Annotated in this window: 388 protein-coding genes, 9 tRNA genes and 7 pseudogenes (2 of these 404 running past the window's edge); 190 read left to right on the plus strand and 214 right to left on the minus strand. The window is 70.6% G+C overall.

Going from position 1 to position 461,373, the window contains the following annotated elements:
• The 3 genes in view from RBJ65_RS14930 to RBJ65_RS14940 are tightly spaced (at most 37 nt apart) and all read right to left on the minus strand, a layout consistent with a single transcriptional unit that may run on beyond the window.
• A protein-coding gene (locus tag RBJ65_RS14930; RefSeq protein ID WP_306321721.1) for an isoprenyl transferase crosses the window boundary here: on the minus strand, positions 1-568 show its 5' portion. It extends 272 nt beyond the left edge of the window; 568 of the gene's 840 nt are visible here — the first part of the coding sequence; the start codon lies at positions 566-568; its stop codon lies off the left edge, out of view.
• Between the two features lie 37 nt (positions 569-605).
• Positions 606-1,355: a DNA repair protein RecO gene (recO, locus tag RBJ65_RS14935; protein ID WP_306321720.1), complete on the minus strand. Its 750-nt coding sequence runs from the start codon at positions 1,353-1,355 to the stop codon at positions 606-608.
• A 4-nt stretch (positions 1,356-1,359) separates the two neighbouring features.
• A complete protein-coding gene (locus tag RBJ65_RS14940; protein ID WP_306321719.1) occupies positions 1,360-1,881 on the minus strand; it encodes an Rrf2 family transcriptional regulator in 522 nt (173 codons plus the stop codon).
• 75 nt (positions 1,882-1,956) lie between these two features.
• Here RBJ65_RS14940 and RBJ65_RS14945 point away from each other — a divergent pair, with 75 nt between their 5' ends.
• The gene (locus RBJ65_RS14945; RefSeq protein WP_306321718.1) at positions 1,957-3,408 is read left to right on the plus strand and encodes an MFS transporter; all 1,452 of its coding nucleotides are present in this window, start codon (positions 1,957-1,959) and stop codon (positions 3,406-3,408) included.
• A gap of 60 nt (positions 3,409-3,468) precedes the next feature.
• Here the strand turns inward: RBJ65_RS14945 and RBJ65_RS14950 are convergent, their stop codons facing one another.
• Entirely contained in the window at positions 3,469-3,684 is a 216-nt protein-coding gene (locus tag RBJ65_RS14950; protein ID WP_306321717.1) for a hypothetical protein, read from the minus strand.
• Positions 3,685-4,038: 354 nt separating this feature from the next.
• Between RBJ65_RS14950 and RBJ65_RS14960 the strand changes: the two genes are divergently transcribed.
• Both RBJ65_RS14960 and RBJ65_RS14965 read left to right on the plus strand, forming a co-directional pair.
• A complete protein-coding gene (locus RBJ65_RS14960; RefSeq protein ID WP_306321715.1) occupies positions 4,039-4,872 on the plus strand; it encodes a helix-turn-helix transcriptional regulator in 834 nt (277 codons plus the stop codon).
• Positions 4,854-5,129: a DUF397 domain-containing protein gene (locus RBJ65_RS14965; protein ID WP_306321714.1), complete on the plus strand. Its 276-nt coding sequence runs from the start codon at positions 4,854-4,856 to the stop codon at positions 5,127-5,129. Before RBJ65_RS14960 ends, RBJ65_RS14965 begins: the two co-directional genes overlap by 19 nt.
• Here RBJ65_RS14965 and RBJ65_RS14970 read toward each other — a convergent pair.
• Entirely contained in the window at positions 5,077-6,096 is a 1,020-nt protein-coding gene (locus tag RBJ65_RS14970; RefSeq protein WP_306321713.1) for a PP2C family protein-serine/threonine phosphatase, read from the minus strand. The genes RBJ65_RS14965 and RBJ65_RS14970 overlap by 53 nt on opposite strands.
• A gap of 335 nt (positions 6,097-6,431) precedes the next feature.
• Between RBJ65_RS14970 and RBJ65_RS14975 the strand changes: the two genes are divergently transcribed.
• Positions 6,432-8,552, plus strand: a complete 2,121-nt coding sequence (locus RBJ65_RS14975) for a hypothetical protein (protein ID WP_306321712.1) — start codon at positions 6,432-6,434, stop codon at positions 8,550-8,552.
• Positions 8,553-8,744: 192 nt separating this feature from the next.
• On the opposite strand, the gene RBJ65_RS14980 is transcribed toward RBJ65_RS14975, so the two are convergent.
• Positions 8,745-9,938, minus strand: a complete 1,194-nt coding sequence (locus RBJ65_RS14980) for an MFS transporter (RefSeq protein ID WP_306321711.1) — start codon at positions 9,936-9,938, stop codon at positions 8,745-8,747.
• A 100-nt stretch (positions 9,939-10,038) separates the two neighbouring features.
• On the opposite strand from RBJ65_RS14980, the gene RBJ65_RS14985 reads away from it, so the two are divergent.
• Positions 10,039-10,974, plus strand: a complete 936-nt coding sequence (locus RBJ65_RS14985; RefSeq protein ID WP_306321710.1) for a LysR family transcriptional regulator — start codon at positions 10,039-10,041, stop codon at positions 10,972-10,974.
• 281 nt (positions 10,975-11,255) lie between these two features.
• Here RBJ65_RS14985 and RBJ65_RS14990 read toward each other — a convergent pair whose 3' ends face one another.
• Positions 11,256-12,491 (minus strand): PP2C family protein-serine/threonine phosphatase, encoded by a 1,236-nt coding sequence (locus RBJ65_RS14990; protein WP_306321709.1) that lies wholly within the window; start codon positions 12,489-12,491, stop codon positions 11,256-11,258.
• Between the two features lie 219 nt (positions 12,492-12,710).
• On the opposite strand from RBJ65_RS14990, the gene RBJ65_RS14995 reads away from it, so the two are divergent.
• The gene (locus RBJ65_RS14995; protein ID WP_306321708.1) at positions 12,711-14,795 is read left to right on the plus strand and encodes an AAA family ATPase; all 2,085 of its coding nucleotides are present in this window, start codon (positions 12,711-12,713) and stop codon (positions 14,793-14,795) included.
• 10 nt (positions 14,796-14,805) lie between these two features.
• On the opposite strand, the gene RBJ65_RS15000 is transcribed toward RBJ65_RS14995, so the two are convergent.
• A complete protein-coding gene (locus RBJ65_RS15000; RefSeq protein ID WP_306321707.1) occupies positions 14,806-15,558 on the minus strand; it encodes a FadR/GntR family transcriptional regulator in 753 nt (250 codons plus the stop codon).
• Between the two features lie 149 nt (positions 15,559-15,707).
• Between RBJ65_RS15000 and RBJ65_RS15005 the strand changes: the two genes are divergently transcribed.
• The 5 genes from RBJ65_RS15005 (at position 15,708) to RBJ65_RS15025 (ending at position 21,635) form a co-directional block, all read left to right on the plus strand.
• A complete protein-coding gene (locus RBJ65_RS15005) occupies positions 15,708-17,324 on the plus strand; it encodes an ABC transporter substrate-binding protein (RefSeq protein WP_306321706.1) in 1,617 nt (538 codons plus the stop codon).
• A 63-nt stretch (positions 17,325-17,387) separates the two neighbouring features.
• A complete protein-coding gene (locus RBJ65_RS15010) occupies positions 17,388-18,347 on the plus strand; it encodes an ABC transporter permease (protein WP_306321705.1) in 960 nt (319 codons plus the stop codon).
• Complete coding sequence (locus tag RBJ65_RS15015; protein WP_306321704.1) at positions 18,347-20,320, plus strand: dipeptide/oligopeptide/nickel ABC transporter permease/ATP-binding protein; 1,974 nt, start codon at positions 18,347-18,349, stop codon at positions 20,318-20,320. The genes RBJ65_RS15010 and RBJ65_RS15015 overlap by 1 nt, the downstream gene beginning before the upstream one ends.
• Positions 20,317-21,291, plus strand: coding sequence for an ABC transporter ATP-binding protein (locus RBJ65_RS15020; RefSeq protein ID WP_306321703.1), 975 nt, complete (start codon positions 20,317-20,319; stop codon positions 21,289-21,291). Before RBJ65_RS15015 ends, RBJ65_RS15020 begins: the two co-directional genes overlap by 4 nt.
• Positions 21,288-21,635: a VOC family protein gene (locus RBJ65_RS15025; protein WP_306321702.1), complete on the plus strand. Its 348-nt coding sequence runs from the start codon at positions 21,288-21,290 to the stop codon at positions 21,633-21,635. Before RBJ65_RS15020 ends, RBJ65_RS15025 begins: the two co-directional genes overlap by 4 nt.
• A 275-nt stretch (positions 21,636-21,910) precedes the next feature.
• Here RBJ65_RS15025 and RBJ65_RS15030 read toward each other — a convergent pair whose 3' ends face one another.
• Both RBJ65_RS15030 and leuA read right to left on the minus strand, forming a co-directional pair.
• A complete protein-coding gene (locus RBJ65_RS15030; RefSeq protein WP_306321701.1) occupies positions 21,911-22,606 on the minus strand; it encodes a TerB family tellurite resistance protein in 696 nt (231 codons plus the stop codon).
• A gap of 187 nt (positions 22,607-22,793) precedes the next feature.
• Entirely contained in the window at positions 22,794-24,515 is a 1,722-nt protein-coding gene (gene leuA / locus RBJ65_RS15035) for a 2-isopropylmalate synthase (RefSeq protein ID WP_306321700.1), read from the minus strand.
• 291 nt (positions 24,516-24,806) lie between these two features.
• Here leuA and RBJ65_RS15040 point away from each other — a divergent pair, with 291 nt between their 5' ends.
• Together RBJ65_RS15040 and RBJ65_RS15045 are read left to right on the plus strand one after the other, a co-directional pair.
• Positions 24,807-25,892, plus strand: coding sequence for a M4 family metallopeptidase (locus tag RBJ65_RS15040; protein ID WP_306321699.1), 1,086 nt, complete (start codon positions 24,807-24,809; stop codon positions 25,890-25,892).
• Positions 25,893-25,923: 31 nt separating this feature from the next.
• The gene (locus RBJ65_RS15045) at positions 25,924-26,190 is read left to right on the plus strand and encodes a protealysin inhibitor emfourin (protein WP_306321698.1); all 267 of its coding nucleotides are present in this window, start codon (positions 25,924-25,926) and stop codon (positions 26,188-26,190) included.
• Between the two features lie 118 nt (positions 26,191-26,308).
• Here the strand turns inward: RBJ65_RS15045 and era are convergent, their stop codons facing one another.
• A complete protein-coding gene (era, locus tag RBJ65_RS15050) occupies positions 26,309-27,259 on the minus strand; it encodes a GTPase Era (RefSeq protein ID WP_306321697.1) in 951 nt (316 codons plus the stop codon).
• Between the two features lie 142 nt (positions 27,260-27,401).
• Here era and RBJ65_RS15055 point away from each other — a divergent pair, with 142 nt between their 5' ends.
• Positions 27,402-28,706 (plus strand): ammonium transporter, encoded by a 1,305-nt coding sequence (locus RBJ65_RS15055; RefSeq protein ID WP_306321696.1) that lies wholly within the window; start codon positions 27,402-27,404, stop codon positions 28,704-28,706.
• Positions 28,703-29,041 (plus strand): P-II family nitrogen regulator, encoded by a 339-nt coding sequence (locus RBJ65_RS15060; protein WP_306321695.1) that lies wholly within the window; start codon positions 28,703-28,705, stop codon positions 29,039-29,041. Before RBJ65_RS15055 ends, RBJ65_RS15060 begins: the two co-directional genes overlap by 4 nt.
• A 214-nt stretch (positions 29,042-29,255) precedes the next feature.
• Here RBJ65_RS15060 and RBJ65_RS15065 read toward each other — a convergent pair.
• From RBJ65_RS15065 to RBJ65_RS15075, 3 genes and pseudogenes are all read right to left on the minus strand, one after another.
• Positions 29,256-29,585 (minus strand): annotated as a pseudogene (locus RBJ65_RS15065) (transglycosylase family protein); the annotation flags it as partial.
• Between the two features lie 339 nt (positions 29,586-29,924).
• Positions 29,925-30,278 carry a cytidine deaminase gene (locus RBJ65_RS15070; RefSeq protein ID WP_306321694.1) on the minus strand — a complete coding sequence of 118 codons (354 nt, stop codon included), beginning with the start codon at positions 30,276-30,278 and terminating at the stop codon, positions 29,925-29,927.
• Between the two features lie 34 nt (positions 30,279-30,312).
• Complete coding sequence (locus RBJ65_RS15075) at positions 30,313-31,200, minus strand: helix-turn-helix transcriptional regulator (RefSeq protein ID WP_306321693.1); 888 nt, start codon at positions 31,198-31,200, stop codon at positions 30,313-30,315.
• A gap of 80 nt (positions 31,201-31,280) precedes the next feature.
• On the opposite strand from RBJ65_RS15075, the gene RBJ65_RS15080 reads away from it, so the two are divergent.
• Positions 31,281-32,711, plus strand: a complete 1,431-nt coding sequence (locus RBJ65_RS15080) for an MFS transporter (protein ID WP_306321692.1) — start codon at positions 31,281-31,283, stop codon at positions 32,709-32,711.
• Here the strand turns inward: RBJ65_RS15080 and RBJ65_RS15085 are convergent.
• From RBJ65_RS15085 to RBJ65_RS15105, 5 genes are all read right to left on the minus strand, one after another.
• Positions 32,708-33,073: an MmcQ/YjbR family DNA-binding protein gene (locus tag RBJ65_RS15085; protein ID WP_306321691.1), complete on the minus strand. Its 366-nt coding sequence runs from the start codon at positions 33,071-33,073 to the stop codon at positions 32,708-32,710. The genes RBJ65_RS15080 and RBJ65_RS15085 overlap by 4 nt on opposite strands.
• Positions 33,070-34,353: a hemolysin family protein gene (locus RBJ65_RS15090; protein ID WP_306321690.1), complete on the minus strand. Its 1,284-nt coding sequence runs from the start codon at positions 34,351-34,353 to the stop codon at positions 33,070-33,072. Before RBJ65_RS15090 ends, RBJ65_RS15085 begins: the two co-directional genes overlap by 4 nt.
• Positions 34,350-34,847, minus strand: coding sequence for an rRNA maturation RNase YbeY (gene ybeY / locus RBJ65_RS15095; protein ID WP_306321689.1), 498 nt, complete (start codon positions 34,845-34,847; stop codon positions 34,350-34,352). Before ybeY ends, RBJ65_RS15090 begins: the two co-directional genes overlap by 4 nt.
• Before the next feature lie 12 nt (positions 34,848-34,859).
• The gene (locus RBJ65_RS15100) at positions 34,860-35,903 is read right to left on the minus strand and encodes a PhoH family protein (RefSeq protein ID WP_306321688.1); all 1,044 of its coding nucleotides are present in this window, start codon (positions 35,901-35,903) and stop codon (positions 34,860-34,862) included.
• A 186-nt stretch (positions 35,904-36,089) separates the two neighbouring features.
• The gene (locus tag RBJ65_RS15105) at positions 36,090-37,178 is read right to left on the minus strand and encodes a carbohydrate kinase family protein (protein WP_306321687.1); all 1,089 of its coding nucleotides are present in this window, start codon (positions 37,176-37,178) and stop codon (positions 36,090-36,092) included.
• Positions 37,179-37,295: 117 nt separating this feature from the next.
• On the opposite strand from RBJ65_RS15105, the gene RBJ65_RS15110 reads away from it, so the two are divergent.
• Positions 37,296-38,099 (plus strand): IclR family transcriptional regulator, encoded by an 804-nt coding sequence (locus tag RBJ65_RS15110; protein ID WP_306321686.1) that lies wholly within the window; start codon positions 37,296-37,298, stop codon positions 38,097-38,099.
• A gap of 244 nt (positions 38,100-38,343) precedes the next feature.
• A complete protein-coding gene (locus RBJ65_RS15115) occupies positions 38,344-39,696 on the plus strand; it encodes an MFS transporter (protein ID WP_306321685.1) in 1,353 nt (450 codons plus the stop codon).
• Here RBJ65_RS15115 and RBJ65_RS15120 read toward each other — a convergent pair.
• The 9 genes from RBJ65_RS15120 to hrcA all read right to left on the minus strand — a co-directional run bounded on the left by RBJ65_RS15120 (position 39,648) and on the right by hrcA (position 50,286).
• Positions 39,648-40,679, minus strand: coding sequence for an adenosine deaminase (locus RBJ65_RS15120; protein ID WP_306321684.1), 1,032 nt, complete (start codon positions 40,677-40,679; stop codon positions 39,648-39,650). The genes RBJ65_RS15115 and RBJ65_RS15120 overlap by 49 nt on opposite strands.
• 33 nt (positions 40,680-40,712) lie before the next feature.
• Entirely contained in the window at positions 40,713-41,621 is a 909-nt protein-coding gene (locus RBJ65_RS15125; RefSeq protein WP_306321683.1) for a ribonuclease Z, read from the minus strand.
• A 31-nt stretch (positions 41,622-41,652) separates the two neighbouring features.
• A complete protein-coding gene (locus tag RBJ65_RS15130) occupies positions 41,653-41,991 on the minus strand; it encodes a histidine triad nucleotide-binding protein (RefSeq protein ID WP_306321682.1) in 339 nt (112 codons plus the stop codon).
• Positions 41,992-42,143: 152 nt separating this feature from the next.
• The gene (locus RBJ65_RS15135) at positions 42,144-45,374 is read right to left on the minus strand and encodes a S41 family peptidase (RefSeq protein WP_306321681.1); all 3,231 of its coding nucleotides are present in this window, start codon (positions 45,372-45,374) and stop codon (positions 42,144-42,146) included.
• A 78-nt stretch (positions 45,375-45,452) separates the two neighbouring features.
• Positions 45,453-46,025, minus strand: coding sequence for a hypothetical protein (locus RBJ65_RS15140; RefSeq protein ID WP_306321680.1), 573 nt, complete (start codon positions 46,023-46,025; stop codon positions 45,453-45,455).
• 74 nt (positions 46,026-46,099) lie between these two features.
• Positions 46,100-46,846, minus strand: coding sequence for a 16S rRNA (uracil(1498)-N(3))-methyltransferase (locus tag RBJ65_RS15145; RefSeq protein WP_306321679.1), 747 nt, complete (start codon positions 46,844-46,846; stop codon positions 46,100-46,102).
• The gene (locus tag RBJ65_RS15150; protein ID WP_306321678.1) at positions 46,846-47,919 is read right to left on the minus strand and encodes a nitronate monooxygenase; all 1,074 of its coding nucleotides are present in this window, start codon (positions 47,917-47,919) and stop codon (positions 46,846-46,848) included. The genes RBJ65_RS15145 and RBJ65_RS15150 overlap by 1 nt, the downstream gene beginning before the upstream one ends.
• A gap of 210 nt (positions 47,920-48,129) precedes the next feature.
• On the minus strand, positions 48,130-49,269 hold the full coding sequence (gene dnaJ / locus RBJ65_RS15155; RefSeq protein WP_306321677.1) for a molecular chaperone DnaJ: 1,140 nt from the start codon (positions 49,267-49,269) through the stop codon (positions 48,130-48,132).
• Entirely contained in the window at positions 49,270-50,286 is a 1,017-nt protein-coding gene (gene hrcA, locus RBJ65_RS15160) for a heat-inducible transcriptional repressor HrcA (RefSeq protein WP_306321676.1), read from the minus strand. It abuts the gene before it with no gap.
• A gap of 143 nt (positions 50,287-50,429) precedes the next feature.
• Here hrcA and RBJ65_RS15165 point away from each other — a divergent pair, with 143 nt between their 5' ends.
• Positions 50,430-51,170 (plus strand): MBL fold metallo-hydrolase, encoded by a 741-nt coding sequence (locus RBJ65_RS15165; protein WP_306321675.1) that lies wholly within the window; start codon positions 50,430-50,432, stop codon positions 51,168-51,170.
• Between the two features lie 33 nt (positions 51,171-51,203).
• Positions 51,204-52,040: a DUF3097 domain-containing protein gene (locus RBJ65_RS15170; RefSeq protein WP_306321674.1), complete on the plus strand. Its 837-nt coding sequence runs from the start codon at positions 51,204-51,206 to the stop codon at positions 52,038-52,040.
• A 132-nt stretch (positions 52,041-52,172) separates the two neighbouring features.
• Here RBJ65_RS15170 and hemW read toward each other — a convergent pair whose 3' ends face one another.
• Both hemW and RBJ65_RS15180 read right to left on the minus strand, forming a co-directional pair.
• On the minus strand, positions 52,173-53,405 hold the full coding sequence (gene hemW, locus RBJ65_RS15175; RefSeq protein ID WP_306321673.1) for a radical SAM family heme chaperone HemW: 1,233 nt from the start codon (positions 53,403-53,405) through the stop codon (positions 52,173-52,175).
• A gap of 27 nt (positions 53,406-53,432) precedes the next feature.
• Entirely contained in the window at positions 53,433-55,457 is a 2,025-nt protein-coding gene (locus tag RBJ65_RS15180; RefSeq protein WP_372341375.1) for a SpoIIE family protein phosphatase, read from the minus strand.
• Positions 55,458-55,559: 102 nt separating this feature from the next.
• On the opposite strand from RBJ65_RS15180, the gene RBJ65_RS15185 reads away from it, so the two are divergent.
• Complete coding sequence (locus tag RBJ65_RS15185; RefSeq protein WP_306321672.1) at positions 55,560-59,720, plus strand: HAMP domain-containing protein; 4,161 nt, start codon at positions 55,560-55,562, stop codon at positions 59,718-59,720.
• Positions 59,721-59,732: 12 nt separating this feature from the next.
• Complete coding sequence (locus RBJ65_RS15190) at positions 59,733-60,317, plus strand: two-component system response regulator (protein WP_306321671.1); 585 nt, start codon at positions 59,733-59,735, stop codon at positions 60,315-60,317.
• A gap of 42 nt (positions 60,318-60,359) precedes the next feature.
• Here RBJ65_RS15190 and RBJ65_RS15195 read toward each other — a convergent pair whose 3' ends face one another.
• Both RBJ65_RS15195 and lepA read right to left on the minus strand, forming a co-directional pair.
• Positions 60,360-62,249 (minus strand): long-chain fatty acid--CoA ligase, encoded by a 1,890-nt coding sequence (locus tag RBJ65_RS15195; protein ID WP_306321670.1) that lies wholly within the window; start codon positions 62,247-62,249, stop codon positions 60,360-60,362.
• A 273-nt stretch (positions 62,250-62,522) separates the two neighbouring features.
• Positions 62,523-64,394 carry a translation elongation factor 4 gene (gene lepA, locus RBJ65_RS15200; RefSeq protein WP_306321669.1) on the minus strand — a complete coding sequence of 624 codons (1,872 nt, stop codon included), beginning with the start codon at positions 64,392-64,394 and terminating at the stop codon, positions 62,523-62,525.
• 234 nt (positions 64,395-64,628) lie between these two features.
• Here lepA and rpsT point away from each other — a divergent pair, with 234 nt between their 5' ends.
• On the plus strand, positions 64,629-64,895 hold the full coding sequence (gene rpsT, locus RBJ65_RS15205; protein ID WP_306321668.1) for a 30S ribosomal protein S20: 267 nt from the start codon (positions 64,629-64,631) through the stop codon (positions 64,893-64,895).
• 367 nt (positions 64,896-65,262) lie between these two features.
• Here the strand turns inward: rpsT and holA are convergent, their stop codons facing one another.
• The 8 genes from holA to leuS form a co-directional block, all read right to left on the minus strand.
• Positions 65,263-66,243 (minus strand): DNA polymerase III subunit delta, encoded by a 981-nt coding sequence (holA, locus tag RBJ65_RS15210; RefSeq protein ID WP_306321667.1) that lies wholly within the window; start codon positions 66,241-66,243, stop codon positions 65,263-65,265.
• Positions 66,244-66,402: 159 nt separating this feature from the next.
• Complete coding sequence (locus tag RBJ65_RS15215) at positions 66,403-66,648, minus strand: hypothetical protein (protein ID WP_306321666.1); 246 nt, start codon at positions 66,646-66,648, stop codon at positions 66,403-66,405.
• Between the two features lie 41 nt (positions 66,649-66,689).
• On the minus strand, positions 66,690-67,571 hold the full coding sequence (locus RBJ65_RS15220; RefSeq protein ID WP_306321665.1) for a YceI family protein: 882 nt from the start codon (positions 67,569-67,571) through the stop codon (positions 66,690-66,692).
• A 61-nt stretch (positions 67,572-67,632) separates the two neighbouring features.
• Positions 67,633-70,215 (minus strand): ComEC/Rec2 family competence protein, encoded by a 2,583-nt coding sequence (locus tag RBJ65_RS15225; protein ID WP_306321664.1) that lies wholly within the window; start codon positions 70,213-70,215, stop codon positions 67,633-67,635.
• Positions 70,212-71,231, minus strand: coding sequence for a helix-hairpin-helix domain-containing protein (locus RBJ65_RS15230; protein WP_372342329.1), 1,020 nt, complete (start codon positions 71,229-71,231; stop codon positions 70,212-70,214). Before RBJ65_RS15230 ends, RBJ65_RS15225 begins: the two co-directional genes overlap by 4 nt.
• A 165-nt stretch (positions 71,232-71,396) precedes the next feature.
• Positions 71,397-72,245: a DegV family protein gene (locus tag RBJ65_RS15235; protein ID WP_306323836.1), complete on the minus strand. Its 849-nt coding sequence runs from the start codon at positions 72,243-72,245 to the stop codon at positions 71,397-71,399.
• 84 nt (positions 72,246-72,329) lie between these two features.
• On the minus strand, positions 72,330-73,028 hold the full coding sequence (locus tag RBJ65_RS15240; RefSeq protein WP_306323837.1) for a hypothetical protein: 699 nt from the start codon (positions 73,026-73,028) through the stop codon (positions 72,330-72,332).
• A 127-nt stretch (positions 73,029-73,155) separates the two neighbouring features.
• Positions 73,156-76,080 (minus strand): leucine--tRNA ligase, encoded by a 2,925-nt coding sequence (gene leuS, locus RBJ65_RS15245; RefSeq protein WP_306323838.1) that lies wholly within the window; start codon positions 76,078-76,080, stop codon positions 73,156-73,158.
• Between the two features lie 558 nt (positions 76,081-76,638).
• On the opposite strand from leuS, the gene RBJ65_RS15250 reads away from it, so the two are divergent.
• Together RBJ65_RS15250 and RBJ65_RS15255 are read left to right on the plus strand one after the other, a co-directional pair.
• Entirely contained in the window at positions 76,639-77,787 is a 1,149-nt protein-coding gene (locus RBJ65_RS15250; protein WP_306323839.1) for a cytochrome b/b6 domain-containing protein, read from the plus strand.
• Positions 77,784-79,361 carry an NADH-quinone oxidoreductase subunit NuoF family protein gene (locus RBJ65_RS15255; protein ID WP_306323840.1) on the plus strand — a complete coding sequence of 526 codons (1,578 nt, stop codon included), beginning with the start codon at positions 77,784-77,786 and terminating at the stop codon, positions 79,359-79,361. Before RBJ65_RS15250 ends, RBJ65_RS15255 begins: the two co-directional genes overlap by 4 nt.
• A 68-nt stretch (positions 79,362-79,429) precedes the next feature.
• Here RBJ65_RS15255 and RBJ65_RS15260 read toward each other — a convergent pair.
• A tRNA-Ala gene (locus RBJ65_RS15260) sits at positions 79,430-79,502 on the minus strand.
• Between the two features lie 149 nt (positions 79,503-79,651).
• Between RBJ65_RS15260 and RBJ65_RS15265 the strand changes: the two genes are divergently transcribed.
• Positions 79,652-80,848, plus strand: a complete 1,197-nt coding sequence (locus tag RBJ65_RS15265; protein WP_306323841.1) for a glycosyltransferase 87 family protein — start codon at positions 79,652-79,654, stop codon at positions 80,846-80,848.
• Here RBJ65_RS15265 and RBJ65_RS15270 read toward each other — a convergent pair.
• The 6 genes from RBJ65_RS15270 to RBJ65_RS15295 form a co-directional block, all read right to left on the minus strand.
• Complete coding sequence (locus RBJ65_RS15270) at positions 80,817-81,050, minus strand: hypothetical protein (RefSeq protein ID WP_306323842.1); 234 nt, start codon at positions 81,048-81,050, stop codon at positions 80,817-80,819. The genes RBJ65_RS15265 and RBJ65_RS15270 overlap by 32 nt on opposite strands.
• A gap of 9 nt (positions 81,051-81,059) precedes the next feature.
• Positions 81,060-81,254, minus strand: a complete 195-nt coding sequence (locus RBJ65_RS15275; RefSeq protein WP_306323843.1) for a hypothetical protein — start codon at positions 81,252-81,254, stop codon at positions 81,060-81,062.
• Positions 81,255-81,339: 85 nt separating this feature from the next.
• Complete coding sequence (locus tag RBJ65_RS15280) at positions 81,340-82,599, minus strand: NAD(P)/FAD-dependent oxidoreductase (protein WP_306323844.1); 1,260 nt, start codon at positions 82,597-82,599, stop codon at positions 81,340-81,342.
• On the minus strand, positions 82,596-82,793 hold the full coding sequence (locus RBJ65_RS15285) for a ferredoxin (protein WP_306323845.1): 198 nt from the start codon (positions 82,791-82,793) through the stop codon (positions 82,596-82,598). The genes RBJ65_RS15280 and RBJ65_RS15285 overlap by 4 nt, the downstream gene beginning before the upstream one ends.
• 87 nt (positions 82,794-82,880) lie before the next feature.
• Positions 82,881-83,846, minus strand: a complete 966-nt coding sequence (locus RBJ65_RS15290) for a pyridoxamine 5'-phosphate oxidase family protein (RefSeq protein ID WP_306323846.1) — start codon at positions 83,844-83,846, stop codon at positions 82,881-82,883.
• A 144-nt stretch (positions 83,847-83,990) separates the two neighbouring features.
• Positions 83,991-84,446 (minus strand): VOC family protein, encoded by a 456-nt coding sequence (locus tag RBJ65_RS15295; RefSeq protein ID WP_306323847.1) that lies wholly within the window; start codon positions 84,444-84,446, stop codon positions 83,991-83,993.
• Positions 84,447-84,606: 160 nt separating this feature from the next.
• Here RBJ65_RS15295 and RBJ65_RS15300 point away from each other — a divergent pair, with 160 nt between their 5' ends.
• Positions 84,607-85,173 carry a CGNR zinc finger domain-containing protein gene (locus RBJ65_RS15300; protein WP_306323848.1) on the plus strand — a complete coding sequence of 189 codons (567 nt, stop codon included), beginning with the start codon at positions 84,607-84,609 and terminating at the stop codon, positions 85,171-85,173.
• Between the two features lie 145 nt (positions 85,174-85,318).
• Here RBJ65_RS15300 and RBJ65_RS15305 read toward each other — a convergent pair whose 3' ends face one another.
• The 7 genes and pseudogenes from RBJ65_RS15305 to RBJ65_RS15335 form a co-directional block, all read right to left on the minus strand.
• Positions 85,319-86,989 (minus strand): AMP-binding protein, encoded by a 1,671-nt coding sequence (locus RBJ65_RS15305; RefSeq protein ID WP_306323849.1) that lies wholly within the window; start codon positions 86,987-86,989, stop codon positions 85,319-85,321.
• Positions 86,986-88,995, minus strand: coding sequence for an FAD/NAD(P)-binding protein (locus RBJ65_RS15310; protein WP_306323850.1), 2,010 nt, complete (start codon positions 88,993-88,995; stop codon positions 86,986-86,988). The genes RBJ65_RS15305 and RBJ65_RS15310 overlap by 4 nt, the downstream gene beginning before the upstream one ends.
• Before the next feature lie 88 nt (positions 88,996-89,083).
• Positions 89,084-90,391, minus strand: a complete 1,308-nt coding sequence (locus RBJ65_RS15315; RefSeq protein ID WP_306323851.1) for a methylaspartate mutase — start codon at positions 90,389-90,391, stop codon at positions 89,084-89,086.
• The gene (locus tag RBJ65_RS15320; RefSeq protein ID WP_306323852.1) at positions 90,388-90,921 is read right to left on the minus strand and encodes a cobalamin B12-binding domain-containing protein; all 534 of its coding nucleotides are present in this window, start codon (positions 90,919-90,921) and stop codon (positions 90,388-90,390) included. Before RBJ65_RS15320 ends, RBJ65_RS15315 begins: the two co-directional genes overlap by 4 nt.
• A 63-nt stretch (positions 90,922-90,984) precedes the next feature.
• On the minus strand, positions 90,985-91,401 hold the full coding sequence (locus RBJ65_RS15325; protein WP_306323853.1) for a cupin domain-containing protein: 417 nt from the start codon (positions 91,399-91,401) through the stop codon (positions 90,985-90,987).
• A 194-nt stretch (positions 91,402-91,595) separates the two neighbouring features.
• On the minus strand, positions 91,596-92,264 hold the full coding sequence (locus RBJ65_RS15330; RefSeq protein WP_306332150.1) for a substrate-binding domain-containing protein: 669 nt from the start codon (positions 92,262-92,264) through the stop codon (positions 91,596-91,598).
• A 57-nt stretch (positions 92,265-92,321) separates the two neighbouring features.
• Positions 92,322-92,507: pseudogene (locus RBJ65_RS15335) on the minus strand (LysR family transcriptional regulator); the annotation flags it as partial.
• A 98-nt stretch (positions 92,508-92,605) separates the two neighbouring features.
• Here RBJ65_RS15335 and RBJ65_RS15340 point away from each other — a divergent pair.
• Together RBJ65_RS15340 and RBJ65_RS15345 are read left to right on the plus strand one after the other, a co-directional pair.
• Positions 92,606-93,301 carry an ABATE domain-containing protein gene (locus RBJ65_RS15340; RefSeq protein ID WP_306323854.1) on the plus strand — a complete coding sequence of 232 codons (696 nt, stop codon included), beginning with the start codon at positions 92,606-92,608 and terminating at the stop codon, positions 93,299-93,301.
• A 206-nt stretch (positions 93,302-93,507) separates the two neighbouring features.
• Positions 93,508-94,911: a vanadium-dependent haloperoxidase gene (locus RBJ65_RS15345; protein WP_306323855.1), complete on the plus strand. Its 1,404-nt coding sequence runs from the start codon at positions 93,508-93,510 to the stop codon at positions 94,909-94,911.
• Here the strand turns inward: RBJ65_RS15345 and RBJ65_RS15350 are convergent.
• Positions 94,908-95,552 (minus strand): ABATE domain-containing protein, encoded by a 645-nt coding sequence (locus RBJ65_RS15350; protein WP_306323856.1) that lies wholly within the window; start codon positions 95,550-95,552, stop codon positions 94,908-94,910. The genes RBJ65_RS15345 and RBJ65_RS15350 overlap by 4 nt on opposite strands.
• Positions 95,553-95,680: 128 nt before the next feature.
• Between RBJ65_RS15350 and RBJ65_RS15355 the strand changes: the two genes are divergently transcribed.
• Entirely contained in the window at positions 95,681-96,214 is a 534-nt protein-coding gene (locus RBJ65_RS15355) for an HPP family protein (RefSeq protein WP_306323857.1), read from the plus strand.
• 80 nt (positions 96,215-96,294) lie between these two features.
• On the opposite strand, the gene RBJ65_RS15360 is transcribed toward RBJ65_RS15355, so the two are convergent.
• The 7 genes from RBJ65_RS15360 to RBJ65_RS15390 all read right to left on the minus strand — a co-directional run bounded on the left by RBJ65_RS15360 (position 96,295) and on the right by RBJ65_RS15390 (position 100,336).
• Positions 96,295-96,367 (minus strand) — tRNA-Ala (locus tag RBJ65_RS15360).
• Between the two features lie 112 nt (positions 96,368-96,479).
• Positions 96,480-97,127: a histidine phosphatase family protein gene (locus RBJ65_RS15365; protein WP_306323858.1), complete on the minus strand. Its 648-nt coding sequence runs from the start codon at positions 97,125-97,127 to the stop codon at positions 96,480-96,482.
• Positions 97,124-97,558, minus strand: coding sequence for a ribosome silencing factor (rsfS, locus tag RBJ65_RS15370; protein ID WP_306323859.1), 435 nt, complete (start codon positions 97,556-97,558; stop codon positions 97,124-97,126). The genes RBJ65_RS15365 and rsfS overlap by 4 nt, the downstream gene beginning before the upstream one ends.
• 90 nt (positions 97,559-97,648) lie before the next feature.
• On the minus strand, positions 97,649-99,235 hold the full coding sequence (locus RBJ65_RS15375; RefSeq protein ID WP_306323860.1) for an LCP family protein: 1,587 nt from the start codon (positions 99,233-99,235) through the stop codon (positions 97,649-97,651).
• Positions 99,236-99,261: 26 nt separating this feature from the next.
• Positions 99,262-99,924 carry a nicotinate-nucleotide adenylyltransferase gene (nadD, locus tag RBJ65_RS15380; RefSeq protein WP_306323861.1) on the minus strand — a complete coding sequence of 221 codons (663 nt, stop codon included), beginning with the start codon at positions 99,922-99,924 and terminating at the stop codon, positions 99,262-99,264.
• A 44-nt stretch (positions 99,925-99,968) separates the two neighbouring features.
• On the minus strand, positions 99,969-100,130 hold the full coding sequence (locus RBJ65_RS15385) for a hypothetical protein (protein ID WP_306323862.1): 162 nt from the start codon (positions 100,128-100,130) through the stop codon (positions 99,969-99,971).
• A gap of 65 nt (positions 100,131-100,195) precedes the next feature.
• On the minus strand, positions 100,196-100,336 hold the full coding sequence (locus RBJ65_RS15390) for a hypothetical protein (protein ID WP_306323863.1): 141 nt from the start codon (positions 100,334-100,336) through the stop codon (positions 100,196-100,198).
• Positions 100,337-100,442: 106 nt separating this feature from the next.
• On the opposite strand from RBJ65_RS15390, the gene RBJ65_RS15395 reads away from it, so the two are divergent.
• Positions 100,443-101,576 carry a M48 family metallopeptidase gene (locus RBJ65_RS15395; protein WP_306323864.1) on the plus strand — a complete coding sequence of 378 codons (1,134 nt, stop codon included), beginning with the start codon at positions 100,443-100,445 and terminating at the stop codon, positions 101,574-101,576.
• An 8-nt stretch (positions 101,577-101,584) separates the two neighbouring features.
• On the opposite strand, the gene RBJ65_RS15400 is transcribed toward RBJ65_RS15395, so the two are convergent.
• The 5 genes from RBJ65_RS15400 to proB form a co-directional block, all read right to left on the minus strand.
• Positions 101,585-102,700: a hypothetical protein gene (locus RBJ65_RS15400; RefSeq protein WP_306323865.1), complete on the minus strand. Its 1,116-nt coding sequence runs from the start codon at positions 102,698-102,700 to the stop codon at positions 101,585-101,587.
• 89 nt (positions 102,701-102,789) lie between these two features.
• Positions 102,790-103,416 carry a hypothetical protein gene (locus tag RBJ65_RS15405; RefSeq protein ID WP_306323866.1) on the minus strand — a complete coding sequence of 209 codons (627 nt, stop codon included), beginning with the start codon at positions 103,414-103,416 and terminating at the stop codon, positions 102,790-102,792.
• 22 nt (positions 103,417-103,438) lie between these two features.
• Positions 103,439-104,728: a glutamate-5-semialdehyde dehydrogenase gene (locus RBJ65_RS15410; RefSeq protein ID WP_306323867.1), complete on the minus strand. Its 1,290-nt coding sequence runs from the start codon at positions 104,726-104,728 to the stop codon at positions 103,439-103,441.
• 149 nt (positions 104,729-104,877) lie between these two features.
• Complete coding sequence (locus RBJ65_RS15415; RefSeq protein WP_306323868.1) at positions 104,878-105,354, minus strand: hypothetical protein; 477 nt, start codon at positions 105,352-105,354, stop codon at positions 104,878-104,880.
• 177 nt (positions 105,355-105,531) lie between these two features.
• Positions 105,532-106,686, minus strand: a complete 1,155-nt coding sequence (gene proB / locus RBJ65_RS15420) for a glutamate 5-kinase (protein WP_306323869.1) — start codon at positions 106,684-106,686, stop codon at positions 105,532-105,534.
• Positions 106,687-106,945: 259 nt separating this feature from the next.
• On the opposite strand from proB, the gene RBJ65_RS15425 reads away from it, so the two are divergent.
• Positions 106,946-109,045: a hypothetical protein gene (locus RBJ65_RS15425; protein WP_306323870.1), complete on the plus strand. Its 2,100-nt coding sequence runs from the start codon at positions 106,946-106,948 to the stop codon at positions 109,043-109,045.
• Between the two features lie 382 nt (positions 109,046-109,427).
• On the opposite strand, the gene RBJ65_RS15430 is transcribed toward RBJ65_RS15425, so the two are convergent.
• The 18 genes from RBJ65_RS15430 to RBJ65_RS15515 form a co-directional block, all read right to left on the minus strand.
• The gene (locus RBJ65_RS15430; protein WP_306323871.1) at positions 109,428-110,285 is read right to left on the minus strand and encodes an aldo/keto reductase; all 858 of its coding nucleotides are present in this window, start codon (positions 110,283-110,285) and stop codon (positions 109,428-109,430) included.
• Between the two features lie 554 nt (positions 110,286-110,839).
• Positions 110,840-112,288 (minus strand): GTPase ObgE, encoded by a 1,449-nt coding sequence (gene obgE / locus RBJ65_RS15435; protein WP_306323872.1) that lies wholly within the window; start codon positions 112,286-112,288, stop codon positions 110,840-110,842.
• A gap of 136 nt (positions 112,289-112,424) precedes the next feature.
• Entirely contained in the window at positions 112,425-112,679 is a 255-nt protein-coding gene (gene rpmA / locus RBJ65_RS15440; protein ID WP_306323873.1) for a 50S ribosomal protein L27, read from the minus strand.
• A gap of 14 nt (positions 112,680-112,693) precedes the next feature.
• On the minus strand, positions 112,694-113,014 hold the full coding sequence (gene rplU / locus RBJ65_RS15445) for a 50S ribosomal protein L21 (protein ID WP_306323874.1): 321 nt from the start codon (positions 113,012-113,014) through the stop codon (positions 112,694-112,696).
• Positions 113,015-113,213: 199 nt separating this feature from the next.
• The gene (locus tag RBJ65_RS15450; protein ID WP_306323875.1) at positions 113,214-114,536 is read right to left on the minus strand and encodes a phospholipase D-like domain-containing protein; all 1,323 of its coding nucleotides are present in this window, start codon (positions 114,534-114,536) and stop codon (positions 113,214-113,216) included.
• Between the two features lie 280 nt (positions 114,537-114,816).
• A complete protein-coding gene (locus tag RBJ65_RS15455; protein ID WP_306332141.1) occupies positions 114,817-119,082 on the minus strand; it encodes a ribonuclease E/G in 4,266 nt (1,421 codons plus the stop codon).
• A 250-nt stretch (positions 119,083-119,332) separates the two neighbouring features.
• Positions 119,333-120,154, minus strand: a complete 822-nt coding sequence (locus RBJ65_RS15460) for a TIGR03936 family radical SAM-associated protein (protein WP_306323050.1) — start codon at positions 120,152-120,154, stop codon at positions 119,333-119,335.
• A 46-nt stretch (positions 120,155-120,200) separates the two neighbouring features.
• On the minus strand, positions 120,201-121,088 hold the full coding sequence (locus tag RBJ65_RS15465) for a hypothetical protein (protein WP_306323051.1): 888 nt from the start codon (positions 121,086-121,088) through the stop codon (positions 120,201-120,203).
• 94 nt (positions 121,089-121,182) lie between these two features.
• On the minus strand, positions 121,183-123,126 hold the full coding sequence (locus RBJ65_RS15470; protein WP_306323052.1) for a TIGR03960 family B12-binding radical SAM protein: 1,944 nt from the start codon (positions 123,124-123,126) through the stop codon (positions 121,183-121,185).
• Positions 123,127-123,167: 41 nt separating this feature from the next.
• The gene (locus RBJ65_RS15475; RefSeq protein ID WP_306323053.1) at positions 123,168-124,694 is read right to left on the minus strand and encodes a CYTH and CHAD domain-containing protein; all 1,527 of its coding nucleotides are present in this window, start codon (positions 124,692-124,694) and stop codon (positions 123,168-123,170) included.
• Between the two features lie 133 nt (positions 124,695-124,827).
• Complete coding sequence (gene rodA, locus RBJ65_RS15480; RefSeq protein WP_306323054.1) at positions 124,828-126,024, minus strand: rod shape-determining protein RodA; 1,197 nt, start codon at positions 126,022-126,024, stop codon at positions 124,828-124,830.
• A gap of 3 nt (positions 126,025-126,027) precedes the next feature.
• Positions 126,028-128,226, minus strand: a complete 2,199-nt coding sequence (mrdA, locus tag RBJ65_RS15485) for a penicillin-binding protein 2 (RefSeq protein WP_306323055.1) — start codon at positions 128,224-128,226, stop codon at positions 126,028-126,030.
• Between the two features lie 116 nt (positions 128,227-128,342).
• The gene (mreD, locus tag RBJ65_RS15490; RefSeq protein ID WP_306323056.1) at positions 128,343-129,023 is read right to left on the minus strand and encodes a rod shape-determining protein MreD; all 681 of its coding nucleotides are present in this window, start codon (positions 129,021-129,023) and stop codon (positions 128,343-128,345) included.
• 19 nt (positions 129,024-129,042) lie between these two features.
• Positions 129,043-130,023, minus strand: coding sequence for a rod shape-determining protein MreC (gene mreC, locus RBJ65_RS15495; protein WP_306323057.1), 981 nt, complete (start codon positions 130,021-130,023; stop codon positions 129,043-129,045).
• Between the two features lie 153 nt (positions 130,024-130,176).
• Positions 130,177-131,196, minus strand: coding sequence for a rod shape-determining protein (locus tag RBJ65_RS15500; RefSeq protein ID WP_266719674.1), 1,020 nt, complete (start codon positions 131,194-131,196; stop codon positions 130,177-130,179).
• Positions 131,197-131,605: 409 nt separating this feature from the next.
• Positions 131,606-132,019 carry a nucleoside-diphosphate kinase gene (gene ndk, locus RBJ65_RS15505; protein ID WP_306323058.1) on the minus strand — a complete coding sequence of 138 codons (414 nt, stop codon included), beginning with the start codon at positions 132,017-132,019 and terminating at the stop codon, positions 131,606-131,608.
• A gap of 124 nt (positions 132,020-132,143) precedes the next feature.
• Positions 132,144-132,488, minus strand: a complete 345-nt coding sequence (locus RBJ65_RS15510) for a DUF4233 domain-containing protein (protein ID WP_306323059.1) — start codon at positions 132,486-132,488, stop codon at positions 132,144-132,146.
• A 5-nt stretch (positions 132,489-132,493) separates the two neighbouring features.
• Positions 132,494-134,023, minus strand: coding sequence for a folylpolyglutamate synthase/dihydrofolate synthase family protein (locus RBJ65_RS15515; RefSeq protein WP_306323060.1), 1,530 nt, complete (start codon positions 134,021-134,023; stop codon positions 132,494-132,496).
• Between the two features lie 155 nt (positions 134,024-134,178).
• On the opposite strand from RBJ65_RS15515, the gene RBJ65_RS15520 reads away from it, so the two are divergent.
• A complete protein-coding gene (locus RBJ65_RS15520) occupies positions 134,179-135,186 on the plus strand; it encodes a rod shape-determining protein (protein WP_306323061.1) in 1,008 nt (335 codons plus the stop codon).
• A 77-nt stretch (positions 135,187-135,263) separates the two neighbouring features.
• On the opposite strand, the gene RBJ65_RS15525 is transcribed toward RBJ65_RS15520, so the two are convergent.
• Entirely contained in the window at positions 135,264-136,460 is a 1,197-nt protein-coding gene (locus tag RBJ65_RS15525) for an ATP-binding protein (RefSeq protein WP_306323062.1), read from the minus strand.
• Positions 136,461-136,599: 139 nt separating this feature from the next.
• Complete coding sequence (locus tag RBJ65_RS15530) at positions 136,600-139,251, minus strand: valine--tRNA ligase (RefSeq protein ID WP_306323063.1); 2,652 nt, start codon at positions 139,249-139,251, stop codon at positions 136,600-136,602.
• Positions 139,252-139,366: 115 nt separating this feature from the next.
• Between RBJ65_RS15530 and RBJ65_RS15535 the strand changes: the two genes are divergently transcribed.
• Positions 139,367-140,422, plus strand: a complete 1,056-nt coding sequence (locus RBJ65_RS15535; RefSeq protein ID WP_306323064.1) for a hypothetical protein — start codon at positions 139,367-139,369, stop codon at positions 140,420-140,422.
• A gap of 87 nt (positions 140,423-140,509) precedes the next feature.
• Here the strand turns inward: RBJ65_RS15535 and clpX are convergent, their stop codons facing one another.
• The 5 genes from clpX to RBJ65_RS15560 all read right to left on the minus strand — a co-directional run bounded on the left by clpX (position 140,510) and on the right by RBJ65_RS15560 (position 145,332).
• Entirely contained in the window at positions 140,510-141,796 is a 1,287-nt protein-coding gene (clpX, locus tag RBJ65_RS15540; RefSeq protein WP_306323065.1) for an ATP-dependent Clp protease ATP-binding subunit ClpX, read from the minus strand.
• Positions 141,797-141,966: 170 nt separating this feature from the next.
• Entirely contained in the window at positions 141,967-142,626 is a 660-nt protein-coding gene (locus RBJ65_RS15545; RefSeq protein ID WP_306323066.1) for an ATP-dependent Clp protease proteolytic subunit, read from the minus strand.
• A gap of 61 nt (positions 142,627-142,687) precedes the next feature.
• The gene (locus RBJ65_RS15550) at positions 142,688-143,293 is read right to left on the minus strand and encodes an ATP-dependent Clp protease proteolytic subunit (protein WP_306323130.1); all 606 of its coding nucleotides are present in this window, start codon (positions 143,291-143,293) and stop codon (positions 142,688-142,690) included.
• A 406-nt stretch (positions 143,294-143,699) separates the two neighbouring features.
• On the minus strand, positions 143,700-145,094 hold the full coding sequence (tig, locus tag RBJ65_RS15555) for a trigger factor (protein WP_306323067.1): 1,395 nt from the start codon (positions 145,092-145,094) through the stop codon (positions 143,700-143,702).
• 161 nt (positions 145,095-145,255) lie between these two features.
• A tRNA-Pro gene (locus RBJ65_RS15560) sits at positions 145,256-145,332 on the minus strand.
• Positions 145,333-145,471: 139 nt separating this feature from the next.
• Between RBJ65_RS15560 and RBJ65_RS15565 the strand changes: the two genes are divergently transcribed.
• Positions 145,472-145,542: transfer RNA gene (locus RBJ65_RS15565), tRNA-Gly, on the plus strand.
• Between the two features lie 90 nt (positions 145,543-145,632).
• On the opposite strand, the gene RBJ65_RS15570 is transcribed toward RBJ65_RS15565, so the two are convergent.
• Positions 145,633-145,827 (minus strand): hypothetical protein, encoded by a 195-nt coding sequence (locus RBJ65_RS15570; RefSeq protein WP_306323068.1) that lies wholly within the window; start codon positions 145,825-145,827, stop codon positions 145,633-145,635.
• A gap of 511 nt (positions 145,828-146,338) precedes the next feature.
• Between RBJ65_RS15570 and RBJ65_RS15575 the strand changes: the two genes are divergently transcribed.
• Together RBJ65_RS15575 and RBJ65_RS15580 are read left to right on the plus strand one after the other, a co-directional pair.
• Positions 146,339-147,529, plus strand: a complete 1,191-nt coding sequence (locus RBJ65_RS15575; RefSeq protein WP_306323069.1) for an acyltransferase family protein — start codon at positions 146,339-146,341, stop codon at positions 147,527-147,529.
• A gap of 207 nt (positions 147,530-147,736) precedes the next feature.
• Positions 147,737-148,918 (plus strand): cation:proton antiporter, encoded by a 1,182-nt coding sequence (locus tag RBJ65_RS15580; protein ID WP_306323070.1) that lies wholly within the window; start codon positions 147,737-147,739, stop codon positions 148,916-148,918.
• 41 nt (positions 148,919-148,959) lie between these two features.
• On the opposite strand, the gene RBJ65_RS15585 is transcribed toward RBJ65_RS15580, so the two are convergent.
• Positions 148,960-150,135: a PP2C family protein-serine/threonine phosphatase gene (locus RBJ65_RS15585; RefSeq protein ID WP_306323071.1), complete on the minus strand. Its 1,176-nt coding sequence runs from the start codon at positions 150,133-150,135 to the stop codon at positions 148,960-148,962.
• A 139-nt stretch (positions 150,136-150,274) separates the two neighbouring features.
• Between RBJ65_RS15585 and RBJ65_RS15590 the strand changes: the two genes are divergently transcribed.
• Positions 150,275-151,504, plus strand: coding sequence for a GNAT family N-acetyltransferase (locus RBJ65_RS15590; RefSeq protein ID WP_306323072.1), 1,230 nt, complete (start codon positions 150,275-150,277; stop codon positions 151,502-151,504).
• A 4-nt stretch (positions 151,505-151,508) separates the two neighbouring features.
• Here RBJ65_RS15590 and RBJ65_RS15595 read toward each other — a convergent pair whose 3' ends face one another.
• Both RBJ65_RS15595 and RBJ65_RS15600 read right to left on the minus strand, forming a co-directional pair.
• Positions 151,509-152,330 (minus strand): Fpg/Nei family DNA glycosylase, encoded by an 822-nt coding sequence (locus tag RBJ65_RS15595; RefSeq protein ID WP_306323073.1) that lies wholly within the window; start codon positions 152,328-152,330, stop codon positions 151,509-151,511.
• A 112-nt stretch (positions 152,331-152,442) separates the two neighbouring features.
• The gene (locus tag RBJ65_RS15600) at positions 152,443-152,931 is read right to left on the minus strand and encodes a ribose-5-phosphate isomerase (RefSeq protein WP_306323074.1); all 489 of its coding nucleotides are present in this window, start codon (positions 152,929-152,931) and stop codon (positions 152,443-152,445) included.
• Between the two features lie 168 nt (positions 152,932-153,099).
• Between RBJ65_RS15600 and RBJ65_RS15605 the strand changes: the two genes are divergently transcribed.
• Positions 153,100-154,518, plus strand: coding sequence for an amino acid permease (locus tag RBJ65_RS15605; protein WP_306323075.1), 1,419 nt, complete (start codon positions 153,100-153,102; stop codon positions 154,516-154,518).
• Between the two features lie 125 nt (positions 154,519-154,643).
• Here the strand turns inward: RBJ65_RS15605 and RBJ65_RS15610 are convergent, their stop codons facing one another.
• Positions 154,644-156,089, minus strand: a complete 1,446-nt coding sequence (locus RBJ65_RS15610; protein WP_306323076.1) for a serine/threonine-protein kinase — start codon at positions 156,087-156,089, stop codon at positions 154,644-154,646.
• Positions 156,090-156,269: 180 nt separating this feature from the next.
• On the opposite strand from RBJ65_RS15610, the gene RBJ65_RS15615 reads away from it, so the two are divergent.
• Positions 156,270-157,013: a hypothetical protein gene (locus RBJ65_RS15615; protein WP_306323077.1), complete on the plus strand. Its 744-nt coding sequence runs from the start codon at positions 156,270-156,272 to the stop codon at positions 157,011-157,013.
• A 4-nt stretch (positions 157,014-157,017) separates the two neighbouring features.
• Here RBJ65_RS15615 and RBJ65_RS15620 read toward each other — a convergent pair whose 3' ends face one another.
• On the minus strand, positions 157,018-157,602 hold the full coding sequence (locus RBJ65_RS15620; RefSeq protein ID WP_306323078.1) for a biotin transporter BioY: 585 nt from the start codon (positions 157,600-157,602) through the stop codon (positions 157,018-157,020).
• A 280-nt stretch (positions 157,603-157,882) separates the two neighbouring features.
• Between RBJ65_RS15620 and RBJ65_RS15625 the strand changes: the two genes are divergently transcribed.
• From RBJ65_RS15625 to RBJ65_RS15640, 4 genes are all read left to right on the plus strand, one after another.
• Positions 157,883-159,238 (plus strand): amino acid permease, encoded by a 1,356-nt coding sequence (locus RBJ65_RS15625; protein ID WP_306323079.1) that lies wholly within the window; start codon positions 157,883-157,885, stop codon positions 159,236-159,238.
• Between the two features lie 167 nt (positions 159,239-159,405).
• Positions 159,406-160,812, plus strand: coding sequence for an amino acid permease (locus RBJ65_RS15630; RefSeq protein ID WP_306323080.1), 1,407 nt, complete (start codon positions 159,406-159,408; stop codon positions 160,810-160,812).
• A 154-nt stretch (positions 160,813-160,966) separates the two neighbouring features.
• Positions 160,967-161,608 carry a superoxide dismutase gene (locus RBJ65_RS15635; RefSeq protein WP_306323081.1) on the plus strand — a complete coding sequence of 214 codons (642 nt, stop codon included), beginning with the start codon at positions 160,967-160,969 and terminating at the stop codon, positions 161,606-161,608.
• Between the two features lie 135 nt (positions 161,609-161,743).
• Positions 161,744-161,953: a hypothetical protein gene (locus tag RBJ65_RS15640; RefSeq protein WP_306323082.1), complete on the plus strand. Its 210-nt coding sequence runs from the start codon at positions 161,744-161,746 to the stop codon at positions 161,951-161,953.
• Between the two features lies 1 nt (position 161,954).
• On the opposite strand, the gene RBJ65_RS15645 is transcribed toward RBJ65_RS15640, so the two are convergent.
• Positions 161,955-162,596: a DsbA family protein gene (locus tag RBJ65_RS15645; RefSeq protein ID WP_306323083.1), complete on the minus strand. Its 642-nt coding sequence runs from the start codon at positions 162,594-162,596 to the stop codon at positions 161,955-161,957.
• Between the two features lie 151 nt (positions 162,597-162,747).
• On the opposite strand from RBJ65_RS15645, the gene pepN (RBJ65_RS15650) reads away from it, so the two are divergent.
• From pepN (RBJ65_RS15650) to RBJ65_RS15670, 5 genes are all read left to right on the plus strand, one after another.
• A complete protein-coding gene (pepN, locus tag RBJ65_RS15650) occupies positions 162,748-165,381 on the plus strand; it encodes an aminopeptidase N (RefSeq protein ID WP_306323084.1) in 2,634 nt (877 codons plus the stop codon).
• 361 nt (positions 165,382-165,742) lie between these two features.
• Positions 165,743-167,062 carry a hypothetical protein gene (locus tag RBJ65_RS15655; RefSeq protein ID WP_306323085.1) on the plus strand — a complete coding sequence of 440 codons (1,320 nt, stop codon included), beginning with the start codon at positions 165,743-165,745 and terminating at the stop codon, positions 167,060-167,062.
• A gap of 112 nt (positions 167,063-167,174) precedes the next feature.
• Positions 167,175-168,431: an AAA family ATPase gene (locus RBJ65_RS15660; RefSeq protein WP_372341432.1), complete on the plus strand. Its 1,257-nt coding sequence runs from the start codon at positions 167,175-167,177 to the stop codon at positions 168,429-168,431.
• A gap of 116 nt (positions 168,432-168,547) precedes the next feature.
• The gene (locus tag RBJ65_RS15665) at positions 168,548-169,756 is read left to right on the plus strand and encodes a VWA-like domain-containing protein (protein ID WP_306323087.1); all 1,209 of its coding nucleotides are present in this window, start codon (positions 168,548-168,550) and stop codon (positions 169,754-169,756) included.
• Between the two features lie 363 nt (positions 169,757-170,119).
• On the plus strand, positions 170,120-171,190 hold the full coding sequence (locus RBJ65_RS15670) for a hypothetical protein (protein ID WP_306323088.1): 1,071 nt from the start codon (positions 170,120-170,122) through the stop codon (positions 171,188-171,190).
• A 25-nt stretch (positions 171,191-171,215) separates the two neighbouring features.
• Here RBJ65_RS15670 and RBJ65_RS15675 read toward each other — a convergent pair whose 3' ends face one another.
• From RBJ65_RS15675 to RBJ65_RS15685, 3 genes are all read right to left on the minus strand, one after another.
• A complete protein-coding gene (locus RBJ65_RS15675; RefSeq protein WP_306323089.1) occupies positions 171,216-172,385 on the minus strand; it encodes a serine hydrolase in 1,170 nt (389 codons plus the stop codon).
• Between the two features lie 127 nt (positions 172,386-172,512).
• A complete protein-coding gene (locus tag RBJ65_RS15680) occupies positions 172,513-174,324 on the minus strand; it encodes a TIGR03767 family metallophosphoesterase (protein ID WP_306323090.1) in 1,812 nt (603 codons plus the stop codon).
• Between the two features lie 511 nt (positions 174,325-174,835).
• Positions 174,836-175,312 carry an NUDIX hydrolase gene (locus RBJ65_RS15685; protein WP_306323091.1) on the minus strand — a complete coding sequence of 159 codons (477 nt, stop codon included), beginning with the start codon at positions 175,310-175,312 and terminating at the stop codon, positions 174,836-174,838.
• Positions 175,313-175,526: 214 nt separating this feature from the next.
• On the opposite strand from RBJ65_RS15685, the gene RBJ65_RS15690 reads away from it, so the two are divergent.
• Positions 175,527-178,859 carry a S8 family serine peptidase gene (locus RBJ65_RS15690; RefSeq protein WP_306323092.1) on the plus strand — a complete coding sequence of 1,111 codons (3,333 nt, stop codon included), beginning with the start codon at positions 175,527-175,529 and terminating at the stop codon, positions 178,857-178,859.
• Between the two features lie 255 nt (positions 178,860-179,114).
• On the opposite strand, the gene RBJ65_RS15695 is transcribed toward RBJ65_RS15690, so the two are convergent.
• Positions 179,115-179,786, minus strand: coding sequence for a hypothetical protein (locus tag RBJ65_RS15695; protein WP_306323093.1), 672 nt, complete (start codon positions 179,784-179,786; stop codon positions 179,115-179,117).
• A gap of 1 nt (position 179,787) precedes the next feature.
• On the minus strand, positions 179,788-180,303 hold the full coding sequence (locus RBJ65_RS15700; protein WP_306323094.1) for a sigma-70 family RNA polymerase sigma factor: 516 nt from the start codon (positions 180,301-180,303) through the stop codon (positions 179,788-179,790).
• 200 nt (positions 180,304-180,503) lie between these two features.
• Here RBJ65_RS15700 and RBJ65_RS15705 point away from each other — a divergent pair, with 200 nt between their 5' ends.
• Positions 180,504-181,529, plus strand: a complete 1,026-nt coding sequence (locus tag RBJ65_RS15705) for an aspartate-semialdehyde dehydrogenase (protein ID WP_306323095.1) — start codon at positions 180,504-180,506, stop codon at positions 181,527-181,529.
• Between the two features lie 27 nt (positions 181,530-181,556).
• Here the strand turns inward: RBJ65_RS15705 and RBJ65_RS15710 are convergent, their stop codons facing one another.
• Together RBJ65_RS15710 and RBJ65_RS15715 are read right to left on the minus strand one after the other, a co-directional pair.
• Positions 181,557-181,742, minus strand: a complete 186-nt coding sequence (locus tag RBJ65_RS15710; protein WP_306323096.1) for a hypothetical protein — start codon at positions 181,740-181,742, stop codon at positions 181,557-181,559.
• A 40-nt stretch (positions 181,743-181,782) separates the two neighbouring features.
• A complete protein-coding gene (locus tag RBJ65_RS15715) occupies positions 181,783-182,286 on the minus strand; it encodes a DUF1203 domain-containing protein (protein ID WP_306323097.1) in 504 nt (167 codons plus the stop codon).
• Between the two features lie 138 nt (positions 182,287-182,424).
• Between RBJ65_RS15715 and pepN (RBJ65_RS15720) the strand changes: the two genes are divergently transcribed.
• On the plus strand, positions 182,425-184,998 hold the full coding sequence (pepN, locus tag RBJ65_RS15720) for an aminopeptidase N (RefSeq protein WP_306323098.1): 2,574 nt from the start codon (positions 182,425-182,427) through the stop codon (positions 184,996-184,998).
• Positions 184,999-185,083: 85 nt separating this feature from the next.
• Here the strand turns inward: pepN (RBJ65_RS15720) and RBJ65_RS15725 are convergent, their stop codons facing one another.
• The 4 genes from RBJ65_RS15725 to RBJ65_RS15740 form a co-directional block, all read right to left on the minus strand.
• Complete coding sequence (locus RBJ65_RS15725) at positions 185,084-185,491, minus strand: PIN domain-containing protein (protein WP_306323099.1); 408 nt, start codon at positions 185,489-185,491, stop codon at positions 185,084-185,086.
• Entirely contained in the window at positions 185,488-185,760 is a 273-nt protein-coding gene (locus RBJ65_RS15730; protein ID WP_306323100.1) for a type II toxin-antitoxin system Phd/YefM family antitoxin, read from the minus strand. Before RBJ65_RS15730 ends, RBJ65_RS15725 begins: the two co-directional genes overlap by 4 nt.
• An 81-nt stretch (positions 185,761-185,841) precedes the next feature.
• Positions 185,842-186,978, minus strand: coding sequence for an allantoicase (gene alc / locus RBJ65_RS15735; RefSeq protein ID WP_306323101.1), 1,137 nt, complete (start codon positions 186,976-186,978; stop codon positions 185,842-185,844).
• A 91-nt stretch (positions 186,979-187,069) separates the two neighbouring features.
• Complete coding sequence (locus RBJ65_RS15740; protein ID WP_306323102.1) at positions 187,070-187,987, minus strand: LysR family transcriptional regulator; 918 nt, start codon at positions 187,985-187,987, stop codon at positions 187,070-187,072.
• A 44-nt stretch (positions 187,988-188,031) separates the two neighbouring features.
• Between RBJ65_RS15740 and RBJ65_RS15745 the strand changes: the two genes are divergently transcribed.
• Positions 188,032-188,523 (plus strand): GNAT family N-acetyltransferase, encoded by a 492-nt coding sequence (locus RBJ65_RS15745; protein WP_306323103.1) that lies wholly within the window; start codon positions 188,032-188,034, stop codon positions 188,521-188,523.
• On the opposite strand, the gene RBJ65_RS15750 is transcribed toward RBJ65_RS15745, so the two are convergent.
• The 7 genes from RBJ65_RS15750 to RBJ65_RS15780 all read right to left on the minus strand — a co-directional run bounded on the left by RBJ65_RS15750 (position 188,516) and on the right by RBJ65_RS15780 (position 195,841).
• Positions 188,516-189,451: a bile acid:sodium symporter gene (locus tag RBJ65_RS15750; protein ID WP_306323131.1), complete on the minus strand. Its 936-nt coding sequence runs from the start codon at positions 189,449-189,451 to the stop codon at positions 188,516-188,518. The genes RBJ65_RS15745 and RBJ65_RS15750 overlap by 8 nt on opposite strands.
• A gap of 103 nt (positions 189,452-189,554) precedes the next feature.
• Entirely contained in the window at positions 189,555-190,520 is a 966-nt protein-coding gene (locus RBJ65_RS15755; protein ID WP_306323104.1) for an alpha/beta fold hydrolase, read from the minus strand.
• A 143-nt stretch (positions 190,521-190,663) separates the two neighbouring features.
• Complete coding sequence (locus tag RBJ65_RS15760) at positions 190,664-191,596, minus strand: DMT family transporter (protein WP_306323105.1); 933 nt, start codon at positions 191,594-191,596, stop codon at positions 190,664-190,666.
• Between the two features lie 59 nt (positions 191,597-191,655).
• Positions 191,656-193,131: an FAD-dependent monooxygenase gene (locus RBJ65_RS15765; RefSeq protein WP_306323106.1), complete on the minus strand. Its 1,476-nt coding sequence runs from the start codon at positions 193,129-193,131 to the stop codon at positions 191,656-191,658.
• A 127-nt stretch (positions 193,132-193,258) separates the two neighbouring features.
• Positions 193,259-193,498: a hypothetical protein gene (locus tag RBJ65_RS15770; protein ID WP_306323107.1), complete on the minus strand. Its 240-nt coding sequence runs from the start codon at positions 193,496-193,498 to the stop codon at positions 193,259-193,261.
• A 20-nt stretch (positions 193,499-193,518) separates the two neighbouring features.
• On the minus strand, positions 193,519-195,597 hold the full coding sequence (gene malQ / locus RBJ65_RS15775; RefSeq protein WP_306323108.1) for a 4-alpha-glucanotransferase: 2,079 nt from the start codon (positions 195,595-195,597) through the stop codon (positions 193,519-193,521).
• A gap of 4 nt (positions 195,598-195,601) precedes the next feature.
• Positions 195,602-195,841 carry a hypothetical protein gene (locus tag RBJ65_RS15780; RefSeq protein ID WP_306323109.1) on the minus strand — a complete coding sequence of 80 codons (240 nt, stop codon included), beginning with the start codon at positions 195,839-195,841 and terminating at the stop codon, positions 195,602-195,604.
• 259 nt (positions 195,842-196,100) lie between these two features.
• Between RBJ65_RS15780 and RBJ65_RS15785 the strand changes: the two genes are divergently transcribed.
• From RBJ65_RS15785 to RBJ65_RS15810, 6 genes are all read left to right on the plus strand, one after another.
• Complete coding sequence (locus RBJ65_RS15785) at positions 196,101-199,076, plus strand: beta-N-acetylglucosaminidase domain-containing protein (RefSeq protein ID WP_306323110.1); 2,976 nt, start codon at positions 196,101-196,103, stop codon at positions 199,074-199,076.
• Between the two features lie 71 nt (positions 199,077-199,147).
• Positions 199,148-199,711 (plus strand): RNA polymerase sigma factor, encoded by a 564-nt coding sequence (locus tag RBJ65_RS15790; RefSeq protein ID WP_306323111.1) that lies wholly within the window; start codon positions 199,148-199,150, stop codon positions 199,709-199,711.
• Between the two features lie 422 nt (positions 199,712-200,133).
• Positions 200,134-200,754 carry a hypothetical protein gene (locus tag RBJ65_RS15795; protein WP_306323112.1) on the plus strand — a complete coding sequence of 207 codons (621 nt, stop codon included), beginning with the start codon at positions 200,134-200,136 and terminating at the stop codon, positions 200,752-200,754.
• Positions 200,755-200,762: 8 nt separating this feature from the next.
• Entirely contained in the window at positions 200,763-201,551 is a 789-nt protein-coding gene (locus RBJ65_RS15800) for an ATP-binding cassette domain-containing protein (protein WP_306323132.1), read from the plus strand.
• The gene (locus tag RBJ65_RS15805) at positions 201,548-202,882 is read left to right on the plus strand and encodes a hypothetical protein (protein WP_306323113.1); all 1,335 of its coding nucleotides are present in this window, start codon (positions 201,548-201,550) and stop codon (positions 202,880-202,882) included. The genes RBJ65_RS15800 and RBJ65_RS15805 overlap by 4 nt, the downstream gene beginning before the upstream one ends.
• Positions 202,879-203,475 carry a hypothetical protein gene (locus RBJ65_RS15810; protein ID WP_306323114.1) on the plus strand — a complete coding sequence of 199 codons (597 nt, stop codon included), beginning with the start codon at positions 202,879-202,881 and terminating at the stop codon, positions 203,473-203,475. The genes RBJ65_RS15805 and RBJ65_RS15810 overlap by 4 nt, the downstream gene beginning before the upstream one ends.
• 3 nt (positions 203,476-203,478) lie before the next feature.
• Here RBJ65_RS15810 and RBJ65_RS15815 read toward each other — a convergent pair whose 3' ends face one another.
• Positions 203,479-203,652: a DUF397 domain-containing protein gene (locus tag RBJ65_RS15815; protein ID WP_306323115.1), complete on the minus strand. Its 174-nt coding sequence runs from the start codon at positions 203,650-203,652 to the stop codon at positions 203,479-203,481.
• A gap of 3 nt (positions 203,653-203,655) precedes the next feature.
• Positions 203,656-204,492: a helix-turn-helix transcriptional regulator gene (locus RBJ65_RS15820; RefSeq protein WP_306323133.1), complete on the minus strand. Its 837-nt coding sequence runs from the start codon at positions 204,490-204,492 to the stop codon at positions 203,656-203,658.
• Positions 204,493-204,864: 372 nt separating this feature from the next.
• On the opposite strand from RBJ65_RS15820, the gene RBJ65_RS15825 reads away from it, so the two are divergent.
• Positions 204,865-205,176 carry an ATP-binding protein gene (locus RBJ65_RS15825; protein WP_306323116.1) on the plus strand — a complete coding sequence of 104 codons (312 nt, stop codon included), beginning with the start codon at positions 204,865-204,867 and terminating at the stop codon, positions 205,174-205,176.
• Positions 205,177-205,232: 56 nt separating this feature from the next.
• Here RBJ65_RS15825 and RBJ65_RS15830 read toward each other — a convergent pair whose 3' ends face one another.
• Positions 205,233-206,309 (minus strand): mechanosensitive ion channel family protein, encoded by a 1,077-nt coding sequence (locus RBJ65_RS15830; protein WP_372341433.1) that lies wholly within the window; start codon positions 206,307-206,309, stop codon positions 205,233-205,235.
• Positions 206,310-206,628: 319 nt separating this feature from the next.
• Here RBJ65_RS15830 and RBJ65_RS15835 point away from each other — a divergent pair, with 319 nt between their 5' ends.
• From RBJ65_RS15835 to RBJ65_RS15905, 15 genes are all read left to right on the plus strand, one after another.
• Positions 206,629-207,165, plus strand: coding sequence for an HNH endonuclease (locus RBJ65_RS15835; RefSeq protein ID WP_306323117.1), 537 nt, complete (start codon positions 206,629-206,631; stop codon positions 207,163-207,165).
• Positions 207,166-207,348: 183 nt separating this feature from the next.
• Positions 207,349-208,041, plus strand: coding sequence for a Uma2 family endonuclease (locus RBJ65_RS15840; RefSeq protein WP_306323118.1), 693 nt, complete (start codon positions 207,349-207,351; stop codon positions 208,039-208,041).
• A gap of 150 nt (positions 208,042-208,191) precedes the next feature.
• Positions 208,192-209,379, plus strand: coding sequence for an ROK family transcriptional regulator (locus tag RBJ65_RS15845; protein WP_306323119.1), 1,188 nt, complete (start codon positions 208,192-208,194; stop codon positions 209,377-209,379).
• A gap of 66 nt (positions 209,380-209,445) precedes the next feature.
• Positions 209,446-210,792 carry an ABC transporter substrate-binding protein gene (locus RBJ65_RS15850; protein WP_306323120.1) on the plus strand — a complete coding sequence of 449 codons (1,347 nt, stop codon included), beginning with the start codon at positions 209,446-209,448 and terminating at the stop codon, positions 210,790-210,792.
• An 18-nt stretch (positions 210,793-210,810) separates the two neighbouring features.
• Complete coding sequence (locus RBJ65_RS15855) at positions 210,811-211,746, plus strand: carbohydrate ABC transporter permease (protein WP_306323121.1); 936 nt, start codon at positions 210,811-210,813, stop codon at positions 211,744-211,746.
• Positions 211,747-211,751: 5 nt separating this feature from the next.
• On the plus strand, positions 211,752-212,669 hold the full coding sequence (locus tag RBJ65_RS15860; RefSeq protein ID WP_306323122.1) for a carbohydrate ABC transporter permease: 918 nt from the start codon (positions 211,752-211,754) through the stop codon (positions 212,667-212,669).
• A gap of 24 nt (positions 212,670-212,693) precedes the next feature.
• Positions 212,694-213,959 carry a 6-phospho-beta-glucosidase gene (locus RBJ65_RS15865; RefSeq protein WP_306323123.1) on the plus strand — a complete coding sequence of 422 codons (1,266 nt, stop codon included), beginning with the start codon at positions 212,694-212,696 and terminating at the stop codon, positions 213,957-213,959.
• Positions 213,950-214,954, plus strand: coding sequence for an N-acetylglucosamine kinase (locus RBJ65_RS15870; RefSeq protein ID WP_306323124.1), 1,005 nt, complete (start codon positions 213,950-213,952; stop codon positions 214,952-214,954). Before RBJ65_RS15865 ends, RBJ65_RS15870 begins: the two co-directional genes overlap by 10 nt.
• 190 nt (positions 214,955-215,144) lie before the next feature.
• Positions 215,145-216,590 carry a hypothetical protein gene (locus RBJ65_RS15875; protein ID WP_306323125.1) on the plus strand — a complete coding sequence of 482 codons (1,446 nt, stop codon included), beginning with the start codon at positions 215,145-215,147 and terminating at the stop codon, positions 216,588-216,590.
• A gap of 89 nt (positions 216,591-216,679) precedes the next feature.
• Entirely contained in the window at positions 216,680-217,702 is a 1,023-nt protein-coding gene (locus RBJ65_RS15880; RefSeq protein ID WP_372341434.1) for a glutamate ABC transporter substrate-binding protein, read from the plus strand.
• Between the two features lie 65 nt (positions 217,703-217,767).
• On the plus strand, positions 217,768-219,084 hold the full coding sequence (locus RBJ65_RS15885) for a hypothetical protein (protein ID WP_306323126.1): 1,317 nt from the start codon (positions 217,768-217,770) through the stop codon (positions 219,082-219,084).
• Positions 219,085-219,347: 263 nt separating this feature from the next.
• Positions 219,348-221,837, plus strand: a complete 2,490-nt coding sequence (locus RBJ65_RS15890) for a serine/threonine-protein kinase (RefSeq protein ID WP_306323136.1) — start codon at positions 219,348-219,350, stop codon at positions 221,835-221,837.
• Between the two features lie 29 nt (positions 221,838-221,866).
• A complete protein-coding gene (locus RBJ65_RS15895) occupies positions 221,867-223,144 on the plus strand; it encodes a protein phosphatase 2C domain-containing protein (protein ID WP_306323127.1) in 1,278 nt (425 codons plus the stop codon).
• A gap of 47 nt (positions 223,145-223,191) precedes the next feature.
• A complete protein-coding gene (locus tag RBJ65_RS15900) occupies positions 223,192-224,583 on the plus strand; it encodes a VWA domain-containing protein (RefSeq protein WP_306323128.1) in 1,392 nt (463 codons plus the stop codon).
• Between the two features lie 60 nt (positions 224,584-224,643).
• The gene (locus tag RBJ65_RS15905) at positions 224,644-226,056 is read left to right on the plus strand and encodes an FHA domain-containing protein (RefSeq protein ID WP_306332142.1); all 1,413 of its coding nucleotides are present in this window, start codon (positions 224,644-224,646) and stop codon (positions 226,054-226,056) included.
• A gap of 33 nt (positions 226,057-226,089) precedes the next feature.
• Here RBJ65_RS15905 and RBJ65_RS15910 read toward each other — a convergent pair whose 3' ends face one another.
• Entirely contained in the window at positions 226,090-227,073 is a 984-nt protein-coding gene (locus tag RBJ65_RS15910; RefSeq protein ID WP_306324360.1) for a methyltransferase domain-containing protein, read from the minus strand.
• 82 nt (positions 227,074-227,155) lie between these two features.
• Here RBJ65_RS15910 and RBJ65_RS15915 point away from each other — a divergent pair, with 82 nt between their 5' ends.
• From RBJ65_RS15915 to RBJ65_RS15930, 4 genes are all read left to right on the plus strand, one after another.
• Positions 227,156-227,560 (plus strand): globin, encoded by a 405-nt coding sequence (locus RBJ65_RS15915; protein WP_306324361.1) that lies wholly within the window; start codon positions 227,156-227,158, stop codon positions 227,558-227,560.
• 191 nt (positions 227,561-227,751) lie between these two features.
• Complete coding sequence (locus tag RBJ65_RS15920) at positions 227,752-231,381, plus strand: FtsX-like permease family protein (RefSeq protein WP_306332143.1); 3,630 nt, start codon at positions 227,752-227,754, stop codon at positions 231,379-231,381.
• Positions 231,378-234,119 carry an FtsX-like permease family protein gene (locus RBJ65_RS15925; RefSeq protein WP_306332144.1) on the plus strand — a complete coding sequence of 914 codons (2,742 nt, stop codon included), beginning with the start codon at positions 231,378-231,380 and terminating at the stop codon, positions 234,117-234,119. The genes RBJ65_RS15920 and RBJ65_RS15925 overlap by 4 nt, the downstream gene beginning before the upstream one ends.
• 53 nt (positions 234,120-234,172) lie before the next feature.
• On the plus strand, positions 234,173-235,177 hold the full coding sequence (locus RBJ65_RS15930; protein ID WP_306320551.1) for an ABC transporter ATP-binding protein: 1,005 nt from the start codon (positions 234,173-234,175) through the stop codon (positions 235,175-235,177).
• 58 nt (positions 235,178-235,235) lie between these two features.
• Here RBJ65_RS15930 and RBJ65_RS15935 read toward each other — a convergent pair whose 3' ends face one another.
• The 5 genes from RBJ65_RS15935 to RBJ65_RS15955 all read right to left on the minus strand — a co-directional run bounded on the left by RBJ65_RS15935 (position 235,236) and on the right by RBJ65_RS15955 (position 239,315).
• Positions 235,236-235,928 (minus strand): hypothetical protein, encoded by a 693-nt coding sequence (locus tag RBJ65_RS15935; protein WP_306320550.1) that lies wholly within the window; start codon positions 235,926-235,928, stop codon positions 235,236-235,238.
• Positions 235,925-236,359 carry a thioesterase family protein gene (locus RBJ65_RS15940; protein WP_306320549.1) on the minus strand — a complete coding sequence of 145 codons (435 nt, stop codon included), beginning with the start codon at positions 236,357-236,359 and terminating at the stop codon, positions 235,925-235,927. The genes RBJ65_RS15935 and RBJ65_RS15940 overlap by 4 nt, the downstream gene beginning before the upstream one ends.
• Positions 236,359-238,023, minus strand: a complete 1,665-nt coding sequence (ettA, locus tag RBJ65_RS15945; protein WP_306320548.1) for an energy-dependent translational throttle protein EttA — start codon at positions 238,021-238,023, stop codon at positions 236,359-236,361. The genes RBJ65_RS15940 and ettA overlap by 1 nt, the downstream gene beginning before the upstream one ends.
• Positions 238,024-238,266: 243 nt before the next feature.
• Entirely contained in the window at positions 238,267-238,515 is a 249-nt protein-coding gene (locus tag RBJ65_RS15950) for a hypothetical protein (protein WP_306320547.1), read from the minus strand.
• 35 nt (positions 238,516-238,550) lie between these two features.
• Positions 238,551-239,315, minus strand: a complete 765-nt coding sequence (locus RBJ65_RS15955) for a GntR family transcriptional regulator (RefSeq protein ID WP_306320546.1) — start codon at positions 239,313-239,315, stop codon at positions 238,551-238,553.
• Positions 239,316-239,377: 62 nt separating this feature from the next.
• Between RBJ65_RS15955 and RBJ65_RS15960 the strand changes: the two genes are divergently transcribed.
• The 4 genes from RBJ65_RS15960 (at position 239,378) to RBJ65_RS15975 (ending at position 242,320) form a co-directional block, all read left to right on the plus strand.
• Positions 239,378-239,674 carry a hypothetical protein gene (locus RBJ65_RS15960; RefSeq protein WP_372341333.1) on the plus strand — a complete coding sequence of 99 codons (297 nt, stop codon included), beginning with the start codon at positions 239,378-239,380 and terminating at the stop codon, positions 239,672-239,674.
• A gap of 265 nt (positions 239,675-239,939) precedes the next feature.
• Complete coding sequence (locus tag RBJ65_RS15965) at positions 239,940-240,665, plus strand: GntR family transcriptional regulator (protein WP_306320564.1); 726 nt, start codon at positions 239,940-239,942, stop codon at positions 240,663-240,665.
• Positions 240,666-241,213: 548 nt separating this feature from the next.
• Positions 241,214-241,609 (plus strand): DUF5958 family protein, encoded by a 396-nt coding sequence (locus RBJ65_RS15970; protein WP_306320544.1) that lies wholly within the window; start codon positions 241,214-241,216, stop codon positions 241,607-241,609.
• A gap of 192 nt (positions 241,610-241,801) precedes the next feature.
• Positions 241,802-242,320 (plus strand): HAD domain-containing protein, encoded by a 519-nt coding sequence (locus RBJ65_RS15975; protein WP_306320543.1) that lies wholly within the window; start codon positions 241,802-241,804, stop codon positions 242,318-242,320.
• Positions 242,321-242,446: 126 nt separating this feature from the next.
• Here the strand turns inward: RBJ65_RS15975 and RBJ65_RS15980 are convergent, their stop codons facing one another.
• Positions 242,447-242,692, minus strand: a complete 246-nt coding sequence (locus RBJ65_RS15980; protein WP_306320542.1) for a hypothetical protein — start codon at positions 242,690-242,692, stop codon at positions 242,447-242,449.
• 245 nt (positions 242,693-242,937) lie between these two features.
• Here RBJ65_RS15980 and RBJ65_RS15985 point away from each other — a divergent pair, with 245 nt between their 5' ends.
• Entirely contained in the window at positions 242,938-243,270 is a 333-nt protein-coding gene (locus tag RBJ65_RS15985) for a hypothetical protein (protein ID WP_306320541.1), read from the plus strand.
• 2,154 nt (positions 243,271-245,424) lie between these two features.
• Here RBJ65_RS15985 and RBJ65_RS15990 read toward each other — a convergent pair.
• Positions 245,425-245,757, minus strand: a complete 333-nt coding sequence (locus tag RBJ65_RS15990; protein WP_306320540.1) for a hypothetical protein — start codon at positions 245,755-245,757, stop codon at positions 245,425-245,427.
• 172 nt (positions 245,758-245,929) lie between these two features.
• On the opposite strand from RBJ65_RS15990, the gene RBJ65_RS15995 reads away from it, so the two are divergent.
• The 4 genes and pseudogenes from RBJ65_RS15995 to RBJ65_RS16010 all read left to right on the plus strand — a co-directional run bounded on the left by RBJ65_RS15995 (position 245,930) and on the right by RBJ65_RS16010 (position 247,437).
• On the plus strand, positions 245,930-246,313 hold the full coding sequence (locus RBJ65_RS15995) for a VOC family protein (RefSeq protein WP_306320539.1): 384 nt from the start codon (positions 245,930-245,932) through the stop codon (positions 246,311-246,313).
• Between the two features lie 157 nt (positions 246,314-246,470).
• Complete coding sequence (locus tag RBJ65_RS16000) at positions 246,471-246,644, plus strand: hypothetical protein (protein WP_306320565.1); 174 nt, start codon at positions 246,471-246,473, stop codon at positions 246,642-246,644.
• A pseudogene (locus tag RBJ65_RS16005) lies at positions 246,618-246,863 on the plus strand (tyrosine-type recombinase/integrase); the annotation flags it as partial. The gene RBJ65_RS16000 and the pseudogene RBJ65_RS16005, both read left to right, overlap by 27 nt.
• 16 nt (positions 246,864-246,879) lie before the next feature.
• On the plus strand, positions 246,880-247,437 hold the full coding sequence (locus RBJ65_RS16010; protein ID WP_306320538.1) for a hypothetical protein: 558 nt from the start codon (positions 246,880-246,882) through the stop codon (positions 247,435-247,437).
• 182 nt (positions 247,438-247,619) lie between these two features.
• Here the strand turns inward: RBJ65_RS16010 and RBJ65_RS16015 are convergent, their stop codons facing one another.
• Genes RBJ65_RS16015 through RBJ65_RS16025 form a run of 3 tightly spaced genes read right to left on the minus strand, consistent with a single transcriptional unit; the run spans position 247,620 to position 248,316 of the window.
• Positions 247,620-247,745: a hypothetical protein gene (locus tag RBJ65_RS16015; protein ID WP_306320537.1), complete on the minus strand. Its 126-nt coding sequence runs from the start codon at positions 247,743-247,745 to the stop codon at positions 247,620-247,622.
• Positions 247,742-248,092, minus strand: coding sequence for a type II toxin-antitoxin system death-on-curing family toxin (locus RBJ65_RS16020; RefSeq protein WP_306320563.1), 351 nt, complete (start codon positions 248,090-248,092; stop codon positions 247,742-247,744). The genes RBJ65_RS16015 and RBJ65_RS16020 overlap by 4 nt, the downstream gene beginning before the upstream one ends.
• A gap of 29 nt (positions 248,093-248,121) precedes the next feature.
• Entirely contained in the window at positions 248,122-248,316 is a 195-nt protein-coding gene (locus RBJ65_RS16025) for a hypothetical protein (RefSeq protein WP_372341332.1), read from the minus strand.
• 477 nt (positions 248,317-248,793) lie between these two features.
• Here RBJ65_RS16025 and RBJ65_RS16030 point away from each other — a divergent pair, with 477 nt between their 5' ends.
• Positions 248,794-251,916, plus strand: a complete 3,123-nt coding sequence (locus tag RBJ65_RS16030) for a BTAD domain-containing putative transcriptional regulator (protein ID WP_306320536.1) — start codon at positions 248,794-248,796, stop codon at positions 251,914-251,916.
• Here the strand turns inward: RBJ65_RS16030 and RBJ65_RS16035 are convergent.
• The 5 genes from RBJ65_RS16035 to RBJ65_RS16055 form a co-directional block, all read right to left on the minus strand.
• Positions 251,913-252,707: a cutinase family protein gene (locus RBJ65_RS16035; RefSeq protein WP_306320535.1), complete on the minus strand. Its 795-nt coding sequence runs from the start codon at positions 252,705-252,707 to the stop codon at positions 251,913-251,915. The genes RBJ65_RS16030 and RBJ65_RS16035 overlap by 4 nt on opposite strands.
• A gap of 282 nt (positions 252,708-252,989) precedes the next feature.
• The gene (locus tag RBJ65_RS16040; RefSeq protein WP_372341331.1) at positions 252,990-254,441 is read right to left on the minus strand and encodes a Cys-Gln thioester bond-forming surface protein; all 1,452 of its coding nucleotides are present in this window, start codon (positions 254,439-254,441) and stop codon (positions 252,990-252,992) included.
• Between the two features lie 312 nt (positions 254,442-254,753).
• A complete protein-coding gene (locus RBJ65_RS16045) occupies positions 254,754-255,275 on the minus strand; it encodes a single-stranded DNA-binding protein (RefSeq protein WP_306320533.1) in 522 nt (173 codons plus the stop codon).
• A gap of 297 nt (positions 255,276-255,572) precedes the next feature.
• On the minus strand, positions 255,573-257,441 hold the full coding sequence (locus RBJ65_RS16050) for a GTPase (RefSeq protein ID WP_372341330.1): 1,869 nt from the start codon (positions 257,439-257,441) through the stop codon (positions 255,573-255,575).
• Between the two features lie 170 nt (positions 257,442-257,611).
• Entirely contained in the window at positions 257,612-259,297 is a 1,686-nt protein-coding gene (locus tag RBJ65_RS16055; RefSeq protein WP_372341329.1) for a dynamin family protein, read from the minus strand.
• A 295-nt stretch (positions 259,298-259,592) separates the two neighbouring features.
• Between RBJ65_RS16055 and RBJ65_RS16060 the strand changes: the two genes are divergently transcribed.
• Positions 259,593-259,665: transfer RNA gene (locus RBJ65_RS16060), tRNA-Arg, on the plus strand.
• A gap of 176 nt (positions 259,666-259,841) precedes the next feature.
• Here RBJ65_RS16060 and RBJ65_RS16065 read toward each other — a convergent pair.
• The 14 genes from RBJ65_RS16065 to RBJ65_RS16130 all read right to left on the minus strand — a co-directional run bounded on the left by RBJ65_RS16065 (position 259,842) and on the right by RBJ65_RS16130 (position 268,976).
• Positions 259,842-261,254: a site-specific integrase gene (locus RBJ65_RS16065; protein ID WP_306320531.1), complete on the minus strand. Its 1,413-nt coding sequence runs from the start codon at positions 261,252-261,254 to the stop codon at positions 259,842-259,844.
• Positions 261,254-261,460 (minus strand): AlpA family transcriptional regulator, encoded by a 207-nt coding sequence (locus tag RBJ65_RS16070; RefSeq protein WP_306320530.1) that lies wholly within the window; start codon positions 261,458-261,460, stop codon positions 261,254-261,256. Before RBJ65_RS16070 ends, RBJ65_RS16065 begins: the two co-directional genes overlap by 1 nt.
• Positions 261,457-262,824: a replication initiator protein RepSA gene (gene repSA, locus RBJ65_RS16075; protein ID WP_306320529.1), complete on the minus strand. Its 1,368-nt coding sequence runs from the start codon at positions 262,822-262,824 to the stop codon at positions 261,457-261,459. The genes RBJ65_RS16070 and repSA overlap by 4 nt, the downstream gene beginning before the upstream one ends.
• Complete coding sequence (locus RBJ65_RS16080; protein ID WP_306320528.1) at positions 262,817-263,242, minus strand: ASCH domain-containing protein; 426 nt, start codon at positions 263,240-263,242, stop codon at positions 262,817-262,819. Before RBJ65_RS16080 ends, repSA begins: the two co-directional genes overlap by 8 nt.
• Positions 263,242-264,756, minus strand: a complete 1,515-nt coding sequence (locus RBJ65_RS16085; RefSeq protein ID WP_306320527.1) for a DNA cytosine methyltransferase — start codon at positions 264,754-264,756, stop codon at positions 263,242-263,244. Before RBJ65_RS16085 ends, RBJ65_RS16080 begins: the two co-directional genes overlap by 1 nt.
• Before the next feature lie 289 nt (positions 264,757-265,045).
• Complete coding sequence (locus tag RBJ65_RS16090; RefSeq protein ID WP_306320526.1) at positions 265,046-265,384, minus strand: SpdD-like protein; 339 nt, start codon at positions 265,382-265,384, stop codon at positions 265,046-265,048.
• A 26-nt stretch (positions 265,385-265,410) separates the two neighbouring features.
• Complete coding sequence (locus tag RBJ65_RS16095) at positions 265,411-265,566, minus strand: hypothetical protein (RefSeq protein WP_306320525.1); 156 nt, start codon at positions 265,564-265,566, stop codon at positions 265,411-265,413.
• A 12-nt stretch (positions 265,567-265,578) separates the two neighbouring features.
• Positions 265,579-266,244, minus strand: coding sequence for a DUF2637 domain-containing protein (locus RBJ65_RS16100; RefSeq protein WP_306320524.1), 666 nt, complete (start codon positions 266,242-266,244; stop codon positions 265,579-265,581).
• An 81-nt stretch (positions 266,245-266,325) separates the two neighbouring features.
• On the minus strand, positions 266,326-266,505 hold the full coding sequence (locus tag RBJ65_RS16105) for a pRL2-8 (RefSeq protein WP_306320523.1): 180 nt from the start codon (positions 266,503-266,505) through the stop codon (positions 266,326-266,328).
• Between the two features lie 30 nt (positions 266,506-266,535).
• Positions 266,536-266,721, minus strand: a complete 186-nt coding sequence (locus RBJ65_RS16110) for a hypothetical protein (RefSeq protein ID WP_306320522.1) — start codon at positions 266,719-266,721, stop codon at positions 266,536-266,538.
• 3 nt (positions 266,722-266,724) lie between these two features.
• Entirely contained in the window at positions 266,725-266,913 is a 189-nt protein-coding gene (locus RBJ65_RS16115) for a hypothetical protein (protein WP_306320521.1), read from the minus strand.
• Positions 266,914-266,918: 5 nt separating this feature from the next.
• Positions 266,919-267,182, minus strand: a complete 264-nt coding sequence (locus RBJ65_RS16120) for a hypothetical protein (RefSeq protein ID WP_306320520.1) — start codon at positions 267,180-267,182, stop codon at positions 266,919-266,921.
• An 87-nt stretch (positions 267,183-267,269) separates the two neighbouring features.
• Positions 267,270-268,622, minus strand: coding sequence for an FtsK/SpoIIIE domain-containing protein (locus RBJ65_RS16125; RefSeq protein WP_306320519.1), 1,353 nt, complete (start codon positions 268,620-268,622; stop codon positions 267,270-267,272).
• Positions 268,623-268,628: 6 nt separating this feature from the next.
• Entirely contained in the window at positions 268,629-268,976 is a 348-nt protein-coding gene (locus RBJ65_RS16130; protein ID WP_306320518.1) for a hypothetical protein, read from the minus strand.
• 168 nt (positions 268,977-269,144) lie between these two features.
• Between RBJ65_RS16130 and RBJ65_RS16135 the strand changes: the two genes are divergently transcribed.
• Positions 269,145-269,876, plus strand: coding sequence for an XRE family transcriptional regulator (locus tag RBJ65_RS16135; RefSeq protein WP_306320517.1), 732 nt, complete (start codon positions 269,145-269,147; stop codon positions 269,874-269,876).
• A 35-nt stretch (positions 269,877-269,911) separates the two neighbouring features.
• On the plus strand, positions 269,912-270,382 hold the full coding sequence (locus tag RBJ65_RS16140) for an NUDIX hydrolase (RefSeq protein ID WP_306320516.1): 471 nt from the start codon (positions 269,912-269,914) through the stop codon (positions 270,380-270,382).
• Here RBJ65_RS16140 and RBJ65_RS16145 read toward each other — a convergent pair whose 3' ends face one another.
• Complete coding sequence (locus RBJ65_RS16145; RefSeq protein WP_306320515.1) at positions 270,383-270,934, minus strand: HD domain-containing protein; 552 nt, start codon at positions 270,932-270,934, stop codon at positions 270,383-270,385.
• 97 nt (positions 270,935-271,031) lie between these two features.
• Positions 271,032-271,961 carry a nuclease-related domain-containing protein gene (locus RBJ65_RS16150; RefSeq protein WP_306332145.1) on the minus strand — a complete coding sequence of 310 codons (930 nt, stop codon included), beginning with the start codon at positions 271,959-271,961 and terminating at the stop codon, positions 271,032-271,034.
• Between the two features lie 859 nt (positions 271,962-272,820).
• Here RBJ65_RS16150 and RBJ65_RS42095 point away from each other — a divergent pair.
• The 3 genes from RBJ65_RS42095 (at position 272,821) to RBJ65_RS16160 (ending at position 277,023) form a co-directional block, all read left to right on the plus strand.
• Entirely contained in the window at positions 272,821-273,999 is a 1,179-nt protein-coding gene (locus tag RBJ65_RS42095; protein ID WP_372342330.1) for a DNA cytosine methyltransferase, read from the plus strand.
• A gap of 54 nt (positions 274,000-274,053) precedes the next feature.
• Entirely contained in the window at positions 274,054-276,144 is a 2,091-nt protein-coding gene (locus RBJ65_RS16155) for an ATP-binding protein (RefSeq protein WP_306320514.1), read from the plus strand.
• 63 nt (positions 276,145-276,207) lie between these two features.
• The gene (locus RBJ65_RS16160) at positions 276,208-277,023 is read left to right on the plus strand and encodes an HNH endonuclease (protein ID WP_306320513.1); all 816 of its coding nucleotides are present in this window, start codon (positions 276,208-276,210) and stop codon (positions 277,021-277,023) included.
• Positions 277,024-277,253: 230 nt separating this feature from the next.
• Here the strand turns inward: RBJ65_RS16160 and RBJ65_RS16165 are convergent, their stop codons facing one another.
• From RBJ65_RS16165 to RBJ65_RS16175, 3 genes are read right to left on the minus strand one after another with little or no spacing between them, the layout of a single operon-like run.
• Positions 277,254-277,601, minus strand: coding sequence for a hypothetical protein (locus tag RBJ65_RS16165; protein ID WP_306320512.1), 348 nt, complete (start codon positions 277,599-277,601; stop codon positions 277,254-277,256).
• A complete protein-coding gene (locus tag RBJ65_RS16170; RefSeq protein WP_306320511.1) occupies positions 277,598-278,797 on the minus strand; it encodes a WXG100 family type VII secretion target in 1,200 nt (399 codons plus the stop codon). Before RBJ65_RS16170 ends, RBJ65_RS16165 begins: the two co-directional genes overlap by 4 nt.
• 7 nt (positions 278,798-278,804) lie before the next feature.
• The gene (locus RBJ65_RS16175) at positions 278,805-279,128 is read right to left on the minus strand and encodes a WXG100 family type VII secretion target (RefSeq protein WP_306320510.1); all 324 of its coding nucleotides are present in this window, start codon (positions 279,126-279,128) and stop codon (positions 278,805-278,807) included.
• 173 nt (positions 279,129-279,301) lie between these two features.
• Between RBJ65_RS16175 and RBJ65_RS16180 the strand changes: the two genes are divergently transcribed.
• Positions 279,302-279,369, plus strand: a tRNA-Ser gene (locus RBJ65_RS16180).
• On the opposite strand, the gene RBJ65_RS16185 is transcribed toward RBJ65_RS16180, so the two are convergent.
• From RBJ65_RS16185 to RBJ65_RS42100, 4 genes are all read right to left on the minus strand, one after another.
• The gene (locus RBJ65_RS16185; RefSeq protein ID WP_306332151.1) at positions 279,331-281,400 is read right to left on the minus strand and encodes a recombinase family protein; all 2,070 of its coding nucleotides are present in this window, start codon (positions 281,398-281,400) and stop codon (positions 279,331-279,333) included. The genes RBJ65_RS16180 and RBJ65_RS16185 overlap by 39 nt on opposite strands.
• 1,139 nt (positions 281,401-282,539) lie before the next feature.
• Complete coding sequence (locus RBJ65_RS16190) at positions 282,540-282,950, minus strand: type II toxin-antitoxin system VapC family toxin (protein ID WP_306320509.1); 411 nt, start codon at positions 282,948-282,950, stop codon at positions 282,540-282,542.
• Positions 282,937-283,155: a hypothetical protein gene (locus RBJ65_RS16195; RefSeq protein ID WP_306320508.1), complete on the minus strand. Its 219-nt coding sequence runs from the start codon at positions 283,153-283,155 to the stop codon at positions 282,937-282,939. The genes RBJ65_RS16190 and RBJ65_RS16195 overlap by 14 nt, the downstream gene beginning before the upstream one ends.
• A gap of 146 nt (positions 283,156-283,301) precedes the next feature.
• The gene (locus RBJ65_RS42100; protein ID WP_372341327.1) at positions 283,302-283,790 is read right to left on the minus strand and encodes an ATP-binding protein; all 489 of its coding nucleotides are present in this window, start codon (positions 283,788-283,790) and stop codon (positions 283,302-283,304) included.
• Positions 283,791-284,005: 215 nt separating this feature from the next.
• Between RBJ65_RS42100 and RBJ65_RS16200 the strand changes: the two genes are divergently transcribed.
• The 8 genes and pseudogenes from RBJ65_RS16200 to RBJ65_RS16235 all read left to right on the plus strand — a co-directional run.
• Positions 284,006-284,851, plus strand: a complete 846-nt coding sequence (locus tag RBJ65_RS16200; RefSeq protein WP_306320507.1) for a helix-turn-helix transcriptional regulator — start codon at positions 284,006-284,008, stop codon at positions 284,849-284,851.
• Between the two features lie 10 nt (positions 284,852-284,861).
• The gene (locus RBJ65_RS16205; protein ID WP_306320506.1) at positions 284,862-285,053 is read left to right on the plus strand and encodes a DUF397 domain-containing protein; all 192 of its coding nucleotides are present in this window, start codon (positions 284,862-284,864) and stop codon (positions 285,051-285,053) included.
• The gene (locus tag RBJ65_RS16210) at positions 285,046-285,282 is read left to right on the plus strand and encodes a DUF397 domain-containing protein (RefSeq protein WP_306320505.1); all 237 of its coding nucleotides are present in this window, start codon (positions 285,046-285,048) and stop codon (positions 285,280-285,282) included. The genes RBJ65_RS16205 and RBJ65_RS16210 overlap by 8 nt, the downstream gene beginning before the upstream one ends.
• Positions 285,283-285,671: 389 nt before the next feature.
• Positions 285,672-285,995 (plus strand): WXG100 family type VII secretion target, encoded by a 324-nt coding sequence (locus tag RBJ65_RS16215; RefSeq protein WP_306320504.1) that lies wholly within the window; start codon positions 285,672-285,674, stop codon positions 285,993-285,995.
• Between the two features lie 8 nt (positions 285,996-286,003).
• The gene (locus tag RBJ65_RS16220; RefSeq protein ID WP_306320503.1) at positions 286,004-287,260 is read left to right on the plus strand and encodes a DNA/RNA non-specific endonuclease; all 1,257 of its coding nucleotides are present in this window, start codon (positions 286,004-286,006) and stop codon (positions 287,258-287,260) included.
• Positions 287,261-287,267: 7 nt separating this feature from the next.
• Positions 287,268-287,798, plus strand: coding sequence for a hypothetical protein (locus RBJ65_RS16225; RefSeq protein WP_306320502.1), 531 nt, complete (start codon positions 287,268-287,270; stop codon positions 287,796-287,798).
• Between the two features lie 86 nt (positions 287,799-287,884).
• On the plus strand, positions 287,885-288,379 hold the full coding sequence (locus RBJ65_RS16230; RefSeq protein WP_306320501.1) for a hypothetical protein: 495 nt from the start codon (positions 287,885-287,887) through the stop codon (positions 288,377-288,379).
• 241 nt (positions 288,380-288,620) lie between these two features.
• Positions 288,621-288,911: pseudogene (locus RBJ65_RS16235) on the plus strand (TerD family protein); the annotation flags it as partial.
• 173 nt (positions 288,912-289,084) lie between these two features.
• Here RBJ65_RS16235 and RBJ65_RS16240 read toward each other — a convergent pair.
• Entirely contained in the window at positions 289,085-289,408 is a 324-nt protein-coding gene (locus RBJ65_RS16240) for a hypothetical protein (RefSeq protein WP_306320500.1), read from the minus strand.
• Positions 289,405-290,823 (minus strand): Shedu anti-phage system protein SduA domain-containing protein, encoded by a 1,419-nt coding sequence (locus tag RBJ65_RS16245; RefSeq protein ID WP_306320499.1) that lies wholly within the window; start codon positions 290,821-290,823, stop codon positions 289,405-289,407. Before RBJ65_RS16245 ends, RBJ65_RS16240 begins: the two co-directional genes overlap by 4 nt.
• A gap of 414 nt (positions 290,824-291,237) precedes the next feature.
• Here RBJ65_RS16245 and RBJ65_RS16250 point away from each other — a divergent pair, with 414 nt between their 5' ends.
• The 5 genes from RBJ65_RS16250 to RBJ65_RS16270 all read left to right on the plus strand — a co-directional run bounded on the left by RBJ65_RS16250 (position 291,238) and on the right by RBJ65_RS16270 (position 302,137).
• On the plus strand, positions 291,238-291,537 hold the full coding sequence (locus tag RBJ65_RS16250) for a WXG100 family type VII secretion target (RefSeq protein WP_111662277.1): 300 nt from the start codon (positions 291,238-291,240) through the stop codon (positions 291,535-291,537).
• Positions 291,538-291,613: 76 nt separating this feature from the next.
• Entirely contained in the window at positions 291,614-291,931 is a 318-nt protein-coding gene (locus RBJ65_RS16255; protein ID WP_306320498.1) for a hypothetical protein, read from the plus strand.
• A gap of 32 nt (positions 291,932-291,963) precedes the next feature.
• Entirely contained in the window at positions 291,964-292,929 is a 966-nt protein-coding gene (locus tag RBJ65_RS16260) for a hypothetical protein (protein WP_306320497.1), read from the plus strand.
• Between the two features lie 25 nt (positions 292,930-292,954).
• Positions 292,955-297,544: a DUF6531 domain-containing protein gene (locus RBJ65_RS16265; RefSeq protein ID WP_306320496.1), complete on the plus strand. Its 4,590-nt coding sequence runs from the start codon at positions 292,955-292,957 to the stop codon at positions 297,542-297,544.
• Positions 297,545-297,628: 84 nt separating this feature from the next.
• Positions 297,629-302,137, plus strand: a complete 4,509-nt coding sequence (locus RBJ65_RS16270; protein WP_306320495.1) for a DUF6531 domain-containing protein — start codon at positions 297,629-297,631, stop codon at positions 302,135-302,137.
• A 71-nt stretch (positions 302,138-302,208) separates the two neighbouring features.
• Here the strand turns inward: RBJ65_RS16270 and RBJ65_RS16275 are convergent, their stop codons facing one another.
• Positions 302,209-306,594, minus strand: a complete 4,386-nt coding sequence (locus RBJ65_RS16275; RefSeq protein WP_306320558.1) for an FtsK/SpoIIIE domain-containing protein — start codon at positions 306,592-306,594, stop codon at positions 302,209-302,211.
• A 257-nt stretch (positions 306,595-306,851) separates the two neighbouring features.
• On the opposite strand from RBJ65_RS16275, the gene RBJ65_RS16280 reads away from it, so the two are divergent.
• Positions 306,852-307,796 (plus strand): hypothetical protein, encoded by a 945-nt coding sequence (locus RBJ65_RS16280; RefSeq protein WP_306320494.1) that lies wholly within the window; start codon positions 306,852-306,854, stop codon positions 307,794-307,796.
• 3 nt (positions 307,797-307,799) lie between these two features.
• Here the strand turns inward: RBJ65_RS16280 and RBJ65_RS16285 are convergent, their stop codons facing one another.
• Positions 307,800-308,417, minus strand: a complete 618-nt coding sequence (locus tag RBJ65_RS16285) for a sigma-70 family RNA polymerase sigma factor (protein ID WP_306320493.1) — start codon at positions 308,415-308,417, stop codon at positions 307,800-307,802.
• Positions 308,418-308,554: 137 nt separating this feature from the next.
• Entirely contained in the window at positions 308,555-309,331 is a 777-nt protein-coding gene (locus RBJ65_RS16290) for a LamG domain-containing protein (protein ID WP_306320492.1), read from the minus strand.
• A 244-nt stretch (positions 309,332-309,575) separates the two neighbouring features.
• Between RBJ65_RS16290 and RBJ65_RS16295 the strand changes: the two genes are divergently transcribed.
• From RBJ65_RS16295 to RBJ65_RS16310, 4 genes are all read left to right on the plus strand, one after another.
• Positions 309,576-310,094 carry a toxin-antitoxin system HicB family antitoxin gene (locus tag RBJ65_RS16295; RefSeq protein ID WP_306320491.1) on the plus strand — a complete coding sequence of 173 codons (519 nt, stop codon included), beginning with the start codon at positions 309,576-309,578 and terminating at the stop codon, positions 310,092-310,094.
• Between the two features lie 91 nt (positions 310,095-310,185).
• Entirely contained in the window at positions 310,186-311,028 is an 843-nt protein-coding gene (locus tag RBJ65_RS16300) for a DUF4097 family beta strand repeat-containing protein (RefSeq protein ID WP_306320490.1), read from the plus strand.
• 108 nt (positions 311,029-311,136) lie between these two features.
• Positions 311,137-312,144: an ATP-binding cassette domain-containing protein gene (locus RBJ65_RS16305; RefSeq protein WP_372341326.1), complete on the plus strand. Its 1,008-nt coding sequence runs from the start codon at positions 311,137-311,139 to the stop codon at positions 312,142-312,144.
• The gene (locus RBJ65_RS16310) at positions 312,141-312,962 is read left to right on the plus strand and encodes an ABC transporter permease (protein ID WP_306320488.1); all 822 of its coding nucleotides are present in this window, start codon (positions 312,141-312,143) and stop codon (positions 312,960-312,962) included. The genes RBJ65_RS16305 and RBJ65_RS16310 overlap by 4 nt, the downstream gene beginning before the upstream one ends.
• Before the next feature lie 88 nt (positions 312,963-313,050).
• Here the strand turns inward: RBJ65_RS16310 and RBJ65_RS16315 are convergent, their stop codons facing one another.
• From RBJ65_RS16315 to RBJ65_RS16330, 4 genes are all read right to left on the minus strand, one after another.
• The gene (locus RBJ65_RS16315; RefSeq protein WP_306320487.1) at positions 313,051-313,962 is read right to left on the minus strand and encodes an SPFH domain-containing protein; all 912 of its coding nucleotides are present in this window, start codon (positions 313,960-313,962) and stop codon (positions 313,051-313,053) included.
• 124 nt (positions 313,963-314,086) lie between these two features.
• Positions 314,087-315,817 carry a GMC family oxidoreductase gene (locus RBJ65_RS16320; RefSeq protein WP_306320486.1) on the minus strand — a complete coding sequence of 577 codons (1,731 nt, stop codon included), beginning with the start codon at positions 315,815-315,817 and terminating at the stop codon, positions 314,087-314,089.
• On the minus strand, positions 315,810-317,741 hold the full coding sequence (locus RBJ65_RS16325; RefSeq protein WP_306320485.1) for a long-chain fatty acid--CoA ligase: 1,932 nt from the start codon (positions 317,739-317,741) through the stop codon (positions 315,810-315,812). Before RBJ65_RS16325 ends, RBJ65_RS16320 begins: the two co-directional genes overlap by 8 nt.
• Before the next feature lie 130 nt (positions 317,742-317,871).
• Positions 317,872-318,540, minus strand: a complete 669-nt coding sequence (locus RBJ65_RS16330; protein WP_306320484.1) for a TetR/AcrR family transcriptional regulator — start codon at positions 318,538-318,540, stop codon at positions 317,872-317,874.
• Positions 318,541-318,630: 90 nt separating this feature from the next.
• On the opposite strand from RBJ65_RS16330, the gene RBJ65_RS16335 reads away from it, so the two are divergent.
• Together RBJ65_RS16335 and RBJ65_RS16340 are read left to right on the plus strand one after the other, a co-directional pair.
• Positions 318,631-319,098, plus strand: a complete 468-nt coding sequence (locus tag RBJ65_RS16335) for an SCP2 sterol-binding domain-containing protein (protein WP_306320483.1) — start codon at positions 318,631-318,633, stop codon at positions 319,096-319,098.
• A gap of 5 nt (positions 319,099-319,103) precedes the next feature.
• Positions 319,104-320,315, plus strand: a complete 1,212-nt coding sequence (locus RBJ65_RS16340; protein WP_306320482.1) for an acyl-CoA dehydrogenase family protein — start codon at positions 319,104-319,106, stop codon at positions 320,313-320,315.
• Positions 320,316-320,330: 15 nt separating this feature from the next.
• Here the strand turns inward: RBJ65_RS16340 and RBJ65_RS16345 are convergent, their stop codons facing one another.
• The 4 genes from RBJ65_RS16345 to RBJ65_RS16360 form a co-directional block, all read right to left on the minus strand.
• The gene (locus RBJ65_RS16345) at positions 320,331-320,897 is read right to left on the minus strand and encodes a putative glycolipid-binding domain-containing protein (RefSeq protein ID WP_306320481.1); all 567 of its coding nucleotides are present in this window, start codon (positions 320,895-320,897) and stop codon (positions 320,331-320,333) included.
• 131 nt (positions 320,898-321,028) lie between these two features.
• Positions 321,029-322,528, minus strand: coding sequence for a von Willebrand factor type A domain-containing protein (locus tag RBJ65_RS16350; protein WP_306320480.1), 1,500 nt, complete (start codon positions 322,526-322,528; stop codon positions 321,029-321,031).
• 120 nt (positions 322,529-322,648) lie between these two features.
• Positions 322,649-323,539 (minus strand): ABC transporter permease, encoded by an 891-nt coding sequence (locus RBJ65_RS16355; protein ID WP_306320479.1) that lies wholly within the window; start codon positions 323,537-323,539, stop codon positions 322,649-322,651.
• Positions 323,536-326,286 carry an alpha/beta fold hydrolase gene (locus RBJ65_RS16360; protein ID WP_306320478.1) on the minus strand — a complete coding sequence of 917 codons (2,751 nt, stop codon included), beginning with the start codon at positions 326,284-326,286 and terminating at the stop codon, positions 323,536-323,538. Before RBJ65_RS16360 ends, RBJ65_RS16355 begins: the two co-directional genes overlap by 4 nt.
• A 116-nt stretch (positions 326,287-326,402) precedes the next feature.
• Between RBJ65_RS16360 and RBJ65_RS16365 the strand changes: the two genes are divergently transcribed.
• The 7 genes from RBJ65_RS16365 (at position 326,403) to RBJ65_RS16395 (ending at position 334,389) form a co-directional block, all read left to right on the plus strand.
• Positions 326,403-326,843, plus strand: coding sequence for a GNAT family N-acetyltransferase (locus tag RBJ65_RS16365; RefSeq protein WP_306320477.1), 441 nt, complete (start codon positions 326,403-326,405; stop codon positions 326,841-326,843).
• A 275-nt stretch (positions 326,844-327,118) separates the two neighbouring features.
• Positions 327,119-328,420, plus strand: coding sequence for an ABC transporter substrate-binding protein (locus RBJ65_RS16370; RefSeq protein WP_306320476.1), 1,302 nt, complete (start codon positions 327,119-327,121; stop codon positions 328,418-328,420).
• A gap of 72 nt (positions 328,421-328,492) precedes the next feature.
• The gene (locus RBJ65_RS16375; protein WP_306320475.1) at positions 328,493-329,461 is read left to right on the plus strand and encodes a carbohydrate ABC transporter permease; all 969 of its coding nucleotides are present in this window, start codon (positions 328,493-328,495) and stop codon (positions 329,459-329,461) included.
• Between the two features lie 2 nt (positions 329,462-329,463).
• A complete protein-coding gene (locus RBJ65_RS16380; RefSeq protein ID WP_306320474.1) occupies positions 329,464-330,321 on the plus strand; it encodes a carbohydrate ABC transporter permease in 858 nt (285 codons plus the stop codon).
• Positions 330,322-331,233: 912 nt separating this feature from the next.
• The gene (locus RBJ65_RS16385) at positions 331,234-332,271 is read left to right on the plus strand and encodes a LacI family DNA-binding transcriptional regulator (protein WP_306320473.1); all 1,038 of its coding nucleotides are present in this window, start codon (positions 331,234-331,236) and stop codon (positions 332,269-332,271) included.
• A gap of 4 nt (positions 332,272-332,275) precedes the next feature.
• Complete coding sequence (locus RBJ65_RS16390) at positions 332,276-333,598, plus strand: Gfo/Idh/MocA family protein (protein WP_306320472.1); 1,323 nt, start codon at positions 332,276-332,278, stop codon at positions 333,596-333,598.
• Positions 333,599-333,789: 191 nt separating this feature from the next.
• Positions 333,790-334,389, plus strand: coding sequence for a Uma2 family endonuclease (locus RBJ65_RS16395; protein WP_306320471.1), 600 nt, complete (start codon positions 333,790-333,792; stop codon positions 334,387-334,389).
• A 155-nt stretch (positions 334,390-334,544) separates the two neighbouring features.
• Here RBJ65_RS16395 and RBJ65_RS16400 read toward each other — a convergent pair whose 3' ends face one another.
• The 6 genes and pseudogenes from RBJ65_RS16400 to iolC form a co-directional block, all read right to left on the minus strand.
• Positions 334,545-335,960: an APC family permease gene (locus tag RBJ65_RS16400; RefSeq protein WP_306320470.1), complete on the minus strand. Its 1,416-nt coding sequence runs from the start codon at positions 335,958-335,960 to the stop codon at positions 334,545-334,547.
• 320 nt (positions 335,961-336,280) lie between these two features.
• Complete coding sequence (gene mmsA, locus RBJ65_RS16405) at positions 336,281-337,789, minus strand: CoA-acylating methylmalonate-semialdehyde dehydrogenase (protein WP_306320469.1); 1,509 nt, start codon at positions 337,787-337,789, stop codon at positions 336,281-336,283.
• Between the two features lie 66 nt (positions 337,790-337,855).
• Positions 337,856-339,742 carry a 3D-(3,5/4)-trihydroxycyclohexane-1,2-dione acylhydrolase (decyclizing) gene (iolD, locus tag RBJ65_RS16410; protein ID WP_306320468.1) on the minus strand — a complete coding sequence of 629 codons (1,887 nt, stop codon included), beginning with the start codon at positions 339,740-339,742 and terminating at the stop codon, positions 337,856-337,858.
• Positions 339,739-340,551 (minus strand): 5-deoxy-glucuronate isomerase, encoded by an 813-nt coding sequence (gene iolB, locus RBJ65_RS16415; protein ID WP_306320467.1) that lies wholly within the window; start codon positions 340,549-340,551, stop codon positions 339,739-339,741. The genes iolD and iolB overlap by 4 nt, the downstream gene beginning before the upstream one ends.
• Positions 340,552-340,577: 26 nt before the next feature.
• Positions 340,578-341,582 carry a deoxyribose-phosphate aldolase gene (locus RBJ65_RS42105; protein ID WP_372342331.1) on the minus strand — a complete coding sequence of 335 codons (1,005 nt, stop codon included), beginning with the start codon at positions 341,580-341,582 and terminating at the stop codon, positions 340,578-340,580.
• Between the two features lie 375 nt (positions 341,583-341,957).
• Positions 341,958-342,950: pseudogene (gene iolC, locus RBJ65_RS16420) on the minus strand (5-dehydro-2-deoxygluconokinase); the annotation flags it as partial.
• A gap of 149 nt (positions 342,951-343,099) precedes the next feature.
• On the opposite strand from iolC, the gene RBJ65_RS16425 reads away from it, so the two are divergent.
• The 4 genes from RBJ65_RS16425 (at position 343,100) to RBJ65_RS16440 (ending at position 345,916) form a co-directional block, all read left to right on the plus strand.
• Entirely contained in the window at positions 343,100-344,002 is a 903-nt protein-coding gene (locus tag RBJ65_RS16425; protein ID WP_306320466.1) for a sugar phosphate isomerase/epimerase, read from the plus strand.
• Positions 344,003-344,236: 234 nt separating this feature from the next.
• Complete coding sequence (locus tag RBJ65_RS16430; protein ID WP_306320465.1) at positions 344,237-344,434, plus strand: AlpA family transcriptional regulator; 198 nt, start codon at positions 344,237-344,239, stop codon at positions 344,432-344,434.
• 164 nt (positions 344,435-344,598) lie between these two features.
• Positions 344,599-345,546 carry a PrsW family intramembrane metalloprotease gene (locus RBJ65_RS16435; protein ID WP_306320464.1) on the plus strand — a complete coding sequence of 316 codons (948 nt, stop codon included), beginning with the start codon at positions 344,599-344,601 and terminating at the stop codon, positions 345,544-345,546.
• A gap of 52 nt (positions 345,547-345,598) precedes the next feature.
• Positions 345,599-345,916: a heavy-metal-associated domain-containing protein gene (locus tag RBJ65_RS16440; RefSeq protein ID WP_306320463.1), complete on the plus strand. Its 318-nt coding sequence runs from the start codon at positions 345,599-345,601 to the stop codon at positions 345,914-345,916.
• Positions 345,917-346,501: 585 nt separating this feature from the next.
• Here RBJ65_RS16440 and RBJ65_RS16445 read toward each other — a convergent pair.
• The 3 genes from RBJ65_RS16445 to RBJ65_RS16455 form a co-directional block, all read right to left on the minus strand.
• Positions 346,502-347,812, minus strand: a complete 1,311-nt coding sequence (locus RBJ65_RS16445; protein WP_306320462.1) for a citrate synthase — start codon at positions 347,810-347,812, stop codon at positions 346,502-346,504.
• Between the two features lie 184 nt (positions 347,813-347,996).
• The gene (locus tag RBJ65_RS16450; RefSeq protein WP_306320461.1) at positions 347,997-350,258 is read right to left on the minus strand and encodes an ATP-dependent RecD-like DNA helicase; all 2,262 of its coding nucleotides are present in this window, start codon (positions 350,256-350,258) and stop codon (positions 347,997-347,999) included.
• Positions 350,259-350,317: 59 nt separating this feature from the next.
• Entirely contained in the window at positions 350,318-350,893 is a 576-nt protein-coding gene (locus RBJ65_RS16455; protein WP_306320460.1) for a hypothetical protein, read from the minus strand.
• 381 nt (positions 350,894-351,274) lie between these two features.
• Here RBJ65_RS16455 and RBJ65_RS16460 point away from each other — a divergent pair, with 381 nt between their 5' ends.
• Genes RBJ65_RS16460 through rbsD form a run of 5 tightly spaced genes read left to right on the plus strand, consistent with a single transcriptional unit; the run spans position 351,275 to position 357,145 of the window.
• Positions 351,275-352,303 carry a LacI family DNA-binding transcriptional regulator gene (locus RBJ65_RS16460; protein WP_306320459.1) on the plus strand — a complete coding sequence of 343 codons (1,029 nt, stop codon included), beginning with the start codon at positions 351,275-351,277 and terminating at the stop codon, positions 352,301-352,303.
• Positions 352,300-353,847 (plus strand): sugar ABC transporter ATP-binding protein, encoded by a 1,548-nt coding sequence (locus RBJ65_RS16465; RefSeq protein WP_306320458.1) that lies wholly within the window; start codon positions 352,300-352,302, stop codon positions 353,845-353,847. Before RBJ65_RS16460 ends, RBJ65_RS16465 begins: the two co-directional genes overlap by 4 nt.
• Positions 353,828-355,801 carry a substrate-binding domain-containing protein gene (locus tag RBJ65_RS16470; RefSeq protein ID WP_372341325.1) on the plus strand — a complete coding sequence of 658 codons (1,974 nt, stop codon included), beginning with the start codon at positions 353,828-353,830 and terminating at the stop codon, positions 355,799-355,801. Before RBJ65_RS16465 ends, RBJ65_RS16470 begins: the two co-directional genes overlap by 20 nt.
• A 58-nt stretch (positions 355,802-355,859) precedes the next feature.
• Positions 355,860-356,759, plus strand: coding sequence for a ribokinase (rbsK, locus tag RBJ65_RS16475; protein ID WP_306320457.1), 900 nt, complete (start codon positions 355,860-355,862; stop codon positions 356,757-356,759).
• Complete coding sequence (gene rbsD / locus RBJ65_RS16480) at positions 356,756-357,145, plus strand: D-ribose pyranase (RefSeq protein ID WP_306320456.1); 390 nt, start codon at positions 356,756-356,758, stop codon at positions 357,143-357,145. The genes rbsK and rbsD overlap by 4 nt, the downstream gene beginning before the upstream one ends.
• Positions 357,146-357,324: 179 nt before the next feature.
• On the opposite strand, the gene RBJ65_RS16485 is transcribed toward rbsD, so the two are convergent.
• The 3 genes from RBJ65_RS16485 to RBJ65_RS16495 are packed head-to-tail and all read right to left on the minus strand — an operon-like array spanning position 357,325 to position 360,466.
• A complete protein-coding gene (locus tag RBJ65_RS16485; protein WP_306320455.1) occupies positions 357,325-358,161 on the minus strand; it encodes a sugar phosphate isomerase/epimerase in 837 nt (278 codons plus the stop codon).
• Positions 358,158-359,312, minus strand: coding sequence for a dihydrodipicolinate synthase family protein (locus tag RBJ65_RS16490; protein WP_306320454.1), 1,155 nt, complete (start codon positions 359,310-359,312; stop codon positions 358,158-358,160). The genes RBJ65_RS16485 and RBJ65_RS16490 overlap by 4 nt, the downstream gene beginning before the upstream one ends.
• Positions 359,309-360,466, minus strand: coding sequence for a Gfo/Idh/MocA family protein (locus RBJ65_RS16495; protein ID WP_306320453.1), 1,158 nt, complete (start codon positions 360,464-360,466; stop codon positions 359,309-359,311). Before RBJ65_RS16495 ends, RBJ65_RS16490 begins: the two co-directional genes overlap by 4 nt.
• 222 nt (positions 360,467-360,688) lie before the next feature.
• Here RBJ65_RS16495 and RBJ65_RS16500 point away from each other — a divergent pair, with 222 nt between their 5' ends.
• From RBJ65_RS16500 to RBJ65_RS16520, 5 genes are all read left to right on the plus strand, one after another.
• The gene (locus tag RBJ65_RS16500) at positions 360,689-361,738 is read left to right on the plus strand and encodes a LacI family DNA-binding transcriptional regulator (RefSeq protein ID WP_306320452.1); all 1,050 of its coding nucleotides are present in this window, start codon (positions 360,689-360,691) and stop codon (positions 361,736-361,738) included.
• A 344-nt stretch (positions 361,739-362,082) separates the two neighbouring features.
• The gene (locus RBJ65_RS16505) at positions 362,083-362,379 is read left to right on the plus strand and encodes a hypothetical protein (protein WP_306320451.1); all 297 of its coding nucleotides are present in this window, start codon (positions 362,083-362,085) and stop codon (positions 362,377-362,379) included.
• A complete protein-coding gene (locus tag RBJ65_RS16510) occupies positions 362,379-363,671 on the plus strand; it encodes a hypothetical protein (RefSeq protein ID WP_306320450.1) in 1,293 nt (430 codons plus the stop codon). The genes RBJ65_RS16505 and RBJ65_RS16510 overlap by 1 nt, the downstream gene beginning before the upstream one ends.
• A 45-nt stretch (positions 363,672-363,716) precedes the next feature.
• On the plus strand, positions 363,717-364,658 hold the full coding sequence (locus tag RBJ65_RS16515; protein WP_306320449.1) for a hypothetical protein: 942 nt from the start codon (positions 363,717-363,719) through the stop codon (positions 364,656-364,658).
• A gap of 30 nt (positions 364,659-364,688) precedes the next feature.
• A complete protein-coding gene (locus RBJ65_RS16520) occupies positions 364,689-365,462 on the plus strand; it encodes a hypothetical protein (protein WP_306320448.1) in 774 nt (257 codons plus the stop codon).
• 35 nt (positions 365,463-365,497) lie between these two features.
• Here the strand turns inward: RBJ65_RS16520 and RBJ65_RS16525 are convergent, their stop codons facing one another.
• Positions 365,498-366,742: a transposase gene (locus RBJ65_RS16525; RefSeq protein ID WP_306320447.1), complete on the minus strand. Its 1,245-nt coding sequence runs from the start codon at positions 366,740-366,742 to the stop codon at positions 365,498-365,500.
• 678 nt (positions 366,743-367,420) lie between these two features.
• Here RBJ65_RS16525 and RBJ65_RS16530 point away from each other — a divergent pair.
• The 4 genes from RBJ65_RS16530 (at position 367,421) to RBJ65_RS16545 (ending at position 370,638) form a co-directional block, all read left to right on the plus strand.
• A complete protein-coding gene (locus tag RBJ65_RS16530; RefSeq protein ID WP_306320446.1) occupies positions 367,421-368,371 on the plus strand; it encodes a radical SAM protein in 951 nt (316 codons plus the stop codon).
• Between the two features lie 27 nt (positions 368,372-368,398).
• A complete protein-coding gene (locus RBJ65_RS16535) occupies positions 368,399-368,746 on the plus strand; it encodes a hypothetical protein (RefSeq protein ID WP_306320445.1) in 348 nt (115 codons plus the stop codon).
• A 138-nt stretch (positions 368,747-368,884) separates the two neighbouring features.
• On the plus strand, positions 368,885-369,820 hold the full coding sequence (locus RBJ65_RS16540) for a bifunctional helix-turn-helix transcriptional regulator/GNAT family N-acetyltransferase (protein WP_306320444.1): 936 nt from the start codon (positions 368,885-368,887) through the stop codon (positions 369,818-369,820).
• A gap of 17 nt (positions 369,821-369,837) precedes the next feature.
• Positions 369,838-370,638: a sugar phosphate isomerase/epimerase gene (locus RBJ65_RS16545; RefSeq protein ID WP_306320443.1), complete on the plus strand. Its 801-nt coding sequence runs from the start codon at positions 369,838-369,840 to the stop codon at positions 370,636-370,638.
• A gap of 124 nt (positions 370,639-370,762) precedes the next feature.
• Here the strand turns inward: RBJ65_RS16545 and RBJ65_RS16550 are convergent.
• Positions 370,763-371,617, minus strand: a pseudogene (locus RBJ65_RS16550) (EamA family transporter); the annotation flags it as partial.
• A gap of 115 nt (positions 371,618-371,732) precedes the next feature.
• Here RBJ65_RS16550 and RBJ65_RS16555 point away from each other — a divergent pair.
• The 3 genes from RBJ65_RS16555 to RBJ65_RS16565 all read left to right on the plus strand — a co-directional run bounded on the left by RBJ65_RS16555 (position 371,733) and on the right by RBJ65_RS16565 (position 375,558).
• Positions 371,733-372,653 (plus strand): LysR family transcriptional regulator, encoded by a 921-nt coding sequence (locus RBJ65_RS16555; protein WP_306320442.1) that lies wholly within the window; start codon positions 371,733-371,735, stop codon positions 372,651-372,653.
• Between the two features lie 367 nt (positions 372,654-373,020).
• Positions 373,021-374,826, plus strand: coding sequence for a glycoside hydrolase family 3 protein (locus RBJ65_RS16560; RefSeq protein WP_372341324.1), 1,806 nt, complete (start codon positions 373,021-373,023; stop codon positions 374,824-374,826).
• A gap of 126 nt (positions 374,827-374,952) precedes the next feature.
• A complete protein-coding gene (locus RBJ65_RS16565; protein WP_306320441.1) occupies positions 374,953-375,558 on the plus strand; it encodes a hypothetical protein in 606 nt (201 codons plus the stop codon).
• A 48-nt stretch (positions 375,559-375,606) separates the two neighbouring features.
• On the opposite strand, the gene RBJ65_RS16570 is transcribed toward RBJ65_RS16565, so the two are convergent.
• The 3 genes from RBJ65_RS16570 to RBJ65_RS16580 all read right to left on the minus strand — a co-directional run bounded on the left by RBJ65_RS16570 (position 375,607) and on the right by RBJ65_RS16580 (position 380,992).
• Positions 375,607-376,005 carry a hypothetical protein gene (locus RBJ65_RS16570; RefSeq protein ID WP_306320440.1) on the minus strand — a complete coding sequence of 133 codons (399 nt, stop codon included), beginning with the start codon at positions 376,003-376,005 and terminating at the stop codon, positions 375,607-375,609.
• 139 nt (positions 376,006-376,144) lie between these two features.
• Positions 376,145-379,876: an ABC transporter ATP-binding protein gene (locus tag RBJ65_RS16575; RefSeq protein WP_306320439.1), complete on the minus strand. Its 3,732-nt coding sequence runs from the start codon at positions 379,874-379,876 to the stop codon at positions 376,145-376,147.
• Positions 379,877-379,939: 63 nt separating this feature from the next.
• Positions 379,940-380,992 (minus strand): esterase-like activity of phytase family protein, encoded by a 1,053-nt coding sequence (locus RBJ65_RS16580; RefSeq protein ID WP_306320438.1) that lies wholly within the window; start codon positions 380,990-380,992, stop codon positions 379,940-379,942.
• A 157-nt stretch (positions 380,993-381,149) separates the two neighbouring features.
• On the opposite strand from RBJ65_RS16580, the gene RBJ65_RS16585 reads away from it, so the two are divergent.
• A complete protein-coding gene (locus RBJ65_RS16585) occupies positions 381,150-383,486 on the plus strand; it encodes an ArnT family glycosyltransferase (RefSeq protein WP_372341323.1) in 2,337 nt (778 codons plus the stop codon).
• Here RBJ65_RS16585 and RBJ65_RS16590 read toward each other — a convergent pair.
• Both RBJ65_RS16590 and RBJ65_RS16595 read right to left on the minus strand, forming a co-directional pair.
• Positions 383,479-384,294: an XRE family transcriptional regulator gene (locus RBJ65_RS16590; RefSeq protein WP_306320436.1), complete on the minus strand. Its 816-nt coding sequence runs from the start codon at positions 384,292-384,294 to the stop codon at positions 383,479-383,481. The two genes, RBJ65_RS16585 and RBJ65_RS16590, sit on opposite strands and share 8 nt — an antisense overlap.
• Entirely contained in the window at positions 384,291-385,055 is a 765-nt protein-coding gene (locus RBJ65_RS16595) for a helix-turn-helix domain-containing protein (protein ID WP_306320435.1), read from the minus strand. Before RBJ65_RS16595 ends, RBJ65_RS16590 begins: the two co-directional genes overlap by 4 nt.
• Positions 385,056-385,265: 210 nt before the next feature.
• On the opposite strand from RBJ65_RS16595, the gene RBJ65_RS16600 reads away from it, so the two are divergent.
• The 3 genes from RBJ65_RS16600 to RBJ65_RS16610 are packed head-to-tail and all read left to right on the plus strand — an operon-like array spanning position 385,266 to position 386,995.
• On the plus strand, positions 385,266-386,087 hold the full coding sequence (locus RBJ65_RS16600; protein WP_306320434.1) for an endonuclease I family protein: 822 nt from the start codon (positions 385,266-385,268) through the stop codon (positions 386,085-386,087).
• Positions 386,088-386,144: 57 nt separating this feature from the next.
• On the plus strand, positions 386,145-386,645 hold the full coding sequence (locus RBJ65_RS16605) for a hypothetical protein (RefSeq protein ID WP_306320433.1): 501 nt from the start codon (positions 386,145-386,147) through the stop codon (positions 386,643-386,645).
• Positions 386,642-386,995 (plus strand): hypothetical protein, encoded by a 354-nt coding sequence (locus RBJ65_RS16610; protein ID WP_306320432.1) that lies wholly within the window; start codon positions 386,642-386,644, stop codon positions 386,993-386,995. Before RBJ65_RS16605 ends, RBJ65_RS16610 begins: the two co-directional genes overlap by 4 nt.
• 51 nt (positions 386,996-387,046) lie before the next feature.
• Here RBJ65_RS16610 and RBJ65_RS16615 read toward each other — a convergent pair whose 3' ends face one another.
• Genes RBJ65_RS16615 through RBJ65_RS16625 form a run of 3 tightly spaced genes read right to left on the minus strand, consistent with a single transcriptional unit; the run spans position 387,047 to position 391,259 of the window.
• Positions 387,047-388,726, minus strand: a complete 1,680-nt coding sequence (locus tag RBJ65_RS16615; RefSeq protein WP_306320431.1) for a thiamine pyrophosphate-binding protein — start codon at positions 388,724-388,726, stop codon at positions 387,047-387,049.
• Entirely contained in the window at positions 388,723-389,736 is a 1,014-nt protein-coding gene (gene speB, locus RBJ65_RS16620; protein WP_306320555.1) for an agmatinase, read from the minus strand. Before speB ends, RBJ65_RS16615 begins: the two co-directional genes overlap by 4 nt.
• 47 nt (positions 389,737-389,783) lie before the next feature.
• The gene (locus RBJ65_RS16625; RefSeq protein ID WP_306320430.1) at positions 389,784-391,259 is read right to left on the minus strand and encodes a sodium:solute symporter; all 1,476 of its coding nucleotides are present in this window, start codon (positions 391,257-391,259) and stop codon (positions 389,784-389,786) included.
• 217 nt (positions 391,260-391,476) lie between these two features.
• Here RBJ65_RS16625 and RBJ65_RS16630 point away from each other — a divergent pair, with 217 nt between their 5' ends.
• Complete coding sequence (locus RBJ65_RS16630) at positions 391,477-392,886, plus strand: PucR family transcriptional regulator (RefSeq protein WP_306320429.1); 1,410 nt, start codon at positions 391,477-391,479, stop codon at positions 392,884-392,886.
• A 172-nt stretch (positions 392,887-393,058) separates the two neighbouring features.
• Positions 393,059-393,862, plus strand: a complete 804-nt coding sequence (locus RBJ65_RS16635) for a phosphatase (RefSeq protein WP_306320428.1) — start codon at positions 393,059-393,061, stop codon at positions 393,860-393,862.
• A 137-nt stretch (positions 393,863-393,999) separates the two neighbouring features.
• On the opposite strand, the gene RBJ65_RS16640 is transcribed toward RBJ65_RS16635, so the two are convergent.
• The 4 genes from RBJ65_RS16640 to RBJ65_RS16655 all read right to left on the minus strand — a co-directional run bounded on the left by RBJ65_RS16640 (position 394,000) and on the right by RBJ65_RS16655 (position 397,784).
• Positions 394,000-394,986 carry a cation diffusion facilitator family transporter gene (locus tag RBJ65_RS16640; RefSeq protein WP_306320427.1) on the minus strand — a complete coding sequence of 329 codons (987 nt, stop codon included), beginning with the start codon at positions 394,984-394,986 and terminating at the stop codon, positions 394,000-394,002.
• Between the two features lie 20 nt (positions 394,987-395,006).
• Positions 395,007-395,882, minus strand: coding sequence for an acyl-CoA thioesterase II (locus tag RBJ65_RS16645; protein WP_306320426.1), 876 nt, complete (start codon positions 395,880-395,882; stop codon positions 395,007-395,009).
• Positions 395,883-395,917: 35 nt separating this feature from the next.
• On the minus strand, positions 395,918-397,075 hold the full coding sequence (locus RBJ65_RS16650) for an acyl-CoA dehydrogenase family protein (protein ID WP_306320425.1): 1,158 nt from the start codon (positions 397,073-397,075) through the stop codon (positions 395,918-395,920).
• Positions 397,076-397,187: 112 nt separating this feature from the next.
• Positions 397,188-397,784, minus strand: a complete 597-nt coding sequence (locus RBJ65_RS16655; protein WP_306320424.1) for a TetR/AcrR family transcriptional regulator — start codon at positions 397,782-397,784, stop codon at positions 397,188-397,190.
• A gap of 123 nt (positions 397,785-397,907) precedes the next feature.
• On the opposite strand from RBJ65_RS16655, the gene RBJ65_RS16660 reads away from it, so the two are divergent.
• The 11 genes from RBJ65_RS16660 to RBJ65_RS16710 all read left to right on the plus strand — a co-directional run bounded on the left by RBJ65_RS16660 (position 397,908) and on the right by RBJ65_RS16710 (position 412,051).
• Complete coding sequence (locus RBJ65_RS16660; RefSeq protein ID WP_306320423.1) at positions 397,908-399,530, plus strand: carboxyl transferase domain-containing protein; 1,623 nt, start codon at positions 397,908-397,910, stop codon at positions 399,528-399,530.
• 14 nt (positions 399,531-399,544) lie between these two features.
• Positions 399,545-401,539 carry a biotin carboxylase N-terminal domain-containing protein gene (locus RBJ65_RS16665; protein ID WP_306320422.1) on the plus strand — a complete coding sequence of 665 codons (1,995 nt, stop codon included), beginning with the start codon at positions 399,545-399,547 and terminating at the stop codon, positions 401,537-401,539.
• Entirely contained in the window at positions 401,536-402,594 is a 1,059-nt protein-coding gene (locus RBJ65_RS16670; RefSeq protein WP_306320421.1) for a hydroxymethylglutaryl-CoA lyase, read from the plus strand. The genes RBJ65_RS16665 and RBJ65_RS16670 overlap by 4 nt, the downstream gene beginning before the upstream one ends.
• 7 nt (positions 402,595-402,601) lie before the next feature.
• Positions 402,602-403,762 carry an acyl-CoA dehydrogenase family protein gene (locus RBJ65_RS16675; RefSeq protein WP_306320420.1) on the plus strand — a complete coding sequence of 387 codons (1,161 nt, stop codon included), beginning with the start codon at positions 402,602-402,604 and terminating at the stop codon, positions 403,760-403,762.
• 161 nt (positions 403,763-403,923) lie between these two features.
• Positions 403,924-404,970, plus strand: coding sequence for an ABC transporter substrate-binding protein (locus RBJ65_RS16680; protein WP_306320419.1), 1,047 nt, complete (start codon positions 403,924-403,926; stop codon positions 404,968-404,970).
• A gap of 4 nt (positions 404,971-404,974) precedes the next feature.
• On the plus strand, positions 404,975-405,829 hold the full coding sequence (locus tag RBJ65_RS16685; protein ID WP_306320418.1) for a siderophore-interacting protein: 855 nt from the start codon (positions 404,975-404,977) through the stop codon (positions 405,827-405,829).
• Positions 405,830-406,051: 222 nt separating this feature from the next.
• Positions 406,052-407,494, plus strand: a complete 1,443-nt coding sequence (desA, locus tag RBJ65_RS16690) for a lysine decarboxylase DesA (protein ID WP_306320417.1) — start codon at positions 406,052-406,054, stop codon at positions 407,492-407,494.
• On the plus strand, positions 407,478-408,752 hold the full coding sequence (locus RBJ65_RS16695) for a lysine N(6)-hydroxylase/L-ornithine N(5)-oxygenase family protein (RefSeq protein ID WP_306320416.1): 1,275 nt from the start codon (positions 407,478-407,480) through the stop codon (positions 408,750-408,752). The genes desA and RBJ65_RS16695 overlap by 17 nt, the downstream gene beginning before the upstream one ends.
• Positions 408,749-409,327: a GNAT family N-acetyltransferase gene (locus RBJ65_RS16700; protein ID WP_306320415.1), complete on the plus strand. Its 579-nt coding sequence runs from the start codon at positions 408,749-408,751 to the stop codon at positions 409,325-409,327. Before RBJ65_RS16695 ends, RBJ65_RS16700 begins: the two co-directional genes overlap by 4 nt.
• Positions 409,324-411,099 (plus strand): IucA/IucC family siderophore biosynthesis protein, encoded by a 1,776-nt coding sequence (locus RBJ65_RS16705; RefSeq protein ID WP_306320414.1) that lies wholly within the window; start codon positions 409,324-409,326, stop codon positions 411,097-411,099. The genes RBJ65_RS16700 and RBJ65_RS16705 overlap by 4 nt, the downstream gene beginning before the upstream one ends.
• A gap of 79 nt (positions 411,100-411,178) precedes the next feature.
• The gene (locus RBJ65_RS16710; RefSeq protein ID WP_306320413.1) at positions 411,179-412,051 is read left to right on the plus strand and encodes a DUF4429 domain-containing protein; all 873 of its coding nucleotides are present in this window, start codon (positions 411,179-411,181) and stop codon (positions 412,049-412,051) included.
• 45 nt (positions 412,052-412,096) lie between these two features.
• Here RBJ65_RS16710 and RBJ65_RS16715 read toward each other — a convergent pair whose 3' ends face one another.
• Complete coding sequence (locus tag RBJ65_RS16715) at positions 412,097-413,680, minus strand: metallophosphoesterase family protein (RefSeq protein WP_306320412.1); 1,584 nt, start codon at positions 413,678-413,680, stop codon at positions 412,097-412,099.
• 296 nt (positions 413,681-413,976) lie between these two features.
• On the opposite strand from RBJ65_RS16715, the gene RBJ65_RS16720 reads away from it, so the two are divergent.
• Positions 413,977-414,234, plus strand: a complete 258-nt coding sequence (locus RBJ65_RS16720) for a hypothetical protein (RefSeq protein WP_306320411.1) — start codon at positions 413,977-413,979, stop codon at positions 414,232-414,234.
• Positions 414,235-414,266: 32 nt separating this feature from the next.
• Positions 414,267-416,084: a glutamine--fructose-6-phosphate transaminase (isomerizing) gene (glmS, locus tag RBJ65_RS16725; protein WP_306320410.1), complete on the plus strand. Its 1,818-nt coding sequence runs from the start codon at positions 414,267-414,269 to the stop codon at positions 416,082-416,084.
• 424 nt (positions 416,085-416,508) lie between these two features.
• Here glmS and RBJ65_RS16730 read toward each other — a convergent pair whose 3' ends face one another.
• A complete protein-coding gene (locus RBJ65_RS16730; RefSeq protein WP_306320409.1) occupies positions 416,509-417,033 on the minus strand; it encodes a universal stress protein in 525 nt (174 codons plus the stop codon).
• A 1,121-nt stretch (positions 417,034-418,154) separates the two neighbouring features.
• On the opposite strand from RBJ65_RS16730, the gene RBJ65_RS16740 reads away from it, so the two are divergent.
• The 3 genes from RBJ65_RS16740 (at position 418,155) to RBJ65_RS16750 (ending at position 420,243) form a co-directional block, all read left to right on the plus strand.
• Complete coding sequence (locus RBJ65_RS16740; RefSeq protein ID WP_306320408.1) at positions 418,155-419,366, plus strand: GlxA family transcriptional regulator; 1,212 nt, start codon at positions 418,155-418,157, stop codon at positions 419,364-419,366.
• A 79-nt stretch (positions 419,367-419,445) separates the two neighbouring features.
• Complete coding sequence (gene orn / locus RBJ65_RS16745) at positions 419,446-420,048, plus strand: oligoribonuclease (RefSeq protein ID WP_306320407.1); 603 nt, start codon at positions 419,446-419,448, stop codon at positions 420,046-420,048.
• Between the two features lie 122 nt (positions 420,049-420,170).
• Positions 420,171-420,243 (plus strand) — tRNA-His (locus RBJ65_RS16750).
• Positions 420,244-420,325: 82 nt separating this feature from the next.
• Here RBJ65_RS16750 and RBJ65_RS16755 read toward each other — a convergent pair.
• Positions 420,326-421,381: a LacI family DNA-binding transcriptional regulator gene (locus tag RBJ65_RS16755; protein ID WP_306320406.1), complete on the minus strand. Its 1,056-nt coding sequence runs from the start codon at positions 421,379-421,381 to the stop codon at positions 420,326-420,328.
• Between the two features lie 270 nt (positions 421,382-421,651).
• Here RBJ65_RS16755 and RBJ65_RS16760 point away from each other — a divergent pair, with 270 nt between their 5' ends.
• From RBJ65_RS16760 to RBJ65_RS16795, 8 genes are all read left to right on the plus strand, one after another.
• Entirely contained in the window at positions 421,652-422,974 is a 1,323-nt protein-coding gene (locus tag RBJ65_RS16760) for an ABC transporter substrate-binding protein (protein WP_306320405.1), read from the plus strand.
• Complete coding sequence (locus RBJ65_RS16765; protein ID WP_306320404.1) at positions 422,971-424,002, plus strand: carbohydrate ABC transporter permease; 1,032 nt, start codon at positions 422,971-422,973, stop codon at positions 424,000-424,002. The genes RBJ65_RS16760 and RBJ65_RS16765 overlap by 4 nt, the downstream gene beginning before the upstream one ends.
• A complete protein-coding gene (locus RBJ65_RS16770; protein ID WP_306320403.1) occupies positions 423,999-424,889 on the plus strand; it encodes a carbohydrate ABC transporter permease in 891 nt (296 codons plus the stop codon). The genes RBJ65_RS16765 and RBJ65_RS16770 overlap by 4 nt, the downstream gene beginning before the upstream one ends.
• A gap of 135 nt (positions 424,890-425,024) precedes the next feature.
• Complete coding sequence (locus RBJ65_RS16775; protein WP_306320402.1) at positions 425,025-426,485, plus strand: GH1 family beta-glucosidase; 1,461 nt, start codon at positions 425,025-425,027, stop codon at positions 426,483-426,485.
• A gap of 105 nt (positions 426,486-426,590) precedes the next feature.
• On the plus strand, positions 426,591-428,267 hold the full coding sequence (aspT, locus tag RBJ65_RS16780) for an aspartate-alanine antiporter (RefSeq protein ID WP_306320401.1): 1,677 nt from the start codon (positions 426,591-426,593) through the stop codon (positions 428,265-428,267).
• Positions 428,268-428,283: 16 nt separating this feature from the next.
• Positions 428,284-429,987, plus strand: coding sequence for an aspartate-alanine antiporter (gene aspT, locus RBJ65_RS16785; RefSeq protein WP_306320400.1), 1,704 nt, complete (start codon positions 428,284-428,286; stop codon positions 429,985-429,987).
• Positions 429,988-430,024: 37 nt separating this feature from the next.
• Complete coding sequence (locus RBJ65_RS16790; RefSeq protein ID WP_306320399.1) at positions 430,025-431,677, plus strand: bifunctional aspartate transaminase/aspartate 4-decarboxylase; 1,653 nt, start codon at positions 430,025-430,027, stop codon at positions 431,675-431,677.
• Positions 431,678-431,740: 63 nt separating this feature from the next.
• Positions 431,741-432,109, plus strand: coding sequence for a pyridoxamine 5'-phosphate oxidase family protein (locus RBJ65_RS16795; RefSeq protein ID WP_306320398.1), 369 nt, complete (start codon positions 431,741-431,743; stop codon positions 432,107-432,109).
• A 145-nt stretch (positions 432,110-432,254) separates the two neighbouring features.
• Here the strand turns inward: RBJ65_RS16795 and RBJ65_RS16800 are convergent.
• From RBJ65_RS16800 to RBJ65_RS16810, 3 genes and pseudogenes are all read right to left on the minus strand, one after another.
• A pseudogene (locus RBJ65_RS16800) lies at positions 432,255-433,154 on the minus strand (chitinase); the annotation flags it as partial.
• A gap of 254 nt (positions 433,155-433,408) precedes the next feature.
• The gene (locus RBJ65_RS16805; protein ID WP_306320397.1) at positions 433,409-434,860 is read right to left on the minus strand and encodes a HAMP domain-containing sensor histidine kinase; all 1,452 of its coding nucleotides are present in this window, start codon (positions 434,858-434,860) and stop codon (positions 433,409-433,411) included.
• Positions 434,857-435,561, minus strand: coding sequence for a response regulator transcription factor (locus RBJ65_RS16810; protein WP_306320396.1), 705 nt, complete (start codon positions 435,559-435,561; stop codon positions 434,857-434,859). The genes RBJ65_RS16805 and RBJ65_RS16810 overlap by 4 nt, the downstream gene beginning before the upstream one ends.
• 100 nt (positions 435,562-435,661) lie before the next feature.
• On the opposite strand from RBJ65_RS16810, the gene RBJ65_RS16815 reads away from it, so the two are divergent.
• Entirely contained in the window at positions 435,662-436,228 is a 567-nt protein-coding gene (locus RBJ65_RS16815) for a hypothetical protein (protein WP_306320395.1), read from the plus strand.
• Between the two features lie 78 nt (positions 436,229-436,306).
• Here RBJ65_RS16815 and RBJ65_RS16820 read toward each other — a convergent pair whose 3' ends face one another.
• Positions 436,307-437,179, minus strand: coding sequence for a spermidine synthase (locus RBJ65_RS16820; RefSeq protein ID WP_306320394.1), 873 nt, complete (start codon positions 437,177-437,179; stop codon positions 436,307-436,309).
• A gap of 41 nt (positions 437,180-437,220) precedes the next feature.
• Positions 437,221-437,667, minus strand: coding sequence for a hypothetical protein (locus RBJ65_RS16825; protein ID WP_306320553.1), 447 nt, complete (start codon positions 437,665-437,667; stop codon positions 437,221-437,223).
• A 298-nt stretch (positions 437,668-437,965) separates the two neighbouring features.
• On the opposite strand from RBJ65_RS16825, the gene RBJ65_RS16830 reads away from it, so the two are divergent.
• Positions 437,966-439,342, plus strand: coding sequence for a tetratricopeptide repeat protein (locus RBJ65_RS16830; RefSeq protein WP_306320393.1), 1,377 nt, complete (start codon positions 437,966-437,968; stop codon positions 439,340-439,342).
• Between the two features lie 78 nt (positions 439,343-439,420).
• Here RBJ65_RS16830 and RBJ65_RS16835 read toward each other — a convergent pair whose 3' ends face one another.
• The gene (locus tag RBJ65_RS16835) at positions 439,421-440,017 is read right to left on the minus strand and encodes a histidine phosphatase family protein (RefSeq protein ID WP_306320392.1); all 597 of its coding nucleotides are present in this window, start codon (positions 440,015-440,017) and stop codon (positions 439,421-439,423) included.
• 242 nt (positions 440,018-440,259) lie between these two features.
• Between RBJ65_RS16835 and RBJ65_RS16840 the strand changes: the two genes are divergently transcribed.
• From RBJ65_RS16840 to RBJ65_RS16870, 7 genes are all read left to right on the plus strand, one after another.
• Positions 440,260-441,189, plus strand: a complete 930-nt coding sequence (locus RBJ65_RS16840; protein ID WP_306320391.1) for a phosphatase PAP2 family protein — start codon at positions 440,260-440,262, stop codon at positions 441,187-441,189.
• Positions 441,113-442,270 carry a hypothetical protein gene (locus RBJ65_RS16845; protein ID WP_306320390.1) on the plus strand — a complete coding sequence of 386 codons (1,158 nt, stop codon included), beginning with the start codon at positions 441,113-441,115 and terminating at the stop codon, positions 442,268-442,270. The genes RBJ65_RS16840 and RBJ65_RS16845 overlap by 77 nt, the downstream gene beginning before the upstream one ends.
• 157 nt (positions 442,271-442,427) lie before the next feature.
• Positions 442,428-444,029: a hypothetical protein gene (locus tag RBJ65_RS16850; RefSeq protein WP_306320389.1), complete on the plus strand. Its 1,602-nt coding sequence runs from the start codon at positions 442,428-442,430 to the stop codon at positions 444,027-444,029.
• The gene (locus RBJ65_RS16855; RefSeq protein ID WP_306320388.1) at positions 444,026-445,381 is read left to right on the plus strand and encodes an AAA domain-containing protein; all 1,356 of its coding nucleotides are present in this window, start codon (positions 444,026-444,028) and stop codon (positions 445,379-445,381) included. Before RBJ65_RS16850 ends, RBJ65_RS16855 begins: the two co-directional genes overlap by 4 nt.
• A gap of 147 nt (positions 445,382-445,528) precedes the next feature.
• Positions 445,529-445,885: a hypothetical protein gene (locus RBJ65_RS16860; RefSeq protein ID WP_306320387.1), complete on the plus strand. Its 357-nt coding sequence runs from the start codon at positions 445,529-445,531 to the stop codon at positions 445,883-445,885.
• A 169-nt stretch (positions 445,886-446,054) separates the two neighbouring features.
• Positions 446,055-446,693: a bifunctional DNA primase/polymerase gene (locus RBJ65_RS16865; RefSeq protein ID WP_306320386.1), complete on the plus strand. Its 639-nt coding sequence runs from the start codon at positions 446,055-446,057 to the stop codon at positions 446,691-446,693.
• A tRNA-Lys gene (locus tag RBJ65_RS16870) sits at positions 446,684-446,757 on the plus strand. Before RBJ65_RS16865 ends, RBJ65_RS16870 begins: the two co-directional genes overlap by 10 nt.
• A gap of 204 nt (positions 446,758-446,961) precedes the next feature.
• Here the strand turns inward: RBJ65_RS16870 and RBJ65_RS16875 are convergent.
• Positions 446,962-448,251, minus strand: a complete 1,290-nt coding sequence (locus tag RBJ65_RS16875) for a M6 family metalloprotease domain-containing protein (RefSeq protein ID WP_306320385.1) — start codon at positions 448,249-448,251, stop codon at positions 446,962-446,964.
• A 307-nt stretch (positions 448,252-448,558) separates the two neighbouring features.
• Between RBJ65_RS16875 and RBJ65_RS16880 the strand changes: the two genes are divergently transcribed.
• Positions 448,559-450,388: a bifunctional diguanylate cyclase/phosphodiesterase gene (locus RBJ65_RS16880; RefSeq protein WP_306320384.1), complete on the plus strand. Its 1,830-nt coding sequence runs from the start codon at positions 448,559-448,561 to the stop codon at positions 450,386-450,388.
• A gap of 18 nt (positions 450,389-450,406) precedes the next feature.
• Here RBJ65_RS16880 and RBJ65_RS16885 read toward each other — a convergent pair whose 3' ends face one another.
• From RBJ65_RS16885 to RBJ65_RS16895, 3 genes are all read right to left on the minus strand, one after another.
• Positions 450,407-451,492, minus strand: coding sequence for an LLM class flavin-dependent oxidoreductase (locus tag RBJ65_RS16885; RefSeq protein ID WP_306320383.1), 1,086 nt, complete (start codon positions 451,490-451,492; stop codon positions 450,407-450,409).
• 256 nt (positions 451,493-451,748) lie between these two features.
• Positions 451,749-452,480, minus strand: coding sequence for a decarboxylase (locus tag RBJ65_RS16890; RefSeq protein WP_306320382.1), 732 nt, complete (start codon positions 452,478-452,480; stop codon positions 451,749-451,751).
• A 16-nt stretch (positions 452,481-452,496) separates the two neighbouring features.
• Complete coding sequence (locus RBJ65_RS16895; RefSeq protein WP_306320381.1) at positions 452,497-453,321, minus strand: aspartate/glutamate racemase family protein; 825 nt, start codon at positions 453,319-453,321, stop codon at positions 452,497-452,499.
• A gap of 292 nt (positions 453,322-453,613) precedes the next feature.
• Here RBJ65_RS16895 and RBJ65_RS16900 point away from each other — a divergent pair, with 292 nt between their 5' ends.
• From RBJ65_RS16900 to RBJ65_RS16925, 6 genes are all read left to right on the plus strand, one after another.
• On the plus strand, positions 453,614-455,023 hold the full coding sequence (locus tag RBJ65_RS16900; protein ID WP_306320380.1) for an amidase: 1,410 nt from the start codon (positions 453,614-453,616) through the stop codon (positions 455,021-455,023).
• A gap of 108 nt (positions 455,024-455,131) precedes the next feature.
• Entirely contained in the window at positions 455,132-456,064 is a 933-nt protein-coding gene (ehuB, locus tag RBJ65_RS16905) for an ectoine/hydroxyectoine ABC transporter substrate-binding protein EhuB (RefSeq protein ID WP_306320379.1), read from the plus strand.
• Positions 456,061-456,804, plus strand: coding sequence for an ectoine/hydroxyectoine ABC transporter permease subunit EhuC (gene ehuC / locus RBJ65_RS16910; RefSeq protein WP_306320378.1), 744 nt, complete (start codon positions 456,061-456,063; stop codon positions 456,802-456,804). Before ehuB ends, ehuC begins: the two co-directional genes overlap by 4 nt.
• Positions 456,801-457,448, plus strand: a complete 648-nt coding sequence (gene ehuD, locus RBJ65_RS16915) for an ectoine/hydroxyectoine ABC transporter permease subunit EhuD (protein ID WP_306320377.1) — start codon at positions 456,801-456,803, stop codon at positions 457,446-457,448. The genes ehuC and ehuD overlap by 4 nt, the downstream gene beginning before the upstream one ends.
• On the plus strand, positions 457,438-458,253 hold the full coding sequence (gene ehuA, locus RBJ65_RS16920) for an ectoine/hydroxyectoine ABC transporter ATP-binding protein EhuA (protein ID WP_306320376.1): 816 nt from the start codon (positions 457,438-457,440) through the stop codon (positions 458,251-458,253). The genes ehuD and ehuA overlap by 11 nt, the downstream gene beginning before the upstream one ends.
• 174 nt (positions 458,254-458,427) lie before the next feature.
• On the plus strand, positions 458,428-459,198 hold the full coding sequence (locus tag RBJ65_RS16925; protein ID WP_306320375.1) for an IclR family transcriptional regulator: 771 nt from the start codon (positions 458,428-458,430) through the stop codon (positions 459,196-459,198).
• Between the two features lie 133 nt (positions 459,199-459,331).
• Here the strand turns inward: RBJ65_RS16925 and RBJ65_RS16930 are convergent.
• The 3 genes from RBJ65_RS16930 to RBJ65_RS16940 form a co-directional block, all read right to left on the minus strand.
• A tRNA-Lys gene (locus RBJ65_RS16930) sits at positions 459,332-459,405 on the minus strand.
• 63 nt (positions 459,406-459,468) lie between these two features.
• The gene (locus tag RBJ65_RS16935) at positions 459,469-461,142 is read right to left on the minus strand and encodes an AMP-binding protein (protein WP_306320374.1); all 1,674 of its coding nucleotides are present in this window, start codon (positions 461,140-461,142) and stop codon (positions 459,469-459,471) included.
• A gap of 176 nt (positions 461,143-461,318) precedes the next feature.
• Positions 461,319-461,373: the final stretch of a lytic polysaccharide monooxygenase gene (locus RBJ65_RS16940; protein ID WP_306320552.1), read on the minus strand. The gene runs 548 nt beyond the window's last position; the window shows 55 of its 603 coding nt (coding positions 549-603); the start codon falls outside the window, past its right edge; the stop codon is at positions 461,319-461,321.

Consider the following 461,373-nt stretch of genomic DNA (forward strand, 5'->3'; position numbering starts at 1 on the left):
TCACCTTCGCCGGGTCGAGGCGCCCGGCCTTCACGTCTTCCGCGAGGGCCTGCGCGGCGTCGGCGATCTCGGCGCGGCCGCCGTAGTTCATGCAGAAGTACAGGGTCAGCTTGTCGTTGTCCTTGGTCTGCTCCTGGGAGATCTCCAGCTCCTTGGCGACCGACTTCCACAGCTTGGGCATCCGGCCCACCCAGCGCACCCGTACGCCCAGCTCGTCGAGCTGGTCGCGGGTCTTGCGGATGAAGTCCCGGTTGAAGTTCATGAGGAAGCGGACCTCGTCGGGCGAGCGCTTCCAGTTCTCGGTCGAGAAGGCGTAGAGGGAGATGGCCCCGACGCCCTGCTCGATGGCGCCCTGCAGCACGTCGAGGACGCGCTCCGCGCCGACCTTGTGACCCTCCGTGCGCGGCAGGCCGCGGTCCTTGGCCCAGCGGCCGTTGCCGTCCATGACGATCGCCACGTGCCGGGGCACCAGCTCGCCGGGGATCTTCGGCGGCCGCGCGCCCGACGGGTGCGGTTCGGGCGTCGTGTACTCACGGCGGTTCCGTCCGAGGATTCCGCGACGTGCCATGTTCCGGGCCTCTCCCCTAGCTCAGCGCCAGCTCTCGCTAGCTTTTCTCTACGTAACGCAGCGAGCGCAGTCCGCGCTCCAAGTGCCAGTGCAGGTACGCCGACACCAGCCCGCTGCCCTCCCGTACGAACCGTGCCTCGCACGTGTCCGCCGTCTCCCAGTCTCCGGTGAGCAGCGCACCGAGCAGGACGAGGGCCTGCGGTGAGGGTACGACGCTGCCCGGTACCCGGCAGTCGACGCAAACCGAGCCGCCCGCGCCGACGGAGAAAAACCGGTTGGGTCCCGGCATTCCGCACTTCGCGCAGTCGCCGAAACTGGGCGCGTAGCCGTTGACCGCGAGGGAGCGGAGCAGGAACGCGTCGAGGACGAGTCCTGCGGCGTGCTCGCCGCGGGCGAGGGTGCGCAAGGCCCCGACGAGCAGCAGGTACTGCTGCACGGCGGGCTCGCCCTCGTGGTCGGTGAACCGTTCCGCCGTCTCCAGCATGGCCGTTCCGGCGGTGTACCGGGCGTAGTCCGTGACGATGCCGCCGCCGTACGCGGCGATGGTCTCGCTCTGCGTGCACAGCGGGAGCCCGCGCCCGATCAACTCGCTGCCGCGCGCGAAGAACTGCACGTCGACGTGGGAGAACGGTTCCAGCCTGGCGCCGAACTTCGACTTCGTGCGCCGCACCCCACGGGCGACCGCGCGTACGCGGCCGTGGTTGCGGGTGAGGAACGTGATGATGCGGTCGGCTTCGCCGAGCTTCTGAGTGCGCAGGACAATCCCGTCGTCGCGGAACAGGCTCATGCGCTCATTGTCCCTTACGGGCGGAGGCCGTTTCCGGGAACGGGGGCAGCGGCGTCCCCGGGTCCGCCAGCCAGGCGCGACCGCGCTCAAGCACCGTGTCGCTGAGGCCCGCGCTCAGGTCCGCCACGGTCACGGCCCGCAGCGACTCGCGCCAGGCGCGGTCGGCGTCGTACATGACCTGCGCCACACCGCAGGGGCCCGTGCACCGCTCGGGCGGGATCGCGCAGGCGCCGCGCTGCCGGATCTCGCCGCAGACGAAGGCGGGCGCCGAGCCCTCGACCGCCTCCACCACGTCGAGGACCGTGATGTCCTTCGGGTCGCGGCCGAGCCGGAATCCGCCGCGCGGCCCGGATGTGGCGATCAGCACACCGGCGGCGGCAAGGGACTTGAGGTGCTTGGCGAGGTACGCCTCGGGGAGCCCGTAGTACCCGGCGAGCGTGGAGCGGCGCACGGCGGCGCCGGGCGGCGCCTGCACGAGGAGCACGCAACAGTGCACGCCCCACTCGACACCCTGCGACAACTTCATGGGACCCGAGGCTACCTTTCGCCGGCCCTCCATCCACTTGATGGATATTCAATGTCCATGATACCGATTGACGTCATGGCAGACACCACTCGGATCGACGCGGGGCCGCACGGCACGGAAGCGGCGACCCCTGCCCCTGCCCCCACCCCCGCCGACTGGCGCATGCTCGCGGTCGCGCTCACCGCCACCTTCATGGCGAGCTTCGACCTCTTCGTCGTGAACGTCGCCACGGAGGCGCTCCGCGCGGACCTGCGGGCGAGCGACGCGGCGCTCGAACTCATCGTGTCGGGCTACGCGTTCGCGTACGCGGCGGGCCTGATCACGGGTGGCCGGCTCGGCGACCGGTTCGGCTACCGCCGGGTGTTCGTGACCGGCATGGCGGCCTTCACGGTGACGTCACTGCTCTGTGGACTCGCCCAGGGGCCCGGGGAGTTGGTGGCGGCGCGGATGGCGCAAGGCCTGTCGGCGGCGGTGATGGTGCCGCAGGTGCTGTCGCTGGTGACGGCCCGCTTCCCGGCCGCGCACCGGGGGCGGGCCACCGGCTGGAACGGGGCGGTGTCGGGCCTCGGCTCGATCGCCGGGCAGCTGTTGGGCGGCGTACTGCTTCAGGCGGATGTGTTCGGGCTCGGCTGGCGGGCGGTGTTCCTGGTGAACGTTCCGGTGGGGGTGCCGGCCGCGCTCGCCGCGTGGCGGCTGCTGCCGGCCGGGCTCTCCGGACCCCGCCGCCAATTCGACGTACTCGGCGCGCTCGGCATCACGGCCGCCCTCGCCCTGCTCCTGATCCCGCTGTCGCTCGGCCGGGAGGCGGGGTGGCCGGTGTGGACGTGGGTGTGCCTGGCGGCGACGGTGCCGGTGGCCTGGGCGACCTGGCGCTGGCAGCGAACACTCCGGGCACGCGGCGGCGAGCCGGTCCTCAACCCCGCCCTCTTCCGCAACCGCCCGTATCTGACCCTGGTCGCGGGCCTCGGCTCCTTCCAGCTCTACTTCGGCGCGTACATGTTCACCATCGCGCTGCTGCTCCAAGCGGGCCTTGGTGCGAGCCCGCTCGTCGCCGGGGCGGTGTTCGTGCCCCAGGCGGTTACGTTCACGCTCGGTTCACTGCTGAGCGGGCGGCTCGCGGCGCGGCACGGGGTGCGGTGGCCGATGATCGGGGCGGGCACCCTGGTGACCGGTCTGGTGCTGATGGCGGCACAACTCACGGCCTCCGGCGCGGACACGGCAGCCGCGTCGCTCGTCCCGGCCCTCCTCCTCATCGGCCTCGGCAACGGTCTCCTCATGCCGCCCATCATCGGTACGGCACTGACGAAGGTGGACTCGACGGTGGCCGGTTCGGCCTCTGGCATGGTCAACACCGTCCAGCAGGGCGCGAGTTCACTGGGCGTCGCCCTGCTGGGCCTGTTGTTCTTCACCGCCTCCGGGGCCGGCCTGCACGACTCCCCCGCCGGAATGACGGCGGTCTGCGTGGTGTCGGTGGGGCTCGTCGCGGTGGCGGCGGGGCTGATGCGGGCGGCGCGCGAGCGGCGCTGAGGCGGCCCTACGGCAGGCCGTTGCACAATTGGCTTCGGCCAAGTTCAGGCCTCGGCGCCCTCAGGGCACTTCCCCCCGGCTCCTCCTGTTCTCGTACGCCGTCGCCGCCCGCACCCGCTCCGTCGTCGTCGCCACGCGCAGGCCCTCCGGTGGGCAGTCCCATTCGCGGCCGCCGCCGAAGGGGCGCAGTTGTACGTACGGTCCCTCGTGCCCCATCACCCGTCCCACCTGACCCGTGCTCGTGTCGACCGCGTACGAACCGATCGGCGGTTTCATGGTGTGGCGCTCCTGTCGTCCGAACCTGCGAGGAGTACGGCGGCGAGACGGGCCGCCGCGTCAACCGGACAACGCCCCAATTCCACCAAGGGACACGGGGCCGTTCTCGCGATTGACCCTTGGTCGAGGCCGAGCGACGGCAGCACAATTCCCGCTCCCTTGAGTGCGGCTCGCAAATTCTCCACAGTTTCCTCCGCCTCCACGACACACGCCTCGGCGTGCCCCTTGTCGTCCCTCACGTGGCTCCCCTTCCCGATTCGATTTCACGCTTTGCGCCTCCAGCGTGACCATCGGCCCCTAGAGTGGGGAGAGGTCTGCGCACTACAACTGCGGTGTCCGACTTGGGGGTTGGCCATGGCCAAGGGTTCGCGCCAGGCGGCGTGGGAGTTCTTCGGAACCGAGCTGAAGCGGCGCCGCGAGGACGCGGGGCTTACCCAAGTGGAGTTGGGGATACGGGTATTTGTTTCCGGCGGCTACATCGGCCAATTCGAACAGGCAATTCGCAAGCCTCAGTTGGACGTGGCCCAAAGGATTGACGAGGCGCTGCAAACCGACGGTATTTTCGAGCGCACGTGGCGCAAGCTAATCGACGACCGTCGGTATGCGGGGTACTTCGCCGCGGTGGTCGAACTTGAGCGGCTCGCGACGCGGATCTGTGAGTTTGCGCCCACGGTGGTGCCGGGCCTGTTGCAGACGGCCGCGTACGCGCGGGCCGTCACCCTCGCGGCGAACCCGTTCGTCACCGACGAGTACGTGGAGGAGAAGGTGTCCGCCCGCAGGGAGCGGGCGGACATCCTTCGGGATGCCGCGCGGCCCGAGTATTGGGCCATCCTGCACGAGGGCGTGCTGCGCACGCCGGTGGGTGGGCCGGCCGCCATGGCGGAGCAGTTGGAGCATGTCGCGGACTTGATGCGTCGGCGGGTGGTGTGGCTGGGGGTGATCCCGTACGAGGTGGGGGCATCAGCATTGATGGGCGGGATGCTGCAGCTGATGGAGTTCGACGACGCGCCACCCGTCGCCTATACAGAGACCGCGTTTTCGGGAACGCTCATCGACGATCCGGCCGTGGTGAAGCGCGCGCAACGCGCTTACGATCTGGCCAGGGGCGCCGCGCTGTCGCCGGAGGCATCCCTGGCCCTGATCGAGTCGGCGGCGGAGGACCACAGACGATGCGCGAGTACGACCTGAGCAACGCCCGCTGGTGCAGGAGCAGTTACAGCAACGGCGAAGGCGGAAGCTGCGTCGAGGTCGCCTACGACTTCGTGGGCGCCGCCCGCTGGCGCAAGTCGACGTACAGCAACGGCGAAGGCGGCAACTGCCTCGAAGTCGCCGACGGAGTCCCCGGCATCGTCCCCGTTCGCGACTCCAAGGTGCCGGACGGCGACGTCCTGGTCATCGGCGCCACCGCGTGGAGCGCGTTCCTAGCGGGCTGGTCGACCCACTAGAGCCTCGTGGCGTGGGAACGGGTGGGTGCGACAGGAGCGGGTCGCCCGCCTCGCAGAGGACCAGCGCCACGTCGTCTGTGAGCGGAGCGCCCACGTGGGCGGTCACTTCGGCGTAGAGCGCGTCCAACGCCTCCTCCGGCAGCATCGGAGCGATGACCCGCTCCGCGTGGTCCGCCAGCGGGAAGTCCGCGCCGGAGGCGTCCCGCGCCTCGATGAGGCCGTCCGTGTAGAAGAGGACACGGTCGCCCGGCTGCAGCCAGAAGAGGCGCTGCTCGGGATCGGGCGCCAGGCCCAACGGCGTTGAGGCGTCCTTCGGTTCGAGGAACTTGACCTGGCTCCCCACCCTCAGCGGCGCCGGATGGCCACAGTTGACGAGACGCAACTCGCCGGGCCCGAACTCGGCGAACACGGCGGTAATGAAGTCCTCGGGCCCGAGGTAAGGGGCGATGGCCTCGTCCAGGCCGCGCACCAGGCCCGCCAGCGAGGGAACCGTGTACGCCAGGTCGCGGTACGCGCCGACCGCCGCGGCGGAGACCCGGACCGCCTCCAGGCCGTGCCCGCGTACGTCCCCGATGAAGACCCGTGGACCGAACGGCGTACGCACGACGTCGTACACATCGCCGCCGAGCGTCGACTCCCGGACGGGACAGTGGTGGCGCGTGCACACGTCGATGCCGCCGAAGCGAGCGGACACGGGACGCAGGATCGCGGCCTGGGCGACGCGGGCCGCCTCGGTGGCACGGGTGAGGGCGGCCGCGTTCGCGGTGCTGCGCGCGGCGACGCGTACCGCCGCGAGGCCGCCGACGAGGAGCACCGCGTACTCGACGACGTACGACAGCAGGGGCGTCGACGTCGGCACCGTCAACTGCCGTGCCGTGCAGGCCGCCAGGGCCATGAGTGCCGCGGTGACCGGGAGCCAGGCGGACTCCAGGAGGCCGCGTACGGAGCCGGCCGCCCGTGCCACCATCCGGTCGATCCTCCGCGTTCGCTTCCGGGTCCGTGGTTCGTCTTCCCGCGTCGTCACGTGCGGGCCTCCCGCCTCTCGTGCCCCGCCATGGCGAAGAGCTCACTATGGGGTAAGGCCGGGTCGCGCACGGGATGTTGTACGGAATTCGCCGGTTGCTGAGCGGGAGTGACGGGCTGCTTCCGGTATATGCCCACGTCATCGTCGCTGGTCGGGAAAAGTGCTCAGCTTGTGGCATCCACCGGGGAGCCGTGCCGCGCGGGTGCAGACTGCCGGACGACCGGCGCGGGGCACGAAGCGCGGCACGAGGTGGGGCACGGAAAGGGACGGTAGATGCCATGGGAACGAGGGCGGCACTGCCCGAGGAGACGACCAGCTTTGTCGGTCGGGTGCATGAACTGGCCGTCATCGAGGCGATGTTGGGTGTGCACCGGTTGGTGACACTGACCGGGGTGGGCGGCGTCGGGAAGTCCCGGCTCGCGCTGCGGGCCGCCGACCGGGTCGCGGCCTCGCTCGCCGACGGGGCACGCTTCGTACCGCTGGCGCCGCTGCGGGAGCCCGCGCTGCTGTGGCACGTACTCCTGGAGGATCTCGGGCTCGCCGATCCCTCGCCGCGCACACCGGAGGCGATGGTCGCCGAGTGGCTGGCCGACAAGGAGCTGCTCGTCGTACTGGACTCGTGCGAGCACCTCACCGGACCGTGCGCCCGCATGGTGCGTCAACTCCTGGACGCCGCCCCCGGGTTGCGGATTCTCGCGACCGGGCGGCAGCCCCTGGACGTGGTCGACGAGCGGCCGTTCGCCGTGGCGCCGCTGCCGGTGCCCGAGCCGCCGCGGGCGCCCGGGGGGCCGGTGGCGTGTGTGCCGGGCGACGCGGTCGAGCTGTTCGCCGAGCGGGCGGCGGCCAGGGTTCCGGGCTTCGCGCTCACCGAGGGCGAGATCGTCGCGGCGGCCGCCGTCTGCCGGCGCCTCGACGGGATCCCGCTGGCCGTCGAGCTGGCGGCGGCCCAACTCGCCGAACTGCCTGGGCAGTCGGTGGAGCAACTGAACGAGCGGCTGCGGCATCGCTTCGAGACGCTGACCGAGCCGCCCGGTGCGGGGTGCGGTGCCGCCCTCCCCAGGCACCGCACCCTGCGCACCGCCATCGGCTGGAGCCACGAACTGTGCACGCCGCTCGAACGCCTGCTGTGGGCCCGGCTCTCCGTCTTCACCGGCGGCTTCGACCTCGCCGCCGCGCGGGCGGTGGGCGGCGGCGGACCGCTGCCGTCGAGCGCGGTCGCCGTGGTGCTCGACGGGCTCGTCGCCAAGTCGCTCGTACTGCGGCTGCCGGACGACCGGTTCGGCATGCTCGACACGGTGGCGGAGTACGGCGAGCAGTGGCTGGCCGAACTCGGCGAGGAGCGCGGCACGCGGCGCAGGCACCGCGACTTCTACCGGGCGCTCGCGCACCGTGCGGACGCCGAGTGGATCGGCCCGGGGCAGGTCGACTGGTACCGCCGGCTCGTCGCCGAGCACGCCAACTTCCGTACCGCGCTGGACTTCTGCCTGACCGCGAAGGAGTGGGACGCGGTCATGGAGATGAGCGGGGCGCTGTGGATGATGTGGTACGCGTTCGGGTTCGCCCGCGAGGGAGCCCTGTACCTGGACGTGGCGCTGGAGCGGGAGACCGCGCCGGGGCCCGAGCGCACGAAGGCGCTGTGGGCGCGGGCGATGGCGTGCGTAGCGCTGGGCGACCTGGAGCGGTGCGCGCGGCTCGCCGCCGAACTCCGGGACTGCGGCGAGCGGGACACGGACCCCACCGCGCAGGCGGCGTTCGCGTACGTGGAGAGCGCGCCACTGACGCTGGGCGGCGACCAGGACCGGGCCGCCGAGGTCCTCGACGCGCCGCTCCCCGCCTGCGGGCCCGCCACGCCGGGGGCGTATCCGGTGGGGTGGTTCAAGATGCGGATGTGCCGCGCCTATGTGCACATCACCCGGGGCGAGTTCACGGCCTGCGAGGATGTGGCGGCCGAGATCACGGCGGAGTGCGAGCGGCGCGACGACCGGTGGGCGCGCGGGTACGTGGCGTTCGTCCGGGCGCACGCGGCGGTGGGCGCCGGGCGGCTCACGGAGGCCGCCGCGCACGCCCGGGAGGCGGTCGCCGACAAGGCCCTCCTGCGCGACAGCCTCGGCCTCGCCGCGGCCGTCGACGCCCTGGCCACCGCGGTCACGTTCGCCGGCGAGTGCACGCACGGCGCGCGGCTGCTCGGCATCGCGCAACAACTCTGGCAGACGCTGGGCGCCCCCCAGATGGGCAGCGCGGAACTGATGGCGGCCCGCGCCGAAACGGAACGGCTGAGCCGGACCGCGATCGGCGACGCCACCTACGAGCGGGAGTTCACGACGGGGCTCACGACGCCACCGGACGAGGCGGTCACGTACTGCCTCACGGCCATGTCAGACACCGGCCGATCCCTTTAGCGCCTAGCGCCCCGGGGCGGGTGAGCTTTTCAGAGCCCCGCGCGGCGAGTGAGCTTTTCAGAGCCCCCGCAGCGGGTGAGCTTCTTAGAGCCCCCGCGGCGAGCGAGCTTCATAGAGCCCCCGCGGCGAGCGAGCTTCATAGAGCCCCCGCGGCGAGCGAGCTTCATAGAGCCCCCGCGGCGGGTGAGCTTCTTAGAGCCCCTGCGGCGATTGAGCAGCGGGGTCCGGGGCGGAGCCCCGTGGCGTGGGACGGGTGGCGCCGAACACCGCGTGGGCCAGGGCCAGTACGGCCACCGCCACCAGCACCACCGCCGTCGGCACCACCCCCGACACCAACGTGATGACGTACGGCATGAACATCCCCACGTACGCCGCCGTCCAGAACACCGCGGTCCAGCGCGCGAGTTGGTGCGCCGGGGCCAGGGAAGCCGTCCGCGTCAGGCCGTACGTGAGGGTCAACCCGTACCCGGCGCCGAGGATCGCCGCGGCGAACAGGGCCAGGGGCGCGTTGCCGGTGCCCGCCGCCACGGCAGCGGCCGCCGCGCCCACCGCGACCGTGAGAAGCGCCGGGGTCACGGTGGCGATGGCGCGGCGCGCCGTCACCAGGCCCACCCCGGGCACCACCGCCGTAGCGACCCCCGTGAAGACGAGCCCCGCGTGCACGCTTCCGGGCAGCGTGACAAACCCGATCGTGGGCGCGGCGAAGATCCACGGCGCCACCGTGAGGACCTGCCGACGGAAGGCGCGGGTGAGGTGCGGCGGATGCGCGCCCCGCGCCACGGCGGCGGCCCCGGCCACCCCCGTCTCCGGCTCCCGCGCGGCCAGCGCCCCCGCCGCGACGCCGAGCACCACATGCGGAACGTACGCCGTCACCATCGGCCACGGCGCCCACTGCGCGATCAGCGCCGCGCCGAGGCCGCCGGTCGCGAAGCCCGCCGAGACGAACAGGCCCGAGCGGCGCGGCGAACCGGAGAGTTCCTTGATCCACGCACTGCCCGCCGCGAGCAGCGCGCCCGCGCTGATCCCGGTCAGGAAGCGGCCGGGAAGCAGCAGCCACGTGGCCCAGAGGCCGCCGGCCATCAGCAGGAGCGTGGAGAGGACATTGAGCGCCAGCGCGATGAGCGCCACCGGACGCCGCCCCCTGCGGTCCGCCATCGGGCCCGCCACGAGGAGCGCCGGGATGAGCCCCACCACGTACGTCGCGAACAGGCCCGTCACCGTCGACTCGGTCAGGCCGAGGTGGCTGCGGTAGGCGCCGAGCAGGGCCGAGAACTGGTTGGCGCTCCAGCCGGACGCCAGCATGATCCAGGCGGCCCGGCCGCCGTGGACCGGGTCCTTGGCGGGGGTGAGCAGGGTCGGAGGGGTGGTTGTCAGGGGTCGGGTCATGTCATCAGTGGTACGAGCCGGGGCGTACGCCGCGCACCGCGCCTTCACGAATCGTGAACGGCCCGTGCCGTTCGCCCGCCGACCGGCCTACGCTGGGTGTATGGCGCTTGACCTGCGACTTTTGTCGTCGTTCCTGGCGGTCGTCGAAGAAGGGCACTTCGGTCGGGCCGCCGGGCGGCTCTTTCTGTCGCCGCCCGCCGTCACCCAGCACGTACGACGTCTGGAGGGCCAGGTCGGCGCGCGGCTACTCGACCGCACCGCGACGCCGGTCGTGCCGACGCCCGCCGGGGTGCGGCTGGCCGGGCACGCGCGCGTGCTGCTCGCCACGGCGAACGCCGCGCTCGACGACCTGGCCGAGGTCACGGCGCGGGAGACGGACGACGTACGGCCGCTGCGGGTCGGCATCATGGGCCACGGGTCCGCCGAGCTGACTCCGGCCGCCATCAACGCGTACCGGCGGGCCCGCCCGGACGTGCGGGTCGAGATCCGGCAGCTGAACTTCACCGAGCACGTGACCGCGCTTCTCGAGGACCGGGTGGACGTCGCGTTCGTGCGGCCGGGCCCGGACGACGAACGGGTCGTCGCGGACGTGCTCACCACGGAGCAGCGGATCGTGGCGGTGCCGGAGCGGTCGCCGCTCGCGGATGCGCGTGGGAGTGGGGTGGGGGTGGCGGACGTCGCCGATCTTCCGTTCTTCCGGGTGCCGCGGCATACGCCGCACACGTTCACGGACTACCTGTACTTCGACGACCGGGCGCAGCGGCGCAGCGTCGAGTGCGCGCTGACTCCGCAGGAGGTGCTCACGGGTGTCGTGACCGGGCGGTCGGCCGGGTCGGGGTTGCGGTCCTTCGCGCGGTACTACGCGTGGCCGGGGGCGGTGTTCGTGCCGGTGCTGGACGCGCCGTGGGAGAGCAGTTACCTCGCGGCGCGGGCCGGCGACGACAACCCCGAGGTCCGCATCTTCCGCGCGCTGGCCACGGCCTTGGCGAAGGACCTCGGCCCTGTCATCAACGCGAGGCCGCTCCCCGGCGGTTGAGCGATTCTCCCCACCCACGCGCCGGGCGAGCGATTCTCGTGCCCACGCGCCGGGCGAGCGATTCTCATGCCCACGCGCCGAGTGAGCGATTCTCATGCCGTACGCCAGGCAAGCGATTCTCATGCCGTACGCCAGGCAAGCGATTCTCATGCCGTACGCCGGGCGAACGATTCTCATGCCGTGCGCCGGGCGAACGATTCTCATGCCGTGCGCCGGGCGAACGATTCTCATGCCCCTGCGCGGGACGAACGATTCTCATGCCCGTGCGCCGGGTGAGTTATTTAGAGCCCCTGCGGCGATTGAGCAGCGGGGTCCGGGGCGGAGCCCCGTGGCGTTGAGCACGCCGAGCCGCCGGGGCGCTGCCCCGGACCCCGCTCCTCAAACGCCGGAGGGGCTGGATTGGCGGAGGCCGGATTGGCGCACGCCGAAGCGGGTGAAACGGCGGAGCCGGTTTCGCAGAGGATGAGGGCGACGTCATCGCGCAGGGGGCCGCCCGTGTGCGCGGTCACCTCCGCGTACAGCACGTCGAGCGCCTCCCACGGCACCGCCCGCGCCAGCGCCTTCCGCGCATGGGCGAAGAGCGGGAATTCCTCGCCGGAGGCGTCCCGTGCCTCCACGAGGCCGTCCGTGTAGAGGAGGAGGCGGTCGCCGGACTGGAGCCAGTAGCGGGACTGGGTCGGCGCGCAGCCGAGGCCGAGTGGGAGTGAACAGGTCACCGGGGTGAGGAACTTGGGGTGGGCGCCGACCCGCAGCGGCGGCGGGTGGCCGCAGTTGACGAGCCGGACCTCGCCGGAGGCGAACTCGGCGAACACCGCCGTGACGAAGTCCTCCGGGCCGAGCGCGGGCGCGATGCGCGCGTCGAGGCGCACGGCGAGTTCCGTGAGGTCGGCGGTGACGTACGCGAGGTCGCGGAACCCGTCGGCGACGGCCGCGTTCACGCACACCGTGTCGAGGTCGTGTCCGCGTACGTCGCCGATGAACACCCGTAGTCCGTAGGGGGTGTTGGTGACGGCGTAGACGTCTCCGCCGACCGTGGCGGCGTCGACCGCGCAGTGGTGGCGGGTGTGCACGTCGATGTCGCCGAACCGCGCGTCGACGGGGCGCAGGAGCGCGGCCTGGGTGGCTTGCGCGACCTCGCCGAGCTGGTGCAGGCGGCGCGTGCGGGCCGCCGCCGCGCGGGAGATGTGGATGGCGACGAGGCCGCCGATGAGGAGGACCACGTACTCGACGGCGAGTTCCGGGCTCGGGGTGAAGTGCCGGACGGTGCCCGCCGTCACGGCGAGGGCGAGGGTCCAGGCGACCGTGCTGAGCGTGGCTCGTACGCCGAGCCGGGCGCAGGCGAGGAGGGGGCCGATGAGCAGGACCGCGACGGCGGGCCGCCAGGCGTCGGCGAAGGCGGCGAGCGCGGCGCACAGGCTGAGGAGGGCGACGCACGCGAGGCGCCCGCCCCACTGGCCGCCCCATTGGCCGCCCCACGGGCCCCGCGGACGCCTTCGGACCTCTTCCGACGTGCCCATGCAGGGGCCTCCCCTCCTTGCCGCCCCGCGTCGGTGAACGGCCAACTATGGACCAAACGACCCTCCCGCGTACGCCGTTGACCTGCATCGGACCGGTGCGGACCGGAAGTGTTCAGTCGGTGTCGCATTGCGTCCGGTATCCCGGGCGGCGCACCCCGCAGTCGTTCAGCTCGGTGCATCGCGGCGAGTCGTGACGCGCGCCGGAGCAGACTGTGGGCCGTGGAGAGTCTGCCCGTCGAGGTCACCCAGTTCATCGGACGCCAAGCCGAACTCACCTACTTGGAACAGGAGCTGACCGACCATCGACTGCTCACCCTGACCGGTGTCGGCGGGGTCGGCAAGACCCGGCTCGCCGCGCGCCTGGCCCAGCGCGCGGGCGCGCGCGTCGCGGACACGGTGTGCTTCGTGCCGCTCTCCCCGCTGCGCGACCCGACCCTGCTCGGCAACGTACTCCTGGAGGAGCTGCGGCTCGCCGACAACTCGAACGAGGCCGCCGAGGACGTCATCGCGCAGTGGCTCGCCGACAAACGGGTGCTGCTCGTCCTCGACACGTGCGAGCACCTCATCGGGGACTGCGCCCGCCTGGCCCGCAGGCTGCTGGACGCCGCGCCGGAGCTGCGGATCCTGGCCACGAGCCGGCAGCCGCTCGGGCTCGCCGACGAGCACCGGTTCGCCGTCGCGCCGCTGCCCCTGACGGCCGGCGACGACGGCCGGCCCGGCGACGCGGTGGCGCTCTTCGCGGACCGGGCCGCGCTCGCGTCGCCCGCGTTCGCGCTCGGTACCGGCGAGCGGGCCGTCGCCGAGGGGGTGTGCCGCCGCCTCGACGGCATCCCCCTCGCCATCGAACTGGCCGCCGCGCGGCTGGCCGAACTGCCCCTGGAGCGGCTCGAATCGCTGCTCAACGACCGCTTCGACGTCCTCGCCGCCCGCGAGGGCACCGCCGCGGCCGACACCCCCGAACGCCACCACACGCTGCGCTCCGCCATCGGCTGGAGCCACGAACTGTGCACACCGCTCGAACGCCTGCTGTGGGCCCGCCTGTCCGTGTTCACCGGCGGCTTCGACGCGACGGGCGCGCGGACGGTGGGCGGCGGCGGACCACTGGCCTGGCTCGCGGTGGACACGGCGCTCGACGCCCTGGTCGCCAAGTCGCTCGTACGGCGCCGCCCGGGGCCGCTCGGCGAGGAGCGCTACGACATGCTGGACACGGTCCGCGAGTTCGGGGGGTGGTGGCTGGAGCAGCTCGGCCCCGAGGAGGTGGCCTCGGCGCGGCGCGGGCACCGGGACTTCCTGCTCGACCTGGCGCGGCGGGCCGACGCGGGCTGGATGGGGCCCGAGCAGGGGTCCTGGTACGAGCGGCTGATGGCCGAGCACGCCAACTTCCGTACGGCGATGGACTTCTGCCTGGAGACCGCGGACGGTCCGGCCGCGCAGGAGCTGTGCGGACACCTGCGGATCCTCTGGTTCCCGTGCGGATTCGCCCGCGAGGGCCGACGGTACGCGGAGGCCGCGCTGGCCCTCACCGACCGCCCCCGACGCCCGTATCTGCTGTGCGTGTGGGGCTGGGCGACGGCGGCACTGGCCCAGGGCGACACCGAGGCGGGCCTGAGGGCGGCCCAGATGTTCCGCGACCTGACGAAGCCGGACCCCTCCGCCGCCCACGTGATGGCGATCGCCTACCTGGAGAGCACCTCGCTGCTGCTGTCGGGGCGGCCGCACGAGGCCGGCGCGGTCATCGACGCGGCACCCGACCTGCGCGGCTACCGCGGCCCGTACGACGCGGCCTGGTGCCTGGCGACGGCCGGACGCACCTTTGTGCACGCCCTGTTGGGCGAGTACGCGGACGGCGCCGTGGTGGCGCGCAAGCTGAAGGACGAGTGCGAGCGGCGCGGCGAGCGCTGGTCGCACACCTGGGCCGACTGGACGACGGCGCTGGCCGAGAACGACCAGGGCCGCCCGGGGGAGGCCGCGCGGTACGCGCTGTCCGCCATCGCGGGCAAGGCCAGGTTCCGCGACCGCACGGGCGTCGCCCTGGCCGTCGAGGCGCTGGCCGACGCGCTGAGCGCGCTCGGCGGCCACGGCCGCGCGGCCCGTCTGCTCGGCATCGGCCAGCGCCTGTGGCAGGGGCTCGGCCTGCCGCAACTGGGCTCGCCCGAACTGCGGGCGGTCCGGCACAGCACCGAGCACCGCATCCGGGCCGCGCTCGGCGACTCGGCGTACGAGGCGCTGTACGCGGCGGGCCTCGACATGACCCCTGAGCAGGGCATCGCCTACAGCCTCGGCACCGGACCGGGGCGCGGCTGAGCGCCTCCGCTCACTCCACGCCCCGCGTCTCCCGCTCCGCCCGCGCCTCGATGCCCCGGAAGTGCGTGGCCATCGCCTGTTGCGCGGCGGCCGCGTCGCCCGCCCTGAGCGCGGCGACGATGGCCCGGTGCCGGTCGACGGTGACGGAGGGGGCCGGGTCGCTCGACCAGCGGCGGACCCCCGCGACGCGGTCGAAGACGTTCCAGAACGCGCCGAGCAGTTGCGGTATCAGCTCGTTGCCGAGCGAGCCGTAGAGCGTTTCGTGGAACTCGCGGTCGAGGTCGGCGAAGGGCTCGTCGACGGCGCCCGCCTCGGCCATCTTCGCGACGATGCCGTCGAGCCGGTCGAGGACGGCCGGGTCCCGCGGGGCGGTGGCGACCCGGCGGATCAGGCCCTCCTCCAGGATCTCGCGGACCTGGAGGATCTCGGCGAGGCCGTGCGCGCCCGCCCCCTGGTCGACGGTGCGCACCAGCGTGCGGAACGTCAGCCCGTCGGCGAGCGGACCGAGCGAGGCCTGGCCGACGTACGTGCCGTGGCCGTGCCTGATCTCCACGATGTCCAGGGCCTGAAGCGCCTTGAGCGCCTCGCGCACCGAGTTCCTGCTCACGCCCAGTTCCGTCATCAACTCGGTCTCGGTGGGCAGCAGTTGGCCCGGACTCAGCCCGGCGTCGAGGATCAACTCCATGACCGCGCGCTGGACTTGGTGATTGACGCGCGGGTGCCGCACTGCGGGGCCGCGGGGCTCGACTGGCATGCGCCGCATCGTAAGCGCTGCCGACCGGGCCTGTCTGCGCGCGCTCTTGACCGGTTTCCGGGGGCCTCTTATGGTCACGTCGCTACCAGACGTAGGACGTTGGACATCTGGGCTCATCCCGTACTCCCCTTGGTCCCCCCCATTGTTGGAGGCTGCACATGAGCGACCACGTTGCGACCGGCCGCCGTTCCTTCCTGAAGTACACCGGCGCCCTCGGTGCGGCCGCCGCCATCACCACTTCCCTGTCGGCCTGTTCGTCGGGGCCGAAGTCCACCAGCGACAAGTCCGGTACGGGAACGCTGAGCGCCGTCATCGGCTATGGGAACGACCAGAGTTGGGACCCGGCGCTGACGGCGTCGGCGTTCGCCATGGCGGCCAACCACCACATCTTCGAGGGGCTGCTCGACGCCGACCCCGTCAGCCGCGAGCCGTATGCCGCGCTCGCCACCGAGGTGCCGAAGGACCTGAAGGCCACCACGTGGTCCTTCACGCTGCGCTCCGGCGCGAAGTGGCACGACGGCAAGCCGGTCACCGCCGACGACGTCGTGTTCAGCTTCGAGCGGGCGCTCGACACGAAGACGACCACTTTGATCGGCAGCTTCTTCCAGTCGTGGCTGAAGGAGGTGCGGAAGGCCGGGGACGGCCGTGTCGAACTCGTGCTGAAGTTCCCGTTCCCGGAGGGCGCGGCGCGCCTCGGGCTCGCGAAGATCCTGCCGAAGCATCTGCTCGACTCGCCGGGCGGCCTCAAGGACCTCGACTCCGGGAAGCCGGAGTTCGTCGTGGGTTCGGGCCCGTACCGGATGACCTCGAACCAGCCGCTGTCGAACACCACCCTTGAGGCGTTCAAGGAGTACAACGGCCCCCGCAAGCCGGCCTTCACGAAGATGAACTGGCTGTCCATCGTGGACGCCGCGGCCCGCGTCGCGAAGATCTCCGGCGGCGGCGCGGAGGCGCAGGTCTCCGACAACATCCCGTACGCCAACATCCAGAAGCTCAAGAGCGACGGGCTCACGGTCGAGGGCGGGGCCGGGATGAACCATCTCTTCCTGCTGTTCAACACCGACCACAAGCCGTTCGACGACGTACGGGTGCGGCAGGCGCTGCACTACGCGATCGACAGGAAGAAGCTCATCGACACGGCCCTCAAGGGGCACGGCAAGGCGGCCCGCTCCTTCCTCGACGAGGGCAACCCGACCTTCCGCCCGGCGAAGCCGGTCTACGGGTACGACCCCGCCAAGGCGAAGGCGCTGTTGAAGGAGGCCGGGGTCAGCGGTCTGAAGGTGACGCTGATGGCGTCGACGGTGAGCTGGGTCGCGGACTGCCTGCCGACGATCAAGGCGTCCTGGGACGCGATCGGCGTCAAGACCACGCTCAATCCGCAGGAGACCTCCGCCCTGTTCACCAAGCTCGACCAGAAGTACGACTTCCAGGTGGTGGCCTCGGCGGCGAACCCCAACCAGTTCGGCGTCGACGCGGACCTGATCATGCGCTACAACTACACGCCGACCGGCCTGTGGATGGAGCGCTACTCCCGCTGGTCGGACACCTCAGAGGCGAAGCACCTCTTCAAGCTCATGGACGCGGCGACCAAGGAGCCCGACCAGGCGAAGAAGAAGCGGATGACGCAGGAATACATCGACGTCGTCGCCGAGAACGCGGTGATCTACCCCGTCGTGCACACCGAGCTGATGACCGCCTGGGACCCGAAGAAGGTCACCGGCGTCCCGGCCCTCCCGTATCCGGGGATCAACGTCCTCAAGGCCAAGCGGGTCTAGGGCCCTTGAGGGTGCAGGGTCCTAGAGGCCGCAGGGCCCTTGGGGTCGTAGGGAGGTACGTACGTGGTTGAGATCGTCAGGATTCTGGCTCGCCGCATCGCGCTGCTCGTGCCGCTGCTGCTCGGCATCGTGGCGTTCGTGTTCCTCGTGATGAGGTTCTCGGACGTCGATCCGGCCTCCGCGCACTTCCAGGGCACGAACCCGACCGCCGAGCAGCTGCACGCCTTCCGCGAGGAGAACGGCCTCGACGACCCGCTGCCGGTGCGCTACTTCGCGTTCGTGGGGCAGCTACTGCGCGGGGACATGGGCACGAGCGTCCTCAACGGCGGTCCCGTGCTCGACCAGGTCGCCACCGCGCTGCCGCTGACCATGCAACTGACGCTGCTGGGGCTGACGTTGGCCGTCGTGCTCGGACTGATCGGCGGGGTCCTCGCGGCGCTCTACCGGGACCGGCTGCCCGACCAGCTGATCCGCGTCGTCTCGCTCGTCGGCGTCGCGGCGCCCAGCTTCTGGGTGGCGCTGCTGCTCATCCAGTACCTGGCGGTCGACCTCGGCTGGTTCCCCACCAGCGGGTACGTGAATCCGAACGACTCGCTCAGCGGCTGGCTGCGCACCATGACCCTGCCGGCCCTCGCCCTGTCCCTGCCGGTCGCCGCCACCCTCACCCGTATCGTGCGCACCGCGATGGTCGAGGAGCTGGACAAGGACTACGTACGCACGGCCATCGGCAACGGCCTGCCGCCGGTCGTCGTGGTCGGCCGCAACGTACTGCGCAACGCGCTCATCAACCCGCTCACCGTGCTCGGCCTCAAGGTCGGCTATCTGCTGGGCGGCGCCGTGGTGTTGGAGACGGTCTTCGCGCTCCCCGGCATGGGCACCCTGATGATCAACGCGGTGAAGAACGGCGATCCGGCCGTCGTCCAGGGCGTGGTGATCACCGTCGCCATCGCCTTCGTCCTCGTCAACCTCGCCATCGACGTCCTCTACCTCCTGGTCAACCCGCGACTGAGGAGTTCCGCCTGATGCTCGTGACGCTCACAGGCCGCAAGAAGCTCGCCGACCGCCTCTCCCGCCCCGGCCTGCGGCTGCGCGGACTGAAGCGGCTCCCGCCGCTGTCCCGCCTCGCCCTCGCCCTGATCCTCGCCGTGGCGCTGATGGCCGTACTGGCCCCGCTGCTCGCCCCGCACGACCCGCTGGAGCAGTTCCCGCAGGCGGGCGGCACCGGACACCCGTCCGCCGAGCACTGGATGGGCCAGGACAGCCTGGGCCGGGACATCCTCAGCAGGCTGATGTACGGGGCCCGTTGGTCGCTCGTCATCGGGCTCGGCGCCACCGCGCTCGGGCTGCTCGCCGGGGCGCTGCTCGGGGCCTTCGCCGCGACGTCCCGCAAGGCGGCGGACGAGACGGTGATGCGCACCCTCGACGTCATCATGGCGTTCCCGGGGGTGGCGCTCGCGGCCGTGCTCGTCGCCGTGTTCGGCGGCAGCGTCCCGGTCCTGATCTGCGCCATCGCGTTCCTCTACACGCCGCCGATCGCGCGCGTCGTACGGGCCAATGTCCTCGACCAGTACGGGGAGGACTACGTGACGGCGGAGCGGGTCATCGGCGCCCGCACCCCGCACATCGTGTGGCGGCACGTCGCGGTGAACTGCGCGGCGCCGATCCTAGTGTTCTGCACGGTGCAGGTCGCGGAGGCCATCGTGTTCGAGGCCTCGCTGTCGTTCATCGGCGCGGGCGTCAGGCCGCCGGACCCGTCGTGGGGCTCGGTCATCGCCGACGGCAAGAACATGGTGCTGATCGGCGGCTGGTGGGCGACGGTCTTCCCCGGCCTGATGATGCTGATCACGGTGCTTTCGCTGAACATCCTCAGCGAGGGCGTCTCCGACGCGTGGGCGGCGCCGGTCGCCCGAGACGTGCCGGCGCGGGAGCCCGACCGCCTGGAGGCCCCGGCCCCCGGCACCGGACAGGTCCTCGAACTCCCGGGCCTGACCGAGGCCGCCACCCGGCTTCGCGCCCGCGCCCGCCCCCGCCCGCAGGGCCCACCCGTCCTCGCGGTCCGCTCCCTCGCCATCGGCTTCGACGACCGGCACCGGGGCGTGGACATCGTCGACGGCATCGACTTCGACGTACGCCCCGGCGAAGTCCTCGGCCTCGTCGGCGAATCGGGCTGCGGCAAGTCCCTGACGGCGCTGACGGTGATGGGCCTGGCACCCAAGGGCGCCCGGATCCGAGGCCACATCACCTTCGACGGCGCGGACCTGACGACCATGCCGCCGCGCGCCCGCCGCCGCCTCCTCGGCCACGAGATGGCGATGGTCTACCAGGACGCCCTGTCGTCCCTGAACCCGGCGATGACGGTGCGCGCACAGCTCAAACAGGTCGTACGCCGAGGTGGCCGCCGCTCCCCCGCCGAACTGCTGCGCCTCGTCGGCCTCGACCCGCACCGCACCCTGCGCAGCTACCCGCACGAACTCTCCGGCGGCCAGCGCCAGCGCGTCCTGATCGCGATGGCGCTGTCCAGGGACCCGAAGCTGATCGTCGCGGACGAGCCGACGACGGCCCTCGACGTGACGGTCCAGGCCCAGGTCATCGAGCTCCTCCTTCGGCTGCGCGCCGAACTCGGCTTCGCCCTCGTCCTCGTCTCGCACGACCTGGCGCTGGTCGCGGACGTCACGGACCGGATCGTCGTCATGTACGGCGGCCGGATCGTGGAGACGGGCGTGACCGCCGCCCTCGTCGAGGCCCCGGCCCACCACTACACGCGCGGACTGCTCGGCTCGGTCCTTTCGCTGGAGTCGGCGGCCGAACGCCTCACCCAGATCAGGGGTGTGGTCCCCTCCCCCGCCGACTTCCCTTCCGGCTGCCGCTTCGCGGACCGGTGCCCGATGGCCTCGCAGGTGTGCCGGGTGGAGCGCCCGGAACTGGTGGGCGCGACAGAACAACACGCCACGGCCTGCCACCACCCTTCGCACGCGCTCGACGGGGAGCTGACATGACGCGGCCCATAGTGGAGTTGGCGAACGTGCACGTGGTGCACAAGGCCCGGACGGGCGGCCTGCTCTCCCGCGACCGGGTCTACGCCCTGACCGCCGCCGACCTCACCGTGGCGCCCGGCGAGACGGTCGGCGTGGTGGGCGAATCGGGCTGCGGGAAAACGACCCTGGCCAAGGTCCTGGTCGGCATCCAGCGGCCCACCGAAGGCACGGTGACGTACGCGGGCGACGACCTGTGGACGATGCCGCCCGCGCGTCGCCGTACGGCGGTCGGCAGCGGCGTCGGCATGATCTTCCAGGACCCGGCGACGGCCCTGAACCGCCGCCTGACGGTGCACCGCGTCGTACGCGACCCGATGGACGTGCACGCGCACGGCACTCCGTCCCAACGCGACGCCCGCGTACGCGAGTTGCTGTCGCTGGTCGGCCTCCCCGCCGCCCTCGCCGACGTGCTCCCCGGCCAGCTCTCCGGCGGCCAGCGCCAACGGGTCGCCATCGCCCGCGCCCTGGCCCTCGAACCCGACCTGATCGTCGCCGACGAACCCACCAGCGCCCTCGACGTCTCGGTCCGCGCCCAGATCCTCAACCTCCTCCTCGACCTGAAGGAACGCCTGGGCCTCGCCCTGATCTTCATCTCGCACGACATCCAGACGGTGCGCCGGATGAGCGACCGGGTCATCACGATGTACCTGGGCCGCATCGTGGAGGAATCCCCCGCGGCGTCGGTCCTGGCCCACTCCCACCACCCGTACACCCGCGCCCTCTTCTCGGCGACCCCCGGCCTCCTGGACCCCCTCGACCCGATCCCCCTGGAGGGCCCGGTTCCCTCGGCCACCCACCCGCCGTCCGGCTGCCCGTTCCGTACGAGGTGCTGGCGGGCGGACGAGGTGTGCGCGCGGTCGATGCCGGACCCGGACAGCACGGCGGGGCACACGTACCGCTGCCACCATCCGCTACTACCCTCCCCCGCATGATCACAGGCACCCACACCATCCTGTACTCCGCCGACGCCGAGGCCGACCGGGCCTTCTTCCGCGACGTCCTCGGCTTCCCGCACGTCGACGCGGGCGGCGGCTGGCTGATCTTCGCGGCCCCGCCGAGCGAGATCGCACTGCACCCGACGGAGGACGCGCCGAAACACGAACTGATGCTGATGTGCGACGACGTGCACCGCACCGTCGCCGAACTCAAGGAAAAGGGCGTCGTCTTCACCCAGCCGATCTCCACCCAACGCTGGGGCCACCTCACAGCCTTCCGCCTACCGAGCGGCACCGAGGTGGGCCTGTACGAACCCCTGCACCCGGTCGCGCACGGGTAGCACATCACGCCCCTGCGGCACTTGAGGCGCGGGGCCCGGGGCAGAGCCCCGACCCTTCCAGCCCCGCCGGCGCTTGAGGCGCAGGGTCCGGGGCAGCGCCCCGATCTTTCAAGCCCCTCCGGCGATTGAGGAGCGGGGCCCGGGGCAGCGCCCCGATCTTTCAAGCCCCTCCGGCGATTGAGGAGCGGGGTCCGGGGCAGCGCCCCGATCTCTCAAGCCCCTCCGGCGATTGAGGAGCGGGGTCCGGGGCAGCGCCCCGCGACCGCAACAACGGCTCAGCTCGGCGTCCGCGCCGCCGCCACCAACAACTCGCCCACCTCATCCGTACACAACGTCAGCGCAGCGCCCACCGTGCCGAGCACATCCCGCTCCCCCGCCGAATACACCCCATCCGCAAGCGCGATCCGCGCCCCCTGCAACAGAATCGACTCCCGCCCCGCCGGAGCGAGATGCGGCGCCAGCGGATCGAGCGCCTCGTGCAACTCGATCGCGAGCCCGGCCCCCGCCCCGCACTGCTCGGCCACCCGCCCCGCATCGGTCACCAACGCCTCGACCAGCGCCGCGAGTTGCTCCTCGGAGGTGTCCTCGAACCCAGCCTCCCGCAACGTACCCACGGCACACTCAAGGGACAGCCGCGACGTCCCACCCCCCGCGAGCACGGCCAACACCACCGTGTGCACGGCATCCCGCAGCATCGCCGAGAATCGGTGCGTGGTCGGGTGGTCGAGCGCGTCCGTGCCGAACCGCCCCTCGCAGGCCGCGCACTCGACGACGGGCCCCGCCTGCCCGCGCGGCACGACCGGCACACCGAGCAGCACCAACCGGCGGCGCCCGGTGCGCCGTTGATAGTTGCGATCGCCGCCGCAGCCCGGACAGAAGAACTCTCCGTCACCCACGGTCGTCCATGTGGTGTGCACACCGAACACCCGCGAGAGTCCGGCCCGTCCCATGCTTCCCCGATTCGGCAGCACGTCGCACACCTCCCGTCGTGGCGCCGCACCATCGCGGCGTTGGCGTGATGTTAGCCACATTGTTGATGCTGCGTCAGTACCTTGGTCACGCCGAGGTCACGGAACTTGGGATTCCTGGCCGGGAAGCGACGCGGCCCCGCACACCCACAAAAGGTGTACGGGGCCGGGAAACCGCAGCTCAACTACCTCAGCGGGCCGCGCGGTTGACCGCGGAGACGACCGCCTTCAGCGAAGCACGTGTCGTGTTCGCATCGGTGCCGATGCCCCACAGAACCTTGTCGCCGATGGCGACCTCGATGTACGACGCGGCGACGGCGGAGGCGCCCTCGCTCATGGTGTGCTCCTGGTAGTCGAGCAGCCGGGCGTCGATGCCGATGCCCTGCAGGGCGTGGAAGAAGGCGGAGATCGGACCGTTGCCCGAACCCACCAGAACCTTCTCCTCGCCGTCCACCTCGGCCTCGACGGTCAGCGTGTCCACGCCGTCCGTGTCGGTCGTGGTCTGGCCGTGCTTGACCTGGATGCGGCCCCACGGGTTCTCGGGGTTGGGCAGGTACTCGTCCTGGAAGACGCTCCAGATGTCCTTCGGCGTGACCTCGCCGCCCTCGGTGTCCGTCTTCTGCTGGATGACCTTGGAGAACTCGACCTGCATACGGCGCGGCAGGTCCAGGCTGTGGTCGTTCTTCAGGACGTACGCGATACCGCCCTTGCCGGACTGCGAGTTGACGCGGATGACGGCCTCGTAGGAGCGGCCGACGTCCTTCGGGTCGATCGGCAGGTACGGAACCGCCCACTCGATGTCGTCGACGGTCTTGCCGGCCTTCTCGGCCCGCGCCTCCATCGACTCGAAGCCCTTCTTGATGGCGTCCTGGTGGGAGCCGGAGAACGCGGTGTAGACGAGGTCGCCCGCCCACGGGTGGCGCGGGTGGATCTCCATCTGGTTGCAGTACTCGGACACGCGGCGGATCTCGTCGATGTCCGAGAAGTCGATCTGCGGGTCGACGCCCTGCGAGAACAGGTTCATGCCCAGCGTGACCAGGTCGACGTTGCCGGTCCGCTCGCCCTGCCCGAACAGGCAGCCCTCGATGCGGTCCGCGCCCGCCATGATGGCCAGTTCGGCGGCGGCGACGGCGGTGCCGCGGTCGTTGTGCGGGTGCACCGACAGGCAGACGAACTCGCGGCGGGTCAGCTTGCGGCCCATCCACTCGAAGCGGTCCGCGTGCGTCGACGGCGTCGAACGCTCCACGGTGGCAGGCAGGTTGAGAATGATCTCGCGGTCGGCGTCCGGCTGCCAGACATCACACACCGCCTCGCAGACCTCCAGCGCGAAGTCCAGCTCGGTGTCCGTGAAGATCTCGGGGCTGTACTGGTAGCCGAAGGCGGTCTCCGGGCCCAGCAGCTTCTCCGCGTACTCCATGACCAGCCGCGTGCCGTCGACGGCGATCTGCTTGATGTCGTCCTTCGAACCACGGAAGACGACCTCGCGGAAGACCGGCGCGGTCGCGTTGTACAGGTGCACGGTGGCGCGCTTGGCGCCGACGATCGACTCCACGGTCCGCGCGATGAGGTCCTCGCGGGCCTGGGTCAGTACGGAGATGGTGACGTCGTCGGGGATGGCCCCCGGCTCCTCGATGATCGAGCGTACGAAGTCGAAGTCGGTCTGCCCGGAGCTCGGGAAGCCGACCTCGATCTCCTTGTAGCCCATCTTCACCAGCAGGTCGAACATCTCGCGCTTACGGGCGGGCGACATCGGGTCGATCAGCGCCTGGTTGCCGTCGCGCAGGTCGGTGGAGAGCCAGCGGGGCGCCTTCGTGATCCGGTTGTCCGGCCACGTGCGGTCCGGGATGTCGACCTGCTCGTACTTGCCGTACTTGTTGATCGGCATGGCGGAAGGGCGCTGGAAGTTCGGCATGATGCGTGGGGCTCCTCAAAGGGGTGGCCGGTCAGTCGGCCGACGGCGCAACGCCAAACTCCGCGGGGAGGGGGTCGGCCTCGACTACAGGCCCTCGCCGCGGCAGCTAAGGAGAAGCAGCCCGTAACGCATGATGCACAGCACCTTAGCCCACTCCCGCTGATCGCAAAGGGCCGTATCAGTATGCGGGACCGCGGACAGGTAACGGGTAGAAGGTGATCCATCCCTCTATTTCACTAATCATGGTTGCAGGTAGTGACAGCCGCATGACCCAGTGCCACATTGCCTCGCATGACCGCGAACACAACGGGGAACCCAGCGGGGTTCGAGCCCGTCTTCTGCACCATCGTGCCGCCGCACGTCCTCGACAAGGCAGCCCAGAGCGAGGACTCCGCGATCGCCGCCAAGGCCCGCCGCTCCCTGGAGCGCGACGCCTTCGAGCGCACCCACCGCCGCATGACGACCGTCATCGGCGCGCCCTCCGTCGCCCCGCCGCCGGGCGTCACCGACCAGAAGCCGCACCGCACCATCTACGACGCCCGGCACCGCACGGAGCTGCCGGGCCGCAAGGTGCGCGGCGAGGGCGACAAGCCCGGCAAGGACGCGACCGTCAACCGCGCGTACGCGGGCCTCGGCGCGACCTTCGAGCTGTACCTGGAGAAGTTCTCGCGCTACTCGATCGACGGCGAGGGCCTGCCGCTGAACGCGACGGTGCACTACTCCGAGGAGTACAACAACGCCTTCTGGAACGGCGAGCAGATGGTGTTCGGCGACGGTGACGGCGAGATCTTCCTCGACTTCACCATCCCCGTCGACGTCATCGGCCACGAGCTGACCCACGGCGTCACCCAGTACACGGCGAACCTCACGTACTTCGGCCAGCCGGGCGCCCTGAACGAGTCGATGTCCGACGTCTTCGGCTCGCTCATCAAGCAGTACACGCTCGGCCAGACCGCCTCAGAGGCCGACTGGCTGATCGGCGCGGGCCTGCTCGCGCCGCGCGTCACGGGCGTCGCCCTGCGCTCCATGAAGGCACCCGGCACGGCCTACGACGACGACGTGCTCGGCAAGGACCCGCAGCCCGCCGACATGGACCACTTCGTGAAGACGGGCCGCGACAACGGCGGCGTGCACATCAACTCCGGCATCCCCAACCACGCGTTCTACATCCTCGCCGAGTCCCTCGGCGGGAACGCGTGGGAGCGGGCGGGCCAGATCTGGTACGACACCCTCACCGGCGGCAAGCTCAAGCAGGACTGCCTGTTCACCGACTTCGCCAAGGAGACGGTGCAGGCGGCGCAGGCCCGCTACGGCGGCGGCGAGGAGTACCAGTCGGTCCTCAAGGCCTGGGAACAGGTGGGCGTGCCCACGTCCTGACGCCGCACCCATTCCGGAGTAGACAGGACCCATGCGTATTCACGTCTCACGCACGGGCGGATTCGCCGGCATCGACCGGCACGCCGAGCTGGACACGGCGGGCCGGTCCGATGCCCACGAGTGGCACACGCTGGCCGACAAGGCCCTCGCCGCGGGCCGCGACACCCCTCCGATAGGCGTCCCGGACGGCTTCAGCTACACGATCACGGTCGACGACCACACGGTCTACTGCGCGGACCCCCGCCTCACGGAGGAGCAGCGGAGGCTGATCTCGCGGGTGCTGAAGGAGGGGGCGTAAGACCGGGTGTCTCATGGTGTCGACGGCGATCGACCCGAATCAAGCCCCGCCGGCGATTGAGGCGCGGGGTCCGGGGCAGAGCCCCGCAACCGCAACACCGGCGCCGTGAAACCCGGAACTAGAACCCGAGCTTGCGCAGCTGCCGAGGATCCCGCTGCCAGTCCTTCGCCACCTTCACATGCAGGTCGAGGTAGACCGGCGTACCGAGCAACGCCTCGATCTGCTTGCGGGACTTGATCCCGACGTCCTTGAGGCGCTTGCCCTTCGGGCCGATGATGATGCCCTTCTGGCTGGGCCGCTCGATGTAGACGAACGCGTGGATGTCGAGGAGCGGCTTGTCGGCCGGACGGCCCTCGCGCGGCAGCATCTCCTCCACCACGACGGCGATCGAGTGCGGCAGCTCGTCCCGTACGCCTTCGAGCGCCGCCTCCCGGATCAGCTCGGCGACCATGACCTGCTCGGGCTCGTCCGTGAGGTCGCCCTCCGGGTAGAGCGCGGGGCCCTCCGGGAGCATCGGGACGATCAGGTCGGCGAGCAGGTCCACCTGCTTCTCGCCCACCGCGGAGACCGGAATGATCTCCGCCCACTCGATGCCCAGCTCCTTGCCGAGCTGGTCGATCGCGAGGAGCTGCTCGGCGAGCCGCTTGCTGTCGACGAGGTCGGTCTTCGTGACGACCGCGATCTTCGGCGTCTTCTTGATCGACGCCAGCTCCTTGGCGATGAACTTGTCGCCGGGGCCGATCTTCTCGTTCGCGGGCAGGCAGAAGCCGATGACGTCGACCTCGGCCCACGTGGTGCGCACGACGTCGTTCAGGCGCTCACCCAGCAACGTACGCGGCTTGTGCAGGCCCGGGGTGTCCACCAGGATCAGCTGCGCGTCCTCGCGGTGCACGATGCCGCGCACGGTGTGCCGCGTGGTCTGCGGCTGGTCGGCGGTGATCGCCACCTTCTTGCCGACAAGAGCGTTCGTGAGGGTGGACTTGCCCGCGTTGGGGCGGCCGACGAAGCAGGCGAAGCCGGCGCGGTGCGCGGATCCGGCAGCGGGGGTGTGAACGCTCATGGCGCCCATTGTCCCCGATGCCAGGGGTGCCGCAGCACAGTGAGGCCCCGGTAACCGCCGGGCAGCCCTCCGGCAACCGCCCGGCAACAAGAAACACGACGGAAACGCGCGGGTGCGGAATCGGAAACGCGCGGCCGTGACGCTGGCCCGCATGCCCGCCACGACCGTGCCCCTCGCCGCCGCCCCCGCCCTCGACACCGGCGACACCGCCTGGCTGCTCGCCGCCACCGCGCTCGTCCTCCTCATGACGCCGGGCCTCGCCCTCTTCTACGGCGGCATGGTCCGCACGAAGAGCGTCCTCAACATGCTGATGATGAGCTTCGTGTCGATCGCGCTCGTGACGGTGGTGTGGCTGGTCGCGGGCTATTCGCTCGCGTTCGGCGACGACGCGTTCGCGGGCCTGATCGGCGGTCTCCAGCACGCGGGCATGGCCGGCGTCGGCCCGTCCGACGTGACCGGCACGGTCCCCACCTTCCTCTTCACGACCTTCCAGCTGACGTTCGCGATCCTCACGACGGCGCTGATCAGTGGCGCGGTCGTGGACCGTACGAGGTTCGGGGCGTGGCTGGTCTTCGTGCCGCTGTGGGCGCTGCTCGTATACGTTCCGGTGGCGCACTGGGTGTGGGGTCCCGGCGGCTGGATCGCGAACCACCTGGGCGCGCTCGACTTCGCGGGCGGACTGGTCGTGGAGATCGCGTCCGGCGCCTCCGGGCTTGCCCTGTGCCTGGTCCTCGGCCCGCGGATCGGCTTCAAGAAGGACGCGATGCGCCCGCACAACCTGCCGATGGTGGTCATGGGCGCGGGCCTGCTGTGGTTCGGCTGGCTGGGCTTCAACGGCGGCTCGGCGCTCGCCGCGAACGGCATCGCCGCGGCCTCCCTCTTCAACACCCTGATCGCGGGCTGCACGGGCCTGCTGGGGTGGCTGTTCGTGGAGCAGAAGCGGGACGGTCACCCGACGACGTTCGGCGCGGCGTCCGGCGCGGTGGCGGGGCTCGTCGCGATCACGCCGGCGTGCGGCGTCGTCGGCGTACCGGGAGCGGCCGTCGTCGGCCTCGCGGCGGGCGTCGTCTGTTCCTACGCGGTCGCCTGGAAGCTCCGCCTCGGCTACGACGACTCCCTCGACGTCGTCGGCGTGCACTTCGTGGGCGGCGTGGTGGGCACGCTCCTCATCGGCCTCTTCGCGACGTCGGCGATGACCGGCTCGGCGGCCAAGGAGGGCCTGTTCTACGGGGGCGGGCTCGGCCAGCTCGGCAAGCAGCTCCTCGCCGTGCTCGCGGTCGCCGCGTACACCTTCCTCGTCACGTACGGGATCGGGAAGGCCATCGACAGGCTGCTCGGCTTCCGGGCCGCGGCCGAGGACGAGCTGACCGGCCTCGACCAGACGGCGCACGCGGAGAGTGCGTACGATCACGGCGTCCTGAGCGCCGCCCCCGTCGCCCGAAAGGCCACGCCATGAAGCTGATCACCGCGGTCGTCAAGCCGTTCCGCCTCGACGAGGTCAAGGCCGCGCTGCAGGAACTGGGCGTGCAGGGGCTGACCGTGACCGAGGCGAGTGGCTACGGCCGACAGCGCGGGCACACGGAGGTGTACCGGGGCGCGGAGTACCAGGTCGACCTGGTGCCGAAGGTGCGTATCGAGGTCGTCGTCGAGGACGCGGACGCCGACCCGGCGATCGACGCGATTGTGCGGGCCGCACGGACCGGGAAGATCGGCGACGGCAAGGTCTGGGCACTCCCGGTCGACTCCGTCGTCCGCGTCCGCACGGGCGAGCGGGGCCCCGACGCCATCTGACCTCGGCGGTCGGCACCGGGCCAAAAGACTGGGGCTCTGCCCCATACCCCGCTCCTCAATCGCCGGAGGGGCTTGAATGACGCAACTTGAGAGCCCAAGTCCGGCAAATCAAGCCCCTGCGGCGCTTGAGCAGCGGGGCCCGGGGCAGAGCCCCGATCCTTCCAGCCCCGCCGGCGTTTGAGGCGCGGGGTCCGGGTCAGAGGCCGGCCTTCGGGCCGCAGACCGGCCAGGCGCCCGGTCCCTGCTCCGCGAGGACCTTGTTGGCGACCGTCATCTGCTCGTGCGGCGTAGCCAGATTCGCGGAAGACGCATACTGCGTACCCCCGTACGCCGCCCACGTCGACGGCGTGAACTGCAGCCCACCCGAGAACCCGTTCCCGGTGTTCGCGGCCCAGTTCCCACTGGCCTCGCACTGGGCGACGGCCTGCCACTGCGCGGTAGAGGCACCGGTGGCGGCCGAGGCGCTACCGGTCCCCGCGAGGACCAGCACTCCACTGGCACCGGCGAGAAGCGCGGCAGTGCCGACGGTACGGACACGGGACATACGGGCGGCGGGGCGACGAAGAGCGGCGGTGAACACGAAGCGGAACCTTTGTTCGGGGACGTTGACCGTCGCCCAACGCGGCTGCCGATCGAGCGGCTGCCTCAGCGGGCGACCACTCCACCGTGAGCCACGCGAACCCCCCGGCCCATGGGCCGCCGGACCCACCGGAACACCCTTCCGTCCCCGCCCCGCGCCCCGCCCCACCGGGCCCTGCGCCCCGGGCCGAACGTCCCGCCGCCCGCTCCCGGAGCCCCGCCGCCCACACGCACGACGCCCGCCGCCCCGGGCCGTAAGACCCCGGTAAACGGCGGGCGTGAGCGTACTCACAGACGGGGCGGCTCAGCCCGCCCGCAGCGTCTCCTTCACCGCCCCGTCGCCCCCGGCAAGGAACACCGGCGTACCGGCCCCGCCCAGGTCACGTACGGCGGCGAGGTCCTCGCCCGGCAGCGCGTCCGCCGCCGAGACCACGGCCGCCGCCTCCAGGGACTGCGCGCCGGACGCCACCGCCATGGCGACGGCCGTCTGCAGCGCGCTCAGCTTCAGGGAGTCGAGGGCGACGGTGCCCGCGACGTACGTACGCCCGGTCTCGTCGCGCACGGCCGCGCCCTCGGGCACACCGTTGCGGGCCCGCGCGGAGCGGGCCAGGGTGACGATCTTGCGGTCCTCGGGGCCGATGTCGGCGCTCTCAGTCATGGGGCGAGCTTACGGACCCCGGCCAGGCCGCCCCTCACCCGGCCACCGGATACATCGCCCCGCGCCGCCCCTCCGGCGACGCCAGCCACTCCAGCTTCGCCGCCGTGTCCGCCTCGGCCAGCGGCGTGTGCAGCACGACGGTCAGATCGGGCCGCGCCGGAATCTTCATCGCCGTCGACTCCAGGACGAGCAGCCCGGCCACCGGATGCGTGAGCTCCTTGCGGACCTGCCCCTGCGCCTTGATGTCGCGGCGCTCCCACAGCTCCACGAACTCCGGGCTCACCGCCTTGAGTTCGGCGACGACCTCCTGGAACCCCTCGTCGTCGGGGCACTCCGAGCAGGCGGCCCGGAACTGCGCGACGACCGTCGCCGCGTTCTCCTCCCAACTCTCGCTGCGGGAGCGGTAGATGGGATCCGTGAAGAAGTCGACGACGCAGTTCCCCCGGTTCTCCGGGCGCATCCCGAGCACGAGCGCCGCCGCGTCGTTGTACATCACGCAGTTGTAGTACGCGTCCATGATGTGCGCGGGGAACGGCATCCAGGCGTCGATGAGTCGCTGCAGCCCGTCGCACATCTGCTGATCCCCCGGCTCCACCTCGTACGCGGGCGGGTTGAGCCCCGCGAGCACATACAGGTGCCGCCGCTCCGAGCTGCTCATCCGCAGCACCCGCGCCACCGAGTCGAGGACCTGCGGCGACACCGAGATGTCCCGCCCCTGCTCCAGCCACTGGTACCAGGAGGCACCGACCCCGGCGAGCACGGCGACCTCCTCGCGGCGCAGCCCCGGCGTCCGCCTGCGGGCACCACCGTCGGGCAGCCCCGCCTCCGTCGGCGTGACCCGCGCCCGCCGGCTCATCAGGAACTCCCGCAACTCACTCAGCCGGTGCTTCTTCAGCGCTGCGCTCTCGGCCACGTACGCCATCCCCCTCGTAGCTGGTGGTGCGACCACCAGCATAAGTTCCCACTCTCCACGGATATTCCGGCCGTACGAAGCTCATGACCATGGCGATCGACACCGCGACACCCACCACTTCTCAGGCCCAACCACCCACCACACCCCGCCTGTCGTCCCGCGACAAGCTCGTCCTCTTCGTCCTGTGCGCCGCCCAGTTCATGGTGGCGCTCGACTTCTCCGTGCTGAACGTGGCGCTGCCGGTGCTCGGATCCGACCTCGGCATGAGCGCGTCCGCGCTGCAGTGGGCGGTGACCGCCTTCGCCCTGCCGTCCGGCGGCTTCCTGCTCCTCTTCGGCCGGATCGGCGACCTGTTCGGGCGGCGCCGGATCTTCCTGGCCGGGCTCGCGCTGTTCGGCGCGGCCTCGCTGCTCGCGACGTTCGCCTGGAACCCGGCCGCGTTCCTCGCCGGCCGCGCGCTCCAGGGCCTGGGCGCGGCGGCGATCGTGCCGACCGGCATGTCGCTGCTGACGACGACGTTCCCCGAGGGGCCGCGCCGCGACAAGGCCCTCGGCATCTCCGGCACCCTGATGTCCCTCGGCTTCACCGTCGGCATGGTGGCCGGCGGCGTCCTCACCGACACGCTCGGCTGGCGCTCCACGATGGGCCTCCTGACGGTCTTCGCCCTGATCGTGCTGCCGCTCGCCCCCGGCCTGCTGCCCGAGTCCCGCACCCCGGACCGCCCGCGCCTCGACATCCCCGGCGCCGTCACGGTCACCGGCGGCCTGCTCGCCCTGATCTACGCCCTGTCCACCGCGGCGGAGACCGGCTTCGGCCACGCCGACGTCCTGGTCACGCTGCTCGCGGGCCTCGCCCTGCTCGCCGCGTTCGGCTACGTCGAGTCCCGCAGCGCCCAGCCGCTGGTCTCGCTGCCGATGCTGCGCCGCCGCACCATCGCCTGGGGCAACCTGGGCGGCCTGGTCACCTTCTCGATGATGTCGACGATCGTGTTCGTGCTGACGCTGTACCTGCAGGAGACGCTGAAGCTGTCGGCGTTCGAGACGGGCCTCGTCTTCGGCGTGCAAGGTCTCGCCTCGGTGGTTGCGGGCACGTACGCCCCGAAGGTCATCGGCCGCCTCGGCGCCCGCCGTACGCTGGTCGGCTCGCTCGTCGGCCAGGGCCTGCTCACCGCCGCCCTGCTCGGCATCGGCGCCGGCGGCGCCTCGGTGTGGCTCGCGACCGTCGCCGTATCGGTGGCCAGCGCGTTCCACCTGGGCGCGATCGTCTCCTACGGACTCACCGTCACCTCGGGCGTCCCGAACGAGCAGCAGGGCCTCGCGACGGGCCTGGTCACCTCGACCCAGCAGATCGGCCTCACGGTCGGCATCCCGCTCCTCGGCGTCCTCGCGACGACGTCGAAGGACCTGCTGACCGGCGTGCACACCGTGATCGCGCTGGACGCGGCGATCCTCCTGGTGGCGGCGGTACTGGTGGCGCTGGGCCTGCGTACGCGTACGCGTACGCGTACGCAGCGCGGCTAGGGCCGGTCGAGCCGCAGTCGCTGCGCGCGCGGCAGGCCGGCCACCACCAGGTCGTACGAGTCCTCGACGAGTTCCCTGACCACCCGGTCCGGGAGCTCGTCGGGCCGGTCGACGGTCACCGTGTTCCAGTGCCGCTTGTTCATGTGCCAGCCGGGGACGACGAGCCCCTCGTACTCGCCGCGCAGCCGCACCGCGTCGTCCGGGTCGCACTTCAGGTTCACGGTCAGCGGCCGCGAGTCGAGGTGCGAGAGCGCGAACATCTTGCCGAGCACCTTGAAGACGGAGATCTCCGGGTCGAACGGGAAGTCCTCCACCGCCGCGTTGAACGACAGGCAGAACGTACGCAGCTCCTGCGGTGTCACTTCTCCTGCTCCCCCGTCGGCTCGGCCAGCACGGTCACGATCTTGTTCCGGCGGCCCGCCGCGGCCTCCGCGGTGAGCCGCAGCTCCCGCCCGTCCGGCAGCGCGACCACGGACGAGGCCCCGGCGATGGGGACCCGGCCGAGGGCCTTCGCGAGCAGCCCGCCGACCGTCTCGACGTCCTCGTCGTCGAACTCCTCGATACCGTACAGCTCGCCGAGGTCGCCGATGTCGAGCCGGGCGGTCACCCGGAACCGGTCGTCGCCCAACTCCTCGACGGAGGACACCTCGCGGTCGTACTCGTCGGTGATCTCGCCGACGATCTCCTCAAGGATGTCCTCGATGGTGACGATGCCCGCGGTGCCGCCGTACTCGTCGATGACGACAGCCACATGCGTACGCAACTGCTGCATCTCGCGCAGCAGATCGCCCGCGTTCTTGGTGTCGGGCACGAACGTCGCGGGCCGCATGGCCGTGGACACCAACTCGGCCTCGGCGTCCCGGTTGATGTGCGTCTTGCGCGCGAGATCCTTCAGGTACACGACGCCCACGACGTCGTCCTCGCTCTCCCCGACCACCGGAATACGCGAGAACCCGGACCGCAGCGCGAGGGTGAGCGCCTGCCGGATGGTCTTGTACCGCTCGATGACGACGAGGTCGGTGCGCGGCACCATCACCTCCCGTACGAGGGTGTCGCCCAGCTCGAAGACGGAGTGCACCATGCGGCGCTCCTCGTCCTCGATGAGGGACTCCTTCTCGGCGAGGTCGACGAGCGCGCGCAGCTCGGCCTCGGACGCGAAGGGCCCCCGACGGAACCCCTTACCCGGCGTCAGCGCGTTACCGATCAGGATCAGCAGCGGCGGAATCGGCCCCATGATCCGGGCCAACGGCAACAGCACATACGCGGCCGCCGTGGCGGTGTTCAACGGGTGCTGCCGGCCGATGGTCCGCGGCGACACCCCCACGGCCACGTACGACACCAGCACCATCACGCCGATGGCGACGAGCAGCGCCTGCCACGTCTCGGTGAACTCCTCCAGGCACGCGTACGTGACGAGCGCGGCGGCCGCCATCTCGCACGCGACGCGCACCAGCAACGCCACGTTCAGATAGCGCGTCGGGTCGGCCGCCACCTGCGCCAGCTTGGCGCTGCCGCGCCGCCCCGACCGTACGGCCTCCTCGGCGCGGAAGCTCGAAACCCGCGCGATACCCGCTTCGGCGCAGGCCGCCAGCCACGCCACGACGACCAGCGCCACGGCCCCCGCGATCAACGAAAAGCTCATGACACGGTCGGCGCCGGCGACGGCCCGGTCAGCCCCTGCTCCGCACGCCAGCCGTCCACGATGCCCGCCTGGAGGCCGAACATCTCGGCCTTCTCGTCGGGCTCCTCGTGGTCGTAGCCGAGCAGGTGCAGCACCCCGTGCACGGTGAGGAGCTGCAGCTCCTCGTTCATGGAGTGCTGCGTGGGCGCGTCCTCGCCCTGCTTCTTGGCGACCTCAGGGCACAGCACGATGTCACCGAGCAGCCCCTGCGGGGCCTCCTCCTCGTCCTTCATCGGCGGCCGCAGCTCGTCCATCGGGAACGACATGACATCCGTCGGCCCCGGCAGATCCATCCACTGCACGTGCAGCTGCTCCATGGCGTCGGCGTCCACGACGATCACCGACAGCTCGGACAGGGCGTGGATGCGCATCCGCGCGAGCGCGTAGCGGGCGATGTCGAGGATGGCCTGCTCATCGACCTCGGTTCCGGACTCGTTGTTGACGTCGATCGACATGGCGCTCTTGGACTACTTTCCTTGGTTCTTTCTGGGACGGCCCTTGTGTGTGCCGTTCTCCGTACCGTGCTCGGTGTCGTACTTGTCGTACGCGTCGACGATACGGGCGACGAGCTTGTGCCGGACGACATCCTGCGAGGTGAGCCGCGAGAAGTGCACGTCGTCGAGCCCGTCGAGGATGTCCTGCACCTGCTTGAGGCCGCTCTTCGTGCCACCGGGCAGGTCGACCTGCGTCACGTCGCCCGTGACCACGATCTTCGAGTCGAAGCCGAGCCGGGTCAGGAACATCTTCATCTGCTCGGGGCTGGTGTTCTGCGCCTCGTCGAGAATGATGAACGCGTCATTGAGGCTGCGCCCCCTCATGTACGCCAGCGGCGCCACCTCGATCGTCCCCGCCGCCATCAGGCGCGGGATCGAGTCCGGGTCGAGCATGTCGTGCAGGGCGTCGTACAGGGGGCGCAGGTACGGGTCGATCTTCTCGTACAGCGTTCCCGGCAGGAAGCCGAGGCGTTCGCCGGCCTCGACCGCGGGGCGGGTCAGGATGATGCGGTTGACCTGCTTGGACTGGAGGGCCTGGACGGCCTTGGCCATCGCCAGGTACGTCTTGCCGGTGCCCGCCGGGCCGATGCCGAAGACGATCGTGTGCTTGTCGATCGCGTCGACGTACCGCTTCTGGTTCAGGGTCTTGGGGCGGATCGTGCGGCCGCGCGAGGAGAGGATGTTCTGCGTGAGCACCTCGGCGGGGGTCTCCTGGGCCTCGCCCTCGCCGTTCTTCGTCGCCTTCAGCATCGCGATGGAACGCTCCACGGCGTCCTCGGTCATCGGTGCTCCCGTCCTCAGTACCAGCATCATCTCGTCGAACAGGCGCTGGATGAGGGCGACTTCGCCCGGCTGTCCCGTCGCGCTGATCTCATTGCCCCGGACGTGGATGTCGGCCTCCGGGAAGGCCTTCTCGATCACTCGCAGCAGCGCGTCCCCTGACCCCAGGACTTCGACCATGGGGTGCTTCGGCGGGACGGTGAACTGTGCGCGGGCGTTGGATGGTGTCTGCGTCATGAGCCGGGCCGGTGGCCCTTGCTTCCTCCCCGTGCGGGACTTCCTCAGCGGTGTTGTAACTGCACCGTCAAGGGTACGGCGCGGCTGTGACAACGCCGAGCGGGTTTCCGTTCCCGAAGCCCCTGCGAGCCCATCAAGCTCCTGCGGCGATCTTTCCAGCCCCGCCGGCGTTTGAGGCGCGGGGGCCTACGCCGAGCGACCGAAGCCGATCGTCGGGACCGCCCGGCGCAGGGGCCAGGCCCGTGACGTCTCCGGGAGCAGGGGGCCGAGGAAGGCGTACCGGTCCAGCGCGCAGCGGCTCTGGTGGTCGTTCGAGCGCGCCTCGTGCCACCACGCCGCGAGTTCCGACCAGCCCGGCGCCGACAGGGAGCCGCCGAATTCCTGCACGGAGAGGGCCGCCGTGAGGCCGGCGAAGGCGAGGCGGTCGGCGAGGGGCCAGCCGGCGAGGGTGCCGGTGACGAACCCGGCGACGAAGACGTCCCCGGCCCCTGTGGGGTCGAGGGCCGCCACCTCGATCGCCGGGACGGACGCCGTCTCGCCGGTCCGCCCGTCCACCGCGTACGCGCCCTCCGCGCCGAGCGTGACCACGGCGACCGGTACGTGCTCGGTGAGGGCGTGCGCGGCGGCGCGCGGGCAGCTCGTGCCGGTGTAGCGCATCGCCTCTTCGGCGTTGGGCAGGAACGCCTCGCAGTGCCGCAGTGCGGGCAGCGCCCCGAGGTCCCACCGCCCGGTGTCGTCCCACGCCACGTCCCCGAAGATCAGCGCCCCCGCCCGCGCGGCCCGCGCCACCCACGCCTCCTCGACCCCGGGCACGAGCGAGGCGACGGCGGCACGCGCGCGTGGCGGGCAGTCGGGGGCGGGCTCCTCCGGAGGCGGTTCGTGGCCGTGGCTGACCATCGTGCGTTCGCCCTCGTACGCCATCGACACGGTGACGGGCGAGTGCCAGCCCGGCACCGTACGGGCGTAGCTCAGGTCGATGCCCTCGCCGTGTTCGAGGGCGTCCCAGCAGTACTCGCCGTAGTGGTCGTCGCCGAAGGCCGCGGCGAGGGAGGTGCGCAGGCCGAGCCGGGCGAGCGCGGTCGCCATGTTGGCGACGCCGCCGGGGCTGGAGCCCATGCCGCGCGCCCAGGACTCCGTTCCGCGTACGGGCGCGGTGTCGAGGCCGGTGAAGACGATGTCGAGGAAGACCGTGCCGGTCAGGTACACGTCGTAGGGCGGATCGGCCGTCGTGCGCAGTGCGGCGAGGGGGTCCGTTCTGGGTCGGGTGGAGGTCACATCGCGCTCCCTGCGGTGGTACGGGTCCGGACAGTGTGCACGACCGGATCGCGTCCCATGGCGGGCGACATCAACCTGTCACGAAGCGGCGTTCGGGGCCGGGACTACGATCGCCGCATGCCAGAAAGCGCCCCCTCGGAGTCGCCGCGCGGTGTGCGCGAGGTGAAGTCGGCGGCCCGTACCGTCGATCTGCTCGATGTGCTCGCCGCCCGCGGCGACCGTCCGGCCCGCCTCCAGGAGCTCGCCGACGAACTCGGCGTACCGCGCAGTTCCATGTACGCGCTGCTGCAGACGCTGATCGCGCGCGGCTGGGTGCGTACGGACGTGACGGGTTCGCTGTACGGCATCGGTATCCGGGCCCTGCTGACCGGCACCAGTTACTTGGACACGGATCCGTACGTGCGGGCCGTGCGCCCGTACCTCGACGAGGCGTCCCAGACGCTCGGCGAGACGGTCCACCTGGGGCGGCTCGACGGCTTCGACGTGGCGTATCTGGCGACCCGTGAGTCGCACGAATATCTGCGCACGATCAGCCGCGTGGGCCGCAGGCTGCCCGCGCACGTCGGCGCGCTCGGCAAGGCGCTGCTGGCCGAACGCCCGGACGACGAGCTGCCGCCGGGCCCGTACGAGCGGTCCACGGAGCGCACCCACACCACGCGCGAGGCGCTCGCCGCGGATCTCGCCGTGATCCGGCGGCGCGGTCACTCGGTCGACCGCGAGGAGGGCGTCACGGGCCTCGTCGGCTTCGGTTTCGCGCTGCGGTACGCGGCGCCCGCGCACGACGCCATCAGCTGTTCGGTGCCGGTGGCCCGGCTGTCGCCGGAGCGCGAGGAGCGGATCGTGGCGGTCATGAACGAGGCCCGCGCGAGGATCGAGGCGTCGGCCCACCGCGGCATGGCGGGCGTCGCCGACTGGCGCTGAACAGCCCACGTCACAGCGCGAAAAGCGGCTCTTCTGCCCGACCGAACCACACCCAAACCAAATGTGTCGCGCGTCACAGCCCCCGGCTTATGTGCACACCCCACGGGCTTGATACAAATTGGCCGCGCCCGCGTCCCCGGTTCGGTTCTGTTCGCAAAGACGTCGCGCTCCCAACTTCCCTGCCTTACCACCCCCTTGCCCAAAACAGCGTCCAAGGCGAGGGGCCCGTTCTTCAGGATCGCCCGTGTCCCGCCGCCCTGCCCGGCCCGCGCTCATCGCCCTCTTCACGGCCGGCTATCTCGCCGCCTATCTCCTGCCCACCATCGTCGGCCGGCTCGCCGCCGGCCTGCGGCTCTCTCCCACTCAGGCCGGTCTCATCGGCAGTGCGCTGCTGCTGAGTTCGGCCGCCGCGGGCCTCACGCTCGCGGCCCGCGTCGAACGGGTCGGCGCCCGCCGCGCCGCCCGCGCCGGACTGCTCCTCGCCGCCGTCGGCTACGGCACCGCTGCGCTCGCCGACACCACCCCGCTGGTCGTCGCGGGTGCGATGATCGGCGGCTTCGGTTCGGGTACGGCGACGGCGGTCGCGGCCACCGGGATCGCCGCCCAGAAGGACCCGCACCGCGCGTCCACGCTCGGCCTGTTGAGCGTCTCGGCGCTCGCGGCCGCCCTCTACCTGGCCATCCCGCGGATCAGCGAGGGCCACGGCCTGCCGTTCGCCGCGCTCGCCTGCACCGCGCTCGCGGTGTGGCCCGCGACGAGCGCCCTGGACGGCCCGGCGACCCCGGACAACTGCGCGGCCCCCGCCCCCAAGTCACCGCTCCCCCACGCCCGTTCGGGTCTGCTGCTCGCGGCGGCGCTGGTGTGCTGGTCGATGGCGCAGAACGCGCTGTGGGGCGTCAGCAGCCGCATCGGCACGGAGCAGGCCGGCCTTTCCGAGGTCACGGTCGGCTCGGTGTTCGCGGTGGGGCTCGGCGTCGCCCTGCTCGGGGTGATCGGCGCGGGCGCGGTCGGCGTCCGCCTGGGCCGTGCGCTGCCGATCGGGGCGGGCACGGCGGCGATCGCCTGCTGCGTCGTGCTCAGTGCCCGCGCGGACGACCTCGGTTCCTTCGCCACGGGCGAGATCGCCTGGAACACCCTCTACCCGGTGGTCCTCTCGTACGTCCTCGGCCTCGCGGCGTCCCTCGACCCGCGCGGCCGCTGGGCGGTCCTCATCGGCGCGGCGTCCTCGCTGGGCACGGCGTGCGGCCCGCTGGCGGGCAGCGTCCTGGCGGAGTCGGCGGGCTTCACGGTGATGGGCGTGGTGCTGGCCGTGGGCCTGCTGCTGCTCGCGGTGCCGCTGACCGCGGTGGCCCTGCACACCGGTGGCCGCCCGCTGTTCGCGGGCGCGGCACGGCGCCACAGCGGCGCTCCGGTCGGTGCGATCGTGCCGCCTTCGGGTGTGCTGGAGCAGCCGGTGGTCGAGCTGTTCGACATCGAGTCGACGATCGAGACGGCCGCCCCCGCACCGGAGTTCAAGCTCCAGCCGTCGGTCCAGTCACCGGACCCGGTTCAGCCGGAGATGTCGTCCAGCTCGTACGCCTCGACCTCGGCGATGTAGCGCGCCCTGCGCGCCTCGTCCTCCTCGCTGCCGTCGAGGAACGACGCCACGAACGAGTTGCGGGCCAGTTCCCGCACTCGGTCGTGGTCGATGCCGAGCGCCTCGTGGACGGCGTGGAAGGTGTCGCCGACGTAGCCGCCGAAGTAGGAGGGGTCGTCGGAGTTGACCGTGCAGAGCAGCCCGGCGTCCATCATCTTGACGAGCGGGTGGTCCTCCAGCACGTCGATGGCGCGAAGGCGCACGTTCGACAGCGGGCACAGCGTGAGCGGAATCCGGTCGCGTACGAGCCGTGCCACGAGCTCCGGGTCCTCCAGGGACCGCAGCCCGTGGTCGACGCGCTCGACGCCGAGGATGTCCAGGGCCTCCCACACGTACGAGGGGTCGCCCTCCTCGCCCGCGTGCGCGACCTTGCGCAGGCCGAGCGCGTCCGCGGCCTCGTACACCTCGCGGAACTTCGCGGCCGGGTTGCCGACTTCGGCGGAGTCGAGGCCGACGCCGACGATGCGGTCGAGGTACGGCTTCGCGGCGTTCAGGGTCTCCATCGCCGACTCGGCGGACTGATCGCGCAGGAAGCACAGGATCAGCTTGGTGGAGATCCCGTGCCGCTCCTCGCTGCGCGCGAGGGCGCGCGAAAGGCCCTCGACGACGGTGCCCATGCCCACGCCCCGCGCGGCGTGCGCCTGCGGGTCGAAGAAGATCTCGGCGTGCCGCACGCCCTGCTCGGCGGCGCGCGCCAGGTAGGCGTCGGCGAGCGCCTCGAAGTCGTCCTCGGTGACGAGGACCGCCATCAGCGAGTAGTACAGGTCGAGGAAGGACTGGAGGTCGGCGAAGAGGTACGCCTTGCGGAGCTCCTCGGTGTCGGCGTACGGCAGGGTGATGCCGTTGCGACGGGCGAGTTCGAAGGCGAGCTCGGGTTCGAGGGTGCCTTCGATGTGCAGGTGGAGCTCTGCCTTGGGGATGCGGGCGAGTGGTGCGAGGGACATCGGACCATCGTACGCAGATCGGGGGCGCGGGCCTCAGCGGCGCTTCGGCACCGGGATCCGGTCGAGGTCGCGGGCGACCGTCAGCTCCCCGTCGAACCCGGCGGCGCGGGCCTGCCGCGCGAACTCATCCGGGTCGGTGTAGCGCTGGCTGAAGTGGGTGAGGACGAGGCGCCTGACGCCCGCGTCACGCGCCACGCGGGCGGCCTGCCCGGCGGTCAAGTGCCCATGGTCGGTGGCGAGTTGAATGTCCTCGTCCAGGAACGTCGACTCGATGACGAGCAGGTCGCAGCCCTCGGCGAGCGCTTCCACGCCCTCGCACAGCCGGGTGTCCATCACGAACGCGACGCGCTGCCCGCGCCGCGCCTCGCTCACCTCGTCGAGCGCGACCCCGCGCAGCGCGCCCTCCTTCTGCAGCCGCCCGACGTCGGGCCCCGCGATGCCGTGCGCGGCGAGCCGCTCGGGCAGCATGCGGCGGCCGTCGGGCTCGACGAGGAGATAGCCGTACGACTCGACGGGGTGCGAGAGCCGGCGCGCTTCGAGCCGGTACGCGGGGGTGTCGGCCAGCACCGCGCCCTCCCCCGTCACCGGTTCCTCGGCGATGTCGACGGTCTCCCGGTACGCGGTGGCGTACCGCAGCCGTTCGAAGAAGCGCTGCCCTGACGCCGGGTAGTGCGCGGTCACCGGGTGCGGCACGCGGTCCAGGTTGATCCGCTGGACGACGCCCGCGAGGCCGAGGGAGTGGTCGCCGTGGAAGTGCGTGACGCAGATCCGGTTGATGTCGTGCGCCGCCACGCCGGCCCGCAGCATCTGCCGCTGGGTGCCCTCGCCGGGGTCGAAGAGGATGCCTTCGCTGTCCCAGCGGAGCAGGTAGCCGTTGTGGTTGCGCTGCCGGGTCGGCACCTGGCTGGCGGTGCCGAGCACGACGAATTCCCGTACGGACATGGGTGGTTGGTCCTGTCAGGTCCTGTCGGGGTTATCCGGGAGGCCACTGCATGCCGCGGCCACCGAGGACGTGGGCGTGCGCGTGGAAGACGGTCTGGCCGACACCGCTGCCGGTGTTGAACACGATGCGGTAGCTGTCCAGCTTCTCGTCCTTCGCGACCTCGCCGGCCTCGCGCAGCACGTCGGCGGCGATGGCCGGTTCGGCGGCGGAGAGGGAGGCGGCGTCGGGGTGGTGGACGCGCGGGATGACGAGGACGTGGGTGGGGGCCTGGGGGTTGATGTCCCGGAACGCGACGGTGGTCTCCGACTCGCGGACCAGGGTGGCGGGGACGTCCCCGGCGGCGATCTTGCAGAACAGGCAGTCATCCATGACGGCATCGTATCGATCACCCCACCCGGCGCACGGCCTCGGGGCTCCGCCCCGGACCCCGCGCCTCAAACGCCGGCGAGGCTTGATCTATCAAGCCCCTGCGGCGATTGAGCAGCGGGGGTCCGGGGGCGGAGCCCCCGGGGCCGCAACCACTACTCCGTCGAAGCCCGCGGCAGCGTCGGCGCGGACTTGGCCGGGGTTTCCGCGAGGGACGCCAGCGCGATGCGAACCGCCTCGTCCAGCTGCGGGTCACGCCCGGCAACCACATCCTGCGGAGCCATGACCACCTCCACGTCCGGATCCACCCCGTGGTTCTCCAGACCCCACCCGTAACCCTCCATCCAGGTCGCATACTTCGGCTGCGTCACCAGCGTCCCGTCCACAAGCCGGTACCGGCTGTCGATGCCGATGACGCCACCCCACGTACGTACGCCCACGACGGGACCGATGCCGAGCGCCTTGATCGCCGCGTTGACGATGTCGCCGTCGGAGCCGGAGAACTCGTTGGCGACCGCGACGACGGGGCCGCGCGGCGCGTCCATCGGGTAGGAGAACGGGCGGCTGTCGCGCGGCAGGTCCCAGCCGACGACGCGGCGGGCCAGCTTCTCGACGACGAGCTGCGACGTGTGGCCGCCCCGGTTCTCCCTGACGTCCACGACGAGGCCCTCCCGCGCGACCTCCACGCTCAGGTCCCGGTGGATCTGCGCCCAGCCGGGCGCCTGCATGTCGGGGACGTGGAGGTAACCGAGCCGCCCCTCCGACTTCTCGTGGACGTACGCCCGCCGGTCGGCGACCCACGCGTGGTAGCGCAGCGGTTCCTCGTCGTCGAGCGGCACGACGACGACGTGCCGGGGGTCGCCGCCGCCCGCGGGTGACACCGTCAGCTCCACCGGCTTGTCCGCCGTCCCGACGAGGAGCGGTCCTGGACCGGTCACCGGGTCGACGGGCCGCCCGCCGACCGCCACGATCGCGTCCCCTGCCCGCACGGCGACACCGGGCGCGGCCAGCGGCGAACGCGCCCGCGGGTCGGAGGTCTCGGACGGCAGCACCCGGTCGACCCGCCAACTGCCGTCCTCGTGACGGGAGATGTCCGCGCCGAGCAGGCCCTGTCGCCGCGCGGCGGAACCGTACCCGCCGCGCGGCGTCACGTACGCGTGCGAGGTACCCAGCTCGCCCTGCACCTCCCACAGCAGGTCGACGAGGTCGTTGTGGGTGGCGACGCGGTCGAGCACCGGGCGGTAGCGCTCCAGTACGCCGTCCCAGTCGACGCCGTTCATGTCGGCGCGCCAGAAGTTGTCCCGCATGAGGCGACCGGCCTCTTCGTACATCTGCCGCCACTCGGCCGCCGGGTCGACGCGCTGGCTGATCCGGGACAGGTCGACGGTGATGTTCGTGTCGCTGTCGTCGTCGTGGGCCGGGCGCCGGTCGCTGGGGACGACCTTCAGTGCCTCGCCCGTCCACAGCAGCACCCGCTTGCCGTCGCCGCTGACCTCGAAGTGGTCGGCGTCGGAGCCGATCTCCTCGATGCGCTGTTGGGCGAGGTCGTAGCGTTCGAGGCGGGTCTTGGGCTCGGGGGCGTCGCGTCCGGCGCGCGAGTCGCCGAGGACGCCGCGCACCGGGTGCCGCAGCCACAGCACCCCGTCCTTGGCCGTACGGAGTGTGGAGTAGCGGGCGGCCTCCACGGGGAACGGCACGATGCGGTCGAGCAGTCCGTCCAGGTCGACGCGGGTCGTGGGCGCGCCCTCGCTGTCGGGCGTCTCGGCCCCGGGGCTGTCCGGGGCGTCGAAGGGGCGGCCGTGCCGCTGCGGTCCGAAGGGGGAGGGGGTCGTCGCGGCGAGCGTGATCAGGTGCGGCCGCGAGCCGCTGACGAACGCGAGGTCGAAGGCGTGCTCGTCGTAGACCGGGTCGAAGGAGCGCGCCGACAGGAACGCCAGGTGCTTGCCGTCGAGGGTGAACGCGGGCGCGTAGTCCCGGAATCGGAGCGGCGTCGCCTCGCTCACCGACAGGTCCGTGGTGTTGGCGAGCTTGAGCTGGCGCAGGTCGTGCGGGCCGGGGTGCGACCAGGCGAGCCACGCCGAGTCGGGCGAGAACGCGAGCCCGTCGGCATTGCCGTCCGCGCTGCGGTCCACTTCCCGTACGTCGCCGCTGTCCCGCTCGACGAGCAGGACCCGCCCGTCGTGCGAGGCGACGGCGACCCGGCCGCCGTCGGGCGCCACGGTCAGTCCGAGGACCCGGCCGAGCTGTCCGGCGCCGAGCCTGCGCGGTGTGGCGCCGGGCCCGGCCCCGGTGGCGGGGGCGAACTCCAGGGCGTCGTCGCCCTCGGCGTCCGTCACCCACACCACGTGTTCCTCGCCGTCGACGCGGAAGGTGTGCGGGAGCCTGGCCCGTACGCCGGGTTCGGCGGCGAGGGCGCGGGCCGGTCCCGAGCGGTGGGTCACCCAGTGCACGGCGCCGCGCACGCTGATGGCGCTGCCGCGCCCGGTGTGGTCGGGGGACGCGACGCCGAACCAGCGGGCGGCGTCGACGGGGCGCGGCTGCGTGTCGACGCGCTGGCCGCCCAGTTGTACGTCGAGGCGGCGCGCCTCGGTGCCCTCGCCCAGGTCGTCGACGATCCACAGCTCACCGGCGCTGGCGTACACGATCCGCGCGCCGTCGGTGGCGGCGTGCCGCGCGTAGTAGCCGTCCACGGGGGTGTGCCGGCGCAGCTCGGAGCCGTCGGGCAGGGAGGAGTAGAGGGCGCCGACGCCCTCGTGGTCGGAGAGGAACGCGACGCGGTCCCCGACCCACATCGGGTACTCGATGTTGCCGTCGAGCTCGGCGTGCAGCCGCGCGAACTCTCCCGTGCCGTCCGGGTCGATCCACAGCTTGCCCGCCGTGCCGCCCCGGTACCGCTTCCACCAGGCGGCCTCCCGCCCCATCGTCGCGGACAGCAGCAGCACCTGCGCCCCGGGCCCCTGCGGCCCGTACGCGACGCCGCCCACGGGCCCGTACGGCAGGGTCTCGGCGGGTCCGCCGTCCAGCGGCACGGCCCGCGCCCAGCTGCGGCGGAACGAGGCCTGGCCGTGCGTCGTGGTGGCGAGCACCCGCCCGTCGGGGGTCCAGCCGCGCACGGTGGTCGTCCAACTGCCCCAGTGCGTCAGGCGCTTGGCGGAGCCGCCGGCGACCGGGGCGACGTACACCTCGGGGGCTCCGTCGCGGCGCGAGGTCCAGGCGACGGTCTCGCCGTCCGGGGAGAGCCGGGGGTGGCTCACGGGCATGTTGTCGGCGCTGACCCGCCAGGCGCGGCCGCCGTCGAGGGGCGCGGCCCACACGTCGTCCTCGGCGGTGAAGACCACCAACTCGCCGTGCGGGTGCGGGAACCGGAGGTAGGCAGGAGTCGTCACCCCGCCTACCTTAAATTTGGCCGCTGCCCACGTCAGCCCGTTTGATCACTTGCCTTTCGCTTGCCTCTCGCTTGCCTCTCACTTGCCCTGGAAGGTGGGCGGGGGCGCCGTGACCGTGACGGTTTCGGTCACCGTGCTGGTGGAGCCCGGTCGCGGTTCCTGGGGCTTCGGGTCCTGCGAAGGCGTCGGCGTGCGTGTCGGTTGCGGCTGCGGCTGCGGCTTCTGCGATTCGTGGGGCTGCGTCGAACTCCCGTCGGGGGCCGCGCAGTTGCCGAGCACGCCGTAGTTGAACCACACCTTGCCCTCGACGCGCGCGATGACCTTTCCGCGTACGCACTTGCCGGACACGGCCCCGTACACCCACCCGTTCACGGTGATGTCCTTGCCGTCCTTGGTCCTCCCCCGGCAGTCGACCTTCACCTCGCTGGGCGCCGAATCACCGGACTTGGTGGGGCCGCTGTACGCGGCGGTGCAGCTGATCCAGGCCACCTTGGCGTGCTGCCGGTCGAGTTCGACGGTGGCCTGCTGGTCGGTGGTGGCGGCGACCGTGGACGGGTCGAGGTCGCCCTCGATCGGCTGGCACGCGACGCCCGTGGCGACGACGGCAGCGACGAGGGCCACCGCGCCGAACCACCGCCTCGTTCCCCGCATGCACGGCAGAATGCCAGCGGACGTACAGGGTCGGTAGTGCGGTTGCAGCCACTACGGGCGATTTTTCAGAGGGCTCAGCCCCAGCGCCCCGTGCGCCCCAGCAGCAACGCCACCGCCGCCGTCCCGGCCGTCGACGTACGCAGCACGCTCCGCCCGAGCCGCATCGGCCGCGCCCCCGCCTCCTCGAACACCGCCAACTCCTCGGGGGACACGCCCCCTTCGGGCCCGACGACGAGCACGATCTCGCCGCTCGCCGGGAGTTCGACGGCGGCCAGCGCCCCGCTCGGCGCGTCCCTGTCCTCGTGCAGCACCGCCGCGAAGTCCGCCCCCGCGAGCAGCGCGGCGACCTCCTTCGTCGTGGCGGCGTCCGCGACGGCCGGGAACCGCACCCGCCGCGACTGCTTCCCGGCCTCCCGCGCGGTGGCCCGCCACTTGCCGAGCGCCTTGAGCCCCCGCTCGCCGCGCCACTGCGTGATGCACCGGGAGGCGGCCCACGGCACGATCGCGTCGACGCCGGTCTCGGTCATCGTCTCGACGGCCAGCTCGCCCCGATCACCCTTGGGCAGCGCCTGTACGACGGTGATCCTCGGCGCCTCGACCGGCTCCACGTGGACGGGCCCGGCCGCCACCTCCAGCCGGTCCTTGCCCTCGCTCCCGGTGACGACGGCCTCGCACCACGAGCCGAGCCCGTCGGTGAGGGTCACGGCTTCCCCGGCGCGCAGCCGCTTCACGGAGACGGCGTGCCTGCCTTCGGGACCGTCGAGCACGTACGCGCGGTCATCGGGCACGGCGCCCTCGACGACGAAGACGGGGGCGGTCATCAGGCGGCACCCCGCTGCGCCAACGCGCCCTTGGCGGCGTCGAGTTCGGCGGCCAGTACCTCGACGAGCTGCCCCGCGGGGAGCTCCCGCGCGAGCCGGTGCCCCTGCCCCGCCCACAGCGCCATGCCCTGCGGGTCACCGGCCTTGGCCGCGGCCTTGCGCAGCGGCGATGTCATGTGGTGGATCTGCGGGTACGCGGCGGGGGCGTACGGTCCGTGCTCGCGCATGAACCGGTTGACGAGTCCGCGCGCGGGCCGCCCGGAGAAGGCGCGGGTCAGCTCGGTCCGTACGAAGAGCGGGTTGGTCATGGCCCGCTTGTGCGGCTCCGGCGCCCCGGACTCCGGGGTGACGAGGAACGCGGTGCCGAGCTGTGCGAGGTCGGCGCCTGCCGCGAGTACGGCGGCGATCTGCGCGCCCCGCATGATGCCGCCGGCCGCGACGATCGGCAGCTGTACGGCCTCCCGTACCTGCGCGATGAGCGCGAGCAGCCCGATCCCGCTGCCGTCCGCCTCGGGATTGTCCCTGTGCGTCCCCTGGTGTCCCCCGGCCTCGACTCCCTGTACGCAGACCAGGTCGGCGCCGGCCTCCTGCGCGGCCTGCGCCTCCTCCACGGTGGTGACGGTGACGCCGACGCGGGTGCCGACGCGTTGCAGGGCCTGGACGACGGCGAGGCGCGGGCAGCCGAAGGTGAAGGTGACCAGGGGGACGGGCTCGTCGACGAGGATCGCGAGCTTGGCGTCGTACCCGTCGTCGCTGCAGCTGTCGGTCTCACCGAGCGGAGTGCTGTACCAGGTGGCTTCGCCGGCGAGCTGGTTGCGGTAGACGTCGACGGCGGCGGGGTCGGCGTGCTCGGTCTGCGGCATGAAGAGGTTGACGCCGAAGGGCCTGCCGGTCAGCGCCCGCACCTGTTTGATCTCCTGGTACATCCCGTCGGCCGTTTTGTACCCGGCGGCGAGGAACCCGAGGGCGCCCGCGTCGGAGACGGCGGCGACCAGGGCGGGTTGTGAAGCGCCACCCGCCATGGGGGCCTGCACGATCGGGAGGGAACAGAGATCGGTCAGTGCGGAGGACATGCCCGCATCGTGCCACGTCCCCTCCGGGCCACCGAATCGACCGTTACACCCACCCGGCCCCACGCCTCGGGGCTCCGCCCCGGACCCCGCTGCTCAATCGCCGCAGGGGCTTGATCTAGCTGCACCACATCAAGCCCCGCCGGCGATTGAGGCGCGGGGTCCGGGGCGGAGCCCCGAGGCCGTAACGCCGGTGCGGCGTACACGGGTGGCTCAACGGCCGTTGAACGCGTCCTTCAGCCGGGAGAAGAGACCCTGCTGACCGGGCTGGAACTGCCCGGTCGGCCGCTCCTCACCACGCAGCTTCGCCAGCTCCCGCAACACCCGCTCCTGCTCCGGATCGAGCTTCTGCGGAGTCGTGACCTCGACGTGCACGATGAGGTCACCACGACCACCGCCCCGCAGATGCGTGACACCGCGCCCGTGCAGCGGCACCGACTGACCGGACTGCGTGCCCGGCCGGATGTCGATCTCCTCCATGCCGTCGAGCGTCTCCAGCGGCACCTTCGTGCCGAGCGCCGCCGCCGTCATGGGGATGGTGACCGTGCAGTGCAGGTCGTCGCCGCGCCGCTGGAAGGTGGGGTGCGGCAGTTCGTGGATCTCCACGTACAGGTCACCGGCGGGACCGCCACCGGGCCCGACCTCACCCTCGCCCGCGAGCTGGATCCGCGTGCCGTTGTCCACACCGGCAGGGATCTTCACGGTCAGGGTGCGCCGCGAGCGGATGCGGCCGTCACCGGCGCACTCCGGGCACGGCGTCGGGACGACCGTCCCGAAGCCCTGACACTGCGGGCACGGCCGCGAGGTCATGACCTGACCGAGGAAGGACCGCGTCACCTGCGAGACCTCACCCCGACCGCGACACATGTCACAGGTCTGGGCGGAGGTGCCGGGCGCGGCGCCCTCGCCGCTACAGGTCGTGCACACCACAGCGGTGTCGACCTGAATGTCCTTCGTCGTACCGAAGGCCGCCTCGTCGAGCTCGACCTCGAGACGGATCATGGCGTCCTGACCGCGCCGCGTACGGGACCGGGGCCCGCGCTGCGACGCCGTACCGAAGAACGCGTCCATGATGTCCGAGAAGTTCCCGAACCCGCCGGCGCCGAAGCCACCGGCCCCGCCGCCTCCGCCGGCCCCCGACAAGGGGTCGCCCCCGAGGTCGTAGACCTGCTTCTTCTGCGGGTCGGAGAGCACCTCGTAGGCGGCGTTGATCTCCTTGAAGCGCTCCTGAGTCTTCGGGTCCGGATTCACATCCGGGTGAAGCTCACGCGCCAGCCTTCGAAAGGCCTTCTTGATTTCGTCCTGGGAAGCGTCGCGGCGCACGCCGAGTACGGCGTAGTAGTCCGTGGCCACTTACGACTCCGCCAGGATCTGTCCGACGTAACGTGCCACTGCGCGTACTGCTCCCATCGTTCCCGGGTAATCCATGCGTGTCGGTCCGACGACACCCAGCTTGGCGACTGCCTCGCCGCCCGAACCGTAGCCGACCGAGACGACGGATGTGGAGTTGAGTCCTTCATGGGCGTTCTCGTGACCGATCCGTACGGCCATGCCCGAATCTCCCACCTCACCAAGCAGCTTGAGGAGCACGACCTGCTCCTCGAGTGCCTCCAGCACCGGACGAATGGTGAGGGGAAAATCATGTCCGAAGCGGGTGAGATTGGCGGTACCGCCGATCATCAGCCGTTCCTCGGACTCCTCGACGAGCGTCTCCAGCAGGGTGGAGAGCACCGTCGCGACCGTGCCGCGGTCCTCCGTCTCGAAGGACTCCGGCAGGTCCTGCACCAGCTGCGGTACGTCGGCGAACCGGCGGCTCGCGACGCGGCTGTTCAGCCGGGCCCGCAGATCCGCGAGTGACGTTTCGCCGAACGGCGCCGGGCAGTCGATCATCCGCTGCTCCACGCGTCCGGTGTCCGTGATCAGCACGAGCATCAGACGGGCGGGCGCCAGCGAGAGCAGCTCGACGTGGCGCACGGTGGACCGGGTCAGGGACGGGTACTGGACGATCGCCACCTGCCGCGTGAGCTGCGCGAGCAGCCGCACGGTGCGGCCGACGACGTCGTCGAGGTCGACGGCGCCGTCCAGGAAGTTCTGGACGGCGCGCCGCTCGGGTCCGGTCATCGGCTTCACAGCGGTGAGCTTGTCGACGAAGAGCCGGTAGCCCTTGTCCGTGGGGATGCGCCCGGCGCTGGTGTGCGGCTGGGCGATGAACCCCTCGTCCTCCAGGGCGGCCATGTCATTGCGGACGGTCGCCGGCGAGACGCCGAGCTTGTGCCGCTCGGTGAGCGCCTTGGAGCCGACGGGCTCCTCGGTGCCGACGTAGTCCTGGACGATGGCGCGCAGCACTTCGAGCCTGCGTTCATTGAGCATCGGCGCACACCTCCAGAAACAGCCGCTGCGATCGTTGCCTGCGATCTTCCTGCTTTGGCACTCCCTGAGCGCGAGTGCCAATCGTCCCCGGCTCAGTGTACGGCCGGTGGGTACGGGCCCGGCAAGGGCGCTAGCGTCGAGGTATGGAGCTCGCGCAACGTACCGATTGGGCCTCGTCGGGCTGGGAGGGGCTGGCGCCGAATGTGGGGCGGGTGCGGTTGCCCGGTTGGGACTGTACGACCGGCCTCGTCGTCGGTGAAGACGCGGCGCTCTTGATCGACACCGGATCCTCACTCCGTGAAGGCGTCCGGCTGCGCGCGGACACCCGCGCACTCCTCGGAGCACACGGGAGGGTGACGCATGTCGCGCTGACCCATCCGCACTTCGACCACGTCCTTGGCACGGCCGCGTTCGCGGGCGTCGAGGTGTACGGGGCGGTGGGCATCGACGCCCTCTTCGAACGCGGCACGGACGGGCTGCGCTCCAGCGCCGTACACAACGGTCTCCCCGAGGAGGAGGCGGCCGAGGCCCTCGACGTGCTCGTGACCCCGCCGCACCGGGTGTGCGGCGAGTGGACGCTCGACCTGGGCGGCGGCGTGACGGTGCTGCTGGCGAACATCGGTCCGGCGCACAGCGGTCACGACCTGACGGTGTTGGTTCCGGGTACGCCGGAGATCGTGTTCTGCGGCGACCTGGTGGAGGAGTCCGGCGAGCCGCAGGCGGGTTCGGACGCGGCGCCCCAGCACTGGCCTGCGGCGCTCGACCGGCTCCTCGATCTCGGCGGGGAGGACGCGGTGTACGTTCCGGGGCACGGTTCGACGGTGAATGCACGGTTCGTCCGCGAGCAACGCGCCACATTGGCAGCGCGTTTCGGCGTGTCGTAGCGACGACCTGCGCGTCTCTCTTATGGTCGGCCGATGCGCCAGTATTCCCCCGACCTCACGCCTCCCTGGAAGCGGAACAAGCCCGCCCCCGAGGTCCCGGCCGAACCGGACCTCGTGGTCGAAGAGATCTCAACGGGCTTCTGCGGAGCGGTGATCCGGGTCGAGAAGACGGCGCAGGGCCCGACCGTCACCCTCGAAGACCGCTTCGGCAAGCACCGCGTCTTCCCCATGCACCCCCGCGCCTTCATGATCGACGGCAAGGTCGTCACCCTCGTACGCCCCTCGGGCCCGGCCCCCGCACGCCCCACCCGCACGGCCTCCGGCTCGGTCGCGGTCCCCGGCGCCCGCGCGCGCGTGGCACGGGCGGGCCGCATCTACGTAGAGGGCAAGCACGACGCCGAACTCATCGAGCGGGTCTGGGGCGACGACCTGCGCATCGAGGGCGTGGCGGTGGAATTCCTGGAGGGCGTCGACGACCTCCCGGCGATCGTCTCCGACTTCGCCCCGGGCCCCGACGCCCGCCTGGGCGTCCTGGTGGACCACCTGGTCCCCGGCTCGAAGGAATGGAAGATCGCCCAGTCGGTGTCGAGCGACCACGCCCTGGTCGTGGGCCACCCCTACATCGACATCTGGGAAGCCGTGAAGCCGTCCTCGGTCGGCATCGACTCCTGGCCCCGCGTCCCCCACGGCCAGGACTGGAAGACGGGCGTCTGCCGCGCACTGGGCTGGCGCGTGTCCCACACGGGCGAGGCCTGGCAGCACATCCTGTCAAAGGTCCACACCTACAAGGACCTCCAACCCGAACTCCTCGGCCGAGTCGAGGAACTCATCGACTTCGTCACGGCCCATTCAAGCCCCTCCGGCGATTGAGGAGCGGGGCCCGGGGCGGAGCCCCGATCTTTCAAGCCTCGACGGCGGACGACCACACTCAAGCCCCGCCGGCGATTGAGGCGCGGGGTCCGGGGCAGAGCCCCGAGGCGTCAACCACGGCTCGGCGCAACCTCAGTCGACCAGGTCCCGCACCACCGCATCCGCCAACAACCTCCCCCGCAACGTCAACACACCCCGCCCACCCGCAAACGGCTCCGGTTCCAGCAACCCGTCCGCCAACGCCCGCTCCGCCGCCGCGCCCCCCGCCTCCCGCAGCAGCGACAACGGGCAGCCCTCACGGAGCCGTAGCTCCAAGAGGATGCGCTCGACCCGGCGGTCCTCGTCCGCCAGCACCTCACGCCCGGCCCCCGGGGACCGGCCCTCCGCCAGCGCCGCCGCGTACGCGCCCGGGTGCTTCACGTTCCACCACCGCACACCGCCCACGTGCGAGTGCGCGCCGGGACCCGCGCCCCACCAGTCGGCGCCGCGCCAGTACAGCTCGTTGTGGAGGCAGCGGCCCGCCTCCGACGTGGCCCAGTTGGACACCTCGTACCAGTCGAACCCGGCCGCGCCCAACACCTCGTCCGCGATGAGGTACCGGTCCGCGTGCACGTCGTCGTCGGTCATCGGCACCTCGCCGCGCCGGATCCGCCGCGCGAGCTGCGTGCCCTCCTCGACGATCAGCGCGTACGCCGAGACGTGGTCGGGCCCCGCCCCCAGCGCCGCCTCCAGCGAGGCCCGCCAGTCGTCGTCCGTCTCGCCCGGTGTGCCGTAGATCAGGTCGAGGTTCACGTGGTCGAACCCGGCCGCCCGCGCCTCCGCGACACACGCCTCGGGGCGCCCCGGGGTGTGCGTACGGTCGAGGACCTTGAGGACGTGCTGCCGGGCACTCTGCATGCCGAAAGACACGCGATTGAAGCCGCCGGCCCGCAGCTCCGCCAGGTACGCCGGGTCCACCGACTCCGGGTTCGCCTCGGTCGTGACCTCCGCGTCGTCCGCGAGCCCGAACTCCTCGCGGATCGCCCCCAGCATCCGTACGAGATCGGCGGCCGGAAGGAGCGTCGGCGTACCGCCTCCGACGAACACGGTGCGGACCGGGCGCGGGTCGTCACCGAGGACCTTCCTGGCCAGGCGCACCTCCTCCACCAGCGTCTCCGCGTAGTTGTCGCGGGACGCGAGGACGCCGCCGGTGCCGCGCAGCTCGGTCGCCGTGTACGTGTTGAAGTCGCAGTAGCCGCAGCGCGTGGCGCAGTACGGGACGTGCAGGTAGAAGCCGAGCGGGCGCGCCTCGGCACCCACGAACGCGGACGCGGGCAGCGAACCGTCCTCGGGCACGGGCTCACCATCGGGAAGTGCGGAAGGCATGCCCCCATTGTCCCGCCCGGCGGAGGTTCACTGCGCCTGGAGCACGAGCAGCGCCAGATCGTCGTCCGGCGGGCTGTCCGCGAAGGCGTGCACGAGCCGCCTGATGCGCTCCGCGAGCAGCGGCGCCGTGAGGCCCGCGCACCCGGCGAGGGCCAGCGCGAGCCCGTCGCCGTCGTCGAACTGGAGGGGCCCGCGGCGCCGCTCCGTCACCCCGTCCGTGACGCCGAGGAGGGTGTCCCCGGTGCGCATCATGAACGTTTCACTCGTGTAGTCCGGGTCGTCGACGACGCCGAGCAGCACCTGCGGCGTGGCCGCGGCGACGACCTCCCCGCCGGGCCGCATCAGCAGCGGCAGCGGATGCCCCGCGGAGGCGAGGGTGCAGATCACGCCGCCGTCCTCGGTGGGGGTCAGCTCGCCGTACAGCAGCGACAGGAAGCGGGAGGTGGAGCCCTCGGGCGGAACGCCGCGGCCGTCGGCGGCGGCGAGCGCGCGGGCGGCGGCGTCGGAGGCCTCGGTGGCGTCGTCGAGCAGCAGCCGGTTGAGGCGGTCGAGGACCTGGGAGACCTGGTACTCCTCGCGGGCGAGGAGACGCAGCCAGGGCCGGACGAGCCCGATGACGACGGCGGCCTCTGGGCCCTTCCCTTGTACGTCGCCGAGCGCGAAGCACCAGCGTCCCGCGCCGGCCGGGAACACGTCGTAGAAGTCGCCGCCGGGGCCGCCCGCCTCCTTCGGCTCGTAGACGAGGGCGGTCTTGACGCCGGGGATCTCGGCCATGGACGTGGGCAGCAGGCCGCGCTGCAGGATGCGGCTGATGGTGGCCTGCCGGGTGAAGCGGCGGGCGGCGCTGACGGCGAGGGCGACGCGGCGGGCGAAGTCCTCGACGAGGCCGGTGACCTCGTCGGGGAAGCGCAGCAGTCCGGCCCGGCCGATCAGCAGGATGCCGAGCGCGCGGCCGCCCGCGGAGAGCCGGTAGGCGAGCGCGGAACCGGACGCCTCGGTGGTGCCCGAGGCCATCGCGTCCATCGCGTCGAAGGGCCAGGGCACCGGCACGGCGCCCGTGTGCGGTCCTTCGGCGAGCCGCGGGGGCTCCTTCTCCAGGAGTCCGCGGAGCTCCTCGATGCGGTGTTCGTGGGTGTGCCAGACGCGGGCGAGGCGGGGCAGCGGCATCGGGTCGGCGCCGCGCAGCTCGTGCTCGACGACGCCCGGCAGGCCGCGCCCCTCCTCCTCGTAGAACCAGATGGCGCACCAGTCGGCGAGGCGCGGCACGAGGAGCTGGCCGACGAGGGCGGCGACCATGTCCTCGTCGAGCTGGCCCGCGAGCAGGTCGGAGGCCTCGGCGAGGAAGGAGAGCGCGCCGCGGTTGATCCAGTCCTGGTCCTGGGCGGCACGCCGGGACGCGGGCGCGAGGGTCTCGGCGGCGCGCAGGCAACGCTGGCGGCCGCGTACCCGGGCCGAGGTGTCGGGGAAGTCCGCGGCGGGTGTGGGGGCGTCGGCGGGCAGCCGGGCCCAGACGGTCTTGGTGCCGTTGCCGTAGGTGATGCCCCACGACTCGGCGAGGGAGGCGACGAGTTGGAGGCCGCGGCCGTACTCGGGGGTCTCCGGGGAGCGGAAGGACCGGTCGTTGCGGACGGCGCGGGCCGGGTGCCGGTCGGTGACCTCGACGACGAGTCCGGCGGACGCGCTGCCGTCGGGGGCGGCGCCCTCCAGGCGGCACAGGAGGTCGACTCCGGTGCCGGCGTGGACGACGGCGTTGGTGACGAGTTCGCTGACGACGACGGTCGCGTCGTCCATGAGGCGGCCGTCGATGGTCACGGGCACGGGTGGTGCGGCCGGTTCGGTCAGTTCGCTCAGTTCGCTCAGTTCGCCCAGTTCGTTCAGTTCGTTCAGTTCGGTCCAGTCGGCGAACGCGGACCGCAGGAAACGGCGGGCGGCCGCGGGCGCGAGCGGGTTTCCCGGCAGCGACGTGCGCGCGACGGACGGCTCCCCGGGCGGCCGGTCGGGCACGTCCGGGGAGCTGAACGCGCTGTCCCGCTGGATCGGAATGGAACCCACGTTTCGGCTCCTGAGTAGTTGTGGCAAAGACGCCTCAGGCGACACCGACAGAGTGACAGACTGGCCCCGCCCATAAGCGCCGAGTTACCTAAGTAGGCCGCTATGAGTGAGAACAGTGCTATGCGAGCACCTCAGAAGGGCTACGGTGACGAACCCATCCGCCCGAGCGATCTCCGCCCGCTGCTGGCCGCGCTGACGGCTGCCCGCGACGGCACGTTCGCCCCCGTGTCGCCCGTCGGCGACGGGATCGTCGGCGAGCTCGGCGCGGTGTTCAACCAGCTGGTGGACCGCAGCGTGCACTTCAGTTCCGAACTCACGCGGATACGACGGGAGATCATCCGGCACGGCCGGCTCGACGAGCGCATCGAGGCGAGCCCGGGGCAGGGCGCCTGGGTGACGCGGGTGAACGACATGAACAGCGTGATCGACGCGCTCGTCGCGCCCGCCGCCACCGCCACGCGGGTCCTTGAGGCGGTGGCGGACGGGGACCTCACGCAGCGTGTCGACCTGCACGACGGGAACCGGCAGCTGCGGGGCGATCTGCGCAGGCTGGGGCGCACGGTCAACAAGATGGCGGACCAGCTGTCCCTGTTCACCGGCGAGGTGACGCGGGTGGCGCGGGAGGTCGGCACCGAGGGGCGGCTCGGCGGGCGGGCGAAGGCGGCGGGGCTCTCCGGGAGTTGGCGCGATGTGACCGAGGCGGTGAACACCATGGCGTCGCGGCTCACGGCGCAGGTGCGGGACATCGCGCTCGTGACGACGGCGGTGGCGCAGGGCGATCTGACGCGTTCGGTCACGATCGAGGCGACCGGCGAACTGCTCGAACTGAAGCTGACCGTGAACACGATGGTGGACCAGCTGTCCGCGTTCGCCGACGAGGTGACCCGGGTGGCCCGCGAGGTCGGCACCGAGGGCCAGTTGGGCGGGCGCGCACAGGTGCGCGGCGTATCCGGCGTCTGGAAGGACCTCACCGACAACGTCAACTTCATGGCGTCGAATCTGACGTCGCAGGTGCGCAATATCGCGCAGGTCACGACGGCGGTGGCCAACGGCGATCTCAGCCAGAAGATCACGGTCGACGCGCAGGGCGAGATCCTGGAGCTGAAGTCGACGGTGAACACGATGGTGGACCAGCTGTCCGCGTTCGCCGACGAGGTGACCCGGGTGGCCCGCGAGGTCGGCACCGAGGGCCAGTTGGGCGGGCGCGCACAGGTACGCGGCGTATCCGGCGTCTGGAAGGACCTCACCGACAACGTCAACTTCATGGCGGACAACCTGACGTCGCAGGTGCGGAACATCGCGCTGGTGTCGACGGCGGTGGCGCAGGGAGATCTGTCGAAGAAGATCACGGTGCAGGCGCAGGGCGAGATCCTGGAGCTGAAGTCGACGATCAACACGATGGTCGACCGGCTGTCCGCGTTCGCCGACGAGGTCACGCGGGTGGCCCGCGAGGTCGGCACCGAGGGGAACCTCGGCGGTCAGGCCCAGGTCCGCGGCGTCTCGGGGGTCTGGAAGGAGTTGACCGACAACGTCAACTACATGGCGAACAATCTGACCTCGCAGGTCCGCAATATCGCGCAGGTCACCACGGCCGTCGCCCAGGGCGACCTGTCGAAGAAGATCTCGGTGGACGCGCGCGGCGAGTTCCTGGAGCTCAAGGACACCGTCAACACGATGGTGGAGCAGCTGCGGGGCTTCGCCGACGAGGTCACGCGGGTGGCCCGGGAGGTCGGCACGGACGGCCGGCTCGGCGGGCGCGCGACGGTGCACGGGGTGTCCGGGGTGTGGAAGGACCTCACGGACAACGTGAACTACATGGCGGACAACCTGACGTCGCAGGTGCGCAATATCGCGCAGGTCGCCACCGCCGTCGCCCAGGGCGACCTGTCGAAGAAGATCGACGTGGACGCGCGCGGCGAGATCCTCGAACTGAAGACGACGATCAACACGATGGTCGACACGCTCTCCTCGTTCTCCTCCGAGGTCACGCGCGTGGCCCGGGAGGTCGGCTCGCAGGGCCAACTCGGCGGCCAGGCCCGGGTCGAGGGCGTGTACGGCACGTGGAAGCGGCTGACGACGAACGTGAACGAGCTGGCGCTGAACCTGACCACGCAGGTCCGCGCCATCGCCGAGGTCGCCTCCGCGGTGACCTCGGGCGACATGTCCCGCTCGATCACGGTCGACGCGCAGGGCGAGGTCGCCGAGCTGAAGGACAACATCAACCTGATGGTGGCCAAGCTCCGCGAGACGACCCGCGCGAAGGACTGGCTGGAGTCGAACCTGGCCCGCCTCGCCGCCCTCATGCAGGGCCACCGGGACCTGATGGAGGTCGCCGATCTGATCCTGCGCGAGCTGACCCCGCTGGTGAACGCCCAGTACGGCGCCTTCTACCTCGCCGATCCGGACACCGGCCCCGGGGCCCGAACGGCCGCCCCCGCCAAGGGACTCGCCTATATCGCGGGCTACGGCCCCGCGTCCGCCTCGGTCGTCGACACCGGCGGGATGCCGGTCCACGGCCTCGTACGGCAGGCGGCACTGGAGAAGAAGCGGATCCTGGTGGAGGAGGCGCCACCGGACTACATCAAGATCAACAGCGGGCTCGGGGAGGCCTCGCCCGCGTCCGTCGTGATCATCCCGATCCTCTTCGAGGACAAGCTGCTCGGCGTGATCGAGCTCGCCTCCTTCTCCCGCTTCTCCGATGTCCACCTGGCGTTCTTCGACCAGTTCGTGAACACCATCGGCGTCGCCATCAACACGATCATCGCCAACTCGCGCACGGAGTCCCTGCTCGGCGAGTCCCAGCGGCTCGCGGTCCAGCTCCAGGAGCGCTCGGACGAACTCCAGCGCCAGCAGGCCGAACTGCAGCGCTCCAACGCCCAGTTGGAGGAGAAGGCCGCGCTGTTGGCGACCTCTTCCCAGTACAAGTCCGAGTTCCTGGCGAACATGTCGCACGAGCTGCGCACCCCGCTCAACTCCCTGCTCATCCTGGCCCGGCTGCTCTCCGACAACCCGGACGGCCATCTCAACGACCAGGAGGTGCAGTTCGCGACGACGATCCACCGCTCCGGATCCGACCTGCTCCAGCTCATCAACGACATCCTCGACCTGTCCAAGATCGAGGCGGGCCGGATGGACGTACGGCCAAGGAAGCTCCCCCTCATCAAGCTCCTCGACTATGTGCACGCCGCCTTCCGGCCCGTCACCCTCGACCGCGGGCTCGCCTTCGAGGTGTCGGTCGGCGAGGACGTGCCGCGCGAGATGTACTCCGACGAGCAGCGGCTCCAGCAGATCCTGCGCAACCTCCTGTCGAACGCCATCAAGTTCACCGCGAAGGGCCGGGTCGAACTGCGGGTCACCCGGGTCGAGGAGGGCGGCCCCGGGCAGCCGCACGAGGGCCGCGAGGGCGGCGGGGTGCTCGCCTTCGCCGTCTCCGACACCGGCATCGGCATCGCCCGCGACAAGCTCCCGGTCGTCTTCGAGGCTTTCCAGCAGGCCGACGGCACCACCAACCGCAAGTACGGCGGCACCGGGCTCGGCCTGTCCATCAGCCGGGAGATCGCCGGGCTGCTCGGCGGCCACATCGTCGCCGAGAGCGAACCGGGCGAGGGCTCCACCTTCACGCTGTACGTCCCCGTGTGCTGCCCGGGCCACGAGCCGGCCCCCGAGCCCGACCGGGCCCGCCCCGCACCGGCCCGCGGCACCACGGCCCTCGTACCGCAGCGGCAGGGCGAGTCCCCGGACGCGTACGTGCGGCCGGGCCCCGTGGAGGAGGCCGACAACTGGCCGACGCCGACGAAGCTGGAGCGCTGGCAGACCGGCCGGCCCGGCCGGGTGCTGCCGGGGCGGCGCGTCCTGATCGTCGACGACGACATCCGCAACGTCTTCGCGCTCACCCACGTACTGGGCCGCGTCGGCATGCCCGTCCTGTACGCGGAGAACGGGCGCGAGGGCATCGAGACGCTGGAGAGCCACCCCAATGTCGAACTCGTCCTGATGGACATCATGATGCCCGAGATGGACGGCTACGAGACGATCTCCGTCATCCGCGGTACGCCGAGGTGGGCCGGGCTGCCCATCGTGGCGCTCACCGCCAAGGCCATGCCCGGCGACCGCGAGAAGTCGATCGCCAAGGGCGCGAACGATTACGTACCGAAACCGGTGGACGTCGACCAGTTGCTGACCGTCGTGTGCGAGCTCCTGGCGCCCGAAGAGGCGGATCCGCCCCCTCCCGAGACTTCCGGCTCCCCGGCGACCACTGAGTGAGGCACCGTCACCATGACTACTGCAGAGTCCACTTCAGCGTCTGCGGATCGGGCCAGCATCCTCCTCGTCGACGACATGGAGGACAACCTGACCGCGCTGGAGGCCGTCCTCGGATCGCTCAACGAACCGCTCGTACGGGCCCGTTCCGGCGAGGAGGCGATGAAGGCGCTGCTGCGCAGGCAGTTCGCCGTCGTGCTCCTGGACATCCGGATGCCCGGCATGGACGGCTTCGAGACGGCGACGAACATCAAGCGCCTCGACCAGACGAAGGACGTCCCGATCATCTTCCTGACCGGCACGGACGCCGACACCGGCTACGCCTTCCGCGGCTACGCGACCGGCGCCGCCGACTATCTGACCAAGCCCTTCGACCCGTGGGTGCTACGCGCGAAGGTGACCGTATTTCTCGATCTGCACCGCAAGAACCGCCAGTTGCAGCGCCTGTTGGCGCGCGAACACGAGCAGTTCGACACCCTGGCGTCCCGGATGACGTCGATCGAGCTGCGCCTTGCCGAGGACGAGAACCCCGACGTACGCGAACTGCGCCGCGACATCGGGGAGATGAAGGAGACGCTGCGGATGATGCGCCGCGGGTAGGCGCCTGGCCGTCCCCGCCGCAGCGTCTCCTGACCCATCCGGTCAGCCCTCGCGGCTGCCCGCGTACATCTCGTCGAGCAGCCCCTTGTACTCCCGCTCGACGACCGGGCGCTTCAGCTTGAGGCTGGGTGTCAGCTCGCCGTGCTCGATGTCGAGGTCGCGCGGCAGGAGCTTGAACTTCTTGATGGTCTGCCAGCGCTGCAGGCCCTCGTTGAGCTCCTTCACGTAGCCCTCGACGAGCTGCACCGTCTGCGGCGCCGCGACGACCTCGGCGTAGGAGGAGCCGCTGAGGCCGTTCTCCTTGGCCCACTCCAGGATGGAGGGCTCGTCGAGGGAGATGAGCGCCGTGCAGAAGTTCCGGTCGGCGCCGTGCACCAGGATGTTGGAGACGTACGGGCACACGGCCTTGAACTGGCCCTCGACCTCGGCAGGCGCGATGTACTTGCCGCCGGACGTCTTGATCAAGTCCTTCTTGCGGTCGGTGATGCGCAGGTAGCCGTCGTTGGACAGCTCGCCGATGTCGCCGGTGTGGAACCAGCCGTCGGACTCCAGGACCTCGGCCGTCTTGTCGGGAAGCCCGTGGTAGCCCTCCATGATGCCGGGGCCGCGCAGCAGGATCTCGCCGTCGTCCGCGATCCGCACCTCGGTGCCGGGCAGCGGCTTGCCGACGGTGCCGGTGCGGTACGCCTCACCGGGGTTCACGAAGGAGGCGGCGCTCGACTCGGTGAGCCCGTAGCCCTCCAGGATGTGCACTCCGGCGCCCGCGAAGAAGTAGCCGATCTCCGGGGCCAGCGCGGCGGACCCGGACACGCAGGCCCGCAGCCGCCCGCCGAAGGCCTCCCGCAGCTTGCCGTAGACGAGCCGGTCGGCGGCCTTGTGCTTCGAGGCGAGCTTGAACGGCACCGAGGCGACGCCCGTACGCCGGAAGTTGTCCTGGCTGACCTTCGCGTACTCGCGCGCAACACCCGCCGCCCACTGGAAGATCTTGTACTTGGCGCTGCCGCCGGCCTTCGCCTTCGCGGCGACGCCGTTGTAGACCTTCTCGAAGATGCGCGGCACGGCGGCCATGTACGTCGGCTGCACGACCGGCAGATTCTCGATGATCTTGTCTACGCGGCCGTCGACGGCGGTGACGTGCCCGACCTCGATCTGGCCACTGGTGAGCACCTTGCCGAAGACGTGCGCGAGCGGCAGCCACAGGTACTGCACGTCCTCGCCGCTCACCAGGCCGGTCGCCGCAATGGCCTTCGCCATGTACGACCAGTTGTCGTGCGGCAGCCGCACGCCCTTGGGGCGGCCGGTGGTCCCGGAGGTGTAGATGAGGGTGGCGAGCTGGTCCTTGGTGATCGCCCCGACCCGCTCCCGGACGATGTCCGGGTTCTTCTCCAGGTACGCGGCGCCGCGCGCCTCCAGGTCCTCAAGGGTGAGCAGCCAGCCATCGGGGTCGGCGGCGTCCGGCTCGACACCCGTCGCGTCGATCACGACGACGTGCCGCAGCTCGGGGAGCTCCGCTCGGCGCGCCCGCGCCTTGGCGAGCTGCGCGGCGTCCTCCGCGACCATCACCTTGGACTCGGAGTCGGACAGGATGAACGCCGACTCGTCGTCGTTGGTCTGCGGGTACACCGTGGTGGTCGCCGCGCCCGCGCACATGATGCCGAGGTCGGCGAGTATCCACTCGACGCGGGTCGAGGACGCGAGCGCCACCCGCTCCTGCGGGCCCACGCCCAGCTCGACCAGGCCCGCGGCGATGGCGTACACGCGCTGCGCGGCCTGCGCCCAGCTCAGCGACTTCCAGTCGTCGGGGCCCGTGCCGGCGGCCGGGGGCACCGGATAACGGTAGGCCTCGGCGTCCGGTGTGGCCGCGACGCGCTCCAGGAAGAGGTTCGCCACGGAGGGCGGACGGTTCTCGATCAGGGTCTGTGTGTCGCTCACGACGTCCTCCGGGGCCCGCGACGGTGCGGCTGGTTGATACGAAGCCATTCTTCGCGGCTTGTTTAACTGGCGAGTAACCATTGGGCAGTGATCAGGGTAAGGGTCACCCGCCCGGCACGTAAGGGGCCCCGGCCTCCGACTTCATCGGACTGCGCGCTTCGTCCCCACCCCTCACAGGGCTTACACAAAAGCGGGACCCGGCAGGCATGAACGCCTGCCGGGTCCCGCTTCGGGTGTGCTTGGGGTGCGCTTGAGGTGCGCTTGGGGAGCGGCTCACTTCTTGCTCTTGGAGCCCCCGCCGTCGTCACTCGAAAGAACCGCGATGAAGGCCTCCTGCGGCACCTCGACGGAGCCGACCATCTTCATCCGCTTCTTGCCCTCCTTCTGCTTCTCAAGGAGCTTGCGCTTACGGGAGATGTCACCGCCGTAGCACTTGGCGAGGACGTCCTTGCGGATGGCGCGGATGGTCTCGCGGGCGATCACCCGGGAACCGATCGCGGCCTGCACCGGCACCTCGAAGGCCTGCCGCGGGATCAGCTCGCGCAGCTTGGCGACGAGGCGCACGCCGTACTGGTACGCCTGGTCCTTGTGCGTGATGGCGGAGAAGGCGTCGACCTTGTCGCCGTGCAGCAGGATGTCGACCTTGACGAGCTGGGCACTCTGCTCACCGGTCGGCTCGTAGTCGAGCGAGGCGTACCCGCGCGTCTTCGACTTCAACTGGTCGAAGAAGTCGAAGACGATCTCCGCGAGCGGCAGCGTGTACCGGATCTCGACCCGGTCCTCGGACAGGTAGTCCATGCCGAGCAGCGAACCGCGCCGCCCCTGGCACAGCTCCATGATCGAGCCGATGAACTCGGACGGGGCGAGCAGGGTGGCGCGCACGACCGGCTCGTACACCTCCGCGATCTTCCCCTCGGGGAACTCGCTCGGGTTCGTGACCTGGTACTCCTCGCCGTCCTCCATGATCACGCGGTAGACCACGTTGGGGGCGGTGGCGATGAGGTCGAGCCCGAACTCGCGCTCGAGCCGCTCCCGGATCACGTCCAGGTGCAGCAGCCCGAGGAACCCGACGCGGAAACCGAAGCCGAGGGCGGCCGAGGTCTCCGGCTCGTAGACGAGCGCGGCGTCGTTGAGCTGCAGCTTGTCGAGGGCGTCACGCAGCTCGGGGTAGTCGGACCCGTCCAGCGGATACAGGCCCGAGAAGACCATCGGCTTCGGGTCCTTGTACCCGCCCAGCGGTTCCTCGGCGCCCTTGTTCAGCTGGGTGATGGTGTCGCCGACCTTGGACTGCCGGACGTCCTTCACACCGGTGATCAGGTAGCCCACCTCGCCGACGCCGAGCCCGTCGGCGGCCGTCATCTCCGGCGAGTTCGTCCCGATCTCGAGCAGCTCGTGCGTCGCGCCGGTCGACATCATCCGGATCCGCTCGCGCTTGCTGAGCTGCCCGTCGACGACACGGACGTACGTGACGACGCCGCGGTACGAGTCGTAGACCGAGTCGAAGATCATCGCGCGGGCGGGCGCGTCCTTGACGCCGACCGGGGCCGGGATGTCACGGACGACCTTGTCGAGCAGCGCCTCGACGCCCATGCCGGTCTTGGCGGAGACCTTCAGCACGTCGTCGGGCTCGCAGCCGATGAGGTTCGCGAGCTCCTCGCTGAACTTCTCCGGCTGCGCGGCCGGCAGGTCGATCTTGTTCAGTACGGGAATGATCTGGAGGTCGTTCTCCATCGCCAGGTACAGGTTGGCGAGGGTCTGGGCCTCGATGCCCTGGGCGGCGTCCACGAGCAGGATGGTGCCCTCGCACGCGGCGAGCGAGCGCGAGACCTCGTACGTGAAGTCCACGTGGCCCGGCGTGTCGATCATGTTCAGGATGTGGGTCGTGCCCTGGTCGGGCCCCTCCGTGGGGGCCCAGGGCAGTCGCACCGCCTGGGACTTGATCGTGATGCCGCGCTCTCGCTCGATGTCCATCCGGTCGAGGTACTGAGCACGCATCTGCCGCTGCTCGACCACTCCGGTCAGCTGGAGCATCCGGTCGGCGAGCGTGGACTTGCCGTGGTCGATGTGCGCGATGATGCAGAAGTTGCGAATCTGAGCCGGGTCGGTGCGGCTCGGCTCGGGCACATTTTTAGGGATCGCGGGCACGCAGGGTCCTGTCTCTTGAGGCCTTCTGCCTCAGGTCGGCCTCGGTTGGGATCAATACGTAGCCTCCATCGTCCCATGAGCGGGGGACTGCGCTCGGTTTGGGCCGCCTGGAGTACGGCTGATACCGTGGGCAGCTGTGTCTCATGCCCTCTAAAGCCGAGACACGCACCCAGTAGAAATCACCGGTACGGGTCCTTCACCGGCCCCGTGCCAGAACCTGCAAAGGCTCATTTCGTGGCGAACATCAAGTCCCAGATCAAGCGGATCAAGACCAACGAGAAGGCGCGGCTGCGCAACAAGGCCGTCAAGTCCTCCCTCAAGACCGCGATCCGCAAGGCCCGTGAGGCCGCTGCCTCCGGTGACGTCCAGAAGGCCGTCGAGGCCCAGCGCGCTGCCGCGCGTCAGCTCGACAAGGCCGTCTCCAAGGGCGTCATCCACAAGAACCAGGCCGCCAACAAGAAGGCCGCGCTTGCTTCGAAGGTCGCGTCCATCCAGGCCTGACCTGTCTGTTTGACCTGATCCACCGTCGGTAGGACCCGGGCGGGCCCTCTCTCATCCGCCCCCGACCGACACCCAGAGCCCGCACGCGACTGCGTTCGCCACGCGGGTGCGGGCTCACCACACGCATAACCCGAAGCCCCGTCCTTCCCCAGGGCGGGGCTTCGGTGTGTCCGGACACAGACCTCCAGCCCGGACAACTCCAGCCCGTCCGGCGCTTGAGGACACGACGCTGCCCACTTCCAGCCCGTCCGGCGCTTGAGGACACGGCCGAAGGCCGCAGGGGGGTCTGGGGGCGCAGCCCCCAGGGATGGGACGGGTAGGGGCGGCGGGGGCGACTTCCCCCCACCCCCCCCCGGCCCGGCAGGGCCTATCGCGCTCGGGCAGCCCGCGCCACCGTCACCACAGCCTTCTCCAACGCATACTCCGGGTCATCCCCGGCCCCCTTCACCCCGGCATCCGCCTCCGCAACCGCCCGGAGGGCAACCGCAACCCCATCCGGCGTCCACCCCCGCATCTGCTGCCGCACCCGGTCCACCTTCCACGGCGGCATCCCCAACTCCCGCGCCAAATCCGCCGGACGGCCACCCCGCGCCGACGACAACTTCCCGATCGCCCGCACCCCCTGCGCCAACGCCGACGTGATCATCACCGGCGCCACCCCGGTCGCGAGCGACCACCGCAACGCCTCCAACGCCTCGGCCACCCGCCCCTCCACGGCCCGATCGGCCACGGTGAAGCTGGAGGCCTCGGCCCGCCCCGTGTAGTAACGCCCGACGACCGCGTCGTCGATGGTCCCCTCGACATCCGCGGCCAACTGCGACACGGCGGACGCCAACTCCCGCAGATCACTCCCGATGGCATCGACGAGCGCCTGCGACGCCTCGCCGGTGGCGGACCGCCCGAGCGCCCGGAACTCGGCCCGCACGAACGCCAGCCGATCCGCCGGCTTCGTCATCTTCGGACAGGCCACTTCCCTGGCCCCGGCCTTACGGGCCGCGTCCAGCAAGCCCTTCCCCTTGGCGCCACCGGCGTGCAGCAGCACCAGCGTGATCTCCTCGGCGGGCGCGCCGATGTACGCCTTGACGTCCTTGACCGTGTCCGCGGACAGGTCCTGCGCATTGCGTACGACGACGACCTTGCACTCGGCGAACAGCGAGGGGCTCGTCAGCTCGGCCAACGTGCCCGGCTGCAGCAGATCGGGGGTGAGGTCCCGCACGTCGGTGTCCGCGTCGGCGGCGCGCGCGGCCGCCACGACCTGCTGCACCGCGCGGTCGAGCAGCAGGTCCTCCTGCCCCACCGCGACGGTGAGAGGAGCGAGGGGATCGTCGTTTGCAGTCTTCCTGGCCATCGCGCCAAGCATCCCACGCGCCACTGACAACGCCGGGCCCTACGGCTCTACGGGCCCACGGGCCCACGGGCCCACGGGCCCACGGTTACGGGCCTACAGAGTTACGGGCCTACAGAACCAGAACCGGTGCGCCGAAACGGCACAGAACCGCGGCGGAGCCTACGGCTCCTCGCGCCACCCGTCCCACTCCCCCGCGAACGCGTCCAGCGCCCCGGCGTCGAGCCGCCCCTCCGCGTCCTCGACGACCACCAGCCACTGCGCGTCCTCGGCGTCGTCCTCACCGGCCAGCGCGTCCCGTACGAGCTGCGGCTCCTCGGTCACCCCGAAGCGCTCCCCGACCGCCTCCGCGGCCTCCTCGGCGGCGTCTCGGTCGGGCAGCACCAGTACGTGTCTCACATCGCTCACGCCCCCATCTTCGGACACGTCGGCGACGGCGCCGCACGGGGTCAGCCCTTCGGCACGACCTGTACGTCGAGGTCGATCCGGACGCTGGAGCCGACGACGGCGATGCCCTTCGCCAGCATGGTCTGCCAGCTCACGGTGAAGTCGTCGCGGTGCAGCTCCGTGCTCGCGCGGCAGGCGGCGCGGGTCTCGCCCTCCATGCCGACGCCAAGGCCCAGGTACTCGGCGTCGAGGGTGACCGTCCTGGTCACGCCGTGCAGCGACAGCGCCCCGGTGATCGCCCAGCGGTTGCCGCCCTTGTGCACGAAGCGGTCGCTGTAGAACTCCAGCGTCGGGAAGCGCTCGACGTCGAGGAAGTCGGCGGACCTGAGGTGGTCGTCGCGCATCTTGACGTTCGTATCGATGGACGAGGCGTCGATGACGACGTGCATCGCGGAGTCCTCGGCCCGCTCGGCCACGCGCAGCGCGCCCGCGAACGTGTTGAATCGGCCGTACACCCGCGCCATCCCGATGTGCCGCGCCGTGAACGCGATCGAGGAGTGCATCGGCTCGACCTCCCAGTCCCCCGGCTCCGGCAGCGGCGGGGGCGCTGCGACCTGGAGCGTGACGTCACCGAGCGCGGCGTGCCCGCTCTCCGTCACGGTGGCGCCGCCGCGGAACGGCGCGTACCCCTCGGCCGAGACGGCGAGCCGATAGTCCCCCGGAGGCACGGCCGCCACGAACGAGCCGTACGGATCGACGCCCCCGCTCACCACCTTGCGCCCCATCGCGTCGTTCACCGCGAACTCCGCGCCGCGCACCGGCTCGCTCACGGGATCGATGATCCGGCCGCTGAGCACCCCCGCGCTCGGCGGCACCGTCAGCCCCGCGAGGGGACCACCGCCATGAGTCCGGTTGGTACCGTTTCTCCACTTAAGGCCGAACATGACCTACCCACCCCAGAACGCCTGAACAACTACCTGAACTGCTGCATTGAGAAGCATTCGATCACCGTGGCGAGTTTCGAAGCAACATCCGCTCACATCGCAAGAACACCGCTCCGCCTCCCCCTCCTCCTCTCGCGGTCGCGACCGCGACCGCGCCGTCCCGGTCCGTTCTGAGCACGGCCGAACCGCGCGCCCGCAGCGCCGCCAGCGTGCTCGGCGCCGGGTGCCCGTACGGGTTGTCGCGGCCCACCGACACCAGCGCCACGCGGGACGCGGCCCTGCGCAACAGCTCCGGATCTTGGTACGCCGAGCCATGATGGGCGATCTTCAATACGTCGACCGGGGGCAGCCCGGCCCCGGCGGGCGTTCTCAACAGGGCGCGCTGCGCGGGCGGTTCGAGGTCGCCGAGGAGCAGCAGGGTCAGCCCGGCGACGCGGACGAGCAGGGTCACGCTCGCGTCGTTCGGCCCGTCCGGAGTCGGCGCCGGGTCCGGCGGCGGCCACAGCACCCGCCAGTCGAGCGGCCCCGCTCTGCGCCGCTCCCCCGCCACCACCCGCACCACCGGGACCGCCCGCCGGGCCGCCTCCGCGCGCACGAAGTCGACCTGGTCCCGCGGCTCCTGGAACCCGGTCGTCTCGATCTGCCCCACCTCCCTTCCGCGCAACACCCCCGCGAGCCCGGCCACATGGTCCGCGTGGAAGTGCGTGAGCACCACCGCCGGGATCCGGGTGACGCCCAGCGAGCGCAGGCACCGGTCGACGAGCAGCGGGTCGGGGCCCGCGTCCACCACCACCCCGGTCCCCGCCCCGGCCGCGAGCACCAGCGCGTCGCCCTGCCCCACGTCGCACATGACCAACCGCCAGCCGGCCGGCGGCCACCCGGTGACGCCCCGCACGAGCGGCGCGGGCCGCACGACCACCAGCACGAGCAGCAGCGCGCACGCCCCGCAGATCCAGGGCGACTTCAGCGCCCTTCGCCCCACGAGCACCAGCACCGCCGTGCCGAGCGCGAGCAGCGCCCCGCCGCCCCAGCCGCCCGGCCAGTCCACCCCGCTGCCGGGCAGCGCGGCCCCGGCCCGCGCGAGGTCCGCGATCCACCCGGCGGGCCAACCGGCGCACCAGGCGAGGAACTTCGCCACCGGCATGGCCAGTGGCGCCGACGCCAGCGCCCCGAATCCGAGCACGGTCGCGGGCGCGACGGCGAACTCCGCGAGCAGATTGCACGGCACCGCCACCAGGCTCACCCGCGCCGCCAGCACCACGACGACCGGCGCGCACACGGCCTGCGCGGCGGCGGCCGCCCCCAACGCCTCGGCGAGCCTTCCCGGCACCCCGCGCCGCCGCAGCGCCGCGCTCCACCTGGGCGCCAGCGTCAGCAGCGCTCCCGTGGCGAGCACCGACAGCAGGAACCCGTAACTCCGCGCCAGCCACGGGTCGTACAGGACGAGCAGCAGCACGGCCGTGGCCAGGGCGGGGAGCCGGGATCTGCGGCGGCCCGTGGCCACGGCGAGCAGTGCGATCAGCCCGCACGACGCCGCCCGCAGCACGCTCGGCTCCGGCCGGCACACCACCACGAAGCCGAGCGTGAGGGCCCCGCCGAGCACCGCGGTCGTCCGCAACGGCAGCCCGATCCGGGGCGCGAGGCCGCGCCGCTCGACGCGCTGTGCGGTGCCGGGCGGGCCGATCAACAGGGCGAGGAGAATGGTGAAGTTGGCGCCGCTGACCGCCATGAGGTGCAGCAGGTCCGTCTCCTCGAAGGCCGCGTGCAGCTCCGGTGTCACGCGCGCCGTGTCGCCCACGACGAGCCCCGGCAGCAGGGCCCGCGCATCCGTGTCGAGCCCGCCCGTGGCCTCGCGCAGCCCGTCCCGCAACGCTCCGGCCACCCGCTGCGCGCGGCTCGGCGCCGCCACCGCCCACGCCCGCTCCCCGCCCCCGACGCGCAGCACCGCCGCGATCCGGTCCCCCTCCGTCATCGGTGGCGCGAGACTCCCCCGCACCCGCAGCCGGGTGCTCGGCAACACCGAAAGCCACGGGCTGCCGCGCGCCTCGCCGCCCACCACGACCAGCACCGGCGCCCGGGTCCGCGCCGCGCTCCCGTCCGGCGCCGTCACCCGCACCACGTCCGCCTCCACCAGCACGGACGTCGGCGCCGCGTGGTCCCCGCGAACCCGTGGCCGGGTGCGCCGGGGATCGGACGTCACCTCCAACTCGGCCTCCACGCGCGCGAAGCGCTCCGCGAGGTTCGGCACGGGGCCGCGTCGCAGGTCCGCCCCGTGCAGCCCGGCGGAGGCGGCGGCCGCGGCGACGCACAGGAGCAGCGACGCCGCCGAAGGGCCGCGCCAGGACGGTGAGTGGGCAAGATCAAGCCTCCGCGGCGCTTGAGCGGCGGGGTCCGGGGCGGCGCCCCGCGACCTCGGCCCCGGCGGGCCGCGCCACACCAACACCCCCACCCCGCCCACCGCACACACCACCGCCACCAGCCCCGCCCACCACGGCGACCCGGTCACCAGCAGCGCCGCCGCACCCCACGCCGCGAGCGCGGGTGGCACCAACCGCAGGTCCAGCGGCCCCTCTTGGCGCGGATGCGCGTCCCCGAGCCGCCCCGCCGCGGCCGGCACGTCCCGGCCGCCCGTCACCGCCGTCATGGCCGCACGAGATTCTGAAGATCCGCGAAGCGCCGGTCACCGATGCCATTGACCTCGCGCAGCTCGTCCACGGAGCGGAAACCACCGTGCTCCGTGCGGTAGTCGAGGATGTGCTGCGCCAGCACGGGGCCGACGCCGGGCAAGGTGTCGAGCTGCTCGACGGTGGCCGTGTTGAGGCCGACCGGTCCCGCGGGCGCCGCCCCCGCGGAGCCGCCCGCGCCCGCGGATCCGCCCGCCGACACGGACCCACCCGGTGGCGCCGCCCCACCCGGCGGCGCGGCCCCGGCCGCCGCGGGCGCGCCCACCAAGACCTGCTCGCCGTCCACAAGAAGCCGCGCCCGGTTGAGCCCCGCCGTGTCCACACCGGGCCGCAACCCACCCGCCGCTCGCAGCGCGTCCGCGACACGCGCCCCGGCGGGCAGCCGGTGGATGCCCGGTCGCCGGACCTTGCCGCTGACGTCCACGACGATCCCCGTGGCACCGCTCGCCGCCGGGGCCGACACGGCGGACGAGGCGCCGGGCGGGGCGGCGCCCGCATCCGGTGGCGCCACCGCTCGCGGCGCCGCCGCCCGCACCTGCTCGGGCGCCCGCACCGGCTGCGTACGCCCCGCCCAGAAGTGCTGCACGGCGAAGAGCGCCACCACCCCGACGAGCAAGGCCAGCGCAACGGCTCCGCGCCGCTCGACCCCGCACCGCGTCCGCACCCACAACGGCACCCGGTCCGCCACGGCGAGCGAGGCACGCTGCCGCCAGGAGGCCACCGGGGGCTGAGGAGATTCGACCTGGACCGACGGCTCGGCCTCCCGCACGGGCGGCGCGAACAACGCCTCCGCCCGCACCCGCGTCCGCTCCGCCTCCACCCGCCTGCGCCGCGCCCGCCGCCGCACCACGTGCCGCCGCCGGGCGCGGATGTCGGACGCGGGGTCACGCCCGGGTCCGCTGGATCCGTGCGCCGTCCGTGTCAGTGATCGCGTCTGTGGTCGTGTCAGAGATCGCGTCTGTGCTCGAAGTGCCATGTCACGAGACGTTAGGCACCGCACCACCGACAAGTGGATCTTGCTCAATTCCCGGGGATTACCCGGCAGTTGTGGACAACTCCGTCACCCGCACGAGCACCGAAACCCGGCACCCGCACCCCGCAACCCCGCACCCGAAACCCGGCACCCGACGACGGACGCCGCCTACACCCGAGGCGACACCACCGCCCCCAACAACCCCGGCCCGGTGTGCGCCCCGATCACCGCCCCCACCTCGCTGACATGCAGCTCGGCAAGGCCCGGCAGCTGCTCGCGGAGCCACCCCGCGAGCTCCTCCGCCCGCTCCGGCGCGGCCAGATGGTGCACGGCGATGTCCACCTGCCCGCTGCCCGCCCGCTCGGCCACGATCTCCCGCAGCCGCGCGATCGCCTTCGACGCCGTGCGGACCTTTTCCAGGAGTTCGATGCGGCCGCCGTCGAGCTGGAGCAGCGGCTTGACCGCGAGCGCGGAGCCGAGCAGCGCCTGCGCGGCGCCGATCCGGCCGCCCCGGCGCAGATAGTCCAGGGTGTCGACGTAGAAGTACGCGGAGGTGCCCGAGGCCCGCTTCTCCGCCGCGTTCACCGCCTCGTCGACGGTGCCTCCCGCGTCGGCCGTCTCCGCCGCCGCGAGCGCGCAGAAGCCGAGGGCCATGGCCACCATCCCGGTGTCCACGACGCGCACCGGCACCGGGGCCTCGCGCGCGGCCATGACGGCGGCGTCGTACGTCCCGGAGATCTCGGCGGACAGGTGCAGCGAGACGATGGCGGTGGCGCCGGACTCGGCGACCTCGCGGTAGGTCTCGGCGAACTGTTCCGGGGAGGGTCTCGACGTCGTCACCGACCGCCGCTTCTGCAGCGCCTGAGCGACCGAGCGGGCGGAGATCTCCGTGCCCTCCTCGAGCGCCCGGTCACCCAGGACCACGGTCAACGGCACCGCCGTGATGCCGTGGCGCTCCATCGTCCGCTGCGGCAGGTAGGCCGTTGAATCGGTGACGATCGCGACATGGCGGGACATGCACCGGAGATTACCTGCCGGGCTCCCGCCGCGGCAGCCCGGCCCCTGCCTCCCGGCCACCGACCGACGGACGTCGGCCAACGATCAAGTCGTGCTCTCCGGACGGGGTTTCTTCTCCCACGGATACGTCGGCCGTACACCTGGCGGAGTGATCGAGGGCCGCTCCTGTGCCGGCCTGGTCGCAGGCCCGGTCGTCTCCGCCGCCCCGGACTCCGGCCCGGTCGCCCCGGGCCCCGGCTCCGCCGTCCAGTGCCGCAGCGCCCCGGCCTCCAGGTCGATCTGCGAGCTCAGCGCGTCCAGGTCGTCGCCCGCGAACCGGGTGGCCCGGTCGCGGGCCGCGTGCCGCAGTGCGTCGGCGGACTGCGTGACCCGTTCCGTACGCGTCCTGAGCTCCGGCAGCAGCCGCGCCACCTGCGCCTTGTCGGGCTCGCTCTCCAGGCGCTTCAGCTCGGCGTCCAACTCGTGCCCGTGCGCGCTCAGGCGCTCGAAGAGGCCGAGGGACTCCTTCAGCGACGGGTCCTCGGCCACGCGCTCGTGCAGCGCGTCCTGCGTGGCCCGCATGGAGGTGCGCAGCTTCAGCCGCAGCTGCGCCAACTCGGCCGCCGCGCCGGGCTGCGCGTAGCTCTTGGCGCGCAGCGTGGTGTCCTCCACCGCACGCCGCGCCTGCTCGACCTTGCGGTCCACCCCGCGCTTGGCCGCGCCGACGGCCTTCACCGTCACGTAGGCACCGAACACCAGGAACGCCACGAAGATCAGCGCGATGATCACAAGCACGGTTTCCATAGCGCTCTCTCCTCCAGGTCGCCCCGCCCACCGCTGTCTCCACGGTAAACGGAACGGGCAGGCCGAGGGTTCCAGCGGAACCCCCAACCTGCCCGTAGGGAACAACCCTGAGCGCCGTACGCAGGAGCTACGCAGGCACGATGTTCACCAGCTTCGGCGCCCGCACGATGACCTTGCGGATGCCGGCGCCGTCCAGCGCGGCGACGACCTTCTCGTCGGCCAGGGCGATCTTCTCCAGCTCCTCGTCGGAGATCGACGGGGCGACCTCCAGGCGGGCCTTGACCTTGCCCTTGATCTGGACGACGCAGGTCACGGCCTCGTCGACCACGTACTCGGGGTCGGCGACCGGGAAGTCCTTGTGGACGACCGAGTCGGTGTGGCCCAGCTTGCGCCACAGCTCCTCGGCGATGTGCGGGGCCAGCGGCGCGACCAGTAGCACCAGGCGCTCGGCCACGGACCGCGGCAGCGTGCCGCCCTGGTAGGCCTTGACCAGGTGGTTGTTCAGCTCGGTGACCTTGGCGATGGCGGTGTTGAAGCGCATGCCCTCCAGGTCGCCGCGCACGCCGTCGATCGCCTTGTGCAGCGCGCGCAGCGTCGCCACGTCGATGTCCGCCTCGGCGACGTCGGCCACGGTGACCTCGCCGGTCGCCTCGTCGACGACGTTGCGCCACAGCCGCTGCAGCAGCCGGAACTGGCCGACCACCGCGCGCGTGTCCCACGGCCGGGAGACGTCCAGCGGGCCCATCGCCATCTCGTACAGGCGCAGCGTGTCCGCGCCGTACTCGGCGAAGATCTCGTCCGGAGTGACGGCGTTCTTCAGGGACTTGCCCATCTTGCCGAGCAGCCGGGAGACCTTCTCGCCCTGGTAGTAGTACGCGCCGCCCTGCTCCTCCACCTCGGCGGCCGGCACGGCGATCCCACGCGAATCCCGGTAGACGTACGCCTGGATCATGCCCTGGTTGTACAGCTTGTGGAACGGCTCGCAGGACGAGATGTGGCCCAGGTCGAACAGCACCTTCGACCAGAAGCGCGCGTACAGCAGGTGCAGTACGGCGTGTTCCTGGCCGCCCACGTACAGGTCGACGCCGCCGTGCGGCATGCCCTCGCGCGGGCCCATCCAGTACTGCTCGATCTCCGGGTCGACCAGCTGCTCGTCGTTGCGCGGGTCCAGGTAGCGCAGCTCGTACCAGCACGAACCCGCCCAGTTGGGCATGGTGTTGGTCTCGCGGCGGAACTTCCGCGGGCCCTTGCCGTCGCCCAGGTCCAGGGTGACGTTGACCCACTCCTCGTTGCGTGACAGCGGCGTCTCGGGCTGGGTGTCGGCGTCGTCCGGGTCGAAGGTGCGGGGGCTGTAGTCCTCGACCTCGGGCAGCTCCAGGGGCAGCATCGACTCGGGCAGCGAGTGGGCGACGCCGTCCTCGTCGTAGACGATCGGGAAGGGCTCGCCCCAGTAGCGCTGGCGGCTGAACAGCCAGTCGCGCAGCCGGAAGTTGACCGTGCCGGCGCCGATGCCGGTGCGCTCCAGCCACTCGGTCATCCGCGCCTTGGCGTCGGTGACGCCCAGGCCGTCCAGGTCGACCTCGTCGCCCGCCGAGTTGACCAGCTTCGCCTCGTACGCGACGAACGCGTCGTCCCACGTCGAGGGGTCGGTGCCGCGGTCGTCGGACGGCTCGACAACGCACCGCATGGGCAGCTCGAAGGCGCGCGCGAAGGCGAAGTCGCGGGCGTCGTGCGCCGGGACAGCCATGATCGCGCCGGTGCCGTAGCCCATCAGTACGTAGTCGGCGATGAAGACCGGAACCTGCTCGCCGCTGACCGGGTTGGTGGCGAACGCGCCCGTGAAGACGCCGGTCTTGTCCTTGGCCTCGGCCTGGCGCTCGACGTCGGACTTGGAGGCGGCCTGCTTGCGGTAGGCGGCGACGGCCTCGGCAGGCGTCGCGTGGCCGCCCGTCCACACGTCGTGGGTGCCCTCGGGCCAGGCGGCCGGGGTGATCTTCTCGACCAGGTCGTGCTCGGGGGCCAGCACCATGTAGGTGGCGCCGAACAGGGTGTCCTGGCGGGTCGAGAAGACGGTGATCTTCTCCTGGCCTGAGCCATCGGCATCCGGCACGGCGAAGTCGATGCGCGCGCCCTCGGAGCGGCCGATCCAGTTGCGCTGCTGCAGCTTGATCGCCTCGGGCCAGTCCAGGCCGTCCAGGTCGTCGATCAGGCGGTCCGCGTAGGCGGTGATGCGCATGTTCCACTGGCGCAGCTTCGCCTTGAAGACGGGGAAGTTGCCGCGCTCGGAGCGGCCGTCGGCGGTGACCTCCTCGTTGGCCAGCACGGTGCCCAGGCCCGGCGCCCAGTTCACGGGCGCGTCGGAGGCATACGCCAGGCGGTACTCGCCCAGGACCTCGGCGCGCTCGAACTCGCTCAGGTCGGACCAGGCACGGCCGCCGGGAACGGCGCGCTCACCGGTCTCGAACTGCTTGACCAGGTCGGCGATCGGACGGGCCTTCTTCAGGTCGTCGTCGTACCAGGAGTTGAAGATCTGCAGGAAGATCCACTGCGTCCACTTGTAGTACTCCGGGTCGATCGTGGCGAACGACCGGCGCTGGTCGTGCCCCAGGCCCAGGCGGCGCAGCTGGACCTTCATGTTCTCCATGTTGGCCTCGGTCGACGTGCGCGGGTGGGTGCCCGTCTGCACGGCGTACTGCTCGGCGGGCAGGCCGAACGCGTCGAAGCCCAGGGTGTGCAGCACGTTGTGGCCCGTCATGCGCTGGAAGCGCCCGAAGACGTCCGTGGCGATGTAGCCCAGCGGGTGGCCGACGTGCAGGCCCGCACCGGAGGGGTACGGGAACATGTCCATGATGAACTTCTTGGGCCGCGCGGCGATCGCCCGGTCCGCCTCGGTGGTCCCGGCCAGGTCACCGGTCGGGTTCGGCGCCTCGTACGTGCCCTCGGCGTCCCAGAAGTCCTGCCAGCGTGCCTCGATGTCGGCGGCCATGGCCGCCGTGTAGCGGTGCGGCGCGACCGCCGCCTCGGAAGCGGCGGCGGTGTTCGTCTCGCTCATGATCCTCAATGCTCCATCGATCGTCTCTGCCAGCGGCCAGTGCTTAGGGAAGTCCCAGGAACTCCAGTGCTTAGGAAATGAAAAAACCCCTCGCACAGGAGGGGGCGCCGCGCTGAGGTGATTCCTTGATCAGCGCGGCTTGCTAAGCAGAAGGCGTACGGCACGCATGGCGTCAGGGTACCGCAGCGCTCGCACGACCCGCGACGAGGTTCCGCACACCCCGCTCCACCCCACGGGTTACTCGGCGTACCGCCCCCTATAGGGACAACGCGAAGTCCGGGCAGCCACTAGATAACGGCGAGATAACTCAAACCTCGTACTGCCCGGTATGCGGCGACCTAGAGTGCGGCCCTGTGGGACCACCGTGCCGAGCCATTCGGAGTCGCCCCCATGAACCCTCGCACCCCTCACACCCCTCGCACCCCTCGCACCCCTCACACCCCTCACACCCCTCACACTCTGAACTCCCTTCGTACGCCGACGAGTTCACGCACTCCCGGCACCGGCCGCCGGACGAGAACCGGGCTGCTCGTCGCGGGAGTCGTCCTCCTGTTACCCGTGCTCGTGGCCACCGGGAGCGACGCTGTGCGGGCGCTGCTCGACTTCGGCGCGGGCGTGCTCTGCCTGGTCTCCCTGACCTCGTCCGTCGTGTGGGGTCTTGTCGCCTCCGACCGGGTCTTCCTCACCTCGCGGCAGCGGCTGCTTTCGCAGGCCGTGCACCGGATCACCGCGGTGTCCTCGCTGGTCTTCCTGCTGCTGCACATCAGCGTGAAGCTGGCGCTCTCGCACGTGACGCTGCTCGGCGCGCTGATCCCGTTCTCGCTGGGCTTCGACGGCGGCGCGGGCCTGATCGGCCTGGGCGTGACCGCCGGACTCCTCATGATCACGACGGCCGTCACGGGCGCGCTGCGCAGCTCCATGGCCTCCCCCGCCCGGCTCGCCGCCCGCTGGCGCGCGACCCACATGCTCGCCTACCCGGCCTGGTGCTTCGCCCTCATGCACGGCCTGTACGCGGGCCGTCCCGCGAAGGCGTACGTGATCGTCCTGTACTGCCTCGCCCTGGTCGCGGTCGCCGGCGCGGTGGCCCTGCGGGCGGCGCCGCAGGCCGTGCGGCGCAAGGTCGCGATCCGGATCCTGGAGTTCCTCGACGCCGGTCCGCGCGCCACCGGCACCAGGCGGGCCGGGGCGCAGCCCCCACAGCCGCCGCAGCCCCGCGCGGAGCCCGCACAGCCCCCGTCGTACATCCCGCAGACAGCCCCGCAGGCCGCCGCCGCGCCGACGCCCTCCCCGCCCCCGCCGCCCGACATCGGCTTCGCCGCCGCCTACCGCGCCGTGTCGGCGCTCCCCCGCTCGGAGCTGCCCACGCAGTCGGTGCCGTACGCGCAGCAGTACGCGCCGCAGTACGCCGAACCCGCGCCGCCCACGGCGTCCGAGCGCTGGCCCGCCCCCTCCCCGCCGCCTCCGGCCCAGGCCCCGCCCTCCATGTACGACCCGGCGTACGACACGCCCTACGGAGGCGTCCCCGGCTACCCCACCGCTCACGGGAACGCATACGGGGACGACGTGAACAGTGGCGCCTACGAAGACGTCTATAAGGAAGCGGACGCCTACAAGGAAGCGGCCGATTCCACCGAACCGCTCCCCGGCCCCTTCCAAGCACCCGCTTCCGGCGAGCCCTGGACCACGCCCTACGGAGGCCCGCAGTGAACACGGCACTGCCCGACGTCCCGGAGGTCCGGGTCGTCGGTCTTCCCCAGCTCACTTCGGGGTTCGACCTCGTGGAGCGGCTCGACCTCGACATGCACCTGAAGGTGCACGGCCCGCTGGAACCCATGGCGGGCGAGCCGCTCGCCCAGCTCGCCCAGGCGATATCCCTGCGCGGCCGGGGCGGCGCCGGCTTCCCCTTCGCCGAGAAGCTGCGCGCGGTCGCGGAGTCGGCGATCCGGCGCGGCGTGCGCCCGGTCGTCGTCGTCAACGGCAGCGAGGACGAGCCCGCCTGCCGCAAGGACACCGTCCTGATCAACCGGGCCCCGCACCTGATCCTGGACGGCGCCCTGCTCGTCGCGGAGGCCATCGGCGCGCGCACCCTGGTCGTCGGCGTGACCCGCGACAGCACCGAGGCGTCGATGCAGGCGGCACTCGCCGAGCGCGGCCTGTCGAACCGCCGCAACTCGCCGCTACGCGCGCGCGTGCAGCGCAATCCGGTGCGCATGGTCACCGGGGAGTCCTCGGCCCTGATCCGCTCGGCGGACGGCGGCCCGCCGATGCCGCCGGGCCGCAAGGTGCGCGCCTCCGACGCCGGGGTGGGCGGCGCCCCCACGCTCCTGTCGAACGCGGAGACCTTCGCCCAACTCGCCGTCGCCGCCCGCACGGGGGCCGAGCGCTACTGCCGCACGGGCCTGCACGACGAGCCCGGCACGGTCCTGCTGACGCTCTCCGGAGCGGTCTCCCGGCCGATGGTCCTGGAGGTGCCGTCCGGCGTCCCGCTGCGCTACGTACTCCAGCTCGCGGGCGCGCCCCCACTCCCCCAGGGCGTCCTCACCGGCGGCTACCACGGCAAGTGGCTGGACGGGGTCGGGGCGCAGGACGCCATCGTCTCCCGCGCCTCCTTGGAGGCCTCGGGCGGCGCTCTCGGCGCCGGCGCGATCCTGCCGATCGGCCCGGACACCTGCCCGCTGGGCGAGGCCCTGAAGGTGGCGCAGTGGCTGGCCTCGGAGAGCGCGGGCCAGTGCGGGCCCTGCTACTTGGGTCTGCCCGCGGCGGCGCGCGGCCTGGAGGACGTACTGAACGGCGGCGGGCCGACCGCCCTGGAGGCGCTGCGCGAGGTCACGCGCGCGGTGAAGCGGCGCGGGGCGTGCAAGCACCCGGACGGTTCGGCGGCGTTCATCGAGTCGACGATCTCGGCGTTCACCGACGACCTCGCCGCGCACGTCCTGGGCGCCGGCTGCGGCCGCCCGGTGCTCGGGGTGCTGCCGCTGCACGCGCAGGCCCCGGCGAGCGCGCCGTCCAGCGGGAAGCGGCTCGCCGTCGACTGGACGCTGTGCCGGGGACACGGCCTGTGCGCGGACATCGTCCCCGAGCTGCTGCAGCTGGGCCCGGACGGTTTCCCGACGGTCGCGGAGGCGGCGGTGCCGGCCTACTCGGAGGCGAACGCGGTACGGGCCGTGCGCCGCTGCCCCGCGCTGGCGCTGCGCATCGAGGAGGACTCCTCGGCGGAGCGGCAGGACCGCAGGCCGCCGCGCCCGGCGCTCCCGCCCGGCCGCAGCAGGGCCCGACGCTAATGGAGACAGCCGACGGAGACATACGAAAGCGGGCCACCCGATCCGGGTGGCCCGCTTTCAACTTCCTGTGGAGCTAAGGAGAATCGAACTCCTGACCTCTTGCATGCCATGCAAGCGCTCTACCAACTGAGCTATAGCCCCTTGCTTTGGTCCCCCGGGGGTTTCCCTGTCGGTCTCCCCGGCGGCGACGCCAACATTACACGGTCACCGGGGTGCATCACCAAATCGTTTCCCTTCCGCCCCCTTCTGTACGGAAAAGTCGCTACTTGCGGGCAGTATCGTGCCCTCACGTGACTGTGCTCGCCCTGCCCCGCACCCGCCACGCCCCTGTCGCTCTCGGCGCCTGTCTGTTCTCGTTCGCGGCCTTCGTGATCGCCCAGCGCGCGGCCGAGGTCTCGATGATCGACCTGATGGTCTACCGGGCGGAGGGCTGGACGGTCCGCACCGGTGGCGACCTCTACGCACTACGCGCGACCTACGCCGACCTGCCCACCACCTACCCGCCGTTCGCCGCGCTGCTGTTCCTGCCGCTGACGTTCCTGGACGTGGTGACCATGAAGGTCGCCGCGACCGCCCTGAACCTCGCCCTCCTCGTCGCGCTGACGCACCTCTCCATGCGCCTCGTGCGCCGCCACGCGCGCGTGGAGCACGCGTTGTGGGTGGCGGCCGGCGCCGTGTGGTGCGAGCCGGTGTGGACGACGCTGCGCTACGGGCAGGTCAATCTGCTGCTCGCCGTGCTCGTCCTGTGGGACCTGACACGACGGCCCGGACACCGCTGGGCGGGCATGGGCATCGGTGTCGCGGCGGCGATCAAGCTGACGCCCGCGCTGTTCGCCGTGTTCCTGCTGTGCACGGGGCTCGCGCTGCTTGCGCGGGGCGGGGCCTGGCGGCCGTGGGTGCGCGGGGCGTGCGTGGCGGCGGGCTCGTTCGTGTGCGTGACCGTGCTGACGGCCCTCGTCCTGCCGCGCGACTCCCGGCACTTCTGGACGCGGACGGTCTTCGAGTCGGACCGCCCCGGCCACGCGGAGGAGACCGGCAACCAGTCGCTGCGCGGCGTCCTGGCCCGCCTCCTGCACACCGGCGACCCGGGGGCGTGGTGGACCGGGGCCGTCGCCGTGACGGCCGTCGTCGGGCTCGCGGTCGCGGTCGCGGCGGCGCTGCGCGGGCGGCGGGCCCAGGCGGCGGTGGCGTGCGCGACGACGGCGCTCCTGGTCAGCCCGGTCTCGTGGTCGCACCACTGGGTGTGGTGCGTGCCGCTGGTGCTGCTCGTGTGGGAATCGGGCCGCCAGAAGGCCGCGGCCGTCGTGGCCTTCGTGTTCTGTACGTACGCGCTGTGGTGGGTGCCGCACACCGACGGGCGGCCGGAACTCCACCAGAACGTAGGAGAGATGGCGCTTTCGGCGCTCTACGTAGGAGTGGCCTGCGCCTTCTTGGCGTATTCGACGTATGCGGCGATCAGGCTGTGGCGAAGGAGTAGAACCGCTTGAGTGTGCAGTGCTCGTCCAGGAGGCGGCCGTAGATCGGCTCGCCCTCCAGTTCCCGATACGTCTCGATCGGGTCGCCCTTTATGATCAGCGCCCGCGCGCATTCCTCGCACCAGTACTGGTAGTCGGGGTTCAGCGGCTCCATGTCGCGCACGATGGGCGTACCGCTGCCGCACCAGTCGCACTTCCTCCTGTGTGCACCCATGTGTTCCGCTCAGCTCCAGCTGTGGCCGCAGGCCGTGCACACGTACGAGATCCCGCCGTTGTCGCCCAGCATCTGGGCGACGTGGGAGGAGCCGCAGGACGGACAGTTGAGAAGCGGGGAGGTTTCCGGGCTCGCGACGGGCCTGGCGGGTGTCACCGCCACGTCGAGGAAGCGGTCGGCCTCCTCGTTGATGCTCGCGGGCATCGCGCTCCCTCCCGTCGGGCTGTCTTCGCCGGGCCGACACTCCCCCGCCCGGCCGTCCGATTCTGCCACGGCTGGAGCGTTCCGGTCAGAGCGGAGCGACAGTCGCGCCCACCTCCGGCCGGGCGACCGGCCCCGTCGCCGCCTCGACGAGCCGCTGGAGCGCCCGGCGGTGGGCCGCGAGGCGCCCGGGGCGGCCCACCGTCAGGGCTCCGACCAGTCGTCCGCGCCGGTGGTACACGACCTCCAACTTGCGCTCCGGGAGGCTGCGTTCGACGACGGTCGCCTCGTCGGCCACGGAGGGCAGGCCGACCGAGCGGATGCCCGCGCCGTGCAGGTCGGACCAGAAGGAGGGCACGGTGTCGAAGGGCCGGGACGAGTTCGGGCACAGCAGGGTGCGGGCGGCGGTGGCGGCCTGCTCCACCGCGTTCGTCCAGTGGCCGAGCGCCATGCGTTCGCCGTCGGCCAGCGGCTGGGGCGCGAGCGCGACGTCGCCCGCGACCGTGATGTCGGGGAAGGCGGAGCCGTCCGGCCGCAGGGCGCGCAGCCAGGAGTCGCACCGTACGCCCCCGTCGACGGCCACGCCGCAGCCGGCGAGCCAGCCGGTGGCGGGCGCGGAGCCGAGCGCGAGCACCGCCGCGTCGGCCTGCTGGTACGAGCCGTCGGAGAGTCGCGCGCCGGCGAGCCGGCCGTCGGGATCGGCGCGGAACTCCTCGACGGTCGTCCCGGTACGCAGGTCGATCCCGGACTCCCGGTGCAGCGCGGCCACATAGGCTCCGGCGTCGGCGCCGATGGCCCGCTCCAGGGGCTGGACCGCGGCCTCGACCACCGTGACGTCGAGACCACGCGCGCGGGCCGCCGCGGCGACCTCACCGCCGAGGAACCCCGCGCCGACGACCAACAGGCGCCGCGCGCCGAGGAGTTCGTCCCTGAGGGCGAGCGCGTCCCGCCAGCCCCTGAGGGTGTGCACCCCGTCGGGGACCGGCGCGGGCCAGGTGCGCGGCGCCGCCCCCGTGGCGACGAGGAGGCCGTCGTAGGAGAGTTCGGAGCCGTCGGCGAGCGTGAGCGTACGGGCGTCGGGGGCGAGCCCTGTGGCCGCCTGGCCGAGCCGCCAGCGGATGTCCAGGCCGTCGGGGAAGGGCAGTTCGGGCACGGCGGGGCGCTCGCGTGCGGTCAGGATCTGCTTGGACAGGGGCGGCCGGTCGTAGGGCAGCCGGGGCTCGTCCCCGACCACGGTGATCGTCCCGGTGAATCGCTGGGCGCGCAGCGCCTGGGCGGCCCGCAGGCCGGCGAGGGAGGCGCCGACGATCACCAATCGCCGCCGGTCCTTCGACTGCGGTTCGGTCATCGGGCACCCGCTGAGACGGTGATGGCGCGCACGGGGCAGACCGCGGCGGCCTTCTCCGCCGCCGCGCGCAGGCCGTCGGCGGGCGTGGCGTCGTACGTGAGGAAGTCGTCGTCGTCGAAGGCGAAGACCTCGGGCGCCGCGAAGACGCACTGACCGTGGCTCTCGCAGCGGTCCATGTCCACGGTGATCTGCATGTTCGGCTCCGTTTGCGGGGATCGGGTTCTTCCGGTCCGTTTGCGGGATCGGGTTCTTCCGGGGATCGGGGTTCTTCGGTGCGGCGGTCAGCCGACCGGGGGGTTGAAGCGGGAGTACTGGGGTGCCGACCAGCGCAGTGCGGAGGCCGCGTCGATCTCGCGCACCGCGGACACGGAGAACTCCACGAGGCGCTGGGCGCCGGGCGTGCGGGCGGACTCCCCGGTGTCCCACACCGTGTGCGCGCTGCCGGTCAGCAGCAGCGCCGAGCCCGTGTCCCAGTCCGGGAAGAACAGGCCCGCGTCCGGATTGAGGGCCAGATTGCCGAGCGTCAGGAACATCGCGTTGCCCACGTAGTCGGGCCAGCACAGCCGGGTCGGGGAGAGCACCTGTACGAAGCCGGGGTTGCCGCCGCGGTGCGAGGCGTCGGCGTCGCCGCGGCCCGCCCGCGCGGCGGCGGTGGCGATGAAGAAGGTGTCCGCGCGGCGCACCGTCCGCTGCTGTGCGGGGGTGAGGGCGGTGCCGTCGGTGACCCGGCGGGCGCCTTGCCCCGTCCCCTCGGCGTGCGCGTCCACGTCCGCGTCCGCATGCGCGTCCGCGTCGAGGATCCGGTACTCCCGTTTCTGGAGGTACTTGGGGCAGTTGGAGATCACTTGGTCGAGCTCGACGCGCAGGCCCGCGCCGTGCGGGGTGGCGCGTCCGTTCATCCGCATCCGGCGCCGGGTGGCGGGCTCGATGGCGATCATCCCTACGCGGGTGACGGCGGCGGGGTCGCACAGCCGCTCGTACAGGGGGTCCTGCGGCAGGGGCAGGGTGTCGATCTCCAGCGTGCCGGGGTCCGGCACCCTCAGGAAGCCGGGGGTGCCGGTCAGTTGCCCGGCCCACAGGCGTCCTTCGCGATCGGCGGCCCCGATGACCAGCATGGGCTGCTGGGCCAGGAAGTCGACGGCGACCGGGGGCACGGTCGCGCCGATGGCGCCGCCCGAGAAGTCCGCCTCCTGGGCGAGCCCGGCCCGCTCCTGCACGGAGATCTCGCCGCTGTGATAGGTGGCCACGGCGTTCCCGTCCTTCCGTTTCCTGTTCCGGGTTCGTGTTCCGGTTTCCGGTGCGTTGGCGTTGGCGTTGGCGTTGGCGTTGGCGTCGGCGATGGGCCGGGCCGGCCGACCCGGTGTCCGGCCGGCCGGCCCGTGCGCGGTGGCCTAGAAGAACCCGCAGGTGGGCGCCCCGGCGGTGGGGGCGGCGGCCGGGTCGGCCCCGGTCGGCGCGTAGACCTCCAGGCGGATGCCGTCCGGGTCGGTGAAGAAGATGCCGCCGGACGTGGCCTGCTCGCCGTGCGGGACGACGCCCTCGTACGCGAACTCGGCGCCGAGCCCGCGCAGCGCCGCCTCGGTGGCCTTGACCTCCTCGATGTCACCCACCTGGAAGGAGAGGTGGTGCAGGCCGGGGCGGGCGGTGCCGAAGGTGCCCTCGCTCTGCTGCCACAGCGTGACGAGCAACTGCTCGCCGCGCCCGAGGAAGGCCCAGCGACGCCCCTCGTCCTTGCCCTCCGCGAGGACCTCGAAGTCGAACACCTCGCGGTAGAAGGCGAGCGAACGGTCCAGGTCCGTGACGTTCAGGCCGACATGCCCGGTCTGCAGGGTCTTCGCCTTGCTCATCGTTGATCACATGCCTTCGTCAGGGGTTGCGGGACATTCCCCGTAACCATTGAAAGGGAGATTAAGGGTTAGAAGAGAAGGCGGTCAACCCCTGATCTTGCTTTGACTGGTTAATGTGGGTGGGTGAGTGCACCGCCGCCCCGTGGAAAGGTCCCGCCCTGTGCCACCCACCCCGGCCCCCGACCCCCGGCCGCTGACGGCCGAACCCCTCGCCATCGACCTGCTCAACACCCGGTGGATCGCCGACACCACACGCCATGACCTGCTGGACTCCCTCGACGGGCTCGCCTCCTGGCTGAACAGCGCGCCGGTCGTCGAGGCCCTCGGCAGCGCCCTCCCGGCCGACCAGGAGACGCTGGACCGGCTGCTCCTGGCCCGGTCCGCGCTCGACTCCGTCGTCGCCGCGCGGCACCCCGCGCCCAAGGCCGCCGAGGCGCTCAACGCCGTCCTGGCGCACGGCAGGCTGCGCCGCACCCTCGGCCCCGACGGGCCCCTGAGCACCACGGAGGTCGACGCTCCGTCCTGGCTCCCGGCCTGGTCGGCGGCCGAAAACTATCTGCGCCTGCTCGCCGACCGCCCCGAGCGGATCCGGCACTGCGCGAACGACGCCTGTCTGCTGCACTTCTACGACGTGTCCAAGAACGGCACCCGCCGCTGGTGCTCCATGGCGGGCTGCGGCAACCGCGCCAAGGCGCAACGGCACTACGCGCGGCACGGCGGCGCATGACAGCGGCGGGGGCGGGGCCCGTCAGCCACGGCCCCGCCCCCGCCCCTCACCCTCACCTCAGCTGAACCCACCCTCAGCTCAGCTCAGTTCACCTCAGCTCAGTTCACCTCAGCTCAGCTCACCTCAGCTCAGTTCAGCTCGCCCGTCAGCGGTACTCGGCCCCCGCCACCCGCTCCCGCAGCTCGGCCCGCCGCACCTTCCCCGACGCCGTGCGCGGCAGCTCGGCGGCGAACTCGACCACCCTGACCCGCTTCTCGGGCGGCAGCAGCGCCGCGGCGCGCTCCAGCACACCCCGTGCCGCCGCCGCGTCCGCACGCTGCCCGGGCGCGCTCACCACATAGGCCTTCGGCACCCACAGCCCGACCGGATCCGGCACCGGAACCACGGCCGCGTCGGCCACCGCGGGATCGCGCAGCAGCGCCTCCTCCAGCTCGCGCGGCGAGATGCGGTGGTCGAAGGACTTGAACATGTCGTCGGCCCGCGCCACATAGGTCAGCCGGCCGTCCGTGCCGCGCACCGCGAGATCGCCGGTGTGGTAGCGGCCACCGGCGAACACCTTCTCCGTACGCCGCGGGTCCCCGACGTATCCGCGCATCACGCCGAGCGGCCGCTCCCGCCTCAACTCCAGGCAGATCTCGCCCACTTCACCGCCCGGCACGACCCGTCCCGTGCCGGGGTCGACCAGCGCCACCTCATAGCCGGGCAGCGGGAAGCCCATGGTCCCGGGGACGGGGGTGCGCCCGGGTGGATTGCCGATCTGGCCGGTCGTCTCGGTCTGCCCGTAGCCGTCGCGCAGGTCTACGCCCCAGGCGCGGCCGACCTGTTCGATCAGCGAGGGCTCCAGCGGCTCGCCCGCCGCCATGGCCTCGCGCAGCGCGGGCGGGCGCGGCCCGAGGCCCTCGGCGGCCAGGGCCCGCCAGACGGTCGGCGGCGCGCAGAAGGTCGACACGTCGCGGGTGCGCAGTACGTCGAGGATCCGGCCCGGACTCGTATCGGCGGCATCGAGGGCGACCACGGTGGCCTCCGCGTTCCACGGCACGAACAGGGAGCTCCAGGCGTGCTTGGCCCAGCCCGGCGCGGAGATGTTGAGGTGTACGTCGCCGGGGAGCAGGCCGTTCCAGTACATGCCGGACAGATGGCCGACGGGATAGCTGACGTGGGTGTGCTCCACCATCTTCGGCTTCGACGTGGTACCCGAGGTGAAGTACCGGAACAGCGGGTCGTCGCCCCGCGTGACGCCCTCCGGCGTGAACGGAACGGCGGCGGCGCCGGCATCCTCGTACGGGATCCAGCCCTCGGCCCCGCCCCCCACGCTGATGCCCAGCCAGCCGCCCGGCAGCCCGGCGAACCGGTCGGTCAGGCCCGCCTCGGCGATCACGCACCGCACCCGGCCGCGGTCGAGCCGGTCGGCGAGTTCGGCGGCCGTGGCGGTGGCGTACGTGGGGATGACGATCGCGCCGAGCTTCATCGCGGCGAGCATCGTCTCCCACACCTCGACGCGGTTGCCCAGCATCAGCAGCAGCGGGTCGCCGCGCCGCAGGCCCAGGGCGCGCAGCCGCACGGCGACCCGCCCCGAGCGCAGGGACAGTTCGCCGAAGCCGAGCAGCCGGTCCGTGCCGGGGCCCGCGGCGCCGACGATGCGCAGCGCGGTGCGGTCCTGCCGTGCCGCGACCGTGTCGAACCAGTCGAGCGCCCAGTTGAACCGCTCCAGGCGCGGCCAGCGGAACTCCGCGGTGGCCTTGGCGAGATCGGTGCGGTGCAGCAGCAGGAGGTCGCGGGCGCGCAGGAACTCCTGGGTGGCGGACGTCTCGCTCATGACCGCCTCCCGTGCGCGGCCACCGCGCCGCTCGTGGACTGGCCCGGGATGAGCACCTGCCCGCCGCGCCGGTCCCCGGCGGGCAGCGGGCGCAACAGGTCGACGGCGATGGCGTCGGCGTCCCGGTAGAACAGCGTGCCGACCCCCGGCCTGCTGCTGCCGACCTGGGTGAACCAGCGGGTGTGTTCGGTGGGGATGCCCAGCGCGTACAGGTCCTGTTGCGGCTCGCCCGCGGCGTCGATCACATGGAAGGGGCTCGCGGTGACGTCCATTCCACCGGTGGTGTACGAGGTGTCGCCCGGTCCCTCGATCACGTACGGCCGTGCCATGCCGTCCGCGACGAGCCCGCGGATCAGCGGGGAGGTGTCCCGCGGCAGGTCCGGGGTGGGGATCCGGGCGTCGACGAGCGCGCGCACGATCCGCGCGGACCCGGCGACCTGCGCCGAGGCGACCCGGTATCCGCCGGACCGCGCGTCGGACGTGAACGCCGTACCGGGGCCCACGACCGTGACGACGCCCTGCCGCACGAGCGCCCGCAGCTGCTCGACGCGGACCATCGGGGGCCCGGCCGACAGCAGGGCGTTGACCGGCAGGAACCGCCGGTCGAAGAAGCCGGTGTGCGACGCGGGCAGCAGCCCGCCGTGGTCGACGGCCTCCCGGACCACGTTGCGGATGTCGCGCAGCACGTCGAGCGCGGACTTGAGCGGCCCGTCCAGGGTGCCGAGCGCGGCCTGCGCGAGGTCCTCCGCCATCACGTCGAGGAGCCGGGCGCGGAACGCCTCGGGGCTGTCGAACTCCTCGTCGGCGAACGGCCGGGCCAGCGCGTTCAGATCGATGGGCGGTACGTGGCCGAGACCGGCCGCGTCGAGCAGCGGACCGCGGTCGTCGCCGCGGCGCACGGCGTCCGCGTGGGACCGCGCGAACTCCTCGGCGGCCGCGGCTCCTTGGGCGGTGCGGACATGGGTGACGTAGTAGACGTGCTCGACCTCGCGCAGCAGCAGCGGCAGTACGTCCTCGGCGAAGTCCAGCTGGCCGGTGCCGCCCCCGGCGGCGCGCGCGGCGCGGGCGGCGGTGAGCGCTTCGCGGGTGAGGAAGAGGGAGCGGTGGCTGTACGTGGGCTCTTTCTGGTTGCGGCCGCGCGCCGGGATCGGAAGGCCGCTGCGGGAGCCGGCCACGATCTCGGGTTCGCGCCCGCTGGGTGCGTAGACCAGCTCGCCGTTCTCGGTGCGGAAGGTGCCGCCGCGCCCCACGGTCAGCGACAGCATCACGTCGTAGAAGGACAGGCCGAGCCCGCGGACGCCGACCGCGCTGCCCGGCGGGATCGTCGCCTCGTCCAGCGGGAGGTCGGCGGCCGAATCCCCGCACAGGTAGTGGGTGTTCGGGGTGCGCGCGGCGAAGTCGAGCATCTCCCGCTCGAAGGCGTCGGGGGCGTTGCGCGGGTGTCCCGTGGCGAGCACGACCCGGTCGGCCTCCAGCAGGTGCGGGGCGGTGTCCAGGCTGAGCAGATACCCGCTGTCGGTGCCGGTGCGCAGCGCGGTGACGCGTCCCGTGACCGGCACGATCCGGACGTGCGGCGGCAGGTGCTCGACGATGGTGCGGTACACGTCCGCGAGGTAGTGGCCGTAGCGGACCCGCGACGCGTAGTCGTCGGGCCCGAGCGGCTCCTCGCCCTGCCGCGCGCGCCGCTCGATCCACTCGCCGAGCGAGGGCCCCGCCCCCGGCCGGGCGGGCCCTTCGTCGGGCCCGCCGGAGTACATGGTGACCTGGCTGATGACGGTGTTCATGGTGAACCACCCGTCCTGGTCGGTGCGCCACACCCGGCCCGCGCCGATCTCCGTGGCGTCGATCAGGTGGATCCGTACGGGCCGCGGGACGGCACCGGCGGGCAGCCGCTCGGCCTCCGCCGCCGTCCGCACGGCGAGCCGTTCCAGAACGGAGAGCCCTCGGGGCCCGCTGCCGATGACGGCGACGACGAGGGGGCGTGCATCGGATGAGTGTCCGGACACAGGAATTCCCTAGCTGTTGAGAAGAAGGGGAGGAAGCGGTGGACCGCGGCGGCCGGCCGGGTCGGGCGACGGACAGTCAGGCGGGCAGTCAGGCGGGCAGCGCCGCCGTGCCCGTCGCGCCTCCGTGCTCCAGGGCGGCCCGGTCGAAGGACTCCTGGGTGTGGGAGAGCATGCCGAGCAGGTCGTCGGCGCGCAGCCGGTCCCGCCCGGGGGCGGGCAGCGCCCGGATCGGCATGGCGCCGGTGCTGTGCCACTGCAGGCTGCCGCGCGCGTCGATGTAGGCGCGCGAGCGCTGGGCGTTGTCGGCGTGCAGGCAGTACGGCACGTCCAGCAGGCCGCGCCGGAACGCCTCGACCAGTGCGCGCCCGATGTCCCGGTGCAGCCCGAGGACCGTCTCGACCAGCGTGCGCGCCTCGGCCAGGATCCCGAACTCGCCGTCCGGCGGGGCGGGTTCGGGCCGCTGCGCCCGCGCCGCGAGCGCGGCCTGTTCGAGCGCGTGGACGTTGTCCTGGACGGTGGGGATGCGGTGCGCCTCCGCGGGCGTCTTCACGATCATGCGCTCGGTGCCGGTGCGGGCCGCGAGGCGGGCGCTGTCGCGCAGCAGGGCGAGCGCGCCGCCCGTGGTGCGCGGGAAGACGCCCATGTACGTGTAGAGCACGACGTGCCAGTCCACGCCCGGCAGCTGCTCCGCCGCGAGGGTGCGCAGCGCGTGCAGGGCCTCGACGTCCTGGTCGTGATGGGTCTGCTGGGCGTAGCTGAGCGAGACGCTGCGCAGTCCGTGCCGGCGGAAGAACACGCCTTCCAGCACCGAGAGCGCGACGAGCAGGCCGGGCGGGCAGAGCTGGCCGAGCATGCAGCCGCCGAAGCTCTCCAGGTGGCTGCCGGGCCGGGCGGCGAGGAGCTCGCAACTGCGCGCCCAGGCGTCGACGGCCTCGGGCAGCGGGGTCCGGCTGTAGGGCAGGCAGTACGAGACCGGTCCGCCCTCGGTGGCGTCGAGGCCCGCGTCCAGCAGGGCCTCGACGATGCCGAGCGGGTTGGCGGAGCCGTGCCGCACCTGGACGGCGAACCCGTCCGACACCAGGCCGTCGAGGAGCGTCCGGGTGGTGTCCGGGCCGTGCGCGACGATGGGGTAGCCGTTGAGGTCGGCGCCCCGGGCGAGCGCCTGCGCGGCGGACGCGTGGTCGCCGACGCGGGTGTAGCTGTCGATGGTCAGGGTGCCGACGGTGCGCGCCCGCGCCGCCTTGACCGCGTGCAGCCCCTCGCGCATCCGCGGCAGGTCGGCGAAGCCCATCCGGGGCTGCACGACGAGCGTTCCGGCTCGTTTCGCGTCCGCCACGGCCGCGGCGAAGGTACCGAGCCGCGGGGCGGGGACGCCGGTGTGCGCGCTCCCGGTCATCGGGCGGCCGCGGCGGTGAGCGCGGGAGCGGCGGGGAGCGCAGGAGCAGCAGGGAGTGCAGGAGCAGCGGGGAGCGCAGGAGCAGCGGGGAGCGCGGGCGGGCCGGCGTGGCTCAGGTAGCTGCGGAACTCGGCCACGCCCGTCGCCTCCTCGAAGACCGCGTCGAAGCCGGCGGCCGTCAACTCCGGCCCGTAGCTGCCCGCTTCGGACCCGCGCACGCCGAGCTTGCCGCCGATGACGACGCGCAGCCCGCGCAGGTCCGGTTCGTCGCGCAGCCGCCGGATCACGCGTGCTCCGTCGAGCGCCCCGTGCCCGTTGACGCTGCTGATGACGACCAGGTCGGGGCGGACCCGTCGGCACTCCTCGACGAGCAGGTCGTCCGGGACACAGGAGCCGACGTTCGTCACGTCGTGTCCCATCTCCTCCAGCAGTAACTGGAGGAACACCAGGTTCCAGGTGTGGGAGTCGGACGAGACGCTGGAAACCAGCACCTTCCCGCCACGGCGGGACGGAACGGAGTACGTACTCACGATGGAATGTCTTTCGCTCGCTCGATCAGTGCGGGACGGAACGCGAAGGCAGGCACGCGAACGTCAGACGGCCGCGGTGACGCCCACGGGCCGGATGTCCTTCTTCGGCGTACGAGGCGCCGCCGGGCGGCTGCGGATGGCCAGGACCGTGCATCCGGTGCGGCTGGACATCTGGTGCTCGGTGCCCGGGCCCTCGACGACCAGGTCGCCCTTGACGTACGAGATGCCGTCGCTGTGGTCGAGGACGCCGTCGAGGACCAGCATCAGCTCGTGGCCGAGGTGCTCGTGGAAGTCGCCGTGGGCGCCGGCCGGGAAGCGCAGCAGCAGCCCGATCGAGTCCTCCCCCTGCGCCTCGTCCGGCGCCCACAGCACGTGGTGCTCCACACCGATCCGGCCCGGCTCCGACCACGGCACCCAGTCCAGGTCGTCGAGGTCGAACCCGCTGCGGAAAACGTTGGGGATATAAGAGATGTCGGCCACTGATTTACCTCTCGCAGACCGGTTGATTTGAACATCACCAGGCTATGCAGAACACCGAGAGTTGGTTGCCCGCAAAAATTGATGGCCGATATCGGAAGCCCCGATAGGGGGCGAACAAAAAAACCGGGGAAGACGGAACGGGAAATTCCCCGTTCGCCTTCCCCGGCGTCGTAAGGGGTGTATCGAAATACGGATCAGGCGGCCTGCGGCACCAGCTGCCGGCTCTGCCGGGTGGCGACCGCGGAGACCGCCGAGACCGCGGACAGGGAGCGCTCGGGCCCGAGCCACAGCAGCCGCGCCCCGAGCCGCACCCGCGGCAGCCCCGGGATCACCGCCATGCCGTCCGCTCCCGTGGCGGAGCGCACCGACTCGGCCGGCAGCATGGCGATGCCGTAGCCGACCCGCACCAGCTCTCTGGCACCGCCCACCGAACCGGCCTCGACGACCTGCGGGTCGAGTCCGTGCAGCTCCCGCAGGGCGGAGACCAGCACGTGGTGGGAGTCGCAGTCGGGGTCGACCGCCAGCACGGGCAGCCCGGCGAGCGCCAGGGACGGGTCGGCGGCGCGCGCGAGGGAGGCCGGGCCGACGGGCACGACCTCGAGCCCCGGCAGTTCGTCGACGACGATCCCGGCCTGGTTCGCCGGCGCGCAGTCGCCGTGCACCAGCACGAGGTCGGCGCCGCCGTCCCGGACCGTGTCGGCGGCCCGCGCGATGTCCAGCGCCCGGGGCGAGACATGGACCTTCGGGTACCGGCGGCGGCACTCGCGCACCAGCTCGCCGACCCGGGTCTCCAGGAGCAGGGCGGAGGCCCCCACCGACACCCGCCCCTCGATCTCGCCCGCCGGATTCAGCGCGCTCTCCATTTCATCGACCACGCGCGTTATACGGTTCGCGTATTCATAGAATATTTCCCCGGCCGCGGTGAGCCGCACACCGTGCGGCAATCTCTGCACCAGTCGGATACCGACCCGGGATTCCAGCAGTCGCACATGGGACGTCACACTCGACTGGGCATATCCGAGCGACCGGGCGGCTTTGGTGAGACTCCCGAGCCGAGCCACTTCACGAAACGTTCTCAATTGATAGAGCGCAAGATCTAACGTCACGTTCCCCCCATGAAGAGATCCCCCCAGGCCCGCCGTACCAACAGTTGGTAAACCTAACGGTCAAGGCGGCCACAATACGTTAGCGTCAGGATATTGACATGAGACACACACCTGCGGCAAGCCCGCCCTGCCCCGAGGACCCCGTGATGCCCACCGACGACGCCGCCCCCGTGGACCTCCCACCGCTCAACGGCGAGCCCCTGGCCTTGGAGTTCCTCAACACCGTCTTCCCCTTACGGGGCGCCCTGCGGGACGGCCTGAACACCCCGGGGAAGCTGGCGTGGTGGCTGCGCTCCTGTCGCCCGAAGTTCACCACCCCGCTGCAGGACGCCGTGCTCGACCGGATCGACCCGGCCGACGTGCGATGTTTCGTCACCCTGCGCGATACCGCCCGCCGCCTGGTCGAGGCCTATGTGAACCGGCAGCGGCCCGATCCCGTGGACGTGGCCCAGCTCAACAGGGTGGCAAGCGCCGGACAGCAGTGGCCCTGTCTGGTCTGGGAGGCGGGCGGCCCGCCCACGGCCCACGAGCTGCGCACGGCGCCGCCGGTCACCGCCGCGCAGATCGAGATCGCCCACGCGGTAATCGCCCTGCTCGGCGGCAACACTGCCATCGATCCCCGCAGATGCACCGCTCCGGGCTGCGTCTTCTTCTTCGACCACGCGCGCTTCCGGCGCTCCTGGTGCTCCACCGGCTGCGGCAACCGCGCCCGCGCCGCCCGCCACTACGCCCGCCACCACCCGGGCCGCGACACCGCCCCGTGCTCTAACGACCCCCGGCCAGCGCCCCGTTAGAGCACGGGGCGGTGTCGCGGAATCCCGAAAACGCCTGGTGAGCCCCGGCGTCATCGGGTTCGCTGATCGCTGGCATCTGAGAAGAGGCCGGTGAGCGCGCCGAATACCGACCTACGTTCCTTGTCGAGAACGCACGGACCGCCCGGGTACCCCCCAGGCGCCGGGCCCGCCTGTACCCGCAGGCTCTACAGACAGGGAAGACGCTCATGCCCCGCACCACTCGCACCGCATCCTCTCGCCGCGCCATCACCCGCAGAGCCCTCGTGGCGGGCCTTGCCCTGACCTCGGTCGCCGCGCTGGCCCCGGCCGGCGTGGCCGCGACGAGCGACACCGCCGACACGGCCGCCATCTCCACCGCGACCGGCTCCAACGACCACGTCCTGTACTGGAACAACGCGATTCTGGACGTGTTCCGCAAGACCGGCGGCACCCCCGGCCCGCTGACGCGCGGCGGCGCCATGATGGACCTGGCGATCTACGACGCGGTGAACTCCATCCGCACGATAGGCAAGCCGTATCTGACCAAGGACGCCTCCGCCGAGGGCGCCTACGGCTCGCTCAACACGGCGATCGACTACGCCGCCTACACCTCGCTGCGCGGCGCCTTCCCGAACTATCCGGTCGCCGACCTCGACAGCAAGCTGCGGACGGCGCTGGCCATGCCCGACCGCTCCACCGCGGCGAGCCGGGACCGCGGCCGGGCGCTGGGCACCAAGACCGCGCAGGCGCTCATCGACAACCGCGTGAACGACGGCTCCGCGGACACCACCCCGTACGTGGTGACCGACGCCCCCGGCCACTGGCGGCCCGCCGCCGGCACCGCCGCGGGCGCCCCCAACTGGGGCAAGGTCAAGCCCTTCGCCCTGACCTCCGGTTCGCAGTTCCGCCCGGGGACACCGAACGGCTTCGCCTCCGCGGCCGACATGCTCAAGAGCACCGAGTACGCGAAGCAGGTCAACGAGATCAAGCGGATCGGCGGCAAGAACTCCACCGAACGCACCGCCGACCAGACCGAGTTGGCGCACTACTGGGCCAATGACGTCGACGGCACCTACAAGCCGGTCGGCCAGCAGTACGACCACGCGCTGACCGTCTTCCGGAAGTACCGCCCCACCAGCGACTCCTTCCAGAGCGCCCGGCTGTTCGGGCTGACGTCCGCGACGCTCGCCGACGCCGCCATCGCCATCTGGGACTCCAAGTACGGCACCGACTGGGACCTGTGGCGCCCGGTGGACGCGATCACCCGGGCCGGCGAGGCGCCCAACGCGGACATCGTCGCCGACCCGGCCTGGGAGCCGCTGGAGTCGGGCGTCGACGGCAAGAGCTTCACCCCGAACTTCCCGACGTACGTCTCCGGCCACTCCGGCATCGCCGGGGCCTGGGCCGGAATCCTGCGGGACTACTTCGGCCGTGACGACCTGTCCTTCACCGGCGGCACGGACGACCCGTACGCCAAGGGCGTCACCCGCTCCTTCCCGACGCTGAGCGCCGCCGCCCAGGAGAAGGCCGACAGCCGCAAGTACATCGGCGTGCACTTCGAGTGGGACAACGCCGCGGCCCTGGACCTCGGTTACCGGGTCGCCGACCAGGTGTACGCCAACATCCTCTAGCTCTGGCCGACCTCGGCCGGCACGTCGCCGCCCGCCGCGCGGCGGCTGTGCCGGGCCACCCGCACCCGGTTCCCGCACCCCGCGGTGCACCACTCGCGATGGGCCTGGCCCTTGAGGAAGTACAGCACGCAGCCGGGCGCCGGGCAGGCGCGCACCCGCTCGGCGTCCGGCCCGGCCAGCAGCGTCACCGCCCGCACCGCCACCTCTCCGAGCGCGGCCCAGCGCGGGTCGCCCTCCATCCGGCGGACCCGCGCCGCGAATCCGGCGCCGGGCGCCAACTCCTGCCACTGGACGGCGAACCGGGCGGCCGCGTTCACCACCGACACGTCCCCGGCGTCCGGCTCCCGCCCCGCGACCCGGGCCTCGGTCAGCGCCCGCACGGCCTCGCGCAGCCTGCGGAACTCCGTGAGGTGGGCGCCGTCCGCCGCCCCGGTCAGCTCCAGGCCGACACCCAGCCGCTCCCGGTGCGAGGCCAGCCAGTCGTCGAGATCGGCCGGCGTCGTCAGGGCGTCCATCAGACGCCCGCGGACCCCGCCCTTGATGTACGTCGTGTTGATCAGGTCCAGCGGCAGCGGCTCGCCGCTCAGCGGCAGCAGGGACACGGCCGACGGCTGCCCCTGCTGATGTGTCCTGTCGTCCATGTCTCCATCCTGCCGTGCTAAAACCACTCGCGAAACTAATGCTTTCCTCTATGCTCTACCCATTAGCTCGGCTCTGCCCACCAGCTCGGCTCTATCCATGAGCCCGACCTCCTCATGAAGGACTCCCCGTGGCCGACACCCCCGTGGCGGACCTCCCCGCCTCCCGCCGCTCCACCGTTCTCACCAGCCGGGCCCCGGCCCGCGCCGCCGCCCCCTTCATCGGGATCGCCACCCTGGGCGGCGTGGTCGCCCTGACGCTGCTGGTCGCCCTCGGCAGCGCCCTGGACCAGACGGTGCTCATCCCGCCGCTGGCGGCCAGCGCCGCCCTCGTCTTCGCCGCGCCCGCACTGCCCCTGGCGCAGCCGCGCAGCGTGATCGGCGGTCAGCTCATCTCGGCCGTGGTGGGCTTCCTCGTCCTGCCCTTAGGCGGCAGTTCGTTCTGGAGCGCGGCCGTGGCCGGCGGCCTCGCCATCGGCGCGATGGCCCTGGCCCGCACCCCGCACTCCCCCGCGGCAGCCACGTCCGTCATCGTGGTGCTGAGCGAGCCGGACACCGTGCTGTTCCTGTCGCTGCTCCTGCTGGGCACCGTGGTCCTGGTGGCCGTCGGCATCGCCGCCGGACGCACCGGCAAGACCGCCCGCTACCCCACCTACTGGTGGTAGACACTGGCGGTAGCCACTGGCGGTAGAGATCAAAAAAAGATCCCGTCCGATCGAATCGATCGGACGGGATCTTTACTGTGTGGAGCTAAGGAGAATCGAACTCCTGACCTCTTGCATGCCATGCAAGCGCTCTACCAACTGAGCTATAGCCCCTCGTTTTCATCCGCTCCCCCGGGGGTTTCCCCGGCGGCCCGAACAAGAAGAACTTTAGCCTGCGACCTGCCGGAAAGTGAAATCCGGCCCCCGAGCCCCTCGGGGGCCGGTCTCAGTCGTCGTCGCCGAGGACCGGTTCCGGCAGTGTGCCCGCGTTGTGTTCGAGCAGGCGCCAGCCGCGGGCGCCCTCGCCGAGGACGGACCAGCAGCAGTTCGACAGGCCGCCGAGCCCCTCCCAGTGGTGGGCCTCCAGGCCGAGCAGCCGGCCGATGGTGGTGCGGATCGTGCCGCCGTGGCTGACCACGACGAGCACTCCTTCGTCGGGCAGCTTGTCCGCGTGCCGCAGCACGACGGGCGCGGCCCGGTCGGCGACCTCGGTCTCCAGTTCGCCGCCACCGCGGCGCACCGGCTCGCCGCGCTTCCACGCCGCGTACTGCTCGCCGAAGCGGGCGATGATCTCCTCGTGCGTGAGGCCCTGCCACTCACCCGCGTACGTCTCGCGCAGGCTCTCGTCGTACGAGGCGTCGAGGCCGGTCAGCGCGGTCAGTTCGGCGGCCGTGGCAGCGGCCCGCTTGAGGTCGGACGCGACGATCGCGTCCGGCCGCAGCGAGGCGAGCAGCCGGGCGGCGCGGCGGGCCTGGGCGACGCCGGTCTCGGTGAGCTCGATGTCCGTGGTGCCCTGGAAGCGGCGCTCCAGGTTCCAGGAGGTCTGGCCGTGCCGCCACAGGATGACGCGGCGCCCCCGGGAGGTGCTGGTCACAGCACCTCACCCTCGGCGGCGGCCTCCCGCTCCTTGGCGTGCTCCTCGCCCTTGCCGCGCGTGGCCTTGGCGTCCTCCGGCAGGTCGAGCTCGGGGCAGTCCTTCCACAGCCGCTCAAGGGCGTAGAAGACGCGCTCCTCGCTGTGCTGGACGTGGACGACGATGTCGACGTAGTCGAGCAGGATCCAGCGGGCGTCGCGGTCGCCCTCGCGGCGCACCGGCTTGGCGCCGAGCTGCTTGTTCAGCTTCTCCTCGATCTCGTCGACGATCGACTTGACCTGGCGGTCGTTGGGCGCCGACGCGAGCAGGAAGGCGTCCGTGATGGACAGCACGTCGCTGACGTCGTAGGCGATGATGTCGTGCGCGAGCTTGTCGGCGGCCGCCTGCGCGGCGACGTTGATGAGCTCGTGGGAACGGTCGGTGGCGGTCACTACTTGGCTTTCCGTCGGTGGTCTGAGGCCCCCGAGAGTTCCCTCAGGGGGTACCTCAAGGGTCTCACGGCCCACCGACACGCCTCACGGTCACCGACCGCTGTAGTTCTGGCCGAGCACCACGGACACGTCCGCGTTCCTCGCCGCCTGCCCCTTCGTCACGGCCGACGCCGGCAGACCCAGGGTCTTGGCGACCTCGACGGCGTCCTTCTTGTGCGCCGCGTCGGCGTACGTGACCCGAGAGGCCGCGACGGCCGTTCCGGTTCCACCGGACACGAAGGTGTAGCCGCCGTTGACCAGGGCCACGCGGGCCTTCTCGGTGCGGGCCTTGTCGCCGGTGGCGTTCTTGATGCCGACGCGCAGCGAGCCGCCCTCGGCCGGGGACTTCACGGCGCCGCCGAGCACGTTCTCGACCACGGAGTTCGCGGTGGACTCGGAGATGGCGCCGCCGCGCTGCACCGGCAGCACCTCGCTCTTGTAGTCGCCCTCCTTGGCCCGGTCGGCCAGCTTGGCGAGGAAGGCGCCGAGGTCCTTCTCGGTCAGCGACGGGTCGAGGATCTGGGCGAGCGTCTGCACGGTGGTCGTCGCGGCCTGCGGGTCGGACGACAGCTTGCGCAGCACGCCCTGCATGACCTGGCCGAACCGTTCCAGCTGCGCCGTCTGCGGCTCGCCCTTGGCGCGGTACGTCGCGTACGCCACGGCCGCCTGGCCGCTGAGCGTCTGGTCCGCGCCCTTGTGGACGAGCACGGTGCCCTTCTTGGCGGGGTCGGGCACGGTCGTGTTCGTGGTGACGTCGATGTTGCCGACGAGCTCGACGAGGTTGTTCAGGTACGGGGTGTCGAGCCGCCAGGTGCCCTGGATGTCGGTGCCGAGCAGGGTGTCGAGGGAGTCGCTCGTCCCGGATGAGCCGTCGTCGTCGACGGACTTGGCGAGCGTGGTGCTGGTGCCGTCCTCGTCGGACAAGGCAAGGGAGTTGGGCAGCAGGACGGTGGTGGCCCGCTTCGTGGTGGTGTTGTTCACGAGCAGCGCCGTGGAGGTGCCGCCGCCCTTGGTGTTGTGCAGGTGGACGACGATGACGTCACGGTTCTGCGGCCCCGTAGCGGCGGCCGCGCCCGTCGCCCCGGACTCCTTCGACAGGAACGGCAGCTTGTCCTGGTACCAGAGGTAGCCGGCGCCGCCGACGAGGCACAGGGCGAGTACGACGACGAGGGCGATGCCCCGGTTGCGGCTGCGGCGCCGCGCCTCCTCGCGCCGCTCGGTGCGCGACTCGGTGAACTTCAGCCAGTCGATGACGTCTTCGGAGTCCTCGTCCGGCTCCTCGACGAACTGGAACTGCTCGGTGCGGTAGTCCCGCTCGGGCGGCGGCCCCTGCGGCCGCGAGGGCGGCCCGGGCGGCGCGGCCTGCTGCGGGATGTACCCGGTGGTCTGCCGCGTCTGCTGTGCCTGCGGCGGGGCCTGCTGCGGTGCGCCGCCACCGTAGGGGTCGTACGAAGGTGCTTGCTGCTGAGGCTGCGGCTGCGGCTGCCCGCCCGCGTACGGGTCGTATCCGTATCCGTACGGTGAGTTCTGCTCGTACGACGGCGCCTGCTGGACCGGCCGGTAGACCGGCTGGCCGAACTCGTCATAGCCGACCAGCTCGTAATTCTGCTGGTCGTAACCGTCGTATCGGTCGTTCACCGATGCCCCTCTCGGCGGTGCAGGGTTCAGTCGCCTCGGTACAGCTGGCGCTTGTCGATATAGCGCACCACACCGTCCGGCACCATGTACCAGATGGGGTCGCCCTTGGCGACCCTGTCACGGCAGTCCGTGGACGAGATGGCGAGGGCGGGAACCTCGACGAACGAGACGCCGCCCTCCGGCAGGCCCGGGTCGGCGAGCGTGTGGCCCGGCCGCGTGACCCCGATGAAGTGTGCCAGCGAGAACAGCTCTTCGGTATAACGCCAGGTGAGGATCTGGCCGAGAGCGTCGGCACCCGTGATGAAGAACAGGTCCGTGTCCGGATTCAGCTCGCGCAGATCGCGCAGGGTGTCCGTCGTGTACGTCGGGCCGCCGCGGTCGATGTCGATGCGGCTCACCGAGAACTGCGGGTTCTCGGCGGTCGCGATGACCGTCATCAAATAGCGGTCCTCGGCCGGGGAGACGTTCTTGGCACTCTTCTGCCAGGGCTGCCCGGTGGGCACGAACACCACCTCGTCGAGGTCGAACTGCGCGGCGACCTCGCTGGCCGCCACCAGGTGTCCGTGGTGGATCGGGTCGAACGTTCCGCCCATGACGCCGATGCGTCGCTTGGCCGGTGAGGCCCACTCGCGATCCGGGCCGCCGGCCGGGCTGTTGACCGGGCCGGTAGGCATGTCCTGCGCTCCCATGCGTGCAGAGCCTACTGGCCCGTTCTCAGTGGTCCCGTCCGGGCTCAGCGGTCCCGGTTGAAACGAGTGGTGACCCACAGCAGCAGCAGCAGGATGATGAAGGCCGACCCACCGACGACGAGGGGGTTGAGGCTTTCGTGGTTTCCACCGTGCTCGCCCTCGGCGGCGAGGGTGGTGAGCTGGGCGGCGGTGCTGTGGAGGCTCATCGTCAGCAGGACCTATCCGGTGTGGGATCGGGATAAAGACTTCTGACCCATCGTAAGCGGTGGGGTCAGTCGTCGCGCTTGTAGCCCCTCAGCAGAAACCAGGCGAGGAAAATCGCACCCAGTACGCCCACGATCAGCACGCCGCGCAGCAGATTGCCCGGACCCTGGTCCGAGGCCGCGCTGATGACGTGATCGATGTGCTCCATGACGGTTCGCTCCTTCGGTGTGCTGCCCCGTCACGGTATATCCGCCTAGTGTGGACTCCACCTTGGGGGCACGACCGTCGAGTCCACGGAACATGGGGGAAGTCGCATGCCCGACGAACCGAACGAGCAGCACGAGAACGTACCCAGCAGGCAGCGCCGGCGCTTCCCGGGCATCTCGTCGCGCGCGTACGAGCACCCGGCGGACCGCTCCGCGCTGGTCGCGCTGCGCAAGCTGAGCGGGTTCGACACGGTCTTCAAGGCCCTGAGCGGCCTGCTGCCGGAGCGCAGCCTGCGCCTGCTGTTCCTGTCGGACTCGGTGCGGGTCTCGGACGAGCAGTTCGCGCATCTCAACACGATGCTGCGGGACGCCTGTTACATCCTGGACCTGGAGAAGGTCCCCCCGATGTACGTCAATCAGGACCCGCAGCCGAACGCGATGTGCATCGGCCTCGACGAGCCGATCATCGTCGTCACGACGGGGCTCGTGGAGCTCCTCGACGAGGAGGAGATGCGGGCGGTCGTCGGGCACGAGGTGGGGCACGCGCTGTCCGGCCACTCGGTGTACCGGACGATCCTGCTCTTCCTGACCAGCCTGGCGCTGCGCGTGGCGTGGATCCCGCTCGGCAACCTCGCGATCATGGCGATCGTGACGGCGCTGCGCGAGTGGTTCCGCAAGTCCGAACTCTCCGCGGACCGGGCGGGGTTGCTGGTCGGCCAGGACCTCCAGGCGTCCATGCGCGGCCTGATGAAGATCGCGGGCGGCAACCATCTGCACCAGATGAACGTGGACGCGTTCCTCAAGCAGGCCGAGGAGTACGAGGCCGGGGGCGATCTGCGGGACTCCGTGCTGAAGATCCTGAACGTGCTGCCGCGCTCGCACCCGTTCACCACGGTGCGCGCCGCCGAGCTGAAGAAGTGGGCGGCGAGCCGCGACTACCAGCGTCTGATGGACGGTCACTACCCGCGCCGCAGCGAGGACAAGGACACCTCGGTGACGGACTCGTGGCGCGAGTCGGCCTCGCACTACACGGAGACCGTGAAGACCTCGAAGGACCCGCTGATGAAGCTGGTCAGCGACATCGCGGGCGGCGCGGGCGACCTGGGCGGCCGGGTGCGGCGCGGCTTCGGGAACTTCGGCGGCGGCAGTGGCGGCGGGACCGGGACCGGCGGCAACGGCGGTGGCAACAACGGGAACCACGGCACGGACGACGACAGCGACGGCGACAGCGACCAGCGCTGACCCGGCGGTTACACGTTCGGCTGGGCGTCCGGTGCGAGCGCGCCGCACAGCGCCGTCGCACTGTCCGTCGCGTACGGGTCGGTGCCGGCCGGTCCGCCCTCCTTCGGGTTCTGGCCCGCGAGCAGCGGGTGCAGATAGCCGGCCGCGTCGGCAGAGCAGGCGAGCGGGCCCGCCTGGACGTACGACACCAGCAGTTCGGTCTGGTGGTTGCGCAGGTCCTGGCGGTCGAAGCGGAAGTGCAGCACGCGGCGGACGGTGAACAGGGACGTCTTCTCCTTCTCACCGTCGGCCGCCTTGCCCGCCTTGTCGCTCTTATCGGCCTTGTCGGCGGGACGCAGCGCGTAGACGAAGGTGTGGTCCGAGCTCACTTCGAGGGTGTTCGCGTCGGTCTCGGAGACCCGCAGGCTGCCGCGGACCCGGATGTGCGGATCGGCGAGCGCGGCCTGCGCCGGGTCGAAGCGGACGAGCCAGCCGGTGGCGGCGTGCCGCCCGTCGGTGGCCGGCCTGCGGATGCTCTGGTCGAACTGCGGGAGCTGCTGCGGGTCGATGAGCATGCGCACCGGGCGCACGGCGCCGTGCGTGAGCACGTCGGGGTCGAGCGAGGAGTCGACGAGGTAGTCCTTGGCGGTGGTCAGCGCGGTGACGACCTGGCTGTCGGAGAAGTGCGCGGTGCGCTTCGGGTCGGTGGGCAGGTCGATGGCGCGGGCGGCGCTCTTGAAGTGGGCGGCGGGGCTGTGCTCGTACAGCTCGCGCACGGACTTGGCGCCGGGGACCGTGCCCTGCGGGGCGAGCGGGATGACGGTCATGCGCAGCGGTTCGGTGTTCCGGGCGACCGGGGTCGTCCGATAGGGGCTGCGTACGCCCATGTAGACGGCGGTGCCGAAGGCGACCACGATCAGGACGACGAGGATCACGGCCTGCCGGGTGAGGCCGCGCCGCAGCACGGGCAGCCGGCGCACGGCGGGCGTGTGGTCGGTGATGCGCTCCTGGGCCGAGAACTCCTGGAGCCGGGCAGCCCTGACGAACGATTCGTCGAACACGACGGATCGGTACTCTTCCTCACTGCCACCACCGCCGGGACCGCTTTCCGGTGTCCCCTCCGGTGGGTCTCCTGGCCCGTTCATACCTTCAGGGTAGGTCTACGCGACGCCAGGTAAACGCCCTGGTACACGTCAACTTCCAAGACCCCCGCCAGAGCGCCCCGAGCGCCCCCTCAGGGGGTCTTCGGAACCGCCGAGACGGCCGGCTGGGAGTAGTCCGCGGAGGCGGAGGGCGAGCCCGGAACGTTCTCCGCGCCCTTCTCCATTTCCGTCGTCGCGGGCGGCGGCACCTCGTCCTGGCTGCCCGAGGACGCGCCGCGGTAGACGGCCGTGAAGGCGAGGGCGACCATGCCGATGCCCATCAGCAGGGCGAGCGCCCAGGCGACGGGCCTGCGCCAGCGGACGCCGCCCATGGGTCCCGCCGAGCGGCGCTCGCGGTCGAGCTCCTCCTCGTACAGCTCGTCGGACTCGTCGGCGTAGCAGCCGAACTCGCCCTCTTCGCCGCGGCCGAAACCGTCCGGGTCGTCGTAGAACTCGTCGTCGGGGCCCGGCCTTATCCGGGCTCTGCGGGCCTCGGCCTCCTGGGCCTCGGCGCGCGCCTGCGCCGCGGCGAGCAGCCGCTCGACCGCGGTGGGCTCATGGACTTCCGCCGCCTTCACGAAGTCCTCGTCGAAGACCACGGAGGCGAACTCTTCGTCCCAGCCCCCGCGGTCGTGGTCGTCGTCGGGCTCCCAGCCGTCCGGGAACGGCGAGCCCCCCACGTCCTCCGGCACCCGTCCAGGGTAGACCGAAGGGGTCAATTTGGGCAGACGGTAAGGGAATTCAACGGGTGTGACCGTCGCCGGTCACGATGTACTTCGTGCTCGTGAGCTCCGGCAGGCCCATGGGGCCACGGGCGTGCAGCTTCTGCGTGGAGATGCCGATCTCGGCGCCGAAGCCGAACTGGCCGCCGTCGGTGAACCGCGTCGAGGCGTTGACGGCGACGGTCGTGGAGTCGACGAGCTGCGTGAAGCGGCGGGCGGCCTGCTGCGAGGTGGTGACGATGGCCTCGGTGTGCCCGGAGGACCACAGCCGGATGTGCTCGATGGCCCGGTCCATGTCGTCGACGACCGCGGCGGCGATGTCGTACGAGAGGTACTCGGTCTCCCAGTCCTCGGGGGTCGCCTCGACGACGGTGGCCTTGGAGCGGTCCGCGTACTCCGCGATCCGGGGGTCCGCGTGCACGGTGACGCCCGCCTCGGCGAGCGCGTCGAGGGCGCGCGGCACGAAGGCGTCGGCGATGTCCTTGTGGACGAGGAGGGTCTCGGCGGCGTTGCACACGGAGACGCGGTGCGCCTTGGAGTTGACGAGGATCTCGACCGCCGTGTCGAGGTCGGCGGCGGCGTCCACGTAGACGTGGCAGTTGCCGGTGCCGGTCTCGATGACGGGGACGGTGGAGTTCTCGACGACGTTCTTGATGAGCGAGGCACCGCCGCGCGGGATGAGTACGTCGACGAGGCCGCGGGCGCGCATCAGCTCGGTCACCGAGTCGCGGCTCTCGCCGGGGACGAGCTGGATCGCGTCGGCGGGAAGCCCGGCCCCGCCGACGGCGTCGCGCAGCACGCGCACCAGCGCGGTGTTCGACTCGTACGCCGATGAACTGCCGCGCAGCAGGACCGCGTTGCCGGACTTGAGGCAGAGGGCGGCGGCGTCGACGGTGACGTTCGGCCGGGCCTCGTAGATGATGCCGACGACGCCGAGCGGGACGCGGACCTGGCGCAGGTCGATGCCGTTGGGGAGGGTGTTGCCGCGGACGACGGTGCCGACCGGGTCCGGGAGGCCGATGACGTCGCGCACGTCGGAGGCGATGGCGCGGATGCGCTCCGCGGTGAGCGTGAGGCGGTCGACGATGGCCTCGGATGTGCCGGCCTCGCGGGCGCGCGCGATGTCCTTGGCGTTGGCCTCGATGATTTCCGCCGTACGCACTTCCAGGGCGTCGGCCATCGCGCCGAGGGCGTCGTCCTTCTCCGCGCGCGGCAGGGCGGCGAGGTCGCCCGCGGCAGACCTCGCGCGGTACGCGGTCTGGGTGACCGGGGTCATGGAGTCGTAGGGGTTCAGCGGCAGCGACGTCATGCTCCGCAGGGTAACGGGGGCGTGGGAACGGTCCGCGTTGTGTTTCGGGGGGTGAGACATGGCTGAAATTGGCCTGGGCCACAGTGGCGGGTGTTTCCGCCTCGGAACGGTCAGTTGTGCTTGCGCGCGCAGTTCCCCGCGCCCCTGGGTCAGAAGGGGTGGACGCCTACTGGAGTGGCCGGCAGGGGGCCGTAGCCCTCGGCGATGCGGTGGTGGTAGGTCTGGCGGTCGATGACCTCCAGGCCGACGATTTCCCAGGGCGGGAGTTGGGAGGTGCGGCGGTGCTCGCCCCAGAGGCGGAGGGCGACGGCTGCCGCGTCGTGCAGGTCGCGGGCCTCTTCCCAGTAGCGGATCTCGGCGTGGTCGCCCGCGTACCGGCTGGTCAGCAGGAAGGGGTGGTCGTGGGCGAGCTGTTCGAGGCCGCGGCGCACCTCCGCGAGGGGGGCCTCGGCGCCGGAGACGCTGAGCGTGACGTGCCACAGGCGGGGGCCTTCCTCGGCGCTCCCGTCCGTGGGCTCCCGTCCGCTCTCCTCCTCGTACGCCTCCCCCGCGGCCACGCTCGTCAGCGCCCGCTCCGCCGACCCTCGGGGTCCTTTGGACGCGGCCCCCGGGCGCGCTCGTCTCACGACGGCCTCCTTTGCGCTGTGGTCGGCAGTGGTCGTGCGGACCTTCCGTGATGGAACTCCCTGCCTCAAGAGTTGAGCAGGACACGGAGCTTCGTGGGGCGGTTTTGGGGAAGGTCCCCCGCGGGTGGCAGGCTTTCGGCCTTTCCCACAGGCGGTTTCGAAGGCGCGGAGCCCGATTCAAGCCTGGAGGAGGACCAGGTCGTCCCTGTGTACGACTTCGCGTTCGTAGGCCGGGCCGAGATCGCGGGCGAGCTCCCGGGTGGAGCGGCCGATCAGCTGCGGGATCTCCTTGGCGTCGAAGTTGACGAGGCCGCGCGCGACGGCCGTGCCGCTCTCGTCGCGCAGCTCGACGGGGTCGCCCGCGGTGAACTCGCCCTCCACGGCCGCGATTCCGGCGGGCAGCAGCGACTTGCGGCCGTCGACCACGGCTCGTACGGCGCCGTCGTCGAGAGTGATCGCGCCCTGCGGCGTCGAGGCGTGCTGCAACCAAAGGAGGCGGTCGGCGCTGCGGCGGCCGGTGCGGTGGAAGTAGGTGCCGGTGTCGCGGGCGGCGAGGGCGTCGGAGGCGTGGCTGGCGCTCGTGAGCACCACCGGGATGCCGGCGGCCGCGGCGATCGAGGCGGCCTCGACCTTGGTGACCATGCCGCCGGTGCCGACGCCCGCCTTCCCGGCGGAGCCGATCTTGACGTGCGCTATGTCGGCGGGGGTGCGCACCTCGGCGATGCGGGAGCTGCCGGGTTTCGCAGGATCACCGTCGTAGAGGCCGTCGACGTCCGAGAGCAGCACCAGCAGGTCGGCGTGGACGAGGTGGGCGACGAGGGCCGCGAGCCGGTCGTTGTCCCCGAACCGGATCTCGTCCGTGGCCACGGTGTCGTTCTCGTTGACGATCGGGAAGGAGCCCATCGCCAGGAGCTGGTCGAGGGTGCGCGAGGCGTTGCGGTGGTGGGCGCGGCGGGCCATGTCGTCGCTGGTCAGGAGGACCTGGCCGACGCGGACCCCGTAGCGCGCGAAGGAAGCGGTGTAGCGGGCGACGAGGAGTCCCTGCCCCACGCTGGCCGCGGCCTGCTGGCGGGCGAGGTCCTTGGGGCGGCGGGTCAGACCGAGCGGGGCGAGGCCCGCGGCGATGGCGCCGGAGGAGACGAGGACGATCTCCCTCTCTCCCCCTCCGCGGTGCTTCGCGAGTACGTCGACGAGCGCGTCGACGCGGTCCGCGTCCAGTCCCCCCGCAGCCGTCGTGAGTGACGACGATCCCACCTTGACGACGATCCTGCGGGCCTGAGCCACGCCCTGCCGTGACGTCCCCGACGATTCCCCAGTTGTTGCCCCTGACATGCCTCGCAATGTACGTGACCTGCCCCTACGACCGCTCTCGGGTTTCGATGCGCGGACAGGGCCGTGGACGCCGGGTAATCAAGAGAGGGAGTAGGTCCCTGCTCATTCACGCCGTTTGCCCCTGTTTCCGCTGCTTGCGGCCCCGGAGGATTGCTAGGGGACCACCGAAAGTCATACGGTCAGTGGTCAGCATTTCCGCGAGGTGGACCTCCCCCACGGTCCCCCCACCCTCCGAGACCCCCTGCCAGGAGCCCAGCCCGTGCCCTCCGCCGGACGCGCCTCGCGCCGCCTCGTGCAGCTTTCCGCGCTGTTCACGATGTTCGCGCTCTATGTGGCCCAGCTCGTCAGCGCGCTCGTTCCGTATGTGCCCGTCTTCGTCGCCGCGAGCGCGGCCGGACTCGCCCTCGACACCTACCTGCAGTACAAGCAGCCGGGGCTGCTCTCGCTGCTCGGCAAGATCCGCTTCGACGTCACGGTGCGGCAACTGCTGCGCGACATGTTGATCTTCGTAGGACTGCTCCGCATCAGCGGCATCAACCCCCTCGACGAGCAGGCCCCGCTGCTGGTCATGGTGCTCGCGATGTACCTGCTGCACTTCGCCTGCCAGGCGGCCGCGGTCCTCGTACGCCGCTCTCGTACGCTGCCGATCGTCACGCGCAACATCGACGCGTCCGCGCTGAACCTGTGCAAGTCGCCGCCGCGCCTGCTGGCCCGGCGCGCCGCCCACCGGCTGCTGACCTTCGCGATCCCCTCCACGCTCGGCCTGGTGATCACGGCCGCGACGACCAACGCCGTCTGGGGCGTCATCGGCATCGGCGTCTCCATCGCCCTCTTCCTCGTCGGCACGCTCCACCTCGGTAGCTGGCTGCTGCCGAAGAAGCGTCCGGTGAACGACGCCAAGGTCATCGAGTGGCTCGACAAGTGGCTGGCCGAGTACCAGCCGACCGTCGGCATGTACTTCTCCGGCGGCACCACCTCCGCGTACCAGGCGAACATGTGGCTCTCCACGCTCGCCGCGGTCGACGGCAAGCCGCTGATCGTGCTGCGCGAGCGCTTCATGGTGAACAAGATCGACGCCACCGACGTGCCGATCATCTGCTTCCCGAAGGTCGCCACGATGTTCTCCCTGGAGAACTCGACGCTGAAGATGCTGCTTCACCCGGCGAACGCCGCGAAGACCTCGCAGGTCCTGCGCATCCCCACGATCAAGCACGCGTTCACCAACCACGGCGAGTCCGACAAGCTGAGCTCCTGCAACCCGTACGCGAAGGCGTACGACGAGGTGTGGGTGGCAGGTCCCGCGGCGCGCGACCGCTACCAGCTCGCGGACGTCGGCGTCGAGGACAAGGACGTCGTCGAGGTGGGCCGCCCCCAGCTCGCGCCGATCCAGCTCGCGGACGGCCCGGCCACCGGCGAGTACACGACGGTCCTGTACGCCCCCACCTGGGAGGGCTGGGACGGCAACCCCGGCAATACGTCGGTCATCCTGGCCGGCGAGAACATCGTCCGGCACCTGCTCGACGACCCCAAGGTGCGCCTCATCTACAAGCCGCACCCGATGACCGGTTCGCAGGTGCCCGCCGCGGGCGAGGCCAACAAGCGGATCATGGCGATGATCCAGGAGGCCAACGCCCGCCGCTCCGGCGCGCGTCCAGGCCCCGAGGCCGCCGTCGAGCTGGAGCGCCGCTTCGAGGCGCTGAACGAGCTGACGTCCACCAAGTTCCCCAAGGGCACCGACGAGCAGGAGCGGATGCTGCTCCAGGGCGCGCCCGACGGGAACCGGGCGGCCGCGGTGGCCGAGGCGACGGCGGCGTGGGAGGAGGCGTACTGGGCGTCCTTCCCCGAGTGGGAGCACCTGATCATCACGCAGGCCCGGCCCGCGATCTTCACCTGCTTCAACGCGGCGGACGTGCTCATCTCCGACGTCTCCTCCGTCGTCTCCGACTGGCTGAGCAGCGAGAAGCCGTACGCGGTGGCGAACACGTCGGGTCTTACGGAGGACGAGTTCCGCACCGGCTTCCCGACGACGCGGGCGGCGACGGTCCTCTCGCCCGAGGCCACCGAGGTTCCCGAGCTGCTCGCGGTCGTCCGCGGCGAGACGGCGGACACGCAGGCCGAGGCCCGCGTCGCCCTGAAGGAACACCTCCTCGGCCCCTCGGACCCGCCCTCCATCGACCGCTTCAACGCGGCCGTGCGCGCGCTGTGCGCCAAGGCCGACGAGCGGCGCGCGCGGATGGCGGCGCGCGGCGAGGACGAGATCCCGCCGACCCGCGAGGACTCCGTCGAGGAGCAGGCCGCGGAGGCGGCGGAGGCGGAGGCCGCGTCGGAGTCGGAGTCGGAGGACACGGTGACGGCGTAACACCTCTGCGGTGTGCGTGCGGCGAAGGGGCCCGGGAGACGTTGTCCTCCCGGGCCCCTTTCGCGTGCTGTAGCGGTCGACCGCTCCTACGCCACGGGGCTCCGCCCCGGACCCCGCGCCTCAAACGCCGGCGAGGCTTGATTTGGCCGCCGGCACGGACAGATGGCGACCTCGGCCCACTCCCACGTCGCGGCGCTCCGCCCCGGACCCCGCGCCTCAAACGCCGGCGAGGCTTGATTTGTCCGCCGGCTCTGACAGATGGCGACCTCGACCCACTCCCACGTCGCGGCGCTCCGCCCCGGACCCCGCGCCTCAAACGCCAGCGGGGCTTGATTTGGCCGCCGGCTCGGACAGATGGCGGCCTCGGCCCGCGCCCCGTGCCTCAGCCGTCGGTGGGGCTCGAAGGGGCTCCCAGCGTGGAGAGGCGGTCGAGTTGGGACGGGGTCAGGTGGAGGTTGGCTGCGGCGAGGTTCTCCTCCAGGTGGTCGATTCGGGCGGTGCCGGGGATCGGGAGGACGACCGGTGAGTGGGCGAGGAGCCAGGCGAGCGCGACCTGCGTCGGCGTACCCCCGGTCTCGGCCGCGACCGCGGCGATCTCGGCCCGCTCCCCCGCCGTCCCCGCGGCGACCGGCCGCCACGGCAGGAACCCGATGCCCGCCGCCTCGCAGGCCGCGAGCACCGGCTCGTGCTCGCGGTCGAGCAGGTTGTAGCGGTTCTGGACGCTGACGACGTCGACGATCTCCCGAGCCTGGGCGAGTTCGTCGACCGTGACCTCGGACAGGCCGAGCCGGCCGACCTTGCCCTCGGCCTGGAGTTCCCGCAGCGTGCCGAGTTGTTCGGCCAACGGGGTCTCCGGGTCGATACGGTGCAGCTGAAGCAGTTCGACCCGGTCGACGCGGAGCCGCCGCAGGGCCTGGTCGACCTGATCGCGCAGGATCTCCGGCCGCCCGTCAAGGCGCCACTCACCTCCGGGCCCGGTCCGCGCGACCCCGACCTTGGTCGTGACGAGCAGGTCGTCCGGGTAGGGGTACAGGGCCTCGGCAAGCAGTTCTTCGTTGGCGCCACCGCCGTACAGGTGCGCGGTGTCGACGAGCGTGACGCCCAGTTCGACGGCCCGCCGGGCAACCGCGAGCGACCTTGAGCGGTCGGCAGCGGGCTCGGTGGGCAAGTGCATGGCGCCGAACCCGAGCCTCCCCACGCGAATGGCTCCGCCATCGAACCCGAACGTACTCGATCCCATCCGCTGCCCCGGCCTCTCCGTGTTTCCGCGCTTCTCCGGTGAGCGGTGACAGTACCAACTCCGTTGAGCGTGAAGGGCGTTGGCGCATCTGCGGGGCGAGCGTCGAGAGGGCTGGGCCGGGCCACCGAGTCGAGCGTGCTGGGCCGGGTGGGCCGGGCCGGGCGCCCGGGCCAGCCATCCGGCACGCGCTCCGGCGCGGCGCGAGAACCACGCGCGGAGTCGGCCCCGGAGCTCGCCCCCCCCGACGCCACGCCCGAATTGGCGGGCGCCGCCGGGCACCGCCCGGACCTCGGGCCGAAGCCCCCCGGAGGGGGCGGGTAGGTGGGAGATGAGCGGGAAGCGGCGCAGCCGAAGGCCCCGGCGCCGCGCACCCGAACGAGAGAGCCACCCCGGTACCGCCCCAAAACCCCGGCGCCGCGCACCCGAACCCAAAGACCCCGCCCCCGGCACCACCCACCCCGGCCCCCGCCACCCCCACCCGAACCCCCACCAACGCAAAAGGCGGGCCGCGCCCCAAGGGGTGCGGCCCGCCCGGACGACCCGGTCGCCGGAGGCTAGAACGGTTCGAAGTCGTCGTACTCCTGCTGCGACTCGTCCCGCTCCGCCTGCTTCTCGCGCCGCCGCGTCACGGCAGGCCGCGGCGCCTCGAAACGGTGGTCCTCGCCACGGCGGCCGAGCATCTCGGCGCCCGCCATCACCGTCGGCTCCCAGTCGAAGACGACCGCGTTCTCCTCGGGGCCGATGGCGACTCCGTCACCGTGCCGGGCGCCCGCCTTCAGCAGCTCGTCCTCGACGCCGAGCCGGTTGAGCCGGTCGGCGAGGTAACCCACGGCCTCGTCGTTGTTGAAGTCGGTCTGGCGCACCCAGCGCTCCGGCTTCTCACCACGCACCCGGAACAGCGGAGCGCCCTCGTAGTCCTCGCGCCTGACGGTGAAGCCCGCGTCGTCCACGGCCTTGGGCCGGATGACGACCCGGGTCGCCTCCTCCTTCGGCTTCGCGGCACGCGCGCCGGACACCAGCTCGGCGAGCGCGAACGACAGCTCCTTGAGGCCCTTGTGGGCGACGGCCGACACCTCGAAGACGCGGTAGCCGCGCTCCTCCAGGTCGGGCCGCACCATGTCGGCGAGGTCCTGGCCGTCGGGTACGTCGATCTTGTTGAGGACCACGATGCGCGGACGGTTCTCGAGCCCGGCGCCGTACTCCTTCAGCTCCTCCTCGATCACGTCGAGGTCGGAGACCGGGTCACGGTCGGATTCGAGCGTCGCGGTGTCCAGTACGTGCACGAGCACGCTGCACCGCTCCACGTGCCGCAGGAACTCAAGGCCGAGGCCCTTGCCCTGGCTGGCGCCGGGGATCAGGCCCGGCACGTCCGCGATCGTGTAGACGGTCGCGCCGGCCGTCACCACTCCGAGGTTCGGGACGAGCGTCGTGAACGGGTAGTCCGCGATCTTCGGCTTGGCGGCGGAGAGCACGGAGATCAGCGAGGACTTGCCGGCGCTCGGGTAGCCGACCAGCGCGACGTCCGCGACCGTCTTCAGTTCGAGCACGACGTCGCGCTCGTCGCCGGGCACGCCCAGCAGCGCGAAGCCGGGCGCCTTGCGGCGGGCCGAGGCGAGCGCCGCGTTGCCGAGGCCGCCGCGGCCGCCCTGCGCGGCGACGAACGTGGTGCCCTGACCGACGAGGTCGGCGAGCACATTGCCCTGCTTGTCGAGGACGACGGTGCCGTCCGGGACGCGCAGGACGAGGTCGTCGCCCTCCTTGCCGGAGCGGTGGTCACCGGCGCCGGGCTGCCCGTTGGTCGCCTTGCGGTGCGGGTGGTGGTGGTAGTCGAGGAGCGTCGTGACGTCCTGGTCGACGACCAGGGTCACGTCACCGCCACGGCCGCCGTTGCCGCCGTCCGGGCCGCCGAGCGGCTTGAACTTCTCACGGTGGACGGAGGCACAGCCGTGGCCCCCGCTACCCGCGGCGACGTGCAGCTCGACGCGGTCCACGAAGGTGGTCATTGGTCAGTGCCTCCACAAACGAATGGATACGACGGGAAATGTCTCTACTTCAACACGCGAAAGGCGGACCCGCTTCCCCGTCGGGGAAGTGAGGTCCGCCTCGCGAAAAATCCAGGTCAGAAAGCCGTCAGGCGTTTCAGGCGACCGGGACGATGTTCACGACCTTGCGGCCACGGTGGGTACCGAACTCCACCGCACCGGCGTCAAGGGCGAACAGCGTGTCGTCCTTGCCACGGCCGACGCCGTTGCCCGGGTGGAAGTGGGTGCCGCGCTGGCGGACCAGGATCTCACCGGCGTTGACGGCCTGACCGCCGAAGCGCTTCACGCCGAGCCGCTGAGCATTGGAATCGCGCCCGTTCCGAGTGGACGATGCGCCCTTCTTGTGTGCCATCTTGTCTCAGTCCCTTACTTCGCAGCCGTGGGGATGCCGGTGACCTTGATCGCCGTGTACTGCTGGCGGTGGCCCTGGCGACGGCGGTAGCCGGTCTTGTTCTTGTAGCGAAGGATGTCGATCTTCGCGCCCTTGTGGTGGTCCACGACCTCGGCCTGGACCTTGATGCCGGCCAGCACCCACGGGTCGCTGGTCACGGCGTCACCGTCGACAACGAGCAGCGTAGAGAGCTCTACGGCGTCGCCAACCTTGGCAGTGGAAATCTTGTCAACCTCAACGATGTCGCCGACAGCAACCTTGTGCTGGCGACCACCGCTGCGCACGATGGCGTACACGCGGATCTCTCTCTCGCTCGGAACGGAACCCCCGCAGTCCAGCCGCACCGGAACCGGGCGGCCTCTCCCCGCGCGGACGCCGGGAGGAAAGAAGGTTTACGGGAGTGAGGCGCATCGATGGACACGCCGACGGTCAAGGTTACGGGGCGCCCCACAGAAGGGTCAAACCGGCCCCCGACCGTCACCCCCGCCGCACCCCTCAGGCCTTCGTGGCGCTCTTGATCTCACCGTCCTGCGGCAGCGTCTTGACGCCCTTGCACAGGCTCGTATTGTCCGAGACCCCCGGGTACGCGACGCCCCACACCTTGTTGAAGTGCTGTACGTACGTGTCGTGCACCGAGTCGTCGTCGATCTTGACGTACGCCTCGTCGTTCTCGCGCAGCGCCGGGTCCGAGGCGTTCTGCGAGCCGGTGAACGTGATCTTGTTGCGGGCCCCGTCGTACACGCCGTCGATCGCCACGTACTTGGTGTGGATGATGTACGGCGTCGTCGGCGAGGTCCGCGGGTCGTTATAGCAGCGCACCGGCGGGGCGCCGGAGGAGTGCATCGAGGTCCAGGTGCCGCTGTCGGACGTCGCGTACTCGATCTGGACCGTGCAGCCCGCCTTCTTCAGCGAGACCAGCTTGTCGGCGATGGCCTGCCGGGTGATCTGGAAGACCGCGGCGCGCACGACGGTCCGCTTGGTGGTGCCGGTCGCCGCGTCCTTGTAGGTGCACGAGACGTTGTTGAGCACCGAGTGCAGCGTGTCCGTGGAGTTCGTGGTGCCGGCCCGCGGGAAGAAGTACGCCTTGTAGTGGCCGTTGCTGACCGTGCGGTAGTCCCAGTTCGCCCAGTCCTTGAGGACCATGTCGTCGAAATAGTCCGAGTACGCGCCGTACAGGACCGGGTTGTTGGGCAGCTGGAGCGCGTCGTTGAAGAACTTCGTGTGCGCGGAGGGCGTCGAGTTCGACGTGGTCTGCACGACGACGTTCGTGGCGCCCTCGACCGCCGAGAACAGCCAGAACTTGTTGTGCATGATCGACTTCCCGAACTTCGGGTCGCCGAGGCAGGACTTCCCCGTGGGGCACAGCGTCACGAAGGACCCGTTGGCGCGGCTGGTGCCGAACAGCGCGGCCAGCTGCGAGTACACCGTGTTCTCCGGCCGGTCCGTCTTGCTGGTCGAGTCCAGCACGATCTGCACGCGTACGCCGCGGTCCTTGGCCCGCTTCAGCGCGTCGACGATCGTCTGCTCCCACACGTGGTAGACGGCGACCTTGATGGTCGATCCGGGCAGCGCCGCGTCCGTCAGCTCGACGAGCCGGGTGCGGATGGCGTACTGCTCCTGGGTCGTGCCCAGCGGGTTGTTGAAGATCGGCCCCTCGGTCCAGGTCCGCGCCCCGTCCGCCTCCGCGGTCCCGGCCGTGACCCCCGCCTGCACTCCGGCCGCCGAGAGCACGGTGGCCAGGGCCACCACCTGCCGTCCACCCTTGACCGGCTTCGCGGCACGGTGCCGGCCCGTGCCTCTGAGACGCACGTGCGCCATCACATTTCCCTCCCCTGACATACGCACGCGTCTCCCCACGCCCACCCATGTCCTTCACTTGTTCGACCGCATGAGTTTTACAGGCAGTTGAGCGATCTCCAAGTGGCAATGCGCGAATCGAGTGCTCTTCGAGATCTCCCGGATCCCTCACGTCGCCGGAAAACACGTCAATGCCCGACTTGCCGGTACATACGACGACGCCCCGCACAGCTCAGCTGTGCGGGGCGTCACACCCGGTACGGCGGCCCTGTACGGGCGGTCCGGTTAGGGCGTCGGTGCCTCAGGCCTCGTCGGCCGCGGCCGAGACGGACGGCAGCGACTGCTGCTCGGCCGCCGCGGTCTTCTTCGCGGTCGTCTTCTTGGCCGTCGTCTTCTTGGCGGCCGTCTTGGCGGTGGCGGTCTTGGCGGTGGCGGTCTTCTTCGCCGCCGTCGCCTTCTTGGCCGTGGCCTTCTTGGCGGCCGTCTTCTTGGCAGCCGTCTCCTTGGAGGCGGCCGTCTTGGTCGCGGCCGTCTTCTTGGTGGCGGCCTTCTTCGCCGTCGCCTTCTTGGCCGTCTTACGGGCGGCCTTCTTGGCGGCGGGCGCCTCCTCGGCCGCTTCCTCCTGTACGGGCGCCTCGGCGGCCTCGTCCGTCGCCGAAGGGACGACCACGACGGCCGCCTCCCCGGTGGTGGTCGGGGCGGTCGCCTTGCGGACGGCGCGGCGGCGCGGGCGGGCCGGGGCCGCGTCCTCGGCCGCCTCGGCCTGCGGCGCCTCCGGCACGACGGCCTTCGGCTGCTCCTCCCGCACCGGCTCCTTGACCGGCTCCGCGACGGTGACCACCGCGGCGGCCTCCTCCGAGGACGCCTTCGGGGAACCGGCGGGGGCGGACGCCTTGCGCGTGGCGCGGCGGCGGGCACGGGGCGCGGGGGCCTCGTCCCGCACCGGCTCGGCGGCGACGGGCGCGACGGCCTCGAAGACCTCGGCTACCTCGGCGGCCTTCGGCTCCTCGACGACCGGCTCGGGCTCGGGCGCGGGGGCCGCCGCCTTGGGCTCGGCCTCGACGGCCTTCTCCGCCTTCGCCTTCTTGCCGGACTTCGTCCTCGCCGGCTTCTCGGACTCCGCCTTCGGGGCACCGGCCGGGGCCGACGCACGGCGCGTGGCACGGCGGCGCGAACGGCCACGGCCCGCGGCCGCCTCCGCCTCGGCGGCGCTCGAGTACAGCTCCTCGTCCGGGACGAACTCCGGCTCGGGCAGCGCCACCGGGGCGGCGGCCTCCGCCGCGACCTCGGCCGCGGACTCGGTCTCCGGCTGCTCGACGGCGGCCGGGGCCTCGTGCGTGTCGTGCTGGTGCTCGCCGTTGCCGCCGCGGCCGCGCTTCTTGCGCTTGCCGCCGCCACCGCCGGAGGCGGACGCCTGCTCCATGTGCACGATGACGCCGCGCCCGTTGCAGTGCACGCAGGTCTCGGAGAAGGACTCCAGGAGCCCCTGACCGACCCGCTTACGGGTCATCTGGACCAGGCCCAGCGACGTGACCTCGGCGACCTGATGCTTCGTACGGTCGCGTCCCAGGCATTCGAGGAGCCGCCTCAGGACCAGGTCCCGGTTGGACTCCAGGACCATGTCGATGAAGTCGATGACGACGATGCCGCCCAGGTCGCGCAGCCGCAGCTGGCGCACGATCTCCTCGGCCGCCTCCAGGTTGTTCCTGGTCACGGTCTCTTCGAGGTTGCCGCCCTGGCCGGTGAACTTCCCGGTGTTGACGTCGACGACGATCATCGCCTCGGTCTTGTCGATCACCAGGGAGCCGCCGGACGGCAGCCACACCTTGCGGTCGAGCGCCTTGGCGAGCTGCTCGTCGATCCGGTACGTCGCGAAGACGTCGACCTCGGACGTCCACTTGGACAGCCGGTCCGACAGGTCGGGCGCCACGTGGTCGACGTAGCCGTGGATGGTCTCCCACGCCTCGTCACCGCTGACGATGACCTTCGAGAAGTCCTCGTTGAAGATGTCGCGAACGACGCGGACGGTCATGTCCGGCTCGCCGTACAGCAGGCTCGGCGACGAGGTCGAGATCTGCTTCGACTTCTTCTGGATGTCCTCCCACTGCGCGTGCAGACGCTCGACGTCGCGGCGCAGCTCCTCCTCGCTCGCACCCTCGGCGGCGGTGCGCACGATGACGCCCGCGTCCTCGGGGACGACCTTCTTGAGGATGGTCTTCAGGCGCGCGCGCTCGGTGTCGGGCAGCTTGCGGCTGATGCCGGTCATCGAGCCCTCGGGCACGTACACCAGGTAGCGGCCCGGCAGCGATACCTGGCTGGTCAGGCGGGCGCCCTTGTGGCCGATCGGGTCCTTGGTGACCTGCACGAGCACGGACTGGCCGGACTTCAGCGCGGTCTCGATGCGGCGCGGCCCGTTGGCCATGCCGAGCGCCTCGAAGTTGACCTCACCGGCGTACAGCACCGCGTTGCGGCCCTTGCCGATGTCGATGAAGGCGGCCTCCATCGACGGCAGCACGTTCTGGACCTTGCCCAGGTATACGTTGCCGACGTACGAGGTCGACTGCTCCTTGTTGACGTAGTGCTCGACGAGGATGTCGTCCTCGAGCACGCCGATCTGGGTGCGCTCGCCCTGCTGGCGGACCACCATGACGCGCTCGACGGCCTCGCGGCGCGCCAGGAACTCGGCCTCGGTGATGATCGGGACGCGGCGGCGACCCTGCTCGCGGCCCTCGCGGCGGCGCTGCTTCTTCGCCTCCAGACGCGTGGAGCCCTTGATGGACTGCACCTCGTCCGAGGACGTCGACCGGTCGGCCTTCTCTTCCTTCTTGCGCGGCTCGCGGACCTTGACGACCGTACGCTCCGGGTCGTCGGTCGACGACTGCTCGCCCTCGGGGGCGCTGTCACCGGCGCGGCGACGGCGGCGACGGCGGCGACGGCTGCTGCTCGAACCGCCGGAACCGGCGGACTCGTCGCGCTGCTCGTCGGCCTCGGCGCGGTCGTCATCGGACTCGGCGGCGGCCGGCTCGGCGTCCTCGTCGGAGGACTCGTTCTCGTTCTCGGTGTCGTTCTCGGCGTCGGCGGACTCGCCCCGACGGCGGCGACGGCCACCGCGACGACGGCGGCGGGCCGGGCGGTCCCCGTGCTCGTCCTGCTCGTCGTTCTCCTCGCCCCGCTGGTCCTGGTCCTGGTCCTGGCCCTCGGGCTCGGACTCGACCTCGGCCTCGGTGTCCGCGGCGGGCTCGACGGCGGCGGCCGGCTGCTCGTCGGCGGCGCGACGGCGGCGGCGACGGCGCGGCGTCTCCTCGGCGGCGGGCTGCTCGGGCTCGGCGGCCTTCTCCTCGGCGGCCTCGGCCGCGGCAGCGGCGGCGGCGCGCTCCGGCGTCTGGAACATCGGCTCGGTGAAGACCGGGGCCTGGAACGTGGCGACGGACGGGCGCTTCGGGCCCTTGTCGTCGGCCTGCTCGCCCCGGCCGGCCTTCGCCTTCGCCCCGGACTTCGTGGCCTTCGTCGCCTTCGGCTCGGCGAAGCCACCGGCGGCCTTGCGGGTGGCGCGGCGACGGCGGCGCGGCGACTCGTCCTCGGCGTCGGGCTCGGCGGCGGCCTCGGCCGGCTCCGCGGACTCGGCGGACTCGGCGGACTCGGCGGCGATGGCGTCGGAGATCTCCGGCGGGGCGGCCTGCGCGCTGGGCGCGGCGGCGCCACGGGTGGCACGGCGACGGTTGCGGCGCGGGGCGCCGGACTCCTCGGCGACCGGCTCCTCGGCCTGGGCGGCGGGCTGCTCGGCCGGGGCGGCGGGCTCGGCGGCCTCAGCGGTCTCGGTGGCCTCAGCGGTGGGCGCCGACACGGTGCGCGTGGCACGACGCCGACGACGCGGCGCGGCCGGCTCCTCGGCGGCGACCGGCTCGGCGACCGGCTCCGCCTCGGTCACGGTCTCGGCGGCGACGCTCTCGACGGCGGCCTCGGCCTGCGGCTCCTCGGCCTGGGCGGTGGGCGCCGACACGGTACGGGTGGCGCGGCGACGGCTGCGGCGTGGAGCGGCGGGCTCGTCGGCGGCGGCCGGCTCCTCGGCAGCGGGCTCAGCCGCGACAGCGGCCTCAGTGGCCTCAGTGGTCTCGGCGGCCTCAGCCGTCTCAGCGGTCGGCGCCGACACGGTACGCGTGGCACGACGCCGACGACGCGGCGCGGCCGGCTCCTCGGCGGCGACCGGCTCGGCGACCGGCTCCGCCTCGGGCACGGTCTCGGCGGCGGGCTCCGCCACCACGGTCGTCGCCTCGCCCTGCGCGGGCGCACCGGCGGGCGCGGAGGCGCGTCGGGTCGCGCGGCGGCGGGGCGGGGCGGCGACGGGCGCCGGGGAAGTCTCGGGGGTCTCGACGTCCGCCTCGGTGTCGGCGGCCGGAGTGGTGTCCGCGGCAGTGGCCGGTATGGCGACTGCGGCGTCCTCGGTGGCGGTGGCCTCCGGGGCGACCGGCGGGCCCGCGGGGCGCGACGCGGCCCGGCGCCGACGGCGCGGGGGCAGGGTGTCGCTGGGGCTGTCCAGCTCAGGGGTGGTGGGTTCGGTCTCGGGCATGCGGGTGGATCTCCCGTCGGGCCTCCGGGCGCCGCGCCTGATCCGTGACCGGTGACGTCTGCGGCTCACGCGCTACGTGATGAGCGCGGTGCCGCCGGTCCGGGGCGCGGGCGCCGCACGGAGGCTCTTTATGTCTGTTCTCGCCGGTTCCGGTACGCGATGTACGTACGGCCTGGCGAAAGTCCTTGGGTGGGTGCGCTGCCCGACCCAGGTGGCTCCCGAGTACGAGGGCGGCGCTACGACGACCGCCTTACGCGGAACCTTCCACGGCAGGCGCCGTCGCGGTGGCAGTTCCCGTGGCCGCCTTTTGTGGGGCGGTCGGGTCTGCCTCGCGGTCGAGCGCGAGCGGGTCGGTCACCGTGCCGGTCTCTTCGTCGAAAGGCCCCTGCGCCAGCCTGGTCACCGCTGCGGGGACCGGCGGCGCCAGGTCGGCCACGGCGCGAAGACCGGACAGGACGTCGTCGGGTCGTACGGCAGGCGTCACGTGCCGAACAACCAGCCGCAGTATCGCACAGGCCGCCTCGCTGGGCCTATCAGCCGGACCAGCCGAAACATCGGAGGCCTTGTGGGCCTCATGAGACTCGTGGGCCTCCAGGCCGACGACGGCCTCGCGGGCGTCGAACGTCCGGATCCCGCTCTTCGTCTTCCGCTGGACCTCGACGGTCTCGGCGGCGCGGAACGCCTCGGCGGCGCGCGCGGCCTCCTCGACCGAGACCCCGTCGAGCCGCAGCTCCCACACGGAGGCGGCGAGCCGGTCGGCGAGGCCCGAGGTGCGGGCCTCGACGGCGTCCACGATGTCGAGTCCTGTGGGCATCGACTCGTCGAGCAGCGCCATCAGCTTCGCGGGGTCGCGCGGCGCGGTGAGCGCGATCTCCAGGTACTCGGCCTCACTGCCCGTGCCGGTGGGTGCGGCATTGGCGTACGACACCTTGGGGTGCGGCGTGAACCCCGCCGAGTACGCCATGGGCACCTCGGCGCGGCGCAGCGCGCGCTCGAAGGCGCGCTGGAAGTCACGGTGGCTGGTGAACCGGAGGCGGCCGCGCTTGGTGTAGCGCAGTCGGATGCGCTGCACCGCGGGTGCGGGCGGCGGGCCTACGGGCTGTCGCTTGCCCAGTGGTCTATTCCTTAATGAATGCGGTCTTCGTGAGATCGGTCGTACTCGTATCAAGAGTACGACCCTGCGGGGCCCCCGGTTCCCGCTGGTCCCTGACCAGCGGTTCAGGCTGCTTCGGCGGGCCGAAGAGGGCGCGGCGGACGTCGGCGCGCGCCTGCCGGGCGGCGGCGCGGACGCTCGCGGCGACCCGGCCCACCGGCGCCAGCACGTAGTCGCGCACCACGTGCCCCACCGGAGTGAGCACCGTGCGGTACACCCACCGCAGCGGGTCCACGATCAGCCACCGCAGCGCCCGGCCGACGGCACGGGACACGTACCCGGCGATCCGCCACGCGACGCGCAGCGCGTCCCAGATCTCGCGCCCGACGACGGCGAGCACCGCCCCCACGGCCCGCCCCACGGCGGCGAGCGCCCGCCCGACCGGCACCAGCACCCACCGCCACACCGCGAGCAGCGGCACGACCACCAACACCCGCCCCAGCCAGGCGAGTCCACGTCCGAGCGGCGCCAACACGTAGTCCCACAGGGCCCGTCCGACGGGCGCGAGGACATGGGCGTACAGCCATACGGCGGGGATGACGATCAACACCCGTCCCAGCCAAGCCAGTCCACGTCCGATCGGCGTGAGCACGTAGCGCCACAGCATCTCGCAGGGCCACACGAAAACCCCGTACAGCACCCAGCCGATCGCCTTCGCGAGCGGCAGCAGCAGGTACCGGCCGAGGAAGCGGCCCACCGCCACGAGCGCGTCCCACACGAGTCGCAGCGGCACCACGAGGACGACCATCACGATGCGCAGCGGCAGCCTGATCGCCGCCACGAGACAGCCCTCGTCGGCCTGTTGGGGCCGCGCGGGCCACGGCTCCGTCTTCTTGTCCTGCACGCCTTCCATGCCTCCCCAGACGCAACCGGCCGACGTCCGGATGCAGTTGTGGGGCGGCCGGTTCGTCAACCGGCCGCCCCACACGCGTACTTGCGGGTTCCGCCTACTTCACCACGGTCAGCGGGAGCAGCTTCTTGCCCGTCGGGCCGATCTGGATCTCCGTGTCCATCGCCGGGCAGACACCGCAGTCGAAGCACGGGGTCCAGCGGCAGTCGTCGACCTCGGTCTCGTCGAGGGCGTCCTGCCAGTCCTCCCAGAGCCAGTCCTTGTCGAGACCGGAGTCCAGGTGGTCCCAGGGCAGGACCTCCTCGTACGTACGCTCACGCGTCGTGTACCAGTCGACGTCGACGCCGTGCGCGGGCAGCGTCTTCGCGGCGCACTCCATCCAGCGGTCGTAGGAGAAGTACTCGCGCCAGCCGTCGAAGCGGCCGCCGTCCTCGTAGACGGCGCGGATGACGTCGCCGATGCGGCGGTCGCCGCGGGAGAGGAGGCCCTCGACGATGCCGGGCTTGCCGTCGTGGTAACGGAAGCCGATGGAGCGGCCGTACTTCTTGTCGCCGCGGATCTTGTCGCGGAGCTTGGCGAGCCGCTCGTCGGTGTCCGTGGAGCTGAGCTGCGGCGCCCACTGGAAGGGGGTGTGCGGCTTGGGCACGAAGCCGCCGATCGAGACCGTGCAGCGGATGTCGTTGCCCGCGACCTCGCGGCCCTTGGCGATGACGTTGGCCGCCATGTCGGCGATCTGGAGGACGTCCTCGTCGGTCTCGGTGGGCAGGCCGAGCATGAAGTACAGCTTCACCTGGCGCCAGCCGTTGCCGTAGGCCGTGGCGACCGTACGGATCAGGTCCTCTTCGCTGACCATCTTGTTGATGACCTTGCGCATGCGTTCCGAGCCGCCCTCGGGGGCGAACGTCAGGCCCGAGCGGCGGCCGTTGCGCGTCAGCTCGTTGGCGAGGTCGATGTTGAAGGCGTCGACGCGGGTCGAGGGGAGGGAGAGGCCGATCTTGTCTTCCTCGTACCGGTCCGCGAGCCCCTTGGCGACCTCGCCGATCTCGGAGTGGTCGGCCGAGGACAGGGAGAGCAGGCCGACCTCCTCGAAGCCGGTCGCCTTGAGGCCCTTGTCGACCATCTCGCCGATGCCGGTGATGCTTCGCTCCCGTACGGGACGCGTGATCATGCCGGCCTGGCAGAAGCGGCAGCCGCGGGTGCAGCCGCGGAAGATCTCGACGGACATCCGCTCGTGCACCGTCTCCGCGAGCGGCACGAGGGGCTGCTTCGGGTACGGCCACTCGTCGAGGTCCATGACCGTGTGCTTGGACACGCGCCACGGGACGCCGGAGCGGTTCGGGACGACGCGGCCGATGCGGCCGTCGGGCAGGTACTCGACGTCGTAGAAGCCGGGGACGTAGATGTTCCCCGTCTTCGCGAGGCGGAGCAGGACCTCCTCGCGGCCGCCGGGGCGGCCCTCGGCCTTCCAGCCTCGGATGATCTCCGTCATGTCGAGGACGGCCTGCTCGCCGTCGCCGATGACGGCGGCGTCGATGAAGTCGGCGATCGGCTCCGGGTTGAAGGCCGCGTGGCCGCCCGCGAGGACGATCGGGTCCTCGACCGTGCGGTCCTTGGACTCCAGCGGGATGCCGGCCAGGTCGAGCGCGGTCAGCATGTTCGTGTAGCCGAGCTCGGTGGAGAAGCTGAGCCCGAAGACGTCGAAGGCCTTCACCGGGCGGTGGCTGTCGACCGTGAACTGCGGCACGTCGTGCTTGCGCATCAGCTCTTCGAGGTCCGGCCACACGCTGTACGTGCGCTCGGCGAGGACGCCCGCGCGTTCGTTCAGCACCTCGTACAGGATCATGACGCCCTGGTTGGGCAGGCCGACCTCGTACGCGTCGGGGTACATGAGCGCCCAGCGGACGTCGCACTCCTCCCACGGTTTGACCGTGGAGTTCAGCTCACCGCCGACGTACTGGATCGGCTTCTGCACGTGCGGCAGCAAGGCTTCGAGCTGCGGAAAGACGGACTCCACCGGCGAGGCGGCGGCTTCGGCAGGCATAACCGTGGACCTTCGTGAGCTGACAGGGGTGACCCTCAAGCCTAACCCGCCGAAAGGGACGGTTCCGCAGCCCGTCCCCAGACCCCCGGCAGCTCCCGCTCCCGGTCCGCCGCGGACGCCTGTTCCTGGCCGTACAGGAGGCCCCAGGTGAAGGCGGACTCCCCCGCCGCGTGCGCCTGGACCGCGAGGTCGCGCAGGGCCTCGCGGGCGACGACGCTGTCCTGGTGGTCGCCGAGCACCGTCTGTACGTCCTTCATGGCGCGCGCGAAGCGTTTCGCCTGCTTGCCGAGGGCGGGGGCCGCGGCCTCTCCCGCGTACCGGGCGCGCTTGGCGGCCTTGCGGGCGTCGTGCATCGCGAGGTCGCGGTCCTCGCCCGGGTCGAGGGACAGGGCGTGTTCGATACGGGTGGCGAGGCGGGCGTGGTCCTTGAGGGCGGCCTTGGCGAGGGTCGCGGCGGCCGGGCGGTCGGCGGCGGGCTTCAGGGGCGGGTCCGCGAGCAGCGCGTCGAGGGTCTGGAGGAGGTCCAGGTAGCGCTTGCTGTCGAGGACGGCGACCGTGTGCCGGCGCGAGCCCTGGCGGCGGGCGGCGGCCCAGGTGCGCAGGCGGCCGCGGACGGGGCCGAGCAGCAGGGGGCGGGGCAGCGCGTCCATGCGGCCGGTGATGCGTTCGGTGAGCACTTCGCGGTCCCGGTCGATGCCCAACTCGGCGGCGAGCCACTTGAGTTCCTCGCCGACGGGTTCGGTGACGGCCGGGTCGAGGAGTTTCTTGTACGTCTTGAACGCGCTGCGCAGGCGGCGGGTGGCGACGCGCATCTGGTGCACCGAGTCCGGCAGGTCGCGGCGGACGGCGGGGTCGAGCTCGACGAGGGCGTCGCGCTGGGCGCGCAGGTGGGCGAGGACGTGGGCGGCGGCGGTGTCGGGGGCGCCGGTGGGGCGCTGTGTCTTCGTCTTCGTACGTTGCTCAGCCCCGGTCTCCGCCAGCGCCCGCGCCAGCTTCGACGCGGAGCCGGAGCGTTCGACGCCTGCCTTGCGGAGGCGTTTCTCGACCTTGCCGAGGAAGGCCGGGTCGGCGCCGTCCGCGAGCTCGACCTCGATCTCGGTCCAGGCGGTGGTCCGCTTCCCGTCGGCGCGTTCGGCGCGGACGGCGTCGACGCAGACCTCGGCGAGGAGTGAGCCGTCGGCGCCGGTGAGGTGGGAGACGTCGCGGGAGGAGCGGAGGCGGACGACCGGGATCAGCGCGTCGCCGCGGACCCGGGAGCGGACGAGGCCGGCGAGGGTGCGCGGGAGGGTGGCGGAGGGTGGGGCCTGCACCTCGTCGCGGATGCCTTCGTCGAGGGCGACCGGGAGTTTCAGGTGCCAGCCGGCGTCGTCGCCGCCGCTGCGGAGGCGCAACGTGATCTTGTCGGTGGCGAGGCGTTGGTCCTCGGTGTCGTAGTAGACGGCGTCGAGTTCGACGACGCCCTTGTCGACGACGGACGAGACGCCGGGGACCTTGCGCAGGTCGGGTAGCCGGAAGTGTTCGGCCGGGGCGTCGTACTTTCGCTCGATTTCGCGCTTGGTCTCCGCCATGAACCGAATTTAGTCGTGACCGGCGCCGTGGCCAAGGTCTCGGGGCTCCGCCCCGGACCCCGCGCCTCAAGCGCCGGCGGGGCTGGATGTACCGAACCGGCGTTGCGCTGGCTTGAAGAGCGGCCCGCGGCGATCAGGCCGACATCGGGCGTTGGGCCTTGATCGACTGCAACAGCCCCACCGCCACCCACACCGCGAACATCGACGACCCCCCGTACGACACGAACGGCAGCGGCAGGCCCGCCACCGGCATGATGCCGAGGGTCATGCCGACGTTCTCGAAGGCCTGGAAGGCGAACCAGGCGATGATGCCGGCCGCGACGATCGTGCCGTACAGCTCGCTCGTGCCGCGCGCGATCTTGCACGCACGCCACAGCACCACACCCAGCAGCAGCAGGATGAGGCCCGCGCCGACGAAGCCGAGCTCCTCGCCGGCCACCGTGAAGACGAAGTCCGTCTGTTGTTCGGGGACGAACTGGCCGGTGGTCTGCGAGCCGTGGAAAAGGCCGGACCCCGTCAATCCGCCCGAACCGATCGCGATGCGGGCCTGGTTGGTGTTGTAGCCGACGCCCGCCGGGTCGAGCGCCGGGTTGGCGAAGGCGGCGAAGCGGGCGATCTGGTAGTCGTCGAGGACGCCCAACTGCCAGACGGCGACCGCGCCCGCCGCGCCGACGCCGATCAGGCCGAGCACCCAGCGGTTGGAGGCACCCGACGCGAGCAGCACGCCGAGCACGATCATCACCATCACCATGACGGAGCCGAGGTCCGGCATCAGCATGACGATGAGCATCGGGACGGCGGCGAGCCCGATGGCCTGGAGCACCGTGCGGTGGTCGGGGTGTTCGCGGTCGCCCGCGTCGACGCGGGTCGCGAGGATCATCGCCATGCCGAGGATGATCGTGATCTTCACGAACTCGGAGGGCTGGAGGGAGAATCCGCCGCCGATGACGATCCAGGCGTGCGCCCCGTTCACCGTCGCGCCGAGCGGCGTGAGGACGAGGAGGACGAGGAAGACGGAGATGCCGTAGAGGATCGGGACGGCCGTGCGCAGCGTGCGGTGCCCGAGCCAGACCGTGCCCGCCATCAGCGCGATGCCGATGCCGGTGTTCAGCAGGTGCCGGAACAGGAAGTAGTACGGGTCGCCCTGGTTGAGCTCGGTCCTGTTGCGGGTCGCCGAGTAGACGAGCGCGGCGCCGATGAAGGACAGCGCGACCGCCGCGAGCAGCATCGGCCAGTCGAGCCTGCGCACCACCGAGTCGCGGGCCATGAGCCGCGACATGGTGGAGCGCTGCGGCCCGTAGCCGGAGACGGAGAAGCCATTGCCGGTCACCGGTCAGTCCCTCCTACTGCTGCTGTTGCCGTACGTGGAGGTGGGCAGCGTCGCCGCCAGGTTCTGCTGGGCGGGCGTCGTGTCCTTGACCGGCTGGAACGGTTCGATCTTCGGGGCGTCGATGGAGCCGTCCTTCTGGATCTTCGGGAGGCTCTTCTGCGGCTCGGGCAACAGGGCCTTCTTCTTGTTGATGCCGCCCTTGTTGTCGACGCCGTAGATCGCGTCGTAGATCTTGCGGACGGCGGGGCCCGAGGCGCCGGAACCCGTACCACCCTGGGCGATCGTCATGACGACCGAGTAGTCCTTCGTGTACGTCGCGAACCACGACGTCGTCTGCTTGCCGTAGACCTCCGCGGTACCGGTCTTGGCGTGCATCGGGATCTTGTTCTGCGGCCAGCCGCCGAAGCGCCAGGCGGCGGTGCCGCGGGTGGCGACGCCGGCGAGGGCCTGGTCGATGTGTTGCTGGGTCTGCTTCGTCATGGGCAGCTTGCCCTGCGACTTGGGCGCGATCTCGTTGACCTGCTTGCCGTCGGGGCTGACCACGGCCTTGCCGACGGAGGGCTGGTAGAGGGTGCCGCCGTTGGAGATGGCTCCGTAGATCCGGGCCATCTGGATCGGGGTGACGAGGGTGTCGCCCTGGCCGATGGAGTAGTTGACCTCGTCACCGGCGCGCATCACGTTGCCCTGGCGGCAGTTCTCCCAGTTGAGCCGCTCGACGTAGGAGCCGTCCTTCTTGCCGCCCTTGCACCAGGCGTCCTTGTTGGCCTTCCAGTACTCCTGCTTCCACTTCCGGTCGGGGACCCGGCCGTTGACCTCGTTCGGCAGGTCGATGCCGGTCTCCTTGCCGAGGCCGAACTGGTGGGCCGTCTTGTAGAAGGAGTCGTCGGCGTCGACGCCGCCCTTGGGGTGGATGCCGCCGAGCTTCTGCCACTCCTTGTGGGCGAGGCCGTAGAAGACGGTGTCGCAGGAGACCTCAAGGGCGCGGCCGAGGCTGATCGGGCCGAAGTTCTCCGACTCGAAGTTCTTGAAGACCTGGCTGCCGATCGAGTACGAGCTGGTGCACGGGTAGCGGCCGTTGAACGGGTACCCGGCGTTGACCGCGGCGGTCGACGAGATCACCTTGAAGATCGAGCCTGGCGCCGACTGGCCCTGGATCGCCCGGTTGAGGAGCGGGTAGTTGGACTTCTTGCCGGTGAGCTTGGCGTAGTCCTTGCCGGAGATACCGCCGACCCAGGCGTTCGGGTCGTACGTCGGGTTGGAGGCCATGGCGACGACGCGCCCGGTCTTGGCCTCCATGACGACGACGGAACCGGCATCGGCCTTGTAGTTCTCGCCGGTGTTCTTGTCGAACTCGTGGCGGGCGGCCTTCATCGCCGCGTCGAGCTCCTTCTCGGCGACGGACTGCACGCGCGCGTCGATCGACGTGACGACGTTGGCTCCCGGCTCGGCCTTGTCGCTCTCGGCGCGGCCGATGACGCGGCCGAGGTTGTCGACCTCGTAGCGGGTGACACCGGCCTTGCCGCGCAGCTCCTTGTCGTAGGTGCGCTCAAGTCCCGAGCGGCCGACCTGGTCGGAGCGGAGGTAGGGCGAGTCGGTGTTCTTGGCCTTCTCGATCTCCGCGTCGGTGACCGGGGAGAGGTAGCCGAGGACCTGCGCGGTGTTGGAGCCGCCGGGGCCCGCGTAGCGGCGGACGGCGGTGGGTTCGGCGGTGATGCCGGGGAAGTCCTCGCTGCGCTCGCGGATTTGCAGGGCCTGCTTGGGAGTTGCCTCGTCGGTGATCGGGATGGGCTGGTACGGCGAGCCGTTCCAGCAGGGCTGCGGCGTCTCGGCGTCGCAGAGCCTGACCTTCTCCTGGATGGTCTTGGGCTTCATGCCGAGGACCTTGGCGAGCTTGGCGAGGACGGCCTTGCCCTCGTCGTCCATCTTCATCAGGTCGGTGCGGGACGCGGAGACGACGAGCCGGGTCTCGTTGTCGGCGAGCGGCACGCCGCGCGCGTCGAGCAGCGAGCCGCGGGTGGCGGGCGTGACGACCTGCTGGACGTGGTTCCCGGACGCCTCCTTGGCGTACTCGTCGCCGTTGCGGACCTGGAGGTACCAGAGGCGGCCGCCGAGGGTGAGCAGGAGGGAGAGGACGAGGATCTGAAGGATGATGAGCCGGATCTGGACGCGTGGCGTACGGCCCGTCTCGGGGATGTTGGTCACGGTGGCGTGCTCCCCCTCTCAGTACGAGGACGTGTACGAGTACGAGTAGGTGTACACGCCGAAGCTGTGTGTGCCCGCGGCTTCTCCGGTGGCTTCGCGGGTCAACTGCCGTGCGCTCACAGGCGCTTGACCCCCTTGATGCGGCCCGCGCGGGAGGCGCGCGCCTTGACCGAGCGCATGCGCAGTCCGCCGCCGCCCTTGCCGCCGATGCTCAGGCCCGTGCCGCCGCCGGAGACCCAGCCGGAGGAGACGTCGGCGGCCTTGGCGGAGCCGCCGGAGGTCTCGCCGAGCGGGTTGCTCTCGGCACGTCTGGCGAGCCACATGACGCCGGGTACGACGAACGGGGCGAGCAGCAGGTCGTAGAGCGCGGCGGTGAAGATGAGGCTGCCGAGGCCGACGTCGCGGGCGGCGGTGTCGCCGACGAGCGCGCCCACACCGGCGTACAGCAGGGTCGTGCCGACGGCGGCGCCGACGACCACGAGCATGGGTCCCGCGGCCGAACGGATCTGGCCGCTCTCGGGCTTGGCGAGTCCTGCCAGATAGCCGATGACGCAGAGCACGAGCGCGTAGCGGCCCGCGGCGTGGTCGGCGGGCGGCGCGAGGTCCGCGAGCAGTCCGGCGCCGAAGCCGACGAAGGCGCCGCCGACATGGCCGTAGACGAGGGCGAGGCCGAGGACGGTCAGGAGCAGCAGGTCGGGTACGGCGCCGGGCAGTTGCAGCCGGGCCAGGATGCAGACCTGGAGGACGAGGGCCACGACGACGAGGACCGTGGAGAGCAGCATCCGGTTGAAGCGCATGATTCTTTTGCTCCTCCTGCTACTGCTGCTGGTCTGCGTTGTTGTCTGCGGCGCCGTTGCCGCCGCCCTCGCCGTTGCCCGCGTCGTCCGCGCCCGGGGTGGCGGTCACGGTGACGGTGGGTGTCGGCTTGGGCTTGGCGGGCTTCTTCGGCAGGACCGTGTCCCGGGGGTCCTCGCGGGGTGCCTGCACGACGACGCCGACGACGTCGAGCTTGGTGAATCCGACGTACGGCTTCACGTAGACGGTGCGGGTCAGGTCGCCGCCGGAGGGGTCGACGCGGACGACGCGGCCGACGGGGACGCCGGGCACGAACGGCTTGTCGGCCTGCGAGCCGAAGGTGACGAGGCGGTCGCCCTTGTTCACCTTGGCCTTGCCGTTGAGGAGCTGGACGCGCAGCGGGCGGTCGCCCTGCCCGGAGGCGAAGCCGAGCTCGTCGGTCTTCTCCATGCGGGTGCCGACGGTGAAGTCGGGGTCGTTGGCGAGCAGCACGGTCGAGGTGTTCGGGCCGACGGTCGTGACGCGGCCGACGAGTCCGTCGCCGTTGAGTACCGTCATGTCGCGCTTGAGGCCGTCGTTGGCGCCGGCGTCGATGGTGACGGTCCAGGAGAAGCCCTGGGCGGCGCCGATGGCGACGACCTGGGCGCCCTTGATGCCGTATTGGCCTGCGCCGGCGGTCTTGAGCATGGCGTCGAGCTGGCGGACCTTGCTGCGGTTGCGGTCGCTGCTGCCGAGCTTGGCCTTCAACGCGGCGTTCTCTTGCTCCAGTTGGCCGATGCGGTCGTGCCGCTTGTCGGAGTCCCGGACGGCGCTTATGGCGTTGCCGATCGGGTCGACCGCGCCGGAGACCCCGTTCTCCACCGGGCCGAAGACCGTGGCGGCGGCGTGGCGGGCACCGTCGACCGGCGAGTCCTCGCCGCCGCGGATGTCCACCGTGATCAGTGCGAACGCGATGGCGATCAGCAGCACCAGGAGCAGCCGGCTCTCTCGTGTGTCCCTCACGTGCGGCGGCCGTGCCTTCCTCTATCGGTTGCGTCGAGCGGTACTCGGTTACGTCGAGCGGTACTTCGGAGGATTTCTTATGCCTTGCCTATATATCAACGATCCGCCGCACGAGGTGGCAGGCACTCGTACGGCGGACGTTTTCGCTTTACATCATCTGCGCGGCGAGGCGTCCAGGACCTGCTGGAGCGCCTCGAACTCCTCGACGCACTTGCCGGAGCCGAGCGCCACGCTGTCCAGCGGGTCCTCGGCGATGTGGATCGGCATGCCCGTCTCGCGGCGGAGCCGCTCGTCGAGGCCGCGCAGCAGGGCGCCGCCACCAGTGAGAACGATGCCGCGGTCCATTACGTCACCGGACAGTTCGGGCGGGCACTTGTCGAGGGTGGTCTTCACGGCGTCGACGATCGCGTTGACCGGTTCTTCGATCGCCTTGCGGACTTCCGCCGCCGAGATGACGACGGTCTTGGGCAGCCCCGACACAAGGTCGCGGCCGCGGATCTCGGTGTGTTCGTCGGAGTCGAGGTCGTACGCGGAGCCGATCGTGATCTTGATCTGTTCGGCGGTCCGCTCACCGAGGAGGAGCGAGTACTCCTTCTTGATGTGCTGGATGATCGCGTTGTCCAGCTCGTCGCCCGCGACGCGGATGGACTGCGCCGTGACGATGCCGCCGAGCGAGATCACCGCGACCTCGGTGGTGCCGCCGCCGATGTCGACCACCATGTTGCCCGTGGCCTCGTGGACCGGGAGCCCGGAGCCGATGGCCGCGGCCATGGGCTCCTCGATGATGTGCACCTGGCGGGCACCGGCCTGCGACGAGGCCTCGATGACCGCGCGGCGCTCGACGCCGGTGATGCCGGACGGCACGCAGACGACGACGCGAGGCCGGGCGAGGTAGCGCCGCTTGTGCACCTTCAGGATGAAGTAGCGGAGCATTCGCTCGGTGATCTCGAAGTCGGCGATCACGCCGTCCTTGAGCGGGCGGACGGCCACGATGTTGCCCGGCGTGCGCCCGATCATCTTCTTGGCTTCGGCGCCGACCGCGAGGATGCCACCGGTGTTGGTGTTGATCGCGACCACGGACGGCTCGTTGAGCACGATCCCTCGACCCCTGACGTACACCAGCGTGTTGGCGGTCCCGAGGTCGACAGCCATGTCACGGCCGATGAACGACATTGAGTTCCCCATCAGGATTCGTCTGGCCTTCCCAAGTGGAGCGTTTGATGGCTTGTCAGGTAGGCGAGAGGGTGGACGCGGTGTGGCGTGGAGGCTCCATCGTAGTCTCGCCTGCACGATCACGGCGCGAGGGTCTTCGCCATTGTCAGCATGGGAGTCCCCGCCCCGCTAATGGGGACGTGCCGACGGAGGATTGCGTTCCCCCAATTGGGCCGCGTATGCAAAAGAGCGGCCCGAATTCTCGGGCCGCTCCTGGTCAGTGGCGCTCCGTGACTGACGCGACATCAGAAAACGAACTCGGCCGGTCTCGTGGAGTCTCATGGAGCGGACACCGGGTGTCTCACCCGTCCGACGCGAAGTCCGGAATGCGAGAAGTCCGGTTTCGCGGCGGCTTACGTTGTACCGCGACTTACGAGAAATCCGGGAAGAAAATCTTGAGCTCGCGCTCGGCGGACTCCTCGGAGTCGGAGGCGTGGATCAGGTTCTCGCGAACAATGACGCCGAAGTCGCCGCGGACGGAGCCGGGCGCGGCGGCGATCGGGTCCGTCGGCCCGGCCAGCTGGCGGACGCCCTCGATGACGCGCTCGCCCTCGACGACCAGGGCGACGACCGGGCCGGACGACATGAAGGCGACCAGCGGCTCGTAGAAAGGCTTGCCCTTGTGCTCGCCGTAGTGCGTCTCCAGCGTCTCCTGGCTCAGGCTGCGCAGTTCGAGGGCGCTGATCGTCCAGCCGGCCTTGCGCTCGATGCGGCCGATGATCTCGCCGATCAGGCCGCGGCGGACGGCGTCGGGCTTGAGCAGGACGAGCGTGCGCTGGGTCATTTTGCGGGACTCCTTGTGGGGCCTAGTTGTGCGGTGACGGACGAGGTTACAGGGCGTCACCGCCGCCGTGACAGGCGGGCGGCGCCGGTCCTGCGCCTCGGGGCTCCGCCCCGGACCCCGCTCCTCAAACGCCGGAGGGGCTGGATTCGGCCCACCGTGCCTTCGCCTCGTCGACCTTGCGGCCGAAGTGGACCGAGGCCCACCAGAGGGCGGCGAAGCAGGCGCCGAGGAAGAACATGAGGGGGACGAAGAAGCCGCTGATGACGAGGGCGATCTGGAGGGCCCAGCCGAGCTGGACGCCGCCGGGCCGTGTCACCATGCCGCACAGCAGCACGCTGAGCAGCATCGCGACGCCGCACACCGTCCACACCACACCGGCCGAAAGGCTCTCGTCCTTCATGGCCACGAGCCCGGCGAAGCCGATGACGAAGAACTCGGCGAGCAGGGTCGAGGAGCACAAGGTACGCATGGCGGTCAGCCCTTCCCCAGGAGCAGCCGGGCCTCGCCGACCGTGATCACGGAACCGGTCACGAGCACTCCCCCGCCCGCGTACTCGCCCTCTTCCTCGGCGAGCGTGATGGCGGCCTCCAGCGCGTCGTCGAGGCGCGGCTCGACCTGCACGCGGTCGTCGCCGAAGACCTCCACCGCGATGCCCGCCAGTTCGTCGGCGTCCATGGCGCGGTGGCTGGAATTCTGCGTCACGACGATCTCGGCGAAGATCGGCTCGAAGGCTTCGAGGAGGCCCCGTACGTTCTTGTCGCCGCTCGCCCCGACGACGCCGATGAGGCGGCTGAAGTCGAAGACCTCGCCGATCGCCTCGGCGGTGACGCGGGCGCCCGCCGGGTTGTGCGCGGCGTCGAGGACGACGGTCGGCGAGCGCCGGACCACTTCGAGACGGCCGGGCGACGTGGCCGAGGCGAACGCCGTACGGATCGTGTCGATGTCGAGCGGGCGCGCGTGCTGCGAGCCGATACCGAAGAACGCCTCTACGGCGGAGAGCGCGACGGCCGCGTTGTGCGCCTGGTGCGCGCCGTGCAGCGGAAGGAAGATGTCCTCGTACTCGCCGCCGAGCCCGCGCAGCGTCACCAACTGGCCGCCCACGGCGACCTCGCGCCGGACGACGCCGAATTCAAGGCCCTCGCGAGCCACCGTCGCGTCCCGCTCCACGGCCTTCTTCAGGATCACCTGCGCCGCGTCCACCGGCTGCTGCGCCATGATCACGGAGGCGTCCTGCTTGATGATGCCGGACTTCTCGGTGGCGATCTCGCCGGGCGTGGAGCCGAGCCGGTCGGTGTGGTCGAGGTCGATGGGGGTGATGACGGCGACCGAGCCGTCGATCACGTTCGTCGCGTCCCAGCTGCCGCCCATGCCGACCTCGACGACCGCCACGTCCACGGGCGCGTCGGCGAAGGCCGCGTACGCCATGCCGGTCAGCACCTCGAAGAAGGAGAGGCGGTACTCCTGCTGGGAGTCCACCATCTCGATGTACGGCTTGATGTCGTCGTACGTCTCGACGAAGCGCTCGTGGTCGATCGGCGCGCCGTCCAGGCTGATCCGCTCGGTGATCGACTGGACGTGCGGCGACGTGTACCGGCCGGTGCGCAGGTCGAAGGCCGTGAGCAGGGCTTCGATCATGCGGGCCGTGGACGTCTTGCCGTTCGTGCCCGTGATGTGGATCGAGGGGTACGCCTTCTGCGGCTCGCCCAGTACGTCCATCAGCGCGGCGATGCGGTCGACGGACGGCTCCAGCTTCGTCTCGCCCCAGCGCGTGGCGAGCTCGGCCTCCACCACCCGCAGCGCCTTCTCCACCTCGGGGTCCTCGGGGCGGGCCGGAATCCCGTCGCCCTGCGGCGGCGCCGACTGCGTGCGCAGCGTGCGGCTGCCCGCCTCGATCACCGCCAGGTCGGGGTCGCGGGTGGTCTCTTCACCGACGATCTCTTCGAACGGGTCGGCGTCGTCTGCGGGGTCGTAATCGCCGCTGTCGCGCGGGGGGAGGTCACTCACGTACGCCAGTCTACGGAGGTCCACCGACAGCGCGCCCGACCCCACCCGCCGTCCCGGTCCGCCATCCCCGACATCCCAGTTCAGGACTTTGGTCCTGTCCGTTTCGGGACCTTGGTCCCTCCGGAACGGTGTCCGGCCCGGCAAACTTGCTGATCATGGACATAGGCATCGATCTCGGCACCGCCAACACCCTTCTCTACGTGCGCGGTCAGGGCATCGTGCTGAACGAACCCTCGGTCGTCGCCGTGAAGGCCGGCGGGCGCGGCGAGGTGCTCGCCGTGGGGAGCGAGGCGAAGGAGACCATCGGGCGCACCCCGGGGTCCATCACCGCGATCCGGCCGCTGCGGGACGGCGTGATCAGCGACTACGAGGCGGCCGAGGAGATGATCCGGCACCTCGTACGGAAGGTGGTGCCGGGCCGGCGCCCCCGTACGCGCATGGTGGTGTGCGTGCCGAGCGGGGTCACGCCCGTGGAGCGGCGGGCCATCGTGCACGCGGCGCAGCGGGCCGGCGGGAAGACGGTGCACCTGATCGAGGAGCCGATGGCGGCGGCGATCGGGGCGGGGCTTCCGGTGGCGGATCCGCGCGGGTCGATGGTCGTGGACATCGGTGGCGGCACCAGCGAGGTGGCCGTCATCTCCCTTGGCGGCGTGGTCACTTCGCAGTCGCTGCGGGTGGGCGGAGACCGCTTCGACGAGGCGATCACGGATTTCGTGCGCAAGGAGCACGGGCTGCTGATCGGGGAGCGTACGGCCGAGGACATCAAGGTCGCGATCGGTTCGGCGTGGCCGGTGCCGGGTGAGGACGCGTTCGAGATGCGGGCGTTCACCGTGCGGGGGCGGGAGAAGGTGGCGGGGCTGCCGAAGACGGTCGAGCTGACCGTGCGGGAGGTGCGGGCCGCGCTCGACGAGCCCGTGGAGGCGGTCATCGCGGCGGTGCGGGCGACGTTGGAGGAGTGTCCTCCGGAGTTGTCGGGGGACGTGATGGAGCACGGGATCGTGCTGACGGGTGGGGGTGCGTTGTTGCCGGGGCTCGATCTGCGGATTGCCTCCGGCACGGGGATTCCGGTTTTTGTTGCGGAGGATCCGTTGGATTCGGTCGCGTTGGGGTGCGGGAAGTGTGTGGATGACTTCGACGGGTTGCAGCGGATGATGGCGGCGTAACTGGGTTTGTCTTGTGGGTGCGGTGTTGCTGTGGTTGCGTTTTTTGCGCAGTTCCCCGCGCCCCTAAGGACAAGCCCCTACGTCCTTGCCGGGAAGGTTGCCTTCACCTCGTACGTGGTTCCGTCCCCCGGGCCTGCCTCGAAGGTGCCGCCCAGGGAGAGGACGCGTTCCTCCATGCCTGCCGTGCCGGTGCCCGCTGAGACCGGGGCGGTCGTCGGGGCGGTTGGCGGGAGGGGGTTGGTGACCGTGACGTGGAGGCGGTTGGCGGCCACGGACACCGTGACGGTGACCGGCTGGTCGGGGGCGTGCTTCGCGGCGTTGGTGAGGCATTCCTGGACGACGCGGTAGACCGCGGCCTGGCGCAGCGGGGACTGGGCGCGGGCGGCGTCGTCCACGTCGACGGTGATCGTGTTGCCGGCCGCCGCGCTCTCCTCGGCGAGGCGGGGCAGCGCGTCGAGGCCGGGGGTGGGGGTGCCGCCGCCGCTGCCCCGGCGTACGACGATCTCGTTCAGGAGGAGGTGGGCGCGGCGGGCCGTCTCGGACAGCTCGTCGAAGTCCTGCTCCCAGCGTTCGCCGCGGGCCCGCCGCGACAGCACCTCGGCCCGTACCGACAGCATCGTCAGCTCGCGGCCCACGAAGTCGTGCACGTCGCCCGCGACGTCGGAGCGCTCCTGCTGCACGGCCTGGAGCAGCGCGGTCTCGGCTCCCTTGGCCTCCAGGGCGCGTACGAGGTCGATACGGCGCGCGGCGATGCCGACACCGGTCGCGAGCACCCCTATGGGCACGGCGAGGGCGAGGAACTGGCTGACGCTCTCGCCGCCCCGGTAGGCGGGCCACTCGAAGAGCGCGTACGCGGCGCAGGCCCAGACGAGGTAGCCGCAGCAGGCGAGGATGCCGGAGCCCCGGCCCCGGTAGCGGGCCACGGAGTACAGGGCGAACTGGGTCAGCGTCACATCGTGCAGCCAGCCGAGGAAGACGAGGCCGACGAGATACGGGAGCCAGGGGCCCCACGGTTCGCGGCGGCGCAGCAGCAGGGTCGCGGAACCGGCGGCGAGGACGATCGTGGCGGTCGCGCCGCTGAGCGCGTTGTCCGCCCTGGCCAGGCCGGGGATGTCCAGGCTCATCAGGACGAAGCAGCCGGCGGCCGTGACGAGGTCGACGGCGAACGGCGTGCCGCGCCAGCGTTCGAGGCGCGACCAGAGCCGGCCGAGGCGGCGCCCCGGTGCGGTCACCGCCTCCCCGGCCGTCACCGCCCCTTCGGCCTGGTCGTGCATTGAGCCCCATTTCCCCGTGACTGCTCCCGTTACGTCCCCTTTCTTACCTTGATCCGTCGCGCCGAGCAGCACGAGGGCCCCCGGAACCCTGCGGTTCCGGGGGCCCTCGTGTTCGTACGAGAAGCGGGCCGTACGAGTGTCAGGCCTGCGGCAGGCGGTCCAGCTGGGCCTGGATGCGGGCGATGTCCTCGTCCGCCTTGACGAGCCGGCCCTTGATCTTGTCGACCACGTGGTCCGGGGCCTTGGCGAGGAACGCCTCGTTGCCGAGCTTGCCCTCGGAGGCCGCCTTGTCCTTCTCGGCGGCGGCGAGGTCCTTGGCGAGGCGCTTGCGCTCCGCCGCGACGTCGATCGCGCCGGACAGGTCGAGCGCCACCTCGGCGCCCGCGACCGGCAGCGTGGCGGTGGCGGTGAAGCCCTCGCCCTCGGGCTGCAGCTTGAGCAGCTGGCGGATGGCCGGCTCGTGCGCCACCAGGGACGTGCCGTCCAGGGTGAGGCGGGCCGGGACGCGCTGGCCCGCCTTGAGGCCCTGGTCGCCCTTGAAGCGGCGGACCTCGGTGACGACCTGCTGGAGCGTCGCGATCTCCTGCTCGGCGGCCTCGTCGCGGAAGCCACCCGGTGCGTCAGCACCAGGAACAGACACAGCCTTGGGCCAGTCCGAGATGACGATGGACTCGCCGCCCGTGAGCGTCGTCCAGAGGGTCTCCGTGACGAACGGGACGATCGGGTGGAGGAGACGCAGCATGACGTCCAGGACCTCGCCGAGGACCCGGCCCGACACCTTCGCCGGCTCGCCGCCCGCCATGAACGTCGTCTTCGACAGCTCGACGTACCAGTCGAAGACCTCGTCCCACGCGAAGTGGTAGAGCGAGTCGGAGAGCTTCGCGAACTGGTAGTCGTCGTAGAACGCGTCGACCTCGGCGACCGTCTTGTTGAGGCGGGAGAGGATCCAGCGGTCGGTCGCCGTCATCTCGTCCGCGGCCGGGAGCGGGCCCTCGACCGTGGCGCCGTTCATGAGCGCGAAGCGGGTCGCGTTCCAGATCTTGTTGGCGAAGTTCCGGGACGCCTGGACCCAGTCCTCGCCGATCGGGACGTCGATGCCCGGGTTGGCGCCGCGCGCGAGCGTGAAGCGCAGCGCGTCGGAGCCGTAAGTGTCCATCCAGTCCAGCGGGTTGACCGCGTTGCCGAAGGACTTCGACATCTTCTTGCCGTGCTCGTCACGGACCATGCCGTGGAAGGCGATGGTCTTGAAGGGGACCTCGCCGTCCATCGCGTACAGGCCGAACATCATCATCCGGGCGACCCAGAAGAACATCAGGTCGTAGCCGGTGACCAGGGCCGAGTTCGGATAGAACTTGGCGAGGTCCTCGGTCTGCTCCGGCCAGCCCAGCGTGGAGAACGGCCACAGTCCTGAGGAGAACCAGGTGTCCAGGACGTCGGTGTCCTGGTGCCAGCCCTCGCCGCTCGGCGGCTGCTCGTCGGGGCCGACGGCCACGGTCTCGCCGTTCGGGCCGTGCCAGACGGGGATGCGGTGGCCCCACCACAACTGGCGGGAGATGCACCAGTCGTTGAGGTTGTCGACCCAGTCGAAGTAGCGCTGCGTCAGGTCGGCGGGGTGGATGTTCGTCCGGCCGTCGCGGACCGCGTCGCCGGCCGCCTTGGCGAGCGGCTCGACCTTGACCCACCACTGCAGCGAAAGGCGCGGCTCAAGGGTCGTCTTGCAGCGCGAGCAGTGCCCGACGGAGTGCGTGTACGGGCGCTTCTCGGCGACGATCCGGCCCTCGGCGCGCAGCGCGGCGACGATCGCCGAGCGCGCCTCGAAGCGGTCGAGTCCCTCGAAGGGGCCGTGGGCGGTGATGACGCCGCGCTCGTCGAGGACTTCGAGCGCCTCCAGGTCGTGGCGCTGGCCGATCGCGAAGTCGTTCGGGTCGTGGGCGGGGGTGACCTTGACGGCGCCCGTGCCGAACTCCGGGTCGACGTGCGTGTCCGCGACGACGGGGATCGTGCGGCCGGTCAGCGGCAGCTTGATCCGCTTGCCGACGAGGTGCGCGTACCGCTCGTCGTCCGGGTGGACGGCGACCGCGGTGTCGCCCAGCATCGTCTCCGCGCGCGTGGTCGCGACGACGATGGTGTCCTCGCCCTCGCCGTACTTCATGGAGACGAGCTCGCCGTCGTCGTCCTGGTAGTCGACCTCGATGTCCGAGATGGCCGTCAGGCAGCGCGGGCACCAGTTGCTGATGCGCTCGGCGCGGTAGATGAGGCCGTCGTCGAACATCTTCTTGAAGACGGTCTGGACGGCGCGGGAAAGCCCCTCGTCCATGGTGAAGCGGTCGCGGCTCCAGGCCACGCCGTTGCCCAGGCGCCGCATCTGGCCGGCGATCTGGCCGCCGGACTCGGCCTTCCACTGCCACACGCGCTCGACGAAGGCCTCGCGGCCGAGGTCGTGGCGGGACTTGCCCTCCTTGGCGAGCTCGCGCTCCACGACGTTCTGCGTGGCGATGCCCGCGTGGTCCATGCCGGGCTGCCACAGCGTCTCGTAGCCCTGCATGCGCTTGCGGCGGGTGAGGGCGTCGATCAGCGTGTGCTCGAAGGCGTGGCCCAGGTGCAGCGAGCCGGTGACGTTCGGCGGCGGGATGACGATCGTGTACGGCGGCTTCTCGCTCTTGGGATCGGCGTCGAAGTAACCGCGCTCTACCCAGCGCTCGTACAGCGGCCCCTCTACTTCGGCCGGCGCGTACTGGGTCGGCAGTTCGGAGGTGGGCGCTGGGGTCTGCTGCTGAGAGTTCTCGGTCACGGGGCCAGTTTAGAGGGGTTACAAGCTCGTACTGAAACCGAATCCGGTGGAACGGATCGCACCCACGTACGTCAGGATGTCGGCAGCACATAAGCAACGGGAGGGAACGCGAGTAATGAGCCACAACCAGCCGGGCCCGTACGGGAACCAGCCGCCCCAGCAGCCGGGCCCGTACGGTCAGCAGCCACAGCAGCCGGGCCCCTACGGTCAGCCGCCGCAGCCGGGCCCGTACGGCCAGCCGCCGCAGGCGCCGCAGCCCGGCTACGGTTACCCGCAGCAGCCGCCGCAGGCCCCGCCGCAGGCGCCGCAGGGCGTTCCGCCGCAGCAGCCGAATCCGTACGGTCAGCCGCCGCAGCAGCCGCCCGGCGGTTACAGCCAGCCCCAGCAGCCGGGCCCCTACGGTCAGCCCCCGCAGGCCCCGTACGGCCAGTACCCGCAGCAGCCGCCCACAGGCGGTGGTGGCGGCAAGAAGACGCTCGCCATCGTGCTCGGCGCGGTCGTCGTGGTGGCGGCGCTCGGCGTCGGGGGCTACTTCATCTTCGCCGGCGGCGACAGCGGCAGCGGCGGCGGCTCGGTCGCGGACGACGGCGCGCACAAGCTGACGACGCCCGCCTCGGTCCTCGGCGGCGAGTACAAGAAGAGCGGCGGCGGCACGACCAGCAGCGGCAGCTTCAGCCAGAAGGATCTGGAGGAGGCCAAGGCGTGGGGCGTCACCGACCCGAAGAGCGTGAACGCCACGTACCAGGCCGGTTCCGGCGCCACGCAGAAGGCGATCAATTTCGGCGGCATCTACGGAAAGATCGAGGACCCGGAGAAGGTCGTCGACTCGCTCTTCTCCGAAATGCAGCGGAAGTCCAAGAGCAGCACCGACACCCTGGGCGGCGCCAAGGTCTCCTTCGAGGGCTCCCCCCAGAAGTTCACGCCGAGCGGCTTCAAGAACGGCGTCATGAAGTGCCAGAACGCCAAGTACGACATGGGCAGCGGCAGTTCGTCCGCCTCTGGCATGCCGTCCAGCTTCAAGATGCCGATGTGCGTGTGGGGTGACCACAGCACGGTCACGTACATCATGTACTCCGACGCGGGCGCCATCGTCGCGAAGGAGGAGACGCCGCTGAGCGAGGCGGCGGACACCACGGCGAAGCTGCGCGACGAGGTCCGCGTTCCCAAGTAGGCGGCCGCCGCCCCGGCAGCTGTGTGCTTACGGAGGAGGGCCCCGGTCGGATCTCCGACCGGGGCCCTTCCGCGTAAGCGAGCGGAGCTACGCCGACTTCTGTTCGCCGCCGTCGCTGCCGCGGGCGTCCCGCGGGATCAGCGTCGGGTTCACGTTCGAGTGGACGGCGTCCGCCGTGATGACGACGCGGGCCACGTCCTTGCGGGACGGGACCTCGTACATCACCGACTGGAGGACCTCCTCCATGATGGCGCGCAGACCGCGCGCGCCGGTGCGGCGCAGGATCGCCTGGTCGGCGATGGCCTCGAGGGCCTCGCGCTCGAAGTCCAGCTCCACACCGTCGAGTTCGAAGAGCCGCTCGTACTGCTTGACGAGGGCGTTCTTCGGCTCGACGAGGATCTGGAGCAGCGCCTCGCGGTCGAGGTTGTGGACCGAGGTGATGACCGGGAGGCGGCCGATGAACTCGGGGATCATCCCGAACTTCACCAGGTCCTCCGGCATGACCTCCTGGAACTGGTCCTTCTCCTCCAGCTCGCGCTTGGAGTGCAGGGTCGCGCCGAAGCCGATGCCCTTGGCGCCCGCCCGCGACTCGATGATCTTCTCGAGCCCTGCGAACGCGCCGCCCACGATGAAGAGCACATTCGTGGTGTCGATCTGAATGAACTCTTGGTGCGGGTGCTTGCGGCCGCCCTGCGGCGGTACGGAAGCGGTGGTCCCCTCAAGGATCTTGAGGAGGGCCTGCTGTACGCCCTCACCGCTCACGTCACGCGTGATCGACGGGTTCTCCGACTTGCGGGCCACCTTGTCGATCTCGTCGATGTAGATGATCCCGGTCTCGGCCTTCTTGACGTCGTAGTCGGCCGCCTGGATCAGCTTCAGCAGAATGTTCTCGACGTCCTCGCCGACGTACCCCGCCTCCGTCAGCGCCGTCGCGTCGGCGATGGCGAACGGGACGTTGAGCATGCGCGCCAGTGTCTGCGCGAGGAGCGTCTTTCCGGAGCCGGTCGGGCCGAGCAACAGGATGTTGGACTTCGCGAGTTCGATCGCGTCGTCCCGCCCGTTCGCCCCGCCGTTCTCGCCGGCCTGGACGCGCTTGTAGTGGTTGTACACCGCGACGGACAGGGCCTTCTTGGCGGCTTCCTGTCCTACGACGTAGCTCTCGAGGAACTCGTAGATCTCGCGCGGCTTGGGAAGCTCTTCCCAGCGCACTTCGCTCGTCTCGGCGAGCTCTTCCTCGATGATCTCGTTGCAGAGGTCGATGCACTCGTCGCAGATGTACACACCGGGGCCTGCGATGAGCTTCTTGACCTGCTTCTGGCTCTTTCCACAGAACGAGCACTTGAGCAGATCGCCGCCGTCACCGATGCGTGCCACGAGGTGCTTCCCCTTCGCCTGGGAGACGCTCGCGTAAAGCGGCTCCTGGTGCCTGTATCCGACGGTACCTTGCCGGGCCCCCCGTTCGGGCCCCCCTTGGCACGGTTCACTTCACCCCGTGGGGAGTTCGTGTCCGCGCCAAGGGGAATGGCAGACGATACAGCGCCCTCTTACGCGATCGCCTCGTTGTTCATCTTGCGCGTCGAGATGATCTGGTCGACCAGGCCGTACTCGAGGGCGTCCTCGGCCGTGAGGATCTTGTCGCGCTCGATGTCGTCGCGGATCTTCTCGATCGGCGTCGTCGAGTGCTTGGCCAGGAGCTCCTCCAGCTGCGTACGCATACGGAGGATCTCGTTGGCCGCGATCTCCAGGTCGGAGAGCTGCTCACGGCCGGTGCCGCCGGAGGGCTGGTGGATCAGCACGCGCGCGTTCGGCAGGGCCATGCGCTTGCCCGGCGTACCGGCGGCGAGGAGCACGGCGGCCGCGGAGGACGCCTGGCCCATGCAGACCGTCTGGATGTCCGGCTTCACGAACTGCATCGTGTCGTAGATGGCCGTGAGGGCCGTGAACGAGCCGCCGGGGCTGTTGATGTAGATGGAGATGTCGCGGTCCGGGTCCATCGACTCCAGGCACAGCAGCTGCGCCATGACGTCGTTGGCGGACGCGTCGTCGATCTGCACGCCGAGGAAGATGACGCGCTCCTCGAAGAGCTTCGCGTACGGGTCGTACTCGCGCACGCCCTGCGAGGTGCGCTCGACGAAGCGCGGCACCACGTAGCGGTTGTCGACCTGGGGGCCCTGGTACAGGCCGCTGCCGGGGAAGTTGTTCATGTCGGTGTTCCGTCCTGGTGAGGGTGGGCTTGGCAGGCTTGGCCGGTGCTGATCGCGAGGATCAGGCGCCGGTGCCGCCGCCGCCCGGAACGCCCGTAGCGGCAGTGATGATCTCGTCGATGAGGCCGTACTCCTTGGCCTCCTCGGTGGTGAACCAGCGGTCGCGGTCACCGTCACGGATGATCGTCTCGACGGTCTGGCCGGAGTGCCGGGCCGTGATCTCGGCCATCCGCTGCTTCGTACGCAGCAGGTACTCGGCCTGGATCTTCACGTCCGACGCGGTACCGCCGATGCCCGCGGAACCCTGGTGCATCAGGATGTCGGTGTGCGGGAGCGCGAAGCGCTTGCCCGCGGTGCCGCCGGTCAGCAGGAACTGGCCCATGGAGGCGGCCATGCCCATGCCGATGGTGACGACGTCGTTCGGGATGTACTGCATGGTGTCGTAGACCGCCATGCCGGCCGTCACCGAGCCACCGGGGCTGTTGATGTAGAGGTAGATGTCCTTGTCCGGGTCGGCGGCAAGGAGCAGCATCTGCGCGGTGATCTTGTTCGCGATGTCGTCGTCGACCTGCTGGCCGAGGAAGACGATGCGCTCGCCGAGCAGCCGGTTGTAGACATGGTCGCCGAGGCCACCACCGATGGACGGCTCGCCTGCGGCGGAAGGCATCAGATTCGTCACGTATCCACCTGCTCGTCTCTGACGGCTACGCGCCGTCTCGCGTCTTTAGCTGGGGCCGGGGCGAGTGCGACGCACTCCCTGGCCCTCCTCTTCATGGACCCTAACGCGCGGGTCCCTCCGGGGAATCCCGCCAGTGCAACTGTTCGCTGTGAGCGCAGGTACGGGGCGCTTCGCTCTTGTACGGGTGGGCTGGGAACGGTGCCGCCAGGGGCGCGGGGAACTGCGCGCCCAGCCACGGCCGGCCCGAAGCCGCGACGGCGTCACACCCTGTGGCTCATGGCGCTCGTCGTGCGTTGCGCGCGCAGTTCCCCGCGCCCCCAAGACAAAAGCAGAACAGGCCCCCCGGAACCGGACGGTTCCAGGGGGCCCGCTCACACGCTACGCGCGGAGGCGCTTACGCCTCCTTGGACTCCTCGGCGGAGTCGGTGGACTCGGCGGCGGCCTCGGCGGCCTCGGTGGCCTCCTCCGTCTCCTCCTCGTCGTCCGAGAGGTCGACGACCTCGCCGTTGGTGTCCTTGACCGTGGCGGCCTCGACGACCGTGGCAAGGGCCTTTCCGCGGGCGACCTCGCCGACGAGCATCGGGACCTGGCCACCCTCGACGACGGCCTGGGCGAACTGGTCGGGGGACATGCCGGAGGAGGCGGCGCGGCGCATGAGGTGCTCGGTGAGCTCCTCCTGGCTGACGTTCAGCTTCTCCTTGTTGACGAGCTCGTCGAGGACGAACTGCGTCTTGATGCCCTTGACGGCCTGCTCGCTCGTCTCGGCGTCGAACTCCTCGACCGTCTTGCCCTGGATCTCGAGGAACTTCTCGAGGTTCAGGCCCATCTGGGCAAGCTGGTGGTTCTCGAGGTTGTGCTTGCGGGTGTTGACCTCGTCCTCGAGGAGCTTCTCCGGGACGGGGACCTCGACCAGCTCGAGCAGCTTCTCCAGGACGCGCTCCTGGGCCTGCGTGGCCTGGTCGTTCAGCTTCTGGTTCTCGAGGCGCTTGCGGCTGTCGGCCTTCAGCTCGTCGAGGGTGTCGAACTCGGAGGCGAGCTGCGCGAACTCGTCGTCGAGCTCCGGCAGTTCACGCTTGGCGACCTGGGTGACCTTGACGGTGACCTCGGCGTCCTTGCCCTCGGCGGAGCCGCCCTTGAGCTCGGAGGTGAAGGTGGCCTCGCCACCGGCCTCCAGGCCCTTGACGGCGTCGTCGATGCCGTCGAGGAGCTCGCCCGAGCCGATGGTGTACGAGACGCCGGAGGCGACGCCGTCCTCGAGGACCTCGCCCTCGACCTTGGCCTCCAGGTCGATCGTCACGACGTCGCCGTCCTCGGCGGCGCGCTCGACCGGCGCGGTGGAGGCGAAGCGGTCGCGCAGCTGCTCGACGGCCTTGTCGACGTCCTCTTCGGTGACCTCGGTGGCGTCGACCTCGACCTCGATGCCGGAGTAGTCCGGAATCTCGATCGTCGGGCGCACGTCGACCTCAGCGGTGAAGTTCAGCGTCTCGCCGTCCTTCAGGTCCGTGATGTCGACCTCGGGCTGACCGAGGACGTTGAGCTCCGCCTCGTTGACGGCCTCGGTGTAGAACTTCGGGAGCGCGTCGTTGACGGCCTCCTCCAGCACCGCACCGCGGCCGAAGCGCTGGTCGATGACGCGGGCCGGGATCTTGCCCTTGCGGAAGCCCTTCACCGTGACCTGCTGGTTGATCTTCTTGTACGCCGCGTCGAGGCTGTCCTTGAGCTCCTCGAAGGGCACCTCAATGCTGAGCCGAACCCGGGTCGGGTTCAGGGTCTCGACGGCGCTCTTCACGGTGGGTCTCCTTGGGGGCTGACTTCTGGGATCGTGCCCGGCTTGAGAGACACACGGGCATGCAGCTTGCATAGTAACGGCACGCCGCTGCTGACCCACAATGCGATCTTGACGCGATCTCGGAGAACCCCGGGGCGGTCTGACGACCTGCGCCCGAACGCTGGTCGGGGTGGCGGGATTTGAACCCACGGCCTTCCGCTCCCAAAGCGGACGCGCTACCAAGCTGCGCCACACCCCGTCGGTGCGACACGTAGGGTACATGCCCGCAGGCAGTGCGGCTCCCGCCCTGCGGGCCGCCGGAAAGAGGGTGTGCACTCGGCGCCCTCGACCCGCTACGATGCCTGCGTACCGCGGTCACCGACCTGCGGTGCGGCTGTGCGGGCGTAGCTCAATGGTAGAGCCCTAGTCTTCCAAACTAGCTACGCGGGTTCGATTCCCGTCGCCCGCTCTGTGAATGGCCTCCGGCCCGGTTCCACTCCTTGTGGATCCGGGCCGGAGGCTTTTTCGTGGGTCTGCGCCGGGCGCCCGGGCCGCCGCCTCAGAATTTGATCGCGCTGATGCTGTCCGCGACCGAGTTGAGGAAGTTGTTGATCGCGGGCGCCATTCCGGTCGACGCGAGGAAGAAGCCGAAGAGCACCGCGACTATGGCGGGCCCCGCTTTGATCGAGCCGCCGCGCATGAGGACGACGAGGACGATCGCCAACAACAGCACCACTGACAGCGAAATGGCCACACTGATCACACCCTAGGTCGGTCCGCTCTCCCGGCCCGGGGGGTTCAGCCCCACCCCCCGCCAGAACCATCGTGCCACCAACCCGGCGCCCCTATGCGACCCGTGACGCATCGTCGGCCACGCACCCGCTGGTTTCGGCTTGATCGTTTCTATCGCCCCGGCGGCCGTGCGCGGCCGGCCCGCATACGACGTGCAGGTTTTCTCTCAGTTTCCCCTTGGTTCGCACACAGGAAAATCAAGGAAATGCGATGTCCAATTACCGACCAAGCCTCACGGGACGAATCGGTCATATGGCCAGCATTGGGCAAATCGTCCGGGCACAACCGCACAAACCCCAAGTCGTCTTCTGCGCAATCGGGGGTACCTGGAAACACCAAGGAGGAATCGCGTTGAGGGTTTTACGAAATCACAGAAGCCCCACTAGGGTGCCTCAGATGTTCCACGCCGCCTTCATCCCCACCGGCGCAGTGCGGTTCATTACGGTCTCCCCGAGTTCCTGGTGGGAGGGCCTGTGACCAACTCGCTGTACCCGCAAGGCTCGCACCGCACCCCGCTGCCACCGGCGGCGCGGCCCGCGGACGAGAAATCCCCCCACACTCCCCCCGCTCCCCAGCAGACCGCGGCGCCCAGCGCGCCCGCCCCGGCCCCCGCTCCGGCCGGCACCCCCAAGCCGAAACAGCGCGACGCGTTCTTCGACAACGCCAAGTACCTGGCCATCGTGTTCGTCGCGATGGGCCACTCCTGGGAGCCGCTGACGGACGGCAGCCGTACCGCCGAAGCGCTGTACGAGATCGTCTATACGTTCCACATGCCGGCGTTCATCGTCATCTCCGGCTACTTCTCGCGCAGTTTCGACATGCGGCCCGACCGGCTGCGGCGCCTGATCACCGGCGTCGCCGTGCCGTACGTGATCTTCGAGGTCGCGTACAGCTTCTTCAAGCGGTGGGCCGACGACGATCCGACGCATCCGATCAGCCTGCTGGACCCGTGGTTTCTGACCTGGTTCCTGGTCGCGCTGTTCATCTGGCGGCTCACCACGCCGATCTGGAAGGTCGTCCGCTGGCCGATCCCGCTCTCGATCGCGATCGCGGTCCTCGCGTCGGTCTCCCCCGACATCGGCGACGACCTGGACCTGCAGCGCGTGCTGCAGTTCCTGCCGTTCTTCGTGCTGGGCCTGTGCATGAAGCCCGAGCACTTCCAGCTCGTGCGGCGGCGCGAGGTGCGGATCCTGTCCGTACCGATCGCGGCGTGCGCCTTCCTGCTCGCCTACTGGTCGGCGCCGCGCATGACGTCGGTGTGGTTCTACCACCGGGACAGCGCGCAGGAGCTGGGCGTTCCGTGGTGGGTCGGCGTCGTCATGACCCTGGCCCTGTTCGGCTGCTCGCTCGTGCTCACGGCGTGCTTCTTCGCGTGGGTGCCGGGGCGCAGGACGTGGTTCACGGTGCTCGGCGCCGGGACGCTGTACGGGTATCTGCTGCACGGGTTCCTGGCGAAGGGCTCCCGGTTCTGGGGCTGGTTCGACGCGGACTGGACCCAGACCCCGTACGGCGCGGTCATTGTCACGATCGTCGCCGCGGCGGTCGTCACCGCCCTGTGCACCCCACCGGTGCAACGGGTCTTCCGCTTCGCCATGGAGCCGAAGATGCCGTGGGCGTTCAAGAAGGACGCCGCCGAGACGGCGCGGGCCAGACAGCGGGCCTGACCGACCCCGACATCGCCCCCGACATCGAGGCCCCGCAGCACGCGTTCAGCGCGTACTGCGGGGCCTCACTCATGACCTCACTCATGACCAAGGACTCTTACTCCAGGTCGTTTGGTAAGCTAAGTATTGACGCTTTCTTGACGCTCTCTTGACCAATCTGGACCAAGGAGGAACGGGCCCATCGGACACGCAGACACCTTGATCGCCATGGGCGGCGCCTTTCTGGCCGCCGCCGTCCTCGCTCGCCTGGGCGGGCGCATAGGACTTCCCACGATTCCCCTGTTCATCCTGGCCGGGATACTCCTCGGCCCTCATACGCCGGGCGTCGTGCTGCTCTCCGACCCGCACGACCTGGAGATGCTCTCCGCGCTCGGCCTCGTACTGCTGCTCTTCTATCTCGGCCTCGAGTTCCACATGGACGATCTGAAGGCGGGCGGCCGCAAGATGGCCTTCGCCGGAGGGACGTACCTCGCGCTGAACGTCGGCGCCGGCCTCGGTTTCGGATTCGCCCTCGGCTGGGGCACATCCGAGGCTCTGGTCCTCGCCGGGGTGCTCGGCATCTCGTCGTCCGCGATCGTCACCAAGGTGCTCGTCGACACCGGCCGGCTCGGGAACCCCGAGACCAAGCCGATCCTCGGGATCATCGTGGTCGAGGACATCTTCCTCGCCCTTTACCTGGCCGCGCTCCAGCCGATCCTGTCGGGCGCGGACTCGCTGTCGGCCGCCGTGCTCGACGGCGGGAAGGCCTTCGGGTTCCTGCTGCTGCTCGCGCTCGCCGCGCGGTTCGGCACCCGGATCGTGGGCCGGCTCTTCAACATCAAGGACGACGAGCTCCTCGTGATCTCCTTCCTCGGCGCCGCGGTGTTCGTGGCCGGGGTCTCGGAGTGGTTCGGGGTCGCCGACGCCATCGGGGCGTTCATGGTCGGCCTGATGCTCGGCTCGACCACCTCCGGGGAGCGGATCCGGGCCCTGGTGCACCCGCTGCGGGACGCCTTCGGCGCGATCTTCTTCTTCGGGTTCGGGCTCTCCATCGACCCCGGTGACCTGCCGAGCGTGCTGTGGCCTGTGCTCGCGGCGGTCGCGCTGACGCTCGTCATGAACGTGCTCGCGGGCATCGGCGGGGCGAAGATCTACGGGTTCGGGGCGGGGCCCGCCGCGAACATCTCGACCACGTTGCTGGCGCGCGGCGAGTTCGCGCTGATCCTCGCGACGATGGCCGCGGGCGCCGGGCTCGACGACCGGCTCTCGCCGTTCATCGCGGGGTACGTGCTGCTGCTCGCGGTGCTCGGGCCGCTGGCCGCGGGGCGCTCCGCCTGGCTGGCCCGGTTTCTACCGGTGAAGGCGAAGGCGCCGGTGGCAGAGGAGCCACGGGTCGAAGTCGGGGTGTAGAGCCGCGTAAGGCCCTTACGCGTCCCGGCCTCGTAAAGCCCTTACGCGTCCCGGCAGATCAGCAGCAGCGCCCGGTCGTCGTTGACGTCCTTGGCGACCGCCTCGATGAGGTGCCAGGCCGCACCGTGGAAGCCGCCGGTCACATACCGGTCGGCTTCCCCGGTGAGGCGGTCGATGCCCTCGCTGATGTCCCGGTCGGAGGTCTCCACGAGGCCGTCCGTGAACAGCATCAGCACGTCGCCGGGGCGCAACGTCCCTTTCGTGGCGTCGAATTCGGCGCCGTCGTAGACGCCGAGCAGCGGACCGTCGGCCGCCTTCTCCTCCCAGCGGCCGGAACCGGCGCTGAGCTGGAGGCCCGGCGGGTGGCCCGCGGAGTACAGCTCGTAGTCCCCGCATTCGAGGTCGAGGACGAGGTGGATGGAGGTCGCGAAGCCCTCGTCCCAGTCCTGGCGGAGCAGATAGCCGTTGGCCGCGGGCAGGAACGCGTGCGGCGGCAGCGAGCCGAGCAGTCCGCTGAAGGCTCCCGCGAGCAGCAGCGCGCGGCTGGCCGCGTCCATGCCCTTGCCGGACACGTCCGTGAGGACGACCTCCAGGGTGCGCCCGTTGTTCGTACGGGCCGCCACCACGAAGTCACCGGAGAACGACTGGCCGCCCGCCGGGCGCAGCGCCATCTCGCGGTGCCAGCCCTGCGGCAGCTTCGGCAGCCTGCTCTGCGTACGGATCCGCTCGCGCAGGTCGAAGAGCATCGTTCCGCCGCGCCGCCAGGGCACCCCGACCCGGCTGCGGAACTGGGCGATGAGCAGGCCGAAGAAGCCGCAGGCCGCGACCGTGAGCACGGTGCCGGGCGTGACGCCGGCCGCGCGCTGCGTGTACGGGCCGAGCTGGAACGACTCCACGATCAGCGCCGCGGCCGCCGCCGCGTACAGGCCGAGCAGGCTGGCGGGGCGCAGCAGCAGGCCGCCCGCGACGATCGGCAGGACGAGCGCGGCGGGCGCGCACCACACGGGGTTGAGGATGGTGCCGAAGGCGATCAGCGGGACGGTGATCAGCAGTCCGGCGAGCGCGATCCAGTCCGAGCCGTCCCCGCGGAAGTAGTCCACGCCGGATTTGCGCACGGCTGTGCGGGCCCGGTGGATACGCATCCTCAACCGGGCCGGGAACGTGTCGGCCTCCGCGCGCTGTCCGCGCCCGCGCCGCTCTTCTCGTCGTACCGCCATTGCTCGTGGACCCTATCCACCGGCTCCGGACCTGTGCACGGGAGGTCCCACTTGTCCCCCTTTTCGGGCACCCGCGTCAGCGCCGATACCGGCCTTAATTCCCTCGCTCGCGACGGCCTGCCACTGGTAGTGATGGCGTATGGCGACCGAACTGCGCACCTTGCGGCACAGCGAGTGGGACGAGTGGTACGGGAAGTTGGAGCGGGCCTTCGGAGGGGTGGTCGAGTCCCCGGAGGAACGTGGCCTGTACCAGGAGCTGACCGCGGTCGACCGCTCGCTCGGGGTCTGGGACGGGGACGAGTGCGTGGGCACGGCGGGTGCCTTCCCGTTCCGGGTCTCGGTGCCCGGCGGGGCGTTCGTTGGCGCGGCGGGCGTGACCATGGTCAGCGTCGCCACGACCCATCGCAGGCGCGGCATCCTGACGTCGATGATGCGGCGTCAACTCGACGACGTACGCGAGTGGGGCGAGCCCCTGGCCGTGCTCACGGCGTCCGAACCCGTGATCTACGGGCGGTTCGGCTACGGCATCGGGACCCGTAAGGCGACCGTCCGCATCGAGTCCCAGCGCGTCCGGATCGACGCGCCCGCCGGGGCCGACGACGTACGGCTGCGGTACGTGGACGTGGCGGAGGCCGCCGAGCGGTGCGAGGCCGTGTATCTGCGGACCGTGGGGACGCGGCCCGGGATGCTCGCGCGGCTGCCCGGCTGGGAGCGGCTGCCGTTGCTCGACCCGCCGCAGGAGCGCGGCGGGGCCTCGGCCCTGCTGTGCGTCGTGGCGGAGCGGGACGGGGAGACGGTCGGGTTCGCGCGGTTCTCGGTGAAGCCGGAGTCCGAGCACGGGGTGGATCGCAGCACGGTTCTGGTGCGGGAGGTGACCGCGGTCGAGCCCGCGGCGTACGCGGCGCTGTGGCGGTTCCTGACCGACATCGACCTGACGGAGTCGGTGCACTGTGACAACCTGCCGGTGGACGATCCGCTGTTCTCGCTGGTCTCCGACGTCCGGCGGTGTGCGGTGCGGGTGCGGGACTCGATGCACGTACGGCTTGTGGATGTGGGTCAGGCGCTCGAAGCGCGTACGTATCTCACGCCCGTGGACGTCGTGTTCGAGGTGGCGGACGCCTTCTGCCCCTGGAACGAGGGGCGTTGGCGTCTCGTCGGCGACGCGAAGGGCGCGTCCTGCAAGCGGACCGAGGAACCGGCGGAACTGTCCTTGTCCGTACGGGAGTTGGGTGCGGCGTATCTCGGTGACGCGTCGCTGATGGAGCTGGCCGGGGCCGGGCGGGTGCGCGAGGCGCGGCCGGGGGCGCTGGCGGAGGCGTCGGTGGCGTTCGGGGTGCCGGTGGCGCCGTGGCTGCCGCACGGGTTCTAGCGGTTCAGGTACCTTCCGGTTGGCACGTGGGGCACCAGAAGAGGTTGCGGGCCGCCAGTTCCGCCGTGCGGATCTCGGTGCCGCACAGGTGGCAGGGCTGGGGTGCGCGGCGGTAGACGTAGACCTCGCCGCCGTGGTCGTCGACGCGGGGCGGGCGGTTCATCGCCTCGGGGGTGTGCTCGGGGCGGACCGTGTCGATGCGGCCCGCGCGGACACCGTCGTGCATCAGCGCCACCAAGTCGTCCCAGATCGCGGCGAGTTGGGGCTCCGTGAGGTTCTTGCCCGGGGTGTACGGGTCGATGCCGTGGCGGAAGAGGACTTCCGCGCGGTAGACGTTGCCGACGCCGGCGATGACCTTCTGGTCCATGAGGAGAGCGGCGATGGTGGTGCGGCTGCGGGCGATGCGGGCGAAGGCGCGGGTGGGGTCCGCGTCGGGGCGCAAGGGGTCCGGGCCGAGGCGGTCGTGTATCGCCTGCTTCTCGGCGTCCGTGATGAGGGCGCAGGTGGTGGGGCCGCGGAGGTCCGAGTAGTGGGTGTCGTTCGCCAGGCGGAGGCGGACGGTTTCCGTGGGCGGGGGTGGGGGTGCCTCGCCGAAGGTGTACTTGCCGAAGAGGCCGAGGTGGATGTGGATCCAGGTGTCCCCTGCGGGGCCGAAGCCGAGGAAGAGGTGTTTGCCGTGGGCTTCGGTGCGGGTGAGTTCTTGGCCGGTGAGGAGGGCGGCCGCGTCGGAGAATTTGCCCTGGGGGCTGGTGACGGTTGTCTTTTGGCCCGTGAATTTGGTGGCGTGGTCCTGGGCGAGGCGGTGGATCGTGTGGCCTTCGGGCACGCCAATTTCCTCTCGGGGCGGGTAACCGTGGTTGACGCCTCGGGGCTCCGCCCCGGACCCCGCTGCTCAATCGCCGCAGGGGCTGGAAATACCAAGCCCCTGCGGAAGGGGGTCAGTCCTGCTGCGGGTGGTGGGGCGGGATCGCCGGGAGGACGCCGGAGGCCTCGTAGGCCGAGAGCATGTCGATGCGGCGCTGGTGGCGCTCCTCGTGGGAGTAGGGGGTGGCGAGGAAGATCTCGACGAACTTCGTGGCCTCCTCCTCCGTGTGCATCCGGCCACCGATCGAGATCACGTTGGCGTTGTTGTGCTCACGGCCCAGTGCGGCGGTCTGCTCGCTCCAGGCGAGGGCCGCACGGACGCCCTTGACCTTGTTCGCGGCGATCTGCTCGCCGTTGCCGGAGCCGCCGATCACGATGCCGAGGGCGTCCGGGTCCGCCGCCGTGCGCTCCGCGGCGCGGAGGCAGAAGGGCGGGTAGTCGTCCTGGGCGTCGTAGATGAGGGGCCCGCAGTCGACGGGCTCGTGGCCATGGGCCTTCAGCCATTCGACCAGGTGGTTCTTGAGTTCGTAGCCGGCATGATCCGAGCCGAGGTACACGCGCATGAGTCCGAGTGTGGCACGCCGCGCTCCGGGTAGCCGCTTCCGGGTGCCCGCACGCCGCAGGTCGTGGCGCTGTCGGCGATGACAACGATCCGGACTCAAAGCTTCCGTCGGGGCACGCCGATGCGTTGAATGCGAACGCACGTTTACCGCAAACGTAAGGACCCGTGCATGACCACGCAGTCGCCCCCCACCTCCGGGGCCACACCCGAGACCCCGCCCACCGGCGATGGCGAACTCAAGGCAGGGCTGAAGAACCGGCACCTGTCGATGATCGCCATCGGAGGTGTCATCGGTGCCGGTCTGTTCGTCGGCTCCGGCTCCGGCATCGCGGCGGCCGGGCCCGCCATCCTCATCTCGTACGCCCTCGTCGGCGCCATGGTCGTCTTCGTGATGCGGATGCTGGGCGAGATGGCCGCGGCGCGGCCGTCGTCCGGTTCGTTCTCCGCCTACGCCGACCAGGCGCTCGGCCGCTGGGCCGGTTTCTCCATCGGCTGGCTGTACTGGTTCTTCTGGGTCGTGGTGCTCGCCGTCGAGGCGACGGCCGGGGCGAAGATCCTCAATGGGTGGATACCCGGCGTGCCCCAGTGGGGGTGGGCGCTGATCGTGATGATCGTGCTCACCGTCGTGAACCTGGCGGCGGTCGGTTCGTACGGTGAGTTCGAGTTCTGGTTCGCCGGGATCAAGGTCGTCGCGATCGCGGCGTTCGTGATCGTCGGGCTGCTCGCCGTGTTCGGGCTGCTGCCGGGGTCGGACAATCCGGGCGACGGGTTCGGGCATCTGACCGATGCCGGGGGCTTCTTCCCCAAGGGGCCCGGCGCGATCCTCACCGGTGTGCTGATGGTCGTCTTCTCGTTCATGGGCTCGGAGATCGTCACGCTCGCCGCCGGTGAGTCGGAGGACCCGCAGAAGGCCGTCACCAAGGCCACGAACTCCGTGATCTGGCGGATCGGGATCTTCTACCTCGGCTCCATCTTCGTGGTGCTGACGCTGCTGCCGTGGAACGACAAGTCGATCGTGGACGAGGGGTCGTACGTCGCCGCGCTCAACTCCATCGGGATTCCGCACGCCGGGCAGGTCATGGACGTCATCGTGCTGACCGCCGTGCTGTCGTGTCTGAACTCCGGGCTGTACACCGCTTCCCGTATGGCGTTCTCGCTGGGACAGCGCGGGGATGCGCCGAAGGCGTTCGCGAAGACCACGTCGCGGGGTGTGCCGCGGACCGCGATCCTCGGGTCCGTGGTGTTCGGGTTCCTCGCGGTGTGGTTCAACTACCAGTGGCCGGACACCGTGTTCAACTTCCTGCTGAACTCGTCGGGTGCGGTCGCGTTGTTCGTGTGGCTCGTCATTTGCTTCACGCAGTTGAAGATGCGGGGGATGATTCTGCGGGATCAGCCGGAGAAGCTGGTCGTGAAGATGTGGCTGTTCCCGTATCTGACGTGGGCGACGATCGCGATGATCTCGTTTGTGCTGGTGTACATGTTGACGGATGACGCGGGGCGGGAGCAGGTGCTGCTTTCCTTGCTCGTTGCGGCGTTCGTCGTTGCGTTTGCGCTTGTGCGGGAGAAGGTTCAGCGGCGGAACGCGTGAGTGTTGCGGGGGTCGGGGTTGGCGTCGCGGGGCGCTGCCCCGGGCCCCGCGCCTCAATCGCCGGCGGGGCTTGATTTTGCCCGGTCGTCGTTTTGAGGGCGGCAGGGGCTTGAATGGGGCGGGCGTCAGTTTGGGGAGAGTGGGGTGAAGGTGTTCTTGACTCGTTCGTAGGTCGGCCTCGCCTTCTCCTCCGTCTCCGGGCGGTACCACGTGCCCACCTGGTAGGAGCGGGTGGCGTGGTCGAAGCCGAGGAGTTCGGCGTGCCAGCGGACGCCTTTGAGGGTGAAGAGGTATTCCCAGACCACGGCGGGGCGGCCGCGGAACGTGGTGCGGGCGAGGCGGAGTTTTCGGTAGTCCTGGCCCTGGTGGGCGGCGCGTTCGGACTTGCGCCACGTGGCCAGGAGGTCGTCCTTGGCGAGGGCCGACTGGGCGACCAGCTCCTGGGTGCCGTCCGGTGACGTGTAGTGCACCTCGGACGCCGTCTTCACCACCCGTTCCCAGCCCTTCGGCGGCGCCCACGCGTACCCCGCCTCCCGCCGCGCGCCCGCCGGAAGGGTCTGGGTGGCGGTGGGCGGGCGCGATGTGCCCTCGACCGTGGGGGTCGAGCCGCCGCCGCCCGACTTCGGGTCGCCGTCCGGCAGCGTGAGGGCCAGGGCCGCCGCGAGGCCCACCGCCAGCACTCCCCCGGTCGCGACGAACACGGTGCGGCGGCGGGCCGCTCGTGGCGGGCGGGGAGGTTGTGGGGGTGCGGGGGCGGGGGCAGGGGCAGGTGGGGATGGTTTCGGGGTCAGGGAGTGGGTGACGTGGTCCAGGTTCGGGCGGTCCGTCGGGTCCTTCGACAGGAGCGCCGTCAGGAGTGGGGCCAAGTCCCCGGCCGCGTAAGGGAGTTGTGGTTCCTCGTAGAGGACGGCGTGCAAGGTCGCAAGCGTCGTATCGCGGCTGAACGGTGAGCTGCCGCCGAGCGCGGCGCAGAGCGTCGCGCCGAGGGACCAGAGGTCGGACGGCGGTCCCTGCGGGCGGCCCGAGACCCGCTCGGGGGCCATGTAGTCGGGCGAGCCGACCAGCATGCCGACCATCGTGAGCGCCTTGGCGTCCTGGATCGCGGCGATGCCGAAGTCGGTGAGCATGACGCGGCGCCGCCCCACCCGCTCCAGGAGTACGTTGCCGGGCTTGATGTCGCGGTGCAGGACGCCGCCCGCGTGCACCTGGCGCAGCGCCCCGGCCAGGCTCAGGCCGATCCGTGCGACCTCGTCGGCGGCCAGCGGGCCGTCCTCGACGAGGAGCTGTTCCAGGGAGCGGCCGTCGACCAGCTCCATGACGATCCACAGGCGTTCGCCCTCGTCGACGACGTCGTAGACGCGCACCACGCCCGGGTGGTCGATGCGGGCGGTGGCGCGGGCCTCGCGCAGGGTGCGCTCGCGGCGGGTGCGGGCGTCCTCGGGGTCGAGGCCGTCGATGCGCATTTCCTTGACGGCGACCCGGCGGTCCAGCATTTCGTCCACCGCGCGCCACACGCGCCCCATTCCGCCCTGGCCTATCGGTTCGTCCAGGCGGTAGCGAGTGGCCACCAATAATCCCTGGACGCCACCGCTCGTATTCCCAGGCAATCGACTGCACCCCCGAAACGCAATGAAACACCTAGTCGACACTTGCCGCCGCCCCAGCATAGTGCGGAGAAATCTTGTGGTACCTCTTCAAGTGCCGCGAATTCGGGCGCGGTTGAGGGAAAGCGAAAAACTAGGGGGACGAGCATGAGTGCACGACGTGGGCCGATGACCGCGGGGGCGGTGTGCGCGGCCGCCGTGACGGCGCTCGTGGTGCTGCCGGGCGCCGCGGCTTCGGACGACACACCAGGTCCGGCCAGCGGCGAGGGCGGCAAGGCGATGGCCGACGCGCCCTCGGGCGTCAAGCTGACCACGCTGCTGCCGAAGAAGATCTCGGCCGACACGAAGAGCGGGGAGACGGAGAATCTCGTCGCGAGCGTCAGCAATCAGGGGAGCAGGGGAAGCGGCCCGATCCAGTTGCTCGTCACGGGATTCGACGGGCTCGTGGTGAAGGATGTTCCGAACTGCACCGCGATACCGGAGAACAAGTTGCCGAAGGGGGCCAACAGCGGATTCTCCTGCCCCATAAACAACCTCGGGGCCGGAAAGACCCAGTCGTACAAGGTCGCCGCGACATTCGATCTCAAGAAGACGGGAAAAATCTGTCTGCCGGTGCGGAGCGCGGACGGGAAGAAGACGTTCTGGCAGCAGGGTCCGGTGCCGTTCGGCACGACGAGCCCTTCGCCGAACGCGCCCGTCACGCCGCTGCTGCTCGGCACGGAGAACAAGCCCGCGGCCCCGGCCGGGGACAAGGGGGGCGCGGAAGAGGAACTGCCGTCGACCGGCGTCCGTGACGACGTGCTGCCGCTCGGCGCGGTCGGCGCCGCGCTGATCGCGGCCGGCGGGGCGGGCCTGTGGTGGACCCGCCGCACCGGCTCCGCGGCGAACTGACCGCTTACTTGTCGGCGAGCTTCCAGGCGGTGGGCAGCGCGCCCATCGCCAGGGCCGCCTTGAGGACGTCGCCGAGCAGGAACGGCGTGAGGCCCGCGGCGATCGCGGCCGTGAGGCCCATGCCGGTGGACAGGGCCAGGTACGGGACGCCGACCGCGTAGACGATGGCCTCGCCGAGCAGGAACGTGCCGGCGGTGCGCAGCATCGAGCGGTCGGCGCCGCGGCGGGCGAGCGCGCCGACCGCGGCCGAGGCCAGCATCAGGCCGATGACGTAGCCGAACGAGGCCATCGCCATGCCCGAGCCGCCCTCCGCGAACCACGGCACGCCGGCCATGCCCGCGAGCGCGTACACGGCGAGCGCGAGGAAGCCGCGGCGGGCGCCGAGCGCGGTGCCGACGAGCAGCGCGGCGAAGGTCTGTCCGGTGACCGGCACCGGCGAGCCCGGCACCGGGATGGCGATCTGCGCGGCGATGCCGGTGAGGACGGCGCCGCCGATGACGAGCGCGATGTTCTTGGCGCGCGAGGCGGGGATGAGGTCGGCCAGGACCTTGCCCGGACGGGCGGTGACAGCAGCGGTGGCGGTGCTCATGGGGACTCCACATGTCGACGGGCAGGGTGGGACTCCGTGACGCTATCCCAGCGGCCTTGAGGCGATCACGGTCGCCGGTCGACAAAGGCCGGAGCACCGTGTTGGTGGGCTCTGAACAAATAACGGCAGGTACACCTCGTACAAGGTGATGCTCGTCACCGGCGCAGTCCGTTTTGCGCGGGAGGGTGCCCGACGGCGAGACTGTAGGTTCCCGCTAAACCCGCGCGTTCACCTCGCACCACCCGAGATCGGCCGAAGCCCCATGCCCCCCACGCCCCCCATGCACGACGAACCACTCTCCGCGGGGCTGAAGCAGCGCCACCTCACGATGCTCGGCCTCGGCGGGGTCATCGGCGCAGGGCTCTTCGTCGGTTCGGGCGCGGGGATCGCGGTCGCGGGGCCCGGCATCGTCGTCTCGTATCTGATCGCGGGCGCGCTCGCGATGTGCGTGATGCGGATGCTCGGCGAGATGTCGGCGGCCATGCCCGCCTCCGGTTCCTTCTCCGTGCACGCGGAGCGGGCGCTCGGCAAGTGGGCGGGGTTCAGCGTCGGGTGGCTGTACTGGTTCATGCTCGTGGTGGTGCTGGCCGTCGAGGCGACGGGTGCGGCGCAGATCGCGAACGGGTGGGTGCCGGGCGTTCCGCAGTGGGCGTGGGTGCTGCTGTTCATGGTCGTGTTCACCGTCGCCAACCTGTCGGCGGTGAAGAACTTCGGCGAGTTCGAGTTCTGGTTCGCGGCGCTGAAGGTCTTCGCGATCGTCGCGTTCCTGGTGCTGGGCGCGCTCGCGATCTTCGGCATCCTCCCGGACACGGACCCCGTCGGCCTCACCAACCTCACCGGCCACGGCGGCTTCCTGCCGAACGGCTGGGAGGGCGTCGTCTCCGGGGTCCTCGCGGTCGTCTTCGCGTTCGGCGGCCTGGAGGTCGTCACGATCGCGGCCGCCGAGTCCGAGGACCCGGCCCGCTCGGTGGCGCGCGCGGTGCGCAGCGCGGTGTACCGGATCCTGTTCTTCTACGTCGGGTCGATGCTGGTCATCGTCACCGTGCTGCCCTGGACGGAGCAGAAGGCGGGGATCAGCCCGTACGTCACCGTGCTCGACTCGATCGGCGTCCCGTCGGCGGCGCAGATCATGAACATCGTCGTCTTCGTGGCGCTGCTGTCGGCACTGAACGCCAATCTCTACGGCTCGTCCCGCATGATCTTCTCGCTCGCCGAGCGCGCGGAGGCGCCGAAGTCGCTGCTGAAGGTGAGCGGCGGCGGGGTGCCGCGCCGGGCGGTCCTGGCGTCGGTGGCCTTCGGGTTCGTCTCCGTACTCCTCAACCTGGAGTGGCCGGACACGATCTTCCTCTACATGCTCAACTCGGTCGGCGCGGTGCTGCTGTTCGTGTGGGCGCTGATCGCGATCTCGCAGCTGCGGCTGCGGCGCCGTATCGAGCAGGAGGCCCCGGAGCGGCTCGTGTTGCGGATGTGGCTGTTCCCGTGGCTGACCTGGGCGGCGATCGCCGCGATGGTCGCGGTCTTCGGCCTGATGCTGACCGACGACACGGCGCGGCCGCAGTTGCTGTGGTCGACCGGGGCGACGCTGCTGGTCCTCGCGGTCGCGGGGGTACGGGAGTTGCGCGCGCGGCGTGCCTGAGCGGTGCCCGGACGTTCACCGAACGTCGACGTGATCATCGCGGCGTGTGAGCGTCGTGTCCGTATACCGGAAAGATCTTCCCTCTGAGCGGGCTCTCCACCCAGACTGTGGCAGTTTTACGCACCGTTTACGTCAGCACCGTCACCGCTACTGAACAGGGCACACCCATGTCTGGGAACTCAGCGCAGTCCACAGCAGAGAGCGTGGACGAGCAGGCGCCGGCCGAGCCGTCGCTGTCGCACGGCCTCAAGCAGCGACACCTTTCCATGATCGCGCTGGGCGGCGTGATCGGCGCGGGCCTCTTCGTGGGCTCCGGCACCGCGATCGCCGCGGCGGGCCCGTCGATCATCCTCGCGTACGCGATATCCGGCGCGCTCGTCATGCTCGTGATGCGGATGCTGGGCGAGATGGCGGCCGCGTACCCGGCCTCCGGCTCCTTCTCCGTGCACGCGGAGCGCGGCATCGGCCCGTGGGCCGGGTTCACGGCCGGCTGGTCGTTCTGGTTCCTGCTCTGCGTGGCCGTCGGCCTGGAGGGCATCGGCGCGGCGCAGATCACGCACGGCTGGGTGCCGGGGGTTCCGGAGTGGGCGTGGGTGGCCCTCTTCATGCTGCTTTTCACCGTCACGAACCTGTCGGCGGTGAAGAACTTCGGTGAGTTCGAGTTCTGGTTCGCCGCCCTCAAGGTCGGCGCGATCGTGATCTTCCTCGTCATCTGCGTGCTCGCGATCCTCGGCGTGCTGCCGGACGTCGACGCGCCTGGCATGTCCAACCTCACCGGCCACGGCGGCTTCATGCCGAACGGCACGGAGGGCCTGATCGTCGGCCTCCTCGCCTCGGTCTTCGCGTACGGCGGCCTGGAGACGGTGACGATCGCCGCGGCCGAGTCCGAGCACCCGGTCCAGGGCGTCGCGAAGGCGGTCCGCACCGCGATGTGGCGCATCGCGCTCTTCTACGTCGGGTCCATGGCGGTCGTCGTGGTCCTGCTGCCGTGGACGGCGAAGGAGATCCCGAGCAAGGGTCCGTACGTCGCCACGCTCGACTACCTGGGCGTGCCCGCGGCCGGCCAGATCATGAACGTCGTCATCCTCATCGCGCTCCTGTCCGCCATGAACGCCAACATCTACGGCGCGTCCCGCATGTCCAGTTCGCTGGTCGCGCGCGGCCAGGGCCCGAAGGTGATCGGCAAGGTCACGAACGGGGTGCCGCGCGTCGCCGTCCTGATGTCGGCGGTCTTCGGCTTCGTCTGCGTGCTGCTCAGCTACTGGCGCCCGGACGACGTGTTCGCGTGGCTGCTCAACACCGTCGGCGCGATCATCCTCGTCGTCTGGTTCTTCGTCGCCGTCTCGCAGTTGGCGCTGCGCCGCAAGCTGGAGCGGGAGGCGCCGGAGAAGCTGGTCGTGAAGATGTGGGCGTACCCGTACCTGACGATCCTCGCGCTCGTCGGCATGGCCGTCGTCTTCGTCCTCATGGCGCGCGAGCACGACACCCGGATCCAGCTGTACTTCTCGGGCGGCCTGGCGATCATCCTCGCGATCGTCGGCTACGCACGGCAGAAGATGGCCGAGAAGCGGTAGCGGTGACGTAGCCGTACCGCGCTCAACGCACAGGGCCCCCGGACCACTTGGTCCGGGGGCCCTTTCGTATGCCCACTTCATCGCGCCCGCCCTTCTGCTGTTAGCCTGCACTTGCAATGGAGTTGCAATAAGCAGTCGGAGGGCACGGAGAGACATGGCCACGTACACGCTTCCTGAGCTTCCGTACGACTACGCGGCGCTTGAGCCGGTCATCAACCCGCAGATCATCGAGCTGCACCACGACAAGCACCACGCGGCGTACGTGAAGGGCGCGAACGACACCCTGGAGCAGCTGGCCGAGGCGCGCGACAAGGAGCAGTGGGGCTCCATCAACGGCCTGGAGAAGAACCTCGCCTTTCACCTCTCCGGCCACATCCTGCACAGCATCTACTGGCACAACATGACCGGCGACGGCGGCGGCGAGCCGCTCGCGGCGGACGGCGTGGGCGAGCTCGCGGACGCGATCAAGGAGGCCTTCGGCTCCTTCGCCGGCTTCAAGGCCCAGCTGACGAAGGCCGCCGCCACCACGCAGGGCTCCGGCTGGGGCGTCCTCGCGTACGAGCCGGTGAGCGGGCGGCTCATCGTCGAGCAGATCTACGACCACCAGGGCAACGTCGGCCAGGGCTCCACCCCGATCCTCGTCTTCGACGCGTGGGAGCACGCCTTCTACCTGCAGTACAAGAACCAGAAGGTCGACTTCATCGAGGCGATGTGGCGGGTCGTCAACTGGCAGGACGTGGCCAAGCGGTACGCGGCCGCGAAGGAGCGGGCGTACAACCTGCTGCTGGTGCCGTAACCGGCACGTGATGCGTCCCGCCTCGTGATCGTCTTCTCAACCTTCGCGTCGGCGGGCGGAAAAGAGACAGGCCCCCGTGAGGACGTGACTCACGGGGGCCTGTCGGTATCGGGGGTTCCGGTGGAACGTACACGCATGGCGACTTCCCGGTACTGCCCCAACTGTCATGAGATGCAGGACTTCCGGCGCGTCAACGCGAAGGAGAAGTCCTATCTGCAGACGCTCATGACCTCGGCCGAAGCGAACGGCTTCTGGCGATGCAGGGGCGCGGGCGGACACTGCCTGTGGGTGCAGCCCCACCTCAATCAGGACAAGGGCCGCACCCTGCCCCTGAGCTTCATCTAGCTCAGTCGAAGATCGGGCCCACCGTCCTCGTGCGCTTGATCTCGTAGAAGCCCGGGACCGAGGCGACCATGAGCGTGCCGTCCCAGAGCTTCGCGGCCTCCTCGCCCTTGGGGGCCGGGGTGACGACCGGGCCGAAGAAGGCGATCTGCTCGCCGTCGGCGCCCGGCACCGCGATGACCGGCGTGCCGACGTCCTGGCCGACCTTGTCGATGCCCTCCTTGTGGGAGGCGCGCAGCTCGGCCTCGTACTTCGTGCCGTCCCAGTTCTCCATCAGGGACGCCGGGAGGCCGACCTCCTCCAGGGCGCCGGCGACGGCCTCCTTCGTGGGGCCCTCGCCGCGGTTGTGGATACGGGTGCCGAGCGCGGTGTAGAGGTCGCCGAGCACCTCCGCGCCGTGCTCCTCCTGCGCGGCGATGACGACGCGGACCGGGCCCCAGGCCTGGGTCTTCATCATCTCCTGGTACTCCTCAGGCAGCTCTTCGAGCCGCGGCTCGTTGAGCACCGCGAGGCTCATCAGGTGCCAGCGGACCTTGATGTCGCGGACCTTCTCGACCTCCAGCACCCAGCGCGACGTCATCCAGGCCCAGGGGCACAGGGGGTCGAACCAGAAGTCGACGGGGGTCTTCTCGTCCGTAGCGGACATGGCTCTCCTTGGAAATCACCGGGTGGTCTCGACTGCCGCAACGCGGCCCGCGCCGACTCCATTCCCCGATGTCGGCGGTCACGGCCGCGTGCGAGGATCGTAGGCGTCTGAACAGCCAGATCTGAACGTCACGTCACGAAGGAGTGCCGCCGTGCCCGGTGAGAATCTGTCCCGCGACGAGGCCCGCGAGCGGGCGGGTCTGCTGTCCGTCGACGGGTACGAGGTGGCGCTCGACCTGCGCTCCGCGGTCGGCGACTTCGCCGGCGAGGGGCCGCGCACCTTCCGGTCCGTGACCACGATCCGGTTCCGGTCGAACGAGGCGGGAGCGGGGACGTTCGTCGACCTCGTCGCGCCGTCCGTCACCGCCGTGTCGCTGAACGGCGAGGACCTCGACCCGGCGGCCGTGTTCGACGGCTCCCGCATTCAGCTGGAGAACCTCGCGGAGGACAACGAACTGGTCGTCGACGCCCAGTGCGCCTACTCCCGCACCGGCGAGGGCATGCACCGCTTCGTCGACCCCGAGGACGGCGAGGTGTACCTGTACACGCAGTACGAGCCCGCCGACTCGCGCCGCGTGTTCGCCAACTTCGAGCAGCCGGACCTCAAGGCGCCGTACCGGTTCAGCGTGCGGGCCCCCGAGGGGTGGACGGTGTGGTCGAACGGCAATGAGATGGGGCGCGAAGCTCGTCGGAAGGGTGGCGGTGGGAGACGGGCGGGAGAACTCGTCGACGGCGTATGGCAGTTCGCGGAGACGAAGCCCATCTCGACGTACATCACGGCCGTCGTCGCCGGTCCGTACCACTACGTGACGGACACGTACGAGCGGGCCTTCGCGGACGGCTCGAAGCTCGTGATCCCGCTGGGCGCCATGTGCCGCAAGGGGCTCGCCCCGTACTTCGACTCCGACGACGTCTTCGAAGTGACCAAGCAGGGCCTGGACTTCTTCCACGACCACTTCGACTACCCGTACCCCTTCGGGAAGTACGACCAGGCCTTCGTGCCCGAGTACAACCTCGGCGCCATGGAGAACCCCGGAATGGTCACCTTCCGCGAGGAGTTCATCTTCCGCGGCAAGGTCACGCAGGCGTCCTACGAGCGGCGCGCGAACGTGATCCTGCACGAGATGGCCCACATGTGGTTCGGCGACCTCGTCACCATGCGCTGGTGGGACGACCTGTGGCTGAAGGAGTCCTTCGCGGACTTCATGGGGACGTTCTCGATGGTCGAGGCGACGCGGTTCACGGACGGCTGGATCACCTTCGCCAACAACCGGAAGTCGTGGGCGTACCGCGCCGACCAGCTGCCGAGCACGCACCCGATCACGGCTGACATCCGGGATCTTGAGGATGCCAAGCTGAATTTCGATGGCATTACGTACGCCAAGGGCGCCTCGGTGCTGAAGCAGTTGGTGGCGTACGTCGGGCGGGACGCGTTCTTGGAGGGTGCGCGGCGGTACTTCAAGCGGCACGCGTACGGGAACACCGAACTCGGCGATCTGCTGTCGGCGCTTGAGGAGACGAGCGGGCGCGACCTGGCGACGTGGTCGCGGTCCTGGCTGCAGACGGCCGGGGTCAACTCGCTTTCCCCGCAGGTCACTTTGAGCGGTGAAGGGCGGATCACGGAGCTGGCCGTGGTGCAGGAGGCGGCCGAGTCGCACCCCGAACTGCGTCCGCACCGGGTCGCCGTGGGCCTGTACCGGCGGGCGGCCGGGGGCGCGATCGAGCGGTACGCGCGGGCCGAGGTGGACGTCGACGGGGCGCGGACGGTGGTGGCGGAGCTGGCCGGGGCCGAGGCGCCCGAGCTGGTGATCGTGAACGACGACGACCTCACGTACTGCAAGATCCGCTTCGACGAGGGTTCGCTGGCGACGCTGCGCGAGCGCCTCGGCGATGTGAGCGACCCGCTGGCGCGGGCGCTGTGCTGGTCGGCGCTGTGGAACGCGACGCGGGACGCGCTGATGCCGGCGCGGGACTTCATCGACCTGGTGCTGCGGTTCGCGGGCCGCGAGTCCGACATCGGCGTGCTCCAGATGCTGCACGCGTGGGCGCGTTCCGCGCTCGTGCACTACGCGGCGCCCGAGTGGCGCGAGGAGGGCGGGCGGCTGCTCGCCGAGGGAGCGCTCAAGGAGCTGCGGCTCGCGGAGCCGGGGAGCCAGCACCAGTTGACGTGGGCGCGGTTCTTCGGCGCGGTCGCGTCGAGGGAAGCCGATCTGCAGTTGTTGAGCGGGCTGTTGGAGGTGTCCGGCGGCGCGAAGATCGACGGCCTTGAGGTCGACCAGGAGCTGCGGTGGGCGTTCCTGGAGACGCTCGCGACGTACGGGGTCGCCGACGAGGCGGCGCTGGCCGCGGAGTTGGCCCGCGACGACACCGCCTCCGGCAAGCGGCACCAGGTGCGGTGCCTCGCGGCGCGGCCGTCGGAGGCCGTGAAGGCGCAGGCGTGGGCGCAGGTCGTGGAGTCGGACGCGCTCAGCAACGCGCTGGTGGAGGCCACGATTTCGGGGTTCCAGCAGCCGTCGCAGCGGGAGCTCACGGCTCGGTACGCGTCGAAGTACTTCGACGTGATCGAGCGGGTGTGGAGCGAGCGGTCGATTCAGATCGGGATGGATGTGGTGCGGGGGCTGTTCCCGTCGTTGCAGGATTCGGCGGAGACGTTGGCCGCGACGGATGAGTGGGTTGCCTCGCACGGGGGCGCGGCGCCTGCGTTGCGGCGGTTGGTGGTTGAGGCGCGGGACGATTTGGCGCGGTCCCTGCGGGGGCAGGCCTGCGACGGGGCGGCGGGTCGGTAGCCCGGGGTTCGGCCGCTGTTCGTGTTGCGCGGCGACGGGGTTTCGGGGCTCTGCCCCGGACCCCGCTGCTCAATCGCCGCAGGGGCTTGATTTGACCCGCTGCGACGACGCCACGAGGGCTTGGTTTGGCCCGCCGCGCCGTCGCCACGAGGGCTTGGTTTGGCCTGCTGCGACGACGCCACGAGGGCTTGGTTTGGCCTGCTGCGACGACGCCACGAGGGCTTGGTTTGGTCCGCTGCGCAGTGGCCGCAGGGGCTTGATCTACCCGAGGCTTGGTTGGTGGGTGTGTGTTTATGATGGGTGCGATGATGAATTTCTCCTGTTGTGGATTGGGGGACTCGTTCGCGCAAGGTGAGTGCTGATGGCACTTCGCTTCGTGAACGGAGTTCCGGACCGTCTTTCGATGTGGCGGCGCGTACGTGCGTACGCCGTGCCACCGTCCATGATCGAGACCTGCGCCGCGCGCCGTGCCGTCGGCGACTGGGCCGGGGCCTGTGCCGCCGCCCGCGTCGACGTCGATCTCGATCTGTCCGCCGTGCGACATCGGCACGGCACCTTCCTTGTTGACCGGCTCCGCGCGGATCTGCGGAGTCTCTCGCCCGATCTGTTGCGTTGGCACATGCCCCGGGTCGCCCCGGACGGGCTGCTGCGGCCGGGGCTGACGGTGTGTCTGGTCCGGTACGGGGACCTGCGGTTGGTGGTGCGGACGCCGCCGGCGCGGGCCGGTGGCGGGCAGCGGATGTCGTTGGCGCTGTGGGAGGGCGGGCCCGCGGAGCGGCATCCGCATCCGCATCCGCATCCGCGTCCCGGGCGGCGGTTCCGGCTCGATCTGCATCGGCATCTGTGGGACGCCGGGCGCAGCGGCGAACTCGCGGCGCGGGCCGATGCCGGGTGGGCCGCGGAGGCGGAGCGGTTGCTGCGGGCCGAGGGGCGGGGGCCGCGTGGGGCCTTCGTCGTGCGGCTCGGGGCCCGCGAGCGCGTCGTCCGTGAACTGTTCGGCCCCGATGACAGTCACGTCCCGGCCTGTCGGCCCGTGTCCCGGACGCCTCCGTCGCGGGAGGCCCTCTCGGCGTTGCCGCTGCTGCCGGATGCAGCGGTCCGTGTGCCGCCGGACCTGGAACTGTTGCGGGCCGGACTCGTCACGCCCGGGGAGCTGCATCCGCTCGTCGGCGCGGCGCTGGCCCCCGGGGGCTCCCCGGAGCGGTGTGTACCCGACTCCGTCGATCCGCACCTCGTTCCGTGCCGGGGCGAGACCCATCGGATCGCGCTGCGCGACGGGGTCCTGACCGCCGTCGACCACGACCCGGAGCAACTGCGGCGCGAGGCGCTGCTGGTGGCGCTCGGCGGCCCGGGGCTGCCGTGCCTGCGGGCCATCGACGAGGTGCACCACAGCCCAGAGGCGCTGCCCGCCGTGCGCGAGCGGCTGCTGCACGGGGACGCCGTCGGGGCGCTCCACGTACTTGAGGGGCTGCTCGGGACCCGGGCGGTGCTGCGCGAAGGGCCGCTCAGGGAGGAACTGCGGTCGGCGGCGGAACGCCGTGTCGGCCATGGGCTCTACCGGGCGCTCCTGGACGACGTACCGCCGCACTTCGCCGATCCTGCCGCGTGGCGCAACAAGCGGAACCGGCGTGACCGGATTCGGACGCGGCCGCGTGACGCCCTCCTGACGGCGACCGTCTGACGGCGACCGTCTGACGGGTGCTGTCCCGCCGCCTCGTCGACGGTTCCTGAACTTCCTTGTGTGCGGGCCAAGTCGGGCCGCGCGCTCCCTTCGACCACTCCAGGTGATGACCATGAACTCGGTTTCTTCCCGTCCTCAACTCGATGTCGCCGACAGCCTGTTGGGGCTGTTGCGGACCACTTCCTGCGAGCCCCGTCCCGACGAACAGCTGGAGGCGCTCACCCTCGCCGTCGCCGCCGATCTGCCGGTGCTGCTGTGGGGCGAGCCCGGGATCGGCAAGACCGCGGTGCTGACCCGGCTCGCCGAGTCGCTCGGGCTGCCGTTGACCACGGTGATCGCCAGCGTTCACGAGCCGTCGGACTTCGCGGGGCTGCCCATCGTGGGCGACGACCCCGCCGTACAGGGGGTGCCGATGGCGCCGCCGCAGTGGGCGGTCGAGCTGGTGCGGGCCGGGCGCGGGCTGCTCTTCCTCGACGAACTGTCCACCGCCACCCCCGCCGTGCAGGCCGCGCTGCTGCGGGTGGTGCTTGAGCGGCGGGTCGGCGCGCTTCAACTCCCGCCGGGCGTACGGATCGTGGCCGCCGCCAACCCTCGCGCGTCGGCGGCGGACGGGTGGGAGCTGAGCCCGCCGCTCGCCAACCGGTTCGTGCATCTGCGGTGGGTGCACGACCGCGAGGTGGTGGTGCGGGGGCTCGGTGGGGTGTGGCCGAGGGCCGAACTACCCGTGATCGAACCGGAGTTGTTGGGCGGGGCGGTGGAGTTCGCGCGGCGTGCGGTGTGCGGGTTCCTGGAGGCCAGGCCGAAGCTGATCCACCAGCTGCCGAGCAGCGAGACGCGGCGCGGCGGCGCGTGGCCGTCGCCGCGCAGTTGGGAGACGGCGTTGACGCTGCTGGCCTTCGCGACGGCGGCGTCCGTCTCCCGTGACGTACTCGCGCTGCTCGTGCGGGGCGCGGTGGGCGACGGCCCGGGGCTCGAACTCCTCGCCCACCTGGACCGGATGGAGCTGCCGGACCCGGAGTCGCTGCTCGCCGATCCGGCCGCCGCGGAGCTGCCCGTACGGGGTGACCTGCGGCAGGCCACGCTGGACGCGGTGGTGGCCGCCGTCGGGGCTCGGCCCGGGCGGGAGCGCTGGGAGGCGGCCTGGGGCGTGCTCGTCCGCGCGCTGGAGACCGGCGGCGCGCCCGACCTGCTGGTCTCCCCCGCGTCGGCGCTCGCCGGGCTGCGGCGCGACGAGTGGGAGGTGCCGGAGGCGGTGGAGCGGCTCGCGGGGGTCGTCGATCTTTCGGGGCGCGCCGAGCGGTCGGTGGCGCGGGTCGCCGAGGCGGGGGTCGCTGGGGCGGGGACCGCTGGGGCGGGGGTGGGTCGATGACGCGGGGTGAGGCGGTGCCGGTGCCGCGGCCTCCGGCCGCTCGGCCTGTTCCTCGTCCCGCACCTCGTCCGCTTCCGCAGTCCGCGGCAGCCCGTCGGGGCGAAATCCCTCTGGACATGGACAAGTTGCTCGCCGCGCGGCTGCACGCCGTAAAGGTACGGCCCTATCTCGCGGCGGCGCTGTTCGCCCTGCACGTCGTGGCGGACCGGGCGGTGCCGACGATGGCCGTGGACCCGTACTGGCGCTGCTACGTCTCCCCCGGCTTCGTCGCCCGTACGCCCGTCGAGGAGCTGGCCGGGGTGTGGGTGCACGAGGTGTCGCATCTGCTGCGGGACCACCACGGCCGGGGCGAGCGGTACGCCCACCAGCACGGGGAGCACGGGCCCGGCGAGCGGCTGCGGCGCAACATCGCCGCCGACTTCGAGATCAACGACGACATCTACGGGGACGGGCTGACGCTGCCCTCGGGCGCCGTACTGCCCTCGCTGCTGCGGTTGCCCGACGGGCTGCTGATGGAGGAGTACCTGCGTACGTCGTCGATGTCGGGCCTCGCCTCCGCCGAGCTCGCCTGGCTGGACTGCGGCAGCGGAGCCGACGGGCACGCCCGGCCGTGGGAGCTGGGCCCCGAAGGCGCGCACGGGCTGACCCGGCAGCAGCGGGACGCGGTGCGGTTCCGGGTCGCGGAGGGGATCAAGGGGCGGCCGGGTTCGGCGCCCGAGGGGTGGCGCCGGTGGGCTGAGGAGGCGTTCCATCCGCCGCAGCCGTGGCGGGAGTTGCTGGGGGCGGCGGTCCGGTCGGCGGCGAGTGCGCCCGGGGTCGGCGAGAACCACAGCTACCGGCGGCCCTCCCGGCGCTCGGCGAGCCTGCCCCGGGTCGTGCTGCCGAGTCTGCGGCGGGATCCGCCGCGGGTGTGTGTCGTGATCGACACGTCGGGGTCGGTGAGCGATGCCGAGTTGGGCGGTGCGCTGCTCGAAGTGGCGGCGATCGCGCGGGCCGTGGGCGGGCGGCGCGATCTGGTCTCCGTCGTGTCCTGCGATGCGGCGGCCGGGGTTGCCGTGCCGCTGTGCCGGGCCGAGAGCCTGGAGCTGGTCGGGGGTGGTGGCACGGATCTGCGGTCCGGGTTCGCGGGGGCGGTGCGCGGGGCGCGGCGGCCGGATGTGATCGTTGCGCTGACGGACGGTCAGACGCCGTGGCCGTCCGAGCGGCCGCCCTGCCGGGTCGTGGTCGGGTTGTTTCCGCGGGTCGCCGGGGCGGTGGACGAGGATGATCCGGACTATGTGGCGGAGGGGCCGCCTCCGTGGGCGCGGGTCGTTGCACTGGGCTGAGCCGGGGCGGGTCGGGGCGGGTCGGGTCGGGTCGGGTCGGGTCGGGTCGGGTCGGGTCGCCGTGAGTGTTGCGCGGCGACGGGGTTTCGGTTTCGGGGCTCTGCCCCGGACCCCGCTGCTCAATCGCCGCAGGGGCTCAAATATGCGGGCTCAATCGGCGCAGGGCTTGATGGGTCGGCTCGGTCGGCGCAGGAATCAAGGGCCAGGGGTGTTACCGAACTCTGGCGGGCGGGGCCGTAACCCGGGGTTCGCCTGGGCTTTTCGGCAGATGGGGTGGGCAGCTTTAGGGCAGGGATGTCCGGGTTTGCATACGGGGGTGTAACAGCGGTTAGAGGGGGTTCGTGGGGCGGGAATGGCGGGGGCATGAACCACGACACCACCCCCGCCCCGTTGTCCCCCCGCCCCCTGCGTCACCTCATCGAGAACCAGCGGCGCCTCATGAGCGCCGCGCAGCTGAAGGCGCACGGTGTGGGCGCCGCCGCCGTGCAGGAGCAGTGCCGGGCCGGTGGGCCCTGGCAGCAGCTGTTGCCCGGTGTGTATCTGTTGCACCCCGGCCCGCCCACCAGCGAGGAGCGGCTGCACGCCGTGCTGCTGTATGCCGGGCGGGCGCCCGAACGGCGGCGGGGGCCCGTGGAGGGGGTTCCCGCGCAGCCCACCGCGCCCGGCGCCGCCGCGTACGCCGACGCCATGGTCACCGGCCTCGCCGCCCTCACCCTGCACGGCTTCGCCTCCACTCCCCCGCTGACCTCGCTCGACCACGTCGACGTGCTCGTGCCTCGGACTCGGCGGCTGCGGTCGAGCGGGTTCGCGCGGCTGATCAGGAGCACCGGGCTGCCGACTCCCGTACAGGTCACGGGAGTTCCCGTCGCACCCGTGCCGCGCGCCATCGCCGACGCGGTCGCCCAGCTGTCCGACGCGGGCGCCGTACGGCGGCTGCTCACCGAGGCCGTACGGGGCGGGCACTGTGAACCAGCGGCTGTCGTACGGGAGTTGACGCAGGCACGGCTGCTGACCCGGCCGCATGTCGTCGACGCCGTCGACTCGCTGCTCGCGGAGGGGCGGACCATCGCCGAGGACCGGCTGTACGCGATGGTGCGCGAGCACGCGCTGCCGGATCCGGTGTGGAACGTGGATCTGCGGCTGCCGGGCGGCCCGCACCTCGGGGGCGTCGACGCGTTCTGGCCCGATCACTCGGTCGCGGTCGAGCTCGACACCCGGGCGCCGCGTCCGGGCCTTCGGCAGGACGACGACGCGCTCTGGAGCGAGTACGCCCGCAAGCGCGATCACCTGGAGCGGCTCGGGATCACCGTCGTACACATCACGCCGAAGAAGCTGCGGGAGTCGCTGGAGCAGCAGGCGGCCGTGGTGCGGACGGCGTTGATGGCCGCCGGGGACCGGGACCCGGCGGCGTATGTCGTCGTCCTGCCGCGGTGACCGTGATCGCCGACGGCCGCCGCGGTCACTTCTCGCAGAATTCCGCCAGTGCCACCTTCGCCGGGTCGCCCGACCAGTCGCCGTTGAAGTTGAAGGCGAGCGAGTGGCCGCCGTCGGAGGTGGTCAGGGCCAGCGTCGCGGAGCCGTGGATGCCGCCGCTGTGACCCCAGACCGTTTTTCCGCAGGGCAGGTCCTCGCGGATCAGGGCGAGGCCGTAGTGGGCGGTGGGAGCGCCGGGGCCGGTGGGGACCGTCGTCTTCATCTCCTTCAGCTGGCGCTTTGGGAGCAGTTCGCCGCCGAGGAGTGCGCTGTAGAAGGTGTTCAGGTCCTTCGAGTCGGAGACGAGTTCGCCGGCGGCGCCCGCGGCCGACGGGTTCAGTTCGGTGACGTCGAGCGGCTTTCCGCTGCCGTCCTCCGTGAGCTTGGAGTACGCGCGGGAGGCCGGGAGCGGCACCGTGGGATCGGTGCCGGGCAGGGACGTCCCCGTCAGGTGGAGGGGGCCGATGACGCGGTCGCGGATCTCGTCGGCGTAGGAGCGGCCCGTGACCCGCTCGACGACCAGGCCCGCGAGGATGTAGTTGGTGTTGGAGTAGGACCACTTCGTGCCGGGGGCGAAGTCGGGCTTGTGGCGCAGCGCGACCCGGACCAGTCGGGCCGGGGTCCAGGTGTCGTAGCGGTGCTTCAGGAAGCCGTCCTTCAGGAAGAACGTCCGCTGGAAGTCGGTGTCGTCCGTGTAGTTGAAGACGCCGCTGGTGTGGTTGAGGAGGCGGCGGAGGCTGATCCTCGTGCCGTCGTTTCCGTTGCCGGACACCAGGCCCGGCAGCCAGCGGTCGACGGTGTCGTCGAGATCGAGTTTCCCCTCGGCCTCCAGTTGGAGCAGGACCGTGGCGACGAACGTCTTGGTGAGGGAGCCGGCCCGGTAGTGGTCGTGGACGCCGCGCCGGCCTGCCGTGCCGGTCCAGGTCCGGCCGCCGACCACGGCCTGCGCCGTGGCGCCGGGGACGCCGGAACGCACCTCGGCGTCGAGCGCCCGCTGGGTGGCCCGGTGGCCGTGTCCGTGGCCGCGGCCGTCGGCCCCGGATTCGGATTCGGGCGCCGCCACCGCGGGGGCGGTGGCGGTGGCGAGTATCCCGGCTGCGACCGTCGTGATGGCGAGCACCGTCGTCGCCCCCGGCCTGATCCTGCGCTGCGGCATGCCGTCTCCTCACATGGTGCCTGTCCTGTCCTGTCCTGCCCTGTCCTGCCCTGTCCTGCCCTGTCGGCCGGAGGGACCTTGGAGGCCGCTGCGGGGGTTGCTCGGGGTGGGGCCGGTTGAGCAGGATTCAGCCCTTTTGGAGGACGAGTTCGGTGTTGCGGTCGCCCGGGGCGCCGGAGAGCGTGGCGCGCGAGCCAGGGGCGTTGAAGGAGAGTTCGCGGTAGAGGGCTGCCAGGCCGGTCTGGGTGAGGTCCGCGAAGTCGGTGCGGTGCGGGGCCGAGGACTCGATGAGGGTGGTGAAGACGGAGAGCGTGCCGTCGTGGTTGTCGGCGATCTCGATGACGCGGGCGAGCTGCGGGAAGTCGACGTGGGAGGCCGTGGAGATCTCCCAGAATCCGGTACCGGCGCCGTCCTCGCCCGGGTGCGGGGTGATGTCGTTCTTGTGGCTGTGTCCGTTCACCCAGGCGAGGACGGGGCGGTGGGCCGCGAGCAGGGCGGTCAGCTCCTCGCCGCCGTGGCGGTGTTCGCCGGGGCGGGTGGGGTCCTCGCGGAGGTTGCGCATGGTCTTGGAGGTGTGGTGGGAGAAGACGATGACGTGGTCGCCGCGATGGTCTGCCTTCTTCAACTGGTCGGTCAGCCAGTCGAGTTGGGTGGTCCCGATCGAGCCCTCGTAGTGGCCTGCCGGATCGGTCGTGTCGAGGCTGATGCCGAGGACGTCGTCGGAGACCCGGAAGGCGTAGTACTGGGTGGCGGTCGCGAGGTTGGCCTGGGTGTAGCCGTGACCGATGGGGCCGGGGCCGGTGTGGCCGGGGTCGAGGTGGGCGGCGATGTACTCGGCCGGGGTGAAGGGGGCGCGCGACGCGTCGGGGGTGACGTGGCGCATCTTGCGTGTGTGGGAGCGGAGCAGCTCCTTGAACGCCTTGCCCTTCGGGTCGCCGCCGCCTTGCACGTTGTCCCAGATCGCCTTGCCGGTGGCGGTGTCGAGGTCCATCAACTTGCGTCCGCCTACGGCGAATTCGGCGAAGTACGGGTCGGCGGGCGCGTAGCAGCCGCCGGGGAGGGAGTCGTGGTTGCCGACGGTGGAGTACCAGGGGAGGTTGAGGCCGGGGCTGCGGAGTTCGGAGATCGCGGCGTCGAGGAAACCGGGGATGCGGGGGAAGTGGTGCTCGCGTTTGTCGGTGTCGCGGAGGGCGGCGTCCGGGTGCCAGTACAGAGGGATGTCGCTGTTCTGGACGCCCTCGTAGTGGCGGGGGTCGCCGGTGTTCGGGCGGATGCGGCCGCCGCTCATCGCCTTGAGGAACCAGTCGAGTTCGGAGCGGGCGTTGTTGTCGGTGTTGTCGCCCGTCGTCATCACGAAGTGGAGGGGCGAGGCGGTGACGGGGGCGCCGCGCAGGGCGTTGACGCGCTCGACGAGGGCGACGGCGCCGGCGACGCTGAGCGCCTCCTGCGGGCGCCAGGCGCTGGCGGTCTGGGACCTCAGGTACTCGTAGCGCAGGGGGTGTTGTACGTCGACCAGGTGCAGGTCGGTGAACTGGACGAACGCGGCGAGCGCGGTGCGTTTGGCCTCGCGGCGGGGGTGGGCCGGGGCGAGTTCGGTGCGGACGGCGCGGGTCCAGGCGGGGCCGTCGCCGAGGCGGCGGTAGCCGGGGCCGGTGGCGGTCGCGGCCGCTATGGAGGCGAGGGTGGTGCCACGGGTGTAGGGGGCGAGGGGGGCGGCGGGGGCCTTGCGGGAGTTCGCGTGGACCGGGGCGGTGGCCGGGTGGGCGGCGGCGCGGGTTTCGCCGGCGGGGCCGAGGGCGTAGCCGATGCCGGCGGAGAGGGTGACCGCGGTGGTGGCGGTCAGGAGTGCGCGGCGGTCGATCTCTGTGGTGGCCTTCGCGGTTGCCTTTGCGGCGGCCTTTGCGGCGGCGGTGGTGGTGACAGAGCGTATGCGCGGCATGGCGCGGTCTCCCCGAGTGCGGACGCGTCGATCGGTCACGGTCGGGCCGGTCCGGCTCTGCTCGGCCGAACCGGCCCTCCGTACGGGATCGTTGGCAGTGGGGATGACCTGTGCGTGAACGGCGACGCAACGGGTAGCGCCGATCGCGGTACGTCGATCATGGCGGGGGCGGGCGGGGGCCGCGATGTCACACGGGGGTGCGCCGGGGGCGCCTCGGCGGTCACTCCGTGTTCATCTTTCGGGGAACGGGGGGGCCTGCCGGGACCGGGTCCTCTGTTGCGCGGCACCGTGCGCCGCCTTGCCCACCCTGCCGTCCAAGGCGGCAGATTGCCCAAGGCGGTTGCGGCACCCCATCGGACCGACGCCCCCGGAGGGGGCGGGTGGGTGGGAGATGGCCGGAGGCCAACGGCCTGTTCAGCGGCGGGCGGGCAAATCGAGCCCCTGCGGCGATTGAGCAGCGGGGGCCGGGGCGGAGCCCCGTGGCGTGGGGACGGTGCCGGGGAAGAGGGGGTCAGGCGGCCGGAGGGTGGGGGACGCGGCCTGGGGGGATGTGGCCGTCCGTGGGGCGGGCACGCCACAGGTGCATGCCTACGTCGACCAGTTCGACGCGCGGCAGGTCCTGGACCGCGTCGAGGTCGTGCCACGCCGCCATGTCCGTCGAGCCGTTCTCCTCGTGGCGGAGGGCGCCGCCGGTGATGTCACCTTCGTAGACGAGGCGCAGACCGTGGAAGTCGGCGACCTTGCCCAGCTTGCGCGGATAGCGCCGCAGCACCGAGTGGACCCCGAGGAGCGCGACCGGGTCGACGACGTACCCCGTCTCCTCGTCGACCTCCCGGATCACCGTCGCGTACGGGTCCTCCCCGTGATCCATCCCCCCACCCGGCAGGGTCCACCGTTTGCTTCCGTCCCCCGCGACCCAGCGGGCGAGCAACACCTGCCCCTCCCGGACGCACACGGCGTAGGCCGCCACCCTGAGCTCTTTGTTCATCCCCTGACGCTAGAGGTATCCGCGCTCTTGTGCAGGGCTTACGCGCCTTGCCGGTCCCGTCACGTTTTGGGCGGCGTGACGCATGGCGGAAGTACGCCATGCCCACATCGTGACTCGGGCAACTCTCCCCAAACCGAGGTCACTTGCGTAAAGCTGAGCGGTCATCCGGCACCGAAATCCGGATTCCTTTCACCATTTACGTACAGGGATGCTGATGACCAACGATCCCCAGCGCGCGCCGATATCCGGAGCGAGACGCGCGGCCCGGCTCGCGGCGGCCGCCGCCGTCGTGGCCGCGCTCACCGCCACCGCCGGGCCGCTCCCGATGGCCCTCGCCGCCGACACCGACCCGGCCCCGACCCCGGCCGCCACCGTGAAGTCCGCGAGCGACAAGCTCGGCGCGCAGGACGCCGAACTGCTCGCGAAGGCCCAGGCCGAGGGCAAGAAGAACGTGACCATGATGGTCGCGACGGCCCCCGGGAAGACCGAGCAGGTCGCCGACCAGTTCGACGCCGTCAAGGGCGGCTCCGTGGGCCGCACCTACGACAAGCTCGGCTACGTACGGGCGACGGTCCCGACCAAGAGCGCCGAGGCCGCCATCAAGGCCGCCGAGAAGCTCGACTCGGTGCACGCCATCGACCTGCGCCAGGAGATCGCCCTCGACGACCCGACGCCGGCCGCGGACACCACCAAGGACGCGGACCGCGCGGCCACCGGCTCGTACAGCGGCCCCGGCAAGGACACGCCCGCCAAGAACCCGTACAACCCGTCCTTCGAGACGGGCGCCGTCGACTTCGTGAAGCAGCACCCGAAGGCGGACGGCCGCGGCACCACCATCGGCATCCTCGACTCCGGCGTCGACCTCGGCCACCCGGCGCTGCAGAAGACCACGACGGGCGAGCGCAAGATCGTCGACTGGGTCACCGCGACCGACCCGATCGTCGACGGGGACGCCACCTGGCGGCCGATGACCACGCAGGTGACCGGTCCGACGTTCACGTACAACGGCCGTACGTACAAGGCGGGTTCGGGCTCGTACGGGATCAGCACCTTCGCCGAGTCCGTCACCGCGGGCGGCGACGCGAAGGGCGACGCGAACCGGGACGGCGACACCACCGACAAGTGGGGCGTCCTGTACGACGCGGCGAAGGGCACGGTGACCGTCGACCTCAACGACAACGCCGACTTCACCGACGACACCCCGATGAAGCCGTACAAGGACGGCTACCAGGTCGGGTACTTCGGCAAGGACGACCCGTCGACCGATGTCGTCGAGCGGCAGCCGTTCGTGGTCGAGGTCCGCAAGGACGTGCCCATGGACCCGTACGGCGGTGACTGGGTCGGCAAGAAGGCCGACTTCGTCAACATCGGCGTCATCGAGTCCGAGCACGGCACGCACGTCGCGGGCATCACCGCCGCCAACTCGCTGTTCGGCAACAAGAACATGAACGGCGCCGCGCCCGGCGCCAAGCTGGTCTCCTCGCGGGCCTGCACGTGGACCGGCGGCTGCACGAACGTCGCGCTGACCGAGGGCATGGCCGACCTCGTGACGAAGCGCGGCGTCGACATCGTGAACATGTCGATCGGCGGGCTTCCGGCGCTGAACGACGGCGACAACGCGCGCGCCGAGCTCTACACGCGCCTCATCGACGAGTACGGCGTGCAGCTCGTCATCTCGGCGGGCAACTCCGGCCCCGGCGCCAACACCATCGGCGACCCGGGGCTCGCCGACAAGGTGCTGTCCGTCGGCGCGTCCATCTCGAAGGACACTTGGGCCGCCAACTACGGCTCCGCCGTCGAGAAGCCGTACGCGATGATGCCGTTCTCCTCGCGCGGCCCGCGCGAGGACGGCGGCTTCGCGCCGGTCATCTCGGCGCCCGGCGCCGCGATCAACAGCACGCAGACCTGGCTGCCGGGTTCGCCGGTCGCCGAGGCGGGTTACTCGCTGCCGGCCGGTTACTCGATGCTTCAGGGCACCTCGATGGCCTCGCCGCAGGCGGCGGGCGCGAGCGCGCTGCTGATCTCGGCGGCCAAGCAGAAGAAGGTGGACCTGTCCCCCGCGAAGCTGCGCACCGCGCTCACCTCGACCGCCAAGCACATCAGCGGTGAGCAGGCGTACGCGGAGGGCTCCGGCCTCATCGACATCGTCGACGCGTGGGACGCGATCGAGGACGGCGCGGCCAAGGCGGGCGCGCACACGTACACGGTAAAGGCGCCCGTCGACACCGCCCTCGAACAGGAGTTGAGGACGCCGGGCTTCGGCACGGGCCTCTACGACCGCGAGGGCGGCCTCAAGGCCGGGCAGAAGAAGACGTACGACGTCACGATCACGCGTACGTCGGGTTCGTCGAAGCCGGTGGCGCACCGGGTGTCGCTGAAGAACAACTCGGGTGACACGTTCGACGTGGTCGGGTCCGGGCTCGTCTTCCTGCCGCTGAACAAGCCGGTGACGGTGAAGGTGCAGGCCAAGCCGTCCGCGGCGGGGCTGCGGAGCGCGATCCTGCGCGTCGACGACCCGAAGACGGAGGGCGTCGACCAGCAGATCATGACGACGGTCGTCGTCTCGTCGCCGGTCAAGTACACGTACCAGGCGAAGAGTTCGGTGCAGCGCAACAGCGTGAAGTCGTACTTCCTGACGGTGCCGGAGGGGGCCACGTCCCTTGAGGTGCGGATGAGCGGGCTCGCGGACAAGAGCCAGACCCGGTTCATCTCCATCCACCCGTACGGCGTTCCGGTCGACCCGACGTCGACGCCGAACTGCTACCCGAACTACGGGGACGGTACGGGGGCCGGGTGCCGTCCGGACCTGCGTTCGTACGCCGATCCGCAGGCCGGTGTGTGGGAGGTGGAGGTCGAGTCGCGTCGTACGTCGCCGCTGCTCGACAACCCGTACACGCTCGACGTCGCCGTGCTCGGTGTCGCCTTCGACCCGGCGGTGCAGACGCTTCCCGAGGCGAAGGTGGGCACGCCCACCGCCGTGTCCTGGGACGTGAAGAACAACTTCGCGGCCATCAACGGCGGGAAGCTGCAGGGCGGTTCGCTCGGTTCGTCGAAGTCGGCGCGGCCGACGATCGCGGACGGCGCCAGGCAGACGTCGACGGTCGACGTGCCCGAGGGCGCGGAGCGGCTCGACGTGTCCATCGGCAAGGTCTCCGACCCGGCGGCCGATCTCGACCTCACGGTCTACGACGCGGCGGGCAAGGTCGTCGGGTCCTCGGCCGACGGGGACTCCGAGGAGGCGGTGAGCGTCGCGAAGCCGGCCGCCGGTACGTACACGGTGAGGGTGGACGGGTACGCGGTGCCGTCCGGGTCGACGGCGTACGACTACGTCGATGTCTTCGTCGCGCCGTCGCTCGGTGCGGTGAAGGTCGACGGGTCGAAGGCGGTGTCGATGGCGAGTGGGGCGTCGGCGTCTGTTGGCGCGGAGGTTGTCGCGGGGGCCGCGGCGCCGGAGGGGCGGGAGTTCTTCGGTGAGGTGCGGTTGGTGAATGAGCGGGGGGTTGTTGCGGGGGTCGGTCGCGTGAACCTGGAGAAGGTCACGCCATAGCCTCCGGCGGTACGTGAGTGGGGGGCGGTCACCTGCGGGTGACCGCCCCTCCCGGCGTTACGGCCTCGGGGCTCCGCCCCGGACCCCGCTGCTCAAGCGCCGCAGGGGCTAGAAAAGATCGGGGCTCCGCCCCGGACCCCGCGCCTCAAACGCCGGCGGGGCTGGAAAGAAACGCCGCAGGGGCTGGAAAGATCGGGGCCCCGCGCCTCAAGCGCCGGCGGGGCTGGAGAAGGCTCAAACGGCGTAGAGGGTTGATCAGCGCGGGAGCGTGCACTTCAGGTCTCGCGCGCCCGGCAGTGCCCGCAGGATGTCCTTGCGGGCGTCGCCGACGCCCCAGCCGGTTTCCCAGTCCTGGCGGTCCTCGGGGTGCACCGGGGTGCGGATCAGGGTGTACGTGCCGGGCTTGAGGTCCTGGCGGGCGAGGCCGTCGAGGGTCACGGCGAAGGTGGGGTGTTCGCGGGCCGAGCGTTCGGGGCGGTAGTAGCGCTTGACCTTGAGGACGACGCGTACGTCACCGTCGTCGCGCGCCGTGACGCTGATCACGCGCCCCTCCACCAGCACCCGCGAACAGGCGATGTGCATCTCCGGCGAGTAGCCGGTCTGCCCGCCGCTGTCCTTCGCCGCGGACTTGTCGGACGCGCCCAGGTCCCCGCTGTCCCCGGGCGCGGTCACCCCGAGCCACACCAACCCCGCGAAGAGCGAGGCGACGCAGGCCGCGACCAGGCCCCCGAACGCGAGTCGCAGCGGACGTCGGCGCCGCACCGGCACCGGTTCCCGGTCCGGGCGGGACGCCAGCGCGTCGCCGAGGCCCCGTACCTGGTCCCGCAGGAGCGCGACGTCGGCCGCCAGCTCCGCCGCCCGCGCGTCGTCGTCCGGCAGCGGTTCCCCGGTCACCGCCAGCATCAGCAGCCGGTCCTCGGGCTCCATGTCACACCACCTCCCCTTCGCGCAGCCGCACCCGCAGCATCCGCACCGCCGTGTGCAGGCGGCTCTTCACGGTGCCCTCGGGAACGCCCAGTTCCGCCGCGATGTCGCGGACCGGCAGATCCGCGTAGAAGCGGAGGACCACCACCTGACGCTGCTCGTCCGGGAGCTGGTCGAGGCCCTGGGCCACCGCCATCGAAAGGACACGGGTGTCGGCGGCGTCCCGCGCGTCCTCCTGGCGCAGCGCGGCGAGCCGTTCGCCGAGGCGTTCCTGGCGGCGGCGGGCGCGGTGCCAGTCCATGGCGAGGTTGGAGGCGACGACCGCCGCCCAGGCGGAGACGTCGCGGGGCGCGTCCTCGCCCTTCGCGGCCCGTTCGAGCAGCCGCAGCCGCACTTGCTGCACGCCGTCCGGCAGGTCCGCGTACGGCACCCCGCCCAGCGACAGCACGGCGCGCACCCGGTCCTCGACGGCCGCGTCCAGGGGGTCGTCCGGCCGACCCCTCGGTTTTCTGCGCAGCACTCGGCGCCTCCCCTCCCCGCGTACGCCCTACGACGCCGTGGGGGCCCGAAACGTTCACGCGAAACTGTGGCCAGCGCCATACCGTCCCGGACCACGGACAATGGATTGGACAAGCGGGTCCTGGACAGACGCATCATGGACACATCCCGTCAGGCCGGATGGCCGCTTGCACGAGTTGCACGAAAATCACGGAGGACCCTGTGAAGGTCGGAATCGTCGGAGCCACCGGTCAGGTCGGCACGGTCATGCGCAAGATCCTTGTCGAGCGGGCCTTCCCGATCGACGAGCTGCGCCTGTTCGCGTCGGCCCGCAGCGCGGGCAAGGTGCTTGACGGGGTGACGATCGAGGACGCGTCGACGGCCGACTACAGCGGCCTGGACATTGTTCTCTTCTCCGCCGGCGGCGCCACGTCCAAGGCGCTCGCCGAGAAGGTCGCCGCGCAGGGCCCGGTCGTCATCGACAACTCCTCGGCCTGGCGCAAGGACCCCGAGGTTCCGCTCGTCGTCTCCGAGGTCAACCCGCACGCCATCGCGAACCGCCCCAAGGGCATCATCGCGAACCCGAACTGCACGACGATGGCCGCGATGCCGGTACTTAAGCCGCTGCACGCGGAGGCGGGACTCGAAGCCCTGACCGTCGCCACGTACCAGGCGGTCTCCGGCTCCGGCCTGGCCGGTGTCGCCGAGCTGCACGGCCAGGCGCAGAAGGTCGTCGCCGAGGCCGACAAGCTGACGCACGACGGCGGGGCGGTCGACTTCCCGGAGCCGGACGTGTACGCGCGCCCCATCGCGTTCAACGTGCTGCCCATGGCCGGCTCGGTCGTCGACGACGGCCTGAACGAGACGGACGAGGAGCAGAAGCTCCGCAACGAGTCCCGCAAGATCCTGGAGATCCCGGACCTGAAGGTCTCCGGCACGTGCGTGCGCGTTCCCGTCTTCTCCGGGCACTCCCTCCAGGTGAACGCCCGTTTCGCCCGCCCGATCTCCCCGGCCCGCGCCACGGAGCTGCTCGCGAAGGCGGAGGGCGTCGAGCTCTCCGACATCCCGACCCCGCTCCAGGCGGCCGGCAAGGACCCGTCGTACGTGGGCCGCATCCGTAACGACGAGACCGTCGACAACGGCCGGGGCCTCGCCCTCTTCCTCTCCAACGACAACCTCCGCAAGGGCGCCGCGCTGAACGCGGTGCAGATCGCGGAGCTGGTGGCGAAGGAGCTGTCCGCCAAGTAGGTCTTCGCGTTGTTGCTGTGGGGGTGGTCACCGTTCTGGGTGCCCGCCCCCTTCGCGTACGTCGTGGGGGCGCGCCGTGTGTGCCCGCAGAAGCTCGACAGCGCGTCGCAGCGCGTCGGACCGCGATGCGAGTCCGTTGGACGCCACGTACGCGTCGATGAACGCGATGTCGTCCTCGGGCAGATCCAGATCCAGATCCAGGTTGATCTCCATGGAGGCGAGCCTGGCAGGCCGCACGGACGGAAGCAGCCGGTCAGGGACGCCGCACCGCAAAGTGGTAACACCCGTACTCCAGCGCCCTGACGTGCACAAGCACCACCCGCGGGTCCGCGAACGCCTCGTCGAAGGCGGTGCCGAAGGCCGATGTGCCGTCGGCCGGGATCTCCAGAAGTGCGCCGCCGACGATGTGCCCGCGGGCGTCGTAGCGGCGGACGGTGCGGCGGGCACCGGCGCGGTCGAAGGGGTAGCGGTCGCCGGGGACGTAGCCGCCGCAGTCCTCAACGTGAATGAAGACCGGGCCCTGCTCGTCGTACGCGCCCGGGGTCGCACCCGTCTGTGCCGCCCAGCGGCGCAGGGGAGCGTACGAGACGAGGGCGATGCGCTCGCCCTCCGCGGCGGGGCGCAGGCAGCAGCGGAGCGGGGAGCCGACCGCGTCGCCGGTCGCGGTGAACGGGCGCGGGGCCCGGCCCGCGTCGTCGGTGTCGCGAAGTTCCTTGAGGGCGGCCTGGTCGATGGGGTGTGCGAGGTACCTGGTCATGGGTCCAGAGTCGCTCCGCGCGGACGTGTTCACCGGCGGGAAACGGACATCGCCTTCGCCGTGCCCGCGTGGAAGGATGACCGGAAACGTCACATACGTAGGGCGTAGAACGTAGACCGCTTAATAGGAGATGACCGCGTGCCTGGCACCAATCTGACCCGTGAAGAGGCGCAGCAGCGGGCGAAGCTGCTCACCGTTGACTCGTACGAGATCGATCTCGACCTCTCCGGCGCGCAGGAGGGCGGCACGTTCCGGTCGGTGACCACCGTGCGCTTCGACAGCGCGGAGGCGGGCGCCGAATCGTTCATCGACCTCATCGCCGACGCCGTGCACGAGGCGGTGCTCAACGGCAAGTCGCTGGACGTCGCCGCCGTGTTCCGGGATTCGCGGATCGCGCTCAAGCACTTGGAGGCGGGGCCGAACGAGCTGCGGGTCGTCGCCGACTGCGCGTACACGAACACGGGTGAGGGACTGCACCGGTTCGTCGACCCGGTCGACCAACAGGCTTATCTCTACACGCAGTTCGAGGTGCCGGACGCGCGGCGTGTGTTCGCGAGCTTCGAACAGCCCGACCTCAAGGGCACGTTCCAGTTCACGGTGAAGGCGCCGAGCGGCTGGACCGTGATCTCCAACTCGCCGACGCCGGAGCCGAAGGACGACGTCTGGGCCTTCGAGCCGACGCCGCGCATCTCGACGTACATCACGGCGCTGATCGTCGGCCCGTACCACTCGGTGCACTCGTCGTACGAGAACGCGGAGACGGGCCAGTCCGTCCCGCTCGGCATCTACTGCCGGCCGTCCCTCGCCGAGTTCCTCGACTCGGACGCGATCTTCGAGGTGACGCGGCAGGGTTTCGACTGGTTCCAGGAGAAGTTCGACTACGCGTACCCCTTCGCCAAGTACGACCAGCTGTTCGTGCCGGAGTTCAACGCCGGGGCGATGGAGAACGCGGGCGCCGTCACCATTCGCGACCAGTACGTGTTCCGGTCGAAGGTGACCGACGCCGCGTACGAGGTGCGGGCCGCGACGATCCTGCACGAGCTGGCCCACATGTGGTTCGGCGACCTCGTCACCATGGAGTGGTGGAACGACCTGTGGCTGAACGAGTCGTTCGCGACGTTCGCCGAGGCCGCCTGCCAGGCGTACGCGCCGGACTCGAAGTGGCCGCACTCGTGGACGACGTTCGCCAACCAGATGAAGACGTGGGCGTACCGGCAGGACCAACTGCCGTCCACGCACCCGATCATGGCGGACATCAGCGACCTCGATGATGTGCTCGTCAACTTCGACGGCATCACGTACGCGAAGGGGGCCTCGGTCCTCAAGCAGCTCGTCGCGTACGTCGGCATGGACGAGTTCTTCCAGGGTGTGCAGGCGTACTTCAAGCGGCACGCGTTCGGCAACACGCGGCTCAGCGATCTGCTGGGCGCCCTTGAGGAGACCAGTGGGCGCGACCTGAAGTCCTGGTCGAAGGCGTGGCTGGAGACGGCCGGGATCAACATCCTGCGCCCGGAGATCGAGACCGACGAGGGCGGCGTCATCACCTCCTTCGCCGTCCGCCAGGAGGCCCCGGCGCTGCCCGAGGGCGCCAAGGGCGAGGCGACGCTGCGCCCGCACCGCATCGCCATCGGCCTGTACGACCTCGACGCCGAGAGCGACAAGCTGATGCGCGGCGAGCGCATCGAACTCGACGTCACGGCCACGGAGTTGACGCAGGTACCGGGCCTGGTCGGCAAGCACCGCCCCGCGGTGATCCTGCTCAACGACGACGACCTCTCCTACGCGAAGGTCCGCCTCGACGAGGACTCCCTCGCCGTCGTCACCCGACACCTCGGCGACTTCGAGGCCTCGCTGCCGCGCGCGCTGTGCTGGGCCTCCGCCTGGGACATGACGCGGGACGCGGAGCTGTCGACGAGCGCGTACCTGGACCTGGTCCTGTCGGGGATCGGCAAGGAGTCCGACATCGGCGTGGTCCAGTCGCTGCACCGCCAGGTGAAGCTGGCCATCGACCTGTACGCGGCCCCGGCGAACCGCGACGCGCTCCAGACCCGCTGGACCGAGGCGGCACTCGCCCACCTGCAGACGGCCGACGAGGGCAGCGACCACCAGCTTGCGTGGGCCCGCGCGTTCGCCGCTTCGGCCCGTACGCCGCAGCAACTCGAACTGCTGGTCGCCCTGTTGGAGGGCCGCGAGACGGTCGAGGGCCTGGCTGTCGACACCGAGCTGCGCTGGGCGTTCGTGCAGCGGCTCGCGGCGGCCGGGCGGTACGACGAGGCGGAGATCGCCGCGGAGTACGAGCGGGACAGGACGGCCGCCGGTGAACGGCACGCCGCGACGGCGCGCGCGGCCCGTCCGTCCGCCGATGCCAAGGCGGAGGCGTGGGCCTCGGTCGTCGAGTCCGACAGCCTGCCGAATGCGGTGCAGGAGGCGGTGATCGGCGGCTTCGTCCAGACCGACCAGCGCGAACTGCTCGCCCCGTACACGGAGAAGTACTTCGCGGCACTGAAGTCCGTCTGGGACTCCCGCTCCCACGAGATGGCCCAGCAGATCGCGATCGGCCTCTACCCGGCGATCCAGGTCGAGCGGCAGACCCTGACCGCCACGGACGCCTGGCTGTCCTCGGCCGAGCCGAGCGCGGCGCTGCGACGCCTGGTCTCGGAGTCGCGGGCGGGCGTCGAGCGTGCGCTGAAGGCACAGGGCGCGGACGCGTAACCACAGCGAGAAGGGGTGCCGGTCCCTGCTGGGACCGGCACCCCTTCTCGCTGCGCTCCTTGCCGCGCTTTCCGCTCTGTGCGGATCACACCGTCATGATCCGCACCAACGAGTCGAGCCCCTTGAAGTCGTCCGTGTTGCGCGTGAAGAGAGGCAGGTCCTCCGCGGCCGCGATGGCCGCGATGAGCAGGTCCATCTTGCGGGGGCGGGGATCACGGCCCGCCTTCAGAATGAGCGCGACGATCGTGCCGAAGCGCCGAGCCGCCTCCCGGCCGAACGGGATCGCATCGAACTCGGCCTCCACATCGGACAGCCGCTGAGCCCGCTCCATCATCACCACCGGATCCTTGGCCATGGCCACGCCCTGCGCGAGCTCGGCGAGGACGACCGACGGCACCGCGATCTCCAGCGGCAGCCGGGCCGGATCGATGTCGGGCAGATCGATGACGGCACAGGTGTCGAGGAGCCCCCGGGGCAGCCTCCCCTGTGTCACCGCTGCTCCCACGGATCGTCACCGAGGCGTTCCTCGTCACCGAAGAACGCCTCGGCTTCCTCGCGCATCGCGCGATGGTCCACACGCGGCGCATTGCGCCACTTGGCCTGCAGTTCCTCCGCGGGCACGAATCGCCGCCGCGCTGCCAGTGGCCGCACCTCGGCGATCTCTATCCCGTTTCGCGTGATGTGGTACGTCTCGCCGGCCGCGACATCGTCCAGGACCGCCTTGGACCGCGCCGCGAGCTCTCGCTGCGTGATGGTCTTCATGCAGCAAGCGTAACGCGGCGCATTACACCGCACCACCGCGTAATACGTAGCGGCCGGCAGCCACTCGTCGGAGAGGCGGTTCTACTGCGTGAAGCGGTCGCGCAGCGCCTCGCGGCCGGCCTCCGTCAGGGAGCCGTGCAGGCGCATGCGGGCCACGCCGCCGTCGGGGAAGGCGTCGAGGCGGACGTGGGTGGCGACGGCTTCCTCCGGGAGCGGGAAGCGGTGCAGGGTGTCGGGCTGGAGGCGGGTGCGGGGGATGATCTCGAACCACTCGCCGGTCTCGCCGTCGCGGCCGCTCAGGGCTATCCAGCCCGCCGAGTTGCCCTTCAGGTACGCCGTGTCGATCTCGACGGCGCGGATGGTGCCCTGCGCCGCGAGGCGGAAGCGGACCCAGTCGTTGGTGTCGCGCACGCGGCGGCGGCGGTTCTCCCAGCCGTCGTCCATCTTGCGGGACGTGCCGGGCAGGATGATCTGCGTCGGCGACGAGTAGAACTTGTCGGACGCGTCCTCGTACGTGCCGCCGTTGAGGACCGAGATCAGGTCGAACGTGCCGAGCAGGTCGAGCCACTCGGGGTCCGGGACGACCTCGCCGTGCACGCGCAGGCGGGCGATGCCGCCGTCGGGGTGCTGGCAGACCCGGACGTGCGTGTAGCGGCGCTCCGACGTGACCGTGAAGGCGTTCGCCGCGTGGCCCTTGACCTGGCTCTTCGGGACGATCTCCTCCCACTTCACGTCGTCCGCGAGGAGCTCTTCGGGGCTCGGGGAGCCGGGGACGTTCGTCGCCTGGAGGCTCACCTTCTGCGGGTAGTTGCCGCGGAAGTGCGCGGTGTCGACGATCACGCCGCGGATGACACCGGCCGCGCCGAGCCGGACGATCGCCCAGTCGTGCTCCTCCGGAGCCGGGAACGGGGAGTCCGCAGTCCCCCTGCGCCTGCGGGTCTCCCAGCCGTCCATGACCTTGCCCTTGTGCCCGAAGTGCTCCGGGTCGAAGACGGCGCGCTCGCGCAGCAGCAGGTTCTCGCGCATCGCGAAGAACTCGTCGTTCGCGGCGATGACACCGGCGCCGAGCCGCCGGTCGGCGAGGTCGACGAGCTCGACGAAGGCGTCGGCGTCACCGAAGGCGCGGTAGTCGGCGTACGGGTCGCCGCCTCCGTAGGGGGCGGCGTCGTTGGCGTGCGGGTCCTGGTCCTGGGCCTGAGCGGGTGTCGTCTGGGTCATGACGTCCACTGTCGGACGCGGCAAGCCGACAGGTCCATCGAAAGTTTCCGATGTCACATTTCAGCTGTGCTGAAAGATCGGTCCTGAACGGTCACTGCTGAACGGTCAAGGCCTCCAGGACCCTGCGCACCGCCGTCCCCTCCTCCGAGCCCTTCCGTACGGCCGCCACCACATGCCGTACGGGACGGTCCGCGCCCAGCGGGCACATCACGACACCGTCCCGCCGCGCCGCCGCCATCCGCGGCACCAGCGCGACGCCCATCCCGGCCTCGACCATGGCGAGGATCGCGGTCCAGCCGGCCGCGCTGTGCGCCTGCTCGGGCACGAACCCGGCGGCCTCGCACGCGTTCGTCGTGATCTCCGACCAGGGCCCGGACCCGCCGAAGATCCACGGCTCCCCCGCGAGATCGGCGAGCCGCAGCCCCGGCTCGCCGGCCAGCGGGTGCCCCACCGGCAGCGCGACGTCCAGCGGATCGGCGAGCAGCGGGACCCGCGTGGACTTCGGGTCGCGGGCCGTCGGCGCGTGCGCGGCGAGCGACAGGGCGAGGTCCACGTCCCCGGCGGCGAGCAGCTCGTACGCCTCCCCGGCCTCCGCCTCCCGCACCCGGACGGTGATGCCGGGGTGCGCGGAGCGCAGGTGGCGTACGGCGGGCACCACGAGCGCGGGTACGGCGGTGGAGAACGCGGCGACCCGCACCGTGCCCGTCTCCCCGTGCACCCACTGCGCCAACTCGGCGTCGGCGCGCTCCAGTTGGGCGAAGACGGCCTCCGCGTGACGCAGTACGAGCTGCGCGGCGTCGGTCAGTCGTACGCGCCGCCCGTGCGCCTCCAGGAGGGGTACGCCGAGCTGTTTGGAGAGGTTGGTGAGCTGCTGCGAGACGGCGGACGGCGTCATGAGCAGGGTCTGCGCGGTGGCGGTGACCGTGCCGCACTCCCGCAGGGTGCGCAGGATCACCAGCTTCTTCACGTCCCACCGGTCGGGCCCCGGCACTCGCTTCTCGCTGCTCATACGCCACAACGTAACCGCTGGGGCGCGCGTTCTACGCTGGCCCCATGGCTGATCCCCTGGCTGATCCCAAGGCTGACACCGTGCGCCTCCGCCCGGCCCGCCCCGACGAGGCGGAGCGGCTCTCGGCGCTCGCGCTGCGTTCGAAGGCGCACTGGGGGTACGACGAGGCGTTCATGGCGGCGTGCGTGGACGAGCTGACGCTGCGCCCCGACGAGATCACGCGCCGCCGTACGACGGTCGCCGAGGACGCGGACGGCCGGCTCCTCGGCCTGGCGACGCTCGAAGGGGCGCCGCCGGTGGGCGAGCTGGGCCTCATGTTCGTCGACCCCGACGCGATCGGCCTCGGCGTCGGCCGGCTCCTCTTCGCGCACGTACGGGACACGGCGCGCGCGGCCGGGTTCCGGAAGGTGAGCTGGGCGGCGGACCCGAACGCGGTGCCGTTCTACGAGGCGATGGGCGCGCGGCACACGGGCGTGATCCCGTCGGGCTCGATCCCGGGGCGGACGCTGCCGCTGATGGAGGTCGCCCTCAAGTGACCAGCCTCGGCACCACCCGCACGTACACAACCATGCCGACGACCTCCACCAGCGTCTGCGTGACGACCACGACCGCGGCGACGGCCAACGGGTCCGGCAGGGACAGGGCGAGGGGCAGGACGACGAGGGAGTTGCGGGTGGCGCCGGTGAAGACGACGGCCCGCCCGGAGGGCACGTCGAGCCGGTACAGGCGGCCGACGGCCCGCCCCGCGAACGCCATCACCAGCAGGAACAGCACGTAGAACGGCACAACGCGCGCCACGTCCCCGACGTTGTCGTCCAGCTTGGGCAGCTGGGAGGCGACGACGGTCAGCAGGGTGGCGGCCATGAGCGGCACCATCGCGACGCCGAAGGCATCGGACACGCGCTGCCCGGCCGGGCGCCGCGCGGCCCACGCCTGCGTCAGCCACGCGAGCGCGAGCGGCACGACGATGAGCCCGAGAAACGCCTCGACGAACGGCCCCGCCGCCACGACATCACTCAGCTCGGCCCCCATGAACAGGTACAGATACCCGGGCAGCAGCACCATCTGCGCCAGCAGTAGCAACGGCGTGGCCGCCAGCAGCCGCCCGCTCGCGGCGCCCGCGAGGCCGCTGAAGACGATGACGTAGTCCACGCACGGGCACAGCAGCACGAGCAGCACACCGAGGCGCACGGCCCGGTCGTCCGGGAGGAACGCGAACATCGCGGCGACGACGAGCGGCACGACGACGAAGTTGACCGTGAGCGCGGCGGCGAGAAAGCGGCCTGCGCGCAGCGAGCGGACCAGTTCGGCGGCCGGGACCTGGAGGAACGTCACGTAGAGCAGGGCGGCGAGTACGGGGTTGATGGCGCGCTCAAGTCCGGGCCCCGCGCCGGGCGCGACGAGCCCGACAACCCCACCGACCACCAGCGCACCCAGGTAGACACCGACCTGATGCCGCTCCATGCCTTCACCGACCGCATTCACACCCCGACCGTAACCGCTCTGCGTTTGAAGCCCCTGCGGCGATTGAGCAGCGGGGTCCGGGGCAGAGCCCCGAGACGTCCACCTACGACAACCCCCGCAACCACTCCACCAGCAACCCGTTCACCACATCCGCCCGCTCCTGCTGCACCCAGTGCCCCGTCTCCGGCAGCACGTGGGACCCGACAAGGCCCGGCAACGTCTTCGGGTAGGCGTCGATGGCCTCGGCGAGCCACACCGTGGAGGCGTCCCGCCCACCCCCGATGAAGAGGGACGGCTGCGTGATCGGCGCCCCGTCGTAGGGCGCCAGGTCCTCCCAGTCCCGGTCCATGTTGCGGTAGCGGGAGAGCGCGCCCCGCATCCCCGTACGCTCGAACTCCCCTGCGTACACGTCGAGTTCACCCTCCCCCAGCCACTCGGGACGCCCCTCCGGGAACCGGTCCCGCAGCCGCCCGCCGCGCGTGAGGAAATGCGGGTCAGGGGCGCCGGCCCCCGGCATCGTGTCGGCGGACAGCGCCGCGTAGATACCGGCCAGCCACCCCCGCACATCCGGCTCGATCTCCGCCTCCGCGCGCCCCGGCTCCTGGAAGTAGGAGACGTAGAACTCCTCCTCGCCGCCTCCCATGCGGGCGAAGATCTCGCTCGGCCGCGGCCCGCCCCGCGGCGCGTACGGCACGCTCAGCAGCCCGACCGCCCGGAACACCTCCGGACGGACAAGCGCCGACGTGGCGGCGATGTTCGCGCCCCAGTCGTGCCCGATCACGACCGCCGTCTCCTCGCCGAGGGCCCGCACCACGGCGACGTTGTCCTCGACGAGTTCGAGCATCCGGTACGCGTCGACGTCGTCGGGCCGCGACGACCTGCCGTACCCGCGTACGTCGATGGCGACCGCCCGGTACCCGGCGGCGGCGAGCGCCGGGAGCTGGTGGCGCCAGGAGTACCAGGACTCGGGGAAGCCGTGGAGCAGCAGGACGAGCGGGCCCGAGCCCTGTTCCACGAGGTGGGTGCGTCCGGCGGGCGTGGGCACGAGACGGTGGCGGTACGAGGCCATGGTTTCCTCCACGAATCACGTTCGGTTCGGTTCGGTGCGGGTCAGTTCGGTGCGGGTCAGTTCGGCGCTGTCGGTCCGATCGTCCCCCGCCGACCGGACCGACACCGAGAGACCTTGCCGTTCCGGCAAATCCCTCCCGTCCGCTACGAACGCCGCACCGACGCCAGCACCACCCCGCCCAGAATCAGCACCATGCACCCCACCTGCGCCCAGCCCATCGCCTCGCCGAGGACGGCGTACGACAGCAGCGCCACGCACACCGGCTGCAGGTAGTACACGACCCCGGCCCGCGCCGCGCCCACCAGCGCGATCGCCTTGTTCCACGCGAAGAAGGCGAGCGCCGACGACACCACACCCACGTACAGCAGCGGCCCCACCGTGCCCGCCCGCACCTCGAAGCCGCCCTGCACCGCCACGCTCGCCACGTACACGGGCAGCAGCATCAGCGCGCCGAGCACGAACGTCCCGAACAGGAAGGCCACGCCGCCGAGTTCCTTCGGCTTGCGGCGCAGCAGCGCGCTGTACGAGCCGAAGCAGACGGCCGCCGCGACCACCCACAGGTCGCCGGGCGCGAAGTCGGGGGTGAGCGATCCCTTGCTGACGAGAAGCACGACTCCCGTACAGGCGACGAGCGTTCCCGTCACCCGGCGCGGCCCGAGCCGCGCCCCGCCGAGCCGCTCGTAGAGCGCCATGATGACCGGCGACGCGGCCATGATCATGCCCATGTTGCCCGCGGAGGTCGTCATGCCTGCCTGGTTGACGAGGGTGTTGTACGTCGCGATGCCGAGCAGCGCCGCCAGCGCCACGAACCCCAAGTGCCGCCGCAGCGCGGCCCGTTCACGCCAGGCCGCCCGCACCCCGAACGGGGCGAGCGCCACGATCGCCACCACCCAGCGCCAGAACGCGTGCTGGATCGGCGGCACGCTGTCGTGCAGGCCGCGCGCGGTGACGAAGCTGCCGGACCAGACGACCGTGGCGAGCGCGGCGAGCGCGAGCCCGACGCCGACGCCCCCTTTCACGAGGGGAGCCGGTGTCGTGCGGGTGCTGGCGCGGTCGGTGCGATCCAGGAGGGCCATCAAAGTCCTTCGACGTGTCGATGTCGGTTGACGGCCCCACCGTCACACCTCAGCAATCATTACGTCCATCGAAAGTTTTCCACGACACCCTTCGACAGATCTGAATGGTTGAGTGTGTTGCCCGCCCATGCCGCGTATCCGTCGGGCCGCACCAGGAGCACCAGGTCCCGGCCGCTCGCCCAGTGCGTCACGACGGCCGCCTCCTTGGGCAGCAGTTCGCCGGGGCCGTTGGTGCCCCTCGGCTGGATCAGCACGAACTTGCCCTCGCGCAGGGCCTCGTAGAGCCGTCCGCCGTCCGCGAGCCGGACGTCCGGGACCCGCTTGCCGACGAGGCGGTGCGCTCCCCTCGGCGCCGCGTACGCGAAGCCGAGGCCGGTGACCTGGCCGACGGCGCGGCTGCGCGCGGGGCGGGCGTGCGTGACGGCGGCGGAGACGGCGGAGCGGGCCGCCAGGGTCCAGGGGCGCTTGGCCATCGCGAGGCGGACGATGCCGCCGCTGCTGCGCAGCACCGCCTTGCCGACGGGATGGCGTTCCGCCTCGTACGTGTCGAGCAGCGCCTCGTCGGCGCGGCCGTCCACCACCGCCGCCAGTTTCCAGCCGAGGTTCACCGCGTCCTGCATGCCCGTGTTCATGCCCTGGCCGCCCGCCGGGGTGTGCACGTGCGCGGCGTCCCCGGCCAGCATGACGCGGCCGACGCGGTACTTCGGCGCCTGCCGTTCGTCGCTGTGGAAGCGGGACAGCCAGCGGGCGTCGTGCATGCCGTAGTCCTGGCCGAGGGCGAGCCGGGCGGTCTCCCTGACCTCGTCGAGGTCGAGCGGGGCGTCGTCCGGCACGTCGTGCGCGCGGTTCCAGGCGATCACCCGGTAGTAGCCGTCGCCGAACGGGGCGATGAAGGCGAAGGCGTCACCGACCGTGTTCACGGTGAGCACGTCGTCCGGCTGGTCTGCGAGCCGGACGTCGGCGAGGAGCACGGAGCGGATCACGGACTTGCCGGGGAACGGCAGGCCCAGCGCCGTCCGCACGGAGCTGCGCATTCCGTCGGTGCCGACGACGTACGCCGCGCGCAGGTCCCGCGTCTCCCCTCCCGTACGCACGTGGACGGAGACTCCGTCCGCGTCCTGGTCCAGGCCCGTCATCTCGGTCTCGTACGCGAAGTCGACCCCGGCGTCGACGGCCCGCCGCTCCAGGAGCTTCTCGACCTCGTACTGCGGGACGACGAGGAGGTGCTTGAACCGCGAGGGCAGTTCGTCGAGTTGGAGGGCGAGGCTGCCGAACAGGCGGAAGCGCTGGAGCTGTTGTCCCTTGGTCTCCAGCTCGTCGGCGAGGCCGCGCGCGTCGAGTTGTTCCAGCGTGCGGGCGTGCACGGCGAAGGCGCGGGAGAGGTTGCTGATCTGGTGGGGGCGCCGCTCGACGAGGGTGACGGGGACGCCCGCCGCCGCGAGATCCCCGGCGAGCAGCAGGCCGGTCGGGCCCGCGCCGACGACGATCACAGAACCGGTCCTGCCCGTGCCGCCAGTGCTGTCAGTGGTGTTCATGCAGGCCTCCAGAAGCGGTGACGCCCGGATCGACCCGCCCATCGTGCCCGCCGATACGCGTCGAGGGCACCCACCGCGACGGAACGCGGCGGGTGCCCTCGACGGGAAACCTCGGGGAGGCGGAGCCTCAGCCCTGCTTCTGCTGCTTTCGGGACTTGTCGCCCAGCGTCACAAGCCCCGCGATGACGAGGAACAGGACGATCGGCGTCACGACATAGAGGCCGAGCGTCTCGATCACGCTCAGGCCCGTACCCGGGTCGTCGCCGTCGTCGCGCGTGAGCGCGAGCGCGGGGGACGACATCAGCAGCATCATCAGCGTCGTACCGGAGGCCAGGGCGCCGGCGCGCAGGGCGTTCTTCTTGTCCACGAGGCCAACGTAGCGAACGCCTAAACGGGCCGCGCGTCCGGGGGGCCTGTAAGAGGCACTTCGGTTCCCGCGCGCGGCTGTGCGAACACGTGCAGCAGGGCGTGCGCGCGGGGCGACGCGGCCAGGTCCTCCAGGGTGACGGGGCGGCCCTCGGAGTCGGCGACGGGCAGCCGCCAGTTCGGGTACTCGGCCCAGGTCCCCGGCAGGTTCTGCGGGCGCCGGTCACCCACCAGGTCGGGCAGCCACACCCCGGCCATCCGGGCGGGCGTCTCCCACAGGAACCGGTGGACGGCGCGCACCGCCTCCGTCTCGTCCCGGGTCCCGGCCGCGAGCAGGCCCATCCGGGCGAACAGGGCGAGCCAGTCCGTGACCTCCGTCGCCGCCTCGGCCGCGCTCGCCGTGGACAGGCCGAGCCGCTCGCGAAGGCGTACGTCGGCGCCGGTCAGGCGGGCGGCGGTGGACGGCAGGTCGTGGGTGGTGGCGGTGGCGACGCAGTCCGTGCGCCAGGCGTCGGCGGGCACCGGACGGCCGTCACCGTCCCAGTCGCGCTCGAACCACAGCACGGACGTACCCAGCACCCCGCGCGCGTGCAGCGTCTCGCGCACGCCGGGCTCGACGGTGCCGAGGTCCTCCCCGATGACGTACGTGCCCGAGCGCGCGGCCTCCAGGAGCAGCACGGCGAGCATGGCCTCGGCGTCGTAGTGGACGTAACAGCCCTCGGTCGGCGGCTGCCCCTCCGGGATCCACCAGAGCCGGAACAGGCCCATCACGTGGTCGACGCGGATCGCGCCCGCGTGCCGCATCAGATTGCGCAGCAGGTCACGGAAGGGCGCGTAGCCGGTCTCGGCGAGGCGGTCGGGGCGCCACGGCGGCAGGCCCCAGTCCTGGCCGCGCGCGTTGAACGCGTCCGGGGGCGCGCCCACGCTCATGCCCTGCGCGAAGACGTCGCGCTGCGCCCACGCGTCGGCGCCGCCGGGGTGCACGCCGACGGCGAGGTCGTGCACGAGCCCGATCGGCATGCCGGCCTCCAGGGCGGCGCGCTGGGCGGCGGCGAGCTGGGTGTCGGTGAGCCAGGCGAGGCGGCAGTGGAAGTCGACGCGGTCCATCAACTCGCCGCGGGCGCGGCCGGTTTCGGCGGAGCGCGGGTCCTGGAGGACGGCGGGCCAGGTGTGCCGGTCGGGGCCGTGCACCTCGGCGAGCGCCATGTACGTGGCGTGGTCCTCCAGAGCGGCGCCCTGTTCGGCGAGGAAGTCGCAGTAGGCGGCGCGGCGGCCGGGCGTGAGGGGGACGCCGTGGACGGCTTCGAGCGCGGCCCGCTTCAGCGCCCACACCGCGTCCCGGTCGATCAACTCGCCCTTGTCGAGCACCGCTTCACGCAGCCTGGCCGCCTCGCGCGCGTGCCGCGCGCGCTCGGGGACGTACGCGTACTCGGGTATGTCCTCGATCCGCAGGTGTACGGGATCGGGGAAGCGGCGCGATGACGGGCGGTACGGGGAGGGGTCGGCGCCGCCGTCCGGGCCCGCGGGGACGGCCGCGTGCAGCGGGTTGACCTGCACGAAGCCGGTGCCGTGGGCGCGCGCCGACCAGGACGCGAGGTCGGCGAGGTCGGCCAGGTCGCCCATGCCCCAGGAGCGGGTGGAGAGCAGCGAGTACAGCTGGACGAGGAGGCCGTGGGTGCGCCGCCGCGGGGTCGGGGCGGTGGCGGGCGCGGCGATCAGATGGGCCTCGGCGCCCCGTCCGTCCGGTGTGGTGACGCGCAGCCGGTGGACGCCGGGAGGCATGCCGGTGCCCGGCGTCCAGGGGGCGAAGCGGTTCCCGCCTTTCCCGCCTTTCCCGCCTTTCCCGCCTTCGAGGCGGAGCCCCAGCTCGACCCCTTCGGGCAGGCCCTCGGCCCAGCGCGGGGCCCGCCCGTCGTCCCACACGACCACCGTCGGCGGCAGCAGCCGCTCGGGGACCTCGGCCGGATCGGCGGCCGGGTCCACGCCGAGCGCGGTGAGCGCCGCCGCCACCGCCGCGTCCGAGGCGTGGACGGTGCGGCCCGGCGCCGGGGAGTACGAGGTCGCCACTCCGTGCAGCGCGGCGAGCCGGGCCGGCGTCATGGCCTCAGCCCGCGGCGATCCAGCCGGGGGTGGGCTCGGAGGTGAGCGGCGCCTCGTCGGTCATGGGCGGCTCGGAAGTCAGGGGCGCGTAGTCCGCGAAGGGCGGTTCGCTGGTGAGGGGCGCTTCGAAGGAGCAGGTGCTGGTGTCCGCGTCGTCGAGGGTGCTCAGGTCGGTGTCGTCGAGGGAACCGAGTTCCGCCTGTTTGGAGAGGGCCGAGAGCAGAAGGTTCGCTGATGCGGCCACGAGGGCCTCCTTCGTCGTAAGGCGTCGGGAGTCGGGAGCCCTACCCAGAAGGCACGGCCGCAGACCTTTTCCGTGGGACAACGTGTTCCTTGCCACATTGTGTGTGACGAAAGGAATTTGACCAGAGGCCCGCGGTGGCCGAAAAAACTCCGGCCCCACCAGGCAACTCGTCGGTACGGCCGGTTACCTCCCATGCGCCGCCGCATCCCTTCTATCCTTAGTCCTCCTTGAGCCAGGTTCGACCCATAAGGAGTACGCCGTGCAGCTCCGGCGCAGGAAGAGGGCGGCCGCCCTCGCGGTCGCCGTCATCGCCGGAACGCTGGGCGGTGCCACCGGCGCCGTGGCCGCTCCCCCGGTACCCGGTACGACCACGGGTGACCTGAAGCCGGACGCGAAGCTGCCCGCGGTGTGGCCGCGCCCGCAGTCCCTCAAGGCGGCGGACTCCTCCGAGGACGCGGCGGGGGTCACGGTCCCGGACGAGGTGACGCTGGTGGCGCCGCCGGGTTCGGACACGTACGCCGTGGAAGCGCTGCGTACGACGCTGCGGGACGCCGGAGCCCGCCACATCCGGCAGGTCGCCGCCGAGGCCGACGTGCCCGGTGACGCGCGGCTCGTGGTGCGGATCGGCACCGAGTCCCGGCAGGCCAGGACGGGCGCGGGTGAGTACCGCGCCGACTCCCGAAAGGGCAGGGGCAGTCCGCTCGACGCGGCGCTGCGCTCGATGGGCGCGGGGGACCGCGGCGACCTGCCGTCCGGCGGCTACCGGCTCGCCGTGGGGCACGCGTCGGGGAGGCCGACCGTCGCGATCGAGGGCGTCGGCGACGACGGCCTGTTCCACGCGGCGCAGACCTTCCGGCAGTTGGTCGAGAAGCGGACGGTGGCGGGGGTCGTCGTACGGGACTGGCCGGGCACGGCGGTCCGCGGGATGACGGAGGGTTTCTACGGCACGCCGTGGACGACGGACCAGCGCCTGGAGCAGCTCGACTTCATGGGCCGCACCAAGCAGAACCGTTACCTGTACGCGCCGGGCGACGACCTGTACCGCCAGGCCCGCTGGCGCGAGACGTACCCGGCGGACCAGCGCGCCGACTTCCGCAAGCTGGCCGAGCGGGCGCGCGCGAACCACGTGACGCTCGGCTGGGCGGTGGCTCCCGGTCAGGCGATGTGCATGTCGTCCCCGGACGACGTCAAGACCCTCACCCGCAAACTGGACGCGATGTGGGCGCTGGGCGTCCGCGCCTTCCAGCTCCAGTTCCAGGACGTGTCGTACAGCGAGTGGCACTGCGAGTCGGACGCGCGCGAGTTCGGCTCGGGACCGGACGCGGCGGCGAAGGCGCAGGCGAAGGTCGCGAACGCGGTGGCCAAGCACCTCGCGGCCCGGCACCCGGAGGCCGAGCCGCTGTCCCTGATGCCGACCGAGTTCTACCAGGACGGCACGACGGAGTACCGCACGGCGCTCGCCCGCGACCTGGACGACGCGGTGGAGGTCGCGTGGACCGGCGTCGGAGTGGTGCCGCGCACCATAACCGGCACCGAACTGGCAGGCACACAGGCCGCGTTCGGCGGCGGCCACCGGCTGCTCACGATGGACAACTACCCGGTCAACGACTACGCGCAGGACCGTATCTTCCTGGGCCCGTACACGGGCCGCGAACCAGCGGTCGCCTCGGGTTCCGCGGCAGTCCTGGCCACCGCCATGGAACAGCCGGCGGCCTCCCGCATCCCCCTGTTCACGACGGCGGACTACGCGTGGAACCCGCGCGACTACCGCGCCCAGGAGTCGTGGAAGGCCGCGATCGACGACCTGGCGGACGGCGACAAGGAGACCGAGTCGGCGCTCACCGCCCTCGCGGGCAACGACGCGTCGTCGGTGCTCGGCGCGGACGAATCGGCGTACCTGCGCCCCCTCCTCTCGGAATTCTGGAAGGCCCGTACGACGACGGACGCGGCCCGCACGAAGAAGGCGGCGGCCGCGCTGCGCGACGCGTTCACGGGCATGCGCCGCACGCCATCGGCCCTCGACGGCACATCGCTGGACTCGGAAGTCCGCCCGTGGGCCGACAAGTTGGGCCGCTACGGCGAGGCGGGCGAGGCCGCAGTCGACATGCTGGAGGCGGCGAGCCGCGACGACAAGGCGGCGGCGTGGCAGGCGGCCCGCCAACTGGCTGTATTCCGCAAGGAGTTGGACCGTTCACACGTCACGGTCGGCAAGGGAGTACTGGCCCCCTTCCTGACCCGCGCCGAGAAGGAGTTCGCCTCCTGGTCGGGCACGGACCGCGCGGACGCGGCAAAGGGCACGAAGGCCGAACTCCCGCGCCCGCGCGCCCTGTCGACGGTCACGGTCCTCGCGGACCCGGACACGTCGGGCACGGTGGAGGCGCACGTCCCCGGCGAGGGCTGGAAGCGCATCGGCGCGCTGGCGGAGGGCGGCTTCACGGAGCTGAAGGCGAAGAACACGCGGGCGGACGCGATCCGCGTGGCGGATGCCTCCGGCGGCAAGGTGGCCCACGTCGTCCCCTGGTACGCGGACTCCCCTTCGGCCACCGTCTCCCTCGCCCGCACCGAGACCGACGCCGAGATCGGCGGCGACCCGCAGCGCCTGACGGCCCACCTGACGGCGCAGCGCCCGGGGAACGTCCACGGCCGCCTCACGGCGAAGGCCCCGCACGGCATCAAGGTCGACCTTCCGGACCGGTCCGAACTCCCGCGCGGCACAAAGGTGGACGTGCCGGTGAAGGTCACGGTGCCGTCGGGAACCCCGGCGGGCACGTACGACATCCCGTTCCGCTTCGGCGACGAGACCCGCACCCTCTCGGTGCGCGCCTACCCCCGCACGTCGGGCCCCGACCTGGCCCGCACCGGCAAGGCGAGTTCGTCGGCGGACGAGACCCCGGACTTCCCGGCCGCCGACGCCAACGACGGCCGGTCGACGACCCGTTGGTCGTCCCCGGCGAAGAACGGCGAATGGTGGCAGGTCGAACTCCGCGACCGGGTACGCCTCGGCCTCGTCACCCTCCACTGGCAGGACGCCTACGCCACGCACTACCGCGTCCAGACGTCGACCGACGGCCGCGTGTGGCGCACGGCGGCGACCGTGCGGGACGGGCAGGGCGGGCGCGAGTCGGTTCGGATGGACGCGAAGGACGTGCGGTTCGTGCGGGTCGTGGGGGACAAGAGGGCTACGCAGTACGGGGTTTCGTTGTGGTCGGTGGGGGCGTACGCCGTCGCCGACTGAGGTGGTCGGCGCGTCCGTGAACCGAGCGGGCGCGGCTCGTCGATAGACGGGTTGTGAGACTGTTCCGCCCCATGGGGGCCGAGAGAGAGCGGGACACGGGGGACGCGGCGCTGCTGCGGGCCGTCTCCCGGGGGGACGCGGACTCGCTGGCCGCGCTGTACGACCGGCACGCCGGGTGGCTGCACGCGCGGCTGAGCCGGCGGTGCGGGGATCCGGAAGCGGTGCGCGAGGTGCTGCAGGACACGTTCCTCGCGGTGTGGCGCTCTGCCGACGCGCACCGGGGCGGGGAGGTCGGCGGCTGGCTGTGGACGATCGCCGTGCGGCGCCTCGCCGACGCCGGGCGTGCGCAGGCGCGGGTCGCGCGGTTCGAACCGCCGGTGGCCGAGGTGGCGCCGTCCGCCGAGGACGACGTCCTCGCCGGGCTCCAGTACGGGGACGTGGGCACGGCCCTCGACCGGATCTCGCCGGAGCTGCGCGAAGTGCTGCGCGCCACCGTCGTGGACGGGTTGACCACGCGGGAGGCGGCGCGGGTACTCGGGATACCTGAGGGGACGGTCAAGACGCGGGCGCTGCGGGCGCGACGTGAACTGCGGGCGGCACTGGCCGCGTTGGAGCCGATGGGGGGTACGACGTGACCGCGACGTGGCACGTGAGCGAAGGGGTGGCGCAGCGGTACGCCACGGGGGCGCTGCCGGAGCCGGACTGCTGGTCCGTGGAGCGGCACGTGGAGGCGTGCGAGATGTGCGCCGCACGGGTGTCGGGGGTGGTGGCCGGCGGCGCGGCGGGTCCGGTCGTCGCGTCGGTACGGGAGGCGGTGCTTGCGGCTGCCTCCCTGGAACGGGGCGGGGGCCACAGTGCTGCGCACGCGGCACCGGGGGCCGCCTTGCCCACCCTGCCGCCCAAGGCAGCAGATTGCCCAAGGCGGAGCGGCCGGCACCATTGGACCCGCCCTGCGCATTCCCAGCCTCGCCGGCGCTTGAGGCGCGGGGTCCGGGGCGGAGCCCCGATCTTTTCAGCCTCGCCGGCGTTTGAGGCGCGGGGTCCGGGGCGGAGCCCCGTGGCGTGGGGGCGGGTGGCCAGGGCCGGCGGATGGCGTGGCGCGTGGGCGGCGGCGCTGCTCGGCGTCGCCGCGGGCGCCCTCGGCCTCGCGTACGGGGCCCACTTCGCGGGCGCACTCCCCCTGTTGCTCGCGGCAGCACCCGTCGTCCCGGTCGCCGGCGTCGCCGCCTCGTACGGCCGCCACGCCGACCCGCTCCACGAACTCGCGGCATCGACCCCCCGTGGCGGACTACCGCTCCTCCTCATCCGCACGGGCCTCGTCCTCGCCGTCGCCATCCCCGTACTGGCCCTCACCGGGCTTGCACTGCCGAACACCGGCGACGTGGGCGCCGCCGCGTGGCTGCTGCCCGGACTGACCCTCACCCTCGCCGCGCTCGCACTCGGCGCCTTCGTCGGCTGCCGGGCGGCGACCGCCCTGGTCGGCGGCGGCTGGCTGCTCGCGGTGGCGGGCCCCTGCCTCGCCCCGGGAGCCGCGGGCCTCACGTCGCGGATCACCGCACAGCTCTCGCTCTACCTCGACGGACGGACGGCGCAGACGAGTTGGGCGGCGGCACTCGTGCTGTGCGCCGCCGTCGTCGCCGTACGCAGGAACACGTACGCCCACTGGGAGACGAAGTGACGACGACGATGACGGCGACCGGCACCGCACGGGTGTCGGCGCTCACCGTGCGGCACCGCCGCACCCTTGCCCTGGACGCCGTGGACCTGGACTTCGGCCCCGGTGTGCACGGTCTCCTCGGCCCGAACGGCGCGGGCAAGACCTCCCTCGTACGAGTCCTCGCGACAGTGGCACGGCCGGGCGGCGCGGGCCGGGTGGAACTGTTCGGCGCCGACACCGGCTCGGCCGCCGCCCTGCGCGCGGCACGCCGCCAACTCGGCTATCTGCCGCAGGAGTTCGGCTACTACCCCGGCTTCACGGTCCGCGAGTTCATCGCCTACGTGGCGTGGCTGAAGGAGTTGCCCGCCGAGCGGACCGACGCCGCCGTCGAACGGGCCGTGATCCGGGTCGGGCTCGCCGACCGTATCGACGCGAAGATCAAGACACTGTCCGGCGGCATGGTGCGCCGCGTCGGCATCGCGCAGGCCATCGTCAACGAGCCGAAGCTGCTGCTGCTCGACGAGCCGACGGCCGGCCTCGACCCGGAGCAGCGCGTCGAATTCCGCGCGCTGCTGCGCGAATTGGGCGCGGAGGCCACCGTCATCGTGTCGACGCACCTCGTGGAGGACGTCACCGCCGCCTGCACCGACGTCACCCTCCTCGACTCGGGCCGGGTCGCCTACCGCGGCACCCCCACCGCCCTCGCCGCCCTCGGCCGCGACGGCGACGAAACCGACGGCAACGCCATTGAACGCGGCTATACGACGGCGCTGCGCGCCCACCGTGCCGCTCGCGCGGATGCGGGGGTCCGAAGATGACGACGACGACCGCACCCGCGACCACCCGGCCCGCGCCGCGCCCCTTCCGCACCGAACTGCGGCGCGGCTTCGCGCCTTGGGCAGGGCTCGCATTCACGCTCGCGCTCGGCTGGGTCCTCGTGGCCAAGTCCTCCGAGTGGCAGGGCGACTGGAGCGAGACCACCGACCTCGTGCGCGGCGCCGGCGTGGTGGTCGGCGGTTCGCTCGCCCTGGGCGCCGGGTGCTGGCAGGGCGGGCGCGAACGGCGGCGCGGCACGGGCGAGTTGCGCGTCTCGGCCGCGCGTTCCCCGCTCGCCCGGCACGCCGCGACGGCGCTGCCGCTCGTGGTGTGGCTGCTCGCCGGATACGCCCTCGCGGCGGCGGGAGCACTGCTGGCCACCTGGCCGTACGCGTACGGGGACAGCGTCCTGCCGACCGCGCTCGTCGGCGCGGCCGGGACGATCGCGGCGTGCGCGCTGCTCGGACACGTGGTGGGCGCGACAGTGCGGTGGCGCCTCGCGCCCCCGCTGCTCGCCCTCGCCGGATACGGCCTCTTCGGCTTCCTGCAATACGCGCCGGAGCTCGACCTGCCGAGGCTCCTTGGCCCGGCCCCCGGCTACGCCCCCGCACGTGAACTCCTCGTCTGGTGGCACCCGTTGCTCACGGCGACCTGGTATCTCGCCCTCGCCGCCACGGCCACCCTCGCGTACGCGGCCCGGCGCCGCTGGGTGGCGCTGCTCCCGGCGCTGGTGGCGCTGGCCGCGGCCGTCACCCTCACCGCCACCGGCGACTCGATGACCCGCCCCAACCCGCGCTACCACCAGCAGGTGTGCGACACCTCCACCACCCCGCAGATCTGCGTGAACGCCACGTACGCCCGGCTGCTGCCCGCGACGACGCGGGCGCTGCGCCCCCTCACCGACAAGCTGAAGGGCGTACGCAACCTGCCGACGCGCTTCGAGGATCTGCCGGGCCGGCCGGGGCCGGGCGAGGCGGCGCTGCCGATGATCTCGTACGGCTGGACCGTCGAACGCGGCAGGTTCCTCGACCCGGCGCACTACCGGTGGGAGGCCCGGGAGGCGCTCGGCGGATACGACTGCCCGTCGCTGCCGGAGGACACCGTCACCGACGACGCGGTCATGCGCTGGCTGACGCCCGTGAGCCACCAGGCCCGCACGGACAGGGACTCCGCGCGCGGCGACCACCGCCAGGCCGTCCGCATCAAGGCCGAGAAGGCCGGCGCCGCGCGCCTCGCCGCGATGGCCCCGGCCGAGCGCCGCGCGTGGCTGAGCCGCTACTTCGCGTACTTCCGCCACTGCGACCGCACCGCACAGGAGGCCCCGAAGCTATGAACTCCGCGCTCCTGTACGCCCGTTCGCGCTCGGCGCCCGCCACGCTCGCACTCATCACGGCCACCGCCCTGTTCACCCTGTGGGCGGCCACGCTGACGGAGACGTTCATCGACCCGTACCGCCGGATCCCGCTGCTCGCGCTCGGCCCGCTGGCCGCCGCGTCGGCGATCGGCACGAGCCTGCACCAGCGCGCACCCGAACTCGACCGCACCGCCGCCCGCCCCTGGTGGCCGACGCGCCTGGCCCACCTGCTCGCCCTGACCGCCCTCGCCGCGACGACCCTCGCCCTGTCCGTGCCCGGCCACTCCCAGGAGTTCGGCGCGGCGGCGATGGCCCGCAACGTCCTGGGCGCCACGGGCCTCACGGCCACCGCCACGGTGCTGCTGGGCGCCCGCCTCAGCTGGCTGCCGCCCACGCTCTACTTCGGCGCGGTCTACCTGTCGTACTCGGCACCGGGCATGAAGACCGCCACCCTCTGGACCTGGTCGATGCAACCGGGCCCACAGCGGGGAGCGTGGGCGGTGGCGCTGGTCGCGTTCATGGTGGGCACGATGCTGTACGTGGCCGTGGGCCCGCGCAGGAAGCGACGGTGAGGGTCACCGCAACGTGTCGATGAAGCGGGTCCAACTGGCCGGGGTGAGCCGGACTATGGCCCCGTCGGCGTCCTTCGAGTCGCGGACCGCCACGGTCCGGGGGATGTTGCGGGCGACCTCCAGGCACTCGGCCTGGATGTTGCTGTAGCTGGACTTGCGGAACTGGAACTCGGGCACGGTTCACACTTCTTTACGCAGGGAATTGATGAGCGCCAGGGACTCATGCTCCGAGAGACTCATCCGGGCGGTGTGGTCGAAGAGGTGGCTGTACGTGGCGCCGGTCTCGATGTCCTCGACCCACCCCATGCCGGTGACCGTGTCCGACTGGACCACGTCCAGTGACCCCTCCTCGGCGAAGGAAAGGATGCTGAACGCCCCCGCGATGCAGGGGTGGGCACCGGCCCGGAACGGCAGCACCTGAATAGTGACGTTGGGCCGCTCCGAGACGTCCATGAGGTGCTCCAGCTGGGCCCGCATGACCGAGGGCCCGCCCACCTGCTGTCGCAGCGCGGCCTCCCAAACCACGGCGAACCAGCTCAGCGGACGCTCGCCGTAGAGGCGTTGCTGCCGCTGCTGCTTCACCTCGACCGCGTGCTCGACGAAGTTCGGATCCTCCCAGAAGCCTTCGCTCACCCCCAAAGATCTGGTGTATGCGGGGATCTGGAGCATCCCAGGGACGAGGGAGTGCTGCCAGTTCCGCACCCGCGTCGCCGCGTCCTCCATGGCGATGTACTCGGCCAGGGCCCCGGCACCGAGGGCCTGCTGCCACCAGCCCTTCGCCTTGCGACGTTCACGATCCAGCTTGGCCAGCTCGGACAGCCTGGCGACGACCTTGCGGTCGCCCTTACCGTAGAACTCACAGAGCGCCCGGATGTCCGGATCCCGCATGGGGACCCATCCGCGCTCCATCTTCACGATCTTCGAGTTGGTCGCGTTGATGACCTCGGCGGCCTGCTGCTGCGTCCTCCCCGCGGCGTCGCGCAGCCGCAGCAGCTCGCCACCGAGCCTTCGCCCCAACACAGTTGAGACCCGATTGCCAATTTGTGCCGATCGATTCACTGACTCAGTGTCGCCCGGCGAGTACCGACTCGTCGATGACCTTCACTCATTGGGGACACTTGTCTCCGAGTGGATTGCACCCAGCCCATTTTCATCGCTACGGTCTGTACTCAACACGCCACCCGGCGCAGCCAGTTGGCGGAAGCGCACCGCCCTGCCCACCCGCAGCCGCGGCAGAGCCACCACCAACTCCCCGACCGCACAAGGAGGTGCGCGTCATGGCCGAACCCGATCCCCCGCCCGAGGGCGCCGTCCGCCACACCGAAACCCTCGACTACACCCCCGTGGCCCGCAGCGTCCCCCCTCGCCCGCCACCGCACCGCCCGCCTCGTGGCCGAGTGGGGTCACCCGGACCTGGCCGGGGACGCCGCCCTCGTCGTGTCGGAGCTGCTCACGAACGCCTTCCTCCACGGCAGCCTCCGCGACCGCCTCATCCGCGTACACCTCCACACCACCGACGCCACACTCCGCGTAGAGGTCAGCGACCCGCGCGGCGAGCGGTTGCCGAGTCCGCGGCCGGCCGAGGACGTGGGCCAGTTCGGGCGGGGGCTGTCCCTGGTGTCCGCGCTCGCGGACCGATGGGGCTGCGCGCCCAGGAGCGTAGGGAAGACCGTGTACGCGGAGTGGGACCGGCCGACGTAACGCGAAGGCGGGGGTGCGGGAGCACCCGCTCCCGCACCCCCGCCTCGTAGGCGCGCCTACTTCGACAGGTTCGCCGGCGGTATCGGCGACGCCGCCAGCGACTGCGGGGACGTCGTCGACGCGTAGGCCGAGGGGGCCGACATGCCGGCCGTCGGGTCGGCCGGGGCCTCGCCCTCCATCTGGGCCGGGACGCCGCCGACGATGCGGATGCCCGCCTCGTCGAAGGCGCGCTTGATGCGCCAGCGCAGTTCGCGGGAGATGGTGAGGGACTTGCCGGGCATGGTCTTGGCGGAGACGCCGACGACCATGGAGTCGAGGAGGACGCTGTCGAGGCCGAGGACCTCGACCGGGCCCCACAGCATCTCGTTCCAGGGCTCGGACTTGCTCATCTCCTCCGCGACCTCGGACAGCGTCGCCTTGACCTTGTCGAGGTCCTCGTCGGCGCGGACGGTGACGTCGACGGCGGCGGTGGACCAGCCCTGGGAGAGGTTGCCGATGCGCTTGACCTCGCCGTTGCGGACGTACCAGATCTCACCCTCCGCGCCCCGGAGCTTGGTGACCCGGAGGCCGACCTCGATGACCTCGCCGGAGGCCACACCCGCGTCGATCGTGTCCCCCACTCCGTACTGGTCCTCAAGGATCATGAAGACGCCGGACAGGAAGTCGGTGACCAGGTTGCGCGCGCCGAAACCGATCGCCACACCCGCGACACCGGCGGAGGCCAGCAGCGGCGCCAGGTTGATCTTGAAGGCGCCGAGCACCATCAACGCCGCGGTGCCGAGGATCACGAAGGAGGCGACCGAGCGCAGCACGCTGCCGATGGCCTCCGAACGCTGGCGGCGCCGCTCCGTGTTCACGAGCAGGCCGCCGAGCGCGGTGGTGGCGCCCGTCTCGCCGCGGCGGTTCATCCGGTCGACGAACTTGGTGATCGCGCGGCGTATCACCGCGCGCAGCACGAACGCGATGACGACGATCAGCAGGATGCGCAGACCCACGCTCAGCCAGGTCGACCAGTTCTGCTCGACCCAGCCCGCGGCCTGTCCGGCCTGCTCCTGGGCGTCCTTGAGGGTGTGTTGATCGGGGTCGGACGAGGCATCGCTCGCCCCCGCGGCCGACAGGACGGACAAGATCACGGCAGGTACCTCCAGGCGTAGCCATCTGCCCGCCTCGGGACATTGCTCGGGACATGGCTCGGGGACATGGTCCGGGGGCAGGAGCGGGCAGATCCACCACACTAACGGGGCATTGTGTGTGGATCGTCGTCATGTTCGAGGGAGAGACAGTGATCACCCAAGGGCGACCGTGTCCGTACCGGGAATGAAGGGTGTGTGGTCGAAAACACTCCAAGGCCGTTACGCGGACATGGTGGCGCCACGACCAGCCGTGAGGGGAGACTGACTAACAGATCGTCCCGGCGCGAGCCACGCGCCGCCGGCGTACAAGGAGGCATCCGTGCCGCATGTCCTGGTCCTCAACGCGTCGTACGAGCCCCTCGGCGTCGTACCGCTCCGCCGCGCGCTCGTACTCGTCCTCGAGAACAAGGCCACGTGCCTCGAGGAGTCCGGCGCCTTCATGCACAGCGCAACACGTACTGTCGCCGCTCCCAGCGTCGTCCGGCTCAAGCGTTTCGTCCGGGTTCCGTACCGGGGGCCCGTTCCTCTGACCCGACGCGCACTGTTCGCCCGTGACGGCGGCCGGTGCATGTACTGCGGTGGCGTCGCAACCAGCGTCGACCACGTGATCCCGCGCAGCCGCGGGGGTCAGCACGCCTGGGAGAACGTGGTGGCGTCGTGCCGCCGCTGCAACCATGTGAAGGCCGACCGCCACCTCGTGGAGATCGGCTGGCGTCTGCGCCACAAACCGGCTCCGCCGTCGGGCCTGGCCTGGCGCATCATCGGGACCGGACATAGGGATCCGCGCTGGCTGCCGTACTTGCAGCCGTTCGGCGCGGACGAGGCACTGGCCCGGATCGAAGGCATCTCAGCCTGACCTTCGATCCGGGTTTTCGCGTCTCCGGGGCGGAGGCCGCCACCGTCGGCGGTCTCCGCCCTTTCGGCACGTTCGGGTGAATGGCGCGCGAGTGCCGGTCGCGGGGCGCGACAGCCCCGAATGATCCCTGCTGGGGCGCCCGTACCGGGCGTAGCCTGGCATCAGCGACAGGGAGGACAAGCGATGAGCGCCGATCCCATCACCGAGCCGAGCACGCTGCCGCAGCAGGACCCCATCGATCTACTGATCGCGTTCGAAGAGGCATCCGAGGTGCCGATTCGTCCCGAGTACTTCGAGGGGATGGGCATCGTGCCACCACAGCCCGACGACGAGCACAATCATGAGGCCGCCGAGCTCTACTTCCAGCTCCGTTCGGCCGGTATCCGTCTGGCCGGGTTCGGCAACGGCTACCGCATCGGCCGACGGGGCGGCAAGACCATCGCCCTGGCCATTCCCGACTTCTACGTCCGCCGCCGTCGGCCGAGCGACCTCGACGAGTCCTACCGCAAGGCCCACAAGGGCTGGTACCCCATCGAGATGCTCTCGCTCGTCGGTGAGGTCACCTCCAGCAATCACGAGACCGACACCGGACCGAAGTACCGCAGCTACGCGGCCGCCGAAGTGCCCGTCTACGTACTCCTGCACCGCCAGCAGGGAAAGGCCTTCGCCTACTCGGACCCGGTGCGGGAGGAGGACCCGGCCAAGGCGCACTACGCCACCAAGGTCGAGGTGGAGCTGGGGCGTTCGCTTCCGCTGCCGGCCCCGTATCCGGCGCTCGACACGGCCTTCCTCGTGGCCGACGCGGGCGACGCGGGCGACGCAGGCGACGCAGGCGACGCAGGCGACGAGACCGGAGACGCCGACCGGTCCGAGTAACCCCTCCCGCACTCCTCCCTCAACGGCCCCCAGGTAACGAGTTGGTTGCCCGGGGGCCGTTCGCTCTTGACGCCTCCTTCGCGGGCGACTTACGTTCCTCGCACCCCAATAGGAAACTTTCCTAACAGTACGAGGAGGCGGGCCCCGGCCATGGCTGTCACCCCCGGCACACCCGCCACCCCCGGCACCCCCCGCGTCCTGCGCGCCATGAACGACCGCGCCGCGCTGGACCTCCTCGTCGCCCACGGCCCGCTCACCCGCACCCGGATCGGCGAGCTGACCGGGCTTTCCAAGCCGACGACCTCGCAGATCCTGGGCCGGCTCGAAGCCGCCGGGCTCGTGCGGACCACCGGCAGCCAGACCGGCCGCCCGGGGCCGAACGCCCTGCTGTACGAGATCGACCCCGGCGCCGCGCACGTCGCCGCCCTCTCCGCCGACCCGACCGGCATCACCGCCGTCGTCGCCGACATCACCGGCGCCGAGCGGGGCCGGAGCCGCATCGAGGCCGACGCCGTCAGCGAGGACGTGCGGCACCGCACCGCCCAGCTCGTCGCGGAGGCCGTCGACGGGGCGCTCGCCGAGGCGGGGCTCGGGCACGGCGATCTGACCGCCACCGTCATCGGCACCCCCGGCGCCATCGACCCCGGCACAGGACAGCTCCGCTACGCCCCGCACCTGCCGGGCTGGCACTCCCGCACGCTGCGCGACGACCTCGCGCAGGTGCTCGGCACGCCCGTCTCCATCGAGAACGACGTCAACCTCGCCGCGCTCGCCGAGCAGTACGAGGGCACCGCGCAGGATCACGACGACTTCGTGCTCGCGTACGTCGACGAGGGTGTCGGCGCCGCGATCGTGCTGGGTGGCGTGCTGCTGCGCGGGGCGACCGGCGGGGCGGGCGAGATCGGCTATATGCCGCTGCCGGGGGCGCCGCTCGCGCGCGGCGGGTCCGGCGCCGTCGCCCGCTCGGACGGGGGCGGCGGTGGGCTGCAGAGCCTCGTGGCCGCCGCCGCGATCCGCGAACTGGCGGGTGGCGTCAAGGACTTGGGCGATGCGCTGGGCGCGCCTGGCGTTCTCGACGAGGTCGCACGGCGGCTCGCCACCGGGCTCGCCGCCGTCGTCGCCGTCGTCGACCCTGAACTCGTCGTGCTGTCCGGGCAGGTGGCCCGGGTCGGCGGCGACGCGCTGCGCGAGCGGGTCGAGGAGCAGCTCACCGGGCTCGCTCTCCCCCGCCCCCAGCTACGTATCAGCGACCTGGCCGGCGACCCCATCCTCACCGGAGCCCTGCGCACCGCCCTCACCCAGGCCCGCGACTCCGTCTTCGACACCAGCGACGCCTGACCCACCCCCACGCCTCCCCCCACACACCACCTCCCCCAACCCCCGTACACGCAAAGGACGTTCGCCATGCCGCGATGGCGCATACCCCCGCACGCGCCCATAGGGATCGCCGCGGCCGGACTGCTGCTCGCCGGCTGCGCCAATCCGAGTACCGGCAGCGCCGCCGACGACCCGACCAAGCCCGTCACGCTCAAGTTCTGGCACGGCTGGTCGGCGCCCGGCGAGGTGAAGGCGATCAACGAGTCGATCGCCCGCTTCGAGAAGCTGCACCCGAACATCAAGGTGAAGGCCACCGGCAATGTCTCGGACGCCACCACCAACCAGGCCCTGCGGGCCGGCGGCGACGAGGCCCCCGACGTCGTCTCCTCCTTCACCACCAACAATGTCGGCCAGTACTGCGACTCCGGCATGTGGGTCGACCTCGACCCGTTCATGAAGAAGACCGGGCTCGACAAGGAGAAGGTGTTTCCGAAGTCGCTGCTCGATTACACGAGTTATCGCGGGAATCAGTGTGCTCTGCCGCTGCTCGCCGACGCCTTCGGCATGTACTACAACAAGGACGCCTTCAAGGAAGCGGGCATCGATCGGCCGCCGCGGACCATGTCCGAGTTCGTCGCCGATTCGAAGAAGCTCACCGTCAAGGACGGCAAGGGCGGGGGCTCGTACAAGCGGGTCGGGTTCATGCCGAACTTCCGGCTGTACCAGAACAGTCCGGACCGGCTCTTCGCGCAGTGGGGTCCGAAGTATTTCGACGCGAAGGGGCATGCGCGGCTCGCCGATGAACCCGCCACGTACGACTTCTTCAAGACGGCGAAGAAGCTGTCGGACGCGCAGGGCGGATACAAGGCCCTGGAGAAGTTCCGTACGTCGTTCGGTGACGAGATGTCGAATCAGAATGCCTTCCTGAGTGGGAAGTTGGGGATGCACCTCGACGGTGAGTGGCGTGGGCTCATGCTGAAGGACGCGAAGGCGAAGTTCGACTGGGGTGTCGCGCCGCTGCCCGTGCCCGACGATCAGGCGGAGAAGTACGGTCGCGGCTATCTGACCGGCACCGTCACCGGCATCGCGCACAGCAGCAAGCACCAGAACGCGGCGTGGGAGCTGGTGAAGTTCCTGACCTCCGACACCAAGCAGGTCGTGTCGTTCGCCAATGCCATTCACAATGTGCCGTCGACGTTCGCCGCGCTCAAGTCGCCGAAGCTGGACGCCGATCCGACGTTCCGCACCTTCCTCGGCATCGCGCGGAACAAGTACAGCCAGGTGATGCCGCCCTCCACGAACGGCGGCATGTACATCACGCAGCTCCAGGACTTCTCGTACGGAGAGGAAGCCGGCGAGGTCGGCGATCTGCACAAGGGGCTGCGACGCCTCGACCGACTCATCGACGCCGACACCCTGCAGTCACAGAACTGAGGAACGGGACTTTCTCCTATGGCACTCGCCCTTTCGCGGCCCGCGCGCCGCAGACTGCGCATCGCGGGATTCCTGTCCCCCTGGCTCATCGGATTCAGCGTCTTCTTCGCGTATCCGCTGCTCGCCACCGTCTATTTCTCGTTCATGCACTACAACCAGATCAAGGCGCCCACCTTCGTGGGGCTGCGGAACTGGGTGTACGTGTTCCGGGACATGCCGCTTTTCGGGCCCGCGCTGTGGAACACGGTGTGGCTCGTGGTGGTGATGGTGGCGCTGCGCGTGGTGTTCGGGCTCTCGCTCGGGCTGCTCGTCACGAAGATCAAGAGCGGGGTCGGGTTCTTCCGGACCGCCTTCTATCTGCCGTATCTGGCGCCGCCGGTGGCCGCGACCGTCGCCTTCGTCTTTCTCCTCAACCCGGGCTCGGGGCCGGTCAACGAGATCCTCGCCAAGGTCGGCATCGACGGGCCCAACTGGTTCAACGACCCGACCTGGGCCAAGCCCTCGCTCGTCCTGCTCTCCCTGTGGGGCATCGGCGACCTCATGGTCATCTTCATGGCCGCGCTGCTCGACGTACCGAAGGAGCAGTACGAGGCCGCCGACCTCGACGGCGCGGGGCCCTGGGCGAAATTCCGCTACGTGACGTGGCCCTCGATCACCCCGATCGTCATGTTCGCCGTCGTCACGGGCGTCGTACAGACCATGCAGTACTACACGCAGGCCCTCGTCGCCGGAAAGATCGCGTCGGGCGTCTCGATCGGGCCCGGCACCGTCATCCAGCCCGGCTACCCGGACCACTCGACGCTCACCGTCCCGCAGCTCGTCTACTCGATGGGCTTCCAGAACTTCAACACCGGCGCGGCGTGCGTGCTTTCGCTCGTCCTGTTCGCCATTGCCATGGCCGTGACCACGCTGCTCATGCGCAAGCGCTCGGGTCTGCTCGCGGCGGAGGACTGATCGACATGACCACCACCTCTACGACTGTCAGGCCGAGCCCCGCCGTCACCGCCGGGCGGCCCGCCCCCGAACGCGGGCCCGCCGCGCGCCGCGCACGCCGCCAGCGCGTCCTGAACTGGATCGCCGTGCACAGCATCGCGATCGCCGTGGCGCTCCTGTTCGTGCTGCCCTTCGTGTTCGTCTTCCTGACGTCCGTGATGAGCGACGGGCAGGCGATGAGCGGCGACCTGTGGCCGGACTCCTGGCATTGGGAGAACTACAAGGCCGTCTTCGAGACGGACGGCTTCCTCGACTGGTGGAAGAACTCGCTGCTGTACGCGGGCCTCGGCACGCTGTTCACGGTCTGCTCGGCGATACCCGTCGCGTACGCGCTCGCCAAGTTCCGCTTCCGGGGCCGCCGTACGGCGATGCTGCTCGTCATCTCGACGATGATGCTGCCGCCGCAGGTCATCGTGATCCCCATGTACCTGGTGTGGGCGCAGCAGTTCCACCTGTCGGGGACGCTGTGGCCGCTGATCATCCCGATGGCGTTCGGCGATGCGTACTCGATCTTCCTGCTGCGGCAGTTCCTGCTGACGATCCCGAAGGAGTACATCGAGTCGGCGAAGGTCGACGGCTGCGGGGAGCTCAGGACCCTGCTGAAGATCGTGGTGCCGATGGCGAAGCCGGGCATCGCAGCCGTGGCTCTCTTCCAGTTCTTCTACTGTTGGAACGATTATTTCGGTCCGCAGATCTACGCGGCCCAGAACCCGGCCTCCTGGACGCTCAGCTACGGGCTCGAATCCTTCAAGTCGGCGCACAGCGTCAACTGGAACCTGACGATGGCGGCCACGCTGCTGGTGATGGCGCCGGTCTGTCTCGTCTTCTTCTTCGCACAGAAAGCCTTCGTCGAAGGCGTCACCCTCACCGGTGTCAAGGGCTAAAGGTCTAAGGACGGTTATTCGGTTATGAAGCTCGCCGTGGTCGGCGGAGGCTCGACCTACACACCCGAACTCATCGACGGATTCGCGCGGCTCAGGGACACGCTGCCGATCGAGGAACTGGTCCTCGTCGACCCGGCCGCGGAGCGCCTCGAACTCGTCGGCGGCCTCGCCCGCCGCATCTTCGCCAAGCAGGGCCACCCCGGGGTTATACGTACAACGTCGGATGTGGACGCGGGAGTTGCCGACGCGGACGCCGTGCTCCTCCAGCTGCGCGTCGGCGGTCAGGCCGCCCGCAACCAGGACGAGACCTGGCCGCTCGACTGCGGCTGCGTCGGCCAGGAGACGACCGGCGCCGGCGGCCTCGCGAAGGCGCTGCGCACCGTGCCCGTCGTCCTCGACATCGCCGAGCGGGTACGCCGCGCCAACCCCGACGCCTGGATCATCGACTTCACCAATCCGGTCGGCATCGTGACCCGCGCGCTGCTCCAGGCCGGGCACAAGGCCGTCGGCCTGTGCAACGTCGCGATCGGCTTCCAGCGGAAGTTCGCCCGCCTCCTGGACGTGGCGCCGCAGGAGGTGCACCTCGACCACGTGGGCCTCAACCACCTGACGTGGGAACTCGGCGTACGCCTGGGCGGCCCCGGCGGCGAGAACGTACTCCCGCGCCTGATCACCGACCACGGCGACGCCATCGCCGAGGACCTGCACATGCCGCGCGCGCTCGTCGACCGCCTCGGCGTCGTCCCGTCGTACTACCTGCGCTACTACTACCAGCACGACGCGGTCGTACGAGAACTGCGCACGAAGCCCTCCCGCGCCGCCCAAGTGGCGGAGGTGGAGCGGGAGTTGCTGACAATGTACGGCGACCCCACCCTCGACGAGAAGCCGGAGCTGCTCGCCAAGCGCGGCGGCGCCTTCTACAGCGAGGCGGCGGTCGACCTGGCCGCGTCGCTGCTGGGCGGAGGCGGCAGCCCGCACCAGGTGGTGAACACGTACAACAACGGCACCCTCCCCTTCCTCCCCGACGACGCCGTGATCGAGGTCCAGGCCGCGGTCGACGCGAAGGGCGCCAAGCCCCTGGCCGTACCGACGCTCGACCCCCTGTACGCGGGCCTCATCGCCAACGTCACCGCCTACGAGGACCTCGCCCTGGAAGCGGCCCTGAAGGGCGGCCGCGACCGTGTCTTCAAGGCGCTCCTCGCCCATCCCCTCATCGGCCAGATCGAGTACGCCGAGCAGCTCACGGACGACCTGATCGCGCACAACCGGGAGCACCTCGCGTGGGCATGACGGTCCTCGCCATCGACGCGGGCAACAGCAAGACCGACGTCGCGGTGGTCGCGGCCGACGGCACCGTCGTCGGCACGGCCCGCGGCGGCGGCTTCCAGCCGCACCGGACGAACGTGGAACCGGCCGTCGACGTCCTGGCGGAGGCCGTCACCCGCGCCTTCGCGCAGGCGGGCGTGGCCTCGGTCGACCACGTGTCGGCGTGCCTGGCCAACGCCGATCTGCCGGTGGAGGAACGGCAGTTGGCCGCGGCCCTCACCGCACGCCGCTGGGGCTCCGCCGTCGACGTCCGCAACGACACCTTCGCCGTGCTGCGCGCGGGCCTCCTGGAGGACGCCGAACCGCGCGGCGTCGCCGTCGTGTGCGGCGCGGGCGTCAACTGCGCAGGGATGCTGCCCGACGGCCGCACCGCCCGCTTCCCCGCGATCGGCCGTCTCTCCGGGGACTGGGGCGGCGGCGGGGGCCTGGCGGAGGAGGCGATCTGGTTCGCCGCCCGCGCGGAGGACGGCCGCGGCGAGGCGACGGCCCTCGCCGACACCCTCCCCGCCCACTTCTCCCTCCCCTCCATGTACGCCCTCATCGAGGCGATGCACCTGGGCCGCATCCCCATGGCCCGCCGCCACGAACTCACCCCGGTCCTCTTCGCCACGGCCGCCTCCGGCGACCCGGTCGCCCGCTCCCTGGTCGACCGCATGGCGGACGAGGTGGTCTCCATGGCCACGGTGGCACTGCGCCGCCTCGACCTCCTGGACTCCCCCGTCCCCGTCCTCCTCGGCGGCAGCGTCCTTGCGGCCCGCCACCCCCAACTCAACGACCGCGTCACCACATTGCTCTCCGAGCACGCCCCGCAAGCGACCCCCCGGGTGGTCGCCGAACGCCCGGTCCTGGGCGCGGCCCTGCTGGCCCTGGACACGGCGGGAGCCCCGCCGGAGGCATACACCCGCATACGCGCCCATTACCGCTCAACTCAGCCCCGTTCAAGCCCCTGCGGCGATTGAGCAGCGGGGTCCGGGGCAGCGCCCCGCGACCGCACCCCCGGCTCCGGCCGAACAACCAAGGGAACCGAACCCCCTCCCCCCACGTGTTCCAAAGCGGAGCGTTCCGCACAAGATCCAGTCAATGCCTGTGCGGATGTCACCCGCGGAAGCGATACTTGCGACCGACGTACGACCATGGGGGAGGGTCGAAGTGACATACCCGCACAACGGGAGCCTGGCGCCGCCGGAGCAGCCCGCCGCCGCGCCACCACCGATGCCGGGCGTGCCACCGCAGCGCGGCGCGCCACCCGGCACGCCCGAGCCGAAGCGCCGCACCGCGTGGGCGGAGGGCGTCGACCGCCTGAAGGCGGCCGCCACGACCGAGCCGGGCCGGCTCCGCATCATCGGCGCCGTACTGGCCCTGCTCGTCGTGGCGTTCGGCGCGACGGCGGCGTGGCAGATGACGGACCGCTCGGCCGCCGCCGACGACGTACTGCACTCCAGCCAGCCGCTGAGCGCCGACGCCGCCGACATCTACCGCTCGCTCGCCGACGCCAACACGGCGGCGTCCAGCGGGTTCCTGGCGGGGGGCCAGGAACCGGCGGCCGCGCGCGACCGGTACGAGCGCGACATCCGCACCGCGGCCGACAAGCTGGTGACCGCGGCGGCCAGCACCGACCCCGGCACCCGCTCGGCGCGGACGATCGCGGAGCTGAACAAGCTGCTGCCGCAGTACAAGGGCCTCATCGAGCGGGCCCGCGCCAACAACCGGCAGGGCTTCCCGCTGGGCGGCGCGTATCTGCGGTACGCGAACGAGAAGATGCAGACCCAGATGCTCCCGGCCGCCGAGGACCTCTACAAGACGGAGAACCAGCGGCTGCGCGACGACTACGACTCGGCGACGCCGTACCCGTGGATCGCCATCGCGCTCGGCGTCCTCGCCCTCGGGGGCCTCGCGTGGGCCCAGCGGCGCAACTACCGCCGTACGAACCGGGTGTTCAACCAAGGGCTGCTGGCCGCCACCGCGGCGTCGACCGTGGTGCTGCTGTGGCTCGTCGTGGGACACACGATCGCGCGCAGCGGACTCACGGCGTCCTACGACCATGGCGTACGGTCCTTGAACGTGCTGCACGACGCGAGCATCGCGTCCCTGAAGGCGCGCGGCAGCGAGAACCTGACGCTCGTCAGCCGGGGCGCCGAGACGGTGACCGTGAAGGGCGAGATCAAGGACAAGTACGACGTCGACTTCCAGCAGGAGATGACCGCGCTCGCCGACAAGCTGGACGCCGCGCACGCGCTCGCCGCCGAAGAGGACGACGACGCGGGCAGCGCGCCGGTGACCAAGGCGAACGCGAGCATGAAGGAATGGCAGAAGCGCCACACGGACGCGCGCCACATGGACGACGCCGGCAAGTACCAGGGCGCGCTCGACAAGACCATCGGGTCGAAGGAGGACAAGCCGACGGGTGAGTGCTTCGATCTGGTGGACAAGAATCTCGACAAGGCCCTCGCGCACGAGCAGCGGCAGTTCGGCTCCGAGGCGAGCGGCGGGCGCGACGCGATGACCGGACTGCCGGTCGGCGCCGCCCTGTTGGCGGTGCTCGCCGCGGGCGGCGCGGTGTTCGGCATCGGGCGCAGGCTTTCGGAGTACCGGTGAGAGGGGGTGCAGCAATGGGGGCGGCGAAGCCTCGATTGAGGGCGGTGGTGGGAGACGGGCGGGCGAACGAGCGAGGAACGGCGCGGAGGGTGACTCTGCGCGGCTGGGGCGGCGTGGCCGCCATGGCGGTCGCCTGCGCGCTCACGGCGGTGTTCGCGCTGCTGCTCCCCGTGACGCAGCAGCGCCCTTCGCACGACGGCACGACGAGCTACGCCTCCGGGGGCCTCGTCGACGGCCGGCAGGTGAAGGCGGACGACTGCGATCCCGCGGTGAAGGGCGAGGAGCCGGAGCGCAGCCTCACCCCTTCGGGCAGCGAGAGCGGCGACGCGGTGCGGGCCATCAAGGAGCGCGGCCATCTGTCGGTGGGCGTCGACCAGAACAGCTACCGCTGGGGCTACCGCGACCCCAACAGCACGAACAAGAAGAGCGAGTTGGAGGGCTTCGACATCGATCTCGCGCACGAGATCGCGGGCGACATCCTCGGCGACCGGAACGCGGTCCGCTTCCGCGCCATCCCCACCAACGAGCGGATTCCGGCGATCCAGCGCGGCGAGGTCGACATGGTGGTCCGCACGATGACCATCAGCTGTGAGCGCCTCAAGGACGTCGCGTTCTCCTCCGCCTACTTCCAGACCGGCCAGCAGGTGCTCGCCCCGAAGACCTCGGACATCAAGGGGTACGGGGCCTCGCTCGCGGGCAAGCGGATCTGTACGGCGGCCAGTTCGACGGCCCAGTCGTCGCTGGTGGAGGGCAAGAAGAAGCCGGTCGACGACGGCGGCCTGCCGAAGAGCACCGACATCTCCACGACGGTGCCGAACCAGCTGGACTGCCTGGTGCGGCTGCAGCTCGGCGAGGTCGACGCGGTCGTCACCGACGGCGCGCTCGCGGCGAGCCAGGCCGCGCAGGACCCGACGGTGCAGCTCAAGGGCGAGCCGTACACGAAGGAGTTCTACGGCGTCGCCATGAAGAAGGGCGCGGACGACCTGGTGCGCCGGGTCAACCAGGTCCTGGAGGACTACCGCGAGTCGGACGGCTGGCAGAAGTCGTACGACCACTGGCTGAAGCCGGCGCTCGGCCCGTCCGACGGGCCGCCCGCACCGAAGTACAAGTGACCCATGAGGTCGAAGACTCCGACCAGTACGACTCCGACCAGTACGAGCAGAGCGAGAGGTGATCGATGGGCGTCGCGGGACCCGCTGGTCCAGTCCTCGACCGGGACGAGGTGGACCGCGCCCTGGCCCGGCTCGGCGCGGAGTACGAAGCGATCGAGACGTCCCTGCTCGCCCTCCAGGACCACGCCGGGCGCCGGCTCCTGGAGGGCGCCCGGCTGACCGGGACGACGCAGGAGCGCTGGGCCTCGGCCGAGCAGGAGATCACGCTGCTGTGGGCGTACTTCGACGCGTACACGGACGCGCTGCGCACGGCCCGGGAGATCCGCTCGCGGCGCCGCTTCCCCAACCGGAGCGACCTCGTGGAGCTGACCGAGCTGCTGCGCGGCGAGTCCGTCACCGTCGCTCCGGGGCCGAGCGCGGGCGCGGGCGGCCCCTCCCCCACGATCACCGGGCCCGCGAAGCTGTCCGAGCGGTTCACGCTCGCGGCGCTCGTCGACCGGATGAACACGCTGTACGCCTCGTCCCTCGACATGGTGGTGGCCGCCGACGCGGTGTGGTCGGCGCTGCCCGCCCGCATCGACCTGCTCGCCGCCGAACTGGGCCGCACCCGGCAGCTCGCGCACTCCGTGGGAGTGCGTCCCGGCGAGCACCCGGCGGGCGACGACCTGGAGCGGATCACCGAGTCGCTGACCCGGATGCGCGAGGAGGTCGTCTCGGACCCGCTCGCGTACTGGCAGAAGGCGGCGGGGAGTTCGGCGCCGGGCGGCGGCCGGCCCGACACGACGGCGTACGACCGTGAGGCCCGCGCCCTGGAGGACGTACGGCGGGAGATCGAGGCCGTGCTGACCGTGCGGCAGGACGCGGAGGTGCGGCTCGGCCGGCTGCGGGATGTGCTGTCGCGCGCGGACCGTACGCTCGCCGAGGCACGCTCGGCGCGCGGCGAGGTGCTCGCGAAGATAGCCGGGTCCGAGGTGCCCGCGGTGTCGGGCCCGCCGACGGCGCTCCAGGAGCAGTTGGCGACGGCCGCCGAGTACCGCAGGCACGCCCAGTGGAACCGGCTCTCGCCGCTCCTGGAGTCGCTGGAGTCGAAGGCGGAGGACGAACTGCTGCGCGCCCGCGACTCGTTGTCTGCGGTCACGGCGCCGCTGGCGGTGCGCGCGGAGCTGCGCGGGCGGCTCGACGCGTACAAGGCGAAGGTGGCGCGGCTCGGCTTCGCCGAGGATCCTTTCCTGGTGGAGCGGTACGACGCGGCGCGGCGCATGCTGTGGAGCGCGCCCTGCGACCTGCGCGCGGCGGAGGCCGCGGTGCTGCGCTACCAACGGGCGGCGGCGGACGTGCTGTCCGCGCCCGCCGACAGAAGATCACACAGGGGGGAGTCGTAGTCGTGGTCGATGCGGGCAGGTGCACGCGGCCCGGTTGCACGGGTTCGTACGAGGACATGGGCGGGGAGCTGTACTGCGACACGTGCGGCCTCATGGCGCAGGGCTCCGGCTCCGGCTCCGGCTCCGGCTCCGGCTCCGGCTCCGGCTCCGGTGACAGTGCCGCGACGCACCGCCCCGCCGCCCGCCCGCAGGGCTCCCCCGTGGCCGCCCCGGCCGCGGCGTCCACCTGCCAGCGGCCCGGCTGCTCCGGGTCCTACGAGGACATGGGCGGCGGCGAGTTGTACTGCGACACGTGCGGGCTCGCCCCTGTCGTGTCGTCGAGCGGCATGGTGGGGACGCCGCCGACGGGGATCGCGGGCGGGCCGCGCGGTTCACAGAGTTCGGGGTCCTCGTCCCGGTCGGCGAGGTCGTCCTCGCGCTCCTCGCAGTCCCGCAGGTCGGTATCGGGCCGGCTGTCCCGTTCGCTGTCCGGGTCGTCGACCTCGCGGTCGGTGTCGGTGCGCAGCTCCGGTTCGAGCGCGGGCAGTTCGGGCCGGGCGCGGCTCGGCGCGGGTCTGGTCAGGGTGCCGGAGGTGCCGCGGCCCGACCCGCGCCAGATGGTGCAGAAGAACCCCGAGGTGCCGGAGCGGAAGCGGTTCTGCTCGCGCTCCGACTGCGGCGCCCCGGTGGGCCGCGCGCGCGGCGAGCGGCCTGGCCGCACCGAAGGGTTCTGCACCAAGTGCGGCCACCCGTACTCCTTCGTGCCGAAGCTGTCCCCCGGCGACATCGTGCACGGCCAGTACGAGGTCGTGGGCTGCCTGGCGCACGGCGGCCTCGGCTGGGTGTACCTGGCCGTGGACCGCGCCGTGTCGGACCGCTGGGTGGTCCTCAAGGGGCTGCTGGACACGGGTGACCAGGACGCGATGGCCGCCGCGATCTCGGAGCGCCGCTTCCTCGCGGAGATCGAGCACTCCAACATCGTCCGGATCTACAACTTCGTCGAGCACCTCGACCAGCGCACCGGCTCCCTCGACGGCTACATCGTCATGGAGTACGTGGGCGGCAAGTCCCTCAAGGAGATCGCCAACGAGCGGCGCACCCCGCAGGGGCGGCGGGATCCGCTGCCGGTGGAGCAGGCGTGCGCGTACGGCATCGAGGCCCTCGAAGCCCTCGGTCACCTCCACAGCCGCAATCTCCTCTACTGCGACTTCAAGGTCGACAACGCGATCCAGACCGAGGACCAGCTCAAGCTCATCGACATGGGCGCGGTCCGCAGGATGGACGACGACGAGAGCGCGATCTACGGCACCGTCGGCTTCCAGGCGCCCGAGGTCGCCGAGTTGGGCCCGTCCGTGGCCTCCGACCTGTACACGGTGGCCCGCACGCTCGCCCTGCTCACCTTCGACTTCCAGGGCTACACGAACGTGTTCGTGGACTCCCTGCCCGACCCCGACAACATCGAGGTCTTCCGCACGTACGAGTCGTTCTACCGGCTCCTCGTACGCGCCACCGACCCGGACCCGGCCCGCCGCTTCGCCTCCGCGCAGGAGATGATCGAGCAGCTGACGGGCGTGCTCCGGGAGGTCGTCGCGCTCCAGACGGGCCGGCCGCGGCCCGCCCTCTCCACGCTGTTCGGGCCCGAAGTGAAGGTCACGGACACGGAGTTGTTCGCGCGCCTCGAAGGCGACGTGTCGCCGCTCGGGGCGCGCGAGATCCCCGTACGGGTACGGGGCGGCAAGGGCCCGCGGACCGCGGCGGCCGCGCTGCCCCCGCCGTCGCACGCCGCGCCCGCGCTGCCGCCGTCGCCCGCCGAACTCGTCAGGCCGTTGCAGGCGCGGGGCACGGCGCTCGCGCTGCCGGTGCCGCGCGTCGATCCGGGCGACCCGAACGCCGGGTTCCTCGCGGGCCTGATGGCTTCGGCGCCCGCCGAGCTGATCGCGGCGCTGCGCGCGGCGCCCGCCGACTCCCTCGAACTGCGCCTGCGCGAGCTGCGGGCCCGCCTCGAAATGGGTGAACTCGACGCCGCCGCACAGGGGTTGACGGCCCTGGAGGCCGGCCACTCCGACGACTGGCGGGTGGTCTGGTACCGGGGTGTGGTGGCGCTCGCGACCGGCGACCACACGAACGCGGCGCTGTCCTTCGACGCGATCTACGACGCGTTCCCCGGCGAGCCGACGCCGAAGCTGGCGCTCGGCGTCTGCGCGGAGGTGCTCGGCCAGCTCGACAACGCGGCGGAGTACTACCGCCTGGTGTGGTCGACCGATCCCAGCTATGTGAGCGCCGCGTTCGGCCTCGCGCGCGTGCAGCTCGCCGCCGGGGACCGGGGTGGCGCGGTGCGCACCCTGGAGTCGGTGCCCGAGTCGTCGATCCACTACACGGCGGCGCGGGTCGCTGCGGTGCGGGCGCGGCTGCGCGGACGGATGGCGCAGGGCGGACACGCGGAGAACGGTTCCCCGTTCCTCGGCGATCTGACGGCCGCCGCCGGACAGGTCGAGGCGCTCAAGTCGCTCGGCCTCGACGCGGTGCGCCGTGAGCAGTTGTCCACCGAGGTGCTCGGCACGGCGCTCGACTGGGTACTCTCCGGTAGGCAGGGTTCCGGTACCGGGCAGGACCCCGTACGCGCGGTGGTGCTCGGCAGCGATCTGGACGAGCGCGGACTGCGGCTCGGTCTGGAACGCTCGTACCGGACCCTGGCCAGGCTCGCTCAGCGCGGCGAGGAGAGGATCGAACTGGTGGAGCGGGCCAACCGCTACCGCCCCCGGACGTGGGTGTGAGGATGTCGCAGACGCACAAGGCGGCCGCAATGTCAGTGTGTCCCAGCTGCGAGGAGCCGCTGGAGGAGGCGGACCGCTTCTGTGGGGCGTGCGGATACGACCTGTCCGCGGCGGCCGGGACGGATACCGGGGCGCCCGCCACCGCCGAGCCGGCGGCCTCCGCCGAGCCGGCCTCCGTGGAGTGGCCCGCCGCCCCCGACCTGGACAGTTCGGACCTGCCCGCCCCGGAGCACCTGCCGACGGATCTGCAGGGCCTGGCCTCCGACGGCTCCGAACTCCCCACCGCCGTACGCTTCGACGACCCGGTCTCCGAAGACACGTTCAAGCTCGCCGCGCCCGACCCGCGCACCGCGACGGCCGAGCAGCTGGAGGCCGCGACGCCGCCGGCCGGCATCAAGCTGTGCGTGGCCTGCCGCTCCGGGCGCGTGGACGCGGACGGCTACTGCGAGAACTGCGGGCACGCCCAGCCGCGCGAACGCGACCACATGGAGCAGGAGTTGGGCGCGGTCGCCGCGGTCAGCGACCGGGGCCTTCGGCACCACAGGAACGAGGACGCCTTCACGATCTCCTCGGCCGCGCTGCCGGACGGCTCCGTCGCCGTCGTCGCCGTGGTCTGCGACGGGGTGTCGTCGGCGACCCGCCCGGACGACGCCTCGCTCGCCGCGACGCAGTCCGCCAACGAGTCGCTGCACGAGGCGCTGCCGCGCGGCACGCACCCGCAGCAGGCCATGCACGAGTCGATCGTCGCGGCCTCCGAGTCGGTCAACTCCCTTGCGGACGAGCCCGAGACGGCCCGCGAGCACAAGCCGCACCAGAACGCTCCGGCGTGCACGTTCGTCGCCTCGATCGTCACCAAGGAGCTGCTCGTCGTCGGCTGGGTCGGCGACTCGCGCGCCTACTGGGTGCCCGACGACCGCGAGGCCCCCGCCGCCCGGCTCACCGAGGACGACTCGTGGGCGGCGCAGATGGTCGCGGCGGGCCTGATGAGCGAGGCGGAGGCGTACGCGGACGAGCGGGCGCACGCGATCACGGGCTGGCTCGGCGCGGACGCGTACGAACTGGAGCCGCACACCGCGTCGTTCAAGCCGGACCGCCCCGGGGTGGTCGTGGTCTGCACGGACGGCCTGTGGAACTACGCGGAGTCCGCCGACGAGATGGCCCGGGTGCTGCCCGCCGACGCGGCGCGGCGCCCGCTGCACGCCGCGCAGGTCCTGGTCGGCCACGCTCTGGACGGCGGGGGCCACGACAACGTAACAGTGGCGGTACTGCCGTTCCCCGTGGCGCAGTCGGGGGCAGGATCGGCGTAACCGCCAAAGCGCGGGCAAATGGTCTTGTTCAGGGGGGACATGACGCCATGGCCAATTTCTCGAAATCACACGTTCCGCAGTTCACCGTCGAGGTCTACCAGAACGAGTTCCTGCCGGAGGGCGGCCGCGAGGTCAACGCGATCGCCACGGTGACCTCGACCGGCGGCGGCACCGTGGGCGGCGCGGTCAGCGCGCCGCACCTCTTCAGCACGGCGGGCGGCGGCACGGACGCCGCGGTGGCGCTGATGGTGGACTGCTCGGGTTCGATGGACTATCCGCCCACCAAGATGCGCGGCGCCCGGGAGGCATCGGCCGCCGCGATCGACGCGCTGCGCGACGGCGTGCACTTCGCGGTGATCGCGGGCACCCACGTGGCCAAGGAGATCTACCCGGGCGAGGGCCGGCTCGCCGTCGCGGACGCCACCACCCGGGGGCAGGCCAAGCAGGCGCTGCGCAAGCTGTCCGCGGGCGGCGGCACCGCGATCGGCACGTGGTTGAAACTCGCCGACCGGCTGCTCGCCTCGGCGGACGTGTCGATCCGGCACGGCATCCTGCTCACCGACGGGCGCAACGAGCACGAGTCGCCGGAGGACCTGCGGGCGGCGCTCGACGCGTGCGCGGGCCGCTTCACGTGCGACGCGCGCGGCGTCGGCACGGACTGGGAGGTGAAGGAGGTCACAGGGATCGCCTCCGCCCTCATCGGCACCGCCGACATCGTTGCCGACCCGGCCCATCTCGCCGAGGACTTCACGCGGATGATGGAGACGGCGATGGGCAAGGAGGTCGCGGACGTCGCCCTCAGGCTGTGGACGCCGCTCGGCTCCGAGATCAAGTTCGTGAAGCAAGTGGCGCCCACCGTCGAGGAGTTGACGGAGCGTCGCACGGAAGCGGGCCCGCGTGCGGGCGACTACCCGACCGGCTCCTGGGGCGACGAGTCCCGCGACTACCACGTGTGCGTACAGGTGCCGAACGCCGAGCTCGGCCAGGAGATGCTCGCGGCCCGCGTCTCCCTGGTGATCCCCCGCCCCGACGGCACGGCGCAGACCCTGTCGCAGGGGCTCGTGCGTGCGGTGTGGACGGACGACATGGCAGCCTCTACGTCGATCAACCCGCAGGTCGCCCACTACACGGGCCAGGCCGAACTGGCGCAGGCCATTCAGCAGGGTCTCGACGCCCGCAAATCGGGCGATGCGGACGGGGCGACCGCGAAGCTGGGCCGCGCGGTGCAGCTCGCGGCCCTCTCCGGTAACGCGGATACGGCCAAGCTGCTTTCGAAGGTGGTGGACGTGGTGGACGCCGCGGAAGGTACTGTTCGATTGAAGGCGAAGGTCGCGGAGGCCGACGAGATGACTCTCGAGACCCGGTCGACCAAGACGGTTCGCGTCAAAAGCGCCAAAAACGTCGAACCCGTCAAAAACGCCGAGAACACCGAGAAATAAAACCACCCACGCACTACCGCAAGCCCGGCTTGCACTTGAAGGAGAGGGGGAAGCGCCGACATGCCGACCTGCCCGAACGGACACCAGTCGGGTTCCGACGACTGGTGCGAGGTCTGCGGTCACCGCATGGCCGGTGCCGTGCCCCCGCCCCCTCCGCCGCCTCCGGCCGCCGGTTACGGCTATCCCCCGCAGCCGGCCGCGCCGCAGGCGCCGCAGGGTGGGGCCGGCACACCCGAACTGTGCCCGCAGTGCCGCACGCCGCGTGAGGGCGGCGCGCCGTTCTGCGAGGAGTGCCGCTGGAACTTCCTCACGAACACGGCGACGTCGTACACCCCGGCGGCCCCGAACCCGCCGCTGCCCACCTCGGGCGGCCAGGGCGGTCCGGGTGGTCCCGGCGGTCCGGGCGGCCCCGGCGGTCCTGGTGTGCCCGGCTTCCCGCCGCAGCAGCAGGACCCGCAGGCCCCGAACCCGGCGCTGCACTTCCAGCAGCAGCCGGGCCCCGACTCGTACGAGTACCAGGGCTCGCGGCCCTCGCAGATGAACCGGCCCGCGGAACCGATTCCGCCGGCCCCGTTCGGGAGCGAGCCGTCGGGTCACACCCCGCCGCCCCCGCCGTCGTTCGACACCACCGGTCCGAACGAGACCGCGGGCGGCCCGCCGAACGGCTTCCAGCAGCAGGCCCCGGCCCCCGCCCCCGCTCCGCCCGCGCATCCGGGCCCGCCGCCCGGCCAGCCCGGTCCCCCGCCAGGACCGCACGGACCGCTCGGCCAGCCAGGACCGCCGCCCGGACCGCACGGTCAGCCGGGCCCGCCGCCCGGACCCGCGCAGCCCGTGCAGCCGGGGCCCATGCAGCCCCCGCCGCCCGGCTTCCCGCAGCCCCAGGACCCGCAGGGTCCGCCTCCGCCGCCGCCCGGACCGTCGTTCGGCGGCGGGGGCGGTGCGACCGGCGACGACTGGATGCTGTCGCCGCCCTCGGACCCGTCGGCGCCGCCCGCGGGGCCCTCCACGACGCCGCCGCCGTTCCAGCAGGGACCGCCGCAGCCGCAGCCGCAGCCGCCGCAGGGCCCGATGGCCTGGTCGGCGACGATCGGCCCGGACCGGGACTACTTCATGGCGATGATGCAGCGCAGCGGCCCCGAGGCCTCGGGGCTCAACCTGCCCGCGTACTCGCCGGAACAGCAGCGCCAGCTCACCGGGAACCAGATCTCGATCGGGCGGCGCCGCCACTCCACCGGAGAGTCCCCCGACATCGACCTGTCGGTGCCGCCGGAGGACCCGGGCGTCTCGCACCAGCACGCGGTGCTCGTGCAGCAGCCGGACGGCACGTGGGCGGTCGTCGACCAGAACTCGACGAACGGCACGACCGTGAACGGCGGTGACGAACCGATCCAGCCGTTCGTGCCGGTGCCGCTGCAGGACGGCGACCGGGTGCACGTCGGGGCGTGGACGACGATCACGATCCGGCGCGGCTGAGCGGTTACGTTCCTGGCGTGTTGCCGGGTGCCCCTACGGGGTGCCCGGCAACTCCCATGTGTGGGGCCCTTCCGGATCGTCGAGCCAGGCCCACTGGCGGCCGCCGCGCACGCTCACCCCGAACCGTTCGCGCACGGGCCTGCCCTCCCGCTCCCACAGCGCGAGCGCCTCGCGCGCGTCCACGTGGCCCGAGGTCAGCGTCAGCAGGAACCGGAACAGCTCCTCGCGCAGCACACGGCGCGGCAGCTGACCGACGTACGCCTCGGGCACGCCGCCCGCGCCGCCGCGCAGCGCCATGAAGTACGCGGGCGTGTGCAGGAAGTGGCCTTCCGCACATGTGTCGTCGCGCACGTCGAGGGCGATGAGCCCGGTCGACACGGGCGCGAGGATCCGCGCTCCAGGCGCGCACTGGCCGAGCCACTCCGGGGGCACCGAACGCAGCGCGCACGTCGCCATGATCCGGTCGTACGGCGCCCGCTCCGGGCAGCCCCGCGCCCCGTCACCGGTGACGACCGTCGGCCGGTACCCGGCTGCGGCGAGATGGGCCCGCGCCGACTCGGTGATCTCCGGATCGAGGTCGACGGACGTGACGTTCTCCTCGCCGACCCGGTGCGCGAGCAGCGCCGCGTTGTACCCGGTACCCGCGCCGATCTCCAGGACCCGGTCCCCGTCCCGTACCCGCAGATCCACGAGCATCCGCGCCATCAGGGACGGCTGGCTGCTGGAGGAGACCAGCTCGCCGTCGCGCAGCCGGGTGGCGAGCGGTTCGTCGGCGTAGGCGCCGCGCAGCCAGCGCTCGCGCCGCTCGGGGTCGGGGTGCTCGCCCCACAGCCGTTCGTAGCCGCCGGGCACGCCGAGGAAGTAGTACGGCACGAAGAGGTGCCGCGGCACCGCCGCGAACGCCTCCCGCCACACGGAATCCGCGCCCCAGACCCCACTGCGCTCGATCTCGCGCACGAGCCGGGCCCGCGCCCGTACAGCGAGCTCCTCCAGGTCTCGGGTGTGCTCTGCGCCCATATGTCCACTGTCCTGCGGCGGGCGGCGATCAGCGAGCCCTAGGACTCCGGTCCTGGGCCGGTGCGTCTGAGAGCATGGAGGGGTGACTGAGATCCCGCGCGACACGCTTACGGAGCAGACGTTCTACGAGCAGGTGGGTGGCGAGGACACGTTCCGCCGCTTGGTGCACCGCTTCTACGAAGGCGTCGCACAGGACCCGCTGCTGCGGCCCATGTACCCGGAGGAGGACCTGGGCCCGGCCGAGGAGCGCCTCGCCCTGTTCCTGATGCAGTACTGGGGCGGCCCCCGCACGTACAGCGACAACCGCGGCCACCCGCGCCTCCGGATGCGGCACGCCCCGTTCCAGGTGGACCGGGCGGCGCACGACGCGTGGCTGAAGCACATGCGGGTCGCCGTGGAGGAGCTCGGCCTGTCCGAGGAGCACGAGCGGACGCTGTGGAACTACCTGACGTACGCGGCGGCTTCGATGGTGAACACGGCGGGCTGACCGGCAACCGCTCGACCGCTCAACCGCTCAACCGCTCAACCGACGACCGCTCAGCGGTTCCCGATTCCTGCCATCCGGTCACGATCCGGTCCAGACCTCTTCCCTCGCTCCGTGCCCTCTGAAAGCATCCGTCCAGAATTCCGGGGGGCGTTCGGAGCAGACCGCGGGGGCGCGGAGTCTGGGGCGGCGGGGTGTGGGGTTTTGTCCTTCTACGAGTACGGGCGCATCGCCTGCTGCTGACCGCGGCGCTGCTCGCGGTGGTGCTGACGACATCGGTCCTCGCGATGCTCGCCGCGTTCTCCGGCGCGGTCGGGGACGCCTCGCTGCGGCACGCGCTGCGCACCCGTGACCAGGCGTCGACCGCGCTCGTGGTGCGCGCCGACGTCACCTCCGAGCAGCGCGCGGCCGCCGTCGCCGCCCTCGACAAGGGCGCGCGCCGCACCTTCGACGGGCTGCCGCTGCGCCACGAGTCACTGACCGCCTCGGGACCGTACGCCCTGCCCGGCGCGGCCCGCGGCAAGAAGCCGGACCTGACGAACTTCGCGGCGCTCGAACGCTCCGAGGTGAAGCTCACAGCGGGCCGCCTGCCGCGCGCCCGCCACGGCTCGGTGGTCGAGGGAGCGCTCCCCCGGGTCGCCGCCACGCGGCTGAAGTTGAAGCCCGGCGACCGCTTCGTCCTCACCGACCGGTTCGGCGGCCCGAAGGTGACGGTCGAGCTGACCGGCGTCTACCGTCCGGCCCGCCCCCAGTCCCCGTACTGGACGCTCGACGAACTCGGCGGCCGCGGCGTGCGGAAGCTCGGCTACACGACGTACGGTCCGCTGCTCGCCGACCCGTCCGTGGTGACGGGCGGCCGGGTCAGCGACGGGCAGTCGGGGTGGCTGACCACGGCCGACTTCCGGGCCGTCACGACCGACCGGATCGACGCGCTGCGCGACGCCGCCCGCGCGGGCACCCGCCAGCTCCTGCACGCCAAGGCGCTCGCGGGCGCGACGGATGTGCGCACCTCGCTGCCCGACGTGCTCGACAAGGCCGAGCGCACGCTGCTCGTCTCGCGGTCGACGCTGCTGATCGTGGCGCTGCAACTGGTGCTGCTCGCCGGGTACGCGCTGCTGCTCGTGGCCCGGCTGCTGAACGCCGAACGCACGGGTGAGACCTGGATGTTGCGGGCGCGCGGCGGTTCGCGGGGCCGGGTCGCCGGGCTCGCCGCGACGGAGGCGCTGCTGCTCGCGGTGCCGGCGGCGGTGTGCGCGCCGCTGCTCGCGGGCCCCTTGGCGCGGCTCGTGGCGTCCGAGGGCGCGCTGTCGCGGATCGGCCTGCGCCTCGACACGAGCGGTTCGGGCGGCGCGGTGTGGCTGGTGTCGGTGGCCGTCGCGGTGGGCTGCGCGCTCGCGGTGACGGTGCCGGCGCTGACCTCGCGTGGCCTGCGGCGCGAGCGGGCGCGGGCGCTTCCGGCGCCGGTGCGGGCGGGCGCCGACATCGGCCTCCTCGTCCTCGCGGGCGTCGCCTACTGGCAGTTGGACCGGCAGACGTCCGGCGCGGGCGCGCTGACCGGCGACCGCGCGGGCGGCCTGGGCATCGACCCGCTGCTGGTCGTCGCCCCCGCGCTGGCGCTGCTCGCGGGCACGGTCCTCACGCTGCGGCTGCTGCCGCCGGTGGCGCGGCTCGCGGAGCGGCGGGCGGCGCGCGGGCGCGGGCTGCCGACGGCGCTCGCGGGCTGGCAGCTCAGCCGCAGGCCGATGCGCGGCGCCGGTCCCGTGCTGCTGCTCGTACTGGCCGTGGCGATGGGCCTGTTGGCGATCGGGCAGGGCGCGTCGTGGGACCGCTCGCAGGGCGACCAGGCGGACTTCCGCGCGGGCGCGCCGGTCCGGGTGACGGCGACGGAGGCGGGCATGGAGCAGTCCGCCCGGTACGCGTCCGTGCCCGGGGTGCGGGACGCGGCGCCCGCCCACCGTGAGTCGCTGCCGCTGAGCGGGGGCGGTACGGCGACGCTCCTCGCGCTCGACACGGCACACACGCACGGAGGGCTGCTGCTCCGCGACGACCTCACGGATACGTCACCGGGGCGGACGTTGGCGTCGATCACGCCGAAGTCGCCGCAGGGGCGGGGGCGGGTGCACGGCGTGCGGCTGCCGGTGGATGCGGGGCGGGTGGTGCTGACGTTGCGGGGGGCGGTGGACGGGGGTGGGTCGGGTTCGGGGGCGGGGTCCGGCGCGGAGGCCGGAGACGGGGACGGGGACGGGAAGGACGAGGAGTCGGTGGCGACGACCGTGTCCGTCACGCTCCAGGACCGCTACGGCCTCACCTACCACAGCCAGCTCGGCGACCTCCCGCTCGACGGCCACGACCACCGCATGACCCTCGAACCGGGCCCCGCCGCGGGCCCGCTCACCGTGGCCGGCCTCGACTTCGACACGAACAAACCGTTGAGCGGGGACGCCCGGTACCGCGTCACGCTGAAGGGCGTGAGCGCCTCGGTCGCCGAACAGGGCGCCGCGCAGCGGCCGTTGGAGCTGTCCGGGGTCCGCTGGAAGGCATCGATGACGAGCCGCAGCACCTCGGACGCCGGCCAGGAAGGCGCCCCGCCCCGGCCGGGACTCGACCGCGCCACGGGCGGCGGGGTCACCGTGACGTACCGGCCCGGACAGGAGACGGACTGGGACGGGTACGGCGCCCGCCCGGCCGTGAACGTCCGGCTCGACGCGGACGGGCCACGGTCCGCCAAGCCCACCGAGGTCGCGGCGGTGGCCACCGACCGCTACCTGGCCTCGTCCGACGCCGAAGTCGGGTCCCGGGTCGACGTGAACGTGAACGGCGTACCGGTACGGGTGCGGATCGCGGCGAGCGTACGGGCGCTGCCGACGACGGGTCCGGGGGCGGGGCCGGATGCCACCGGTACGGCGGAGGCCGGTGCCCCGAAGGCGAAGGCGAAGGACGCCGGCGCCCTCCTCCTCGACCTGCGCGCGCTCAACCAGGCCCTCACCGACCGCTCCGGCGACCCCCTCGACCCGAACGAATGGTGGCTGTACCCGGCCCCCGGCGCCACCGAACGGGCCGTCGCCGCGCTGCGCGCCCACCCGGACCTGGACCCGTCGCAGGTGACATCCCTTCCCGAGACGGCCGAGGAACTGCGCGACGACCCACTGGGCGCGGGCCCCCAATCGGCCCTGACCGCCACGGCACTCGCGGCGGCGGCGCTCGCCGCGGTGGGCTTCGCGGTCAGCACGGCGGGTTCGCTGCGCGAGCGCGGCGCCGAGTTCGCGATCCTCTCCGCCCTCGGCGCCTCCCGCCGCCGCCTGGCCCGCCTGGTCGCCGCCGAACAGGCCGTCCTGGTGACCCTGGCGCTCGCCGTGGGCACGGCGCTCGGCGTCTTCCTGACCCGGGCGGTGGTCCCCCTGATCGTCCTCACCTCCGACGCCACCCGCCCCGTCCCACCCGTCCTGGTCCAACTCCCCCTCCACCAGGTGGCGTTGCTGCTGGTGACGGTGGCGACCGTACCGACCCTGATCACGACGGCCCTGGCGACGAAGACAACACCCCGCCACAACTCCCCACCCCCGACGGCGGGCCGCAACCGCCTTGGACAACCCGCCACCCCCGACTCCCCACCCCTGGCGGTGGGCCGCAACCGCCTTGGGCAATCTGCCGCCAAGGGCGGCAGGGTGGACAAGGCGGCCCCCGGTGCCGCGCAACGGGACGAGTCGGCGCCAACCCCGGCACAGCCCACCACCCCCGGCACCGCGCAACAGGACGAGTCGGCGCCCACCCCGACACAGCCCACCAACCCCGGCACCGCGCAACACAACGGAGACGCGACATGAGTGCCGCGACCCCCACCGCCCCGTGGACCCGCACCCGACTACGGACCTCGCCGGGCACGGCCACCGCCCTGTTCCTGCTCGTCCTCCTGACCGCGTGCCTCGCCGCCGCGTTCCCCCGCGCCGTGGACCGCTACGAGGACCGGGGCCTGCGCCGCACCCTCGCCGCCGAGGCACCGGCCCGCCTGACCGTCGACGTCACCGTCGAGGACCCCGGCCTCGAACTCACCCCGGAACAGCGCACGGTCCGCGTATCGGACCCGGTCACCCACGCCGCGTACCGAAAGATCGCCGCCTCACTCAAGGCCCCGCTCACCGCCGACCCCCACGAATCGTCGTACGGCACCCGCAGCGCCGAACCGATGCCCGCACTGGACCGCTGGCTGCCCCGCATCGACGGCCCGCCCACCCAACTCACCCTCAACGCACAGGGCGGCCTCGCCGACCACGCCCGCATCACATCCGGCAGGCTGCCGCACGGCGACTACACCGCCCGCACGATGGAGGCGGCCGTCACCCGCGACACCGCCCGCCACCTCCGCCTCGCCCCCGGCAAGGTCGTGCACTTCCCCGACCTCGACGGCCGCCCGATCTCCGTACGGATCACGGGAGTCGTCGACCCCGTACGCCCCTCCGGCGCCTACTGGTCCACGGCCCCCCTCCTGCGCACCCCGGAGCAGCGCAGCACGGAGTCCCAGCCGCCCACCCACTACTGGACGGCGGCCCTGCTGCTCAACCCGAAGGCCGCCGCCGCGATCCTGTACACCACGGGCCGCGCCCAGTCGTACTGGCAGCTCGCCCCGACCACCGACACCCTCACCGCACGCCAACTCCCGGACGTCACACGCTCCTTGGCGTCCATCGCGAACGGCCCAGGGCTGCTGTCCGTACGTACGGCGACGGCGAGCGACACCGCCGACGTCGGCTCGCACCTCGGCGACGTCCTCGACCGCTACACCGAACTGCGCTCGGGCATCACCCCGGTCGTCTCGGTCGCCGCCTACGGCACGGGCGCCGTCGCCTGTGTCGTCCTGCTCATGGCGGGCGGCCTCGCCGCGGACCGCCGCCGCGCCGAACTCGCCCTGCTGCGCTCCCGCGGCGCCTCCCTGCGCGGCATCGGCGGCCGACTGCTCGCGGAGACGGCGGTGGTGGCGCTGCCCGCGGGCGCGCTCGGCCTGCTCCTCGCGCTGGCGGCCGTGCCGTACGGACGCGTACTCCCGCCCGTACTCGCGGCGACCGCCGTCGTCCTCCTCGCCTGCGCCACGCTGCCGCTGCGCGCGATGGCCGCCCACCGCCGCCCCCACCCGCACGGCGCCGCCCGCGAGGACCTCGCCACCGCCCGCCCCTCGGCCCGCCGCACCGTCCTCGAACTCACCGTGCTCGCCCTGGCGGTGGCCGCCGTGGTGGCGCTGCGCCGCCGGGGCGCGACGGACGGCGGCGACGGCCTGGTCGCCCTCGCGCCGGTCCTCGTCGGCGTCGTGGCGGCGTTCGTCCTCGTACGCGCGTACCCGCTCCCCCTGCGCCGCCTCGTCGGCCCGCTCGGGCGGCTGCGCGGCGCGGTCGGCTATCTGTCGCTCGCCCGCACGGCCCGCGCGCGGGCGGGCGCGGGCACGGCGGTGCTCCCCCTCCTCGCCCTGCTGACGGCGCTGACGACGGCGGCGTTCGGCGGCTCCGTGCTCGCGGGGGTCGAGGCCGCCCGCGACCGCGCGGCGCTGAGCACGGTCGGCGCCGACGCCCGCGTGGACGCCACCGCCGCGCTCTCCGCCGCGACCGTCGACCGCGTCCGCGCCACCCCCGGCGTACGCGACGTCGCCACGGCCGCGATCGACTACGACGTCCAACTCGACGACAGCGCCCGCCGGTTGTCCCTCGCGGGCGTCGACCCCGCCTCGTACGCCCGACTGTCCCGCCACACCGGCCTGGGCCCCTTCCACGCGACCGACCTGCGCCCGAAGGACCGGGCCGCGGACCGCACCACCGTCCCCGCCCTCGCCTCCCCCTCCCTCGCCGGCCTCTTCACCGACGGCCGCCTCGACATCTGGCTGAACGGCGAGACCGTCACCCTCCTCCGGACCGCCGAACCCGCCACCACCCCCGCCCTCTCCGACGACTACGTGATCGTGGACTCGGCCGCCCTCGCCCGCGCCACCGGTGTCCGCGCCCGCCCCACGACCCTCCTGCTCACCGGCGACCACCTCGACGCCTCCGCGCTCCGCGAGGCGGCGGGCCCGGACACGGCGGTGCGCCTTCGCGCCACCGAACGCGCCCGGTACGCCGACTCCCCCGTGCAGTCCGGCGCGACCGGCATCTACGTCGCGGCGGTGGCGGCGGGCGCCGGTTACGCCCTGCTGGCCCTGCTCCTCGCCCTGGCCCGCGCCGCCCCGGAACGCCTCGCGCTGCTCGCCCGGCTGCGCACCATGGGCCTCACCCGCGCACAGGCCCGCCGCCTGCTCGTCCTGGAGGCGCTCCCGCAGGCCGTCCTCGCGGCGGCGGGCGGCGCGCTGACCGGCTGGGCGGCGATCCGCGTCCTGTCACCGGGCCTCGACCTGACGGCCCTGGCCCTCGCGGACGCCCAGGCCCCCATACCCCCGTCCCACCTGCACACGGCGCCGCTGTCGCTGGCGCTGCCCGCCGCCGGGGTGCTGCTGCTGGCGCTGGGCGTGGCGACGCTCCAGGCGTGGTGGTCGGCGAGACAGGGCTCCACGCGTGAACTGCGCGCGGGCGACGGAGCCGCCCCATAGCCGCACCCAGCCCCCCCCTACTCCGCACCGACGACACCGGGAGACCACCCGACATGCCCGCACCGGACGCACCGGACGCACCGGATGCCGAACCCACCCTCGCCGACCTCGAACGCCGCGCGACGGCCCACCGCGACCGCCCCGCGTACGGCCACGACGCCCTGATCACCTGCGACCGTCTGGTCCGCGTCTTCAGCACGGACGGCGTGGAGGTGCAGGCCCTCCAGGGCCTCGATCTGCTGGTCCGCGAGGGCGAGTTGCTGGCCCTGGTCGGCGCGTCGGGCAGCGGCAAGTCGACGCTGATGAACATCCTGGCGGGCCTCGACGAACCCACCGCGGGCGCGGCGACGGTGGCGGGCCACAACCTGCTCACGATGACGTCGAAGGACCGCCTGCGCTACCGCCGCGAGATCGTCGGCTTCGTCTGGCAGCAGACGTCCCGCAACCTCCTCCCGTACCTGACGGCAGCTCAGAACGTAGCGCTGCCCATGCAGTTGCACGGGCGGGGAAGCGGGACGCGCGATACGCGGAAGACACGGAAGAAGTCCCAGAAGGCGGCCCGCGCCGAGGAACTCCTCGCGCTGCTGGGCGTGGCCGACTGCCGCGACCGCCGCCCGGGGCAGATGTCCGGCGGCCAGCAGCAGCGCGTCGCCATCGCCGTGTCCCTCGCGGGCGACCCGAAGGTGCTCCTCGCCGACGAGCCCACCGGTGAACTCGACTCGCACACGGGAGAGCAGATCTTCGCCGCGTTCCGCACGGCGAACGAGGAGTTGGGCACGACCGTCGTCATCGTCACGCACGACCAGACGGTCGCGAACGAGGTGCGCCGCACCGTCGCCATCCGCGACGGCCGCACCTCGACGGAGGTGCTGCGCCACACGCACGTGGACGCGGCCACCGGACAGGAGTCCCTGGTCTCGCGCGAGTACGCGATGCTGGACCGCGCGGGCCGCCTCCAACTCCCCGCCGAATACACGCAGTCGCTGGGCATGCGCGACCGCGTACTCCTGGAACTGGAGGAGGACCACATCCAGATCTGGCCCTCCGCAGGCCCCTGAGGCGATTGAGGAGCGGGGTTCGGGGCAGCGCCCCGGGACCGTTCCGCGGTCGCCCCGATCAGACGGGGCTGACCGAGAGCCCGACCGGCGAGGCCGACGCCCGCCGCACGGCCACGGACCCGTACGGGGTACGCAGCCGCACCCACGCCCCGGCCACCCTCAACTCGACCTCGTCCCCCCGCAGAAACCCGAGCGAGGCGGCGGCATGCACGATCCGCACCGGAGCCCCGCTCTCCCCGATCTCCCGCGACCAGACCTCACGCCCGATGCGATCGAGTTCGCCGCGCGTACGGTCCTCGGGCGCCAACTCCTCGACCCGCGACCGGAATTCACCGACGACGCCCTTCACGATCCGCCGCAGCTCCGCGGCGTCCGGGAACCCGGCCACCCGCTCCCAGCCGCCCAGCGGCGGCAGCACGCCGGCCCAGGGCGGCCCGGTGACGGCGCCGGGAATCGCGAGCGTCGCGCCCGCCTCATCGACGGAATCGAGCAACTCCCCCGCGGACACGGTCACATCGAGGGCGTCCTCGATCCCGTCCTCGTACGGCTTGAGCAGCCGCGCCGTACGCACGGCGAGCACCTCGAACGAAGGCGGCCTGCCGAACACCGCGAGCGCCTGCCCACCGGCCTGCGCCCGCAGCCGCACGGCGGCCGCCCTGTCGTAGTGCAGCAGCCGCCCGAGGAAGGCGGCGAGATCCCCCGCCTCCCCCGGGTCGGCCAGAAACAGCACGTTCGCCGCGGCCCCGCTCATGCGACGAGCGCCTCCGCACGGTCCGCGCCGCCGTCCCGGTCCTCGTCCCGGTACTCCTCCAGGAACTCCCGCTCCTCGGCGGTGATCCGCCGCGGCCGCTGCGCCTCGAAGTCGAACGGCACGACGACCGTCGAGGCGCGCACGTACACGACGTCCTCGTCCTTGACCTCGTAGGCGAGCGTGAACGACGCGGCCCGTATCTCGCTCACCCACAGCTCGATGTCCACGGGACGGTGCCGGTGCACCAACTGCCGCTTGTAGTCGATCTCATGGCGCGCCACGACCGACCCCTGCTGGAAGTCCTTGTCCGGCCGGAACAGGAAATCGATACGGGCCTCCTCCAGATACCGGAGGAACACGACATTGTTGACGTGCCCGTACGCGTCCATGTCCGCCCAGCGCAGGGGGCAGGCGTATACGTGGCGAGCCATCAGCCGCGGGTCAGCTTCTTGTACGTGGCACGGTGCGGACGGGCGGCGTCCGGGCCGAGCCGCTCGATCTTGTTCTTCTCGTACGACTCGAAGTTGCCCTCGAACCAGAACCACTTGGAGTCACCCTCGTAGGCGAGGATGTGCGTGGCGATCCGGTCGAGGAACCACCGGTCGTGAGACACGACGACAGCACACCCCGGAAACTCCAACAGCGCGTTCTCAAGGCTGCTGAGGGTCTCGACATCCAGGTCGTTCGTCGGCTCGTCGAGAAGCAGCAGGTTGCCGCCCTGCTTGAGGGTGAGCGCGAGGTTGAGGCGGTTGCGCTCACCACCGGAGAGCACGCCGGCCGGCTTCTGCTGGTCGGGACCCTTGAACCCGAACGCGGAAACGTACGCGCGGCTCGGCATCTCGACCTGACCGACATTGATGTAGTCGAGCTCGTCGGAGACGACCGCCCAAAGGGTCTTCTTCGGGTCGATGTTGGCGCGGCCCTGGTCGACGTACGAGATCTTGACGGTGTCGCCGACCTTGATGGACCCGGAGTCCGGCTCCTCAAGCCCCTGCAGCATCTTGAACAGCGTGGTCTTACCGGCACCATTCGGCCCGATAACACCGACAATGCCGTTACGCGGCAGGGTGAAGCTCAGATCATCGATGAGCACCTTGTCGCCGAACGCCTTGTTGAGGTTGTCCACCTCGACGACGACGTTGCCGAGCCGCGGGCCCGGCGGAATCTGGATCTCCTCGAAGTCCAGCTTCCGCATCTTCTCGGCCTCGGCGGCCATCTCCTCGTAGCGGGCGAGACGCGACTTGGACTTGGTCTGCCTGCCCTTGGCGTTGGAGCGAACCCACTCCAACTCCTCCTTGAGCCGCTTCTGCCGCTTCTCGTCCTTCTTGCCCTCGACCTTGAGGCGCTCGGACTTCTTCTGCAGGTACGTGGAGTAGTTGCCCTCGTAGGGGATGGCACGCCCACGGTCGAGCTCAAGAATCCATTCCGCGACGTTGTCGAGGAAGTACCGGTCGTGGGTAATGGCCACGACGGTGCCCTTGTACTGGGCGAGGTGCTGCTCCAGCCAGTTCACGGACTCGGCGTCGAGGTGGTTGGTGGGCTCGTCGAGGAGCAGCAGGTCGGGCGCCTCGATCAGCAGCTTGCAGAGCGCGACGCGGCGCTTCTCACCACCGGAGAGATTGTTGACGGGCCAGTCACCGGGCGGGCAGCCCAGCGCGTCCATGGCCTGCTCCAGCTGACCGTCCAGGTCCCACGCGTCGGCGTGGTCGAGGTCTTCCTGAAGCTTGCCCATCTCCTCCATGAGCTCGTCGCTGTAGTCGGTCGCCATCAGCTCGGCGACCTCGTTGAACCGCTTGAGCTTGCCCATGATCTCGGCAGCGCCGTCCTGGACGTTCTCCAGAACCGTCTTGCTCTCGTCCAGCTTCGGCTCCTGCATGAGGATGCCGACGCTGTACCCGGGCATGAGCACGGCGTCACCGTTCGACGCCTGCTCGATGCCCGCCATGATCTTCAGCACGGTCGACTTACCGGCACCGTTCGGCCCGACGACACCGATCTTCGCCCCTGGCAGGAAGTCCAGGGTCACATCGTCGAGGATCACCTTGTCGCCGTGCGCCTTGCGCGCCTTGCGCATGGAGTAGATGAACTCAGCCAAGAGAAACCGTCCGGCAGTCGAAGTGTGTATCGCAGCAAGGCCCCGCATCACGCGGCTCCACCGCGTCAGGGCAGATACACCCCATCTTGCCGTACGGCCACCGCTGGGCGGAAACCCGTATCGGGCTGGGGCCCTGAACTGGGCTTTCCGCTGGGCCCGTCGTAGCGAACCCGTCACTGTCGGTCGCTACTTGTCGCCCCCGAGCAACCTCGCACGGCCCAGGGACGGCCCGGGATGGCCGCACTACTCGTAGACGGTCGCCGCCTGGAGGGCTCGCGCGAAGAACCGCCAGTCGCCCTCGGCCGGCAGTTCGCGACCGGTGTTGCGATACCAACCGTCCGCGTCGTCGATCCACGCGGCCAGGGCCTCCAGGAAGCTGGGGAGGTCCGCGTTCTCCCATGCGCTCCCCTCTTCAGCCTGGCTGCGGCGCAGGAAGCGAACGAAGGCCGCCAGCTCTTCACGACTGTCGACGGATTCAGGCGAAGTGGTCACGCCCGGCAACGTACGCGGCGCGGCACCTCCGAGTCCTACTGAAGGCTCGGATTGACGGGGATCTCATAAACGATCTCGCACAGGGCGGCGGGCACCACGATGTCCGCGGTCTCCACAGGTCGACCCTGGTCGCTGTAGTACGTGCGCCGAATGTGCGTGACGAGCGCGCTTTTCTGGATGCCCAGCAGCGACGCCTCATCGGCGGTGGCCTGCCTCGGCTCCGGCTGCTCGACGGCGTGACTGACGACGACCCCGATCGCGGCCATCCGGTTCACGACCCCCGCCCCGGCATGCGGCCCACCTTCGGGGAGAACGACGAGCGTGCCTCCGGTGAGGTCGTAGGGCTCCCAGCTCGTCGACAGCTGCACTGGCCTGCCGTCACCGAGGAACTCGTACACGGTGCGGACGCACAGATCACCCTCGGCAACGCCTAGCCGCCCGGCAATCTCAGCGGGCGCCGGCACCTTGGCCTCGGTGCGACTCTCCCAGTCCCCCTGCTTGCCGACGGCCTTCATGTCCGCACGGAACGGAGACCCATCGGGCTGCTCGCGCGCCGCTGACCGCACGACACGCACACGCTGACGAGCGGCGGCGACGTATGTCCCAGACCCAGCACGCCCCTCCAACACGCCCTGCGAGATGAGAAGTTCCTGCGCCCGGCGCACGACGTTCTCACCAACCCCGCACTCCTGGGCGATCTGGGCTCGCGAGGGAAGCCGGTCCCCCGGCGTCCACTCATGCTCTGCGACCCGACGTCGGAGCACGTCAGCGATGCGGAGATAGGGCGGCTGCTCAGACATATGGAAAATCTAGTCCACTAGCCCTAATCTAGTTAACTAGCTTTACGGAGCGTGACTGATGGATGACGGGGGGGCTGAGTGTGCCGACTTCGGACGCGAACGCCGAAGCCATCGCTGCACGACTGACCTCCCTCGGACTGACCCCACGCCTGGAACAGCACGCCAATCACGCGTCGATCGAAGCGGAGGTCCCGGACTCGCTCCCTGCCGAGGCATGGCGGGAGGCCCTGGAAGCAGTGGCGGAAGCCGACCGGTTCGGCCTCCTGGCCAACAGTGCAAACGGCCGCACCTTATGGGCCGCCATACACAAAGAGACCCCCGCGACGGGCGATGTCCGGGGGCCTGACCATCAGCGATAGGAGCTGATCGGCATGTCCAACCGTAGCCACCGCACGACGGCGAGGGCCTCGTGATGCCACAACGCCAACGTCTGGGCATCACACGGTCGACGACCGCCCCCTACCAATCAAGCGCGTGCCGAATCGGCACGCACTCCAGGTGCACGCACCCCTCGCCCGCCGCGCCTCTCCCCGAAGCCCCCGTGATCTACGAGACGTGCAGCTGTTCGTGCCACGCGATGGCCATCAAGAAGAGTGCACCGGAGAGGCCCCGGTGAGCGAGCCGATGATCGTGACCGCGCCTTCCCGCCGGCAGGCCATCGCCGAGGACCTCCGAGCCCAGATCACGACCGGCCGTTTCAAAGGGGGCGACCGCCTCCCCGCAGAGGCAGCCTTGGCAACGCACTACGAAGTCAGCACGCCGACGCTGCGCAGCGCCCTCGCCCTCCTCCAGACCGAAGGCCTCATCGAGAAAATCCACGGCAAGGGCAATTTCGTCCACCACCCGCTCCGCCGAATCACGTACATCGGCGGAAGCCGTACCTGCGCCGAGGCTGCCGGAGCAACGCCACAACTGCACGTCACGGTGCACACCACCCAACTCCGCGCGCACGGCCACCTGATCGCCCTCCTGGACGTCCCGGCCGGCACCCCTCTGACGCAGTTCCTCTGCATCCGCCACGAGGGAAAGTCACCACACAGCCTGGCCCGCATCTACATCCCGGGCGACTCGTCGCCTTCACATGCGTGCGCAGAACCCAGGTCGGGACCGCCGGACCTCCACCCTCCGCTGACAGAGATCCGCGAGCGCGTGACCGCCCGCCACCCAACACCGGAGGAAGCGGCGACGCTCCGCATCAGCCCATCCCTGTCCGTCCTAACCATCAGCCGCTCGGCAGTCGACAGCACCGGCCACGTCGCAGAGGCCGCCGTACTGGTCCTGCCCGGCGACCGAGCGGACGCGTACTTCATCACGCACCCCATGACCGGAGAAGAGAGGAGGGAAGGATGACGTACCCCACCGAACTACGCCTCCTCCCGTGGTCGGGCCCCGAGGGAAAGCCCTGCTACCTGCAAACGGACGACGCAGACAGCTACCTGTCCCGCCTGGCCGACAACACCGAGTCCGTACAACTGGGGCTGGCAGCCGAGCTGCTGGAGCACGCGACAGATGTACTCGCCGACAAGCAGGCCGCGCCAGATGACCTATGCCGCCTAGCCGCCGACCTGGCCGGCGCCCTACAGGCAACGCTTCGAGTATCGGTAAGCCGCGGCCACCGACTGTCTCTACCTGAGCCGCCTGCTCCGGGACAAGGCGAGGATGACCCACAGTCGCCAGCCGCAACCTTCGGCTAATAACAGAGGCAGACAGCAGTGGAGGGGCCAGAGCCAACCTGGCCCCTCCACTGCTGTCTGCCTCCGGATCGGGCAAGTCCGTGGTGGGGCGGAACTGCCCGACTCCTTGCGTCAGATGGCTGTGCCATCAGGCGCAGGCAACCGTGCTGCCCACGGGCCGCCGTGCGCGTACCGTCGATCTGGACCGTAGGGGGGTGGAGGTTTGTGTTGTACGCACACGAGGCGATCCTGAACGAACTCGCACAAGGGCTCAGACCTGTGGACGAGGGCGTCGAGTGGTTCAAGGGTCTCTCAGAGGGCGACCAACGCAAGGTCCTGCACGCACTGGTGCTGTTCTGCGAGCAGGCCCGCGCCCGCGCAGAGGACGTGTCCGAGAGCATCGCGCGTTCCGGCATCCGTCCTACGCACACGCCGGCGGTGATGCTCACGAAGTGGCGCTTCGGAATGGAAGCACTTCCGTCCTACGAACTGACCAAGTCCTTCCGCTTGCTCGTCGCCCTCTTCACCCTTGCCGACTCCCGCAGGCGGGCGCTGCACTGTGTCGGCGGATGTAGCCACGCGTGGCACAACCTGCCGGATCTGCCACGCAACGCAATCTGAGATGTCGTCTTGCCTTGGGTCTTAGCGGGGATCTTGCTGGCCTGCGTTCTCGCATCTCCAGGGCCTGATCGCGACCCGTCTGACTGGTCGTCATTGGCCGTTGTCGGCCGGTGTTGAGCACCTTCGGACGACCCAGGATGGCCCAGCAACGGGCGAGAGTCCTCTTCTGCTACACGGGGCTATGGTGCCGCCGTGACAGGCACCCCAGAGCGTCCCCTCTTCTTCCTTGACGTCGACGGCCCACTGATCCCGTTCGGGACATCCTCCAGGCAGTCAGAAAACTCAGCCGCCGACACCTGGGCTAATACCGACCAGGGAAACCCGCTACTGAGGCGGCTCGACCCTGAACTCGGACCGCACCTAATGGCCTTGGGATGTCAGCTCGTTTGGGCGACGACCTGGATGGAGGAGGCGAACGAGGTCGTCGCCCCTCGCATCGGACTGCCGAGGCTACCCGTGGTGGAATGGCCGGCCCATCGCGCCGACGATGACCCACGCGGTCTGCACTGGAAGACCCGTGCCATCGTCGAGTGGGCCGACAATCGCCCGTTCATCTGGGTCGACGACGAGATCAGCGCCATGGACCGCCTGTGGGTCGATGCCAGCCACCCCGGGCCGTCGTTGCTTCATCACGTAGACCCGAGGAGAGGCCTCACGGAGACCGACTTCTCTGCGTTCGACGACTGGCTTCGTCTCGTCGTACCGAGGTGAGCACCGCATTAGGAGTTCGATCACTGGAGCGTGCGACCTGCTCAGCGCCCGCGATGCTGGTGGGGCGGTGCCCCTGTGGCCGTCCTAGTCCGTTGCCGCCCGGGACGTTCATGTCATCGGCTGATGTCACTCCGCAGAACGCTGGCGCGTTGCCAGTCGCCGCAGCCTACGGCGGCGCTGTCCCGCTGCGCGTTGCTGAGCTCTCACGATGGCAACTGTCTGCGGATCACTGATCAGGTCGTAGTCGTAGAGCAGAAGCGCATCGTCGTCTTCTGCGAGCAGGCGTCGCAACGTGTCGATGTTGTGCTCGGGGCTTGTGAGTAGCCGCTTCGACTCCAGCCAGGCGGCCAGACCACCATCGTCTTCCAACACGGGACCACCGTAGTCAGCCCGTCCGGCGGCGTCATGCCAGTTCTCCAGGCTTAGGCATAGCGCTTCCAGTGTCGCAGACAAACGGCTGTGACCTGGCGCCGTCGCCTGGGAGACCTGTCACTGGTGGTCGCCGTTGGTCACTGCTGAGCGGCCTCGGACGGCCCAGGGACGGCCCGAAACTCTCGACTCCCCCACGTCCTGACCAGCTAGCATCACGGCCAGCACAGGGCATGGGGGGGGACGCTGTGGCACTCAACCGCAAGGGCTCGCGACGCATCGTCGTCGACGGCACGACTTACCGCTGGCGCCTGCGGGGCCGGCCGACGTACGACCAGGCCCTCTGCGCGAGGCCGTGCACGTACGCAGTGGAACACGCAGACGACCCCGGCACGACCCTCGTCGTCACCACGAACCAGCCTCACGCCAGCAACTGGTTCGGAGCGCCGAGTGCTGCTGTGCTCCCCAGCGACGTGAGCGCCGCCATCGCATTGGCCCTCGCCCAGGGCTGGCACCCGACACGTCCTGGCCCGCCATTCCACCTGGACCGGTCCGACGGATTCGACCACTTCCAGGTCTGACACCGCTCCCGCTTCGCCATTGTTCCCAAGATTGATGGTCGCGCTATGGCAGAAGGGACTTAAGGCCTCTTCGTACTCGCTGGAACGCGGGGTCGAATAATGCCGTGTCAGGGCACACCTTGAATCTGTGAGCCGGTAGAGCTTTGCCTGCCGCTAGTTTCTCTTGTGCCCGCACATACTTTCCGTCGCGATGCCTTAGCGGGTTGTCCATATTCTGAATTAGGCCAAACTTCGATAGCGTGAGATGAGATTCGTAGACATCGCGCGATATCGCGTAGGCATTCACTCGCTCGAAACCGGCACAATAAACTCCCTCCTCCGCATGCTTGAGGGGCAGTCGCTGACTGAGGTGCCTGAGCGCCATGTACATGCGAATCTCTGAAGGCGTTAGAAGGTAGATCCACCCCTGCGTGTAGAAACTCCGTGGCAGGTGGAGAGCGCTCTCAAATGGATAAGGGATTATGTACGGATGGGTCGTGCCTTTCATTCCGGACTCGTGCAGCAGCGAAGCCCTGAACGTACTTCGACGTCTACCCGATTCGATCCGGACCAGCCCTTCCTGTTCAAGTCTGATGAAGGCTGATCTCACTTGCCGTGCGCGATTCCCCTGTTCGGAGATTCGGACTGCGGCATTAAGGTTTGCTTTGGCCGGTGACACGACAAGGTTAGTCCACGATACGTCTCTCGGCCCTGCAACTAGTGGTAATTGGCTAGATGCTGGCTGACCTCCCTGGGACCTACTTTGCGCCTCCATCAATAGAAGTAGATACAACTGCACGTTGACACCGCGGGGCGCGCTTATCCTAGCGATTGGAGGGTTACCGGAAATCGAATGAAGGAATTCGCCGCGCACAGTAAATAGCAGTTTGCTACGAAAGGATTGGATATGTCCCACTGCAAGCTCGATCTGCGTGCGCAGACTTTCGATCTGTTGCAGGCGAGCTGCGTATCGGTCGTGAACGCGTGACACCTGGAACCTCTTTTGCGACCCTTTGGCCGCACAGCCGCGGCGCTCTGACCTGCTAAGTGAGTCGTACGGAGTAGAAACTACATGCGGGCCAAAGGGTCTGTCCGCAGAGTTGGGCAAACCATGCTTCCGCAGGTCAGGGTGTGGGACGTCGGCCGGCACCGAGAGGCTGCCTGAAGGTCGGGCGTTCGAGCGAGTGGCGGCCTCCCCGGGGCATCGGGAAGGCCGCCGCACCCAAACCAGTGGAGGGAAAAGGTGCTAGAGAAAAACGTAAGCGAACAGGAGCTGCGGCCTCAAACACGTGTCGGCCGGTGGAGCCGAGCGAGGTCCGGTGCCGGCATCGCCGCTCTTGCAGCAGCCACATGCGGCCTCGTCGCGATGGTGCCAGCGTCGGCGCAGCCTCTTAGTGTTGCCTTGGCGCTTGTTGGGGTCCTCGTGGGAGCGCGTCGACCTCGATGAGCGGCAACAGCTCTGACTTGTTCATCGCCAGTGCTGGCCGACATCAGCAATCGTGGGCCTGTGGGCCATGTGTGGGCCGAGCAAGACACTCAACAGGAGCGAAGCGGCTCTGACCAGGGAGTTCCTTCGCGCCTCGTGTCGGTCCAGAAAACCCTCGAGGCGAGAGCTTCCGTGGGCTCAATCCCACACCCACCGCACAGGTTGAAGGCCCCTGACCAGGAACATCAGTCGGGGGCCTTTCTCATGGCCGGTGCCCTCTGGCGACCGCTGTTCCCCATGGCTCCCCGGCCTATCGGGCACGCGAAGGGCACGAACGGACGGCGACTACCGCTTCAGCGCTCGATAGCGCTTCAGGAGAGCGGTGATCCTGTCAGGGTTGGCACGGCTGGTCAGCAAAGCAGGCCGGTTCGCAGAGCACGAAGCGCCCCGACGGGCTGTGACACGGAAGCCGGGTGATTCCAAGCTTCTAGTGCGGATGTGGCACGTGACGACTGAGCGAATCCGCACAACAAGAGGCACCGGGCCGATGGCCTGGGGCTTCTTCGTGGAGCGGGTGACGAGAATCGAACTCGCGCTGTGAGCTTGGGAAGCTCGGGTGATCTAGGGGGAGTTGGGCCTCTGACCTGCGAGGGAGCGACCTAACGGGCCCTCGGTGCGGGCAACTTCGTGCCTGCCGTTCCCCGTGGTTCCCCGGTCGATCTGGCACGGGTGTGGCACGGGCGCGCTGACTACGGTGAGATCCAATCGGCCCAGCCAAAGGCGAACTTGTAAGCCGTGCGCACTGCCTCCGACCCGCGTTTACCGGTCCACAGTGCCACTGCCAAAGCGGCGAGGAACAGTGCAGCGAAGGCAGCCTCGATGATTGCTCCTGCACTGGGAGACCAGACCAGGGCCACGAAAACACTCGCGGCGATCACGATGGCAAGGCCCAGGTGCGCAATGGGCATCTCAACGCGAAACAGTTCACGAGCAGCGTGGAGTGACCTCTGCATATCGGCGTTGTAGCGAGCCCTTGCCGCGTCAGGGTCGGCGTTCGAGCCTTCCGGCCATTGCTGTTCCATCAGCGCCCCCGGTCTCTTGGTGGCGAGCTTAGCCCGCGCCCGGCCTTCCGTCGCCCTCGTCCGCAACGGCGCCCGCTTCGAGAACGGCCACCTCGTCGAACGCCCCGAGGCCACCGCCGCCTGATCACACGTCACACACGACAAGCACGCGATCATAAGGCAGGGTGCTGGAATGAAATCTCGAACCGGTGGCATGTGGTGGGGCACGACGATCGAAGCGCCGGACCCCAGCGGCTTGGCGAGGTTCTACGCCGAACTCCTGGGCTGGCACGTCAGCCACGAGGAGCCGGGAACGGCGATCGTCGCCGCCTCTCCCCAGGGCCCCTTCTTCGTGTTCCAACAGGCGGACGGCTATCGGTCCCCGACCTGGCCTCCGGTCGACGGTGAGCAGCGTCCGATGATGCACTTCGACTTCCAGGTCGGCGATCTGGACTTGGCGGTCGCCGACGCGGTTGCTCTGGGCGCCACTCTGGCGGAGTTCCAACCTCAGGAGAACGTCCGGGTGCTCTTCGACCCGGCCGGCCATCCCTTCTGCCTGTGCTTCGACGAGGGATGATCGGACTGGATCACAGCTCGCCGATCCACAACTCTTGACAATTCCTCTACTCCGCGACCTCATCGGGCGTCAGCCACTCCACGGCCGCGGACTCGTCCCGCTTCGACCCCGCCGACGTACGCGCTTGGGTCGAGACGCAGACGGCGGTGGCTGCCTGATGGTCGGACACATTCAGGACCGCTGGTCCAAGACCGAGCCCGGCCCGAACGCCAAGCCCGTCAAGGTCAAGAGCGACCGCCACGGCATCGGCCTCCGCTACCGCACCCGCTACATCGGCCCGGACGGCACCGAGAAGGGCCAGCACTACGCCGCCGCCCGCGAGCACGGCTAGCACGCCCTACGGCACTTCTACGCCTCGGCGCTCCTGGACGCCGGAGAGAACATCAAGGCGCTGAGCCTCTACCTCGGACACAGCGACCCCGGGTTCACGCTCCGCGTCTATACGCACTTGATGCCGAGCAGCGAGACTCGGACCCGAAAGGCAATCAGCGCTATGTATGCGGCGGCCGGTCACTCGCGCGGCGACTCGGCATCTGGAACGGCCGCGTAGCAGAACGGGGGAGTTCGTGAACAGTGCCGTGATCGGACTGGTTGCCGCAGTGGTCGGCGTGACAGGCACCCTCCTGGCCCCGATCTTCTCTCAGCGGCTGCTCGCTCGGAGCCAAGCGGATCAGTTCGATCAGCAACAAGCCGCCCTCCGCACTCAGTGGCTACGTGAGCAGGAACGCTTGGAGCTGACAGAGCGCCGTGGCTGCTACATCACAACAAGCGCCGCCTACTGGCGCTACCGCGTGCAGCTCATGAACTACCTTTGGCATGTGCATCGAGAGGACCTCACTCCTGACGCACGTGCCGAGCTGGACGAGGCACGCCGTGCGCATCATTCGGCATTCGCCGAAGCGCAGTTGATCGCCTCGGCCGTCGTCCTGGCTCACTTGGATTCCATGGCAATAGCGCTGGGTGACGCCTACCGAAAGATCAAATTCCTGGAAGAGGGTGCGCCACGATCCAACGGTGCGTTCGAAGACATCGAAGGAGAACTTCAACAGCTCTGGGACCCCTGGCAAGAAATGCGGCGTGTCATGCGCGTTGATCTAGGTGCCAGCCACTCCCCCGTCCGCTGACGTGGCCCAGAGACGGCCCAAGCCGCCTGACACGGCCCCTCATTGGCGAGAAAGTCGCTGGTGAGGGGCTGTTTCATTCCCTCGTTCAGCGAGAAACACCCAATCTTGCCGTACGGCCACCGCCTGGCGGAAACCCGTATCGAGGGGCGGGCCTGTCCTGGGAGCCGAGTACGTACGGCGGCTCACGCCCCCAGTTCGGTGTTCGCGTCGCGTGTCTGCGTGACGGCGCGGCGCAGCGTACCGGCCGGCCGGGCCGCCCCGTACACCGGCTGTCCGTCAAGCAGGTGCAGGGAAGATATCCGGGTCACTGGACCGGGAACCAGCCGGAGAGGTGCTTGGCGATCGTGGCGACTTCGAGGTGGCCCTGGGCCACGTCCTCGACGAAAGGGCCCGCGATGCTGACGTGTGGCGGGGCGGTGCGGGCTCCATTGAAGGCGAGGAAGGCGATGCAGCACAGCCATGCGGTGCGCCTGTTGCCGTCGACGAGCGCGTAATTGCGTGCAAGGGAGTCGAGGAGCGCGGCGGCCTTCTCGTGGAGTGTCGGGTAGACCTCGGTGCCGAATACGTCGGCCTTGGGGCGCTCGACGGCCGAGACGAGCAGGCCGACGTCACGAACAGCGTGTTCGCTGCCCGTGACGCGGGTGACGACCTTCATGACTTCATCGAGCTGGAGGTACCGGAAGGTCACTTCAGGTAGTCCAGGATTTCGCTGTGGCTGTCCATGAGGTCGTCGAGGACGGAGTCGATGGTCATTTCGGCACGCTCGTTGGCCTGGACGATCGCTTCAATCACCAACTCGTGCTTGCTGCGGTGCTCACGCTTGACCCGCTCGGCGAGCCGGGCGTCGACCGCCTCGGGGATGCGAAGGTTCATAGCCAATTCCAGATGGTACCGCGGCAGTACCATGCGGTCGGGGTGCAGAATACGGGTGCCACACGGCCCCGCCTGTGCCCGGTGTCGGTGCCGGCACCGGCACCGGCACCGGCACCGGCTTGCCCGTCGCGATCGCTTCGCCCCGGCAACCAACGGGCCCGACCCAGGATGAACGGCATGCGCAGAGTGCGGCGGCTGCCTGTCATTCTTGAGCGGCCACACACCAGCCAGCCGCGTCACCGACGCGCCAGAACGGCACACCTACGGCGTGATCCAATTCGCCCACCCGAACGTGAACTTGTACGCGGCACTCAGCGCACGCCGATATTGACGCCCCCTGCGCAGTGCCACCGCCAGGGCGACGAGGAACAGCCCCGTAAAGCCTCCCGCGATGTGGTGCCGTCGTACGCGACGGGCGCAGGTCTTGTGGGGGTCGGGGCGGGAGCGGGCTGGGGATGATCAGGGCGTGGGTACGCTCGCGGCGTGCCGATTCCGAGCGAGTTGTCCACAGAAGTGAACCCGCAGAACCCGCACCTTCGCTTCGCTCTCCTCGGCCCGCCCCAGGCCTGGCACGGCGACGTCGGCCTGGAGCTGGGGCCGGTTCGCGAGCAGGCGCTGCTGGTCGCCCTGCTGCTGCGGCCGGGCCGCACGGTCAGCCGGCGGCAGCTGCTCGACGGCGTGTGGGGGACGGAGCCGCCCGGGACGGGGAGCAGGGTCATCCCCGTGTACGTGCATCGGTTGCGCCGCCGTCTCGGTGTCCGCGGAGGAACGCGGCCGGTGATCGAGACCGTTCGTGGCGGTTACCGCTTCGCCGCCCAAGACGGGGCGTACGTGGACGTGGCCCGGTGGGAGGAGGCCGTCGCCGAGGGGCGCGCGGCGAAAGGGGCCGGGGATCGGGAGGCCGCCGTGGAGGCGTGGTCCCGGGCGCTGGAACTGTTCCGCGGCGAGCCCTTGGCCGGGATACCCGGGCCCTTCGCGGAGGGCGAGCGGCTGCGGCTCACGGAGCAGCGGCTCCTGGTGGTGCAGGAGAAGGTGGACTGCCAGCTCCGTTCCGGTCGGCATTCCGAGGCCCTCGGGGAACTGTTCTCCCTGACGACGGCCCACCCGTACAACGAGGCCCTGGCCGTTCTGCTGATGCGTGCCCTGCACGCCGCCGACCGGCAGTCCGACGCGCTGGACGTGTACGCGACGGTGCGCCGCCGCCTGGTGGACGAGCAGGGCGTGGAACCCGGCCCCGAACTGCGCCGGATCCACGAGGCGGTCCTCCGCGGCGACACCCCGGACGCCACTCCACTGCCGGCCGACACACGCCAGAGCCCGACCCCGGGCCCGCACCCGGAACCCACCCCCCGTAGACACCAAGCCCGCCACGAACTTCCCGTCGACACAAGCAACTTCACGGGCCGGGAACGCCAGCACCGACTCCTCCTCACCCCCACCGACCCCCACGAGGTCACCATTCGGGCCGTCGACGGCATGGCGGGCGTCGGGAAGACCGCCCTGGTGGTGCGCGCGGCGCGGGAGCTGCGCGGCCGGTACCCCGACGGCTGCCTGTTCGTGGAGCTGCACGGGCACCGCGAGGACCGCGAGACCGTGGGCAGGCAGCGCGTACTGCGCCGATTACTCCGGGCGGTGGGCGCCGGCGCGGGCGAGGACTGCGAGGACCTGGACGAGCTGGCCGCCTCCTGGCGCGCCGCGACCGCCTCCCTCCGCCTGCTCCTCGTACTCGACGACGCCTCCCGCGCCGAACAGGTACGCCCCCTGTTGCCCGCGGGACCCGGCTCCCTGGTCCTGGTGACAAGTCGCCAACGCCTGACCGGCCTTGACGCGGACCGCAGGGTCTCACTCTCCCCACTCGGCATCGACGAGGCGACGGAACTGCTGACCCGCATCGTCGGCGGCGAAGAAGAGGCAGAGGAAGAGGAGTCAGAGGAAGAAGAGGTAGAGGGTGGTGGAGTGCGCCGTGAGCGGGCCGCCGTACGCGAGTTGGCCACCCTCTGCGGACGACTCCCGCTCGCGCTGCGTATCGTCGGCGCCCGCATCCAGGACCGCCCGTCCTGGGCCGTGGACGCCCTGGCGGCCCGGCTGACCGACGACGAGCGGCGCCTCGACGAACTCACCGTGGAGGACCGGAGCGTAGAAGCCGCGTTCGGGATCTCGTACGCCCGGCTGTCCGCCACCGAACAGCGCGCCTTCCGGGTCCTCGGCCTGTCGCCGACCGTACGTCTCGACCGGCTGACGCTCGCCGCCCTCCTCGACGACATCCCGCCGGACGCCGAACGCGCCCTGGAGAACCTGGCCGACGCGAGCCTGGCGCAGCGGGTGACCGCCGACCGCTACCGCCTGCACGACCTGGTCGCGGTCTACGCGCGACGCGTCGCCGCCACGTCTCCCGCCGAGGCCTCGGCCGCCCGCGAACGCGTGTTCCGGCTGTACGTGGCCGCCGCCCGCTGCGCCAGCGACTGGGGAACCTCGTCCACCCCGACCGGACCGCGGGGCACCGGCCCCTTCACGGGCTGGGAGGAGGCGACGGCCTGGCTGGACGAGGCGGGCGGCGAACTCGTCGACGTGGTCGGTCAGGCGGTGGCCGTCGGCCGGATCGACGAGGCGTGCTGGATCGCCGAGGGCCTGGTCGACTACCTCACCCGGCAGGGCCGGTTCCACGAGTGCCGCGCCACGCTCGAAATGTTGCTTCCGCTGCTGCCGCGGGCCGGCGACCGGCGGATGGACTCCGCGCTGCGGATCGGCCTCGGGATTCTGTACGGGGTCCAGGGCCGTTATCGGGAGGCCCGTGGCTGGTTCGGCGAGGCCCTGGACATCGCGCGCCGGGCCGACGACCGGCATGAGCAGGCGCGCGCATCGGCCGGTCTCGGGACCTTCGCCAATCTGGAGGGGCGGGTCGCCGAGTCCATGAACCACTTCGCCGAAGTCCTGCGTCTCGCGGGCGAGTTGAGGCACGACGAGTGGCTGATGGGTTCGATCATGACGCGCGCCGGCGACATGCACCATCAGCTCGGCGAGCACGACAAGGCGTACGACCGCTATCTGAAGGCGATCGCGCTGGCCGAGAAGGCGGGCAGCCCCAGGCTCCTGGGCAAGACCCTGCTGCGCCTCGGCGGTCTCCAACTCGACCTGGAGCGGCCCACCGAGGCCGTCGGCACCCTCCGTAAGGCGGAGAGCCTGGCCAGGCGCCTCGGGGATGTTCCCCTGTACTCCGCCGCCCTCGACCGACTGTCCACGGCCGAGGCCGAGTTGGGCAACGTAGCGGCGGCGGCCGAACTGCGGCGCCGGTCGCGCACCGTCCTGGACGAGGGCACCGACGCCGCCCCGGGGTTCGCGATCCGGCACCGGCTGCTCTGGCACGACGCCGTGGCCGAGGACCTCTCCGGCTCCCGCGACTTCTTCGAACGCGGCACCGCCCTGCCCGACGCGGACGCCAACCGGGCGAGAATCTCCCGCGCGTTGGACGACCTCGGCGACCACGACCGGGACCGCGACCGGGACCACGGCCGCGACCACGACCACGACCGACGGCCGCGCCGGGGCTCGGCGGATTCAGCAGATTCGGCCGATTCGGCGGATTCAGCCGATTCAGCGGATTCCTAGACCGGGTCGCCGTTCTCGTTCAGCCACTCCACACCGTTCCCACCGGTCCGGGTGAGGCTCTTGGGGATGGCGGACTCCGGGTACTTCCAGTGGATGTTGAAGTAGCCGGGCGCGTTGGTGAGGGACCTCAGGTCGCACACCGGGTCGCCGACGATGCAGAACCGCCTGACCGGTATCCCCTCGAAGTTCGCCGGCCCCGCACCGGGCGCGGACGCCACGCCGGGTATGCCGAGCCCCTTGGGAACACGCGCCCCGAAACCGGTGTCGGGCTGCATCGGATCGGCGTAGAGCATGCCGTCGACCTGCGACCGCGGGATCCCGGTGTTCCCCTTCGCGATCTTCTGCAGCACCTCGTCCGCCGCCTGGGCACCCTGCGAGTAGCCGGTGATCGTGAGCTGGGCGTCGGGGTGCGCGTTGTGGGTGTCCTGCGCCGCCTTCAACCCCCGCTCGATACCCAGTTGCACACTGGCGTCGTACGTCGGCGAGGTCAGGGCCTCCGGGTTGACCTTCCCCGACGGCTCGACGAGTCCGCCGGAGGGGCCTATGAGCGGGCCCGCGGAGGCCGGGTAGCAGACCTTGATCGCGGCGGCACCGAGCCCGAACGCCTGGTTCGCGGCGTCGTACGAGGACGTGGTGTTGGGGCAGCCGTCCTTGTTCGTGGTGGGACCGGTGCCGCCTATCTCTATGTAGTAGTGCTCAGCGCCCGCCGTGCCCTCCGCACCCGCCGCGCCCTCCGCATGCGCGGCCGGCGCGAACGCGACGGCGCCACCGGCGGTCAGTACCGCCGCCACGGCAGTGGCGCGGACAACCCCTGCGGCCCTTGCGGCCCTTGCGGCCCTTGCGGCCCTTGCGGCCCTTGCGGCCCTTGCGGCCCTTGCGGCCCTTGCGGATCCTGCCACCTTGTTCGTCTTCGACATGACGCGATGTCCCCCTCGGATCGTGAACGTGCCGGACAACCAACGCGGTTGACGCTAGGCACCGGTGTTCACATCCCGTTGTCATCTCGATGACAACGCAGGTGGCTCGGCATGCGGCGGGCCGGAGGGGGGCCACCCGCCCAGCCAACGACGCCACTACTCCCCTTCGTCGGGCGACTTCCTCTTACGGCCCAGGACGACCGACGCGCCGCCCACCAGCACCAGCAGCACCGCGATGCCCGCGATGATCGGCGTCGCGTTGGAGCTGCCGGTCTCGGCGAGGTCCGTACCGGTCCCGTTCTCGCTGCCGCTGCCGGTTCCGCCGACGGACGCCGGGCTCGGCTGCGTCGTCGTCTGGGTGGTCAGGCCGCCGTCCGCCGCAGAGCCCGCCGCGGCGGTCGTCTCGCAGTCCAGGACGCCCCGCAGCCGCTTCTCGAAGCCGTGCGGCCCCTTGATCGTGAAGTCGTACGCCTGGTCCTCCTGCAGGGGTATCGTCACCGTCCGCTTCGCCTTGGCCGGGATCGTGTGCCGGGTCCCCATCAGCGTGAACGTGTACGGCGCGGCACCGCTGTTGGTGGCCGTGATGTCGACGCCGTGCCCGGCGCAGTTCTCGCGCGCGGACAGCGCGGGCACGGCGCCCTCGCTCCCCCAGTTCGCCGTCGCGGTCGCGGAGACCGTGGACTCGCTCGAGCCCGCGAGTATCTGTGTCTGGCTTCTGCTGTCGGACGCGAAGGCCCGGCCGACCGGAACCGTCGTCGACGCCTGCACGGTCAGCTCCGCCGAACCCGCCCTGGACCCCTTCGGTACGTCGAAGTAGAGCCGGCTGCCGTTCTTCGCTTCGGTGACGCGCTCCCCCTTCTCGTCGACGAGTCGGACCCCGCCCGCGGCGGCCTCTGCGGGCGGCAGCACCGTGACGCCGTCGGCGTTCGTGTGCACGGTGACCGGGCCGAGGCGCTCGCCCGGCAGCCCGGAGACGGCCTGCGGCGACAGGGTCAGCGAGGCCTGCGGCTCCGCCAGGTCGCGCGCGCCGCGCTGCAGATAGTCGGCGAGCTTCTCGGCGGCGGGACTGACGGCGTCGACGTCGACCTTGTCGTGCTTGTTGGAGTATCGCCAGATCGCGACCTGGGTGCCGGCCGCCGCCTGCTGCTCGGTCAGGCTTCCCGCATGCGCCTTGCGGGCGAGCGCGGCGAGGTCGTTGACCTGCGGGTACGAGTTCTGCAGGATCCAACGGATGCGTCCCGCGTCCGCGTTGTCGTGCAGCGACGTGCCGGACCAGGACGTCTCCCGGTACTTGGCGTCCGGCTGCGTCGGGTTGTGGATGTCGACGCAGTACGTCTGGAGCGTCCCGCCGTCCTCGACGGACATCCGGAACAGGCCCGCCGACACCTTCTCGTCCTTCCCGGCCTCGTGGATCACAGCCGAGTCGTACGTCTCCAGGCCACCCAGAGTGGCGCTCGCACCACTCTGTTCCGTGGCACCGTCGTCGGCGTGCGCGACACCCGCGCCGGATATCGCGCCGCTCGCCATCAGTCCCGACATCAGGGCCGCCACGGCGAGACGGGCTGCGCCTCGCCCACGCCGCGCGGTCCATGAGCACACTGAAAACACGTAATTCCCCTTCAGGCAGGACGTGTTGTCACATGGGGGGTGGTGTCCCGCCGGCAGAATCAACGCCAACCACGGTGTTTCGGCTGGCCCTTGCACTCCTGGTCCGTGGCTGCACTCGCTGCGCAGCGGTCCCCACGGCCCCCGGAGTCACGCTCGGCATCCTAGGGAAATGATCTTGCGTGATCCCCGGAGCCGCCTTCCGGCAACCGATCCGAATCGCAATCGTTATCGCCAACACCGTTTCCGAGCTGGGCATATCGACAAATCGCCGAAACGGGGAGGCCGTTGGGTCGCGGTTCGGAACGGGAACGGTCAGCCCACCGGTTGAGGCTGGGACGGGGACTGGGATTCGTCCATGTCCGGCTCGGCACCGCCCTCACCCCCCGCCCCCGCATCGGACCCCACGCTCGCCTCGTCCCCCGGCTTCACCACGTCCCACGGGGAGTCACCCTGCGGCGCGTTCTCCACGCTGGGCCGCGACGGCCGCCGGAACGCGGACGTACCCCGCGACAGGTCGTGTCCGATCGCGACCGCCTCGATGTCCGCCGACGTCCAGTGCTGCCCACCCCGCTCCTCGTCGCGCACCTTCAACTTGCCCTGCACCACGACCGGTTCGCCGAGCGCCAGCGAACTCTGCACATTCGTCCCGAGGGTGCGCCAGGCCCACACCGTGAAGAAGTTGGTGTGCCCGTCCACCCACGCGTTCTGCACCCGGTCGAAGCGGCGCGTGTGCGCCGCGAGCCGGAAACGGGCGACCGGCCCGGTCGGCAACTCCCGGAAAACCGGGGTCGTCGCCACGTTCCCCACCACGGTCACCATCGTCTCGCTACCCATCTGGAACCCCTCCCGTTACGCAACCGGCCCCGACCCCACCGAGTCAGAGCCCCCGCCCCGACCCCACTGAGCCAGGGCACCGGCCCCGACCCCGCTGAGCCAGAGCCACGGCCCCGGCCTCGCTCGCCCAGGGCACCGGTCCCGGCCGCACCCGGCCAAAGACACCGGCCCCGGCCGCACCCGGCCAGGACACCGGCCCCGACCGCACCGGCCAGGACATCCGTACGCGGCCCGAGCCCGTCCCGAGCCGCGATCACAGATTGCCCCCGCGCCGCGATCCCCGCCGACGCCTGTGCCCTACCCGCGGGTTGTGGAAATCCCCGTCACTCCCCCGGCCACCGCCACTCCCCCGGCCACCTTCACGTACTGCTCCCGCACCTCCCGGTACCGCAGCAGCTCCGCCGCGACGGGGTCCAGCACCCGCGCCCTCCCGCACGCCGCCGCCGCGTCCCTGAGCCGCCGCTCGGCCTCCTGCCCGTACCGGCGCGCGGGCCCCTTCGCCGCCATCCGGCACGACCACTCCACGCACGGCCCGCCCACGATCCCGGCCAGCACCAGCAGCAGAGGCACGCCCACATTCGACGCGAAGACCCCGACGACCTGCCCCACCAGCCACAGCACACCCAGCACCTGAATCGCCGTCATGAACACCTGGGCGAACACGGCGACCGGCCACCAACCGGGCCGAGGCGGACGCCCTGCCGACGCGCCCTGCTCCGACCCCAAGTGATCATCGGCGGCATCGGAGGCACCAAAGGAGACATCGGAGGCCAACTCGTCGAGCGCCTCCGGCAGCCCCTCCCCGCCCCGCGCCGCGGCCTCCCGCACGGCCTGCCCCCATGCCTCGGGCAGCCCGGCCGCGGCGGAGTCACCAACCACCCGCACCGCGTGCTCGACGCGCTGCCGCGCCGTGATCTCCTCATCGTCGGCGACGGCCGCGGGAGCCGTGGCAGCCGCTTCACCCGCGCGCCGCTCCTCGTACCAGCGCCAGAGCCTGAGCCACGGCGTGCCGCAGGCCCGGCCCGCGCCCCGACTCCACTCCCGCTCGGCGGCCTGCCCGGCGGCGGCCGCACCGACCGCCTCGGCGAGCCGGTCCGCGAACTCCTCACGGGCCTCCTCGCTCAGCCCGCTCTGCCGCCCGACCGCGTACACCGGCTTCAAATGGTCGGCGGCGGCGTCGACATCGGCGCCGATCCGACGCGCGGCGGCCCTCCGATCGGCCGTGAACTGGTCAAGACAGTCCCGCAGTTCGTCCACACCCTCACCGGTGAGGGCAGACAGCGGCAGCACCGTGGCGCCGGGCTCCCCGTGCTCTCCGAGGGCGATGCCGTCCTCGTCGAGCAGCCTACGTAGATCGTCGAGAACCTGTTCGGTCGCGTCACCGGGCAGCCGATCCACCTGATTGAGCACCACGAACATCACCTCCGCGTGCCCCGCCATCGGCCGCAGATACCGCTCATGAAGCATCGCGTCGGCGTACTTCTCGGGGTCGACGACCCACACCACGGCGTCCACGAGCCCGAGCACCCGGTCGACCTGCTCGCGGTGTTCGGGCGCGGCGGAGTCGTGATCGGGCAGGTCGACGAGGACGAGCCCGTCGAGCTCCGCCTCCCCCTGCTGCCCCGGCACGGGCCGCCGCCGCGCCCGCCCCGGAATCCCGAGCCGGTCGAGCAGCCCCGCGGCCCCGTCCGTCCAACTGCACGCGATCGGCGCGGAGGTGGTGGGCCTGCGCAGCCCGGTCTCCGAGAGGTTCACTCCGGCGAGGGCGTTGAACAGCGTCGACTTGCCGCTCCCCGTAGCGCCCGCGAGGGCGACCACGGTGTGCCGCGACGACAGCCTGCGCCGGGCCGCCGCCTCGTCGAGCACCTGCCCGGCCTCGGCGAGCGTCGCCCCGTCGAGCCGCGTCCGCGAGAGCCCGACGAGCTCGCGCAGCGCGTCGAGCCGCTGCTTCAACTGCCCGTCGTACGACCCCGATCCCGCCGGCACCGCCGGCACCGCCACCTCGCCACCCTGCTTGGCGACACGCCGCGCGATGAGCCCGTCGTCCCACGGGGTGGACCCGCCGTCCCCGGCACGCCCTTCGGGAGCCCCGGACGCCGTAGAGGTTCCAGCGCGCGGCAGGTCTCCCAGGTTGTCCGCGAGATCGGTCAAATCAGAGTCGTCCAAGGGATCGACGGGAGTGGTGACGGACTCGGCGGGACCAGTGGGACCAGTGGGACCAGTAGGACCAGTGATGTCAACGGGGCCCACGGGATCAACGGGGCTAACGGGGTCAACGGGATCAACAGGGTCAACGGGGTCGGTGTGATCCGTGGCGGCGGAGGCGGTCAGCGCCCTCACCTCTCCTTCTGCAGCAGCGAAAGGGCCGCGATCAATTCGGCCTGGGATTCCGGGGTGATGTCGAGGGCGTCGAGCGGCGCGAGCCGACGCTCACGCTCCGCGCCGAGCACGTTGTCGAGGTACTCGCTCAGGAGCTGCCCGCCGCGATCGCGCAGCCGTAGGGCACCCTGGGCGCCGATCCGCTCGGCGAGGTTCTCTCCCGCGGCCTTGCCCCGCCGCCCGCCGAGCAGGGCGGTGGCGACGAGCGCCGCGACGGCATCGGCGTCAGGCGGCGAGGACTCCATCACCTGCGCGGCAGCCCGCGCCTCGTCCTCGGCGTACTCCTCGAGCACCCGCCGCCAGCGTCGTACGGCCAGCCCAATGCGCTCCTCGGCGGTCCCGGACTCGGGCTCCGGCCTACGTAGTTCGGCGGCACGCGCGCCGGGCTCCCGCCGCCACGCCTCGTCGACCCGCTCATCGGCAGCGGTCACAGCACACGCCAACAGCGAACCAAGACTCTCGACGAGCGCGTCCAACAACTCACCGGCCGCGCAGTCCGCCGGATAACTCCTCCAGCGCTTCAACGCGTTCCCGGCGAGCACACCCCCCTTCTGCAAACGCCGCAGTACGCGCGCGTGCTCACCCTCGTACGCATCCTCTACGGCGGTGGTGAGGCGGACCACGGCGGAGTGCTGGGCGGCGACGGCGGAGGCCAGCTCGGGCATCCGGGCGCGCAGCGAATCGAGGGCCCCACGGGTGGTACGCACCACGGCCCGGGCCCGCGCCTCGGGATCCTGGGCACGATGGGTCAGCCAGGCACGCAACGGTGCGACGGCGGTCGCGGGCAGCAGCCCCCCATTGCCCGTCGACTCCGGAAGCTCCGGCACGGTGAACCTCGGCACCTCCCCCAGCCCGGCCTTGGCGAGCAACGCCCCGTACTGCCGTGAGACGTCGGCGACGACCTGGTGGGGCACCCGATCGAGCACGGTGACGAGAGAGGCGTCGTACTCCTTGGCGGTACGCAGCAGGCGCCAGGGCACGGCGTCGGCGTAGCGGGAGGCGGTGGTGACCATGACCCACACGTCGGCGGCACTGATCAACCGAGCCGCCAGCACCCGGTTCTCGGCGACGAGCGAGTCGATGTCCGGTGCATCGAGCAACGCGAGCCCCCGCGGCAACACGCCGGAGGTCTCCACCCGCAACACGGGCTCCGCCCTCTCGGCCCCAGTCCCGAGGTCGTCCTCCTCGTCCTCCCCGTCCCCCTCCAGGGAGCCGTCGGCCTGCCTGGGCACCCATACGCGCGTGAGGTCGGGCAGCACCCGCACCCCGGAGAACCAGTGGTGATCATCCGGATGGCAGACGAGGACGGGCGTACGCGTGGTGGGCCGCAGCACCCCCGCCTCACTCACGACGCGCCCCACCAGCGAATTCACGAGGGTCGACTTCCCGGCCCCGGTCGACCCGCCCACCACGGCGAGCAGCGGCGCTTCGGGAGCGCTCAGGCGGGGCACCAAGTAGTCGTCGAGCTGCGCCAGCAACTCACGCCGGTTGGCACGCGCGCGTGGCGCCCCCGCGAGCGGGAGCGGGAAGCGCGCGGCGGCGACACGGTCGCGCAGCGCGGTAATTGCGTCGAGCAGCTGAGGCCGAACGTCCAAGGTCACCACACGTGAAGAATGCCCAATTTTGGCGGCTTTATGAAGCATATGACCGCGTCTGCGTGCCGATAAGTCACGCGATAAGGCACAGGAAGCACACAGCGGGATGGAAGGGGCGACTGGGGGCGCAGGCATAACGAGTGCACAACACCCGAGGCGTATGACGCCAAAAGCGCTGCACGATTCGCACCTACCTGCGATTATCGGGACCGCTTCACTGAACCTCCACATCGTGCCGCGGAGGCGAAGCAGCAGGGGCAGGGACTCGGGAGCCCTATCCTTGTCCCCGGCAAGGTCACGGATCACCCACATCCACCCCGACCAAGCCACCGGCCACACACCGGCCCCCGTAGCTCAGTGGATAGAGCAGGCGCCTTCTAAGCGCTTGGCCGCAGGTTCGAGTCCTGCCGGGGGCGCCTTTCTTAGGCTCCGCTTCGGCGGGGCCTTTTTGCTGGTCAGGGCGGGTGCCGGGCGGCGCTTGGGAGTCCCGGCCACTCCCCCGTCGATCAGTGCACAGGCCCGGCATCGTCCGACTCTCACCGTGTTTTCCCGGGTCGCCGTGTCGAATACGTGTCGAAGTTTTCGGCGACGCTCAGTCCCGGTGATCGAAAGCCGGGTCGACCTCGATCTCGGGTAGATCTCCGGCCGCTTCGAGGCGCTTCTTGAGATCGGCCAGTTGACCTTCGACACATCGGGCGTACGTGGCGAGGAGCACCGGCACGCTGTTGCCCGCCCAGTCGGCCACCTGCGCGGACGGGATGCCGTCGTCGAGCCACTTGGTCAGCCGGCTGTGCCGGATGTCGTACACGCGCTTGCCGGTCGGCGAGTCGAAGACGTACGGGGGCAGAACCTTCCGGCGAGCGGTGCGCCAGGCGCGGCGGATGACGGAGCCGGCGAGGATGCCGCCGCGCTCCCCCTGGAAGAGGAGATCCTCGGGCCTGAGTTTCTCGGCGGCGATGTGCGCCCGCAGCATGCGGGACAGGGCGGGATGCCCCGGCACCGTCCGCGTGTCCCCTTCGGCGCGGCCCTTGAGATCCCGCTTCTCGTGGATCTCCCCGCTGTCGGTCCACTGCCTGCCGACCTCCGGGGTCGCCGTGTGGATCAGCAGTTCGCACCACTGGTCGGTGGCATCGACGTCGGGCAGGGTCACGTCCCCTACGCGCAGTGCCACGGCCTCTTCAGGGCGTGGTGCGCAGTAGTAGAGCGTCGCGAAGAACGCGTGCAGCCGCTTGCCGCCGCGGGGTCGCCGACGGATCCAGGCGAGGAGGGCAGCGGCCTGCTCGGGATTGATCAGGCATCGCTTGTCGACGGCGTTCGTGGTCCTGGTGGAGACCGTGGCCTGCTTGCCCTGCGGCAGCGGGTTGGTCAGCAAGAGGCGGCGCCGGATCGCGTACCGCATGGCGGTGTTGAGTACGCGGCGGTGCCGTTTGCGGGACCAGGCGGCCGCGGGGCGACCGTCGAGGAGGGTGTCGAGCGCGCGCAGGACGGTGTCCACCGTCTCGGGGACCTCCCAGGCCGAGACCGGGAGGGAGTTCCGCTCCACCCAGCGGAGGATGACCGCCACGTCACGCGGTGCCTGCGCCCGCCGGTTGGTGTTGAACGCCCATTCGCGCAGCGCGGTGCGTACGTCCACGGGCCGGAACTGCGTCGGCTCGGCGCGGAGCAGGGCGACGGTGGTCAGCATCAGGGTCCGCGCGGTGTTCTTCCGGCTGTTGCCACCGAGTTGGGGCCAGCGCACATCCACGTACTGAACGGCGAACCTGTACCAGCTCATGGACGCCGACTTCGGGCGGTGGGACGTCGGGAGCCCGGTCGCGATGACGAAGGCTTCGCCCTGACTCGTGGCCCGGATCAGTTCCGCGCGGAACCCCTCGGCGAGGGCCACCGTGTCGAACGGCTCGCGCCAGCGCTTCCCGGCGACCTGCCAGCGCACGGTGTACGTGGTCTTGCGGGCGCCCTTGTACGTCAGGATCTTGTAGACCTTGACGTGGTACGTCGTCTCCATCAGAGCGGTTCCTCGCGCGCGTCGAGCCAGTAATCGAGCTCGGTCCGCCGGATTCGGAGATCACCATTCGGCAGCTTGATGCAGCGCGGGGCACGGCGCTTGGCGCGCCAGTCGTAGAAGGTTGAGCGCGAGATGCCCAGCTCCTCGCAGACCTCGGCGAGGGTGAGCATCGTGCGCGTTCCGCGCGTTCGAACAGCGGGGGTCATGCGGTGCTCCCTTCACTGAGCAGGGCTTCGCGGGCGGTTTCGCGGTTGATACGGATGTCCTCGGCGATGGACGCGGCGAAGGCGGATTCGCCAGGGGTGTGACCGTGGCCGGCGTAGCGCCAGTCGGCGAGGACGAGGGTGGTGTCCGGGTCGGGCAGGCCGAGGGCATCGCGTTGCTGAGCGGCGCGGTAGTCAGCGCGGACCTGTCGACGTGCGGTGAACGTCGAGGAGTACGTGCGGGACTTGGTCAGGAAGTGGCCGCGAAAGCCGAGCATGTGCGCCCAAGCCCACAGGCGCCGTTCGGGGTAGAGCGGGTCGAGGTCGTGGCAGGCGCGAATCAGGCGGGAGGTGTGGTCGGGCACGTGCGCGCGGTCAAGCTCGGCGAGTTCGCCGATTCGGCGGTCCAGGGCGCCGGTTTCCTCGGCGGCCTTGGTGGCGTACTTGGCGACGTAGGAGGTCACCTTGCTCTCGCTGACGTCATCGGTGTCGAAGGCGGTGATCGCGCTGACGTCGAGCTTCGTGCCCCAGCGCAGGAGCCGGGCCGGCTGGTCACCGACAGGCCGGACTCGCACGCCGACGTAGGGATGAACCACGGCCTCCCGGATGCTGTCCGTCAGGAGGTCGATGGTCGCCCAGGGCGGTGGGGGTGTGTCCGGCCCGTCGGGGCCGTCGAGGCGGATGACGGCATGGAAGTGGATCGCGCCGCGTTTCTGGAACTCGGCGACCTTGTTGAACGACAGGCGGGCGGTGTCCCGGAACGCGGTCTGTGTGAGCCCGGCGGCGGAGGCGAGTTCGCGGCGCAGGCGGTTGATGAAGCGGTGCCACAGTTCGCCCGCGTGGTTGTTGAAGAGCACGGCGCCCGCGTAGTCGTACGTCTCCGGGGCGAGTGGCGTGCCGAGAGCGGGATCTGGTTCGGGGTGGCGGGTGCCACAGCGGCAGCGTCCGGAGCCAGTGTCGGGGATGTTGTGGACCGGGCCGAAGGAGGGTGCGGTGAGGGTGGCGAAGACACGAGGGCGTTCGCGCACGGTGGCGGGGATGTTCATGCGGTCGTCGCCGCTCAGGCCCGCGCGTACGAGGTGGTAGGCGTCGCCCGCGTAGAGGTAGGCGCAGGGCGGGCAGCGGGTGGCGCGGCGGTTGCCGCAGGCGATGCGGAGCCGGCCGCCGGGCTGCTCGCCGGAGACGGCATCGTGCAGCACCCTGCCGGTGACCTTGTCGCGGACGACGGTCCAGCCCGTCAGGTGGATCGGGTCGGCGCAGCCGCCGGTACGGCGGATCTGCTCGCGCCAGTCGTTGAAGTCGGGGGCGGAGGCGACGCGCAGGAGGTCGCCGAGGACGAGCGGGTCGAGGGTATGGGTGTCAGGCACGATCCACCGCCAATGCCATTGCCGCGGCCGCGAGTTGCGGATCAGGGATCCACAGGCCACGGGCGCCGCGGCAGAACAGGGGATACAGCAGCGGGCGGACATCGGTGAACCGCCAGTGCCACCGGCCGGGAGCGGACCACAGGGTGCAGTAGCCGTCGTCCTGGTGACAGTCGACGAGCCGGCCCACCGCGAGAACGGCGCCGTGCGGCTGGGGACGCTTGAGGAACGGCCGGGCGAGCGGGAGCCCGTACGCGTAGCGGTCGAGGGTGTGCCCGGCATGGATCAAGATCCGGCCGCGATACTTCGTCTCCCAGAAACGGTTCTCGATCCGCTTCGTGCCGTAGGCGATGCAGGACGCCCAGGGCTGCCACACGGTCAGCGCCCGGATCTCCACGGCCGTACCGGTGGAAGTGGCCATCAGAGCACCTCCAGAAGGCGGGAGGCGATCCACTGGGCGACGTTCGCGGGCACGGCATTGCCCGCCTGTTTGGTCTGCTCGCCGCCGTGTCCCTTGACCTGGTAGTCGTCAGTGAAGCGCTGGGCTCGCAGGTGCTCGCGCGGGGAGAGCATCCGGAAGTAGCAGTCCTCGATGGCGATCTCGTCCGGGGTGTCCTCGGCGCCGAGGACGACTCCGGCGGACTCGCGGGTGGCGATCGTGTGCAGCGGCACGGCCGTCGTGGTGGATCCGCCCTTGCGGTACGGGATCACGAGACCGTGGTGGTTTCCTCCGGCCGTGATCGAGGCGAGCGGATCGGCGATCGCGCGGGTGGTGGAGCCGCCGCCCCGGTGCTCGGTGATGAACGGGGCGGGCAGGAACAGGGCCTCACTGTCCCGTGTAGTCCGTGTGCGCATCGGGGTGGCCACGGTGGTGGGTTCGGTGTTCCAGCTCCCGCCCGCCGGAACCAGCAGCGGAGGGATCGCGACACCGTCGCCGATGCGCACGGTGCGGGTGGCCAGGGGTGCGGCGGTGGCGGGTACGGCGCGGCCGTCGCCCTGGTCGGAGTGGTTGACCGTGATCACGGCGGGGACGCGGTGCTTGGCCAGTCCCAGTTTGATCTTCCGGAGGGTGGAGGCGGCGAGCGGTCCACGGCCGTGCGCGGCACGATCGGCGATGCGGATGCCGGGGTCCGTCCAGTTGATCGCGGTGGCGGCCGGTCGCACGTACGGTTCAACGAGCTGGTGGCGACAGGTGGGGTTGGGGCAGCGGTAGTCGTACTGCTGGCGGTACTTGCCGATCTTTCGGCCGTTGCGCCAGGACTGCACGGCCAGCACGTCCGACTCGCAGCCCGAGCACCAGGCCGCAGGCCGTACGTCGAGATTCGGGGCGCGCATCGCGGTGCGGGTGAAGACGATGAAGATCCGGTCCCGCCACTGCGGAGCGTGCGGATTCACATCACCGTCGCCGACGTGCGCGGCGGACACCGAGACGATCTGATAGCGGAAACCGAGGATCTCCATGCCGTGCAGCCACCAGGAGAACAGCGGCCAGGCGGTCGCGAAGCGCGGCACGTTCTCGCAGACCACGGCATCGAAGTTGTGGACCTCGGCGGCGCGCAGGATGTCGTACGCCGTGGCACGGGTACGCTCCCAGGCCGCATCCTGCATCGGGCCTTCCTCGAACAGGTCCAACTGGCCCACCGTGGGCGATCCTTTGGGACGGCTCACACCGTCGGCAGGGCTGCCCTCGGTGCAGATCGGGGAGCCGACCAGGACGCGGGCCCTGGGCAGACGACGCATGTCGTAGTGGTCGAGGTCGACACAGAGGTGATCTGCCTCAGGGAAGTTAGCGGCATGGGTCTCGACCGCACGGTCCCAGTGATTCGCACCGAGGACGACGTCGAAGCCGGCCCGCCGGAAGCCGTCGGAGTCCCCGCCCGCGCCGCAGAACAGATGGATGGACGTAGGTCGGGAGGTCGCGGACCGGCGCATCATCGGGTCACCCCCGTCAGTAAGGCTGGGCGGACATCCAGACGCCTCGGGCAGGTGCCAGTGCCCCGGCATGCCGGGCAATCGACGATGACCGTGCGCAGGTGGCCTTGTGCGTCGCGACCGAGGCCGGAAGATACGGCGGCGGTGGCGAAGCCGTCGCAGTTCGGGCAGATCCGAACCGCGGCGATCGGTCGCTCGGGCATGATGAGAGTTCCTTCCGGTTCATTGGATCGGGCAGGGGCACGGCTCCGGAGCGGAGGAAACTTGGCGGTTGAGGCCGCTCCGGGGCCGGTCAGCGGCGGCGGGTGTCCGTGGTGAGGATCGAGCGGGCCACCAGTGCGACGACCGCGAGCGAGGCGGCGGTGATGGCGACCGCCAGGAGCATGGAGACCAACACGGCTCCGACCGTGAGTACGGCGAGGACCCCGCCGACGGCGGCCAGGGCGAGCGCACCGGGGGTGAGCCGCGCGACGGGTCGTGACGTGGTGGGTGCGACCGGGGTCGGGGGGTGGTGCTGGCAACCGCACGATCCGTGACCGTTCTCGTACGGTGCGACGGCGCCGAGGGTAGTGATGGTCGGGACCATCTCACCGGTGGGCCGTTCGTTGACCGGGATCCTGGGCTTGAACATGCGTGGAACTCCCTTCTCCGTGCGGGCTAGTTGAGGAACGGACTGATGACGGGCGCGAGCGGGCTGGCGGCGAGGAGGTAGCCGCCGAGAAGCAGTGCGACGATCAGCCACCAGGGCAGGCGGACGAGCTTGATACCGAGCACGCCGACGCAAAGGACGAAGAACCAGAGCGGAACGTCCATGGCTTCTTCCTCTCAGTCGAGTTGGGCGGCCAGGGATTCGGCCATCGGACCGGGCACGCCGAGACGGGCGCGCAGGGTGTCGGCGTCGATCGCGTCGCCAGTCGCGGTGCGATGCGCATCGGCGATCTTCCGGGCACGTTCCACCAGTGCCGGGGGCACCGAGATCGAGGCCGGAGCGGGAGCAGGCAAGGCTGCGGCAGGCTCGGGGGTGGGGAGCGGAGCGGCAGGACCTTCGGAAGCCGCAGGATGATCGCGTTTGAGGTCCTCAACGGCGATCTTGTTCGATGACGGATCCGACGTCAGGGTGTTCGGCGCGGGGTCGGGGTTGTGGGCGAGCAAGGTGCCGCCGAGGAAGGCGAGCGCGGGCCAGCCGGCGACCAGGAATCGCAGCCACGCGGGAGCATGGCCGAGGTCGAGGAATCCAGCGGTGGCGACGTTCGCGCCCAGCGACGCGATCAGCGCGACCACGAACCACGACCACGCCAGACGGCGGGTGCGACCGGTGCGGAGCCGTCGCCAGGCAGCCACGAGCAGCAGGTCGACGGAGATCGGGTATGCCCAGGCCTTCCATCCGGCCTGCCCAGCCGCTTCGGCGATGTCGTGCAGGTGGGCGAAGGACAGCGCCCCAGCGATCACGGCCTGCACAAGGACGGCGTCCGGGCGGATCGAGCGGTTCACGGTCTTCACCTCCTTCAAGTGGGGTGGGAACCGGGACGGGGCGGGGCTCACGCGGTCCGGCCGCCCGGTCCCGGTGTGCTGTCAGCGGCGGTTGAGACCGGGGCAGCCATTGATCATGTGGTCCAGGCACTGCGGGCAGTCCTGCCGGGGACCGAGCGCCCGGTGCACCTCGGGGTTGTGCGCGTGCCGCCAGCACTGCGGGCACTCGCCCTTCGGCGTGGACGATCCAGCAGCAGGCGAAGACGTTCCGAACAGACCCATCACGGGCTCCTCTCGTGTGGTCGGGATTGCTCAGTTCCGGGCTGCTTCGCCGGAGCCCAGGCAGGCCAGGCACAGGCCCGTTTGCTGGGCGTCGGTGGTCTCGCGCTTACGGCCGACCCGGACGGACACGGAGACCTCTCCGGAGCCCTTGCAGACCGAGCACTTCACCGGCTCCGCAGGGGCGGAAGTGGGCTTCTTGCGGCGTGGAACGGTCATGGATCACCCCTCCGATCCGGGGCGCTCGGTGCCGCCGGAGTCGGGCGGGACACCGTCCACGGGAAGCGAGAGGGCCAGACCGCCACCGACGACGTCGGCGAAGTCCCGGTCCGCGCCTGGATATTCGGCGTAGAGGACGAGGTCACCGATCATCAGGACCGTGCGGTTGAAGTCGTCACAGTGGTCGCACATCACGATCAGCTCGCCTTCGTCAATGTGCCGATCGCGGGCGTGTCCTGGGCGGTGGCCCATTCCTCGACGGCGGCGGCGTACTCAGTCACCGCGTTGACGAGGTCACGAGTGAAGGCGCGGTGGTCGGCCGTCGACATGGAATCGAAGAGCGAGACGCACAGCACCTGACCGGAGTCGTCGAGGGCGAGGATCGGGGCGTGGTCGATGCCGTAGGTGTGGCACCGGATCGTGGTGTCGGCGGTGGGATGGAACGAGGCGGACAGGCTCATGACCGGGCCTTCCTTCCGGAGTTCGGGCATGGCAGGGGTAGGGACGTGGCGCGAGGCGGTCGCGCCGACCGGGTTGGAGTGAGCGGGTTACGGCGCGGTAGCCGGGGCCGATTCCGTGGCTGGAGCCGGCGCGGGCAGCAGCGCGGCGGGCCGGTAAGCGGCCAGAGCGGGAATCTCGGGAGTGAGGTGGGCGAACTTGCGGCACACGGCGACCACTTCACCGATCGAGGTCTTCGGCGTACGGATCCGGGTCCAGTTGCCCGAGGAGTCACCGGCCACGGCCATTCCGGCTCGCTCGGAGGCGATCGCGGTGGCCGCCTGCACGGCGAGGTCGTTGATGTCGCCCAGGCCCATCTCCGCCGTCTGCTTGTCGTTGCAGCGATGCGTGACCCGGTTGGTCAACTGCGCCCGCAACGCAGTGGCGCCCTTTCCCAGCTCCGAACCGAAGCGCTGACCGGCGATCTCCAGATGGATGCCGACCGCGCGGGAAAGCTGGGCAAGCCTCACGAGCTGGGTGACCATGCGATCCCGCCGCACGGTGTCGACCTTGGAAGCGACGAGGAAGAGTTCGGCAATCTCGTCGACCAGGACCACGATCGGTACCGGCCGCAGCTTGGCGGGCAGGCCCCAGATGTCGGACGTGATGTCCTCCAATGGGGTGTCCGGGGCGATGCCCTGATGCAGGCACAGCAGGTCGAAGCGGTCCTCCATCTCCCCCACCAGCGCATCGAGCAGGCCGTCTGCCTCGTCCGGCGTGGTGGCCAGCGCCGTCAGCCGGGGCGCGAAGGCGTTTTGCTCGACCCCTCGCTTGCAGTCGATCCCGACCACGGCCACATGCAGCGGCGCCAGCGCCTTGATCAGGCAGCGCTGGAACATCGACTTGCCCGACTTGGTGGCGCCCAGGGTCAGGCCGTGTGGCGAATCCTGGTAGTCACGCACGTACGGGAGTCCGTCCTCGCGCAGCGCGACCACAGCCGACAACGGGCCGGGGGCGAGACGACGTGGCATGCGGACCCTGGCGAGGATGTCGAAGGCGATCAGCCGTACCGAGACAAAGCCAGGCTTGAGTTCGACGACGTGCACCGAGTGCACTGCCCAAGCGTGCCGCAGCCGCTCAGCAGCCTTGGTCACGTCCTCCGGGGTCAGGCCGGCGGGAAGCTTCATCCGCAGCCGCGCACCGGTCGCAGTGGGTCGGATGCCGTGCACCCGAGGGATCCGAGGGCGGGCCACTTCAGCGCTGACCGCCTTCTTGGCGAACACCTTCCACCAGGCCGGGGTCACCGTCAGCGCACACGCCTCCATGGTCTGCCGGTAGGGGAAGAACACCCGCGCCATTGCAAGCGGCAGACCGAACAGGACCCAGTACACGGCCGGAGCCTTGGCCCGCGCGATCAATGCGAGCACCACCAACGCGACGACGAGCCATAACAGTCCGGTCATCGCAGGTCAGCCCTTACCGTTCGAGCCGGCCGGGGTCAGGGTCTTCGCGGTGACCGCGATCGCGCGATAGCTGATGCCGTGCCCGAAGTCGTTCTCCCACGGACGCGCCACCAGACCGGGCAGCTCCACCGACATACCGGGCGCCAGATCGGGCTGGATGCCGTCCTCGGCGACCACGACCGTCACGGCGTCCGGACGAGCGTCCACGATCACCGCCACGTTCACGTTGTACAGGGTCTTTCCAGAGGTCCGGTCGGTCGCGATCTCGCCGGTCTCCCGGTTCTTGACCTTGGTTTCCGGCTCCTGGATCAACATCACCGTCATCTCACGGGTGTCCACAGGAATCTGACGCATCGTCTCTTCTCCTGATCTCGCGGTGAGTTGAGATTCGCCAGTACGGCGACCAGATCAGGGAAGCGCTACAAGGGGTGGACGCATCTCGGTCCGGAGGGACGTTGTGGGACGTCTCCAGAAGGGGTAAAACGTCCTTAGCCGTCCGAGCCTCAGGGAAGGACCGCGGACATGGCAAACGAACGCTTACGCGCGGCGATTTCAGCAGCAGACGAGACGATCCAGTCGGTGGCCGAACGCGTCGAAGTGGACCCCAAGAGCGTGGAACGCTGGATCACACTCGACCGCACCCCGCACCGCCGACACCGCTGGACCACGGCGAGCTTCCTCGGAGTCGACGAGGTCTACCTCTGGCCGGTCATCGAGAAGCAGGCCGAGACCGCCAGCGCTTCAGAGCTGGTCACGTTCTACCCGCACCGCGGCGCCGTACCGACGTCCCTGTGGCCCTCCCTGCTCGAAGGCGCGAAGAGCCACATCGAAGTACTCGTCTACGCGGGGCTGTTTCTCTTCGACGGATACCCGGATCTTCCCGAGCAGTTGGCCGAGAAAGCCAGGGCTGGAGCCGAGGTGCGCATCCTGCTGGGCAACCCGGATTCAACGATGATCCGCCAGCGCGGCGAGGAGGAGGGCATCGGCGAGAACCTGGCAGCGCGAGCCCGGATCACTCACAGCTACCTGGAACCGGTCGCATCCACCCCCGGACTCGACATCCGACTCCACGAAACGATCCTCTACAACTCCATCTACCGGTTCGACGACGACATGTTGGTCAACCCTCACGTACTCGGAGCCCCCGCCGGGCAGAACCCCGTGCTGCACTTCCGCTACCTCCCCGGAGGCCGCACGTTCCGGCACTACATGAAAAGCTTCGACTACGCGTGGAAGCACGGACGTCCCACGTAGACCTTCTCGTCGGCCGAGCGTGCGACGCTGGGTTCATGGCCCGCATCGACTACGTGAATGATCCCAACGCCCCCAAGGCGAACAGCATCGTCCCCTCGGTGGTCGCCGTCGCAGTCAACGACGCCGGACAGGTCCTGTTGATCCACAAGACGGACAACAACCTGTGGGCACTGCCCGGAGGTGGTGTCGAGGTCGGAGAGTCAGCCGCCGACGCCGCGGTACGGGAGACCAAGGAAGAGACCGGCATCGACGTCGAGGTGACGGGCCTGGTCGGCATCTACACCAACCCGGGCCACGTCATGGCCTACGACGACGGCGAAGTACGCCAACAGTTCTCGCTCTGCTTCACAGCCCGGATCACCGGCGGAGAACTGCGAACAAGCAGCGAGAGCAAAGAAGTCGCTTTCGTCGAGCCGAGCACGCTGGAGGACCTCAACATCCACCCCTCCATGCGGATGCGGATCGAACACGGCTTGGCCGGCCTGCCCACGCCGTACATCGGCTGATCACTTGTCGAGACGTACCCGGGTGCGCTCGACAGCGGCTGCCAGATACGGACGTGCCTTGCTGATCGCGATGTACACCACGCTGTCCGGCTCGTACCGGTCGAGGATCTCGTCCATGCGCCGGCCGAAGTCGAAGGACTGCCCAGCTGGCCCCGTGGTCATGTCGGCGTAGATCAACGCGTCGAGGAGCGACGAGTCCTCCCGCTCGTACGCAGCCAACTGGTCTGCCAACCCACGCTGCTGCGCCTCATAAACCGCACCCGAGTGATGAGCAACCAGCCGCACGAGCCGACCAGGAGCGCCCAAAGACTCCAGGTGCCGAGCACCATCAAGCGGGTGGAATCCCGTCTCCCGCAGTTCCGGGGCATAGCCGACGTCATGCAACCAGGCAGCCGCCTCAAGAAGATTGCGCTCAGCTTCCGGCACGGCCGCAGCTACCTCGCGTGCGCGCGCTGCAACGGCCTGAGTGTGCAGCCAACGGTCCCCGAGCTGAGGCAACAGAGACTCGGCCAGCTCCGCAGCACCCCGAGGCGTGTCCAGTGCAGTAGGCATGAATCGCACCGTATCGGAGCTACCGACCAGCCAACAGAGCGCGATCACCACTCCCGATCACGTCGTATACCCACTACTGCGCAAGCGACTTCGGCAATCAGCCGCTCAGCCACACACGTCGACGCCGGGCCACCTCGTACAGGGTCTCGACCTGATCCTTGGCAAGGACACCATCGAGTGGCGCCAGCGAGGACACCTCTCGCTCTCGGTAGACACGCACGGTGAACTGCGTAGGGGCCCTGGCCACATCTTCGGCACCCACCAGGACGATCGCCGGTTCGACCGGGACGTCGAAATCGACGTACAGCTCCAAGACAGCTCGCACACGCTGCGCCTCAGCCTTACTCGCGCGGGCATAGGGCCGAGCAGGACCATGGTCTATCCGAGCCATCTCGTCACCGACCCACACGCTCTTACCGTCGTGGTGCTTGGTGTTGATCGCGAAGACACCGCCAGGGCCGATCAGCAGATGGTCAATGTCGGCACCGTTTGGCAGCGGTATCCCGTGCAACACTCGCCAGCCCGAGTTCTCCAGCCGGCGCAGCTCATTACCCACACGGCGTTCGCCTTCCAGCCCAGCGAACCAGGAATCCCATTCCGTGGACCGGCCCCGGAGACGGGCCCAGGCCCTCTGCGCGCGCGTAGGCCCACGCTCGGCGATCAGGCCAAGTAGCCGAGCCCCAGGGCGATTCGCGGCCAGATCCTCCCCCGGAGACAGAGCGGGCAGCGACTTCCTGCGCGTGTCCCTGGGTCGTGGCGCAGCCGATGGCCGACGCGATGACGGAGTACGAGCAGCCGGACGACCCTTCTCATGGCGCGGCTGCGACCCCCGGTACACACGAAGCGACCCCAAGGCCTCACGCCGATAGCGCTCGTCCAAGATCTCAATCTTCCCGGTACGGCAATCCATCCAAGCCACCGCGGTGCCGTCCGGCAGGTTCACGTACAACCGATCGTGTCCGTGCCTCTTCCAACGCACAACCTTGAGCAAGCCCATGACCACCCCCGACAGCGTCCCAAGGGTCATGGCAGCAGCGGTTCAACAACCCCGCAAGAGCGCCGATCGGCCAGCGCGGACAAACTTTCCCTACGTCATCAAGGGCTCGCTCCGCTCGCCGATCGGTGCCGGTCCCGCTCGTGGATCATTGCCAACCCATCCGCCGATGGCGCCCACCGTGAATCACCGGTCGCGCCCGGCTCGCCGACCACCGCCACCCCGATCCGGCCTCGGAAAAGGAAAAAGAGCACAGGCGAACTTGATCGTGCGCAGGCGCAGGACCGTCCTCCTCGACGCCACAAGCCCGCGTTACAGATGACGAGCCATCGATCACAAGGAAGCAAGTGCCGCGCACAGCGCGGCGGCGCCGGCCGGACGCCGCCGCGCGGCCCCTCAATGTCTTCGCCAGCGGGGCCGCGCGCCGTCGCCCGCCCGCGCCCGCAAGGGGGCAAAGACCAGCGCTGGGCATGTCGGAGGGGAACGGAAGAGCAGGAAAGAAGCTTTGGGTTGACCGATGAGGCCGGATCGGGGTGACGGTGGTCGGCGGTCCCACGCTGCCGAGATTCACGGGCACCTACGGCCCGCTGACCACCGCACGAGGCAACAGCCGACCGCGGGCGCGCCCTTGATGATGAGGAAAGCCGTCGTGGCTGGACCCGGTCGGCTCCACGGCTTTAGACAGCCACTTTGGGGCGAGCCTCGAAGATCATGGCCCCGCGTCGAGCACCAACGGGCAGGTTCACTACCTGCCCGACTCGCGGTCAGCTTAAGGGGCCATGATCACTCGCCCCAAAGCAGCTCCAGCCCAAACCCGCTCCACCGACCGCTGACACCCTGCTGAACGGCCGCTGAGTCCGCCCTGTCAGTGGGGCATGGGATGATCCCTCACATGCTCACGTCTACGCCGTCCAGCCCCCCTCTGTCTGTCGCAGGTCTCTTCGCAGGCATCGGCGGCGTCGAGCTGGGACTGCAAGCTGCCGGCATGCGTACAGAGCTTCTGTGCGAGTGGTGGGAGCCCGCGCAAGCAGTCCTCAGACATCATTTCCCGGACGTACCCCTTCACGACGACATTCAGACGCTTGAATCGCTACCCGATGTTGACGTAGTCACTGCGGGATTTCCGTGCACCGACCTGTCACAAGCCGGACGGACCGCTGGTATTCACGGACGGGCATCAGGCATGATCAAGCATCTGTTTCAACTTCTCGAAGATGCATCGCCTAGATGGGTCGTCATTGAGAACGTGCGCAACATGCTAGCCCTAGACCGTGGCACTGCTATGGAATACTTGGTCACACAGTTTGAATGCCTCGGTTACACCTGGGCCTATCGACTGGTTGACTCACGATTCACAGGTGTACCTCAGCGTCGCCACAGAGTGATTTTGGTGGCCTCCAAGTCAGAGGATCCACGCCAAGTGTTGTTTGCCGACGACGCAGGGGAGCGTCCAGACCACTTCTACCGCGAAGACACATACGGTTTCTACTGGACTGAAGGGAATACAGGACTTGGCTGGGCAAGGGACGCCATTCCCACACTAAAAGGCGGGTCCGGTCTAGGAATTCCATCTTCACCTGCCATCTGGACAAAGGGCGCACCAGCTGGACGAGCAATCGTGACCCCACTAATTGCTGATGCCGAGGCTCTGCAAGGTTTTCCCAGAGCTTGGACCGAACCCGCCCAGCAAAACTCACGCCCAAGCCTACGTTGGAAACTGGTCGGCAACGCCGTCACAGTGGGGGTGGCAGAGTGGCTCGGCAGGCGACTCGCCAATCCGGGCACCCCAATCCCCCTGCCCAGCCGGTTGCTCCCCGCGGGCTCTCGTTGGCCTACAGCCGCATGGGGAAGCGCCGACAGTCGGCACACCCTAGACGTGAGCCTCTGGCCTGAACAGCATCCGTACAGACATCTGAGCGACTTGGTTGAGCTGGATCTGGCTAAGCCGTTGAGTCTCCGCGCGACCACAGGCTTCCATGACCGCCTGATGCGGAGTCGCCTCCGCTACCAGGAGGCCTTCGCGCTCGCGCTCAAAACACACATCGAGCACATGGAACACCCCACCGCTTAGCATCTTTAGCTAGGACCCCTGACAGAGATGCGGCTCCGCCACTAAGGTGGCGCTGTGACGACACAGGAACACCTGCAACAGCTCAGCCGCATCCTGGCCACGGTGGACCACTCGGCCCCAAGCGTGAGTAAGTACCGAGAGCTGCAGCTCTTCCTGTCTGATTTCACAGAACTTGAACCTCAGCTCATTTACCCCGCATACGTGAGCAAAGCGGGCAATATGAGCGTGCGGGGCACCCAGTCGAGACGCGCACAAAGCGCATCTCTTCTAGTGTTTGTGGTAATGCGAGGGGACCAGGATGAAGAAATCCATCGCGCCGCTCGCGAAATCGCCAATAAAGAAAACAAGCCAATTGTAATTCTGCAGTCGAGTGCAGATGATTCTTGGGCTCCGACCTATGGACTTATCCCTGTGGGGGATATCAGAGCGGCAACTGTAGTGTCGCGAATTAAAAATGCATTCGGCGAATTCGAGATTGAACGCCATCCGAAGAACTCGCGGAAACCAAGGCCTTCCCCCTCTTCGCCTCCTCCACAGCGAACCGATCCGGTCAAGTTCATCACCCTGCCAAGTCGCACAACCGAAGTTGAGCCCAGTGGGGAGACCTTCCTACTCATCCCAGATACATGGGATGACTTCGGCTACGGAACGCTCTTCGATCTAGTATATCGCGACGCCTCAAACACCTCCCACGCGATGGGGCAGGTAAAAATCGCTCACAAAGAGCAGACTCATGGTCGCCCGCCACTTCCACAAGAGTTTCTGCATCTCGACGACAATTTCTTTTCTCTCGGCCAAAGCGCCGAATACTACGAGGCATTGACCACCCCATTTGGCCTGCGAAACATTGCTCTAGCGTCTCTTCGAGATCTAGCCTTCAGCGATAGGGACGTCACAGAATTCTTGCGCTATGAGGTGACAAAGAAGTCTCTCCTGCGGGCAGTGCCCCTTGCTACAGTCGAAGGACAATTTCGACGCGTCGCCCATGGCGGAGTAAAGGTACGGGACTTTCTTTTTCAGTATTCAAGCCCAGAAATCGAAGAGCTTGGCCGAAACTCGCTTGATCTTCGATTCGAAGTCTTCACCAACAGCCAGCCGCCAACGAACGTTCATGTTCTCATTGGAGGTAATGGAGTCGGAAAAACCACCCTCCTGAAGGGGATGTCGGCGGCAGTCTCTCCTGGAGACACCGTCGAGCCTGGCGAACAGGGGAGTTTCATCGATCTTGAACCAAGCGATGCCACGGGGCGAGACAATTTCCCATTTCAGAACGTTATCTTCGTAAGCTTCAGCGCTTTCGATCCTTTTATCGCTAGAGCCCTACCGGCGGAAGCTGATGGCGAGCAAGAAACCTTGTTCTCTCTTCGCGGCCCCAAAGTCCCAATTTCATACATTGGGCTTGGTGACCCAGAAACCGATGATCGGCGACCTCGTGATATCCAGTCGCTCGCTCAAGAATTTGCAAGCACGGTAGGGGAGGTTGTCAGAAATGCGACCCTCCGCGACAGATGGAATCGCGCCATAGGGACGCTTGAGCGCGATCCGCTATTTAAAGACCTAGATCTGAGGTCACCACTCCACCTTGAAAACGTCCACTCGCCCGATACTGTTCTGTGGACGGAGACGGACGCTAAGCTACTCGACGCCTTCACGCGAGCTAGTTCGGGTCACAAAGTGGTCCTACTTACCCTAACCCGCTTGGTAGCTGAAGCTCGCGAACGATCCTTGGTGCTCTTCGACGAACCCGAATCACACCTCCACCCACCTCTTCTTTCATCCTTTATGCGTGCGCTCTCCGATCTTCTCACTGAGACAAATGGGGCAGCTGTCATAGCTACGCACTCTCCCGTAGTTTTGCAGGAAGTTCCGAAAAGCTGCGTATGGAAGCTGCGCCGCAGTGGCGACCGGAGTGTGGCGGATCGCCCTCAAATCGAGACTTACGGAGAAAACGTCGGTCTGCTTACGCATGAGGTGTTCGGCCTTGAGGTGACTCAGTCTGGCTATCACGCCGATTTGCAACGAGCTGTGGGCCAAGCCTCTTCCTTCGAAGATGTCGCTGCCGACTTTGGCCAGCAGCTGGGAAGCGAAGCTCAAGGAATTATTCGTGTGCTCCTAGCCGTCAAGGGTTCGGAGGGCGCGCAGTAAATGTGGCCCGTACGTAGACCAGAAATATCCGCCAGAGAGACCTACCTCACCTGCCTCAGCGGCGTGAGAGACAAAGAACTAAAAGCCAGTTTTACAGAAGCTGTTGACTTCATCGAAGATGCCTCCGCCCGATTTGCTGAACACTCCGAACGCAGCGAAGTCCATACTTTGGAGCCGATGTCCTTCCGGCCCGAGGACAGTGGCCTTGGAGTTGCACTCAAAATCACCTCACAAGATTTATCGAAAGGGCTATACGAACAACGCATGGCCAAGGTCGGTGCCCCTGGGCGTAGAATCTACGATCGCATAAAGCTGGGGTCGGCTAACGATGTCTGCCCGCTGTGCGGTATCCGGAAAGTAAGCACCCTAGATCACTACTTGCCGCGCGTGGACTTCTCTGCACTGGCTGTCACTCCGCTCAATCTGATTCCTGCCTGTTTCGAGTGCAATAAAATTAAGCACCAAAAACGCCCAATGGAAGCAGCGGAGCAAACGTTCAACCCATATGTCGATGACGTTACAGACGCACGGTGGCTAGTGGCCACTACGTACGAGAGCACTCCCGCCACGGTGCATTTTTCCGTGGGAACGCCGTCCGGCTGGGACAGTACGCTCATTGCGCGAGCTAGGTATCACTTCGAAGTCTTCAGACTGGGCGAGCTCTATTCGCATCACGCTGTGACCGAAATCAGCAGGATCCGTGGAACGCTCCGTCAAATGTTCCGACTGCTAGGGAGCAGTGGCGTTCGGGAGCATCTGAAGGGGTGTGAAGAAAGCGCACGCGAGCACGACGTAAATGATTGGAAAGCAGTAATGTTCTCCGCACTAGCCGAGAATGACTGGTACTGCTCCGGAGGATTCGATGCGGTTGCCTTCTGATCGGTGAAGGTTGAGGTCGATTGACCGAGCAGGTCGAGTTCGAATACTTGATTCACACGCCAGCTATGACCACTCACAGAAGCAGCCCCCTACAGACTCCCGACCCTATAGGTAGCGTCGGCTTCCCATTCAGAGATCGACTGCGTGGCAATTAGCAGCATGTTGCATCTCTGGTAGTAGACCAGCGACATCGGCACTATCCCAAGCTGAGGCTGCCCCTAACCCGTTTCTTAGATCGGTAGCTGTCCCACGAGGAACTCAATCTGATCGATCTCGCGGTCGACTCCGTCTACCTGTTCAGGAGGAAGCACATCGACGCCCTGGTCCGCAGCAACAGCGAAGATGACTTCAATGCCGAAGGCTGCCGACCGGAAGTTTTCCAACCACTCCGTAGGGGCAACAGACAGTGCTGCAGCGATCGAGGACATCGCTTCGCTGCCTCGTTCGTCTATGGCGTCTGAGATCGCCATCAGATCTGCCGCCAGGGTTTGGAGCTGGATCTCGCCCCGGTCGAAGTCGTTCAATGCCTTCTCAACCAGGCGCCGCTGGTACGCCCACCACTGCACGTCGCTGTTCACTGCTTGATGATCCCTCCTGCGACGGTCACCACGCGACCTGTCTCCGTGTTCGTGATGATCGTGATCCGTTCGTCAAAGTTGTAGTGGGCCGTAGTTCCGGCGTACTTGCCGGTCACGGATTCTCCGTTCCGTACCGTGTCCTCCACCACCGTGGGCGGGATGCCCCTCGTCTGCATCTGATCCAGGGCATGGCCGGCGTAGACACGGCCTTGGATCGTCGTCGGCTCGTTGCGTGCCGTGCGCCCCTTGGACTGAGCGACTTTGACCTCGCGGTTTCCTTTGTTTCGCGTCTTGTCGCTCGCGTCCGGAGACTTGAAGCTCGTGTCCTCATTTGTGCCACGGCGTCCCACGGGGAAGCGGGCCGCAGGATCTCGAAGTACGCCCCCGCCCTCGCTGAGCAGTACGCCCGAGCCATCTGCGCCTGAGGCACCTGCCAGCCGGGGACCTGTCATGTTCAGGGCCGGGATGTCGATCGAGTTGAGGACGGTCTTGATGCCACCCGCGTTCTTGATGGCCGCAGCCGAGCTCCCGGCGCCCGCTAGAGCTCCGCCCAGGACTGCTCCACCCACGCCGGCCTCACGGGCGTGCTTGAGGCTGATGCCCTCTTGGTCGCCCGCAGCAATGTGAAGAGGCTGGGCAACAGCAAGGTCTACGGCGATGGACTCGATAGCCCCGAAGGCGACGCCGGTCATGGTTGTGCCGATGACGCCAGCAATCTCCGCGGACACGGTGACGCCGACACTCGCCGAAGCCGCGATCACACCTTCAGCAGCGGCCGATCCCGCCACGGCTCCCGCGCCGCCGGTAACGATGGCCAGCAGGATTCCCGCGCCCAATGCCGCAGCGGCAATGCCGATCTCTGTACGCAGGTGGCTGATCGCCTCATCAACGGTATCGGCGTACTTGTCGAGCGCCTTGGCGATCGAGCGAGCCGCCTCACCGAGGTCATCAAGCCAACCGGACTTCGCGCCCTTGTGGTAGCGCGCCCAGAACTCGCTGAAGGCCTCGATCGACTGGCCTTCGTTGCCATCGATGATGCTGCGGGCCGACTTGTGCGTGACCGCCGTGATCTCGTCGACCGTCTCGGCGAAAGCACGCCAAACGGAAGCGGCCTCGCGCAGCTGGTCCGAGTCGGCGTCTGGCCACCACATGCCCAGCTTCATCAGGGCATCTTTGAGTATCTCCTCGACGTCCATTAGTCGGTCAGTGCTCCTTGGTAGCGGAGTCGAAGACGTCCTTGGTCGCCAGTTCGTTCTCGTCGTGGTTGTCGGACATCGCCTTCAGTGCGTCGCCGATCGACTCCAAGCCGGTGACGAGTGTCGCGCCGGCCTCGTCGACGCCCTCCTTGGCCGGGCCATACTTGGCGTGGAAGCCATTGCCCTGCTCGTCCGCGCCCCATGGGGCTCCGAGGGCGGAGAGGCGGGATTGGAGCGTGTGCAAGGCGTCGCGCAACTGGTCGCCCTGCCGGTGGAAGACTGGTGCAGCGTCTCTGAGTTCGTCTGTGTCCACCCGCATGCGTTCGCTCACGCCACTCGCTCCCCTCAAGCCTGTTCGATCAAGGTTGCGAACGTATCGCACGGCTCTGACAGCGGGATGGTCCAACGAGCCAGTCGGCAGGCGGAGAGACACACCTCACGCCCTCGCGGGTCGAAGTTCCCGAGCAGCCAACCGAGCGCACCACAAAGCGCCAGGTCAAGAAAGCCCCACGGGCAATCACGTCCAGCGCCTTCTAAGCGCTTGGCCGCAGGTTCGAGTCCTGCCGGGGGCGCTCAAATCCTGGCTGGTCACCGTGCGCGTGGCCGGGTGACGGGATGACCGTGCGGCGGGTCAGCTCACCCAGATCGGCGGCGAACGCGGCCGGGATCGTGACCGTCAGCCAGACCTCACGCTGGAGCCGGTTGTAGCGGACCTCCAGCCGGAACGCGTCGTAGAGCTTGCGTTGAGCGGCCTCGGGCAGTTCCGCGAAGCGGGTGGTGAGGACGGGCAAGAGGTTGATCAACTCGGGGCCTGAGAGCCTTTCCCACCCCTGCCCGCCGGGCACGGAAGTCTCGGCCTGGAGCAGCGTGCCGAGCTCTGCTGTCAGGGCGCGACGTTCAGCGTCGAGCCGGTCGTAGCGCGAGCGGATGCCCTGGCGGAACGCCCTGGTGGTCTCGGGGTCGCCAACGCCGTCCTCCTCAGCGAGCTGGTCGAGCAGGGCTTCCTGTCGACGTCCCAGCACCGCGATCTGTTCACGAAGACTGGCCACACGGTCGGCAGTCTCGTCGTCCAACGACTCCGGGTGTCGCTGCGTTCCGGCTTCGGCGGCGAGCTGGGCACGGAGGTACGGCTCGCGGTCGGGGCCGAGGACACGCTCGGCGGAGAACCAGTGGACGGCGCCGAGAAGGATCTTCCCGCTGACCCAGAGGGCTTTGGGGTGCCGGTCGAACCAGTCGGCCTTGCTGCGCCGGAGTTCGTCGCGATAGCAGACGTAGTGCGCGTGCCCCTTGCTGACTTTCCCGAACATCCGGCGGTCGCACAGCGCGCAGACAACGTACGAACGCAGCGGGTAGGTACGGGTGGTGGCGGGGTGACTGTTGGGTTCGGCACCGCTGCGAGAGCCCTGACGGCCCCGATAAGCCCAGACGTCGTTGAACAACTCCCGGGTGACGAGGGGTTCGTGCACCGGCTGCGGCGACCAGACCCATTCGGATACGGGGTTGGCGCGGTTGCCGCGCTTCTTTCGCGCCCTGCGGTTCCAGACCTGGTAGCCGGTGTATTTGGGGTTGGTCAGGATGCCGCGCACGGACTGCACGGTCCAGTGGCCGACGGTGGCATCGTCCCGATTGGCGGCAGGGGGCGGGTACTTGTCCAGGTGGTGGTTGAGGCGTTCGGCGATCGCCCGGTAGCCGAGACGTTCGAGGGCTCTCATCCGGAAGATCTCAGTGACCACCGGTCCACAGACCGGATCGGGCAGGAGTCGGTGCTTGGTTCGCCCTTCGGCACGGCGGGCGGGCACGGGGTGGGGAACGCGGTCGGCAACGTAACCGTAGGGCGGCTTACCGACGTTCCAGCCCTGTTGGGTGTGCTCGATGAAGCCGTCCCAGGACAACTCCAGCATCTGCAGCACGTACCACTCGGAGACGGCCTGTTTGACCCGGCGGGTGAGGGTCGGGGTGGCGCGCTTGGCCTTGCTGTTGGTCATGATCGGTTCGTCGGCGGCGCACAGGGCGACGCCATCGCTCTCCAGCTCGAACTCGATCTTCGTACCGAAGTAGGTGCGCCGCGCCACCCGCTCGATCGACTCGCAGATCACGGCGGCGAACCGGCGGTTCGGGCTCTTGGCCTCGTCCAGGATGTCGGCGATGCCGCCGTCACGCGGAATGGGGATGTTGAAGTTCTCGTGGGCGTGGCCGCGTCCGCGGGCGGCGAGGTCCTTACGCCCGGACTCAACGTCGTAGAAGTGAGCCACGATGACCCAACCGGGCGGGAGCGCGGCGCGGGCGTTGCGGAGTTGGCGGGGCAGGGAGAGTGTCGGGTCCTGGGAATCCTCGGTGGAGGTGCGACCGAGCCACGCCACAGGCACTGCGGCCCTGGTCAGCGTTTCATCGGGCATGGGTGGGCCCCAGGGGGTGCCTGGGGGTGCGCCCTGCGTGAGCGGGGCCGGGGCGAGGGAGGATGCAGCCGACGGCGTTGGCGGCTGCGGCAGTTCGTTCATCGTGCCTTCTGTCTCTTCTCTAGCGGTGATCGGCTCCGTTGCCGTTCTCGTTCGGCTCGTTGCCGCTGCCTCTTCGCCCGCTGCGGTCCGGGGTCTCCGGTTCATCGCTCAGGGACAGGCAAGTCAGGGCGTAGCGGAGGGCTGCGGCCTGGCATCTGGCGAGCGCTTCACCGTCACCTCCTTCGACGAGGACGTACCGGACCGTCACGGTGACCGGTGCGGCTCGGCGTGCCTTCTGCACGTGGACCGGCACGGAAGCGGCTGTGTCGATATCGGTGCCGACGGATGCCGTCGACGATGGACGCTCCACACCGCGGGTGCTGTCAAGCGCGGGCACAGAGTCGCTCGGACCGTCACCGACGGGGTGGCTCTTACGCGGCACGGTCATGTGTCCGTCCGCGGCGAGGTGAACGGTGCGGGCGAGTATGAGGGCCCTCGGCGAGCGGCATACGCGATTGTTCGGGTCACACCTCTTATGGAGAAAGAAGCAGCCGATCGTGCCAAATGATCACTCGCAGTTGCGTGCCACTGGCTGCGGCGTCGGCCACAGCGGATCGGGCAAGGTTCATCCACCGATATGCAGGCTGGCCCCGATTTCCGTGGCAGATCGGCCCCTGAACAAGGAAGCAGGGGCGCCACGGGTGCTCCCCTCCAAGTGGGACACCGGACAGGACGGCCGTGATAGGAGCACCGGTAGGACGGGGCACAGGACAAGCGATCTGTCCCTCCACCTCGTTCGCAAGCTCACCTGCGGAATCCCTGGCAGCCAGGCGTCTTCGCCATCCCGTATCGGCCGGCGCGCGGCGCCGTACCGCGCACCCGAAAACTCAACGCGCCTCGGCTGGGTCTTCGAACGGATCGATCGGGAAATCCGTTCGGCGCGGGCCGATCCGCACCGGCCCGGGTCGATCTGGATCTGTCCGTACCCGCCACGGCACCGATCCGCCGCACACCGATCGCAACCACCGGAGTGACGGGCCGCACGACTATCGGCTTGATCGCCGCAGGAATCCCGATGTCGCCGACGACAGGGCCGAACCCGGCGCCCTGCTGGGTGCTGCCGCACTCACGGCCGCCAGCCCCCGCACGCGGGCCAGCACCGCCGCATGTGGCCGCCGGGTCACGCCTGTCGACAGTGCACGTCAGCCATGCGCCGACTACGCCGCTGCAACCCCACCGGCCCGATGCCGCCGCGACCTACCCACATTGGTAACTGCGGCCGAGGTCACCGCCGAGCAAGCCATTCACGGCAGCAGCGTGAACGCCGCAACATGGGACGGCTCGACCGCCCGGAAATGCCGGTGATCCAAGGTGGCCACCTCCGTCGCCTTCAAGCGCTCGGCCGTCGCAATCACCGAAGCATCCGCGATCCCCAGCGGAAAGCCCCGATAGCGGCGCATCAGCTCCACGATCCTCGCCATGTCCTCGCCGTCAGGAAACACCTGCGTCAGATCACCACCGGCCACGGACTCGATCAGGTTGATCTCCGCGTCAGCCCCGACATACTTCCCCACCAGGTAGCAGCACTCGGTCAGCACATACGGCGTGACGAGCAGCTCACCGTCGTACGACTCCAGTAGATCGGCACACCGCTCGTGATCCGGGTCGTTGCGGTTGAGGAAGGCGACCAGCGGTCCGGTATCAACGATCAGCATCGTCCTCGCCGATCTCCTCCCGGGCGATGTCCTTCGCCCGGGCTCCCAGATCGGTCGGCGGGCCGTCGAAACTCCGCAGTATCCGGAACCGGCTCGGCGAGGGCTTCACCAGACGCAGCGCATGCCGCCGTACCTCTTCGGCCTGCTCCGGCTCCAGACGGTCGATGAGCTCGTGCAGATCGCTGTAGTCATACGCCGACGTCATGGCCCTGCCCCTTCCCGCACGGAACACGTCCACGATAGCGCCGCCGACCGAGCCACTGGCTCGGCACGCAAGCCCGGACGGGGATCGCGCCGCGTCCTGCGGTCCGGCCCAGCGGCCCCTCCGGGCCGGACGCCCCTGAGCCGCGCTCACCAGCCGAGCACGGACCCACTCAAGGCACCGCCCCGTCGGTCAGCGGCCCCGCACTCGACCCACAGCAGCTTCCCGCCCTGCCCGTCCGGGAACGCGTACGCACCCCAGTCATCCGCGTAGGCCCGCACGAGAAACAGCCCACGCCCGCCTTCCGCACACGCGTCGGCATGTGGCCCACCCCGCTCGAACCCCGCGGGAATCTTCGCGTCCCCGTCCCACACCGCCACACGGACCCGCCCCGGGTCAGCAGCGCCGGGACCGAGGCGCAGGGCGTACGGACCGGTGGTGTGAAGGTGCGCATTGGTGAGCAGCTCCGAACCCAACAGCTCTGCGTCCTGAGCCAGTTCAGACCTGCCATGCGCTTCAAGGACCAGCCGGAGCAGGGCGCGAGCAATACCTGGGGCGCGGGGGTCATGAGGGAGCTGGAGGGTGTACGTGCCCGGGAACCGAGCGGGGTTGGCCGGAAGCGGGGATACGGTGGCCATGGAGTCTCCTTTTGGGAGGGCGAGTTGGAGTGTCGGCCGAGTGGATCGCGTCAGCCGGTGCCCAGTGACCAGGTCGCTCCGTCGAGCGGGATGCTTCTGGGCGAGGCGCCTGAATCGAAGGTAGCGGCATTCGGATAAACTCTTATCGATAAGAGCGGAAAACCCTTAGACGCCACCCTTGTGGGTGACCGCGTCGCCAAGGAGGCGCAGAGTCAGTGCGGAGTAACCCGACAGGGCGCCAGCTACGTCTCGGCTCCGAGCTGCGCAAACTGCGCGAGCGCGCCGGCCTGACATCCACCCAGGCCAGTCAACTGCTTGGCGTGAAGCAAAATCAGGTCAGCAACACCGAGTCGGGACGCATGGGCGTCAGCCCCGATCGCGTACGAGCTCTGGCCTGCCACTACGAGTGCGCCGACCCCACGCTGGTCGACGCGCTGGTGAACATGGCCGGCGAGCGCGTTCGCGGCTGGTGGGAGGAATACCGCGCCATACTGCCCGCCGCACTGCTCGACCTGGCCGAGGTGGAACACCACGCCCGGCGCATGCGCACGGCCATCACGGTGCACATCCCCGGGCTGCTCCAGACCGCTGAGCACGCACGCGAGGTCTTCCGCCAGGACGTTCCCGCCATCGCCCCGCCGGAGATCGAGCACCGCGTCTCGTTCCGCATCAAGCGGCAGGCGGTCCTGTTCCAGGAGGAACCAACCCCGTACCACGCGATCATCCATGAGGCCGCGCTGCGCATGCAGTTGGGCGGATCTTCCGTCGCCAAGGGGCAACTTCACCACTTGCTCGACATGAGCGAACGACCCAACGTCGTGATCCAGGCACTCCCCTTCAGCGCGGGCTCTTTCGCCGGATCCGGGCAGTCGATCTTCTACTCGCACGGCCCCGTGCCGAGCCTCGACACCGTGCACCTGGACCAGTCGCACGGGCCGGTCTTCCTGGACGCAGAAGCCCAACTGGCCAAGTACCGCGTCCTGATCGAGCGCATGGAAACCATCGCCCTGCCCGCTGCCGCCTCACGGGACTTCATCCACACCATCGCCGAGACCCTGTAAAGGACCCCAAATGCCCACGCCCGCATGGCAGAAGTCGTCCTACTGCGCGCAAGGCGACTCCTGCGTCCACGTCGCAGCCGACACCGACCGCGTCCTGCTGACCGAGTCCGCCGACCCTCGCGAAGCGATACTCACCGCCACCCCTGCAGCCTTCTCCGCACTCCTCTCCCTGATGAAGCAGAACGCCACGCGCCGTGACTGACGCTCTTCCGGCAGACATACCCGACGACCTCGCCTGGCAACGAGCCGCACCCGAAGACGCCAACGGCTCGGGCCCCTGGATCGAAATCGCCTACGGCGACAGCGAGTTGGTGTACCTGCGCGAAACCTCCGCCCCCGACACAGTCGTCACTACGACACGCACTAAATGGGACGCCTTCGCACGTGGCATCCAAGCCGGAGAGTTCGACCACTTCGTCGACGGGGTGTAGCGACCAACGCTGGATCTGCGTAACGCCCAGCCCCAGGCACTCTTCCGCCTCCCCCGCCTCGGCGTCCGTGTGGACTCCGTGACGCACGGCCGGTCAGTGGGCACCGCGCGGCAGCGTCCGGGATATCGGCGAGATCCCCGCCCGGTACGCAGTCCGCGGCTGCGAAGAGGAAGTCGGCATCGGCGCCTACGCCGACGGCAGACAGAGCAGGGTCGTAGACACATGGCAGCCGCACCGTGCGAGCCGACCGTGCCCACACTCTGCGACGACCGCGCTTGATGTGAGCCTGGGCACGTACTGATTCCTGGGCTTCCGAGGCCCGGCTGCGTGTAGGAGGCATGCGATACCGTCGCACTTTTGACCGAGTGAACTCGAGGGGAGCGAGTGGCGTGGGTGAGCACATGCGGGTGGACAGCGACGAGCTCCGAGACGCCGCACCGGTCTTTCACCGGCAAAGCGATCAGTTGCACGACGCGCTGACGACTCTGCACTCCCGCCTCGCTGCTCTCGGTGCTCCCTGGGGCGACGATGAGCAGGGCAACAAGTTCCACGCCAAGTACGGCCCGGCGAAGGAAGACGTCGATACCGCCACCAGGACCCTCGTCACGGGCATGGAATCCATCGGCGATGCCCTGAAGTCGATGGCCGAGAACCACGACGAGAACGAGTTGGCGACCAAGGACGCCTTCGACTCCGCCGCCAAGGAGCGCTGAGCCGGCCGGTGGACATCGAGGAGATACTGAAGGACGCCCTGCTCAAGCTGGGCATGTGGTGGCCCGACGCCGACGCCGACCAGCTGCGCGAGGCGGCCAACGCGTGGCGCGCCTTCGCCGAGTCGGTCGACGACGTCACGGCGGTCACGCACAAGGCGGCCCGCAGCGTCATCGACGGCAACGAAGGCCAGTCCATCGAGGCGTTCGGCGACTTCTGGGCGCGCTATCACAAGGGCGCGAAGACCGGCTGGCTCGACGACCTCGCCGAGTCGGCCCGTGCGATCGCCAAGGGGCTCGACAAGTACGCCGACACCGTTGATGAGGCGATCAGCCATCTGTGGACCGAGATCGGCATCGCAGCCGCCGCGCTCGGGGCGGGCGTGCTGCTGGCTATCGTCACCGGCGGCGCGGGCGCGGTGGCAGGCTCCGCCGCAGCCGAGGGCGTGATCGCCGCCTCCGCGAGCATCGGCGTCACCGTGTCCGCCGAAATCGCCGGCGTCATCGGCACGACCATGACCGGCGTCGCTTTCGGCGCCATCGAATCCATCGCCATCGACCTGGCCGTCGCCCAGCCTCTGCACGTCACCGCGGGCGACCAGGAGAGCATCAGCCTTGAACATGCCCAGGAAGCGGGCATGGCCGGTGCCCTCCTGGGTGGAGCCCTCGCAGGAGCGGGCAGTGGAGCTGCGGCCATCAGGAACGCGGGCGGTCTGCGAAACGTACTCGGGGACCTCACCATGCCCGGCATGCGCCTGGCCGCGGTGGGCGGCAGTGACGGTGCACTCGCCGGCAGTGTGCTGCGAAGCGAATCGAGGGGCGGGGCCGGCGGTGCTTCGGGGCGCCCGATGCGAGGCGGTTCCACCCCCTCGTACTGCAAGCCGTTGGACAGTCTGGGGCGAGCCACCGGCGTGGAGACGCGGATCACTCGCGAGATGCTCGATACAGGCACGAAGGCCTCGCGCCGAGTGCAGCCTCCGGGCTGGGAGGGTGCGGCCGCCGGACATACACGAGGGCACTTGCTGGCCCGCGCCTTGGGCGGCGACGGCCGCGCCGAGGGGAACATCGTGATCATGTACGACCGTGCCAACAACGAAGTGATGGAGCAGCTCGAGAGCCGTATCTACGACACTGTGCAGACCCACGGTCCCGTGGATTACGCCGCCACACCGGTGTACGCCCGCCCCGACGACTTGATCCCCACCGGTGTCCACATCCGAGCCACCGGCCACGGGCTCGACATCGACCAGACGATCATCAACCAGTAGGTACCCAGTGAACGATCTTGAACTGCTCGCCGCCTACCGCGCATACGGCACGACCGAACCGGTCCACAACGACTGGCGCACGGCAGAAGAGGCGCTGAAGGTCAGCATCCCGACCAGCATCAAGGCGTTCTTCGATGCCTTCGGCGGCGCGAGCTTCGACGACTTCCTTCACGTGTACCGCGCGGGCGCATCGAACCCGCACCTGGACCTGGTCACACAAACCCTTCAGGCACGCGACACCATGCGAAAGACGCGTCCCCACATCCAGCACCTGCTTGAGGAACGCGGCTCCTCGCCGGACCAGCTCATCCGCTGGGCCGGCACCGACAACGCGGACCTGTGCTTTCTCGTCCCTCAGCCCGCCCCGCAGGACTGGGCTGTGCTCACCGTGGTCGGACGTGGCCCGGAGTACGACCTGTACGACGGTCCCGTTGAGGGTTACTTGCTGCGCGTCATGCGCGGCGAACTCCTCAGTGACGTCTTTCCCGAGGACTTCCCTGATGAGGAGCCTGGCTACGTACCCAACCCAACGGCATAACGGCAGAAGCAAGGCTTCGGCTGAACCGGGCTGAAGTCCCCGATGTCCCCGATGAACGTAAGACTTCCGCACCGAGCGAGGGGCACATGAGCGTCCATCGACCTCCGCCCACGGAGTTCGTCATCGACCCACCGAATGGTGTCGCCCCGCTCCAGATCGGCATGACCTACAAGCAAGCCCTGGAAGCCGTAACCGCTTGGGGCACACCACGCGTCTCCGGGTCTTTCGCCCACACCTCCACGGTGAAGATCCGGGTAGACCACCACAGCATGGACGTCGTCGCCCTACTCGAAGACGGAAAGACCGTAACGGCTATCGAGCTATGGCGTTTCGAGAAGGATCCTGCGGGGGTGCGGGTCCTCCTCGACGACATCGACGTGTTCCGCACCCCGGCCCGAGAAGTCCTGCGCCAGCAAGCCGAGCGAGGCCGTACGGTCGACGAGTCCGTCCCCGAGAGCCCAGAAATCCCGGGCGTAACCCTGGCTTTCACCCGCGAAACCGGACAGGACGTCCCCCGCGAGGCCGACGGCCTCCCCCTGTACTTCACATCCGTCCTGGTCGCCGACACGGACTACTTCTAGGACCGCCGAACTCATCATGACGTGGGAGGACCGGCACACTGGGTCGAGCTAACGGAACCACTGCGGTCGGCCGTGCCTCTGCCTGGCTCAAAGCCGGTCCCTGAACACCTGACGCCAGGCCTCACCTCGTCGACCATGGAGACGATGGAAGCGGCGTTCATCCCGCCTCGGGTCAGTTACCGGTCGGCACCTCAAGATCGTAGATGAGCGCGTACACGATGTCCCTGGCCTGGCGTAGGCCCTCGCCGCCCTGCCTCCGTCCTCGCACCGGGTGGTGATCGCCGCGGCCATCGACGGCAATCCGTCTTTCGGCGACGTCGGCGCCGTCCAAGTCGCCGCGGCACCCGGCAACAGCGCCGCCCCGCTGACGCACGCGACGTTGGACGCCGCCACCAGCGAACGTACGCTGCTCCTCGCCGAGCTCTACCGCCGTGGCCCGCTCTGGCGGTTCCGCGCTGTCGGGCAGGGATACGACCACGGGCTGGATGTCCTCGCACGCGGTTACGGAGTCGACATCACCGACTGCCCCTGACTCGAATCCGGGCAATCGCGTGAGCGGGCCAGAATTCCCTACCCCATGTGCCGCAGTACGGATTCCTCCGAGCCGAAGTGCTTGTGCTGGCCGCCCGGTGGGCCATCGGTCCGGCGAACCTCGTCGGTGGCTGCCGAACGATCCGTTGATCGAACGTCTGAGGGCCGAATGTCTCAGGCGCGTCCGGGGCGTAGGTGGCGTGAGGCTGCGAGGCAGGAGGACAGCCACGTCGCCTCGGAGCGGTCGATGATCAGGTCCGCCACGGTGATCACCCCTTCGACGGGGCCGTCGAGCCGTAGGGAATGGTCGCCGACCTGGAACATCTCCCAGTCCGCGTCGCTGTGCCAGAGCTGGGCCTTCTTGTCGCCCCGGCGCTGGGCAAAGACGAGTTCCTCGCCGTGCTCGTTCATGAAGTAGCCGACGTAGTCCTCGCCACTGATGTCGCCACCGCAGAGTTTCGCCAGGAGCGGCTGGATCGCGGGAGGGGCGTCTTTCATGGTGTGTGTCCTTCGGGTTGGCCGGAGTTCCGCTCGGCCGACGAGAGCGCCAGCATCCGTTCCGCAGACTCAAGCAAGGTCTCGTAGGTGATCACTTCTATGCGTGACATGTGCGTGTTGTAGGTCCGTAGCGTGTCCGCGATCTGGTCGGGGTGGATCTTCTCGTTCGCGTACTGCGGGTGCCCGATCACGACAGTCGCTGAGGCTCTGCGCGTGTCGACTCCGTACTGGGAGAGGATGGCGTCACGCCGTTCGTCCAGGGTCCGCAGGTAGTTCTGTGTCTGTGAGACCGCGTGGTGGACCGGGGCGCCCAGCATGAGTTGACCGCTGGGCCGGATGACCAGTTTGTCGATGTTGGCGCGCTTGAGCTCCACCACGTGCAAGGAGCCGTCCCCTCGCAGCAGTGGAATGTCGAGAATGGTGTCCGGGGTGTATTGACGGCGGGCCAGCTCGGCCACGAAGACACCGCCAAAGATCCACTCCTGGTTCTTGAGGCAGGCGTGCAGGGCACTCTCGGAACTCTCGGGGCAGTTCACCGCATCGCGCAGAGAGGCGAGGCCCGCCCGCCTGGCCCGTAGCTCCAGCAACTGGGCCAGTATTCCGGCATCCGCGTCCTCCAGGAACTCGCTCAGCATCCGGGCGGTCTCGGCGGAGGCCGGCCGGGGCAGGTCCCGCAGGATCAGTTCCATGTGCCCGAATTCTTCCAGGCGCTTGAGATACTTGGCGGGCAGTCGAATTCCGCCCTCGTTGTCTCCGATGCCCAGATGGCCGGTGGAGCGGGCGATGCCGCGGAAGAGAGCGAGGGCGTCGGTGACACTCGCGGCAGGATTCTCGGCGCGCAGTGCTTCCAGGGCGGACACGGCTCGATCGGCGCCCAAGGCGGCCATGCGCCGCATGAACTCCTCGCTACGTTGCCGCGCTTCGGCGTCATAGTAGTTCTCGATCGTGTTGAGGAAGAGTTTGCCGCCCGCATAGCCGGCGAACCTCTGGAAGCGTTGGGCCAGCTCCAACTCCTCGTGGAGGAAGCAGGCTTGGGCCACATCCTCCAAGGCGTCCACCAGTGGCCGCCCTTTGCCGTACGTTCCGCCGAAGCCGTCGCCGATGATGCTCAGCGCCGCGTCGATCCGTTCATGCACGGCGGCGTACTCGGTGAGTTTTCGTGCTTCTTCGACCATGAGCCTGAGCGAATAGCTGGACCGGAATGTCGCCATGCCGGAACTGTAGAAGTCGGCACTGACAACGTCGGTGCCCACACCGTGGGCGCGGGTGCCGAAGAGCCGGAGCCAGATGCGGGGTAGACGGGCGCCGAGGGTCCAGCCCGCCTCGGCCAGGACCGCGAGGGAGCCGACGGCGACGGCCGTCCAGCGCCAGCTGGCGTGTGCGTCGCCGGTGGGTGGGGCGAGGACCAGGGCCACGCCGAGGCCCAGGGCGACCAGGCCCGAGGTGTAACTGACGTCGGCCAGCGCCGTGGTGGTGTTCCACGTCGGTCATCGAGTAGAGGTAAGGCTGCGCGCGCGGGACGAGCAGGGTGGGGCCTGGTCGGCGGGGCTTGTTCGTGGCGGCCGGGACGGACCCGGTCATACCTGCGTCGCCGCCGGCCGGCGGGGGCCCGCGGCCGTCCCCCGGGAAACGAAGGCGTCGCAGGTGCGGCTGTGGGCGATTCTGGGCGTGCCCGGTGGGGAAATGGGCCGCTCCGGTTTCGTCACCGTTCCGCAACAGCCCCCGCCCACCCGTGAACCGCCTCGTCAGACGCCCCGTAGACCCCACTGTGCGCGGATCTACGACCGCGGGCGAATCGAGACGAGTCGAGTACGAGAGAAGGACGCGAGATGGCCGGCGGCAACATTCAGATCAGCCCGGACGAGATGCGTGAGGCGTCCACCTGGCTGCAGAACCAGAAGGAACTCATGCAGCAGAGCCTGCACGAGGCCAACACCAAGATGGACGAGATGGTCGAGGCGGCCTACGCGACGCCCGGCTCGGAGAGCAAGTTCCGCCCGTACTGGGAGGAGTACAAGAACGGCACCGAGAAGGCCATCGAGGGGCTTCAGGGTGTCAGTGAGTTCATCAAGCAGGTCGCGGACGCGTTCGTCGACACCGACGACCAGACCGCCGGCTCCATCGGCTGAAGCTCCCCCGCATCGCCCGGCCCCGCCCTCCCTGTGAGTGCGGGGCCGGGCGGCTGGGGCAGGAGAGGGGACACCGATGGGCAACATCAGCGTGCCTGTGCAGGACCTGAAGGACACCGTCAAGGAACTCCAGAACATCGGGGATCTGATCGGGGACTCCGCGACGCTCTATCACGTCGCCGGTGACTCGGGGGACTTCAAGAGCGTCGCTGGTGACAGCACGCTCGCCGATGCGCTCGACGCGTTCGACAAGGCGTGGGTGGCGGGTCACGAGCGGGTTCACGACAACGTGAAGACGTTCGCCGACAACACGGACACGATCGCCGAGAACTTCACGCAGACCGACGACGAGACCATCAAGTCGCTCGACGAAGAAGACAAGAAGGACGCGTGACACAAGCACGTCCCGCGGAAGGGAAGAGCGCCATGTCGGAACCGACCACGGAGCAGCCGACGGCGGCCGAACCGGCCACGGAGCAGCCGACGGCGGCCGAACCGGCCATGGAACGGCCGGCGGCGACCCCGCCCGCGGAATCGCACTCGTCCACGGACTCGACCACGACCACGGACTCATCTCCGTCCACGGACTCGACCACGACCGCGGACTCATCCACGACCGCGGACTCATCCACGACCACGGACTCATCCACGACCGCGGACTCGGCCCCACCCGCTGCCCCGCCCCCGCCCGCGGAGTACAGCCTGCGGTTCCCCGACTCGTGGTGGCAGCTCGACCTCGACCCGAGCACGCGGGACGCGTCGATCCGGCGCCGTATCGAGGCCCAGGTGGAGCAGGCCCCGCAGCTGACCCGCGAGCAGGTCGACGGGCTGGTCCGCAGTACGCGGCGGATCGCCCGCGAGGCGCACGCGAGGGGCGCGCTGCGGGCGTCGGGCATGGTGCGGATCCTGCGCGCGGGCAGCGGCCCGCTGGTGCTCAGCGCCACCACCGCGGTGCTGCGGATCACCGTGCCGGAGGGCGAGTCGGAGGACCTGGCGGACCTCGTCATGGCCGCCGGCGTGCAGCTCGGCACCGACGCGGAGAGCAGTGGACTGCCGCCCGGCGAGGTGGAGCTGGTGGAGCTGCCGCACGTCGGTCCTGCCGGGCGGATCTCCCGCATCGAGGACGTCGAGTACCAGGGGACGCGGGTGCCCACCGCGGTCCGGCACACCCTGGTCCCGGTGCCGAACAGCCACGACTATCTGGTGCTCGCCAGCTCCACCCCCAACGTGGATCTGGCGGAGCAGTTCTACGAGGTCTTCGACGCGATCGCGGAGTCGCTGCGTTTCGGTGACGCTGACGCGTCCGGTACGGACGGTACTGGCGGTACGGGCGGTTCGAGCGCGGGTGGCGGCGGCGAGAGCTCCAAGGGCTCGGCACAGCAAGGGAATTGAGGTTACGTCGATGGCTCGGCCTGCGGTGTCCGATTGGGAAGACGTCTTCGGGTTCTCGGACGACCCGACCCCCGGCGATGCGGACATGCTCGGCGATCTCGCCCGGCAGTACCGTTCCGTCTCCGACAACGCGGGCGACGCCCTGCCTCTCGTATCCGGTCTGGAGAACGACCAGGTCGGCGAGGGCAAGACGATGGACAAGCTTCGCGAGAAGCTGGGCGATCTGGCCGAGCAGGTGCGCAAGCTGCACGACTCGTACGATCAGGCGGCCGGTGCGCTCGATGTGTACGTGCACTCCCTGCGGGATCAGCAGCGCAACGCCGACAACGCGCTGGAGAAGGGGCGCGAGGCCAAGGCGCGGCTCGATTCGGCCACCGATGTGGTGAGCGCGCTCACCGCCGACATCAGCCACCTCGACGGCCAGAAGCATCCGCCGGACGACAAGGAGGCGCGGGCCAGTACGCGGCGTGCCCTGGACGAGGCGCACAGCAAGCAGTCCTCGGCGCAGGCGCAGGCCGACGACGCGCAGGCCGATCTGGACGCGGCCCGGATGCTCGCCGAGGACGCCCGGCAGGTGCGTGAGGACGACGCGTCCGTAGCGGCGCAGAAGCTGGACGACGCCCGCGGTGACTCCGTCGAGGGATACAGCCTCTGGGACAAGATCAAGAAGGCGTTCAGTCAGGCCCTCGGCATCATCAGTGCCGTACTGGGAGTCATCGCCCTCCTCGTGCCCGGCCTCCAGGGCCTCGGTATCGCCCTCACCATCGGGGCCGTCGTCGCCGGCGCCGCGTCGCTCGGCATCAATATCTCGATCATGGCCGAGACCGGCGACTGGGACATCGGCGAGATCGTCCTCGGGGTCGTCGGCATGGTCGCGGGCGGTGGCGCGCTGCTCAAGGGGCTCGGGAGCGTCGGCTCGGCCCTGAAGGGCATGGCGCGCAACGGGCTGAACAAGATCGGCTCGGCCTTCCGCATCAACGGCCGCGGCGGGGGCATCAAGAAGTGTGCGACCGACCCGGTGGACGTGGCCACCGGCGAGATGCTGCTGCCGCAGACCGACCTGGAGCTGGACGGGGTGCTGCCGCTGCGGCTGACCCGGACGTTTCTGTCGACGTACCGCTACGGGCAGTTCTTCGGGCCGTCCTGGGCCTCCACGCTGGACGAGCGTCTCGAAGTCGACGGCCGGGGGCGGGCGTTCTGGGCGCGTGAGGACGGGTCGATCCTGAGCTACCCGCGGCTCCCCGAGGCCGGCCCGGCAAACGACCTGGTGTGGCCCGAAGAGGGGGCGCGCCTGCCGCTGGCCGCCGAAGAGACGGCCGAGGGCGAGGTCGCCTACTCGGTCGCCGATCCGCACACCGGCATCGTCCACCACTTCACGGACCGCGCCACGGACGGCGCCGACGGCGGCACCCGCGTGCACTGGCTGGTCCGGTGGCACGACCGGAACGACAACGAGGTGCGCATCGAGCGGGAGGAGGACGGATCGCCGACGGCGATGGTCCACTCCGGCGGCTACCGCGTGGAAGTGAATTGTCTCCTCGGGATGCTCGTTGACGTGGCGCTCGCCACGCCCGAAGGACCCGTCGAGGTGATGTCCTACCGGCACGACGCGGACGGCAACCTCAGCCATGTCGTCAACTCCAGTGGCAAGGCGCTGGTGTTCGACTACGACGAGCGGCACCGCATCACCGCCTGGACCGACCGCAACGACTCCACCTACCGCTACGTCTACGACGACGCGCATCGCGTCACCGAGACCATCGGTCCTGAGGGGTACCTCTCCTCGCAGTGGTCCTACGACCCCGTCGAGCAGCGCAACCACTACACCGACGCGTGCGGCGCCACGACCGTCTACCAGCTGAACGACCTGTATCAAGTCGTCGGCGAGACCGACCCGTTGGGCAACACCACCGCGTCCGAGTGGGACCGCTGGGACAACCTCATCGCCGAGACCGACGCCCTCGGTAACACGATCCGGTACGAGTACGACCGGGCCCACAACCCCACCGTCATCGAACTCCCCGACGGCAGCCGGTCCACGGCGACGTACAACGCGCTGAACCTCCCCGTCACGATGACGGACCACGCCGGAGTGGTCTGGCACCAGGAGTTCGACGAGCGGGGCAATCTGACCGCCGTCACGGCACCGGGCGGCGCCACGAACCGGTTCACCCACCACGCGGGCGGCGCGGTCGCCTCGGCGGTCGACCCGGTCGGCGCGGAGGCCTCGTACGAGGTGGACGGCGTGGGCCTTCCCGTCGTCATCGGCAACCCGGCCGGGGAGCGGTCGACGATCGAGCGCGACGCGTTCGGCCGGCCCACCGTCGTCACCGACCCGGCGGGCGCGATCACCCGCGCGGCCTGGACCGTCGAGGGCCTGTTGGCGGAGCAGACCGCGCCCGACGGCCGGGTCGAGCGGATGACCTGGGACGGCGAGGGCAACTGCCGCGCCTCCACCGACGCCGCGGGCGGCACCACCCGTCACGAGTACACCCACTTCGACCTGCTGTCGGCCCGGACCACTCCGGACGGTGTCCGCCACACCTTCGCCTACGACCCCGAACTCCGCCTCACCCGGGTCACCAACCCGCAGGGTCTCACCTGGGACTACACCTACGACCGCGCAGGCAACCTGATAGCGGAGTCCGACTTCGACGACCGTGAAGTCCGTTACGAACACGACGCGTTGGGGCGGGTCGTCGCCCACACCACGCCGCTGGGAGCGGAGATCACCTTCCGGTACAACTCCGTCGGTGAGCTGGTGGAGAAGAACGTGGCGGGGGCAGTCACCTCGTACGCTTACGACGCGGCCGGGGCACTCGTCCGGGCGGTCTCCCCCACCTCGACGCTGGAGCTGGAGCGGGACGCCCTCGGCCGGATCGTGGCCGAGACCGTCGACGGACGGACCACCCGCTTCACCTACGACGTGCTCGGCCGGCGCACCTCCCGCACCACCCCGACCGGCGCCGTCAGCGAGCTGGGCTACGACGGGCGCGGGAACCGCGACGCCCTCATCTCCGCAGGCCACCGCCTCGACTTCACCCATGACGTCGTGGGGCGGGAACTCGCCCGCGTATGGGGCGCGTCGACCTCCCGTGAAAGCGCGGCCTCCCGGGAGAGCGCGGGCTCCGGGGTGAGCGCGACGACCGCTTGGGACGCGGCCGGGCGCCCGGTCTCCCGCTCCCTCGTCGCACCGGGGCGCACCCTGCGCGAGCGGTCCTACACCTACCGGGCCGACAACCACCTGACCGGCGTCGCGGATCGTGCGACGGGCAAGCGCCAGGACATCGAACTCGACCCGGTCGGACGCCCGTTGTCGGTCACCGCCGACGGCTGGACCGAGTCCTACGCGTACGACCGGGCAGGCAATCAGACGGCGGCCGACTGGCCCGCGAACGCGCCCGGCGCCGAGGCCCGCGGCGAACGCACCTACACCGGAACCCGTATCCAGGGAGCGGGTTCGGTCCGCTACGAGCACGACGCCGCGGGCCGCATGGTGCTCCGCCAGAAGCGCCGGCTTTCGAGAAAGCCCGACACCTGGCGCTACGAGTGGGACGCCGAGGACCGCCTCACCGCCTGCGTCACCCCCGACGGCGTCCAGTGGCGCTACACGTACGACCCGATGGGGCGCCGCACCGCGAAGTACCGCATGGCCGATGACGGCGTGACCGCCGTCGAGACCGTGCTGTTCACCTGGGACGACGCCAACCTCGCCGAGCAGACCGACACCACCACCGGCGTCACCCTCACCTGGGACCACGACGGCCACCGGCCGCTCACCCAGCTGGAGCGCAAGCCGCGGGGGCAGGGCGAGTACGATGCGCGCTTCTTCGCCATCGTCACCGATCTCGTCGGCGCCCCCACCGAACTCGTCGACGAACAGGGCGACATCGCCTGGCGCTCCCGCACCACCATGTGGGGCACCACCGCGCACAGCCGCGATGCCACGGCGGTGACACCCTTGCGTTTCCCGGGTCAGTACGAGGACCGCGAAACCGGCCTGTACTACAACTACTTCCGGCATTACGACCCGGAGAGCGGCCGGTACACGACGCAGGACCCCCTGGGGCTCGCGCCCGCCCCCAACCCGGTGGCGTACGTCGACAATCCGCAGTCCTTCAGCGACCCGCTGGGTCTGGTCCCCTGCAACGAGGCGGACCCCACCTGGGGCGGGAAGGTCAGGTTCTCGAGCGACCGCCTCAAGCGCCCCGGGAAAATGTCCTCCAAGCTCGACCCGGGCATGACGGGCGGCAGGACCAAGGCGAGGCCCACTACCGAGCCGCCGGGTTGGCCGGGGGGAAAGACCCCCGACCCGATGAACCGCGGCCATCTGCTCGGCGCCCAGATCGGCGGCTCGAACAAGCACCCGCTGAATTTCGTCACCATGCACCGCAATACGAACGCGCCGGTTCATGTGCACTACGAGAATGCAATTCGCAAGGCTCTTGATTCCGGAGAGGACATCAAGTACAACGTGACGCCCATTTACAAGGGGAAGAACCCCATCCCGACCCACTTGAAGCTGGACGCCTCGGGGACCAACGGGTTCAAGTTCACTCACCACAAGACCGGCCAGCTCATCAACCAGGTGGTGTTCCCCAACAAACCGAAGTAATAGCGAGCGTCGAGGACGGTCGGAAAACTCGTAAGACTCCTACGAAATTGAGAAATTGAGGTTAAGGCCATGGTCCGGCCTGCGGTGTCCGATTGGGAAGATGTCTTCGGGTTCTCGGACGACCCGACTCCCGGCGATGCGGACATGCTCGGCGATCTCGCCCGCAAGTACCGCTCCGTCGCGGACAACGCGGGCGATGCCCTGCCCCTCGTATCCGGTCTGGAGAACGACCAGGTCGGCGAGGGAAAGACGATGGACAAACTCCGGGAAAAGCTCGGGGATCTGGCCGAGCAGGTGCGCAAGCTGCACGACTCCTACGATCAGGCCGCCGGCGCGCTCGATGTGTACGTGCACTCCCTGCGGGATCAGCAGCGCAACGCCGACAACGCGCTCGAAAAGGGGCGCGAGGCCAAGGCGCGGCTCGATTCGGCCACCGATGTGGTGAGCGCGCTCACCGCCGACATCAGCCACCTCGACGGCCAGCAGCACCCGCCGGACGACAAGGAGGCGCGGGCCAGCACCAGGCGCGCCCTGGACGAGGCCCACAGCAAGCAGTCCTCCGCCCAGGCGCAGGCCGACGACGCGCAGGCCGATCTCGATGCCGCTCGCATGCTCGCCGAGGACGCCCGGCAGGTGCGTGAGGAGGATGCCTCTGTCGCCGCTCAGAAGCTGGATGACGCCCGCGGTGACTCCGTCGAGGGCTACAGCCTCTGGGACAAGATCAAGAAGGCGTTCAGTCAGGCCCTCGGCATCATCAGTGCGGTCCTTGGCGTGCTGGCGATGCTGGTGCCCGGGCTTCAGGGGCTCGGCATCGCGCTCACCATCGGTGCCGTCGTCGCCGGCGCCGCGTCACTCGCGATCAATATCGCCGATATGGCCGCGACAGGTGATTGGGACATAGCCGGCATCGTGCTCGGTGTCGTCGGCATGATCGGGGGCGGGGCCGGACTGCTCAAGGGGATCGGCGGGATCGGCCGGGCGCTCAAGACGCCCAAGCCCGGCGCGGTCAAGACGCCGGACGCCCGCGTCACGGGGCGCGGCGTCGACAAGCGCACCTGCGCGACCGACCCGGTCGATGTGGCCAGTGGCGAGATGCTGTTGCCGGAGACCGATCTCGCCCTGCCCGGTGCGCTGCCGCTGGCCGTGTCCCGTACGTATCTGTCGAGCTACCGGTACGGGCAGTTCTTCGGGCCCTCCTGGGCCTCCACGCTCGACGAGCGGCTTGAGGTCGGCGAGCGGGGACGGGTCGCGTGGACCCGTGAGGACGGGTCGATTCTGTTCTATCCGGGGTTGCCGGACACGGCGGGCGAGGGCGGTTCCGTACTGCCCGAGGAAGGGGTTCGGCTGGCGCTCGCCCGTGCCGCCGAGGACGGGGACACCTACCGTGTCACCGACCCGCACACCGGTGTCGTACGGACCTTCGTCAAGAACCCCGATGACCCCAACAGCCTTTACTGGCTTGCCGGTTGGCGTGACCGGAACCTCAACTCCGTCACCGTCGAGCGGCTCTCCGACGGCACGCCCACCGCGCTGCTGCACTCCGGCGGGTACCGCGTCGACGTCCACTGCGTCGCCGGGCTCGTCCTTCAGCTCTCCGTCGCCACGCCGGACGGTCCCGTCGAGGTCATGTCGTACGAGCACGACGCCGACGGCAACCTCACGCACGTCGTCAACTCCTCCGGCAGGCCGATGGTGTTCGGGTACGACGAGCAGCACCGGATCACGTCCTGGACGGACCGGAATCACTCCGTCTACCGGTACGTGTACGACGACGAGAACCGGATCACCGAGACCGTCGGGCCCGAGGGGTATCTGTCGTCGAGCTGGTCGTACGACCGTGACGCGCGGCGTTCGTACTTCACGGACGCCGAAGGCGCCACGACCGTCTACCAGCTCAACGAGTTGCACCAGGTCGTCGCCGAGACCGATCCGCTGGGCAATGTCGTCCGTTCCGAGTGGGACCGCTGGGACAACCTGCTGTCCCGGACCGACGCCCTCGGCAACACCGTCCGTTACGAGTACGACGAGCGGCACAACCGGACCGTCACGCACTACCCGGACGGCAGCCGGTCCACGCTGGCGTACAACGAGCTGAACCTGCCGGTCGCGGAGACAGGTCCTGACGGCAACGTCGAGCGGCAGGAATTCGACGAGCGGGGCAATCTCGTCGCCTTCGTCGCGGCCGACGGCTCCGTTCACCGGCTCACCCGGTACGCCACCGGCGCGCTCGCCTCCGTCACGAATCCGGCGGGCGGCGTCGTCGCGTACGAGGCCGACGCCGCGGGGCTCTTCGTCGCCGTCGACCGGGGGAACGGCAACACGACGACGGCCGAGCGCGACGCCTTCGGGCGCATCGTCGCCCTCACCGATCCGCTGGGCGCGGTCGCCCGCACCGAGTGGACCGTCGAAGGGCTGCCGGCCAAGCAGACCGGGCCCGACGGCCGGGTCGAGCAGCTGAATTGGGACGGTGAGGGCAACCTCCGCTCCGCCACCAACCCTTCGGGCGCCACCACCCGCTACGAGTACACCCACTTCGACCTCGTCGCGGCCCGCACCGGGCCCGACGGCGTGCGCCACACCTTCGGCTACGACCGCGAGCGGCGCCTCACGCGGGTCACCAACCCGCAGGGTCTGACCTGGGACTACACGTACGACGAGGCGGGCCGCCTGATACGCGAGTCCGACTTCGACGACCGTGAGGTCACGTACACCCACGACGCGGCGGGCCGTACGGTCGCCCGCACGACGCCGCTCGGCGAGGAGATCGGCTTCGAGTACAGCGCCGTCGGCGAGCTGGTGCGCAAGGACGTGGCGGGGGCCGTCACGTCCTACGACTACGACGCGTCCGGTGAGCTCACCCGGATGTCCTCCGCCGAGTCGACGGTGGAGTTCGAGCGGGACGTCATGGGGCGGGTGCTCACCGAGACCGTGGACGGGCGGCGCACCGCGTTCGCGTACGACATGCTGGGCCGTCGCACCTCCCGCACCACCCCGTCCGGCGTCGTCACCGAGCTCTTCTACGACGGGCACGGCAACCGCGAAGGACTCGCCGTGGACGGACACCGGCTGGCCTTCAGCCACGACGTCCTCGGCCGCGAGCTGGCCCGCACCTGGGGTGCGCAGGCCGTGGCCGCCACGACCGCGTGGGACCTCGCGGGGCGTGCCGTCACCCGCGGCCTCACCGCCTCGGGCCGCACGCTGCGCGACCGGCACTACACCTATCGCGGCGACGACCTGCTCACGTCCGAAACGGAGGCCGTCACCGGTCGGTCCCGGCAGATGGAACTCGACCCGGCCGGGCGCCCGTTGACGGTCACCGCCCACAACTGGTCCGAGTCCTACGCCTACGACCAGGCCGGAAACCAGACGGCGGCCGACTGGCCGGAGAAGGCGGGCCGCGCCGAGGCGCGCGGTGAGCGCACCTACACCGGCACCCGCCTGAAGACCGCGGGCGGCGTCCGCTACGAGTACGACGCCGCGGGCCGCGTCGTACTGCGCCAGAAGCAGCGCCTGTCGAAGAAGCCCGACACCTGGCGCTACACGTGGAACACCGAGGACCGGCTCACCGCGTGCGTGACACCCGACGGCGTCGAGTGGCGTTACACGTATGACCCGTTGGGGCGCCGCACCTCCAAGTACCGTGTGGCGGAGGACGGTTCGGTCGCGGATACGGTCCGCTTCGCGTGGGACGGGACCCGGCTCGCCGAGCAGACCGACAGCACCACCGGCGTCACCACCACCTGGGACCACGAGGGCGACAGCCACCGCCCCCTCACCCAGCTGGAGCGCAGGCCGCGGGCGCAAGAGAAGACGCTGGAGAAGACCCAGGACCCGCGCACTCAGGACGCGTACGACTCGCGCTTCTTCTCGATCGTCACCGACCTCGTCGGCACGCCCACCGAACTGGTCGACGAGCGGGGCGACATCGCCTGGCGCTCCCGCTCCACTCTGTGGGGCACCACCAGCCGCAACCGGGATGCCGTCGCGCTCACGCCGCTGCGCTTCCCCGGCCAGTACGAGGACGCCGAAACCGGGCTCCACTACAACTACTTCCGCCATTACGACCCCGAGACCGCCCGCTACGCCTCCCCCGACCCTCTGGGCCTCGAACCGGCCGACAACCCGGTCGCGTACGTCCACAACCCGCACACCTGGGTCGACGTCCTGGGGCTTGCTCCGCAGACCTGCGCGACGGATGTGCCCGCCAACCGGCACGCCCTCACCAAGCAAGGCGCGTTCAAAGCGGCGTTGCGGGACCTGGGCATCCACAAGCGGCAGCAGCCCATCAAGGTCGAGCGCGTGGACATGGAGAAGCCGAACAAGGAAAAAGTGAAGTGGCCACATACGAAGTTCAACATGATGAAGGGGAGGGCCGGCGAAACAATCAAGACCAAGGAATTCCACTACAGGCGCGACGACGGCAGCGAAGTGGTCATCCAGGACCACTCCGCGGGACACATCTACGGCCGCGCCGACCGTGTCGGGGACGTGGGTCCGCACTTCAACGTGCGCCCCATCAGCGACACCCGCAACGGTAAGGTCCCGGGGACCGCAGAGCACTACGGCTGGGGCAAGCCCGGAGGCCTTGGCTGACCTGGACCACATGCGTGAGGGCTCCCGCCGGACGCGTCCGGCGGGAGCCCTCGACTTGTGCCTGCGTTCGGTCAGTTCACCGCCGGCGGCAGCACCGTCTCCGGCACCTGCACCGTGCGCAGCACCCCGTCGCCGAGGTGCAGGATCGCCCGCCCCATGGTGGGCGCGTTCAGGCGGCTGCGCGGGATCTTGACGCCGATCAGGTCGCCGTCGCTCATGTTCTGCGGCTTCAGGAGGAGGCCGCAGCGGTTGCGGCGGGCCTCGGTGTGCCAGCCGGAGAAGCCGGAGGAGAGGCGGTCGGTCTGGCCCGCGATGACCAGGCCGCGGCCGTGCTCCGCGCCGGACTTGGCGATCTGGGTGAGGACCGGCTCGGCCTTCGTCTTCAGCAGCAGGTCGGCGTCGTCCAGGATCACCACGGCGCCCTTCGGCGCGGACGCCAGGACCTGTTCGAGGGCCATCGGGTCGATGTCCGACTCCTCGTAGACCGCGAGGACTCCGGGCCGCCCGGCGAGCTGGCGCAGCGGGGACCTGGAGGGGGCGCCGATGACGATGGGTGTCCGGGTCGAGAGCAGCGACATCGCCAGGGTCGAGAGGACCGTGCTGCGGCCCGAGCGGGCGGGGCCGGAGACCATGAAGGTCGGCGTCACGGAGAAATCGGGCCCTACCGCCGCGAGTTCGTCGCCGCCGACCCCGGACAGCGCCCAGCGCGGCGACGGCAGCGGGCGCGGCACGTACTGGATCGCCTGGTCCCAGGTGAGCCGGTCCGGCAGCGTGTCGACGCGGAACGGGCGGGTGGTGGCCGGGAGCCCTGCCGACTGCGCCCGGCAGTGTTCGGCGATCTGGTGGAGCGCGCCCGCCTGCGCCTGGCCCTCCGGGTTGTCCGTGAGGAGCGCGATCTGCGCCTCCGCCTTGTCGGCGGCGCGGAAGGCGCGGCCCGGCGGGATCTCGTCGGGCACGTTGCGCTGGGTGATGCCGATCTGGCCGTACTCGGACTTCTCGTTCAGCTTGAGTACGAGCTTGTCCTCGGTAGAGCCGTTGACGCGGCTGGAGAACAGCGCGCGGTCGCCGGTCATCAGCAGGTGGATGCCGACGCTCGCGCCGTCCCTCAGCAGCGTCATGACGGAGTTGAGGAGGTTCCCGGAGTCGTACTCGCCGAGCTGCTTGTCGAAGACCTCCCAGCGGTCGATGAAGAGGACGATGTGCGGCGGCCGTTCGGCCTCGGGCAGTGCGCGGCGCAGTTCCGGGAGGTCGGCGCTGCCGCGCGCCGCGAGCATCTCCTGACGGCGGGTCAGCTCGCGCGTGAGGCGGGCGAGGAGCCGGGCCACGCGGTCGGGCTGGGTGCGCTGGGTGATGGCGCCGCAGTGCGGCAGGCCCTCGATGGGAAGCAGCGCGCCGTTGCCGCAGTCGATGCCGTACATGTGCAGCTTGTCCGCGCCGTGGGCCAGGGCCATGGCGCCCGCGATGGTGCGCAGCGTCTGCGACCTGCCCTGTCGGGGCGAGCCGACGATGTGCAGATGGCCGAGGGTCGCCGGGTCGATGACCAGGGACTCGCGGGCCTGTTGGGCGGGCAGGTCCACGACGCCGTACGGGACCGGCTGGAGGTCGTACGTCGTGGGGGCGGGGGCCGGGAGCTCCCGGGTGACGAGGGCCTCGGGCAGCGGCGGCAGCCAGGGGCTGTGCTGCCGGGGGATGCCCATCTCGCGGTCGGCCTCGCGGATCGCCGTGACGAGTCCGGTGAGGTCGGTCTCGACCTCGGCGGGCGCGGCGGCGGCGCGGGGGCGGGCCGGGAGCGGGTCGCCGAGGCGTTCCCAGCCGACCGCGACCGCCCAGGGCGCCGGGAGGGAGACCGTGGTGGCGCCGGGGCGCCGGCCGCCGACGCGTCCGGACTGGAACGGGACGAGGGAGTTCTGCCCGAGGCGGACGTACGCGCGTCCGGGGTTGCTCTGCGAAATCCCCGCCGCCTCACCGGAGTTGAGGACGTCCTGGCTCTCGCCGGAGTCGGTGACCCGGAGTGCGATGCGCAGGTTGGTGTTGGCGCGGATCTCGGAGGAGACGACGCCACTGGGGCGCTGGGTGGCCAGGATCAGGTGGATGCCGAGGGAGCGGCCCCGCTGGGCGATGTTGACGAGGCCCTTCACGAAGTCCGGCAGGTCGCGGACCATCGAGGCGAACTCGTCGATGACGATGAGGAGTCGGGGCATCGGGTCGCGGCCCGCGCCCGGCTCCCGCTCCAGGAGGTCGACGTAGTCCTCGATGTCCTTGGCGCCGACCCCGGCGAGGATGTGCTCGCGGCGCGTGAGTTCGGCGGTCAAGGACACCAGGGCGCGCTCCACGAGGTGGGCGTCGAGGTCGGTGACCATGCCCACGGTGTGCGGCAGGTCGACGCAGTCCTTGAACGCGGAGCCGCCCTTGTAGTCGACCAGGACGAAGGTCATCGCGTCGGGGCGGTTCGCCACGGCGAGGGACGCGACGATGGTCTGGAGGAGCTCGGACTTGCCGGAACCGGTGGTGCCCGCGACGAGGCCGTGCGGCCCGTCGCGCTTCAGGTCCAGGTGGAACGCGCCGTCCAGGGAGACGCCGACGGCGGCGCGGGTCGAGCGGCCACCGGCCGTCCAGCGGGCGCGGATGCCGGAGGACTGCGGCGGGTCGAGGGCGAGGACGTCGAGCAGGCGCGCGGAGGCGGGCAGCACGGCGGCCTCCTCGTCGCCGCCGCCCGGGTCGCGCAGCGGGCCCATCGCGCGGGCAAGCGAACGGCAGTAGTCGACGGAGACCAGGTCGGCGCGGACACCGGTGACGGTGCCGCGGCCCGAGCGGCCCACCCGGATGGTGCCGCCGGGCTCCTCGGCGACGACGGCCTGGCACTCCTCGGGCAGCAGCAGCTCCTCGGCGTCGAGGCAGACCGCGCGCACGCCGACGGCCGGGCCCTCGCGCAGGATCTGCGTGACGCCGGGCAGCGAGCGCAGCCTGCGGGCGCCGTCGAGGACGACGAGGATGTCGGGTCCTGCGGGCTTGCCGCGCCGTTCGGCGGCCGTCATCGTGGCGCGTTCGGCGATCAGCGCGGTGAGTTCGGCGACGCGCCGGGCGCAGCTCTCGGTGCCGTAGCCGATGGAGGCCGGGGTGTCGCCGGACTTCTTGCGGACGTGCGGCAGCCAGCGCAGCCAGGACCAGCCGTCGCGGCCCTGTTCGCCGGTGGTCAGCAGGTGGATCTGGAGGTCGCGGGGGCTGTGCAGGACGGCGGCCTGGGCGACGGCCCAGCGGGCCACGGCGCGCGCCACCTGGCCCTGGCCCGCGACGCCGAGGACGTGGTGCTCGCGCAGTGGCACGGTGACCGGGACGTCGTAGGCGGTCCACGGGTCCTGGCGGCGGTGCTCGTCCTTCGTCGGGTCCTGGAGGACGACGTCGGAGTCCATGTCGGCGGTGCCGACGCGCAGTTCGAGGAAGTCGGCGTCGGTGGCGCGGCGCTCCCAGAGGCGGCGGCGGGGGCCGACTGCGGTGAGGACGACCTCGGCCGGGTCGGGGAAGCCGCGGCGGCGTGCGGTGCGTTCGGCGGTCAGGGCCTCGTGCGCGTCGCCCTCGATGCGCGCCTTCTTCTCCTCGAACTCGGCGACCCTGTCGGAGTGGGACTGCTTGCCGGACCGGCGGCTGACGAAGTAGTTGCCGACGATCACGACCGGGGACAGCAGCCCGAACAGCAGCATCGTCATGCGGCCGAAGGCCAGCGCGCCCACGACGGCCATCACGATCGGCGCCGCCGCCGTGATCCACGGCAGCGGCCGGGCGGCGAGCGGGGCGGGCGGCGACGGCAGCGCGAAGTGCGTGGCGCGCTCGGCGGGGCGAAGGCGCGGCGGCCGGTTGTAGTCCCAGCCGGCGCCGTCCTCGGAGGGCTGCACGGCGGCGTCCGGCCGCTGCGGCAGCGCGAGCTCCAACAGGGTGCCGCCGACGAGGAGTTGCGCGCCGACGGGCCAGGCGGCGGCCTCGGTGAGGTCCTCGCGGTCCAGCTGCGCGGCCCCGTTGGCACCGGTGTCGGGCGCGATGCGGCAGCGTCCGCCGGGGCCCACCGTGAGGATCGCGGACGGCTGGTCGGGGACGGCGCGCAGCACTTGGGCGGAGCCGTCGTGGCCGAGGCCGATCCGGTACTCCCCCATGTCGAGCCGGTGCACGGTGCCCGCGCCGGGACCGCCGACGGCGCGCACCTCGACGAGCCCGTCCGGTTCGGCGGTGGCGCCGCCCGCGGGCCGGCCGAGGCCCACGATCGCGGCGTGCTTGAGCGGCGCGTCCCGCAACCGCATGTCGGCGGGCAGCAGCCGGTCGTCGGCGTACAGGCCGAGGCCCTCCGGGGGCCGGTGGACGCCTCCCGCCCCGGCCAGCGCCTCCGCGACAGCGCTCACGGGCGTGTCGGGGTCGGCGTCGAGGTGGACGTCGAACGCGTCACCACCCGCCTCGACCACGGTCAACATCAACGACACGAAAACGTCCTCCAACCGGCGTGAATGAGGGGATTCGGGAGCCTTGTCCAATGGCTTCTGGCCAATGACCCTTGTCCAACAGCCCTGTTCAGCGGCTCCCGCACCACTGACGGAACTACGGGGCGGGTCCGCGGATGGTTCACGCGACGTACCGGTGAACCATCCGCGGACCCGCCCCGTAGTGGCCATCGGGTGCACGGCGCAGCGGCCGTGCCGCCCCCCGTTTTTGTGTGACAAGGAGTCAGTGGATGATCTGGTACGTCCTGGCCGCGGTGCTGGGTCTTGCGCTGATCGCGGCGGTGGTGACGCTGATCGTCACCGAGCGGAAGCCACGCCCGCCGAAGCCGGTCGCCGCATCGGCCGCCGTCACGAGCCGCGGGGCGCTCGAAGTGGTCAACGCGGGCCTGCGCCGCCTGACGGGCGAATGCGTGCGCTCGGGCCGCTCGTTGCCCGATCTGTACGCCGTCGTCTACTCGGAGGACCGGCTCGGGCTGCTCCTCGCGGGCGCGTCCGACGAGGCCCCCGCGCCGTGGACCTCCGAGGCCGACGGCGAGCGCTGGACGATCTCCACCGACGACCTGCACAAGCCCGGCCCGGAGGGCGAACCGGCGCTGCCGTACGCGCTGACGGTGACGGTCGGCCTCGACGGCCCCGACCGCGTGCTCGTCGACCTGTCCCGCGCGGCGGGCCCCGTCTCGGTGACGGGTCCGGACGACGAGGTACGCACGCTGGTGCGGGCCCTCGTCATCGAGGCGATCGCAGGGCCCGTGGGCTCGCTCGCCCAGGTCACCCTGGTCGGCTCGCTGGGCGACGGCCGGCTCCTGTCCGGTGACGAGACGCGGAGCTCGCGGCTGCACCACGCGGCGAGCCTTGAGGAGGCCTTCGCCACCGCCAAGTCGGCGAACGCGGGCGTGCCGGAGGCCGGTTCGGCCGACGTCACCCAGGTCTTCCGCCTCATCGAGGGCAGCAGCCGGATCGCCGTGCAGGGCGAGGTGCCGCACCTGTTCGTCGTGGACGCCTCCCAACTGCCGCGCCGCGAGGGCGCCCTCGCCGGGATGCGGCGCGGCGACGCGCTGCTGGTGCTCGGCGAGGCGCCCACGGGCTGGCGCTGGAAGGCGGGCGCCGACGGCACGCTCGACACCGGGCCGCTCGGCCTGGAGATCAACCGGCACGCGGGACGGATGGCCGTCTGAGTGTCACGCGGCCTCGCCCTCCACGGCACCGTGCGCGTACAGGCCCCGCCTGTTCAGCGCCTCGCGCATGGCGCGCGCGGCGTAGTACGTACGGGACTTGACGGTGCCCGGCGGCACACCGAGGACCTTGGCCGTCTGGTTGACGGTGCGGCCCAGGTAGTGGACGTGCAGCAGGACCTCGCGCTGGGACGGGCGCAGGTCGCCGAGCGCGTCGACGAGGACCTGGGTGGTGAGGATGTGGTCGACGCCGTCGGACACCGGCAGGTGGGCGAGTTCGGGGTCGCCGGTCTCGGGCGGTCTTGCCTGGCGGGCGCGGTGGCCGTCGATGACGAGGTTGCGCAGCGCGGTGAACAGCCAGGGCCGCGCCGAGTCGGCGGTCGGGTCGAGTTCGGCGGCATGCCGCCAGGCTCGTATGGCGACTTCCTGGAGGATGTCCTCGGCGCGGTGCCAGTCGCCTTCGAGGCGGCGCGCGGCGAACTGGAGCAGCGCGGTTCCGTGGAAGTCGTAGAGCGCTCTGAGGAATTCGTCGGGTTGCAGGGGCGCGGCGTGCGGGTCCGCGACGTGGGAGTCCGCTGCACGCGGGCCGGGTATCCGGTCTTCGGTCGAAGCGCTGGCCGACAAGGCCCTTCCTCTCCGGATCGTCTGTGAGGGAAGACGGGTGCGGGTGCGCCGGGTGCGGGCAGACCGGCGGCGCCGCCGCGGTCGGACGGGTGTCCGTAGGCCCGCGGCGGCGGTGAAGTACGAGGCGTCGGTGCCGGTCAGCCCGGCTCGTGCGAGGAGAGCGAACTCACCTCACGGGACGTCAGCTCCCGGTCGTAGACATGTACGTCGGCGAGGTCGCCGCGCCAGTAGTCGGTGGGCTTCCCGCCGAACTTGCCGCGCCCGATCAGCACGCCGCCCGTCGGCTTCACGTCGCTGGAAGCAACCCTGGTTCCGGCGAGCTTTCCGTCCACGTAGATCCGCATCCGGTGGTCCTTCTGACTGTACGTGCCGGTCAGGTGGTACCACTGGCCGGGCCGCGGCTCCTCGGACGTGTCCGCGACCGTACGGGCCCCGGGGAAACTGAAGGCGAAGTTGCCGTCCTGGCCCGAGTACTGGAGGAAGAACGTGCTGTTGCGCTCGCCGTCCTGGGACAGGGCGGTGTGCATGCCCTTGGTGCCCTGGTCGGAGAGGCGCACGCGCGCGGCGACCGAGTAGTCCTTGGTCTGGGTGTCGAGTCGGGTGTTGGTGTCGGCGTAGCCGCGGCCGCCGTTCAGGTGCAGGGCGCCGCCCTCCGGCCCTTCGGTCCACTTCACGCCGGAGCCGACGACGGCGTCGTGCTCACCGACCTTCGCGGTGCCGGAGCGGTGCAGCGGCCACCAGCCGAGTCCGTCGAGGGAGGCGGTGGCGCCGCCTTCGCCGGAGCTCGACGCGGAGGGTTTCGCCTCGGTCGATTTCGCCTCGGAGTCCTGGCCGCGCACGAGCTGGACGCCGACGAATGCCAGCGCGACGGTCAAAACGGCGATCGTGGAGATAAGCGCCCATCTGCGCGTCATGAAGTTCCTCAGAGGTGCGGCATAAACGTGTCTCTGTTGATCACGCGACCGACCCGAAAATGGTTCACCATGCACGCACCCACCGGGCGACGTGCACGCACCCCACCCATGGGCACCACACGTGCGTCACATGACGCCGCCTGACGCCGCCTGGCACCACGCGATGGCGCCGCATGGCATCACGTGGCACCACATGGCGCCATCGGGCTTGCACATGGCGCCATAGTGGTGCCATGATGACGTCATGGACCTCACGCCCTACGTCGACACCCTGCACCGCGAGCTCGCGGTGGCCGCCGAAGCCGGCGGCGAGGAAGCACGCGAACTGGCCGAGCGGCTCATCGCTCCGCTGGAGTCGGCCACCCGGCTCACGATGCTCAACGTGCTCTCCGCCGCCATGGACGAGATCACCCGCGACCTGGCTCCCGGTTCGGTCGACGTACGGCTGCGGGGGCTCGACCCCGACTTCGTGGTGACACCGCCGCCGCGCGACACCGCCGCGCAAGAGCCCGCCGAGCCCCTCGAAGCCCCCGCCACCCCGCCGCCCGCCCCGGAGACCGACGAAGGCGGCACCGCACGCGTCAACCTGCGGCTGCCCGCCCACCTCAAGGCCCGCGCCGAAGAGGCCGCGAACCGCGAGGGCCTCTCGGTCAACGCGTGGCTGGTGCGCGCCGTGTCGGCCGCGGTCGACGGCGGTCAGGCACCACGTACGCCGGAGAAGACCCGCTCCATCGGACAGAGCTTCACGGGCTGGGTGCGCTAAGAGCCGCCGGGAGGCCCCTCGCCCGCACCCCGCCCGCCACACACATCACAGCCCACGACCACAGCACTTGAGCCAGGAGGACGGGACAGCCATGCCTACTTTCGACACCCCGGAAGCCATTTCGGTCAACGCCCATGTGGGCGCCGGTTCCATCCAGTTCACCGCGAGCGAGCGCACCGACACCGTCGTCGAGGTGCGGCCCGGCAACGCCAAGCGGAGCAAGGACGTCAAGGCCGCCGAGCAGACCGAGGTCTCCTACGCCCGCGGCATCCTCACCGTCCGGACGACGGAGCGCCGCATGATCGGCCCCAGCGGGATCGTGAACGTCACGGTCGAGCTGCCCGCCGGCTCGGCCGTCGAAGTCACCGGCTCCTGGACCCAGGTGTCCGGCGAGGGCCCGCTCGGCAAGGTCGACGTGAAGACCTCGGGCGGCGACGTCCGCCTCGACACCTCGGGGCCGCTGCGCCTCAAGTCGGCGCACGGGTCGATCCGGGTGGACCGGGTCGAGGGCCCGGCCGAGATCACCGCCAGCTCCAGCAACGTACGGATCGGCGTCATCGACGGCCACGCCGTCCTCAAGAACTCGTACGGCACCACCATCGTCGACGCCGTGACCGGCGAACTGCGGGTGAACGGCGCACACGGCGACATCGAGGTCGGCCGCGCCGAGAACTCGGTCGCCGCCACCACCGCCTACGGCGCGCTGCGCGTCACCGATGTCGCCCGCGGCACCGTCCAGTTGGAGACCAACTACGGCGCCATCGAGGTCGGCATCCGCGAGGGCACCGCCGCCTGGCTCGACGCCAGCTCCGACAACGGCCAGGTCCGCAACGCGCTCACCGCCTCCGAGGCCCCGGCCGGGACCGAGGACACCGTCAAGGTCCGCGCCCGCACCAAGTGGGGCAACATCGAGGTCCGCCGCGCCAAGGCCTGACCCCGACGGGACTCAACTCCCGTACGCAGACCAGCACTTCACGCGCCCCACAGCGCGCACCTCACCACCCGCGCTCCCATCACCCGCACCCTCACACCGGAGGGCCCCATGCCTTCATCTGTCATGTCCACATCCACGTACGACGAGACCGGACGAGCCCCACTCGCCGTCTCCACCGTCGGACTGCGCAAGTCCTACGGCGACAAGACCGTCCTCGACGGCATCGACCTGAGCATCCCCGCCGGTTCGGTCTTCGCGCTGCTCGGGCCGAACGGGGCCGGCAAGACGACGACCGTGCAGATCCTGTCCACGCTCGTCGACGCGGACGGCGGGCAGGCGCAGGTCGCCGGGCACGACGTCGCCTCGTCGCCGGACGGGGTGCGCGCCGCGATCGGTGTCACCGGGCAGTTCGCCGCGCTCGACAACCTGCTCACCGCGGAGGAGAACCTGCTCCTCATGGCCGACCTGCTGCGGCTCGGCAAGCGCGAGGGCAGAAAGCGCGCGAAGGAGCTGCTTGAGCGGTTCGGCATCGCGGACGTGGCCGGGAACCGCGCGGCCACCTTCTCCGGCGGCATGCGGCGCCGCCTCGACCTCGCCATGACGCTCGTCGGCGACCCGAAGATCATCTTCCTGGACGAGCCGACGACCGGGCTCGACCCGCGCAGCCGCCGCACCATGTGGGAGACCGTGCGCTCACTGGTCGCCGGGGGCGTCACCGTCTTCCTCACCACGCAGTACCTGGAGGAGGCCGACCAGTTGGCCGACCGGATCGCCGTGCTCGACGGCGGCCGGATCGTCGCCGAGGGCACCGCCGACGAGCTGAAGGCGCAGATCCCCGGCAGCCACGTACGGCTGCGGTTCAACGACACGGACGAGTACGAGCGGGCGGCCGCGGCCTTCCCCGGTTCGGCCCGTGACGACCAGGAGCTCGCGCTGCGGATCGCGAGCGACGGCGATCTCACCGCGCTGCGCACCCTGTTCGACCGGCTCGACACGGCCGGCGTACAGGCCGCCGACTTCTCCGTGCACACCCCCGACCTCGACGACGTGTTCCTCGCCCTGACCGGCGACGGCACCGACGCCAACCCGCTTCACGTCAAGGAGACCCTGCGATGAGTACCGCGAGTACCGCCACGAGCACCGCGAAGAGCACTGCCGCGAGCGCCCTCACGTACGCCGTGCACGACTCGATGACGATGCTGCGCCGCAACATCAAGCACGCGCTGCGCTATCCCATGGTCTCGCTGGGCGCGTCCATGATGCCGATCCTGATGCTGGTGCTGTTCGTGTTCGCCTTCGGCGACTCGATGTCGGGCGGCGCGGGACGGGACGCGTATCTGGAGTATCTGACGCCCGGCATCGTGATCATGGGTGTCGCCGCCGGGGCCATGTCGACCTCGATCGCGGTCTGCCAGGACATGACCGAGGGCATCATCAACCGCTTCCGCACCATGAACATCACGCGCTCCTCGTTCATGACGGGGCATGTCGTCGGCAGCGTCCTCACGACGATGGTGAGCCTGGTGCTTGTCGTGGCCGTGGCCATCGCGCTCGGCTTCCGGCCCGACGCGAACCCGGTCGAGTGGCTGGCCGCGACGGGGCTGCTCGTCGCGATCACGTTCGCGATCACCTGGCTGGCGGCGGCGCTCGGCCTCAAGTCCAAGACGGTCGAGTCGGCGAGCAACAAGCCGCTGCTCATCCAGTTCCTGCCGTTCCTCGGCTCCGCGTTCGTGCCGGCCGAGTCGATGGCGCCGGGCCTGCGCTGGTTCGCCGAGCACCAGCCGTTCACGCCGATGACCGAGACGCTGCGCGGGCTGCTGACCGGTTCGGCGATCGGCAACGACGGGTGGATCTCGCTCGCCTGGTGCGCCGCGATCACCGTCGTCGGCTACGCCTGGTCGCGCAAGCTGTACAACGTCAACACCGAGCGCTGACGCTGTTGACGAAGCCCACAGCAGAAGCCGGCTGAGGCAGGTACCCGCCCGTGAGAATGTCGCAGACATACGCTTGTCTGCGACATTCTCACGTGCCCGCCGCGTCCCCGCGCGCGAACGCCACCGTCAAGTCCCGCACCAGCGCGTTGCGTTCGTACTCGTCGAGCTCGACCAGGCCGCGGCCCGTGAGGCGTTCGAGGGTGTCCTCCACCGAGTCGACGACGCCGCGCAGCGCGCCCGCCCGCTGCCGCGCGTCGAGCGTCGCGAGCCGCCGCCTGCTCATCACGGCGGCGACCTCCGGCGCGTACTCGATGCGCGTGGGCCGCACCGCGAGCACCTCGACGCCGGTCGCCGCGCACTCCTCGGTCAGCAGCTGGGCCAGCTCGGCGCCGACCGCCTCCGGGTCCCGGAGCGTCGGGGCGGACTCGTGGAAGGCGTCGGGCGGCAGCCGCGAGAACACCCGGGCGAGCGCCACCTCGATCTGCCCGCGCAGATACGCCTCGTGGTCCCGCACCGCGTACAGCGCCCGCGCGGTGTCCCGCACCCGCCACACCACCAGCGCCTCGACGCGCAGCGCCAGCCCGTCCGCGTCGACCGCCGCCAGCGGTTCGCCGCGCCAGTGCCGCAGCCGTACGTCGATGCGGCGGCGCAGCACGAACGGGCTGACCCAGCGCAGTCCGGTGCGCCGCACGGTGCCCCGGTAGCGGCCGTACAGGCTCAGGCCGAGGGCGCTGCCCGCGCGGCACCGGGTCAGGCCGCCGACGGCGAGGACCACGAGGACGGCGCAGGCCACGACGAACGCGCCCCACCCGGCCCGGACCGCGTCGCCGCGCACCGGTGCGGCCGGTGGGGCCAGGAAGTCGGTGACCGTGTCGGGGATCCAGCCGAGCAGTCCGCAGCCGTATCCGGCGCCCGCGAGCGCGAGCGCGGTGACCGCCACGGCCAGCCAGCCGGGCAGCGACCACCCCGCCCGCTCGACGACCTCGTCCCGCTCACTCATGCACCCTCCCGGACTCCGTGCACACGACTTGACCCACTCACGTTATGCACAAATGGGGCAAAATTCAGGAATCCGCTGGCCAGACGGCGCCGTTACGGACGCGGGGGGGGGGACAGCCGTGCCGTCACAGCCGCAGCTCCCCGTACGCCCCCTCGGGAACGACCGGCGCGCGTGGCGGCACGGGCCGCAACTCCCGATACGCCTCCCCCTGTTCGGGCCGCGCGTCCGCCTCCCCCTTGTTCGGCCAGTACGACATCGCCCGCTCGGCCTGCGCCGTGATCGTCAGGGACGGGTTCACGCCGAGGTTCGCGGAGACCGCCGAGCCGTCGACGACGGAGAGGCCGGGGTGCCCGTACACCCGGTGGTACGGGTCGATCACGCCGCTGTCGGCGCTGTCCCCGATGGCGCAGCCGCCCAGGAAGTGCGCGGTGAGCGGCTTGCCCATGAGTTCGCCGAGGTTGGTGCCCGCGAAACCGTTGATGGACTCGGCGATCAGCCCGGCCGCCCGCCACCCCTCCGGTATGTGGACGGGGTTGGGGGTGCCGTGCCCCTGCTCGGCGGTGAGCAGCCCCCGCTTGTCGAGGCTCGTCGTCAGCGAGTTGTCGTGGGTCTGCATGACGAGCCCGATGATGGTCCGCTCCGACCAGTGCCGAAGGGCGACGGTGCGGGCGACGAGCACCGGGTGGGCGAGGAAGGCGAGCGCGGCGGCGAGCGGCTTCGGCAGATTCTGCTTGTACTGGGGTACGCAGATCAGGGCCATCAGGTTGGAGCCCTTGCCGTAGCGGACGTTCTCGATGTGGGTGTTGGCGTTCGGGTGCACGGACGAGGTGATGGCGACGCCGCGCGTGAAGTCGATGTCCGGCCTGCCGTAGCGGCGCGGCCAGGTAAGGGCGCCCACCAGGGCCTCGGAGTTGGTACGGGTGAGTTCGCCGAGGCGGCGCGAGAGCCCCGGCAGGACACCGTCGTCGCGCATCCGGTGGAGCAGGCTCTGGGTGCCGTACGTGCCCGCCGCCAGGACGACGCGGCGCGCGCGCAGGACGGTGCGGCGGCCCCGGCGGCGCTTGTTCGTGGGCACGGTCGTGACCTCGAACCCCGCCTCGCGGCCCGGCAGTTCACGCACGCTGGTCACGGTCGTCATGGCGCGGACCTCGGCGCCCGCCCGTTCGGCGAGGTGGAGGTAGTTCTCGGTGAGCGTGTTCTTGGCGCCGACCCGGCACCCGGTCATGCAGGACCCGCACTCGGTGCAGGCCGCGCGGGTCGGCCCGGCCCCGCCGAAGTAGGGGTCGGGAACCTCCTCACCCGCCCGGCCCGTCGTCGTCCCGTCGGCGTCCCGCCCGTCGCCGAAGAACACGCCCACGGGCGTGAGCCGGAAGGTGTCGCCCGCGCCCATCCGCGCGGCCGCGTCCCGCAACAGCTCGTCGGCCTCGGTGGTGGTGGGGTTGGTGCGCACGCCGAGCATGCGCCGCGCCTGCTCGTAGTAGGGCGCCAACTCCCGCTGCCAGTCGGTGATGTGGCCCCACTGCCGGTCCTGGAAGAAGGCGGGCGGCGGCACGTACAGCGTGTTCGCGTAGTTCAGCGATCCGCCGCCCACCCCCGCACCCGCCAGCACCATCACGTTCTTCATCAGGTGGATGCGCTGGATCCCGTACATCCCGAGGCGCGGCGCCCACAGGTAGTCGCGCACCTTGAGGGACGTACGAGGAAGGGTGTCGCGGGAGTACCGCCGCCCGGCCTCCAACACCCCCACCCGATACCCCTTCTCCGTCAGCCGGAGCGCGGAGACGGAGCCGCCGAAGCCGGAGCCGACGACGAGGACGTCATAGTCGTACGCACGCTCGCCGTGGGCCTCAGGCACCGTAGAGCTCCTCGATCTCCCGCTCGTACGCCGTGAGCACGGCCCGCCGCTTGATCTTCAGGGAGGGCGTGAGCAGCCCGTTCTCCTCGCTGAACTCGCCCTCCACCAGCGTGAACTTCCGGATGGACTCGGCGCGCGAGACGGCCTCGTTGGCGTAGTCGACGGCCTTTTGGACGTCGGCGACGATCCGCGGGTCGCCGATGATCTCGGACATCGGGGTGTCGGCCGGCATCTTGCGCACGCTCAGCCAGTGCGCGACGGACTCCGGTTCGAGGGTGATCACGGCGCCGACGTACGCGCGGTTGTCGCCGACGACGATGCACTGACCGATGGGCGAGCGACTGCGCAACCGGTCTTCGAGGACGGCGGGCGAGACATTCTTGCCCCCACTCGTCACGAGGATGTCCTTCTTGCGCCCGGTGATCCTCAGATACCCGTCGTCGTCCAACTCCCCCAGATCCCCGGTCGCGAACCAGCCGTCCTCGTCCAGGACTTGATCGGTCGCGCCCTGATTGTTCCAGTACGCGCCGAAGACGATGCCGCCCTTGATGAGCACCTCGCCGTCGTCCGCGATCCGGATCGTGGTGCCGGGCACGGGCAGGCCGACGGTGCCGGGGCGCGGCTTGAGGGGCGGGGTGATCGTGGCGGCGGCGGTCGTCTCGGTCAGGCCGTAACCCTCGTAGATCACGATCCCGGCGGCGTAGAAGAACAGGTTCAGATTGCGGTCGAGGGGCGAGCCGCCGCTGATCGCGTACCGGAGCCTGCCGCCGAGCTCCTTGCGCACGCGCCGGTAGACGAGCAGGTCGTAGAGCCCGTGCGCGAGCCGGAGCCCGGGGCCCGGCCCCTTGTCGCCGTCCAGGAACCGCGCCAGATGCGCCTCGGCGAAGCGCACCGCGATCCGGTCGGCGCGGTCGAAGGACGAGCCGCGCCCGAGCTTCTCGGCCGTCGCCCGCCCGGTGTCGTGGATCTTCTCGAAGAGGTACGGCACGCCGACCACGAACGTCGGCCGGAACGAGCGGAGTTCGGGCCGCAGCTCGTCCGGCTTGATGCTCGGGCAGTGCCCCAGCTCGATGCGGGCGAGCATGCACGCCACCTGGATCGTGCGGCCCAGGATGTGCGCGAGCGGCAGGAACAGCAGCGTGGAGGCGGTCTGCCCGGTGATCGCCTTGAAGATGGGGTGCAGCAGCTCGACGGTGTTCGCGGCCTCGGCGTACAGATTGCCGTGTGTGAGAACGCAGCCCTTGGGGCGGCCAGTGGTGCCGGAGGTGTAGCAGACGGTGGCGATGGTGTCGGGGGTGAGCGCGGCCCGCCGCTTGACGACCTCCTCGTCGGCCACATCGGCGCCCAGCGCGGCGAGTTCGAGCACGGCGCCCGCGTCGATCTGACGGATTTCGGGGCGGTCGGCGTCCGGCAGTCCGGCGACGGCCTCCTCGGCGGCGACGGCGTTCTCCGGCGTCTCGACGATCAGCATCGTCGCGCCCGAGTCCTGGACGATCCACTCGATCTGGCCGGGCGACGACGTGGCGTAGATGGGCACGGTCTGCCCGCCGGCGGCCCAGATCGCGAAGTCGAGGACCTGCCACTCGTAGCGGGTGCGCGACATGAGCGCGACACGCCCGCCCGGCTGGAGCCCCGCCGCGATCAACCCCTTGGCGGTGGCGGTCACTTCGCGGGCGAACGCGGCGGCGGTGACCGGCCGCCACTGCTCGCCTTCCTTGCGCCGTACGACGACGGCGTTCGGCTCCTCCTCGGCGTTCGCGAACGGGATGTCGGCGGGCGTGGACCCGTCCTTCGGCGGCTCGGCGAGCGGCGCGACGCGCGCCTCGCGCACGGTGCCGTGTTCGCCCCTGACCAGCTCGGCCTTGGCGCGGTCGGCCAGATCGCCGCGCTTCCCGGCCCGCTTCAGATCCTTGCGTACGCCCATGACGGCTCCCCGTTTGCGCGGCTGCCAGACTCGAACTCGCTCGAACTTACTCTGGAGTCAACTTACCTACGCGTAAGGAAAATTCAATGGTCGCGTACGAATCGACGACAGGAGCCGTCGACGCCCGGAACTACGGCGTCCAGACCTCGCCGTCGAGCACGTCGCGCATGCCCACCCACACCATGTTCATCAGGCGCAGCGTGATGCCCTCCGGGGACTGCCCTGGATTGCGCTCCATCCAGTCGGTGAGCGAGTCGGCGGCGCCGACGAGGGCGTGTGCGACGAAGTCGGCGTCCTCGTCGCCCAGTTGGGAGCCGCGACCGCTGTCCGAGATGCCGTCCCTGATGAGCCCCGCCACCTCGGCCATGATCGCGCGGCGCGCGTCGGCGACGGCCGCGGCGATCGCCTCGCTCAGCTCCGAGGCCTGCCGGTGCAGCACGACCCAGCTGTCCCGGTGCTCGGCGACGAACGCGAAGAACGCGGAGAGCCCCGCGTACAGCCGCAGTTCGGGCGCGGCACCCGCGCCGCGCGCGGCGTCCTGGAACGCGGCGACGAGCCGCTCGGCCTCCCGCCGCAGACACGCGAGAAACAACCCTTCCTTGGAATCCAGGTACAGATACACCATCGGCTTTGAAATGCCCGCGAGTTCGGCGATCTCGTCCACGGAGGCGGCGTGATAGCCACGCTTGGCGAAGACCCGCACGCCGACGTCGATGATCTGCTGCTCGCGCACGTGGCGTGGCACGCGCTTCCGCCGCGCCGCCGTACGCCCTTTCGCCGCTCCCGAAGTGCCCGTCACCCTTGTCAGCCTATCTACGTCGCCGTAACCTTACCAATTAGTAAGCTTACTAAGCAGTAAGGTCGGTAGTGAAGTGAGGAGAGTACGCCCATGAGCGGTGCCGAGGAGATCGCGGCGCTCGACTTCGCGAGCGTCACGCCCGAGGAGTTCGCGCGGATCGTCAAGGGCCTGTCGGCCAAGGAGATCAACGAGGTCGCGCGGGACGAGACGCTGCGCACCCGGGTCCTCAAGGAGGTGTTCGGGCGCATGGAGCGGCAGTTCAAGCCGGACGTCGCGGGCTCGCTCGAAGCGCTGATCCGCTGGAAGGTGACCGGCCAGGACGAGGTCCCCGAGGCGGTCTACGAGACGAAGATCTCCGGCGGTACGTGCACGGTCTCCGAAGGCCGCTCGGACGCGGAGCCGCGCACCACACTCATCATGGGCGACGCCGACTTCCTCAAGCTGGTCTCCGGCAACTCCTCGCCCGTCACGATGTTCATGATGCGCAAGGTCAAGATCGCGGGCGATGTGGCGCTCGCGTCGGGGCTCGCGCGCTACTTCGACATTCCGAAGGCGTGACCGGCGTGGCCTTCTCTCTTGAACTGTCCGAAGAACAGCGCGACTTGCGCGACTGGGTGCACGGCTTCGCCTCTGACGTCGTCCGCCCGGCCGCCGCCGAGTGGGACGAGCGCGAGGAGACTCCCTGGCCGGTGATCCAGGAGGCCGCGAAGATCGGCCTGTACGGGTTCGAGTCGCTGGCCGAGATGTTCGGCGACCCGAGCGGCCTCTCGCTCCAGATCGCCAACGAGGAGCTGTTCTGGGGCGACGCGGGCATCGGCATGGCGCTCTTCGGCACGTCCCTCGCCGTGGCCGGCATCTTCTCCGCCGGCACGCCCGACCAGCTCGCCGAGTGGGTGCCGCAGTGCTACGGCGACGAGGACGACCCGAAGGTGGCGGCGTTCTGCGTGTCGGAGCCGCAGGCGGGTTCGGACGTGGCGGGCATGCGTACGCGCGCCCGCTACGACGAGGCGAAGGACGAGTGGGTGCTGTCCGGCCAGAAGGCGTGGATCACCAACGGCGGCATCGCGAACGTGCACGTGGTCGTCGCCTCCGTGGACCCGGACCTCGGCTCGCGCGGACAGGCGGCGTTCATCGTGCCGCCGGGGACGTCGGGCCTCGAAGGCGCGAAGAAGATCAAGAAATTGGGCCTACGGGCGTCCCACACGGCCGACGTCTTCCTCGACGAGGTCCGGGTGCCTGGCCACTGCCTGCTGGGCGGTCGCGACCGCCTGGACGCGCGGCTGGCGCGGGCCCGTGAGGGCGGGCGCGGCAAGGGCCAGGCCGCGATGTCGACCTTCGAGGTCAGCCGCCCCACGGTCGGCGCGCAGGCCCTCGGTATCGCGCGCGCCGCGTACGAGTACGCGCTCGACTACGCGGGCGAACGCGAGGCCTTCGGCCGCCCCATCATCGACAACCAGGCCATCGCCTTCGCCCTCGCCGACCTCCGCACGGAGATCGAGGCGTGCCGCCTGCTGATCTGGCAGGCCTCGTGGATGGCCCGCAACGACAAGACCTTCGACGCGGGCCAGGGCTCCATGTCGAAGCTGCGGGCCGGGGAGTTGGCGGTCGCCGCGTCCGAGAAGGCGATCCAGGTGCTCGGCGGCGCCGGGTACAGCCGCGAGCACCCCGTGGAGCGGATGTACCGCGACGCCAAGATCTACACGATCTTCGAGGGCACGAGCGAGATCCAGCGGCTGGTGATCGCGCGGGCGATCTCGGGGCGGCAGATCCGCTGAGGGCCGACGGTTCAACTATGTGAGGGCGCGGGCGAGTTGAGGGTAGTCGACAACGACCCCGTCCTCGTCGAACTCCACGTCGGAGCGGAAGGTCCCGGAGGCGTACCTGACGCGCGCCCCACGCTCCGTGCGCGCGAGATGCGTGTACGTCTGCCGGGACGGGCCCACGGTGAGTTCCGGGACCTTGACCCAGGCCATCAGGAACGTGTGCTCGCCGGGACCGAGGTGGAGGCCGTGGCGGCGGACCGGCATGGTGTTCGTCATCGGGCAGAGCCCGAGGTCGCAGTCGAGAGCTCCCGCGACCTCGGGCAGCGGGCCACCGTTCGCGGTCCACTGCCCGTCGGCGCCCCTGACCAGGTCCAACTCCCGTGTCCGGTCCGCGTCCTCGACACTCACGCGCAGCCGCCGGGTCACGTACCGGTCGCCGGTCTCCAGTTCGTACGTGACCCAGTACGGGACGGGGGACGTGCCGACCGCGCGTCCGCGGGCGCGGAGCGTTCCGGGCTCGCCGAGGTCGACCCACGCGGTCTCGTATCCCGCGTGGTCGCTGCCACTGACACTCCAGGTGCGCACGCACTTCATCGGCCCAGGCTAGACCGCGAGGCGCTGGGGAACGGAGGGGGACTGTGACGCGGAACTGCAGCGGGCCTGGGGAAAGACGTCACAGTCCGTCGCGGGACCCGCGACGCCGACGGCCGGCCACTCGGGGCTCCTCAGTCGCCCAGCTGCCGGGCCCGCCGCACCGCGTCCGCCAGTTCCCGCACGTCCGCGTCCTCGGTGGTCGACGCCAACTCCGCTACGTATCCGGAGAGTTGGCGGAGTGACGGCGCGCCGGGGAGCGGGTCCTGTGCGGTGGCGTTCAGGTGGTTGGCGAAGTAGCCGGCCGCCGCGGCGACGCGCAGGCGGGGCGGTGTGGCGGGTGACCAGAGGGGGCGGGCGAGGTCGGAGGCGGACACGGCGCCGTGGGCCTCGCGCGGGGAGCGGCTCTCCGGGTCGAGCCAGCGGACCGTGGCCCGAGCCACCTCGCCCTCCGCCCCCTCGCGGAGCTTGACCGCGTAGAGGGCCGTCACCGTGTGGCCGGGGCCGACCTCGCCGCCGTCGACGCGGTCGTCACGGAAGTCGTCGTCCGCGACGCGGCGGTTGTCGTAGCCGAGGAGGCGGAAGCCGGTGACCTTGTCCTCGTCGAATTCGACCTGCGCCTTGGCGTCGCGGGCCCTCAACTGGACGTTCGCCGGGAGCTGTTCGGTGAAGACCTTCCTGGCATCGGCGGGCGTCGAGATGTACGTGGTGTGGCCGTCGCCCTTGTCCGCGAGGCGTTCCATGAGCGCGTCGCCGTAGTCGCTGCCGACGCCCACCCCGAAGAGCGTGATGCCGTGCTCGCGGCGGGCGTCCGCGATGCGTTCGAGGATGGTGTCGGCCGAGGTGGCGCCGGTGTTGGCGAGGGCGTCGGAGAGGAGGACGACGCGGTTCGTGGCGCCCTGCCTCGCCCCCTTCACGGCCGTCTCGTAGCCGGTCGTGACACCCGCTTCCAGGTTGGTGGAGTCGGTGGGTTCGAGGGTGTCGACGGCGGACTTGACCGTGTCCCTGGTCTCGCCGTCGCGGGGGCCGAGGCGGGTCATCGGGAGGACCGTGCGCGCCTCGTCGCTGAAGGTGACCAGGGCGATCGAGTCGTCCGCGTCGAGTTGGTCGGTGAGCGTGGCGAGGGACTCCCGGACCAGGTCGAGGCGGCCCGCCTCCGCCATGGAGCCGGAGATGTCGACCACGAAGGTGAGCGCCGCGGGCGGGCGGTCGCCGGACGCCGGGGCCTGCGCCGTCGCCAGGCCCACCCGCATCAGGCGCCAGCCGTCGTCGCCGGTGCGGGCGCCGTCCACCGTCACCGAGAAGCCGTTGCCCTTCGGGCGCGGGTAGCCCTGGCGGAAGCTGTTCACGAACTCCTCGGGGCGCACCGAGCGCGGCTCCGGCAGCCGCCCCGCGCCGAGGCTGCGGCGCGCGTACCCGTACGAGGCGGTGTCCACGTCCAGGGCGAAGGTGGAGCGGCGGTCCCCCTCCCCCACGGTGCCCGACGGGGCGGCCGGTTTGTCGGCGCCGGAGCCGCGGCTCACCTTCCGGTTCGCCTGGTCCGCCGAGCCGCCGGGCCCGCCGCACGCCGTGAGCAACAGCCCGCCGACGAGCAGCGCGGCGCCCAATGCCTGCTTTCCCTGCGTCAGTCTCATGTGACCTGTGACGCACGGGGCCGCCGGAAGGAGCGCTCGAATGTGTTGCGGCCGGGTCCCGAACCGGTCACGCGATACGGAAGTCGCCCCTCCCACAGGGCCCGCCCGGCCCCAACTCCCCTACGAGACCACGTCCTTCCTCGCGAACCCCCGGAACGCCAGCGCGAACAGCACCACCGCGTACGCCACCGACACCGAAGCCCCCTGGATCATTCCGCCCCACTCGGGCTGCGTCTGGATCGCGTCCGCCCACGCGAACTGCCAGTGCGCGGGCAGGAAGTCGCGCCAGTCGCCGAGCGCGGTGACCGCGTCGAGGACGTTGCCGACGATGGTCAGGAAGACCGCGCCGCCGACCGCGCCCAGCGGGTTGTCCGTCTTGGTGGACAGCCAGAACGCGAGGCCCGCCGTGACCAGTTGGGAGACGAAGACGAACGCGACGATCAGCAGCAGCCGCTGCACCGCCGTGCCAGCCGGCAGCGCCCCGCCGGTCGGTATCTCCAGCGGCCCCCAGCCGTACGCCACCGCCCCGACGCCGAGCGCCACCAGCGGAAGCAGCAGCATCGCGGCGAGGCTGAGGCCGAACGCGACGGCCAGCTTGGACCACAGCAGCCGGGCCCTCGGCACCGGCGCTGCCAGCAGATAGCGCAGGCTCGACCAGTTCGCCTCGGAGGCGACGGTGTCGCCGAAGAACAGGGCCACCGGGATCACCAGTAGGAAGCCCGCCGACACGAACAGGGTCGTCGCCGCGAAGTTCGCCGCCGACGCGGTGGCGGTGTCCATCAGGTTCACCCGCTGCCCGCCCTCGCCCCCGCCGCTGCCCGGCTCGCCGCCGATGGCGAACGCGGCGACGAGCACGAACGGCAGCAGCGCCAGCACGGCGCCCATGACGAGCGTGCGCCGCCGCTTCACCTGCCGTACGAGCTCCACGCGCAGCGGAAGCGTGCGGGCGGGGCGGTAGCCGTGGGCGCGCTCGGGTACGCCGGGGTCGCGTGTCGTGGTGTCGGTCGTCATGCCGACGCACCTCCGATCAGGGTCAGGAACGCGTCCTCCAGGCGCCGGTGCGGGCCCATGGAGCGCACCGGTACGTCGAGGCGGACCAGCTCGGCGAGGAGCCGGGCGGCCGGGTCCCTCTCTTGGGACGCCGGGTCCCCCTCCCGGGACGAGGTGTCCGGTTCCGGTACGAGGCGGACCAGCAGCCCGTCCTCGACCGTCCCCACGGAGGCGACCCCGGCGAGGCCGCTCACCTTCTCCACGAGCGCGTCGGAGACCTCACCGGCGACGCCGACGAGCAGCGTGTCGCCGGAGCCGACGATGTCCGCGACGGGGCCCGCCTGGACGAGCCGGCCGCGGTCCATGACCACGAGGTGCGTGCAGGTCTGCTCGACCTCGGCGAGGAGGTGGCTGGAGACGATGACCGTGCGGCCACCGCGCGCGTAGCGGATCATCACCTCGCGCATCTCGCGGATCTGCGGCGGGTCGAGCCCGTTCGTCGGCTCGTCGAGGATGAGCAGCTCCGGCAGGCCGAGCATGGCCTGCGCGATGGCGAGGCGCTGGCGCATGCCCTGCGAGTACGTGCGCACGGCGCGCGCGAGGGCGTCGCCGAGGCCGGCGATCTCCAGGGCCTCGTCGAGGTGCGCGTCCTCGGCGGGGCGGCCTGTGGCCTTCCAGTACAGCTCCAGGTTCTCCCGGCCGGAGAGGTGGGGGAGGAATCCCGCGCCCTCGACGAACGCGCCGACCCGCGACAGCACCGGGGAGCCCGGCCTGATCGCGTGGCCGAAGACCCGGATCTCGCCGCCGTCGGGCCGGATGAGGCCCATCAGCATGCGCAGCGTCGTCGTCTTGCCCGCCCCGTTCGGCCCGAGCAGGCCGAGGACCTGGCCGCGCTCGACGCGGAAGGACAGCTCGCGCACCGCGTACCGGTCGCTGGAGCCCGCGTACTTCTTACTGAGGTCGGTGATCTGGAGCGGGACCTCGGCGAGGGCAGGGTCGGGCGCGGGCGCCGTCGTCCGGCGCCGGGCCGTGAACAGCAGGCCCGCCGCGAGGACCACCGCCCCGGCGGGCAGCCACCACACCCAGCCGGGCAGCGGCGTCGCCGCCGTCTTCACGTCGGGGGCGGTGGGCACGCTCAGGCTCTTGTCGTGCATCGAGACCTGGTACGTGGCGGGCTCGTTCGGCGACGCGTAGCCGAGGTCCGTCGCGGACAGCACGAGCCGCAGCTTGTGGCCCTTCTGCACCTCGTGGTCGACGGCCGGGAGCGTGATCTTCACGTCCTTGCCCGCGCCGTCCGCGCCGGTCACCTTGACCGGCGTGACCAGCTGCGAGGGCAGCACCTGACGCGCCCCGTCGGGACCGGCGTCGTACACCTTCGCGAACAGGACGGCGGTGCCGCTCGACGACTTCACGTGCGCGGTGACCGTCGGGGAGCCGGTGACGCGCACCGACTTCTTCAGCGGCGCCGAGTCGAAGCGCGCGAACTGGCCGGGGTACTCCAGGGAGAAGCCGCCGCCCAGCGACGCCGACAGGTTCGCGACCTGGCCGAGGCCCGGCACCGAGGAGATCGACGGCGGCCCGCCGCCCGGCGGGTTCTGGAAGGTCTCCGTCGCCGACTTCAGCGGCACCCGCACCCGCTGCTCGCCGCGCAGGCCCGGGTACAGGTCGCCGCTCGCGCCGCGCAGGGTGGCCGCGCCGTCCGTGGAGTCGACGCCGCCGGTGCGGGTGACGCGGAACGCGGGGCCCGTGTCGACGTTCTCGTCCTTCAGATAGCGGTCGAACCACGACGTGACGCGCTCGTGCAGCCGGTCGACCTCCATGTCGCCGCCGTCGTGCCCGCCGTTCAGCCAGTCGACCTCGACGGGCGCGCCGTTCGCCTTCACGTGGCGCGCTATCTCGTCGGCCTGGGAGAGCGGGAACAGCGAGTCGGTCTGCCCCTGCGCGATGAACGTGGGCACCTTGATGCGGTCGCCGACGGCGACCGGGCTGCGCTCCTCCAGCAGCTTGCGGGCCTCCGCGTCCGGCTTCCCGGAGACGGCGACGCGCTTGTACATGTCGCACAGCTTCTTCTCGAAGCGGCCGCAGGCGAGCCCGGCCTCGCTGGTGCGGGTGCCGAGCTGCGCGGACCCGGAGGTGAAGAAGGCGCCCGCCCACAGCTTCTTGAAGACGCCGTCGGGGAACAGGGCGTCCGCCAGGTTCCAGTACGTGATCTGCGGGGCGACAGCGTCGACCCGCTTGTCGTGGCCCGCCGCGAGCAGCGAGACCGCGCCTCCGTACGAGGCGCCGGTGACGCCCACACGCGGGTCGCCCGGCTTGTCGAGCTCCACTTCCGGGCGCTTGGCGAGCCAATCGATCATCCGCGAGACGTCGGCCACCTCGTGCTTCGGGTCGTTCAGCCCGATCTTGCCGCCGGAGCGGCCGAAGCCGCGGGACGACCAGGTCATGACCGCGTAGCCGTGGGCGGCGAGCTGCTCCGCCTCGGCGCGGACGTCGGCCTTGCTGCCGCCGAAGCCGTGCGTGAGCAGCACGGCGGGCCGCTTGTGCGACGGGTCACCCGCCGTGAAGTACGAGGTGTCGATGCGCACCCCGCCGCCCATCGGCATCATCCGGTCCTGCCGGTGCACGGTGGATCCGCCGCCGGAGTCCGACGCCACCGCCGTCCAGCCGGCCGCTGTCCCCGCGAGCACCACGAAGGCCGCCACGACGGCGATCCACCGTCGCGGCCACCCGCGTACCCGCTCGCGCCACACGCGCCGTCGAAAAAACATGCGTCAACGGTAGGCGCCAGCGCTGACAACCACCGCATCCGGTGGTCGGAGCGCGGGCACCTCCCGTGGGCGTACGGGGGCCTTGCCGCGTACCGCGTTCGTGGTAGGACGCGGGCATGAGCCACGACCGTGAGACCCACCACAGTGACATCCGTCGCGCACGCACCGTCGACGAGCTGGTCGCCGCGGGACCGCTCTTCGACTCTCCTACGCGGCCGGACGCGGCCCGCGAATTCCTGGAGGCGCCCGGCCACCACCTGTTCCTGGCGTACGCCGACGGCGAGGAGCCGGTCGGCTTCATCAGTGGGGTGGAGACGATCCACCCCGACAAGGGCCGCGAAATGTTCCTCTACGAACTGGAGGTCGCGGAGCCGTATCGGAGGCGGGGGATCGGGCGGGCGTTGATCGGGGAGTTGGTGGGGGTGGCGCGGGAGCGGGGGTGCTACGACGTGTGGGTGGGGGTGGACGTGGACAACGTGGTGGCGCTTTCGACGTATCGCGCCGCGGGTGGGGTGGAGGACGGCGCCTGCACCGTCATCACGTGGCCCCTCGGGTGACGCCCACCGTCCTCCCACGCCACGGGGCTCCGCCCCGGACCCCCGCGCCTCAAGCGCTGGCGGGGCTTGATTGTGGTCAGGCTGTCATTGCCGAACCAGCCCCCGGCATTCTGCGAGCGCTCGCAAGGAAGCGTCAAGAGGGCGTGCAGGTAGAGGAGTTGGCGGGAACGGGGGCCTCCGGAAAAGGGTGCGCGAACCATTGACCGGGCTGCGAGCGCATGCAAGCGTCCCTCCACACGACCGCCCCCACCACCGAGCCGCCGTGGAGGCCCCCTATGGGCAGCGCCGCCCCCTCCCGTCGCACCACCCTGTCCGCCCTGCTCGCCTCCGGCCTCGGCGCCGCGCTCACCGCCTGCGGCGGACCCTCGCGGTCCGTCGGGGCGGGCGGCGCCGTGACGCTGCGGTACTTCTTCTGGGGCGACAGCGGCAGGGCCGACCTGATCAACAAGTGCATAGCCGTCTTCGAGCGCGAGAACCCGAAGATCAAGGTGAAGACGAGCTTCGCCGCGTTCGACGCGTTCTGGCCCAAGCTCAGCACCGCCGCCGCGGGCGGCAACCCGCCCGACGTGATGCACGTCGACTACGCCTGGGTCCGCACCCTCGGCGAACACGGCGTACTCGCCGACCTCGGCCCGCACACCGGCCCCGGCAAGGAGATCGACGCCTCGACCGTCGTCCACTCGCTGCGCACGGCGGGCGAGGTGGACGGCCGCCGCGTCGCGCTCCCGCTCGGCCAGAACTGCGTATCGCTGATGTACGACGCCGAGGTGTGGGCCAAGGCCGGTGCGAGGAAGCCGAGTTCGCGGATGAGCTGGGACGCGTTCATGGAGCAGTCCCTCAAGGTGACCCAGTACGGCAGACGCCACGGCACACCCGTGCAGTTCGGCATGGACAACCCCGCCCAGAACTACCTCGGCGTCGAACTGTGGCTGCGCCAACAGGGCCTGCGGATGTGGACCGACAAGGGCGCACTCGGCTTCGAACGCGACGACATGCGCCGCTACTTCACCCTCGCCGACACCTGGCGCAAGGAAGGCGCGCTCGCCGGCCCCGGCGCCGTACTCGAATCGCTGCCCGGCTTCCCCATCACCACCCGCAGGGCCGCCTCGTACCTGGAGTGGGACAACCAGGTCGGCGGCCGCAGCGACATGCGCGGCAGCACCCTCTCCCTCGCCACGGTCCCCGGCGACACCGGCCGCTCCGGCATCTACGCCAAGCCGGGCATGCTGATCGCGGCCGCCGCGCAGAGCCCGTACCTCAGCGAGAGCGCCCGGTTCCTCAACTTCATGATCAATGACCGGCGGGTGGCGAAGATCCTCGGCACCAACATCGGCATGCCGCCCACCACGAGCCAGCAGGGCGCGGCCGACACCTCCGACCCGAAGGTCCGCCAGGTCCAGGTGTACGAGGAGCAGGTGGCCAGGACGCTGGCGACGACCCCGCCGCCGCCCGCCGACGGCGGCGCGTCCCTCAACACGTATCTGATGCGCGTCGCCGAGAAGCTCTTCTACGGCCGGATCTCCGTGGACCAGGCAGTGGACCTCTACTTCGACCAGTCGGAAGTCGTCCTCGCCTGACAGGAGCGGACACGACCGGACCCGCCACGCCCCTCCTCCACGCCCCTCCCTCCGAAAACGTACGGAGTCCGCATGGCCTCTACGACGACGACCGACGCCGCGATACCCCGCGCACGCCGCGGCGACTCCCCCACGACCACCCCCGCCAAGCGCCGCCGGGGCGCGGGCGACCGCTCCGCGTACGTCTTCCTCACCCCGTGGATGATCGGCGCGGCCGTGCTGACGCTCGGCCCGATGCTGTTCTCGCTCTACATGTCGTTCACGGACTACAACCTGTTCGACGCGCCGCGCTGGATCGGCCTCGACAACTACAAGCGGATCCTGTTCGACGACCCCGAGGTCAGGGACACGGTCGGCGTGACGCTGCTGTACGTGGTCGTCGCGACGCCGCTCAAGCTGGCCGCCGCCCTCGGTGTGGCCCTGCTCCTCCACACCCGGCGCAAGGGCCGCAACTTCTACCGGGCCGCCTTCTACATGCCGTCCCTGATCGGCGCGAGCGTCGGCGCCGCCATCGTGTGGCGGCTGCTGTTCTCCACCGGCAGCGTCGTCGACCAGTTCCTGGGGACCTTCGGGATCCATACAGGCGGCTGGATCTCCAACCCCGACTGGTCGCTGATGTCGCTCGTCGCGCTGTCCGTCTGGCAGTTCGGCGCGCCGATGGTGATCTTCCTGGCGGCGCTGCAACAGATCCCGCGCGATCTGTTCGAGGCGGCGGAGATCGACGGGGCGGGCCCCTGGCGCCGCTTCGTCTCCGTCACCGTGCCGATGCTGTCCCCGGTCATCTTCTTCAACCTGGTCCTGGAGATGGTGCACGCCTTCCAGATGTTCAACTCGGCGTTCGTGCTCTCCAACGGCACCGGCGGCCCGGCGGGCTCCACCCACGTGTACTCGATGTACCTGTACGAACTCGGCTTCAACGACTTCCGGATGGGTTACGCGGCGGCCCTGACCTGGGTGCTGCTGCTGGTCGTCGGCGCGATCACCGCGCTGCTCTTCAAGACTTCGGGCCGCTGGGTCCACTACGCGGGCGAGGAGAAGTGACGATGACCTCGACGACGACTACGAATACGGCTTCCGCGCGTTCGACCCTGTGGCACGTCGGCGCGATCGCGCTGCTGCTGGTCCTGCTCTACCCGGTCGTGTGGGTGTTCACGGCGTCCGTGAAGCCCGCCGACGAGATCATCTCCAGCTTCAACCTGCTGCCATCGAAGGTGAGTTGGAGCGGCTTCGGCACGGCCCTCGACGGCATCGCCGAGGTCCCGGCGTGGCACTTCTTCACCAACTCCCTCGTCCTCGCGGTCGGTTCGGTCATCGGCAACGTACTGTCGTGCTCGATCGCCGCGTACGCCTTCGCGCGGCTGCGGTTCCGGGGGCGCGGGCCGATGTTCGCGGTGATGATCGGCACGATCCTGCTGCCGACGCACCTCCTCCTCATCCCGCAGTACACGATGTTCCAGAAGGTCGGCCTCGTCGACACGTACGTGCCGCTGCTGCTGGGCAAGTTCCTCGCCACGGACGCGTTCTTCGTGTTCCTGATGGTGCAGTTCGTACGCAACCTGCCGCGCAGCCTCGACGAGGCGGCGCTCATCGACGGCTGCGGGCACTTCCGGATCTTCGGCCACATCGTGCTTCCGCTGCTGCGGCCCGCGCTCATCACCACCGCGATCTTCACCTTCATCTGGTCCTGGAACGACTTCTTCGCGCCGCTGGTCTACCTCCAGTCGCCGGAGAAGTATCCGCTGCCGGTGGCGTTGCGGCTGTTCGTCGACTCGACGAGCAGTCAGGACTACGGGGCGATGCTCGGCATGTCGGTGCTCTCGCTGCTGCCGGTGATCGCGTTCTTCGTGGCGTTCCAGCGGCTGTTGATCGAGGGGGCGGCGACGTCCGGGATGAAGGGGTGAGCGGCATGGCTACGACCGCGCGGCGGGACACCCAGTACGGGGAGCGGTTCACGCTCTTCGCGGAGGTGTTGTGGATCGGGGTGCTGGTGGCGGCGGGGTCGCTGTTCGTCGTCACGTGGCCGGCGGCGATGGCGGCGGGGTGTGCGGCGGTACGGCGGTGTGTGCCGGACGGGCCCTCCTCCGGTACGGCGCGGAGGTTTGCGGCGGATTGGCGGGCAGCGCTTCCTGGTGGGGTGCGGGTGGGGGTGGCGGGTCTCGCGGCGCTGGCGTTCCTCGGCGCGGATCTGCGGCTGGCCGCGACGGGGGGCGCTCCGCTGTTCGGCGGGTTGGTGGTTGTGGTTGGCGGGGTGGTCGGGGCGGTGGTGGTGTACCAGGTCCGGATGGCGGCGGGGTGGTCGTCGACGGGGCGGTGGGCGCGGCCGCGGCGGGATCCACGGGGTGGGGTGATGCTCGGTGGGGCGGTGTTGGTGTCGGCCGTGTGCGTCTGGCAGTTGTCGATCCTCGCGCCCCTGGTCCTTGGCATCCTGGCCCTCGCCGCAGTCGCGGTCGACCACCGCAACCCCCGGGGCTCCGCCCCGGACCCCGCTGCTCAATCGCCGCAGGGGCTTGATTTGCCCGGCCACCCCGCCCCCTCAACGCCGAAGAGGCTTGAGTTCGCCGACATTTCAGGGGCACGAGGAACCACGCAAACCCCCAACACGACGCAACCAATCGACGAAAACCCAGCCACACCAGGGGCGCGGGGAACTGCGCAAACCCCCAGCACGACAGGACCCGTCGACGAAAACCCGGCCACACCAGGGGCGCGGGGAACTGCGCAATCGCCCGGCGCGACGGGAGTCGCCAGCGGGGCCGGACCGGCTACGACGCGCACGCGCACGCGCAAGAAACGACCACGTGAAGGGATACGTCATGCGTAACGCCGACCGGCCACCCGGCACCGGCACCGGCACCGGCACCGGCACCGGCGCCGCCGAAGTCGCCGCCGCGGCCGGAGTATCCCCCTCCACGGTGAGCCGCTGCTTCGCCTCCCCGCACCAGGTGCGGCCAGAGACAAGGGCCCGGGTCCTCGCGGCAGCGGAACGCCTCGGCTACCGTCCGAACCCCGTCGCCCGCTCACTCGCCGAGGGACGAACCCGCACGCTCGGCCTCATCGTCCCCGACATCGCCAACCCGTTCTTCGCCGTGATCGTGAAGGCCGTACAGGCCCGCGCCCGCCGCAAGGACTACGCCGTGTTCCTCTCGGACACCGACGAAAACCCGGAGGACGAGTACGAGTTGGCGCTCACCCTGGCCCGCCAGGTCGACGGCCTGCTGCTCGTCGCCCCGAGGATGGAAGGGGCCCGGCTCGGCGAAGTCGTACGGCAGGTGCCGAGCGTCGCCGTGAATCGGAGCGTGTCAGGCGTGCCGTCCGTGGTCGCGCCCAGCGAGGACGGACTGCGCCAGGCCGTGGCGCACCTGCACGCCCTCGGCCACCGCCACCTCGCCCTCATCCTGGGGGCCCGCAACTCCTGGTCGAGCGAGCAGCGCGGCCACGCCGTCCGGTACGCGGCCGAGCAACTGGAGCTGAAGGTAACCGAGTTCGGCCCGCACGAGCCCAAGTTCCACACGGGTACGCAGGTCGCCGACCTTGCCCTCGCCGCAGGCGCCACCGCGATCGTCGCGCACAACGACCTGATGGCGCTCGGCGTCCTGTCCCGCCTCGCCGACCGCGGCGTCCGCGTACCCGACGACGTCAGCGTGGTCGGCGCCGACGACACCCTCCTGGCAACCACGGCGACCCCGGCCCTGACCTCCGTCCGCATCCCCCTCGACGCACTCGGCGAACGCGCCGTCGACCTGATGCTGCGCCGCCTCGACGACCCGGACCGCGTACCCGAACAGCTCTCCCTGGACAGCGAGTTGATAGTCCGACGCTCCACGGGCCCTGCCCCGCGAAAGGAATCCTGACGCCATGCAGCGACGCGCCGCGATCATCGGCACCGGCCACCGTGCCCAGATGTACACGAAGGCCCTGGGCACCCGCCCCCACTACGACGTGGCCCTCCTCGCCGACCCCAGCCCCACCCGTATCGCCCACCACAACCGGCTGCTCGGCTCGCTCGGCGCGCAGGAGGCGGCCGCCTGCGCCCCGTCCGACTTCGCGGCAGCGCTGCGTACGCACCGGATCGACGAGGTCGTCGTCACCACCGTCGACGCGACCCACCACACGTACATCAACACGGCGCTGGAGGCAGGCTGCCGCGTGGTGACGGAAAAGCCGATGACGACGGACGCGACGAAGTGCCGGTCGATCCTGAACACGGTGGAGAAGACCGGCGGCGAGTTGTCGGTCGGCTTCAACTACCGCTACAACCCCGCCCACGAGAAGGTCTGGCAACTCCTCCACGACGGCGCGATCGGCGACATCCGCTCGGTGCACTTCGAATGGCTCCTCGACGTCCGCCACGGCGCCGACTACTTCCGCCGCTGGCACCGCGAGAAGGACCACAGCGGCGGCCTCCTCGTCCACAAGTCCGGCCACCACTTCGACCTCGTCAACTGGTGGCTGGGCGCGGCCCCTTCACGCGTGTACGCGGAGGGCGGCCTCGTCTTCTACGGCCGTGCCAACGGGGAGCGGACCGGCCTCCGTCGCGACTATGTGCGGGCGCACGGCGCGACGGAGGCCGCCGCCGACCCGTACGCGATCCATCTCGCCGACGACCCGAACCTGAAGTCCTTGTACGTGGACGCGGAGGCGGCCGGCGACTCCGACTACGTACGCGACCGGAACGTCTTCGGTGACGCCATCGACGTCGAGGACGACCTGTCGGTCCTCGTCCGGTACGACTCCGGGGCCACGATGACGTACCACCTCACGGCGTACTCGCCGTGGGAGGGGTACCGGGTGATGTTCAACGGGACCGGTGGACGCCTTGAGCTGGAGGTCGAGGAAAACACCTGGCAACCGCCCCGCGTCACCCCCGGCGGCGAGAGCGCGTCCCACGGCGGCGTGGTCATGGACCGCCCCGGCCGCACGTCGATCCTCCTCCGCCCCCTGTGGGAGGCCCCGCGCGACATCCCGTACGAGAAGTCCGCGGGCACCCACGGCGGCGGCGACCTGCGCATGCTGAAGGAACTCTTCGGCCCGCTGGGAGACGGCAGCGACGAGGGCGCGACCCCGGCGGCGGGCAAGGGCGCAACCGCGCGCGACGGAGCGCTTGCGCTTGCGGTGGGGGTCGCAGGGAACGAATCGCTGGCGACGGGTGGGCCGGTGGAGACAGTCGGATTGTGGTGACCGAGGTGGTCACCTGGAGCGACGAGTCCGGGCGTGGACCGGCGATCGTCGAGGCACTGGCCGTGCGGTGGGGGTGGCGGTGTACGAGCCAGGTAGGGCTCGCCGTATGGGCCGAGATCACGACCGGGCCGGTTCAGCGGTGACGTGCCCGCCCCGCACCGTCCCGGCCATACTGGTGGGCGGGAGGTCCCATGACACGGCAGCAGACCCTGTACCGGCAGCTGCGCGACCGGCGAAACCGCCTCACGCCGCCGCCCGGCCTCGCCTGGCCCGAGATCAGTGACGGGAAGATCGTCATGATGATGAGTCCGCGCCCCCGGCATCAGTTGACGGCGACGCGGGTGCGCGACCAGCTGAGCGGTCAGCTCACACCAGAACTCGGAGTGTTCGAAGCCACCGACACCGACGACGAGGAACTGGGCAAGCTGCGCATCCCGGATCTGCACGTGTGCGCGTACGCGGCCATGGAGACGGACGACCCACTGGACCCGCGCGAGATCGCCCTGGCGATCGAGATCGTCTCACCGTCCAACCCCGAGAACGACTACGAGGACAAGGCCCGCGACTACCCCGCCATGGGCATCCCGCACTATCTGATCCTCGACCCGCGTGACGGGACGTGGACGTACCAGTGGGAGATCGGGCGGCTCGCCGGGCGTCCCGCCTACGAGAACCGGCTGCACCTCCCGTACGGCAAGCACGTCACCGTCACCACCGAATACGGAACCTGGACGATCGCGACCGACGGCCTGCCCCGATACAGCGCCAAGGACATGGGGCTCACGCCGTAGCAACCTGTCCGTAGCCCTGGCCAAGCACCCTGGTCCGGCCCACTGTGACGGCTTTCCCCAGTTCGTTCGCGGTTCCGGGGCACAGACCGGGCCGGTGGCCACTGACGGCGCCGGGATGCCCAGCACCCCGGCGCCTCAGCCCCCCACTCAACCCCTTACGCCGCCTCCTCCTCCGGCACCGACACCAGCCACCGCGTCTCCTGCCGCGGCCGCAGGTACAGCGCCCAGTACAGCGTCGCGACCGCCATGATGCCGCCCGTCCACAGCAGGTACGTGACCTCCTGCTCGACGAGGATGTAGAGCATCACCGCGATCAGGACCACGGGAATCCCCGGCCACAGCGGCATCCGCCAGGCCGTCCGCTCCTTGTGGGCGCCGCGGCGGGCGAAGAGGGCGGCGACGGCGACCAGCAGGTACATGCCGGTGACGGAGACGCCCGTCACGCCGTACAGGGTGTCGAGGTTGACGAAGCAGAGCGCCGCGCCGGGCACGCCGACGACCAGCGTCGCGACCCACGGGGAGCCGAAGCGGCCGAGGCGGGAGAGGGCCTGGTTGACCGGGCCGGGCCAGGCCTTGTCGCGGGCCGAGGCGAAGAGCACCCGCGAGTTCTGGATGACCATGACGATGCCGGCGTTGATGATGGCGAGCGCGACGCACAGCGAGACGAACGTGCCGACCGCCGAGTTCGACCAGGCCACCACCATGGTGCTGATGTCGCCCGAGGTGAGCGCCGACAGGTCCTTGGCGCCCATGGTGATCGCGACGACCGGGATCAGGATGATGACGGAGGAGATCGCGAGCGTGGCGAGGACGGTGCGGGCCACGGACTTGCGCGGGTTCTCCAGTTCCTCCGAGAGGTAGACGGCGGTCGAGAAGCCCTGCGTGACGAAGAGGGCGATGGCGAGGCCGGAGACGACGAGCATGCCGGTCACGGCGTCCGTGTGGCCGCCGCCGCCCGCGACCTGCATCGAGCCGAGCGAGTCGATGCCGCGCTCGGAGTGCGCGAAGCCGAGGACCGCGACGAGGGCCGCCGCGATGACCTCAAGGACGAGGAAGATGCCGGTGATCCACGCGTTGGCCCGCAGGTCGAGCAGGCCCGCCAGGGTGGACAGGAGCATCACGCCCGCGCCCGTCATCGCCGGGTCCAGGTGGATCACCGGCTCCAGGTAGTCGGCCGTGCCCATCGCGATCACCGGCGGCACGATGAACACGACCAGCAGGGACAGCACGAAGACCAGCCAGCCCGCGAGGCGTCCGGCGAGCGTCGACACCATCGCGTACTCGCCGCCCGCGCTGGGGATGAGGGTGCCAAGCTCCGAGTAGAGGAAGGCCACGCCGATGCAGATCAGCGAGCCGATCGCGATGGTGAGGGCGGTGGCGGTGCCGAGGGACCCGAAGAGGTCGGGGACGACGACGAAGAGGGAGGAGGCGGGCGTCACGCAGGACAGCGTGAGCAGGGTGCCTCCGACGACACCGATGGAACGCTTGAGCTTCTGAGCCTGGGGGGCCGCCGCTTGGGGATCCGCCTCTGGCGGGGTCTGGGCGGAGACGGGACGAAGCGTGTCGGTCATGTATCGGTGTCCGATCGACTCGTGCGGCAGGGCGGCGCCATGCAACCTCGTCGATATCCGAACGTCAACGCCTGTTTTCCTTCGGAATCCGCAGCTCCGATTCCATCAACTGCGCGCGATTCTTCAGGAGTTCGCAAAGTTTACCGGGATAGACGCAGCGACTCCCGTAAATGACCTTCGTATCCAAGGTCATTACGGGAGTCGACCTACGCCGCCCGGTTCATCCCCTACGTAGGGGATCCGCAGCCGGAGCGCGGAAGTTCACAGCGAACTGTCCGTACTCCGGACGCGGCGAGGGCGGCTCAGTGGCCTCAGTGGCCTCAGTGGTTGCTCGGGAAGCCCAGGTCCACACCGGCCGGGGCGTCCGCCGGGTCCGGCCAGCGGGTCGTGACGACCTTGCCGCGGGTGTAGAAGTGCGTGCCGTCGTTGCCGTAGATGTGGTGGTCGCCGAAGAGGCTGTCCTTCCAGCCACCGAAGGAGTGGTAGCCCACCGGGACCGGGATCGGGACGTTCACGCCGACCATGCCGGCCTCGATCTCCAGCTGGAAGCGGCGGGCCGCGCCGCCGTCCCGCGTGAAGATCGCGGTGCCGTTGCCGAACGGCGACGCGTTCATGAGGGCCACGCCCTCCTCGTACGTCTCCGTGCGCAGCACGCACAGGACCGGACCGAAGATCTCGTCCTGGTACGCCTTGGCGGTCGTCGGGACGTTGTCGAGCAGCGACAGGCCGACCCAGTGGCCGTTCTCGAAGCCGGGGACCGTGTACTCGCTGCCGTCGAGGACGACCTCGCAGCCCTCGGCCGCCGCGCCCTTCACGTACGAAGCGACCTTGTCGCGGTGGGCGGCCGTGATGAGCGGGCCCATCTCGGACGTCGGGTCGTTGCCGGGACCGATCTTGATCTTCTCGGCGCGCTCCTTGATCTTCGCGACGAGCTCGTCACCGGCCGAACCGACCGCGACGACGGCCGAGATGGCCATGCACCGCTCGCCCGCCGAGCCGTACGCGGCGGACACGGCGGCGTCGGCGGCCGCGTCCAGGTCGGCGTCCGGCAGCACCAGCATGTGGTTCTTGGCGCCGCCGAGGGCCTGTACGCGCTTGCCGTTGGCGGAGGCCGTGGCGTGGATGTGGCGGGCGATCGGGGTCGAGCCCACGAAGGAGACGGCCGCGACGTCCGGGTGCTCCAGGAGGCGGTCGACGGCGACCTTGTCGCCGTGCAGGACGTTGAAGACGCCGTCGGGCAGGCCGGCCTCGGAGAGCAGCTCGGCGATCTTGACGGAGGCCGAGGGGTCCTTCTCGGACGGCTTCAGGACGAAGGTGTTGCCGGTCGCGATGGCGATCGGGAACATCCACATCGGCACCATGGCCGGGAAGTTGAACGGCGTGATGCCCGCGACGACACCCAGCGGCTGCCGGATCGAGGAGACGTCCACGTTGGTGGCGACCTGCGTCGACAGCTCGCCCTTCAGCTGTACGTTGATGCCGCAGGCCAGGTCGACGATCTCCAGGCCGCGCGCCACCTCGCCCAGCGCGTCGGAGTGCACCTTGCCGTGCTCGGCGGTGATCAGCTCGGCGATCGCGTCACGATTGGCGTCGAGCAGCGCGCGGAACCGGAAGAGGATCTCGGTGCGCTTGGCGAGCGAGGACCGGCCCCACGACTTGTACGCCTCCTTGGCGGTGGCGACGGCCGTGTCCACCTCCTCGACCGAGGCGAAGTCGACCTGCGTGGTGACGGCGCCGGTCGCCGGGTCGGTCACCGGGCCGTGATTGCCCGAGGTGCCCTCGACGGTCTTGCCGCCGATCCAGTGGTGGACCAACTTCGTGTCAGACATAACGGGCAACTCCTGTGACGGCTACGTACGTGTCAGAGGTCGTACTGGTTCTGAGGTGGTGCTTGTTCAGAGATGGCGGCGCCGGGTCGCGGCGTGCCGGTCGTACTCCTCGCGGGCCTTGACCGCGGCGCTGCGCTCCGCCGTCTCGGCCACAGGCACATCCCACCACGCCTGCGCCGGGGGCGGGCCCGACACTGTGTCTGCCGTTTCGGTCTCCACGTAGACACATGTGGGACGGGTGGCGGCGCGCGCGGCGGCGAGGGCTTCGCGCAGGTCACGTACGGTCTTGGCGCGGTGCACGGTCATTCCGAGGCTGGCCGCGTTGGCGGCGAGATCGACGGGCAGCGGGGCGCCGGTGTACGCGCCCGCGTCCCCCGCGAGCCGGTACTGCGTGGCGAAGCCCTCGGCGCCGACGGAGGCCGAAAGACCGCCGATGGACGCGTACCCGTGGTTCTGCAGAATGACCACCTTGACGGGAATATCCTCCTGCACGGCGGTGACGATCTCCGTCGGCAGCATCAGATACGTGCCGTCCCCGACGAGCGCCCACACGGGCCGCCCTGGCGCGGCGAGCGCGACGCCGATCGAGGCGGGGATCTCGTACCCCATGCAGGAGTACCCGTACTCGACGTGGTACTGGTCGCGGGAGCGGGCCCGCCACAGCTTGTGCAGATCGCCGGGGAGCGAGCCCGCGGCGTTGATGAGGATGTCGTCGCCGGTCACCAACTCGTCGAGCAGACCGAGGACTTGGGCCTGTGTCGGGCGTACGAGATCGTCGTCGGCTGCGAAGCAGGCGTCGACGCGGTGCTCCCAGCGCTCCTTGTCCTCGGTGTACTCGGTTACGTATCCGGGCTCGGCGCGGTACGTCCCGCCGAGCGCCTCGCGCAGTGCGACGAGGCCCGTGCGCGCGTCGGCGACGAGCGGCGACGCGGCCAGCTTGTGGGCGTCGAAGGCGGCGACGTTCAGGTTCAGGAAGCGCACGTCGGGGTTTGCGAAGAGGGTGGCGGACGCGGTCGTGAAGTCCGTGTACCGGGTGCCGACGCCGATCACCAGGTCGGCGGTGCGGGCGAGTTCGTCCGCGGTGTCGGTGCCGGTGTGCCCGATGCCGCCGACGTCGGCGGGGTGGTCGTGGCGCAGCGAGCCCTTGCCGGCCTGGGTGGCGGCGACGGGGATGCGAGTGGCGTCGGCGAAGTCCGCGAGGGCCCCCTCGGCGCCGCTGTGGTGGACGCCGCCACCGGCGATCAGGAGCGGGCGGCGCGCACGCTTCAACTCTCGTACGGCCGCGGCCAGTTCATCGACATCGGGCGCTGGGCGCCGCACGCCCCACACCCGCTCCCGGAAGAACTCCTCCGGCCAGTCGTACGCTTCCGCCTGGACGTCCTGCGGCAGCGCGAGGGTGACGGCGCCGGTGTCGACGGGGTCGGTGAGCACGCGCATGGCCTGGAGGGCGGCGGGGATCAGCCGCTCGGGCCGCTCGACCCGGTCGAAGAACTTCGACACCGGCCGCAGGCAGTCGTTGACCGACACATCGCCCGCGTACGGGACTTCGAGCTGTTGCAGCACGGGGTCGGCGGGCCGGGTCGCGAACACGTCGCCGGGCAGCAGGAGTACGGGCAGGTGGTTGATGGTGGCGAGGGCGGCGCCCGTGACGAGGTTGGTGGCGCCGGGCCCGATGGAGGTGGTGACGGCGTGCGCGGACAGCCGGTCGCACTGGCGGGCGTAGCCGACGGCGGCGTGCACCATGGCCTGCTCGTTGCGGCCCTGGTGGAAGGGCATGCCGTCGCCGTACTGGAGCAGTGCCTGCCCGAGTCCGGCTACGTTGCCGTGGCCGAAGATGCCCCAAGTGGCGCCGATCAGGCGGTGTTTGGCGCCGTCGCGCTCCGTGTACTGCTGGGAGAGGAAGCGGACGAGGGCCTGGGCGACGGTGAGCCGTACCGTTCGGTTCGTCGTCATCGGTATCCCTCCGTGACGTGATCGGGGTGGAAGCAGATCCTCCACTCCCGCTCGTCCCCCGGTCCGGCCATCACATTCAGGTAGTACATGGCGTGTCCCGGCTGGGCGATGGACGGGCCGTGCCAGCCGTCGGGGACGAGCACGGTGTCGCCCGAGCGGACCTCGGCGAGGAGGTCGGTGCCGCCGGGCCTGGACGAGGACACGCGCTGATATCCGTATCCGCCCGGCGGTCCCTCGATCTCGAAGTAGTAGATCTCCTCAAGCAGCGACTCGACCCCCGGCCGGTGCTCGTCGTGCTTGTGCGGCGGGTACGAGGACCAGTTGCCGCCCGGGGTGATCACCTCGACTGCGATCAGCTGGTCGCAGTCGAAGGCGTCGGCGGCGGCGAAGTTGCGCACCTGGCGGGCGCTGACGCCGCCGCCCCTGTCCTCGACGGAAACCTCCGGCGCGGGGCCGTAGCGGACGGGGAGTCGTCGCCCGCATTTCGCTCCTGCCAGGGCGAACCGGCCTCCCGCACCGGAGGAGATCTCCACGCTGGTGTCTCGCGGCACGTACGCGAAGTCGCTCACACCACTGAATACGCTGCCCCTGCCCGAGAGTTCGATGTTCATCCCTTCCGCGCGGACGGAACATCCGCCGGAGAGCGGCAGCACGATCCACTCGCTCTCGCCGGTGTCGAAGGTATGCGGGTCCTGCCCGGCCCGCAGCTCCAGAATCCGCAGCCCGGCGCGGGCCCAGCCGACCTTGTCGGGGTCGACGGACAGGGCGTAGGGGCCGTCGGTGGCACTGCCGCGTGGAAGATGCGTCATCCCTCTACTCTCCTCCTCCTGTCCCGCTACGTGTCCGAGCGCGCGCCGCGCAGCAGGCCGACGGCCGTGTCGACGGCGCCAGCGACATCCCCGTCTTCCGGGTACAGCAGCGAACGCCCCACCACAAGGCCCCGCACGGTGGGCAGCCGCAGCGCCACCCGCCACCGCTCGTACACGGCCTCCTGGTCGCCGTCCTTGATGTCACCGCCGAGCAGCACGGTGGGCAGGGAGGAGGCGGCCAGGACCCGGGCCATGTCGTCGGGGTCGTCGGTGACGGGGACCTTCAGCCAGGTGTACGCGGAGGTGCCGCCGAGTCCGGAGGCGACGGCGATCGACGTGATGACGCTCTCGGGGCTCAAGTCGGGGCGCAGCAGGCCGGTTTCGGGGTCGCGGCGGGTCAGGAACGGTTCGACGAACACGGGGAGCCGGCGCGCGGCCATGGCATCGACGGCCCGCGCGGCGGCCTCCAACGTCCGCACGGACCCGCCCCCGGGATCGTCATAGTCGAGCCGCAGCAACAACTTCCCGGCATCGAATCCGAACCGCTCCAAGTCCTCCGCCCGATACCCGGTGAACCGGTCGTCGAGCTCGAACGAAGCCCCCGCGAGCCCACCCCTGTTCATCGACCCGACGACGACCTTCCCCTCCAACGCCCCCAGCAGCAACAGGTCCTCGACGACATCGGCGGACGCCAGCACCCCGTCCACCCCCGGCCGCCCCAACGCGACACACAACCGCCGCAACAGATCCCCCCGGTCAGCCATCGCCAACCCCCGCTCCCCGACCCCGAGCGCCCCTCTGGCCGGATGATCCGCCGCCACAATCATCAACCGCCCACCCTTTGCCACCAGCCCCCGCCGCTCCCGCCTCCGAGCCGCCTCCTCCACACCCTCCGGCCCCTCGGCCCGCACCCTCGCCAACCACCCGAGCCCCGGCTCCACCCCTTGACCCCACTCACTCCCCCGCTGACCCCACTCACTCCCCCGCCCAGCTCCCACCCTCCCGCCCCCTCCGGGGGCTCCCGCTCGCATCCCCCCACCCGTGACGGCCGACACCTCCCGACTCGCCCCCTCCACCGCCACCCCCGACTCCCCACCCAACACAGCCGACACCTCCCGACTCGCCCCCTCCACCGCCACCCCCGACTCCCCACCCGACACAGCCGACACCTCCCGACTCGACCCCTCCACCGCCACCCCCGACTCCCCACCCGATGCGGCCGACGCCGCCCGACTCGGGCAATCTGCCGCCAAGGGCGGCAGGGTGGGCAAGGCGGCCCCCGGCGCGGGGCGAGCGCTACGGTCGGCGCCCACCCCGGCACGGCCAGCAGCCCCCGGCGCAGACCGAACGCCACCGCCGACACCCACCCCGGCACAGCCAGCGCCCCCCGGCGCAGGCCCACCCGACACCACCCGCCCCTCGGAGAGCACCCTCTCCACCTCCCCCGCCCCCGGCATCGCCGAAGAGCACTCCAACCGCGACGCCACAATCGCCCCCGCCGCATTCGCGTACCGCATCACCCGCTCCAACCCCCACCCCGCCACCAGCCCCCGACACAACGCCCCACCGAACGCGTCCCCCGCCCCCAACCCGTTCAGCACCTCCACCGGCACCGGCGGAACCTCCACCCGCTCCCCGTCCGCCGTCATCGCCAGCACACCCTCGGGCCCCCGCTTCACCACCGCGAGCCGCACCCCGAGCCGCAACAACTCCCGCGCCGCCGCGACCGGTTCACGCTCCCCGGTGGCGATCTCCACCTCGTCCACATTGCCGACCGCGACCGTCGCATGCCGCAACGCCTCGACGTACAACGGCCGCGCCGCCCCCGGGTCCCGTACGGCCGGATCCCGCCACAGCATCGGCCGCCAGTCGAGATCGAACACCGTGTCCCCGCCCGCCCCCATGACCGCCGCCCGATGCGCCAGCGCACCCAACGTCGCCCCACGACTGGGCTCGGCGCTCAACCCCGTACCGGTCACCCAGAAGACCCGCGCCGCCCCGATCGCGTCCAGGTCCAACTCGTCCGCCGCGATCTCCAGATCGGGCGCCTTCGGCTCGCGGTAGAAGTACAGCGGAAAGTCGTCCGGCGGAAAGATCTCGCAGAACGTGACGGGCGTCGCCAGCCCGTCGACCGGCGTCACCCACCGCTCGTCGACCCCGAACTCCCGCAACTGCTCCCGGAGATACTCGCCGAAGGGGTCCCGCCCGGTCCGACTGATCGTCGCCGTACGCAACCCGAGCCGGGCCGCCGCGGCCGCGACGTTCGACGAGGAGCCGCCGAGGAACTTCCCGAACGCATCCACATCGGAGAGCTTCCGTCCCGCCCGCAGCGGATACAGATCCACCCCGATCCGCCCCATGGTGATCAGGTCGAACTGGTCGAACTGACTGCGGACCATACGGAATCCCTCCGCCACGACATCTTCACGACACGCTCCGAAGCCTTCGCCCGCCAGATCTAGACCCGTCCGAGCCCCCTGTCAACATTTTGTCCTGACATTCGGACCCCGCCTTGACACCCCTCTTTCGGCGCCTTGAGGCTGATTTCATGACGACCTCGCCCGCGCGCATCCGCATCGGCTCGGCCCCCGACTCCTGGGGCGTCTGGTTCCCCGACGACCCGCGGCAGGTCCCGTACGAGCGCTTCCTCGACGAGGTCGCGGAGGCCGGCTACGAGTGGATCGAGCTGGGCCCGTACGGCTATCTGCCGAAGGACCCGCGGGTGCTCGCCGAGGAGACGGGCAGGCGTGGCCTGAAGGTGTCGGCGGGCACGGTCTTCACGGGCCTGCACCACGGCCCGGCCGTCTGGGAGAAGACCTGGGACCACGTGTCCTCGATCGCCGAACTCACCCGGGCCATGGGCGCCCGGCACCTCGTCGTCATCCCGTCCTTCTGGCGCGACGACAAGACCGGCGAGGTCCTTGAGGACTCCCGCCTCAGCGCCGAGCAGTGGCGCCACCTCGCCACCCAGACCGAACGCCTCGGCCGCGAGGTGCAAGGCCGCTACGGCCTGAAGCTGGTCTTCCACCCACACGCCGACACCCACGTCGACACGGAGGAGAACGTCACCCGCCTCCTCGACGCCACCGACCCGGACCTCGTGTCGCTGTGCCTGGACACCGGCCACTACGCGTACTGCGGCGGCGACAGCGTCAAGCTCATCGAGACGTACGGGGAGCGGATCGGCTATCTGCACCTGAAGCAGGTGGACCCGGCGGTGCTCGCCACGGTCCACGAACAGGGCACGCCCTTCGGACCCGCCGTCGCGGACGGCGTGATGTGCGAACCGCCGCGCGGCGTACCGGACTTGCCGCCGGTCCTCGCGGCGGCCGAGAAGCTCGGCGTCGACCTGTTCGCGATCGTCGAACAGGACATGTATCCGTGCGAGCCGGACCGTCCGCTCCCGATCGCCCAGCGCACCCGCCGCTACCTGCGCTCCTGCGGAGCCTGAGGCCCCTGTCCCGTCATGCGCCGGAGCATGCGCCCGTAACGCGCCCCCTTTGCATCACTCACGTCACAAACGCCCCCATCGCGTCACACATGTCAGCCCTACGCGGGTTCTGCGTCACAGCCGTCCCACAGGCCCTCCCTTCTCCCCGGTTCACCTCGTTCTCCGGGCACAGGCTGAGTTGATCACGGCGGCCACCCCCGAGCCGCCGCGAGGCCCGCCAGGGAGGAGCCACCGATGAACGACCGCAGGCTCTGGTCGTACAAGGACATCGCCGCGCACATCCGAGTGCAGCCCGACACCGTCCGCTCGTACCGCAAGCACGGTCTGCTGCCCCCGCCCGACCACGTCGAGTCGGGCAAGCCGTACTGGTACGCCGACACGGTCCGCGCCTGGGTGGCCTCCCGCCCCGGCAACCGGGGCCGCAAGGACTGAGCCCGTGGGCGCCGGACCGAGCCCCGCCGACCATGGCTCGGCCCGGTGCCCGAACTGCGCCACAACGGACCCACCCATAAACTGCGGACAATTCACCCAAAGTGACAGCCGATCACCACCCCCGATCGCCATCCCCGATCACCGGTAATCCGGAGGGAACCGCAGTGACGCAGCCCCAGCAGCCCTTCGGGGCACCCCAGGCCCGTATCCCCCAGCAGCCACCCCCGCCGGGACCACAGATCCGCCCCGGCCTCTGGAAGCGCTGCCTCTGGGGCGGCCTGGCCCTGTGGGCACTGACGGCGATCGTCACGTACGCGACACAGAACACCACCCTGCTTCCCACGCTCATCCTGCTGGGCAGCTTCCTGACCCCGGCGGTCTTCGTGCTCTGGGCGTACGAGCGGCACGGCCGCGACCTGGGCGTGAGCCTGATCCTCGGCTGCTTCCTGGTCGGCGGCATCCTCGGCGTCCTCGGGGCGTCGGTCATGGAGTACTACCTGCTGCACCCCTCGGTGTGGATGTTCGTCGGGGTGGGCCTGATCGAGGAGGCGGTCAAGCTCCTCGCCCTGGTCTACGTACTCCACCGCCACCCGCGCATCAGCGGACTGCGCGCGGGCCTGATCCTCGGCGCCACGGTCGGCTTCGGCTTCGCCGCGTTCGAGAGCGCGGGCTACGCCTTCAACGCGGCGATCACCATGAAGGGCATCGACCTGCGCGCCCTCCTCGAAACAGAGGTGCTGCGCGGCCTCCTCGCCCCCTTCGGCCACGGCCTGTGGACGGCGATCTCGGGAGCGGTGCTGCTCTCCTTCCGCAGGCCCGACGGCCGTTACCGCTTCGCCGCGCCGGTGATCGGCACGTACCTGGGCGTCTCGCTCCTGCACGCCCTCTGGGACTCCATGCACGGCATCGCGATCTGGATCGTGGCCCGCCTCACCACCACCGACCTGGACCGCGCCCTCTTCGCGCAGGGCTACATCCCGAAGCCCACCGACGCGCAGCAGCACCTCTTCACCCTCTTCTCGGTCGGCGGCCTGGCCGTCATCACGCTGCTCGCGCTCACCTGGGTCCGGACACTCGCCCGCCGCGACCCTTCTTGGAAAAATACCCCCTAGGGGTATAGAGTCGGGGCATCAAGACAGCCCCTTCCGCACCAAGGAGTACGCCATGAGCAGCGCCAACACCGAGCTCCCCCAGGTCGCCGACGAGTCGGCCGGCTCCTGCTGCGGCGGCGCCTGCCAGAGCGACAGCGCCGCGCCGGCCGCCGAGGGCGCCGTCACCACCGTCTACGAGGTGAAGGGCATGACCTGTGGCCACTGCGAGGGCGCGGTGCGCGAGGAGATCTCGGAGCTCGCCGGCGTCAGCTCCGTCCAGGCGGTCGCCGCCACCGGCCAGGTCACGGTCGTCTCCGCCGCCCCGCTCGACGAGGAAGCGGTGCGCGCCGCGGTCGACGAGGCGGGGTACGAGCTCGTGGGCCAGTCCTGAGTCACCCAGCAGAAGGCGGGGCCGGACCTGAGGGTCCGGCCCCGCCTTCTGTGCCCTCGCCGGGCAAATTCGCCTAGAGAACTCTGGACCTACACATAATCCCCACGGCACAATTGCAGCACTCCCCCACAGAGGCCGATATCCACATATCAGGCCTCTTGCGTACGCACAGGACATATGCAAGAGACGCAGATCACACGGGGGTGGACGTAACCCTTTGGGGCTCTCGTCAGTCTAAGGAGGCGATGCAGGAACGTCTTGGGGGACGTTTCCGCATCGGAGGGGACCGTCTTGGGGGACGGTTCCAGCAGCGTTGGCCGGGGCACGTGCGCCGGGAAGCTTGAGCGGCCCGCCCGGCGGTACGTGTTCCGGCGGCCTACGCATCACAGACCCCCAGGCCGGATCCCGTGGGGGGAATCCGACCCGGGAAAAGGAAAGCGCCCCGACTGTCGGCCCGTGGGGGGACCGACAGCGGGGCGCTTTCTGCTGCGCAGCTTGATCCGGCGCTTGTTGCGGTGGAGCGGGGTTACGGCTTCGGGGCTCCGCCCCGGACCCCGCTCCTCAATCGCCGGAGGGGCTCGAAAGTCAGCGCTCCTCGACCGGGATGAAGTCGCGCTCGACGACACCCGTGTAGATCTGGCGCGGGCGACCGATACGCGAACCCGGCTCCTTGATCATCTCGTGCCACTGGGCGATCCAGCCCGGCAGCCGCCCAAGCGCGAAGAGCACCGTGAACATCTCGGTCGGGAAGCCCATCGCCCGGTAGATCAGGCCGGTGTAGAAGTCGACGTTCGGGTAGAGCTTGCGCTCGACGAAGTAGTCGTCGGACAGCGCGTGCTCCTCCAGCTTCAGCGCGATGTCGAGCAGCTCGTCGGACTTGCCGAGCGCCGAGAGGACATCGTGCGCCGCCGCCTTGATGATCTTCGCCCGCGGGTCGAAGTTCTTGTAGACGCGGTGCCCGAAGCCCATGAGCTTCACGCCGTCTTCCTTGTTCTTCACCTTGCGGATGAAGGCGTCGACGTCGCCGCCGTCGCGCTGGATGCCCTCGAGCATCTCAAGCACCGACTGGTTGGCGCCACCGTGCAGCGGACCCCACAGCGCGGAGATACCGGCGGAGATCGACGCGAACATGTTGGCCTGCGAGGAGCCGACCAGGCGCACGGTGGACGTCGAGCAGTTCTGCTCGTGGTCCGCGTGCAGGATGAGCAGCTTGTCCAGCGCGTTCACGACGACCGGGTCGAGGTCGTACTCCTGCGCCGGCACGGAGAACGTCATGCGCAGGAAGTTCTCGACGTAGCCGAGGTCGTTGCGCGGGTAGACGAAGGGGTGGCCGATCGACTTCTTGTAGGCGTACGCCGCGATCGTCGGCAGCTTGGCGAGCAGCCGGATCGTGGACAGGTGCCGCTGCTGCTCGTCGAACGGGTTGTGGCTGTCCTGGTAGAAGGTGGACAGCGCGGAGACCACGGAGGACAGCATGGCCATCGGGTGGGCGTCCCGCGGGAAGCCGTCGAAGAACCGCTTCACGTCCTCGTGCAGGAGCGTGTGCCCGGTGATCTCGTTCTTGAAGGTGGAGAGCTCGTCGACCGTCGGGAGCTCGCCATTGATCAGCAGGTAGGCGACCTCGGCGAAGGTGGAGCGCTCGGCCAGCTGCTCGATCGGGTAACCGCGGTAGCGCAGGATGCCCTGCTCACCGTCGAGATAGGTGATCCCCGATTTATACGCGGCGGTGTTGCCGTATCCGCTGTCGAGGGTCACCAGGCCCGTCTGGGCCCGCAGCTTCCCGATGTCGAAGCCCTTGTCGCCCACAGTGCTGTCGATCACCGGGTAGGTGTACTCGTCGTCGCCGTACTGGAGTACTACAGCCTTCTCGTTCTGCTCGCTCACGTCATCCCTCACCGACGTAGTGCCTCTTCTTCGAGGTGCCCTGACTGTCTCTACCTTCCCCCACTTGGCCCAGCAGAGTGCACTCGGGGTCGACCATTGGGCTCATTGGCGGCACTCAGTGCCGCCAACTTGCTCATCCTGCCCCCTTCGCCCTGGTTCCGGAAGTGGTTGTGACCTTCGCGACTCGTCTGATCGATCAAATCTTTTGAACTGCGGCGCCGGACAACCGGAAATCAAGGGCAGTACACCGCCTACCGGCCGAAATCGTACGCACCGCCTGGCCGATCGCCCTGCGCGAACCGACCAGCACGACCAGCTTCTTGGCACGCGTGACCGCCGTATAGAGGAGATTGCGCTGGAGCATCATCCAGGCGCCGGTCGTGACGGGGATCACCACACACGGGTACTCGCTGCCCTGGGAGCGGTGGATGGTGACGGCGTAGGCGTGGGCCAGCTCGTCGAGCTCGTCGAAGTCGTAGGGGACCTCTTCGTCCTCGTCGGTCAGGACGGTGAGCTTCTGCTCCTCCGCGTCCAGGGCCGTGACGACGCCGACCGTGCCGTTGAAGACGCCGTTCTCGCCCTTCTCGTAGTTGTTCCGGATCTGCGTGACCTTGTCGCCCACCCGGAAGACGCGGCCGCCGAAGCGCTTCTCCGGGACGTCCGGGCGGCCGGGGGTGATGGCCTGCTGGAGCAGGCCGTTGAGGTTTCCGGCGCCCGCCGGGCCGCGGTGCATGGGCGCGAGCACCTGGACGTCGCGCCGCGGATCGAGGCCGAACTTGGCGGGGACCCGGCGGGCCGCGACGTCGACGGTGAGCCGGCCGGCCTCCTCGGTGTCGTCCTCGACGAAGAGGAAGAAGTCCTTCAGGCCCGAAGTGAGCGGATGCTGCCCGGAGTTGATGCGGTGGGCGTTCGTGACGACCCCGGACTCCTGGGCCTGCCGGAAGATCCGCGTGAGCCGCACGGCCGGAATCGGGCTCTCCTCGGCCAGCATGTCGCGCAGCACCTCGCCCGCCCCCACGCTCGGCAGCTGGTCGACGTCCCCCACGAACAGCAGATGCGCCCCGGGCGGCACCGCCTTCGCCAGCTTGTTGGCGAGCAGCAGGTCCAGCATGGAGGCCTCGTCGACCACGACGAGGTCGGCGTCGAGCGGCCGGTCCTTGTCGTACGCGGCGTCCCCGCCGGGCTTGAGTTCGAGGAGGCGGTGGACGGTCGAGGCCTCCGCGCCCGTGAGCTCGGCGAGGCGCTTGGCGGCGCGGCCGGTGGGCGCGGCGAGCACGACCTTGGCGCGCTTGGCGCGGGCCAGCTCCACGACGGACCGTACGGTGAACGACTTTCCGCAGCCGGGGCCGCCGGTGAGCACGGCCACCTTCTCGCTGAGCGCGAGCTTGACGGCCTCCTCCTGCTCGGGCGCGAGCTGCGCGCCCGTACGGTCGGCGAGCCAGGCGAGCGCCTTGTCCCACGCGACGTCCCGGAAGGCGGGCATCCGGTCCTCCTCCGTGCGCAGCAGCCTCGACAGCTGGGCGGAGAGGGAGAGTTCGGCACGGTGGAAGGGGACCAGGTAGATCGCGGTGACCGGCTCCCCGTCCTCGCCCGGCACCTTCTCGCGTACCACGCCCACCTCGCCCGAGTCCTCGTCGGGCAGGGCGAGTTCGGCCAGGCACTCGATGACGAGCCCGGTGTCGACCTGGAGCAGCTTCACGGCGTCGGCGATCAGCCGCTCCTCCGGGAGGAAGCAGTTTCCCTGGTCGGTGGCCTGTGAGAGGGCGTACTGGAGGCCGGCCTTGACGCGCTCGGGGCTGTCGTGCGGGATGCCGACGGACTGGGCGATGCGGTCGGCGGTGAGGAAGCCGATGCCCCAGACGTCGGCGGCGAGGCGGTACGGCTGGTTCTTCACGACGGAGATGGAGGCGTCGCCGAACTTCTTGTAGATGCGGACGGCGATGGAGGTGGACACGTCGACGCTCTGGAGGAAGACCATCACTTCCTTGATCGCCTTCTGTTCCTCCCAGGCGTCGGCGATCTTCTTCGTCCGCTTCGGGCCGAGGCCCGGCACCTCGATGAGGCGCTTCGGCTCCTGCTCGATGATGTCGAGGGTGTCGAGCCCGAAGTGCTGGGTGATGCGGTCGGCGAAGACGGGGCCGATGCCCTTGACGAGCCCGGATCCGAGGTAGCGGCGGATGCCCTGGATCGTGGCGGGGAGCATCGTCCGGTAGTTCTCGACCGTGAACTGCTTGCCGTACTGGGGATGGGATCCCCAACGGCCCTCCATCCGCAGGGATTCGCCGACCTGCGCGCCGAGCAGCGCGCCGACGACCGTCAGCAGATCTCCGGCGCCTCTGCCGGTGTCGACCCGGCCGACGGTGTATCCCGTCTCCTCGTTGGCGTACGTGATCCGCTCGAGGACACCCTCGAGCCGGGCCATGGGCCGCGCTCCGGCGGCCGCCTGCTCCTTCGCCATGATCCGACGTTAGCGGCCCCCTCTGACAGTGCGGGAGCCCTGGTGCCGGGCCGGCGTCCTCACACCCCGCCCATCGGCTCCGGGTCGACCCGCATCGGCGTTCCCCACACCCGTACGACCTCGTAGTCGGTGAACTCGTGGACCAGGCGGTACGCCATCGCCGCGTCCGGGCGGCGGCGCTGGGCCGCGAGGTAGAGCTCCGCCTCGCGGCGGTCGTGGCGGGGGGTGCCGCACAGCTGCCACACCTGCCCGTTCCACATCTCCGGGATCCAGCGCTGCTGGGGCTGCGGGCGGTCCTCGCGGGTGCCGTAGCGGGAGAGGACGGGGCCGCCGTCCGCGGTGGCGTGGGGGGCGGGGGCGCCGGAGATCTGGGAGCGGCGGGCCTTGCGGCGGCGGGTCTCGCAGAACAGGCACAGGTCCGGGGCGGATTCCTCGACCGGGCCGTACGGGTGTTCCTTGCAGCGGGTCGTCGGCTTCTCGCCGGAGACGGCGTCGTCGAGCTGGTCGAGGGCGCGGGTGAGGTCGCCGCGGATCTCGTGCAGTACGTCGTCCGGGGTGTCGCCGGTGAGTTTCTCGCCGTGTTCGCCGAGTACGCGGAGGGCGCGGCCGAGTGCGGTGAGCTGCGCGTGATTCACGGTCGTGGGCTCCGTCTCCGTATCCGTTGCGGTGGGGCGCTCCCCACGATCGCACGCGGCGCTGACAATCCGGTTCGGCCTGCGCCGTGGTTCCGGCCACGGGGCTCCGCCCCGGACCCCGCTCCTCAAGCGCCGGAGGGGCTGGACTGCCGGCCCTTGCCGCCGATCAGGGCCAGTTGGGCCGTCAAGCCCGGTTCGGCCCATCAAGCCCCTGCGGCGCTTGAGCAGCGGGGGCCGGGGCAGAGCCCCGTGGCCGGAACCACATCCGCCGCGCCCATCACGATCGCGTCACGACCATCTCCCACCTCTTGCCACACCCCCGTGTAATCGATTCCAATCCCTCATGTAATCGATTCCACGCAGCCACAAGGAGGTGGCGCGATGGCGAGTATCAAGGATGTCGCGGCCGCGGCGGGGGTCTCCGTCGCCACGGTCTCCCGGGTCCTGAACAGTCATCCGTCCGTCAGCCCGGACGCCCGCGCACGCGTGGCCGCCGCCGTGGAATCGCTCGGCTACCGGCCCAACGCCGTGGCCCGGTCCCTGCGCACCGCGCAGACGCGGACGCTCGGGCTCGTCATCAGTGACGTGCTGAACCCGTACTTCGGGGAGCTCGCCCGCTCCGTCGAGGAGGAGGCCCGCGGGCTCGGCTACAGCGTGATCATCGGGAACGCCGACGAACGGCCCGAGCTGCAGGACCACCACGTACGGACCCTGCTCGACCGGCGGATCGATGGGCTGCTCGTGTCCCCCACCGACGGCGCCTCGCCGCTGATGCTGGACGCCGCCCGCGCCGGTACCCCCATGGTCTTCGTCGACCGGTGGATCCCGGGCGTCGACGTCCCCGTCGTGCGCTCCGACGGGCGCGGCGCCGTGCGCGACCTCGTCGCCCACCTGCACGCGCTCGGCCACCGGCGGCTCGCGATCATCGCGGGGCCCGCCGTCACCACGACCGGCAGCGAGCGCGTCGACGCCTTCCGGGAGGCCCTCGCCTCGTACGAGATCGAGCTGCCGGACGCCTACATAGGGCAGGGCGACTTCCAGGCCGACAGCGGGCGGCGCGTGACCGAGGCGTTCCTCGATCTCCCCGAGCCGCCCGACGTCGTGTTCGCCGCCGACAACCTCATGGCCCTCGGCGCCCTCGACGCCATCCGCGCGCGCGGGCTCCGCGTCCCGCGCGACATCGCCGTCGCCGCGTTCGACGACATCCCGTGGTTCGTGCACACCGATCCGCCGATCACGGCGATCGCCCAGCCGACCAAGGACCTCGGCCGGGCCGCCGTGCGCGCCCTGGTCGACCGCATCGAGGGGCGGGTGCCCGAGTCGGTCGCCCTCCCCGCCCACCTCGTCGTACGGCGCTCCTGCGGCGAACCCCCACAGACGCCCACCTCAATGGAGAGGAGCAACGCATGAGCAGCTCAAGCGAGTTGCTGCGTATCGAAGGAATACGGAAGACCTTCCCCGGCGTGGTCGCGCTCGACAGCGTCGACTTCGATCTGCGCCGCGGGGAGGTGCACGTCCTGCTCGGTGAGAACGGGGCCGGCAAGAGCACGCTGATCAAGATGCTCTCCGGCGCCTACACGCCCGACGAGGGCCGCATCACCGTAGGCGGCGAGCAGGTCCGTATCCACGGCGCGCAGGACGCCGAACGGCTCGGCATCGCGACGATCTATCAGGAGTTCAATCTCGTTCCCGATCTGACCGTCGCCGAGAACATCTTCCTGGGGCGGCAGCCGCGGCGGTTCGGGCTCGTCGACCGGAAGAAGATGGAGAGCGACGCCGAGGCGCTCCTCGCGCGCGTGGGCGTGAACGTGTCGCCACGCGCGCGTGTACGCGAACTGGGCATCGCCCGGCTCCAGATGGTCGAGATCGCGAAGGCGCTCAGCCTCGACGCGCGCGTGCTCATCATGGACGAGCCGACCGCCGTGCTCACCTCCGAGGAGGTCGAGAAGCTGTTCGCGATCGTGCGGCAGCTGCGTGCGGACGGTGTCGGGGTTGTTTTTATTACGCATCACCTTGAGGAGATCGCTGCCCTCGGTGACCGGGTGACCGTCATCCGCGACGGGCGGAGTGTGGGTCAGGTGCCCGCCTCCACCCCGGAGGACGAGCTCGTACGCCTCATGGTCGGCCGCTCCATCGACCAGCAGTACCCGCGCGAGCGCCCGGACTCCGCCACCCAGGGCACCGGCAGCGCGCTGCTGAAGGTCGAAGGGCTGACCCGGGACGGCGTCTTCCACGACGTCGGCTTCGAGGTGCGGGCCGGGGAGGTCGTCGGCATCGCCGGGCTCGTCGGGGCGGGACGTACCGAGGTCGTACGGGCCGTCTTCGGGGCCGATCCGTACGACAAGGGGTCGGTGGAGGTCGCGGGCACCGCGCTCCCCCGGCACGACGTCATCGCCGCCATGGCCGCGGGCGTCGGGCTCGTCCCCGAGGACCGCAAGGGGCAGGGGCTCGTACTCGACCAGTCGGTGGAGGAGAACCTCGGGCTCGTCACCCTGCGGGCCGCCACCCGTGCCGGGTTCGTGGACCGACAGGGGCAGCACACCGCGGCCGAGCGGATCGCGAAGCAACTCGGCGTCCGGATGGCCGGGTTGGGGCAGCACGTGCGCACCCTCTCCGGCGGCAACCAGCAGAAGGTCGTCATCGGCAAGTGGCTGCTCGCCGACATCAAGGTGCTGATCCTCGACGAGCCGACGCGCGGCATCGACGTCGGCGCGAAGGTCGAGATCTACCAGCTCATCAACGAGCTGACGGCCGCGGGGCACGCCGTGCTCATGATCTCCAGTGATCTCCCCGAAGTCCTCGGCATGAGCGACCGGGTCCTTGTGATGGCGCAGGGACGCATCGCCGGTGAACTCGCCGCCGAGGACGCCACGCAGGACTCCGTGATGGCCCTCGCCGTCAGCAACACCCCGACCCTCGAGGAGGAGGGCTCCCGTGACCTCGACAAGCACTGACACGCTCAAGAACGGCAAGGCCGGCACCCAGGCCAAGAACGGCGGGGGCCTGCTGAGACTGCTCCTCGACAACGGCGCGCTCACCGCGCTCGTCGTCCTGGTCATCGCCATGTCGCTGATGTCCGGCGACTTCCTGACCACCCAGAACCTGCTGAACGTCGGCGTGCAGGCGGCCGTCACCGCGATCCTCGCGTTCGGCGTCACCTTCGTCATCGTCTCGGCGGGCATCGACCTGTCGGTGGGTTCGGTGGCCGCGCTGTCCGCGACCGTCCTCGCGTGGGCGGCCACGAGCGAGGGCGTGCCGGTCGCGATAGCCGTGCTGCTCGCCGTCGTCACGGGTATCGCCTGCGGCTTCGTCAACGGCCTGCTCATCTCGTACGGGAAGCTGCCGCCGTTCATCGCGACGCTGGCGATGCTGTCGGTGGGGCGCGGGCTCTCGCTCGTCATCTCGCAGGGGTCGCCGATTCCGTTCCCCGATTCCGTGTCCAAGCTGGGTGACACGCTCGGGGGCTGGCTGCCGGTGCCGGTCATCGTGATGGTCGTCATCGGGATCGTCACCGCGGTGATCCTCGGGCGTACGTTCATCGGGCGGTCCATGTACGCGATCGGCGGCAACGAGGAGGCCGCCCGGCTCTCCGGCCTGCGCGTCAAGCGGCAGAAGCTCGTCATCTACGGTCTGTCCGGGCTGTTCGCCGCCGTCGCGGGCATCGTGCTCGCCTCCCGGCTCGCCTCCGCGCAGCCGCAGGCCGCGAACGGCTATGAGCTGGACGCCATCGCCGCCGTCGTCATCGGCGGCGCCTCGCTCGCCGGTGGTACGGGCAAGGCGTCGGGCACGTTCATCGGCGCGCTGATCCTCGCCGTGCTCCGCAACGGCCTCAACCTCCTTTCGGTGTCCGCCTTCTGGCAGCAGGTCGTCATCGGCGTCGTCATCGCGCTCGCCGTGCTCCTCGACACCGCGCGCCGCAAGGCGGGCGCTCAGCCGGCCGCCGCGGGAGCGGGTGCCGGGACCGGTGGTCCCAAGCAGCGGATGCAGTACGTGATCGCGGCCGTCGTCGCCATCGCGATCGTCGGCGGGCTCGCCGTGTGGAACAACACCGGGGGCTCCGGCGGCAAGAAGGACCTGAAGCTCGGCATGGCCGTCTCCACGCTCAACAACCCGTTCTTCACGGAGATGCGGGCGGGCGCCCAGGCCGAGGCGAAGAAGCAGGGCGTCGAGCTGACCGTCACCGACGCGCAGAACGACGCCTCGCAGCAGGCCAACCAGCTGCAGAACTTCACGAGCGAGGGCATGAGCGCCATGATCGTGAACCCGGTCGACTCCGACGCCGTCGGCCCGTCCGTGCGCACCGCCAACGACGCCGACATCCCGGTCGTCGCCGCCGACCGCGGCGTCAACAAGGCGAAGGCCGCGACCCTCGTCGCCTCCGACAACGTCGCGGGCGGCAAGAAGGCCGCGAAGATCATGGCGGACAAGCTGGGCGGCAAGGGCAAGATCGCGGTGCTCCAGGGGCAGGCCGGTACGTCCGCCAGCCGTGAGCGCGGCGCCGGTTTCGCCGCCGGGATGAAGAACTACCCCGGCATCAAGGTCGTCGCCAAGCAGCCCGCGGACTTCGACCGCACCAAGGGCCTGGACGTCATGACGAACATGCTCCAGTCGCACCCCGACGTCGACGGCGTCTTCGCCGAGAACGACGAGATGGCGCTCGGCGCGATCAAGGCGCTCGGCTCCAAGGCCGGCAAGTCCGTCCCCGTCATCGGCTTCGACGGCACCCCCGACGGCTTCAAGGCCGTCAAGGCGGGCACGCTGTACGCCTCCGTGGCCCAGCAGCCGCGCGAGCTCGGGAAGATGGCCGTGCAGAACGCGATCAAGGCGGCGAAGGACGACAAGATCTCCTCGGCCGTGAAGGTGCCGGTGAAGGTCGTCACGGCGAAGAACGTCGCCGACTTCAAGTGACGGGACGCGGAGCCACGCACTCGTACCCTTTGCCGTGACGTACGAAGAAAGGCACAGCATGAACACGTACGACCTCCTTGTCGTGGGGTCGGCCAATGCCGACCTGGTGGTGGGCGTCGACCGGCGGCCCGGCGCGGGCGAGACCGTTCTCGGCTCCGACCTGACGACCCATCCCGGCGGCAAGGGCGCCAACCAGGCGGTCGCCGCCGCCCGGTTGGGGGCGCGTACGGCGCTGCTCGCGCGGGTCGGCGACGACGGGCACGGCAGGCTGCTGCGCGAGTCGATGGAGGCGGCGGGCGTGGACACGTCCGGCGTGCTGGTCGGCGGGGCGCCCACGGGCGTCGCGCTGATCACCGTCGACCCGACGGGGGACAACTCGATCGTGGTCTCGCCGGGCGCCAACGGGCGGCTCACGCCCGCGGACGTACGGGCGGCGGGCGAGCTGTTCGCGGGCGCGCGCGTCGTCTCGATGATGCTGGAGATCCCCCTGGAGACGGTCGCCGAGGTGGCCCGCTCGCTCTCCGAGGGCGCCCGCCTCGTCCTCAACCCCTCGCCGCCCGCCCCGCTCCCCGACGAGGTGCTCGCGGCCTGCGACCCGCTGATCGTCAACGAGCACGAGGCGAAGGTCATCGCGGGCGAGGAGCTGGGCGGCGACGCCGAGGACTGGGCGCGCCACCTGCTCTCCCTCGGCCCGCGCTCGGTCGTGATCACGCTCGGCGCGGACGGCGCGCTCGTCGCGGACGCGGCGGGCTCGCGGCGGGTGCCCGCGGTCAAGGTGAAGGCCGTCGACACGACCGGCGCCGGTGACGCGTTCACGGCGGCGCTCGCGTGGCGGCTCGGCACCGGTGAGTCGCTCGCCGAGGCCGCCGCCTACGCCGCGAAGGTCGGCGCCGCCGCGGTGACGAAGGAGGGCGCGCAGGCGTCGTACCCGAGCGCGGAGGAGGTCGCGTCGCTGTGAAGAAGGCCGGGATACTCAACCGTCATCTGGCGGGCGCCCTCGCCGAGTTGGGGCACGGCGACGGGGTGCTCGTGTGCGACGCGGGCATGCCGATCCCGGCGGGGCCGCGCGTCGTGGACCTCGCCTTCCGGGCCGGGGTGCCGTCGTTCGCGGAGGTCCTCGACGGGCTGCTCGACGAGCTGGTCGTGGAGGCCTCGACGGCGGCCCGCGAGGTCAAGGACGCCAACCCGGACACCGCCGAACTGCTGGCCGACCGCCTGTCGCCGCTCGGGTTCGTCACGCACGAGGAGCTGAAGGCGCTGTCCTCGACGGCGCGGCTCGTCGTGCGGACGGGAGAGGCGCGCCCGTACGCGAACGTACTGCTGCGCTGCGGGGTCTTCTTCTGACCGACGGGACGGACGGTACGGAAAGTGCTGCGAGGGGCCCGGTCCGCTGACCGGGCCCCTCGGGCTCTCCCCCTCCTGCGCCGGAACCCCCGATCCCCCCAGATCCCCCTCCCAGGTGTTCCGACATCAGGTACGACACCCGGGCCGCGCGGAGGGTTGTACGGGGCCGCGAAGAAAACTCAGGCGGCGTGCTTCGTGAACCGCTCGGCCGTCTCGGCCAGCACCTCGCGCCCGTCGCGGGCCCACAGTCCGTCGTTGAACAGCTCGACCTCGATGGGCCCCGTGTAGCCCTGCGCCTCGACGAGGCCGCGCCAGTACCGCATGTCGATCGCGCCGTCGCCGATCTGCCCGCGCCCATTGAGCACGCCCTCGGGCAACGGCGTTGTCCAGTCGGCGAGTTGGAACGTCGCGATGCGCCCCTGGGCCCCGGCCCGCGCGATCTGCGCGGGCGCCTGGTCGTCCCACCAGATGTGGTACGTGTCCACGCAGACGCCGACCTGCTCCGCCGGGAAGCGCTCCGCGATGTCCAGGGCCTGCGCCAGCGTGGAGACCACGCAGCGGTCGGAGGCGTACATCGGGTGCAGCGGCTCGATCGCCAGGCGCACACCGCGCTCGGCGGCGTACGGGGCCAGCTCGACGAGCGCGTCACCGATGCGTTCGCGGGCTCCCGGCAGATCGTACGAACCGGCCGGGAGGCCGCCCGAGACGAGCACCAGGACGTCGGTGCCGAGGGTCACGCACTCGTCGACAGCGCGCTTGTTGTCCTCGACCGCCGCCGCCCGCTCGGCCGCGTCGACCGCGGTGAGGAAGCCGCCGCGGCAGTGCGTGGTGACGTTCAGGCCGCCTGCGCGCAGCAGCTTCGCCGCGGCCTCGACGCCGTACTCCTGGACGGGCGCACGCCACGTACCGAGGTGCTGGACACCCAACTCGTGGCAGGCGTCGACGAGTTCGGGGAGGCTGAGCTGCTTCACGGTCATCTGGTTGATGGAGAAGCGCGGATCCGCCGTGAAGGTCATGACGTCACTCCGTACAGGGCGAGCAGGTTCTTCATCCGGGCCTCGGCCAGCTCGGGCTTCGGGAACAGGCCCAGCTGGTCGGCGAGTTCGTAGGCGCGCGCGAAGTGCGGCAGCGAGCGCGCGGACTGGAGGCCGCCGACCATCGTGAAGTGGTCCTGGTGGCCGGAGAGCCACGCGAGGAAGACGACACCGGTCTTGTAGAAGCGGGTCGGCGCCTGGAAGAGGTGGCGCGACAACTCCACGGTCGGGTCGAGGAGTTGACGGAATCCTTCGACGTCGCCCGTGTCGAGGGTGCGCACCGCCTTCGCGGCGAGCGGGCCCAGCGGGTCGAAGATGCCGAGCAGCGCGTGCGAGAAGCCGCGCTCGTCGCCCGCGATCAGCTCCGGGTAGTTGAAGTCGTCGCCGGTGTAGCAGCGCACGCCGTTCGGGAGGCGGCGCCGGATGTCGACCTCGCGCCGCGCTTCGAGGAGCGAGACCTTGATGCCGTCGACCTTGTCGGAGTGCGCCTTGATGATCTCTACGAAGGTGTCGGTGGCGGCGTCCAGGTCGGACGAGCCCCAATACCCTTCGAGCGCCGGGTCGAACATCGGGCCGAGCCAGTGCAGGATGACGGGCTCGGAGGCCTGGCGGAGCAGGTGCCCGTACACATCGGCGTAGTCCTGCGGGGACTTGGCCGCCGCGGCGAGCGCGCGCGATGCCATGAGGATGACCTGCGCGCCCGCCTCCTCGGCGACCGCGAGCTGCTCCTCGTACGCCCTTCGCACCTCCTCAAGCGACGCCCCGGGCGCGATCTGGTCGGTGCCGACGCCGACCGCGATCAGCCCGCCGACCGACTTGGCCTCGGCGGCCGAGCGCCGGATCAGCTCGGCGGCGCCCGCCCAGTCCAGGCCCATGCCGCGCTGCGCGGTGTCCATGGCCTCCGCGACGCCGAGGCCGTGCGACCACAGGTGGCGGCGGAAGGCGAGGGTGGCGTCCCAGTCGACGGCGGCCGGGGAGTCCGGGGTGGTGTCGGCGAACGGGTCGGCGACGACGTGCGCCGCCGAGTACACGACACGGGACGCGAGCGGGGCGCCGGTGTCGAAGGCTAGGGGGGTGGCGCGCGGCTCGTACGCCTTCAACTCGCCATTGGTGGAGGGTAGATGGAGGGTCACAGCGAGATCTCCGGAACGTCGAGGCGGCGGCCCTCCGCCGAGGACTTCAGGCCCAGCTCGGCCATCTGCACGCCGCGCGCGCCGGCCAGCAGGTCCCAGTGGTAGTCGGCACCGGCGTACACGTGCTTGAGGAACAGCTCCCACTGGACCTTGAAGCCGTTGTCGAACTCGGTGTTGTCCGGCACCTCCTGCCACTGGTCGCGGAAGGAGTACGTCGCCGGGAGGTCCGGGTTCCAGACCGGCTTCGGCGTCGAACTGCGGTGCTGGACACGGCAGTTGCGCAGTCCGGCGACGGCGGAGCCCTCGGTGCCGTCGACCTGGAACTCGACCAGCTCGTCACGGTTGACGCGCACGTCCCAGCTGGAGTTGATCTGCGCGACGATGCCGCCATCGATCTGGAAGATGCCGTACGCGGAGTCGTCGGCGGTGGCCTCGTAGGGCTTGCCGTGCTCGTCCCAGCGGGTCGGGATGTGGGTGGAGGCGAGGGCGTTGACCGAGGTCACGCGGCCGAACAGCTCGTGGAGGACGTACTCCCAGTGCGGGAACATGTCGACGACGATGCCGCCGCCGTCCTCGGCGCGGTAGTTCCAGGACGGCCGCTGGGCCTCCTGCCAGTCGCCCTCGAAGACCCAGTACCCGAACTCGCCTCGTACGGACAGGATCCGCCCGAAGAAGCCGCCGTCGATGAGCCGCTTGAGCTTCAGCAGCCCCGGCAGGAACAGCTTGTCCTGTACGACACCCGACTTGACGCCCGCCTCGCGCGCGAGCCGCGCCAGTTCGATGGCGCCGTCCAGGCCGGTGGCGGTCGGCTTCTCGGTGTAGATGTGCTTTCCGGCGGCGATGGCCTTCTTGAGGAAGTCCTCGCGGGTGTGGGTCATCGCGGCGTCGAAGAAGATGTCGACGCTGTCGTCCGCGAGGACGGCGTCCACATCTGTGGAGATATTGGCCGGGTCCAGGCCGTGCTTCTCGGCGAGCGCCTTCAGGGCGTGCTCGCGGCGCCCGACGAGGATCGGCTCCGGCCACAGCACGTCGCCGTCGCCGAGGTCGAGGCCGCCCTGCTCGCGGATGGCGAGGATGGAGCGGACGAGGTGCTGGCGGTAGCCCATGCGCCCCGTCACACCGTTCATGGCGATGCGCACCGTCTTGCGTGTCACGTGAGTCCCTTCCTCCGGCCGGCGGCGTGCTCGGCATACGTGAAACAGCGCCGCCGACGTGTTCGACCCGTCGTAGCAAGCGCTTTCTACCCAAGGAGAAGCTAGCCTCTGCACAGCCGCTCCGACAAGAGCGGACACCAGGCGGACGGCAGCGGATGCCAAGCGGATGCCAAGCGGATCCAAGCGGATGCCAAGAGCGGATACCAGCCGGAGGAAGACTCGATGACCGTGACCCTGGCGGACGTGGCCGCCCGCGCGCAGGTGTCCCCCGCCACCGTCTCGCGCGTCCTGAACGGGAACTACCCCGTCGCCGCGAGCACGCGCGAGCGGGTGCTCAAGGCCGTGGACGACCTCGACTACGTGCTCAACGGCCCGGCAAGCGCCCTCGCCGCCGCCACATCCGACCTGGTCGGGGTCCTGGTCAACGACATCGCCGACCCGTTCTTCGGGATCATGGCCTCCGCCGTGCAGTCGGAGATCGTGGGCCCTGGCGGCCGGGCGGGCGGCGAACGCCTCGCGGTGGTCTGCAACACGGGCGGCGAACCGGAACGCGAGCTCACGTACCTGACGCTGCTTCAGCGCCAGCGCGCGGCGGCGGTCGTCCTCACGGGTGGCGCGATCGAGAACCAGGCCCATGTCACGGCCGTGGCCGGCAAGTTGCGGCGGCTCGCGGAGGCCGGGACGCGGGTGGTGCTGTGCGGCAGGCCGCCGGTGCCGGACACCGACGCGGTGGCGCTGACCTTCGACAACCGGCGCGGGGCCCGGGAGTTGACGGAGCATCTGCTCACGCTCGGGCACCGCAGGATCGGCTACGTCGCCGGGCCCGAGGAGCGCACGACGACCCGCCACCGCCTTGAGGGCCACCGCTCAGCCCTTGCCGCGGCCGGGGTGGGCGAGTCGGACGGCCTGGTGGCGCACGGCTCGTACGACCGCGCGTCGGGCTACGAGGCGACCACCGAACTCCTGCGCAGGTCACCGGAGTTGACGGCCGTCGTCGCGGCGAACGACTCGGTGGCGCTCGGCGCGTGCGCGGCGCTGCGGGAGGCGGGCCTGCGCATCCCGGAGGACGTCTCCGTGGTCGGCTTCGACGACCTCCCCTTCAGCGTCGACGCGGCGCCGCCCCTGACGACGTTCCGCCTCCCGCTGGCCGAGGCGGCCGCGCGGGCGGGGCGGATCGCGATGGGGCGGGAGGCGGCGCCGGCGGGGCGGGTCGTGAAGGTGAGCGGGGAGTTGGTGGTGCGGGGGTCGACGGGGGTGCCGCGGGGGGTGTGACCGGGTGGGGTGGTTGCGGTGGGGTGGTTGCGTTGCGGTGGGGTGTTCGGGTGGGGCGGAGGCGTGGTTGCGGACTCGGGGCTCTGCCCCGGGCCCCGCGCCTCAATCGCCGGCGGGGCTTGAAGAGGGCTGGCGGGGCTTGCAGGGGGCTGGCGGGGCTTGACCCGGCGGGAGTGGCTTGACCTGCGTCTTTACAGGTCCTCCGTCATTGAGGAGCCGCGGTCTCATTACGGCGACCTGCCGTGACTCTCCGCCACCACTGACGTACCGTCGTACCTCGGTCTCCAATCTGCATAGAGATACCGCCAGTTCAATCGAGCCACATGCATCCACGGGGGTGGGCCATGGCCGGCGACGCCGACCTGATCGTGAACAAAGAGCTCCTGTCCAAGACGGAGAAGCTCCTCAGCACCATCCACCGGGATCTGAAGGACATCAACGGCCGCGCCGACGACATGCGGGAGCACTGGGGCGCCGGCGAGATCACCGACGCCATGGACGAGTTCGCGGACAACTGGGACAACTACCGGCGCGAACTGATCTCGCACGTCGAGTCGGTCGGCAAGATGGTCGGCAAGACCGTCGACGGATTCACCGGACTCGACAACGAGCTGGCCAACCCGAAGGGCGGCAAGAAGTAGTGAGCGCAGGTTCGAGGACGCGGCCCCGGGACTGGACCCCACTCCGCGACTCCGACCCGGTCCCCGGCGACGCCGAGGAGATCCGCGACGAAGTCCGGCACATGACCCGGCTCGCCGAACAGCTCCGCGAGCAGTCCAAGCTCCTCCAGGGCATCAGCAACGACAACGAGCTGCGCGGCAAGTACGCCAACCGCCTCCGCAGCGAGGGCGGCGACCTGCAGAAGAAGCTCGGCGAGGTCGCGGGCCGCTACGAGCGGGTGCACGGCCACCTGTCCGGCTGGGCGAACGCCCTGGAGGACTTCCAGTCCGAGGCCGACCGCATCCTGCGCCGCGCGAAGGAGAAGCAGCAGGAGGTCGAGGCCGACCAGAAGAAGAAGGAGCACGCGGGTTCCGGGGGCGGCAAGGACGGCGGGCCGACGCCAACGCCGTCCCCCTCCCCCAGCGGCGTCGAGGACGATCCGATGCTGGAGTTCCACCGGCAGCTCATGGCCGTCGAGTCCGACCGGGACGAGCGCGCGCGGTACTTCGGCGACCGGATCAAGGACGAGCTGGACGACGTCCTTGAGGACAGCACCTGGGAGAACATCAAGGACTGGACGCACGAGCACGCGGACCTGTTCAAGTCCATCGGCGACGTCCTGAGCAACATCACGGCCGTGCTCGGCGTACTCGCCATCATCACCATGCCGTTCCCGCCGCTCGGCGTGATCTTCGGTGCGTTGGCGTTGGCCGGGAGCGCGCTCACGCTGGGCGCGCAGCTGATGGCGAAGGCCGGTGGGGCGGATGTGGGGTGGGGCACCATCGGGCTGACCGCGGTGGGGCTGATTCCGGGTATCGGAGCGTTCGGCAAGGGGGCGAAGTTCGCTTCCATGGCCAAGGCGGGGAAGTCCGCTTCAGCGCTCGGCAAGGGCTTCAAGACGGTGAAACTGACCGGCCAGAAGAACCTGTTCGCCATGGGCGGCCTGGCCGGCAAGGTCGAAGGCGGCGTCGGACTCGTCGGCCGGAAGCTCGTGCTCGGCGGAACGTTCGGCAAGGGCGCCGGTATGGCCGTCCACGAGAGCAGCACGGCCATGTCCAAGCTCGGCGCGGTCGTCGGCGCCGGATATCACGAAGGCCAGATGCTCGGAACGAAGGGCGCCAACATGCTCTTCGGCAAGGGCGGCGAAATCATCGACCCCATGTCCGATGCCGGTCGGGTCATGGACGCGAGCTTCAAGATGGCCCCCAAGATGATCAACCCTGTGACCGAAGGTGTGCAGAACCTGGGCGACCAGTTCGGGCTCACCAGCTAACAGGCAGTCCCCGTCCAGCGATTCTGAGCAGCAGAAAGGCCTCCCATGTGGTCCCCACCCGAGGGTGAACAGATCCTCGCCCGTGACCGGATCTCCTTTGCCTCGGGCGCCGCTCGCCCGGTCAAGGGGATGCGGTGGTTCCGCGACCCGTACGGCCGGGACATCCAGGCCGAGCTCCCCGGGTGGCCCGCCGGACCGGTCTTCGAGCATCAGGACAAGCCCGACCGGAGTGCCCGCGCTGTGGGCGGTGGGTTCTTCAAGACGGCCGCCGCCGCCACGATGGGCGTGATCGCCGCGGCGGGCGGGGCGGTGGCCGGCTCGCTGGCCGGCCAGTCCACCATCACGTCGCAGCCGCAGGATCCCGCCACCGAAGTCGATGACTTCCCCGTGCTGTGCGGACCGGTCGGCAGCATCGCCGCCACTCTCCCCTGGCAGCTGGACCCCGGCCGCTGGCACCACGCCCAGCCCGCCGCCAAGGAACCGGTGGTCCACTGCCACAGCGTCATCACCGACCGGCGCTTCCTGATCACCGAGATCCCCGACGGTGACCTGAACCGCGAGCGCGTCCTCTGGGAGATCGACAAGTCGCACATCTCCGCGGCCGGACAGTGTCCGTACAGCGAATACGTCCAGGACTTCAAGGTCATCTTCAGTGACGGGTCCTGGGCCAGGTTCGCCACGCCGAAGGACGACTCCGCCTCCGGGCATCAGTCCATCGCCCTGACCGGCCAGCTGCTCCCTGAAGGCGCCGTACCGTCCGCGGTCCGCAAGTCCCTCGCGGAATACCTGACGGCCCAGAACAAGTACGCGCCCGAACCGTGGACGGGCGAGGCCAACTTCTTCGCGCTTCCGGGCGGTGTCTACGCCGTCGTCGCCCTGGGCCCCGGCCCGGTCAGCGCCGCTGACGGCAGGGAGTGCAACACGACGATCATGGATGAGCTCGGCGAGTCGGTCGTCCACGGCGAAGCCACCTTCCCTCTCACCTGACCCCACCCGACGAAAGCCAACTCCCCGGCCATGTCCCCCACAAGCAAACCCGACCACCCACCCGTCGCCTTCCTCGTCCCCGAGGGCTTCTACGACCTCCCGATCAGCGAGTCGCCCGAGCAACTCATGGCGCTGGCCGAGGACATGGTCCGCGAGCTGTACTCCGAGGGCGACGAATCGCTCTGGGAACCCGCCGCGGCGCACTACGCGGCCATGGGCCAGCTCATGACCGCGACCGGCTTCGAGTACGCGGGACTCGGACTGTTCGGCACCGCGGAGGACGACCCGGACAGCGGGAACCGGAGCGTCGCCCAGTGCTCGCTCACCATCGCCGTCCACGAGAACGACCAGCCCAACGCGAAGATGGCCGCGGAGGGTCTGTACCGGCTGCACCGCGAGGACCCGTTCAACGACGTGCGCTGGATGGACCTGCCGTGCGGCCCGGCGGTCGTGTGCTGCACGCTGCGCGGGTACCGGATCCCCGAGGACATCCGTGAACGGGTCGCCGCCCAGGGCGAGCAGCTCCCCGACGACGGCGAGATGCAGATGGGCCAGGTCCAGGTCCATGTGCCGTTCGCCGGCGCCCCGTTCACCCTCGTGATCACCCTGGACACCGGGGCCATGGGGTATTGGAACGAGTTCTGCAACATGGTGATCGCGATCCTGAACTCCATCACCTTCACGCCCGAGGACTACGAGGCGATCGAGGCGGAGGCCGAAGCGGCGGAGGAAGCGCAGGCACAGGTACCGGCGCAGCCACAGCCACAGCCGGCCCAGCCCACGGAGGTACGACAGCAGTGTTGAATCCTCCCCTCCCTGAAGGGAAGGGGATTCCTGGCTCAGGCTGCCTCGGGGAACTGCGTTCCCAGAGGTCTTCCACCATCGTCACCAGCCGGGAGGAGACCAGCCCGGAGCAGCATCACGCGTGCGGAGTTCTTGTCCCTGGGGGACTCCGCACCGCATGAGCCGCACGTGTAGATGCGTTCACCCAGCGGCAGTGCGTGCTTGGCTCTCGCTTCGCACTGCGCGCAGTCCATCGTGGTGTACGCGGTATGCACCAGGCGGATGTCCCGCCGGTGCTTGCGGCCCATCTCCAGCAGGGCCTGCTTGGTGGCGCCGATGGCGGCGTCCGCGGCCTTCCTGGCCATGGTGGTCTTTGCGAGAAACTTCGGGCGGAAGTCCTCCACCGCGATCGCGTCGTGGTCGCGCACGACCTTCTTCGCCCACTTGCGTCCGGCGTCCTGGCGCTGACGGGCGACCTTCCTGTGAGCCCTGGCGCGCTGCCGCTTCGCCTGCCGGTAGCCCTTCGAGGCGGCCTGGCCCTTCTTGGGTTTGCGGCGAGCCATCATCCGGTCATAGCGGCACAGTTTCGTCTGCGCCTTCCTGCCGTGTTCGGGATGCGGCAGGTCATGGGCGTCGCTGGTGGTGGTCGCGGTCTCCCGAACCCCCCAGTCCACCCCCAGCACCCGGCCGCCCGTGGGTAGCGGCTCGATCGGGGCGGGGACGACGAAGGAGCAGTACCAGTGCCCCAGGCTGTCCTGGTAGACACGGACCGACGACGGATCGGCCGGCAGTTCGCGCGACCACACCACGGTCAGCGTGATGCCGCCCGCCAGCTGAAGGCGCCCCTCCTTCAAACGGAAGCCGCGCCGGGTGTAGTTCAGCGAACACCGCGTCTCCCGCTTGCACTTGAACTGCGGCATGCCCGCCCGCTGCCCAACGGGCAGATGCTCGCGGATGTCCTTGAGCGCCTTGGCCCGCGCCCGGCCGAAGTCCCGGATGATCTGCTGCTGCGGCACCGTGGAGCCCGCGCGCAGCCACGGCGTCACGCGGCGTGCCTGGGTGAGCATCCGGTCAAGGCCCGCCGGGCCACACATCGCCTTCTCCTGCGGGTGCGCCATGTTGTGCTCGTGGACGGCGCGCACCTTGGCCACGCACTCGTTCCACACCCAGCGACAGCGGTCCCACTCCGCCGCCAGCGCCCCAGACGCCGTGGCTGAGACGCGCAGCCGGTAGGTGTACCGGGCCTGCCCCGCGCCACCCGCCTCCGCCCCGGCGTCCGTTTCCACCGCCCGTACCGCCACATCCCCGCCCTCCCCCGAGTCTGCGAATCCCGAGCGCCCTGTTTGCCTCTGTCCCGCCGGGCGACCGTACCCGCGCCCTCCACCGGCCCGCAGGACACTTCCCTGCGATCACCCCCAACAGCGAACCTGTGCACGCGTGTTCACATTCCCGGCTCCGCCCGGACAGCCGTGGGCGCTCCGCGCCCCGAGGAGCGCGGTACAGCGACGCGCCGCGTCGCTAACCTGAGACGCGATTCCTCCCCGGCGTGAACGCCGGGGCCTCCTCGCAAGACACCAGGTGAACATGTACGCCGACACATTCGCCACGCTGGCCGATATGGCGGTCTACGGCCAGAAGGCCCGTGCGCTGATCGTCAGGGCCCTCGACTCGCTCGTGTAGTCCGCGCGCAATCCGGAGCAATCCGCTGGGAGTTGAAGACCCCGCGTTCCTAGCGTGGTCGAGAACGGACCACGCGAGGGGACTGCGCCGATGACAGCGAAGACCAAGGCACCCGCAACTGACGCGATCGACGGGGACGTTGGGTACGTCACGTTCACCGAGAGCAGTCCCGACTGCGAGAAGTGCGGAAAGTTGATCAACCCTCTCGACCCCGCGCGCCGGATCGACCGGCAAGGGGGCGGCGAACCGGAAGTCGTGTACTGGCACAACTTCTGTTTCCGCCAGGTAAGGCCCCGGTCGTGACCACCTTCGCGGATGGGTACGGCCCTCATTCCCGTGAAGCGAAGCCCGCCCGGAACCGACTGGAATTCGCGTGGCTGGAGATTACGGGACTCTGCAACGAGTTCTGTGACCACTGCTACGCCGACTCCTCCCCAAAGGGAACGCACGGCACGATGACCGTGGACAACTGGAAGCGGGTACTTGACCAGTTGGCAGCTCTGGGCGCCGGTGACGTCTCGTTCATCGGCGGAGAACCGACCCTGCACCCGCACCTTGCGGAGCTGATCGCGCACGCCCACGGGGCCGGTCTGGGCATCGAGGTGTTCTCGAACCTGACCTGCGTCAGCACTCTCCTATGGGAGACGTTCAAGGCGTACGGGGTCAAACTCGCCACGTCGTACTACTCGGATACGGCCGCCGACCACGACCAGGTGACCCGGCTCCGGGGTTCGCACAAGCGGACCCGCGAGAACATCGCCAAGGCGCTCGGTTCGGGTATCCCCCTGCGAGGCGGAGTCGTCGCCGTGAACCAGGGCCAGCGCGTCGAAGCGGCAGCAAAGGATCTCTTGGCACTCGGTGTGGAAACCGTCGGCGGAGACCGGACGCGGGCGTTCGGACGGGCCGGTCAGGGGTCCGCGCCGACCGTCGAGGATCTGTGCGGGCACTGCGCCCACGAGAAGTGCGCCATCGGCCCGACCGGCGACGTGTGGCCGTGCGTGCTGGGACGGTTCCTCCCTCTGGGGAACGTACTGGAACTGCCACTCGCCGACATCTGGGGCGGTGCTCAGAAGGCACGGGTGACGGCCGAGATCACCGCTGTGCACGGAGAGGGGGCGCAGTCGTGCACGCCTCCGCAGTTCCTGCCCATGTGCGGGCCGTGCTCTCCCTGTGTCCCCTCTGTGGGGCACTGCGACCCAAGGGAGGCAGACGCGGCGGCGGAGACGGCTACGCTCGGCCCACCCGCCTGACCCGCCGAGACCACTGGGAGTGCGCACATGCACGATCACGGCGACGACTTCGGCCCGTGGGACACGGACGGCAACGCCAGTGCCCCGCGGCGCACCGATGAGGAATGGGCGGCCATCGCCCGGTACATCAGGCACGCCGCGAACAAGGTTGGCCCTGAACTTCCGCTGTGCCTTCCTGGCGAGCCCCAGCAGTGCGGGCGGACCGCTCAGCAGCATGTCCTGGCGTGGGCAGCGCACCTGAAAGCGGCGGCCCACCACCTGATCGAGCGGGCCGCCCCCAGCAGGGAGCGGGGCACTCACGCCGCCGGTCCCTTGTACCAGCGGCAGTTGGCCGAGCTGCGGGAGCACAGCGCCCGTTCGCACGTCCAGCAGTGACCCGTACCGGTTCCCGGCCCGCATGGGGACCGCCGAAGGCCAGCACGTGGACGCACCCCCACCCCCGGCGTACTGTGGGCAGCGCCCCAAACCTCTGACTGAGTCAAGCGTCCGAGCCGCGAGGTAGGTGGATGTGCAATGACCGTGCACGACATCCGGTCCTTCAACCGCTTCTATACGAACGTCATCGGCGCGCTCGACTACAGCCGCCACCTGTACGCCCCGTACACCCTCACCGAGTCCCGCGTGCTGTACGAGCTGGCACACACGGAGAAGGTGGATGCCGCCGATCTGCGGCAGCGGCTGAGCCTGGACGCCGGGTACTTGAGCCGGATTCTCAACAAGTTCGAGCGGGACGGGCTCGTCGAGCGCGGTTCGTCCGAGCGGGACTCGCGGCGCCGTCGCATCACGCTCACCGCGCGCGGGCGCACCACGTCCGAGCTGCTGGAGGAGCGTTCGCGGGAAACCGTCGGCGCGCTCCTCGCCGCCGTGCCCGCCGCCGACCGCGCCCGCCTGTCCGAGGCGCTGCGCACCGTGCGCGAGGTGCTCGGCGACGGCCGCGCGGCCCCGCACCCCGAGAACGTACTGCTGCGCGAGCCGGGGCCCGGCGACCTCGGCTGGATCGTGGCGCGCAACGCGGCGCTGTACGCCGCCGAGTTCGGCTGGAACACCGACTACGAGGGCCTTGTCGCGCGGATCGTCGCCGACTTCGCCGAGGATCACGACCCGCACCTGGAGCGGGTGTGGATCGCCGAGTTGGACGGGCGTCCCGTGGGGTGCGTGATGTGCGTACGGGACGAGGCTCCGGGCACGGCCCGGTTGCGGCTGCTGCTCGTGGAGCCGGAGGCGCGGGGGCTCGGCATCGGGGACCGGCTGGTGCGGGCGTGCGTCGACTTCGCGCGCGGGGTCGGGTACCGGGAGATGGTGCTGTGGACGAACGATGTCCTGAAGTCGGCCCGGTCCATTTACCAGCGGCACGGGTTCGTGCTCGTCGGTGAGAAGCCGCACCGGTCCTTCGGCGCCGATCTCATCGGACAGGACTGGAAACTGGGCCTGCATAGGACGGCGGACTGAAAGGTAGGGTCCGCCCCATGAAGCTGGCGTTCTCCACCCTCGGTGTCCCCGGTCTCCCCCTCGACGACGTCCTCGCCCTCGCCAACGCGCACGGCTATCACGGCGTGGAACTGCGCGCCCACCCCGAGGAGCCGGTGCACCCGGGTCTCGGCCGGGAGCAACGGGCCGACGTCGCCGCCCAGTTCAAGAAGTCCGGGGTGGAGGTCCTCGGCGTGGCCGGGTACGCGCGCGTGGCCGCGCCCGGCGACGACGGGACCGTGCTCGACGAGGTGCGCGCGCTGGTCGACCTCGCGCGCGACCTGGGGGCTCCGTACGTACGCGTCTTCCCCGGCGGAGGCGAGGAGCAGGGGCCCGAGGAGGCGGACGCGACGGCCGCGCGGCGGTTGGGAGTTGCCGCCGAGTACGCCGCCGATCGGGGCGTACGGGTGTTGCTGGAGACGCACGACTCGCATCGCACCGGGGCGGCGGCGTCCCGCATCCTCGGCCTCGTCGGGCACCGGAACGTGGGCGCGCTGTGGGACGTGATGCACACGTGGCTCGGCGGCGAGCAGCCCTTCTCGTCGTACGCGGCGCTGTCCCCCTACCTCGGATACGTACAGGTCAAGGACATCGCCGGGGCCGAGGACAAGACGCCGATCGGGCTCGGGGCGGGGGTGCTGCCGCTCGGGGAGTGCGTGGAGGTGCTCAGTCGGGAGGGCTGGGACGGGTGGCTGTGCTGGGAGTACGAGGCGCGGTGGTATCCGGATGCGGAAGCGTTGCCGGGGTTGCTGGAGGCGGGGCGGGAGCACCTTGCGCGGCTGCTGACCGAGTCGGCGTAGCCGGTACACGTCGTCCGTTCCCACGCCTCGGGGCTCCGCCCCGGACCCCGCTGCTCAATCGCCGCAGGGGCTTGATGGGGCCGGCCCAATCCAGCCCCGCCGGCGTTTGAGGCGCGGGGTCCGGGGCGGAGCCCCGTGACGTCAAGGTGACTCCGCCGACCAACAAAATCGCCGCACACCACTTCAGCGCACTCATCGGCTCCCCCAGGAACACCGCCGCCGCCGACATCCCGAACACCGGCACCAGCAACGAGTACGGCGCCACCGTCGACGCGTCATAGCGGCGCAGCAACCGGCTCCACGCCGTGAAGCCGAAGAGTGTCGTGACCACGGCTACGTAGACGATCGCCCCGGCACCCGGAAGGTCGAGCGCGGCCAGCGCTTCGGCGTCGCGCGTCGGGCCCTCGAACACCAACGACAGCGCGAGCAGCGGGAGTACCGGAACCGCGCTCGACCACACCATGAACGCGAAGGGCGCGGGCGGCGACGCCTTGCGGGTGAGGACGTTCGACACGCCCCAGAAGGCCGCCGCGACCAGGACGAGCCCGAACGCGCCCAGCGGGCCCGAGCCGCCGCCCTCCTCGACCGCCGCGACCGCGATGCCGGACAGTGCCACCACCATGCCCAACACCCGTACGGGACCCGGGCGTTCGCGCAGGAACGCGAACGCGAGGAGCGCCGTGAAGACCGCCTGGGCCTGGAGGACCAGGGAGGACAGGCCGGCCGGCATCCCCACGTTCATGCCGACGAAGAGCAGCCCGAACTTGCCGACGCCGAGCGCGAGCCCCACCCCCACCACCCAGCGCCATGCCACCCTCGGCCGCCCCACGAGGAAGATCGCGGGCAGCGCCGCGAGCAGGAAGCGCAGGGCGCAGAAGAGCAGGGGCGGGAAGTGGTCGAGGCCGATGTCGATGACGACGAAGTTCACGCCCCACAGGGCGGCGACGAGGACCGCGAGGGCGGTGTGCGCGGGTTTCATGCGTCGAGGATCACCGGCGGCGACCCTTTAGCACCAGCGATGATTGCTGCATGGTTGGATGAAGCAGCGCTACAGGAAAGCGACGTCACAAGAACAACCCAGGAGGCCGGACGCGGTGTTGGACCTTCAGCGGCTGCGCGCCCTGCACGCCGTCTCCGTGCACGGCACCGTCGGCGCCGCCGCGACCGCCCTCGGCTACACGCCGTCCGCCGTCTCGCAGCAGATCGCGAAGCTGGAGCGGGAGACCCGTACCGTGCTGCTCGAAAGAGAAGGCCGCGGCGTCAGGCTCACCGACGAGGCGCGGCAACTCGCCGAGACCGCCCGCGAGTTGATGGCCATCATGGAGCGCGCCGAGACCGGCCTTGAGGAGCGGCGCGGGGTACCGGCCGGGCGGCTGACGATCGCCGCGTTCGCCTCGGCCGCGCGCGGGCTGCTGCCCGGCGCGCTCGCGGATCTCGCCGCCCGGCATCCCGCGCTCGACACCCGGCTCTCCGAGGTGGATCCGCACCTGTCGGTGGATCTCGTGGCGAAGGGCGCCGTCGATCTCGTCGTCGCGCACGACTGGGACATCGCGCCGCTTCCGGCGCCCGCCGGGGTCGAACAGGCCGTCATCGGGGACGACTTGTGCGATCTCGTCGTACCGGCGGCGCACCCGCTGGCGGGGCGTGACGCGGTGCGGCGCGAGGAGCTCGGGGGTGAGCGGTGGGTGTCGCAGCCGCCGGGGCGGGTGTGTCACGACTGGCTGTTGCGGACGATGCGGGCCGCCGGGTTCGAGCCGCTCATCGCGCATCAGGCCGAGGAGAATCCGACGTTGGCCGCGCTCGTCGCGGCGGGTCTCGGCGTCGCGGTGCTGCCGCGGCTTGGGCGGGGCGCGCTGCCCGAGGGGGTCGTCGCGGTGCCGCTCGACCCGGTGCCGAGGCGGCGGCTGTACGCACTGTGGCGGGCCGGGACCTCGCGCCGACCGGCGGTACGGGCGGTCGTCGAGGCGTTGCGCGCGCAGGCGGACGAATGCCTGGTTCCGACCCCGGCTCCGTAGCGGTTCGGGGCTGGCCACCGCCGCCCCGTTCACCCCCTCCGCACCGATTTCACGAAATCGCCGAATCTCGGGAACCCGGTCCCGCATGCTTCCGTCAGAAGGACACGCTGCCGGAGAGTCACCGCAGTGCGGTGTCGGCATCGCTGCTGGCTGCGAACGCTGACAAACCCTCTCCGCCGCCTGCGGCCGGCAGCGTCGCCGTCACCGGTGCGCCCCCTCCAAAGCGCCGGTGACGGCCCCTCCTTCCGGACCACCGGACTCCAACTCCCTTACCTGCGCGGACTCTTGACCGGCAGAAAGTTTCCGGATATCCGTTGCGCGCGGAAGTAATTTTCAGGCTCCGCACCTCCTCCGGAAGGAGCGAAACGTGCCACTCTCCAGACGTATCGTGCTCGCCGCCGCGACGGCCTCCGTCGCGGGTGTCGGTCTGAGCGCCGGGTCCGCGAGGGCCGCGGGTGCCCCCGCGTCCGACCAGGCCCTCAGGAAGATCATCTCCGGGATGTCCCTGGAGGAGAAGGTCGGCCAGCTCTTCGTGATGCGGGTGTACGGCCACTCGGCCACCGACCCCGACCAGGCCGACATCGACGCCAACCTCAAGGAGCTCGGCGTCCGCACCGCCGCCGAGCTGATCGACAAGTTCAAGCTCGGCGGCATCATCTACTTCGCGTGGGCGCACAACGTACGCGATCCGCATCAGATAGCCGATCTCAGTAATGGGATTCAGCGGGCGGGGCTTCAACAGCCCTCCCGAATACCGCTGTTGATATCCACCGACCAGGAGCACGGGATCGTCGCGCGGGTCGGCAAGCCCGCCACCCTGTTCCCCGGCGCCATGGCGTTCGGGGCCGGCGGATCAAAGGGCGACGCGCGCCGTGCCGGGCAGATCGCGGGCGCCGAGCTGCGGGCCATCGGCATCCGGCAGGACTACGCGCCCGACGCCGACGTCAACGTCAACCCGGCCAACCCCGTGATCGGCGTCCGTTCCTTCGGCGCGGATCCGGAGGCCGTCGCCGGGATGGTGGCGGCGCAGGTGAAGGGGTACCAGTCGTCGCGCATCGCCTCAACTGCCAAGCATTTCCCCGGGCATGGCGACACGGCCACCGACAGCCACACCGGGATTCCGTACATCTCGCACACCCGTGAGCAGTGGGAGCAGCTGGACGCGCCGCCGTTCAAGGCGGCCATCGCGGCCGGTATCGACTCGATCATGACGGCCCACATCGTCGTACCCGCGCTCGATCCGAGCGAGGACCCGGCCACCCTCTCCCGACCCATCCTCACCGGCATCCTGCGCGAACAGCTCGGCTACGACGGCGTCGTGGTGACCGACTCGCTCGGCATGGAGGGCGTACGGACGAAGTACGGCGACGAGCGGGTTCCGGTGCTCGCCCTGAAGGCGGGCGTCGACCAGCTGCTCAACCCGCCGGACCTGTCGGTCTCGTGGAACGCGGTGCTCGCGGCCGTGCGGGGCGGCGAGCTGACCGAGGAGCGGCTCGACGAGTCGATCCTGCGGGTGCTGCGGCTGAAGTCGAAGCTGGGGTTGTTCAAGGATCCGTACGTCTCTCATGGCGGCGTCGACCGCGCGGTGGGCACGGCCGCGCACCTCGCGACCGCCGACCGGATCGCGGAGCGCACGACCACGCTGCTGGTCAACAAGGACGGGCTGCTGCCCCTCGACCGGCGTACCCACAAGAACGTGCTGGTGCTCGGCGCCAACCCGGCCTCGCCCTCCCTCAGCGACGGCCCGCCGACCACCGTGATCGGGGCCGCGCTCGGCGAACTCGGCTTCTCCGCCACGGTGTTGGCGACCGGCACGGCGCCCACCCAGGCGAAGATCCAGGAGGCGGTGGCGGCAGCGGCGGGCAAGGACGCCGTGGTCATCGGCACGTACAACGTCGCCAAGGGCAGCGCCCAGCAGTCCCTGGTGAACGCGGTGGCCGCGACCGGGGTGCCGGTCGTGACGCTGTCGATGCGCAATCCGTACGACGTCGCCCAGCTGTCCGCCGCCGACGCGCACGTGGCGGCGTACTCGTGGATCGACGTCGAACTGCGCGCCGCAGTACGGGTGTTGGCGGGGCAGGCGGAGCCGCGCGGGAAGCTGCCGGTGCCCGTGCAGCGGGCCGACGATCCGACGCAGGTGCTCTACCCGATCGGCTACGGGCTGTCGTACTGACCCGTCCGTAGGGGGCGTACGCCGTGAACCGCGCACGCCACCCCCAACTGACCCAAAGCCCCCCGCGCACCTGGCGTGCGCCCGCCGTGACGGGCCACGCTGGATGGGTATATCGGGGGGTTCGCCATGCTCGCGCGGTCGGTTGGGGTGGTGGGCGCGGCGGCGCTGCTTGCGCTCGCGCTCGCCGGATGCCAGGACTCGGGCGGCTCCGACGGCGGCGGCAAGGCCTCGCGTTCGCCCTCCGGGTACGGGGCGGTGTTCCTCGCCGCGACCGAGTGCAGCTCACGGGGGCGCACGACGTTCAACGAGGTGCCGTGCGACAGCGAGCGGGCCGTGGCCCGGGTCCTCGCCCGGCACGACGGGGAGTCGGCGGACGGGCCCGCGTGCCCGGCCCGCACCGACTTCGTGCTGCACATCAGCGAGAACCGGCCCGCCGCCGACGAGAACGGGGACGGTTCCGTCGGCCGGGGCTACGCCTGCATGCGCAACCTCGACGCCCCGCACCCCGGCGACCCGGGCGGTGGCGGCGGCCCGCGCACCATCGTCGGCGACTGCGTCGCGGCGGCGGGCCGGGGCGAGGTGCGGGAGACGGCCTGCGACGGCTCGGGGCGGCGCGCCCCGCAGTACCGGGTGCTCACGGCGGTGCCGTCGCGCTCGGCGTGCCCGCCGTCGACCTCGCTCTATGTGACCTTGGGCGGGAGCAGGCCGGTGGGGTGCGCGGTCACCTTGTGACCCCTGTGACCCCTGTGACCCCTGTGAACCATGTGAAAGGCGAGCCGGTCAGCACAGGATCCAGCCCGTACGCACCGACTTCGAGCCCACGCTGCCCTTCACCCGCACACAGCGATGCCCCGCGTGCACAGTGACCGGGCCCGCGTGCCGGGTGTAGCGGCCCTTGTCGGCGACGGCCAGATTGCCGCGGGCCTGGACGCTGACGGACATGGCGCGGCGGTGGCCCGCGCGCTTGGCGTAGGTGACGGCGCAGACGTAGCCGCGGCTCTTGTAGAGGACGGTGCGGCCCGTCTCGAAGCGCAGGGTGCGGGCGTGGTGGCCGCCGCACAGCGAGGCGGCCTGCACTCCGGTGACCGTGGGCCCGCCGACGACCAGCAGGGTCGAGGCGATCAGCACGGACAGGACGGACAGGGTCGGCGCGAGCACCCGGCGCTGCCCGCGCGGCATGCGTATGCCACCCTCACCGAGCCCACGTCCGCGCACAGCAGCCCCCTCCGTCACATCGCCACCAGCGTACTGATGAACTGACGCGCCGGACCCGCCGGGCGGTTGCGCGCGGGCCCGGCGAAGCGGAGTGCCTGCGGCCTCACGTCGAGGAGCCGACCTCCCCGGCCGTCACCGGCTCGCCCACGAAGGTCTGCCACAGCCGCGCGTACTTCCCGCCCAGCGCCAGCAGCTCCTCGTGCGTCCCGTCCTCCGCGACCCGACCGTGGTCCATCACGACGACCCGGTCCGCGCGCGCCGCCGTGGTGAGGCGGTGGGCGACGACGAGGGTGGTGCGCTTGCCGGAGATGCGGTCGGTGGCCTGGTTGACCTGGGCCTCGGTGGCGAGGTCGAGGGCGGCGGTGGCCTCGTCGAGCAGCAGGATGTCGGGGTCGACGAGTTCGGCGCGGGCGAGCGCGATCAGCTGGCGCTGGCCGGCCGACAGGTTGCGGCCGCGTTCGGCGACCTCGTGGAGGTATCCGCCGTCGAGCGTCGCGATCATCTCGTGCGCGCCGACGGCGCGGGCCGCCGCCTCCACCTGCGCGTCGCTCGCGTCGGGGCGGCCGTAGGCGATGGCGTCGCGGATCGTGCCGGGGAAGAGGTAGGCCTCCTGCGGGACGACGCCGAGCCGGTGCCGGTACTCGGTGAGGTCGAACTCGCGCAGGTCGACGCCGTCGGCGGTGACCCGGCCCGCCGTCGGGTCGTAGAACCGGGCGACGAGCTTGACGAGGGTCGACTTGCCCGCGCCGGTCTCGCCGACGAAGGCGACGGTCTGCCCGGCGGGTATGCGCAGCCGTACGTCGCGCAGGGCGACCTCCGGCTTGTCGGCGGAGCCGTACGCGAAGTCGACGTCCTCGAAGGCGAGTTCACCGCGCAGGGACGGTACGTCGAGGGGACGCTCTGCGTTCTTCGTCGACGTCGGCTCGCGCAGCAGTTCCTGGATGCGGCCGAGGGAGACGGTGGCCTGCTGGTAGCCGTCGAAGACCTGGGAGAGCTGCTGCACGGGCGCGAAGAACAGGTCGATGTAGAGGAGGTACGCGACCAGCGCGCCGGTCGTCAGGGTGCCCGCCTCGACGCGGTTCGCGCCCACCGCGAGCACGGCCGCCGTCGCGACCGCCGACAGGAGCTGCACGAACGGGAAGTACACGGAGATCAGCCACTGGCCGCGGATCCGCGCCTTGCGGTAACTGGCGCTGCCCGCCGCGAACTTGGCGCCGCCGTCCTGCTCGCGCCGGAACGCCTGCACGATCCGCAGCCCGGCCACGGTCTCCTGGAGGTCGGCGTTGACGACGGAGATCCGCTCGCGCGCCAGCTCGTACGCCTTGACGCTGGAGCGCCGGAAGAAGAACGTCCCGATGATCAGCGGCGGCAGCGTCGCGAAGACGACGAGCGCGAGCTGTACGTCGATGACGAGCAGCGCGACCATGATGCCGAAGAACGTGACGAGGGAGACGAACGCCGTGACAAGGCCGGTCTGGAGGAACGTCGACAGGGCGTCCACGTCCGTCGTCATCCGGGTCATGATGCGACCCGTCAACTCCCGCTCGTAGTAGTCGAGTCCGAGCCGCTGGAGCTGGGAGAAAATCTTCAGGCGGAGCGAGTAGAGGACCCGCTCGCCGGTACGTCCCGTCATCCGGGTCTCGCCGAACTGCGCCGCCCACTGGGCGAGTACGGCGACGAGGGCGAGCGCGGACGCCGCCCACACCGCGCCGAGCGCGAGCTGCGTGACGCCCTCGTCGATGCCGTGCCGGATGAGGATCGGAAGCAGCAGGCCCATGCCCGCGTCGACGGCGACGAGCGCGAGGCTGATGAGCAGCGGCGCCCCGAATCCGCGCAGCAGGCGGCGCAGCCCGTACGACTCCTCGGGAGTGACGGCCTGCCGCTCGTCGATGTCGGGGGTGTCGGTGGCCGGCGGCAGCGCGTCGACCTGTGCGAGGAGTTCGGGCGTCGCGGGCATTCCGGCGAGCGCGGCGTCCTTCGGCTCGCGGTCGCCCGTCCACAGCCTGGGGGTGACGCCGCGTTCGGCGTCGAACTCGGCGTCGAGCTCCTCGCGTACGGAGGTGTCGTCGGCGGGCACGTTCGGCTGTACGTGTCCCGGGGAGACGCCGCCCAGTTCGTCGGGGTCGGTGAGCAGTCGCCGGTAGAGCGGCGAGCCCGCCTCCAGTTCGGCGTGCGTGCCGATCGCGGCGAGGCGCCCGCCGTCGAGGACGGCGATGCGGTCGGCGAGGCCGAGCGTGGAGCGGCGGTGCGCGATCAGCAGCGTCGTACGGCCCGCCATCACGTGCGCGAGCGCCTCGTGGATCTCGTGCTCGACGCGGGCGTCCACGGCGGACGTCGCGTCGTCGAGGACGAGGAGGCGGGGGTCGGTGAGGATGGCGCGGGCGAGCGCGAGGCGCTGGCGCTGGCCGCCGGAGAGGGTGAGGCCGTGCTCGCCGACCTTGGTGTCGTAGCCCTCCGGCAGGTCCGCGATGAAGCCGTCGGCCTGCGCGGCGCGGGCGGCCCGCTCGATCTGCTCCTGCGTGGCGTCCGGGAAGCCGTACGCGATGTTGGCGCGCACGGTGTCGGAGAACAGGAACGAGTCCTCGGGCACGAGCCCGATCGCGGAGCGCAGCGAGCCGGAAGTCAGCTCGCGCACGTCGTGGCCGCCGACGAGGACGGCGCCGTGCGTGGCGTCGTAGAAGCGCGGCAGGAGGAGGGAGACGGTGGACTTGCCTGAACCGGAGGAGCCGACGACGGCGAGGGTCTCACCGGCGCGGATCTCGAAGGAGAGTCCGTCGAGCACGGGGTGTTCGGCGTCCGCGTACGTGAAGGACACGTCGTCGAACTCGACGGTCGCGGGGGCGTCCGCCGGGAGTTCCTTGGTGCCGTCGGTGAGGCTCGGCTCGGTGTCGATCAGTTCCAGTACGCGCTCGACGCCCGCCCGCGCCTGCTGCCCCACGGTGAGGACCACGGCCAGCATCCGGACCGGGCCGACGAGCTGGGCGAGGTACGAGGAGAACGCGACGAACGTGCCGAGCGTGACCTGCCCGCGCACCGCGAGCCAGCCGCCGAGCGCCAGCATCGCGACCTGCCCGAGCGCGGGCACGGCCTGGAGGGCGGGGGTGAACTTGGAGTTCATCCGGACGGTGCGAAGCCGCCCCGCGAACAGCTTGCGGCCGACCGCCTTCAGCTTCCCGGTCTCCTGCTCCTCCTGCCCGAACCCCTTCACGACGCGCACGCCGCTCACGGCCCCGTCGACGACCCCGGCGACGGCGGCGGCCTGCGCCTGCGCGTACCAGGTGGCGGGGTGGAGGCGGGAGCGGCTGCGCTTGGCGATGAACCAGATCGCGGGCGCCACGGCCAGCGCGACCAGGGTCAGCGGCCACGAAAGCCACGCCATGATCACCAGGGATATGAGGAAGAGCAGTACGTTCCCGATGGTCATCGGGAGCATGAACAGCAGGCCCTGGATCAGCTGGAGGTCGCTGGTGGCGCGGCCGACGACCTGCCCGGTCGACAGCTCGTCCTGACGCCGCCCGTCGAGCCGGGTGATCGACCCGTACATCTCGGTGCGCAGGTCGTGCTGGACGTCGAGGGCGAGCCGGCCGCCGTAGTAGCGGCGGATGAAGGCGAGTACGTAGACGACGACGGCCGCGCCTATGAGGGCGCCCGCCCACACGGCCATGGACCGGGAGTGGTTCCCGATCACGTCGTCGATGATCACCTTCGTGATCAGCGGGACGAGCGCCATGACGCCCATGCCGCCGAGCGAGGCGCCGAGGGCGAGTACGACGTCCTTGGGATAGCGCCACGCGTATCCCGCCAGCCGTTTCGCCCAGCCCCGTTGCTCCGCCACGCCTTCGCCTCCACGACTCACCTGCTGCTCTGCCGTGGAGGCCAACGCGGGCGCGAGCGGATTTCATTCCGCTGTAACAATCCGTAGCGAGTAGAAGCGGGTGATCTGGGTGGCGCTCTGGTTGTCGTCGCTGGCGAGGAGGAGGTTCAGGGCGCCGTGCGGGCCGCGCCCCGTGGCGCCCGTGACCGTCATCGCCTCGATGTTGTCGAGGATCGGGTTCGGCTGGGGCTGGTGGGCGGGGGCGCCGAGGGACGGGCAGTTTGCGAGGTCGGCGAGGAGCGTCTTGTGGGCGAGGCGGGTGCCTTCCTCCTGTCCCGTGAGGGTGTCGATGCCGGAGGTGTCCGAGGCGCCGCGCAGATCGGCGGCGTACAGCCGGATGGTGTTGCCGACACCTGAGGTGAAGCCGCGTTCCAGGACGAGGAGGCGGCCGTCGGGGGCCGCGGTGACCTCGGAGATCCCGAGGTTCGGGTCGGCGCGGTAGCCGTACTGGGCGGCGGGCGCGAAGGAGCCGGCTGGCGTGCGCCGCCAGGTCTGGAGCCGGTTGACGGTGTCGCCGGTGAGCGGGGCCTCCATGGAGGCGAGGAGGGTGCGGCCGCCGGGGAGGAGGGTGAGGCCCTCGAACGAGGCGTTGGAGCGGGCCCTTTCCGTCAGCGGGGCCGGGACCGGGAGGCGGTCGAGGATGTGGGCGCCCGAGCGGTCGTAGCGGCGGATGGAGGGCTCGGTCTCGGACGTGACGAGGTACGTGCCGTCGCGGTCGACGGCCAGGCCCTCGGAGTCGAGCGCGGCGCCCTGCTCGTCGGCGAGCGGTACGACGGAGCGGGGCGCGAGCGGGTCCCGGTCGCGGGGGTCCCGGTCGAGGGTGAACAGGGACGAGCGGTCGGAGAGCGCGGCGAGGCGCCCGCCCCGATCGACGGCGAGCGCGGAGATGTTGCCGACGAAGGTGTTGTCGTACGTCGTCTTGTCGAGGGCGTCGGAGTATCCGGTGAGGGAGACGGACGGGGAGCAGTTCCCGACGGCGGTGCCGGTGGCCCCGTGCGCCGGGGCCGCGAGGGTCAGGCAGGCGGCGGTGAGGGCGACGGTGGCGGCGAGTACGGAGGGTGCTGATCTGCGCGACATGGCGTCACGGTAGGGCGGGGCCGGCGACGGCCGGGCGGACTTTTCCTGAACGATGCGGGGCGCCTTCCGCGAACGGTGCAGGGCGCGGGGCGGTTTCCACAGGTGGCGCCAAGCTTCGGCACAGCGCGCGCCCACCGGAGCCGTGCACGGTGCAGTGGTGACCTCCATGACCGATACGCATTCCGACGCACCCGCACCCGAGCCACCGGTGGAACCGCCGGCCGAGCGCCGCACGCCGCGCTGGTCGCTGCCCGCGCTGCTCGCGATCCTCGTGCTCGCCGGGGTGCTGTACGCCTGGAACCTCTCCTCCTCCGGCCTCAACAGCTTCTACAGCGCCGCCGTCTACAGCGGCACGCAGAGCTGGAAGGCATGGTTCTTCGGCTCGATCGACGCGGGCAACTTCCTGACCGTGGACAAGCCGCCGTTCTCCCTGATGACGATGGGCCTGTCCTGCCGCGTCTTCGGCTTCGGCACCTGGCAGATGATGCTCCCGCAGGTCGCCGCCGCCCTCGGCGCGATCTGGATCCTGCACTCCTCCGTGAAGCGGGTGTGGGGCCATGCGGCCGCCGCGATCGCCGCGCTGGTCCTGGCGCTGACCCCGATCACCGTCGCCATCAACCGGGACAACAACCCGGACACCCTGCTGGTGCTGCTGATGGTGGGCGGCGCGGCCCTCGCGCTGCGCGCCACCCGCAACGGACGGCTGCTGCCGCTGCTCGGGTCCGCGGCGTGCTTCGGCTTCGCCTTCAACACGAAGATGCTCCAGGGCTACATCGCGCTGCCCGCGGTCTTCGCCGTGTACGTGTACGCGTCCCACCTGGGCTGGGGCAGGAAGGTCCGCAACCTGGCGCTGGCCGCCGTGGTGCTCGTGGTCACCAGCTTCTGGTGGGCCACCGCCGTCTCCCTCGTGCCCGCCGACTCCCGCCCCTACATCGGCGGTTCGACGGACGGCACGGCCTGGGACCTGATCATGGGCTACAACGGCTTCGGCCGGATCCTCGGCGGCGAGGGCAACGGCGGGGGCGGTGGCGGCGGAGGCGGCGGCTTCTCCGGCGCGGCGGGCCTCGGCCGGCTGTTCAACGACACGCTCGGCGGGCAGATCTCGTGGCTGATCCCGTTCGCGGTGATCGCGCTCGTCGGCGGCCTGGTGCTGTGCGGACGCGCGCCGCGCACCGACCTCACGCGGGCCGCGCTCGTGCTGTGGGGCGGCTGGCTGGTGCTGCACTACGTCACGTTCGCGACGGCCGAGGGCACCATGCACCCGTACTACACGACCGCGGTCGCGCCCGGCATCGCGGCGCTGTGCGGGGGCGGCGGCGTGATGCTGCTGCGCGCGTTCCGCACGGACAAGCGGTGGGCGTGGGTGCTGCCGGTCGCGCTCGCTGTCACAGGGGTGTGGGCCATCGTGCTGCTGCGCCGCGCCTCCGGCTGGAACGGGTGGCTGTGGCCGGTGATCGCGCTCGTCATGGCGCTCGCCCTCGCGGGTCTGCTGCTCTTCCGTACGGCTTCGGGGCGGCGGCTGCGGCTGTTCGCGGCGGCCGTGGCGGCGGCGGTCGTCGCGTCGGTGGCGGGCCCGGCGGCGTACTCCTTCTCCGCGACGTTCTCCTCCGGTGCGGCCGGCGGCATGGGCGGCTCCAACCCGACGGCCGGGCCCTCGACGGGCGGCGGCATGGGCGGTCCCGGTGGGGGCGGTGGCCCCGGTGGCGGTCGCGGCGGATTCCCCGGTGGGGGCGAGATGCCGGGGGGCGGTACGCGGCCGGGTGGCGGGTCGCAGCAAGGCGGCGGCTCCCAGCAAGGCGGCGGGTCGCAGCAAGGCGGCGGTTCGCAGCAGGGCGGCGGTGAGATGCCCGGCGGGGGCTCGATGCCGGGTGGCGGACAGGCTCCCGGTGGCGGCCAGGCGCCCGAGGGCGGCTTCCCGGGTGGCGGTGAGATGCCCGGCGGCCAGGGCGACGGCGAGCAGAACTCCGACTCCGGCAAGCAGGACACCGGCAAGCAGGAATCCGGCAAGCAGGAATCCGGGCGCCAGGGCGGCGGCGGCATGCGCGGGGGCCCCGGCGGCATGGGCGGCGTCGACAGCGACCTGATCTCGTACCTGGAAAAGCACCAGGACGGCGCCAAGTGGCTGCTCGCGGTGTCCAATTCGCAGTCCGCCGCACAGGTCATCCTCAGCACCAAGAAGCCCGTCATCTCGATGTACGGCTTCACCGGCTCCGACAAGGGCATGACCGTCGCCAAGCTCAAGAAGCTGGTCAAGAGCGGCCAGTTGCACTACATCCAGGTCGGCGAGGGCGGCATGGGCGGCCCCATGGGCGGCGGCAACGACGTCAGCTCCGCGGTCACCAAGTGGGTGAAGAAGCACGGGACGGCGGTGAAGGAGAGCGCGTACAAGAAGAGCGGCACGAGCAAGTCGTCCGACTCCTCGAACTCGCAGTCCTCGCAGTCCTCGCAGTCCTCGCAGTCCCTCTACCGCCTGGACCCGTCCGACGTCACCTGAAGCAGCGCCGCTCCCCGCCCCGCACCAGGCACACCCGCACCTGGTCGAGGTCCTCCGTGCCGATCCCGATCATCGGGGTCGGCACGGAGCGTTCGGCGTCCAAGTGGTCCTGGACGACGGCGTGTTGGACCTTGCCGTGCGGAGCCAGGACCTCGATCCGGTCACCCACCTTCCCGAGGTCGATGCGCGCCCACACGGCGCGGCACGCGGCCCCGTACCTGACCTTGACGACGGTGTTCCCGGCGGGCTGCCACCGGCCGAGGGTCCTGGGCACGGGATCGATGCCGCAGAGGAACTGCTCCGGGTCCTTTCCGGTGCAGTCGGCGCCGTGACACCCCTTGGCCTGCGAGGCATGGGTGACGTCGGCCTTCGAAGGCCCCCCGTCCCGCTCCCCCGCGGTCAACACCCCCACGGTCCCCGCCGCCAGAGCCACCACCCCGGCGACGGCCACGGCGACCAGCACACCGGGGTGCGCCCTGCGCCAGAACGGCGGACGCGGCTCCGGCGGCTGCTCGACCGGCGGCCGGGGCCGGGGCGCGGCGGCGCGACCGCTCCACGCCCCGTCCGCCAGCTCCCACAGCGCGAGTGCCCTCCTCGGCGGACGCCCCGCGAGCGCACACAGTTCCTCGACGGCCTGCCGCGGCGGCAGGGTCTTCCCGTTGAGGTAACGCTCCCAAGAGGACTTGCTGTACGGGGTCTTGGCGGCGAGCGCCGCGAGGCTGAGCCCCGTGTCGGCGCGCGCCTCGCGGAGCGCTTCGACGAGCCGCTCGACCTCCGCTGCCTCCGCTTTCTCGCCGACCGATGTCATCGCCGCAACACCCGCCAGGTGTCCTCGCCGACCACGCCGTCCCGGGCGAGGTCGTAGCGCGCCTGTATCCGTTTCACGGCGCGTTCGGTCTTCGGCCCGAAGAACCCGTCGGCGATGCCGGCCGGGAAGCCGTGCTCGCGCAACAGGCACTGCGCCTCGACGACGCGCCACTGGGCGGACTGCGAACCGATGAGCCCGGTGCGGGTCCTGCTGTACCCGGCGTACAGCCGTCCGTCGTCGGCCCTGTGCACCTTGCAGGGGTGGTCGACCCCGGCCTTGAACACGAACGTGCTTGTGGGGCCCGCCTGTTGGGCGTGCCCCGCGGCCCCGGCGCCACCGCCGGAACCGGAGTCCCAGGGCCTGGCGATCACCAGTGCGAGCGCGACCACGACGACAACGGCCGCCACGAGCACGCTCGCGACGACGGCGAAGCTCCCCCGCGAGGGCTCACCCCCGCCGCCGTCCGCCTCCGGTACGCCGCTCTCCTCCGGTGGTACGTCACCGGGTTCGGCCGCGACCTCGTGCAGCGCGAGCAGCCGTTCCACGTCGCCGCCGCAGACTTCGACGAACGCCGCGACGGCCGAACGGGGCGGCAGGGCCTTTCCGTTGAGATAGCGGTCCCACGACGAGCGGCTGTATCCGGTGCGTACGGCGACCGTGCGCAGGGTGAGTCCGCTGTGGTCCTTGATCCGGCGGAGCTGAACGGCGAGCCGGCGCCGCCGCGGATCCATGGTTACGGGCAGTTCTTTCCAACGAGACATGGTCCCCCTCCATGTCGCTTTCGTCCCACTGGATAAGGATGCCCCGGAAATCGCCTCCAGTTCCCGCCGACGGCCAACCACCGCCCGATCGAGGGTAGTTGTCGCAGGACGACACCGAATCGACGCATCACGTTCACCCAATCCGCCACGTCGCCGTGCCACGCTCCCCGTTACCCCATTCAACTCGCGTAGAACGGACGGACACCCCACATGCCCGAGCCCCACATACGCACCAGCGCCCGCCGCCACTGGAAACCGCTGACCCTCGCGGCGGTCGCGGCCCTGCTCGCCGCCACGGCGACGGCGAACCCGGCCGCCGCGACCACCTCCACGAACCTCTCCGCGTACGACGACACGTACTACCAGGACGCCGAGGGCAAGACCGGCGCCGACCTCAAGAGCGCGCTGCACACGATCATCAGCGACCAGACGAAGCTCTCGTACTCCGCCGTCTGGGACGCCCTGAAGGCCACCGACGAGGACCCGTCCAACAGCTCCAACGTGATCCTGCTCTACAGCGGCACCTCACGCGCCAAGTCGGCCAACGGCGGCGACAGCGGCGACTGGAACCGCGAGCACGTCTGGGCCAAGTCGCACGGCGACTTCGGCACGGCGACGGGCCCCGGCACGGACCTCCACCACCTCCGCCCCGAGGACGTCACGGTCAACTCGATCCGCGGCAACAAGGACTTCGACGAGGGCGGCAGCGCCGTCGCGGGCGGCGGCGGCAGCCTCACCGACGACGACTCGTTCGAGCCGCGCGACGCCGTCAAGGGCGACGTGGCACGCATGATCCTCTACATGGCGGTCCGCTACGAGGGCGACGACTCCTTCGCCGACCTTGAGCCCAACGACAAGGTGGACAACGGCACTTCGCCGTACATCGGCAAACTGTCGGTCCTGAAGAAGTGGAGCGACGCCGACCCGCCCGACACCTTCGAGCAGCACCGCAACGACGTCATCTACGACTCGTACCAGCACAACCGCAACCCGTTCATCGACCACCCGGAGTGGGTGGAGTCCATCTGGTAGCCGGTCGTGGCCGGGTGCCCCATGAACGAACCAGGACATCAGCAGTACTGTTGATGTATGAACGCTACGGTTCCCGAGGTGCCCTTCACGGACCTGTTGCGCAGCCCCGCCGACACCGCCGAGAAGTTGCGAACGGTTCGGGCTGTGCGGCTGCGGCGGCGCGACGCGGACGATCTCTTCCTGATGCGCGCGGACCGCATGTCCGGCGAGGCGGAGGTGGTGGACTTCACCGCCACACTGTTGACGACGATGCTCACGGACGGGGAGGGAGGGACTGCGGCCATAAGGCGCGCCCTCCCCCGCGTTCTGCCTTGGCTGCGGTTCCTGCCGGACGGCTCGGCCGAAGAAATGCTCGGAGAGCTGACCGAAGTCGCGACGGCCAGCCGGGACCTGGACACGGTGACGCCGATCGCACAGGTCCTCACCGAGTGGCGGCACTCCGCGGAGATCTACGCCGACCCGGACCTGCTGGTGGAGCTCACGCGCGAGCGGGGCGGGGACGCAGGTCCTGTGCCCTGTCCTGTGGCCCCGGAGCCGGCCGAGGCGGACGAGCGGTGAGCCCGCGGCGGGGGGATCGGGCGGCGCCGCCGCCCACCGAGACCGAGTGGGTCCTGCGGTTCGAGAACAACGACGCTGCCGCGGGCTGGGAGATCCTGTGCAAGCAGGCGCCGGGCAACGCCAGAACCGCGTGGTACGCGCTGACGGCCACTCCGCGACCGAGGCCTGCCACGCCCCGGCACCACCGTTTGAAGCGCGACCTGGCCGCAGTGCGCTACAAGGGCGTGGCGCTCGAACAGTGGCAGTACGAGATCACGGGTTCCGGACGCATCTGGCACCTCGTCGACGACGAGCGCCGAACCTGCTGGATCACGTACGCGGGCCTTGCGCACCCCAAGCGGACGGATTGAGGGTCGCAAGCCCCCCCCCAATTTCCGCTGGTGGAACGGTCGATCGAAGAATCAGGCCGCGTCCAGGTGAGTGGGTGCGAACATCCGCAGCAGCGCCGGAAGCACCACCACGCGCGGCCCCGGCGCCGCCAGCGCCTTCGTCAGGTCCTCGCGCAGCGTCTCCGGGGTCGTGCGCACGCCCGGCACGCCGAAGGACTCGGCGAGGGCCACGAAGTCGGGGCGGGACAGTTCCGTCGCGGTGGCCTCGCCGAAGGCGTCGGTCATGTACTCGCGGAGGATGCCGTAGCCGCCGTCGTCGACGATGAGCCAGGTGACGTTCAGGTCGTACTGCTTCGCCGTGGCCAGTTCGGCGATGGAGTACATGGCGCCGCCGTCGCCGGAGACCGCGAGGACGGGCGTCGTCGGGTCGGCGGCCGCCGCGCCGAGGGCTGCCGGGAAGCCGTAGCCGAGGCCGCCCGCGCCCTGCGCCGAGTGCATGGCGCCGGGCCACGCGGACCACGCCCAGTAGGCGAGGATCGTCATGTCCCAGAAGGAGGGGGCGGCGGCCGGGAGGGCTGCGCGTACGGACGCCAACACGTCCTGTTCCAGGGTGAGTTCCTGCGCGTCGATACGTTCCCGTACGGCCTTGAGCACCGCCGCCACCCGCTCGGGAGCCGCGTCGTCCGGGCGCTCGGCGACCGTCTCGGCGAGCGCCTGGAGCGCGAGGCGGGCGTCGGCGTGGATGCCGAGGGCCGGGTGGTTGGACTCCAGTTTTCCGGCGTCGGCCTCGATCTGGACGACACGGCCGCGCGGGGCGAACGTGTGGTAGTTCGAGGAGAGTTCGCCGAGGCCCGAGCCGACGACCAACAGCACGTCGGCGTCTTCCAGGAAGTCCGTCGTGTGCCGGTCCTCCATCCAGGACTGGAGCGACAGCGGGTGGTTCCAGGGGAAGGCGCCCTTGCCGCCGAAGGTGCAGACGACGGGGGCGTTCACCTTCTCCGCGAGCGCGCGCAGCTTGCCCGCCGCGTCCGCGCGGACGACGCCGCCGCCCGCGATGATCGCGGGGCGTTCCGCCTTCGTCAGCAAGTCGGCTGCTACGGCGGTGAGTTCGGGGCGCGGCACGAGGTCGTGCGGGGTCGCGTCGACGCCCGTGACGACGGGCAGGGACGTCTCCGCGAGAAGTACGTCCTGCGGGATCTCCACCCACACCGGGCCGTGCGGGGCGCTCAGCGCCGACTCCCAGGCCGCGGCGATCGCCGACGGGATCTGGGACTGCGTACGGACGGTGTGGACGGACTTGACCACGTCGCGGAACGAGGCCTGCTGGTCGCGGAGTTCGTGGAGGTAGCCGTGGCGGCCCCCGCCGAGCCCGGCGGCCGGCACCTGGCTGCCGATGGCGAGCACGGGCGCCGAGCCGGCCGCCGCCTCCTGGAGCGCGGCGAGCGACATCAGCGAGCCGGGCCCGGTGGAGAGCAGCAGCGGCGCCACCTCCCCCGTGACCCGGCCGTACGCGTCCGCCGCGAAACCGGCGTTGTTCTCGACGCGAAGGCCCACGTACCTGAGTGACGACCGGCGCAGCGCGTCGAACATGCCGAGCGCGTGCTGCCCCGGCAGGCCGAAGACGGTGAACGCGCCGAGACCGTGCAGGGTCTCGACGACGAGGTCACCGCCGGTGCGCCCGGCGGGCGGGTTCAGCGCCGCCTCGGTCTGCGCGGGGGTGGGCGTCAGTTCCAGGTCGTGGTCGTGCGTCACTTGCTGTCTGCCTCCTCGGAGGCTCGGGCCTCCGCGATCTGGCGGGACATGATCGTCGTCAGCTCGTACGCGGTGTGCGAGGCGGCGACGGACGTGATCTCCGCGTGGTCGTACGCGGGCGCCACCTCGACGACGTCCGCTGATACCAGGTTGCACGAAGAGAGCCCGCGAAGGATTTCGAGGAGCTCGCGGGAGGTCATGCCGCCGGCCTCCGGCGTACCCGTGCCGGGCGCGTGGGCCGGGTCGAGGCAGTCGATGTCGATGGAGATGTACAGCGGGCGGTCGCCGATCCGCTGACGGAGCTGGTCGGCGACCTCGTCGGCGCCGCGCCGGTAGACGTCGGCGGAGGTGACGATGCCGAAGCCGAGCTTCTCGTCGTCCGTGAGGTCGGAGCGGCCGTAGAGCGGTCCGCGGGTGCCGACGTGGGAGAGGGCGGAGGTGTCGAGGATGCCCTCCTCGACGGCGCGGCGGAACGGGGTGCCGTGCGTGTACTCGGCGCCGAAGTACGTGTCCCAGGTGTCGAGGTGCGCGTCGAAGTGCAGCAGCGCGACCGGGCCGTGCTTCTTGGCGACGCTCCTGAGCAGCGGCAGCGCGATGGTGTGGTCGCCGCCGAGCGTCATCATGCGGGCGCCGGAGCCGAGCAGGTCGTCGGCGGCGGCCTCGATCGTGTCGACGGCCTCGTTGATGTTGAACGGGTTCGCGGCGATGTCACCGGCGTCCGCGACCTGCGCGAGCGCGAACGGCGAGGCGTCCTGCGCCGGGTTGTACGGGCGCAGGAGACGGGAGGCCTCGCGGATCGCGTTGCCGCCGAAGCGGGCGCCGGGCCGGTAGGAGACACCGGTGTCGAAGGGGACGCCGACGACCGCGACGTCGGCGGCGTCCACCTCGTCGATCCTGGGCAGGCGGGCGAACGTCGCGGGACCCGCGTAGCGCGGGATGCGGGAGGAGTCGACCGGTCCGACGGCGCCGCTCGGGCCGTTGGGTACGCGGGGCGTCTCGTTGCTGTTCATTGCGCGCATGCCTTCTTTCCTGCGAGTGCGTACGGGTTCGTACGGGGTTACTGCGATACGGCGGCGGAGGCCGGCTCGGGCTCCGCGGCGCCGCGACCGGCCAGCCGCTCGCGCCAGTTGGCGAGGACGGCGGCGTCGGTGGGCCGGGTGGCCAGGGACACGATCACGTAGACGACGAGTGACGCGACGAGGCCGAAGTACACGGGCTCGTTGGCGAGGATGCCGTAGCGCCACATCGCGCCGATGACGGTGAGGCCGCCGACGGCGACGGCGGCGAGGGCGCCGCTGACGTTGCCGCGCTTCCACAGCAGCCCGCCGAGGATGGGCACGAGCAGCCCGCCGACGAGCAGGTTGTAGGCGACGGTCAGCGCCTCGACGACGTTGTTGAGGAGGACGGAGACGACGATCGCGACGATGCCGAGGCCGAGGATGAACATCCGGTTGCCCTTGACCTCGTCGTGCTCATCGCTCTCGCCGCTGTCGGCGGGAATGCCGCGCAGCCGCTTCCAGATGTCGTTGTTGGCGACGGTGGCGCAGGCGATCAGCGCCCCGGAGGACGTGGACATCACGGCGGCGAGCGCGGCGGCGAGCACGAGCCCCCGGATACCGACGGGCAGCTCGTCCTTGACGATCTGCGCGAACGCCTCGTCGGCCTGACCCAGCCCCTTCGGGTAGAGGACCTTGGCCGCCGTGCCGATGACCGCGCCGCCGATCGCGTAGAGCAGGCAGTAGACGCCGGAGACGGTGCCGCCCCAGCGGGCCACCTTGTCGTTGCGCGCGGTGAAGACGCGCTGCCAGATGTCCTGACCGATGAGCATGCCGAAGGTGTAGATCAGCACGTACGTGAAGATCGTCTCGCCGCCGATGCCCAGCGGGTCGAAGTACGAGGTGGGGAGCTGGGCCTTCATCTCGCTGAAGCCGCCCGCCTTGACGACGGCGACGGGGAGGAGGATGAGCAGCACGCCGATCGTCTTCACGACGAACTGCACCATGTCGGTGATGGTGATCGACCACATGCCGCCGAGCGTCGAGTAGGCGACGACGATGGTGCCGCCGACGACGATCGCGAGGGTGCGCGGCACGTCGAAGAGGACGTCGAAGATCGTCGCGTACGCGATGGTGGACGTGACGACGAGCATCAGCGTGTACGCCCACATCACGATGCCGGAGATCATCCCGGCCCGGCCGCCGCCGTACCGGAGATCGAGCATCTCGGAGACGGTGTAGACCTTCAGGCGTGCGATGCGCGCCGAGAAGAACAGCGACAGGGCGAGGATGCCGAGGCCGATGGTGAACACCATCCAGGCGCCGGAGAGCCCGTACTGGTAGCCGAGGCCGACGCCGCCGATGGTGGAGGCGCCGCCGAGCACGACGGCGGCCATGGTCCCCGAGTACATGGCGGGTCCGAGACGCCGGCCCGCGACCAGGAAGTCGCTCTTGGACTTGGCGCGGCGCATGCCCCACCAGCCCATTGCCAGCATCCCGGCCAGGTATACGACGATCACGATGTAGTCGACGGCCATGGGGCGTCCTCCTCGGTCCACTCAAGTGGCGTGTCGTGCAAGGGAGTGTCCGGCTGCGGAGCGCCTGGATCCTGTACGCCCTGGCGGCCCTGGGGTGTCGGGGACATCCGCCCGTACCCGCACCCACCGGTCGCAAGAAATCTAGGTGGCCGAAAAGCGGCACTGAAGTGTACGTTCCGTTCATCGATCGGCCGTCGAGTAGAGGAATCGTCCACACATGACCGTGACCGCGCCGCCCACGCAGGGCGTCCCGCTCTCCGCGGTGCTCGCCCGCGCCGACCTGGGGCTGCGCCGGCTCGCGGGCCCGGACGCGGCGGAGGTCGTGGTGCACGGGGCGAACACGTCGGAGCTGCCGGACCCGGTCCCGTACCTGCTGGGCGGCGAGCTGCTGCTCACGGCGGGCGTGCACGCGCAGGGCGCCCCCGACGGCTACTTCGAGGAGTACGGGGAGCGGGTCGCGCGGGGCGGGGCGGTGGCGCTCGGCTTCGGGGTGACGCCGGTCTTCGACACGGTGCCGCCCGAGCTCGTCGCGGCCTGCGAGCGGCGCGGCATCCCGCTCCTGGAGGTGCCGCCGAAGACCACGTTCAGCGGGGTCGCGCGGGCCGTGTGGGAGCTGATGGCGCAGGCCAGGAACGTGGAGCTGCGCCGGGTCACGGAGGCGCAGCAGGCGCTGGCGTCGGCGGCGGCCCGCCCCGACCCGCTTCCTTCGGTGCTACGTCAACTCGCGCAGCGCATCGGCGGGTTCGCGGTGGTCGTCACCCCGGACGGCGAGGAGCCGCACCACGCGGGGCGCCGTCCGGCGCGGGCGGTCGGCGCGGCCCTCGCGGAGCTGACGGCCGTCGTCCGCCCGCACGCCACCCACCTCTTCCCCACGCCGTCGTCGGCGGCGGACACGGTGGGCGGCACGCACCTGTCGGCGTACGCGCTGAGCACGGGCGGCGCGCTCGGTCTCGCGACGGAGTCACGGTCGTCGGGCAACCACACGATCGCGGGCGCGGCGGTGGTGCTCCTGTCGTTGCTCACCGGCGAGCACCGCTCGGCGGGCGACACGCGGCGCGCGGCGACGCTGGTCGACCTCCTCCTGGGCGCGGACCGGGCGGAGGCGGCGACGGAGCTGCTGGGGGCGGAGACGCTGTGGCGGGTGGTCCACGCCCGGCCGCTGAGTCCGCGGCCCGCTCCCGACCTGGCGAGCCCGCTGACCGCCACCTCCCTCGACGGCTCCCTGACGCGTGCCCTGGTCCCCTCCGACCAGGACGTGGCGCCGCAGTCCGGGCACGTGCTCGGCGTCAGCGCCGCCGCGCTCCCCCGGGACCTGCCCCTCGCCGACGCGCAGGCCGCCCGCGCCCTCGTCCACGCGCGGGCGACGCGCGCGCCGCTGGCCCACCATCGCGCCGACGACACCCCGGCGCCGAGCCCGGTGGCGCTCGCCGAGTATCCGGTCCTCCGGGAGACGTTGCGTACGTGGCTGTCGCTGCACGGGAGTTGGGAGGGTACGGCGCTTGCGCTCGGGGTGCACCGGAACACGGTGCGGCAGCGGGTTGCGCGGTGCGCCACGGTTCTTGGCGTTGATCTGGACGACGCGGATGTGCGGATGGAGCTGTGGTTCGCGCTGCGCCACGAGCCGTGATCCACCTGTACCGGGGTTACGGCCTCGGGGCTCCGCCCCGGACCCCGCTGCTCAATCGCCGCAGGGGCTTGTTTTGGCCGGACCGGCATTGCGGGGGTGGGAGGATCCAGATGTGCGGGGCTTGTTTGTGGGGCGATCAACGGTGCGTGGCGGGTCCCGGCACAATGGGCTCATGCCGATACCCGGATTGCCCAGCGATGTTCCGACCCGCGACGACCTGATCGACCACCTCGTACGCACCCGCATCGCGGGCGACGTGGCCACCCCACGCGAGAACAATCGCTCGCACTACCGCAAGCTCGCGATGGGCGACCGCCACTACTGGCTGGGCCTGGAACTCGGCGACCGCTGGAGCGACGAGCGCGACGTGCTCGCCGTGATGGCCGAGCGCTGCGGCGTCGTGGCCGACCCCGAGTACAACGCGGGCCAGGACACCATCGACCCGGAACTCACGGTCGACGCCCTGGACCGCATGGCCGCGCGCCTGCGCAAGGCCGCCGAGGACCGTCAGCGCGTCCTCCTCGCCACGGGTCACCCGGGCGGGCTCCTCGACGTGCACCGCGCGACGGCGACGGCGCTGCGCGCGGCGGGCTGCGAGATCATGACGGTCCCGGAGGGCCTGGCCACGGACGAGGGCATGGTCTTCCAGTTCGCGGACGTGGCGATGCTGGAACGCGGCGCCACCCTCTGGCACACCCACTCCCCGGCCCCCATGACGGCGATCCTCGACGCCCTGGAGGCCGCGGGCCGCCCCCTGCCCGACCTCGTCGTCGCCGACCACGGCTGGGCCGGCTGCGCCGCCCAACGCGGGCTGGACTCCGTCGGCTACGCGGACTGCAACGACCCGGCCCTCTTCGTGGGCGAGGCGGAAGGCACGATGCAGGTCACGATCCCCCTGGACGACCACGTCACGAGCCCCCGCCACTACGACCCGATGACCGCCTACCTCCTGGACGCGGCGGGCCTCAACCAGTAACCCCTGGTTCACCTCAAGCACCGCCCCGCCCCGGCCTCCTCAAGCCCCTGCGGCGCTTGAGCAGCGGGGTCCGGGGCAGCGCCCCGGGACCTCAGCCACGGAGCCGCCCGCTCAAGCGCCGCAGGGGCTCGAAAGGGTCACCACGGATTGAGCCCCTCCGTGCGGCGCGCCGCGAACCCCGGGGTCGGGTCGAGGAAGACTCGGCGGACCGCGGGAAACCTCTCCCGGATCCGCCGCGAGGCGTCCTCACACGCCCACTCGATCTGCGCCGCGGTGGACGCATCCCGAAAATCGACCTTCGCCGCCACCAACGCCTCCCGCGGCCCCTGCACCAACGTGGTCAGCTCCAGCACCGCCTCGACGTGCTCCACCCCCAGCACAATCGTCCGCACCTCGTCCCGAATCGGCTTCGGCAACGGCCTCCCCACCAGCAACTCCGCATTCGACCGCCCAAGCACCCACGCCACCCACAGCAGCAGCACCCCGATGCACAGCGACGCCACCCCGTCCCACACCCCGGACCCGGTGAGCTGCCCGCCGAGCAGTCCGCCCGCCGCGAGCAGAAGACCGGCCAACGCCGCGCTGTCCTCCAGTACGACGGCCTTCACGGCGGTGTCCGGCGTGTGCCGCAGATACGTACCGAACGGCGCCCGATGCCGCGCCGCCTCACCCCGCGCCTGCTTCACCGCCGTCCGCAGCGAGAGCCCTTCAAGGACGAAGGCGATGCCCAACACCACGTACGAGACGAGCGGATCGCCCAACTCCTCGCCCGCGACGAGCGTATGGATTCCGTCGTAGAGCGAGAAGACGGCGCCGCCCACGAACGTGGCGACGGCCGCGAGCAGCGCCCAGACGTAGCGCTCACCCCCGTACCCGAGCGGATGCTCCTCGTCGGCGGGCTTGTCGCTGCGCTTCAGGGAGGCGAGCAGCAGCAGTTCGGTCACGGTGTCGGCGAAGGAGTGCGCCGCCTCGGAGAGCATCGCGCTGGAGCCGCTGATGACGCCGGCGACGGCCTTCGCGAGGGCGATGCCCAGGTTGGCCGCCGCGGCGACGAGCACCGTGAAGACGCTCTCCCCGCCCGCTTCTTCCGCGTCACGCCCACTGCCATCCGCCCGTACATCCATGTACGTGACGTTATGTCCGATCAACGCGGAACGCGAACGACGCCCTCCTGGATGACGGTGATCGCGAGCTGCCCGTCCTGCGTGTAGATCCGCGCCTGCCCGAGCCCGCGCCCGCCGGACGTGGACGGCGACTCCTGGTCGTACAGCAGCCATTCGTCGGCCCGGAACGGCCGGTGGAACCACATCGCGTGGTCGAGCGAGGCGCCGACGACATCGCCGACGGCCCAGCCGCCCCGCCCGTGGGCGAGCAGCACGGAGTCGAGCAGGGTCATGTCCGAGACGTACGTCGCGAGGCACACGTGCAGCAGCGGGTCGTCCGCGAGTTTGCCGCGCGTGCGGAACCAGACCTGCGAGCGCGGCGGCTGCGGCTCCCCTACGAAGGCGAACGGCGGCGCGTCCACATACCGCAGGTCGACGGCCTCGCGCGCCTCGAGCACCCGCTGGACGACGTCGGGTTCGAGGGTGCCGTCGGCGGCGTAGCGCGGCAGCGACTCCTCGGTGGTCGGCAGCGACTCCGGGTCGGGCGCGGGCGGCATGTCGGCCTGGTGGTCGAGGCCCTCCTCGTACGTCTGGAAGGACGCGGAGAGGTGGAAGATCGGCTGCCCGTGCTGGACGGCGACGACGCGGCGCGTGGTGAAGGAGCGGCCGTCGCGGATCCGGTCGACGGTGTAGACGATGGGCGCGCCCGGGTCGCCCGCGACGAGGAAGTACGCGTGCAGCGAGTGCGCGTGCCGGTCGGCGGGGACGGTGCGGCCGGCCGCGACCAGCGCCTGCGCCGCCACCTGCCCGCCGAAGACGCGCGGGACGACGGAGGACCGGGACCGGCCGCGGAAGATGTCCTCCTCGATCTGCTCGAGGTCGAGCAGATCGAGGAGGGAGTCGAGTGCCTTGTGCATGAGGTCAGTTGTAACCGGAAGCTGTTTTCTCGGGGTTACAGACCCATGTTCTTCGCGATGATCGACTTCATGATCTCGCTGGTGCCGCCGTAGATGCGGTTGACGCGGTTGTCCGCGTACAGGCGGGCGATCGGGTACTCGTTCATGAAGCCGTAGCCGCCGTGCAGCTGGAGGCAGCGGTCGATGACGCGGTGCGCGACCTCGGTGCAGAACAGCTTCGCGGACGCGGCCTCGGCGGCGCTCAGCTCACCGGCGTCGAGGGCCTCCAGGGCGCGGTCGGCGACGGCCTCGGCGGCGTCCACCTCGGCCTGGCAGGCGGCCAGCTCGAACTTGGTGTTCTGGAACGACGCGACGGTCTTGCCGAAGACGGTGCGGTCCTGGACGTACTCCTTGGCGAACCGCACCGCGGCCTTGGCCTGCGCGTACGCGCCGTAGGCGATGCCCCAGCGCTCGGAGGGCAGGTTCTTGCCGAGGTAGTAGAAGCCCTTGTTCTCCTCGCCGAGCAGGTCCTCGACGGGGATCTTCACGTCTACGAAGGCGAGCTCGGCGGTGTCGGAGGTCTTCAGGCCGAGCTTGTCGAGCTTGCGGCCGATCGAGTAGCCCTCGGACTTGGTGTCGACGGCGAACAGCGAGATGCCGTGGCGGCGGTCCTCGGCGGTCGGCGCGGCGGTGCGGGCGCAGACGATGACGCGGTCGGCGTGCACGCCGCCGGTGATGAACGTCTTGGAGCCGTTGAGCACGTAGTGCGTGCCGTCGTCGGAGAGCTTGGCCGTGGTCTTCATGCCGGCCAGGTCGGAGCCGGTGCCCGGCTCGGTCATGGCGAGGGCCCACATCTCCTCGCCGGTGACGAACTTCTCCAGGTAGCGCTTCTTCTGCTCGTCGGTGGCGAGCATCTTGATGTAGGGGAGCGCGAGGAGGACGTGCACACCGGAGCCGCCGAAGGAGACGCCCGCGCGGGCGGTCTCCTCGTACTGGACGGCCTCGAACTTGTGGGTGTCGAGGCCGGCGCCGCCGAACTCCTCGGGCACGTTGATGCCGAACAGGCCCAGCTCCGCCATCTTCGTGTAGAGCTCGCGCGGCACGATGCCCTGCTGGAACCACTCGTCGTAGTGGGGGACGACCTCGGCCTCGATGAAGGCGCGCAGGGTCTCCCGGAACGCCTCGTGGTCCTCATCAAAAACGGTACGGCGCACGGAGAACTCTCCCTCTACGACGAATACGTGGACAGCAGTCAAGCGACTAAGCGCTTGCTCAGAGTTCAGGTTACCCGTGAGTCGCGAGGAGCGTCCAGAGACGCACGTCACTTCACTCCGGGGTGGCCGCCGCCGCGAACGCCCCGCGCGCCAGCTTGTGCAGCACCCGCGCCGTCCCGGACCTGCTGGGCAGCGCGCCGGGGCGGCCAAGGTGCGGGGTCGAGTTGAGCAGGCCGAAGACGGCGTGCACGGCCACGCGCGCGTGCGTCTCCGACAGCTCGGGGTAGACCTTGCGCACAGCCTCCACCCACAACTCCACGTACTGGCGCTGCAGTTGCCGCACCAGCTTGCGGTCGCTGTCCCGCAGCCGGTCGAGCTCCCGGTCGTGCAGGGTGATCAGGTCGCGGTCGTCGAGCGCGAAGTCGATGTGCCCCTCGATGAGCGAGTCGAGCAGCGCCTCGGGGCCGTGCTCCGCCTCGGCCACCCGCCGCTTGCCGCCGGTGAGCAGCTGCCCGCTGATCCCGACGAGCAGCTCGGCGAGCATCGCGTCCTTGCCTGCGAAGTGCCGGTACAGGCCGGGCCCACTGATGCCGACCGCCGCCCCTATCTCGTCCACGCCCACGCCGTGGAACCCGCGCTCGGCGAAGAGCCGCGCGGCCTCCTTGAGGATCTGCTCGCGGCGGGTGGGGGCGTCGGTTCTCGTGGCCATGAAGCAATTCTAGACAGGGACGTTAGCGGCCGTTAACCTGAAGGAAATCGGTTAACGCTCATTAACTTGGCGACGCAGCGAGACGCAGCGAGTCGCAGCGGGATACAGCGAAGGGGCCGCGGAATGCAGGAAGCACCGGAGCTGACGAGCGCGGCGGAGCCCGCTTCGGAGGCCTGGCGGGCCAATGAGGCGGCGCACCGGGCGCTCGGCGAGGAACTGCGCGGCAAGCTCGCGGCGGCCCGGCTCGGCGGCGGCGAGAAGGCCCGCGCGAGGCACACGGCGCGCGGCAAGCTGCTGCCGCGCGAGCGGGTGGACGCACTGCTTGACCCCGGCTCCCCCTTCCTGGAGCTGGCGCCGCTCGCGGCGGACGGGATGTACGAGGGCGCGGCGCCGGCGGCCGGGGTGATCGCCGGGATCGGCCGGGTGAGCGGCCGCGAGTGCGTGATCGTCGCCAATGACGCGACGGTCAAGGGCGGCACGTACTACCCGATGACGGTGAAGAAGCACCTGCGCGCGCAGGAGGTCGCCCTCGAGAACCGGCTGCCGTGCGTCTACTTGGTGGACTCCGGCGGCGCGTTCCTGCCGATGCAGGACGACGTGTTCCCGGACCGCGAGCACTTCGGGCGGATCTTCTACAACCAGGCGCGGATGTCCGGCGCGGGCATCCCGCAGATCGCGGCGGTGCTCGGCTCGTGCACGGCGGGCGGGGCGTACGTCCCGGCGATGAGCGACGAGGCGGTGATCGTCCGGAACCAGGGCACGATCTTCCTCGGCGGCCCGCCGCTGGTGAAGGCGGCGACGGGCGAGGTGGTGACGGCCGAGGAGCTGGGCGGCGGCGAGGTCCACTCGCGGGTCTCGGGTGTCACCGACCACCTGGCGGAGGACGACGCGCACGCGCTGCGCATCGTCCGCCAGATCGCCGCCACGCTGCCGGAGCGCGGCCCGCTGCCGTGGGCGGTGAAGGCCGCGATCGAGCCGAAGGTGGACCCGGCGGGCCTGTACGGGGCGGTGCCGGTGGACTCGCGGACTCCGTACGACGTACGGGAGGTCATCGCGCGCGTGGTGGACGGTTCGCGCTTCGCCGAGTTCAAGGCGGAGTACGGGCAGACGCTGGTCACGGGCTTCGCGCACATCCACGGGCACCCGGTCGGCATCGTCGCGAACAACGGCATCCTGTTCGCCGAATCCGCCCAGAAGGGCGCCCACTTCATCGAGCTGTGCGACCAGCGCGGCATTCCACTGCTCTTCCTCCAGAACATCTCGGGCTTCATGGTGGGCCGGGACTACGAGGCGGGCGGGATCGCCAAGCACGGCGCCAAGATGGTCACGGCGGTGGCGTGCACGCGCGTGCCGAAGCTGACGGTGGTGATCGGCGGCTCGTACGGGGCGGGCAACTACTCGATGTGCGGCCGGGCCTACAGCCCCCGCTTCCTGTGGATGTGGCCCGGCGCGAAGATCAGCGTCATGGGCGGCGAGCAGGCCGCCTCCGTCCTCGCGACCGTCAAGCGCGACCAGTTGGAGGCGCGCGGCGAGGACTGGGCCACCGAGGAGGAAGAGGCCTTCAAGGCCCCGATCCGCGCCCAGTACGAGTCGCAGGGGAACGCCTACTACGCGACGGCCCGGCTCTGGGACGACGGCGTGATCGACCCGATGGAGACCCGCCAGGTCCTCGGCCTGGCCCTGACCGCGTGTGCCAACGCGCCGCTGCCGGAGAAGTCCGCCGGCTTCGGCGTCTTCCGGATGTGAGGGGCGAACGAGACGTGTTCGAGACGGTACTTGTGGCCAACCGCGGCGAGATCGCGGTGCGCGTCATCCGTACGCTGCGGGCGCTCGGCATCCGCTCGGTGGCGGTGTACAGCGACGCCGACGCGGACGCGCGGCACGTACGCGAGGCCGACGAGGCGGTGCGGATCGGCCCGCCGACGGCCACGGACAGCAGGGGCGGCGCGAAGCGCCTCGATGAGGGGCGGTGGTCGGGCGACGGGCGGGCCTACCTGGTCGCGGAGCGACTGATCGAGGCGGCCGTACGGACCGGCGCGCAGGCGGTGCACCCGGGCTACGGCTTCCTCGCGGAGAACGCGGAGTTCGCGCGGGCCTGCGAGGAGGCCGGGCTCGTCTTCATCGGGCCGCCCGCCGAGGCGATCGCACTCATGGGTGACAAGATCCGCGCGAAGGAGACGGTGAGCACCGCCGGGGTCCCTGTGGTGCCCGGCGGCCGCGATCCCGAACTGGCGGAGGCGGCACGGAAGTTGGGCGCGCCCGTCCTGCTCAAGCCGAGCGCGGGCGGCGGCGGCAAGGGCATGCGCCTGGTCCGCGATCTGACCGTCCTGGAGGAGGAGATCGCGGCGGCCCGGCGCGAGGCGCGCGCCTCCTTCGGCGACGACACGCTCCTCGTGGAGCGCTGGATCGACCGGCCGCGGCACATCGAGATCCAGGTCCTGGCGGACGCCCACGGGAACGTGGTGCACCTCGGCGAGCGCGAGTGCTCCCTCCAGCGCCGCCACCAGAAGATCGTCGAGGAGGCGCCCTCCGTGCTCCTCGACGAGGCCACGCGCGCGGCGATGGGCGCGGCGGCCGTGGAGGCGGCGCGCAGTTGCGGCTACCGGGGCGCGGGCACGGTGGAGTTCATCGTGCCGGGCGACGATCCGGCCGCGTACTGCTTCATGGAGATGAACACCCGCCTCCAGGTCGAGCACCCGGTGACGGAGCTGGTGACGGGCGTCGACCTGGTGGAGTGGCAGGTGCGGGTCGCGTCCGGCGAGCGGCTCCCCTTCACCCAGGACGACATCACGCTCACCGGCCACGCGGTGGAGGCCCGCCTCTGCGCGGAAGACCCGGCCCGAGGCTTCCTCCCCTCCGGCGGCACGGTCGTCGCGCTGCGCGAACCCGAGGGCGAGGGTGTACGCGTCGACTCGGGCCTCACCGAGGGCACGGAGGTCTCCAGCCTCTACGACCCGATGCTCGCGAAGATCATCGCGTACGGCCCCGACCGGGAGACGGCGCTGCGCAGGCTGCGGGCGGCGCTCGGCAGAACGGTGACGCTCGGCGTGCCGACGAACGCCGGTTATCTGCGGCGCCTGCTGGCCCACCCGGACGTGGTGGCGGGCGAGTTGGACACGGGCCTCGTTGAGCGCGTCACGGACGATCTGGTCGACGCGGAGGTCCCGGCGGAGGTGTACGCGGCGGCGGGCGCGCTGCGCCAGGAGCGGCTCGCCCAGGCCGGGGCCGAGGGCTGGACGGACCCGTTCTCGCGGCCCAGCGGCTGGCGACTCGGCGGTGAACCGGCGTGGACCGTGCACCACTTGAGGGTCGCGGGCCACGATCCGGTCGAGGTCCGGGTGCGCGGCACGGAGATCCTGGTGGACGGCGCGCCGACGGCCCCCGCGCGCGTGGCCGCCGTGTCCGGCGACTGGCTGGCGCGCGACGGCGACGCCTGGCACGTGCGGGACCACGACCCGGTGGCGGCGAGCCTGACCGGTTCCGGGGCCGGCGGCGCGGGCTCCCTGACGGCGCCGATGCCCGGCACGGTGACCGTGGTGAAGGTGGCCGTCGGCGAGCACGTGGCGGCGGGACAGAGTCTGTTGGTGGTGGAGGCGATGAAGATGGAGCACGTGATCGCGGCCCCACACGCGGGCACGGTGACGGAGCTGGACGTGGCGCCGGGGACGACGGTCGCGATGGACCAGGTCTTGGCGGTGGTGGCGCCCGAGGACGCGGAGTCGGGCCCGGCCGAAGCCGAGGGGGCCGCGCGATGAGCACCGCCCTCCCCATGGTCGTCCCCACCCAGGGTCTCCCGGCGCGCGTCCGGATCCACGAAGTGGGCGCCCGCGACGGCCTGCAGAACGAGCAGCGGTCCGTGCCCACCGAGGTGAAGGCGGAGTTCATCCGCCGCCTGGCGGCCGCGGGCCTCACGACGATCGAGGCGACGAGCTTCGTGCACCCCAAGTGGGTGCCCCAACTCGCCGACGCGGAAGCCCTGTTCCCCCTCCTCCAGGACATCGGAACCAGAGGGACCGGCGGGTCCGGCGGGTCCGGCGGGTCCGGAGGGTCTGGAGGGTCTGGAGGGCCTGGAGGGCCTGGAGGGTCCGGCAGGTCCGGAGGCACCGGAGGGACCGGCGTCCGCCTCCCCGTCCTCGTACCGAACGCGCGCGGCCTGGAGCGGGCGCTCGCGCTCGGCGCGACCCGCATCGCCGTGTTCGCCAGCGCCACCGAGTCCTTCGCCAAGGCGAACCTGAACCGCACGGTGGCGGAGTCCCTCGCCGCGTTCGGCCCGGTCGTGGCCGAGGCCAAGGAGCACCGGGCGCACGTGCGCGGCTACCTCTCCATGTGCTTCGGCGACCCGTGGGAGGGCCCGGTCCCCGTCCACCAGGTCGTCTCCGTCGCCAAGGCCCTCCTCGACATGGGCTGCGACGAGCTGAGCCTCGGCGACACGATCGGCGTGGCCACCCCCGGACACGTACAGACCCTCCTGTCGGAGCTGAACGAGGAGGGAGTGCCGACGGACGCGATCGGCGTGCACTTCCACGACACGTACGGACAGGCGCTCGCCAACACCCTGGCGGCGCTGCAGCACGGCGTGACGACGGTGGACGCCTCCGCGGGCGGCCTCGGCGGCTGCCCGTACGCGAAGAGCGCCACCGGCAATCTCGCCACCGAGGACCTCGTCTGGATGCTGCGTGGACTCGGCATCGAGACCGGGGTCGATCTCGACCGTCTCACCGACACCAGCAGGTGGATGGCCGAACACCTGGGCCGACCCAGCCCGTCCCGCACCGTCCGCGCACTCTCGAAGCCCCCACAGGAGCAGTGAGGCAGCCATGGATCACCACCTCTCCCCCGAGCACGAGGAACTGAGGCGCACCGTCGAGGAGTTCGCGCACGACGTCGTCGCCCCGAAGATCGGCGACTTCTACGAGCGGCACGAATTCCCGTACGAGATCGTCCGCGAGATGGGCCGCATGGGCCTGTTCGGGCTGCCGTTCCCGGAGGAGTACGGCGGCATGGGCGGCGACTACCTGGCGCTCGGCATCGCCCTCGAAGAACTCGCCCGGGTCGACTCCTCGGTCGCGATCACGCTGGAGGCCGGGGTCTCGCTGGGCGCGATGCCGATCCACCTCTTCGGTACGGAGGAGCAGAAGCGCCAGTGGCTGCCGAAGCTGTGCGCGGGCGAGATCCTCGGCGCGTTCGGCCTCACGGAACCCGAGGCGGGCTCGGACGCGGGCGGCACGCGCACCACGGCGGTCCGGGACGAGGAGACCGGCGACTGGATCATCAACGGCACGAAGTGCTTCATCACCAACTCCGGTACGGACATCACGGGCCTGGTGACGGTCACGGCGGTGACGGACCGCGCGGCGGACGGCCGCCCGGCGATCTCCTCGATCATCGTCCCGTCCGGGACGCCGGGCTTCACGGTCGCGGCGCCCTACTCGAAGGTGGGGTGGAACGCGTCGGACACCCGTGAGCTGCACTTCGCCGACGTGCGCGTGCCTGCCGAGAACCTGCTGGGCACACAGGGCCGGGGCTTCGCCCAGTTCCTGCGGATCCTCGACGAGGGGCGCGTCGCGATCTCCGCGCTCGCCACGGGACTCGCGCAGGGCTGCGTCGACGAGTCGGTGAAGTACGCCAAGGAGCGCCGCGCCTTCGGCCGCACCATCGGCGGCTACCAGGCCATCCAGTTCAAGATCGCCGACATGGAGATGAAGGCGCACACGGCGCGGCTCGCGTGGCGGGACGCGGCGTCGCGGCTGGTCGCCGGGGAGCCGTTCAAGAAGGAGGCGGCGCTCGCGAAGCTGTACTCGTCGACGGTGGCGGTGGACAACGCGCGTGAGGCCACGCAGATCCACGGGGGCTACGGCTTCATGAACGAGTACCCGGTCGCCCGCATGTGGCGGGACTCCAAGATCCTGGAGATCGGGGAGGGCACGAGCGAGGTGCAGCGGATGCTGATCGCCCGGGAGCTGGGTCTGACCACCTGAAACGGCCTTGCGGTCACGGGGCTCCGCCCCGGACCCCGCGCCTCAATCGCCGGCGGGGCTCTCTTTCACCCACCCTATGGACACGGCGGGAAGTTAGGTTAACCTACCCTGAGTTTACGTCCCGCCCGGCCAACACCCCGGCACGTCCGAAGGTAGCCCGCATGTCGAACGCCCGACTGACCCGCCCCACCCGCCGCGGCATCCTCGCCGCAGGCGGTGCCCTCGGCCTCGGCGCCGCCCTGGCCGCCTGCGGCAACGACGGCTCCAAAGACGGCGGCTCCAGCTCGGCGGGGGCCGCGGAGAAGTCCGGCCCCTGGTCGTTCAAGGACGACCGCGGCAAGACCGTGAAGCTGGACAAGGTCCCGACGGACATCGTCGCCTTCACCGGCGTCGGCGCCGCCCTCTACGACTACGGCATCCAGGTCAAGGGCGTCTTCGGCCCGACGACCACGAAGGGCGGCAAGCCCGACGTCCAGGCCGGCGACATGCCCGTCGACAAGGTCACGGTCATCGGCAACGAGTGGGGCCAGTTCAACATCGAGAAGTACGCGGGGCTCTCCCCCCAGGTGCTGATCACCACGATGTTCGACGGCGCGGGCACCCTCTGGTACGTCCCCGAGGAGTCCGCCAAGAAGATCGCCAAGCTCGCCCCGAGCGTCGGCATCTCGGTCTACGACCGCCAGCTCACGACCCCGCTCGAGCACATCTACAAGCTGGCGGAGTCGCTCGGCGCCGACCTGAAGGCGGACAAGGTCGTCAAGGCGAAGAAGCGCTTCGAGGACGCCGCGGCCCGGCTGCGCAAGGCGGCGAAGGCCAACCCGGACATCAAGGTGATGGCGGGCAGCGCGAGCCCCGACATCTTCTACGTCTCGGGCACCAACCTCTCCATCGACCTGGAGTACTTCAAGGCGCTCGGCGTGAACTTCGTGGAGCCCACGGAGGCCGCGAAGAAGGCGTCCGGCGGCTGGTTCGAGAACCTGAGCTGGGAGAACGTCAACAAGCACAAGGCCGACATCATCATGATGGACGACCGCGCCCAGGCGATTCAGCCCGCCGACATCGACGAGCCGACCTGGAAGAAGCTGCCGGCGGTCAAGGCGGGCCAGGTCATCGCCCGCTCCCCCGAGCCGATCCTCTCCTACGACAAGTGCGCTCCGATGCTGGAGAACCTCGCGAAGGCCATCGAGACGGCGAAGAAGGTGTCCTGATCCCATGACGACGACGACCGAAGCCCCCGCTGTCGCCCCCTTCCGATTCTTCGATCTGCAAGTGGTCCGCACGCGGCGGCTCGGTCCGTCGTTGCTCCGGGTCACCTTCACAGGCCCCGACCTCGCCGACTTCCACGGCGGCGGCCGGGACCAGTCCCTCTCCCTCTTCCTGCCGCACCCGGGCCAGGACGCCCCCGTACTCCCGCCCATGGGCCTCGACGACGGCCGCGCCTGGCACGCGGCGTTCCGGGCGATCCCGGACGCGGAGCGGGCGATCATGCGCTCGTACACGCTGAGCGGGCAGCGCCGCTTCCCGGCGGAGGAGGTCGACATCGACTTCGTGCTGCACGACGACGACCCGGCGACGTCCGGGCCCGCGTGCCGCTGGGCGCGGGCCGCCGCCCCCGGGGACCGGGCCGTCGTGCTCGGCCCAGCGATCGCCGACAACGGCGCGGTGCGCTGCCGGCCGCAGGACGACTTCGACCACATCCTCATGTGGGGCGACGAGACGGCGCTGCCCGCGGCGCTCGGCGTCCTCGCGTGGCTGCCCGAACACGTCTCGGCGCACGTGTACTTGGAGGTTCCGCACCGCGAGGACGTCCAGCCGATCATCACGCTCGCGGATGTCCAGGTGACCTGGTTGGTCCGTGACGAAGGCGCGCCTTCAGCGGTGGAGGCGGTGCGCTCCGCTCAACTCCCGGATGCCGTAAGCCCGTACGCGTGGCTGGCCGGGGAGTCCGGCGTGATGAAGGAGATGCGCAGGCATCTCGTACGTGAACGTGGTTACGACAAGCGGGCGGTGACGTTTGTCGGGTACTGGCGGCGTGGCCTCAGTGAGGACGCGCTGCGCGCCGCGTGACGTCGCGGGGCTCTGCCCCGGCCCCCGCTGCTCAATCGCCGCAGGGGCTTAATTTTGCCCAACTCGCCTCACAACTGAACATTCCAGCCATTCCTGACACACAACGGGGGGCGGGGTCGCGAGCCAAAGTTAGGTTAGGCTAACCTTACTCAAGGGTCGCAGCCCCGCCCTTTTTCCTGCCCCACCCGGGAACACCCTCACCCCACCCCGGAGGAACCGTTCATGCGCTCGCACCTGCTCAACGACACCACAGCGGAGCTCTACCGCAGCTCCGTGACCGAGGGGGTCGAGCGGGTGGCGGCCAAACTCGCCACCACCACAAGGCCGTTCACCGGCGTCACCCCCGACGCCCTCGCCCCCACCGTCGACGCCGTCGACCTGGACGAGCCGCTCCAGGACACCATCGCCGCGCTCGACGAACTGGAGGACGTCTACCTCCGGGACGCGGTCTACTTCCACCACCCCCGCTATCTCGCCCACCTCAACTGCCCGGTCGTCATCCCGGCCGTGCTCGGCGAGGCCGTCCTCGCCGCGGTCAACTCCTCGCTCGACACCTGGGACCAGTCCGCGGGCGGCACCCTCATCGAGCGCAAGCTCATCGACTGGACCACCGGCCGGATCGGCCTCGGCCCCGCCGCCGACGGCGTGTTCACGTCCGGCGGCTCGCAGTCCAACCTCCAGGCGATGCTGCTCGCCCGCGAGGAGGCCAAGGCCGACGACCTGGGCAAACTCCGCGTCTTCGCCTCCGAGGTCAGCCACTTCAGCGTCAAGAAGTCCGCGACGCTGCTCGGCCTCGACCCGCAGTCGGTCGTCTCGATCCCGGTCGACCGCGAGAAGCGCATGCAGACCGTGGCGCTCGCCACCGAGCTGAAGCGCTGCCGCGAGGAGGGCCTCGTCCCCATGGCCGTCGTCGCGACCGCCGGGACGACCGACTTCGGCTCCATCGACCCGCTGCCGGAGATCGCCGCGCTGTGCGCCGAGTACGGCACGTGGATGCACGTGGACGCCGCGTACGGCTGCGGGCTGCTCGTGTCGACGAAGAACCGGGGGCGGCTCGACGGCATCGAGCGCGCCGACTCGGTCACCGTCGACTACCACAAGTCCTTCTTCCAGCCCGTGAGTTCGAGCGCGATCCTGGTCCGCGACGGGGCGACGCTGCGGCACGCCACGTACCACGCGGAGTACCTCAACCCGCGCCGCACGGTCGCCGAGCGGATCCCCAACCAGGTCGACAAGTCCCTGCAGACCACCCGCCGCTTCGACGCGCTCAAGCTGTGGCTGACGCTGCGCGTGATGGGCGCCGACGGGATCGGCGGACTCTTCGACGAGGTCTGCGAACTGGCCCACGAGGGCTGGCAGTTGCTCGCCGCCGACCCGCGCTTCGACGTGGTCGTCGAGCCGAGCCTGTCCACGCTCGTCTACCGCTACATCCCGGCCGACGTCACCGACCCCTCGGAGATCGACCGCGCCAACCTCTATGCCCGCAAAGCCCTGTTCGCCTCCGGTGACGCCGTCGTGGCGGGCACCAAGGTGGGCGACCGGCAGTACCTGAAGTTCACCCTGCTCAACCCCGAGACGACCCTCGCCGACATCTCGGCCGTCCTCGACCTCATCGCCGGCCACGCCGAGCAGTACCTGGGAGACACCCTTGACCGCGCGTCCTGACACGTACGACTTCATCGGTATCGGGCTCGGCCCCTTCAACCTTGGCCTCGCCTGCCTCACCGAACCGATCGCCGAACTGAACGGCGTCTTCCTGGAGTCGAAGCCCGACTTCGAGTGGCACTCGGGGATGTTCCTCGACGGCGCCCACCTCCAGACCCCGTTCATGTCGGACCTCGTCACCCTCGCCGACCCCACCTCCCCCTACTCCTTCCTCAACTACCTGAAGGAATCGGGGCGGTTGTACTCGTTCTACATCCGCGAGAACTTCTATCCGCTGCGCGTCGAGTACAACGACTACTGCAAGTGGGCGGCGGCCAGGCTCAGTTCGGTCCGGTTCAACACGACCGTGACCTCGGTGACGTACGACGAGGGCGACGGCCTCTACACCGCCACCACCGAGGGCGGCGAGACGTACCGCGCCCCGCACCTGGTCCTCGGCACCGGTACCCCGCCGTACGTCCCCGAGGCCTGCCAGGGGCTCGGCGGCGACGGAGTCATCCACAACTCCCGCTACGTACAGCACAAGGAGCGGCTCCAGAAGAAGAAGTCGATCACGCTGGTCGGCTCCGGGCAGTCCGCCGCCGAGATCTACTACGACCTCCTCAGCGAGATCGACGTGCACGGCTACCGCCTGAACTGGGTGACCCGCTCGCCGCGCTTCTTCCCGCTCGAATACACCAAGCTGACGCTGGAGATGACGTCCCCGGACTACATCGACTACTTCCACCAGCTGCCGGAGCAGACCCGGTACTCCCTTGAGGAGCGGCAGAAGGGCCTGTTCAAGGGGATCGACGGCGAGCTGATCGACGCGATCTTCGACCTGCTGTACCAGAAGGGCCTCAACGGCCCCGTGCCGACGCGCCTGCTCACCAACTCGGCGCTGAGGACCGCGCGTTACGAGAACGGCACGTACAGCCTCGGCCTGCACCAGGAGGAGCAGGACAAGGAGTTCGAGCTGGACACCGAGGGCCTGATCCTCGCCACCGGCTACAAGTACGCCACCCCCGCCTTCCTGAAGCCGGTCGAGGACCGCATCCGCTGGGACGGCAAGGGCCGCTACGACGTCGCCCGCAACTACTCGATCGACACCACGGGCCGCGGCATCTTCCTGCAGAACGCGGGCGTGCACACCCACTCGATCACCAGCCCGGACCTGGGCATGGGCGCCTACCGCAACAGTTACATCATCGGCGAGCTGCTCGGCACCGAGTACTACCCCGTCGAGAAGACCATCGCGTTCCAGGAGTTCGCAGCATGAGCAACCTGAGCAACACCAAAACCGTGGGCGCGCTGACCCTGCGCCCCGTCGACCCGCAGACCGACGCCGGCCTCCTGCACCGCTGGGTCACCGACCCGAAGGCCGCGTTCTGGCTGATGCAGGACGCCAAGCTCCAGGACGTCGAGCGCGAGTACATGTCGATCGCGGCGCACGAGCACCACGACGCGTTCCTCGGCCTGCACGACGGCGAACCGGCGTTCCTGATGGAGCGCTACGACCCCCGGTACGTCGAGCTGGTCGGCCTGTACGAGCCGGAGCCCGGCGACATCGGCATGCACTTCCTCACGGCGCCCTCGGACGTCCGCGTCCCGGGCTTCACGCGCGCCGTGATCACGAAGGTGATGGAGTCGCTGTTCGCGGACCCCTCCGTGAACCGTGTCGTCGTCGAACCCGACGTACAGAACAAGGCGGTGCACGCGCTGAACGAGGCCGTCGGCTTCGTCGCGGACCGCGAGATCGACAAGCCGGAGAAGAAGGCGCTGCTCAGCTTCTGCACGCGCGCCCAGTTCGAAGCGGCCACCGGACGATCCACGGGAAGGACGACCGCAGCATGACCATCGCCGACGCCGCCGCCCACCTCTCCCCCGAGCGCTGGGCCGAGGCCAACCGCCTCCTCATCCGCAAGGCCATAGCCGAGTTCAGCCACGAGCGGCTCCTCATACCCGAGGCCGCCGTCGGCCCGGACCGGTTCTCCGTCCTGAGCGACGACGGCCTGACCCGCTACGAGTTCACCGCGCGCCGCCTGCGCCTGGACCACTGGCAGGTGTCCGCCGACTCGATCACCCGGCACCGCGACGGCGCCGAACTCCCCCTGAACGCCCTGCAGTTCTTCATCGAGATGAAGAAGAGCCTCGGCCTCAGCGACTCGACGCTCCCGGTGTACCTGGAGGAGATCTCCTCCACCCTGTCCGGCACCTGCTTCAAACTGACGAAGCCCAACGTCACGTCCGCCGAACTCGCCGCGTCCGGCGACTTCCAGGCGATCGAGACCGGCATGACCGAGGGCCACCCCTGCTTCGTCGCGAACAACGGCCGGCTCGGCTTCGGCGTCCACGAGTACCTCTCGTACGCCCCCGAGACCGCGAGCCCCGTCCGGCTGATCTGGCTGGCGGCGTCCCGCGAGCGCGCGGCGTTCACGGCGGGCGCCGGCCTGGAGTACGAGTCGTTCCTGCGCGCCGAGTTGGGCGACGCCACCCGCGAGCGCTTCGACACGGTCCTGCGCGACCAGGGCCTCAACCCGGCCGACTACCTCCTCATCCCGGCCCACCCGTGGCAGTGGTGGAACAAGCTGTCCGTCACGTTCGCCGCCGAAGTCGCGCAGCGGCACCTCGTGTGCCTCGGCGAGGGCGACGACGAGTACCTGGCGCAGCAGTCGATCCGCACGTTCTTCAACTCCTCCGCCCCCACCAAGCACTACGTGAAAACGGCCCTCTCGGTCATCAACATGGGCTTCATGCGCGGCCTTTCGGCGGCGTACATGGAGGCGACCCCGGCGATCAACGACTGGCTCGCGAACCTCATCGAGAACGACGAGGTGCTCAAGGACACCGGCCTGACGATCATCCGCGAGCGCGCGGCCGTCGGCTACCGGCACCTGGAGTACGAGGCCGCCACCGACCGCTACTCGCCGTACCGCAAGATGCTGGCGGCGCTGTGGCGCGAGTCCCCGGTCGCCTCGCTCGGCGAGGGCGAGCGCCTCGCGACGATGGCCTCGCTCCTGCACGTGGACCGCGAGGGCAAGTCCTTCGCGGGCGCGCTGATCGAGCGCTCGGGCCTCACCCCCCGCGAGTGGCTGAAGCCGTACCTCAAGTCGTACCTCACCCCCCTCCTCCACAGCTTCTACGCCTACGACCTGGTGTTCATGCCGCACGGCGAGAACGTCATCCTGGTCCTGGACGAGAACGGCGTCGTCCAGCGGTCGATCTTCAAGGACATCGCCGAGGAGATCGCGGTGATGGACCCGGACGCGGTCCTGCCGCCCGCCGTGGAGCGCATCAAGGCCGAGGTCCCCGACGACATGAAGCTCCTGTCGATCTTCACGGACGTCTTCGACTGCTTCTTCCGCTTCCTCGCGGCCAATCTGGTCGAGGACGGCGTCGTGGACGAGGACACGTTCTGGTCGGCGGTCGCGGACTGCGTGCGCGACTACCAGGAGGCGATGCCCCAACTGGCCGAGAAGTTCGAGCAGTTCGACATGTTCGCCCCGCACTTCTCCCTCTCCGCCCTCAACCGCCTCCAGCTGCGCAACAACGAGCAGATGGTCGACCTGGCGGACCCGTCGGGCGCGCTGCAGTTGGTCGGCGACCTGGAGAACCCGATCGCCTAGCCGCGAGTTTCCCCCCACGGACCGAAGGGGGCTCGGGAGACGGTCCTCCCGGGCCCCCTTCCCGTACGAGAATGACGGCATGGCGGAAATCATCCAGCGCGACGGCACCTGGACGTATCTCGGCGACACGCTGCGGCTCGTACCGGGCCGCGACAAGGGCGTGAGCCTGCTGCGCAGGACGCTGGGTGAGCTGACGGTGCCGCTGACGGCGCTCGCGGGCGCCTCCTTCGAACAGGGCAGGAAGACGGGCCGGCTTCGGCTGCGCCTGCGGGACGGCGCCGACCCCCTCCTCCAGGCCACGGGCGGCAAGCTGACCGACACCACGGACCCGTACCAGCTCACCGTCGAGTCGGACCGCTACGGCGTCGCCGAGTACTTCGTGGACGAGGTGCGCAACGCCCTCCTCCTCGACGAGGTCCCCACCTCGCCCTGCGATACGTATCTGCTGCCGGGGCCCGCCGTCCCGCTGTCGGTCTCCGCCGGGGACGGCACAGCGAGCTTCGACGGGGAGCACGTGCGCCTGGAGTGGAACTGGAAGACGGAGGAGGCGAAGTCCTCGGCGGGTACGCGGGTCCTCGCGCTCACCGACATCACGGCGGTCGAGTGGCAGCCCGCGGTCGGCCTGGAGAACGGCTGCCTGCGCTTCACCCTCCGCTCGTCCTCCACGAAGGCGCCGCCGAAGTACGACCCCAACTCCATCGAACTCTGGGGCTTCAAGAAGGACCCGCTGATGGCCCTGGTCGCGGCGGCGGTCCAGGCCCGCCTCCCGCACACGACCCCGGCGCCCGCCCTGGAGGAGACCCCGCCTCCCCCGCAGCCCCCGGCGGAGGACGACCACGACGCGCTGCTCCGCCGCCTGCGCGAACTCGGCGAGCTCCACCGGGAGGGCGTCCTGACGGAGGACGAGTTCGCACTGGCAAAGGCGGCGGTACTGAAACGCCTGTCCGGCTAGGGCTGGGGCTGGAGCTGGAGCTGGAGCTGGGGCTGGAGCCGGCCCCTAGGCCCGCACCTTCCGCGCCACCACGAACCGGTCGACCTCGGCCCCCGTCTCCGCGAGCCCCCGCACGGTCAACGTCGCGGTCCGCCCCACGGGCGCGGGCTCGACGTCCACCCGCAGGAACGAGTAGTTGGTGTACCGCACCCGCGACCAGTCGACGGTGACGGCCTTCTTGCCGCCGCCCTTCTGCGTCACGTACGAGGCGAACGGCCCGCTCTCCTTCTCCTTGCCCTCGTACGAATCCCCCACGGGGAACTCGTAGAGCCCCTTCCCCGCCGCACCGGCCGTGACGTACACGACGCCGTCCGTCTCCGGATAGGCGGTCCCCCCGATGGGCAACTCCTTCGCGACCTTGTCCCCCTTCAGCACGTCGGTCCGCTCGTACACATGGTTGTGCCCATTGATCACCAGGTCGACCGTGTACTTCTCGAACAACGGCACCCACTCCTCGCGCACACCGCCCTCCGAGGCATGCGCGGTGGCAGTGCAGTAGGCACAGTGATGAAAGAACACGACAACGAAGTCGATCCCGGACCCGGCGGCCCTGAACTTCCTCAACTGCCGCTCGAACCAAGCGGTTTGGGTCCCCCCACTGATCCCCAGATTCGCCGGGATCTCGTACGAGACGTCGTTCGCGTCCAGCGAGATGACGGCGGTGTTCCCGTGCACGAACGAGTAGGCGCCCGGCAGCTCCTTCGGATCGGGCCCGTTCCGCGGCGGCGCGAACCGGGCCTCCTGGCTGCCGTACCCGTTCGGCGAGTACCACGCCTCCATGTCGTGATTTCCGTACGAGACCATCCAGGGCACGGACTTGGCGACGGTCTCGGTCTGCGCGAGGAACTGGTCCCAGGTCCGCGCGTCGAACGTGTCGCTGGTCTTGCCCTGCCCGGAGGGATCGGCGTACGCGATGTCACCGGCGTGCAGATGGAAGGAAGGCCCCTGCGCGAGGATCAGGCTGTCGTTGGCGAGCGCGTGATAGCTGACGCCCTGGTCGCCGAAGGCCGTGAACGTAAAACGCTCCGCACGCGCCGGGGCGGTCGTAAAGGTCCCGATCGTGCCCGCGAACCTCGGCGACGCCGGATCGAAGCCCTGGTGCCCGACGCCGTAGTAGTACGTCCTGCCGGGCTTGAGCCGGGTCAGCTTGGCGTGCACGTAGTACTGGGTGTGATCGGCACTCGTCCCGACCCCCGCCGGGGTGTACAGCGCCCGCAACTCCGCCGGAATCCGCCGCGACAACTCACCGGCACTGCCCCCGACCCGAATGAACGGATCCTTCACCGCGACCGGCACCTGCCACGACACGGTCATCTCGGTGCGCGCGTCGTCACCGTACGAAAGGTGCCGCCCGAAGGGAGCGACGAGCGCGCCGTCGACGGCCTCGGCGGCGGGAGCGGGCGCGGCCGAGGTGGCGGTCGCGGCACTCGCGGCCCCCGGCACGAAGACGCCCCCGGCCACCGCCCCCAACGTGACGGCCCCACCCCGCATCACCGTGCGCCGCGAGAACCGGCTCCGCAGATACTCGTGCTGCTCGGCGAGGGACCGGTCGGCGAGCTCGGCGGGTACGCCCATACGTGGAATGTCCATGGCCGAAAAGGTGGTTGAGACACCTATCCACTGCGGGTACGCAGAATGAACACAGCCGGAACAGCGCTCAAGACTGCCCCTCCACTCAAGCCCCGGCCGCCCCATTCAAGCCCCTGCGGCGATTGAGCAGCGGGGTCCGGGGCAGAGCCCCGATCTTTTGGAGCCCCTCCGGCGATTGAGGAGCGGGGCCCGGGGCAGAGCCCCGCGACCGCAACCACCCCCACCCGAGCGACTCGCCTGCCCGAAATCGGGCAGAATTCTTGCGAAACAGCCCCGGAACCCCGAGGATCGGCTCCGTGCACGAAGAACTTGTCGACCACCTGACACGCAGCACCGCCCTGAGCCGGGGCGAGGCACTGCGGGTGATCCAAGACGTGCTCGCCTACTTCGACGAGCCGACGGAGGACTACGTCCGCCGCCGGCACCGCGAACTCCAGGGTCAGGGCCTGGTGAACGCGGAGATCTTCGAGCGGATCCTGGCGGATCTGCGCTACCGGGCGGTGTCACCCCCGGAGCTCTCACTCCGCCAGCTGCGCCGCATCGTCTACGGCTGAATCGTTAACGGCTGAGGGGAATCTCAACACCTATGTGCGGAATCGTCGGTTACATCGGCAAGCGTGACGTCGCGCCGCTCCTCCTGGAGGGCCTCCAGCGCCTGGAGTACCGCGGCTACGACTCGGCGGGCGTGGTCATCACCAGCCCCAAGGCCACCGGCCTGAAGATGGTCAAGGCCAAGGGTCGCGTACGCGACCTGGAGGCCAAGGTCCCCGCCCGCTTCAAGGGCACGACGGGCATCGCCCACACCCGCTGGGCCACGCACGGCGCCCCCTCCGACGAGAACGCGCACCCGCACATGTCGGAGGACAACAAGGTCGCGGTCGTCCACAACGGCATCATCGACAACGCCTCCGACCTGCGCGCCAAGCTGACCGCCGAGGGCATCGAGTTCAGCTCGGAAACGGACACCGAGGTCCTCACCCACCTCATCGCCCGCTCCCAGCACACGGACCTGGAGGACAAGGTCCGCGACGCCCTGCACATGATCGAGGGCACGTACGGCATCGCGGTCGTGCACGCCGACTTCCCGGACCGCATCGTGGTCGCGCGCAATGGCTCGCCGGTCGTCCTCGGCATCGGCGACAAGGAGATGTTCGTCGCCTCGGACATCGCCGCGCTGATCACCCACACCCGCCAGATCGTCACGCTGGACGACGGCGAGATGGCGACCCTCAAGGCCGACGACTTCCGCACGTACACCACGGCCGGCACCCGCACCGCGAACGAGCCGACGACCGTGGACCTGGAAGCCGCCTCCTTCGACATGGGCGACCACGACACGTACATGCACAAGGAGATCTCCGAGCAGGCCGACGCGGTCGACCGCGTCCTGCGCGGCCGCATCGACGACCGCTTCTCCACGGTGCACCTCGGCGGCCTCAACCTGGACGCCCGCGAGGCCCGCACGGTCCGCCGCGTGAAGATCCTCGGCTGCGGCACCTCGTACCACGCGGGCCTGATCGGCGCCCAGATGATCGAGGAGCTGGCCCGCATCCCCGCGGACGCCGAACCGGCCTCCGAGTTCCGCTACCGCAACGCGGTCGTCGACCCCGACACCCTCTACATCGCGGTCTCCCAGTCCGGCGAGACGTACGACGTCCTGGCCGCGGTCCAGGAACTGAAGCGCAAGGGCGCCCGCGTCTTCGGCGTCGTGAACGTCGTCGGCTCGGCCATCGCCCGCGAATCCGACGCCGGGGTCTACGTCCACGCGGGCCCGGAAGTCTGCGTCGTCTCGACGAAGTGCTTCACCAACACCACGGTCGCCTTCGCCCTCCTGGCCCTCCACCTGGGCCGCATCCGCGACCTCTCGGTCGCCGACGGCAAGCGCATCATCGAGGGCCTGCGCAAGCTCCCGGCCCAGATCTCCGAGATCCTCGCCCAGGAAGCGGAGATCAAAAAGATCGCCGAAGAGTACGCCGACGCCCGCTCGATGATGTTCATCGGCCGCGTCCGGGGCTACCCGGTGGCCCGCGAGGCCTCCCTGAAGCTCAAGGAGGTCTCCTACATCCACGCCGAGGCCTACCCCGCCTCGGAACTGAAGCACGGCCCGCTCGCCCTCATCGAGCCCGCGCTCCCCACGGTGGCGATCGTCCCCGACGACGACCTCCTCGAGAAGAACCGCGCCGCGATGGAGGAGATCAAGGCCCGCCAGGGCCGCATCCTCGCCGTCGCCCACCAGGACCAGGAGAAGGCCGACCGCACGATCGTCGTCCCGAAGAACGAGGACGAACTCGACCCCATCCTGATGGGCATCCCCCTCCAACTCCTCGCCTACCACACGGCCTTGGCCCTCGGCCGCGACATCGACAAGCCCCGCAACCTGGCAAAGTCCGTCACCGTCGAGTAGCCACACCCCAAGCCCCAGCGGGCCGTCCAAGCGCGACTGGAGCAACTCAAGCCCCTGCGGCGCTTGAGCAGCGGGGTCCGGGGCAGAGCCCCGCGACCGCAACCCCGCCCCACCGCAACAACAAACGGGTCCCGCGCGTGCCACCAAACGCACGGGACCCGTTCACGGAGGGGCCGGAACCGCCCATTGCCCCGACCCATCGCGGCTGTCAGCCGGCGGCCGTCACCCCCCGACCGGCAGCACGCCCAACCGGCGGCGCCACAGGCAACCACGCCACCGAAGCCGTAGCCGTAGCCCCGCGGACGGTATTTACCCTTCACAAGGGCACAAAGCACCTCTACGCGGGAGTAGATTTATCCAACGGCGCGAATTCAACTAGCTTTCCCAGCACAAGCGTTACGGGATCACGCCTACGGGATCACGCCTACGGAATGACGATCACAGGCCGCTGCGCCCGCCGCGCCAACCGCCCCGCGACCGAGCCGAAGATCCGCCCGACGATCCCGTGCGTGGACCCCACGACGATGGCGTCGGCCGAGTACTCGTGCCCGACCTCCTCCAACTCGTGACAGATGTCGCCACCACGCTCGACGAGGATCCACGGCACCTCGGACAGATAGTCCGCACAGGCGAGTTCGAGTCCCAGAACCTCGGTCCGATGATCCGGTACGTCCACGAACACCGGCGGCTCGCACCCCGCCCACACCGTCGTCGGCAGCCGGTTCGCGACGTGCACGATGATCAGCCCGGAACCCGAGCGATGCGCCATGCCGATCGCGTACGCCAGCGCCCGCTCGCTCGACGTCGAGCCGTCGAAACCGACGACGACACCGTGCTTGAAAGCGGGATCACAGGCTTGACGTGTCTCTTCTGCCGCAAGGGGCGTCACCGTCGGGTCGGCGACCTGACGCTTGCGGTCCGCGGGTTCGGGGAATTCGTGACCGGCCATGAGTGTCTCGGCGTGTACCTCGTGGGCCTCAGTAGAGGGGACGACAACTGATCGGCGGAGCTGTGTCCGGGAATCATCTTCCCAACCCCATACCCCCAAGGGTACGGCGACACTCCTCCTCTGCCCAGACTCTGATGACGGGCTCAGACCTGCTTGTACGTGCGCTCCGCAGCGTTCAGGGGAGCATGCACGAGGGCCGACCGTATGGCAATGGTTGCTGCCCCGTACAGGCGGATTGCGCACTCAACTGGTCCCCTCTCCACCGCCGACGAAGTGACCCCTGCGGGGCGGCGGCGTTGAACCGCCGTACCGAAAGAAACAGGGAGCGATCCGTGCCCGCACCGAGCACCGCGCAGCGGCCCCACGCCGCACACCACCACGACGCACCACCCCCGCCCGCCGTGCCGCACCAGGCACCTCCCGCGGCGGAGCCCGCGACGGCGGACGGGGTGGGCGACGTGGTGCGCTGGGCGGCGTTCAGCTGCGTACTGGTTCCGCTCGTGCTCGTCGGATACGGGTCGTCGGCCGCGGGCGCCGCCGGCGCCGCCCTGGGTCTCGCGGCGGTCACCGCGGCGTGCCGGGTGCTGCTCCGTCAGTCGGAGCGCGGCGCTGCGCAGTTGCACAGTGAACAATGCTGTACTCATCGTGGCCGACGCGGCCGGAGCGGTCCGGGTACGCATCGCGGAGAGCATCGGGCCGGGTGGGATACGCCGGTTGACTGACCGGTTTCGTCGCGGCTCCACGCCTATTTTCAGCCAACTTCGGCCACCCGGCCTCCCCTTGCGTTTCGCCGTCCCCAACCCCCTTTCCACCAGGGCGGAAAGGGGTACCAAAAGCGCTTGCACCCTACGGGGACCGGCCATGGAGTTGAGGCGCACTTCCCAGCAACGCCCCTGAGTGCGACGCTTCGTGATCGAATGCTTCACGCCAAGTTGCCTTGTCGACAATCTGTCAGGTTCTTAACTGGTCACGACGGCACCATGGGACGCAGTAGATTCGATCATGACTGTCTGATCTGAAGGCGGCGGGGGACTTCGTGCATCACCGAGGGGAAACGTGCAGGAGCGAACAGCCCGTCAAAGTATTGAGGGAGCCGCGATCACCGAGGGGGGCTTAGCAGCATGAGCCACGACTCCACCACTTCGCCGGAGGCGGCGGCTCGCAAGCTGTCGGGGCGCCGGCGACGAGAGATCGTCGCGGTGCTGCTGTTCAGCGGCGGACCCATCTTCGAGAGTTCAATACCGCTCTCCGTGTTCGGAATCGACCGACAGGACGCGGGAGTTCCGCGCTATCGATTGCTCGTGTGCTCCGGCGAAGACGGACCCCTGAGGACCACAGGGGGACTCGAACTCACGGCGCCACACGGCCTTGAGGCGATTTCGCGCGCGGGCACGGTCGTCGTACCGGCCTGGCGCTCGATCACCTCGCCGCCGCCGGAGGAGGCACTCGACGCGCTGCGCCGCGCGCACGAGGAGGGCGCGCGCATCGTCGGCCTGTGCACGGGAGCCTTCGTGCTCGCCGCCGCGGGCCTGCTCGACGGCCGTCCGGCGACCACGCACTGGATGTACGCGCCGACGCTCGCCAAGCGCTATCCGTCGGTCCACGTGGACCCGCGGGAGCTCTTCGTCGACGACGGCGACGTACTCACCAGCGCCGGCACCGCGGCCGGAATCGATCTCTGTCTGCACATCGTGCGCACGGACCACGGCAACGAGGCGGCCGGCGCGCTCGCCCGCCGCCTGGTGGTCCCGCCGCGCCGCAGCGGCGGCCAGGAGCGCTACCTCGACCGGTCACTGCCGGAGGAGATCGGCGCGGACCCGCTGGCCGAGGTCGTCGCCTGGGCGCTGGAGCATTTACACGAACAGTTCGACGTGGAGACGCTCGCCGCCCGCGCCTATATGAGCCGCCGCACCTTCGACCGCCGCTTCCGGTCGCTGACGGGGTCCGCCCCGCTGCAGTGGCTGATCACGCAGCGGGTGCTCCAGGCGCAGCGGCTCCTGGAGACGTCCGACTACTCGGTCGACGAGGTGGCGGGCCGCTGCGGCTTCCGCTCCCCCGTCGCGCTGCGCGGGCACTTCCGGAGGCAGCTGGGCTCGTCCCCGGCCGCGTACCGGGCGGCGTACCGGGCACGCAGGCCGCAGCCGGGCGAGGGCCAGGGGCAGGCCAAGAGCGAGAAGGCCGAGAGGTCGGTCGAGCTCGCGGGCCTGCCGGGCACCGAGGGACCGCCGGGGCCCGTCCCCGCGCAGTCCAGGCGCACGGCGGCCGCGACCGCGCTCGGCCCGCCGGCCGCCTCCATGCCGACGGGCCTGCCGGGCCCGCGCACGGCTTCGTAGTCCCATGAAGTAGCGCTGTGAACAGGAGCTGACGCCCGTCGTCTGCCAGCGAGAAGGTCCGCCCCGTAGGGTTGGGCGCATGAACGATCGCATGGTGTGGATCGACTGCGAGATGACAGGTCTCTCGCTGGCGAACGACGCGCTCATCGAGGTGGCCGCACTGGTCACCGACTCTGAGCTGAACGTACTGGGCGACGGTGTGGACATCGTGATCCGCCCGCCGGACGAGGCCCTGGAGCAGATGCCCGAGGTGGTGCGCACCATGCACACCGCCTCGGGCCTCCTCGACGAGCTGGCGGGCGGCACGACGCTCGCGGACGCCGAGGAGCAGGTCCTGGCGTACGTACGTGAGCACGTCAAGGACGCGGGCAAGGCCCCGCTGTGCGGGAACTCGGTCGGCACCGACCGCGGGTTCCTGCTGCGTGACATGCCGACGCTGGAGGACTACCTCCACTACCGGATCGTCGATGTGTCCTCGGTCAAGGAGCTCTCCAGGCGCTGGTACCCGAGGGCGTACTTCAACAGTCCGGAGAAGAACGGCAACCACCGGGCGCTCGCCGACATCCGCGAGTCCATCGCCGAGCTGCGCTACTACCGCGAGGCGGTCTTCGTGCCGCAGCCAGGACCGGACTCCGACACCGCGAAGTCGATCGCGGCGAAGTACGTCCTGCCTGCGGAGTAACCCCTCGTAAGTCCCTGTGTACGGGGTCCGGGCCCGCCCGGGAAAAGGGGTGCGCGAGCACCCCTTCGGACCCTGTACACTTTTTCTCGGCCGGTCGGAAGAAAGACAAACGACCGGGCATGGTGGGTGTAGCTCAGTTGGTAGAGCACCTGGTTGTGGTCCAGGTGGCCGCGGGTTCAAGTCCCGTCACTCACCCTGAAGGGTCCGAAGGCCCCGGTTCGAGAGAACCGGGGCCTTCGGCGTTCCCGGGGGCCGGCCGCGGCCCCCGGTTCCCCATCTACGACGAAGCGCGGACCACCAGCTCCGTCGGAAGCACCAGGTGCCGCTGCGTACCGCGGCGTACGGAGGAGCGCTTTCCCTCGGCGGCCAGCGCGATCTCGTCGAGCAGCAGCTCCGTCATGGCGCGGCCCATGTCGCGGGTGGGCTGGCGGACGCTGGTGAGGCCCGGCTCCATGTGGCGGGCGATCACCGAGTCGTCGAAGCCGACCAGGGAGACGTCGTCCGGGATGCGCCGGCCCGCCTCGCGCAGCACCTGGCGGGCGCCGGAGGCCATCAGGTCGGAGCAGGAGAAGACGGCGTCGAGGCCGGGGCTGCGCTCCAGGAGCTCGGTCATGCAGCGGCGGCCGCCCTCCTCCGTGAAGTCGCCGTAGGTCACCAGCTTCTCGTCGTAGGAGAGTCCGCTCGCGGCCAGCTCGTCCTGGTAGCCGACGAAGCGGCGCTCGGCGCCGTACACGTCGAGCGGGCCCGCGATGATCGCGACGGAGCGGCGGCCCCGGGAGACGAGATGCTGGACGGCGGAGCGGGCGCCCGCGTAGTTGTCGGTGTCGACCGAGGGCAGCGGCTCGTCGGCGGAGCGGGGGCCGCTGATCACGGTCGGGATGTCCATCTGGATGAGGCGGTCCGCGAGCGGGTCGTCGGAGTGCACCGAGACCAGCAGGACGCCGTCGACGCGGTGCGCGGCGAGGTAGGCGGCGAGCCGGTCCTGTTCGCGCTCGCCACGTGCGAAGGTCAGCAGGAGCTGGAGGTTGGTCTCGGCGAGGGCGAGGCCCACGCCGCCGACCATGCCGGAGAAGTACGGCTCGGAGAAGAACCGGGACTCGGCCTCGGGGACGACGACGGCGATGGAGTCCGAGCGGTTGGCGGCGAGCGCGCGGGCCGCCGTGTTCGGTACGTACCCGAGCTCGGCGACCGCTTCCTCGACCGCGGCGCGGGTGCGGTCGCTGACCCGCGGCGATCCGTTGATGACGCGCGAAACCGTGCCCCGGCCGACGCCCGCTCGGGCCGCGACCTCCTCGAGGGTCGGGCGCCTGCCGTGCGTGCCGTGAGCCACCATGACTCCTACCTCCCCAGATCTCCAGCGGAATCTAACAGCCCGATAACCGCGCCAAGTTGTCGCCGCCGAGTGTCTTGACACCCCGGGCCCGAGCGACGACCCTTCAACTCATCACGGGTGGGAGCGCTCCCACCCTACTGGACGCATACAGAAGCCGCACGTTCCCCGCCCGAGCCGCAATTGAACGAACGGGCCCAGCACAGCAGTTGGCAGTTGGCCGGGGGTCTGCACGTCTCAGCATCAAGAGCAATTGAGCACTTGGAGGACGCAATGCGCACGACTGCCCGAACGTCCCGACGCGCGATGACCTTCGCGGTCGTCGCCGCCCTGGCCACAGGGCTGCTTGCCGGTTGTGCGAGCGATGACGACGACAGTGGCGGCGCCGCCGGCTCCGGCGACAAGGAGGGCGCGACCACGCTGACGGTCGGCACCTTCGGCACCTTCGGTTATAAGCAGGCCGGGCTCTACGACGAGTACATGAAGCTGCACAAGAACATCACCATCAAGGAGAACGTCACCACCCGCACCGACGTCTACTGGCCCAAGACCCTCACACGCCTGCAGGCCGGTTCCGGCACGGACGACGTCCAGGCGATCGAGATCGGCAACATCACCGAGGCCGTGCAGACGCAGGCGGACAAGTTCGTCGACCTGGGCAAGGAGGTCGACAAGTCGCAGTGGCTCGACTGGAAGAACAAGCAGGCCACCACCAAGGACGGCAAGCTGATCGGCCTCGGCACCGACGTCGGCCCGATGGCGATCTGCTACCGCAAGGACCTCTTCAAGAAGGCCGGACTGCCCACCGACCGCACCAAGCTCGCCGAGATGTGGAAGGGCGACTGGAGCAAGTACGTCGAGGTCGGCAAGGACTACATGAAGAAGGCGCCGGACGGCACCAAGTTCGTGGACTCCGCCTCCTCCGTCTACAACGCGGCGCTCGGCGGCGCGAAGGACCGGTACTACGACGCGAGCGGCAAGGTCATCTGGGACAAGTCCCAGGGCGTGAAGGACTCGTGGGACGCCGCGATGGAGGTGGCGACCTCCGACATGTCGGCGAAGCTGAAGCAGTTCGACAAGCCGTGGAACCAGGGCTTCGCGAACAGCAAGTTCGCCACCGTGGCCTGCCCGGCGTGGATGGTCGGCTACATCCAGGAGAAGTCCGGTACGGCGGGCAAGGGCAACTGGGACATGGCGGCGGCGCCGACCGCGGCCAACTGGGGCGGCTCGTTCATCGGTGTGCCGAAGGCGGGCAAGCACCAGAAGGAGGCCATCGCCCTGGCGAAGTGGCTGACCGCTCCCGAGCAGCAGAAGAAGGTCTTCGCCAAGCAGGCCAGCTTCCCGTCGCAGCCGTCGACGTACTCGACCCTGAAGGCCAAGGCGGACACCCAGGCGTACTTCTCGAACGCGCCGATCACCGAGATCCTCTCCGCCTCGGCGAAGACGATTCCGGTGCAGATCTTCGGCATCAAGGACCAGCCGATCAACACGGCGATCACCGACACCGGCATCCTCCAGGTCGAGCAGAAGGGCAAGTCGCCGGCGCAGGGCTGGGACGCCGCCACCGCTGAGGTCAAGGACGTGCTCGGCCAGTGACCAGCTCCAACGAGGCTCTCGCGCAGACCGCGTCGAGCGCCGAAGCCGCGCCCGACTCCGAGCAGGAGTCGGGCGCGGCCCGGGGCGCTCAGGGTCGCGGTACGCCGAAGAGCGCCGACTCCTGGCGCAGCCGGCTGTACCGCTGGGACATGAAGGCGTCCCCGTACGCCTTCGTCGCCCCCTTCTTCATCATCTTCGGCGCCTTCTCGCTGGTGCCGCTGCTCTACACCGCCTGGTACTCGCTGCACAACGTGCAGCTGTCGAACCTGGACGGCCAGACCTGGGCGGGCCTGGACAACTACACGAACCTGTTCCAGTCGGACTTCTTCTGGAACGCGCTGAAGAACACCTTCACCATCGGCGTGATCTCCACGGTGCCGCAGCTGATCGCGGCGATCTGGCTCGCGCACATGCTCAACTACCGGCTGCGCGGCTCGATCGTGTGGCGCGTCGTCATGCTCACCCCGTACGCCACGTCGGTGGCGGCGGCGACCCTCGTCTTCGTGCTGCTCTTCGCCCCGGACAGCGGCATGATCAACTGGGCCTTGGACTCCATCGGCATCGACAAGGTCAACTGGCAGGAGTCCGACTGGGGTTCGCAGCTGGCGGTGTCCTCGATCGTGGTCTGGCGGTGGACCGGGTACAACGCGCTGATCTATCTGGCGGCGATGCAGGCGATCCCGGCCGATCTGTACGAGTCGGCGGCGCTCGACGGCGCCAACCGCTGGCAGCAGTTCCGGCACGTGACCATTCCGATGCTGCGGCCGACGATCCTGTTCACGGTCGTCGTCTCCACCATCGGCGCGACCCAACTCTTCGGTGAGCCACTGCTGTTCGGCGGTGTCAGCGGCACCAAGGGCGGGTCCGAGCACCAGTACCAGACGCTCGGTCTGTACATGTACGACCAGGGCTGGATCGTCGGCAACCTCGGCAAGGCGTCCGCGATCGCCTGGTCGATGTTCCTGATTCTGCTGGTCGTCGCCGCGATCAACATGCTGATCTCCCGACGGCTGAGGAAGACGCAATGACCACCATCGAAGAGGCGACCGCCCCCGGCCGGCCGGTGAAGCGCGAGCGGCGGGTGCTCGGCGCCGGCAAGCAGCTGCACGCGGGGCCCGTCACGTACGTCGCGCTCGCCCTGTTCGCCGTGATCTCCCTCGCGCCGCTGCTGTGGACGGTGATCGCGGCCTCCCGCACCAACGCGCGGCTCGCGCAGACGCCGCCGCCGTTCTGGGTCGGCGGGAATCTGTTCAAGAACCTGGAGACCGCCTGGAATCAGGCGGGGCTCGGCACGGCGATGCTGAACTCCATCGTCGTCGCGTCGACGATCACGGTGGGTACGGTGCTGTTCTCCACGCTGGCCGGGTTCGCCTTCGCCAAGCTGAAGTTCCGGTTCTCGACGACGCTGTTGCTGATGACCATCGGCACGATGATGATTCCGCCGCAACTGGCCGTCGTACCGCTGTACTTGTGGATGACGGACCTGGGCTGGGCCAACCATTTGCAGACCGTCATCCTGCCGACGCTGGTGTCCGCGTTCGGGACGTTCTTCATGCGGCAGTACCTGGTGCAGGCGTTGCCGAGCGAGCTGATCGAGGCGGCGCGGGTGGATGGCGCGAGCAGCCTGCGGGTGGTGTGGCACGTGGTGTTTCCCGCGGCGCGGCCCGCGATGGCGGTGCTGGGTCTTTTGACGTTCGTGATGGCGTGGAACGACTTCCTGTGGCCGATCATCGCGTTGAACCAGGAGAACCCGACGGTTCAGGTGGCGTTGAACGCGCTGGGGACCGGGTACATCCCCGACGATTCCGTGATCATGGCGGGGGCGTTGCTGGGGACGTTGCCGTTGCTCGTCGCGTTTCTGCTGTTCGGGAAGCAGATTGTGGGCGGGATCATGCAGGGGGCGGTCAAGGGGTAGCCGTGCCCTCCGGGTGGGCGGGGTGTTCTTGTTGCGCCCTGCCCACTCCTACGCCTCGGGGCGCTGCCCCGGACCCCGCTGCTCAAGCGCCGCAGGGGCTTGAAAGATCTTCGACTTCACCATGGGAGCGCTCCTATGACCACTACTGAGAACACCAGCACCACTGACCCCGCCCTCACCACCACCCCCGTCGCGACCCGGTTTCCCGCGGGGTTTTTGTGGGGGGCGGCCACCGCCGCGTATCAGATCGAGGGGGCCGTGCGGGAGGACGGGAGGACGGCTTCGATCTGGGACACGTTCAGCCATACGCCGGGGAAGGTGGCGAACGGGGACACCGGGGACGTCGCCGTGGACCACTACCACCGGTGGCGCGACGACGTACAGCTGATGGCGGATCTGGGGCTCACCTCGTACCGGTTCTCCGTGGCGTGGCCACGGGTGCAGCCGACCGGGCGGGGGCCCGCCGTGCAGCGGGGCCTCGACTTCTATCGCGGGCTCGTCGATGAGCTGCTGTCGCACGGGATCAAGCCCGTCGTCACGCTCTACCACTGGGATCTGCCGCAGGAGTTGGAGGGCGCGGGCGGCTGGCCGGAGCGGGACACCGCGCACCGGTTCGCCGAGTACGCGGGGATCGTGGGTGAGGCGCTCGGGGACCGTGTCGAGAGCTGGGTGACGCTCAACGAGCCCTGGTGCAGCGCCTTTCTGGGTTACGGATCCGGGGTGCACGCCCCGGGCCGGACGGACCCGGCGGCGGCGCTGCGCGCGGCGCACCACCTCAACCTCGGTCACGGGCTTGCCAGTTCGGCGCTGCGCGGGGTGCTGCCTGCGCGCGCGAAGGTGGGCATCAGCCTGAACCCGAGCGTGGTGCGGGCGCTCACCGAGGCCCCCGCCGACCTGGACGCCCGGCGCCGTATCGACGCGCTGGCGAACCGGGTGTTCACCGGGCCGCTGCTCAAGGGCGCGTACCCGCGGGACCTGCTCACGGACACCGCGTCCGTCACGGACTGGTCGTTCGTGCGGGACGGCGACACCGAGGCGATCCACCAGCGGCTCGACTTCATCGGCCTGAACTACTACACGCCGGCCGTCGTCTCCGCCGCCCGCCCCGAGCAGGACGGCCCGCGCCTCGACGGGCACGGCGCGAGCGAGCACTCCCCGTGGCCGGGCGCCGACGACATCGCCTTCCACCACGCGCCGGGCGAACTCACCGCGATGAACTGGCCCGTGGACCCGACCGGCCTCACCGACCTGCTGGTCGACTACGCGGCGCAGGCCCCGGGCGTGCCGCTGTACGTGACCGAGAACGGGGCCGCGTACGAGGACGTCGTCGACGCCGAGGGCCGGGTGCACGACCCCGACCGGATCCGCTATCTGCACGCGCACCTGGCCGCCGTGCACGAGGCGATCGCGCGGGGCGCCGACGTCCGCGGCTACTTCCTCTGGTCGCTGCTCGACAACTTCGAGTGGGCCTACGGGTACGAGAAGCGCTTCGGCGCCGTCTACGTCGACTACGAGACGCAGGCGCGCATCCCGAAGTCGAGCGCCACCTGGTACTCCCAGGTGGCGCGAAGTGGGGGGCTGCCCGCCGAGTCCTGACCCGGCGGGCGGAGGGCCGGTGCGTGCCGCGTGGCAGGGGCGCGCATCGGCCCTTATTTTTCGCATATGCCCGTTACTTACCTATACGAGCGGTCCTGAGGCGCCATGGGGGTACTCAAGGACCATCCGGAACTCGTCCTGTTCGTGAGCCTCGCGCTCGGCTACCTCGTCGGGAAGCTGCGCGTGGGGCCGCTGACCTTGGGCGGCATCTGCGGCACGCTGATCGTCTCGCTGCTGCTCGGGGCCTGGACCAAGGCCCAGGTGTCCGACGACGTGAAGACGGTGTTCTTCGCGCTGTTCATCTTCGCGCTCGGCTATATGGCCGGGCCTCAGTTCTTCCGCAACCTCAACAAGAAGAGCCTGCGCTTCTTCGTGCTGTGCGGCATCGAGCTGGTCTGCGTCATCGGCATCGCGCTCGGCCTCGCCGACTGGTTCGACCTGGACGTGGGCACGGCCTCCGGCATCCTCGCGGGCGCCGCCACCGAGTCCGCGGTGGTCGGCACGGCCACCGAGTCCATCGGCAAGCTGAGCAATCTGACCGCCGCCCAGATCACCGAGTACCAGGGCAACGTCGCCACCGCGTACACGGTCTGCTACCTCTTCGGCCTGATCACGATCGTGCTCTACACGAGCCAGATCATGCCGATGATGATGCGCATCAACCTGCGCGACGCGGCCCGCGAGCTGTGGGAGCGCACGCGCAGCCGCGGCAGCCTGGAGGCGGACGAGCGGCCCGCGCTGCCGGGGATGGTGGGCCGCACGTATCTGGTGACGACGGCCGACGGCCGTACGGTCGGGGACCTCCAGTCCTCGCTCGGCGAGCGGGTCACCGTCGAGGCGGTCAAGCGCGGCAGCAAGGTCCTCGATGTCGCCCCCGGCCTCGAACTCACCCTCTCCGACCTGGTGCTTCTCGTCGGCCGGCGGTCGAACGTGATCGACGCGGGGCGGGTCATCGGTCCGGAGACGCCGGGTGTGCCGGGGCTCGACTCGCCGCTCGCCTCCCGCGAGGTGTCGGTCACCGACAAGGCGCTGGACGGGAAGTCCGTCGACGAGGTGCAGAAGTCGTACCCGGAGTTCTACCAGGACGGCGTCTACGTCACCGACATCACCCGCGGGGACCAGGACATGCCCGCCAACGGCGACACGGTGCTGCACCGCGGCGACGTACTGACCCTGGTGGGCGCCCGCTCGGGCCTGAACAAGCTGGTCGCGCGGATCGGCTCGGTCGTCAGGAACGACGCCACCGACTTCATCTATCTGGGCCTCGGCATCGCGGCCGGTTCGCTGCTCGGGCAGGTCGTGGTCAAGTTCGGCGACATCCCGATGTCGCTCGGCACCGGCGGCGGCTGTCTGATCTCGGGGCTGCTCTTCGGCTGGTTCCGCTCGCGCTCGCAGACCTTCGGCGCGTTCCCGCCGCAGGCCGCCTCGACGATCAAGGACATGGGGCTCGCGGTCTTCATCGCCTGCACGGGCCTCGTCTCCGGCCCGCAGGCCTGGCCACTGATCAAGGAGTACGGGGCGCTGCTTCCGTTCGCCGGGATCGCGATGGTGCTGATCCCCGCGACCATCTCGCTCGTCGTCGGGCGCAAGCTCCTCAAGATCGAGAAACCGCTCCTGATCGGCGCCATCGCGGGGCAGCAGTGCTCGACCCCCGCGATCACCGCGGTCACCCAGGTGGCGCAGTCATCGGTGCCGATGCTCGGCTACACGATCACCTACGCCCTCTCCAACTTCCTGCTCCCGCTGACCGGCCCCGTGCTCGTCGGCATTCTCGGACACTGAGAGGACGGTCCACCGCGTGATCGACTTCCTCAACCGGAACATCTTCCAGCCCTATCCGGAACTCCTGGTCTTCCTCACGGTCGCCTTCGGCTTCCTCTTCGGGAAGCTCCGCTACAAGGCCATCGCGCTCGGCTCCGTCACCGGCTGCCTCATCGCGGGCCTGCTGTTCGGCGCCTGGACCGAGGTCGAGATCAACGGCACGGTGAAGAGCCTGTTCTTCATCATGTTTCTGTTCGCCCTCGGCTACAAGGTCGGCCCGCAGTTCTTCCGCGGCCTCAAGACGGACGGCCTGCCGCAGGTACTCAACGCCATCGTGGTCTGCGTATCCGGCCTGCTGATCTGCTGGGTCTTCGCGGCGATGCTCGGCTACGGCCCGGGGCTGTCCGCCGGACTCCTCGGCGGCGCGCTCACCCAGTCGGCCGTCATCGGTGTCGCGCAGGACGCCATCAGCACCCTGCCGGGCCTGTCCTCCGGGGCGGCCAAGCAGGAGGGGAACCTCGTCGCGATCGGCTACGCGGTGACGTATCCGCTCGGCACCATCCTGTGCGCGATGCTGCTGGCCAACATCCTGCCGAGGCTCTACAAGAAGGACCTCGCCGTCGAATCGGCGCAGCTGGCCAAGGAGTTGGACGCCCCCGACAACGACCCCGACCTCGCCGAGGGCTACTACGAGGTGGTGCTGCGCGCGTACACCATCCAGCGCCCCGACATCGTCGGCCGCACCATCGAGGACTTCGAGAACCAGCAGAAGGAGCTCGGCCACCGCATCTACCTCACCCGGGTGCGCCGCGACGGGAAGATCCTCGACCACGACCAGCAGACCGTGCTGCGCGAGGGCGATGTCGTCGCGGTCAGCGCGCTGCGCGGCTCCCTCGTCGACTACGACGCCCGTACCCACATCGGCATGGAGACCGACGACGTAGAACTCCTCGGCTACGAGACGGAGACGCTGCACGTCGTCGCCTCGGAGAAGGCCCAACTGGGCAAAACCATCGGCGAGTTGCGGCGCGAGCCGTTCATGGTCGGCGTCTACATCGACAAGATCTACCGGTCGGGCGCCGAATTCCCGTACCGGCTGTCCTCGAAGGTCGAACGCGGCGACACGCTCGTCCTCACCGGCCCCAAGCGCCTGGTGGACCCGGCGGGCGCGGCGCTCGGCAAGCCGGTGCCGACCTCGTTCGCCACCGACATGGTCTGGGTGGGCCTCGGCATCTTCCTCGGCGGCTGCATCGGCATCCCGGCGCTGACCGTGTCCGGCGTCCCGATCTCGCTGTCCACGTCGGGCGGCGCGCTCATCATGGGCCTGGTCTTCGGCTACATCCGCGGCAAGTACCCGACGTACGGGAACGTGCCGCCCGGCGCCCAGTGGTTCATGGACACGCTCGGCCTGTGCATGTTCGTCGCCGTCGTCGGCATCAACGCGGGCCCGAGCTTCACCTCCGGGCTCTCCGAGGCGGGCTGGGGCCTGCTGGTCTTCGGCGCGGTCGCCACCGTCGTCCCACTGATCGTGGGCTTCCTGTTCGGCCACTACGTACAGAAGATCCGCTTCCCGATCCTGATGGGCGTACTCGCCGGCGGGCAGACCACCACCGCCGCGATCGGCGCGATCAACGAGTCCTCCCGCTCCCAGGTACCGACCCTCGGCTACACGATCCCGTACGCGGTCGGCAACGTCCTCCTCACGATCTGGGGCGCCGTGATCGTCCTCCTCCAACACTGAGCCCGCGCAAGGAAGTTAAGGAAGTTAGGGAACCACCATGACGAAGACGACGTTCACGCGCGAACAGATCCAGCAGTACGCCCAGCTCTCCCCCTTCGAGCTGAAGAACATCTTCATCGACCTCGCCGAGCAGGCGCAGGCCGACCAGCCGGGCCAGAAGGAGAAGTCCAGCCGCCAGATGCTCAACGCGGGCCGCGGCAACCCGAACTGGACGGCGACGGGCCCCCGCGAGGCGTTCTACGCGCTCGGCTACTTCGCCCTCGAAGAGTCGCGGCGCGTGTGGACGGCCGACAACCTCGGCGGGATGCCGGAGAAGCAGGGCGCGTACGAGCGCTTCGATGCGTTCGTGCGCCGCCACCCGGACCTGCCGGGCATCGAACTCCTCGCGCAGTGCGTGCAGCACGCCATCCAGCGCTTCGGGTTCGACAAGGACGAGTGGGTGCACGAGCTGACGGACGGCATCACGGGCGACAACTACCCCGTGCCCGACCGGATGTTGACGCACGGCGAGCAGGTCGTACGCGGTTACCTGGCGGACGAGATGTTCGACAAGAAGGCGCCGCCCGGCAATCTGTCGCTGTTCGCCACCGAGGGCGGCACGGCCGCCATGTGCTACATCTTCGACTCCCTCATGAAGAACGGCCTGCTGAAGAAGGGCGACAAGATCGCCCTGATGGTCCCGGTCTTCACCCCGTACATCGAGATCCCCGAGCTCGACACCTACGAGTTCGACGTCACGTACATCTCGGCCAGCAAGTTCGCCGAGGCGGGCGTGCGCGAGTGGCGGTACCCGGAGGAGGAGGTCGCCAAGCTGGCGGACCCGGAGATCAAACTGGTCTGCCTGGTCAACCCCTCCAACCCGCCGTCCCTGGCGCTGAGTACGCGCGTCGCGAACCAGATCAAGGAGATCGTCGCGACGGAGAACCCGAACCTGCTGCTGGTCACGGACGACGTGTACGGCACGTTCGTGGAGGGCTTCCGCTCGATCGCCGCGGACCTCCCCCGGAACACGCTGCTCGTCTACTCGTACTCCAAGCACTACGGATGCACGGGCTGGCGCCTCGGCGTGATCGGCCTCAACGACGACAACATCATCGACGAGCGGATCGCCGCGCTCCCGCAGGAGGAGAAGGACCGCCTCGACAAGCGCTACGGCTCACTGACCCTGGAGCCGGAGAAGATCAAGTTCATCGACCGCCTGGTCGCGGACTCCCGGCAGGTCGCGCTCAACCACACGGCGGGCCTGTCGCTCCCGCAGCAGGTGATGATGTCCCTCTTCTCCCTCTTCGACATGCTGGAGGAGGGCCAGGCGTACAAGGCCAAGATCCGCTCCATCGTCCAGCAGCGCCTCGACCTGCTCCTCGAAGGCGCCCAGATGAAGATCCACGAGGATCCCCACCGGGCCGCGTACTACATCGAGCTGGACCTCATGGCCGAGGCGGAACGCGTCCACGGCAAGCCCTTCGCCGAGTTCCTGGAGAAGAACTACGAGCCCGTCGACGCCCTGTTCCGCCTCGCCCAGCAGACGGGTGTGGTGCTGCTGAACGGTGGCGGGTTCGAAGGTCCCGAGTGGTCGGTCCGCGTCTCGCTCGCGAACCTCGACAACCTGGACTACCTGAAGATCGGCCACCATCTGCGGGGCATCTTCGACGACTACGCGGAGGAATGGCGAACAGCGTCGGCCTCGTAGGCCCCTCCGCCTCCGCCGTACCATCCACTTCCGCCACGACTGGCGCACTGAAGGGAGTTCGGCATGCCAACACCCTGTACCCACGAGGAACGAGTAGCTGCTGCGCGCCTGCGACTGGGACAGGAATTCCAGATGTGGGTGTCGACGGGTGGGCGGAGCGGCCCGCACCTGATTCCGGTGGCGTTCGTCGGCGACGACGGAGCCATCGTCACCGCGACCGGTGAGAGCAGCAGGACCGTTCGCAACCTTCGGGAGACCGGGCGGGCACGCGTGGCGGTGGGCACGACGTCCGATGTGGTGATGGTCGACACGACGCTCGCTGGACTCGTGCCCGTTCCAGAGATCGCCACGGATGTCGCCGACCGCTTCGCAGCGGTCTCTCACGACCCACGGCAGCTGCCGGGCGAGTGGCTGTCGGAGCCGGTCGACTGAACTCGACCGGCATCCAGGCGTCGCCGTCGATGCCGAGGAAGCCGAGGAAACAGCCATGAGAGACAAGAGCCCCGGCCGGGTGGGGGGATGTGGCTGCCGGCCGGGGCTCGCTCCCCCGTTTCTCAGTGGTCGGGCCGCCGAGTGGTCAGTTGAATTTCGCGAAGGCCTTCTGGAAGGCGTTCGCCTCCTGGTCGATCGAGCTGCACGTCGGCTGGGCCGCGTCGGAGGCGCCGCCCTCGCAGGCCTTGTCGCGGGTGGCGGACCACATGGACAGGCCGCCGAGGCCCTTCTCCTTCGCGAAGGAGACGAGCTGCGTGGCGTCCTCGACCTTGAAGACCTCGGACGTGACGTCGTTGACGCCGATCATGGGGGTGATCGCGACGGCCTTCCAGGCGTCCGCGTCCGAGAGCCCGAGCGCCGACTTCACCTGCGCCTGCGTCGCGGTCGCCGCCTGCTCCGCGTAGTCGCCCATGTCGCCGCTGTACGACGCCCCGTAGTCCATCGTCATGATGTTGACGAGGTCGGGCGAGGCGCCGTTGTCCTTGGCGTTCTCGAGGAAGTTCACGCCGTCCTGGGTGAGGCCCTCGGGCATGACCGGCAGGGTGACCGAGACGTTCAGGTCGGGGTTGTCCTTCTGGAGCGTCGCGATCGCCTTCGCGCGCAGGGTGTTGGCCGCCGTGTCGGGCAGCGCGCCGCCCTCGATGTCGAAGTCGACCTTGGTGAGGTCGAAGGCGTCGACGACCTTCTGGTACGCCGCCGCCAGCTCGTCCGGCGACGAGCAGGCCTGCGCCAGCTCGGTGCCGGACGCGCCGCCGAAGGAGACCCGCACGTCGCCGCCCGCCGACCTCAAGTCGCCTATCTGCTGGGCCACTTCGTCGCTGCCGAGGTCGGTGGTGCCGCCCCACTTCGGGGCGCAGTCGCCGCCGGAGGTGACGAAGGCGAGGTTGTACTCCTTCACACCGGTGGCCTTGGCGGCGCCCGCCAGGTCGAACTTCGGGGTCAGCGACGTGTCGACGTACGGGGCGAACGTGGCGCCCGCGCCCGTCACTTCGGCGGACGCGCCCGAGGAGAAGAGGAACGCTCCGCCGCCCACGAGGGCCGCGGCCACGACGCCGCCCACCGCCTTCTTCCTGCCGCTGATCCTGCGCCGGTGCATGCTGCTGCTCATCGCGTGCCTGCCTTAGGTCTACGTGGGGGGTGGACGCGCCCAGAAGGAAGCGAGGGCGCGGCAGCACGCTAGCGAGGCAGAACCCGGCAATTCGGGCAACAGGGAGGGGTGTTGAGGATCTTAGGGTTGGCTTAAGTGAGGGATCGGGACCGGTTAAAGGTCGATACCAATCCGTGCGCGACCGACTTCTTACGGCTGCCGTTCGCACCCTTGCGGTCCCGGCCACGCCGACCGTGCCCGCGCCGCCCCTGCGCCGGCCCGTGCCCCTCCAGCTGCAACCAGATCCGCACCTCGGTGCCGCCCAGCACGGACGACCCGATCCGTACGTCGCCGCCGGTGGACTCGGCGACCCGGCGCACGATGTCCAGGCCGAGACCGGTCGACCCGACCTCGGTCTCCTCCGCGCCACCGCCGCCGCCCTTGCCGCGCGCCATCGCGGCCTCCGGGTCGAGGATGCCGGGACCCGCGTCCGAGACCAGCACGATCACGGCGCCCTCGGCCCGGTGCACGTCCACCGCGAAGGCCGTGCCCTCCGGGGTGTGCCGGAACACGTTGCCGAGCAGCGCGTCGAGCGCGGCCGCCAACTCGCCGCGCGCCACCGGGATCCGTACGGGACGGTCGACACCCGCGACGCTCACCTTGCGGCCCTCGTCCTCGGCGAGCGCCGACCAGAAGCCCATGCGCTCGCGGATCACCTCGGCGGCGTCGCAGCCGGCACCGGGCCCGGCGGCCACGGTCTGCGGCTTCGCGTCCCGCGCGGTCCGGATGATGGTGTCGACCTCGTGCTCCAGCTGCTCCACGGCGGCCCGGGTCTGCTCGGCGGCGGCCCCGTCCCCGAGCGAGGCGGCATTGAGCCGCAGCACGGTGAGCGGCGTACGCAGCCGATGCGACAGGTCGGCGGCCAACTCCCGCTCATTGGCCAGCAGTTGCACCACCTGATCGGCCATCGAGTTGAACGCGACGGCCGCCAGCCGCAGCTCGGTCGGCCCGTCCTCCGGTACCCGCGCCCCCAGCTTCCCGTCCCCCAGGTCGTGCGCGGCCCCCACGAGCCGCTGCGCGGGCTGCACCATCCGCCCGCCGAGCCGGTCCGCGACCGCCACGGACCCGATGATCAACGCGATGCCGACGCCGCCGAGCACGACCCACGCGGTCGTCACCCCATTGGTGACCTCGTCCTCCGGCACGTACACCTCGACGACGGCGATCTTGCCGGTGCTGACGGCGATGGGCTGCAACCACACGGACCCACCGGGCACATCCACGACGGTGGCCTGCCGGATGTCGAGCCGGTCGGACCCGACCCGCTGCTTGCCGAGCCGGATCGCCTGATGCCCGCCGCCCGCGGGGACGTACACCGACATCCGGTCCTCCTCGCCGGTCTGCGCGGTGGCGAGGGCGCGGTCGAGCTGGTCGCGGTCGGTGGTGATGGAGAGGGTGGGGCCGATGGCGGCGGCGGTCCGCTCGGCGTTGGAGAAGGCCCGGTCCCGCGCCATCTCCTTGATCACGAGTCCGAGCGGTACGGCGAAGGCGACCACGACCATCGTCGTGACGGCGAGGCACACCTTGACCAGCGCCCACCTCACGGCGAGGGCTCCGGATGCGGGGGCTCCAGCTTCACGCCGACGCCGCGCAGCGTGTGCAGATACCGCGGCCGCGCCGCGGTCTCCCCCAACTTCCTCCGCAGCCACGACAAATGCACATCAATGGTCTGATCGTCCCCGTACGACTGCTGCCACACCTCGGCGAGCAGCTCCTTCCGCGCGACGACCACACCCGGCCGCCCGGCCAGAAAGGTCAACAGATCGAACTCCCGCCGCGTCAGATCGAGCGGCGCCCCATCCAGCTCGGCCTGCCGCCGCAACGGATCGATCGACAGCCCGCCGACCTGGATCACCCGCGAGGGCGGCTCACCCCCCGCACTCCCGCGCGAGCGCCGCAGCACGGCGGCCATCCGCGCGGACAGATGCTCCGGCGAGAACGGCTTCGTCAGATAGTCGTCGGCACCGTCGTTCAGCAACCGCACTATCTCGGCCTCGTCGTCCCGCGCGGTGGCGATGATCACGGGTACGTCGGTGATCCCCCGCAGCATCTTCAACGCCTCGGCGCCGTCCAGATCGGGCAGGCCAAGATCCAGGATCACCACGTCGAACCGGAAATGGGCGACCTCGCGCAGCGCCTCCAGAGCCGTGCCGACGCTGCGCACGGTGTGCGCGGCGTCGGTCAGGTGCCGGATGAGGGCTGAGCGTACGAACTGGTCGTCCTCGACCACGAGCACACTTGCCATGGGACGGCACCGTACGCCATCCGGCGGTTTTCGGGCCTCTCTCGGGTGACCGAGGTCCGTACGGGACACGTGGGGCGGGTGTGGTGCAGTATGGCCCGCGATGCACGAGACACCCGCGACGCCCCGCGCCCCGCACGCCGTCCGCCGACGGCTCGTGCACGGCGCGGCATGGCTGCTGGCCACGGGGGCCGCGGTGACGCTGTCGTGGTGGGGCGTGCACACGGTGATGGCGGGCACGGTGTACGACCCGCCGCAGGCGCTGCCGGTCGCCGCCACGGAGGACGAGCCCACGGCCACCCCACCGGTCTCCTCCTCGACCCATCGCCCGACCCCGTCCCCCGCAACGAAATCCCCCTCCCCGACCCACACAAAGCCGACATCCCTCACCCCCCGCCCGAGCACCACACCCCCGCCCTCCCCCACGTCCGGGTCCGACTCCGGGTCCGGCTCCGTGAAGAGCTACGCGACCTCGGGCGGCCGCGCGGTCTTCGACCTCAAGAAGACCTCCGCGACCCTGGTCTCGGCGACCCCGGCGGCCGGCTGGTCGGTCCAGGTCTGGAAACAGCCGACATGGATCCGCGTCGAATTCACCAAGGCCAACCAGAAGGTCTCCGCCTTCTGCACCTGGCACGACCACGAACCAACGGTCGAAATCGCAAAGTACTAACCCCGCACCACGATGCGGCCCTTCAAGCCCCGCCGGCGCTTGAGGCGCGGGGCCCGGGGCAGAGCCCCGCGACGTCGGCTAACGGAACACCGAGGGCGGCGGCGCCGGCGACGCCTTCGCCGACGCATCCGTCACCGCCCCCACCCCACCCGTAAACCCCACAAGCTCCCGCCCCCACTCCACCCGCCCCGGATGCGAATCCCCCGCCACCCTCCGCGTCAACTCCCCCACCGGCAACGGCAAAGCGCCGGCCACCAACACCGCGTTCCCGAACCTCTTCCCCCGCCACACCACCGGATCCGCCACCACCGCGACCTCGGGAAAGACCGCCCCCGCCGTGGCCACCTGCCCCCGCAGATACGTCAGCGGCGGCCCGTCCGCGACATTGGCGACGTACGTCCCCGTCCCCCGCAACACCCTCCGCACCTCGCCGAGGAACTCCGTACTGGTCAGATGCCCCGGCGTCCGCGCCCCACTGAACACATCGGCCACGATCACATCCGCCCAGTCGTCGGGCAGCCTGCCGAGCGCCTCCCGCGCGTCGGCGGTACGCACCCGGATCCGCTGCCCGGGATCCAACGGCAGCGCGCCCCGCACGAGTTGGACCAGCGCCCCGTCCCGCTCCACGACCTGCTGCGTGGACCGGGGCCGGGTGGCGGCGACGTACCGCGCCAGCGTGAACGCCCCGCCACCGAGGTGCACGGCCTGCACGGGGCGCCCCGGCTCGGCGGCCAGGTCGATGACGTGGCCTATTCGCCGCTGGTACTCGAACGACAGGTACGCCGGGTCGTCGAGGTCCACGTACGACTGCGGCGCACCGTCCACAAGGAGCGTCCACCCCGCCGCCCGGTCCCGGTCGGGCACGAGCTCCGCGAGCCCCCCGTCGACCTTCTCGACGACGGCCTCCCGCACCGCGCGCCCGCGCCCCTGCTTCCCTCGTGACCTTGCCATTCACCCATTATCGACGCGCCCGCACGGATCGGCTCATCGGTTCAACGGCAGTTGTCCGCCGCCTCGATCATGCGGGCCGCCTCGTCGAGCGCGGCCCGCAGCACCGCGGGGTCGGTGACGAGGTCCGTGGGCTGCTCGGCGGGGTCGGGCGGCAGCAGCCAGTCCGTGCCCTCGCCCGGCGGCTCCGGCCGCGGCCCCGGCGGCAGCGCGAGGCCGCGCCCCTCCGTGTGCGTGCAGTCGCTGCCCGGCAGGTCCCAGCCGTCCGCGGTGCCGGGCGGGACGAGGAAGCCGAGGGTGTCGCCGCCCCCGTCGTGCAGCACCGGACCAACCGTTTCCGTACGGTCCCGGCGCAGGATGTCGACCGCCTCAAGGCCCTGCCTGGCCGGCACCGTGACCAGATCGCAGTCGCCCGGCGGCGGCTCGCTGGACTCCTCGCTCGGCCGATGTCGTGCCGTCGTGGTCGTCGGAGTCGTCGGAAGTGACGTCATGGGCTGGGACGCGTCCAACACGTCGGCCCCTCCTCGCTCGTGGGGTTTCGCCGCATGGTTCAACGCACGCGGGTTGTCAACGGCTACGGCGGCACGCCGCCGCAAAGGATGGCAGTTCATGGCGGATCGTGGGTGAGATATCCGGTTTGTAGCTAAACCCAGCGTGTCGCCGTCTCGCCAGCCGGTACCTTCGAGCCTCGCCGGAACAAGGAAGTTGCGGCAGCCCGACCCGTCCCGGGACCCCGGCCGCCCCCAACTTCCTTGGCGTCCGGCACGGTTCGCACGGGAGGACCCGCTCATGACGTCGTCGCCGATTGTCCCGGACACCTCGACGCCGCAGTCTCCACGACCGAACCTCGCCTTCCGAGAGCTGCGCGGTCAGCGCTCGCCGGGCGAGTTCGCGGCCGCGGTGCGGCGCTCGGCGCGGGAGATCGGTGAGCGGGTCAGCTGCGACGCGCGCTACATCGGACGCGTGGAGGCCGGCGAGATCCGCTGCCCCAACTACGCGTACGAGCGGGTGTTCCTGCACATGTTCCCGGGCCGGACCCTCGCGGACCTCGGGTTCGCGCCCCGCTCCGCGGTACGTGGCCGGGGTGCGCGCACCGCGCCCGCCACCGCCGAACCTCAGTACACGTGCCACGCAACAAATGAGGAGAGCGACGTGCGACGTCGCGCATTCATGACCGGCATGACCGGTTCGACGGCCACCGTCGCCGTCGCCACGCTGACGCCCTTCGGCGTCCCCCCGCTCCCCGCCGACCTCGACCGGCATCCGGCGCGCGCCGGGATCGGTGCCGTGGAGGAGGCGATCCGGCGGATCAGGCTGCTCGACGACCGGCACGGCGCCGACGGCCTGTACCGGCGGGCCGCGGCCCCGCTGCGTACCGCGTTCGAGCTGCTCGACGCGGGTCCGGGGCAGCGCGAGATCACCGAGCGCCTGCAGACCGGCGCCGGTGAACTGGCCATTTCCGTGGGCTGGTTGGCCCACGACTCGGGCCGCTTCGACGACGCGCGCTCGCACTACGCGGAGGCCCTGGCCACGGCGCGGATGGCGGGGGACGAGGCGCTGGAGGCGCACGCGTTCTGCAACACCGCGTTCCTTGCGCGCGACGCGGGGCGCCCCCGCGAAGCGGTACGGGCGGCGCAGGCGGCGACCAGGGTGGCGGCCCGGCTCGGCTCACCGCGGCTGCTGTCGCTGCTCGCGCTGCGGGAGGCGGGCGGCTGGGCGGGGCTCGGCGACCAGTCCTCCTGCGAGCGCTCGCTGGCCCGCGCGCAGGCGCTGTTCGCGCGCGGGGCATCGGACGTGGACCCCGAGTGGATGTCGTTCTACGGCGAGGCCGAGCTGGAGGGCCTTGAGGCGCAGTGCTGGTCGGCGCTCGGTGGCTGGGAGCGGGCGTCGCTGCACGCGCGGCGGGCGGCGGCGCTCCAGGATCCGCACTTCACCCGCAACATGGCGTTGTACACGGCCGAGTTGGCGGACGATCTGGCGCGGGCGGGGCAGCCGGACGAGTCGGCGTCCGCGGGGGTGCGGGCGCTGAATCTGCTTCAGGACGTGCGGTCTTCGCGGATCGAGGGGATGTTGGCGACGACTGCGCGTGTGCTGCTGCCGCACCGGCGGGCTCGGGGGGTTTCGGCGTTCTTGGACGCGCATGCGGTGGCGCGGCGCTCGGCGTAGGTGTCTTCCTACGTCGCGGGGCGCTGCCCCGGGCCCCGCGCCTCAATCGCCGGCGGGGCTGGATTGGCCGCAGGGGCTTCAGTGGGTCAGGTGGTCCGTTTCGTTCCAGGACTCCAGGGCCGGTTCGCCGTAGGCCCAGCCGAGGACGGAGAGGGACGTCGGGTTCAGGCGGATGCGGGACGCGAAGTCCAGAGGGAAGCCGAGCCAGCGCGCACCGATGGAGCGCAGGATGTGGCCGTGGGCGAAGACCAGGACGTCGCGGTCGGCTGAGCGCGCCCAGTCCACGACCTCGTCGGCCCGGGCCGTGACCTCGGCGATCGTCTCACCCTCCGGCACCCCGTCCCGCCAGATGAACCAGCCGGGGCGCAACTCCTGGATCTGCGCAGGCGTCAGCCCCTCGTACGCCCCGTAGTCCCACTCCATGAGGGCGTCCCAGCGCGTGGACCGCTCGCCGAATCCGGCGAGCTCGCACGTCTCACGCGCGCGTACCAGTGGAGAGGTGCGCACCTCGACTCCGTCGAGCCCGTCGTAGGGGGCCCGGCCGAGCCGCTCGCCGAGGAGTTTCGCGCCGCGCCTGCCCTCTTCCAGGAGCGGAATGTCCGTCCTCCCGGTGTGCCGTCCCGACAGCGACCACTCGGTCTGTCCGTGCCGGGCCAACAGGATGCGCGGTGCCATGAAGAGGCCTCTTTCGAAACTACGAGCAACTACAAGGGGCTACGGGTGAACATGGGGCGATCGGGAAGGATCGCCCCGTCCATCATCGCGCAACCAGCAAGGGAGCCGCCCGCCGGGCAACCCGCAGCCTGATCGCTGCGTCTACGAGGGTCAGGGCTCGCCCACACAGGGCCCCACATACACCGTAAAATGAGGCCGTGGCCAGTGGCCGCCGCACGAGGGAACAGGGGGGAGCGGCCCGCATGTCGCAGACCGACGAGGCACCGCGCACGGAAGCGATACCCGGTGCCGGGCTCCGCTGGTGGACGGAGCTGCCGCTGATCCTCCTCGTGTACGGGGCGTACACGGCGGGCCGGCTGCTCGCCCGCGGCGACGTGAGCCAGGCCGTCGACCACGGTCTCGCGATACTCCGGGCGGAGAAAGCGGTCGGCCTCAACCTGGAGCACCCCCTCAACCGGCTGTTCACCCGCGAACCGTGGCTCGGCGTCCCCGCCGACTTCTGGTACGCCTCGTTCCACTATCTGGTCACGCCGATCGTCCTCGTCTGGCTGTTCCGCCGCCGCGCCGAGATCTACCGCACGGCCCGCACCTGGCTGATGACCTCGACGATGATCGGCCTCATCGGCTTCATCCTGGTGCCCACCTGCCCGCCCCGGCTGCTCGCCGCGGGCCACGGCTTCGTCGACACGATGGCGTACTACAGCTCGTACGGCTGGTGGGGCGGCGCGGCCAGCGCCCCCAAGGGCATGGGCGGGCTGACCAACCAGTACGCGGCGATGCCCAGCCTGCACGTCGGCTGGGCGCTGTGGTGCGGGGTCATGCTGTGGCGGCACGGCCGATCCCCGCTCCTGAAGGCGGTGGGCATCGCGTATCCGTTGCTCACGACCGTCATCGTGATGGGCACGGCCAACCACTACTTCTTCGACGCGCTCGCCGGGGTCGCGGCGATGGCCGCGGGCCTGCTCCTGACGAAGCCGGTGCGGATCGCGGCGGCCCGCGTACGGGAGTGGGCGCACGGGCTGGTCGCGGGCACGCCGGTCGCCCCGTCGGCCACTCCTGGCCCGATTGTCAGTGGAGAGTGCCAGACTGCCTCGGGTGAGCGAATTCCCCGACAGCGCAAGGCAGCCACGTCGCACGACAGCGGCGACGGGGCTGCGGCACCGGCTCGCTGAACTGCGCGGCCCGGACCATCCGCCGCGTCCGCTGGACGCCCGCGCCCTCGCGGCGCTGGCGGCGAATCCGGGCTGTCGAAGGCGGGCGCTCCTGGACGGCGCGGGCGTCGACAAGGCGCGTATAGCCGATGCGTTGGGGGCACCGTCCTCGTTCGGCCAGTCCCAGTTCGCCCTGGCGCGCGGCAATGTGTTCGAGGCGCGGGTGAAGGCGGACGGCGGGGCGGAGCTGCTGAAGCTGGTGCACGCGTGCGTGGATTCGTCCGCCGCCGAGCCGACCCCCGATCTCGTACGGGCCCCGGACCTGTCCGCGATCGGGCCCGAGGGGCGCACGGCGCGTACCGCGCTGGCCCTGCGGGAGGCCGTCGAATCGCCGGGCACCTGGACGTTCCTCGACCACCCGATGCTGTCGCTCGACGTGGCGGGCAGCCCGGCGTTCCTGGAGCCGGACGCGGTGGTGGTGCATCCGGACGGCAGCTGGACGGTCGTCGAGATCAAGTCGTTCCCGATGATCGACGGCGCGGCGGATGCGTCGAAGGTGGGCGCGGCGGCCCGCCAGTCGGCGGTGTACGTGCTGGCCCTGGAGGAGGTCGCGGCTCGGCTGCCGGAGGCGGAGGTGCTGGTCCGCGACCGGATCGTGCTCGTCTGCCCCAAGGACTTCTCGAACCTTCCGGCGGCTTCGGCCGTCGACGTGCGCAAGCAACGGGCGGTGACGCAGCGTCAGCTGGCGCGGCTGACGCGGGTGGAGGACATCGCGGAGGCGCTGCCGCCGGGCACCGTCTTCGACCCCGACCTGCCGCAGGCCGAGCTGACGGCGGCCGTCGAGGCGGTTCCGGCGACGTACGCGCCGGAGTGCCTGGCCGCGTGCGAGCTGGCGTTCCACTGCCGTGAGCGGGCGCGGGACGGGGGTGCGGTGACGGCGCTCGGGCGGCCGTTGCGGGCCGAGTTGGGGTCGCTGACCACGGTGGATGCGGTGCTCGCTGCCGCGCGGGGTGAGGTGGGTGATGCGGCGGATCCCACGGTTGCGGCGCTGCGGCGTGCGGCGGTACTCAGGGCGGAGGCGTTGGGCGGTGCGCGGTGTTGACCTGGTCCGTGCCCACGCCACGGGGCTCCGCCCCGGACCCCGCTGCTCAAGCGCCGCAGGGGCTTGAGTTGCCCGGCACTGTTCGGTGCAGGGCACACGGGCGGGTGGGAGGGAATACGTCGCCGCGGAGCGGCGGAGAACGTGAGGAGAAGTGCCGGTGAGCCTGATCGACCACCTGGCCCGCCTTGAGGCCACCGCAACAGGCCGGGCCCAGCCCAGCGCAACCGTCCGACACCGCCACATCTCGCAGCGCCCCCTCGTCCTCGTCCCGCTCACCACGGCAGGCGAGACCGGCGCCCCGCTCGGCGCGCTCGTCGGTACCGAGCGCACCTCGCCGCGCCTCCTGGTCGTCCCCCAGCCCCGCGACCGCGACCTCCGCTTCGCCTTCCTGACCCGCCTCGCCGACGAGATCCTCCCGTACATCGACACGTACGCCACCGACGTGGAAGCGGCCGAGCGCAGCGAGGTCGACGCGGAGACCGGCAAGAAGGTCAAGGTTGAGGTCGAACTGTGCGCGGACGCCCCGCAGTTGATCGTGCCGAGCCGCTCCGGCATCGAGTTCGTGCGCCTCCTCGGCCGCTCGATGCGCTTTCGCCGCACGGCCGAGCAGGACCCCGAGACGCCGTACCCCGCTCCCCCGCACGTCCCCCTCCTCGGTCGCTGGTTCACGCACTTCGGGGAGCGCGCCCGCGTCCCCGGCTCGGCGCTCCTCCTCGCGATGACGGACCTGCTCTCCCGGCACTGGGCGACGGGCCAGTCGAGCCTGGAGGACCAGCACTTGGCGGCGCTGCTCGCCTGGATCGAGGCCCCGGAGGGCACGTCCGGCGCCGACGCGGCACGCCGCGCCGAACTGGACCGCGACGCGCACGGCCAACTGCTGTGCCCACCGGCGGGCCCCGCCACCGACCCGGCCTTCGACAACAAGCTGCTCGCGCCCGCGATCGAGCGCTACGACAAGGCCCGCACGCGCCACGCGGCCGCGGAGGACGCCATCGAGTCCGAGGCCCGCCTCGCCGAACTGACCGCCGCCGAGCGGGAGATCCACGCCCTGGTCGAGTCCCGCACCCGCCCCACCTGGGACGCGGTGTGGCGCGGCCTCGACCAGCTGTGCACGCTCCCGGAGGGCGGATACGCGGCGGAGCGCTGGACCCGCGACCGCTGGTCGTTCACCGGCCACCGCGACCGGGTGGCGGCGGGCGAACCCCCGCAGCCGCGCCGCGACGACGCGGTGACGGCGGCGAACAAGCTGGCCACGCGCGAGCGCGAGCAGGCCCGTCTGGACGCGCAGCAGGCGCTCGACGACCCGCTGGTGATGGCGGGCCGCCGCCTGGCCGGGGAGGCGTTCGCCGGGGAGGTGACCGAGGTGGTCCCGGCGTACAACGACAAGAAGCGCCCCCGCCCGCTCGTCACGCTCCACACGGACGACGGACCACGCCTCGGCGCGGGCGTGAAGGTCTACCGCACCCTCGAAGGCAAGCCGCAGACGGCCGAGTTCGTGGAGTACGAGGACGGGGCCGGAGGCGAGGGCGAGGGCACGTCGGTCGTCCTGCGCATCCTCGACAAGATGGGCCGCGGCAAGGAGCCGGCCGAGGGCTCGCTGCCAGAGAAGGGCGACCGGGTGTGCTGGACGCTGTTCGAGCACGAGCAGCGCGGCGGCCCCAAACTGCCGGACCCCGAGGAGACCCCGTGGACGCACGGCGGCCCGCCGAGAACGGACGCGGAAGCCCCCGACGCCGTAACGAAGGAGGACCTCCTGTGACCACGCTCGCGACCGAGACCGGGACCGCCGGGCTCACCCCCTCCGAAGCCGCCGGCCAGGCCACCGCCGCGATCCTCCACGACACCCTGCACGGCACCGCGCGCGGCGTCGTCGTGGACTCGCCGCCCGGCGCCGGAAAGTCGACCCTCGTGGTGCGCGCCGCACTCGAACTGGCCGACGCGGGCCGCCCGTTGATGATCGTGGCGCAGACGAACGCACAGGTCGACGACCTCGTCCTGCGCCTGCACGCCAAGAACCCGCAGCTCGCCGTCGGGCGTCTGCACAGCAGCGACCCGGACGCGTACGAGAAGGCGCTGGAGGACCTGCCGAACGTACGCCTGTCGACAAAGGTCGGCGACCTCTCCCCGCTCCCGGTCGTCGTGTCCACGGCGGCGAAGTGGGCGCACGTCAAGGACGTCGACCCGTGGCCGCACGCGATCGTCGACGAGGCGTACCAGATGCGCTCGGACGCGCTGCTCGCGGTGGCGGGGCTCTTCGAACGGGCGCTGTTCGTGGGCGATCCGGGCCAGTTGGACCCGTTCTCGATCGTCGGCGCGGAGCAGTGGGCGGGCCTGTCCTACGACCCCTCGGCCTCGGCGGTGTCGACGCTCCTCGCCCACAACCCGGACCTCCCGCAGCACCGCCTCCCGGTCTCCTGGCGCCTGCCCGCGTCGGCGGCGCCGCTCGTCTCCGACGCCTTCTACCCGTACACGCCGTTCCGCAGCGGCACGGACGAGGGCGACCGGGAGCTGAACTTCACGGTGGCGTCGGACGGTTCGGCCCCCGACCGGGTCCTCGACGAGGCGGCGGCCTCCGGCTGGGGCCTGCTCGAACTCCCCGCCGCGCACACTCCCCGTACGGACCCTGAAGCGGTACGGGCCGTGGCCGCGGTCGTACGACGCCTGCTCGACCGCGAAGGGGTCACGCGCTCGGAATCCGGCGAGGGCGCCCTGACGGCCGACCGGATCTGCGTCGGCACCGCGCACCGCGACCAGGCGGCGGCGGTCCGTGCGGCCCTGGCCGACCTCGACGTCCACGACGTCACCGTCGACACGGCGAACCGCCTCCAGGGCCGCGAGTTCGACGTCACCGTCGTCCTGCACCCGCTGTCCGGCCGCCCGGACGCGACGGCGTTCCACTTGGAGACGGGCCGCCTGTGCGTGCTTGCCTCCCGGCACCGGCACGCGTGCGTGGTGGTGTGCCGCGAGGGCGTCACCGAGCTCCTCGACGAACACCCGTCGGCGGACCCGGTGCAACTCGGCGTCACGGTGAAGTTCCCGGACGGCTGGGAGGCGAACCACTCCGTGCTGTCCCGGCTGGCGAACCACCGGGTCCGCTCCCCATCGCCCTAACGTGGTTGCGGCCTCGGGGCTCCGCCCCGGACCCCGCGCCTCAAACGCCGGCGGGGCTTGATTTGCCCCGATCAAGCCCCTGCGGCGGCAGCGCCCCCTTGCGGCCCGACGGACAATGGAAGGTACCCGGCAAAAGGAGACCGCACCATGGCGGAGCCCGACCGCACACCCCAGCCCCAACCCCGGCTACGACCCGCCCCGCTGATCTTCGAACCCGCGGACGCCGCCGCCGACCCGGAGCACTTCTTCGACCTGGAGTCCATCGAGGACCCCCGCGAACTGCTCACCCGCGCCACGGAACTGACCCACGCCTTCCGCGCCGCCGCGGACCGCTCCATGGAGTTCCAGGCCGTCGCCGCGGCCCAGCTCGCCGACCCGCGCCGCTTCGACCGGCTCACCACTGCGGACATCGCGCAGCGCGCGGACTGGACCGAGGACTACGCGAAGAAGATGGTCGAGTTCGGCCGCGATCTGCTGCGGGGGACGGCGGAACAGACCACGTAGCGGGGGCGGCCGGGAGGTGCCGGACGGGGGCCGGAAGGGGGCCCGGCACGGCGCCGTAATGATCATTTGGCATATGCCAGCGGGCAAGATACTCCACCCCGCCCTCTCCTGTCCCGATTTCCCGCAACCCTTTGGAATCGCCCCCTCACACCCTGTAGATGTATGAGGCATGAGCACCGCGCCTCCGTACTCCCCCCACGCCCCGTCGGCACCGACCCCCGTCGTGCACGACCGATTCGACATCTGCGACGTCACCCCCGAAGGCGCCTCCTGGCTGGCCTCCGCCGGGGCGTATCCGCGTTCCACGATCGCGCACTGGGAGGCGAGGCCCACGGCCCCCGTCGTCCTCCCCTGCGGCTCCGTCTTCGACGTGGTGAACGTGCCCGCGATCTTCGGCCGTCGGATGTTAGACCGGCTCTGGGCCGAGGGCCCCGGCTCGGGCCCCGTCGCCACGCACCGCGGCCGCATGCTCCTGTTCACCGCGCCCGGCACCGCGCAGCGGCTGCCGTCGCTGCTGCGCTGGGAGGAGTGGGGCCCCAGCGTGCCGCCGCTGCTGTTCCACGGCTCCGGCGACGCGGTCACCGTGCCCGCGCCCACGTCCCGCGGCGGCCTCCGCCCCGACCAGCGCCGTGAGTCCCGCTGGGTGGTCGCCCCCGACACCCGTCACCCCTGGCTCCCGGGTCCCGAGGTCATGCGGTGGGCCTGTGTCCGGGCGGCCCGGGCGAGTGCGCAGGCCGCGGTGCGGATTTCGATTTTTCCTGCCGCCGATCCGGGTGCTAATGTCTACGACGTCGACCGGCGCCATTAGCTCAGTTGGTTAGAGCAGCGGACTCTTAATCCGCGTGTCCGGGGTTCGAGTCCCTGATGGCGCACCTGGAATGTGAAGGCCCTCCGCACCAGCGGGGGGCCTTCGTCGTGTTCACCGGCGCCATGGTTGCGCACCGGGGCTCTGCCCCGGACCCCGCGCCTCAATCGCCGGCGAGGCTTGAGTGGCCGAACCTGGGGCGCAGGCGACCACACTCAAGCCCCGCCGTCGGACGATAGCCCGCGGGGTCCGGGGCAGAGCCCCGAGGGTGTCACCCCGTGGTCGTCACCTTGACCGTCCAGGCCCCCGAATCCGTGCGGTCCTCCGCCTCCACGCGGATGCCCTCGCCCGGCACCGTGAAGGTCTCGCCGAGGGAGACCGGCGCGTCGGCGAGCGCCGGGTAGACGGACTCGCCGTAGCAGGCCTCGGTGCGGGGGTGGGCGTCGAGGACCTCGACGGGGCCGCCGCCGGACGGGGAGTCACTGTTCACCCGGTACACGAGAACGCCCCGGCTGCACGTCGCCGCGTCATTGCCGGAGCCGCCCCGCGCCTCGAGCGCGACGGCACTGTCGACCCCGGTCCTGATGACCGCGAGCTTCGTCCCGCCCCCCGTACCGAACGGCGCCCCGCCCCCGCTCGGCGCCGTGCTCAGCGGCTCCAGGCTGAGCCGCGTCTCCCCGCTCCGCTTCACACACGCCACCTGCCGCCGGTCCAGCCAGCCCAGCTTCCACTTGTGCCACCCGAAGAGGTCGGGCGAGAGGCCGAACTGGCTGCCCATGACGTCCCAGTCCCCGACGTACGTGTCCCAGTCGCCCTTCCCGTCGGTCGGCCGGTGGTAGAGGTCCGGCAGGTCGAAGACGTGGCCGGTCTCGTGCGCGAGGACGTTGCGGTCCGGTGGGTGGCGCTCGAAGACCGTGACGATGCGGCGGATGTCCGTGCCGTCCGCCCGCATCGGCCGGTCGAAGTTCACGACCTTCGTCGCGTCCGAGTCGACGCCCGGCGCGTCCGGGTCGGCGACGAAGTACACGACGTCGTACTTGCTGAAGTCCGTGTGCGGATCGGCCGCCTTGAGCGCGTCGTTCAGATACGCGCTGCGGTGCGGGGCGTCCCAGTCGCGCTGTATGGCGTACGAGGTGGAGGGGTGCGGCATCTGGATCCAGTGCCGCTGCGGATGCGGCACCAGGTTGAACTTCCCGTACGAGGCCCGGTCGAAGAACTGGCTGGTGGACGGGAAGTAGTCGGCGGTCAGCTCGCGGGGCGTGGTCAGCGGCAGCGAGTCGGGGAAGGAGAGGAAGACCATCACCGCGTTGAGGGTCTTCTTCGGCTTCGGGTACGCCGCGTTCCAGGTGTCCAGGCCTTCGGAGTGGTGGGCCGAGGTGCGCTCCAGGGCGCACGGCCCCGCGTACGGAACGGCCGCGGCGGGCCCCGCGACGAGCCCGGTGGCCGCCACCGCCGCCAGCGCGGTGAGCGCCGCCGCCAGTGCGCGCGGACGGGACGTGTCCACTCCCCCGAGTGGCTGCGGACGCGGCAAGTCGACCTCCGGGACGGGAATGCGGGGCACCCAACCCAGAGTGTTGGCGTATGTCAGTGTTCGCCCTGTTTATCTGGCCCGGACGAGTGAGCAGGCGACACTCCCGCCGATCACAGAACGTCACAGTCGATCGAGTCCCGGTCGGGCTCCGACAGAAGGTGGGGCAGTCGCGAGCAGAAACGATCTGGCGGGGCGGAGTCCACAGGTCCCGGACCCCCGCACCCCGCGGACCAGGCTGGATAGGCCGTCCGACCTGCCTCTATGATCGGCACACTTTCCTGCCGGGACCCGGCCGCACCAGACCACGCAACCATTCGACGCACCACGGGAGCGAGCGGTGAGCGCACAGCCCGAAGGGCCCACGACCGCGCGCCGGGTGGCCCCGCCCGGCCGACGCCACGATTCCCTCACGGAGAGTGGCCGGGCGCGATCGGCGCCGCGGCCGCCGTCCCCGCAGGCCGTCTACCGGCCGGCGTTCGTGACGTCTCCGCTGGCCATGGCGGTCGTCGACCGCGGCGGCCTGATCGTCGGCGCCAATGACGCCGCGTACGCGCTGCTGTGCGGTGCGGACGACGGGCAACTCGTCGGATGCGCCGCCGACGAACTGCTCGACCTGGCCTCGGACCAGCGCACCGCGGAGGCCTACGGCGAGATCCTGCGCGGGCGGCGGGCCCGGCTCAGCCGCACCCGCCGCCTCAAGCACCCCTCAGGGCACTCGGCCTGGCTGCGCGTCACGGTGTCGCCGCTGCCGGACACCGACGCCGTGCTGCTCTCGCTCAGCGATGTCACCGCGCACCGCGGCCTCCAGGACCGGCTGCACCACCTGGAGCTGCACGATCCGCTGACCCGGCTGCCCAACCGCGCCCTGTTCTTCGAGCGGGTCGCCGCGGCCCTGGAGGCGGGGACGTACGAGAGCCCGGACACGACCGGTCGCGTGGGGCTCTGCCTGCTCGACCTCGACGGGTTCAAGGCGGTCAACGACTCGCTGGGGCATCCGGTCGGCGACCGGCTGCTCGTCGCCGTCGCCGACCGGCTCACGCACTGCGCGGAGCACGCCCAGAGCGCGGCGGGCGCGCCGCTCGTGGCCCGGCTCGGCGGCGACGAGTTCGTGCTGCTCGTCGAGGACTCCACGGGTACGGAGCAGTTGGCCGACCTGGCGCGGACGGTGCTCGACGCGCTGCGCGAGCCCTTCGACCTGTCCGGGCACCAGGTGTCCGTGTCCGCCTCGATCGGCGTGGTCGAGCGGCAGGTCGCGGGCATCGGCACGACGGCCCTGATGCAGGCCGCCGACACCACGCTGTACTGGGCGAAGGCGGACGGCAAGGACCGCTGGACCTTCTTCGACCCGGAGCGCAACGCCCACCGGATGACCCGTCAGACCCTGTCGTCGAGCCTGCGGCCCGCGGTCGAGCGGGGTGAATTCGCCCTGGAGTACCAGCCGTTGGTGGAGATGACGGACGGCGGGCTGCGCGGCGTCGAGGCGCTGGTGCGCTGGCGGCACCCGCAGTTCGGCCTGTTGGCGCCGAATCGGTTCATCGGTCTGGCCGAAGAGGACGGCTCCATCGTGCAGTTGGGCCGCTGGGTGCTGCGCACGGCGTGCGCGCAGGCGCGGCGCTGGCAGTTGGAGCACCCGGGGGTGCCGCCGGTGTTCGTGAGCGTGAATGTGGCGGTGCGTCAGGTCTGGGACTCGGACCTGGTCGCGGACGTCGCACGCATCCTGGAGGAGACCGAACTCCCCCCGGAACTGCTCCAGTTGGAGCTGACCGAGTCCGCCGTGATGGGTTCGGCGGGACGGCCGCTCGACGCACTGCGGGCACTGAGCGACATGGGCGTACGCATCGCCATCGACGACTTCGGCACCGGGTACTCCAACCTCGCCTACCTCAGCCGGCTGCCGGTGTCGGTGCTCAAGCTCGACGGGGCGTTCGTGCGGGGCTTTCGTGGCGACGGGTCCGCGCCCGCGGATCCGGCCGACGCGATGATCGTCGAGGCGCTCGTGCAGCTGGCGCACCGGCTCGGGCTCACCGTGACCGCGGAGTGCGTGGAGACGGCGGAGCAGGCGGAGCGGCTGCGGCGGATCGGCTGCGACACGGGGCAGGGGTGGCTGTACTCGCGGCCGGTGGCGGCGGATCGTATCTCTGGGCTGCTGGCGGCGACGGATCAGTGACCCGCCGCCGCCACGCTGTTACGCCTCGGCGCGCGGCAACCCGTAGGCGTCCGCGATGAGTTCGTAGGAACGCAGGCGTACGTCGCCGCCGTGGGCGTTGGCCGTGAGCATCAACTCGTCGGCGCCCGTGCGCTTTTGCAGGTCGTCGAGGCCGGAGCGGACCTCGTCGGGGGTGCCGTGGATGACGTTGGAGTTCCAGGACTGGACGAAGTCCCGCTCCATCTCGTTGAACTGGTACGCCTCGGCCTCCTCGGGCGTGGGCACGAGACCGGGGCGGCCGGTCCGGAGCCGGACCATGTTGAGGGCGGCGGCGAGCACCTGGCGGCGGGCCTCGGTGCCGTCGTCGTCGGTCGCGAGGGCGGACACGCCGATCAGGGCGTACGGCCTGTCGAGGATCTCGGAGGGGCGGAAGTTCTCCCGGTACAGGTCGAGCGCCGGGAGCGTGTTCTGCGCCGAGAAGTGGTGCGCGAAGGCGAACGGGAGGCCGAGGGTCGCGGCGAGGCGGGCGCTGAAGCCGGAGGAGCCGAGGAGCCAGACGGGCGGGCGGTTCGGGTCCTGTACGCCGCCGGGGGAGGTGGCCTGGACCGGGCCCGGGACGGCGTGGATGCGAGAGTACGGGTGGCCGTCCGGGAAGTCGTCGTCGAGGAACCGGGTCAGCTCGATGAGCTGCTGCGGGAAGTCGTCGGCGCCTTCGCCCAGGCGGTCCGTGCGGCGCAGGGCGGCGGCGGTCGCGCCGTCGGTGCCGGGGGCACGGCCGAGACCGAGGTCGACGCGCCCCGGAGCCATCGCCTCCAGCGTCCCGAACTGTTCCGCGATCACGAGCGGGGCGTGGTTCGGCAGCATGACGCCGCCGGAGCCGAGGCGGATGCGGTCGGTGTGGGCGGCCAGGTGGGCCAGGATCACGGCCGGGCTGCTGGAGGCGACGCCGGGCATGGAGTGGTGCTCGGCGACCCAGTACCGGTGGTAGCCCCGGTTCTCCGCGAGGCGGGCGATGTCGACGCTGGTGCGCAGGGCCTGCGTGGCCGTGCGGCCGGCTCCCACGGTGACCAGGTCCAGGACGGAGAGCGGGGTGGGGGCGGTCCCGAGGGCTGCGCCGCGGATCACGGGTCCTCCTGCGATACGTACGTTGCGGGTGTGTGGTTGGACCCCGACGTAACGGAGGGGTACTCCGCTTTATTCCCCGAACCGTGGCTGACGCCCACCGCCATCGTTGCGCGGCACCGGGGGCCGCCTTGCCCACCCTGCCGCCCAAGGCGGCAGATTGCCCAAGGCGAGACGGGGCCGACCGGCGCCGGTAAATCAAGCCCCTGCGGCGTTTGAGCAGCGGGGTCCGGGGCGGAGCCCCGAGGCGTTGACCACGTCACACCTGTACCAACGGCTCCTTCTTGAAGAGGGCGCCCAGCGCGGGCGCGTTCACCCGGCGGTCGACCAGGCGGAGGGCCTCCCACACGGTGACCTGGTTCGCCGTGAGGACCGGCTTGCCGAGCTCGGCCTCCAGGTCACGCACATACGCCGCCGTGTGCAACGCCGTATCCGGCAACAACACCGCGTCCGCGTCGGGATGGTCGCCGGCGCGAGCCATCGCGAGAACCTCGTCCCACCCCCACGTACCGACCTCCGCCGCCGTAATGATCCCGCTCCCCCGTACGGCCAGCACCTCCGCCCCGGCCGCCTTGAGGAACGTAGCGAAGTGATCCGCGACGTCCTCCGGATACGTCGCGGCGACCGCCACCCGCCGCGCCCCCACCTCCCGCAACGCGTGCGCGAACGCGAAGGACGTGCTCGACGCCGGCAGCCCCGCCGCCATCGCGAGGCCGCGCACCTGCTCGTGCGCACCGTCCCAGCCGAAGACGAAGCTCCCGGACGTGCACGCCCACACCACCGCTTCCGCGCCGGCGAGGCGCAGCTCCTCGACTCCGGCGGCGAGGCGGTCGGGGGCGCCCATCTCCAGCAGCGCGTCGACGCGGTGCGCGTCCTCTCCGATGTCGGTGTGGACGACGGACAGCCGCACATCGCTGTCGATCAGCATCTCGATGCGCGGGTAGTCGTCCTCCGCGGAGTGTCCGGGGTACAGAAATCCCAGCGCGGTCATGCCGTGTGCCCACCCTTCATGTCCACCCTTCCTGTTCCTTCGGCCGTTCCCCCGGCAGGTCCTCCGGAGGCAGCGCCTCCGGCAGTTCCGAGGGGGGCCAGACCCGCGCCGCCGGATCGAGCAGCGCCTGGTACGGCCCCACGGCACGGGTACCCAGCCGGGCGAGGGCTGCCCACATCGTGACCTGATTCGCCGAGATCACCGGCACCCGCAGCTCGGCCTCCAGCTGCGGGATGATGTCGTACGTGGGCAGGTTGGTGCAGCTGATGAAGAGCGCGTCGGCCCCGGCACGCACCGCCTCCCGGGCCATTGTCGCGACGTCGCGGTAGGGGACCTTCCAGATGTGGCTCGTCAGGCCGAGATAGGCACGGCCCGTGACCGTGACCCCGGCCTGGGCCAGATACCGCTCCAGCGATTCGGTGACCGAGCGGGTGTACGGCGTGACGAGGGCGATCCGGTTCGCGCCCAGTTCGTCCAGCGCCTGCAGCAGCGCCCCGGACGTGGTCACGGCCGGCCGCTCCCCGGACCGCGCCATCGCCGCGCACAGCGCCCGCTCCCCCGCGACCCCGCCGACGAAGCTGCCGGAGGCGCAGGCGTACGCGAGGACTTCCGGCTCGGCGGCGCCGAGCGCGCGCACCGCCTCGCCGAGGGTTTCGTGCTCGCTGACCAGCCGGGCCAGGTCGAGGCCGACCTCGACGGGCACGAACGGGGTGCGGGTGAGGTGGAGGGAGACGTGGTCGGGCACCCAGCGCCACAGCTCGCGGTCGAGGGCGAAGTCGAACGGGGCGACGACGCCCACGCCGCGCTGCGGCTGCGGTCCCCCCAGGAATGAGACGTCCATGAGCAGGCCCCAAGTTCAGCTGTCTGATCATTGCCGGTGTGGTGCTTGAGCCGGCGAACCGCCGGGACGTCGGGACAGCGTGTGGAGTACCTCTGTTGTCGACGGTAGGTTGCGGTGCCTGCGGGGTCAATCCACACATGTCAGCGAGTACCCGACTTCTCGCGACCAAGGAAACCGGACCTTCATTGCCGGACGGTTTCCCCGCGATGTCCGCACCCGACTCCGTGCCTGACGAGGTGAAGCTGGGTAGGTCCCCGGCGACGGATCGGCGATCTTGGCTGTGGAGGGGCGGATGACGACGACCGAGCTCATCGGACTGACCGCGCAGGACCTCATCGAGGGATATCGCAAGGGAGAGTTCAGCCCCGTCGACGCGGCCCGCGCCGTGCTCGCCCGGATCGAGGAGACCGAGGCCGCGCTGAACGCGTTCGTACGCGTCGACGCGGAGGGGGCCCTCGCCCAGGCGGAGGCGAGCGCGCGGCGCTGGCGCGAGGGCGAGCCGATGGGTCCGGTCGACGGGGTGCCGGTGTCCGTGAAGGACATCCTGTTGCAGCGCGGCGCGCCCACCCTCCGTGGCTCGAAGACCGTTTCGCAGGAGGGGAGTTGGGGCGAGGACTCGCCGTCCGTGGCCCGGCTGCGCGAGCACGGCGCGGTCCTCGTCGGCAAGACGACGACGCCCGAGTTCGGCTGGAAGGGCGTGACCGACTCGCCGCTTTCGGGCGTGACCCGCAATCCGTACGACACCTCGCGTACGGCGGGTGGTTCAAGTGGCGGAAGCGCGGCGGCGGTCGCCGTGGGTGCGGGGCCACTGTCGCTTGGCACGGACGGCGGTGGTTCGGTACGCATACCGGCGTCCTTCTGCGGGATCTTCGGCCTGAAGCCGACGTACGGGCGGGTGCCGCTGTACCCGGCGTCCGCGTTCGGCACGCTGTCGCACATCGGCCCGCTGGCGCGCACGGCGGCCGACGCCGCGCTGATGATGGACGTGATCTCGGGCCCCGACGCCCGGGACTGGTCGGCGGCGGGCCCGCCCTCCGGCGGCTTCCGGGACGCGCTGGACGGCGGGGTGCGCGGGCTGCGGGTCGCGTACTCGCCGACGCTCGGCGGGCAGGTGGCGGTGCGGCCCAGCGTCGCCGCGGTGGTGCGCGCGGCGGTGACGCGGCTCGCCGAACTCGGGGCGTACGTCGAGGAGGTGGACCCCGACTTCACTGATCCGGTCGAGGCCTTCCACACCCTGTGGTTCAGCGGGGCGGCCCGCGTCGTGCAGCATCTCCCGGCGTCCCGGCGGCAGTTGCTCGACCCGGGACTGCGGGACGTCTGCACGCGGGGCGCCCGGTACAGCGCGCTCGACTATCTGGCGGCGGTCGACGCGCGGATGGAACTGGGGCGGCGGATGGGCGCGTTCCACTCGACGTACGACCTGCTGGTGACGCCGACGGTGCCGATCACCGCGTTCGAGGCCGGTGTTGAGGTGCCGAAGGGCTCGGGTATGCGGCGATGGACGGGCTGGACCCCGTTCACGTACCCCTTCAACCTGACCCAACAGCCCGCCGCATCCGTGCCCGTGGGGCTCGACGAGGAGGAACTGCCGGTCGGGCTGCAGCTCGTGGCCGCGCGGCACCGGGACGATCTCGTGCTCCGGGCGGCGCACACGCTGTACGAGGCCGAGGTGGCGCGACACTCAAGCCCCAACACCGCTTGAATCGCGTGAAGTTAGGACATTGCCGAATTGCCGTGAATTCAGATCTCGGCTTTATCAAGGGCTGAAAACGATAGGCATACCTCCCGGGGCTTCGGGTAATGGCGCGCCATGGCTCCACCACTTGGTAACAATGAGGGATTCATCGCCAGACCAGTCCGCCGCCGTTCCCTGCTCTACGGTGCGGGGGCGGCGGCTCTGGGTGTTTTCGGCGCTGCGGCGTGTACGCGTGTGCCGGAGGAGGGGAAGGTCGAGGGCGGGGACCTGCTGGAACGTCTACGCGACGCGGGGGAGGTCAAGATCGGCGTCGCGGGCGAGGTCCCGTACGGGTACATCGACGAGAACGGCGAGGTCACCGGGGAGGCGCCGGCCATCGCCAAGGTGATTTTCCCGCGCCTCGGAGTGCCCAAGGTGAAGGCGGTGCCGACGCAGTTCAGCGCGCTGATCCCGGGGCTCACCCAGGCGCAGCAGTTCGACGTGGTGTCGGCGGGCATGTACATCAATCCGGATCGCTGCGCCCAGGTGCTGTTCTCCGATCCCGACTATCTGATGCCCGACTCGTTCATCGTGCGCAAGGGAAACCCGCACGGCATCAAGACGTACAAGGAAATCGCGGACAAGAAGCTGAAGTTCGCGACGGGCACGGCCTACGCGGAGATCGACACCGCCAAGGCCCTGGGCATCAAGGACATGCTGATCCTGCCCGACCAGGTCGCCGGGCTCGACGCCGTGCGCCAGGGCAGGGTCGACGCCTTCGCCGGCACGGCCGTCACGGTCCGCACGGTGATCAAGGGCAAGAGCGGGGTCGAGGGTGTCGCGCCCTTCCAGCCCTACGTGGACGGAAAGCCGGTCTACGGAGCGGGCGGATTCGCGTTCCGGAAGTCGGAGATGAACCTGCGCGACGCGTTCAACAAGGAGCTGCACAAGCTCAAGGACAGCGGTGAACTCCTGCGCATCATGGCGCCCTTCGGCTTCACGAAGAAGGAGATGACCGACCTCACGGTCGAGAAACTCTGCCCCCCTGCCAAGGGAGCCGCCTCATGATGTCCGCGAAGTTCTTCGAGAACTGGTTCCTTCCTGGTATCTGGATCACGCTTGAGGTCACGGTCCTCAGCGCGATCATCGCCTTCGTCATCGCGTTCATCATCGGCATCCTGCGCACGTCCAACGTGTGGTTCGTGCGCTTCCTGTCCGGGGCGTACTTCGAGATCTTCCGCAGCACGTCCTCGCTGGTCTTCATGTTCTGGATCGCGTTCACCGTGCCGATGCTGTTCCAGATCAAGTTCCAGCCGATGTTCGCGGGCATCCTGGCGCTCAGCATCACCTACGGCGCCTACGGTTCGGAGATCGTGCGCGGCGCACTCGCCGCGGTGCCGCCCGCCCAGCGCGAGGCCGGCATCGCCCTCAACTTCTCGCGCGCCCAGCGCCTGCGCCGCATCGAGATCCCGCAGGCCTGGCCGGAGATGATCCCGCCGTTCAACAACCTGCTGATCGAGCTGCTCAAGGGAACCTCGCTGGTCTCCCTCATCGCGGTGGCCGACATGACGTTCGCGGGCAACCTCAAGCGGCTCGTCTCCGGCGACAGCGCGCCGGTCTACACGCTGCTGCTCGTCCTGTACTTCGTCTTCGCCTTCGTCTTCACGCGCCTCATGCGTCTGCTTGAGCGCCACGCCAAGAGCCGTGTCGGTCAGGCGCCCGAGAAGGGCGGCCTGCGCGTGCTCCTCGGCGGCATGCGCTCCAAGTCGACGATCGACGCCGTCACCGGTGCCGGAGGTGCCAAGTGAACTGGGACTGGTCCAACGTCGCGGACTTCATGCCGCAGTTCTGGGACGGCGTACTCGTCACGCTCCAGGCGCTCGTCGGCGGCGTCATCATCGCCTTCGCCCTCGGCCTTGTGTGGGCGATCGCCCAGCGCTCCACGCAGAAGTGGATCAGCTGGCCGGTGACGGCGGTCACCGAGTTCATCCGGAACACCCCGCTCCTGGTGCAGCTGTTCTTCCTCTTCTACGTCGTTCCCTCCATCGGCATCTCGATGTCCCCGCTGGTCACCGGCATCGTCGGGCTCGGCCTGCACTACTCGACCTACACGTCCGAGGTCTACCGGGCCGGTATCGAGGGCGTGCCCGTCGGCCAGTGGGAGGCGGCCACGGCGCTCAGCCTGCCCAAGGCCCGCACCTGGCGCGCGGTGATCCTGCCGCAGGCCGTGCGCCGCGTGATCCCGGCGCTCGGCAACTACGTGATCGTCATGCTGAAGGAGTCGCCGCAGATCATGGCGATCGGCGCCCTCGACATGCTGGGCGAGGCCCAGGGCTTCAGCCAGACCACCTTCACCTACGAGGCCATCAGCGTCGTCGGTGTCGCGTTCATCGTCATCGCCTACCCGGCCTCTCTTCTTCTGCGAGTTTTGGAGCGTCGTCTTGTCCGCTGACAGCAGCACTTCCCAGGAAATCCCGAATCCTGCCGTCGACGGCAGCGAGCTCATCCGCTTCGACAAGGTCACCAAGCGGTTCGGCAGCAACACCGTCCTCGACGACCTGGACTTCTCCGTCGCGTCCGGCAAGCACGTCACGCTGATCGGCCCGTCCGGATCCGGCAAGACCACGATCCTGCGGCTGCTCATGACCCTGATGAAGCCCGACGAGGGCACCATCAAGGTCGGCGGCGAGTACCTCACGCACGAGCAGAAGGACGGCAAGCTCGTCCCGGCCGGCGAGAAGCACATCCGTGAGATCCGCAAGAACATCGGGATGGTCTTCCAGCAGTTCAACCTGTTCCCGAACATGAACGTGCTGCGGAACATCACCGAGGCCCCGGTCAACGTGCTCGGCCTGTCCAAGGACGAGGCGGAGGGGCGGGCCAAGGAGCTGCTCGACATGGTCGGCCTCGGCGACCGCTGCGAGGCGTACCCGTCGCAGCTGTCCGGCGGGCAGCAGCAGCGTGTGGCGATCGCGCGGGCCCTGGCCATGCGCCCGCAGGTCCTGCTCCTCGACGAGGTCACGTCGGCCCTCGACCCCGAGCTGGTGGCCGGCGTCCTCGACGTGCTGCGCGACATCGCGCACACCACGGACATCACCATGCTGTGCGTGACCCACGAGATGAACTTCGCCCGCGACATCTCGGACCAGGTCCTGATGTTCGATTCCGGTCGCATCATCGAGTCCGGTTCGCCGGAGAAGATTTTCAGCGAGCCGGAGCACGCGCGCACCCAGGAATTCCTCAGCGCCGTGCTGTGACCAGCCGCTCACCGCGTGGTGTGTGACTTTGGCATATGCCAGGGTGGCGCGTTCCTGCTGAGAGGCACGGAACGCGCCACCAATCTCCCCAACAGCCGCCCCCAAAGGGGGCGTTGACGGCTATCGTGGACGAAGCCCAGCTGTCCGGAACCGGTCCATGCAGGGGGAAGAGCCGTGGCGCTGAAGCACGAGCACGGTGCGCCTTCGCACCAGCCGCACGAATCGGTGCAGCACGCGTTGCGCGTGCTGGAGACCGTCGCCCACCGGGGCGTGGGCGTCACCGACACGGAGCTGGCGCGGGTCACCGGACTGCCCACCGACCAACTGACCCTTCTGCTGCGCATGCTGCGCCGCGAGGGTTACGTCAGGCAGACCGCCGACGGCGCGTACATCACCGGCGAGACCCTGACCAGGCTCGGCGCCGCGGACGGCCGTGCGGCCGCACTCACCGCCAAGCTCCAGCTCACGCTCGACCGGCTGCGGGACGACGTGGGCGCGGCGGTCTACATGAGTCGTTACGTCGACGGGGAGATCCGCGTCACGCAGATCGCCACGGGCCCCGAGACGCCCGCGGTGAACGAGTGGGTGGACTTCCGCGTCTCGGCGCACGCGAGCGCCATCGGCAAGAGCCTCCTCGGCCAGCTCGACGCGAACGGGCGGCGTGACCACCTCTCCCGGCACAAGATGGCGCGGCTCACGTCGCGCACGATCACGAACGAGAAGGTGCTGCTCTCCCGCCTCGCCTCGCAGCCGGCGACGGTTCCGGTGCTCGATCTTCAGGAGTACGCGGTGGGGACGGTGTGCGCGGCCGTGCCGATCACCGCCGGTGCGTCTGTGGGGTGTCTGGCGCTGTCGTTGCCGGTCGAGCATGCGCATCGGTTGCACGATGCGGCGAGGCAGTTGAACCGGGAGGCGGCGCCGGTCCTCTTGTCCTTGGCGATCTGACCGTTTGCGGGGGACGTGGTTACGGCCTCGGGGCTCTGCCCCGGACCCCGCGCCTCAATCGCCGGCGGGGCTTGATTTTCCCGCCCATACACGAAGCGAGGCCCCCCGCTGTTGCGGGGGGCCTCGCTCTCTGTGCGCCATCAGGGACTCGAACCCCGGACACGCGGATTAAGAGTCCGCTGCTCTAACCAACTGAGCTAATGGCGCCGGTTGACGAAGTAAATACTACCTGGCCCCAGGGGGTGCTTTTGACCACCGGGGCCACAGGCGTCACGGGGCCGCGATCAGGGACTCGCGGCCGCGCTCCCGGTACGCCGCCGTGAGCTCGGCGTGGTCCTGGGCGGTCAGCGGCCGGTAGGTGTCGGCGGTCGGCGGGTGCCACCACAGGTCGCCGCCCGCCCAGAACCCCTCGCGGCGCAGCTCACCGCGCCGCACCTTGTTCGTGGCCGTCACGGGCATCCGGTCCACCACCCGTACGAACCGGGGAGCCATCTTCGTCCCCAGGTCCCCCTGCGCCCGCAGGAACGCGGCGAACCGCGACGGGTCGAAGGCGCGGCCCTCGTGGAGCGCCACCGTCGCCATCACCTGGTCGCCCGCCACCGGGTCCGGCACCCCGTAGACCGCCACGGCCGCCGCGTCCGGCCAGCGGGCGAGGATGTTCTCGATCATGGCGGGGGCGAGGTTCTCGCTGTCGACGCGGATCTTGTCGTCGCCGCGCCCGGCGAAGTAGAGGAACCCGTCGGCGTCCCGGTAGAAGTGGTCGCCGGTCCAGTACCAGCCATGATCGCGGACCCGCTCGGCGTACGCCGCGTCGTTGCGCCAGTAGCCCTCGAAGGGCGAGCGGGCGCGGTTGACCAACTCCCCTATGGCGGCGGACCCGTTGAGGAGGCGGCCGGACGGGTCGAAGGCCGCCGGTGGGCACTCCGCCTTCGTCTCCGGGTCGAGGACGGCGAGGTCGGAGCCGGGGCTCGCCCGGCCGATCGCGCCCGGCGGGGTGTCGGGCGTGCGCTGCACCGCGGCGCCGCCCTCCGACGAGCCGTACCCCTCCACGAGCCGCACCCCGAACCGCTCCTCGAAACGCGCCGCGTCCACGGCCCCCGCCTCCGTGCCGAACCCGACGCGCAGCGGGTTGTCCCGGTCGTCCGCCCGCTCCTCGGTGGCGAGGATGTACTGGACGGCGCGGCCCACGTACGTGAAGTACGTGGCGCCGAACTTCCGTACGTCCGGCAGGAATTGGGAGGCCGAGAAGCGGCGGCGCAGCGCCACCCCGGCGCCCGCCGCGACGGCCGGAGCCCAGTCCGCGATGACGGCGTTGCCGTGGAAGAGGGGCATGCAGATGTAGTGGACGTCGTCCGCGCGGACCCCGAAGTTCGCGACGAGCGACTCCCCCGCCGCCGCGAGTCGGCCCTGCGAGCACAGCGCCGCCTTCGGGGCCCCGGTCGAGCCGGACGTGAAGTAGAGCAGCATGCGGGTGCCGGGGCCGACCCGGCCGTCGATCTCCGGTTTCGCCCCTTCGTAGGGCGCGAGCAGCTCGTCGTACGCGTCCGTGTCGGTCACCAGGACGCGGACGCCCGGTAGCGCGAGGCCGTCGAGCAGCGGGAGGTGGGCCCGCTCGGTGACCAGGACCCGGCACTCGGTGTGCGTGATGTCGCGGGCGAGTTCGGCGCCGCGCCTGGTGGGGTTCAGCCCGGCGACGGCGGCGCCGGACAGCGCGGCGGCCCCCAACCACTGGGGAAACTCCGGGCCGTTGTCGAGCAGCACCCCGACATGAGGCTCCCCCTCCCGCGGCAACAACTCCCCGAGCAACGCCGCGCGGGCCGCCGCACCGGCGGTGACCTGGTGGTGACTGAGCACTCCGCCCTCGTACGCGAGCCCGTCCCTGTGGTCGCCCCACCGCGCCTGTATCAGCTCGGCGAAGGTGCGCGTACTGGTATTGGATCCCATGGCGAGGCAGGGTAATTGACGCACCGTCAGAAATGGAGCCCCTGCGGCGATTGAGCAGCGGGGTCCGGGGCAGAGCCCCGAGGCCGTAACGCCGGTTCGGCGAATACAGCCCCGCCGGCGCTTGAGGCGCGGGGTCCGGGGCAGAGCCCCGAGGCGTCAACCCCGGGGCCCGCCACTCAGAACGTCACGTCCGAGCACGCGTAGAACGCGTTCGCCGTGTCCGCGATCGTC

It is taken from the genome of Streptomyces sp. KL109B (assembly GCF_030766935.1).
Classification (GTDB): Bacteria; Actinomycetota; Actinomycetes; order Streptomycetales; family Streptomycetaceae; genus Streptomyces.

Coding starts and splice junctions, on each gene's coding strand:
- recO (WP_306321720.1), bottom strand. CDS start 1,355: ATGAGCCTGTTCCGCGACGACGGGATTGTCCTGCGCACTCAGAAGCTC.
- RBJ65_RS14940 (WP_306321719.1), bottom strand. CDS start 1,881: ATGAAGTTGTCGCAGGGTGTCGAGTGGGGCGTGCACTGTTGCGTGCTC.
- RBJ65_RS14945 (WP_306321718.1), top strand. CDS start 1,957: ATGGCAGACACCACTCGGATCGACGCGGGGCCGCACGGCACGGAAGCG.
- RBJ65_RS14950 (WP_306321717.1), bottom strand. CDS start 3,684: ATGAAACCGCCGATCGGTTCGTACGCGGTCGACACGAGCACGGGTCAG.
- RBJ65_RS14960 (WP_306321715.1), top strand. CDS start 4,039: ATGGCCAAGGGTTCGCGCCAGGCGGCGTGGGAGTTCTTCGGAACCGAG.
- RBJ65_RS14965 (WP_306321714.1), top strand. CDS start 4,854: ATGCGCGAGTACGACCTGAGCAACGCCCGCTGGTGCAGGAGCAGTTAC.
- RBJ65_RS14970 (WP_306321713.1), bottom strand. CDS start 6,096: ATGGTGGCACGGGCGGCCGGCTCCGTACGCGGCCTCCTGGAGTCCGCC.
- RBJ65_RS14975 (WP_306321712.1), top strand. CDS start 6,432: ATGGGAACGAGGGCGGCACTGCCCGAGGAGACGACCAGCTTTGTCGGT.
- RBJ65_RS14980 (WP_306321711.1), bottom strand. CDS start 9,938: ATGACCCGACCCCTGACAACCACCCCTCCGACCCTGCTCACCCCCGCC.
- RBJ65_RS14985 (WP_306321710.1), top strand. CDS start 10,039: ATGGCGCTTGACCTGCGACTTTTGTCGTCGTTCCTGGCGGTCGTCGAA.
- RBJ65_RS14990 (WP_306321709.1), bottom strand. CDS start 12,491: ATGGGCACGTCGGAAGAGGTCCGAAGGCGTCCGCGGGGCCCGTGGGGC.
- RBJ65_RS15000 (WP_306321707.1), bottom strand. CDS start 15,558: ATGCGGCGCATGCCAGTCGAGCCCCGCGGCCCCGCAGTGCGGCACCCG.
- RBJ65_RS15005 (WP_306321706.1), top strand. CDS start 15,708: ATGAGCGACCACGTTGCGACCGGCCGCCGTTCCTTCCTGAAGTACACC.
- RBJ65_RS15015 (WP_306321704.1), top strand. CDS start 18,347: ATGCTCGTGACGCTCACAGGCCGCAAGAAGCTCGCCGACCGCCTCTCC.
- RBJ65_RS15020 (WP_306321703.1), top strand. CDS start 20,317: ATGACGCGGCCCATAGTGGAGTTGGCGAACGTGCACGTGGTGCACAAG.
- RBJ65_RS15025 (WP_306321702.1), top strand. CDS start 21,288: ATGATCACAGGCACCCACACCATCCTGTACTCCGCCGACGCCGAGGCC.
- leuA (WP_306321700.1), bottom strand. CDS start 24,515: ATGCCGAACTTCCAGCGCCCTTCCGCCATGCCGATCAACAAGTACGGC.
- RBJ65_RS15040 (WP_306321699.1), top strand. CDS start 24,807: ATGACCGCGAACACAACGGGGAACCCAGCGGGGTTCGAGCCCGTCTTC.
- RBJ65_RS15045 (WP_306321698.1), top strand. CDS start 25,924: ATGCGTATTCACGTCTCACGCACGGGCGGATTCGCCGGCATCGACCGG.
- era (WP_306321697.1), bottom strand. CDS start 27,259: ATGGGCGCCATGAGCGTTCACACCCCCGCTGCCGGATCCGCGCACCGC.
- RBJ65_RS15055 (WP_306321696.1), top strand. CDS start 27,402: ATGCCCGCCACGACCGTGCCCCTCGCCGCCGCCCCCGCCCTCGACACC.
- RBJ65_RS15060 (WP_306321695.1), top strand. CDS start 28,703: ATGAAGCTGATCACCGCGGTCGTCAAGCCGTTCCGCCTCGACGAGGTC.
- RBJ65_RS15070 (WP_306321694.1), bottom strand. CDS start 30,278: ATGACTGAGAGCGCCGACATCGGCCCCGAGGACCGCAAGATCGTCACC.
- RBJ65_RS15075 (WP_306321693.1), bottom strand. CDS start 31,200: ATGGCGTACGTGGCCGAGAGCGCAGCGCTGAAGAAGCACCGGCTGAGT.
- RBJ65_RS15080 (WP_306321692.1), top strand. CDS start 31,281: ATGGCGATCGACACCGCGACACCCACCACTTCTCAGGCCCAACCACCC.
- RBJ65_RS15090 (WP_306321690.1), bottom strand. CDS start 34,353: ATGAGCTTTTCGTTGATCGCGGGGGCCGTGGCGCTGGTCGTCGTGGCG.
- ybeY (WP_306321689.1), bottom strand. CDS start 34,847: ATGTCGATCGACGTCAACAACGAGTCCGGAACCGAGGTCGATGAGCAG.
- RBJ65_RS15100 (WP_306321688.1), bottom strand. CDS start 35,903: ATGACGCAGACACCATCCAACGCCCGCGCACAGTTCACCGTCCCGCCG.
- RBJ65_RS15110 (WP_306321686.1), top strand. CDS start 37,296: ATGCCAGAAAGCGCCCCCTCGGAGTCGCCGCGCGGTGTGCGCGAGGTG.
- RBJ65_RS15120 (WP_306321684.1), bottom strand. CDS start 40,679: ATGTCCCTCGCACCACTCGCCCGCATCCCCAAGGCAGAGCTCCACCTG.
- RBJ65_RS15125 (WP_306321683.1), bottom strand. CDS start 41,621: ATGTCCGTACGGGAATTCGTCGTGCTCGGCACCGCCAGCCAGGTGCCG.
- RBJ65_RS15130 (WP_306321682.1), bottom strand. CDS start 41,991: ATGGATGACTGCCTGTTCTGCAAGATCGCCGCCGGGGACGTCCCCGCC.
- RBJ65_RS15140 (WP_306321680.1), bottom strand. CDS start 46,025: ATGCGGGGAACGAGGCGGTGGTTCGGCGCGGTGGCCCTCGTCGCTGCC.
- RBJ65_RS15145 (WP_306321679.1), bottom strand. CDS start 46,846: ATGACCGCCCCCGTCTTCGTCGTCGAGGGCGCCGTGCCCGATGACCGC.
- RBJ65_RS15150 (WP_306321678.1), bottom strand. CDS start 47,919: ATGTCCTCCGCACTGACCGATCTCTGTTCCCTCCCGATCGTGCAGGCC.
- hrcA (WP_306321676.1), bottom strand. CDS start 50,286: ATGCTCAATGAACGCAGGCTCGAAGTGCTGCGCGCCATCGTCCAGGAC.
- RBJ65_RS15165 (WP_306321675.1), top strand. CDS start 50,430: ATGGAGCTCGCGCAACGTACCGATTGGGCCTCGTCGGGCTGGGAGGGG.
- RBJ65_RS15170 (WP_306321674.1), top strand. CDS start 51,204: ATGCGCCAGTATTCCCCCGACCTCACGCCTCCCTGGAAGCGGAACAAG.
- hemW (WP_306321673.1), bottom strand. CDS start 53,405: ATGCCTTCCGCACTTCCCGATGGTGAGCCCGTGCCCGAGGACGGTTCG.
- RBJ65_RS15185 (WP_306321672.1), top strand. CDS start 55,560: ATGAGTGAGAACAGTGCTATGCGAGCACCTCAGAAGGGCTACGGTGAC.
- RBJ65_RS15190 (WP_306321671.1), top strand. CDS start 59,733: ATGACTACTGCAGAGTCCACTTCAGCGTCTGCGGATCGGGCCAGCATC.
- holA (WP_306321667.1), bottom strand. CDS start 66,243: ATGGCCAGGAAGACTGCAAACGACGATCCCCTCGCTCCTCTCACCGTC.
- RBJ65_RS15220 (WP_306321665.1), bottom strand. CDS start 67,571: ATGTTCGGCCTTAAGTGGAGAAACGGTACCAACCGGACTCATGGCGGT.
- RBJ65_RS15225 (WP_306321664.1), bottom strand. CDS start 70,215: ATGACGGCGGTGACGGGCGGCCGGGACGTGCCGGCCGCGGCGGGGCGG.
- RBJ65_RS15230 (WP_372342329.1), bottom strand. CDS start 71,231: ATGGCACTTCGAGCACAGACGCGATCTCTGACACGACCACAGACGCGA.
- RBJ65_RS15235 (WP_306323836.1), bottom strand. CDS start 72,245: ATGTCCCGCCATGTCGCGATCGTCACCGATTCAACGGCCTACCTGCCG.
- RBJ65_RS15240 (WP_306323837.1), bottom strand. CDS start 73,028: ATGGAAACCGTGCTTGTGATCATCGCGCTGATCTTCGTGGCGTTCCTG.
- leuS (WP_306323838.1), bottom strand. CDS start 76,080: ATGAGCGAGACGAACACCGCCGCCGCTTCCGAGGCGGCGGTCGCGCCG.
- RBJ65_RS15270 (WP_306323842.1), bottom strand. CDS start 81,050: ATGGGTGCACACAGGAGGAAGTGCGACTGGTGCGGCAGCGGTACGCCC.
- RBJ65_RS15275 (WP_306323843.1), bottom strand. CDS start 81,254: ATGCCCGCGAGCATCAACGAGGAGGCCGACCGCTTCCTCGACGTGGCG.
- RBJ65_RS15280 (WP_306323844.1), bottom strand. CDS start 82,599: ATGACCGAACCGCAGTCGAAGGACCGGCGGCGATTGGTGATCGTCGGC.
- RBJ65_RS15285 (WP_306323845.1), bottom strand. CDS start 82,793: ATGCAGATCACCGTGGACATGGACCGCTGCGAGAGCCACGGTCAGTGC.
- RBJ65_RS15295 (WP_306323847.1), bottom strand. CDS start 84,446: ATGAGCAAGGCGAAGACCCTGCAGACCGGGCATGTCGGCCTGAACGTC.
- RBJ65_RS15305 (WP_306323849.1), bottom strand. CDS start 86,989: ATGAGCGAGACGTCCGCCACCCAGGAGTTCCTGCGCGCCCGCGACCTC.
- RBJ65_RS15315 (WP_306323851.1), bottom strand. CDS start 90,391: ATGACCGGGAGCGCGCACACCGGCGTCCCCGCCCCGCGGCTCGGTACC.
- RBJ65_RS15330 (WP_306332150.1), bottom strand. CDS start 92,264: ATGGAGAGCGCGCTGAATCCGGCGGGCGAGATCGAGGGGCGGGTGTCG.
- RBJ65_RS15340 (WP_306323854.1), top strand. CDS start 92,606: ATGAGACACACACCTGCGGCAAGCCCGCCCTGCCCCGAGGACCCCGTG.
- RBJ65_RS15345 (WP_306323855.1), top strand. CDS start 93,508: ATGCCCCGCACCACTCGCACCGCATCCTCTCGCCGCGCCATCACCCGC.
- RBJ65_RS15350 (WP_306323856.1), bottom strand. CDS start 95,552: ATGGACGACAGGACACATCAGCAGGGGCAGCCGTCGGCCGTGTCCCTG.
- nadD (WP_306323861.1), bottom strand. CDS start 99,924: ATGGGAGCGCAGGACATGCCTACCGGCCCGGTCAACAGCCCGGCCGGC.
- RBJ65_RS15385 (WP_306323862.1), bottom strand. CDS start 100,130: ATGAGCCTCCACAGCACCGCCGCCCAGCTCACCACCCTCGCCGCCGAG.
- RBJ65_RS15390 (WP_306323863.1), bottom strand. CDS start 100,336: ATGGAGCACATCGATCACGTCATCAGCGCGGCCTCGGACCAGGGTCCG.
- RBJ65_RS15395 (WP_306323864.1), top strand. CDS start 100,443: ATGCCCGACGAACCGAACGAGCAGCACGAGAACGTACCCAGCAGGCAG.
- RBJ65_RS15400 (WP_306323865.1), bottom strand. CDS start 102,700: ATGAACGGGCCAGGAGACCCACCGGAGGGGACACCGGAAAGCGGTCCC.
- RBJ65_RS15410 (WP_306323867.1), bottom strand. CDS start 104,728: ATGACGTCGCTGCCGCTGAACCCCTACGACTCCATGACCCCGGTCACC.
- proB (WP_306323869.1), bottom strand. CDS start 106,686: ATGTCAGGGGCAACAACTGGGGAATCGTCGGGGACGTCACGGCAGGGC.
- RBJ65_RS15430 (WP_306323871.1), bottom strand. CDS start 110,285: ATGGGATCGAGTACGTTCGGGTTCGATGGCGGAGCCATTCGCGTGGGG.
- obgE (WP_306323872.1), bottom strand. CDS start 112,288: ATGACCACCTTCGTGGACCGCGTCGAGCTGCACGTCGCCGCGGGTAGC.
- rpmA (WP_306323873.1), bottom strand. CDS start 112,679: ATGGCACACAAGAAGGGCGCATCGTCCACTCGGAACGGGCGCGATTCC.
- RBJ65_RS15450 (WP_306323875.1), bottom strand. CDS start 114,536: ATGGCGCACGTGCGTCTCAGAGGCACGGGCCGGCACCGTGCCGCGAAG.
- RBJ65_RS15455 (WP_306332141.1), bottom strand. CDS start 119,082: ATGCCCGAGACCGAACCCACCACCCCTGAGCTGGACAGCCCCAGCGAC.
- RBJ65_RS15465 (WP_306323051.1), bottom strand. CDS start 121,088: ATGGAAGGCGTGCAGGACAAGAAGACGGAGCCGTGGCCCGCGCGGCCC.
- RBJ65_RS15470 (WP_306323052.1), bottom strand. CDS start 123,126: ATGCCTGCCGAAGCCGCCGCCTCGCCGGTGGAGTCCGTCTTTCCGCAG.
- RBJ65_RS15475 (WP_306323053.1), bottom strand. CDS start 124,694: ATGGCGGAGACCAAGCGCGAAATCGAGCGAAAGTACGACGCCCCGGCC.
- mreD (WP_306323056.1), bottom strand. CDS start 129,023: ATGCGCTTCAACCGGATGCTGCTCTCCACGGTCCTCGTCGTCGTGGCC.
- RBJ65_RS15500 (WP_266719674.1), bottom strand. CDS start 131,196: ATGTCGTTCATCGGCCGTGACATGGCTGTCGACCTCGGGACCGCCAAC.
- ndk (WP_306323058.1), bottom strand. CDS start 132,019: ATGACCCAGCGCACGCTCGTCCTGCTCAAGCCCGACGCCGTCCGCCGC.
- RBJ65_RS15510 (WP_306323059.1), bottom strand. CDS start 132,488: ATGCGTACCTTGTGCTCCTCGACCCTGCTCGCCGAGTTCTTCGTCATC.
- RBJ65_RS15520 (WP_306323061.1), top strand. CDS start 134,179: ATGGACATAGGCATCGATCTCGGCACCGCCAACACCCTTCTCTACGTG.
- RBJ65_RS15525 (WP_306323062.1), bottom strand. CDS start 136,460: ATGCACGACCAGGCCGAAGGGGCGGTGACGGCCGGGGAGGCGGTGACC.
- RBJ65_RS15535 (WP_306323064.1), top strand. CDS start 139,367: ATGAGCCACAACCAGCCGGGCCCGTACGGGAACCAGCCGCCCCAGCAG.
- RBJ65_RS15545 (WP_306323066.1), bottom strand. CDS start 142,626: ATGAACAACTTCCCCGGCAGCGGCCTGTACCAGGGCCCCCAGGTCGAC.
- RBJ65_RS15550 (WP_306323130.1), bottom strand. CDS start 143,293: ATGCCTTCCGCCGCAGGCGAGCCGTCCATCGGTGGTGGCCTCGGCGAC.
- RBJ65_RS15580 (WP_306323070.1), top strand. CDS start 147,737: ATGGGCGGCGCCTTTCTGGCCGCCGCCGTCCTCGCTCGCCTGGGCGGG.
- RBJ65_RS15585 (WP_306323071.1), bottom strand. CDS start 150,135: ATGGCGGTACGACGAGAAGAGCGGCGCGGGCGCGGACAGCGCGCGGAG.
- RBJ65_RS15590 (WP_306323072.1), top strand. CDS start 150,275: ATGGCGACCGAACTGCGCACCTTGCGGCACAGCGAGTGGGACGAGTGG.
- RBJ65_RS15600 (WP_306323074.1), bottom strand. CDS start 152,931: ATGCGCGTGTACCTCGGCTCGGATCATGCCGGCTACGAACTCAAGAAC.
- RBJ65_RS15605 (WP_306323075.1), top strand. CDS start 153,100: ATGACCACGCAGTCGCCCCCCACCTCCGGGGCCACACCCGAGACCCCG.
- RBJ65_RS15615 (WP_306323077.1), top strand. CDS start 156,270: ATGAGTGCACGACGTGGGCCGATGACCGCGGGGGCGGTGTGCGCGGCC.
- RBJ65_RS15620 (WP_306323078.1), bottom strand. CDS start 157,602: ATGAGCACCGCCACCGCTGCTGTCACCGCCCGTCCGGGCAAGGTCCTG.
- RBJ65_RS15625 (WP_306323079.1), top strand. CDS start 157,883: ATGCACGACGAACCACTCTCCGCGGGGCTGAAGCAGCGCCACCTCACG.
- RBJ65_RS15630 (WP_306323080.1), top strand. CDS start 159,406: ATGTCTGGGAACTCAGCGCAGTCCACAGCAGAGAGCGTGGACGAGCAG.
- RBJ65_RS15635 (WP_306323081.1), top strand. CDS start 160,967: ATGGCCACGTACACGCTTCCTGAGCTTCCGTACGACTACGCGGCGCTT.
- RBJ65_RS15640 (WP_306323082.1), top strand. CDS start 161,744: ATGGCGACTTCCCGGTACTGCCCCAACTGTCATGAGATGCAGGACTTC.
- RBJ65_RS15645 (WP_306323083.1), bottom strand. CDS start 162,596: ATGTCCGCTACGGACGAGAAGACCCCCGTCGACTTCTGGTTCGACCCC.
- RBJ65_RS15655 (WP_306323085.1), top strand. CDS start 165,743: ATGGCACTTCGCTTCGTGAACGGAGTTCCGGACCGTCTTTCGATGTGG.
- RBJ65_RS15660 (WP_372341432.1), top strand. CDS start 167,175: ATGAACTCGGTTTCTTCCCGTCCTCAACTCGATGTCGCCGACAGCCTG.
- RBJ65_RS15665 (WP_306323087.1), top strand. CDS start 168,548: ATGGACAAGTTGCTCGCCGCGCGGCTGCACGCCGTAAAGGTACGGCCC.
- RBJ65_RS15670 (WP_306323088.1), top strand. CDS start 170,120: ATGAACCACGACACCACCCCCGCCCCGTTGTCCCCCCGCCCCCTGCGT.
- RBJ65_RS15675 (WP_306323089.1), bottom strand. CDS start 172,385: ATGCCGCAGCGCAGGATCAGGCCGGGGGCGACGACGGTGCTCGCCATC.
- RBJ65_RS15680 (WP_306323090.1), bottom strand. CDS start 174,324: ATGCCGCGCATACGCTCTGTCACCACCACCGCCGCCGCAAAGGCCGCC.
- RBJ65_RS15685 (WP_306323091.1), bottom strand. CDS start 175,312: ATGAACAAAGAGCTCAGGGTGGCGGCCTACGCCGTGTGCGTCCGGGAG.
- RBJ65_RS15690 (WP_306323092.1), top strand. CDS start 175,527: ATGACCAACGATCCCCAGCGCGCGCCGATATCCGGAGCGAGACGCGCG.
- RBJ65_RS15695 (WP_306323093.1), bottom strand. CDS start 179,786: ATGGAGCCCGAGGACCGGCTGCTGATGCTGGCGGTGACCGGGGAACCG.
- RBJ65_RS15710 (WP_306323096.1), bottom strand. CDS start 181,742: ATGGAGATCAACCTGGATCTGGATCTGGATCTGCCCGAGGACGACATC.
- RBJ65_RS15715 (WP_306323097.1), bottom strand. CDS start 182,286: ATGACCAGGTACCTCGCACACCCCATCGACCAGGCCGCCCTCAAGGAA.
- RBJ65_RS15730 (WP_306323100.1), bottom strand. CDS start 185,760: ATGAAGACCATCACGCAGCGAGAGCTCGCGGCGCGGTCCAAGGCGGTC.
- alc (WP_306323101.1), bottom strand. CDS start 186,978: ATGACCCAGACGACACCCGCTCAGGCCCAGGACCAGGACCCGCACGCC.
- RBJ65_RS15740 (WP_306323102.1), bottom strand. CDS start 187,987: ATGAGCAGCGAGAAGCGAGTGCCGGGGCCCGACCGGTGGGACGTGAAG.
- RBJ65_RS15745 (WP_306323103.1), top strand. CDS start 188,032: ATGGCTGATCCCCTGGCTGATCCCAAGGCTGACACCGTGCGCCTCCGC.
- RBJ65_RS15750 (WP_306323131.1), bottom strand. CDS start 189,451: ATGGAGCGGCATCAGGTCGGTGTCTACCTGGGTGCGCTGGTGGTCGGT.
- RBJ65_RS15755 (WP_306323104.1), bottom strand. CDS start 190,520: ATGGCCTCGTACCGCCACCGTCTCGTGCCCACGCCCGCCGGACGCACC.
- RBJ65_RS15760 (WP_306323105.1), bottom strand. CDS start 191,596: ATGGCCCTCCTGGATCGCACCGACCGCGCCAGCACCCGCACGACACCG.
- RBJ65_RS15765 (WP_306323106.1), bottom strand. CDS start 193,131: ATGAACACCACTGACAGCACTGGCGGCACGGGCAGGACCGGTTCTGTG.
- malQ (WP_306323108.1), bottom strand. CDS start 195,597: ATGACGCCGGCCCGGCTCGCCGCGCTGCACGGAGTGGCGACCTCGTAC.
- RBJ65_RS15790 (WP_306323111.1), top strand. CDS start 199,148: ATGGGGGCCGAGAGAGAGCGGGACACGGGGGACGCGGCGCTGCTGCGG.
- RBJ65_RS15800 (WP_306323132.1), top strand. CDS start 200,763: ATGACGGCGACCGGCACCGCACGGGTGTCGGCGCTCACCGTGCGGCAC.
- RBJ65_RS15805 (WP_306323113.1), top strand. CDS start 201,548: ATGACGACGACGACCGCACCCGCGACCACCCGGCCCGCGCCGCGCCCC.
- RBJ65_RS15810 (WP_306323114.1), top strand. CDS start 202,879: ATGAACTCCGCGCTCCTGTACGCCCGTTCGCGCTCGGCGCCCGCCACG.
- RBJ65_RS15840 (WP_306323118.1), top strand. CDS start 207,349: ATGAGCGCCGATCCCATCACCGAGCCGAGCACGCTGCCGCAGCAGGAC.
- RBJ65_RS15845 (WP_306323119.1), top strand. CDS start 208,192: ATGGCTGTCACCCCCGGCACACCCGCCACCCCCGGCACCCCCCGCGTC.
- RBJ65_RS15850 (WP_306323120.1), top strand. CDS start 209,446: ATGCCGCGATGGCGCATACCCCCGCACGCGCCCATAGGGATCGCCGCG.
- RBJ65_RS15855 (WP_306323121.1), top strand. CDS start 210,811: ATGGCACTCGCCCTTTCGCGGCCCGCGCGCCGCAGACTGCGCATCGCG.
- RBJ65_RS15860 (WP_306323122.1), top strand. CDS start 211,752: ATGACCACCACCTCTACGACTGTCAGGCCGAGCCCCGCCGTCACCGCC.
- RBJ65_RS15865 (WP_306323123.1), top strand. CDS start 212,694: ATGAAGCTCGCCGTGGTCGGCGGAGGCTCGACCTACACACCCGAACTC.
- RBJ65_RS15885 (WP_306323126.1), top strand. CDS start 217,768: ATGGGCGTCGCGGGACCCGCTGGTCCAGTCCTCGACCGGGACGAGGTG.
- RBJ65_RS15890 (WP_306323136.1), top strand. CDS start 219,348: ATGGGCGGCGGCGAGTTGTACTGCGACACGTGCGGGCTCGCCCCTGTC.
- RBJ65_RS15895 (WP_306323127.1), top strand. CDS start 221,867: ATGTCAGTGTGTCCCAGCTGCGAGGAGCCGCTGGAGGAGGCGGACCGC.
- RBJ65_RS15900 (WP_306323128.1), top strand. CDS start 223,192: ATGGCCAATTTCTCGAAATCACACGTTCCGCAGTTCACCGTCGAGGTC.
- RBJ65_RS15905 (WP_306332142.1), top strand. CDS start 224,644: ATGCCGACCTGCCCGAACGGACACCAGTCGGGTTCCGACGACTGGTGC.
- RBJ65_RS15910 (WP_306324360.1), bottom strand. CDS start 227,073: ATGGGCGCAGAGCACACCCGAGACCTGGAGGAGCTCGCTGTACGGGCG.
- RBJ65_RS15925 (WP_306332144.1), top strand. CDS start 231,378: ATGAGTGCCGCGACCCCCACCGCCCCGTGGACCCGCACCCGACTACGG.
- RBJ65_RS15930 (WP_306320551.1), top strand. CDS start 234,173: ATGCCCGCACCGGACGCACCGGACGCACCGGATGCCGAACCCACCCTC.
- RBJ65_RS15935 (WP_306320550.1), bottom strand. CDS start 235,928: ATGAGCGGGGCCGCGGCGAACGTGCTGTTTCTGGCCGACCCGGGGGAG.
- RBJ65_RS15940 (WP_306320549.1), bottom strand. CDS start 236,359: ATGGCTCGCCACGTATACGCCTGCCCCCTGCGCTGGGCGGACATGGAC.
- RBJ65_RS15955 (WP_306320546.1), bottom strand. CDS start 239,315: ATGTCTGAGCAGCCGCCCTATCTCCGCATCGCTGACGTGCTCCGACGT.
- RBJ65_RS15960 (WP_372341333.1), top strand. CDS start 239,378: ATGACGGGGGGGCTGAGTGTGCCGACTTCGGACGCGAACGCCGAAGCC.
- RBJ65_RS15965 (WP_306320564.1), top strand. CDS start 239,940: ATGATCGTGACCGCGCCTTCCCGCCGGCAGGCCATCGCCGAGGACCTC.
- RBJ65_RS15990 (WP_306320540.1), bottom strand. CDS start 245,757: ATGGAACAGCAATGGCCGGAAGGCTCGAACGCCGACCCTGACGCGGCA.
- RBJ65_RS15995 (WP_306320539.1), top strand. CDS start 245,930: ATGAAATCTCGAACCGGTGGCATGTGGTGGGGCACGACGATCGAAGCG.
- RBJ65_RS16000 (WP_306320565.1), top strand. CDS start 246,471: ATGGTCGGACACATTCAGGACCGCTGGTCCAAGACCGAGCCCGGCCCG.
- RBJ65_RS16020 (WP_306320563.1), bottom strand. CDS start 248,092: ATGAAGGTCGTCACCCGCGTCACGGGCAGCGAACACGCTGTTCGTGAC.
- RBJ65_RS16045 (WP_306320533.1), bottom strand. CDS start 255,275: ATGGGTAGCGAGACGATGGTGACCGTGGTGGGGAACGTGGCGACGACC.
- RBJ65_RS16055 (WP_372341329.1), bottom strand. CDS start 259,297: ATGCTTCATAAAGCCGCCAAAATTGGGCATTCTTCACGTGTGGTGACC.
- RBJ65_RS16065 (WP_306320531.1), bottom strand. CDS start 261,254: ATGGAGACGACGTACCACGTCAAGGTCTACAAGATCCTGACGTACAAG.
- RBJ65_RS16070 (WP_306320530.1), bottom strand. CDS start 261,460: ATGACCCCCGCTGTTCGAACGCGCGGAACGCGCACGATGCTCACCCTC.
- RBJ65_RS16080 (WP_306320528.1), bottom strand. CDS start 263,242: ATGGCCACTTCCACCGGTACGGCCGTGGAGATCCGGGCGCTGACCGTG.
- RBJ65_RS16085 (WP_306320527.1), bottom strand. CDS start 264,756: ATGATGCGCCGGTCCGCGACCTCCCGACCTACGTCCATCCATCTGTTC.
- RBJ65_RS16090 (WP_306320526.1), bottom strand. CDS start 265,384: ATGTTCAAGCCCAGGATCCCGGTCAACGAACGGCCCACCGGTGAGATG.
- RBJ65_RS16095 (WP_306320525.1), bottom strand. CDS start 265,566: ATGGACGTTCCGCTCTGGTTCTTCGTCCTTTGCGTCGGCGTGCTCGGT.
- RBJ65_RS16105 (WP_306320523.1), bottom strand. CDS start 266,505: ATGGGTCTGTTCGGAACGTCTTCGCCTGCTGCTGGATCGTCCACGCCG.
- RBJ65_RS16110 (WP_306320522.1), bottom strand. CDS start 266,721: ATGACCGTTCCACGCCGCAAGAAGCCCACTTCCGCCCCTGCGGAGCCG.
- RBJ65_RS16115 (WP_306320521.1), bottom strand. CDS start 266,913: ATGTGCGACCACTGTGACGACTTCAACCGCACGGTCCTGATGATCGGT.
- RBJ65_RS16120 (WP_306320520.1), bottom strand. CDS start 267,182: ATGAGCCTGTCCGCCTCGTTCCATCCCACCGCCGACACCACGATCCGG.
- RBJ65_RS16125 (WP_306320519.1), bottom strand. CDS start 268,622: ATGACCGGACTGTTATGGCTCGTCGTCGCGTTGGTGGTGCTCGCATTG.
- RBJ65_RS16130 (WP_306320518.1), bottom strand. CDS start 268,976: ATGCGTCAGATTCCTGTGGACACCCGTGAGATGACGGTGATGTTGATC.
- RBJ65_RS16135 (WP_306320517.1), top strand. CDS start 269,145: ATGGCAAACGAACGCTTACGCGCGGCGATTTCAGCAGCAGACGAGACG.
- RBJ65_RS16140 (WP_306320516.1), top strand. CDS start 269,912: ATGGCCCGCATCGACTACGTGAATGATCCCAACGCCCCCAAGGCGAAC.
- RBJ65_RS16145 (WP_306320515.1), bottom strand. CDS start 270,934: ATGCCTACTGCACTGGACACGCCTCGGGGTGCTGCGGAGCTGGCCGAG.
- RBJ65_RS16150 (WP_306332145.1), bottom strand. CDS start 271,961: ATGACCCTTGGGACGCTGTCGGGGGTGGTCATGGGCTTGCTCAAGGTT.
- RBJ65_RS42095 (WP_372342330.1), top strand. CDS start 272,821: ATGCTCACGTCTACGCCGTCCAGCCCCCCTCTGTCTGTCGCAGGTCTC.
- RBJ65_RS16170 (WP_306320511.1), bottom strand. CDS start 278,797: ATGGACGTCGAGGAGATACTCAAAGATGCCCTGATGAAGCTGGGCATG.
- RBJ65_RS16185 (WP_306332151.1), bottom strand. CDS start 281,400: ATGAACCGGAGACCCCGGACCGCAGCGGGCGAAGAGGCAGCGGCAACG.
- RBJ65_RS16190 (WP_306320509.1), bottom strand. CDS start 282,950: ATGCTGATCGTTGATACCGGACCGCTGGTCGCCTTCCTCAACCGCAAC.
- RBJ65_RS16195 (WP_306320508.1), bottom strand. CDS start 283,155: ATGACGTCGGCGTATGACTACAGCGATCTGCACGAGCTCATCGACCGT.
- RBJ65_RS42100 (WP_372341327.1), bottom strand. CDS start 283,790: ATGGCCACCGTATCCCCGCTTCCGGCCAACCCCGCTCGGTTCCCGGGC.
- RBJ65_RS16205 (WP_306320506.1), top strand. CDS start 284,862: ATGCCCACGCCCGCATGGCAGAAGTCGTCCTACTGCGCGCAAGGCGAC.
- RBJ65_RS16230 (WP_306320501.1), top strand. CDS start 287,885: ATGAGCGTCCATCGACCTCCGCCCACGGAGTTCGTCATCGACCCACCG.
- RBJ65_RS16240 (WP_306320500.1), bottom strand. CDS start 289,408: ATGAAAGACGCCCCTCCCGCGATCCAGCCGCTCCTGGCGAAACTCTGC.
- RBJ65_RS16250 (WP_111662277.1), top strand. CDS start 291,238: ATGGCCGGCGGCAACATTCAGATCAGCCCGGACGAGATGCGTGAGGCG.
- RBJ65_RS16255 (WP_306320498.1), top strand. CDS start 291,614: ATGGGCAACATCAGCGTGCCTGTGCAGGACCTGAAGGACACCGTCAAG.
- RBJ65_RS16260 (WP_306320497.1), top strand. CDS start 291,964: ATGTCGGAACCGACCACGGAGCAGCCGACGGCGGCCGAACCGGCCACG.
- RBJ65_RS16275 (WP_306320558.1), bottom strand. CDS start 306,594: ATGTTGACCGTGGTCGAGGCGGGTGGTGACGCGTTCGACGTCCACCTC.
- RBJ65_RS16280 (WP_306320494.1), top strand. CDS start 306,852: ATGATCTGGTACGTCCTGGCCGCGGTGCTGGGTCTTGCGCTGATCGCG.
- RBJ65_RS16290 (WP_306320492.1), bottom strand. CDS start 309,331: ATGACGCGCAGATGGGCGCTTATCTCCACGATCGCCGTTTTGACCGTC.
- RBJ65_RS16295 (WP_306320491.1), top strand. CDS start 309,576: ATGGACCTCACGCCCTACGTCGACACCCTGCACCGCGAGCTCGCGGTG.
- RBJ65_RS16300 (WP_306320490.1), top strand. CDS start 310,186: ATGCCTACTTTCGACACCCCGGAAGCCATTTCGGTCAACGCCCATGTG.
- RBJ65_RS16305 (WP_372341326.1), top strand. CDS start 311,137: ATGCCTTCATCTGTCATGTCCACATCCACGTACGACGAGACCGGACGA.
- RBJ65_RS16310 (WP_306320488.1), top strand. CDS start 312,141: ATGAGTACCGCGAGTACCGCCACGAGCACCGCGAAGAGCACTGCCGCG.
- RBJ65_RS16315 (WP_306320487.1), bottom strand. CDS start 313,962: ATGAGTGAGCGGGACGAGGTCGTCGAGCGGGCGGGGTGGTCGCTGCCC.
- RBJ65_RS16325 (WP_306320485.1), bottom strand. CDS start 317,741: ATGGGCGTACGCAAGGATCTGAAGCGGGCCGGGAAGCGCGGCGATCTG.
- RBJ65_RS16335 (WP_306320483.1), top strand. CDS start 318,631: ATGAGCGGTGCCGAGGAGATCGCGGCGCTCGACTTCGCGAGCGTCACG.
- RBJ65_RS16345 (WP_306320481.1), bottom strand. CDS start 320,897: ATGAAGTGCGTGCGCACCTGGAGTGTCAGTGGCAGCGACCACGCGGGA.
- RBJ65_RS16350 (WP_306320480.1), bottom strand. CDS start 322,528: ATGAGACTGACGCAGGGAAAGCAGGCATTGGGCGCCGCGCTGCTCGTC.
- RBJ65_RS16355 (WP_306320479.1), bottom strand. CDS start 323,539: ATGACGACCGACACCACGACACGCGACCCCGGCGTACCCGAGCGCGCC.
- RBJ65_RS16360 (WP_306320478.1), bottom strand. CDS start 326,286: ATGTTTTTTCGACGGCGCGTGTGGCGCGAGCGGGTACGCGGGTGGCCG.
- RBJ65_RS16365 (WP_306320477.1), top strand. CDS start 326,403: ATGAGCCACGACCGTGAGACCCACCACAGTGACATCCGTCGCGCACGC.
- RBJ65_RS16370 (WP_306320476.1), top strand. CDS start 327,119: ATGGGCAGCGCCGCCCCCTCCCGTCGCACCACCCTGTCCGCCCTGCTC.
- RBJ65_RS16375 (WP_306320475.1), top strand. CDS start 328,493: ATGGCCTCTACGACGACGACCGACGCCGCGATACCCCGCGCACGCCGC.
- RBJ65_RS16380 (WP_306320474.1), top strand. CDS start 329,464: ATGACCTCGACGACGACTACGAATACGGCTTCCGCGCGTTCGACCCTG.
- RBJ65_RS16385 (WP_306320473.1), top strand. CDS start 331,234: ATGCGTAACGCCGACCGGCCACCCGGCACCGGCACCGGCACCGGCACC.
- RBJ65_RS16390 (WP_306320472.1), top strand. CDS start 332,276: ATGCAGCGACGCGCCGCGATCATCGGCACCGGCCACCGTGCCCAGATG.
- RBJ65_RS16395 (WP_306320471.1), top strand. CDS start 333,790: ATGACACGGCAGCAGACCCTGTACCGGCAGCTGCGCGACCGGCGAAAC.
- RBJ65_RS16400 (WP_306320470.1), bottom strand. CDS start 335,960: ATGACCGACACGCTTCGTCCCGTCTCCGCCCAGACCCCGCCAGAGGCG.
- mmsA (WP_306320469.1), bottom strand. CDS start 337,789: ATGTCTGACACGAAGTTGGTCCACCACTGGATCGGCGGCAAGACCGTC.
- iolD (WP_306320468.1), bottom strand. CDS start 339,742: ATGACGACGAACCGAACGGTACGGCTCACCGTCGCCCAGGCCCTCGTC.
- iolB (WP_306320467.1), bottom strand. CDS start 340,551: ATGACGCATCTTCCACGCGGCAGTGCCACCGACGGCCCCTACGCCCTG.
- RBJ65_RS42105 (WP_372342331.1), bottom strand. CDS start 341,582: ATGCGAGCGGGAGCCCCCGGAGGGGGCGGGAGGGTGGGAGCTGGGCGG.
- RBJ65_RS16425 (WP_306320466.1), top strand. CDS start 343,100: ATGACGACCTCGCCCGCGCGCATCCGCATCGGCTCGGCCCCCGACTCC.
- RBJ65_RS16430 (WP_306320465.1), top strand. CDS start 344,237: ATGAACGACCGCAGGCTCTGGTCGTACAAGGACATCGCCGCGCACATC.
- RBJ65_RS16440 (WP_306320463.1), top strand. CDS start 345,599: ATGAGCAGCGCCAACACCGAGCTCCCCCAGGTCGCCGACGAGTCGGCC.
- RBJ65_RS16450 (WP_306320461.1), bottom strand. CDS start 350,258: ATGGCGAAGGAGCAGGCGGCCGCCGGAGCGCGGCCCATGGCCCGGCTC.
- RBJ65_RS16460 (WP_306320459.1), top strand. CDS start 351,275: ATGGCGAGTATCAAGGATGTCGCGGCCGCGGCGGGGGTCTCCGTCGCC.
- RBJ65_RS16465 (WP_306320458.1), top strand. CDS start 352,300: ATGAGCAGCTCAAGCGAGTTGCTGCGTATCGAAGGAATACGGAAGACC.
- rbsK (WP_306320457.1), top strand. CDS start 355,860: ATGAACACGTACGACCTCCTTGTCGTGGGGTCGGCCAATGCCGACCTG.
- RBJ65_RS16485 (WP_306320455.1), bottom strand. CDS start 358,161: ATGACCTTCACGGCGGATCCGCGCTTCTCCATCAACCAGATGACCGTG.
- RBJ65_RS16500 (WP_306320452.1), top strand. CDS start 360,689: ATGACCGTGACCCTGGCGGACGTGGCCGCCCGCGCGCAGGTGTCCCCC.
- RBJ65_RS16505 (WP_306320451.1), top strand. CDS start 362,083: ATGGCCGGCGACGCCGACCTGATCGTGAACAAAGAGCTCCTGTCCAAG.
- RBJ65_RS16515 (WP_306320449.1), top strand. CDS start 363,717: ATGTGGTCCCCACCCGAGGGTGAACAGATCCTCGCCCGTGACCGGATC.
- RBJ65_RS16520 (WP_306320448.1), top strand. CDS start 364,689: ATGTCCCCCACAAGCAAACCCGACCACCCACCCGTCGCCTTCCTCGTC.
- RBJ65_RS16535 (WP_306320445.1), top strand. CDS start 368,399: ATGCACGATCACGGCGACGACTTCGGCCCGTGGGACACGGACGGCAAC.
- RBJ65_RS16540 (WP_306320444.1), top strand. CDS start 368,885: ATGACCGTGCACGACATCCGGTCCTTCAACCGCTTCTATACGAACGTC.
- RBJ65_RS16545 (WP_306320443.1), top strand. CDS start 369,838: ATGAAGCTGGCGTTCTCCACCCTCGGTGTCCCCGGTCTCCCCCTCGAC.
- RBJ65_RS16565 (WP_306320441.1), top strand. CDS start 374,953: ATGCTCGCGCGGTCGGTTGGGGTGGTGGGCGCGGCGGCGCTGCTTGCG.
- RBJ65_RS16570 (WP_306320440.1), bottom strand. CDS start 376,005: ATGCCGCGCGGGCAGCGCCGGGTGCTCGCGCCGACCCTGTCCGTCCTG.
- RBJ65_RS16580 (WP_306320438.1), bottom strand. CDS start 380,992: ATGTCGCGCAGATCAGCACCCTCCGTACTCGCCGCCACCGTCGCCCTC.
- RBJ65_RS16590 (WP_306320436.1), bottom strand. CDS start 384,294: ATGACATCGGTCGGCGAGAAAGCGGAGGCAGCGGAGGTCGAGCGGCTC.
- RBJ65_RS16595 (WP_306320435.1), bottom strand. CDS start 385,055: ATGTCTCGTTGGAAAGAACTGCCCGTAACCATGGATCCGCGGCGGCGC.
- RBJ65_RS16600 (WP_306320434.1), top strand. CDS start 385,266: ATGCCCGAGCCCCACATACGCACCAGCGCCCGCCGCCACTGGAAACCG.
- RBJ65_RS16605 (WP_306320433.1), top strand. CDS start 386,145: ATGAACGCTACGGTTCCCGAGGTGCCCTTCACGGACCTGTTGCGCAGC.
- speB (WP_306320555.1), bottom strand. CDS start 389,736: ATGAACAGCAACGAGACGCCCCGCGTACCCAACGGCCCGAGCGGCGCC.
- RBJ65_RS16625 (WP_306320430.1), bottom strand. CDS start 391,259: ATGGCCGTCGACTACATCGTGATCGTCGTATACCTGGCCGGGATGCTG.
- RBJ65_RS16630 (WP_306320429.1), top strand. CDS start 391,477: ATGACCGTGACCGCGCCGCCCACGCAGGGCGTCCCGCTCTCCGCGGTG.
- RBJ65_RS16635 (WP_306320428.1), top strand. CDS start 393,059: ATGCCGATACCCGGATTGCCCAGCGATGTTCCGACCCGCGACGACCTG.
- RBJ65_RS16640 (WP_306320427.1), bottom strand. CDS start 394,986: ATGGATGTACGGGCGGATGGCAGTGGGCGTGACGCGGAAGAAGCGGGC.
- RBJ65_RS16645 (WP_306320426.1), bottom strand. CDS start 395,882: ATGCACAAGGCACTCGACTCCCTCCTCGATCTGCTCGACCTCGAGCAG.
- RBJ65_RS16655 (WP_306320424.1), bottom strand. CDS start 397,784: ATGGCCACGAGAACCGACGCCCCCACCCGCCGCGAGCAGATCCTCAAG.
- RBJ65_RS16660 (WP_306320423.1), top strand. CDS start 397,908: ATGCAGGAAGCACCGGAGCTGACGAGCGCGGCGGAGCCCGCTTCGGAG.
- RBJ65_RS16670 (WP_306320421.1), top strand. CDS start 401,536: ATGAGCACCGCCCTCCCCATGGTCGTCCCCACCCAGGGTCTCCCGGCG.
- RBJ65_RS16675 (WP_306320420.1), top strand. CDS start 402,602: ATGGATCACCACCTCTCCCCCGAGCACGAGGAACTGAGGCGCACCGTC.
- RBJ65_RS16680 (WP_306320419.1), top strand. CDS start 403,924: ATGTCGAACGCCCGACTGACCCGCCCCACCCGCCGCGGCATCCTCGCC.
- RBJ65_RS16685 (WP_306320418.1), top strand. CDS start 404,975: ATGACGACGACGACCGAAGCCCCCGCTGTCGCCCCCTTCCGATTCTTC.
- desA (WP_306320417.1), top strand. CDS start 406,052: ATGCGCTCGCACCTGCTCAACGACACCACAGCGGAGCTCTACCGCAGC.
- RBJ65_RS16700 (WP_306320415.1), top strand. CDS start 408,749: ATGAGCAACCTGAGCAACACCAAAACCGTGGGCGCGCTGACCCTGCGC.
- RBJ65_RS16705 (WP_306320414.1), top strand. CDS start 409,324: ATGACCATCGCCGACGCCGCCGCCCACCTCTCCCCCGAGCGCTGGGCC.
- RBJ65_RS16710 (WP_306320413.1), top strand. CDS start 411,179: ATGGCGGAAATCATCCAGCGCGACGGCACCTGGACGTATCTCGGCGAC.
- RBJ65_RS16715 (WP_306320412.1), bottom strand. CDS start 413,680: ATGGACATTCCACGTATGGGCGTACCCGCCGAGCTCGCCGACCGGTCC.
- glmS (WP_306320410.1), top strand. CDS start 414,267: ATGTGCGGAATCGTCGGTTACATCGGCAAGCGTGACGTCGCGCCGCTC.
- RBJ65_RS16730 (WP_306320409.1), bottom strand. CDS start 417,033: ATGGCCGGTCACGAATTCCCCGAACCCGCGGACCGCAAGCGTCAGGTC.
- RBJ65_RS16740 (WP_306320408.1), top strand. CDS start 418,155: ATGAGCCACGACTCCACCACTTCGCCGGAGGCGGCGGCTCGCAAGCTG.
- orn (WP_306320407.1), top strand. CDS start 419,446: ATGAACGATCGCATGGTGTGGATCGACTGCGAGATGACAGGTCTCTCG.
- RBJ65_RS16755 (WP_306320406.1), bottom strand. CDS start 421,381: ATGGTGGCTCACGGCACGCACGGCAGGCGCCCGACCCTCGAGGAGGTC.
- RBJ65_RS16760 (WP_306320405.1), top strand. CDS start 421,652: ATGCGCACGACTGCCCGAACGTCCCGACGCGCGATGACCTTCGCGGTC.
- RBJ65_RS16770 (WP_306320403.1), top strand. CDS start 423,999: ATGACCACCATCGAAGAGGCGACCGCCCCCGGCCGGCCGGTGAAGCGC.
- RBJ65_RS16775 (WP_306320402.1), top strand. CDS start 425,025: ATGACCACTACTGAGAACACCAGCACCACTGACCCCGCCCTCACCACC.
- aspT (WP_306320401.1), top strand. CDS start 426,591: ATGGGGGTACTCAAGGACCATCCGGAACTCGTCCTGTTCGTGAGCCTC.
- RBJ65_RS16790 (WP_306320399.1), top strand. CDS start 430,025: ATGACGAAGACGACGTTCACGCGCGAACAGATCCAGCAGTACGCCCAG.
- RBJ65_RS16795 (WP_306320398.1), top strand. CDS start 431,741: ATGCCAACACCCTGTACCCACGAGGAACGAGTAGCTGCTGCGCGCCTG.
- RBJ65_RS16810 (WP_306320396.1), bottom strand. CDS start 435,561: ATGGCAAGTGTGCTCGTGGTCGAGGACGACCAGTTCGTACGCTCAGCC.
- RBJ65_RS16815 (WP_306320395.1), top strand. CDS start 435,662: ATGCACGAGACACCCGCGACGCCCCGCGCCCCGCACGCCGTCCGCCGA.
- RBJ65_RS16820 (WP_306320394.1), bottom strand. CDS start 437,179: ATGGCAAGGTCACGAGGGAAGCAGGGGCGCGGGCGCGCGGTGCGGGAG.
- RBJ65_RS16825 (WP_306320553.1), bottom strand. CDS start 437,667: ATGACGTCACTTCCGACGACTCCGACGACCACGACGGCACGACATCGG.
- RBJ65_RS16830 (WP_306320393.1), top strand. CDS start 437,966: ATGACGTCGTCGCCGATTGTCCCGGACACCTCGACGCCGCAGTCTCCA.
- RBJ65_RS16835 (WP_306320392.1), bottom strand. CDS start 440,017: ATGGCACCGCGCATCCTGTTGGCCCGGCACGGACAGACCGAGTGGTCG.
- RBJ65_RS16840 (WP_306320391.1), top strand. CDS start 440,260: ATGTCGCAGACCGACGAGGCACCGCGCACGGAAGCGATACCCGGTGCC.
- RBJ65_RS16860 (WP_306320387.1), top strand. CDS start 445,529: ATGGCGGAGCCCGACCGCACACCCCAGCCCCAACCCCGGCTACGACCC.
- RBJ65_RS16865 (WP_306320386.1), top strand. CDS start 446,055: ATGAGCACCGCGCCTCCGTACTCCCCCCACGCCCCGTCGGCACCGACC.
- RBJ65_RS16890 (WP_306320382.1), bottom strand. CDS start 452,480: ATGACCGCGCTGGGATTTCTGTACCCCGGACACTCCGCGGAGGACGAC.
- RBJ65_RS16895 (WP_306320381.1), bottom strand. CDS start 453,321: ATGGACGTCTCATTCCTGGGGGGACCGCAGCCGCAGCGCGGCGTGGGC.
- RBJ65_RS16900 (WP_306320380.1), top strand. CDS start 453,614: ATGACGACGACCGAGCTCATCGGACTGACCGCGCAGGACCTCATCGAG.
- ehuB (WP_306320379.1), top strand. CDS start 455,132: ATGGCTCCACCACTTGGTAACAATGAGGGATTCATCGCCAGACCAGTC.
- ehuC (WP_306320378.1), top strand. CDS start 456,061: ATGATGTCCGCGAAGTTCTTCGAGAACTGGTTCCTTCCTGGTATCTGG.
- RBJ65_RS16935 (WP_306320374.1), bottom strand. CDS start 461,142: ATGGGATCCAATACCAGTACGCGCACCTTCGCCGAGCTGATACAGGCG.